The organism is Legionella donaldsonii (assembly GCF_900452385.1).
Taxonomy (GTDB): Bacteria; Pseudomonadota; Gammaproteobacteria; order Legionellales; family Legionellaceae; genus Tatlockia; species Tatlockia donaldsonii.
Window position 1 is genome coordinate 2,810,001 of the sequence record NZ_UGOA01000001.1, and the last position, 461,373, is coordinate 3,271,373.

Consider the following 461,373-nt stretch of genomic DNA (forward strand, 5'->3'; position numbering starts at 1 on the left):
CAAAATCAACAATTACAATTTTTGATCAAAAGACACACCTTGCAAAAAATGATAATTCCTTTTAGCGAAACCCAGTATTTAGTTGTTTCCAAAGAAGGGCAGCGTTATAAAAGCAAAGTGAATTCGCGCAAGATGAATAGCTACAATCATTACGTCACTGCCACTGTGCGCGGTTCTTTGTATAGTACCGCCAAGCGAAATAACATTCCTTATAAACTCATTCAGCAAATGACTGAAATTTTTACCTGGGATATTAATTTTGCCAAAGAAGTGCGAGCGGGGGATCAATTCACTATCATCTACGAAGCTTTTTATATTGAAAATAAAGTAGTTGGCACGGGTAATATTATTGCAGTGAGTTACAAAAACCGCGGCAAAACTTATCAGGCTATTCGCCACACTGATAAATCAGGGAACACGGAGTATTATTCCCCACAAGGGACCGGTTTAAAAAAGGCGTTCAATCGCTACCCGCTTCGCTTTAGCCATATCAGCTCAACTTTTAGCCTATCAAGGACACATCCCATTTTACATTACAGGCGTCCTCATAAAGGGGTGGATTTGGCAGCGCCAATCGGTACTCCGATCACCGCAACAGGTAATGGGCGTATTGAAATTATTGGCCGTCAGAGTGGTTATGGCAACATGATAAAGATAAGCCATAATAAACTTTATAGTACTATTTATGGACATATGTTGAGATTTCAAAAGGGCTTATCCAGAGGCTCCTATGTCAAACGCGGTCAAGTTATTGGCTATGTCGGACAAACAGGTTTGGCAACAGGTCCGCATTGCCATTATGAATTTCATATCAACAGGCAACCCAAGAATCCTACCACCGTTGATTTACCACGCGGATTACCCGTTCCCGCCAGAGAAATGGCTACTTTTAAAACCAAGAGCAACCTATTATTAGCTCAATTAAAACAGTATGAGAGAGCTGCTCTTGCCAGTAAAGGTCCTAATAAACCCCACAAAATAGCATAACCTGACCTGCACCCCATCTGTTCATTTTTTATACTAATAGACTATACTTCTAAGGTTTGATGCATTAAAGCAAGCATAAACCCTGTGGAGAAAGAAATGAGCAGAAAAGAGAAAACCCCTAAGGCTGAAAAAGTAACTACTACCAAGAAAAAAAAGCTTGGCTCTGAGAATTTAAAAGAGGTTAGTGGCGGTAGATTGAGTCCAACGCGTATCCCTTGGCTGCCTAGAGGAAGATAGCGCAACAATAGACAACCTAGGTAAAAAGCTGGCGTTTAGCCATCGATTGGAATAAACCATCCTGCTGCATTAATTCGTAGTAGGTGCCTGATTGGATAACTTCCCCCTGATTCATTACCAGGATTAAATCGGCTTTCTCGATGGTCGTTAAACGATGGGCAATTACTAAGCGAGTCGCTTTTAATCGTTCTAAACTTTCAATAACAACAGACTGGGTAAGATTATCCAGGGAACTGGTTGCTTCATCGAAGAATAGAATTCTTGGCTTTCTAGCCATTGCTCTTGCAATCAGTACACGCTGGCGTTGGCCTCCCGATAAGGTTCCTCCACGCTCAGAGACAATAGTATGCATCCCCATTGGCATTTTACGGATATCATCGGCCAAACCAGCCATTTCCGCAGCATGCCAGGCATCCTCCTGAGTTAAAGGTGCAGAGCCGACGATATTGTCAAACAAGGTGCCTGAAATTAATATACTATTTTGTAATACTACTCCGCATTGCTCGCGAACACGCTGTATATTTAACTGTTTAATATCGTGGTCATCAAAGAAAATATTGCCTTGCACGGGCTTTTCAAAACCAAGTAAAAGGCGCAAAAGTGTTGATTTCCCTGAACCGGAAGGCCCAGTAATAGCAATATATTGCCCAGGCTCAATTATAAAAGAAACGTCTTTAACAACTGTCTGCTCTTTAGAGGAATAAGAAAATCGTAAATGGTCTACCTCAAGCTTACCCTGTAACATCCCGGGATCAAGCTTCCCAGCGTAGATTTCAGGAATGTTTTCAATAATAGGCTTAATGCGTTTCATAATGGGGATACTGTTGATAACCGTACTGATTGCATCGGTCATTGCGAGCATACTCGCGGTAAACTGCCCTAAAGCCGCGTTAAACGCCAAAAATACTCCCAAACTGGGTGGATGTTCACGGCTAACAAATTGGGCAAAAATGATGACATACAATATAGTCAGGCATAAAGCATTCAAACTGGATAACAACGCGTTATACCAATTGGACTTATAGGTCTCCTTTTTTATCTGACTGTTTTTTATAGCCCACAATGAGAAAGCTGTTTTTTCGCGACCACTAGTCTGGATTTTACCAATACCCCCTAATAGTTGTACCACTATACCAGAGAGCTCCCCGCCAAGAGATGCTATCGCTTTATAATGAAAAAGTTGCTTTATGCTAATAAACAGTGTGTAAGCACAAACGAACAATATGATGCAAATAGCTGTTAAGGCCAATCTGACATCGTAATAAAATAATAGCGCAATACTAAAGAATGAAAAAATACCACTTAAAAGCGAGCTAATAACGACGCCAGCCATAATTTGCCGAACACTACTGGTTGCCATGGCCCTTTGGGCTAAATCACCGGTAGTAAATTGCTGAAAAAAAGTAACAGGAAGGCGAATAAGTCTATCCCAAATAGCGATTTCAAGATTAAGATTTAACTTAGAGCCGACCCGAAGCACGGTAATGGCTCGAACAAGCTCAAATAAACCAGCAGCCAAAGCTGCGACAACCAAAGCCCATACGATCTGATGCAATTGAAATTTATCGCCGGCAGGCACTACTTGTTCAAATAGAATGCCAGTAAACCATGGGGTAACTAAACTGAGTATCGCAGCAAAAGAACCTACCACTACCAAGCGAATTAAATCCCGCTGGCAACCTTGGAATGCAAAAGAAAATAAATCTCTAATTTTTAGTTTTTCCTTAGGTAGCGAAGAATAAATTTGCCAGGCTTCCGTTGAAAATAACTCTGCGTCCTCGAGGGTTAATTTTTTCCTTAACCCTTTGAGGGGATCAATCAAAATGGAACCACGAGCCCCCTTAGGAAGTATCAGATAAAATCCTTCTTCATTTTCTTTTTTTAATAACAGGGGGTGTGTAACAGTCTGCCACCAGTTTTTACTCAGCCGGACTTGGCGCGTTTGCATGTCTGTTTTTGATGCTATTTCCGCTATTTTCGTAAAAGTAATATGTTCAGCCAAGGCGATTTGATAAAACTGAGCTGCATTTTGTATACAAAACGTCAGTGTATTGCTTCGTCCTATTTTACCAATAGAGCCATAGTGATGCAGAATTGAAAGCATTTGCATATGAGCACGTTTGAGTACATTATTTTCAATTTTTTTCCTTTCGCTGATACGTTGCGCTTCCTTGTAACGCGCCAACTTGATAGTAGCCATTAATTGCGGCTGAATATGATGGTAAAAACTTAAGAGCTCATCATGTAATTGGTCGGGCGACCCGGCAGCGATATCGGCAGTAGGCTCTTTGGCATAGTCACTTTTATATTGATGTAAATAAGTAATAAAGTGTTGCTTCCACTGTTGTAAAGACTCTAATCGTGATGACTTGGCAAGGGCATCCCCGCGTAAGCGCTTTAAGGTAGTATTAACAGAGCAAGAGGCTAATAATTGCAGGCTCCCTTGTTTATCCCCCCCCTTCAATCCAATGAGGACTTCACCGGTTTTCCAGTGTCCTAAAGGATAACGCTTACCACACTCTTTTCCGCGAGTAGGGATTAGAAACACATCAACGCTCCCGCTGATAATTTCATAATGGCAATCAGTCGCAAGTAAATCAAACTCGCGAGGAAAAGAATCTTGCTTATCTGAAGTACCAGTCATTATTAGGCCTCACTCGCTAATAAACGACAATAAGCCCCTTGAAGAGCCACCAACTCTTCATGTGTACCACGCTCAACGACGTTGCCTCCTTCCAGTAGAATGATTTCATCTGCGTCACGTATCGTACTTAAACGATGAGAAATGATTAGCAAGGTACAACCCAAACGTCGTAAATGCGTGTCAATAACTTGTTCCATTTGTGCATCAAGCGCAGAAGTTGCTTCATCCAGGATAAGGATACTCGGCTTTTGGAGCAACGCCCGGGCAATTTCCAAACGTTGGCGTTGCCCACCACTAAAGTTGGTGCCACCTTCGTTAATCATGCTTTCGTAACCATTTTCTCGTTCACCAGTAATCGCGTCATGCATTAAGACTGCTTTACAAGCATTAAGTATTTCCTCATCCGGAACCAGAGGATCCCATAGGGTTAAATTGTCCTTAAGCGTTGCATGAAATAAATTGATATCCTGGTCCACGCTGGCAATTGAATGTACCCTTACCTCGTTGGGGATTTGCTGCAATAGTTTTCCATCAATCCAGATTTTACCTGACCAAGGTTGATAATAGCTGAGTAAGAGTTTACCAATAGTTGATTTACCACTTCCTGAACTTCCTACCAAAGCAACTCGTTTACCTGGTTTAATTTCCAGGGAAAATTTGGTTAATAAGGGCTCTGCGAGAGGGCTATAGCCAAATGTAACGTCTTCAAAAACCACGTGTCCTATCAGCTTATCAATCCTGGCGGGGGTTTTGGTGGTCTCCTGATAACGCTCTGCCAATTTATGCGAGGTAATATCTTCTATCGTTAATAAATCGGCTGTAGTTTCCTGAATCTTTCCGGCCAGCATCACCAACATTTTGATTGGATAGATAAATCCCCTGTATAACAGTTGAAACCCGACCACTGCTCCAATAGTCATCTCCCCCTCGATTGTTAACCAGGCACCCAACCCCAGGATGAGTGTATTGGTTAATAATTCCAACACGATTGGAATTACCGAAATACAATCTCTCGTCCATCCCAACTGTTGCTCAGCTAATAAATAGTTAGCGTGCATACCGCTAAATTTACGGAAGAAATCACCCTCTGCACCAGATGCCTTATAAGTTTCCATCATTTGCAAACCACTAATCGCAGTACTCATTAGATTATTTAACGCTTTGGTCTGCCGTTTGCTTTCACTGGCTCGTCGTTGTGCAACAAGAATGAGAATTAACACGTTAATTAAAGTCGAGAATATGACTAACAACGTTAAAGGTACACTTAACAAGAACAAAATGGCCAGATAAATGAAAGCCAGTAATATATTAACCATATTCGTGCCAAATTGTTGCGAAACTAAATTGGCAACAGTATCGCTAGCCTGTAAACGATTAAGGATATCCCCCAGATAGCGCTGATTAAAAAAAGACATGGGTAAGCGAAGTAAATGCCAGAAAAAGAAAGAACCATTCATTAGAGCCATTTTAGTCTCTAACCGACTCAACATAATTCGTTGATACCAGGTTAATAACGCATTAAAACAAGCCGCAATTACTAAACTGATTAAAACAGGCCTTTGCCAATTCGTCATATCCTGAATGAGAACCTCATCAATAAAGATCTTATTCAGCCCTGCGATAGCAATCCCCGGGATTGCCAATGCTAATGTGGCAAGTATAATGAAAATGACAGCTGCTGTGGAGCTTCGAAGCCGGCTCAATAAACTGGGTAACGCTTTGGGTCTATGGCCAGATTTAACAAATTGGGGACTTGGTGTTAACTCAAGGATAATACCTGTAAAACCTTCGTCAAATTCACCCCATGTTAAAACCCGGGCTCCGTAGGCCGGATCATTAATATAGACATGATGTTTACTTGCGCCTTCCAGAACCACAAAATGGTTAAACTCCCAATGAATAATGGCTGGTAAATGAGATTGTACGATCTCTTCAGGTTCAATACTGTAAGCATTCACCTCCATCCCATGTTTTTCTGCTGCGCGAAAAATATTATCGGCTCTACTGCCATCACGAGAAACACCACAATCATTACGTAAGACATCAAGAGGAATCCATCGGCCGTAATAAGCCAGAATAATTGCCAAAGCGACTGCACCACATTCAACAGACTCCATCTGCAAAATATTGGGTGTCTTGTTTATACGATAAAACAATTTAGTCATTATCATAATTCATTAGTCTATCCCTAAAAATTGTTTAATCGCCGGTATAAGCAAACTAATAGGAGGCTGCTTTTTAGTAATAATATCTGCTGTACATAAAGTACCGTTAGTCACAATCATATTAGGCCCCTTCGAGGTAGTCCATTTGTAATGACTTGGTGTATCTGCTTTGGTTAAATTAATCCGCACATACAACTGAGGCCCATACTTTGTAAAATCTTCCACTAATTTTTCATTCGACAAAACAGCCATCATGCTACTCTGACTACTGGGGAAATTCGCTACATCCTCGACAACACCTACAATACTACCGTATTCCTGTTTCGTTACTGTACTAGGCACTACCTGGGCTGGCATTCCAGGCAGAATAACCTTACCCATCCCCGCAGGCACATAAATCACTGCATCTACCGTTTCAGCGTAGGGTTCAATGTCCATAATCTTGACCCCACTTTGTACAATTTCCCCTGGTTTGCCAATGATGTTAATGATCTCCCCATCGACAGGGCTTAGGATAATACTCCCTACTTTAAGCTTTTTCTGAATAAGGGCTAAGTCCAGTTGCACCTGTAAAATACGATTACTGATTTCCACTAATCGTTGTTGATTGGCTTCCGTACGGCGCTTAAATTCGATAATGTTCTCCAACATCTTTTTTCTAATTTCATCACGTTGTTGTAATTCCTTGAAATAATTACTTTTTAGTTCGGCTAACTCTTGGCGAGAAACCACTTTATCAACTAATTTCTCTTGCTCATCGAGTGATTTTTTCAAATATTGCACATGAAGATTGGCATTTTCCAAATCTTTAGCCCAATTTTGTTGGAGTACAGTATTATTCTGTTGTTCGAGTTTAAAATCTTTTTGGATAAACTGGTGTAAATTGCCGCGCTGTTTTTGCAGTGAGTCCAGCATCTGTTGTTTATGTTCCAGTTCTAAAGCAAGCAAGGGTAGTTTAATAGTGGCCAATTGCTGGCCTTTCTTGACCAGATCACCAATTTTCACATTAACAGTTAGCAAACGACCTGAATCTTCCGCTATAACATCATATATTTTTTGCCCGCCGCTAATCAGAATTCCGTTACCAGAAATCCGTGTATCAATAGTACCCCATAGAGACCAAGCCACAATCATTGTCAAAAGAAGAACCAGGGCTGTTAATATGAGCCAATTTAAAGGAGGAACAATACGAAAAAGATTATCTAATTTTTCCGGACTGTTTAATCGGTGCAGACTTTTTTCACGAAACAATTTTGCCATAAATCATGCCGATCGATTAGCCTATGTTTTCAGTATATAGCTGATATTGCAGGATTTCGAATTCAAGAAATAAAAGTAGCCGTTGCCGTTTCATCAATTTTTAGAACTAGGGGCAACGGCAGGATTTTGGTTGGCACCGGGCTTCACATTTATTCCAGGCTTGCTACCTCCAGAGATATTTTTTAAATCTTCGGAAGAAAGTTTTTTGTTTCTTAGCTTGGCCCCTTCTTTTTTCACTTTTTTAGACATCTGAATCACCATTTAATTAACCCTATTGGTTGATTATAGTTCATCGATAAAAAAAGATAGCCTTCCCGCTAATCAAGCAAAGAGATAACGACAAATAGCCACACTTGCAATAATACCTGCGAGATCAGCCAATAAACCGGCCGGAATTGCATGTCTTGTCCGTTTGATACCGATTGCACCAAAATAAACGGCAATGACATAAAAGGTTGTCTCCGTACTTCCCATCATTGTTGCTGCGGTCTTGCCAATCAGCGAATTCCCTCCATGTTCATGGATTAATTCAGCCATTATTCCCGTTGAAGCACTACCGGAAAAAGGCCTAATGAGGGCTAAAGGCAGTAACTCGGTTGGCATACCAATAGCAGACAGCGCTGGCGCAAGCAAACTGCCAAGTAGTTCAAAAAAACCTGAAGCACGCAACATGCCTATGGCAACTATCATCGCAACAAGGTAAGGAATAATGCTTACACTGGTATCAAAGCCCTGTTTAGCGCCCGTTACAAAAGCATCAAAAACATTAATTTTTTTCAGAGCCCCGTACAAAGGTATCCCTACAACAAAAGCAAGGAAGATCCAGTTAGAAAATTGATTGGCAAAGTTATTCATTGATGCTACTCATGTCTTTAATTCGGTAACCAGGTAATTTAGCGAGTTTTTTAACCGCGATAATAGCAACTAACGTTGAAATAGACGTTGCAACCAATGAGCTAAAAATAACACTACTGGGATGCGTACTACCATTTGCGGCAAGAAAAGCAATTGCAGTAGCCGGAATCAGTTGCACACTGGAGGTATTAATTGCCAGAAAAGTACACATAGCGTCACTCGCTTCTTGCGCTTGTTCATTCAAGCGCTGCAACTCTTTCATAGCCTGCAAACCAAAAGGTGTGGCAGCATTGGCAAGCCCTAACATATTAGCCGATATGTTGAGTACCATGGCTCCCATGGCAGGATGATCAACTGGGACATCAGGAAACAAACGACGCATCACCGGCCGCAGTAATCGAGCAAAATGATTAACCAAGCCAGATTCTGAAGCAATGGCCATAATACCCAGCCATAGCGCCATGATACCCGTTAACCCCAGGGCGATCTCAAAACCAAGCTTTGCAGAATCTGTCACTGCATGGACAACTTGTTCGATACGCCCCTGGATTACTCCGACAACAACGGAAAGCAGGATCATCCCCAACCATATTGCATTAAGCATTCTTGTACCTCAACAACGTCATAGGTTAAAATATATACTCCACACGAATGAGGAACGTTATGAATAGGTTTTACCAGTATCTAAAAATAACAAAACAGCTTGTTTGGATTGGTTGTCTGGGCCTTTTATCATTCAATACCAATGCTGCTATTCACCCCAAACAACAACAGGCTATTGAAACAATAAATGAACTATACCACAGCCTGAATCAGATGCAGAAATCGGATATGACACACAGGCTTGATACCATTAGCGCCCAATTTTTAGGCAAGCCTTACGTCCTTGGCGCTCTCGGTGAAGGAAGCCATGCCCGCTTTGATCAAGAGCCTCGTTATCGAACAGATGCCTTTGACTGTGAAACTTATGTAACGACAGTACTGGCCTTGGCACTGGCTAAAGATACTACAGGATTTAAGCAGTGCCTAAGCAAACTGCGTTACCACAATGGACAGGTTAGCTACGTCACCCGTAATCATTTTACCGAGCTGGATTGGAACCTAAACAATCAGCGTCAGGGTTTTGTCAAAGACATCACTGAATCCTTTCAAGATAAAAGCAAAGCGCCTGTTGCCAAAATAGCCACCGCTTTGATTGATAAACCGTCCTGGTACCAACATTTCACCCTGGCAACCATCCGCTTGCAATCACAGGATAAAGCAGAGCAGACAAAGCGCTTAGCCGAACTCAAAACCAGAGGAAGCAAATTGCCAAAAACTAACGCGCAACTGCCATACATACCCCTAACTAGCTTGTTTAACGCAAAAGGTGAGCCCAATCAATATCTGTTTGCTCAAATACCTGATGGAGCCATTGTTGAAATCGTAAGACCGAATTGGAATCTGCGCGAACAAATTGGCACCAATTTAAATGTCTCCCACTTAGGCTTTGTATTTTGGAAAAACGGTGTTGCTACCTTCCGACAAGCGTCTTCAATCTACAATAAGGTTGTCGATGTTCCCTTAATTGACTATCTCAAAGAAGCCTATGAGAACAGCCCGACAATCAAAGGTATCAATGTACAAATCGTTGTACCGAAAAGCCCTCTGACTGATAGCTGTGGTGTCTCCGCATAACAAAGACCGGTCTCAACCTTGCTGGTGAAAAACCAGCAAGGTTGTCAATTTAAATAATACAATAGCTGCCAATAGCAATAGTTCGGTTATAAGGTAACTTATAAAATTCGATATTCAGGTTTGCAGAATAGTTACGCATTAGAAAAGCAAACAACTTTTCCTGCCAAAAAAACATGAGTGTCTTTTTTTCCCGCGAAGCCACAACATTCGGCACCTCAACAAGGTAAGTGGCCGCATCAATATTCAGTTCAAATGGCAGTAAGCCCTTTTTCTCATTCGCTCTGGTCAACGCTTGCGGAACAGAAATATTGTCCATGAACCCATAATGCAAGGTCAACTGACAAATTTTCTCATCCAGTCGCGTTACTTCAAAGCGTTGGCTGTAATGCACATGCGGTTTATTTTCTACCGTGTAATTTACAATCAATATATTTTCCGGGACAGCAAGGCTTAATTTAAGGAAATGGAGAAAGCTACCCCCACTGCGATCATAGATATCGGTAATGAAGATCGCTGTCAATCCTGATAATTGCTTAAGGGATTTATAATGTAACTGTTTGACAATTTTGGAAATATCTTCTTTCTGCATATAAAAATTATGAATTAAAAATTGCAATCCCAAGTTCCAGGTATACATGATGAAAGCAACAACCAAGGCAAAACAGACTGGCACCCAACCCCCTGTTAAAAATTTATGAGCATTAGCACCCAAGAAAGTCAAATCAATAAACAGGAAGGGGGTAAACACGAGAATGATGCGAAGTAAAGACCAATGCCAGACATGGCTTGCTGCATAGGCTACCATGGTTGTCACCAACAACATATCCAGGTTAACGGCAATACCATAAGCATGGGTCATCCCGCTTGAATTTTTAAACGTAAAAATAAGCAATAACGTACCAACTAATAAGACAAAATTCATTTGTGGAATATAAATTTGTCCCATATGTTCTTTTGAGGTTTGCACAATCGGTAGACGTGGGTATAAACCTAATAAAACAGCCTGTTTGGTTAAGGAAAAGGTGGCTGAAATCACCGCCTGTGAAGCAATTACCGTAGCAATAGTCGCTATGAGGATGAGAGGAATGCTGAACCAATCAGGAGAGAGCATATAAAAGGGGTTTTCGATGGCTTCCGGATGTTCAAGTAAATGCGCGCCTTGGCCGAAGTAATTCAATAGAAGGCCGGGTAAAGCAATGCTGAACCAACTATAACGAATGGGATTTTTGCCAAAATGACCGATATCAGCATAGAGGGCTTCCCCGCCTGTCATTACCAGGAAAACGCCTCCAAGCAAGAAATACCCTCTGAAACCATTTGTATGTAAAAAATCATACGCATAATAAGGGTTGATAGCTTCCAACACGACAGGATTATCAGCAATATGTACCGCCCCCAAGATACCAATGGTAACAAACCAAATCAGGATCATGGGTCCAAAAGCAGCCCCAATTTTTCCAGTGCCTTTAGATTGCATAATAAAAAGCAAAATCAGGATGGTACAGGATAAGGGAATAATAAAGTCATCAAACTGAGGCGCGATGACTTTAAGACCTTCTATGGCGCTGGTCACTGAAATCGCCGGTGTTAACATCCCGTCGCCTAATAGAAGGCCGGCACCAAAGATAGCCAGAAGATAAAAAAGAGACTCATGAGTCGTCTTTTTTTGCTTAAGCAGTGCTAATAATGCCAGAACGCCGCCTTCCCCCTCATTATCTGCGCGAAAAACGATGACTAAATACTTGATGGAAATAACAAGAATCAATGACCAGAAAATTAACGATAGAACACCTAGCACCTCTACCAAATTGATTGGCAAACCACTTAAGGTTTCACGCATGGCATACAGAGGACTGGTACCAATATCCCCAAAAACAACCCCTAAAGCACCGAGGGCTAAAGGGAAAGAAACTTTTTTCTCAGATATCATAGTTAAGGGTATTGTGAATAGCGTTATCTAAACCACTATAACCAATCAGAATAGGATTGCGTAGTATTTATAAAACTATTTTTAACTTAACAACTTATTCCAGCAACTGTTGATTGCGAAATAGAGATGGATGCTTAATAATGGAAAAATTCTTCTATTAAAGGAGCGGGAATGTCACACAAGAGCTCTCTTGGGCGCTTGGCCTTTGTTAGTTTATTGACTTTTGCTTTGAGTGGCTGCTTCCGCCCACCCTATAACAATTTCAAACCCTATAATCGTACCTATATCCCGGCCAGCCAGGGTGCTTTGGCTGGAACCGTTGCTGTTGCCGCAGCAACCGGACCTGTAGGGGTAGGAACAGCAGCTGGAGCCGCGGTAGGTGCTCTCATAGGGCTTAATAAAGAGAGCCGACGAGCGGTCATTAATGAATTAAAAAAATTTGATATCCAATTTGTTGAATATGGCGACACACTCACACTCATAGTGCCTACCGATCGCTATTTTATTTTTAACAGTGCACGCTTCAATGAACTCTGTTATCCAGGCTTATACAGCATCATCAAGCTGATCAAAATGTATCCTCCACACTGCCCCGTTTATGTTGCAGGTTTTTCTGATAATGTGGGTTCGCGTGACTATAAAAGAAAAATGTCACAAGCTCGTGCTGAAACCATGTTGACCTTTTTATGGGCTAATGATATTCCTTCACAACGATTGATTGCAGAGGGTTATGGTGATAAAAACCCGGTTGCGGACAATCAGCTTGTTCATGGCAGTGCTCAAAATCGCCGCCTGGAAATACAGTGGTTTAACAATTGTTCGGTGGCGCAGGCTCAACCTGCTCCTTTTAGAGGCGTTTTCAAGTAGTTTTACTACCATACGCGCCCAGTAACTGGTAGGTGTATTGATGAAATCCAGATTTATTGGTGGGATCCTTCTTATTGTCGGCACGTCGATTGGTGGCGGGATGCTTGCCTTGCCTGTAGCGAATGCAGCAACCGGCTTTTGGCAATCCTCTCTTTTTTTATTGCTATGCTGGGCAATCATGACTCTCGGCGCGTTATTTATTCTGGAAGCCAACCTTTATTTACCGCCCGGTAAGCATATGGTTTCTATGGCTGCAGCAACACTTGGTGTGCCAGGTTTATTCCTGGCCTGGTTGAGTTATCTTTTTCTTCTCTACACCCTTTTGGCCGCTTACATTTCCGGGGGTGCCGACGTCTTTGGCAATTTATTTAGCAAAATCGGCATTCCTATTGGCGAATGGCAAGCCAGCCTTGTGTTTACTGTCCTTTTTGGTCTGGTGGTTTACGGTGGCATTCGCCGCGTGGATCTACTAAATCGCGGTTTAATGTTTGGTAAATTAGCAGTCTATCTTCTTCTCGTAGTATTGATCGCCCCCCATGTTAATTTTACCCACTTTCAGGGAGGACATTACCAATACATCACCGGCACAGTGATGATTTTGATCACCTCATTCGGCTTTGCAATCATTGTACCTAATTTGCGTGACTACTTTAATGACGATGTCAAGGCTCTCAAACAAGTCGTATTAATTGGCTCACTGATCCCTCTTTTATGCTATTTAGCCTGGGATGCCGTCATCATGGGTAGCCTCTCTTCCCATGGGGAACAGGGTTTAATCGCTTTGATGCATGATGCCCATACCACAAGCGCGCTGGCAGCGACCCTATCTAACACCGTGCAAAATAACGTGATTAGTTCTTTGTTTAATTTCTTTACTTCCATCTGTATGCTAACTGCTTTTCTTGGTGTTTCACTTTGTCTCATTAGTTTCCTGGCAGATGGCTTAAAGATGACACAGAAGGGTAGGCAGGGTTTTGGTTTGTTTCTGCTAACTTTCGTTCCACCCCTGCTCATTGTGATCTATTATCCTGGTGCCTATATCCACGCTCTAAGCTATGCTGGTATTTTTTGCGTGATCTTATTGCTTCTTCTGCCAGCATTGATGACGTTGTATGGTAGAAAAAAATTTTCAAGCCGCTATCAAGTTCCTGGCGGTAAAATAGCCCAATGGTTAGTTATCATTTCGTCGGTAGTATTACTTATTAATGCAATTTGGCAGTTAGTAGGTTAATCTAGTTAATTCATATCAGTAAACTAAAATACCATTGACTGCAGTAGGTATTTTAATTTATCATATTGTTTTAATTTTATACAAATGGATGTTACAGTGCCTGACTCGAAATTCATTGGTGGTATGTTGCTCATTGTTGGCACCTCCATTGGCGGAGGAATGCTCGCTCTCCCCGTATCAACGGCAGAGGTTGGCTTTACCAATTCAATTTTTTTCTTGATTATGTGCTGGCTGGTTATGACCGTAGGTGCCTTACTTATTCTAGAAGTGAACTTACGTTTACCGGCCGGTTCTAATATGGTATCGATGGCAAAGTTCACTCTTGGAAAACCGGGACAAATTATTGCCTGGATCACCTATCTTTTTCTTCTCTACACATTGCTAGCCGCCTATATTTCCGGCGGTAGTGACGTTTTTAATGGTTTACTGCAAAAAGCCCATATTCCTCTCCCTAGCTGGTTAACCTCACTCTTGTTTACTTTGCTATTTAGTTTCGTTGTGTATGCTGGTATTCGAGCCGTTGATTACGTTAATCGCGGCCTTATGTTCGGTAAACTTGGTGTTTATTTGCTGCTGGTTATTATTATCAGTCCGCATGTGGATCTGAGCAGCTTGCGTGGTGGCTCTATTAAAGCCATTACAGGTAGCCTGATGATTTTAATCACCTCGTTTGGCTTCGCTTCGATCGTACCGAGTTTGCGTGAATATTTTAATGACGATGTTCATGCGTTGCGTAAGGTTATTCTTCTTGGTTCCCTGGTTCCCTTGACTTGCTATATTCTTTGGGATGCAGTAATCATGGGTGTCGTAGAGCGAGAGGGCAGTGATGGTTTACTGGCCCTTATGACGAATGACCATGCTACTAGCGGCCTAACCAATGCATTGAGCAATGCCGTGCAAAGTGAATGGATTACTGGCTTTTTTGGCTTTTTTACTTCGATTTGTATGATAACCGCTTTCTTAGGGGTATCCATTGGCTTATTTGATTTTTTAGCCGATGGTCTGACACTGAAGAAAACCGGATTACAGGGTAAATGGACTTTAATACTAACCTTTCTCCCGCCGTTGGCAGTTGTATTAATTAATCCTGGCATTTACCTGCATGCCCTAAGCTATGCAGGAATTTGCTGTGTCATTCTCTTATTGCTTTTACCTGCGTTGATGACTTGGCGCGCCAGAGCAGTTGATCCTCGCGGAGGGATTCAACTCGTTCCTGGTGGTAATTTAAGTTTAGGGTTAGTTACTTTAATAGCCGTGTTTCTGCTTACTCTCGCAATTTAGTTTAGTCGCGGGCAATCTGCCCGACAAATTGCAATTCTACTAAAGCGCCTACTTATTTCATCCAAACTACAAATCTCAGACATTAGAAAAGGTGATGTCTGGGTTCTGTTCTTGAAGGCGCTCGGCCATTTCCTTGGCCAGCTCATGATTGAACAATTCCTCAAACGCGAGGAAATCTAGCCAATAGGTCTGTAATACCAATAAGCCCTTGTACCCCATCTCTAAATTGTTTGCTAATAATCGTTCAGCCACTTGTACAAATTGATGATCATAATGTTGGGTAATTGGTTTTATAGGTACTGACAAATTAGCTAACATTTTCTCAAACGCTTTATTAAAATAGTGAGTAACTAACTTAGGTACCGGCAAATTGCCATCAAAAATACGATGATCAGCACTGATAGATACTGGAAGAATATCCTGTGGTTCAAACTCTTGAGTCTCTTTATTCCATACAGGCTTACGTTCGACTTCTAACAGGGTAATTTTCATCGCTTCGGATGAGCGCAAAGGTGATTTAGTTCGGGCATAACCGCAAAAACCGATATTACTTAAAGAGACAACGGAGTTTCCAGGCATGGGATAGGCGTAAAAATCATTTGCAAATTCATATAATCCTTTATTAACAATAGCCTTTAGATGAGGATATTCTTGCTCAAGCTGTTCCCGCCTCTTATAACAGTAAACCATCACTCTGACAATATTCCTTACTCTAACCGCTAACTCTTGTACAGTTGTTTGGTGGCAGTTCTCAAAAACAATAGTCCCAATGTGATCGCCGCATTCCGGTAATTTAACAATTAAACCAACATAGGCTTCCTTACTCTGATACATTTTCTGATGGCTTAGAAAAGAGCGGAAAGAATCATGCTCACTTATCCCCATGCTTATAGCGTGCATCATAAGCGTAGTGATGGTTTCTGGGGGAAATTTTTTATTAAAAAAATCAATGCAACTTACATTGAGATTAAATTCACCTACCATAGTCGGATCACTGGGATTATCCCATTGAGTCATGAATACTTTGCGAATAGGCGTCATTTCAATTTCATGGTTGAGTTCAGCATACCGCTGGATACGTGGGAAGAGCTCATGCGCAACTTTCATGAAAAAGTACCAATTTTCACTTGGCTCAAGCCCTATTTTCTTTATCTGCTCAGTATGTTTCCTATCCAGCTCTTGCAGAAATTCAATTGCACCATCAACACCCTGTAATGCTACTACTGAAGCCACATATTTATATTGTAAAAAAATATTGCTCAGTAACTGGTTTTCCAGATATTCAAGCTTACTGCGCATAAGATCGTGCTCAGGTAGCCCAATATCACGATATAAATCGGCCTCACATACATGTCGATGTTCATCATCAATAATCGTTGTAAATACTTTTTCAGCAATTCCCTGTCGCTGCAGGCTCTTGAAAATTTCTTCAATCCACCCTTCTCCAATTAAATTTAATAAAACTACCGCAATCTTGGGACAATCTTCGTTACGAATAAAATTACATAGATGTTCAATATTTTCGTTGTATGCAGGGGGTAAAGCATGTGGTGCGCACAATAAATAAACAATTTTGGTAAATACCATGCCATGGAAAATTTCATCCAGCAATTGAATTCTCATACGCTTTTGATCTGCGGGAGAGGACATCTTGGATTCAAATTTTAATGGCACCTGGATTGCTAAAACTTCCAATTGAGCCAATAAAGAGAACGTATAGATATAAAACAATTTATCATGCTTTAACTCGAAAGGAAGACCATCCTTAAATAACTCGTCCATCCGGTTTTTAATCAATTCCTTTTCTTCGCTGGAAATACGGTTCCAACCCTCTAAAATCCATTGTTCAGAGCCCCAGGAAGGTCTCAATAGTTCGCTAAGTTCGTTCACGTATCATCCAGCATCTAAATCGTAGTGCCTGAATCATACCCACAGCAAGCAGACAGCGTCAACCATCACTCTCGCTGCCGGTGAACTGGCAATTACACAATTATTATAAAATTGACGCGACAGGATCTGGTTATTTATGCGATATTAAGTAATACTTCGCTGTAATAAATCAGTACTCTTCCTATGATTAAAATCAAACCTTTCCTGAAATGGGCTGGCAGCAAATTTCGCTGTATTGAAACTATTTTAAACTCTTTACCTGCCGCGGAACGCCTCATCGAACCATTTACTGGCTCCGGCGCAATTTTTGTTAACTCCCACTACAAAAATTATCTTTTAGCAGAAGAAAATCCAGATTTAATTGCCTTGTTTACCTGCTTGCAAAAGGAAGGCGACGTATTTATTGATTATTGTGCCCGTTTTTTTGTATGTGAAAATAATTGCGCATCTAAATACTATCAATTACGTGAGGAATTTAATCAAAGTACTGATGCACGATTGAGGGCGGCTTTATTTCTCTATTTGAACCGTCATGGCTACAACGGCCTATGTCGTTATAACCGTAGGGGCTTATATAATGTTCCTTTTGGTCGCTACAGTAAACCTTATTTTCCGCGCTTGGAAATGATGCACTTCCAGCAAAAAAGTCATTCAGCACAATTCGTTCAAGGTGATTTTCGTCAAACCTTTGCTCAAGCGCGAGCAGGTGACCTGATTTATTGTGATCCACCTTATGTACCTCTTTCAGCGAGCGCCAATTTTGCTTCTTATACGAATAAAAAATTTAATGAAGCGGATCAAATTGACTTGGCCCAGCTTGCTATGGAAAGCGCCACCCGGGGTATCACTGTCGTTATTTCCAATCACGACACACCGTTTACCCGCCATCATTATCGTAACAGTCAAATGATATCCTTCCCTGTCAAGCGCTTTATCAGCTGCCAGGGTAACAAGCGTCATGCTGCTCAGGAACTTGTAGCCGTATTTAGTCAACAATAAATTATTTATACCAATCTGAGTTAGCTTTCAGGCGAAGTCTTGTTGACTACAGCAAGTCCTTGATAAGGACTTGCCAGAGCCTAGTGAACAGTAGAACGAACATCTTTCATAAAGAAAGCAAGAATAGTCACAAGCAGAAGGGAAAGAGGTAAGATTGATAAGGCAAGCTGATAATCCAAAACAGTATAAATGTGTTCCCCATTTACAATCCGACTATCACCAAAAGTATCAAGCAATTTACCAACTAAGGGCTGAAATACTACTCCACCCAGAGTAACAATCATGTTAACAGCGGCAAAGACCGTGCCTGATAACTTAGCACCACTATTTTCTTTTCCCATGATAAAAACAATAATTTCAGTCGCGCTGAATACCCCATATAAAAATAACAAAATATTTAACCAGGTATAGGATAAGCCAGGGTAATAAAGCACAAAACTAATACAAACCAGGGCCATTATTGCACCAACGACCAAGGGCAATACTCGGCGACCAGTTCTGTCGGAGAAATAGCCAGCGAGAGGAGCCCCTACTGCCCAACCAAGAAACATGGCAGAAATAGTTCTTGCAGCCTCAATTTTAGTCAAATGATGTGCTTGCTCCAGATAAGTTTTTCCCCATAACTCACCGAATACTGATAAAGAAGTATAAAGACAAGCACCGACGAACCCAATTAACCACACCTGTGGGGAAGATAAGACATGCCATACATTTCCAAAAAATTCTGGCCATGCATAGCGATGGGTGGTATGCCCTTCGGGACCGTCTCGTACAACAAAAAAGATAATGACAGTAAGCACAGCACCAATAGTGACCATAAGGGATAGGACATGATACCATCCCAGCGCCAAAGCCATATCAGTAATTTTCATTTCGCCATATACCAAGCCCAACATACCTAATGTAGTAATTAAGCCGGCAACCAATGAAAAATAACGACGCGGCAACCAGTGCATTGCAAGCGATAAAACGCCCACAAAAGCAAAGGAAGACCCGAAGCCCACTAAGAAACGCCCGCTTCCTGCGATGAGCATTGATGAGGTATCTGTAAACATCCACGACCCAAGTGCACAACAGAGACAGGCAAAAGTTAATAATCGTCGTGGACCAAAACGATCCATCAACATTCCCACCGGCAATTGCATAGGGGAATAGGCAAAATAATAAAATGCTGATAATTGCCCGAATGTGGTTGCGGAGATGTGTCCAAAAGCAGCACTTAGCTCACTTTGCAAGGCTCCGGGTATGATTCGTAAAACGAATTCATAGCAGTAGAAAAAAGCCCCTACTGCACAGATTAAACTACCAAGCAGGGCTTGGTGTCGAGTGATAGGTTTAGTTATCTGCATTAGCATAAGTTTCCTTCAAAAAGAAGGTTAAAATGGCAGCAATGATTATGCCGATTGGAATAATTGATAAAGCAAATTGATAATCATCTGCTGTATACAACTGTTGTAATTTATCCACAGACACTTCTTGCAAAGGCAGACTGGTCATGTGAGTAGATAAACTGAAATCCAGTAAACGCCCGACTAAAGGTTGCAAAAACATCGCCCCCAACATCACAATCATATTAGTCATGGCCATTGCTGTCCCGGCCGCCTCATTAGGACTTAACTCTCGTCCTACGGCAAAAACAATACACTGTGCGCTATACAACAGGCCAAGAAGAAACATTAAAGCGCCAATATGTGATTCTGTCAGGCCTGGCATATACAGAACTATCATCATCACAATGCCTGCACCTGCCGCACCAAATAACATAGGTGGTTTACGACGCTTTAATTTATCCGATAAATAGCCCATTAAAGGTGCACCGATCGTAAATCCTAAAAATAATAGTGAGTTGGCAAAATCTGCTCCTGCTTGCGACAAACCATGTGCATGCTTCAAGTAAGGAATTCCCCACAACTCAGCAAAAACCGTTGTTGGCAAATACACTAAACAGCCGAACATACCGTTAATCCATATTTGTCTATTTTTAGCAATAATTCCTAAATCGATCATGCTCTTTTTAAAATTCTCTACTGTACCGCTGCGCCGTTGATGGCTTTTCTTATCTCGGATACCAAACCATAAAATAATGGCTAAACCAATACCAAAATAAGCGGTTAAATTGACTGTCTCACGCCAACCTATGTTGATGACCAGAGTACCCAGCAAATTATCACCGATCATTGCACCGATCGTACCCAGGGCTGCAGCCAAACCTGAAACCATTGCCAGCTTATTTTCAGGCAACCATATTGTGGCAAGTTTTAATACACCAACAAAAGCGAAGGCAGAACCAAAGCCGACCAGAAAACGTCCAGTAGCCGCTATCCAGAATACAGTCGTCCCTGCAAAGATAAATGTTCCTACAACACAGATAAGGCAAGCGATGGTTATCAAAAGCCTCGGGCCATAACGATCCAGGAGCACACCGACCGGTATCTGTAAAGGAACATAAGCATAGTAATAGAATGCCGAGAGCAAACCAAAACCGGTAGCAGACAGATTAAAGTGTTCACGTAGGGCAGGCTCCATGACACTGGGAGAAATTCGCAAAAAGTATTCATAACTGTAATAAACGGCGCCAAGACCGCAAATTAACCAGGCAGCCAACAAATATTTTTTATCATTCTTCATTCGGAAAAAGACTCCTTCATTAATTGGTTAGGCATGAGGCCTCAGTAAATTAATACTTTTCAGCAAGATCAACCCGGCTGACACCACTTGCTATAGCAGCCTTTGCCACAGCAAACGCAACTCGCTCCTTCAGGCGGGGATCAATGGGTTTTGGGATGATGTAATGCGGGCCAAAATCCCAATTGACTACACCGGGATAATTGTCTTTAACAACTTGGGGAACAGGCTCTTGCGCCAATTGGCGAATCGCTTCAACCGCAGCAATTTGCATTGATTGATTGATACAGGTCGCACGAACATCTAAAGCACCGCGGAAGATGTACGGAAAGCAAAGTACATTATTAACCTGGTTAGGGAAATCGCTTCTGCCAGTTGCAATAATTAAATCATCACGAACCTGATGGGCAATTTCCGGTCTAATTTCTGGATCTGGATTGGACAATGCAAAAATGACGGGTTTAGGTGCCATCAATTGCAGAAGCTCTGCACTCAGTAAATCAGGCTTCGCTACACCTATAAATACATCGGCATCAACCAAAGCATCAGCCAGTGTACGCCGTGAGGTAGTCCGGGCAAAAGCAAACTTATAAGGGTTTAAGTCTTCTCGCCCTGTATGGATGACACCTTTCGTATCTAAAAGCAGCATTTTTTCTTTATCAGCCCCTAGAGCAACGAGTAAACGCATAGACGCTAAACCAGCAGCACCAGCTCCGATACACACAATATTCGCTTCAGAAAGCTTCTTTCCCTGTAAATCCAAGGCATTCAGCAAACCAGCCGCAACGACAATTGCGGTCCCATGCTGATCATCATGAAAGACAGGAATATCCAATTGTTCTATCAACGCTTGTTCGATTTCAAAACATTCAGGCGCTTTAATATCTTCCAGGTTAATACCACCAAACGTTGGGGAAATACGTTTTGCAGTAGCAATAAAAGCTTGAGGGTTTTCTGCGGCGACTTCGATATCAAAAACATCGATATCTGCGAAACGTTTAAATAAAACCGCCTTCCCTTCCATGACTGGCTTAGCGGCTAATGGACCAACATCACCTAACCCAAGTACTGCCGTTCCATTGGTCATCACGGCCACTAAATTCCCTTTGGTTGTATAACGATAGGCGTCTTCAGGGTTCTCTGCAATAGCGAGTACTGGTTTGGCTACACCTGGCGTATAGGCAAGCGACAAATCATCTTGTGAATTCGTTGGCTTGGTCACATGCACACCCAGTTTTCCCGGAGTGGGGAATTCATGGTAGTGCAGAGCACGCTGCTTCAATACATCTTTATCCAAAGTACGTCCCCTCTATTTCAAACAACCCGGCGAAAAATCATATAGAAAAATGCTAGGGATGAATAGTCATTTTGAAAAAAAAAGGCGCAATTTCATTGCGCCCAAATACTTTTTTAACTCTGCAACAACGATTACGCGCTTTTCTTTTTCTGATAACGATCGCGGAATTTCTGTACACGACCGCCAGTATCAACTAATTTTTGCTTTCCAGTATAGAATGGATGGCATTGGGCGCAAACCTCGATAGTCAGATCATGACCCAAGGTTGAACCTGTTTCAAAGGTGTGGCCACAACTGCAGGTCACATTAATCGTTTTATAATCAGGATGAATTGAGGCTTTCATAATACCACTCTCTTTGTTTAAACGAGTATCGCCACCTGAACCGTTGCCAAGCACCATACTCTCAATAAATGACGCGCAACATTACCAGAAATACTATTATAGATCAATTTTTTCCCGCTGGTAAAAGACGTCCTTCTTCAAAAAAAGTTACTTTGCCTGTTTTAATATCATGCAAGCCGGCAACAATCCCTACCTCGCCCTTGGCTAATAAGTCTTTAATAATAGGGCTTTGTTCTTGAATTTGTTTGACTACCTGCAACGCATTGTTTTTAGCAATGGCATCGACTAATTCAGCTTTATCACAATCCTGAGTACCCAGTTGTTTTTCTGTAGGGGCTACTACTGGTTTTATCTTGGCCAGAACATGGTCCAAATGCCCCAAATTAACATCATGGCAAGCACCCGCTACAGCCCCACAGGAAGTATGCCCAAGAACGACAATCAAACGTGAGCCAACAACCTTGGTAGCATATTCCATACTACCCAAAATATCTTTATTCAAAACATTGCCTGCTACGCGTAAAGTAAATAAATCAGCCAGTCCTTGATCAAAAAATAATTCCGGAACACTCCGTGAATCCATACAATTCAGCACCACAGCCCAAGGAAATTGGCCATAAGAAGCCTGCTTTGCCTGGGCAAGATAATTACGTTGACGCATATTGTTAGTCAGGAAGCGTTGATTACCTTCTTTCAAACGCAGCAAAGCCTCCTTGGGAGACATCGCTTGCTGTGTAGTAGCCGATGTTACTTTTTTTTGCATCATCAACACTTCTTCAGCAGATTTAGCTGCCCACACCCCGGTGCTCAATAGAAAAATTGCACTAGCCAGAAGCCCTGTCCTAATAGTCATTGTCACGTCCTTATTCGAATTATGGTTATCAACAGTACAAACGATAACTAGTTTACAATGAAACTGGCATTAAATACGATCATTAATCTCAACCCAAACTGGCGCATGATCAGAAGGCCGCTCTGCTTTACGAGGCTCTTTATCAATGCCTGCTTGTATACAAAGGGCCTTTAGTGTTTCACTCAGCAGGATATGATCAATACGTAATCCCCGATTGCGCCTAAAAGCAGCAGCGCGATAATCCCACCAACTAAAGGCTCGCTCTTCCTGCGGAAAATGACGGAAACTGTCCGTTAAGCCTAAACTTAATAAAGCAGTAAACGCTTCTCGTTCCAGAGGACTGACCAATACCTGCCCCACCCATTCTAATGGATCGTGCACATCCTCATCCTCAGGGGCAATATTAAAATCACCAACAACAGCAAGCTTTGGATAAAGTAGCATTTGTTCCTTAATAAATGCCGTCACTTTTTCCAACCAGTCAAGCTTATAACGATATTTCTCTGAAGTTAACTCGGATCCATTCGGTACATAAAGATTGATAAGGCGAAGTTCCCCTATCGTCGCTGCTAAAATTCGGCGTTGGGGATCAATTAAATTTGGAATATCGGTCATCACATCGTTAAGGGGATAGCGGCTGATAATCGCAACACCGTTATAGGTTTTTTGACCCGCATAAACAACCTCATAACCGCACTCAGTAAACGCTTCTTTGGGGAAGCTTTCATCAACCAATTTAATTTCCTGCAAAGCCAAGATATCGATCGCTGATGACGCAAGCCAGGTTAAAACCTGATCTAATCGAATTTTCAGCGAATTGACATTCCAACTGGCAAGCTTAAGCACACCAATCCCCCTTATATTCGATAATCAGGGGAGCATGATCAGACCAACGTACGTCACGAGCAACACTGACCTTAGTGACACTATCCATTAAACCAGGCGTAATCACTTGATAATCAATCCGCCACCCGATGTTTTTATCCCAGGCACCGCGACTGCGGTAGGACCACCATGTATATTGTTCTTCTTCTTGATTTAATACTCGAAAAGCATCTACAAATCCTAAAGCCCCAAAAAGATTATCCATCCACGCACGTTCTTCAGGCAGAAAACCAGAATTTTTTTGGTTACCGCGCCAGTTTTTTAAATCAATTTTTTTATGGGCGATATTGTAATCACCACACAAAATCAGTTCACGCCCTTCATTTTTCAGGACCTTCAGATGATTGGCAAACCGCTCTAAAAAATCATATTTCACGGCTTGTCGGCCTTCTCCACTCGTTCCTGACGGTAGATAAAGGGAAATCACACTTAAACGCGGGTAATCAAATTGAATATAACGGCCTTCGGTATCACAATAATCAAAACCCAAACCCTTTATTACTTTTAAAGGTTTATGACGAGCATAGATTGCCACGCCGCTATAACCTTTTTTGTGGGCATCATAATACTCACAAAAATAATCACGTGGGTAATAAAGTTCTTCTGGCAACAACTGTGATATTTGGGCTTTTGTTTCCTGAAGGCAAACAAAATCAGCATCCTGGGTAGCTAGCCAGTCATAAAATCCATTCCGAGCTGCTGCTCGAATACCATTGGCATTAAAGCTGATTATTTTCACGTGTTAATCACCGATTAAATTAGTGACCTTACTTAGGTCTTGGTCGAATTACCCGTTTGCTGCCTTCTTTTTTAGGCTCATCGCAATCTCTCCTAAACGCTTACCCAACTGTTTTGCCAGTATAATTTCATCCTGGCTCAATGAAGTGACATTGGCCAGGCCTGAAACATGGGTAACCCCATAAGGAGTCCCACCCGTTTGTGTACTACTTAGAGTCGGTTCAGTATAAGGTAAACCTAGCAGTAACATACCGTGATGGAATAACGGTAACATCATACTGGTTAGGGTGGTTTCCTGTCCACCATGCATCGAGGTTGAGGAAGAGAAGACACAAGCTGGCTTACCCACTAAATCACCGGTGAGCCACACAGGCGTCGTGCTATCTAAAAAATATTTCAGGGGAGCCGCCATATTACCAAACCGAGTCGGACTTCCTAGAGCCAGTCCTTGGCAATGACGCAAATCATCCAGGGTTGCATAAGGTGCTCCAGTATCCGGCACAGACTTATCCACTGCCTCGCAAGTAGCCGAGACAGGCGGTACTGTTCTTAATCTGGCTTCTATTCCAGTAACGCTTTCCACACCTCGAGCAAGGTATTGGGCGAGTTGAGCTGTCGCACCAGTGCGAGAATAATAAAGCACCAGAATATAAGGTTTAATCATTTAGCAGCTCCAAAATTTTCTCCGGTGGACGAGCAATCAGCATCTGCGAACCCAAAATAACGATAGGTCTTTGCAAAAGTTGCGGGTGGTCAATAATCGCCTGAATGATGGTTTCTTCATCAGCGTCTGCCAAACGTTGCTCCTTATATACGGCTTCATTACTACGTACTATAGCTGCCAATCCTAATTTGGCAGCAAAGCGCCGTACGAGCTCAGAAGACAACGATTGGTGCATATAATCAACAATTTTAAGGGGGACTGCAGCTTCTTGAAGCAGTTGCAAACAAGCACGCGATTTCGAGCAACGTGGATTATGGTAGATCGTATACATGCCTCAATCCTCAATAAAAAGACTGAGTATAACAAAGATCATTTTGTCGTACATGAAGTGAATTAAAGTGATTTAATAGAAATCATGGTGAATATACATGAATCTTAATGTATAATGACTACCCCCTTTTGAAATCATGTGAGACTGGTATGTCACAGCCTTTGATCAATATTTCCCGTCAACAGGCGCTTTATTTTGCCAGTTTCCTGGTTCTTTACCAATTTCTGGTCTACATAGCTAACGATATGATTATGCCTGGCATGATTCAGGTTACTGCCTCCTTCCATGCTCCGGAATCCGCTATAGCTACCTCATTAACGGTCTATGTACTGGGCGGTGCGAGTCTGCAATTGTTTTTAGGACCGGTTTCAGACCGTTTTGGCCGCAGACCTGTCATGCTGACTGGTGCATTCATTTTCCTTCTCTTTACTCTGCTGATTGCCTGCTCCAATTCGATGGAACAATTTTTACTCGCGCGCTACTTTCAAGGCATGGGCTTATGCTTTATTGCAGTGATTGGCTATGCCACTTTACAAGAAATCTTTGCTGAAATGGATGCTATTCGTTTAATTGCCGTCCTTGCCAATGTGGCTTGTCTCGCACCCTTGCTTGGGCCTTTGGCCGGAGCCAGCTTTATCCTGTATTTTCACTGGCGTGGTATTTTTGTCCTGATTGGCGTATTGGCACTACTTGCTCTTTGGGGAATATGGCGCTTTATGCCTGAACCTGTAGGCGCGATTAAAAACGATGGTGAAAGAATAAAACCTGCCGCTTTAACACTGCGAGGCGTTGCGACCAATTATCTGCGGTTATTGCGTAATCCATCTTTTATGCTTGGTGCAATAGCCAGTGGCTTATTGGCAATACCTTGCATAGCCTGGATTGCCCTCTCGCCAATTATTCTGGTGACTGACGCCCAATTAACAGTGGTCGAATATGCTCTCTGGCAATTACCCGTTTTCGCAGCAGAGATTCTAGGTAGTTGGTATCTGCGTAAATTAACGCACCGATGTTCAATTAAACAAATTATTCTCTTAGGTTCAACGATAGCCATTTGCGGTCTTTTGGCGGCATGTTTGCTTCCCTTTACGAGTAATGGCAGTTTCTTATATTTCATGCCTGGACTTCTTATCTACTCTTTTGGCCAGGGTGTAACTACCGCCCCCCTAATCAGGCGTACTCTTTTTGCAACACCTATCAGTAAAGGCACGGCTTATGCTTTGATAAGTATGGTAAGTATGTGTGCTCAAGCGCTAGGAGTTGAAGTAGCTAATCAGTTCTATGCGACACACAACAATAGCTACTTCGGTCTCTATTGTGCGATAGTGGGTGTACTTTACCTGATTACTTTATTGGGTGTATTTAGCTTCACTCGACAACAAGATAATGAAGCGGGATTAGCAACAACATAACAACACATTGATACTGTATCCTGTAAAAATGATACGCATTATACGAGATAACGTTTGTTGAGCGATCTAACATAGAACTCACGTAAATTAGCAATAACTAGGTTGCCCATGGATTGGAAAGAAAGAATAGCCAATAAATTTTATGAAGCGGAACGTTTTATTCGTTTTGTGGCTCATCATTTTATTGATGATGATTGCACTTACCGTGCTTCAGCACTCGCTTTTGCCAGCCTGCTCGCTGTTGTTCCACTTATGTCTGTTGGCTTGGCTATCCTTTCTTCCTTTCCAGTTTTTCAAGGGCTTGCACAACCGACACAAGACTTTATTTTTGACAATTTTGTCCCCACTACCGGAAAGGTAGTACAAAATTATTTACAGCAATTCGCAACCCAGGTGTCTAAATTGTCAGTCTGGGGGGTCGTGTTTCTCTTTGTTACAGCTATCCTGGTTATGGTGACCATTGAAGGGACTATGAATAAAATTTGGCGGGTATCCACACCAAGAAAAGGAGTAGCAGCCTTTCTCCTTTATTGGGCTATTTTATCCTTAGCACCACTCTTGCTGGGTTTAAGTTTGGTCATCAGCTCGTATGTCATTTCGATTCCACTCCTTAAAGATCATCATGCCCCTTTAATTTTGTTAAATGCAATTCCCTTTGTTATATCGCTGACTGGTTTTACCTTTTTATATGTCATCGTGCCTAATTGCACTGTTAAATTTCGTGATGGCCTCTGGGGAGGCGTTGTAGCAGCCTTATTATTTGAGTCGGCCAAACAAGGTTTTGCTTACTATCTGACGCGCTACAACACTTATCAATTACTCTACGGGGCATTTGCCACAGTACCTATCTTTTTTATCTGGGTTTACTGGGTCTGGATTATTACCCTTTTAGGTGCCGAAATCAGTTATGCTCTCGCAGTACATCACCAACGACGCACGGGAAAAGCAATCGACGGGTTTTCACATGCACTGCTCTGGCTTCATCAACTTTGGCATGCTCAAAGAAAAGGCAAAAGTCTACCTTTGGACTCACTGGTCAATGCCAGTACTCATCCTTTTGCAATTGATGTTGATGACATGGTAAAGCTTCTGACCGGTTTGGAATTGATTCATACGACAGCCGAAGGCTCTTTTATGCTAAGTCGCGATCTCAGTCAGCTGAGTTTATACAGCCTGAGCCAGTTACTTCCCTATCGCCTGCCTACACCAACAGAGGTGGAACATATTAAATCGGTGCACACGAATCATTGGCGAGCCATTTTTAAAAAAAATGACGAGGAACTGCAGAAGTGCCTCGCCATGGATTTAAATCAACTTTTTAGTCAAAGTTGTGCAACTTAGCCTTTGTTAAGAGTCAGCCTTCTCTTCTGTAGCCCGGTTTAATACTTCGTGAGCAACAACAAGGGCTTGAGAAAACTCTGCAAAAACATTTTCTGTACCGACTAAGTTGATAATGCCCGCTTTTTGCAACTTGGATTTTACCCGCGTATTTGCGCCAGTCAACATGACTCGAACCTGGCGCTTATGGAAATTAACAATAACCTCTTCCAAAGTCTGTAAACCGGTAATATCAATAAAAGGAACCCAACGTAATCTAATAATTAATAGGCGCGGCTCGGTATGAGTACTAATGAGTGCCCGTTCAAAACTCTCTGCTGCCCCAAAGAAGAAAGGTCCTTCCACAGCATAGACTAGAAGGCCAGCAGGCAGAATATGGATACCATTAGTAGCGAACTCTTTTTGTAATTCCTGGTCGCTAACTTGCTGCACTTCAACACTGGCAGCCATACGTCGCAGAAAGTGGAACGTGGCTAAAATAACACCGATATTGACTGCAACCACCAAATCAACAAAAACAGTGACTCCAAAAGTCACTAATAGGATAAGCACATCCGCTCTTGGCGCTCGTTTAAGCATTTTGAAAAAATGAGGTGCCTCACTCATATTCCATGCCACAACAAATAAGATAGCTGCAAGTGCTGCCAAGGGAACATTTACTGCCAATGGTGCAAGAAACAGAATAATCAATATCAAGGTAACGACGTGCACTATACCAGCAAGAGGGCTATTCCCCCCATTACGAATGTTGGTTGCCGTACGCGCAATCGCACCGGTTGCAGCAAAACCACCAAACAAAGGAGCAGCGATGTTAGCAACCCCCTGGCCTATTAACTCTTGGTTAGAGTTATGCCGAGTACCGGCCATACCATCAGCAACCACAGCAGAAAGTAGCGATTCGATAGCACCAAGCATGGCAATAGTGAAAGCCGGACCAAGCAACTCAATGAGACGATTAACCGTCACTGTCGGCCAATGCAAGGCAGGTAAACCTTGAGGGATCCCACCAAATGTACTTCCTATGGTAGCTACCCCCTTAAAATGAAAATAGGATTGCAAACCTGTTGCAACCAGCAAAGCGACCAAAGGTCCAGGGACTCGTTTCAGACCCGGTAATTTGTATGAAAAACGTACCAGTAGTAAAGACAGTATTGCCAAGGCCGTAGTAGTTGGTTGCCATTGTGGGAATACTTGCAGCAAGTGCCACAGCTTCTCATGAAAATGAGCGCCTGACACAGCTGGCAGACCAAAAAAATCCTTCCACTGGCCGACCCAAATGATAACCGCAATCCCTGCTGTAAAGCCAACAATGACTGGATCAGGGATAAATTTTATTACTGTACCAAGACGTGCCATGCCCAGAAAGAGCAATATAAAGCCTGCCATTAGCGTCGCAATTTGCAACCCATCAATACCATACCGAGCAGTAATACTGGAAAGAATAACAATAAAGGCACCTGTTGGCCCGGCGATCTGTAAGCGACTGCCACCAAATGCGGAAACCAGAAGTCCAGCGACAATTGCTGTATAAATACCCTGTTCCGGTTTAGTGCCAGAAGCAATCGCAAAAGCCATTGCCAATGGTAAGGCCACAACACCGACAATAACGCCTGAAACAATATTGGGTAGCCAGTTTTGTCGACGCAACAACCCAGCTCGGTAAGCTTCTAATAAAGCAATCATGGGCACTCAACCTGTGATTTGAAAAATCGCCATTATAGTTCTTTTATGGTTTATTTTGCGACAAATTTCTCACAATTAAGCGTATTTTGATACATTCGATTTCGTTCCAAAATTGCTGTGAGAACCGCACGAAGAGAAACGGGGCGCAGAACCGCTATGGATATACCGATACATGAGGTCAGAGCATCGTATCGACGAAGCCCTGCGAGGCAATAGAGGTCGGAGCACTTGGCATGCGAACTCAAGAAACTCTCGATAGACTGGGGCCACAGGTAAGAGGATGAGTGGATGGCTAGAGAAAAACGGATAGTCTCAGAGAGACTCTCTAAATCTAAAGGCCTCATTTTCTTTGGCATTAGCTATGAGGTAAATCGGAAGGCGCGGAAGTATCGCTCAGTGTAGCAATCATTCGCCTAATACCCAGTTCACCCGTTATTTTTCGACTTACAATTAAATTAATATTCACTAATTGAACTGCCTTGCCTTTATCGCTTTGATAGAGAACTTTTAAGGGTAACGCGATTTTCCATTGATTGCCTTTAGCCTCAAGCAATTGAGCACTTCTGGCAATCTCACTGCTCATAGTTATCTGAAGTGTTTTAATGGCTTCAATATTACCTGATTTATACATTGCAGTCTGAAACTCAACCCACCCTTTTTTGGTGAAACAGGCTTGTAATCGCTGTAATTGGGTATCAATGAGTTCCGAATTAAAATTAAACGATTGCATTGCGGCATATTCTGCCCATCTTAAAACAAGTGCTTGATCAATGGGGGTAGTTCCAGCAGGTGTTTTATAATCACAATTAATAACCTGGCTTTGTGCCGCAATGGCGGATTGAAGGGTTGGAGGATTTTGCAGCACTAGCTGGGGTAATTGCTGTGGAATAGAGGCTTGTGCTTGCTGGATTGGATTATTTGCTTGTATATTTTGCATCGCCTCTGTTGCTTGGTTAACCCTGGCCGCACTTATGCCTGCATTGGGTGAAGCAGCTTGTATAGTTGGGTGTACAGAGGGTCCACTCGCTGTAACGATCCTTGGCCTAAAATCATTCGCGGTAATTTTCCAACCTATTGTCACATGCAGTTGCGTTACTTTATTTTTATTGTTTGCATCAGTAAGGTTTAAAGGAAGGGTGATTTTCCACTGATCGTTATCAGTAACACTAAGGCGCGCCGCCTCATACATTGGGCTATTCATTGCCGTTTTTTGTGTACTATTTGCTGGAATGCTATCTGATTTCTGTGCAGCCGTTCTAACTTCCCCATTTTCTGCATACCACGAGTGGAATTGTTGAACCGGTGTATCTAAAAATTTATATTTAAAATCAAACGACTGGATCAAAGCCTGATTTAATCCAAATAAAATAAAGTTTTGATGCATTTGGGTGATTTCAGCAAGTGTTTTATAACCAAAATTGCTATTAGGCTCTTCTTGACCTTGAGCAATTGGCATTCGCTGTATTGCTTGGATTCTTTGTGGCAATGGATAGGGTGGCAGTTGAGCGATATGTTCTAGCTGTCTTGGCTGGGCAGTGTTCGTTGGAGCCCTTAGTCCAATACGCTGGGGGAATAAGGACATAAAAAAAGAAGCCATATTTTTTTGTACGGCATTCAAAGTCTCTGCTTTTTTCTTAGCAACGATTTGGTACATACCTCCCACAGCCTTATCCACCGACGTTGATTTTAGAGAGATCGGTGCAAACCGTGGTGTGGCAATCATCTGCATGATTCCGAGATTACCGTTTATTTTTCGACCTACCGTTAAATAAATATTAAGGAAATGAGTCACTCTTTCCCCATCACTTTGATAAACCACCTTTAGAGGTACATTCATTTTCCATAAGTAATCTTTGAATTCGATGAGTTGTGTCTGACCATCTATCTGGCTACTCACGGCCAGGTTTTGCGTTTTAATGACATCCACATTGCCAGAGCTCTGCAATGCGCTCTTAAATTTAACCCAACCACTTTCTGTATAACAAGCTTGTAATTTTTCCAGTTGGGTATCGACAGATGCAAAATTAAAATCAAAGGATTGCCTAACAGCTTGCTGAGCCCAATTGATGACAAACTCTAAAGAAATACTTGAAATTTCAACAGGGATTTTATAATCACAATTAATCGTATCTGCTTGCTGTTGTTCAGGGAATAAGGGTTGCGTATTTTGCTCTTCTTGCGGTTGCGGCAAAGCAAAAGAATGGGCTTCTTGTACTGCACCATTGTCTTGTTTTGGTGGCGTCAATCCTGACTGCACGGATTGTTTTATGACAGAACCCCTACCTATCAATATTGCTGTAGAAGGATCCGGATATTGTATAGCCTGCGCTTCAATACAGATTAAGTTAACGAGTGCACCATAAAGAATATTTTTTTTCATGGAACAATTTTATTAATAAGTATCTGACCATTCTGTGATAATCACAGGTTTTCGTCTATAGACTTAAAACCATAACCAATGGCCCAGCGAAAGATTTAAAAAATAATTATTTAAATTCAAATAGTTATGATTAATTATTTTTTTACTGTACTACCCGATAAATGTCATCAATTTTGACATTCTGAATAGTCTAAATTCTTATTAGAAATAAAATTTACTTTTATTGAACCGATGGGGAAAAAATCGGAAATCCATTGAACTTCTTTCGAAACTGGCTGCCATAAGAGAAGTGCCAGGAGAAACGGCGCCCAGAACCGCAATGTACACGTTAGTACATGAAGATCCGGACACCGTATTGACGAAGCCATGCACCGGGGCAATAGCGTTTCAACCCTCCGCACAATCTGTGTCACAGAGAGTAACTGCGGCTTATAAAATATAGCGAGCCAAATCCTCATCAGCCACCAATTTGCCTAAATGTTTCTCCACATAGGCAGCATCAACATGTACAGATTCACCCGCTTTATCCGTTGCTTCAAAAGACACCACTTCCAACAAACGCTCCATGACGGTATACAATCGACGAGCACCAATGTTTTCGGTGCGTTCATTGACTCGCCAGGCTACCTCCGCAATACGGCGTATACCGGTTTCATCAAAGCTTAATTGCAACCCTTCAGTCGCCATGAGTGCAGCGTATTGCTCAGTCAATGAGGCGCTAGGCTCAGTCAGAATACGAACAAAATCATCTACACTTAATGCAGCTAATTCTACTCGAATAGGTAAGCGTCCCTGTAATTCAGCAATTAAATCAGAAGGTTTCGCCACATGAAAAGCGCCTGAGGCAATAAATAAAATATGATCTGACTTTACCATACCGTATTTAGTGGATACTGTGCAGCCCTCTACCAACGGTAATAAATCACGCTGCACACCCTCACGCGACACATCACCACCGCCCTGCTCGGCTCGTTTAGCAACTTTATCCAATTCATCAATAAAGACAATGCCATGCTGCTCAACATTTTCAATAGCACGCGTTTTAATATCTTCTTCATTGATTAATTTCGCCGCTTCTTCTTCACGCAATATCTTCATTGCTTTAGCAATTGTTAATTTACGTGTTTTTGTGCGGCCTGTGCCAACCTGCTGAAACATAGCCTGTAACTGGCTGGTCATTTCTTCCATACCAGGTGGTGCCATGATTTCTACGCCAACAGGTGTTGCTGATAACTCGATTTCAATTTCATTGTCATCAAGTGCTCCTTCACGCAATTGCTTACGGAAAACCTGGCGAGTTGATGATTCATTTTCACTGGTGATTACGGCTCCCCTGGCGGGTGGCAATAAAGCATTCAAGATCCGTTCTTCCGCAGCATCCTCAGCGAGATTCTCAACTTTCTTCATGGCTGATTCGCGTTCTTGTTTGATAGCAATATCCGTCAAATCACGAAGGATAGAATCGACATCTCGTCCGACATAACCAACTTCAGTAAATTTAGTCGCCTCTACTTTAATGAAAGGCGCCTGGGCTAATTTCGCCAGGCGTCTGGCAATTTCTGTTTTACCAACACCTGTTGGCCCAATCATCAAAATATTCTTGGGCATTATTTCGTTACGTAATACAGGATCTTTGATTTGCATACGTCGCCAACGGTTACGTAGAGCAATCGCTACAGCGCGTTTTGCTTCATCCTGACCAATAATGTGCTTGTCTAATTCTTGCACTATCTCACGGGGAGTCATTATCATTGTATTATTCACTAGTCACTATCCAATTCTTCAATGGTTAAATTGTGGTTGGTGTAGATACATATATCACCAGCAATCGATAAACTTTTCCGGACAATATCAGCCGCAGACAATTTAGTATTTTCCAACAGTGCCCGAGCTGCCGCCTGGGCAAATGGGCCCCCAGAACCAATAGCAATCAATCCTTCCTCTGGCTCAATGACATCACCATTTCCAGTAATAATTAAAGAGGCTTTACTGTCTGCTACTGCTAACAATGCCTCCAAACGACGTAAGATTTTGTCTGTTCGCCAATCTTTGGCAAGCTCAACAGCAGCACGCACTAAGTGTCCTTGATGCATCTCCAATTTGCGCTCGAAACGCTCAAAAAGGGTGAACGCGTCAGCAGTCCCGCCAGCAAAACCGGCAATTACTTTATCTTTATAAAGTCGTCTGACTTTGCGGGCATTGCCTTTCATTACGGTGTTCCCCATAGTGACTTGGCCATCACCCCCGATAACCACTTTACTGCCCCGCCTGACAGACAGGACGGTTGTACCACGATATTGTTCCAAGATACATCCTCATTACAGGTCGAAAAACCTAAAATGGGGATGCAAAAAAAAAAATCAATAGAGGGTTTGAATTATTTTTCGCTTTCTTGGGGCATAACAGATGAAAATGCTTCGCTGGCCGGGCAACATTTCCTGCAAAGACCTTTTAATTCAATAGCATCATGGCCTAAATGGAAATGGTTCTCCGCTGATAATTTTTGTACCAGGGCACGTAGCGTTTTATCGTACACCTCATGTACCTGATGGCAATCATTACACACCATTAATACCTCAGTAGCTCGCTGCTTTTCAGGCGCATGACACAGGGTATACGATTGGATAGATTCAATTTTATGTACTACACCTGATTCAACAAAATAATCAAGTACACGATACACTGCGGGAGGCTTGGAGCTTTGCTTGCTTTGCAATAACTTATCGAGAATTTCGTAGGCTTTTAATGGCTTTTCTGCACCCCATAAAAGAAACAAAACACTCTTACGTAAAGAAGTGAACTTCAATTCAATCGCTGAACAATAATCTAGAAAGGGGGCTGGATAACTCATGTTCTTTAGCTTCTTTAGCCCCTCAATTATAAAGTTAACTCACTATTCTAGGCCGTTCATAAAAGATACGCCATGCATTAAGGGCTCAATTTGCAAATATTCCGCGATGCTTTGGCCAATATCCGCAAAACTATCCCGACGTCCGATAAAACAACTACCTAATTTTGGGCCAAAAGCCAACACTGGGATATGTTCTCTTGTATGATCAGAGCCCGGAAATGTAGGATCACAACCATGGTCGGCAGCTATTACAACCATATCATCAGGTTCTAACTGTTCTATCAGCGCTGGTAAACGCTGATCAAATTGTTCCAGGGCATGAGCATACCCACTCACATCACGTCGATGACCATAAGAAGAGTCAAAATCAACAAAATTGGTAAAGATCAAACTACCCGCTGGCGCTGTTTTCATTGCCGCTAAAGTAGCATCAAATAAGGCTTGGTTACCATCCGCTTTAATTGTCTGCGTCAACCCCTGATGAGCAAAGATATCGGCAATTTTACCAATAGCAATGACTTCTCGCCCTGCCTTTTTTAATGCATCTAAAAGAGTCGGCGCAGGCGGCAAAGTTGCATAATCACGGCGATTACCAGTACGGGAAAACCCACCCGGTCTACCAACAAAAGGTCTGGCAATAACCCGTCCTATCTGATAATCATCGACTAGTTTACGCGCAATTTCACATACTTCATACAAACGCGCCAAACCAAAACTTTCTTCATGGGCCGCAATTTGAAACACACTATCAGCCGACGTGTAAACGATTGGTTTACCTGTCTTAATATGCTCCTCACCCAACTCATCAATAATTGTCGTGCCCGAAGCATGTTTCTGCCCCAATACACCAGGTAACCCTGCTTTTTTTATCAATTCATTAATTAGTTTCTGCGGAAAACAAGGCTGCTCTGCGGGAAAATAGCCCCACTCAAAGGTCACTGGCACACCAGCCAACTCCCAATGGCCACTTGGTGTGTCCTTGCCCAAGCTTTGCTCCACAGCATAGCCGTAATATCCCTTTGGAGTAGCAAGCGTTGATAAGTCGAGTAAAGGAAGACCTGAACTGGCTACAGTTGCATGATACAAACCCAGGCTTGCTAAATTAGGGAGATGTAATGCCCCCTGGCGAAGCCCGTCTTTATTAGCAAGTCCTTCACTACAAGTCTGATAAATGTGAGCAAAGGTATTGGCTCCCTCATCCCCATAACGGTGAGCATCAAGACTCGCGCCAATCCCCAAGGAATCCATTAATAAAATACAAACACGCCCCAGCATCCTTATACCTCTTTTTGTCGACAGTGGGTTTCTTTTAAACCAAATAAGACAAGCAGAGCCAGAATTAAGCCTAGCGGTAAAATCATTGCAGCATATTGGTAATCACCCAGTGAATACACAGGAACACCATCCAGCATTTTCATCTCGCCATGATGCATCAATAAAATACTAAATAAATTCTGATAAATGATATAACCGCCTTGAGTCAATATAGAAACCACACTGACTGCCGTGGCAGTTATTAATGGAGAACTGCTTTCAGCAACCAGCGCATAACTTATTACCTGAGCAGCAGTAAAAAAGCCTAAGAGAAAAAATAACACTTTCATGACAGGCAAAGAAACAGGCACAAACAATACGACAACCATGGTTACCAACGAGGCCCATACGCCAACCTTCATTGGTAATACACGTAAACCGAGTTTATCTGAACACCAGCCAATCAATGGCCCACCAACAATTGCCCCAAGAAATAACATGGAATTAACCACGGCCGCATCTTCTTTGGTGACACCCATTCTCTGGACCAGGTAGAGTGAACCCATCATAGCACCAAACACAGCAATGGCCATGTTCATAAGGCTAGTATAGAGCGCGGCCCTTAAAGTTTGTGGATTAAGATAAGCTTTTTTAGCCGTAACAAGCAAACTGATTTTTTGCCCCACTTTGTGGCTTAGATCCTGTGCTTTATCAATAATTGCAAACGACATGAAAACTAACATAGCCGTACCAAGCCAACCTACTTGTACCAAAGCATCCCGCCAACCAATTTGGGCAACTAATTTGGTTAAGGGATACTGCGCCAACATACCACCAGTCATTGCCATGGTGACAATTACACCAGCAACCATTGCCATACGTTGGGGTGGAAACCAGCGGGAAGCCAAGCGAACTGGCCCAAGAAAACAAAATGCGCTGCCAATACCAGTAACAAAACGACAAAACAACGCCAAATAAAAGGAGTGTGCATGAGCAAGGATGAAGGTGCTTAACACACAAAGCAGCATTGCTACCAGAATAGTTTTTTTAGTTGAAAATCGATCAAGGACAATACCAGCTACAAACAGAAAGAGAACGTTTGAAAGATAATATATGCTTGATAAATAAGCCATTTTATCGGCTTGCACATGAAAATCGTACATAATATTATCAGCAATAGATGCAAACATATTGCCTTGAATAAATTCGTAAAAGAAAAACAGTGATGCACTAAAACAAACTAACCATGGTAAGAAAGTTGATGCCAATCTATCACTTCCTTTGAATTCTTCCACCATCTGCATAAAAACTCCTCAATCCAAACGTTTGCAGTAAGTCTCACGAGTCATCAAAACCGCTAGTAAAGCTGCTACAGCGGTTAGAGGGAATATCCACATCGCATATTGAAAGTCAGCTACTGTATATTGTTGTGCTGAAGCAATAGCATGGTGTTGTATTAATACACCAAATATTACTTGCCCCACACCGCCTCCGCCCATGATAAGAACTGAAGCGATACCAGTTGCCGTACCTGTATTTTTGGTTGAATTACTTTCAGCAATTAGGGGATAACTAATCACTTGAGTGCTTGTGAATAAACCCAACATGAAAAACAGGATGCTTAATTGGAACTGCGATAAAGCAAGATCCATAAATAAAGGAAGTACAGCTAATAAGGTTGCTGTAGCACCCATGATCATTAAGGGTTTGCGGCGTCCCTGGCTATCCGAAAGCCAGCCCACCAAGGGGCATCCAAGAATACTCCCCATAAAGATGAGGCTAACAACATTCGAAGCAGCCATTTCAGATAAATGGTGCACCACTTGCAAATAGCTAGCTCCCCACAAAGCGCAAAGAACCATAATGGGTAAATTCAAAAAAGAGGTATAAAAACCAGCAAGCCAGTTTTGGCGATTAGCCAGCGCCTGCAGAAAGCCAGGAAGAATCGCTGCTTGCCCGGAAGTAGGACGCCTTGAGACGATATAAGGCTTATCTTCAACTATTTTATAAATCCACAGCAATAAAAACACGCCTACTGCACCATCAATCAACAAAGAATTTCTCCAGCCATAGTACTCATTAAGATGAGCAAAAGGAGTATGTGCCATCATCCCGCCCAAAAAGGCCATTGTTACTAAGGAACCGATAACCAAGGCTTGACGGCGAGGAGGAAACCAATTCGAGACTAATACCACACAGGATAAAAAACAGAATGCATTTCCAATCCCTGATAGGAAATGAAAAAAACAAGCTAAAGCGAAGGAGTGCGTCAGTGCAAATCCCAACGTACCAATCACACAAATGCACATAGCACTAAGAATGACCTGGCGGGTAGAAAAACGATCCAGAATGATGCCTGCGGGTAACAGAAATAAAATATCTGCCCACAAATAAGTACTCGACATCCAGCTAAGTTGAGCAGCATTTAAGTGAAAATCATCGCGTAAGGGTTGGTTAATTACATCAAAGATATTAAGTTGAAAAAATTCGTAAAAGAAAAATAATCCTGCTGACAGGCAGACCATCCAAGCCATTAAGTCACCACGAGGCAAAACTACGCCCGAATCCACTGCGACTGAATCAGACAAGATCACTCCTTAGCAAGGGTTGCAAAATTTGCGGCGAATTGTATCAAAAATCACATTGGATTGGTATCTTTATTGAACAATTTTTTCTTGCCAGGCAATACACCGACTTCCCCAGTTTTAAAATGTCGCCGGCAAGTAGAAACATACAGTCCATCTCCACCAATAACTACCTGCTCCCCCTCTGAAATCACTTCACCTGCTTCACTAAGACGCAAATTCATGATCGCTTTGCGACCGCAATGACAAATTGTTTTAAGCTCGATTAATTCATCTGCCCAGGCAAGTAAATACTGGCTACCCTCAAATAGCTCCCCTCTGAAATCAGTACGTAAACCATAGGCTAGAACTGGAATTTGTAATTGATCAGTAATTTCTGTTAGCTGACTAACCTGCTTACGCGTTAGAAATTGGGCTTCATCAATTAGTACACAAGCATAGTGTTGCCCTTGTTGCAGGCGAGAACTGACTTGTTCATACAAATCATCTTCATTGTAAAAAATTAAGGCTTGTTCTGCTAAACCAATCCGGGAATGAATAATGCCTTGCTGGTATCGAGTATCAATAGCCGGTGTATAGAGCAAAGTTTGCATGCCACGCTCACGGTAATTATGGCTGGATTGCAGTAAAACCGTGCTTTTACCTGCATTCATAGCCGCAAAATAGAAATAAAGCTTTGCCATAAAAACGCTAACCTGATTAAAAGATCCGGTACTCTACTATGGATTAGCTAAAGAAAATAGAATCAGGACTTACGAAAAACGTCGAGGCCGAGGCAAAATTTGATTTTAAGAGGGAATTTAGCCTAAAAAATGACCGAATCGAAATCAAATTTTAACGAAAAGATCGGCGTTTGCGTAAAATCAGGACTTACGAAACACGTCGAGGCCGAGGCAAAATTTGATTTTAATGAGGGAGTTTAGCCTAACTAAATGACCGAATTGAAATCAAATTTTAACGAAGAGATCGACGTTTTTCGTAAGTCCTTTGCAAATTAGATCGACTGCGCCTATATTAGCAGCGACTCATGCTCATGCTCATGCTAAGGATAATTCTATGATTCCAGTACAAGGATATGCTGCCCCAAAGGCAAAAGCACCTCTTGCTCCTTACTCTTTTAAACGCAGAGATGTAGGTGAGCATGATGTTTTGATCGATATTCGTTATTGTGGTATTTGTCATTCTGATATTCACCAGGCACGCGATGAATGGGGTGGAGCCCTTTTCCCTATGGTACCTGGCCATGAGATTGTTGGTGTAGTCAGTAAAATTGGCGGTAAAGTAAAAAAATTTAAAGAGGGAGACCATGTTGGAGTTGGCTGTTTTGTAGACTCCTGCCGGCGTTGTGAAAGCTGCCATGAAGGGTTAGAACAATATTGTTATGAAGGGATGACAACCACCTATAATGGTATGGAACGCAGTGGTAAACAACTCACGCAAGGCGGGTATTCAACCAAGATTGTGGTGAACGAAAATTATGTCCTTCATATTCCCGACAATTTGCCTCTCGATGCAACAGCACCTCTTTTGTGCGCCGGGATTACTGTCTACTCGCCATTAAAACATTGGGAAGCCGGCCCAGGAAAGAAAGTTGCTATTGTTGGTTTGGGTGGTTTAGGGCATATGGGCGTCAAGCTGGCCCATGCATTAGGCGCAGAGGTCACTGTGCTCAGTCATTCATCTGCCAAAGAAGCTGACAGCAAGCACTTAGGTGCCGATCATTTTTATGCAACCTCCACCGCGTCGACTTTCGTCAAATTAAGCGCCAGTTTTGATCTTATTATATGTACTGTTTCGACAGGCATTGATTGGAATCAATATTTAAGATTACTGAAACGGGAAGGAACCATGGTCGTCTTGGGAGTTCCTGAAAAAAATGTTCCGGTTGGTGCATTTTCGCTGGTTAGCGGGCGTCGCAGTCTTGCTGGTTCATTGATTGGCGGGATTAAAGAAACCCAGGAAATGCTTGATTTCTGTGGTAAGCATAACATCACCTCCGAGATTGAGTTAATTCCGATTCAACAAGTCAATGAAGCCTATGAACGTGTTTTAAAAAGCGATGTCCGCTATCGTTTTGTCATTGACATAGCCTCGTTGAAATAAATAGTGGGCCCGACTTACCGGGCTCATCAAAAACGAAAACTGCCCCTCGGTTTAAGTGGACTTCACCAGTCAATATGCCTATAATTTAGTCAATCATTGGCTGTTGTAGCGCTGTAAATTGTGAGAATTTTATTTATTAACTTATCTGACCCTGGAACATTAGGGAAAAAATCGGGTGAAGCTTTAGAAAAAAAACATAAACCGTCTTTCTTTGCGAAAGATAAAAGGAGTAAAGTAACCGTATTAAACCTGATGACTTGCGCGTTGCAATTTGCCGACTCAGGAACGATCACTTTAGATCAGCAGACCTCAAAAATCCTTCAGGAATGGTTAAGCAAGAGAAAAAAGAACTATAAAATTATTATTGCCGCGCACGGTAAAGTCGATGATACCGATTACTGTTACGCCGAATCAGATCCTGAAGAGCTTTTCAAAACCCATAAATTACTCAATTATGCTCAGCTCGCTACATTCGTAAAAAGTCTCCTTGACATGAAAGGTCAAAAAATGCCTTTCAATATGACTTTGAGTATTTGTTATAGTGCCCGCAGTCAAGAGCATGGGAAAGACCATATTCGCCAACTTGCAGAAATTGATATACGAACCAGTTTTGCAGCAAAATTTTATGCTCTCCTGGTTACTGAGTGTAACCTGCGTCTAAAAGCAGTTACGGGTTCCGTCGAATTTGATGAGGTAACCGGCTCTTTACTCGTCGAAAGTGAAGAAGCCATCCAGGTAATGGAGCGTTATGATAGTTGCCTTAGAGAACTTAAACGTTTTGAACAAAAAACAGTCCAACCGCTGATGACAGCGTTTATCGATACCAATGGCTATGACGCCTGGGAAATTTATTTGCGCGATGCTGATTATAAAAAGCAGGACACCCCTCTAGATAAGGTCTGGACGCTATTTATTGCTATACAGGACCAATATGAAGAATTGCGCAAGGTAAAAACTCAATTAAGTCAAAAACATTATGGGCAAATCGTGTTTCATTATGATACACAAAAGGATACCGTAACTATTTCGTTAAAGCACAAAGAAAAACAAACCACCCTTAAAGTAATAAAACGGGATGATTTTGTTGCTTATTATAGCCCTGCTGACCACCAAGAGTTGCTGCGCGGCAAAAAACCATCGCCTGCGAAAGCTATTTCAGACGAAAGGGACTCAGGCAACGCAATGCACCCAAACCATAAGGTATAACAGGACTACTTTTGACAATGATTGACTAATTGCTTACTTTTAAAGACTACCCTCCGAAATTGCAAAAGGATTTGGACCGTGAGACTCGTAAGTTCGGTAAAAATACCCGCCTTTTTAGCAGGCTTCGTTTTTTCTTTTGCAAGCCTGAGTTTCCCTCTGATCGCGGCAGCCACTTCTTTTGATGCTAAAAAACCGATCTTACAAGTCCGGGATAAACCCTTTCAATTGGATAATCAGGGAAAAGCAGTCAAAGCTTTTGAAGTAGTATTGATTCAACCCGATGGGACAGAAAGCAAAGAAGGCTATACCGGTGTTAAAGGAGAATGGTTTGATGTCATTGTGGAAAATAAATCCGCAGAGCCGATTACCTTGCATTGGCATGGCTTGATTGTACCCAATGATCAGGATGGCGTTCCGGGAGTCACCCAAACGTTAATACAGCCAGGCGAAAACCGGCCTTATAAGTACAAGCTCGTGCAATCGGGCACCTACTGGATGCATTCCCATGAAGGCTTCCAAGAGCAACAGCAATTGTCAGCACCCTTTGTCATTTATGAATCGGAGCAGCAAAAAAATAGCGAACAGGATGTGGTTATGTTTATGAAAGATTTTACTTATCAAGACCCACAAGCCCTATTCAACAAACTACGTAAGGCTAAAATGCCCGCTATGCAAATGGATAACATGCAAAATAGGCCTGGTATGCAAACGATGAAAGGAAGCGCTGATTATAATGATGTCAATTACGATGCGTACATCACCAATAAAAAAACCTTGGCCAAACCAACTATTCGTTATGTCACGCCTGGTCAAGTTAGATTACGCATTATCAATGCAGCCGCTGCCACCAATTTTGTTGTTGATTTAGGAAAATTGCAGGGGTCTTTGGTCGCTGTTGATGGCGCCAAAATTAAACCGGTTCAAGGTTCTAAATTTCCAATTGGTATTGCGAACCGCCTTGATGTCATTGTGAATATCCCCCACAATGGCGGGGCTTTCCCTATTTTAGGTCAAGCAGAAGGAACCAATAAACAAACAGGCTTAATACTCGCCACCCAAGGTGCGGAAATTCCCAAACTAAGTCCGACTGCCAGTCAAACTATCGGACGAATTCCTTATTATGAGTTAGAACAATCACTCAAAGCAGTTGACCCACTGCCCAAGAAAACAGTCGATATCAGTTTAAATTACAACTTACAGGGAACAATGAACGGTTATCGCTGGATGTTAAATGATGAAAGCTGGCCTAAAATTAATCCGAAAGTCATTAAAAAAGGACAACGTGTGGAGTTGGTATTTACCAATAAAACCGCCATGTCTCACCCTATGCATTTCCACGGCCACGTCTTTCAAGTGACAGAAATTAATGGGAAACCCCTCAAAGATGGCGCCCGACGAGATACTGTCCTGGTTCAGCCATTTACTACCATCAAGGTTCAATTTGATGCTGATAATCCCGGCATCTGGATGAATCATTGCCATAATCTTTATCACATGGCAGGAGGAATGATGACCACGATCGAGTTTGCTGGTTATCCCAAACCTGCTTTTTATTTATCTACTATTGGCAAAACTCAATAATGGACAGGGTAACGAGTAGTTTTTGGCTCAAATAAGAGTTGGCTTGGTGCCCTTATTTAGTTTATTCCTGCCAAACCTATTTAATCTGGCCAGTACCAACCAGGAGCATCTAAACGATCTTGGCCTTGCAGCTCCGTTTTACCAAGCTGTTTTTCAAGTTTGATCACGTTGCATCCCGGTTGCTCTTGCAAGAGGTTGATCAAACGCTCGGCATGAGAAACCACCCAGATCTGAGTATTTTCTGATGCACGCAAAATGAGCCTTGCCAAAGCAGGTAATAAATCCGGATGCAGGCTGGTTTCTGGTTCGTTAAGAATCATTAGTGAAGGTGGACGAGGGGTTAATAGTGCCGCTAACAGTAATACATAACGTAAAGTACCATCCGAAAATTCAGCGCAGGATAGTGGTCTTAACAAACCATGCTGGGAAATGGCTAACGATAGATACCCTTCCCCATGCTGAATAATGGTCAACTTTGCCCCAGGAAACGCATCGCTAAAGGCTTCATCCAAAGCATGACTGTCACCTATTTCTCGTATGGTCTGTAATGCAGCCGCAACATCATGACCATCATGATGAAGCACCGGGGTACGCGTGCCTAATTGCGCCCTGCGGGCAGCCGCATCACGATCGGTACGAAAATGATCATAAAATCTCCAGTTACAAATAAACTCCCGCATACGGATTATTTCCGGTGTATGCTCTAATGAGCCAATTTGGTTAAAGAGACTTTCAAAAATATTCAAATGTTGCGAAACAACGTCAAAATGTCGTCCGGAACGGACTTTGACGAGAGGTCCCCGCCTGTCAACCAAAAGACTGGCTGGTCGGTAATAAGGCCCAGCCCATATACACTCTCTCTTTATTTCTGGATCTAACGAGAACGCCGATGACGAAGGGGCTGGTAAGCCAAGAGAAATAGCATAGCCAAATTCATCAGTAGCAAACCCCATACGCATACGCTTTCTTTCTTTACGAACCTGGCCTTCAACGGCTACCTCTCCTTTTAACATCGCCTTTGAAATAGTTTCAGGACCAGCCCAAAATGTGGAAGATAAGCCTCCCTCTTGGGCTAAAGCCTGCACTACGCCACCCTGTGCTGTTTCTGCTAATAACCGCAGTGCGCGGTAAATATTTGATTTGCCGCTGCCATTTGGACCGGTAATAAGATTAAGCGAACCTAAAGGAATAGCTAAATTTAAAACAGAACGGTAGTTATTTATGGCAAGGGTGAAAATCATCAGGATTGGCTAACGCGATCAATTTTTTGCATTGTACAATGTCAACCAGATTGGGCAAACTAGAAAATCGTTATAAACATGTCTTGGCGGCCGTTTTTGGAGAAACAGGAATGAAAGTAACTTTAATTGGTTTAGGGAAAATGGGCTCTGTGTTGGCACAAAGACTTTTAGATGCCAATTTTGAATTAACTGTTTTTAATCGCACCAGGGAGAAAATGCAACCACTCATCACGATGGGTGCCAAAGGAGCAAGCAGCCTGGAAGACGCTGTCACAGGCAAAGAACTTATCATTACTTCTCTTTTGGATGATAATGCCGTACTTCAAACGGTAGATGGCTTTATTCACTTCATGAAACCGGGAGCAATTCACCTCGGTACCTCAACGATTTTACCGGAAACCTCAAAACAATTAACTACGTTACATGATAAGCATGGACTTATTTATATTGCTGGCAATGTATTAGGAGTCCCCAAAGCTGCCGCAAGAGGGGAACTGACTACGATTGCGGCAGGGAGCGCCGAGGCAATCGAACAGTGTCGCCCCGTATTCAATGCCTATTCAACTAAAATTATCACTGCGGGCTCAATGCCTTATCAAGCGAATGTCATTAAAATATGTATGAATTACCTCCTTGTTTCAACAATTGAAACCATGGGGGAACTTTATACTTTTGCCGAAAAAAGCCAGGTCGATACAGGAATCCTGAATACTTTATTTCATAGTGTTTTTGCTCATCCAGCCTTTCAACTTTATGTGGATAAAATTAAAGAACGTAATTTTGATGACGTCAATTTTGATTTAAAGGGCGGCTTTAAAGACTTGAACTTATTCCAACAAGCCTTGACCAACGCCCAGGTTGTTCCCCATATTGCCAATATCATTAAAGATAAATTTATTATTGCCCTAGCCCACCACCTGGAAGAAAAAGACTGGAGTGCAGTCACTGAAATTACCCGCCTGCAAGCTAACATTCTTAACTAGGTCCGTTCATAATCGGGGGACTGTTTACCTTTCGCTAGCTCGAGTAGTATGACTTTATTTTGAGCAGCGAAGCACGCAGGAAATTAACGTTTTCCGGCCAAGCCAGTAAAAATATCAACAGCCCCTGGATTGCCGTGCAGAAAATCAAACATGAACTATACTTAGAAGTGCTATGCACTCTCGATTGAGTCTCCCGACTTTTTTGCCATTTATTACAACAATAAAGAGCAAACTATATTTAGAGATGAAGGATCATTATCATGTTAACGAATAATGAAGTTATTGCTCCCATCTTCAACATCAGCGCAGAAGATGAAGAAGATCTTTGGGGAGCCGATAAAACGATCTGGTTTAAAAAATTATCGACTAAAGAGCTACAAGAACTGGTTAATACAGACCAGTATCAATTAAAAGATATTGCTCAAGGCGGTATAGGGAATTGCTATTTTTTGGCTGCTCTGAGCGCCATTGTAGACAGGGATCCTGGTTTATTAAAAAATATGATAACCCTAGGCAGAGACAAAGAAGGCAATCTGCGCGTCAATGTGACGCTGTACGCGGAAGATGGTTCACCACGTATTTATTCTATGCCTCCCACAGTGACACGGGGTTATACTGTAGGCACGGTTAATTACCACAAAAAACCCTGGGTCGAGATCCTGGAGAAAGCCTACACGTTTCATCGCTTAACCCATTTAAAAAGCAAACCCTCTCAGGAGGAATTTGAACGCGCTCAACATTTATTAAAGCAAGATGAAAGTGATTGGAGCGAAGAAGATAGTAATCTGGTCAAACGTTACAGAGAAACTCGTGAATACCTGGCCTCCCTGTCGTCTGGCTCACCTGCTGAAGTATTCAAAACCTTGTTGGGAACATCGGCTACCCGGGAAAAATTAGGGCAACCTTTCCTTTTAACCGATGCTTTTTGCTTAATGAACGATGCCTATGATGTAGTAGCCGATGAGCGCCAATTGCGAAACTTAAAAACGTCTATTAGAGAATGTTTTCGCAACTCTTTCGGTGTTGAAGAACTTAATAATGACTGGCTAGAACAAAAGGCACAGCAGCTAGTCGCCCTTTTTAAAGAGAGAGAGCGTCTCAGTCCTAAAAGAAAAATTTATTGCCATGAGTTAGAACCCCTCATCGAATGGCTCGAGCTCTGTGTCAATGAACTGAAACAAATGACGACAGAATTACCGGAACAATACCTACAGGGTGAGCAGACGTTAAATTCGCTCAAGCTCTTTTTGCAACAGGACAATTTCCCCATTAGATCACCGCTCTCACTGAAAGAATTTCATCTTGTCTTTCTCATGAATAACCTTCTGGCCAATAATCAGTTCATCACCCTTTCAACGGGGCCTCGTAAAGATTATCAAAATCACCCACTATCCCGTGTTATTGCGATGTCGGAAGATTCTGGCCATAGCTATCAGTGCCTCGGTTTATGGTTAGAGGGGGATGAATTATTTCTCCATCTCCGTAATCCCTGGGGTAAAGGCCAAATCGACTACAGACGTGATCTGGACGGTGAACTATTGCGAAACGAAGACGGGGAATTAATGCCTTTCATTATCCCAGAGAAAAAGAAACACTCTTCTTTCATGAGTTTTTTTGAAGGCTTAGTAATCAGCGAAGTCGATGATATGGAAGAACCAGATCGCATTAATTTATTCGTCAATTTAAGTGATGAAAAAATGCAAGAGCAACAAGAATCTGGCGGGGTTTTCTACCTTAGTTTGCATGATGTTGCACGCTATTTTACTGATGTGGATTTCACCAATGAACCAGAGGGATTTCCGTATTCAGAAACAGCTCAACCCAAAATTGGCTTCCAGCAATAAATAAGAGGCCTCTATGCAACACATTGCTCCTTGTCTATGGTTTGATAATCAAGCTGAAGAGGCAGTCCATTTCTATACTTCAATTTTTAACAACTCAAAAATTTTGCGTCTCAGCTATTATGGGGATGCCGGTGCAGAAATATCCGGGAAACCCCAGGGCAGTCTAATGACTGTTACTTTTCAACTTGAAGGACAACAATTCATTGCCTTAAATGGGGGGCCTGACTTCAAGTTCTCGCCAGCTCTCTCTTTATTCGTCAGTTGTGAGAGCCAGGAAGAAATAGATGCTTTATGGAATAAGCTGTCTACGGATGGTGAAACAGTACAATGTGGATGGTTGCAAGATAAATACGGTATCTCATGGCAAATTGTTCCTGCTATTTTAGCTGATTTCTTAAATGATCCCGACACAGAAAAATCAGAACAGGTGATGAAAGCCATGCTGAAAATGAAGAAATTGGACATCCAGACATTGAGAAAAGCCTATAACGAGTAAGAATAAAAATAATACTATAATTTAACTAGAAGCCTTGTTAAGAAACACTTTCTTGTGCCGTAATGTGTTTCCAAAAAAAACACATTTTGATAAAAACTTAATAATGCCTTAATAAATTTCTGGTAAAACTATGTGGAAGATAAAGTATCAATTTGTTAATAAAATGTAGCGAGAGCATCATGCCGAGAACGAAAATTAGTCTTAAAAAACATGCGTTTTTTGACAAAACAGCGAATGACGTCAAAGTTTCTTTTAAAGACTATGAGTTTAATTTAAATCAGCTTAAGACAGAATTTTCATCTCTATTTCAACTCTTTGTTTCCAATAAAGAACGTTTGACAAACAAGAGTGAACTCGTTGCTTATCTCGCCGCCGTTTGTGATTTAATGATTGAATACCACAAGTTGGATTACGTGGGTGAGGATTTAAAAGATCTCTTAAAAAAGAAAGAACAACTTGATGACTTTATCGGAAATAATTTCACTAAAGCCGAGCAGGCCAGAATTGCCAAACTCTCCACGTTTGTCGTGTCTGGCGCAGTAAGCAGCCTTAAAGATTACGCGTCTGCCTTTGTTAGCTCCGCAAAATTACGCGAACATATTTCCACGCTAAACAGCAATCGAACTCATTGGAATTACAGTCGCGCTTTAGCCAGTTCTGCAATTCGCTATCTGCAAGGCATTGGTTTTCCTGAATTCATTAAAAGCTTGAATGCCAAGCTGGGGAATACTTATACCCCGGATGAGTTTGTCAGTTTATTAGATCAATCACGGGAAACATTGCGTGCATTGAGTGTGGGAATCTATGGGCTTCGCCTGACGATCAACTTTGTCACCATGACCAAGCACATTATAGAAGCTGGAATCAGTGAGGAGTTATCTGCACGGAAAGTGGCGGTTCAGGAAATAGAAAAACGCGGTTTCACTATGTTGAATGATGCGGTTTGGGGAACAGTCAATCTGCTGACCAATTATAATGACTATTTTCAAATTTCAACGGCCACAGCGTCACAGCTCACGGTTGCTTTCCTTGTATTTGACCTTGCCTTATTCGTAGCAAGGTGGTCTTATGAAGACTATCAATATCAGAATCGTATCCTGGAGTTAAATGAGCAAGCAAAAAACGCTGCTACACCACTTGAACGGGCAGTCATTCAGCGCCAAATTGATATATTAAATGATGAATGGGAAGTCCAATGTGCTTACTACCTGTTTAATATTACCGCAGCGACTATTCTGATTGTAGGTTTTACTGCCAGCCTCACCTTTACTGGCCCCGCTGCGATAGCAGGTCTGGCTCTATTCAGTATGCTAGGTAATGCCATGTATAACAGTGCTGATGACTATAAGAAATACCAACAAGCCAGTATTGCAGTACAACGTGAGCGTGCGAATGATGTTAGTGGTGATGAGCTTCAACACCACCAAAAATTGATCAAAGAACTCAGCGACGACGCCAGTCAAGCCTCTACCAATTTTTGGAAAACCCTGGCTTTCAATACGGGTGGAACTGCCTTCATCATTACAGCTGCTGTCATTTCCTGGCCTGTAGCCCTTGGCTTAACGCTCGGATACGGCGCTTATCGCTTGAATAATAATTATCAAAGCCAATTAGGTGGCAACGATAAAAAACAAGAAGAACCACGCGATATATATCGCCTGTTTACTACGAAGGGAAGTCAAGAGGCTGTTCCTCCGACCAAGGAGAATCCCCCAGTTATCGTATCAGTAGTTGATAAGCCCATCTAGACAACCAGTTCAAGACTTAATAGGGTTAGGCGACAACCTAACCCTACTGATTCGAGCCATGTCAGTAAACCAATGCACTCGCCACCATCCACCGTAACATCGTAGAAGCACCGTTTTTTATCAATGGGGTTCGTCCCTAAAGCCAAACATTGCGGGCCTAACGCTTCATCCCATGCGCGGGGGATAACAATCACCGCTGTATTGCCATTAAAAGGATTACCAGGAATCAAAGGCAGCTCTTCCTCGCCGAATGCTTAAGAGATAGAATAAAGAGTTTTCTTGCGGCCAGCTGGGAATTAGGATTACCCTCCCCTCTATCAACGCTTACTCTGTACTAAGTTGCAACTGAAAACCTTAATGATTTCAGGAACTCATCACAGACACTCATCAAACGGGAAACAGAGTACAGCTGGCATTGACTGCTAATCTATTTTCGGAAATTTAATAATGAAGTGAGTATACTTCCCAAGCTCTCCCTGACAGTCAATAGAACCACCCGCTGCCTCTACCAGCTGCTTGCTACAAGCTAATCCTATTCCAGTCCCACCTTTTCTTTCAGAGTAAAACGGTTTAAAAATGATTTTTGTTTTTTCGGGAGAAATTCCTTTGGCAGTATCCCTAACGTGCAAATAATTAAAATCATCATCCTTACTTCCTTCTGCGACCCAAATCGATATTTCTCCTTTACCGACCTCTTCAATTAGCTCAAAGCCATTCTTTAATAGATTCCAGAGCAGATTTCTGAAAACCACGTCAGCAACCCACACGGGGTAATCGCAGGCCAAATCTAGCTGAATAAGCTCCTGTTGACCTTCTTTAAATGGATACTCTTCCAAAGCCTGTTTAAGTAATTCCTTAATGGGATAAATAACAAATTTACGCGTATCAAACCTGCCACACTGAATGTTATTTAATTGAATATTAATAAGCTGATTAATACTCTCAATACCACGCCCAATGATCTGCCCCCCCTCACTTAAACGTTTTTTCACGTCGGGGTTTTTAATTTTTTCAATTTCCACTTCTTGCAGTTGGGCCTGTAAATAGATGCTTGTTAACGGTGTTCGCAAATCATGAGCCAAACTTCCTGCTAACAGACGAATTCCAGAAATTCTGGCATGAATTAATTCCCGCTCTCTGGCAAACAAGGTACCGATCACAATCGCCGTAGCAAAAGTCATAGCCAACTCAAAAAAAGAAGGATTATTCGGAACATGATGGATTGAACTGTCAGAGCCGCATAAATAACAAAAAAACGCTAACCCGCCACCAAGCATTAACAGAACCAATGAATCCAATGCAGTTGCGACAAGAAAAAGAAAGAATGTGGCCGAGATACAATTCATTAGCCAGAATGTTGCACCATGGTTAAGTAAGGTCAAATAGATAAAAAAGAAGGGCAGACAAAAAACCAGGGTCAAATACCAGACAATAGGGAGAAATTTCTGGTATTGGATTAGCCAAAATTTATGTAATGAGAGGATTGTACAGAGACTTGTAGCGATTAATCTCAGTATAATTTCTTGAGTTGAAATAGGATTTTCCACATGCTCCAGCAACCCAAACAGTGGGAAGTTAATCATCATGACGAGACCAAACAAACTGATTTGATGGCTAGATTCAACTGCTTTTTCTTTAAAATAACTATATAAAGGATAGGCCATTTACACTCCTCAAAAGCTGATAGTTACTTGATCGAATTGGTTTCTATTAATCAGAAGTAAATGGCAACATCGCTCCTGATTATCAAAAACCCGGCAAATTGGTTACCAGGCTTTCTCATTACCCAAGAAAATAGTACTTAATTTGAACAAAAAAGACTAGGGGGACAAATTCCCCTAGATATGTTCAAAAATAGATCATTTTGATATAATGAGGCTAGCTCATCGTTGGTATACCGTTATTTTATGAAAACTGAAGAATCACTTCTCTTAAACCACTTAGAACCTTTATTTGACTTAGCCTCTGTCAATGTTTATTCAAAAGACATCAAAGGTTGTTTCATGAGTAGCAATCAAACCATGCTAGAGGTTAATAATATACCCTCTGAGCAGGATATCCTTGGTGCAACCGATTATGATCTCGCCTGGAAAAACCAGGCGCCTGCTCTCATAAAAAATGATCAGGAAGTCATACAAACTAATAAGGCAAAAACCTATATTGAACCCGTTTGGTTAAATGGCAAAGAATTACATTGTTATATCAGCCACAAAAGACCTTTACGCACCTCATTAGGGAAAGTGATAGGTGTTTTCGGCCTTTCTTTTTTACTGGACGATGAAAACACCTTAATAAATACCGTGAATGAGATCACTGCCCTAAGCAATTCTAACCTTTCCAAGCAAATACAAGACCTGGGAGAACAACCCTTTCTTAGAGCACGCCATTTGACCAAACGCCAAATGGATTGTCTTTATTATTTGGTTAAAGGGATGACAATCAAGCAAATTGCCAATACGCTCAATTTATCGCCCAAAACCGTTGAGCATTATCTTGATGCCGTGAAAGTAAAGCTAAAATGCCGCAATCGTACCGAATTGATTACAACAGCCTTGCAAATGCCAGCTATCAGAGAGCAATTATAGGACCAGGTCTACTGTTTACGCCCATAAGGTCTGGTCATCAACTCAAGCAGATGGCCATCAGGATCTTCAAAATAAACACCCTTTCCCCCATCACGATGATTAATTTTACCCCCTTGTGTTTGACCAGGATCGGCCCAATAAGTAAGCCCGCGTTGACGAAGCCTGCTAAAGATTTCATCGAACTCGGATTCTGTCACTAAAAAAGCATAATGCTGGGATGTAATGTCATTATCAGTCTCATAAAAATCGAGGCTAACTGCATTACTCATTTCAACTACCAGGAAGGGACCGTAAGTACTGGCCTCCGCTAATCCAAGAATCTCAGTGAAGAATTGAGCCGATTTTTTTTGATTGCGCGACCATACAATCGTATGATTGAGTTGTACCGCCATAGGTGTCTCCATTAAGCGCCTCAAAGAACGAAGCAGCAAAATCTTTATCAACTAACAGGTTTTCTATCGCCTTTAGCAACAGGCGCTTTTAGAATATAGCTCAAAATTTAACTGTTCTAATTCACTCTACGATTTCTCCTGCTCCATCTCTTTGGGCAAAAAGAGAGTGAACAGGGAGGCAAGGGATAAAAACCATGACAAAAATGCATGAAAATGAGGTAAGTATAGACGCGACCCTTGTTCATACCCTACTCAAAGCGCAATGCCCTCAATGGGCTAATTTGTCTCTACAGGCTATTTTATCAAGCGGTACAGACAATGCCCTATTTCGTTTAGGCACTGATTATGTTGTTCGGCTTCCTCGCATCGATTGGGCCACTAAAAGTATCCATAAAGAATATGAATGGGTTCCAAGACTTGCACAACATCTGCATCTCCCTGTTTCGGTGCCTTTGTTTAAAGGCCATCCTTATCAATCCTATCCCTGGCCTTGGCTCGTCACCCAATGGAATGAAGGCCATAATCCCCCCTTTGAAAGAAAAGACGAATACGAATTATTGGCTAAAGAGTTAGCTGCTTTTTTAAATGAACTCCACGAAATAAACCTGGCTAACGGCCCTCTTTCCAGACGCGGAGTATCTTTAAAAGAGCTGGATGAAGAAACAAAACAAGCAATAAGCGAATTAGAGGGGGAGATTAATACCCAAGCCGTCACTTCTTTATGGCATCAGCTATCCAATTCTCCCTCATGGCATAAAGCACCTGTGTGGATACATGGGGATTTTCTACCAGGCAATATTTTAGTACAAAACCATCGCCTAAGTGCGGTGATTGATTTTTCTGATGTGGGCATCGGTGACCCTGCCTGTGATTTGGTGATTGCCTGGAGCTTATTGAACTCCCATTCAAGAAACGTTTTTAGAACCCATTTAAAAAATATTGATGACAACACCTGGGAAAGAGGGCGAGGCTGGGCTCTATCAATCGCGCTCATCATGCTGCCCTATTATAAGAATTCCAACCCGGTTTTGGCCGCATTAGCAAGACGAATGATAGACAAGGTATTGGGAAATTAAATTAGGCTTCACTTTTTACAAATTACTATTTCATCTTGCTAAAAAGGGCAGTCTTGGGGGTCAGCCTTTTTACTGCGACAAAACCCTGGCGATTCAACATTCCATAAACCGGATTCGGGATTTTTTGTCAAGGCACTCTGCGAATACAGCGCCACATAATACGGCCTTTTAGGAGTATTTATTTTATACACACAAACTATTTTTCCATTAGGAACTTTCTGTGTGGTTGCCCAGGCAAAACTTAACTCACTATTGCTAATTGCATCAACAGGCTTGCCCGTTGCTGCGATTGAAACCATCCAGCGACTATTCAAATGACTCACCATTTGCCCGTTTTGGATTGAGGATGATAACTCGCTGGTTGGCGGACAATAGTTAACTCCTGACGGCAACTCTTCGGTTGAGGCATTAAATAGGCCACCTGAGTAAGACCAGCTTATTTCCTTATTGTTGTAGGAAGGGGTAGCAATAATGGTGTCATTTTCCTGCAAAAAGCCGAATACCTTGGTATTGGGTATGATAGTTATAACACCATCTTTGATAAGCAGCTCTTTAACGGGCTCCTTATCTTTTTCTTCCTCAGTCATGTTGGGATTAGACGTAATTAAATCAGTACAACCTATGGGAGTACCCCGACGTTCAATACACTGAGCAATGTATTTTTGATAACGTTGAATCGCTGCGAAGTTCATACGGATATAGGCACTAATGTACTTCGTATCGTTAGGGTATTTTTGCCTTGCTTCCTCAATGAGCAATTGTACGGACGGGTTGACCAGGGGCTCTGTTTGCCCATAACTGCTATTCGCCATCATGCTGATCATAAACAATGCAAAAAGGGCCGCCCTTATACTCTGTAACATTACCGACTCCAAAGACTTCGTATGCGCTGAATCATGAGCACTTTTCTTCTTAAGATCAACCTCTGAAAATGAGTTGAATTTATTACGATCAACAAGAATTTTACTGTACCAAAAATTATTTATTTTTAACAAAATCTTAAAAAAATAGTCAGGATTATTTAAAATACCGCTTTAAATGAATGGAGAAACTGACAATGCACTGCGGATTTGGAACTTTTTTTGAAAATAATTCTGATATTGAACACGCAAGAAATATTTTGGCTTCCATTGCCAGACTTGGACTGACAGTTCCTCAGCCCTCATCAATACGAGGCTCTTTGAAATATGATACGCCCGATAATCAGCTTTGCTACAATCAAGTTAATTTAACCGATGCCCGGCAGCTTGACGAAACCATTCAAAGTCTCGTTTATGATGAAAAAGAAGGTTTCTGGGCCATTGCCTGTGAACGCCATTTCGACGCAAAGAGATTAGCGGCTTACCAAGTATCAGACGCTTTAATAAATTCTGTGGTTTTTCTATTTTCGCGAGAAGGAAAAATCTACGGACCAGAAAGCCATAAAGACATAGCCGTCAATTACTGGCCTAATCTACGCCTCTGCGGGATACCAACCCAAGAGGAAACGGAGTCTTATTTCGGCGAAGTGAGAGTACCGGGAGAAACACATGCTGTTCCCTCCTCAGAAATAAGAGCAATCCTGGCCCCCCTTCATTTGGTGGATTGGGTAAAAGAATTTTTTCCGAAGAGCAGGGTTATTCCCGTGACCTTGCTGGAAAAAAAACTGACTGAAGACCCTCTTGAATTATTTGTAAAATGTAAATCGGTCAAAAACCAAACGGTGATAGGACCCAATTACACTCGAGCGCTTCACATTGCCTTAGCAGCCTTCCCCGACCTTAACCAGTTTGGCGTGCATTTAACTCGCTTACCTATGGTCTATCAACCTGATTTATCCCTCACACTAGAAAAGAATCATGAAATCTATAAGAAAAAGTGGGATACGGTTACTTTGCGGTTATCCAATGTACGTGCCGATCAACTCGAGGAACTGCAAGGAGTTGATGGGGTAATGACTGTAAAAGAAGCACGTGGTAAGGGTACTTATTTATGTTTTTGCCCTGCGCAGCAAAAAGAAGCGGTCGCTGCATGTTTGAGACGAGAACCTGTCTCGAACGACGATCAAGTTCGTCCCCATTAGACGTCATCCGATTGCTTTACAATATTGCAAATAAATTGACGTTATAGACACAATTGGTTACCTTTGTTTGGAATATCACTGTTTAAGGTCAAGCCCAGGGATGACCGAACAAAGGAGCACCCATGTTAATCAAGTTAATGCGTAACATCCGTCAACTTCAAACCAAAACTGATGAGGGGATCTTGGCTATCCTTAAACGATTAAGCGACGTTCAATTCCCTGAGACTCTTTTGATTACCTGTATAGACTCGCGTATTGGCTTAATCACCCAATCCCAACCCGGAGAATTATTGGTTCATCGCAATGCAGGAAATATTGTTCCCGCTTATCCTAATGAATCGAGCGAAGCCGCTACGATTGAATATGCAGTGAAAGTACTGAAAGTAAAAGACATCATCATTTGTGGCCACTCTGATTGCGGCGCGGTAAAAGGACTATTATCACCAACGATTAAAAGCAATTTACCCTCTGTCGCTTCCTGGGTTAGCCATTCCCATTCCGTATTAGAAGAGATTGGGGCAGAAACTAATAATGATGATTTTGCACTCAAAGTACAGATAGCCATTAGAAAGAATGTATTAGCGCAAATTGAACATTTAAAAACCTATCCTCATGTTGCTGAAAAGCTTGCCTCCAAGCAGCTAACGATTCATGGATGGGTGTATCACTTTGAAACAGGTGAAGTATCTATCTTTGAGCCCAAACAGAACGATTTTGTTAAGTTGGAAACTGCCCTTCAGTTTGCCATCGAAGAAAGAAGAAACCGAATTGTGAAAACAATTGCCATGAATTACCTGGCGCAATTTACCCACCCTCAAACTGCTGACGACTACCGTGCTTTAATGCACTTTTTTTCGCTGCTAGAAAAGGATTTAACTGCTATTTGGGGACGAATTAAAGGGCAAGTTTTACATAGTCTATGGACCGAATTAGGTGCTCTGTATGATGGTCCCCAGGATCCTGAATTTAGAACCATGGTGAAACTTGGCGTCCAGGTTAAATTGGATAATTTAACCGATTTTCAAAAGAACATTCAGGAATCAGCAGGTTATCATCAGTATTGTAGCCAATTAATTCGTCACACCTTGTTCGGAAGATCAGTGCCATTGCCCAAACTACCGATTGTCATTCCCCATAACGTATATAATCCTCCTACTATGTAAACATTTACACTTGGAGAAAGGGCTCCAGACTTTTGCCTGCAAAGCATCGGCTGGGTTGCGCCTGCTCTCCTGGAACAAATCAAGTCCTTTTCGGTTTCACTTTACCGGTTACGAATATGGTATAATTTTGGGCTGCCTATAGAAATTATTATGAACAATGAAGATAAAAACTCTTTTTTATAGTTTGCTCATTAGCTTCCACGCTATTGCTGCCCCTCGTTTCGTTCCTGCTGAACCATTGCCCGCCGGGCATTATGAGATTGATGGGCCAGCCCTTTGTGCAACCGCTAAAGAAACACTGGCTTATTTAAATAAAGGCAATCACTATGACCCTCAGGTCATCCATGAAGGCAAGGTTTTTAAACTGCCTCTTGCACGAGTCAAAGCGACCTTAACCTTTATTTGCCAACACCAAAATGAGCTGCAGGACCCTGCTTTTGTAAAAAAACACTTTGATTTTATTCGCTGGTATCCAGACAGCGAACAAGCCAAAACACTTAGAACCAAACCCCTTCTTGCTAATTTACCCAACGATAAAATTTTAATGACGAAGTATTACGTCCATCGTGCCAAAGTATCCAGCAAACCAAGCCCGGCTTATCCCTTTGCGCTCTATGCACTTCCAAAAGATGAAGAAGCGCTCACCCTCGAAGAAGCCAATACCAAACCGGAGCTTGTTCGTTTCCACTATGGCAAACAAGCTATCTTAAAGGGTGCTTTAGCCAATAAAAATGTTCCTGTTCTCGCTTATTTAAATCGAGATGATTTGGAAGCCGCTTTAATGCAAGGCACAGTCGTCGCTGATTTTGGCAACCATGGACAGATAAAAATCTTTAACGTTAATCGCAACAACAACATTCCCTACGATAAAGCCAAAAATCCCTATAAGCAGGAGCGCTATTGGTATTTTAAGCCAGTAAACGGGATCAAAGGGTATGGGAAAGATGCTGAGTATAAAATTACCGTCAATAGCCAGGTTACTTTTGCAGCCGATCTTGAGCAGCTTGGCCTGGGAAAACTGCTTATGGTGCAATATCCTGACCAGACCGGAAAAATAAGGACACGAGCAGGTATTCTTGCTGATACTGGTGGTGCATTCCAAAATAACCTCTATCAAGTCGATTTTTTAACAGGCAGTTATGCAGGAAAAGAGGCCTTCTATCAAGCAAACAGCCATTTACCCAATTATGTGACTGCTTACTTCATGGTGTTAAAAGCGTAATATGAAATTTTTTATACCCTTCTTATTTTTTATGAGTTCTCTGGTACATGCCTTTTCTTGCCATGATGCCCAGATTATTCATAAAGCGCCCATTCAATTTGATCAAGAGCGTATTGCCTTAACCCGGCAGTATCAGTTAACCCATTATGGAATTGACTCCAAATCAATTGAAATTGAACCTAAAATGATTGTATTGCATTGGACTTGCATCCCATCACTCAAAGCAACCTTACGTATATTTAATCCGCCTACTTTTCCCCAAAGCTCCCCCCGTATAAAAGAACTGCCTGGCAACTTAAATGTCTCCAGCCATTTTGTTGTTGATCGCGACGGTAGTATTTATCAGCTTATGCCTGACAATTGGATGGCGAGACATGTCATTGGCTTAAACCATTACGCGATTGGGATTGAAAATATTGGTGGAGTGGACAGTAAAGACGACTTAACCGATGCACAAGTGAGAGCAAATGCGTTTTTAGTTTGTTATTTAAAAAAGAAATACCCGGAAATAACCCATGTTATTGGCCATAATGAGTATTTAAATTTTAAAAATACACCGCTGTGGCTTGAGCGTGATCCCAATTACCAAACCGATAAAAACGATCCTGGGCCCGTGTTTGTCAGTGAAGTTATGCGCTTAGTCCACCAGGGATAGCTGCTCATTTTGTTTGGCTGACAACTGTTTGATAAGTCCCACGCGCTTGCCCATATCAGCCATTTCAGCCGCTGTTAAGAGCGCAGCGATATTCGCCCAGTTTTCTATCAACTTAGAGGGTGCAGCATGCGCAATATCACGAATAAAATATTCTTTATCGTCAGGATTTAAAACTGCAAACAGGGTTTTTAACATCCCGACAATTTCCTCGGCAGTCATGACCTGATAGACGGGATAATCGATCGATTCGAGCTCTTCTTTGCTGCACAGGCGAGCAAGCTCTGGCATTAACTGCGTTTCTTCCTTATGAAGATGCTCTAAATTTTCTGCAATCAATTTTCTGTAACTCAAAGAGAAATGGTATCCACTCTCAATTCGTTCTTTATCGGAATTGGCTCTCCTGATAGCCGCAAGTTTATTTTTAAGGGCATTAAAAATGGCTTCATGATGTTGATGATCAGCCTCTACTTCCTGAAAAACATAGCTATTATGTTTTTTAAATAACCCATGAATTTTTTCATCTTCATGTTTGGCATGAAAACCAAGCAAATTGACCAGGTTATTCAGATCGCTCGCAATGTCCTGCACCTGTTGCAGATCACGAAAATCAGTTTTGCCAATTTTATTATCCAGCTCATTCATCACCAGGGTGATATATTTATGCTCTCTATATAAACGTCTTTCTGGACCTTGATAGATCCCGTATTGATCTTGCATTCACAGTCCTCGTGGTTATACCAAGTCTTTAATTGCTGCGATTTTAACAGGTTTCAAAATGATAGCGTATTTTTATTGACCTGGTTTGCCCAATAACAAACCAGGAATAGCGATTAAATCCCCACTCTCATTTAATCCAATTAAGTCTGTTAACTAGCTAACCCAGGCTCAATTCTTTTTTACTGGGGATTCCGGTTTTGCGCCTTTGCTTATAGAATTTGGCAAAAACAAGGTCGCTTTTGTTGCTTCCTGACCGTTTAAATATCGTTTCCAGTCATGATTAATTTTTTCTAACTTTTCATTGAGAATTTTTTCTCTTACCGTAAATGACGAGTTAAAGAGTACATCTTTTGTCAATAAATTCAGTTCTACTATTTTTTGATTGAGTCGATTAATCTCTACCTGTTTTTCTTGCATTTTTGCTTCCAGTAACGAAACTCGATGATGAGCAATCCATGTTGCCCCAATGGATACTGCAAAAGCTAATAACAAGACTGAAATATCTAATCCAGTCATACTAGACATTCTGCTTCCTTTTCCATCTTTCCCTTTTGACATGATATTCTCCCAATAATCAGCCTAGTGTTTTACTCTCCTGCTTATGAATTTGATACCGGTGAAGAGGGCGTAGTTTCCTGTGGCGCAGGTGATATGGCAGTCTCAGGGAATAATAGAAACAACATTCCCACTATGACCAATACAATGATAATAATTGACAGTTTATTCATAGTAATCCCTTAGCTTTAAGAAGGATAACCTCCTGCCATCCCTTTCTTTCTTCTTAATTATAACCTAGTGTTGGGAATTGGTTGAAAATCAACCATAACTTATTTATTTTAATAGCCTTTATTTTTTCTTTACTTGATTAACTACAATGAGAGAAGGAAAACAACGTTAAAGGGAATTTATGACATCACTACAGCATTTTGTATGCGAACACCCTTACTTTAGTATGCTGGTATTTGTGGCGATTGGCTTTCTTTTGCGCGGAATTAGGCGACTCAATCCCAAGAGTGTGCGAATAGCAATCACTGAGCTGGAATTGGCTTTGGACGATGAAGACATGGAAAGAGCAAAACATGTCCTGCAACGATTAAAATCAGGCTTCGGTCTCTAAGCTTACGCGACTTGCGATACCTTGTAAAAAAGCAAACCCCACTCTGCTATACTCTAAGCAACCGATTAGTTTTGCGCCCTTGCTAGCTTCTTTTTGGGCTGAGAAACCATGGCAAATAGCAGAAGGACTCATCGTGAAAAACCATCGATTCCTACGCATCCTCTTAATAGTACTTCTTATTTTTCCTTCTCTTAATTATGCTGACGATAACGACGTAGCGGCATGGACACGACAGGTTCTTATTTCTACCCTGTCGATTGATTACACGGTAACCCCTGAAAATTTTGCTATTTTACAGGAAAATTATATGCCCACAGCCTGGGAAGCTTTGGAAGATTTTGTTGGTGATCAGGTTAATGTGATACGCGCCGAGAAGTTAACCCTGCATCCAGTTGCCTTAGGTCCAGCGACAGTCGTCAGATCAGGTTTCTCTTTTGGCATTCATTATTGGCGGGTTAATCAGTCCATCGCCATCCCAGAATTAAACATGACTATTGATTTTTCCGTGATCGTTATCAAGGCAAATAACCCGCCTTATTTAATCCAGAATATGACGATGAGCAAACATGATTCTTAACGAAGGATGGTGCGGAAGTGCAAGGAAGCAAGTTAAGTTCCCTGCACTATTCTCTTATGGAAGGCTTACTGAAAGAGAACTCCCTTCTTCATAAGCAGTGACCAGGATGTCACAGGGATTTTGAGGATTCACCCAGGCCCTTTTATCGATTTCGCCTTGCTCACTAAACTCAACACGCCACTTTCCATTTTCCTCATCAACGCTCTGCACGGTAAGGTATATGGTATTGGTATTGCCATAGGTTTGAGAGTAAATCTTCAAATCTGGGGCATAATATTGTGCCAAAGACTGCTTCACATGCTCTTTAAGAGTTTTCAGCTCAACTGCTGAAAGCTCTGAGACGTTAAAGTAAGGCTTAAATCCTACGCGTAATTCTATTTTCATAATTATCCTGTCTAAAGTTTTAACTCGGGCTCTGCACTCGTTATTTTAAAATAATGTTTTTCCAGTACATCAATTTCAAGAAAAATTTGTAATTGCAGCTTATTAAGCGATGCAGAAAAATGTTGCTTTAAGACAGCGATCAATTTCTCACCCACCTTTTGTAAGGTCTCCTCACTGCGACCAGCCAATATTGTCAAGTTAACAAGAATAAAGGCCTGTTGTGGTTGCCCATCAGCGATATAATAATCCTTGCATTCTACTGCCCTGCTCTTGCAATTGCCTAATTGCGCGGGCAGATCTTGCGATAAAACAGCATGGAGTAAAGGAAACACAGCAGTGATCTTATCTTTCTCGATGACATTGGCACTGTATTCTAAAAGCAATTGTGGCATACCATTCCCTCCTCTGTTTTATCGCGCTTTTATACCCGATTTCAGTTCTTTAGAACATAGTTTAGAACTGAGTTACTTTAATTTTTTTATCAGCCCAAAATAAATGTCTGGCAATAGGTGGAATTTTCAAAATTATCTGATAGAATCATCTCGTTTATTTCTATGCCTCACTGTGAATAACTTTTCTTCCCTCATTGCCCCTCTTCACTTGCTTAAAATCAATTTTATTATATCTTCCTGATTTTAAATGATTTTTTGTTTTTACTTACCATAAACCCATCCATTTTTATCCACAAATTCTGTGGATAATTCTGTGCATTAACTGCTTGAAACCCCTTGGTAGCCAAGCCAAAGATGATATACTCTTGCCATGTTTACGAAAATTGCAGCTTAGAATGCGTTCCTTATCGAATTTCATCTTCAGTATTCTATTGATTTTATTTGCCAGTTTTGTCCATGCTGAGAGCAACCTAAAAGAATTCGAGCAAAAATTAAGCGATTCCGTTATCACGACAAAAATTACTGCCAAATTTACTAAAAACCGTGATCTTAATCCTTTGAAAATCTACGTCTCAACGAAAGATGGTATTGTGACCTTACGTGGCCATGTAAAAAATAGACAAGCCTATGTAGATGCCCTTCGACTTGCCAAAGTAACCAAAGGGGTAAAGGCCGTTGAAACCGATGAATTGGTCATCAAGCAGGTAAACACTGCCTTAACCGATGCTTATATTACTGCCAAAGTCGAAGCGGCTATTTTACGAGCCAAGGTGTTTGACGATGAATCAATTCCGTTAGTCGGCATCAATGCAACCACAACAAATGGTACTGTCACCCTGTCTGGAAATCTCAAGCAAAAAAAATCCATTGTCGCGATAATAAAGCGGGTCAATGCCGTGCGAGGCGTCAAGAAAATCGTTTCTAACTTACAGGTAGTTAACAAGGAAGGTTAATGAAGGATTTCACTCGGTTTAAATTTTTCCTCTGGTATTTTGGCCATTTTCAAGTTCCTTTGATTGGCCATTTGAAACCCAAACTAATCGCTCTCGATGAGCAAAAAATTGTTGCTAAAATAGCTTTAAGAAGACGTAGTAAAAACCATCTTAACTCCATGTATTTCGGCGCCTTGGCAGTGGGCGCTGATCTTGCTGGCGGCTTACATAGTTTCTATCACGCAAAGCGAGCCAACTTGAAAGTATCCGTTGCGTTTAAATCGTTTCAGGCCCAATTTCTTCGCCGGCCTGAATCCGATGTTTATTTTGTCTGTGAAGAAGGCGATCGGGTCAAGGAGATGCTCTTGGAATCTAAAAAGTCCGGTGAGCGGGTAAACAAGCCAATCCAAATCAGGGCTTTTACTGATTATCTTAAAAACCCTGAAGAAGTCGCTACCTTTAGTCTAGAGTTATCAGTTAAGGTATTAAATTAGGGACTTTCTATTTCTACTCTCTTAGCGCTTAGGGTTGATTGTCTGCGCTTCGCTGCTCCCATACCAGGATGTATGCTCTGCTGCGATACCCAACAAGTCAATCCTAAGAACTCAAGCTAGCGACATGGAAACAGTCCCTAATAAAGCTGGAATAAACGGTCAATGAGTGCAAAAAATGAATTTTCGCCACTGGCAAATCGCTGTATTACTCCTCCTTCTTAGCACCTATAGTGTGTTATTTTATTTTGTTTTTACTTATCAATATAAACTCGATTTTTCATCGTTTTACTCCGCCTTTCAGCTTTTTGATGCCGGAGATAATCCCTATCAAAGTTTATATACGACTTATTTGCTTACCATAAAAAAGTTATCCGCTAATCTTAATCCACCAATTGTGCTCTGGGTACTCACTCCTTTATTACGCCTTAACTATGATCTGGCCTTGATTATCTGGTCAGGCCTTTCTTTACTGTTAGGATTAATCGGGGCTCATTTTAGTTTTAAGCTGGCCTTTCCTGCCGAATTCATTAAGAAGAATTGGCTGAGTTTATACCTCCTTTATTTATCCTTGTTCGCAACAGTCATGGATACTGCCATTGCCCAATTTGGTTCAATTTTATTTTTCTTTATCATGACCGGTTATTATTGTTACCTTAACAACAGAGAATATAGTGCCGGCCTACTTTGGGGCATCATCATCGCGATGAAATTCTTTCCGGCCTTACTTTTTTTCTTTGTGTTAAAACAAGGCCGCTACAAAGTCTTTATGGTCATGTTCGTTACCCTGCTGGTACTGTGCCTTATCCCATGGGTTGTTTTAGGGACAACTATCTACAAGCAATATTTTTCCATGATGACCCGGGTTCTTTGGTACGGTGATAGTTGGAATGCGTCTCTTTATGGTTTTCTGTTCCGTTTATTTATTGATGTGCACGATAAAACACAGAGTTTAATCGCCATTAAGACAGCCTATATTTTTCTATTTTTCAGCCTTCTCTTCTGGTACCTGAAAAAAAGTACCGGAAAATCGACAGCCCAGAATCACCAACCGTTCTGTTTGACCTTGGTCATGATGTTATTAATGAGTCCTTTCGGTTGGTTATATTATTTTCCCTTGTTAATTCTTCCTTTTGCCTGTCTCTGGATAACCGCCATTGATAAAAAAACAAATACGGCTCAATTACTATTCCTGTGGCTTATCAGTTTATTTCTGCTTAACTTCCCAATTGACTATGTTCGTACCACCGATATGCCTACCTTCCTAGGTAAACTTGGTTTTTATTCTTTTTATTTTTATGGTTTATTGCTGTTGGCTCATCTGTTGACACGACAACCAATCCTCCCTCCTGCCAATGATCTGAGCATAAACAAAGCGCCTGCCTACTTCACCCCATCACTATCTATTATTATTTCTTTCGGTCTTTTAATTCCCATTATTAGTTTTGTTATGCGCTTATTCTCTATTCCTGGCGTACCCCTCTTGCATTATTAGAGGAGAGGCGTTTTTATTATTTTGCCTAATTGACAAACCCATGCATGCCGTCTAACGTTAACAAAGAATGCTTAATCTCTATGCGACTGAATTTAGGCCATCATGATCAACTTAACCATTCACACACAACCTGATGATGAAACTTGTGGCCCCACCAGTCTACATGCTATTTATCGCTTTTATGGCATGGATATCAGTCTTGAACAGGTCATTAGTAAGGTAGAGCGTTCTCTTTCAGGGGGAACCCACGCCCCCATGTTAGGCAAACATGCCTTACAACATGGATTTCAGACAACGATTTACATTAACAATCTTAATGTGTTTGATCCAACCTGGTTCAGAGGTGACCAAGGGGAAGCCTGCCAAAAAATGCTGATGCTTAAGCTAAAAGCACAAATGAAACATAAAAGAGAGAAAGGATTCACTCAAGCAAGCCACGCTTTCCTGGAATACCTGGATCTAGGCGGTCAGGTGCGCTTTCGTACGCTGAGTGTGCAATTACTTAAAGAATATTTCTCTCAAGGTATCCCGATATTAACCGGGCTTAGTGCGACTTATTTATATCGTAGTGCACGTGAACGTTTCACTAAACAAGGAGAATCTATTTATGATGATATTCGAGGCACTCCCTGTGGCCATTTTGTTGTGCTCTGCGGTTATGACAATAAAAGGAGACTCATTGTTGTCGCTGACCCGCATCGCGAAAACCCGATTTCCCATGACAATTATTACAAAGTAAGCGGCCACCGCCTAATTAATGCCATCATGCTCGGCGTCCTAACCTATGATGCTGTGTTACTTATAATTCAACCCAAAGAGTCGTGAATGCAAACTATAATAGTAACGGATGACCCACCAAGCTGGGAATTTTTAAGCCCACTCGCCAATATTGTTAATGCTTTAGATTACTTGTCCAGTGAAAATTATCATCAAAGCAAGTCGATGCGGGTGATTAATCTTTGCCAATCCTATGGCCATCAGACCATTGGTTATTACGTCTCACTGCTGGCCCATGCCCGTGATCATAAAGCCATTCCCTCAGTCCATAATATCCAAGATGTACTCAACGTGAGTCTATCGATTCTTATTTCACAGGATATTGATGAGGAAATTCAACACAGTCTTCAGGACATTAAGGGGGATGAATTTATTCTAAGCCTCTATTTTGGCCAAAATATGGCTAAACGTCATGCGACCCTTGCTAAAAAATTGCATGGATTATTCCCCCTGCCAATGCTTCGCTTCATCCTGGAGAAAAAGAAACAGTGGCGGATTAAAAAACTGCTGCCCTTATCACTGAATGATGTTCCCGAGCATCATCTCGAATTCATGAAGCAAGCCGCTGAAAATTATTTATCGAAGAAACGCTTTCACCAATGGCGTAAAAAGCAACGTTTTCATGATTTGGCGATTCTGATTGACCCCTGTGAATTGAATGCGCCCTCTAACAAAAAAGCCTTGGATTTTTTTGTCAGTGCCGGTGAGGAGTTGGGATTAAACATCGACTTTATTGAAAAAAGTGACAACAAATCCATTGCTGAATATGACGCTCTGTTTATACGGGCAACCACTTCCGTTAACCATTACACCTACCGAATGGCAAGACGAGCTGCCCAGGAGAATCTGGTTGTGATTGATGATCCACAATCCATCGTCAAATGCAGCAATAAGGTTTATCTGGCTGAATTAATGCGTAGCCATCAAATATTGACGCCAGAAACTACTTTTATCAGTAAATACGATAAAAATCTTCCAGACATAGAGTTTCCTTGTATCTTAAAAAGGCCAGACAGTGCGTTTTCCCATGGTGTTCTTAAACTCGATGATGCGAAATCGTTACAGAAATCCCTGAATCAATTTTTCAAGATTTCTGATCTGGTTTTGATCCAACCTTTTATTCCAACGGAATATGATTGGCGTATTGGTATTTTAGATAACAAACCCATTTTTGCCTGTCGTTATTACATGGCTAAAAATCACTGGCAAATTTATAATTGGAATGCCTTGAGCGAGAAAAGAGAGGGGGCAACTGAAACCGTTCCTCTTAATGAAGTGCCTGAAGCCATTATTAAAACCGCGTTAAAAAGTACCCGTTTAATTGGTGATGGCTTATACGGTGTCGATATCAAAAGCCAGGGTGATAAGCACTATGTTATTGAAGTGAATGATAATCCCAATATTGACTGTGGCATAGAAGATAAAATTTTGGGTGATTCTTTATACGAACACATAATGGGTGTTTTTTTACAACGTATTCGCAGGAAACATGGTTATGTCTGATTATTCGCTTTCTTCTGTTTTAGGCATCGAAATTGAGTATATGCTGGTCGATCGCAACAGTTTGAATGTACAACCCAAAAGTGATGTGATCTTAAGTGCTCTGGCAGGGAAACAAGTCAACGAAACAGTACTTCCCAATGGGGATATTGCTGCCAGCAATGAATTAGTGATGCATGTACTGGAATTAAAAAATAATGGCCCAAAACCACCGCATGCCCCCTTAGTAGAGCAATTTCAGCACGCCATACAATCCTTACAGCCGTTATTAGACCAGCACAATTTACAATTAATGCCCTCTGGCGCCCATCCCTGGATGAATCCACTGACGGAAACAGAACGGTGGCCCCATGGTAATAATGCCATTTATCGCCAGTATGATTCTATTTTTAATTGTCAGGGGCATGGCTGGGCTAATCTACAAAGCATGCACGTCAATTTACCTTTTGCCAATGATAGTGAGTTTTGCCAATTACACAATACGATTCGTCTGCTACTGCCTTTGCTCCCCGCGCTCGCAGCCAGTACCCCTTTCCTTGATGGTAAAGCAACCGGATTAAAAAATTCACGCTTGTATTTTTATGGTAAAAACCAACAGCGGATCCCATCCATCAGCGGCGACATCATTCCCGAATTTATTCGTTCTGAGGAAGAGTACAGAGAAACAATTTTGGCACCCATGTATGACGATATCCGTCCCTATGATCCCGAAGGGATTTTGCAATATGAATGGCTAAACTCCAGAGCAGCGATTCCCAAGTTTGACTATAAAGCCATCGAAATTCGCATTCTTGACTCACAGGAATGCGTGCAGGCTGATATTGCTATTGCGCTGGCCATCCATGCTATTTTGAACTATTGGCAACAGAACTCTCCCTATTATTTAGACACACCTTGTGACTCTAAACGCTTAAAAACAGTCTATGAGCAGACCATCAAAGAGGGTTTATCGGTTACTGTTGATGATGCTGAATTATATAGACAATGGCAATTACCCCAAAAACGGACTCTCAGTTGTCGCGATATCTGGTCGCAACTTCTTGAACGAGTCAGCAGCGATTTGGATAACCCTTGTCAGCGTGCGCTCGAATATCTTTTAAGCCAAGGCAATTTAAGCGAGCGGCTTTTACGCGCCTGTGGAAATGACTACACCAAGCCAACACTGGCCAGGCTTTACCGCCAATTAACGCATTGCCTCTACACGAATCAAATGTTTAATCCATCATGAAACCCCTGGGTCTTGTAATAAGTTGCGAACATGCGGTTAATACGGTACCGGTTGCTTATCAAAAGCAGTTTGCCCCTTACCGCCACTTATTAGAATCCCATAGTGGTATCGATTTTGGTGCCTTGTTTGTAGCGCGTTATTTGCAACAGGTTTTTAATTGTGATTTTATTCAGGCGGAAGCAACCCGCTTGCTGATTGACTGTAACCGCAGTTTGACTCATCCCCGTTGTTTTTCTGAAATCACGATTAACTTGCCCCAGGCAGAAAAGCAGCAACTTATTCAGCAGTATTACTTGCCCTTTCGCCAGGCAGTAGTAACGAAAATAGAAGAACAAATTGCCCAAGACCGGCAAGTGATTCACTTATCCATTCATAGTTTTACACCAATCCTTAACGCGAAAGAGCGTAATGCAGACATTGGCTTTCTCTATGATCCAGGGCGTGCAAGCGAAAAAATGCTTGCCCGAGAATGGCAACAACAGTTTAAGAAGCACCATAGCCAACTGCGTACCCGGCTGAACTACCCTTATCTTGGCATCAGTGACGGTTTTACCAGCGCCCTACGCAAGCAATTTTTTGATCAAGATTATGCAGGTATCGAAGTTGAAACCAATCAAGCCTTGGTTCGGGATGAGAAAACCTTAATCAAGGTAGCAGACGCGCTGGCAACAACATTCCCTCGACTGGCGCATGGATAAAGCCCTGGGGCACGCGTAAAAAGAAAATGGAGCCTGATCGCTATTCAGGCTCTTTAATTCAGAGTGGTGTTTGGCAACGCAGTCCTTATTCCTCCCTGACTAGTCTATCATTACACGTACCATCCTCTCTCTTTGGTTCTATTGAAATGCCAATCCCCAATAAAAGAGAAATCGGGGGGTGGCAATCATTGGAACGAAAAGAGACCCTAAGCTATTAATTGATGACAATGTTGTTTTATAGATTGCCAGGTATTATCCCCGAGAATTTCTTCACTGATCTTGCTCATTGACAAAAAACAACTTGCAGGTGCCATAAGTTCCACTGTTTTAAACATCAATACACGCTCGTCAAAGTTCATAGCCGGCAAATGATTACTCAGCCATTTTCTACCTTCTTCAGGATCATGATAAACTTGAAATGCCATCATCATCCCACTTAATTCCGGGGCAGCAGCAATCTCCCATAAATTTTGCATAACATATTCTTCTTTATCTATATGGTAAAGATAATTGGCAATGAACCGATTAAGCGCGCGGTAAAACTCTAACCCTTGTTCCTGGCGTTTCGGGTAATGGTTTGTTAATAACTGAATATGAGCAAAATTTTCTTCCAGATTTAATAATTCTTTTTTTAATTCTTCATGTTCATTATCCAAAGTACGGGAAGCACTGGGCATTTTTCTGCGTAATAATGGATGGATAAAAATGTCTTCGTGATCAGCATGACTGCGTATACCTGTTAAAAAAACAGCAAGCTCTTCGGCAAGTGGCAATAGCTTTTCCGGCTCATTATAATTAATATCACCTGCATGCATTGCAAGATTGAACATTTGCTTCCGTTGACACTGATGTACATAGGTATAAAAATCAATTCTCATGGGTCTTCCTATCTTAAATTTAAATAATATCGACGTTCCTCTGGCGGAAACTTTTCAATTGCATACCTTAAAGTAGTGCGGGAAAAGCGGGCATGATGTAGCTCAAGAAATTGCTTTAACGCCAAAATATTTCGCTTACCAACTTCTCGTAACATCCAACCTGTTGCTTTGTGAATCAAGTCTTCCTGATCTAAAAGCAAAATTTCAGCAAGTTTAAGAGTATGATCAATTTCATTGTGACGGATGAACCACCAGGTTGAGATAATAGCAATGCGCCTATCCCATATGTTCTTAGAATGAACTAATGTGTAGAGTAATGTTTTTTCACGGTTTAAAAGATAAGGACCAACAACATAGGGAGCGACCCCATCTACCCCATCCCAATCACGAATAGTGTGTCGATGTTCAATGTAAAAATTAAAAAGATTTAGTTGCTCTTTTTCATCCGCCTTTTTGAACTTTAAGCATAGGATGATATACGCAATAGAGCGTTCATCATGGACATCAGAACTCATAAGTTCAAGAAGATTAGTTAATGAAAGAGTAATGAATTGCTTTGCTATCTGGCGCAGCAAAGCTGTCGAAACCCCCAAAAATATATCTTCTTGGGAATTTTTAAAAAATTTACGTATATTGAGCGCGCTCGATTTATTTTCGTGCTCGAGTAGCTGCTTTTTTAGAACAATTAATTCACACATTTTTTTTTATCTTCAAATGAATAAGCCTACATCGTATCAAAAAGAAAAATTAGTTATTGGAAAAACCCGACAATTGCCATGGAGCAGGTGTTTTTCTGTATAGGATTTGAAATCATTAATAATAGGAGACTGATCATAATAGTAAAGATTGAACGTCCTTGATTAAAAAATACCAATACGTCTTGAAAATGAGTTAATGCTGAAAATTTCTTTAGGGTTAACCCAATACGCTGTAAGTTGCGTTCTAAAAGTCCAGACAACTTAATTAAATCACTTATTTTGACGCTAGAACCTTGTTTCTATAACAATAGGCTCTAGCAGTCCTACCTGGAAGCGTCCAAGATTCCAAGTAGGATTCTTTGCAGAGGGCAGGGCACGGCTCTGTAGAGACTTCCACAAGCCTTGCGTGAAAAGTTTTTATTTACCTCTCTCAAATCGCAGACTTGAAAGAGTCCCCCCCGATAAAATTAACCACCTCGGCTGCCTCAAAGCGAGTAAATGGCTTGGAGATAAAACCACTTATATAAGCATCTTTCGCCTGCTCATAAAATTGCGCCTCGCTATGAATACTAAGGACAATAATAGGCGTATCTTTGTTGTGTGTGCTTTCGGTTTTAATTAATTTTGCAACCTCGAAACCATTCTCACCGGGGTATAGGCCTAGATCCATTAGAACTGCATCGTAGGGAACGGTATTGCATTTTTCGATCGCGCTGTCACCATCCGCGGCAATATCGACCACACAATCCAGATCTGTCAAATGTTGTTTAGCAACTACCTGAGCAGGCTGAGAATCCTCTACTACCAATATGCGATAGGGTTTATTCATCTTAATTTCCTAACTATATCCATGGCTAAAACATTTGATGGTCGCGCTCTTGCTGCTTAATTTTTAGCCTTCCATAGCGCACAGCTTTTGCTTAATTATAAGCCATACAGAGCTATTTATGCCACATCGCGGCGCATAAATTCAAAGTGTAGTCCAAATTTAAAAAAAATGTTTCAATTTTTTGCTCATAACCAGTTAGAGTGACCCAGAATAGTAAAGCGAACTATGGAGCAATAGACTCTCTAACTCATGTCAGTTATTGCCTGCTCCTAATAACAGGGGAAAAACCTTAGGATATTTCTGTCAAACGTGGTGAGCAATGCCTCATGCAGAGCTATTTTCGATTGCTATTATTGACTGGACCTAATGTACCAGATCCGGTACACACCCTTGCACCATTCTCAATTCTACAAGAGAATTCGGTTTGGGTTTGCGGGCTACCTCCACTCACTCCTTTTAACTCTTCCTGGGCAATTTTTTTGACTTTCTTGGCGGATACCTTTTTTGTGGGTTTCATTTGAATTCTCCAATCTGGCAATATTTTAATCATAGGTAAGGATTGAACCATTTACCAGCTTGGCTGGACGTATAAAAAATAACCTGTTGATCGCTCTAGAATAATTTTTACGCAGGCACTCACCATTCCCGTCTTAGTACTTTCAGCAGGATAAAGTTAATGTTACGCTCTAAAGCAACACACTAGACCCCGCTTATTTTTCAAGGACTGATTGATGGACTACCAATTAACCAATAAGACAGCGCTTGTGACCGGTTCAACGGCAGGCATTGGATTTGCCATTGCTCAATTACTGGTACAGGAAGGAGCAACCGTTGCGATTAATGGTCGAACGCAGCAAAGGGTAGATGAGGCTATTCAAAAAATAAAATTGGCCTGTCCCAAAGCCAAACTCATTGCCCTTCCCGCGGATTTAAGTCTAAAGCAGGATTTTGAAACCATTTTTCACCAATTACCAACCCTGGATATCCTGGTCAATAATTTTGGTATCTATGAGGCGAAACCATTTGGTGATATTTCTGATGAGGATTGGCAACGGTTCTTTGACGTAAATGTGATGAGTGGCGTACGTCTTAGCCGTCATTACCTCCCTGATATGTTTAAAAGAGACTGGGGAAGAATCATTTTTGTTTCCAGTGAATCAGGCTTACAAATTCCTGCCGAAATGATTCACTATGGCATGACAAAAACAGCCCAACTGTCTATCGCGCGTGGCCTGGCGGAAACAACAGTTGGCACCCATGTTACTGTTAATTCTGTATTACCCGGCCCGACAAGCAGTGAGGGGATCACGCAATTTGTGGCAAACATTGCAAAAGAAGAAAACAAAAAACCGGAGCAAATTGAAAAAGAAGTCTTTACTTCTTTACGGCCAACCTCGCTACTCAAGCGTTTCATTACCCCCGATGAAATCGCCGCGATGGTCGCATTTTTATGCAGCCCCCTATCTGCAGCGACTAATGGCGCTGCAATACGGGTTGATGGGGGTATTGTGCGGTCAATTGCCTGATTTTAAGCGGCATAGCCCTCTGTTCTTAGCTAGGTTCTCGGATTTCTTGGGTTTCTTGGAAGCCCATGAAATCTGGGATCCGAAAGGTCTTGGTCTTGTAAACTCTCTCCAGTACCGAGGTTGCCTGCACGACCTCCAGAAATATTCTTCAGATCCTCTTTTTTAACCGATTTTTTCGCTTTATTTTTTGAAGATTCTTTGGAAGACTGCTTCATGATTATGTCCTATAACAAAGAAAATATTCCCTAAGTATAGTTTAAGCAACAGCATACAACTGGAGTGCCCTCAAATACCGATTTAATTTCTTCATTATTAGCCTTGTAAAAAAAGCGCGTACCTATTCCCATAAGTAAAAAAACAAGATATAATGTTTAAAAATTAAACAATCTGGAGAATTAACATGCCGTCTACAACTAAACCCAACTATGTGGAAACCGATATTTTACCCGATGTTGATAATCCAGGATATGGCAGATTTCGTGAGCACGTTTTCTTTGGCGCTGCACGCACTCATTTGGGAATGTCAACTCCAAATCCAGATGCAGGTCTAACTCGTATCAGCCAAGGTTTGAATGATCCTGCCGTTCAACAACAAGTCACTAATAAACTAGAAATCGTAGCCCGAAATCAGGAAACTGCTGAGGCATTAGAAGATGTTCTTCCTCCAGAGCTTATCTCCGTGGTGAACAAGTTTTAATTTATCGTGGGGTAACGCGCAAGAAGTGCATCCACGCACCTATTGCGCGTTACCAGTCTTATTCCAAAACTGGTCAATGTCATTTTAATTGTCTGTTGGCATACCAGCCATATAATAAATAGCTGCTGCTATCGCTTCATCAGAGCAATTCTTATTCGATGCATCGGCTTCTTTACATAAGCCGCCATGAGGCATTAATCCTTTTCCAGTGCCTACTTTATAGAGTAAGTAATCGATCGCTGTTTTAAATCGGGTCGGGTTATTCTTCGACTCCATGATTGCCTTATTAAATCGGATAGCCCATGCCTGTTTATTGAAGGCAGCCGGAGCATGCATCCCCGGAGCAAAACGAGGATCATGACAAGTTTGGCATGTCATTTCATAAGTCTTTTTACCTAAATCACTGGCTATGAGGGTGCTACTAAATGCAATGAGGAGACTAAGTAATATTGTTTTCATTGGAAATCCCTGTATAAATTAATAACAATCCATAAATCCGGGTTACTTTTCAATTTTAACAATTAACGATTGAAAAATCTTATTGGATTTTAGAATACCTACACTATAATCAAATCAATATTAACCGGGATTACATAATAAGATAAAACCCGCTTATGAGTAACATCTCTACTAACCTTGACTCTTTGATTCATGACGCCACATTGTATCTCAATGAGACAAAGTCTATTCTCGGTAAACTTCCTCAAATAGCAACGGACGATGAGGATTCTTCGGATGGTGAAAAAATTCTTACCATTCAATTAATCCTGCAATACCGTTTAAGCGGTGAAGATGCCTTGAGCTTTTTGTTAAAAATAGATCAAAATTTGCTTTATTTACTCGGAATTCAGCCTCAGCATTCGGCTAAAATGAATATCGATCGCTTGGCTTATGCGGTAGGAAATGAAGATTTAAGACAACTCTTAACGATTTTAGGAACATTAGCGTCTTCCCTCTCCAAGATTATTGCTCGTTATAAAAGCAGCCATACCTCTTTTTCATTCAAAGACAAAAAGCCTCAAAAACAGCACATGATGACAAAGGCCTTGGCTCAACTCCTTGACAAACAAAAGCAATTCTTAGATGTCTTGCAGAAGCTGAATTTAGAAACAGAACACCTTTTAAAACTGCAAGCTTCAGGGCCTATTTTGGATCACATTGCCGCCCTAAGAGGACCCATTTCACAGTTTTCCAAAGACATCATTGATGGTCTTGAGCAGGCAAAACAGCTCTATCATCAAGTTAATAAAACCCCTTTGCTAGACTATCAACTTGATGCTTTACTAAAAAAAACTGAACAAGTGCTTCATTCAATGCCAAGTCCCTATAATCCCCATCCGCATTACCCCATCAAACAGTTTGATCATCCAATCACCTCTGAGCAACTTGAACAACGAGCTGCGGCAAAACGATTAAGGCCTTTCTTTGGGTAACGAATTAAAATGGATAGGATAGGATAGGATAGGTCAGGCCACCTTAATGATGACCTTCGTATTCTACTAAACTCTCATCTTGAGTATTATCTTGAAATTGAGAGGAATCCCATTTCCAGTTTCTAATTTCCGGTAAATCTTGTCCATGCTGTCTGATGTACTGTTGGTGCTCTAACAATTTTATTTTAGTATTCTCAACCAGTTTTTGTTCTTCGCTACCTGAATGGGGTAACTGGTTAAGCACTTCCAGAACCAGGTGGAAACGATCCAATTCATTTAATACCGTCATATCAAAAGGAGTAGTAATAGTCCCTTCCTCTCTATATCCTTTAACCTGTATATTTTTATGGCCGGATCGGTTACTGGTCAGACGATGGATGAGCCATGGGTAGCCATGATACGCAAAAATGATTGGTTTATCCTGAGAAAACAACCGATCAAACTCTTCGTCACTTAGGCCATGCGGGTGTTCATGGGCCGGTTGCAATTTCATTAAATCAACCACGTTAATCACGCGAATTTTTATATGAGGTAATTCAGCACGTAAAATAGAAACGGCAGCCAAGGTCTCAAGGGTAGGAACATCGCCTGCACAGGCCATGATGACATCAGGGGATGTCCCTTTATCATGACTTGCCCATTCCCAAATCCCTATTCCATTAGCGCAATGCTGTTTTGCTTCTTCTATTGAAAGCCACTGCGGCGCGGGGTGTTTTCCGGCAATAACCACATTGACAGAATGTTTACTCTCCAAACAGTGATGCATAACAGACAACAAGCAATTGGCATCGGGAGGGAGATAGGCACGTATTATTTCTGCTTTCTTGTTGACGATATGGTCGATAAACCCAGGATCTTGATGTGAAAACCCGTTGTGATCTTGTCGCCAAACATGGGAGGTGAGTAAGTAATTTAATGAAGCAATTTTTTTACGCCAGGGAATCGTTGATGTGACCTTTAGCCATTTGGCGTGTTGATTAAACATGGAACTAATAATATGAATAAATGCCTCATAACAATTAAAAAGGCCATGGCGCCCTGTCAATAAGTAACCTTCTAACCAGCCTTCACATTGATGCTCGCTCAATACTTCAAGCACCCTGCCTTGCGACGCTAAAAAGCTGTCAGTGGGGACAATCTGGGTATCCCATTGCCGATTCGTTGCCTCAAATACAGCTTCTAATCCATTGGATATGGTTTCATCCGGCCCAAATACACGAAAATTTTTTGTATTTAACTGGATTATATCTCTGATATAGGGTCCCAAAACATGGGTATCCCCTATCCCCTGCATACCGCGCCTGCACAACTGAACCGAGTAGTTCTCAATTGCAGGTAATTGGAGTGGCTGTAATAATAATCCGCCATTTGCATGAGGACTTGCACTCATCCGTTTTTCATTTTCGGGCGCCAGGGCACTTAACTCATTGAGTAGTCGACCCTGCTCATCAAACAGCGTCTCTGGTTGATAACTTCTAAGCCAATGCTCCAGGATGTTTAGATGTTCTATATTGCTTGAGCAATTAGCAACCGGTACTTGATGGGAACGGAATGTCCCCTCAATGGGTATACCATCAACCACCTTAGGGGCAGTCCAACCCTTAGGCGTTTTTAAAATAATCATGGGCCAGCGCAGGCGTTGGGTATTGTTGTTAGAGCGCGCATCGTGCTGCATACCCTTAATCTGCTCAATGACCGTTGCAAGGACGGTTGCCATCTTCTCATGCATCAGGAGAGGTTCATCGCCTTCGACCCAGTAAGGCTCCCACCCATAGCCGTAAAATAATTGCTCTAATTCCTCTTTCGTAATACGGGCTAAAATCGTTGGATTAGCTATTTTATAGCCGTTTAAATGAAGGATAGGCAACACAGCACCATCCGTTACCGGGCATAAAAATTTATTGGAATGCCACGCCGTGGCAAGTGGTCCGGTCTCTGCTTCCCCATCGCCAATCACACAAGCAGCAATTAAATTTGGGTTATCAAATACCGCACCAAAAGCATGGCTTAACGAGTATCCCAATTCGCCGCCTTCATGGATAGAACCAGGACATTCTGGCGATGCATGACTTGGAATCCCACCGGGAAAAGAAAACTGGGCGAACAATTGACGCAAACCGTTTTCGTCTTGAGTAATAGCCGGGTATATTTCGCTATAAGTTCCTTCAAGGTAAGCGTTGGCGACCACTGCAGGGCCACCATGCCCTGGACCAGAGATATAGATCATATTCAGATCATATTTCTTAATGACGTGGTTTAGATGGGCATAAATAAAGTTTTGTCCTGGCGTTGTTCCCCAATGCCCTAATAGCCTGGGCTTAATATCTGAGAAAGCCAAAGGACGTTTCAGCAGTGGATTGTCGCGTAAATAAATTTGCCCGACTGACAAGTAATTCGCTGCCCGCCAATAACCATCTATTTTATTCAGTATTTCTTGATTCATTGTTTCTTTTCGTTTTTAAAATAAGCCCATTGAATGAGCGGGTATAAAGCTAATAGGGTGTGAATTATATCGAAACACTCGATAAAAAGTCTTGAATCCTTAGCAAAGTTGAATCGATATTCTGATTTTAGTTATATTAACGCATAATAAGTCGAAAGGTTATTTAATTTATGAATACTGTAGAAGTAATGGCGCCCCCAACCATTGGTGTTTACCTGGGATCAAGTATGGGAAACAACCCCTCTTTTAAAAACGCCGTTATCTCTCTAGGCAAAGGAATTGCCGAATGTGGATATACCCTCGTATACGGCGGAGGAGGAACGGGTTTAATGGGACTTCTTGCTGAAACCGTTAAAACGTTTGGTGGAAGCGTGATTGGGATAACGACGGAGCACCTTGCCAAAATAGAACCACCCAGTGATTTTTTAGATGAATTACATATCGTGGGCTCCATGTATGAGCGAAAACGTTTAATCCATGAAAAATCAGCGCGTTTTATCGCAATGCCGGGAGGGATTGGGACATTCGATGAACTATTCGAAACCTGGTGCGCCATCAAAATAGGTGTCATTAAAAAGCCTCTTGGCTTGGTCAATATAGAAGGGTATTTTAACTCCATGATCCAGTTTGTAACGTCCTGTAGTACTGATTATAACTTTATCAATGGACAAGACATTAAAATTCCAACCATCTATGATGAGATTTCGGTCTGTATAGAACATTTAAAAGAAGGGCGACAAGGTAACTTGTTTGACGTTTCTACCGAGGTAAATTCCGATCATACCAATAACAGATATAACTATTCTGTTGAAACGTTTGAGATAAGTTAACTTTTTATCGCAGGCAAGTTGATTAAGGTCGCTATACCCTAAGTGCTTTAAACCTGCTTTTTTGCTAACTACCCTGAAAATTTGTAAGACATCTCTTACAAAATCTACTTACTATGTCTTAATGACGCACACGGAGAATTAAGCCATACTTATCTTATTGGGGAGTTGCAAATAGCAGGACAGGATGTCCTTAAAAAGGGAATCAACACAAGGATGTGTTGGCCACAGGAAGTGGAATTTGCAACTTACCAAATTAATCTATTTTTCTTCCAGCCACAGCTCCGCATTGATTATTCCAAACTACAACCGACAATAATTGCGCTCGTATATTTCTTAATTTTTGAAAAATGGATTGCCGATGCTGCGTGGCTTTTCTCGTATGGATACCTTTGGACGCTGCAATTTGCTTAAGCCCGCTCTATCTTTTCGGTAAGTTACTCTGGCCTTATAATTTAAAATGTCTACTCATTAAGGCCTCGAGGTCGTCTGTTGAAGTCGTTGATTTAGATTCTTTCACTTCACTATCTATTCCACTTGCGTTAATTTTTTTAATATCCTTCGCCATCTGAACATTGCTGGCAAGAAATCTGCAAACCTCTGAGGTTCCCCCCAAGCAACTTTCTTTGGGAAGTTTCAATATCGTGCTAAAAGAGCTTCCCAATCCAACCGATTTGAGCGTCTCTTTAACCCCGGGATAGGCGTCAATTGCGTCCTTCTCTGCCTGGGGCAAATTTTCATAATATTGTTTGAATTGAGAAAAAGCCTCTCCTCTGACAAGATCCTGTAATGAAATATCCATATCACTTAAATCTTCCAACTCTTGGTGGCTATATTTAGCTCGAACACTGTCTTCAAAATCGGCATCCAGGCATCGCATCCCGGATCGATTATAAAGACTCATCATCTGCTCCACTGTTTCATCACTGATCACGTCAAGATATTGCTCTCTATCCTTCGTGTAGTTTTTAAAAAAATCCGCGAGATAATCACTCATGCCCTTTAATTTTTTCATATCTCTTACTGAAAAATTTTCTTTGGCGTAGAAATTATTAAGCTCATTGCATTTTTTGGTATGATCTTCAAGTTCTTCAATGGTAAATGCCCATTTTTTTCCTTGGCTATCAGTGCTTACAAAAAGAGAGCTCGATGGTATCGTGTCTACGCCTGTACCATCTAACGTTCTGGGTTAGAGACGGTTATTCTTTTACCTTTGTACTTAATTTTTTGCATAGATGCACCATAAAAACGTATTTTACTTAATTATAGGTCTTGATGATTTCAAATCAACCACGATAATAGAAGAAAGCCCCCGCACATTGCGGTTTAATGGGTGCACTACAAAAACTCAAAAGGCTACAATTGCCCTCTATTAGGCTCCGAAACCCAAGGCTCCTGTACTGGGTGGGTGGGGATTTTGCTGTTGATAGAGGAGGAGACGGCTCGGTCGCCACATTCGAGTCGGTACCGTCGCCCGTCTGCGTTTGGAAACCTTAGGTCGAATAAAAAACTTCAAACTTGCAGAGCTTATGCAGCAAGTAGCCTGGGTGAAACGAAGTGAAACCCGGGTTACAGTCCTGCAGACCTTCACTCAGACTACATTGACTCGTTTGTTGTTTCGTCAGGAGAACCACGTTTTGTAAGATATTAGGCTGGCTCTTGCACGCTTCTAAAAGTGGCACAATCCCCCCTATTGAAGAGCCAACCCGCTTGCTTTTATTTGCATCGTAATTTATTTTGTACCTAGTAATAGGGCCCGTTTCATAAGATAAAAAAGCCCCCTTAAGGGATTAACCATGTCTATTTTTCGCCACTTTGGGCTCAATATTATAAACGCCTTCCATTCCTTTATTCTTGTTTTTCGCTTTCTGGGCCACTTACTTTATAGCCTTGCCCGCATCCTTTCGGGTAAGGTATCTGTCGGTTGGCCTAATACCATGGAGTTTATGTATTATGCAGGAGTGCGTCCTATCCCTTCATTAGTTCTTATTTGCTTAATAATAGGTATAACCGTTTCACAAGCCGTTTATTTTCTCTTACAACCCTTTAACATGCACCAAAGAATTTTACCTACTGTGCAAAATGTTTTAACGCATGAAATATTACCTATAGTGATTGGTTTTATTTTATGTATCCAAATGGCTTTGCATTTGATCAACACTCGTTTAGAAGAGAACCATAGAAATCCGGCGGATTTTATTCTTACTCATGTATGGCCAATTATTATCGGTATGAATATGACGTCATTAATCCTCTATATTTACCTTGTTTCATCCATTTTTCTCAGTTCTTATATTAGTTTTCATTTTTTATTTGGGTATACAAATAATGAATTTTTGATCCATATCCTAAATTCTACGACAACATTTGATCTGGTTTATTCATTCGGTAAAACATTAATTTTATGTATTATTGTTGGGTTTTCTGCCAGTTATTATTATTACGAAACAGCCGTTAAAAATATCCATTTGAGAAAAGCCATCTCTCGAATTCTAACACGTAGCTCATTCTGGTTAATCATAGCCAGCATGTACATCACCTACACCTTTCAAGGATAAGAATGCAACAAGACCGAGTCTACACATTAGTTGGTTTTTTGGGGGCTGGGGCCCTGTGTTTACTACTCTTAGGAAGTGTGTTTTTTTATACCGAGCATAAACGTGCTCAAGCCCAAACTTTTGTTATGTTTTTTAATGGATCTCTAAAAGGATTGGTAATTAATTCTCCGGTGACCTATCTAGGAGTGAAAATAGGTGAGGTTAACTTTATTGAACTTACTGAAGATAAAAAGAGAAATAAAGTCCGTATCCCAATTTATGTGCGATTTTTTGTTAACAGGAACTACAGTTTTAGCCAAGACCCAGTTCACCTACTGATTAATGATGGGTATGTAGCAAACATTGGCAAACCCAACTTGTTAACTGGTGTTGCTGAAATTGAATTAATTCCGTCAGATTCTTCCAGACAATTCAAACAAACCTATTACCAGGATTATCCTATTTTCCCGACTTATAATAAAGTTGAACCCTATACATCCATGGAAGAAGTGTTCGAGGCCGCTAAAAAGACGTTTGAAGATATTAGCGAATTAGTCCGCTCAAAAGAAATCAAAACCACCTTGGAATCCTTACAAAAAATGTCGGATAGCTTAGATATCTTAGTGTCTAGCCTAAATCAGAATGTCCCCGGTGTTGTGACCTCTTTGAATCAAAGTTTAAAACAAATTACTGCTGCAGCTTACTCCACTCAAAACCTAACTGATTACTTGTCCCGATATCCGGAATCTTTGCTCCGTGGTAAGCAATAAAATGAGGAGCTTATTTTCCCTATTCTGGTGCATCAGCAAAAAAAACTCTTTAAATAGAAGGCTCCATTGCTTTTGTGCTTTTATCCATTATCTATTTATGAATGACTATCGCGCATCCAATCTAAGTGATGATAACCGTAGAAAGATACCCTTAAAGAGCAACCTAATACTACTCACCACTCTAATCCTCTGCGGATGTGGTAAAAGTAAAGAATCACAGTTTTATATCCTAACCCCACTCCCCCCTCAAAAAAATCACCATTTCTATAATCAGGTACAGATAGGTATTGATAGCGTAACTATTCCTGATTACATAAAGAAAAAACAATTAATGATTAATCAATCTCCAAATCACTTAAATATTGAAGAATTCCATCAATGGGCCGGGTCTTTGGATAAAAATATAACCCTTGTCTTAACCACCAATCTTTCTACATTAATACCTGGAGCTATCGTTCAAAGCGCGCCATTGGATACTAAATTTCACCCCGATTATCATCTTCAAGTCGATATTTCACAATTTGAAATTGATATTCATGGCACAAGTATCTTAAGAGCTGAATACATTATTTATCGACAGGAAAAACTAATCCATAAAGGAAATGCTTACTATCGTATTAGAATTCCAGTCGTCACAACTGAAGCACTGGTAAAAAGTATGAATACCAATCTAACTAGTTTATCAATAAAAATAGCTCATTCTTTTATTAAAAATAATAAGTGACGCCCCTACAGTTTTTTTGATTCTAGTTAGCAAGTAGCCTGGGTGCATCGAAGCAAAATTGGGAGTATGGGCCTAGAGTAACTGCATTTCATAATGTACTGACGGAGCAAAAAGTGAGGGCTTGTATTTTGAATTAGTGTCAACTAGAAGCCAAAATTCAAGCCCTGCGTCCTATTTATGCTTGTTACTAACATTTATTACTACTTATTTTTCATAATCAAATGATAATCATAGAAAACCCGCTTTAATGTAGGGCGGCGTTTTTCACGTTTTAACGACTTTATCAAATGATTGGCCGCTAAAACTTCTCTTTTTTTAGCATCCAATTGATCCTGGAGTTGTTCTTGCCTCCGGAGGAAGATATGCTGCATTTCACCAATCTCCTCAACCAATCGGCTATTTTCATTCAACGTTTGGTGAAGGTCTTTTTCTAACTGTGTTTTATCATGAGTTAATTCATGGACATAGGAATCAGTAACAAACAATTTATTTTCAATTTCTTGCAGCGAATGAAGAATATAATTACCGAGTGGAATGGTTTGATTGGAGAGGTGATTCAGAGAATCACTGTATATTTCCAACTCTTTAGCTAAACATTGCAGGGATATAATGGCTTGTTGTAACTTATTGCCGTCTGGGCTTAGCTCCGTAAGAGAGGGTGAAAGAATATCTCTTCTTAATTCAGAGTCTTGCTGTTGCTCCCACCATTCATAGAGATGCTTTATGGCAGCATCACGGTTTATCTTGGCTTTTGAACAAATTTCTTTTACATCTGGAATATTTTTTTTGCCATTTTGCTTAAAAAGCTCATTGATTATTTCTAGAACATGAGCTGCTACTGATTTATCATTGTTTTTCATATCAAACTCCTCCTATTTAAAAAGCAGGCACTGCATTCAAACAACAATTCGTCCAGCGAGTCGGCATTTTACGAAGAACAACGCCTGATGCATCAAAACACCATCGACCTAAAGCGTCTATCCATGGCAGCACAGAGTGCAGTTTTTATTCACCCCCTCTAACTCGTTGCAACACTGTTTAAGGATTATGTTTGTTCAGGTTGACTCTTCGAGTCCCAAGTTTTTTTGCTCATGCTTTCCTGAACTGACGCTAAGCTATAACTGATATGATTTCTCTAGCCAAAAACATAGTTCCCCGAAGGAAATCAAAGCGTTAATAGCAATATTTTCTACTCATTTCCAAACTCCTTTTATACTGTCCAACCTATTTTCATCACATCGAGACAGTGTTGTCAATAAATTTGTGACACAATATATCCAAGGAAAATTTAGGCACAAATTATTTGACTTTTCTCAACCGATAAAAGAGAATGAATTTTCCAAGAGCAAAAAGGAGAAAATAATGAATAAAATTAAATTAGCACTTTTTGTATCAATATTAGTGACAGAAGTTGTCTCTGCCTCTTCATCTTGTGATAATTTTCAAATTAGATTGAAAAATAATCTCGCTGATGACTTGTGGGTAACATCCATTAACTTAAAAGGAGCAGAAATTCAGCCAGGCGCTTTTGAAAAATTAAAGCGTCAATCAGAACAAGTATTTACAATTAACCGTACTACTCAAAATTTACCAATGACAGGGGAGTTTACTCTTCATACCCTCTCCTTTCCCGCAAAAACCGTAAAGATTCAGTATACCTTGGAGGATAAGGTCGCTTTTTGCGAACATACCGACAACTCTCCGCGAGGTGATTACGCTGCAGAAAAAAGTCGTATATTGGGCGGAGTCCAGTATTCTATCAATAACCAATAGCCTTTATGAGGTCAAACCTGGCCATGCGTTTGACCTCTCTATCGATCCTTGAGCACTATTGACAAGAATAATAATCATCAAGGGATCTTTTCTTAACCAATGAATTACATCACTTATTGAAAAATAAGGATTACCAATTAGTAATTTGGCTAAAACACGAATGAGACATTGAATCTAACGTATTTGAGGAGGTTTTATGAAAGTAAAACAAGCCATTACTTATACCTTGGGGATAGTACTGACCCCCTTGTTTTATAGTGCGAATGCAGCACAATGTTCTTACGAGTTGCCTCCCAATGAACAGCTGACTCTTAACGGCAATGAAAACAGCACAAGAGAGTTAAGCTGCGAGGTAGAACATAGTGGGCAAGAAAGCGATTATTTGATAGATTTTGTCTCTGAAACAAATACAAGTTTCGTCAACAACTTAATGATGCCAGAGGGCACCATAATGAGTTTATCTTTTGCGTCGATGAATAACAATGAGTTAAGATTTGAGTTAAAACCAAAAGCCAGATTAGGCATTACCAATGACTCTGCCGATTTTATACGATTGAAATGCATCAATTCATAAAGCAGAGACGCATTAATTATTGAGTGTCGTTTTAACTATGCAGGCGGGCTTGACCCGCTTGCTCTATTTAAACTGTTTCCTATTTTACGGAGGAGCGCATTAAAATGCTGATTACCCAGGAAAAAGAAGATGACAAAATCCAGTTCCGCATTCGAATGCATGCTTCGGTATTAAAGGAAATTGAAGACTATTGCCAGTGGGCAGGCATTCAATATAAAGATTATTTTATCCAGCGTGCGTGTGAGTATATTTTTACTCATGACGAGGAATGGATTAATTATAAAAATAAAATCCAGTGAAATTGTCGGTTTAAACGTCGTTGAGCACGACAGGCTCTAAACGCCTGTAGCACTTATAGGGCCATAGAACGCTATGGGCAGTACCTGAATTTTGATTTTCTAATGATACTCATTCAACATTCACACCCTGCCCCATTGACTTAAAAAATTCAGCTAGAGGACAAGGCCCCCTTTTGGCGTCACCCTTGATGGGCGAGATCAAGCGAAACCAAGCGGACACGCTCAAGGATATTCTTTTACTTAAAATCAAATTTAGTATAATCTTCGAGCATCATGAATTCTTATGGATTTCCTTTATCATGCTTGATGCATTTCAGAAAAGTGAATTAGAAAAAATCAGACAAAATACTGGGTATCTTGCACAGCTTTCTGGGAATCTGATTGCTCATGAAGAGTTCATGCTTGAGGCGATAAAGATAAGTGCATTGGCAATGCACTATGCTGACCCTCAACTACAAGATAAGGAAGGCTTTGTTCTTGCGGCAATTGAAATTGATTGCGACGCTTATAGGTATATATCAGATAGATTAAAAGATAGCGAAAGAGTAACTTTTGCAGCGATAAGAAAAAAACCCAGCTTATATTTTTATTCTTCTGAACGATTACAGGCCGATGAGGACTATAAAAATAATACCTTGAAAATTAATAGTTGGTACCCATGGATAAAACTGCATAAAGTATTAAAGAATAATTTTTGGGAGGGGCTGCAAGACGCTTTCTCAATCATGTATGGGGATTATGGGATCCTGAAAAAAATAAATGGCAATGAACTGGATCCAAATCAATTGAAACATGGACTCGTGGATATCACCTTGATCCCTCAATTATCCAATGTCTTAATTAATTATGGTATGCCTGGGAAACCGCTTAGTACCAATCCTTTCAAATATGCCAGGGATGAAGAGCGATGGAATGACGCTGCCCTGCTTAGAAGCATATCCGCTTGCATCGGATTTGGTTTACAATTTTTAAGATTGGCAATGGCTGCAGCAGCAACGTTAATGGTTCTCCCTGTCGTTGCATTAGTCCATATACTAAAATATCCTCTTGCTTATTATTATCAACATCAATTACTTCAGCTTGAAGGGGTAATCTACAATGCGACTACACAGCAACCTATCTCTAATGGGCCCTCTACATTAGGAGAATTTGCTGCAATCACTGACTCCAGCTTAGGTGATTTATGCGGATACAAATCCTCGGATCTAACCTCTTATTCCTCTGGGAACTCGACGTTCTCTTATTATGGCGGATTACGTGGCACGCAGCCAAACCTCTTTTTTCGACCCTCAGCGAGCAATAACCCAGCTCAGATTAAAGCGCAACAACTTGTAACTGCACTGGAAATAAACGAAGAATATGACCCCAATGACTCAAGATCAGAAGCGATAGGGCGCTCTTTTTGGTAATCCTTCCGGATAGGCATCTATCGTAAGATGCCGTTACCTCCATTCTCATAGAGATTGGATCCCATCAAGTTTCTACACAATTAAGAAATTCAAACTTCAATGGCAAATTCGATCCATGGCGCAATCAATAGTTTGTGAATAGGTTTCTTGATAACAAAACCAACTGCCCAATATGTTGCTAGTAATTACAAATAAACATCATAATACTTGAAAATTAAACACATTTATTATTTAATAAGCGTCCCTGAAGTGATCCCCCAGGCATGAGATCCAAGTTACAGTAAGAGGTTACCCAATGATATATCGCTTTTTTTTAATCGCTCTTTATTGCTTTTGTGCAGTTAGCTTTGCTTCAAGTAACCCAATTCTACCCAATGATGCCGACAGCACATTAAGGACAATCTATAACAAATATAAAGCGGTTAAAAAGGGGCAGAATGCTTCCTATATTCCTGAACTGGCCAAAACAGACTCCCGATTATTTGCCATCTCAATTGCCACGGTGGACGGTCACGTCATTTCTATAGGGGATGATCGCATTCCATTCTCGCTGCAATCAATATCGAAGATTTTTGCTTATGCCCTTGCTATAGAGGACAATGACCCCCAAACTATTTTTAAAGAAATCGGATTGGATGCAACTGGTGAAAAATTTAATTCTATAGCAGCGGTTGAGAATAAAATAGGCCAGGCAAACCCCTACGTGAATGCGGGTGCCATACAAACAACGAGTTATATAAAGGGTCATAATTCTCATGAAAAATGGAATAGGATGTTGACTCTGTTTAGAGCCCTGAGTGATGGAAAACCATATCTAAGCGAGCCTATTTACCTATCTGAAACCCAAACAAACATGCGTAATCATGCAATCGCCCATCTTTTGAAGTCCCATAGCAAGCTTGTTGGTGAGCCGGAAGATGCCTTGGATCGCTATACGAAAGCTTGTTCAGTGATGGTCACAAGCAAGCAGCTGGCGCTCATGGGGGCTACCCTGGCAAATAATGGTGTTAATCCCATCACCAAACAAAAGGTTATTTCCCCTGCTGTCATTAAGAGTGTTTTAGCACAGATGGTGATTAATGGTCTTTATGAAAAAAGTGGAACCTGGTTTGTTAAGGCTGGAATTCCTACAAAAAGCGGTGTAAGTGGTGGCTTGCTGGCTATTATCCCTAATAAAATGGCAATTGCCGTCTATTCTCCCCCTCTTGATGGCAGTGGTAATAGCGTCAAGGGGCAAATGGTTTTGAGAGACCTCTCCGCACAATGGCAACTGCATTTACTGGAGAATAGAACGTCTCCGTTATAGCCTGGAAATGGATGGGGGCAGGGCTTGTCGACATCGTAGCGGCTTGGGAAAGCCCCCTAAAATTAGCAGCTTTTCCCAAAAAGAAGAGCAAGCATAGCGTAGCCTGGTTGCTTGCAACCAGGATTCAACCTAACTCCCTATACCTCATTCACCAAAATCACACGCCGAGAATTCTCTACCCACTTTTTTGGTAACGAACCTTCATTGACGTACCTATGGAAACTTGAGTAAGGCCAATCGATTACTTCTTTTACCAATCGATGTTTTACAGGGTTAATAAGTCCTGGTTGCAAGCAACCAGGCTACGCTAGCTAATTACCCAAGAACTAGCAGCTTTTCAGAAAAAAGAGAACCAGAAAGAGTTATCTTTTATTTTTGAAAGTACACCTGTCAGAATTTTCGATTTAAAATGAGTTTTGCTGCGAAGCTATTATTGATTTAATAGGAGATTTGATGGTCGGGACGGAAGGATTTGAACCTTCGACCACTAGCACCCCATGCTAGTACGCTACCAGGCTGCGCTACGCCCCGACTGGTAGCGAATAATAGCCTTTCTCCAGGGAAATGACAAGATTGTTTACTCAACTTTGGCTTGCCGCCTTGTTACTTTCCCTAAGGCGGTGAAAAAGAGGGTGTCGATTGCTCTTCATCTTCATCAGACTCACCGCCACTCGAACCAGACATCCCTCCCCCGAGTATATTGGATGAATCAACGTCTCCCAATACACTACCTACCGCTCCGCCTACTACGGGAATTTGATCAGCAATATTAGCAATATCACCCATAAACTGATCAACAGGGGACCCCACTGTATCCACAATTTCTTTTACCAGATTCATATCCTGTTGTATTTCGTCTTGTGACGAATCGTCTGTTTGTGAGGGCGAGGGCGATGATGATTGCGATGGCGGAGGCGATGCTGATTGTGTTGAATCGGATGAATCGGAGTCTATTAAATTACCAACAACGGGGATATCTTCAATAATAGCCGCCTGTGGCACAACAGATACTACAGTATCTACGATTTCTTTGACTAATTTAACCATCGCTGTCTCATAAATCGACAAATAACATACTTAAAGTATAGATGTTAATTCAAAGAGCGATCACGGGCATTTCTAAGATCGTTAAAGATTTGTAGAATGAATTGGTTAGGGCAAAAAATTGCAATAGCGGTGTCAATTACAGGAGGTTACAAATGCTGCGTAGCATTGTCGAGCACGTTCATCCATCGCTTATCTTTCTCAGTTGGGTTTGTATTTTTGCTGCGACAAGCAGCTTATTTTTTTATTTAAAAGCGCGATTTTACAAAGAGGAGGAAAATCAGGATATTGTCCGTCTCGTAGTCACTCTTATCACTAACTTCTATAGTATTTTTTTAGGGTTTATCGTTTTTATTTTGTGGACTGATTATACCAATGCCCGTGCAGTGGTAATCGATGAAACAACAAAACTCTATATCATCTGGAAAAGCAGTATGGACTTTCCACCGGCTACTACCCAGATAATCCAAAACAACTTGTCACACTATCTTTCCACCGTTATTAATCAGGAGTGGCCTGCCATGGCACAAGGTCATGACAGCCCGCAAGCGGAAAAAACAGTGAGCCAGCTCTATAGGAGTCTCCTGAACTATCGGCCACAAACAGCCATTTCGCAATCCTTTTATGACAAGACGGTCAGTGCCTTGAATGAAGCGATTGAATATCGCAATCATCGGCTCAGTATGCTCGATATTTCCATACCTACAGCCTGGTATGTCATGATCGTTATTGGCGCTTTCTTTATCATCATCATGTCTATCTTTTTATGCACAACCTGCAAAATACATTATTTCATGCACACCCTTCTCTGTCTCTTTTTAGGCTTCTATCTTACTGCAACCACTGTATTAAAGTACCCTTTTTCCGGTTTTCTTACGGTATCCAATCAACCCTTTGTTAAACTGCTTCACAGTATTCAAGGCTATTCAATTAAGACAGCTGCACTGGCTGTGAAACCCGGTTAGAACAACGTGAAGTGAGCACCGGGCTAAGCGTCTCACTTAGCCCGGCAATTCAATGAAATACCTTAACCAAAGGCATTAATCCCGGTAATGTGGCGCCCAAGCACGAGCGTGTGGACATTATCAGTCCCCTCATAAGTAAAGACTGACTCCAAATTCAGCATATGACGGATAACATGGTATTCGAGGCTGATGCCATTACCGCCTAAAAGATTACGGCATTTGCGAGCAATGTTTAACGCTTCACGGCATGCGTTTCCTTTCGCCAATGAAATCATGACTGGGGTCTCACGTTGCTGTTCTTTTAAACGTCCAATTTGCAAATTGAGGCATTGCGCTTTAATAATTTCACAGTACATATCAGCCAAATCTTTTTGAATTAACTGAAAAGAGGCCAGCGGCTTCTCAAATTGCTTACGCTCCAGCAAATAATCACGGGTAATATCAAAGCAGGCCATTGCCGCTCCCATGGCCCCCCAGGCAATACCATAGCGAGCCTGGCTTAGGCAACTGAGAGCCGCCCCCAAACCCTTGTCGCTTTTGGGCAGCAAATTAGCATCAGGAACAAAGACATCTTCAAACACTAACTCACCGGTTATTGACGCCCGCAAGGACATTTTCTGTTTAATTTCGGGACGAGAAAACCCTTTAAATTCTTTTTCGACGATAAACCCACGGATACCTTCATCCGTTTTGGCCCAGACAATAGCAATATCAGCGATAGGTGCATTGGTAATCCACATTTTTGCCCCATTTAAACGCCAGCCGCCTGCTACTTTTTGTGCCGATGTCCGCATGCTTCCCGGATCTGAACCTGAATCTGGCTCGGTTAGACCAAAGCAGCCAATAATTTCACCAGCGGCCATTGCTGGTAGAAAGCGCATTTTCTGCTCCTCATTCCCATAACGGAAAATAGGATACATGCATAAGGAACTTTGTACTGACACAAAACTTCGCAATCCACTATCGCCCCGCTCTAACTCCTGACAAACAAGGCCATAAGCCACATAAGACGCTTCGGCGCCTCCATATTGGGCAGGTAAGGTTAGTCCCAGTAATCCCAATTCGGCCGATTTCTTAATCAGTTGCTTGGGAAATTGGGCATGCTCAAATGATTCTGCCATGAGAGGGATTACATCATGATTAACAAAGCGGGCAACACTGTCGCGAATCATCCGTTCATCATCATGCAATTGTTCATCAAGAAATAACAAGTCGTCCACGTTCTTTCTCCCGTTTAACTGAGTTCAAGGCGATAACCGCTGCAACAATAGAGTCACGGCTAGGCAACAGATATTGCCAGGCTGTACCTAATGGAATGAAACAATCCTCGCCAGTAATTCGCTTAATTCTTATCCGGTTTGCCGCCTGCTCTACCAGCATCGTCATCAAACCTTCGCTGATAGAGGCACTTTGCCGTCCTTCATCGACAATCAACACACGTTTTGCTTTCGCTACCTCACGTAAGATCGCTTCAGTTGGCAAGGGGCTTAACCAGCGTAAATCCACTATTTTTACTTCAATACCATGTTGCTCCCGAAGGACTTTGGCGGCTTGTCGCGATAAATAATAACCATTGGCATAGGTCAAAATAACCGTCTCACCTTCACCATAAACACCCACCTCACCCGGTTCGATGGTTTGCTCTATCGAGGGATAATCAAATAACCAGCCATTATCACCCGTTTCATGCAAATCTTTCGTCATATACAACGCAATCGGTTCCAAAAAGACAACAACACGGCCGTCTTGATGGGCCAGTTTCATACAAGTACGCAGCATTTTGGCAGCATCCGGGCCATTAGACGGACAAGCCACTATGACACCAGGCAAGTCACGTAGAACGGCAATCGAATTATCATTATGAAAATGCCCGCCAAAACCCTTCTGATAAGCCAGAGAAGCAATGCGAATAACCATTGGATTCTGATATTGGCCATTTGAAAAGAACGATAAAGTAGAGGCTTCTCCGCGTAGCTGGTCTTCTGCATTGTGCAGATAAGCTAAAAACTGAATTTCTGGTACGGGCAAAAAACCATTATGAGCCAAGCCAATCGCGGTACCCAGGATCGTTGTTTCATCCAGCAACGAATCAAACACACGCCGCTGACCAAAACGCGCCTGCAGATCAGCAGTGACCCGGTAAACACCTCCTTTCTTGCCAACATCTTCACCAAAGATCACCATGTTAGGGTATTGCATCATGAGATCGGTTAAGGCGAAATTGATGTGTTGGCAAAGGTTACGCTTTATGGCTAATTGATTAAACGTGCTGCCATAAATTTGCGTTCTTCTTGCTTCATCAGGCAGTGGATAACCCTTCTTGTTCGTTTTTTTCGGGACGATAGAGGACATGACCTCTTGAGCACTATTCATCTTGGGCAAACGAATCGCTTCCATCGCTTTGGCTTCAATCAGCGAACGATTATCTTCATATAAATCAAGCATTGCCTGACAACTCATCCACCCTTCGCGATGAAGCAGGCCTGCGGTATGTAACAAGGGATCATCCGCTTCACGACGTTCGATCTCGCTTTGAGGCGTATATTGCGATTCAATATCAGAACCAGCATGTCCCAAGAGACGAACACATTTCATATGCAGAAAAACAGGTTGCCTTTTTACTCTTGCCAACCGCTCGGCTTCGCTCGCCTGATGATAAATATCGGCGATATTCAGACCGTCACAAGCCAGATAATGCCAACCCGGCCGCTGCCTGACTGAATCCTCTATCCAATTGGTCGGTGTGGGAACAGAAATACCAATGCCATTGTCTTCGCAGATAAAGACGAGTGGCAAAGGATAGTTCTGACTCGCTATCCAGGAGCAGGCATTGAGTGTTGTTTGCGCCGAAGCGTGGTTAGTTGAGGCATCACCAAAAGAACAGAGAATGACTGAATCGTCTGGTAGTTGACTCGCAATTTCCAACTCTTTTGCCCGTGTTATCGATAACGCACAACCTAGCGCTTTAGGTAGATGAGAGGCAATGGTAGACGTTTGCGGCGGAATATTAAGTGGCACACTGCCAAATACTTTGTGCCGCCCCCCGGCAATCGGATCAGCCGCGGCGGCCACCAGGGATAAGAGTATATCCTTCACCCCGTCACAGTTTTTTACTTGCTTGGCCCGTTGAAGATAAAACGCACCGCTACGATAGTGCAAAAAAGCCATGTCACTCGCGCGAAACACACGACCAAGAACGGCATTCCCTTCATGCCCGCTACTGCCAATCGTATAATAGGACAAGCCTTTTTCTTTCAACTGACGGGCTATCAAATCCAACAAACGTGATTTAATTTGAGAATCAAACAATTCAATCGCCGTTTTTTTATCCATTCCCACGTCTAAGGGGCGGGTAACCGTTTTACTCTGCGGAAAATCCGCCTGAGTCAGACGGTTAATAAATTGCGCATCGACCACACTTGCTCTGTCTAACATCGTCACACCCTGTCTTGTTAGAGCTTGTCTTCAATGACAAGTACTCACTCTCCCATATCCCTTTCTGTCAGCAGTCTGTCAAGAAATTGCGATAACTGCCGATAACAGTGGGCATCAGTATAGTGAAATGGCTTGATAAATGACAAGCAAATTAAATTAAAGGACTACCGACATGCCTGTGGATATAGGTTATACCCCGAGTATCCGGCTAAATCCTATTCAGGAATTAAAAATAACAAAACCCGATATAGAACTTTATGCTGGTCAAATTTTAAAAACCGTCGTGGTTAAAGAATTAAATGAGAATCAGGTGCTCATTAATATTAATGGCCAGAATATCAATGCCAACACGGCGCATCATTTTGATGCCGGCGAGTTACTGCAGGTGAAAGTCGTTCTTGCCAACGGTGAAACGATCTTGCAAGTATTGCATGAGGCCCCCCCTTTAACGCCTATACAAACGGCCTTGTTACAAGCCTTGCCTAAACAAGCGTCAGCGACCCATTTGCTTGCCTCGCTGACTGCGCTTGAAAATATGCCCAATCTTCCTGCAGCAGTACAACAGCAATTGCATCAATTAATTGACAGTATTACGCCACTTTCGCGCTTACCCCAGCAGTTTGCTCAGGCAATTCGGCAAAGCGGTCTTTTTTGGGAGGCTACGCTCTTGGCATCACAGCAGCAAAATGTTACCCAAAGTTTAATGAATGATTTTAAAGGACAGTGTTTGCGCCTACTCGCTGTCTTGCTGAATGAAGGGATTACACCTGCCAATCCTGCACCCGACTCAATGGTACAACAATACTCACAAGACGATGCCCTTCCCTTACCAGGCGCCATTCCACATCCTCCTCCACGATTGCCTCCCCCTAATTTTAATGATCATACAATCAACTCGATTCTGGGAGTCTTGCTTGAGCAAACCGAGCAAGTGCTGGCAAGAATCAAGACTAGCCAACTCACGCATTTGCTTCATTCCCCCGATCAACCTTATAGCTTGATGCTCGAACTCCCTCTACGTGTCGATGCTGATCTCGAACTCTTGTCACTCCTCATTAAAGAACATCGTCAATCGGCAACAACCGGGGAATCAAGCTGGTCGGTAACGTTTGCAATCACTCTTGCCAATCTGGGCTCTCTCCAGGCGCGATTAAGACTGCAGGACCGATTACTTGATATCCAAATCAATGCAGAAAAGCCCGACACCGTTGATTTGTTAGCGACACATCAACAAACCGTGGCTGAGTTACTTGCCGCCTTGGATCTGGATTTAGGGCTATGGTGCTTGCATTTGGGCCTGGAAAAAGATGATATTGATACAAGCAATTTGCGTTTGCTGGATTTACGCGTATGAAAAAAAACAAACAACAAGCCGTTGCCTTACATTATGATGGTAAATCAGCCCCCAAAGTAACCGCCAAAGGGGAGGGGTTACTTGCCGAGCAAATTGTTAAAATTGCACGAGAGCGTGGCATTCCCCTGCAGCAAGATGAGGAATTAACAACCCTGCTTGCTGAAGTACACTTAAATGAAGAAATACCCCCTAAACTTTATTTAGCAGTCGCTCAGTTGTTAACCTTTCTCTACTATGTGAATGGGAAAACACCGGCGGACTACCAATAACAAACTGGCAAACACTGTGCAAATAATCTACAATTCTTAATAGGTTAGCGGACTTGAGGTCAATCATGAAATGGATAGCACTAGCACCTGCCGTACTGTTACTAACAGCTTGTGGCTGTTGCACAAACTCCGTAGCATACCAGGAAGTCAATGTAGCCCCAGTTGTCGCTACACCCGTTTATTATCCAACACCTGCTTACTATTCAAGGCCGGTCTATTACGATTCTGCCGTTATTATCGATAACGAACCTGTCGACGTCACCACAACAACGATTGAATATTATTAATGAACGCCCGGGAATACTTCGCTCTTAAAGAGGTTTAATACGTAGCCTGGCTGCTTGCAGCCAGGATTTCCCTATCAGACAACGTGTCTGCCAATTGCCATTCCTCACAGGCAAGCGATTATTTTTCTTATAACTCTTCCTTCGTCCCTAACTGGCAAGTTATGATTAAAAAAACAGGTGAACATGGATCCCACCACAACATGCAACGTATTCTCTTCCTGATTTTGCTTTCTATTGTGGCTCATCTAGCCCATGCCTTACCGGCTGGTTTTGTCTATTTGCATGATGTCGCCCCCGATATTATTGAAGACTTGCGCTATGCAGGGTCTGATAATTTTGTTGGCCAACCTATCCCCGGTTATCAAACTGCCCGTTGTATCTTGACCCAGGCTGCTGCAGAGCAGCTGGCAAAGGCTGAGAAGGCAGCGGTTGCGAAAGGTTACCGTTTCAAAGTCTATGACTGTTATCGGCCGCAAACCGCCGTCAATGCGTTTTACAAATGGAGCCAAAATACACAGGATCTGCGAACAAAGATGGCGTTTTATCCGCGTGAGGAAAAGAAAACCTTGTTTGCTCGAGGTTACATTTCCTTGAAATCAGGCCATAGCCGTGGCAGCACTGTCGATCTGTCCTTGGTTAAAATTGGCGCTAAACAACCTCTGAAGCCTGCCAAACATTCTCGTTCTCGTTGTTACAGTCAAACAACAGCCCACATGGATGACGACTCGATTAATACTGGCACCCGCTTCGATTGCCTGGATGTCAGCGCCAACCTCTCCTATCAAAAATTAAGTAAGGAACAAAAAGCAAATCGGCGCTTACTGCAAGATTTAATGCTAAGCCATGGTTTTGTACCCTATGACAAAGAATGGTGGCATTTTACTCTGAAGAATGAACCCTACCCGCAAACTTATTTTGATTTTCCGGTACATTGATTCTGGCCACTTCAGAAGCCAATGTGTTCTTCTCCTTGATCCTCAAACTTGAATGCCCTATTTTTAACAAGGGGAGAGGAACATGAAAGAACCCATTTTATTGACGATTTACAAAAACGCTCTGTCGATTACCAGCTATGCCTTGCCACAGCTCGCTGGCACAATCTCGGCTAAACGTTTTATGACCCCAACAAGGCATAAAAGGCCTCACTGGGAAAAAAATATTATTAGCCATGGCAAAGAAAGGGTATTGGCCTGCGAGATAAAAGCATGGCACTGGGGTGAGGGACCTAAAATTTTATTAATGCATGGCTGGGACGGTAGAGGCAGCCAACTAGGCCACTTTGTTACCCCCCTGGTTAATGCCGGCTTTCAAGTCATTGCTATTGATGGGCCCGCACACGGTGACTCGCCCGGCCGACGCACTAATTTAGTTGATTTTGCCCATAAAATGCTGGCTAGTCAGAAGGAGTTAGGCAACTTTCATGCAGTCATTGCTCACTCCTTTGGGGGCGCAGCAACGCTATTAGCAACCAAGGAAGGTTTGCAGGCAGAAAAACTTGTTTTGATTGCATCACCCTATGATTTGCAAGCGATCTTTGATCGCTTTACCGCTTTTATGCGTCTTTCACCACGAGCAAAGCAACATTTTCAATCCTATATAGAAAGGGAAGCACAACTGACCGTAGAAGAAATACAGACGATTATTTCTCATATCAGTGTGCCTGTTCTGCTCATCCATGATAAAAAGGATCACGAAATACCTTATAGCGATGCGTTGAAATTGAAAGAAATTTTGCAAGAGGTTGATTTTCTAAGTACAGAAGGTTTGGGGCATCGATATATTTTAAAATCAGACCAAGTAATCAACAGGATCCTTGATTTTTTAATAACCACTCATTAAGTGGTCTGTTGGCGTTTCACTAGCTTGAGTCGAAAAGCGTGGATTTACGAGCATTGCAGCACCGTTTACAGGCGAGTAAATGAGCAGCGAAGGACAGGAACTTACGCTTTTCGGCCAGACAGTAGAAAATGCTCTGGTCATCAATAATTAAGCAGGAGTTTACTATGTGGGTTATCTACGCACTCTTTGCAGCCATTTTATGGGGTATCAATTATACCCTGGCTGAAAAGATACTTCGCAGCATTTCTACATTCACGTTATTGGCTCTGGAAATGTTATTAGGAGCAATCGTGTTTGCCGCCCTCTCTTATTCCACGTCAATGAAAAAAGACCTCTTGGTCTTACAAACCGAGCCCAAGGTGTTATGGTTAACATTAGCCGAAATTTCCGTTGTTCTCTTAGCCAGCTATTTTATTGCGACATCCATCCAGGTAAAAAATGCCACTGTCGCCGGAATTATTGAATTGATCTATCCCTTATTTACCATTCTGTTCACCTGGCTCTTTTTTGGTGAAAACCATGTCGATACCTCGGTTATTATTGGCGGTATTTTCATTTTCATAGGTGTACTAATGATTAGCATTCAATAAACTACATGCATTAGCTTTTAGGTGATGCTACCTTTAAAATCTGAAACGCAACCCTGTAAAAAATAACACCGTTGCATTATTTCAGAGAGACCATTACAAATCAAAACTTGATCATAAAGATCAATTATTATACAATACGATTTTTTTTAACTGGTTCTCCTATGAAGCGTAAAGTATCCTCTGCAATGGCTCCAGGTTCATCCTCTGAAAAAAGATTGAAGGTAGAAGAGAGTACCCTCTCCCCTTATTATATTTTTGGCCGTACAGATAAACGAGAACGTGTTACGCTGGAGGGTTTAGTTAATCGAGAGCGCTTTAAGGTACTCCCAGCTGAACACCTTAATATACCCACTAAACCGGGAAAAGAATTAGAACGCCTTTTTATAGACTCTGGCTATTTAAGTGCCTTTCCTATTAAAGAAAATGGTCATGTAATCGATACAATCCTGAGATATGTCGACTCAGGCAATGATTATCTTCATTTTATTTTTATCCCTAAACGCATCTGTGAAGAAATCAGGTTATCTGGAGGGACAGAAGAGCGTGGTGAAAACTGTCTATTTAAAAAAGAAGGAACTGTATGGCAGTTGCCTCATTACAATACTATCAATCCCCAAGTGTTTTATACCAGTGATCTTGTCATTGCATTAAGAGAAAAACAACGCACTGATGATGAAGTATTACTGGGAGGGAAAGGATTAATTTATGCGCGCTTTGTTTCTATACCGAAAAAAGAGTTCAATAAAGATGGGGATATGATTAGCGAACTCTCTGAGTTATTGGACAAAAGCAGCTATCATTATTATGCCCCCCAAACCCTTGATGCTGATTTAGCCGCAGCGACTCAGCAGCAAGAGGATTGGAAATGGTGGTCTAAATTAGATCTTGAAGATGAAGGACCGCAACAGTTATTAAAATTTGCTTTATCTGCCTTATCGGGTACGAATACCCCAATTAAAGCAGATAGTCCTTATTTGCGAGTCCTGCGCGAAATACATCAAAAGCTAGCCGACACGAATAAAAAGGGTGAACTTCTTGAGCAATATTTAGATATAACGCGAACAATCGATGAAACACTCATACGAGGAATAAAATACGGTTGTCCTCGCGAACAAGCCGACACACTCCGTAAACTTTTAAAGGAGGCTGTCCATCATGTATTAAATAATGAGGTATTGTTAACGGAGAGTCTTATAGCTGCACTAAGAGGCTATTCCACCTCGTTTTCTAGAGAGATGGGGCACTATCAGAAAGATAAAAGCACTGCGTTAATACTACTACAACATTTGGCTATTGATTTTAATAATCCTGATACTTTCCCCCAAGTTGCAGCAATACAACCTAACAGGAATACGTTTTTTCCTACTCCCTTAGCTACAAGGTCTACCGTGCCGGTGGTAAGTAATACAAGCCATTTTGTAGGTAAGTGTTGAGCAATGTTTGTTTAAACCGAATGATCCAAACATGCAGGACTTACCTATTTCTAGTGTTTGCTGCACCCACAATAGCTTAGAGCGCCACAGGGGACGTTTGTTAGACCAAACCAATAGGCGCCCCTAGCACGTTTTGATCGCTTTGACTTCCTGGGTAGACTCATTCTTAAAGGCTGGAAAAACACTAGTCATAACGCAAGCCCATACGCTCTAGCAGGCCAGCTAATGTGTCATTGTCGAAAAATTTAATTTGTAACCAGCCCCCTTGCCCATTTTCACTGACAATCTGGACAGGACTGCCAATTTGTTCTGCGAGGGTACTTTGCAGGCGCTCGATATCCCGATCTCGTTGAGGATCACGCGGGGGTAACTCTCCGGCTTTTAGCTCCCTTACTTTTTTTTCCAACTGCCGGACGGACCACCCTTTTTCTTCGATTTCAATGGCTAAATTCATTTGTTGTCTGGCTTGCAGGCCGACTAACATCCTTGCATGGCCAAGCGATAATTGCCCCGTTTTTATTTTCTCTTGTACCGGGTCACAAAGCGTCAACAGGCGCAGCAGATTAGCAATATGACTGCGCGATTTTCCGACAAGTACTGCAATTTCATCTTGCTGAAAGTGAAATTCCTGCTGTAACCGTTGATAGCCGCTAGCTTCTTCAATCAGATTTAAATCTTCGCGTTGAATGTTTTCTATTAGCGTGACGGCTGCCGCCTGTTGATCACTATAGTTACCGATTAAGCAAGGTAACTCGTTTACACCGACCAACATCGCTGCACGCCATCGTCGCTCACCGGCAATAATTTCGTATTGGTTGGCAGTGATTTCTCGAACCACTAAAGGTTCAATCAACCCTTGGGTAAGAATGGAGTCGGCCAGTTCTTGTAATGCCGCTTCCGAAAAATGCTTACGCGGCTGATAGCGCCCAGCCTGTAGTAAGTCGATAGGAATTGTTTTGAATACCCTTTTCATAGACAACTAACGAGAACCAGAGAGAAAGTCTATTGTTTCATAAGGGCTTGAAGAGATGCAATCTCTAACCGCCCATACAGACGAGTCAATCAATGACCAATTAGGGCTTTATACTGGTTTGAGACTGGGGTCGGCAATGAATCACTTCATCAGCATCCTTGGCAAAAAAGCTGACGGCTGTTCTACCCACATTCGTTTTACCCATTTGTCGATTCACTTCAGCTTTTAACAAGCGGTGAGAATCCATCAAAGCGGTTGCTTCATCTTTGATGTAACTATCCTCTGAGCGTAAAATCTGCACCAGGTATTTTGCTGCCTGCTGAATCGCAGAAACAGCCTTGGTTTCTAGCAATGCCGTACTCAAAGCTAACATGGCATTGGTAAACCCTTGGCAAGCTGCAGCCTGCATCCATTCAAAATAAGGGGCTGAGTGTTTAGGATACGCTTGTGCTAACCGATACTGCGCCATCGTATCACCACTAGTAGCCAGCGCTTTCATTTGCGCCATCAGACCTAAGGTCTCGGCCTTCTTATCGTAATTATCCGGTGTTTGAGCTACTGCTTTGGTCAGCTCTGCAAACTCACTGCTGAATTGCTTGAAACGGGACATTTAAACTATCGCTAATAAAGTTATCATTAGCTTAGAGATTAAGGCTATCAACTTAACTGAATATTAAGACGGGGTTTTTTTACACAATCTTTACGGTCTATCGTACAGATACCAGCCTAAATGGAAGATCATATGGGCAAAGACCGTGGCAATAAAGCCATATTGCCAAAAAAGCCAGCCAAAAAGGATTGCTTGCCAACCATGAAGCAACAGCATGGCATAAATGAAACGGCGACTTGCCTGACAACCAGCAGCAAGATAGGCAGGAATATGTCCTGCTGTTAGCAGCAGACCACTCAGGACAATTGTGCTCCACATGACAATAGGCGTTTTTTCTCCCGCAAAAAAGATGGCGAAAAAAGCGATGACATTCATTAATCCCCAACGACCAAGAATTTCCTCCACGACGCCGCCATATAAAATACAGCCATCCAGATGCAAGACTGCACGTATTCTTCTCATTATCTGTAGGCTCGCCTCATCCAAAATACTACCGACCACACCGTAGTAAAGGATAAAAAACACCACCAGGCCTCCAACAGTGTATAAAAAAACGGGGAAAATACCCGCGATATCACCCCTGATGCTTTTGCCTTGTAACAAGGAATCTAAAAGAGTGGCATTAAGGCCTGTACGTACCGACAAGACTGCGCCGGCAAAACACATTAGGAAAACCATTAACAAGGTCTGCGCAACAGCCAATTTACTGAGTCGTTTTTTTAATTGTTCGCTATTTTCTGGTAATAACAAATAAATCAAACGCGGCACAGCAATCACGACGCCGGGCAACGATAAACAAAATAATACAATGATTAACGGCCAATTAATTTGCATCATTTATCCCTTCCTAAGCACACTATAGAAAAACCCATCCCTATTGTTTTCCCCCGGGAAAATTTGCCACCCATAGCCTGTCACTCGACCCCAGCTTTTTTGTCCAGTCACTACCTGGCAGTCCGGGTGCTTCGCCACAAATTGGGCAATTTGCAGTTCATTTTCCTCTTTGAGTATTGAACAAGTGGCATAAACCAGCAAACCCTGTGGCGCAAGTAAAGGCCACAAGCTTTCTAACAGCGCACGCTGTAGGTGGGTAATTTCAGTCACCTCGGCCTCTGTTCGCAATAATTTAATATCCGAATGACGTCGGATAACGCCCGTTGCGGAACAAGGCGCATCAAGGAGAATCCGTTCAAAAAGCTGTCCATCCCACCACGACTCTGGTTTGAGTCCGTCACCCTGCAGTAGCGTTGCCTTCAGGTTTAAACGAGTCAGATTCTCTCTCACCCGTTGCAAACGCTTTTCCTCAATATCAAGGGCAATACAAGCTTTCAATGCCGGCTCGGTTTCAAGAATGTGGCAGGTTTTACCACCAGGGGCACAACAAGCATCCAGTAAGCGCAACTCAGGTTGCAAGGCTAGCAGTGAAACAGCGAATTGTGCTGCTTCATCCTGCACAGAAACATCACCACAACTAAAACCGGGTAAATCATCCACATTACACGCATTTTCCAGGGTAATGCCCTGGATTGCATCCATTGTCGGGGAGGCTTTCATGCCGTTTTGATGTAACCGCTCCAGGTAAGCTGCTCGGTCACCTCGTTGTTGATTCACCCGCAAACTCATTGGAGGATGAGCGTCATTGGCCTGAAGAATGTTTTGCCAATCGTCAGGCCAATCCTTTTTCAAACGCTGTACAAACCAGGCCGGATGCCCATAAAGAAAATCAGGGTTAGTTTGCAGACGAGCCACCAGGGCAGCTTGCTCACGGCAATAGGTTCTTAAAACCGCATTCACTAATCCCTTTGCCCAGGATTTTTTAAGTGGATCAAGCAAGGCAACGGTTTCTTTGACGACGGCATAATCAGGCTTTTGCATAAAATGGAGCTGATAAAGACCAATCAGCAAAACCAACCAAACATCGACTGCTTTGGGGTGTTTATCAACCAGGCAATCCGCTATCGCCTGCAGGCGAAAATAATGACGGCAAACACCAAAACAAATTTCTTTTGTTAATGGAGTCAACTCACTCTGTGCTTGAAACAGATGAGAAAGCGGCGTTCTCTCTTGGAGTAATTTCACTAAAATACGCAGCGCTTGTAAGCGCTCATTTTTTTTCATCGCAGGACCAAATGAATATAGTGTTGCGCTCGACCCGAATTCAACCAGGCAGAGACAGGCATTACCTTGGCGCCTGGAAATTGCAAATAATCAATCATGACCGCTTGATGACCTGCAGCAACTAAAATGCCTTTTTTATCGATAGACAGGATTGTGCCGGGTTCCGCTGAGCTTGTATTGGCGACGACATGAGCCTGATGGATCCGTAGGAGCTCTTCACCGGCTTGTGTATAAGCAATGGGCCAGGGATTAAATGCACGCACCTGATTAACGATCTCAGTTGCTGGGCGCTGCCAATTAATTGCGGCATCTTCTTTTTTTATTTTTCCCGCATAAGTAGCCTGGCTATTGTCCTGAGGAATTGGTTTTGCCTGCCCGCAGGCAAGGGCGTCAAGCGTGGATAACAAGGGCCTTACCGCCAATTGGGCGAGTCTGTCGTGCAAACTGCCTGCCGTATCTTCAGAAAAAATAGGACAGCTGATTTCGGCCAATTTAGCGCCGGTATCCATGCCAGCATCCATTTGCATGATGGTGACTCCAGACTCGTCATCACCATGTAACACAGCCTGCTGGATAGGCGATGCGCCACGCCAGCGGGGTAATAAAGACGCGTGAGAATTAATACAGCCCAAACGAGGTAAAGCCAACACAACTTTGGGCAAAATTAAACCATAAGCAATCACTACAAGAATATCTGGCTTTAATTGCGCCAGCTCCGTAATCGCTTGTTCACTTTTAAAATTAAGGGGTTGGTAAACGGGTATTTCATGAGACAACGCCCAACTTTTAACTGCTGATGGCTGTAATTTACGTCCACGTCCAGCAGGCCTGTCGGGCTGCGTGTAGACTGCCAACAAACGATGGGAAGACTCGGCAAGCGCATCAAGTGACGGGATTGCAAATTCAGGCGTACCCGCAAAAACGATATTTAAACTACTCATAACTTGCGTACATTCAACCGTTTAAATTTATCCAGCTTTCTTCTTGCCATCGCACGCTTAAGAGGGGAAAGCAGATCAACAAAAAGCTTGCCGTTTAAGTGATCAATTTCATGTTGAAAACATTCGCCCAAAAGCCCCTCAGCAGTCATTTCAAAGGGTTTGCCAAAACGATCTTGTGCCCGAATGGTCACTTTCTTGGCTCGGATCACCGTATCGTAAGCGCCGGGCACAGAAAGGCATCCTTCCTGATATTCAGCCTCGCCTTCTTTGGCAATAATTTCAGGATTAACCAATACCAATTGCTGTTTTTTATCACCAATGACATCCACCACTGATAAACGGAGGCTGATGCCTATCTGTGGTGCAGCCAGTCCAACCCCATTGGCGTGGTACATCGTGTCGAACATATCATCAATGAGCGTTTGTAAGTCATCATCAAATTGTTCAACAGGTTTTGCTTTGAGTCTTAACCGTTCGTCAGGTAAATAAATAATCTTGCGGATAGCCATAAAATATCTGTTTCCTACCTAATAATGCGTGCTATTATCCCCAATACCTCGTATGGCTGCAAGATGCATGCCCAGGCTCACGGACGATAACATCAGTGTGACACTACGCTTCGTTCCTGTGTCATCATCCTTTGGCAATGAACGCCTTTTTATTCGCTGTTTCGCTGCCACGGGAAATTTATCAGGATTCCTGACCGTAGAACAACCCGTTGCAGCCTGTTTGCTCATGCCTGCCATGACCTTTGAAAAGGACTGCACCATTCAGCCATGAATAATAAACCGTATCTTATCGCCTTAAATAAAATAGAGCAGATTGGTCCCCGTACCCTGGTAAAATTATTGCAGCGCTGGCCCGATCTGGAAGAAATGTTTCGCTTATCCGAGCGACAATTACAGCAAGCAGGCTTACCCGCTAAAATGGCTCAGGCAATCAGCAGCTTTCATTTTAAGGAACTGGAAGCCGATTTTCGCTGGCAAGAAAAGAGCAATCACCATTTGTTAACTTGGGAAGACAGCAATTACCCGACCTTATTGAAAGAAATTCATGACCCTCCGCTCATCTTGTATGCAATTGGCGAATTATCCTGCCTGCAACAACCAGCCATCGCCATCGTGGGTAGTCGAAAGCCCTCTATAACAGGTAGCGAACTTGCCCGACGCTTTGCCTATGAGCTGACAATGAATCATCTTACCGTCGTTAGTGGCCTGGCACAGGGTATTGATACCCAAGCCCATCGCGGCAGCCTGGATGCCCGGGGGAAAACAGTCGCAGTAATGGCTACCGGGATTGATCGTATTTATCCACGACAAAACGCTCAATTGGCTGCCGAAATAAGTCAAAATGGCCTGCTTATCAGTGAATTTTCGCTAAAAACTGCACCAACAGCTGGACATTTTCCACGCAGAAATCGTATAATAAGCGGTTTATCATTAGCCACATTGGTCGTTGAGGCAGCAATTCGGAGCGGTTCTTTGATCACAGCGCGTCTGGCGCTGGAGCAAAATCGTGATGTTCTTGCGGTGCCGGGATCGCTCCTCAATCCACAGGCCAGAGGTTGCCATCACCTGCTGCAGCAGGGAGCCAGATTGGTAACATCCAGTCAGGATGTATTAGATGAACTAGGCTTGGCTAATCCGCAAGCGAAACAAAATGACCTGAGGCAATCCCTTGCCACGGATAATGAAAACCTAGTAAAGTGCATTGGGTTTGAAGTAACTACTGTTGATCAGATGATGGCACGCAGTGGTTTAAATGTTGAAGAAGTAACCTGCAACCTGGTTACATTAGAATTACAGGGAATTGTCAAAGCCGTTCCCGGTGGTTACATGAGGTGTTAATTATGAAAGATAGCTTGTTTGAAATGTTAATGAATTTTTTTGAAAAAAGTTTATCCCAATTAAAGGAAAGCACCACCTCTGCTACACCTAATGAGAATGAACAAGAAGACGACAGTGACGTTTATGAAACGTCAAGCATTGAAAGCCGGACCGTGGTTATAAAGCCCGCGCAAGACACTGCGATGCGCGTTTTTACAGCCGATGAAAAGATGCGATTGACCAAAGCCAGCTACCAATTTATAACCCGCTTAATGTCCTGGGGAATCGTGGAATCAGAAACACTCGAAATAATTATCAATCAGCTGTTATTCTCCGAGTCCCGTTTTGTTACCCTGCAGGAAACAAAATGGACTATTCGAAACACACTGGCTGAAAATCTTGATGCAGCTCAATTAGCTTTTCTTGATCTTGTGCTATATCAAAAAGAAGACGAATTACCGTTACATTGATCGTTACCACAAGGAAAGGTTTATTTAGCTATGAGCAAACACTTGGTTATCGTGGAATCACCCGCGAAAGCTAAAACTATACAAAAATACTTAGGCAAAGATTATGATGTCTTGGCCTCCTATGGCCATGTGCGCGATTTACCGCCCCGCAAAGGGTCGGTCAATCCTGATAAAAAATTCGCAATGACCTATAACCCGATCGAAAAAAATGCACGACATATCGAATCGATTGCCAAAGCCTTAAAAAATTCTGACTCACTCTTACTTGCCACTGACCCGGATCGCGAAGGGGAAGCCATTTCCTGGCATGTTTATGAGTTAATGAAAGAACGTAATTTGCTCAAAAACAAAGAAGTTCACCGTATTTTTTTTAATGAAATCACTAAATCAGCCATTCAAGACGCGATAAATAATCCGCGCGAGATTTCAATGGATTTAGTGAATGCGCAACAGGCAAGACGCGCATTAGATTATCTGGTAGGTTTCAATCTGTCACCGCTGCTATGGAAAAAAATTCGTCGTGGCCTTTCTGCCGGCCGCGTGCAAAGCCCGGCGTTACGACTCATTGTAGAGCGCGAGGAAGAAATTGAGCGGTTTGTGGCGCAGGAATATTGGCGAATTATTGCCCAATGCCAGCATAGCAGCACCCCTTTTGAAGCAAGACTCACCCATTTTAACCGTGAAAAACTGCAACAATTCACGATTAATGGGGCAGACCAGGCACACAACATACAAAAAGCCTTGCTTCAACAGGCGCAGGGTAACCTGCTTGTTGAACAGGTTGAAAAGAAACAACGTAAACGCAATCCGGCAGCGCCTTTTATTACCTCCACACTCCAGCAGGAAGCTGCCCGCAAATTAGGGTTTACCGCGCGTAAAACCATGATGATTGCCCAGCAGCTCTATGAAGGGATCGATATTGGTTCCGGTACCGTGGGTTTGATTACCTACATGCGTACTGACTCCGTCAATTTGGCCAATGAAGCGATAGAGGAAATTAGAGCGTACATTTGCGAGCGTTATGGTGATGATAATTGCCCTAAAACTGCCCGCGTTTTTAAAACCAAGTCGAAAAATGCGCAAGAAGCCCATGAAGCAATTCGACCCACGTCGGTTAAACGCACGCCAGAAATGGTACAGCCCGCGCTGACTACTGAGCAATTCAAGCTTTATAGCCTTATTTGGAAACGGACCATTGCCTGTCAAATGGCCGAAGCCTTGGTCGATACAGTCGCTGTCGACTTAAGCTGTGGTGAAGGCAATCTATTTCGTGCCAATGGCTCAACCATCACCTTCCCTGGTTTTCTTACCGTCTATGAAGAGGGGCGGGATGATTCGCCGGATGATGAACAAAATGCAATGTTACTTCCTGCATTAAAGGTAGGTGAAAAAGTTAGCCTGAAAGATATTCTTGCCAACCAGCATTTTACCGAACCGCCGCCACGTTACTCAGAGGCGTCGCTTGTTAAAGCACTGGAAGAATATGATATAGGCCGACCATCAACCTACGCATCAATTATTCACACCTTGCAGCAACGTGAATATGTGGTGGTCGATAAGAAGCGTTTCTTCCCCACCGACGTTGGCAGGATAGTTAATCGCTTCCTGACAGGCCACTTTACGCGTTATGTCGACTACAAATTCACTGCGCAATTGGAAGATACTTTGGATGCTGTATCACGTGGTGAAAAAGAGTGGATTCCGGTGTTGGAAGAATTTTGGCAACCCTTTATTCAACAGATTCATGATACGGATGAGCAAGTCCAGCGCAAAGATGTGACGACAGAAATACTCGATGATAAATGTCCAAAATGTGATAAACCGCTGGCGATTCGCTTAGGAAAACGAGGCCGTTTCATCGGTTGTACCGGGTACCCTGATTGTGATTATACCCAGGATCTCAGTGCGAATGGCGAAGGCGAAAAATCAGAACCTGAAGTAGTCGAAGGGCGGAATTGCCCTGAATGTTCAGGGCCCCTGCATATTAAAACAGGTCGATACGGCCGTTTTATCGGTTGTGGCAATTATCCGCAATGTACCCATATAGAACCGTTGGAAAAACCGGCTGATACAGGGGTTGAATGTCCCAAATGCCATAGTGCCAAGATCCTCAAGCGTAAGTCGCGTAAAGGAAAAATATTTTTCTCTTGCGGCAGCTATCCTAAATGCGATTATGCGCTATGGAACGAGCCCATTGATAAGCCTTGCCCCAAATGCGCCTGGCCCTTGTTGACCGTGAAGGAAACGAAACGTTCTGGCCGGCAAATTATGTGTCCCAATGAAGGCTGCGGTTATTCCAGCAGTGATGAGGAATAGCATTTTCCCTGCCTTAAACCATACCTCTTTTATTTGCAGCAGGCTTTCTGTGCTCTAGCACGGGAGCCTGCTAAGTCGACGACTAATTTATTTGAAATACCTCTTTAAGATCTATACGCCATTACTATTTTTATATATCCTCTGTAAATTTTCGATAAGAACAAAGGAGATACGCTAACGGATATACCTTGGATTTGTATTTTATCAACTTATTGGGATTAACATTTTGATTTACAGGACGTACTCATGTTTAGCAAAAAACTACTATCGTTTACTCTCTTCAGTATTTTAATGGCCCCCTTCCAAACGGGGATAGCGGGTGAAATGGGCGCTAAGGAAGGACGATTTGATGTCTATATTCCTAATTTGCCTGCATCAAATGAGTTTTCTGCCGGTGCTATTTTCTTGCGTCCAGGCGGGAGCAATGATTACGCGGTATTAGTGGATCCGTTTAATTCAAACGTACCTACGCCTATTCTTTCACCAAGTTGGCAACCAGAAGGCATTGACCCCGATTTTAGTGCGGGTTTCTCACTTAATTTCCGCCACGTTTTTCCTGAGTCAGGCAATGATATCAATTTCTATTGGGCCCATTTGCGCACCACGGACAACGGAACTTTCCCAGTCAACAGAGCAGCACCCCCAGCACAGCAAATGGCGGGACCATTCTGGAACGTTGGCCCTGATGCCGGCACAACCAGCGCCGCAAATGGTCAATTACAATACCGCTATGATGTCTTTAATACGGATCTTGCGAAACATATCTATTTCGATCCCAATCTCAAAACCCGCATTTTTGCAGGGGTTAGCGGCCTCTGGCTAGAGCAAAAGATCATCGCCAATTTTTCTGGTATTGACCCCATATTAGGCCCTTACACCTTTGGCATAACGACCAAATCGAAATATAATGCGGCCGGTATTCGTTTAGGTATCGATGGAGAATACCAGGGATTTTATAATATCAATGCGGTAGGGTTATTAGCAGGAAATCTCTATATTGGCAGTCAGCAACCCTCTACCGGCGCAACAGGTACAGGAAGTGTATTGGCGGGCACAGGGATTCCTGTCAATCATCAATCGATATCGCATAAAAGCTTCGTGCAAGTTGTCCCTGCGCTGGATGCAAAATTAGGTCTTAAATATTCCCGGCAGTCAAACGATAAATTATTCAGCATAGAAGCTGGTTATATGGCGGCTATTTATGTGAATGCCATACAAAATTATGTCCCCTCTACCTATGTTCCGGGCTCGTTAGGAATCGTTTCAGGGGCTGTTTTCCTGCAAAGTCTATTAAAAACCACCGACAGCTTTTCCGTAGACGGACCCTATGTCACCGCTTCACTCAAAATGTAAATCAAGGTCGAAAAATACCCAAGGCCCTGACTTGTGAGGGCCTTGCTTAAATAGACTAATGACCTTCCACTGCAGCGTCGGCCTCCTGCCTCTGCCGTCTTCGTTTACTTTGCCGAAGGTAAAGGATTGTCATGCTGATCACAGAAACCCCCAAGACTAGGGCTGCAGGTATTAAACCGAAGGTATGAAGGAGTCGCAGAAAATGATCTCCCCCATAACTTTTATAGAGCAGCGTAATAATTGTCGTGGAAACAACAGAAATAAAGATAGGGCGGATTAACCGGGCGCCGTTCTTGATGGCAAAATACACGCCTATCCTGCCGCCTATTAATTGCCCCATGGCCATACACAGGGCAAGCGTATAATCAATGTTGTCGCCGAAAGCAAAACAGAGTGTCGCGATCAGGCTGCTTTTCAGATTAAAAACCTTGGTGTAGGCAGACGCCTTAACAAAGTTATAGCCAAGAAAAAAAGTCAGTGAAAACACCCAGAGTGAACCAGTCCCGGGCCCAAAAAAACCATCATAAAGTCCCAGGAAAAAACCAAAAAAGATATAAAACCAAAATTCATTTATTTTTGGCTCCCCATCCTCTGAGCCCAGTTTTGGTGAAAAGATGGTATAAATCAGGATGGCTAATAACAGGAGGGGGATGACTTTTCTTAAAATATCGCTATTCAGGACCTGACTCGCGACAGCGCCGAGTATGGTGCCCAAAATTCCCCACATTAATCCTTTATAGATTGTATTCAGTGAAAGCAGCCCTTGCCGATAATAGCCGCAAGACGCTACGAAAGTCCCTATCGCCCCCTGTAGCTTATTGGTTCCCAATGCAACCTGTGGCGGCACACCCACCCCTAGCAACATGGGCAGACTAATTAAACCGCCGCCTCCAGCAATCGCATCGACCGTGCCAGCGACGAGACCTGTTAAAAATAAAAGCGGTAAAAGAAAATGATAAGGTAAATCAAATAACATTTTATGTCTCTTCCCATAAGGAAACTGCGAAAAAATTAACTGCTCTCAGATACCGCGTTGCAATAAAAAGACTTGATTGCTTGCCCCACAAACGTCAAATCTTTTCTCGACACATCAAGATGAGTAACCAATCTTACCCTGCCCTGTTTATTAGGCTGTTTAGGGAGGATTATTCCCCTTCCCTGCAAATAGGCTTGCAATTCTTTATAATGGTGTTTGACCCTTATAAATATAATATTGGTTTGCAAGGCAGCCGTATCCACATCGATTTCCTCAAGCTCAGCCAACGTACTCGCCAAATACAAGGCGTTGTCATGATCGTCAGCCAAGCGGTTGATATGATGCGCTAACGCGTAAATCCCTGCCGCCGCTAAAATGCCAGCCTGGCGCATACCGCCGCCCAATACTTTACGCCAACGTCGTGCTTTTTTAATGAATTCGCTACTGCCTGCTAAAACGGAGCCCACGGGAGCACCCAGACTTTTGGAGAGGCAGATAGAAATCGAGTTAAAATGATGACTGATATCGTTAAGGGAGCACTGCAATTTCACTGCTGCGTTAAAAACCCGTGCCCCATCCAGGTGGCTTTGAAGACCCTGTTGCTGACAAAAAAGTTTCATTTGTTGCAAATAGGCCAGTGGTAAAACCCGCCCGTCAACCGTATTCTCAAGACAAAGTAATTTAGTACGTGCGTAATGGTGATCGATTGGTTTAATCGCTGACGCCACTTTTTCCAATGCCAAAGTACCATCCGGCTCAAAATCAAGCGGCTGCGGTTGCACACTCCCTAAAACCGCTGCCCCGCCCCCCTCTAATAAATAACAGTGGGCTGTTTGCCCAACAATGTATTCATCCCCTCGTTCACAATGCGCCATAATCGCGATCAAATTGGATTGTGTTCCAGAAGGTAAGAAGACAGCTGCTTCCATACCGGCTTTATCGCTAATCAATTCTTCCAGCATCCTGACCGTCGGATCTTCACCAAAGACATCGTCACCCACTTCAGCATTCATCATGGCAGCAAGCATTGCTTTACCTGGCCTGGTAACTGTATCACTGCGTAAATCAATTATTTTCATGGATGGCTCGCTTGTTAATGGAAAAGAGCGCGCTTGCACACAATTATTTTTTAAATTTCAGGTAAAGTCCGGCATAAAGCTGCTGCATGTTCTCCATGCTATCAGCAATGAATTCAATAACCTTTATGGTTTGCCAGGCCTCTTTTTCCCAGCCCCGCTCCAAACAATACGTCAACCAAAGCAACCAACTGTGCAAAGTCTGCTGCCATAAAATAGCATCCATCCCGGGCAAGTGACCAGCACATTCCGCATAACCCAGCAAAGTCGCTTGAAACTGCTCTGTTGCGAAGACGGAATTAGCCATGCCTGCACAGTTTACAGCAAGCCCTATCAACTCAACAAAGGGATGAATATAACCTGCGCTTTCCCAATCAATGACATGGGGTGTTTCACGATCGCGCCAAATAATATTATTAACGTGGATATCTCGATGGCTAACCACCCAGTTTTGCGAGTCATAATCACGATAGCGATTACAGTGATTAATGAGTTCTCCTAACCAAGGGAGATGAGCCCATCCTTCTGGCGGTACAATAGGAGGAAAACGTTCCGCACCGTCGCCAGGCAAAGGGAGTAAATGCAGCTGTGCCAGTCTATTGCCAAGGAGGTAAGCCTGTTTAGAATCGACTGCTTCCAGCACGCTCCCTTCACAGTAGGGAAGAATCAACGCAAAATGACCATCGACAGTCAGCAGGCAATCATTTGCCTCGGTGTGCCTGGCAGAAAAGGTCAAACCGAGTTGATTGGCTGCAATGGTTGCTATAGCCTGGGTGAATTCTAATCGTTGCCGGGTTATTGCACCAAGCCAGGTCGGCAAAGAAAATTTCTTAGCGATCCATTTGCTTCGATCCGCCAGTTCAATTAAATCAACTTGATGCTGCAACCCACCAGTTAATGGCGTGATTGATAAGATCGGCTGGGTAAAATAAAGACTGGACCAATGCTCGTTATCCATGCATCAATTGTTCGATGTAACGTCTGCAAGTTAAGGGTTTATGGAGATAGCTAATCATATGGCGTGTACCGCCAGTTCCCGTTATCACAAGACAACCATACCCGAAAATACTGCCTAAAACGGATTGGCGGATATCAATACTCTCTATTTTAGTTAAAGGAATATCAATCGTCTGCCTTACCAGCAGGCCTGTGCGCAGGATCACTTGCTTTTTCTTGATGGTCAGTGAAGAGAAATGGTAATTGACCCAGGTTATTCCTCCCCACGCCAGAGCAAAGACAAAAAGGAAAAGCGATAACTCTTTTAACGTGGGAAAGGTAAAACCAAAATAGATGGCTAAACAGGCGAGAACTGCCGGCCAGAAAAACAGAAGCCAATGAAGTCTTGCAAAATAAACCACATCGTTGTTGTCTGCCATCATTGGCCTGGTTAAATCAGTCACGTTATACTCGGTCCGTTCAACTATTATTTTCTATATCATATGGCAGATGCGACAAATTTGCTATGCTATCCCTTTGTTAATTCAGGTTTTGAACAATGCGCCCTATTAACCGCTGCCTAAATCCGCAGTTGCTTGAAATCTGCCAGCGCGCCATTCAGCTCGACGAACTAAATAGTAAACTCAGGCATTACTTAACTCCACCGCTATCCGAGCATTGCCAGGTAGGGAGTTTTAACAAAGGCTGCCTGCTGCTCACCGTTTCCAGTGCGGCCTGGGCAACGGAATTACGCTATAGCCTGCCCGTCTTGCGCGATAAACTGAGGAAAGAGGCCGGATTATATCAATTGACCTCGATCAAGATTCACATTGCTGAGTTCTGCCAGCAAACAAGTCCAGCTCCAAAAAATCAGAAAAAAACACTGTCGACCTCCGCTCGCCATTTCATTAAGGAAGCCGGAGAGCACTGCAATTATCCACCCTTACAAAATGCCCTTTACAAGCTAGCTGAAAGCAAGGAGTAATCCCGGTATATAAAGTGCAGCGGGTAACGAAGTACTTTTGTAGCCTGGGTGCAGGCGCAGCCGAAACCCGGGATCCCAAATAAACAGCGCAGCATACAAGCACAGTTTAAAATCCCCGGATTACAGCCTTCGGCTTTCATCCAGGCTACGATGCTAATCATGTTTCTATATTAGATTAGCTATTAGAAATTTTTTAAATCTGTTGTACATTCTAACAAACCACAACAATTCCAAACACAATCGAATAAAGGCTTAACTATTTCTATTATGTCAACATTATAAGATTCTATAATTCCACTAGTTAGTTGGAAAGAATCCCGGCCAAAACTATGCATGCCATTTTCCGCATGAAGCGAATAATTATTTAATTCCAGATAAGAAATGCTAAGAACAAAAGGAGCATCTTGCTTGAGATTATTATAAATTTGTAGAAACCGTCTAATATCATTAATTATCATGCGCTCGTAATTTTCTGAAGACAAACAGGATATACGTTGATCATTAACTGATAAGGGTGGAAATATACTTACTGCCTCAATGATACCTTCTCGCCATATTAAATCATATCTATTAAATATTCCGTTACTACGGCCTAAACCGAGAAGCCCTTCTAAAATAATTCTGGTTTCCCAATGCTCATATCTGAAATAAGACGGTTCGGGCTTCCATTGAGTTCTGATCTCGTTTAATTGAATCGCTGTATATTTTTCTTCATTCATAAAGGACGAAAGAGGAATTATATGAAGTACGACCGTTGCTCCATTAGAAAGCGGTATAGGCCATATTTTAGCTCGTATTATCTTTAACCGCTCTTGGATAAAATCTTTGATTTTTTCAGTAATGTGTGCGGAAGAAATAAAAGCATTTCTAATTTCATTTATATCCATGGGATATGAACCTGCAGAGTTCCTAGCATAAAATTTATAAGATTTATTGTCTCGATGAGGGCCTCTTAACCCTCTCTTCACACTAACAATCCCAATATGCTTATCAGACGCTGGTAAAGCGTGGAAAGCAATATCTAATCCAGAAAATCTTGGTTCAATGCAATCTCTAACTAAATTTTCTAATTGCAATTTGATTTGATCAACATCTTGAATCGATATTCCGCAAAGCTCTAATTTTTCTGGTGACTTTTCGTCGATTCCATAAATGATATAACCATTTGTGGTATTGGCTAAAGCACAAACAGGCTTTAATATTGTATTGGTAGGATCTTTTATATTCCATTCTCTTTTATATTCAATGTCTTTTCTTTCTCTAACATTATTTGCAACTAAAGAACTTATTTCGTGAAGAATCTCCGGATCATGAATAGAGCAATTAAACATTTCATTTCCCCATTAACAAAGAATGTTATCGTATCGTATCAATTATAAAAAACAGGTTTTTCCTTTTTAATTTAATATCCTATGAAGACTACGCTTGCTATAGGGTTGTCATTTTAATAGTTAGATGGGTAACGCATGAGACATGACTAACTTATATGTCTATAAGAATGAGCACCTTGCTTATGATGCTTCAACAAGACTATTAGCACTCTATATTCTATTTAATAATGTAATAATTTCCTCTGTGAAATTGATTGCGTCTGCCGCTTGGGATTTCTTATAAGAAACATTAAAATATAATCAGCCTCTACTCTTAAATCTTTAACTTGGCCTAACAGATATGCAATCCTCCAAATATCTCTATCGACTCTCGTGGGGGGGTTAGCATGATGACTATTAAAGACTCTTAGTAATTCATCATGACCAAAATTATCATTTTTGGGAGTTGTTCCTAATTTAGTTATGGCTGTTTCTGAACATTGATGAAATATACAGTAGTATGCTCGATTAGTAGAGGAGCGGTAATACTCTTCCTCATGAACTTTGCTGTTATAGAGATCCCGAGCAATGTCTAGTAACTTTATTGTCCTTAGAGGCATAATCTTCACCTGTTTCAAACCTAAATATGACATTACAATCTAATAAATTGTACAATTCATTATCTATACAAATATCGATAAATTTTTTATTAAGTAATAACGTCTCACTAGGTGTTATATCCACAGATAATACATAGCTATACCATCGGCTCTCATTATCGATTTTACCCCTTATTTTTCTATCGATAATACTCGAGGAGTCAACTAATAATCCAACTATTGAATCAATTTCTTTAATTATATTTTTTGTGGGTGCATCTAGTTGATCAAATAGATCAGCAGACCCTGCAATATCAAAATTTAGCCCGCATTCTTTAATACTCATAGCTTACTTACTAAGCACAATACCTGCTAAAATTATAGCATAGCCACCAGCTTAGATATTGTTTTGAAGAATAAGTAACCTTTTAATACTTTCCTTTAAAGGGAGTATCTAAGATGTTAATCTCTTTCTTCCAAAAGATGCTCCGCATCGATTATCCCGAAACGCAGGCCAACAATAATCGCGCTTGTTATATTTTTACACCCTAATTTTTGAAAGATGGATTGCCGACAGTAATTAATTCTTCGTATGGATACTTTCAAAACAGAGGCAATTTCTTTAAGGCTTTTGCCTTGCGCGGATAAATAAATACACTGCTTCTCCTGTTCACTTAAGCGAACATCGAAACAAATCGGTTGTCTTATCCAAGTACTGGAAAGTAACGCTTGAATTTCAGCAAGTTGCTTGGGAGTGGGATTACTATTGCCTAAATAGTTCAGATAGTTCTTAGCAAAGAGTTTAAAAAAGGGGCTATCGATTAAATCACTTTTTCTAGTAAAAGTTTCTCGGTTTATTTTCATTATTACTGTCCTTTATTTTTAAAGGTGAGCGATAGCACAGGAATTAATTGAAACATTAATCCCTGTGTCTCTAGCTGTTGAATTCATTAAGATTTTTTAGGAAAAACCCTACCTAAAGCACGTGAAATCCATGCTCTTAATGTTCAAACTGTAAAAATAATGGGACATTTTGGCGGCTTCTTACGGACAAGCCATTGAAAACTAAAACTGAAATAGACTAAGATGCTTTTAGCCATTTTTATCTCCTGATAGATAAACTTGGTTAGCTGGTAGCGGGGGATTGGCGTCCCTCCTATCAGCGCCTTTATTGCATTTAATACTTCAAACGCAGATTTATACTATTTTATTCTGTAGTGTCTTGCAAATGAAATTTTTAAGCCCTGGCAAACACTACAGAAAATTTTTCTAAAAACCGAAATTCACTTACTTTCAACCTCCTCTGTACTTCACAAAGTGATAATTTTTTAAGCGATCTCGTTCCTTTTTATGAACTTTTTTTTCAACTCTTCTTAAGAAATAATCACTCACCCAGTTAGTTATGAGAATCGAGAGATGGTTTACCAAGATAAGGGAATTGCCAAACCCCAGCTACTTATTATTGAAGATAATCCTGTCTGCCAACGAATTTATCTTGCAATACTTGGTCGCTATTACCAGATTGCATCAGCAGGAAATGCTGCAGAGGCTTTGCAATGCCTGTCAAAACAAGCTTACGACTGTATCATTTTGGACTTAGGTTTACCCGATAAACCCGGAATTGACGTACTATCCTTCATTCGTAATGACGAGCTAAATAAAGACACGCCTATCATCATTATTTCAGCCCACATGAGCGACGACATTCAACAAACTTGTTTACATTTGGGGGCGAATGCGATTTATACGAAACCAATTGGTTCTGGGTTGTTACGTAGTGTAATAGAAAATTTTTTAGGCTCTTAATCCCGGATTACAGCCTTCGGCTTTCATCCAGGCTACGGAATTGAAATAGGAGAGGTCACCAACACATTAATTAATTAACACAAAGTCATCAGCTATTTTTTGTGATTCAGTGCTGGAGATAGGCAGTGACGCTTAAGCTTCCGCAGGCAAAAAATCCCCTACGACTACTGGCTGGTAATTTTCCGCATCAAAATAGGTATATTCCCAGGCATCCTGGCGTACCATTAACTCGCGCAAGAGACGGTTATTCAAACCATGGCCAGACTTATAGCCTTCAAACGCGCCAATCAAACCACAACCGAGGAGATATAAATCACCAATGGCATCCAGCACTTTATGGGTTACAAATTCGCCAGAAAAACGCAAGCCGTCTTCATTCAATACGCGATAATCATCAACGACAATCGCATTATCCAAACTTCCTCCTTTGGCCAAATCAGATTCACGCAACTTCTCGTAATCGGACAGAAAACCAAAGGTTCTTGCCCGGCAAATCTCTCTGACGTAAGAAGTCCCTGACAGATCAAAGGTAACGGTTTGGGGTTTATCATTAAATACGGGGTGATCAAAATCGATTGTAAACGAAACCTTATACCCGTCATAAGGCAAAAACTGTACATACTTCCCGTGGTCCTCAATACGGATCGGTTTGAGGATGCGAATAAACCGCTTTGCAGCACTCTGCTCCCGTATCCCTGCCGATTGGATTAGGAATACAAAGGGCGCAGCACTGCCATCCATAATAGGAATTTCTGGTGCATTGACATCCACATAAGCATTGTCGATTCCCAGACCGGCAAACGCGGAAAGCAGGTGTTCTACCGTAGCAACCTTAACCCCCTGATGCTGCAAGGAGGTGCACAACATTGTATCGCCAACGTAATTATATAAAGCGGGGATTTCTACCACGGAGTCTAAATCAGTACGTCTGAAAACAATACCTGTATTAATGGGAGCCGGGCGCGCAGTCAGAAGAATTTTTTCTCCTGAATGCAAACCAACGCCCGTTGCTTGAATGACTTTCTTAATAGTTCTTTGTTGCATCATTCAGTGATCACCTTTTCGATATCCCATATTTTTCGCACAATAAATTGCCAAATCATAACAGCAATTAATTGATTAGTCTAATTTTTTATGTCGTTCATAAAAAACGGCCCTCAGGCCGTTTTTATATTACTCAACTTGCTCTTCTTGCCGACGCAAAAAGGCAGGAATATCCAGGTAATCAACATCGGGTACAGACGTTTCATTGACGGTAGGTTTCGGTGAAACGGCTGCTTGTTTACGTATAACGGCAGGCCTGTCAAACTGTTGATAATCCAGAGAGCCATCACTGCGGACTGATTCGGCAATGCGCGCTTTTACTGTTGTTTGTTGTTGCTGTGAATGGCGGGTTCGTGAATCGCCACCAAGGCCGGTAACAATAACAGTGACACGCATCTCATCCGTCATTTCAGGATCAATGACCGTACCCACCACAACCGTTGCATCATCAGAAATAAATTCTTTAACGACATCGCCGACTTCTTCAAATTCACCAATCGACATGTCCAAACCAGCAGTAATATTGACCAAAATACCACGGGCACCAGAAAAATTAACATCTTCCAGTAAAGGAGAGGCAATCGCTGCTTCAGCTGCCTGACGAGCTCGTTGCTCACCAGTAGCACTCCCTGTACCCATCATCGCCATACCCATTTCTGACATCACGGTGCGGACATCCGCGAAGTCAACGTTAATGAGGCCAGGACGTGTAATCAAATCAGAAATACCTTTTACAGCACCTAATAAGACATTATTTGCGGCTTTAAAGGCATTCAGCAAACTAATGTTTTTGCCTAAAACGCTAAGCAGCTTATTATTGGGAATCGTGATTAACGAATCGACATGCTCAGCCAGACGGCGAATTCCCTCTTCAGCAGCCAGGGCACGCTGTTTGCCTTCAAACGAAAAGGGTTTGGTCACTACAGCAACAGTGAGAATACCTAATTCTTTAGCCACTTCAGCAAAGACAGGTGCAGCTCCTGTACCAGTACCACCACCCATACCAGCAGTGATAAAAACCATATCAGCACCAGCCAGAACTTCTTTAATTCTTTCTCTGTCTTCCTCGGCTGCTTCACGACCGATTCTTGGATTCGCACCAGCGCCTAATCCTTTCGTTAACTCATCACCCAACTGGATATGGATTTTTGCATTTGAATTTTTGAGTGCTTGAGCGTCAGTGTTGGCACATATAAACTCAACACCATCGATGTTTTCGGTCACCATGTGCTCGACCGCGTTACCACCACCGCCGCCGACACCAACGACTTTAATTACGGCACTGTCTTGCTGACTTTCCGTTAATTCAAACATGTTAGACCTCTCCCCTCTAAATTCTGCCGATTAATTGAGGTTTTGCCCCTGATCCTTGCTCATGTAGCAGGACTAGAGGCAGAAACTACTTAAAAATTACCATGAAACCATGCCTTCATGCGTGCCCACATTCCTTTGTCATTATCACTTAAGACAGGTACATTATAACCACCTTCATATTGTTGTTGGAACCCATGTAACAATAAACCTACCCCCGTCGCCAGGGATGGGTTTGCTGTCGCCTCGACTAAACCTGAAACCTGATGTGCACAACCGTGGCGCACTGGCATTTCAAAGCACATCTCGGCCAATTCAATCGCTCCCTGTACACTAGAGCCTCCTCCAGTCATCACCATGCCTGCTGCAATGCGTTGCTCAAAACCGCTGCGCCGGAGCTCGTTACGGACCAGCGTAAATAATTCTTCATAACGTGCTGAAACCACATCGGCAAGGACCTTGGCAGAAATTTTGCGCCCAGGCCTTTCACTGACCCCTAATACTTCAATCATTTCATTGGCATTGGCCAACTCAGGCATTGCGCAAGCATGCTTTAACTTAATCGCTTCCGCACTCTTGGTCGGTGTACGTAAAGCCATTGCGATATCATTGGTGACTTGATCACCGGCAATAGGAATGACTGCTGTGAACTGAATAGCACCATCATAAAACACAGCAATATCGGTCGTGCCGCCGCCAATATCAATCAGACAAACCCCAAGCTCTTTTTCATCTTCAGTTAAAACGGCGTGACTGGCTGCCAGTTGCTCAAGAATAATATCACTTACTTCCAAACCACAGCGCCGCACACATTTGGCAATATTCTGGGCAGCACTGACAGCGCCAGTAACAATGTGGACACGCGCCTCTAAACGTACCCCGGCCATACCTACCGGCTCCCGGATACTACCTTGGTGATCGATAATAAATTCCTGGGGTAACACATGAAGAATTTTTTGATCGGCTGGAATCGCAACCGCCTTGGCAGCATCAATGACACCTGCCACATCAGCATGCGAAACTTCTTTATTGCGAATTGCAACAATACCGTGGGAATTCAAGCTCCGAATGTGGCTACCTGCAATACCCGCATAGGCCGTTCGCACCTCACACCCAGCCATTAACTCTGCTTCCTGGACTGCGCGCTGGATTGAATTCACCGTTGCTTCGATATCAACAACCACACCCCGTTTTAAGCCACGGGAAGGGTGGCGTCCTATACCAATGATTTCTATCGCCCCATCTGCTGTCACTTCGCCAATGAGTGCCACCACTTTAGAAGTCCCAATGTCCAAACCGGTGATGATATTTTTTTCTAATTTTTTAGCCATTATCTTCCCGTTTCTTTTTTCCATTGCACCGCCATACCTCGCGGATAACGTAAATCAACACTTGCTAATTGCCCTGATTTCTCTGCAAAAACTGCGGGATAGGCTTTACAGAATCGGATAATTCGCATTTCCAAATCCTGTTTTCCCAAACGCAACTGCACTCCATTGGCTAGAGTAAGTTCCCAAGCTTGATTATCACGCCATTCTAATGAAGCCGCATGCAAACCATAGATTGATAATATCTTACTCATTTTTTCGTAAACTTGTAAGACTTCCTTTTGTTGATTCGCTGGACCACTGAGATGCGGCAGCGAAGAATCAGTTAATGTGGCACCACCTTTGTTAAATAACTCACCATCTTCTGTGAGTAAGGCATTATTCCAGGTTGCTACGGGTATTTTTTCAACGAGCGTGATTTTGAGGGTATCAGGCCATAGCCTTTCTACTCGCACTTGATTTGCCCAATCCAGGGCAGCCAAGTCCGCATATAACCGTCTTACCGGTAAAGAAAAAAAACTGTTATTAAGGTAATTCGCCAAAACACCTTCAAGTTGCTTACGCGTAATGTGCTGATAACTTGCTACTATTTTGACTGTATTAATAGGAAATCGTTGTGCATCTGCTACAAATAAATAAAATAAGTGTGCAGCCAAAAAAATGGCGCACACAATCAGCATGGTTAAAAAACTCGCATAGCGTAATCGCCCTGTATTACCGCTCATCCACTTTAGTACCCTATTCTTATTACCCTATTATGGTTTTAAATTCCCTACGCTACCCTAATCCACCATCATTGATAGCTGGTCACTAACTGCTGGCGACAACGATGATGGGTCATTGCCAAATTCACCAATTCATCTAACAGCTGCGGATAAGCCAAACCACTGGCCTGCCATAATTTGGGATACATGCTAATGGAAGTAAATCCAGGTAATGTATTGATCTCATTAAAGAAAATATCCCCCGTTTGGTCGTTTACAAAAAAGTCGACACGGGCCATCCCTTTGCATTTAAGGCGAGTGAAAATTTCACAGGAAATCGTTTGTAAGCGCTTGAGTATTTTCGGATCCAGTTTAGCGGGGACATGTAATTCAGTCTGGTTAGACTCCAAATATTTTGCACTGTAAGAATAAAAGCCATCTGCGTGATGAACACGAATTTCACCCGCTATACTGACTCTTGGTACACCGGAAAGCGACGCATTTTCAAGAACAGACAATTCAATTTCACGCCCAGGCAGAAACTCTTCCACCAGAATAGTTTCATCATAACGTAAAGCATCTTCAATCGCAGCCGCTAATTCAGTGTGGGTTTTTACTTTATGAATTCCGACACTCGAACCTAACGAGCAGGGTTTAACGAACAAAGGCCAACTTAGTTCAGCCGCCGTTTGCTGGCAAAACTGCTGTCTCTCCAACGCGCTGCTGTGCCAGGATAAAACACGGTAACGGGCAGAACGAATCTCATCATTACAGGCAAGGCGTCTAGCCATATCTTTGTCCATGCCAATTGCGGAAGATAAAGCATCACAACCTACATAGGCAACACCGGCTAATTCCAGTAAACCCTGTAGACAGCCATCTTCATAAAGAGGTCCGTGAACAACAGGGAATACAACATCCGCATCAACGGCAAAACGGCCATCAATCAGTAAACTCGCCAAGGGACCTGAGCGTGAAGTAGTAACAGGTAAACTGTCTTTAAAGGCAAGTAGTTCCTGATAATCATTCTGATAACAACGCCCTTCTTTATCCATGCCTATAGGAATTATGTTGTATTTACTCGCATCCAATTGAGCTAGCACAGACGCTGCAGAAATTAAGGAAATTTCATGCTCACCGGATTTACCGCCATAGAGCAATACTAAATTGATAGGTTTGGACATTAAAAGTCTCCAATGATGTGCACTTCACGAATTAAGTCAATATCAGTTTGCTTATGCACCGTGTCATGTACTAATTCAATTAACGATTCGATATCCCGTGCCGAGGCACTGCCGTGCTGGTTAATAATAAAATTGGCATGTTTTAAAGAGACAACGGCACCACCTAATTGCCTCCCTTTAAGACCACAAGATTCGATAAGACGAGCAGCGAAATTACCTGGAGGGTTTCTAAACACGGAACCACAATTGTATTCGCTGGTCGGTTGAGTATCGGCGCGATGCGCTAATAACTCTTTAATAAGCTGTAAGGATTTTTCCTTCTCACCTGCAATGAGCCGGCAGGTAGCGGCAACAAACCATTCATTGTCCTGCAAACCGGAAACATGGCGATAAGCGATTTCAAATTCTTCTGGCTTTCGTACATGTATCTCACCATCGCGGGTCATGGTTTCAACTTCCACCACCAATTGCCAGGTTTCACCACCAAAACAACCGGCATTCATGCGCAAAGCACCGCCCATTGTCCCAGGAATACCCGCCCAGAACTCACCACCCGCAAGATTATTGCGCGCGCAAAATCTTGCCATACTTGCACAAGATACACCAGCCTCTACACGAACCAGATCTTCAGTGACTAAAGCCATTTCCTTCAAACAGCCTTGCGTTAAAATCACGGTACCCGCAAATCCCCCGTCCCGGATTAAAGAATTGGAGCCCAATCCTAACCAGAGCAATGGTTCATCCGGAGGCAATTGCTTCAAAAATATCGCCAAATCAGCAATGCTGCCAGGCTTATATAATTGACGGGCAATGCCGCCAACTCGCCAGGTTGTATAATCAGCCAGAAGCTCATTCGTTAATAATTGACCTTGATGAGCTGCTGCAGGATTTGTCATTGTTTCTGTTGAAATGTTCACACCGCCTCTCGCGCTGTTTGCGTTAGACTGATTGCCAGCTGACCAATACTACCGGCACCCTGCATCAAAATAACATCACCCTCAGTAATCACTTGGTTTAAGGCTTCTACCAGATTCTTATCATTAACAAGCCTTGCATTAGGATGCTTTTGCTGAATTTTGGCTAACAATGTTTCACTCGTTACACCAGGAATGACTGCTTCGCCGGCAGAATAAATATCCATTAACAATAATTCATCAGCCAGGCTTAGCGCCTCGACAAACTGGTCAAAAAGGGATTGTGTGCGGCTGTAACGATGTGGTTGGAAAACATGAATCAATCGTTTGTCAGGCCAAACACGACGAAAAGCATCAATCGTGGATTTGATTTCTTGTGGATGATGTCCGTAATCATCGACTACAAGGGCTGAGCCACGTTCAAAATGTCGCTCACCGAGCATTTGAAAGCGTCGGCCAACCCCTTGGAATTTAAGTAACCCATTGACAATGGATTCATCATCAACACCTAATTCAGTAGCAATCGCAATAGCGGCCAACGCATTCAATACGTTATGGCGTCCTGGTAATTGAAATTCTATATGCAAGGGTCGGTGGGGCGCAGGGCGCTCCACAGTAAACTCACTCAATAAGCCTTTTTGCGTCCAGTTAACTGCGCGGTAATGGGCGTCTTCACGAAAACCATAAGTTTTTATAGGCCGTTGGACAGAGGGCAAAATACGGCATACTTCGTCATCCTCAATGCAAAGCACTGCCAGGCCATAGAAAGGAAGATGGTGCAAAAACTCAATAAAGGTGCTACGCAATTTATCAAAATTGTCGTCATACGTGCCCATGTGATCCGCATCAATATTGGTGACCACAGACATCATCGGTTTTAGGAACAGAAATGACGCGTCACTTTCATCGGCTTCGGCCACAAAATAAGCTGATTTACCTAACTGAGCATTTGAACCACAGCTATTGAGTTTACCACCAATAACAAAACTGGGATCCAGGCCTCCCTCAGCCAGTAAGCTACTGACCAAACTGGTGGTCGTTGTTTTTCCATGGGTGCCTGCAATGGCAATGCCATAGCGAAAACGCATCAGCTCTGCAAGCATGGCAGCACGAGGAATAACCGGGATTGAGCGTGCTTGTGCCGCAAGGATTTCCGGATTTTCGGTCTCAACGGCTGTTGAACGCACAACCACGTCGGCGCCAACAATATTTTCAACGCGATGACCAATGTGTACATTGATTCCCAAGGATTGCAACCGCTGTACCGTACGGCTTTCACTCAGATCAGAACCGGTAATGCGGTAGCCCAGGTTATGCAAAACCTCTGCAATGCCACACATCCCCACACCACCAATACCAACGAAATGAATCTGCTCTACTCGTCCCATCCTTGGCGATAGAAAGTGTCCTATGTTATCCACAAAGTTCCCCTTTATTGTGAGGTTGGCGGCCTCAATCCCAATGACTGCCAACGATTTTCATGATCAATACGCAATAAAAGTGCGATGACCACACAATTAACTACCATACTGGCGCCACCATAACTTAACAGTGGTAACGTCAATCCTTTTGTAGGCAGCAACCCTGAATTAACGCCCATATTAATAGCGGCTTGCAATCCTAGCCAAAACGTTAAACCATAGGCTGTAAAAGCAGCAAACAAACGCTCTTGCGAATGAGCCGTAAAGCCAATCATTAACCCTCTGGTAACCAGTATACTATACAAAATTAATACTAAAAGAACGCCAAACACACCTAACTCTTCTGCAAGTACAGCAAATAGAAAATCAGTGTGCGCCTCAGGCAAATAGAATAATTTTTGAACGCTATCGCCAAGCCCTACTCCAAGCCACCCACCTCGGCCAAAAGCAATCAACGATTGCGTTAACTGGTAGCCACTATTAAATTGATCGGCCCAAGGATTGAGAAACGCGGTCAACCGCGCAACCCGGTAAGGAGAGGAAACTGCAAGCATGGCAAGGCAACAGAGAACTGCCAGTAATAAACCGACATAATAACGCAATTTGACGCCGGCTAAAAATAGCATCGCCATTACTGTGCCAGAAATAACCACGGTAGCACCAAAATCGGGCTCCATCAGCAACAGGACAGAAATTAGACCCAGAACAATCATTGGTTTAATAAAACCGAAAATATGTTGCTTCACACTGATTTGCTGGCGCACCAGATAACCGGCCAAATAAAAAATCATGGTCATTTTAGCCAGCTCGGAAACCTGTATGCCTATCGGGCCAAAAGCCAACCACCGTCTACTGCCATTCACTGAGCGGCCAATGCCGGGAACTAATACAACCAACAACATCAACAAGCAAATAAGCAGCAACGGCATACTCATTCTTTCCCAGACGCTGCTATCTATCCTCATCACGCCAATTGCCACTATAAATCCGGCGATAAGATAACAAGCTTGTCTAATCAAAAAATGGAACGGCTGGTGATAGTATTTTGTCGAGATCATCACGGAACTGGATGCAACCATCATCAAACCTATAATCACCAACCCAAGCACAGCGCCCATCAGCCATTTATCATAAAGCGCAATGGGCTTATGAGTGGGTTTTCCACGTTGAGTATAATGACGCGGTTGCATGGTACTCACAGCTTACTCACTAAATTTGCAAACACGTCGCCGCGATGATTAAAATCACGAAACATATCCAGGCTTGCACAGGCAGGCGATAACAGGACGACATCGCCAGATGTGGCCTGAGACCTTGCCCTGGTCACCGCCTCCTCCAGGGATGTCGCACGCAATACAGGGGTTATATCTGCTAAAGCATGCTCTATTTTATCCGCATCCTCACCAATTAAAACAACCGAACGGACATGTTCGGCAACAGAGGGGCGTAACTCATTAAAATCGGCACCTTTGCCTTGACCACCTGCGATTAATACAATTTTTCCTTGCATAGCTCCCCCTATCCCAGCAATAGCCGAGATAGTTGCTCCGATATTTGTCCCCTTTGAATCATTAATCCAATCAATTTCATCAAGCGTCCTTACCCACTGACAGCGATGCGGCAAGCCAGTAAAAGTCTTTAATACCTTAATCATGTATTCAGGTTTTATACCAGCAGCGGCCGCCAGGCCACAGGCAGCTAAAGCATTTTGCCAGTTATGTTTGCCCTTAATGCGTAATTCCTCTGTGGACAGCAAGCATTCATTGCCGTCACTCAGGTAATGAGTCCCATTCTTTTCAATGATGCCCCAATGCCCAGGCGCGGGTTTATCCAGACCAAAACTGGTCGCCATGGTTCTGTCAGCGGCGACTTGTGGTATTGTCTGCGCATCATCTCGATTCGATATAACGGTTTGTGCCTGATGATAAACTCGCTGTTTGGCAGTAATATACGCTTCGAGCGTATGATGCCTGTCAAGATGATCGGGAGAAACATTTAGAATAGTTGCTGCAATCGGACTCAATGAATAGGTGAGATCCAATTGGAAGCTGGATAACTCCAAAACCCATAAGTCGTAGTGTTGATCATTATCAAGCAAGTCAAGAACCGGCAAACCAATATTGCCGGCAACAGCGACTGAAAGACCAGCCGCCTTTGCCATTTCACCGACTAAGGTCGTAACGGTTGATTTGCCATTAGTCCCCGTTATCGCAATAACCGGCGCATCGATTTCACGGGCCAGGCATTCAATATCACCAAAAACAGGAATCTTGCGACGAAACGCTTCCTGCAAAAAAGGTTCATCCAGTGCAACACCCGGACTGGTAATAATTCCAGCCAATTGCTGATAAATGGTGCTTGGTAAATCACCTAAAAATACATCGACACCCGGAAATTCCGTATTGAAGGCCGCCAATCCCTCAACGGACTGCCTGGTATCAAAAACTACGAAGGGTTTGTTACGCCGGCTTAAATAACCAGCAATTGAATGCCCCGTTTTCCCCAATCCTGCGACAAGATAAAATGGCTGATTCATAATTATGCCTAACGTAATTTTAGCGTTGCCAAGCCACAGAGCACGAAGACCACTGTCATAATCCAAAAACGTACAATGACCTTAGGCTCAGACCATCCTTTCAGTTCAAAATGATGATGCAGCGGTGCCATACGAAACAAACGTTTTCCACCCGTATATTTAAAATACCCGACCTGCAAAATGACGGATACGGTTTCAATGACAAACAGACCACCCATAATCAACAGGACTAATTCTTGTCTGACGACAATTGCCACAATGCCTAAGGCAGCGCCTAAAGCCAGTGACCCGACATCGCCCATGAACACTTGGGCGGGATAACTGTTATACCAGAGAAACCCCAGACCTGCGCCGACTATAGATGAACAAAAAATAGTTAACTCACCGGTGTTTGGCACAAAAGGAATCGCCAGGTAATGAGCGTATAGAGCATTTGAGCTTGCATAGGCAAAAATACCCAAAGCACCAGCAACCATCACAATAGGCATAATAGCCAAACCATCCAAACCATCCGTCAGGTTAACTGCGTTGCTACTTCCTACGATTACAAAATAGGCAAGCACCGGAAATAAAGGACCGAGGGTAATAAACCAATTTTTGAAAAAGGGAACCGATAATTGGGTGCTTACCGGAATATCAGCACTGCAATAAAGATAGAAAACGGCAGCAAGGGCAATAACGGATTGCCAAAAATATTTCCAACGACCTGGTAACCCCTTACTGTTTTTACGGACTACCTTGCGATAATCGTCAACCCAACCAACAATGCCAAACCCCGTCGTTACTAACATAGCCAACCATAAGGCTGGTTGCCGCAAATCACCCCAGAATAAACAACTGACAAGAATGGCTAACAAAATGAGTACACCACCCATCGTAGGTGTTCCCGCTTTTGACAAATGCGTTTTAGGCCCGTCATCACGAACCATCTGGCCAATTTGTAAATTTCGTAACCAACGAATCATCAAGGGACCACAAAACAGCCCCACCAGCAAGGCCGTGAGTGCGGCTAAAATAGAACGGAATGTTAAATACTGAAACACTCTAAACGCATGATACTGTCCTTGTAATAGCTGCGTTAACCAGTAAAGCATATTATCTGTACCTCTCGTAAAGAAAAATTAAGCGCTATCAACTGGGAAAATAAAAAGTGGGGTTTCGAATAATTCCACCATTTCATTGCCCTGTGTATCAAGCAATATTGAGACCGCGCAAAAAGTTGCCAAGCATACCATAAACTAGCTGATTCAACCCACCAATTGGCGCACAATTTTTTCCATTGCTGAAGAGCGCGACCCTTTTACCAACACCGTTGTGTTCGCATCTAATTTAGTGAGCAAATCTTGCGCCAACTCTTCCTGATTTTTGTAATGCCTGGCTGTCGAACCAAACGCTTTAGCAGTATGTTCACTATGAACACCACAAGTCATCAGCAAATCGATCCCTTGACGCTGGGCAGCATGGCCAATCTCTTCATGATGTTTTTGAGTCCAGGCACCCAATTCCCCCATATCACCCAAAACGAGAATGCGGCGGCCTTGCCGTTTAGACAGCACATCAACAGCGGTCAATACCGAACGTAAATTGGCATTGTAGGTATCATCAATAACCAGAGAATCGTTCTTGCCGGATAAAAAAGTCATCCGTCCGGCAACGCCATTAAATTGACTTAAGCCTTGAACAATGTCCGTTAAAGAAATACCCGCAGCATAACAACAGGCAGCGGCAGCCAGGGCATTACGAACCGTATGTTCACCGGGGATTTTTACGGTAAGGGGTGCTTCTCCGCTGGGAAGGACCAAAGTAAAGCTTGCACAACCCTGTTGATTAAAAGAAAGATCCCGTGCATAAACATCAACTGGCTTCGTTAAAGAAAAGCGCAAAACGTTTTTATCTGTCAGCAGATCATCCCAAAAATGGGCATAGTCATCATCCGCATTGATAACAGCCGTGCCGTTAGCAGCAAGTCCTTGATAAATTTCCCCTTTAGTACGCGCAACCCCATCAATGGAACCAAAGCCCTCAATATGGGCCGGCGCAATGTTATTGATTAAAGCAACCTGCGGTTTGACCATCGCCACTGTATAGGCAATCTCGCCGGGATGATTTGCCCCAAGCTCAAACACTGCATAGCGATGCTCAGGTTTTAATTGCAGCAAGGTCAATGGCACCCCAATATGATTATTTAGATTACCGGGAGTAGCATGGGCAGGTTTCGGTAAAACAGAGGCAATCATCTCTTTTACTGTCGTTTTGCCATTACTACCTGTTAAAGCAATAATTGGACAGGTAATCGATTGACGATGATAACTGGCGATTCTCGCTAAAGCCTCTATGGTATCAGGCACTTCCAACTGTGGAACATTTATTTTCGGGTTAGCTTGATTACAAAGTACAGCCACTGCGCCTTTGGCAACAGCTTCTTCAATAAACTCGTGGCCATCAAAACGCTCTCCGCGCAAAGCAACGAATAAATTGCCTGGCTGTACCTGACGACTATCAATGCATAGGCCCGTAAGTGGAGTCTGTTCAGTAGAAGGATTGTTAAATAGTGCAGCAATAGTATTTAAGTTCATAGTATTTGTAGGTTGTTAAAAGCTTAGTTTACTGATTATTATTGCAGCCGGCCAGAGTGGATTTAGCTTCCGTGAAACATTCTGTAAAATCCAAATCAGGCTAGACGTAGAAATTATATCTCTTAATAGATGTATTGTCCTAAAACAAAGACGTTAATGAATGATTAGGGCAGTGAGTCCAATAATTTCTGTATGGTTTTTTCCTGTTCATCTGCCTCTGTCTTAATGAGGAGTACCTTTAGTCGCGAAGTGGTTCCACGCAAAATAACAATCTGTTTTTGCTGCAGCCGCAGCAATTTTGCCAAATACTGAATCAACATCTTGTTGGCCTTGCCATCTTGCGGGCTTGCTTGCAAACAAATTTGCAAGCCCCCTGCTGGATCCAGTTTTACGGCGTTTTGCCTGCTACCTGGTTTGACATTGAGTTGCAAGCTAAACTGTCCCGCCTCCCTTTTAAGCCAAGGCGGGTAATTCATAAGGTTCGTTGATATTTAACAAACTCTGATAGCGGGCAATACTAGCCTCCGTTAGAGGCTGTCGTTGCTCATCAAGCAAAAAGGTATCCAAACCGTCACTTAACTGTTTTGCTGTTTCCAGCATAATGGCAAAACGCTCAGCATCAATAGTAGGATTACCAGAAGATTGCATAAACAGACAAAGCCCTCGTACACTAAATGCACCAATATTCTGTAAATCAAAAACACCACTGGCAGTGGCAGCCGCCAAACTGCACAGTACAGGCCCTTGGCCATTGGAGTACTGATGACGATGAAATAGCTGTCCTTCGCCAAAACGCAATCCAGCAGCAAGAACTGTTTGCAATAATTCATAACCAGCTAATTGGCGATTTTCCTTTGCTAACAAAAACATCATTACTGATTTACCGACCTCATTGCTCGTTGCGGCTGGCTTTTCCTTATCCGTTTTCTCTGGATTGGCTGATGTTGTTTTGATAGCAATATCGTCAAGACCCTCATCCTCACTTTGCAAAGTACTAATCTTGCGTATCGCAATAATGTCGTCAAACGATTTATTTTCTGCTACTCCCAATGAAGGATTATAACTGACTGGGGATAAACTTTGGCGTCTTGCTTTCATCAACCGTCCAATAGCAATCACAACTCCAATGAGTAACAGTACATTAAGGATAAGACTCCAATTTGCCTGCATGTTTTACTCCTACTCTGTTAAAAGGCTCCTCTTTGTCGTTTAAGACGAAGATTCACTCATAGACAAGGCCTGCTCCACATCAACCGCAACTATACGTGAAACACCAGGTTCCCGCATAGTTACCCCAATCAAATGCTCTGCCAATTCCATCGTTACTTTATTGTGAGTAATAAAGAGGAATTGAACGAATTGTGACATTTCTTTTACTAAATCACAAAATCTACCGACATTTACATCGTCCAGCGGTGCATCTACCTCATCCAGCATACAAAAGGGTGAGGGATTCAAACGGAAAATAGCAAAAACCAACGCAACCGCCGTCATTGCCTTTTCCCCTCCAGACAATAAATGAATCGTACTATTACGTTTGCCAGGAGGTTGTGCCATTACTAAGATACCCGCTTCTAACAGATTATCACAAGTCAATTCCAACATGGCACGCCCACCGCCAAAAAGACGAGGAAAAAGTGCTTGAAAGGAGGTATTTACTTCATCAAAGGTTACTTGCAGCCGTTGTTGGGTTTCTTTATCCATTTTTTCAATAGCAGCATCAAGGGTTGCCAACGCTTCCATCAAATCCTGATATTGCCCATCCAAATGCTGTTTGCGTTGCAATTCACTATCATATTCTTCTATGGCAGCCAGATTAATTGCGCCTAACCGCTGGATTTTTTCAATAATATCCTGCAAAGCCTGCTCACGCGTTTGCTGAGTAACACCCTCTGGAATGGCTGCAAGCAATAATTCGACTTGGCCATCAAGCTCTGCTAACGCATCCATGATTCCACTGGCACGAACAGCCAAAGCCTGCTCTTGCATTTGCTCCTGTTGAATTTTTTCCTGAATTGTCTTGGACAGTTTTTCTTCACTTCGAACCAATGCTTCGCTGGCTTCCAGGTCTTGCGTCAGGCTACTCAAACTCTCACGCCGTGTACTTAACGCTACTTCCAGCTCCTCATGCTGTTTAATTTTCTCACTTAACGTCGTATTTAACGTGAGATCAGGGTTATCTAACTCAAGTAGCCGGTTGGCCAATAACTCCAATCGCTCATTCAAGATCTCTAAACGTGCTTCTTCGCGTTGGATATTCTCATTGAGTTGCTTAATTTTTAAAATTTCGCGTTCAGCCTGCAGCTGGCTAGCCTGTAACACTGAATTTCCCTCATCCACTGCTTGCTTGCTAGTTAACAGGGTAGATTCCCAGGTTGCCTTTTCGTTAGTTAACAACCCCTGTTGCTGCTCGTATTGTTGACTGGTTTCAATACTGGCCTGTAACAATTGCGCAGCACTGTCTTGTTGGCTGGCTAATTCTTCTAACTCCAAACCAAGCTCTTCACTCTCGGTTCTTAAAACATCCTTTCGTGTTTGGGCTTGTTCGAGAGCCCGCTCTTTATGACGGAGTTGTGCTTCACAATCTCTTAATGACTCACGGCTTAGCGATAGTGTTTGTCGGGTCGTCTCAAGCTGACATTCATTTTCTTTGATCTGCGCATGAACTTGATCGCGATTCGCTTTTAAGGTATCCAAATGAGTTTGCGCGGTTGAAAGCGCCTTGCTAATCACAGTCAACTTTTCCTGGCGCAGCAATAATCCTTCTTCGTCGACTGTAGAGTCAGCTACCTTAGCCCAGCCTTTACCCAACCAATAACCATCCAGAGTCACTATCGACTCATCGTCTTGCAGTGTTGGCAGACAGCTTAGTGCTTCTTCAAAGTCAGAGACGGTATAAATTTTATCGAGTTGATAAATCCAGTTAGGCTGTATACCTTGAATCTTATCGGATAAACGCGGGTGCGCACCCGCCTTTTCGCAGCGTTGCACCGGGGTAACAAATAACGAGGACGTCCCTTGTAAATGCTTCATTTCAGGCCACAACGGGTCGAGTGAATCAAGGACAATGGCTTGCAGTCCATCCCCTATAACCCATTCACAAATAGCTTGCCAATCCTTATCAACCACCATTGCTTCTGCAAGGCGAGGTTTTTTATCCCACTGTGCCGTTGTGGGATCGATGGCTTTATGTTCTCGTCTCAAAGCAGACTGTTGCGCTGCAAGCAAGGCTGCCTGTTGCGTATTTAACCGATGAACGTCATCCTGGGCCTGATGAAGTGCTTGTTCAATAGCCATTAATTGTTGACGCAACGTAGAATTGGCAGCAGTGACTTGTTGATGCTGCTTATCGTCTTGCTCCAGTTGGGCTTGCAACCTGGTTAAATCATCCTGTTGACTTTTTAATTCAGCAACAAAATCATCTGTGGCTAATAACAACTGTTCATCTTGAATCTTTTGTAACTGCAATAAAATCTGCTGTCGGCGCTGGTTAAGATGCTGCAGGCGAACCTCTTGTACTTGAATTTCGCCACGAACCTTGCTTAACGCCACCTGTACTTGTTGGGTTTCTGCAAGCCAATGCGTATATTGCTGTTGCTTGTCTTGAAAAGCCTGCTGTTGAACCGCTAATTCCATCCGCACGCTTTGCAACTTTTCTTGCAATTCTTGCAACGATTCTTCACAGGTACTTTGTATATGTCGATCTTGCTGTAACTGGCTGGTTGCCATTTGCCAATCAATCTGCAACTGTTGTTGATCGGCCTTTAAACGTTGTTTTTCGCGTTGCTGTTGTTGAATCGTTTCTTCCAGGCGGGCAATCTCTGTCGCTAATTGATAAAAATTCGTTTGCACCTGTTGAAAAGCGTCATTATCATCTTGCAGTTTTTCCCGCAGCACAACACTTTGTTTATAAGCTTCTGTGGCTTTGGCCTGATGCTGCTCATAATCGAGCGACAAGCGTTTTAATTCATTTTGCCTGGCTGTTTGCTCGGCGGTTAATGCCTGCCATTTCAAGGCAAGAATTTCCGATTTACACAGCCGCTCCTCTATCTTCAGCGCTTTATAACGTTCGGCGGCTTTTGCCTGGCGCTCAAGACGTTGTAATTGCTTGTCCAATTCGTCGCGAATATCAGCAACACGTGCCAAATTCTCTCGTGTATGGGTGATACGTAACACAGTTTCCCGACGCCGCTCTTTATACTTGGACACCCCAGCAGCTTCTTCCAGATAAGCACGCAACTCTTCCGGACGGGCTTCAACCAGCCGAGAAATAGTGCCTTGCCCAATAATTGAATAGCCACGAGCACCAGCGCCAGTACCGAGAAAAATATCGGTAATATCACGGCGACGACAACGACTGCCATTTAGGTAATAAAACGAGTCACCATCACGAGTAACCAAACGCTTAACGGCGATTTCCTGGTAAGCAGCATATTGACCGCCAAGCCGTCCCATGCTGTTGTCAAAAACCAGTTCGACAGAGGCTTGCCCTACGGCCTTACGCTGTGAAGATCCATTAAAAATGACATCCGTCATCGATTCACCGCGCAGATTTTTTGCTGAGCTTTCGCCCATCACCCAACGGACGGCATCGATGATATTAGATTTTCCACAGCCATTAGGCCCTACAACAGCAACTAATTGACTGGGAAAAGGCACAACGGTTGGTTCCACAAAGGACTTAAACCCTGCCAGCTTTAACTGTTTCAGATGCATTCAAAACAAAAAAAAAGAAAATTGCTGGAATTGTAACTCAGAAACAACAGAAAGGCGAAGTGTATACCCTCGAGGCATCTCACTCCTGCCATCACAGAAAAGCTGTCCATTTGTGGCGAAAATTTCCTAAAATTACAACGAAAAGCAATTCTTTTTCACGGAGAATCATCTATAGTTTATCTATAGATGCCCTACGTGCTAAATTAACTAAAACACGTGAAAATAGAAGCGCTTAGCCATTGCTATCAGGAGCTCGGATGACCCAGGACGCAGAACTTCATGACATTATGCAAACAATTGCTGCAAAAAGCCTGAATCTTTTGGAAGGCTTTAAAAAGCAACCTGAGCAAATGCCAGGCCTTATTAAGCAATTTATGGATTTAACCAGTGATTACCAGGCGCTGGTCATTACGTTGTTAAAAAATCCTGAGCAAGTATGGCAGATGCAAATTGCTTACTGGCAAGATGCTATAGGCTTGGCACAAGACCAATTCAATCATTGGCTGGAAGGTAAACCGATGCCAATTAATGATCGCCGCTTTAGTGGCGATGAATGGCTCAATAATCCTTTCTTCAATTTACTCAGCCAACACTATCTGTTGGCCAGTGAGCATATGAACTCGTTGCTTGAACATCTAAACTATGGTGATAAACAGCTCGCCAGAAGAGTTCAATTTTTTACCAGACAATACCTGGATGCTTTATCCCCGGCTAATTTCCTGCACACTAACCCGCAATTGATGGCAGAAACACTACAAAGTCACGGTAAAAATTTATTACGCGGCCTGCAAAACCTATTGACCGATATGGAAGCAGGTTCGTCGCGTTTATTGATTAAAATGACTGATACGGATGCGTTTAAAATAGGTGTTAATATTGCGACAACCCCTGGTAAAGTCGTTTATCGCAACGACATGATGGAGTTGATCCAGTACACGGCCCAAACCGACAAAGTCCAGGCTGTACCACTGCTTTTAGTCCCACCGTGGATTAATAAATATTATATTTTGGATCTAAGTAAGCATAATTCATTGATCGGTTGGCTAGTCGAGCAAGGAATTACTGTCTTTGTGATTTCCTGGGTTAATCCCGATGCGAGCTATGCTCAAAAAGGTATCTATGACTATCTCAAAGATGGGCCGATGACGGCTATTGAAATCATCCAGGAACAATTGCGGGTAAAGCAAGTGAACGTACTTGGCTTTTGCATTGGCGGAACCTTAATTGCCTGTATGTTAGCTTATCTTAAAGCGCATCGTGAAGACTCGGTCCGCAGCGCTACTTTCTTGGCATCAATGATTGATTTTAGTGATCCCGGTGATATCTCCGTTTTTATTGATGAACAACAAATTGTCCGTATTGAAGAAGAAATGCACTCCAAAGGTTTTCTCGACGGGCGCTTCATGGCCAGTACGTTTAATTCTCTACGTGCAAATGACCTTGTATGGTCGTTTTTTATAAAAAATTATCTCCAGGGTAAAAATCCTGTTCCCTTTGATATCTTATATTGGAATGCTGATGCGACTAATATGCCGGCCAAAATGCATTCACAATATTTACGCTGGATGTATCTCCATAATGATCTGGTAAAACCGGGAAAAATACATCTTAATCATACGCCATTAGATGTGACCAAAATTGATGTCCCCACTTTTTTCCTCTCTACACAAAAAGATCATATCGCCCCCTGGCAAACCACCTATAAAGGCTTTCAACTCATGCGTGGAAAAAAACGTTTCTTGCTGGGCGGCTCAGGCCACATAGCCGGTATAATTAATCCGCCAAGCAGTGAAAAATATGGTTTCTATCGCAATAACAGCACCACACAGACAGCGGAAGAATGGTTAGCCAATGCGACCCACAACCCGGGCTCCTGGTGGCCAGAGTGGCTAGAGTGGTTGAAAAAAGAGTCTGGCCCCCTGGTTTCCCCTCCAAAGTTTACCGACTTGCCCTTCAAAGGCCTGGTGGATGCACCGGGAACCTATGTTTTCAAAACTTATAAATTAGAACCAGCGAAAGAACAAAATTAAAGCTTATTGACCTAGACTTCTTTCGAACATCGATGAATAAAAAAAAGAGATTACTGCATGGAGTAATCTCTTTAAAAATTTGAAGCAATATAAAAAGGAATTTATTTCTTTTCGCCAGCTTTATTTTTTACTTCCTGAACCAGAGAGAGCATGGCCTTTTCAAAAATTTGAAATGATTTTTGCATGTAATCCAATGCTTTATGGCCATTTTCGACTGCCAAATTGATTTGCTTTTCCAATAACTCTTCGGGTTTCTTGAGGCTTGCCAGTTCCTCTGGTTTTAAATAAGTTAACCCTTGTAAGGTTTTAACATTAAGTTCAGCGATTGCTTGAAAAGGTTCTTGTGCCTTTTTAGCCATTTCACTCCATTTTTCAAAAGACGCCTGATTCATGATTTTCTCCATTATGTTGCACTGCACAATATTAGATTAGTACTTATATAACATGATTGTCAAGAGATTTTTCCATTTATTTTGCAGTGCAGCATAAACGCTTTCTATTGTTTGAAAAATCCTTGCCATTGTTTAAATAATTGCTGCATCTGCTGTGACACCGTATCGGTTGTTTGCTGATAATCTTTGAGGTAGGGATTCGTTTGCAGAGATTTTTCCAGACTGGAAAACATCTGTTCTAACATCCCCCTAAAAGCTTGATTCATTGGGTGGTGGGCTAACACAATCAGTTGCCGTAACATATCGACTGAAAGAAATTGACTGGAGCCACTTTCCATCTCCACAAAAATCTGTAGTAGAGTAATATTGGTTATATCTTTGCCATTCGTTGAGTCCTCGACTCGAAAGGGGATACCGTCCACCACATAACGTTGTAATTCTTCAACGGTAATATATTGGCTTTTCTCTGTATCATAAAGCCTGCGATTCTTATATTTTTTAATCAATCTCATTGCCATTTTACTCTCTTTACCCACTTCAAGCTTACAGAACAAGTCTGTAAGCTTAGGTTTTAATACATATGCAAGCCGCCATTAACACTTAAATTCGCACCAGTGATATAACGACTTTTATCGCTGATTAGAAACTCGACAACCCACGCAATTTCCTCAGGCTCGGCTAACCGTTTAGCAGGAATCAGGGCTATGATTGATTCCAAAATATCGGGTCTAATTCCTTTCATCAATCGCGTATTCACATACCCTGGTGATAAGCTATTAACCGTAATATTTTTTGCCATGAGCTCCTGCGCCAAGCTTTTGGTAAAGCCATAAACCCCGGCCTTGGATGCAGCATAATTCGCTTGCGAGAACTGTCCTTTTTGAGCGTTTACAGAGGAAACATTAACAATTCGTCCACTTTCCTGCTCACGCATATATTCCACCACAGGCCGAGTTACATTAAACATACCATCAAGGTTGACAGTCAGTACTTCATCCCATTGCTGTTTCGTCATTTTATTAAATACCGCGTCGCGTGTAATGCCAGCATTATTAATCAATACATCCACACGGCCAAATTCTTTGACAATGTCATCAACCACTACTTTACATTGATCAAAATCGGTGACATCCATATGTCTGTAGAACGCGTTTTGATAACCTTCCTCATGGAGCTCAGCCTCCCATAAAGAACCTTTATTCTCAGCAAGTACGTCTAAGGCAATTATTTTCCCATAGAGCGAGTTTAAGTGTTTGGCAATGGCAGTTCCAATATCACCTGTGCCGCCAGTAACTAATACAACTTTTTCTTTTTGCATAGGATTACCTTGGTTGACGAGCACGAGGCTACATGTATTGGCCACCATTAATGTCGAGATTTGCACCCGTAATAAACCCTGACTCGGGTGAAGCAAGGAATGCAACAGCATGGGCAACTTCTTGTGCCGTACCTAAACGCCCAACCGGAATGTTGGCAATAATAGCTTTCAATACCTCCTCTCTAACCCCAGCTAACATCGGTGTTTCAATGTAGCCAGGTGAAATGGTATTTGCGGTAATCCCTTTGGCAGCCACTTCTAACGCTAAACTCTTGGTAAACCCAAAAAGGGCTGCTTTACTGGCTGCATAATTGCATTGGCCGAACTGCCCTTTGCGGCCATTAATGGAAGAAATATTAATGATGCGGCCATAATTTTTTTCCAGCATAGAGGGTAAGACATTCCGTGTCACATTAAATACACTGGTCAAATTGGCATCAATGACTTGCTGCCATTGTTGGGGAGACATTTTTTTCAAGCTGGCATCGACTGTGATTCCAGCATTATTCACCAGAACATCAATCTGACCATAGCGCTCCAGAATTAAAGCAGCCAGTTTTTCACAATCATCAAACTTGGCAATATCTGCATAAAAAATATCAATATCATAGCCAGCCTCTTTCTGGACAGCTTGCCACTGTTTCGCTTCCTCATGTCGGCCATCTTTAAAATAGCAAGCGATTACTCGATAATCAGCAGCCAGGCGCTGGCAAATGGCTGAACCTATTCCACCAGTGCCTCCAGTAACTACGGCTGTCCTTCGTTCCATAAATAACTCCTTTCTATAATGTAACTGGTAAGTATTACTTCAAAGTAAAACGATAGCAATGTCAATGCCAACACAGCGGAAGTACTCTAATTTTTAGCATTCAATGGGTGGTTCAATGGAGTAAACAGGGAGTCGACTAAAAATAAATACGCTTTAGAATGAAGCGTTATTAGCGAGGAGGACAAGTTCGTCATCATCAATTTCACTCATTAACGATGACGAACCTGGCACAGAGATATGACTTAAACGATAAGCAATTGCCTAACCTTTTACTGGTTGTGGAACATAGCCTTTGAGTTGTTGAGCGAATTGACGCAACACCTCGAGACCCGACTCTTCAGCCTGCTTACACCAATTTTGTAAGGCTTCCACTAACTCTTTTTGCGAAGTGGCTGTCTTCAACCAGATATTTTGCAGTGATTGACGATAGCTATAAACCACCTGCAATTGTTCATGGCTGGCTAGCAAGGCTTGCAAACGTGATTTTGCCCGTGGTGATAACAAGCTGTCTTGCAATCGTAACAACCGACCGGCGCGCTGGAAAAGATGTTTCTCTCCCTTAGTCTCACTAATGCGCTTCTCATCTTTAAGAATAGGGCGCACAACACGCTTGTAATAATGAGACATAATCTGGAAACGATTACTCACTACCGCTTTAACTGTTTCAAGATCCACTTGTAATTTACCAGCATCCATCGCCAATTTTGGCGGCAATTTTTTGACTTTGGCCAAACCGAGGAAAGCTAAGCAGCGGATATATAACCAACCAATATCAAACTCCCACCATTTCACCGAAAATTTGGCTGAAGAAGCAAAGGTATGATGATTATTATGTAACTCTTCCCCACCGATCCAAAAACCCCAGGGAATCAGGTTCGTTGAGGTATCAGCACATTCAAAGTTTCTATAACCCCAGTGATGGCCTACCCCATTCACCACACCGGCAGCATGAAGTGGAATCCACATCATTTGGATTGCCCAAATAGTAATGCCGGGAAGACCAAACAGTACCAGGTCGGCAATAAACATTAATAGAATGCCTTTGGCAGAAAAACGCGAGTAAACATTGCGCTCTATCCAGTCATTCGGCGTACCATGCGAGTATTTGGCAACCATTTCTTTATCGTTGGCTGCTGTTTTGTACAACTCGGCACCCTGCCAGAATACCTTTTTCAGGCCCATAACCTTGGGACTATGCGGATCGCCTTCAACATCAGTAGTAGCATGATGTTTGCGATGGATGGCCACCCATTCTGCGGTCACCATACCGGTAGTTAACCATAACCAAAAGCGGAAAAAATGACTAATAATCGGATGTAACGTCAACGCGCGATGCGTTTGGTGACGATGCAAATAAATCGTAACGGCTGCGATTGTGATTTGAGTTAGCACAATGGTGGCTATTACATAACCCCAGAACGACAAATTTAAAACACCGTAAATCATCGGTTACTCTCCCCTGGTAAATAATTATGCATTGAGACAACAATTTTTCAATGCACTCTCTATATAATACCACAAATTGCACAATTCGCATTGCATCGTATCCACTTGTGGACGATAATTTTCACATAAGGGTATGAGATATGGCTCATTTCCTTCACAGTAGGACTATTTCAATGAATGAAAAATTACAGCGTCTTTTAGAAAACATCGTTCCCTTCCTCATGCTTGGGATAGCGATTGCATTAGTCATCGGTTTATTCATTATGTTTTCCTATGTCCTGATATGGGGCTTATTAATCGGTGGTATTCTTTGGGCAATATCGTTTGTGAAAAGCTATTTTTTCCCTAGTAATACACCTACAAAAACCGAAGGGCGCGTTATTGAACATAACGACAAAGACTAATGCCTGAATTACCGGAAATAGAAACGACCAGGCGTGGTCTAAGCCCGTTTTTACTGAATCAGACTATTATAGACATGACAATAAGACAGCCTCAACTGCGCTTGCCGGTCACCCCCGCATTAAATCAGCGCTGCACCGGCCAGGTAGTGAAGGCTATTTACCGACGTGCCAAATATTTGTTGTTAGAATTGTCTGAAGGTTATTTGCTTATTCATTTGGGAATGTCCGGCCATTTACGTGTGACGGATAAAACATCGGTTGCCAGTAAACATGATCACATCGATATGTTACTGCAGAATGGGTTAATCCTTCGTTACAATGATCCTCGCCGCTTTGGATTGTGGCTTTATTTAAAGGAAAATCCTTATCAGCACCGCCTCTTAGCTCATTTAGGCCCGGAACCACTGGAGGATTCGTTTACTGGCAGTTACCTAAGTCAGCGGGCCCGCCATAAAAAGCAAAGTATTAAATCCTTTATTATGAGTAATGACATTGTCGTTGGCGTAGGGAATATCTATGCCACTGAAAGCTTGTTTTTAGCGGGCATTCACCCGTTGACACCTGCAGGCTCGCTTAAGTTGGCTCAATACGACCGACTGGCCAGCCATATTAAGCAGGTCTTGGAACAAGCCATCAAGGCCGGGGGCACAACGCTGCGTGATTTTTATGCCATCGATGGAAAGCCTGGCTATTTTACCAATGATTTACAAGTTTATGGCCGCAAAAATCGCCCCTGTTTTCATTGTCAGACATTGATTGAAACCACCGTAATAGCCGGAAGAAATTCTGCTTTTTGTCCTCGCTGCCAACCCCCGGTTTCCCGCACTATGCAGAGTCAAAAAATGTTGCCTTGATATTAATATGATTTTAATGAGGGAGTTTAGCCCAAACTAAATGACCGAATTAAAGTTAAATTTTAACGAAGAGATCGGGGTTTTGCGTAAGTCCTGATTGTGCAGTATTCAGCACATGCAGTATTATCAACCCTCTCTAACGATAATGATTAACTATGAAGATTAGTAAATTACGCACCCAGTGGATAATGTTTCTTTCCATACTCAGTACAGGCGACGCCTGTTTGCGTTCCATTTTTAAACGCCTCTCTGGAAAGCAAACTCGCGCATGGTCCGATGCAGTGATTCACCGATGGGTAAACCGTCTGCTCAATTTAGTTGGTGTAACCTGTAAAGTGGTTAATCCTTATAAAGTCGAACCTCAGGCAGGGAAAGCAACTATCATTATGTGTAATCACAGCAGCCTTTATGATATTCCCATCAGTTTTCAAGCCTTTCCCAATCATTCAATCCGCATGTTAGCTAAAAAAGAACTATCAAAGATTCCTATTATGGGGAAAGGAATGACAGCAGCAGAATTTCCTTTTATTGATCGTAAAAATAGACATCAGGCGATAAAAGATTTAGCTCAAGTGCGTCAATTATTGGAAAGTGGAATTGTTATGTGGATAGCGCCGGAAGGGACTCGTTCAAAGGATGGTAAATTAGCGCCTTTTAAAAAAGGGGCCTTTATTACTGCTATTGAAACGAAGGCCACCATTATTCCGATTGGTATTCGTGGCGCTTATGATATTTTACCGGCACGCACGACTCAATTTAATCTCAATCAAATTGCTGAAATCCATGTTGGCAAACCAATTGATGCTTCGCAATATACCCCTAAAAATAAAGATGAACTGGTGCAAGAGGTCTATCAGTCTATTAAGGCGCTGGTAGGAGAAACAGCACCCGACTAATTTAGTGGGTAACACCATAACCATCCTGATTTACGCCAACGGTAGCTGATAACCCGATGTGCCTTGGATCTGAGGTTGCCGTGATGAAATTCTTTTCTTTATCCCAGGTGATTGCCTGCATATCACCATAATATTGATTCAAAGCCATTAATTTGTAACCCATCGCTTTTAATTCAGCCTGCAAGGCCGGAGAAAATGTTTCCGGTTCAAACTGCAGCCAATCGGGTAAATATTGGTGATGGAAACGCATCGCCGAAACCATGGAGATTGCTCCAGAGAAATCATAAAAACGCAGTGCAGCAAGAAATACCATTGTCGGAATGCGACTCCCTCCAGGTGTACCCACAATCGCGATACGGCCGGGCATTTCAAGAAAACTAGGCGTCATACTCGATAAAGGTCTCTTGCCAGGGGCAATACTATTTTTTTCGCTACCAACAATACCAAATACATTTCTCTCACCAGGTTTACTCGAGAAATCATCCATTTCATCATTTAGTAATACGCCTGTTCCTTCAGCAACAACACTGGAGCCAAAAATAAAATTCACTGTCATGGTTGCTGAGACTCGATTTCCCTCGTTATCGATGATAGAAACGTGTGTGGTATTCGCACTGCCATCCTTGCTGGCCTGGCCTTGTAAAACATCACTTGGTAAGGCTTTGTTTGGAGGAATTAAGGAGCGAAGCTGTTTTGCATTGTCGGCTGACAGTAATTTATCCAGCGGGATTTGTTCAAAATCCGGATCGGCCAAGAACATCGAACGTTGCCAAAAAGCGAGCCGCATCGCTTCAGTCAAATAATGAATCCATTGGCTTTTACTAAACGTTGATAAGGGATAAGCCGCCACTATATTTAACATGGTTAATAAAGTCACTCCACCTGCAGATGGAGGAGGTGCAGTAATAACTAGCATATTATGGTAAGCACCTTGTAAAGGTTCACGCACTTTAATTTGGTACGCAGCCAAATCTTTCAGCGACCAAATACCACCTGCTGCATTGACTCCTTTTACTAAGCGCTCAGCCACCTCACCACGATAAAATCCATCGTGTCCCTTCGCAGCAAGTAATCTTAGTGTTTTTGCCAGATCAGGTTGTTTAAGACGTTCTCCAATTTGATAAGGTTTTCCATCATGCAAAAAAACTGCTGCCGTAGCAGGAAAGCGCTGTAACATTTGTAGCCGGTCATCCATTATTGAAAAATAATTAAATTGATGATCAACAATAAACCCTTCTTCGGCAAAACGAATGGCCGGCGCTAATGATTTGGCCAAGGGCAAACGGCCATAATGCTCAGCAATATAAACCAATGCTGCTGGCTCACCAGGAATAGCAGCAGCCAAGCCCCCATTTAAAGATAATCCGGGAACGGGATTACCATCGGTTCCCAAAAACATCGTTTTTGAAGCGGCAAGAGGCGCTGTCTCGCGGCCGTCAATAAAAATATTTTTCTTTTCTTTCGCTTGATGCAGCAACCAAAACCCACCACCACCCAGACCTGAATGGTAGGGCTCAACCACTGCAAGTACAGCAGCAACAGCCACTGCTGCGTCGAAGGCATTACCACCCGCAGCAAGAATTTCTAAACCCGCATTCGTTGCGAGGGGGTGCGCGGAGGCCACTGCATAGCCGGAAGGCTTTTCCGCATACTCTTTTGCACCGACGGGATTAAGAATTAAAAATAGGATAACGGTCAATAAGAACTTTGTTCCTCTCATAGCCCTTGCTTCTTCCTTTCCTGTAAGGCGCTAACGACAGCCGCAGGCACAAATTGTGATACATCGCCGTCAAGTTGGGCAATTTCCCGCACCAAAGTTGATGAAATAAATAACAGATGTTCAGAAGGGGTTAAAAACAGCGTTTCAATTTCTTGACATAATTTACGATTCATACCTGCTAATTGAAACTCATATTCAAAATCGTTTACTGCACGCAAACCACGCAAAATAATGCCTGCTTTTTGTTCACGCGCAAAATCAATCAATAAGTTGTCAAAGCCCATAACCGAGACGCCCGGCAAATGCCCCACAGACGTTTTTATTAACTCAATACGAGTCTGTAAGGTTAGATAAGGACGTTTAGCTTGATTACTGGCTACAGCAACAACTATTTCAGGAAATAACCGGGATGCGCGAGCGATAATGTCAACATGACCATTCGTTATCGGATCAAACGTCCCAGGATAAATCGCTTTATTTTTCATAATGCCACATCACAATTGCAAGTTTAAGCAGTCTAGCGTATTGTGGATAGAAAAACTATTGGCAACCATCAAGGACTCGTTAATTCACCCGATAGCAACGCAGCGTTTCCCCGGTGTGAGTTAGCAACCTCTTTACAATATGGATTGGAGAAATGTAATGATTCCCAGTAAACATCTTTTTCTAACCGCTGTTGTTTTGTTGACTGCCTGTGCGCCCCACCCCACGATTGAAACCAATCCTAATGTTGGCTCTTCTGCGTCAACCTCCTCAACAACAAAAGGAGGGACTCCGTCGACAGCAGATGCTTCAACAGCGGCTGGCAAAACGACTGTTGCTGGCGCTAACACGACAACGACCGATAAAGCTAATCGTACGGCTGATACCGCATCACGAGTTGCCGGCGCGTCTCCCGCCGGCGTTTCTTCCTGGGAAATTTCCGGTGCAATGGCAGCACGAAATAAAAGTAAAGGCTGGAGTGCTTCTCTTAACTGGGTACAAAACGGTCCTGGCCAATACCAAATTCGCTTATCAGGACCTCTTGGCAGCGGCACCGTTCTTGTCAATAAAAAGGGGGGGGTAGTTACTTTGCGTGACGGCCCAAAAACAGCGTCCTCATCCAATGCTGATGAACTGCTAAGGCAACAAACCGGGGTTCGCCTACCCGTTAATAATCTCTATTACTGGGTAAGAGGTTTACCTGCACCGGGCGCTGTCCAATCAGCTAAAAAGGATCAAGCCAACCATTTAACCCTTCTGCGGCAATCTGGCTACACCATTGAATACACTCAATACACCACGGTTGGTAAATATGTACTACCAAGCCAGATAAGGTTACAAGGCAATGGGGTCTTTATTAAAGTGGTCATTAGACGTTGGCGGGTCTAGGAATAGTGGATCGGGGAACCATTTGCACGTTTAGCAAGTCGTTCCCTCTCCCTTGCGTAGTGAGCCCTATAGAATAATTTTTTCTTTTCAACGTTGACAAGCTTTTAAATTCTCTGCAAAATACGCAGCACATTGCAGCAATGCACACAATGATTATTCACGGATGAAATAATAGAATCTACAACTTATTGGGGTGTCGCCAAGCGGTAAGGCACAGGGTTTTGATCCCTGCATACCTAGGTTCGAATCCTAGCACCCCAGCCACAATCTTGTTGATTCAAGTAAACAGACGGCAGAAGATAACCGGGAAGGATGCGTTCACCGGATCGCTCAAATAATAACTATATCTTTCTGGCTGTCTTCTGCTATGTGTTTAAGTCACCTGATTAAAACTCGAATCTAAGGTTTTTTGCACATGTCGACAATGATGATCTTTACCGGCAATGCTAATCCAGAGCTGGCACTTAAAATAGCTTCCCACCTGCAAATTCCTATTGGTCAGGCGACCGTAGGTACTTTCAGCGATGGCGAGACTATGGTTGAAATACTCGAAAATGTACGTGGCAGGGACGTCTTTGTTGTCCAATCCACTTGTGCGCCAGCCAATGACAATTTAATGGAACTATTAAGTATGGCGGATGCCCTGCGGCGCTCATCAGCAGGACGAATTACCGCTGTCGTGCCTTATTTTGGTTACGCACGCCAAGACCGCCGTGTGCGTTCCGCAAGAGTACCGATTACTGCAAAAGTAGTTGCTGATATGATGGCTTCTGTAGGTATTTGTCGCGTTCTTACCGTCGATTTACACGCTGATCAGATTCAAGGTTTTTTCTACATGCCTGTAGATAATGTCTACTCCACTCCTGTTCTGCTGGAAGACATTAGAGAGAAAAATCTAACCGATCTCATGGTTGTTTCACCTGATGTAGGCGGAGTAGTTCGTGCCAGGGCAATGGCCAAACTTCTTAATGACACTGAATTGTCTATTATTGATAAACGCCGTAGTGGACCCAATAAGTCAGAAGTCATGCACATTATCGGCGAGCCCGCGGGAAGACACTGTCTCATTATTGATGACATTGTTGATACGGCAGGTACTTTATGTTCCGCAGCACATCAACTTAAGCAAAATGGTGCTATTAGCGTGCGGGCTTACGTTACTCATCCAGTGCTGTCTGGTCCTGCTGTCAATAATATAGTTAACTCCTCTTTAGATGAAATTGTTGTTACCGATACAATTCCCCTGTCAGAAGCAGCTAAGCAATGTAAAAAGATCCGGGTTGTCAGTTTGGCAGATATGTTAGCGCAAGCGATAAAGCGTGTTAATGTTGAGGAATCTGTAAGCTCAATGTTTGCCGAGTAACCTGACAAAAATTGCTGGACAGTTATACTTCTGTAGCCTTGGTGGAGTAGTTTTGCAACACCAGGGCTGTCTCATGAAATCCTTTCGTTGTTCTGTCAATTCTATTTCACGGCCACCTATGGCTTAAAACCTTTGTGACTAGACTCCCTGGGATCAAGAAGCATTGACGGATTTAGCGCCCAGAAATGAAAAAAGGGGAAATCATTTCCCCTTTTTTGATACTAATTATTAACGCAGAGAGCTAATCAGGCGTTTAATCTCGTGTCCCTACGTACTTGTCGTCAAAGTAACGACGTAGCTTAGTTCTTAATGTACCTCTACTAATTCCAAGCATAATGGCAGCACGTGATTGGTTATACTTGCAATGCTCCATTACAGCACGAAATAGCGGTGTCTCAATTTCCTCAAGAACAAACTGGTACAGATCAACAGGATCAGTTCCCTTCAGCTCGGTGAAATATTTCTGCACTGATTGAGTGACACTGGCAGCCAACGACGAAGTAGTAGTATCTCCGGCCTCATTACCGATTGTTGTCATTCTTATTAACTCCTCCTTTTAAAAGCAGCATCTTACCCAATTGAGCAATTCCTGACAAGTACAGACCTAGCAAATTTGACTTAAAAATCAGGAATTACTGAATGGGCTTAAAATATCTAAGCCCACTCAAACGGGTCAATTTTACCTATTAAAATTTCAACATAGCTGGATTGAAAGGTTTGCCATTAACTGCTAATTGACCTTGGTTAAGACTCACTTCAATCACGTAATCACTTCCTTGTACTGTCAGGACGCCATTCTGTACCAGGGTAGATAATTGCTTGGTAGCCAGTGTGGTAGCCTGCTCATTGACATCTGCAGAACTTGTAGCCGCTTGCGTAGTAGTATCAGTACTGGCTTGTGGCTGTACTTGATCAACAGGACCTTGCTGACTTGCACTAGGCTGTGGTGACATCATCTTTTGCTTAATTGATTCTGTCATTAGCTGTTGTACAACTGCAGCAGGGATCTTCAACTTACCGTTGCCTTGAATTTTTTGCATCAGTTCAAAGGGGTTAGCAAATTCACCTTTCGGCAGAGAAACCATTAAGTTACCCTCGAGTGTCCCCTGAGGCATCACAAAATTCATTTCTGAAATTTCAAACTCAGCCCCCTTGCTAAACAACCTGGGTAACTCAGGCAACATGGCGAATACGGCTTGTTGACGTTGAGCATCTGTACCTTGTTGCAGCTGATTTAATTGATCATTCAATTTAGCTAATACATCGGCATCAAGATTTCTAATCGCTACTTCTAAATTACCTGGACCATAAGTTTTGCCGTTAGCGACTATTTTTTCTAATGACGTTTTAAATTGCGAACTAAATAAGCCATCGTCAATATCGCTATTAGAACGCATGTCGAATTGGCCTAGCTCAAGCAGCTTGGCGTCCTTATTCATGACTACGAGCGAGGGGAAAGATAAACTGGCATCACCCAAGAACAAACCTGTTGGCGTCTTGTGTAAATTATATTCGCTGGTAATAGCCGACATCGTTGTATCGATTTGGTCTTTTGTAAAATGCAAACCATCTATGGTTATATTACCATCCACTTCACTCATGTTAGAGGAAACACTGGTTGATGTAGACATGCCCAACCAATTAAATTCCGCATTTCCTTCTTTAGCAAATAACTTGAAGGCCGGTAAAGAAGTATCAATACTCGTATTACCAAAATAATTTACGAAAAAGCTCATATTTAACTTTGGTTGAGTAGATTGGCTTGAGAATAAATTATTAAATTTATCAGTATATTGTGCTGGTAAAGTTAATAAAGTATGAGCGAAGCCTAGACCGAATTTGATACCGCGATCTGAGAATATGACAGGACCATGGTAAATAGTAATCGGCATTTGCATTTGATAATCTTCAGCAGGCACTGTCTGGGATTTACCATCTATTTGCACGACACGCTCAGGAACATGTAAACGCCAGTCCAATGAAGCCTCGGAAGTAAACCAACCACGCTTGTACTGCACAATTTCAGCAGCAACACCATTGGATTGATTGACTATATTAAGGCTTTCTCTCACCTTACGTTCAGTGAGATAACCCATACCATAATAAGAGCCGAGGACTAGAGCGGCTAAAAGAACCACTAATCCTGTGAATTTTTTCATTATTATCTCCGTGTTAGTGTTCGTCCTATGCAGATGAAGAAAGCACTTCCACCCCGCAGAGGGTTACCGCCCTAATTAAAACACGAGATTCACTAACTAGCAAAGAAATATGCGAATAAAAACAGGGTAAGTGCCCACAAATGGGCTTAAATAAAATAGAGTGTCTAGCAGGCATCCTTCAGGAGTAGAACTGGGGCACGTCATCCTAAGGGTCTGGCGTATATTCTGCGAAATCAAGATTGCACTTTGGAAAAAGTTCAGCCAATTGCCGTGTATCTGCACGGCAATTGGTTGTGGAGAGAAGTTAAGCGTTATTACATCTTACGAATGGGCTTGCAGTAAGTTTCTTTCACTGTAAATGCCAGGATCAAAGCGACAAGCGAACAGAGGGGTAATATTTTCAACCCGGCCTGAAAATCGGAAAGTAATAAAGACTCAACATTGTATGCTCGGGCACCTGCTACCAAATCAACCAAACGACCTACCAAAGGCTGCATTAGGGCACCAACAAAAATAGAAATCATATTGGTAAAGGCAATTGAGGTACCGACCACGTTGCTCTCATGAATCTCAGTCGATACCGCATAGGCAATAGCTACACCAGTATTAGTCAAACCAAACACAAAGAAAATAAGGTAAGCGGACGTTTTATCGAGGGAGGGGTAAAAGACAAACAATGAACTTAAAACGATACCGCACAGCGCAGAAAAAATCATTAATGGTTTGCGACGCCCCATTCTATCTGACAACCAACCTGATAGTGGACCGCTGATTCCCCAGCCAATAAAGATTAGGCCTGTTGCAAAAGCCGCAGTATGAGCAGTCAAACCGCGGCCATATTGTAAATAGGCCGGACCGATCGCTTCACCAATGACAGCAGTAGGTCCAAATAGAAAGCCCGCATAGAGTGCATTTAACCAAGTTTGGCGATGGGACAAAATAATACGCAAACTTTCTAAAATACTCAGTCTTGCTTCATACTTGATTTCACGTCGCTTCGTACCCGGTTTGTCCTGGACAAACTGATATAAAAGACCGGCTAGTGCAATAAATAAAAAGGCAATAATCAGCATACTATGCCGCCAACCAACATTGGCCACTAAAAAGGAAACGGGCGCTTCGCCAGCTGCTGCCCCTAACATACCAAGTGCCTGGGTTAAACCCGCCAATAAGCCCAGCATCGCTGGAGGAAACCAGGATGTGGCTAAACGTAAGGAGCTCACAAAGGCAAACGCGGCGCTAAAACCGATCAACATACGCCCTACTGAAGCCATCATCAAGCCATCTGCCAAGCCAAAAACACCACACCCCAGAGCGGTGATTAAAGACATGACCGTTAAAATCGCACGAATACTCAGGCGATCAACTGTAAGTCCAACTGGAATTTGCATCAAAATATAGGGAAAATAAAACGAAGCAGTCAGAATACCAAACCCAGCTTCATTGATTCCAAAATCGATTTGCAGGCTTCGGTGCATAACTCCGGGAGCTACACGCGCCAGATAGTCAGAGAAGTAAAATGCAGCAGCTAATCCCCAGACAATCCATGCAAAACCTAATTGATTTATACGACTTGCTTTATCACTTTCAGACATTACCATCATATTCATAATTCAGTACTCAGCTAGTATTTTCGTCCTGATTGAAATAAAAATCAATCGATTAGTTGTAGCGGAAAAACAGGATTTTGTTTAATAAAAACACAGACTTAACCCCGCATTATACTGTGACCGACAATTATTTCAACACAATGAGCATTCTAGAACTTAGCATTTTTCTAACAGACTGTATATATCACTAACGCTTTTTTAATTACAACTAAGCAGTAACTGGAGTAAAAATTAGATATAATTCCGCTTTTTAGCAGGTAGAAAGCGAATGAATGATCTTGAATTAGCAATCAAACAGGCATTGGATGCGGCCGGTAATTCCAAGGAAGCAAACAAAGCTTATTTGGAGTTCATCAAAGCGAATTTTATTATTCCAATTGATAAAAATTCAGCTGCTGATCAACCAGAGGTATTATATATAGAAAGCAACGGTGGATTTCTTCTACCTGTATTTACTAATATGGACTATTTTGCTCATTGGGCAGATGAGATTAGTGATGCTATTCAGCTTCTTAAATTGTCAGGTGTTGATCTACTCAAAGGAATTGGTGAGCAAGTCACCGTTTGTCTCAATATTGGCAGCCCAATTTATAAAGAATTCAATCCAGCAGAATTGGCTAGAATGCGCTCCATGGTTTTAAAGTTATTTAAATAACGTACCCAACGATCTGCAATCTTGAGCCGAAAAGCATTGATTTTCGGCCAAGATGGTAGACCTGTTCAACAGACCCTGATTCGACCTGAGAAAACGACTCATCCCCAGGTCGAATCGAATGTGCCTTGGTTTTATTGCTCTTAGGCAACCAGATCCAACACCTGGTAACCAACCACTGCCGTTGCAGCTATTGCACCGGTAATTTTGAGTACATTCGCGAAAAAATTGCTGCTTACCAGGCTATGTGGGCGCTGATAAGACTGATCATTCGCTGCGGCAGGCTCTTCACTGATCGGTGCATCTGCTGTGAGCTCAAATAATGGTTTCTCTCCATAAAATCCAGCCCACCAGCCTTCAAGCCATTGATAGTATTCCTGACTACCTTCACTGAAAGGATTTTCTTCTTCCTGAATATCAGCCAGGGCACACTCGTAACCATCCGCATAACACTCTTCAAAACTTGGATGTTCAATATTAAAACGTAATTTAATATGTGGTAACAGCTCTGTTGTGTCATTCATGTTGGTACCCTCTCTTAGTCCTTCAAAATAACTCGTAATTTTTAGCTTCCTGCTAAATTAAATGCATTCTTAATGCCATGATTTGTGTATCACTTAACATTCATTCTACGACTGGAGACTGACCTTGTGTTGGAGTATGCGCTTTTTTTACACTTTCTTGACAAAATAAAAACCATGTCAATAAATAAAAAAACACCTCATTGATTTTATTGAAGATTATGGGGCTAACCGGCAATGAATCCACTGTCCTTTGCTCTTGTAATAAAAAATCCGGTCATGTAAACGATTATCCCGTCCTTGCCAAAACTCAATTTCATCAGGAATTACGATATATCCTCCCCAATGCCTTGGTCGAACTATTGGTTCTTGGCCATGTTGCTCTATTAGCTCATTGAGAGATTGCTCCAGGCTTTTTCTATCGGAAATTTTCTGGCTCTGTGGCGAAGCAATTGCGCTTAATTGGCTTGTTACAGGTCTTGAGGCAAAATAAGTATCCGACTGCTTTTTAGTAGTTCGCTTTACTCGGCCACGAATTCGAACTTGCCGAGCCATTTGAGGCCAATAGAAATTAAGTGCTGCATAAGGAATACGGCCTAATTGCACCGACTTGCTACTTCCGTAGTTCGTATAAAAAATAAAGGTTCCTTCATCTAGCCCCTTAAGCAAGACCACTCTCGAATCCGGGTATCCTTTTTCATCTACCGTTGATAAAACCATTGCTGTTGGGTCACTTTTCTCAGACAACAACACGTCTTCAAACCAATGCTTAAACTGGGTAATAGGGCAATCTTCAATGTTCTCTTCATTAAGGTTCAAATCACCATATTCACGACGGATTTCCGCCAAGGTTCGCCAATGACTCATACTCTTCCCACAATTGGATACGTCATTAAATTATAAAACTAAATCCCAGAAGGTTATATAGCCATCAAATACTAAAGCTGGGGACTATTTAGATGTCCCTTTTTTCTGTAAATTAATCCTTTCATCATTAACCTGTTTCTTATGTATCAATTTTTTTTACTTCTGGCAGGAATTATCATGACTTCACCTAATGTCTATGCACTTGAAATTGTCACTGTCGAAGAAGTCGCCCATAATCAAGTGTTACGAAAGCCGGCAAAACCGGTTTCTTTTCCGCTAAGCGCTAGTGATTTACAGCTGATTGCTGCGATGAAAGGAAAATTATATGACCTGGGTGGCGTTGGCCTGGCGGCGCCCCAGGTAAATCGTGCTAAACAAATTATTGCCATCTATATTCCCGAAGAAGCCGCTTTATTAAGAAATAACGTCAGCCCTTATCCAATGCATATTATGATTAACCCAAGCTATCAGGGAATTGAGGAAAAAGGATTTATTCATGATTTTGAAGGCTGTTATTCCGTATCGAGTAAAGCCGGCAAGGTCCCACGCTACAGTCAAATAACCCTTTACTACCAGGATGAAAATGGGCAAGCTCATAGCAGTACTGAAAGTGGATTTTATGCCAGAGTTTTGCAACATGAGATAGACCATCTTAATGGCACATTGATTATTGATAGGTTAACACCAGATTGTGTGCAAGGTAGTGTACAAGAAATGATGGCTTTACGCCGTAAGGAATTATCTGATGAGCAAAAAGCAGCCTTTGATTTGGTCATTAGTAAAAAGTTTAAAAAATAACGGATTTGTGTAATCTTGGAAGCAGAACTCAACCCTGGGTTGTGATGGGTCAATGAGAGAAACAGGACGATTTTTAATCCTGTTTGCAAGATCGCAGGCTACATGACTGGTTATCAAAATGAACATCAAGAACATTATTTTTGACGTGGGCAATGTGATTGTCAGATGGTCACCCACTGAGATTGTTAGAAATACTTTTCCAAATTATGAACAGTATCAACAGCACTATTTAGTTGAAAAAATATTTAAAAGCCGTATTTGGATTAATTTAAATTTGGGCAAAATTTCTGAAGAGGAGGCAAAACTGGGCTATCTCTCAGAGCTGAAAGAGATTGATGTCCAACAGCTGACTGCTCTTTTCAATTATGTAAAGTCGACACAAGTCCTAATTCCAGGAACCACAGACCTCATCAAGTCATTACATAAGAATGGCTATCATTTGTTTGCGCTGACTGACAATATAAAGGAAATTATCATTTATTTAAAAAACAAGTATGATTTCTGGAATTATTTTACTCACGCGACTGTTTCTGCCGACATTGGTTTTATGAAGCCTGGTAAAGAAATTTTTAATTATGCGTTACAAAGAAATAATTTAATTGCCCGTGAGACAATATTTATTGACGATCACGAACCAAACACTCTAGCAGCGAGCTCGCTAGGCCTTCATACGATCTTATTTTCTGATTCAGTATCTTGTTTACAACGACTTAAAAATTTAGGTGTAGCTATTAATGACTAAATGAAAGTCTAATTAAATTGATTCTACATAGAGAGGGGAAATCAGACTCTTTTTTCTGAAAAAGAGCCTGATTTTTTTATTACCAGCCAGTCACTTCAGCGATAGCATCACCCAAATCAGCTGGCGAATGAACTGTTCTTACACCTGCAGCTTCCAATGCAGCAAATTTTTCCGCAGCAGTACCTTTACCACCCGAAATAATTGCCCCTGCATGCCCCATGCGCTTGCCTGCAGGCGCAGTGACACCAGCGATGTAGGAGACGACGGGCTTGCTAACATTTGATTTAATGTATTCCGCGGCTTCTTCTTCTGCTGAACCACCAATTTCACCGACCATAATGATCGCTTGTGTCTGGCTGTCCTTTTCAAAAAGAGCCAAGGCATCAATAAAAGTAGTTCCTGGAATAGGATCACCACCAATTCCTATGCAAGTACTTTGACCAAAACCTTTGTCGGTAGTTTGTTTTACCGCTTCATAAGTTAACGTACCAGAGCGAGAAACAATACCAACTTTACCAGGTAAATGAATGGAACCAGGCATGATACCAATTTTACATTCACCAGGAGTAATGATGCCTGGACAATTAGGACCAATAAGTCTCGCTTGTGTATTATTCTCTAAATACACTTTAACTTGCAGCATATCCAGTACTGGAACTCCTTCAGTAATACAAACAATTAGTTGGATACCAGCATCCGCTGCTTCCAGGATGGAATCTTTGCAGAATGGCGCAGGCACATAGATCACGCTGGCATCTGCACCGGTTTCCTCAACTGCTTCACGCACTGTGTTAAAGACAGGCAAGCCTAGATGAGTCTGGCCACCTTTACCTGGTGTTACTCCGCCAACCATGCGCGTACCATATTCAATCGCTTGCTCTGTATGCAAGGTCCCTTGTTTGCCAGTAAAACCTTGGCAAATCACTTTAGTTTGTTTATTGACTAATACACTCATTGCTTAACCTCAAATTTAGTTCCGGCTATTCCCATTGATTCACCTGGGTTGTAGCCAAGTGGATAATTAGGCGACAGCCGCCACGATCTTTTTCGCTGCATCAGTTAAGCTGTTTGCGGCGATTACATTTAAATCACTCTTGTTTAAAATCTCAGCACCCAATTTTGCGTTATTTCCTTCAAGACGGACAACGACAGGGACTTTTACGTCCACTTCTTTAACAGCCGCAATAATGCCTTCCGCAATTAAATCACAACGAACAATACCGCCGAAAATATTAACCAGGATACCTTTGACATTTTCGTCAGAAAGGATAATTTTGAACGCCTCACTGACGCGCTCTTTCGTGGCACCACCTCCCACGTCGAGGAAATTTGCCGGCTCACCGCCATGCAGCTTGATCACATCCATGGTAGCCATAGCCAAACCAGCGCCATTAACCATACAACCGATTGAACCATCCAAAGGAATGTAGTTCAATTCCCAATCAGTTGCACGATTTTCACGCTCATCTTCCTGAGTAGTATCGCGCATGCTTTTTAATTTGGGTTGTCGGTAGAGGGCATTTCCATCAATATTAATTTTGCCGTCCAAACAAAGAAGTTGGCCGGTTTTGGTAACCACGAGCGGGTTAATTTCCAACAAGCTAAGATCACACTCAACAAACATTTTGCCAAGGGCTAGCATTAAGTGAGTAAATTGCTTAATCTGCTCATCGTTCAAACCGAGCTTGAAACCCACCTCGCGGCATTGATAAGGCATTACTCCGACCAGGGGATCAACCACCACCTTGAAAATTTTCTCAGGTGTTTCATGGGCTACTTTTTCAATCTCCACACCACCCTCGGTGGATGCCATGATAACTACACGTCGCGTAGCCCTGTCAACAACGGCACCAAGATAGAGTTCGCGCGCAATATCGCACGTTTCTTCAACCAGAACAGCATTTACCGGCTGTCCTTTCGCATCGGTCTGATAAGTGACCAAACGTGTACCCAACAATGACTTGGCAACTGCAGCCAATTCTTCTTTAGTAGAAACGAGTTTAACACCGCCTGCTTTACCCCGGCCACCCGCATGCACCTGAGCTTTGACAACCCATCGTGGTGTTGATAATTGAGAAGCGACTTGCAAAGCATCTTCCACATTATAAGCTACCTGACCGCGGGGAGTTGGTAAGCCATAGCTGGCAAATAATTGCTTGGCCTGATATTCATGTAAATTCATCGTTAGCACCCTTAAAAAAGCAAAACCCGTCAACGCGGGTCTTGCGGTTAAATTTTATTATCAAACATTTAGTAATAAACGCGATGGATCTTCCAGCAGCTCTTTCACACTCACCAAAAACTGCACGGATTCTTTACCATCAATTAAACGGTGGTCATAGGAAAGTGCCACATACATCATCGGACGAATAACGATCTGGCCTTTTTCAACAACGGGTCTATCTTCGATTTTATGCATACCCAAAATACCGGTTTGAGGCGGATTAATGATAGGTGTTGCTAATAAAGAGCCGAATACTCCACCATTGGTAATGGTAAAAGTTCCGCCCTGCATTTCTTCCATGCTTAACTTACCTTGTCTGGCACGTGTTGCTGAATCATTAATCGCTTTTTCTATATCAGCCATACTCATTTGATCAGCATCTCTTACTACTGGAACAACCAAACCACGTTCAGTTGACACAGCAATACCAACATCATAATAGCCATGATAGACAATATCCTGTCCGTCAATAGAGGCATTTACTGCTGGGAAACGCTTTAAAGACTCAACAACAGCCTTGGTGAAGAAAGACATAAACCCGAGTTTTACACCATGCTTTTTCTCAAAGCCATCTTTATATTGAGCACGCAAATCCATGACTGCTTTCAAATTAACTTCGTTAAAAGTCGTCAGCATGGCGGCATTATGTTGGGCTTGTACCAAGCGTTCCGCAATTTTTGCCCTTAGTCTCGACATCGGTACGCGGCGCTCTTCACGTGCTCCCATTGGTAGTTGAACCGCTGGCTCGGCCTTTGCGGGAGCAGGTTTGGATGATTTTTCGCGACCTGATTCAATGAAGGCAATCACATCTTCCTTCGTAATTCGACCCTCTTTACCTGAACCGGAAATCTGGCCGGATTGCAAATCGTTCTCTGCCAGTAAGCGCCTTACAGCTGGACTTGCCGCTTTATCCTCACTAGCAAGATTAGCTTCTTTAACAGGTGGCTTTTCTTCTTTAGCGACAGGTTGCTCAGCAGCAGCACCTGCTTCTATGCGCGCTAACAGTTGGCCAGATTGAACGGTATCGCCCTCTTTAAAAAGGAGCTCTTTCAATATGCCGTCGGCAGGAGCTGGCACTTCAAGCACCACCTTATCTGTTTCCAAATCAATGATGTTCTCATCGCGGGTAACTCTGTCACCCACTTTCTTATGCAACGCAGCTATAGTGGCATCTGCTACCGATTCAGGTAAAGCAGGGACTTTAACTTCAATAGACATGGTTATACCTTCTTATATTATCTAGGGGCTACTGACAATTCGCTAGCTTGAACTCAAAAGTCTCCATTTCGAGCACCGTAGCAAAACATACCTGATAGTATGTGAGCAACGGGCCCAGGCAATCGAGACTTTTAGGCCAAGATAGTCGAATTATCAAAGGCCTAATCGATTAATCCAATAGCGCCTGTTCAACCAATGCTTGCTGCTGTTGCGCGTGCAGTATAGCACTACCCACTGCTGGAGCTGCGGCAAACTCTCTGCCAGCATAATGCAAGGATTGATCATCTCGCAAACAATCTATGATATTGTGTTGAGAAGAAAACCATACGCCTTGATTCTGTGGTTCTTCTTGGCACCAAACGATCTTTTTTGCTTGCGGAAATTTTTCCAATTCCTGAGTCAACATTTTTTTCGGGAACGGATAAAGTTGCTCCACACGCACGATGGCCACATGATTCAATTTATCATCGCGTCTTTTTTGCAACAGATCATAGTAAACTTTGCCACAACATAACACTACTTTTGTGACTTTGGCTGCATTTATGTCATCTATTTCTGGAATGACCGTATGAAACTTACCCTTCATCAAATCAGATAAGGGTGAAACAGCCAGTTTGTGGCGTAACAAACTCTTTGGTGTCATGACAATCAAAGGTTTGCGGAATTTACGCAACATTTGACGACGCAACATATGGAACATTTGAGCGGGTGTTGTTGGCGTACAGACCTGAATATTATGCTGCGCACAAAGCTGCATAAACCGCTCCAGGCGAGCCGAAGAATGCTCTGGTCCCTGCCCTTCGTAACCGTGTGGTAACAACATTACCAAACCGCACAACCGTCCCCATTTTTGTTCACCAGAACTAATGAATTGATCAATAACGACCTGAGCGCCATTCGCAAAATCACCAAACTGGGCTTCCCATAACACGAGAGACGTCGGCTCAGAAGAGGCATATCCGTATTCAAAAGCAAGTACTGCTTCCTCTGACAGGACAGAATCAATAACCGTGAAAAACTTGTGGGGATCAGTCACCGTTTTTTCCAGCGGTACGTAGGTTTCTCCGTTTACTACATCATGTAATACTGCATGGCGGTGAGCGAAGGTTCCACGACCACAATCCTGCCCTGATAAGCGCACACCGTAGCCTTCATGCAACAAACTTGCGTAAGCCATTGTTTCTGCATAGCCCCAATTCATTGGGATTTCTTCAGCAGTCATTTTTTCCCGGTCGGCAAGAAGACGCTTGACAACGGGATGCAATTCAAAGCCATCTGGTAACGTGTGTAGCTGTTTGGAGAGCAATTGCAACGTACTTTTGCTAATCGTGGTATCGGCTTTATCCGTCCATTTCGCATTAATATAGGGAGTCCAGTCAACAGAGACTCGCCCTTCATAATCACCACGGACCAGTTCAACAACTGCCTGTCCTTTATCGAGCCTCTCGCGATAATCCTCTACCAAATTATCAACTTCTTTGCTGCTAATCAGGTTCTGGGTTATCAATTCATCAGCGTAGATTTCCCGTAACGTAGGCATTGATTTGATCTTTTTATACATAGCCGGCTGGGTAACCGCAGGTTCATCGGCCTCATTATGGCCATGGCGACGATAGCAAACCAGATCAACTACCACGTCGCGTTTAAATTTCATTCTAAAATCAAAAGCAATTTGCGTCGCAAAAACAACAGCCTCCGGATCGTCACCATTGACGTGAATAACTGGTGCCTGCACCATTTTTGCCACATCAGTACAGTATAGCGTTGATCGCGCATCCAAAGGGTTTGAGGTGGTGAAGCCAATTTGGTTATTAATCACTATATGAATTGTTCCACCGGTTGAATAACCGCGGGCTTGAGAAAAATTAAATGTTTCCATGACTACGCCCTGGCCTGCAAACGCTGCATCACCATGAACAACAACAGGAACAACCTTATCTTTCTTATCCAAATCATGTTGACGTCGCAGACGGGAGCGGGCAGACCCTTCAACCACGGGACCAATAATTTCTAAATGAGAGGGGTTAAATGCCAAAGCCAGATGCACAATTTCCCCTGTTTCCGTACGTATGTCTGAAGAAAAGCCCATGTGGTACTTCACATCGCCAGTACGCTCGTATTTAACCTTTCCTTCAAATTCCTGGAACAGTTGATCAGGCTCTTTACCCAATACATTGACTAAAACGTTTAAACGACCACGATGCGCCATGCCAATAACGATTTCCTTAACGCCTTCACTACCCCCTCTGCGAATCAGCTCTTTCATCATAGGAATAAAAGCATCCCCGCCTTCAAGTGAGAATCGCTTTTGACCTACATAACGTGTTCCCAAATAGCGCTCCAGACCATCAGCCGCAATTAGTTCGTTAAGAATATTAAGTTTTTTCTGCTTGTCAAAATTGGGTCGACCGCGGGCGGATTCCATCTTTTGCTGCAGCCACTCTGTTTCTGCGTTATCAGAAATATGCATGTACTCAATGCCAATACTTCCGCAATAGGTATCACGTAATGCCTGGTATATCTCATGTAGCGGCATCTCAGAACCATTGAAATATTTACCGGCAAAAAAAGAGCGATTCATATCTGCTTCTGAGAGTTGGTGATAACTCAACTCAAGGCTTGGTACATTGACCCGTTCAGCCATTTCCAAAGGATCCAGCTTAGCCGCATGATGGCCATGGGAACGGTAAGCATTCATTAAATGAGCCACCTGGTACTGTTTACTATCCTCAGAAGTAACAACCTGTGTCCGTTTCTTATCGCTAGCTTGCAAAAAATAATCGCGGATATCGCGATGGGAAATTTCTTTTGGTGCGCCATTGACCTTTGGCAAGGCATCAAAAGCTGCCCGCCAGTCTGCAGGGACTGAATCCGGATCAGTCAGGTAGTCTTCATATAGACCATCGACATAAGCCATACTTCCACCTGACAAGTAGGAAGAAGCCCATTGAGTTTGCAGATCACTACTGCTCATAGTTGTTCTCTCCAAAGGGGTATGCCCCGAATTTTATCGGGGCAACAACAAAATCGTTATCAAGTTTCCTGAGTCAGCATTTGCTTGCGAATATTAGCAATTGCTTCCGTCGGATTGAGTCCCTTCGGACAGACATTCGCGCAATTCATGATCGAACGGCAGCGAAAAACACTGAAAGGATCTTGTAATTTATCCAAACGGTGTTGCTTGGCTGTATCGCGACTATCTGCCAAAAAACGTCGCGCCTGCAAAAGTCCGGCAGGACCGACAAATTTATCTGGATTCCACCAGAAAGATGGGCATGAACTTGTACAACATGCACATAAGATACATTCATATAAACCATCGAGCTGTGCCCGCTCTTCAGGCGACTGTAGCCGCTCACGAGCTGGAGCAACACTGTCATTTTGTAGATAAGGCTCAATACGCTCATATTGTTGATAAAATTGCGTCATATCAACAGCGAGATCGCGTATTACAGGAAATCCTGGTAAAGGCCGCAAAACAATTTTGTCCGTTTTCAACTGCGAAACTATCGTAATACATGCCAGGCCATTAGTACCATTGATATTCATCCCATCAGAACCACACACTCCTTCACGGCAGGAACGTCGATACGTAATGGTTGGATCCTGTTCTGCTTTTAACCGTTCAAGCAAAGTAAGCAGCATCGGATCGCTTTTAACTGGAACCTGTATCTCATAATCCTGCATATAAGGCTTGGTATCCTTCTCAGGATTGTAACGGTAAATTGACAGGGTTAAATTTCTAGTGTCAGCCACGGCATATCCTCTCTAGTAAACACGTTCTTTCGGCTCAAATGGCGCGATATATTTAGGCGATACATTCACTGGGCGAAAATTAATGGCATCACCCTCCGCAAAATATAACGTGTGTTTAATCCAATTTTTATCATCACGCTCAGGATAGTCTTCCCGGCTATGCGCACCACGGCTTTCCGTTCGTGTAAGCGCCGATTGAGCCGTTGCACAGGCTGTTGCCATTAGATTATCTAATTCTAGCGCTTCAATGCGTGCAGTATTGAATATTTTACTCTTGTCATCCAAATACGCGTTAGCCAAGCGCTGACGTAAAGCCTCCAATCGATGCAAGCCTGAAGTCATTACTTCACCTGTACGGAAAACACCGAAATCTTCTTGCATGACCCGTTGCATTTCATCACGAATCACAGCAACGCTATCCCCTTCTTTTGAGTTTTCCCAACGATAATAACGCTCTAAAGAAGCAGCAATATCGTCTTCAGAAATATAAGGCATTTCCGGCATTTGATTAGATTGCCACAACTCTTCTACGTGTAGGCCTGCAGCCCGACCAAAAACAACGAGATCCAGGAGAGAATTCCCACCCAAACGGTTAGCACCATGTACTGAAACGCAAGCACATTCACCGACAGCATAAAGTCCTTCAACAAGAGATTCCTTGCCATTTTTTCGGGTTAACACCTGACCATGCATATTGGTAGGGATTCCACCCATGCTGTAGTGGCAAGTAGGGACGACAGGGATTGGTTCAACGATAGGATCAACACCGGCGAACTTCATTGATAACTCGCGAATACCTGGTAGGCGTGACATAATCAAATCAGCACCCAGATGATCAAGTTTTAGTTTAACGTGATCAACCCCTTTAGGATCAAAACCTTTCCCCGCACGAATTTCCAAGGCCATTGAACGGGCAACCACATCGCGCGATGCCAAATCTTTTACTCGTGGCGCATAACGCTCCATAAAACGCTCGCCATCTTTATTGATGAGGTAACCACCCTCGCCACGACAGCCTTCAGTGACTAATACACCAGCTCCGGCAATCCCGGTAGGGTGGAATTGCCACATTTCCATATCCTGTAAAGGCAGGCCTGCGCGTAAAGCCATACCAAAACCGTCACCTGTATTAATCAGGGCGTTGGTAGTTGATTGATAAATACGGCCGGCACCACCTGTGGCGAGAATACATACGCGGGTTTGGTAAAAAACCACTTCACCGGTTTCGATACACATTGCTGTAACACCGGCGATACGACCCTGGGTATCTTTAACAAAATCAAGCGCATACCATTCACTGAACACATGGGTTTTAGCTTTTAAATTTTGCTGGTAAAGCGTATGCAATAACGCATGGCCAGTTCTATCAGCAGCCGCACAAGTACGGGCGGCCTGCTCACCACCAAAATTCTTGGATTGGCCACCAAATTGACGTTGATAAATTTTGCCATTGTCCATACGTGAAAAGGGTAAGCCCATATGTTCAAGCTCATAAACGGCTTCTGGTCCTGTTTTGCAAAGGTACTCTATGCAATCCTGATCACCGATATAGTCAGCGCCTTTCACCGTATCATACATATGCCAACGCCAGTCATCTTCATCAGCATTACCAAGCGCGGCAGTAATTCCTCCCTGTGCGGACACCGTATGTGACCGGGTAGGAAACACCTTGGATAACAAGGCAACTTTTAACCCTGAATTGGCCAATTGCAGAGCAGCGCGCATTCCAGCACCGCCCGCACCAATAATTACTGCATCAAATTTGTTACGTGCAAATGCCATGCTTATCGCCCCCACACAATCATTAAGCCCCAAATAAACTGACCTAGCAGCCACATGACAACCAGCATCTGAATTGTAAGCCTCAGAGCCGTACATTTCATATAATCAGTGGTTACAGTCCAGATGCCTATCCAGGCATGCAAACTCAGTGCAAACAAAGCAATGATGCTAGCCATCTGAAACCAGATACAATGAAACAGAGTAGCCCATTGGTCATAACTGAGCTGTGGATGCAAAAGCAAATAACCTAGTAAAAACAGAGAATAAGCAGCAAAATAAACTGCTGTTACCCGCTGAATTAACCAATCTTTTAAACCATTACCAGTTAAGCTTGTTACATTGGTTACCATATCCAGATTCCTAGAAAAATTGTCAGAATTACAGCCAAAACAATAACAAAGATAGCGCTGTGACGACCTGCACTAACATCCTCACCCCAGCCTAAATCCATAAGCAAATGACGGATACCTGCAAGCAAATGGTAAACTAATGCGGCACTAAAAGCCCATAATAGAAGCTTATTAAAAGGGCTGGCAAGCAGATTATGCAACTCGGAGAACGTTTCAGCACTGTTGAGCGACATGCTAAGAAAATAGAGCATGAATGGCAACAAGAGAAACAATACCAACCCGGATATACGATGTAAAATCGAGGCAATTGCCATTGCTGGAAATTTCATCGTCGCCAAATCAAGATTTACTGGTCTTTTTTGGTTCACTGTAAAAATCTTCCTTAAGAGAAAAACGTTTATAAATATAGCATAAATAAGCCCATAATCAGCCCCTGAGCAAAATCACGCAGCCCACTCAAAATTGAAAACGTGCGCAGTATACCACTCTGTTTTTTTAGCGCAAAGTTCAAGCTCACGAAGGTAAATTAAATGACTATTATAAGTATCAATAAGCTTATTTTTACACATATTGCTTGATAGTCAACAGTCAAAGAAGGGCAAGCGCTGCATAAAAAAAGACTCTGCCCCGGTACGCAGCATACCGTTGTTCTGCAACCTCTTTTTCGCTATCTCGCTATACTCATACTATGCTTTTATTACACGGCTTATAGGGATCATGGCCATGCTCATCAAGCGCCCCATTTATAATCAGCAATTAGAATGTGTGGCTGTGGATATTATCGCTAATCAGCAAGCAAAGGAACATGAACATTTATTGGAGCATTTTACAACCCTACTTGCAAATACAGAGAAAAATCTACTGGTGTTTATCCCCTATACGTTTAAATTCTTAATTGAGCAGGCAAAGCCTCCCTTTGCCAATCCCATTATTTTAAAACTCGCGGCTATCGATATTGATACCATTTGTCCGCGGGCAGAACTAGAAACATCAAAATCCACATTTGCCCTGGTGATTGATAAGCCTGAACAGCTGGCTTGGCTGAATTTTGCCGAATACATTGCCCTCAGTGAACATTTGATGCAAACAGCTAACCTGACTAAGGTAGTGAAATTCAGCCAAGATCGGCAACGTAAAGTGATTGCCTATGGACTTAGTGAATATATGAATTTTGAACACTGTAAGACCATGGCAATGGACTACTATTGCGGCAATTTTCTCTTCCAGGCCCAAAAAACGGAAAATACTGAAATTGCAGCGAATAAATTTAATCTCTTGGAGTTAATCAGTAAATTGCAGCAAGCAGAGACTGACATAGAAACGATCGTGGAGTTAATTCAAACCGATCCGGTGTTAAGCTATCAACTGTTAAAAGTAGTAAACTCCGCTGCCTTTTCTGGTTTCCAGGCTATTGAATCGATTGAACAAGCTGTTGTGCGGCTAGGCATTGCAAATTTAAAAAACTGGGTAATGGTGATATCAATGACCAATATCTCCCAAAAACCAATGGAGCTTGTTGAATCAGGGTTAATCCGGGCACACATGGCGCAAAAACTGGCTGAAACACAGGCTAACCTTTGCCCGCAAAGTGCCTATACTACTGGTTTACTTTCAGTATTAGATAGCTTAATGGATAGCCCTATGAGTAATCTTGTCGATAAAATTACCCTGACAGACGAAATCAAATTAGCCTTGACTGCCCATAAAGGCCCTTTGGGAGAGTTGCTTGCAACAGTCGTTGCTTATGAAGAGGGACATTGGGATACTCTTAAAAAAAACGCTTATTCAGGTCTTGATCTAAGTCAAATTTATATTGACTGCCTCGAGCAAGTAGCCCTCGGCAAAAAGGCCATGAGTGAACCACCTTAAAGGAAAAAGCATGTTGTTATTTAAATATTTAGCGGCCCAGCTTTATGATGGATTTATTCTACTCGCTTTGTTTTTTGCCTTTACCGCTGTTTGCCTTTGTGCCAACCATGGTGTAGCCATTCCTCCCGCCTCACGCTGGTATCAATTCAGTCTCCTGGCAATTTTTTTAATTTATTATTTACTGTCCATTTGTGGTGGGGGAAAAACGATTGGGATGCGTGCCTGGCGTTTAACGATTATCACCGAGCAAGGCAAGCCCGGCTTATTACAGGCCCTCATGCGCCTCATGCTATTAATCCCCGCAGTCCTAAGCGGCTTGATCATGCGGCAAAACCCAAAAACATTCGTTTTATGCTGGACAAAAACTGAATTAATTTCAGACGATCAATTTGGATGATACGAGTAAATCCCCAAAACGCCCTTCGCGTTTAACGAGGTTTCACTGATGCTGCGCCATGTGACTGACGGAAGCTATCGCGCGGTGCCTCTGTGGGATAACCATAGCCCTTATCAGCAAGTCGTTTTACTATTTGCAGATAACGCTCGCCCCAAAGTCCAGGATCAAAATTGGTGACCACAACATTAAAATTCAAATTAATTACCGACTCAAAGGCCTTACGCTGTGCAAGCTCGTGGCCAGCAAAAGCAACCTGCACCTCTGTTTCAGCATCAATACCGCCAGTCTTTAATCGCTCAACCAGCAAATAAATCATTTTTTCGATGGTGTAAAATAATTTACACATCGACATACCGGCAGAATACATCTCCTGCCCCTTGGAAGTAACCAGTTTAAAACCATGATCATGAATTGGATAGACAAATTCGAGTTCATTGGAATCAGGTAAAGGCTCGGGATTAAGGATGACAGGCGGAGATATCGGCTCAATCGTCGGCGTAATAACTGCTAATTCAAAATCAGCCCAATACCACCATAATTGGTAAACATCCTCCACACGCCCCAGTGGATTATCCTCATAATCACTTCTAACTCTACTTTGGACTTCCGCTCCAAGTTCTGAAAAATCAACTTCAGAATTTTGTTCATTATCAGACATTCTTAGTACCGGTTATCAATTTTTATAACTCTATCTTAGCCCAAAATGAGGGCTGGAGCACGGCCAAAACGCTTAAGAAAATGTAAAATAAGTGACAAAAAAGCGTTTATTCGAACTATTCAAGACATTGATAATAGGTCGGGGGTTGAATTTTGCATTTAAAACAACGGCTTTGGCAAGCTGATTTTTCCTGGCAGCAGGCAATAACGCCTTTTCGTAGCCAGAGCTCCAGCATGGGTTGCAATGCTTGAATATCAAGCCCAAACTCCCGCGCTATTTGTTGATTACTGGCAACGCGCATACGGCGTATATAGTCACGAATTTGAAGCAACATGCGCCTCTCCAGAAGCCGATTTTTTGTAAAATAAAAATCCCACAGCAAGTCCAACACAAACCAACATCAGTAAAATCCAGAGGATTGATTGCTGCGGGTGAACCGAAAACGTTGCTAACTGATAGAACGAAACCGCCATCGTATAAGCAATAACAAAAGACCAGATAATGGAGAACCACATCAATGAGCGACTGGCCTCCTGGCGAATCACTGCCATTGTTGAAACACAGGGAATATAAAGCAAAATAAACAGCAAATAAGCATAAGCACCCACTTGTCCATCAAAGCGTTGAGCCATCATTCCATAAACAGACTGCGACATTTCTCCATCTGGCGCACTGGCAACAATGGGATTTAGCAACGCATGTCCCAAATCCGCCAAATTCTGCGGAATCGACCAGACTGCCATTTGTAATGAAGCCCAAAAATCAAAATGAGCGACACTGGCCTGGCCAATATGCCCAAGTTGAGCATAAAGCGAATTCAAAGAACCAACAACGACTTCTTTCGCCAGCATACCAGTTAATAAACCCACCGTAGCAGGCCAATTATCTTGTTGCAGACCCATTGGCGCAAAAAAGGGGGTTAACCATTTGCCTAGCAAAGACAACACCGACTGGGCACTCGCTTCCCCTGTGCTAATACCACCATGTATAGTCAACGCATTCAAACCACCTAAAACCACACAGACAGGAACAATTAAGCGACCTGCGCGGATAACAAAGTACCGTAAGCGCAGAGAGGTTTCTCTCAACAGACGCTTTAACGCTGGTTTATGATAAGCAGGCAATTCCAGAATCAATGGAGATGCCTTGCCGCCCAAAGTGGTTTGACGCAATACAAAACCGGTGAGCACTGCCATTAAGATACCAATCAAATAGAGAGAAAACACCACATTTTGCCCCCCAGTGGGGAAAAAGGCTGCAACAAAAACGGCATAAATAGCCAGACGGGCACTACAGGACATGAAGGGGCTCATCAAAACGGTCAATAAGCGCTCCCTTTCTGAATCGAGTGTGCGTGCAGCCATGATGGCTGGAACATTACAGCCAAAGCCCACAATCATGGGCACAAACGATTTCCCAGGCAAACCCAAGGCTCGCATAGCCTTATCGACAACAAAAGCCGCTCGAGCCATATAGCCGGAGGCTTCTAACAGGGATAAAAAGAAAAACATTGCTGCAATAACCGGGATAAAGGTCAAGGTCGTATTAATACCCTTGCCAACTCCGTCGGCAATTAAAGCCGTAAGCCAATCTGGCGCATGCATTTGTGCTAACAGCCAGGCGCTCCCTTGAACAAAAATAGTATCCGTGGTGATATCAAAAAAATCCTGGAATGCGCCACCCACATTAATTGCAAAGAGAAACATGAGATACATCATCGCGAAAAATAGAGGCAAAGCAAAATAACGATGTAAAATAATGCGATCAAGCTTTGCTGTGAAATGCTCACTACTATCACTGCGCTTTTTCTGCACACAAGCAACTATCTGATGTATTTTTTGATAACGCGCATCAGCGAACACAATATCCAGCTCATCTTCTTTAGAGATCATCACCGTATTGACTAAGTCATCCGATAAAAGCGTATTATCACCTTCCAAGACCCTGTGGGCATAATAGCTGGCCAGGCGGGTATTAAAGCCCTGTGCTATTAATTTCTGTTCCAGAAGAGTTAATGACTCTTGCACTACAGGCGGTAAATTTAATGATAATTCCTGGCTATCAGGAGGAAGGTTATCAATGGCCTGATTCAACCCCTCAAGGCCTATTTTTTTATGGGCCTGAATAGGAATTACAGGACAGCCTAACTGCTGGGCTAATGCTTTTGTATCGATACTAATGCCTTGTTGCCTGGCAATATCCATCATATTAAGGACAACAATGACCGGTTTACCCAACTCAAGGATTTGACTGGTGAGATAGAGATGACGTTCTAAATGGCAAGCATCCACCACATTAATAATGAGATCCGTATCAAGATCAGCGATTGCTTTTGCTGCAATTTGTTCATCTTGACTAGAACCACTTGCTGAGGACGTTAACGAGTACACACCAGGCAAATCGGTAATTTCAATCGTTTGATTCGATAAAATATAAGAGCCTGTTTTTTTTTCAACCGTGACACCAGGCCAATTTCCTACCCGTTGATTAGCGCCAGTCAAGGCATTAAATAAAGTCGTTTTACCACAATTAGGGTTACCGGCTAACAAAATATGAGTCATAAACGCTCCCATATTAACTCGCCAGCCTCTTCCTTTCGCAGGGTTAACGAGGTACCACGTACTTCGACTTGAATTGGACAACCCAAAGGGGCTACTCTTATTACCGCCAGCTCTACACCGCGGGTAATGCCCAGAGATAACAATTTACGTCTATAAACGGCGTCGGTTTGGCCAAAATCAACCAAACGAACATGATCACCCTTTACCAATTCAGTAATTCGCATCATTCCAATTCAAAAACAGATAGAAGTAAAGTTTAACACAAATGATATCGAGAATCATTCTCATTTTAGAAAAAAAATAACCATTACGAGCGTCCATGATCGTCCCTTGTGCACGCTTGAGTCGAAAAACACGGAGTGATGAGCAGCGAAGCACAGGAAATCAATACTTTTCGGGCCTGGATAGTAGAAAAGTCAACAGCCCCTAAATTATTTAGTCGATTTTTTAGCTTTCTTACTTTGACCAGCAGTCTCCTTTTCCTGATTAAAAGGCGAACTAGTCAGCAAATTTTGCACCTCGCGCCGAGGATGGCGTCTGACATAATCGACTGACTGCATTTCCTGTAAACGGCTTAAAGTACGTTTAAACGAATCCTTCATTTCACCTTGCACATACAGTTGTGGTAACGGCACTGCTGCAGAAATCACTAGCCGAATACCGCGGTCATACATCACATCAACAAAATGAACCAGCAGAATTGCATACACGGTATCATTGATTGTTAAAACGGGAATATCGCTAACAAAAACCGTATCAAACCGATCAGCAATTTCCAGATAATCCAACTGACTGCGCGGCAAATTACAAATCACTTTAAAATCAAACCATATTGCCCGCTCACCACATTTAACAAAAGGAATATCCCGGGTTTGTACCGTCAGATTACCCTGCGATACGCTATTTTGCTCAATTGCGGTGAATTGCTCGTTTAAAATCTTATCGGTAGCGGCACCAAGTGGATAAAGATAGGCTTCCTGCAAAGGATCTCGCCCCAAGCGGTAATCCTTTTTCTCCCCCAGGCTAATGACCTCACAACGTGATTTAATTAAGGCAATTGCCGGTAAAAATCGTGCTCGCTGCACGCCATTTAAATATAAATCGTCGGGACAGGTATTTGAGGTTGCCACCAGGATTATACCCTGCGCAAAAAAAGCCTGGAGTAATTCAGCAAGAATCATGGCGTACGCCACATCATGGACTAGAAATTCATCAAAACACAATAACCGCGTTCTCTTGGCAAAATCAGCCGCTATACGACGTAAAGGATCTTTTTGTCCTTGCAAACGCCGTAATTGAGCATCAATTTGCTGCATAAAATGGTGAAAATGAAAGCGTGCTTTCTTACGCTCATCAATTTGTTGATAAAACAAATCCATTAAGTAACTCTTTCCCACACCGACAGGTCCGTGAATATATAATCCTTTAATCGCTTGTTTGTGTCGGCGGCGAAACCAGGTCCGCTTAGGAGGTTGTAGTTCCTCTGCAAGCCGTTGCATCGCCAGCAAAACTTTACGCTGCATCAAGTCATCCTGGATATCGCCACTGGCAATAGCCGCTTCATATTGGCTGATTACAGTCATAATTTCAGCCCTGCATGACTAATCCCTTTAATGAGCTGATCTTTAAGCTCCAATAATTTACCATGAAAGAAATGGCTTGTTTCTGCAAACCGGGTAACCGCTAGCGGGGGTGTTGATTGTGCCGCAAAATCAAGTACCACTGACAAGGGCACCACTTCATCCTCATCACCTTGCATAATTAACCAGGGCTCCGGTGAAGCTGTAAATTCACGGTAGTCGTAATGGTGCACAGGTGGCGCAACAGTAATCAGCAACTCATGTTCACTTTGTGCCGCCGCCCTATAGGCAACATAGGAGCCAAAAGAAAATCCAGCTAATAAAAAACGAGCCGTTGGGTTTTCCTGCTGCCAAAGACGCATCAATGCGAGCATATCGTGACTTTCACCAATACCAGCATCATAACGTCCTTCTGATTGACCTACGCCACGAAAATTAAAGCGAAGGCTGGGAATACCTATTTCCTTAAATGCACGTGCCATAGTTGTCACTACTTTATTATTCATGGTTCCGCCCTGCAAGGAGTGCGGGTGGCCCAACAACGCTACATAAGATTCGTGCCTATTAGGAGGTATGGTTAATACCGCCTCTAATTGGCCAGCCTGTCCGGAAAAAACAAAAGGATGCTCTCCAATCGTATTTAATTTGTTCACTAAAATCATAAAAAAACCCGAATCACTAAAAAGTAAATCATAGCGCATCTTGTAATTTCATGCGCGTTCTTTAAAATCAAGCTCCTGTAAGCATCGACTTAGTCATTTTGATAAGCGGTGACCCTTTTTACAGGACTGCCGACATTTTGCTAGCTTGAGTGCTTATACCCTGATTTTCAAGCATCGCAGCGGGACGAGGATAGAAAATCAAGGCATAAGTACCAAGATAGTAGACATGTTAACAGCCTTTAACATAATCAATGGAGGACTTGATCCATGCGACAGGTACCAGTGTTATCTCTAGTTTATTCTATTTTTTCTGCGCCTACCTTCAACCGAAGGAGTGCGGCATGAAAATTCAAGATTTCAAAGCAAAAAAGCAGCAAGGAAAAAAGATCAGTGTAATCACTTGTTATGATTATCCTTCGGCCTGTACCGTGAATGAATCCGATGTTGATTGTGTGTTGGTCGGTGATTCAGTCGCTATGGCTGTGCACGGCTACGAAACAACGATCATGGCAACGATAGAAATGATGGTCATGCATACACAAGCTGTTGCACGCGGCCTTAAGAGACAATTTTTAATTGCCGATATGCCCTTTTTAAGCCATCGTCTCTCCCGTGCCGAAACGATTAGCAATGTCAGGCAACTTATGCAGGCAGGTGCCCATGCCATCAAAATTGAAGGCGGCGATCAAGATACCTGTCAAACAATTGCTTATTTAGTTGATTCCGGCATTCCTGTTATAGGTCATATTGGCTTAACACCGCAATCCATACATCAACTTGGGGGCTATAAAGTACAAGGTAAAGAAACCAAGCAAGCAGCTGATTTACTACAACAGGCTGCCGAGCTAGAAAAAGCAGGTTGTTCTGCGCTTGTCATTGAATGCGTTCCCCAACAAGTAGCCCAAGCAATTACCCAATCCCTCACAATTCCTACAATCGGGATAGGCGCCGGCGTCCATACCGATGGCCAAGTCTTGGTTTGGCATGATTTGCTTGGCCTGCAAACGGAATTTAGACCTAAATTCTTAAAGCAGTATGCGCAAATTAAAACGATGATGTTGACTGCAATTAATGCCTACGTCCAGGAAGTTCAGCAGGCTCAATTTCCAGCCGTCGAACATGCTTTTTAACAAGAACGCTCTCACTACGTGGGAGCCCACTCAAGAATAAGCAAACAAATCGGATACCTCATTTGTTTTTAGGAGTATTTCATGCAGATTTTCAACCATCTTGACGAATGGCTAGCCATTCGTCGTTCCCTTCCGACGACTAATTCCATTGGCTTTGTTCCTACTATGGGAAATTTACACGCGGGCCATGCCTCTTTATTTGCCGCTAGTAAACAAGAAAATAATTACACCGTCGCCAGTTTGTTTGTTAATCCTACGCAATTTAATCGTCCCGATGATTTCATCCATTATCCCCGCACTCTGGAAGCCGATCTTGATTTATTAGCAGAGGCGGGGGTTAATTATTGTTTAATTCCTTCCGAACAAGAGATATATGCTGATAATTATCGCTATCAATTGCAGGAAACCACGCTTTGCCAATTGATGGAGGGAAAACATCGACCGGGACATTTCAATGGTGTATTGACTGTAGTAATGAAATTACTCAATCTGGTTAAACCCCAGCGTGCTTATTTTGGCGAGAAAGACTATCAGCAATACCTGTTAATCCGTGATATGGCGGAGGCTTTTTTTATGGATGTAGCGATCAAAGCCTGCCCTACTATTCGTGAAGCAAGTGGTTTAGCTTACAGTTCACGCAATAATCGTCTCAATCAAACCCAGCGTCAGGAAGCCGAAAAATTTGCGCGAATTTTTCATCAACAGAAATCTCGTGACGCTCTCTTGGCGGAATTGAGCAGCAACAACATTCTGGTTGAATACCTTGAGGAGTACCAAAATAGACGTTTTGCCGCTGTACTAATCGGGGATATCCGTTTAATCGATAATTATTCCCTTGAACGCGTTCAAGACTAGAAAAGCCATCCTGTGTAAAAAATACAAGCCTGCAGCGACAGATTATATCGCATTGGAGCCGGTCAACATCCTAATCCGGACTCCAATGACTTTCAAACCCTGCATTTTGTTGACCTGCTTTTTTCTATAAGGAGCCGCTAGTTTTGATTGTGAGTGGCAATGGCCGCTGCAATTACCGCTGCCTTGTGTTGCGGTAAGGATTTATTGGAATAACGTAACCACTCAGGATGCCTGTCAATGAGGGTTGTCGTCAGCAACCCCTGTTGAAAGGCTTCTGACTTAAGCATCTCCAAATAGTAGGGAATCGTGGTTTTCACACCAAATAAACGCATTTCCTCCAATGCTCTTGCTGCTCGACGCAAAACGGAAGGCCAATCAAGACTCCACACAGTGAGCTTCGCGCATAGAGAATCATAATCCGGCGGAATAGTATAGCCGGTATAAATAGCACTGTCGGTACGAACGCCTGGCCCACCGGGTGCGTAATAACGAGTAATTCGCCCAAAACTGGGTAGAAAATCATTTTGCGGATCTTCAGCATTGATGCGAAATTCAATCGCAAAACCGCGACGCGTAATTTGTTCCTGCGTCATCGGTAATTTTTCTCCGGCAGCAATCAGAATTTGCTGTTGTACCAAGTCAATACCGGTTATTTGTTCTGTTACGGGATGTTCCACTTGCAAGCGGGTGTTCATTTCTAAAAAATAGGGTTGATTGTCCTCACCCAGAATGAATTCTACTGTCCCTGCATTAGTATACCCTACCGCTGTCGCTGCCCTGACAGCATACCCGTAAAGAATTTCTCGCGTTTTATCATCCAATAAAGGAGAGGGAGCAACTTCAACCAATTTCTGATGGCGACGCTGGATAGAACAATCTCGTTCAAATAAATGCAGGACTTTGCCGTAGTTATCGGCAAGAATTTGTACCTCAATATGACGTGGATTAGAGATAAATTTTTCCATAAAAAGATGAGTATCACCAAACGCTTTTCCAGCCTCTGACTGTACTCTCGCGTACTGATTGCGAACTTGATTTGCATCGTGACATAAACGAATCCCACGACCGCCTCCGCCAAAAGTGGCTTTAAGCATAACTGGATACCCCAATTGTTCAGCACAGGCGATCGCTTCCTCAATTGACGCTAAATTATCCTCACTTCCCGGAATGACAGGAATATTCGCTTTGATCATAGCCTTCCTGGCCGCTACTTTTGAGCCCATCGTCGCAATAACAGCTGCGGAAGGTCCAATAAAGACAATCCCTGCCTGCTCACAGGCTGCAGCAAAGTCAGCATTTTCTGATAAAAAACCATAGCCCGGATGAATCGCATCACAGCCAGCCGCCTTGGCACATTCTATAATGCGATGACCATTCAAATACGCTTCTAAAGGGTTAGTACTTAAACAATGCGATTGGGAGGCGCGCTTGACATATAAGGCATACCGATCTGCCTCACTGTGAATGGTGACTGCTGAAATTTTCATTTCCTTGCAAGCCCGCACGATACGAAGGGCAATTTCGCCGCGATTACTTACAAGAATTTTTTTAAACATTTTCATTCCTTGAACAAACACGACCTGTTAACCCATCATAGCAAAGCTTGCCGAGGCGATACTATCTCGGAAGAAAAATAGACCGCTGTATTTTTTCCTTTATCTCATTTGGTTAATCCTGTACAAAAAATGCCATCACGCTCCCCAGGTCACGATTTGACTAACTTCTTTCCAATTCCCGTGAATTAAGGTAAGATAGAGTGGTAATTTTTATAACAAACTAACTCGGCCTTGTTCTGAATGATTCGCTTGGCTTGGAGGAGACCCTGCTGCTAACGACTTAAGTCGTTTTCTAAGTTAAGCAAATGTATACCTAACTGAAGGAATGAAATGGCTTCAAACTCACCCTTATCAGTATTTTTTAGTAGTGCTCTTCCGCAATCGATAAAGAATTATCTGGAACTAGCCAGGCATGAAGCATTGACTGCACATCCTGCCTCAGCGCCTCAACCATTAATTTGCCCGATCAGCCTGCAATTAATGACCGAGCCAGTGTATACCCCAACTGGCTATGTCTATGACAAAAAAAATATTTTAAAAGCATTGGCAACGAATCCAACCGATCCACAGAATCGAGCGCCCTTAAAGGCATCTAACTTAAAGCCGCTCCCTGGCTTGTTGGACGCTATAAAAATCTTTACTGAACGACAAACGAGTTATTTAGAAATTAAGAAACAATTGATCAGTCAGGCAAGTGATTTGGCTTATGCAAACCCGCCCAGTGCGAATCCAGCTCTCTTTTTATGTCCTATTAGTAAAAAGCTAATCAAAGAGCCGGTCCTTACTGCTGCAGGGAAAATTTATGACAAGCAAGCACTGAAACAGTATTTGCATGAAACGGGGAATCTCGATGAGACAGGATGCAGGCTGACTATGGCAGACGTCATTGATTTTCCGGAATTCCAAGAAAAAATGAAACGACATGCGTTTTATTTAACGCAAGCGTCAAAGACTGGCATAGATGTGGACGAGGTGAGCAGTGTTAGCAACACGAACTGCGTCTATGGATTTTTTAATGCTTTGATAAATAATATTTTTTCGAGTACAAAACAGGAAGATAATAGTAAAGGGTTAGTCTTCTAATTGCTTCTAAAGCATAAGATAACCTTAATCTAAATGATTTATACTCGCGTGATAAACTATTTCCATAAAGTGGCTGGATTAAAAATGCATCTAAAAACTGAAAACCAACCAACGGCTCAAAAAACTCCTGGAACATTGGAAACCTATCTTGGTTATGCCGGAACAACCTATGAGTGGACAGCGCGAAGAAAACACGAATGGTTAATTCTATGGCTCAGGGAAGATTTGCAAATCGCAGACACCTGCAAAATGGTGCGTACAAATATTGAGACGCTGATCAATAGTGAAGATTATTTTTCGCCAGAATTAAGAGCTTATTTTAGCAAAGATGAAAAAGGGGATTATAAGCTTTCTCCAACTGACCCCTCTCAAGTAGCTGTGCTGAAGAAATTAGTCAATGCCTTGGCACATGCTGAAGTTGGTTTACGCGCTATCGAGCAGATTGATCTTCATAAGGATCGCTACCAACTTGGTATTGATATCGAACTGGTTCGAGCAACCCGAAAAACGGTTAACGAAATCTACACTACGCTGCAATTAATCAATCATACTAGTCCTGATGTACAAAATATCGTCGGACCACAAATAAGCGCTTTACTACCACGAGTAGCCTTGGTCGCTGACAAATTACAAGAATTTACCGTTAAGAAAGTGGAAGAGTTTGTTCCTGAAAATGCAAGAAAAATGCTGTCGCCTTCAGCCAATTCGCAAACCAGGGGAGCCGTGTTAGCAACCGCTGTAGAAATGCTACCCTCCAATCCCCGCTCGGATAAAGAAAGTATAGAGAGCTTATCCAGCTTGATTTATGCCCTACCCAATTATTTTGAACGCTTACAAAGTAAACTACTCCCCGATACCCAGCTTAAAGCGGTTACTAGCACCGCGGCTTATCAAGCTATCATGATAGAGCGCGCTAATGCTGCAAAAAAAGATCTTGAAAATCTTGCTAATAACAGTGGTGTTCTCTCTTTACTCCCAAGCTATCTTTCTATAGGAAGGAAATTAATTGCTTACAGTTCCGATTTACTCAATACCGGAGCACCGCTCACAAAGACAGCCTATGAAGAAGCCGTAAAAAAATTGCATGAAATCAAGCATGAAATTTTCCCGGCATTAATCGCAGAATTAGAGCAAGTTGAAGAGAATTTGGGATTAAAAACGGGCGTATTAACTGAGCCAGCCATAAAACAAATGAATGAGTACTACACTCAACTGGCTACACAAGTTGAGAGTATTGCTGCTGCAGCAGGCATTATTGATACAACTGCCTCTCATTTAGACGCCTGGTATGGACGATTTGTGCGAACCGCAATTGGCGATACCAACACCTTGGCCGTCGGTCAAAAACTTGAACCAATCCTCCATCTAACGGTTATGATGGACGATACCTTTATTGCAGCGAGAAAAACCCACCAGCTCACCCGATTAAACCAAGCCAGTGTTGAGGAAGAATCCTCTAGAATGCAATTAGCTGCTGCACGTGCCTTTTTTGAGAAAATTGGAAGTTACTCAACTTGGCTTAACTCCGATTTGGGAAAAATTAGCCCTGTTGAGAAGAAAATACTAGCGGCGGAATACAAGAAATTTCAATCTCATTTCGCAGCCCATTACCCCGAGATGGATCAGCTAATCATCCAAGCACTTAATAACAGCTCGTCCCGAAGCATGCTCAGTAGTGCCTACCAGGGACTTTGGCCTTCCAGCAATCATTTTAGCAGTATTATGGCTTGCAAAGAGACTGTTTTAAATACTATTCAGCAGGCAATCGGACAAGCTGCGTTCAAAAAAACGTTCGTTGAAAAAACAATCAGTCACGCGGATACCACAACGTATACCGCTCAGACTAAACAAACTCTGTTAAATGTTGATATTGAGCCTTTTGAGGTAGCGGTAGTCCCTGTGACCGACCCCATTCCCACTGAAAGAGGAATGCGCCTGGAGGATGAAGCATTAGTCGCTTTCCAGAATGGTTCTCCTCATAAGCAAACTACGCACTTGGCTAATCAACTCAGTCAGCTTCAGGCAGCCCAAAAAGCATTAACTGATTTTTTCACATTGATTGAAACTCAAACAGAGCCAACGATTGCCTTTCACGAATTAGACGATACGCAAAAAGAAGCATTGTATAAAGCGTATAAACAAATCCAGCCCTACGTACTGGCTGCCGCTGCGCTTCATCCCGAGTATAACTTTGCTGAGTTGAATACTCGTTTAGTTACCAGTTTAACCAGTAGTCAAGTGCCAGAAAAGCCAATTAAAGCCAACGATGAAGTTTTTGCGCCTATGAAACGTGATACTGGCGCTACCTTGATACGGTTAGAAAATGAGGCCTTAGCAGCGTTCCCGCCAACCTACTATCGCGAACAAGCTATAGGCTTTGCGGATCAAACGAGTCAGCTTGAGATAGCACAAAAAGCGTTAAACGACTTCTTCGATGAAGTTGCTAATAAAATTGCACCAACCAGCAATTTTCACGAGTTAAGCGATACTCAAAAAGAAACATTGCGTAAAGCGTATAAACAAATCCAACCCCATGTGCTCGCAGCAGCGGCTAGTCATCCTGAGTATAACTTTGCGCAGTTAAATGCCCGCCTGGTCACGAGCTTAACCAGCCGTGAAGTGCCACAAATACCCCTTAAAGCCAATGATGAAAGTCTGGCTTTTATGAAACGCAACATTGGCACCACCTTGGCCGATTTAATTAAAAACTCACAACGAGATAAAAAATATTATTTAGACAAAGAGGCAGCTTATACCCAGGAACAACCACTTGTTGCCAGAGGTAAAGAAGCACAGAAAAACTCATTGTTTGGTCAATTGGCTGAATTAAAATTATCGAATGATATTGATGGATTTTTAAATAAAAAACTGGTGCCCTACTTAAAAGACAATCTTTCACCCGAAATTTGGCAGCAACTCTCTTTCGACGGGGAAACCATCGATAGCCGCCGACTGCCGTTCAAGGGCTTCCATCAGGATAGCCAGGAAGTAATCCTGTATAAAAAATTAATCAATGCTATTCACCATTTAAAAAGCAGCCTGGCAGGATTGGAAAATTTACAGGGCCAACCAAATTCTTTTCGGCAGAGAGCCTACTTTGTGTATAACGCTTTTAATGCGTTAGTCATGGATGTCGTTGGCCTTAAGAGCAATCTGTCGGCTGTAGCGGGTAATCCTCAATTGCACGCATTGGTTCAAGAAAATCTTGCGCTCTTACAACCACTCTATGCACTACCCATTGTTGGTGATAGTTTAAGAAGAATGACCGGTGAAGCAAGCCCAACTACTGAGCAAATCCCTGTGGATATTGTTGCCTTATGGGAAAATGAGCAAGATTTGGTTGCTGCTAATATCGATCCATTAAGCAGGGCAAAAACACCAGCCTACCTCAAACTTTTTGGTGCTGAAGAAAAATTATATTTGATTGACAATCTTTATGAAGCGCTGGAAGAAGCAATTAACGATCAGCCCTCTCTATTAGCCGTAAAAACGGATATAGAAGACATATATCAGGCCCTTTATCCTCACTTGGCAAGCACAAAGCTGGCTTCAGAATTTGCTATGGACTACATAAGCAAACTCACTACTGAGGAGACTTTAACTGCAGCCGTAGAAAGGTTGCGTGAGGTCCAGCAACTCGTCGACCATCATTATGTGTATGGCGATTTTGGTATGTTAAACAGAAATGAAGATGAGGACGTCGACTTTTTTAAACAGACCGATAATAGGGAGCAATTTGCTTTTTATTATAAACGAGTTCAGCCTTATCTGGCCAAAATTGATACCCGTTATACGCCATCCTTTATTGATGGTTTAAAAACTGCGAACGACTATGCCACTGCGTGCAAAGCCATTGTTGCTCTGCAAGACAAACTCGAAAGAATAGCTAATGCTGAACGTCAACCTGGGCCTCTAGCGAGAGAAAGCGAGTCGTCACGTGCAGCAGCTAAGGCGCAACAAAGGTTAATTGTAGCTACTCTCGCAGCGCAAGATGAGACTTATCAAGCACTTACGGGCCATGTCATACCCAATAAAGACTTTGAGCTTGCTTATAAACAATTTCAACAAGTCATTGCTGACGCTTATAAAGAGCGGAATATGAGGGTCAATACAATAGGCCCTCGTCCGCAAGATGCGTTAGTTGCTGCAAAATACGATTTGGAAGCCGCCTATAAAAAAATGCTCCCTTATCTGAAAGCAAGCAGCTTAGCCGAGCAATTCCCTGAAGATTTTAGCGAGCTAGATTCTGCGGAAGAGTTAAGTATGCTGGTAGCAAAGGTACATGCCGCTGCCAGTATTGTTAATTACCGCTCCTCATTAGTTTATGAAGCGCTTGGTGCAATGGCGGTAGAAATGCAAAAGTACCCTGATGAAGAGGATTATTTCATTCCTCTTGTCAATCGACCGCTTTTTACTAGCCAATATACAAAGATTCAACCTTTCCTGGCTCAAATCGATGAGAAGTATACTGTCAATTTTGCTGAGTCACTGGAATCACCAGAGGATTATGTCGCAGCTTTCCATGAAATTCTCGCATTGAAAGATCAAGTGGAATCGTTGATGCATGAAGAGGCGGAGCGCCTTCTCAATGAGAAAGTGGAGTCTTTACTGGCAGGACCAGCTATCCCTCCTGTTGCGCAAAAACCAGTTCAACAGCATTTTCATTTAGCGATCAACCCTGAGGATACAGCACTGCTCAGGAGTAAACTGGAAAAAATTTCTGAGATATTAAGTCAGAAAAAAGCACCTGAAACTGCACAGACTACAAAACAGTTAGAGGAACAAAGAAAAGCTAAAGAGCAAGAACTCGCTGCCGTACAAATAAAAATTAAGGCTTTTGTTGATACGCTTAATCAACCAAACGCGGCGAATGTTGATAACACTGTGCTTCAGGGATTGCTGGATACACGCAGACAACTAACCACAGAACTTGCAGCGATTGCAGAACGACAAAAAACAATACCTGGCAATTCAACAAAAGAAGTCGATACCAAAGCAAACGCGTTCATAGAAGCATTAAGCAGTCTGCCTCTTTCCCAGGATTCATTGCTTGTGCTGACAGCAACCATTGCTGCCATGGAAGCACAAATGGCAAGAGTTGGTGTAGATGACCGTGACCAAGTCATGGCTTCTCTGGAAAACGTCCGTAAAGCGTTTACTGCTGACTTAAAAACCGCTGTTGCCGAATTGGAAACAGCAAAAGGCTTAACAGCAGGTAGCCTGAGTGACTCCTTTACAGCAATAAACGTACAATTTAATGGGTATTATGATGCTGTAGTAACGAGCGTCTACCCGACGTCCTATTTGCAGTTAGTATCAGAACGGCTCTATGAAATTTCCGATGACTTGCAAAAATACAAAAATCCCGGCCATGTAGCCCAAACACCAGAAGAACGGCAGGCAAAAGCCAAAGCGTTCGCTGGACAGCTAGACGGTTTGGCCTACTATGACCCCCGCACCGCGAAAAAAGCGTTGCAAATTATTAATGAGTTGCAAGCCGACATAGCCGGGATCGGTAAAACCAGCCGTACAATAGTCATGGCCAAACTTAATCAAATTCGCTCTGAATTAGGCGCTGATTTGCTTGCTGCTGCTGATAATGCTGAATTCCGTTTGGGCCTAAAACCCAATACACTGGCTAAATCGATTAGCGATAGGTTCGAAGCATTTTACACAGGCTTTATTACCAGTTTCGCCGAGGTCAGTGATCAGGACGGCTTATCCTTATTAACTGATACCTCAGGAACAGCTAAACGCCTGGCCAGAGAAGAACAGCGGTTGAACGCCATAAAGGCCGATACTCAAGGTGCTGCTCAAGTTCAGGCAGCTATTTTTGGCATGCCCCATAGGGATGCTGACAGGATTAACTACCTTTTTGCAACACTTGCTAATGACGTCCTTGAGGCTCAAGCGACTGATTCGGAAACACCCTTGTTAGATATCAAGGCCAGATTACTGGAACATTACCAAAAACTGCGCCCCTATCTGCTTGAAAACAGTGAATTAGCTGGGGAATTTGGTGAGTCATACCTTTCTTCTCTAACGACTGAAGAAGAGTTAACTGAAGCCATTGAAAATTTACAAGGTATACAAGGTCTCGTTAACGCTCACCCAGGCACCTATGACAAGCTTGAACAAATGTCTTGGGATATCGATTGGGACGAGGACACCATTTTTGAAGATAATGAGGCAGGGAAGAAAAACCGTGAAAAATTCCTGCGTCTTTTCGCAGAATTACAGCCTTATCTTGTGCAAATTTCCGGTACCTATTGGCCCTCTTCGTTCGTAAGAGAGTTGCGCACAGGGAAAGATTTTCAGGCGGCGTTAGATGGGATTGTTGGTATGAAAGGCCAACTGGACGAGTTGGTGGAAGGTTTAAAAAATGCGCATGCCTTGAAACAGGGAATCGCCGAAGAGCGCGTCAAATATTTTACTGCCAAGTTAACTGGAGAGAAAAAAGCGGCTGCAGAGAAAGTTGAAAAATTCAAGAGCGATACGTTTGACAATTACCTCCATGCTGAAGTACTCAGTCAATTTGAAGAGTTAGGCCCTTATGCCAGGTTATTTTTAAAGCTCATGGAGCCTGACTTTGAGAAGGAAAAGGCCAAGCTTCTCGAAGACGTCACGATGGACCATGACATTCCGACAGTCATTGCTGAAAAGATTGAAGCCCTCGTACCCGAGATTGTACATCGGCATGCTGCGGGCAGAGAAGCCTATGCTGCTCTGAATAAATCCCTGCAGCAACTCAATGGCTTCATTGCTAAAGACAACAGTTATCCTAAGCCGCTCGTTAATCCCCTCCGAGCAGAAAAACTGGCTTGGATGGAAGCCTTTCAAGAAGAATTGATGAAAACAGAGCTATATGGAACTGTTGAAGCGGTAACTGGCATTCAAAATGATCTTCAAGACTTCCTGGATGAGTGCAATGATTATGATATAGCAATCAAAACTTATGAAACACTTATGCAGATGGACGCTTATATCATGCAGCAGGAAAGCGAAAGAACACCCGATGACCAAGCCAAAATGAGAGAAATTGGACGCATGCAACACATGCTTTACAGTGATAATATGGCGTTTATTACTCCAGCAAGGCGCTTGACAGAAGTGAAAGCCCATTTGAGGGATAGTGATTGTGAAACAGTGTTGAGCAACCATTCTGATGGTATCTTCATGCAACTCGTTAACGCGTTACGTGCCTTCTTGTTTGGCTGGAAAAGTCCCGAGCAAACCATGTTTGACTCCTTTAGAACGACACTGTCCAGCATGAAAGAAACGCATCCAAGGCCTGCTGTTTCCGTGGAAGCAGGTGTTCAAGGTAATGAGGAGCCTTCCTCTATACCAGTGGACAACTCGCCGCCAGTAGTCAGGCAGCCTGCAGATGACATCGAGAATCAGCATGAGAACCCCGTATCAGTGTTTTCGCTCTGATAACGCACCGTCTTTCTTGCTGTCCCCTTTGCAGGGAGCAGCAAGAAACCATTCTATGTGACGTGGTTAAAAACTCATTAATAGTCGATTTCCTGCCTTCATCCAACCCATACCCTTAACCGTTATCTCCTGCAAAATGCTTTATACCTTGCAAATCCCCCTCCTGAATCCCTAATTATCAATCGATTAATACTATAATTAGCTATATACCATTGGTATCAAGAAGCAGAAACATCGGTCAAACAGATAAAATTTGACGATTGGAGGCTGGTTGATTGATGGAACTAAAGGACTCAAAAAAACAGTATCCAAATGATCAGGAAAGGGATCAGCCGAAGCCATTAGCCCATCGCATTCATAGTGATCAGATCCGTCTTCTTTATGAGCAAAATCCATTTGGCATCGCAGCCCAAAGTTTTGCTGCCGTTTTTCTTACTATTGCGTTGTGGAAAGTAGTTCCCAGAGTCTCCTTGATTAGTTGGCTCTTTTACATGCTTTTGCTCTCAACGTTATGGCTTATTACCGCTGTTTATTATCACTTGAAAGAAAATCGATTATCGCAAGATACCTGGTTAATCCTTTTTGCTGTTTTTACCTTTCTCTCAGGTTGTGGCTGGGGAATTGCCGGCTCTTTATTAATGCCTGCTGAAAGCCTTGTCCATCAAACCTTTGTAGTGATCCTCATTTTTGGTATGACCGCCGGTTCAATTTCTTTTTTTTCCCCTGTTACGAGCATCTATAGCCTGTTTCTTTTGCCTACGTTCATCCCTTTTAACATTTGGCTGTTTCTCCAGGGGGGGATTTATATTATTTTAGGTTTCAGCGGCCTTATTTATATCCCTATTATTTTTGCCAGTTGTTATTACTCGAACAAATTTTTACTCACTTCGCTCTCCCTGGCCTACAAAAATGTAAACCTTGATTTACTTAATCAGTTATTAGAAAAAAGGGTAGCCCATCGCACAAGTGAACTGGAAAAAAACCTGGCACTGACACAATCAACGCTGGAAGCCACAGCAGAAGGCCTATTAGTGGTTGATCACCATGGGAATATTGAATATTACAATCAAAAATTTGTAGATATGTGGCAAATGCCCAGAAAATTCACTCAAGACCCTGATTGGCAACTTTTCATTAATGAGATCTTCAAAAAACTGAAGCATCCACAAATATTCTTGGCAAACATCGATGAATTACAGGCAAACCCAGAACAGGAGCGTTTTGACGAAATTGTATCTATTAACAATAACGTGTTTGAGTGGCATGCAAAACCACACAAGATGCATGATAAGATTGCAGGTCGCGTGTGGAGCTTCCGTGATATCACCCTGCGCAAACAAATGGAGCAACAACTTGCTTACCAGGCAAATCATGATTTGTTGACTGGCTTACCTAATCGCACCTTACTTTATGATCGCATCAATCAGGGAATTGCCCATGCGAAGCGCGATCAAACCAGACTCATCATCATGTTTCTGGACATTGATAACTTTAAGCTCATTAACGACAACCTTGGCCATAATGCCGGCGATATGCTACTCCAGGAAATTGCTCAACGCCTTCTTCTCTGTACTCGCGAAAGTGATACCGTTGCGCGTTTTGGGGGGGATGAGTTTGTGATCTTATTCGTAGCCAATACACATAAAGAGATACGCCTTGTATCACAGCGTATTCTCACCAGGGTGACACAATCTATTGAACTGGCAAGCCATGAGATAGTGGTGACTGCCAGTATTGGTATCAGCATTTATCCCCATGACGGAAATGATGCTGCGACACTCCTTAAGAATGCTGATATGGCAATGTATATGGCTAAAAATCAAGGCCGCAATACCTTTAAGCTTTACCACGAATCAATTAAACACCATAGCAAAAAGAGTTTGGAAATGCAGATTGAGTTGCGTAATGCCTTGCTACGTAATGAATTTTATTTGCTCTACCAACCAACGATTGATTTAAAAACCGGGCAGATTATTGGTGTTGAGGCACTGGTTCGATGGCGACATCCAAAGAGAGGGATCATCTTTCCTCAGCACTTTATACCAATTGCAGAAGAGTCACGAATCATTATCCCCTTGGGTGAATGGATCTTGCAGAATGCTTGCTTGCAAAATAAGGATTGGCAATCCCAAGGATTGAGGCCAGTGCGCATGGCAATCAATGTTTCTGGCGTTCAAATCATGCGCGAAAATTTTGCTGATAGTGTGGAACACGCATTAGCGAATGCCCAATTATCTCCACAGTATATAGAAATTGAACTCACTGAAAGTACCATCATGAATGACACCGTTCAAAATCTCTATACTTTAAAACGACTCAAGGAAATTGGTATCAACCTGACGATTGATGATTTCGGTACGGGCTATTCCAGTTTAAACTATCTAAAGCAATTCCCAGTGAACAAATTAAAAATTGATCAATCGTTTGTGAGCGATTGTATTAGCGAACAAAATGATGCATCCATCGTTGAAGCAATTATCGCTATGGGACATAGCCTAAAACTCAAAGTGCTTGCAGAAGGCATAGAAACCGAGGCTCAACTGCAGTTTTTACAGCAGTGCCAATGTGATGAGGGACAGGGATTTTTTTACGGCCAACCAATGAGTGCTGTAGCCTTCGCTAAACTGCTGAGTGAGGATTTGGATTACAGTAGCGAGTAGTCATAGGTTAGTTCACCTACAACAGGTTACCTCTTTTGCGGACTAGACTTCGCTTGGCAGCCTGTAATGCAGTCATGCTTCTATAGCAAACTCAATTTGTAGCACGCGCCAAGGTTTCTTTTGCAAGCGTTAAGCGTTTCTCTACCTCACCTAATTCTGCTTGCAAGTTTAATAAAGCTTGCGGATCAGTATGAGATTGCTGCATGAGTTGCTGAGATTTAACCATGGCCTGCTGTTGTGCTGATAGAAGCTCAATATCCCTTTGCAGAGATTGTAACCACTGCTGTCGTGTACTGATTAAATTGACTCCAAAACTCATGGTTGCCCTTGCTTTTGGCTTTTTATCCTGGAGATTGCATAAGGTTACCAAGACATTAATTTTTTGATTGATTCGTTGAGCAAGATAATACGCACAAGATTGGTTTTTCTGTGCCGCCAAATTTTGAATGTCGGCTTTAATTTCATTAATAAAAGCAGAGGCACTTGCATCCCCCTGTGAATGAAATAACCCCCTGGGTAACGACTTGGTGGAAAAATGTGCGTTCACCAATGAACTCACTTTCCATTCCAATTCGGGTAGTCGCGCTTCCAAAGCAAGCAAGAGTTGTTCAATAGTCATACCAGCCTAGCCTATTACAAGACTAAATCTGTTCCCAATTGTTGAACACGAATAGTACGTGACTGAAACCAGGAACTGACAAAAGGAGGCAAGCACATCAAACACAACCCTGTAACCAAGGTCAACTCATAACGGCTAACACCACCCACATTAATTCCTTCTGGCGGCATGAAGCTCACTACCAACGTTGTTAACCCCCCTACAATACCAATCCCGGCTACCAGGAGCATGCCCGCCATACCACCTGGAATGCGGAAGGCACGTGGGTGCTCCGGCGCACTTATACGCAATTTAATAGCAGCAGCAAACATTAACAAATACATCAACATATAAAGTTGCGCTGCCAACGCGGTTAATAACCAATAAGAACCATTGACACTTGGCATAAATAAGAACAATGCAGACAAAATAGTGACGATTACGGCTTGACTAATTAACATGACAATAGGCGCACCATGGGTATTTGTACGTCGAAACACCTCTGGCAAATTGCCATCTTCAGCAGCAACCAGCAAACCTTTAGTGGGTGCTATGATCCAGTTGCTCACACCACCAAGCCCTCCCATAACCAACATCAATGCAATGAAAGGCATAAACCAAATCAAATGATACTTAGCAAAAAAAGCATCAAAGGCCTGCATAATACCAGCAACCAGATTAATCTCTTGATGGGGTAAAACAACAGCAATCGCCAGTGAACCTAAAATCAACGTGCTCAAAATGATAAGTACTGAATAAGTTAATGCGCGTGGAAAAGCGCGTTGCGGATTATCGACATCATTAGCATGCACAGTAGCAATCTCAATACCGCAAAAAGACATCATAATTGCTGTTAGCGAAACCCACATGGATCTGTCCTGCCAGTGCGGGCTGATACTTGCCGAATCAAATTGCACTTGCAAAGGGTTACCTCCAACAATCCAGGCAGCGCCCAAGCCAATAATTAAAGCCATAGGCAACAGTAAACCGGAGAGCGCGCAAATATTGCTAAACAAGGCAGAGGAACGCATACCTCGCAGATTGACCAAAGTGGCACCCCAGAAAGCACTGACAATGACTATCCAGAGGAAATAAGGATTAGATGCCATAGAAGGGTTAATTAAATAACCAATTGTTCCAGCCACAAAAGATAAAATGGTCGGATACCAAATCACGTTTTCAATCCATTGCAACCAAATTGCTAAAAATCCTGTTTTTTTACCAAACGCTTCTTTTACCCAGATATAGATCCCGCCTTGTTTTGCCCATCCAGAGGCAAGCTCTGCGGATACCAGTGCCGTAGGAATTAAAAAAAACAATGCACCTAAAATAAAGAAGGAAATCAACTGACTACCAAAAAGGGCTGTAGCAGGTAAATTGCGAATACTGTCTACAGAACCCACCGTAATCATTGTGAGACTAAAAATGGACAACGTGTGTTTACTACTCATTGCATTCCTTTTCTATTGTTCCAACGCTTACAAAAAAATTATTGTACCGGGGCAAGCTTAAGATAACCTTAATAATCGTGTAAAAAATAAACAAAAATCGCATTCACTTTACGCGACTCTGACCGTTTTGTAAATTAGTGTACAAAAGGAATTTAACAATAATAATTTTATTGGGTCCTGTCAGGATATCTCAACAATTTTTTAACAAATAAAACTACATTTTATAGGGCCAAATCGAAGGGATAATTCAACTTTTTATCATTCAATTACTGTGGAAGCGTGAAAATCTTTGCCAGTTCTTAATAACTTACGCTAGGATTATGATATGCCTTACACTAGGATGTGAATGATGCAACATATGCGCAAAATCGTTGTCGCGGGGCTTGCCTGGTTAACCTATTCCTGTTTTGTATTCGCTGAGGTCGCCAATGATACTCTTTGTCAAAATGCAAGCACTCTCTTTATAAACGCCAATTTTATCACCTTAAATCCCAATCAACCGCACGCTACGGCTGTTGCAGTCACTAATCACCGTATCGTAGCCGTTGGAGAACAACAAACATTAGTGGCTAACTGCCGCGGTAAAAATACCCAACTGGTGGATTTGCAAGGTGCAGTCGTAACACCCGGCTTTATCGATACTCACTCACAATTCCTGCTCTATGGCTGGTTAACCGACCACGCTATTGATTTATCCACTACGAATGCCCTCGAGCAGCCTGATTGGCAACCAATCAAAACAACCTCCGCTTTTTTAGCCGCAATAAAAAATAAACTGAACACGAATGAGGAATGGCTCATTATTAATGGCTACGATCAAATGCGTATGCAAGGAGAACCTCTTGTCCAGGCGATGTTGGATAAAATTAGTACCACGAAACCCATCATAGTCTTCTTTTCTTCAGGCCACCAGGCATTGCTTAATCAGGCTGCGATAAAAAAAATACCCTCCCTGGCTGATAAAATTAATCAGGACGGCGTCATTCGCAATGCCCCATTGTACAATTTATTGGCAACTCTAATTAAAGAAGAGCAAGTAACAGCAGGGATTCAGACTGCAGCCAAGCGTTATTCACAACGAGGTTATACGACAGTCACTGAAGCACGGGCCCAGCCTGAGTGGCTCAGTAGTTATGAGCAATTAGCCAAACAGGATGATTTTCCGGTAGATATTATTGTTAATCCCGCGAGTGTTCCTGAAAAACAACGAATGGATCTGGTCTATCAGGACAAGCCGCGTCTGTATCCAGGGCCCGTCTCTATCCAGGTTGATGGTGCTGCAAATGAATACAGGGCCTTCCTCAACCACTCTTATTTAAACGTTAATTTGGAATGGAAGGGGCCTCTGAATTACTCGCCCAGAGAACTGGAAGCAATCCTGATGGCTGCAGGCCGTACAAAAACACCGGTGGCGCTGGAGTGCGATGGTGATGCAGCCATTGATTTGGCCTTAAATCTTACCGCGAAAGTACAACGTTTTTATCCTGAGACGCTGTTTCATCCAATCATTGTGAATGCCCAATTTGTACGCGAGGATCAATTAGAGCGTATGCGCCAGTTAGGAGTAACTGTCAATTGGTTTGTACCCCATTTGTATTATTGGGGTGAGGCTTTATGCCAAAGAATACCTAACCCCAACGGATTCTATAAAGATACGCCCTTAGCCAGCGCTAAAAGAACATTTGGTACAATCAGTGCTCATGCACACTCGCCAACCACAGCCCCCAACCCCTTACAAATGATTCAGTTCATGAACACCCGTGAAATACAAAACTGGGATTCCCCTCCGACAAAGGCGTGTATCGACCGATTTGCCGCTAATGAGCAGGTGGATCTCAATGATGCACTCAAGGCACTTACAATCGATGCAGCCTTACTCTATGGTTTAGAACAAGACAAAGGTAGTATCGAACCAGGCAAACTGGCTGACATGACTATCTTGAGCGCCGATCCTTTACAAAGTAAAAATCTACCCACTATCCAGATTTTAGGTACGATAGTACGAGGGATGATGCATTTACAATCCTCGACTCCCCCTGTGAAGGAGATTTCCAAAGCAACCTCGTCTTAATCAGCACGGATTGCAATCAGGCACTGGCATTATGGGAACCACTTCCATTTTAGATGGCTTGCGTGATTGCTTTCCTTAGAATCTAGCAAGCCCCTAATATTGTGTTAATAAACAGCTCAATAGTTAGCGAGCTAAATACCCTGCCAAACATCAGCTAATGTCCATGTTGTGCATCAAATAAAACAATCGATATAATGCGATATTTTCGGACTGTCTTAAGGATAACTTAATACTCGATCTGTATTATTAAGGTCCATTTTGCTGTAATGAGAAGAGAGATGCCTAGAGTTAAAGGGAAAGGCCCCATTTTAAAAGCTAATTTTGTTGGTAAAGGAAAATCCAAAAAGAATTTTTCTGATCTCAGCAGCACAACTAATTTGATGCTTCTTAGTATCGTAGGTAACGAATATTGCGCAGGGGAGTATCTGGAGGCAGCACTCAAGTATTCATTGCGACACCATCAAAACACCACGCTGCTCATTGCAGATGAGGTTTATTGGCATAATTTAAAACCGCAAAGTTCCGATGGAGCGCCACTTTCCCAAGAGAAAATCAATCAACTTAAACAGGATGCTCTTAAGTTAGGTGCTCAATATTTTGAAAGTAATTTACAACATTTCCTGGCCCCTCTTGGCATCTCAGTCAAAAAATTTAACGAGGCGCATGGTGATAAAAGCACTAAAGAAAAAATAACCCTTATCAACAGTCTTGCTCGCCACATGGGCCTGAATTTTCAAATAGTAGGATGGCAGGATTGGACTAACTCTCTACCTGCTTTCGAAAAAAATAAAGTTGCCATTATGGAACTCTATGAAACAACCGAACAATTAAAAAAGAGTATCGAACATACTGCTCACGAGTTTGCCAAGCGCCATGAACAAGAAGGCGGTTATGACCTTTGGTACCAGCGTTCTGTAGGTTATTTGACGGAAGAAAGCCCGACCGTAATGTGGCTAGGGGCAGCCCTGGGCTATAATTTTGTCACCTATCCAGGAGACATGATTGATACTTTTCAAGCGACAAAAGATTATTTTGTAGTTCCTTCCACTCTGCCTCCGCAAGAAAGCCCCTCTTTTGCCATTCGTTCAGAGCAGCCTAATTTACTTGTTAATTGGATGCAGACTTATTTTAAAAGAGAAAGCCCTAAACCAGAAACCACTGTGACAGCAAGTCATCCGCTTCACTTTTTTACCCCAAAGCCGGATCAATCCGTCAGTGCTGTTGTAGGAAGTGCAATCACTGAGGCGATGCTGGAAAGCATAACCTTAGCCTCAGAACCCCAAAAACAAAAATTTGACCAGGTGGTTCATGAATTCAGCAACCTGCTTTTTTCACTGCAAAATAAGGATAGAAAAAATCTGCTTGATTTAATGATGAGACTTTCCGTAGTAGCCGATATTATTCAAGATTACCAAGGGCAACAAGGAGCCTCACTAGCAGCGCACGAAGACCCTATAGTCGCTGAACAACCAATAGTTGCTTCGCGGGCTCCAGCACAACAGGGAGTCGCCTCGCAGTCAACTGCAGTGTTGCAGGAAGAAGTACTAGATTCTATGCCTCCTTTAGAAGAAGTCGTGTCAGAGGTTACTCTGAATAATCCCCCTCGACAAGATAAAGTGACGTTTTTCAGCCCTCTCATAGAACCGAAGACCAGCCCAAGTCACAGAGAAAATTTGGGAGTAACTCAACCTGATAGCAGCCTGGCACGCGCCTTTATTTAATCGCCCAGCGTAATTGCAAGGTAGAGAAAAACAAACCATTAGTTGTCTTGTCGAGTTCAGGTATACTCTAAGAGTTCCCCAACAAAAACAAGACACGAATGAATAATGATTTTCTTTTTAATGTTTTTACATTCCTTGCAGCAGCCTGTGTTATTGTGCCTATCGCCAGTCGTTTCAAATTAGGCTCTGTACTCGGTTATCTCATTGTTGGTGTCCTCATTGGCCCTTTTGGCTTCAAATTTATAGGTAATGCACAACAAATTATGCATTTTGCTGAATTTGGTGTGATCATGATGCTCTTCCTTATCGGTCTGGAATTGGAGCCAGAAACTTTATGGCGTTTAAGAAAAGCCATTGTCGGTCTAGGAGGGTTACAGGTTACGCTCACGACGATGGCGCTTACTATGAGCGGCATCCTTCTCGGTTTCGACTGGCATGTTTCCCTGGCAATTAGTATGGCGCTTGCCTTATCGTCCACCGCGCTAGTTTTGCAAATGTTGCAGGAAAGAAACCTGATGCGCACAGCAACAGGAGAAACCTGCTTTGCCGTATTATTGTTTCAGGATATCGCTGTAATCCCAATCCTTATTATTATACCCTTATTGGCCCCGTCAGCTCAGCCAAATACAGCCATCCATTCTACCAGCTTCCTTCACGCACTTTCAGGATGGACTCATGCCGGAGTAATTGCGGGTATTATCACAGCGATTATTGTCGCAGGGCATTATCTATCGCGTCATTTTTTCTTCATCATTGCCCAGACTAATTTACGGGAAGTATTCACCGCGACTTCATTAGCCCTGGTTGTGGGTATTACTCTATTAATGCAGGCTATTGGTGTTTCACCTGGCCTGGGTGCTTTTGTAGCAGGCGTCGTACTAGCCAACTCCGAATATAAACGTACTTTAGAAACCGATATTGAACCCTTCAAAGGCTTACTGCTTGGCTTATTTTTCATTTCAGTTGGTATGGGAATGAATTTTACCTTGCTATCAACTCAACCCCTGCAACTGTTGGGTACGGTAGTCAGTTTTATCGCTATCAAAGCCCTCATCCTTCTTATTCTCGGGCAAGGTTTTGGTTTAACCAAGCTACAAACTGTCGGCTTTGCTCTGGCGCTTTCTCAGGGAAGTGAGTTTGCGTTTGTATTATTCAAATTCGCCAACTCAGTCAATGTAATTTCATTAGCAGAAGCCAATTTCTATACACTTGCCGTTGCCCTTTCAATGGCAACAACCCCCTTTTTAATGCTCTTTTATCAACGTTTCATTGTCCCCTCCTTTATGAGTGCAATTCCTCAACGCCAATTTGATGCTATCGATAAGCAACAGCCCATTATTCTCGCTGGTTATGGTCGTTTCGGACAAATCATCGGCCGCTTTCTCACAGCCCAAGGCATCGAACTTACGGTATTAGAAAAAGATCCCGAACAAGTAGAATTACTGCGGAAGTTCGGTTTTAAGGGTTATTTTGGTGATGCGTCACGCCTTGATTTATTGAAAAATGCTGGTGCACAGCAAGCCAAACTGTTGATTGTAGCGGTGGATGATCCTGATACCAGCCTTGAAATCGTTAAATTATGCAAGGAAGAGTTCCCTCATCTGGCCATTTATTCTCGAGCCCGCAACCGCCGTCATGCTTATGAGTTGCATAAAGCCGGCGTCGATTATTTTAAACGCGAAATTTTTGATTCTTCATTAACGATGGCCCAGGAAATTATGAAATTTTTGGGCTACAGTGCTGACAGCATGCGCAGAAAAGCACATGCTTTCGCTCAGCACGATGAAAGCTCTCTCCGGAGATCGTTTGCTTTCTTTGAAAAAGAACACGAATTAATCAGTTTTTCTCGCCAAGCTTCCGGCGAATTGGAGCAGATATTACAAGAAGATAAGACAAGCAGTACAACTGAACATAACAATTAGCCAAACAAAGGCCCTTACAACCAGCAAGGCAGAAGAACCCTTCTGCCTTTACGAAAAACCTCTTTCACTGATCTTGTTCAAAACGAGCAACGCTTGAAATAATCTCATTACGAGCAGCGTCTGGTCCCTGCCAGCCGTCTACCTTGACCCATTTGCCTTCTTCCAAATCTTTATAATGCTGGAAAAAATGCTCTATCGATAGCAACAAGGGATGAGGTAAATCTTCATACGTTTTCACGTGATCATACATTTTACTCAATTTACTGGTAGGGACAGCCAATACTTTAGTATCTACGCCTGCTTCATCGGTCATTTTAAGCATACCAACCACACGGCAAGGAATCACGGCACCACTGATTAAGGGCACAGGGGTTACCACCAAGACATCAACCGGATCACCATCTTCGGACAACGTCTTTGGAACATAGCCATAATTGGTAGGATAAAACATCGCTGTTGTCATAAATCGATCGACAAACAAAGCGCCTGTTTCTTTATTAACCTCATATTTTACTGGTTCCCCATGCATAGGGATTTCGATAATTACATTAATTTCATTGGGTACGTCACGACCGCTTTTGATATCCATTAACCCCATTTTTTCACCCACTGAATAATTTAGACGCGCTATTATGCGCAAAATGACGCTAAAAGGCAAAACTGTCATACTTAAGGTCGATAATGAGAACAGGCTAATGAAGACTCGTTGACTTTTAAATGGAGAGCCAAGCCATGCACAATTTTGATACCTTGAAAAAAACCATCGACCAAGCAGAGCAAGCGGTTAAGATTGGAGGGCTTTATGCTCACTATCGTCAACCAGAGCGCTTGTATAAAGTATTGGCCATCGCCATTCATGAAAATACGGAAGAGCCTTGCGTCGTCTACCAGGCTCTCTATGGTGACAAACTCATATGGGTCAGAGCCCTTTCAGCCTGGCGTGAACAGGTTGAACATCAAGGAAAGACCATTTTAAGATTTATCCTAAAAGAATGACTATCACACAGAGAATAAATGGAAGAACTACATGCCACCACCACCCGGTGTTAGCAACGCTGTCCTGAAATCGTTATTCTGCTCCAAAGTGAGGAAAGCATCCCTGATTGCAGATACCCTGCACTGTCTTTCGGTTTGCATAAAAAAACCACTGCCAGTACTAAATAATTTACCCAACACAAAAGGAAAACCTATCCCTGTGGCCGCGATGGCAATATTGAGAATAATCGCGCCTACCAATTCGGAGCGTGTCCTCATCTCTTTATAGCCTTGACCAAGCTTCATGCAAAATTCCTTTTGCGTAGCCGCAATTGCGGGAACATCAAGCCCTTTCTTTGCTTTGATAAATTGATTCAGTGATAAAACCAAACTGTCTGCCAACTCAATCGTCTGTTTGCCAACACCCTTAGCATCGGATAGCTCCATACCACACTGTTTTAATTGTTTTATATGATCATAAAGGACTAACATTTGCTGCATCAGCCTTGCAGGATTATTCGCTGTATTAAATGGCGGTAACCAGCGTGTTTTACCACCTGCTTCCCCCATCCAGCCTGCCGCTTCAGGAAACGACTCCAAAATCGCTGCAAGGCTCAAAAAATTTGAGCTCATCTCCAGTCGTTCCAGAATATTGCTACCAGTTGGGCCTCGCTCCAACAGTAAGGGGAGTCGAGCCAGCTCAGGTAAATATCGGAGGATAACTCGCAGAGTATTGGGATTATCTTGCGCCCAATTCAACAGGTTGTGTCCTGCTAGTTTTCCTTGTACGGCCTGCACCCGCCCAGCTTCCGGTAATGCTTGTAAAAGCAATTCCAATGCGTCCGGATTTTTGACAGCGATGTGCCACATCGTGGGTTCCATTTCGCCAGGGGTTTCTCGCCCATTCTTGGGCTGTAAACTCCAAATAGCATGAGCATGGGAGTCCAACATGGTTTTTAAGGTCTTGGGATAAGACAGGATCAATTGCAAAACACTGAGACGATCTTTATTTGTCTGCTGCAGAGCCATTAACTGTTTCTCAGGGGGGTAAATGGCCAAAATCTTTTGGAAGGATTCAACATAGGGAACGGCTAGATGCAAAGTCGTGTCGTCCTGTGCTGTTTTTGCCTGGACAACCTCTAGTAATTCCTCCGGCGAATATAAGTCTAAAATGATTTGCAGGGACTCAGGATTTGCAACCGCTAAATGCAAGACGGTTTTCAGCTCCTGATCTTTTTCTTGCACTGCCTCTTTGCGCCCCTCCACAGAATAGGCTGCTAAAACCAATTTTAAGGAGGCCGGATATCGTGCAGCCGCATGTAAAAGCGTCTTTCCGTGATATTTTTCATTCAACAAGGCAAGGCGTTGGGATTCCTCAAGGGTTGCCATTTTTTCTAAATGAACTTTTAATATGTCGGGAGAAGAGGCTGAAGCGTGCAAAAGACTGGACGTGAATTTTTCAAGAGTGACGCCCGGATGCAGAAGAAACTTCCGATCTCTTTCCTGAATCATTGCAAACATAACCGCCCGATTCGTAGCCATTCAAGTTTCCTATCATCTTGTACTAAAAATAAATCTTTGTGCGCTTTAAATGATCACAAAATTCATTATTGTACATACAATAGTTATCCTTGGCCAACAAAATTCTTGCTCACAGGGAATACTGATATTTGACTGTGTAGGGGCGAGAGGCAACAAACCATCGCACCATTGCCAGAGGTCATGGAGTACCCAAAATAAATACGCGTAAAATTCCATTCTTTTATGCTGTCCACAATCCCTTTCTTTTATTCATTCGGGGGAGTAATGGATAATTCCTGGCTATTGGTAAGAGGGGGGGCTTGATAATTCACGCACTGCCTTAGCTCAATTACTCGTCCAGCATAGAGCGCACATTTTGTTGTGTAACCAGCATGATTATACAATATCAATTCTAAATCACCGGGAATATCGCCGGACAGATGGGCTTGAAAATAGATAAGGTTTGGATGTTGTCTTATCCGTTCATTCATACAGATAGCGACTTCAGACTCTGTTTTATGTTCTACCTCATAACATTGCCGTAAAGCCTGCATCGTGATTTCCAAAGCAGCCGAATTAGGTTCAGCCAGGGCAGCACCAGGAAAGAAGGGAAAAATACTCATACCAACCAAAATCGATTTACGTAAAAGCATAATCTTTTCACTAGTGGATTAGTTAAATTAATTATAGAACCTAATTATAAAAATAAATAATTGAGGATTAACCTAATCGTCCTGCTCTATGGCTATGTTCTTATATGGCCGTCACCCAAAATAACCCATTTATAGCTGGATAGTGCTTCTAATGCCATGGGCCCCCGAGCATGCAATTTTTGCGTGCTAATGCCAATTTCAGCCCCCATCCCAAATTGCCCGCCATCAGTAAACGCAGTAGAGGCATTTACATAGACAGCCGCCGCATCGACCTGATTTATAAAATAGTCAGCGGCTGATTTATCTTCTGTAATAATCGCTTCGCTATGACCCGAGGTATAGTCATGAATATGTTTAACAGCGTCTTCTTTTGAAGAAACTGTTTTTATCGACATCTTATAAGATAAATACTCATGGCCAAAATCATCAGGGCCGGCTTGATGAAGCAATGTTTTAGGGTAAGACTGTTCAAGCATTCTATAACTTAACTCATCGGCAAAGAGTTCAACATTCTTTTCAGCAAGCAATTCAACTAAATGGTATAAATCATCCAGGCGTTTTTCATGGATGATCAAGGTATCCAAGGCATTGCAAACGCTTACTCGCCTGGTTTTAGCATTGTTAATAATAAGACGACCTTTTTCCTTATCCCCACTAGCATCAAAATAGGTATGAACAATACCCGCACCCGTTTCTATCACAGGGATTTTGGCGTGCTCACGCACGTAATTAATTAACGCTTGCCCCCCTCTTGGAATACAAACATCGACCCACTCATTTGCGGTCAAAAGAACATTCATGGCCTCGCGTTCTGGCGGCAATAAATAGACCACATTAGGATTAATATTGTGGCGACTTAAGGTCTTATTGATAAGGGATACTAAACATTGATTACTATAGTAAGCTTCTTTACCGCCTTTAAGTACAGATGCATTGCCTGTTTTAAAACACAAAGAAAAAACATCAATGGTCACATTTGGTCTGGATTCATAAATCACAGCCACTACGCCCAGGGGAACGGAAATTTTTTGTATTCGCAAACCATTAGGCAACTGTTTTTCATCAAGTATGCGGGCTTGCGGGTGTTTCAAAGAAGCCACTAATGCAACATCAGAGGCGATCGCATGAACCCTCTCTTCCGACAAAAGAAGCCTATCGTATTTGGGATCAGCCTGATCCATCGCAGCCAAATCTTTCTTGTTTTCAGCAATAATTTGTTGCGTTTCTTCTCCTAAGGTCTTGGCAAGATCCAGGAGTACTTCGTTGCGCTTCGCTTCACTGAATGAAATTAAGCTCTGGCTGGCTTCTTTTACTGCTTTAAGTGCCGTCATTACTTTCTCTTTCACTTAAATCTCCTGGAAAATATGCAAATGATCATAATGAATAAAGATAGGCTTATCTTTTTGCCCTAAATAGTCAGCTAATTTATTAGCATCATATTTAGCCAAACCAATTCCAATTTTCTCCCCTTCGAGGGTCCGAATCTCTATAAGATCACCACGCTTGAAATCCCCGTCGTATTTCTCTATCCCTACTGGCAATATACTTAGAACACGTTTATTTTCTTTTAAAAGTTGATATAAGCGGGGATTAATCGAAATTGAACCTGCTCTTTTTTCACTGTTAAACGCAATCCATCTTTTTATATTTGATTTTCTCTTGGCAGGCAAAATAATAGTGCCAATTTGTTCTTCTGCAATAATGCGCATAATCACGGAAGGTTGATTGATGCTTGCTATATGGGTAGTAATGCCAAGAGCGGACATTTTGCGGGCGGTGCCAAGCTTGCTAATCATGCCGCCGCGTCCATGCGTACTTTTTACTGCAGATACTGCAGGCCAGCCTTTTTCAGGTCCGATAACAGGAATAAATTCCGAGTCAGCAAAATCCGGGTGGCCTGTATACACCCCTTCCACATTACTTAAGATAATTAATTTATCAGCATTCATTTGCGCTGCAATAAGACCTGCTAATTCGTCGTTATCGGTAAACATCAGTTCTTCAATAGAAACGCTGTCATTTTCATTAATGATAGGAATAATATTTTTTTGCTCTACTATTTCCCGCAGTAATCTGGCTATATTTAAATAGTGTTGCCGGGTTCGAAAATCCTGTTTGGTCAGTAAAATTTGCGCAGCGAGGATTTTATGCGCTCTAAACATCGCAGCATAAATATGAACGAGTTCAGGTTGCCCCAGAGATGCCAATACTTGCTTTTCGGCTATCGAACTTCCATATTGCCGTCCCAGCAGCTGTTGCGCTACCTTACGTCCTGAAGAAACTGCACCAGAACTAACCAGAACAATATGGTGCCCGGCTTTCTGTAAGGCTACGATTTGCTCAACCAAATGCTTCATGATGGGTTCAAATGGTGTTCCATCATGCGACAAGATGCTTTGTGTACCCACCTTAATAACAATTTTCATAATAGTAATTCACTTTAAACCTTTTTAAATGGGTCGGATTGATTTGGATTCAAACACCCAATAGCTAACCTATTTGAATCTAATTGACCTAACAAGGGTTTGGAGTATCAATAACTGCTGACAACCATTTGCACCTGAGCAACCCCAGCCATAAAGTGACTATCCATTGACTGGTTTTCATGTCCTAAAGGCCTCTTCCTTATCGACCTGGTGTGACCGCTTGGTTATGTCTGCAAAGACCTTACCATATCATGCCTTCTTTATTAATGCATGACTCGCCACTAAACCTTGTCAACTTTCTGCATAGGGACCATGAAGCCTCGTACTCCCACTTCTTCACATTACTTATTGATCACAATTTAATCATCAAGTATAATTTATAAACTTTTAACCTGGCATACGTTGTTAACGGCTTTTTGAATCCATGCATAGTTTTTGTTTCAGCAACAACTCATCACCTGTGTTTAAACAAAAGCTCTCTCCGTTACATCAAGAGTTAAGCCATTTGGAGATATGATGCGACCAATTTCCCAACAAGAATTCGAAAACCTGTTAGATGACCTGGCTCAAAAGAAAAAAGAACTTGGCAAAGGCAAACAATTGTCGCTGGCAGACTACTTACAGGCGCATGGTTTTTTGCCTGTTCTTGAGAATCTTAATTTTACGGTACCTCAGAAAGCGGTCTTTCAAATCCCAGGAAAAAATGCTGACGAAAGTATGGTTACGGCTACACAGGTATTACGTAGAACAGAACTATTCACTGAGTTGGATTTTTCTGGGCTTGGTACAATAAAAAATTGTAGCTTCGACTGTTGTGATCTCAGTGGCGCAAAGATTGAAAATCTCAACATAGAAAATTGCAGCTTTAATAACACCGTACTCAATAAGGCCTCAATAAAAAACACGCAAGGACAGTATTGCTCCTTTAATGGTACCAGCTTTGACCATAGCCAACTGCAACAGGTTGTGTTTAAGCAATGCCCTGTCTCCCACTGCTCTTTAAATAATTTACAAGTATTTGATTCGGTTATTTGGCAAAACTGTCCGATGGACTATGTTTCCATCGTTGGTGGAGCAACCGCTAGAGACGTTATTATCCGCGCTGATGATCGGCTTGGTGTAGCCGAGTTGGTAACCGATAAGACCATCTACTTTGATAAGATCCATGTTAAAAATAGCCAACCTGCCATCTTGGTTTCATGGAATAATAGTATGCCTGGTGTAGCCGGATCACTGACCGAAACAATGTTGGCGGCACGCAACCTTAATCCCGTCCGCATGGATTACTGCCCAACTGTCAACGAAGTCGAGTTGGATAAAGAAATTACTGAATTAAATCAATTGGCTTCTCGGAGGATAGACGCGTTAAAAGCGGACTTATTAACAAAAATTAATCAAAAAAATAACCACCTGTTGCCCCCGGAAATTTATCTGCTTTTTGTGGAACGCTGGAAAAATGAAAAAATCAGTTTCCCCATGGTCATGATCGAAATCATGCGGGAACTTCATGCCAATGACCCGACAAAATTTCCTCAAATGGCAGCACTTTATGCCTATGCGAAATCGATGTTTGACCGGGTTGATGGGGTATTAATCCCCGGCGGCCAGGATATTGACCCACGCTTTTATGGCCAACCATTGCATTTAAAAACCAAACTCCCTGCCTATTTAAACAGTGGACTCTCCGATGCAAGACGGGATGCATTGGAATTTAGCCTGGTCTATATCCAGCAGCGAGCCTCTAAACCCAAACCCTTATGTGGAATTTGCCGTGGCTCTCAGGTTATTGCAGCATCGTATGATGGAACCCTGTATCAAGATGTAGGCGATCCCAAAAGAGCAGCTTATCTGGTTGAACGCCTTATTCCGAAAGCCGCAATGACGGAGGAAACGGCACTCTTGTCTACCCAGAGTAGATTAATTGCGCGCAGTAATAGAGAAAACCTGGCAGTCATTTTTCTGCATCATCAAGGTTATAATCTGGATAGCGCACATGGATTGACAGCCACTGCGTCAACTCAAACCAGTAGTGGTTTTGACCTTGATACGGTGGCAGAAAATTTAGATCAAAACATTTGCATCACCCAATCACATCCAGAATTTACTTTTGATAACGGGAAGCCTGGAAATAATGGTCTTTCTTCCAAAGTAAGTGCCTTGGCTGCTGATGGTATTTTTGGGCAATTTGAAATGAGGGTACGCGCCTATACCCAAAGCCAGAGCAAATACCAGCAATTAAGTTACGACCTGTCAGTCACAGCAAGACAAAGTGGTTTTTTTAATCCAACAAGAGCCCAAAATCATCATGATTTGCCTGTCCCTTTTTTAACGTTAACAGGCAGATGACACCAGCACTTCGCCATCCGGGAGTTAACACTCCCGGGTTGCACCCAAACTAGGAAAAAAGCCTGCTCATCCAACCAAGTTTGCTATGTACATGCCTTGATTTTTTTTGTAAGGCTAAATCCAGGGCTTTTCTAACCTCCCCTTTATTTAAAAAGTCGACTAATTCTTTTTTATTTTTAGTGGCTGTTATTTTTCTCAATTTAGCCAATCTTGCTTCCACTGCCTTTACTGAAACATAACAGGCTCTTGCGATTTCCTTCGTACTTAACCCCTGAAGCAAATAATAGCCCGTATGGGCTAATGTGTAATTAAGATCAATACTTTCTCCTTCCACGTCGATCTGAATCGCCTTAATCTGGGTATTTTCTATAAAATAATCGATTTCACGATAAAATTCTTGTTGCACTAGGGCGCTTTTAATCAGTCCCAGTTCGTGCAAAGAAAGTGCATGCGTCAAAGCAGCATCAATAATTTTTTTCGCTTTATCACGAAAATAAAGAATAAAGCGTTCAAGAATTTCCTGATGCTGAAAATAGAAATTATTCATTTCATAATGGTCTCTGGTTGTCGCAAAATTGAAATGCTCTTCTTTGGCTACACTACTTTTGATAATAGTAACCCCATGAGCAATGTTGAAATTTTCTTTCGCATCGTTATAAACAACCATTACCGGATTATCTTTAGGAAGCGCATCCCAAATAATAATCTCATGCTCAGGTTGAAATGATGAGAGGTAAGTCGCATAGTCCTTATCAATACAATTCTTAAGCCAGGGATAGTTATTGGTTAGAAATATAAATTTATCCCCCTGTGATAATTTATAAGAAAAAAAAGTCAAATCAAATGACTCAAATAAAGGTTGCGCGATTTTATCAATGGAACGGCAGGCCATTTTAAGTGGTTTTTCACCTAATTTCAGGAACTTTCGATCTCTCAATTTAATCCTCCCTGAGATTGAGAAAGATAAAAAAACTTTAACGAGTCTCTTAATAGTTTGGAAGAAGACTCTAATTGATTGTTATCTAAAACAAGTTAACTCGACTCGCTCCCCCAATTGCAATTTGGCCACCGCTCCCAATAAGAGAGGGAAGTTTGTATAACCATGCCCAATTCCTTCTATTTGTGCAACGGGAATGGGGCTGTTTTGCGCAAATCGCTCCAATACCGGTTTAACCAGAGAAGAGCCATTTGGCTCATTGCCAGTAAGAAAATCACCAAATAAAATAGCTGCTGCCTCTTTAAAAACAGTTGCCTGGGATAAATGCTCCAGCATGCGATCAACACGATAGCCTCGCTCGCCTACTTCTTCTAAAAAAATAATTTTGTTTTGCCCATCAAGTTGCCATATTGTGCCAATACTTGTTTGTACCAGGGTTAAATTTCCTCCTGTTAACCTCGCCTCGATTACCTTATCGCTTGCAGCAAGTTCATTCAGCGGCAAACCCGATAAGCTAATTTGTTCCACGTCTCCAAATAAGATTGATTTTAATGAATGAATCGATTCAGGAGAAAATTTATCTCTTGCAAGCGCACCATGAATAGTTGGCCATTGCCACTGTTGCTCCAGAAACAAATGAATCGCAGTGATATCACTCATACCAACAAAGAGTTTGGGAGGATTTACCGGTGTTATTTGACTTAGTTGAGGCAGTAAGCGCATGCTGCCATAGCCGCCACGGGCACAAATAACCGCTTTGGTTGCTGGATTTAATAGAGCCTTTCTTAACAGATTGAAGCGTATTTCATCAGTATTAGCGCATAACAAGTCATTCCCAAAAATAGCTTGATCAATGATGCAATTTAATTGCCATGACTCCAGCAAATTGTTCAGATCACTTAATACCTCATCAGTACAACGGGAGGCAGGTGCAATTATTTCAACACTATCACCAGGCTTTAATATAGGTAATCGTTGCATAGTGATAGGTTCTGCCTCTCTTCAAATGTTTCAGTGCCTGGCGAATTTGTCATTCATCGAAGATGAATTAGCTAGAAATGACGAACATCGCAAGATCGATGATATCGGTCAAATTATAAGGAAGTACAACTTGCATTAAAAGGCACTCAGGCCCTCTTTGGCTTCAATTTAATTTTATCTTGAAATAAAATAATGCTTTTTGATCTTGTCTTCTACTCACCATTTTCTTACGATCCGCCCGGAACATCCAAGCGTATGCGTTTTATCAAGTCACTACAAATAAGTGCTGCCGTTAAATACGCCTATGAAACGCTCTAATTTCCAAATTCAAGCAACTGAGCATAAGAAAGTGGTCTTTTAATGAAGAAGAGATTCAACGATGCCTAAATTAAGTGATAGGAAAGCCAAAACCCTTAAGCTCATTGTTTTACGCTATTTGCAAGGGGCAAATTTGGACTTTACCAAAGAGAGTTTAGAAAAAGAATGTCTCGAGTTAAATTATCCTTGCCAGGATCTCTTTGAATTCATTGAGTTAAAAGATGAGAATGATCCGCTTCTTCTTGCTATCTTAGGCAGTCTTGGCGTTAAAAAAAATAGGCCTAACCGTGCTTCTAAAGCTGATTCTAAAACAGAGGGCGCCTATGAAAAACTCTTTGCGAACTCTAAAAATCTTTATGAGCTTTTGACCCATCTTTATCATGATGGCCATCATCATCTGGGTTACTTGTTAAAAGTAATTGATAAAACGAAGCCTTCTTATTGGTGGACTCTAATTGCCGGCGCCCTCTCCAGTATTGGTTTGGGCAGTTGGGCTTATAACAGTGGCGCAGGACATGCCATTCTTATCTGGATTGAGAGAATTGCCCCACCACTCATTCACTGGCTCTCTAAATCGGTCTCTATCTTGCGTAATATGCCACTGCTTGGCGTCATCTATAACAGTCTGACCCTTAGCTGGATTTGGCGCAGCACGTTGGCTTATGGTACGACAACCAACCCACGTAAAGTGTATTATTTATTCTTCGAAACGCTCGCAAAAACACTAACCATTATCGCCTATCTATTAGCTTTAATGGCTATAGGGCATATGACTATAATTCCTGCCTGCCTTTTTATTGCCAGTAGCTTTAGTGATGTCGTGAAAAGCGTCTGTTCATTGTTTATCAATTATCAACAAAAGAAAACCATTGATTTTGTTATCGATAAATCGGCTCCCTGGGAAAAACAAGCCCAGCAAAGAAGAAGTATTAATTTGATCGAACGCTCTTCAGAAACCGTATGGGTTAAATTATTAGCAGCCGGTTTTACAACCCTGACAGTAGCCTTCATGTGTCTAATTCCACCTAGCTTCTTTCTCAGTGTCAGTTGTTTAACTGTTATGGCATTGGTTTTTTTAGCGAAACACTCGCTTCTTGCAAGCGTTCACGAATTATTTGCTGTGAAATTGCAGGTGAGTATTAACGAGATTGGTCCTCCGGACGATCCTGACCTACGCCCGGTAATCGTCATAGAAGAAACAGGCCCTGCGTTTGAACAAGAACCAGACCTGGCCAAAATTGTATTGGGCCTTGTTGATACTGTAGTAAATGTTGTAACTGAGCATAGTCCTACTACAATAATAAAAAGACTCGGGGGTAGAGGAACGCCTGAGCCAACGTCGCCTATCGATCATCAACATTTCCCCCCTGTATTAGTAACACCTTCAGATAAAGGAAGTCAGGGTCAAATCACAGAGGAAAGGGAGAATAGCACCACGTTCAAGCTGGATGATTGAACGAAACGTTTAACACTATCGGGTATGACTGACTCTTATTCACGACCAATCTAGTTAGATGCAAACCAATGGTGAGTTTCCAATGTTCGAATCATCCTCAAACCTGATTTTTTCAACGGGCCTACAGGAGGTCCCTGTTCTGCCATTAAATAGGGTGTCTATATTCCCGTATTTGGAAATACAAAGTTCTTCCGGTATTCCCGCTGGTTTTTCTTTGGGTGCGTAGGCTCTTAGATTTAAGAGTTGCTCAGGAGTATACGTTAGTCTTGTCATCTTATTTCTCAAAATTATTTAAAGGGAACGGGATAATACAAGAATAAAACTAAAGAGCAAGCATCGTGAATAAAGAGGGATTATTAACGAATAATCCCTTTTTTAAAGCCAGTACTTTTATTTAAACGGCTGGTCGCTAAAAGCTAATCTTTTGCAAAAATCGCTAACGGATTTTGAGGTTGTAACGACGCCTCCATGAGGGACTTCATTACGGCCTCTCTCAATTTTGGCACTACAGGTGGCTTTTTTTCTGTTATGTTTGTCGTGTCTTCCTGTTTAGGAGAAACACCAACAACATTCGGTGCCAAATCCTTATAAGCAGTCTTGGGATGATAATGAGCACCAAAAAAGCCAGCTGCTAAACGAGGTGAAATTTTATTATTGCTCATGATATTCACTTTATAACTATCATTTGATTTCATCTTAGCAAAGCTAGCTTAAGTGATTATTAAGCCGATCATTAGGCAAGAAATTTATTTTTTTCCATCCCTGAATCCTCGTGTATGTCGTGTAAACCCTTTTGATTGAACAAAAAGACATCATATGTTTGATTTTTTGTCTATAGTTAGAACATAAGATAACCAAGGATGGATAATTATGTTTGATCTACTCCCGGTTGCTGGCGGTTTGCTCAGCCAAAAAAGAAAACAAATTAATGAACTCAATACCATTTTAAAAAAAATGAATCGTTGTGAAGTCTATAACCCTGAACGTCTGCAACATTACCTCGATAAATTGATTGCTTTTCATAAAAAAACCTTTGTAAAAAAAGAAGCCGAACAACCCATTCGAACCTGGTTTGCCGACCATCCGCTGTTTAGGACACAAAGGCAAGTTGAACAAATTATTAATAAGCACCGGTTACGATTGGAAGTAGTGAACCTTTTCCAGCAAATTAATCTGGTTTCACTTTACAGAGAGTATGAAGGCAAGGACAGTTTTAAAACCTTAATTAAAGCCCGTATTACCGCTATCAACCCGCATTATAAAGTAGCCTCTCTGGGTGGCGGCAATAACCCACTTGTTAGAATCTCCCTGGCAAAAGAACAGCATTGTGTTGTCCGCTTTTTAAGATTGAACAGCAGCGAGGATGCCGCAGGGATTTCACCCAGAATAGCGCGGGAACGTATCGCGGGCATGAAACAGATCCCTCAACCTTATTTTCTCAGTCAGCTCGAAGACGACCGTCACGAAGTAACTTATCTGGAATGTAGTGAGTATTATGAACACGGTAGCCTTGAAAGGCTTTTTGATGAATTACACCAACAAGGAAACGACGAAACAGCAATCGATTTGAACCCATTAATTCTTTTGTATGCACGCCAGTTCCTGGCGTTCTTTATAGAATTAAACCAACATGATGTTTGGTATACGGATCTGAAACCCAGCAATGTTCTATTGAATCAGGATGGCGACATTATTATTAGTGATGTCAAAGGTCTTGTCATCTCATCTACAAAAATGGTCCGCAGTTCCCAAACGAGCACGTCTGCCGCTTATTACCAATCCTCTGTTTATAAAGACAATGAAATGAATCTGGAGCGATTGCAACGGCAAACTCTGGCGAATACCTTGTATGAGCTAGCCTGTGATAAATTGCCAGTTCCCAAAATCACCCATCATCCTAACTGGAGAAACAAATATGATTTTGAGCAGGCTTGCTTTCAATCAGAGGAAGGCCAGTTCATTAAAACTATGATTCTTGAGCTCAACAAACGTCGTTCCAAGCCTTTAAGTTATTTCTTAAATAGCCTTGATACCTTTACCAAGGCCAAAGAACAACAATCTCAAGCGTTGCACGAAGAAGGGCATCCCCATGTAGGATTAGATGACTCCCGTTCTTCTTTTACATTCTGAGGCGAAGGTATCGTCCCATTTATTTGAATAATAAAAAGAGTGCCCGGCTGCTATTATTATGAAAATATCTAATCCAAACACGGTTTTAAATACTGAAGCCATCTTGGGCGAAAGCCCTCTATGGTCTGTAGAAGAAGGGGTTCTGTACTGGCTTGATTGCCTTCGACCAGCGATTTATCGTTTCAATCCACTGACGGGTGAGAATCGTGCCATTGTTTTAGACCAGATAGTCACCAGTGTTGCCTTGCATTCGCCTGACTACTTACTGGTTACTGTTGAACAGGGATATGCCTTCGTCAATTTAAAAACAGGGCAATTAGACCTTATTGCCGATCCTTATGCCAAAAAAGCGGTGATTTTTAACGATGGGAAATGTGATCGCAAAGGACGTTTTTGGTCGGGTACGGCAGCCAAAGATTGGCAGTCACCGATTGGTATTCTCTTTCAATTAACCGCGGACTTATCGTTTAAACCGATGGCCGAGGGGTTTATCTTATCGAATGGTATTGGCTTTAGTCCTGATAACAAACATTTGTATTTTGCCGATTCAATGGTTCACACGATTTATCGTTTTGACTTTGACTTGCAAAACGGAACAATCACTAACAAAGAACACTTTATCGCTATACCTGATAATGACGGGTTACCAGATGGTCTAACCGTTGATGCGGATGGATTTTTATGGGTTGCCATGTGGGATGGCAGTTGTATTAATCGTTACAGCCCACTGGGGGAAAAAGTCAGCTCCATCCCATTACCGATTCCACGGCCCACCAGTGTGGCCTTTGGTGATTACGATCTTTCCACTCTCTATGTTACCTCTGCTCGCATGGGTTTAAGTAATGAACAGTTACAACAAAATCCTGCATCAGGCAATTTATTTGCAATCAAAACACCTTATCGCGGTTTACCTGAGCCTTTTTTCAAAACAAATCCCTCAAGATAACACCCTGTAAGATGAGAAAATTTAATCTGGTTGGATTTCCCTGGCCTTCGCCTCTACCATCCTTTTGAGCCGCGATGCGTCTTGGGGTGCATTCGCTTTTTCATCATTATCAAAATAACAATAAACTGCTTTTCCATCGTTTTGCCAATGGATAATTTTCTCGGCACATTCAGCTAATTTGTAATCGTCATAGGCCCCTTTATATGCCTCTATCTCTGGACCATGCATGCGGATATAGATAAAGGAAGCCGTCACAATTTCCGGGGTTTGATAATTTTTATGATCATAGAAGCAAAGTGCCATTTGATGCGCATTAAGTAAGTCATACAGTTCTGGGCAAAACCAACTTTTATGGCGAAACTCAAAGGTGTAGAGGTATTTGAGAGGCAAGCTTTCTATAAACTCTTGTAGCCGAGGGATGTTTAAAGGCCAGTAAGGAGGAAATTGAAATAAAATTGGACCTAGTTTTTCTTCAAAATGGCTAAACGCGTTTAATAGTTTTTCAACAGTCTCATTCGTTTCTTGTAATCGTTTTATATGGGTAATATAGCGATTAGCCTTGCAGGAAAAAACAAAATTTTCAGGCGTTAATTCTAACCAGGTTTTTATATTTTTCTCTTTTGGTATTTGATAAAAGCTATTATTAAGCTCGACAGAATCAAAGGTCGTCGCATAATAAGGCAAGACCTCTTTAGGCTTGATCTTTTCTGGATAAAAGATACCAATCCAACCATCAAAACTCCAACCAGAGGTTCCTATATAGACATGGTTCTGCTGCACAAGACTTCCCTATCGCTATGGCTGTTATATTTACTATAGCCAAAGACCTCAAAGAGAGCACTCACAATGGTCATCCCTTTTTAAACTTGCACCCGGACTCCCTTTGCCTGTAATCCGGGTACACCGTGAGGTATTAGACTAAATTATTTGGCCACTCCCTCTATAAGCCGGATCCTCACCCTCCATACAAGCAGACACCCAGGTAGTCCCAAGGCGGGTAATGACTTCAATTCCCTGGACCAGGGCATTAATCGGCGTCATGATTGCCAGAGAAAGAGTTAAGGATAAATCGACACTCGTATCACGGAAACACTCCTGAGCATGGAGAGGCCTGGCTATAATCACATTGGCAATACAATTTAGGGCATTTTCTACTGCTCGCAAAGCGTGATGCAGTGAATGAAATCCCGTTTCAATTGGCATACCTGCTGTATAAAATACGCCCCCAAGAAAGTTGCCTACATCTTTATAGCTATTAAAGAATCGATTCATAAAATATTTTGACGACGGGAGAAGATGCTCCACTTCACCTGCGTCAGTAGCAAATTTTTTAAACCAATTCTTTTTGGATAAGTCGTCTGTGATTTCTTTTCCTGCAATCCAGCAAGACGCTATATTAAACATGAATTCCATTGCTGAGCAGAGCAGGTTAATAGGTGCCATTACTCCCATAAGAAGCCCTAATGAAACTTCTACGCTTAGATCCGACAAGGCATCACTGGCAGCCATCGGTTTGCAAATAACTAAATTGCCCACCGTACGCAGAACAGACCAGATGGCCCTTACTGCATAAAAACAGGCCGCCAAACCATTTGCGATGGGTAAATAAGCAGGTTTTGCTAAACCCAACCAAAATTCCCCAGGGTTTTTGTAAGAGGTAACCTTGGAATTCGGTAAAAGTCCCAGCTGTTCTAATGACGCCATCTCTCCACTGAAAGAAGTCATTTCTTCTCCTTGATCTGTTCTTTATTTAATTCGCGCCAAGCATACACCAGTGGGCAACTTGCAGGCAATTCGCTTATTTACTTTTCTTGTTATTTACAACCTATACCCATTAGGTGAGATTCTGGCGCATATTCCACTGAAGAGTGCAGCAGGGATTTTTCCTCTTTTTATTCAGAAAATATTTTACAAAACGTATTAATTAAGTACCATTATTGCCCCGCAAACTCTAGAGTAAATCCGACAATGGGTATTAGAAAAGTTCTTATTCTTGCTAACGGAACCGTTTCAGTAACCCAAAAGCAATCGGTTAGAGACGGATTTTTCGGCTTTTTTAATTTCCGCAACGCGGCTACCTGGTTAATGTTTGATCCAGGTAATTTTATTAACCAATTAGCTGAACAGTGCAAAGAGGAACATCGACTTGTTCTTGATGGCCCAGGTACCGATGTGACTAATGACAAGGGCTCGCTAATAAAATCGGTCAGTGCTTTAATCGACGGGCATATAGGTGATAGCGGCATTAATGCTAATTTTGAAAAAATTAAGCGCTTTTTAAAAAAACAGTCTGATGAAGCCGCTATGGCAGGCGATAGCTTGATCGTTTGCGGGGTAGGTTGGAGTCGTGGTGCATTCCTTCTGCTTCAAATGAAGGAATGGCTTGAAGGAAAAGCAGTAAAAAAAGACATCAACATCGAGGCAGTTTACCTCCATTATATTGACTCGGTAGCAGGGGGGCCTACCGACCGATTACGATACCTTAAAGTCCCATCCTATCGCCCCAAAGCACCGATGCATTTAGGGGTACACAGTTATTTATCAAACACGGGTAATCTTAACCTTTGGGCCTATATCCTGCGATATCTTCCTGAAGAATACCGGGTAAACACGCCTTTTTTTAGTGGCGTTCTCGACAAGACTGAAAATACAATCCATTCCGTCTCTGGAGTAGACTATAAGCATCATTCGGCAAGCTGGTTATTTCCTGCTTCTCATGAAGCACTGGTAGGGAAATCAAGCAATAAAATTGAGCGATGGGCTGGCGATCTTGTTTTGGCTAATATTGTGCGCCACTTGGTGGATCTTTCCTTTACCCTGGATGATCAATGGGCAAAGAAAATACTTAAGAGAGGGAAAACAGCGTTAGAGCAGTTACGTCAATGCAATCCTGCTCTTACAAGCTGCAGAAAATACCTGGATTTCGAACAGCCCGAAACAACTCTTTTGGGCAGAGAGCTGACCGAAAGAGACAACATTGACTCCTGTCTCAGCATGAGGGATTTTACTTTGTAAATAAGGTGTTGGGCACGATTTGCTCGATCCATCCACGGACATGGCTTATTCGTGGAAACCACGATTTGTCACCATAGGCAGCATTTCCACTACCATTTGAATTAATCCCTACAATGGCCCAACCATTTTCAGTTCTAATCCACGCAGGGCCACCACTATCTCCCGAACCAAGAATACCTGAAAGCGCAGAAACTGGTTTAGTAATACCCTCCTCCGTAAATGGATTAGACAGCGAACCATCTTCTTTAGGTAACCAAATCCCTATGTAATTGCCGGCATCCCCTTTTTTAGGTACCGGTTCAACAGCCTCCTCAACAGATTCAATTAATCCCTTAGCTGCGGCTGGACGATCACCGGTGTCAATTGAAGTATCCTGCCCCTTTTTACCAGCCCCACGCCAACCATAACCAATAAAGGTTAACATCTTTCCTTTTTCATGATTTCCCCCATACAGAACGGGCTGAGCCCCGCCATCTGTCACCTTCTCTTTCAAACGTACGATGGCAAAATCATAGCCAGTCCGAGTCGTAAGATTTCCATTCCATAAAGGATGAAAGAAAACCGCCTCACCCTGATATTCTGTTCCATCAATAGTCTGGTACGTGTAATAAGACGCCTTGATCCCATCTGTAAATAAATGACCTGCCGTTAAGACATACCCATGTCCCTTATAGTTACCAATCCACGATCCAGAACCCGAGCTTTCGTCACCCTCAAGGTAGATTAAGGACGCAAATTGCGGCTCTAAGGCCAGAGACTCCGCTTTCTTAAAACCCGATTTTTGATAGGTACTCTCCAGGATAATGACCGACCAGGCAGGTGTTGTTACCAGGATGGCGACGCTACTAACGAATGCCGCATAAAATCGCAAAAAGGATTTCATGATTATCTCCGTCTTGGTCTCAGCAATGGAATTGTCAGGGATTTTTTCTTTTCACGCATGAGGTATCGCTTCTCTTGATCAAGCACTCCATAGTTTTAATATAGAACACAAAGATTAACTATTAACTCAAAATTATTTGATATTATGCTAGATACTTAATAGAACGAGACTACTATGCCGGTAACACGCTATATTTTTATTCCAGAATTAACAACCTTTTATGATGACAGAGACTATCCTCAAAAAATTGCAACCGCTATAAAAAAGGCGATTACTCAGAAGTATTTTAAAGCCCACTCAACACGCCAGGAAGCCAGTGATCCTAAAGACTCCCTATTTAGAAGCCGCTTTCCAATGGGGGGTATTCTCGAACTGCAGGGAAATGATGAGAGTGAATTAAGCCCTGATTATATCTCCCGCCGCTGTACAGATATTTTGGCCTTATCATCCGACGAACAAAGAACGAAACAACTGTCGGCCTTTATAAAAAAAGTACATGTTAAAGGGTTCACCCTTCCGTTTGCTGAATTAGATCTAAAAGAACGCGAAGCGGCCCAACGCCAGTCCTTTGATTTTAATCCTATCGAGGATTCAGCATTACAACTCACACAACCGCCGTTACTGTATTTAAAAAAAATCCGACCGGAACTCCTTTTTTTGTTATTCACCGATCATCAATTTTTTCTCAACTTTGAAAACTGGCGTCACTATAATGCCAGAGAACCGAAAGGGAGAGGCTGTGTGTATGATTTATTTCATGCAACAACAACTCTCTGTGAGCGTTTAATGACACCGTCAAAAGCAACCCTCACTATGGAAGAAATACAAACATTGCATAAGCAATTAAGCGAGAGTGTTTTTGCTAACTCAAAAGAGGATAAACGCGGGATTTTCAGGGAAAGTTGTAATTCCTTTCCTCTGCACTATGATGCAGTAACCATTGCCGGTATTAAGGAGTTATTGCAGCGAATCAAATCCGATAAACAAGCGGAAGGATTTAGAATTGGCTACTTTAAGAAAAGCCTGATTGTGTCAAGCTTTTGTAACAACATGTCTATCCTTATCAGGCAAGAAGAACCCTGGAAAAAATTTCCCATAGACGAAGAGGATGTATTAACGTCGGAACGCTTAAAAGAATTAGAAGAATTCGAAAGATTGGAGTTAGAACGACTAGAAGCATTGGCAATTAACGAAACGGCTAAATCAAAAAACATTCCACTAGAGGATGTAAGAGCCATTATCAAGCCCTTCTTGCAAGATTTTACTCCCCACAAGCGAGTAGTAAAGTCCCATTACTGGCCTAACCTTAGTTATTATTATTCTGATTTATCAACTAATTATCGTCATTCCTCGCCCAAAGCAGAGTATCAGTATGATCTTGGTGTGGCCAGATCCCATGCACTGGCAAGCGCGGGAAATGTGACGCCCCCAGCGGTTAATATCCAAGACTTCACTGAACAGGAACTTGAGGATTTAGCGAAAAAAATTTATAAAGAGATTCAGGGTGGAGCAAACATCCACCTTTTTACTCCCGAACCCACTCTGGCGCTTAAATGGGCTCAAGAAGCATTACAGAAATATAATCGTACTATTCCACATACCCAAAACGCAGAGGAAGCGATACAAATCATTGATGATTTAGTGCATGAATTGGAGATCTTACATCTGTTCTATGATGTTAATTGCCGAACCAATTATTTATTGATGAATTTTTTATTTTTAAGACGGTCCATTAAATGGGCTACCGAGTTTAATCCCAATCGTCTGGATGCCCATAGCAGCAAAGAGCGTGTGCTACAGCATAAACAAGCTATTTTACGCACCGATTACCTCATCGCGAATCAAGAGCAACTAGCTCAATATAATGAGCGGCTTGACCTTATTTACTTCGCTAACCTCCGTCATTTGCAAACGGTGCAATATACCCCCACCGAGTTAAGTGCAATCCAAGTCGACGCGCAATATGCAGAGATCGCACAACCGCTCATCGATAAACTGGCCGAATTCGAGACGCTTTTTCAAGCAACCCTGAATACCCTACTAAAAAAATATGATTTACCCCAAACCGCTGTTACACCCCAATTTTTTCCGGTGCCGCCAGAATATATGCCGTTCGTCAAAGCATTAAAACAATTGCAATCAGACTATAACATCAACGATTTCTTTACACGTGTTGCCGATCTTGAATTGGTGGTAGAAATTCGTGAAGACCTAAAGAGACTGCAAACTCTGACAGGCTATAACGCACAGTCACTATTAGCCGAAATACCGACTGTAGAGTACAGCTAGAAACGAGTTAAAATTGCGCGGCAAACTGTCCTTGGCAACACCAGTTGGATAAAGTTATGATCTTCCATCGATCCTATACGGGCTAATTTCATTATGGCAACAGTGAAACCTATTAATCTAAAGCAATATCTAAAAAAAATACAGGTTGCTGCCCCTGAGTTCTCTGATGCGTTAATAGAAGACAGTATTAACTTTTTGCGCAAGATTTATTTTGCGCATGTGACCACGTTTCCCTATTCTAATTTTGAGCTGCGAAAAATCGCTCGCCAGCATCCCATTCAGCGCGATTCATTATCTTTTTTCAGCTATAAAGAGATGCTTTCCTCTCAACATGATGGCTACTGTTTTCAAACGGCCGCTTTACTATTTGATGCCCTGACTCAGTTGGGGTATAAAACAGAACTCTGTGCTGCACATGTCCTTCTGGGCGCGGCGATTAATGACTCAGAGGTATTAGCACGACCACCCACCCATCTTTTTCTAATCGTTACCATCAACCAGGTAAAATTTCTCCTTGACCCAGGCATGGGTTCTTCAGCCCCGCGCATGCCCATTATTATTACGGGAGAGGATGAACCCATTAATCAGGACAATGATGTATTCAAGTTTTATCGCGCTAGTGATTTATACATTCTTGAAAAAAAAACGAGTCAGGGCTGGCTCCGGTTAATGCAGACTGATTTATCGCCTATAAGTCTCCAAACCGCCAAAGTGAATTTGCTAAAACTTCAATGCCATCCATCAGCAATTCCCATCCGTGATGATAAAACGGTTATTGGAATCATTAGCGAGCAAGGACGTAAATCGTTAATTTGGGATTCTCAATCAAAGCTGTTGAAATTTTCTAAACAAGAAGGCAGCGGTTCAGTACAAAAAGTTCTGGCAAGTTTTGAAGAGGGTGTAAAACTACTGGCTGATGAATTCGATATTCATCATGTTTCTGCTGAGGATTTAAAACTGCATTGCACAGAAACTGTCTTGCCAAAACCTATCAGACCCTGGACTGTTAATTTCCCGTTGGATGCAGCTGAGTTAAAGACAATGGAAGACAATTTAACTTTTAAATTATAAGTTATTTTTTCCTTCCAATCGTTTGGCAAATCGAAGGCTGTCTTAAAAAGACAGCCCTTCTTGCCTGGCTAGGAGATTCTCCAGACAATATGGCCTGGAGAATTGGCCAGCGCGCTACCTGCGGTTTTCGTGTAGGAAAGACTCAGCGTACTAGAGTCATAAGGCATCCCCCCTATATCGCCTGCACCAGTCCAGAAGCTGCAGTAGTTTTGCCCTGAATAAAATTTGACAGTTTCATTGCCACAGGTATACGCGAGTGTAATACCTACACCAATACTATCCTGGCTTCCATAAAAAAAGCTTGTGGACGTTTTAGCGGGGATAGTAGTGGGAATTGAACCCTCTGAAAAAAGGCCATAGTGAATGATATAATTTTTTAATATACAGTTGTGGTTGGAATCATTCTGTATACTGATCCCCATTTCTGAACAATCTGCAAACAACCCCGTGGAGGCAAATAACAGGCTTGTCGCAACTAGTAATCGTTTCATCATCTTCCCTTAATTATAATTTTTATTAAAAATCGCCCTATCCTACACGAAGGGAGATAAATGCAGCAAGCTAGTTAATAATTATCCATCATCCTTGTAATCCTCTCCTAATCATTGCAGAATGAAAATTCTCGTTATCTTTTAAAAAGATATCACCAAATGACCTGGTGACACTCATGCTAGCGAAACGATCAAAAAGAAAGGAATTAATCGATCTTGGCCATGACTTTTACTCTCAAAAAGAGTATGAACAATGCTTAAAAATATTGTTTAGAATAAATAAATTACTCGGTTCGTTTAAACAGGTAGTCAAATTACTCAAGCGTTTTCCTAAAGAGTCTGTTTTAGTAGATGTTGGTTGTGGCGGCGGCCTGTTCTTGCTTCATCTCAATCACTATTATCCTGACATGCGTATGTTGGGTTTAGACACCTCGGCCGAAGCAATCAAATTAGCGCAAAACGAATTAAAACAATGGCAACAGAGAAAGCGTCACATTGGCAGTCATCTTGAATTTCAACTCCAGCACCAGGCCGAATTGACCTTAGAACAAGACAGTGTCGACATCATTTTATTAACCTTGGTTTGCCATCATTTGGATGATGAGGAACTCATTGAATTTCTCATCAAAGCAAGCAACGCTACACGTAAGGCAGTTATCATTAATGATCTTCATAGGCATTCCATCGCCTATTATTTTTATAAACTGCTCAGCCCTTTATTCGGTAATCGCTTGATTACTCTGGACGGACTCACCTCTATTCAGAAAGGGTTTACCCGCAAGGAATTGAAGCATTTATTGCAGCAGGCAAATCTTCATAATTATCAAATTAAATGGCATTTCCCTTTTAGGTGGAGCATTCTCATTTTGAAAAATAATGGATGAAATCGATGAAGTTAGATGCACTTATTATTGGAGGGGGCCCTGCCGGTGCAACAACCGCATTATTACTTGCTAAAGCAGGCTGGTCAGTAGGTCTAATAGAAAAAAAACGCTTCCCGCGCAGAAAAGTGTGTGGTGAATTTTTATCGGCGACGAATTTACCTCTTTTGCAGAAATTGGGAATGGCGGAATTTTACCTTTCCCACAGTGGCCCAGAAGTGAGGCGTGTTGGTTTATATACTGCGGATACTGTCGTAACTTCTGCCATGCCTCTTGTTGGCTCTTCAATTGCCAGAGGGGGCAGGGCTTTGGGGCGAGAACATTTGGACACCGCACTCCTTCATGAAGCCCAAGCCTATGGAGCACATATTTGGCAACCTGCAGAAGCAAAAACTCTGCAGCCTAAAGCGAATGAATTCACCTGTACTTTCAGAGACGGGAATGGAACCAAAGAACTCAGCGCGGCTGTTATTGTGATGGCGAATGGTTCCTGGGAAAAACAGGTTGGGCGACCGGATAGTAAAGACCATAAACCGTCCGACCTATTGGCATTCAAAGCCCACTTTTTAAATGCCAATTTACCTTCTGACTTAATGCCCTTACTGGCTTTTCCAGGTGGATACGGGGGCCTCGTTCACAGTGATCATCAACGAGTCACACTTTCGTGCTGTATTCGTCGTGATACCTTACATAATCTGAGATCAGACTATCCCGGTTTATCAGCGGGTGAAGCGGTCTTGCAATACCTCATGGCTCACTGCCGGGGTGTGCGAGAAACGCTTATTCAGGCAGAACGTCAAGGGAACTGGCTTGCTGCAGGCCCCATTCGCCCTGGCATTCGCCATTGTTATAAAGATCATCAATTTTTTGTGGGTAACCTGGCTGGTGAAGCACACCCGGTTGTTGCCGAAGGAATCAGTATGGCCATGCAATCTGCGTGGCTGCTTTCCCAAACCCTAATCGCCCACAAAAATGAGATTCTGACAGGCAAGGGGCTCAATAACGCTGGCGCCGACTATACCAAACAGTGGCGCAAACACTTTGTAAAACGTATCCATGCTGCTGCTGTGTTTGCCCGATTGGCAATGATGGCTCCCTGGGCTAATTCTCTCCTCTTACCTCTTGTCAAACAATTTCCAGGTATTCTAACGTTTGGTGCAAAATTAAGCGGTAAAATCCAGCAGGTTTTGCCAATTGAATAATGGAATAACATTGATCTGAAAGAGAGTAACCGTACTCCGATGAATTAAAATTAAAAGGCATGTCACACTTCGCTCTTTGGGTGTAGCTTGTGCTTTGATTGAATACCGGTCATCAAGGCGTTTGATAACCTTGAAGCTGCCTTTTTAACTTTTTACTAATCCTGCAACCTGCCTTTTCTGCATAACCGTATCTTGCGAAGAAATTATTTGTTTTTCAGGAAACCAAAAAGGCCATCCCGCAACGAATCAGAGCCTGATAGAAGAAAGACTGACGCGGTTAGAGCTATATTACAATAGATACCAGACCGAATAGAGATAGTATTTATACGATTTGCCAATAAATTATATAATTAATTAATAGGGAATAGCGCTATCTCCTGGTTTTTGACAATACCATGAGTTTGAGCGAAGGCAATAGCTAGGGATTCCAATGATTAATTATACAGGCACTTATACTGATCAATATCAATTAACGATGGCGCAGGTTTATTTTTTGAAGGGATATCAGGACCACAGCGCCATTTTTGATTATTTTTTTCGCGCACCGCCCTTTAAGGGCGGGTATGCTGTTTTTGCCGGCCTGGATGATCTGTTGGATATATTAACAACTCTTCGTTTTGATCAGGCAGATCTTGCTTTTTTGCAGCAGCAAAAAATGCACCCGGAATTCATTCATTATTTGGAAAGTTTCAAATTTAATGGCAGCGTTTATTCCTCTCAGGAAGGCGACATTATCTTTCCGACGCGGCCTGTTCTGACTATTGAAGCGCCCATCATTGAGGCGCAGCTTATTGAAACGCTTTTACTTAATATACTTAATTTTCAATCCCTGATAGCAACAAAAGCCAGTCGTATAAGGCAGGCAGCAGGAAAGCGGCAACTCATTGATTTTGGTTTGCGTAGAGCCCAAGGTCCTGGCGGCTATTATGCCAGTCGTGCCGCTATAATCGGTGGATTTGATGCTTCCAGTAATGTACGTGCCGGACGTGACTACCATCTTCCCGTTGCAGGGACAATGGCTCATTCCTTTATCCAAAGTTATGACAATGAATTATCAGCTTTCCGCGAATTTTCCGAGATTTGGCCGGATCATTGTCATTTACTCGTTGATACCTATAGTACGCTAATGAGTGGTGTACCTAACGCCATTACCCTGGCAAAAGAAATGGAAAAGCGCGGCTGCCGCTTGCAAGGAATTCGTCTAGATAGTGGTGATTTAGCCTGGCTGGCAAAAAAAGCGCGTCAAATGCTCGATGATGCCGGACTTGATTATGTTAAAATTACTGCCTCAAACCAACTGGATGAATTTATCGTCCAAAATTTACTGGATCAGGGCGCTCCTATTGATGCCTTTGGAGTCGGTACTAATCTGGCTATAGGCGCACCCGATGCCGCTTTGGATGGGGTTTACAAACTGGCGCTTGTTAACAATAAACCCTGCATCAAACTGTCTGACACCCTGGCAAAAATAACTATCCCTTATAAAAAGCAGGTATTTCGCGTATTGGAAACAGATAACACGTTCTGCGGGGATGTTATTGCGCTTGAAACAGAAAAAAAGCCGGCAATGATGTATCACCCTTTCGAACATTCAAAATCATTTTCAATTAAAGATTATAACCTGGAGCCTGTGCTGCAAAAGGTTATGGAAAAAGGTCAACGCTTATTGGCAGCCAAGCCGCTCAATGAGATAGCAAGGTACAGCCAACAACGTATCAATCAGTTGCCTCAGGAGTATAAACGATTCAGCAATCCCCATCTTTACAAAATTGGGCTTAGCGAACCATTGCATCAACTACGCAATCAATTAATTGCAGAACACAGAAGGTAGTTTTCAATGAAGACCCTGGTTATCGTGGACATGCAAAATGATTTTATCCCAGGAGGAGCAGTCGCTGTCCCGCATGGCGATTTGGTCATCCCCGTCATTAACCGGTTGTTAAACCACTTTGATCTGGTTGTCGCAACTCAGGACTGGCATCCCCCCAATCACAAGAGTTTTGCATCCAACCATCCTGGTAAAAAACCGTTTGAAAAAATCAAGTTAAATGGAATAGAGCAAATCCTTTGGCCAGATCATTGTGTCCAGGGAACCATCGGCGCTGCATTTCCGTCCCAGTTAAATACTAACCCAATTGAAGCCATTTTTCGCAAAGGCACCCATGCGGACATAGACAGTTATAGTGGATTTTATGACAGTCAACGCCAAAGAAGCTCTGGCTTGGCTGGCTATCTGCATGATAAGGGAGCTACAACACTTTATTTTTGTGGCTTATGCGCCGATGTCTGCGTCTATTTCTCCTTAAAAGATGCCCTTACAGAAGGCTTCACCTGTTATTTAATTGAAGATGCTACCCGTTCTTTTAATGAAGAGGACTTTAATAAAAATAAAAAAGAAGAGCTTTTCCATCTCGGTATCAAGATGGTAAAAAGTGATGAATTCCCACTCCAATAAACACTGATCGACAGCATTGTCATCCTACTCGACATGGAAAGATCTAAAGATAACCGACCGTAAAAGTTAAAACGCAGCTACCTGGCTGCAACTTAAAAATGAAGGCTATTGACGGATTATTCAAAAACATGACAGTATAAATTTCCAACCTCAACCTCGTTCAAGGAGTGAACATGCCATTTGCAGAAGGATCCAAAACAGCTTTTCTCGGAGACCTCAAAGCCAGGGGAATTGCCTATAAGGTAGAAACCTGGACCAACTACATGGAAAATGTTGTAAAACGTAAAGCGGTTGTTGTCCAAGTTGACAATGAAAAGCAAGTACAAGAGGTCATGCGGGCCGTTAAAAAGCAAAATGCCCAACATACTGACCATAAAATCAGTGTAAAAGGCACCGCAGGCTGGGCGGACAAAGAGCAAAGCTGGTGTTGTTTCCCTTGGGCAAAAGTACAAGAGCAACGCTACAATGAATCCTTTTCCTTCTCAGAAGGCTCCGTTGCTGATGTTATTATTCGCTTTAGTCCAAAATACCAGGGCGTAAAAAAACTGGGCGAAATGGAACATACTCCCTCTGTGGATTCAAAGAACCCGCTCGATCGTCTTCGAGTTTACGAAATTTTAGTCACCGCAGGTGTACAAATCGCTAAACTTGCGCAAAAACTTAGAGATTTTGGACTTTCTTTAAGAACAGTCAGCATGCTTTCCTGGGCGAGCGCCGTCGGTTTGGCAGGCACCGGCGGGCATGGAACTGGCCGCGATGAACCTGCTTTCAGTGGCCAGATTACTGGGTTACGAATCTGTGATCATGATGGAAATATCCGGGAAATAACGGTTGGCGATGAAGACTTTGCTATCTTGTCTGCAGCCCACTCAGGTGCATTAGGGATTGTTCTCAGCATGACGATGAAAGTCGTCGAAGCATTTAATCTGAAAGAGACCATTCAGAACTTCCCTGACGCAAAAGCAATGGGACCTCATCTAGGGAAACTCCTGGCAGAGAATCAATATTTTAGTTTAATTGGTGTTGGAGTCGGGAATCCCACCCCGCTTGATGAGTTATCTTCGCATGATAAATGGCAAATTCGTTTGTGGAATCACACCGACGAAGCGCCTACTCAACACTTAAATCCCCCTTATGCTGCTGATGCCCGTTCTTTGGCACAAGAATTAAGTGTAAGAGTCGGTGACTCTCTGCAAGAATTCCTCCTCGACTCTAAACTGATAAAACTCTTACCCTACTATTTATCGCTGGCTGCGACAACGATAACAGAAACGCGCGGAACGGATCCAATTGTTGATCATGAAAACAAAATTACCCATTATCAAACTGCTTTTCCCAAGAAAATGAGGGATACCAGTTATCTCTTACCAGTGAAAGATGAAGAAGCAGGTGACGTACTCGCTGCTGTTTTGCAAAAAATTGAAGATTTAGCAAAAGCAGCAATAGCACGCGGTGAATGCCCTGTTACTTACGCTGTTTATGCACGCTACATCAAGGGAAGCAATGGCGGATTGTCCACGACATCAACCAGCTCGGAGGATGAACATATCCTGGCAATTGATATAGTCACCCATCCCAATGCGCCGGGAATTGCCAATTTTGAGAAAGAATTGCTGGCCTATTTGTCCGAAATTGGCATTAAACCACGTTTCCACCTGGGTAAGAATTTTCCCTTCGGTATTCGAAGCTACACTGACTTTCTCAAACCTGAAGCCATTGCACAATATAAAGAAGCCCTGGTGAAATGGTATGGCAGCGAAGAAGCATTGGAAACCAGCCCTTTTATTACTCCTTACTTTGAACAAATGTTAAGCGAACAATCAGGTAAAGAGCTATTGTATTTGGCGCAGCCAGAACTGGAAGCGGCACCAGAGCATTCGCATGAAAAGTGCGCCTCCTTCCTGGAGAACTTGATTCCAGCAATAGAATTACTTCCCGTCCCTGGTAAAAACTCAAAACAACTAAAAGATGCTTTTTTAGGTCAATGCCGGGAATCTCTACGCGCATTAAAAGTAGAACAGGCAGAAGAGACCGAACAGCGGTTAGAGGACTCTCCGTCAACTGCATTGATTTAAACCATCTCGGGCCAGGGATCTGGCCCGCAATTCTTCGAGGACAAAGTGCATTAATACCCAATCTGCAATGTGATTTTTGGGCTGGCGAACAGCAGGGTCCTGAGATTGCATCCCGCAATTATGCTGCTCATTCGCACCAATCCTTTACATAAAGAAACACTATTGTTTGGCTTTGGGAGCGAATCATGTTGATGTGAAGCCGGTGTTACCTACGATGTTACGACGGATGGTGAAAAGTGTTTTGATTCATTCGTGTTGGGATATTTTTGAATTCCGGTTGCAGCCTCCGGCTTGCATTGGCTTCCACTTAGAATGCTGTACTCTTTATGCAAATGATAGAGCACCATTAGACCATAAAGGAATAATTATAAATAAAGTGTTTATATAATTGACAAATAGTAATATTAATTATAGGATCTGCCAAATTTATTTTTGGCACCATAATATGACTGTACGTGAATTAGAAATTGATTTTATCCCTAAATTAATCGACGCTCTTAGGAAAGATATTGCAACAGCTAAACATAGTGGGGAAGTTAATTTCCAGGTCTTGGACACCGCAATATCCCTGCTGGGCGATGTTGATAAATACACTAGCCTAAGTTTAGAGGGATTAATGGTAGGGATTATCAATTTTGCGGTTTGCTTGCAAACTGATAAATATGCAAATATTTATACTCCAAGCATTGGTGAAGCGGTATCTAACCAATATCGGAGTGAAATTGAAAGTTGGTTTAATATGTATCGGATGGCACGAAAAGTGGCAGGTTCCCCCTTGTCAGCGACAAAAGCGTTGGAAATCGCGATCCGTACTATTGAACAGGCCTCTAGAAGCCCTTTGTATCTCACCCCTTGTCTCCCTCACACCTTAAAGGTCTATTTTGACTATCTGCAACAACTGGATAGTACGTTTGTCCCCCCCGTAATTCCTACCGGCAGCACCTTTGCAAAATGGTCTAAGGAAGAGTTTATTAAGATGAAAGTCTACACCCCCTCTTCTTTATTGAATTTATCTTTATTTGCAGCTAAAAAAGCAGTTACAACGCATGCATTGCCTATAGATCACCTCCCTGCTGATTTACAGGAAAAATTAACGGCCTTGCCTGCTGATGCGGGTAATGAGGCTACAGACGACATTGATCCTTTTATCCCGCCGCCAGGATCTTACTGTGCGATTATTTAATTAATTCAAGTTGCAGCCCTGTCGTCGGGCCCTCTTAGCCCGACACTGCCTATACAATGCTCGACTAACCTGTTTTAAAAAACCTATTTTCTTTTTCTAAAATATTCTGCCATACCTTAGAAATAAGCAAGTAATCAATCATCGTTATGCTCACAATGCAATTAAGGTTTTATGAGGAATTAAATGATTTTCTACCCCTAAAGAAGCGTAAAATACGCTTTTCACATACTATTATTCAACCAAGCACGATTAAAGATGTCATTGAATCTCTTGGCGTTCCCCATACAGAAATCGAGTTGATTTTAGTCAATGGAAAATCGGTCGATTTTAATTACCTGGTTCACGAACACGATGATATTTCTGTTTATCCGGTTTTTGAGACCTTTGATGTCAGTGAACTTATACGGCTTCGCTCGAAACCGCTAAGAAACCCTCGGTTTATTTTGGATGTCCATCTTGGAAAACTGGCCAGGTATATGCGGTTACTTGGATTTGATGTGATTTATGAAACTGATTTATCGGATGAAATAATTGTGCAGCGTAGCAAGGAGGAGAAACGTATTGTCTTAACCCGCGATGTGGGTTTATTAAAGAATAAAGCGATTACTCATGGGCACTGGATGCATCATACGGATCCCAATGAGCAAGTAAAAGAAGTATTAAAACAATTTCATTTAACCAAGCAATGCCATCCCTTTACGCGTTGCCTGTGCTGTAATGGGCTATTAAAGAAAGTGAAGAAAAATCAAATTATTACTGATATCCCTCCCTTAACCCAAAACTATTATCAATCTTTCATGCAATGCCAGACTTGTAAAAAAATTTATTGGCAAGGCTCCCATTACCATCAATTAAAAATTTGGCTTGCTAAACAGGTATCATAACTCAATTTGCATGGACCCTATCCCAACAAGTTGCCAAAAACCTTATAAGGGACAATTAGGCTGCTGAGCCAACCAACTCTTCTTGTATTCATCGGCGTAACCATCCGCCAGACGGGTGGTTTCGGGCAGGCGATATTTGGGTGATAGCTTTAATATCCATTCCCGTGCAGTGGATAGCGAGATTTTATGGCCGCTAGAGACGTAAACTGGTTTGACTCCGTTACGCGTCCTTAAGACACAACCAATAATTGTTTTATGTTTATCGTAAAGATAAGAAAAACTCCCCCTTGATGGCCCGGGTTCCTCAGCGACTCCGCAAAGCCTGCTTTTGCCGCAGCCAATCGTTGGAATGTTATAAGCCAAGCCTAAATGACAGGCCAAGCCAAAGCCTCTTGGATGCGCGACGCCCTGACCATCGCAGACGATTAAATCTGGCAGTTGGTTTAACTTATCCAGTGCCTTGCTAATTGCTGGTACTTCGCGAAAGGATAAAAAACCTGAACAATAGGGAATAGTGATGGTAGACGTTGCTTCTTGCACCTCGCGAATTGCCAGAGAATCAGCATCGATAACGATAGCGACCGCAAACGCTTGATTCGTTGCTTTATCATAAGCGACATCAACACCAGCAACCGTTTCTATTGGTTTGTTTTGATCGTCCATACTGAGTAGGGCGGACCATTGGCGTTGATAAAGCATGGCTTGTTGGGTATTGAACTGACCTGCCAGAGTGATATCGACCGGATTAATAAAATTCATCATGTTATCAACATCAACTAGTCCGTTTTCCCCACCGCGTGTTTCATAAGCTCCGTGACCGTTTGCGGATTGGCCAAGGTAGATAAATCACCCAATTCAGCAAGTGTAGAGATTTTTTTATTAGCAATCTGGCGTAATATGCGACGCATAATTTTACCCGAGCGAGTTTTCGGTAAATCAATAACCCACTCAATAACATCGGGTTTGGCAATGGCGCCAATGGTCGTTTTGACGATGTTAAGCAGTTCCTCTTGTAGTTGGGGACTGGGCTTTTGCCCTTCTTTCAAGCTAACAAAAGCGTAAACGGCTTGCCCTTTAATCTCGTGCTCAATGCCTACCACTGCCGCTTCGGCTACCAATGGGTGGGCAACCAACGCACTTTCAATTTCAGCAGTACCGAGACGATGGCCAGCCACATTGAGGACATCATCAAGACGTCCGGTAATCCAGTAATCACCGTCACTATCTCGACGCGCACCATCACCGGTCAGGTAATAACCATCCCTTAAATAAGTCTGACAATAGCGTGCATGATCACCGGCGATGGTCCTCGCCATGGAAGGCCAGGGGTATTTGATGGCTAACAACCCTTCGCCAGCTCCTTTTATCTCCTTACCGTCTTCATCAAGTAATACGGGATAAATGCCTGGCATGGGGTGGCTAGCGGCTCCGGGTTTGGCTGCATGAAGATCGCCCTGCGGGCAAATCATGATCGCGCCGGTTTCCGTTTGCCACCAGGTATCAACGATGGGAGTATGATTTAAGCCAACAGTTTGTTGGTACCATTGCCAAACTTCAGGATTAATGGGTTCACCCACCGTACCTAATAGACGCAATGAGTTTCTACTTGTTGTCGTTAACCATTTATCACCTTCCCTTTTTAAAGCACGAATAGCAGTGGGAGCGGTATAAAAAACATTCACTCGATATTTGTCAATGATTTCCCAGCAACGGGCAGGTGACGGCCAGGTGGGGACACCAGCAAACATAAGCGTTGTAGTCCCATTGCATAAAGGGCCATAAACCACATAGCTATGCCCCGTTATCCAGCCAATGTCGGCAGTACACCAAAAAATGTCTTTATCCTTGCAGTTGAAAATATGCTGGTGACTATACGCGACTTGCACCAGATAGCCGCCAGTTGTGTGCACGACTCCTTTCGGTTTTCCCGTACTGCCCGAGGTATAAAGGATAAAGAGAGGATCTTCGGAATCCATTGATTCAGCAGGGCAAAAGTTACTAACCGTTTGCTTGAGTTCATTCCACCGGTGCTCCCGATTAGCATCAAAGGGAACAGTCGTTTCCTGATGGCTAATCAACAACATTTGCAAGGGAAGTCCTTTACTCGCTTCATCCGCTTGCTGTTTAAGGGCAAACTTTTTGCCGCCGCGCTGGTAACTATCTACCGTGATTAAGAGTTTGCAATTGGCAGCCTCTAAACGCTGTCTTAAGGCTGTTGCTGAAAAACCGGCAAATACGACTGTATGTACGGCCCCAATTCGGGCACAGGCAAGCATCGCAATTGCGGCCTCCGGGATCATGGGCAGATAAATACCAACGGTATCGCCTTTACCAACACCCAGTTTTTTAAGGACATTGGCCATCCGGGATACTTCTTGATGGAGCTCGGCAAAAGTCAGAATGCGACTTTCATTCGGGTTATCGCCTTCCCAGATAATCGCAGGATGGTTGGCTCTTGCAGGTAAATGTCGATCCAGGCAGTTGGCGCTGACATTCAGTTTGGCGCCTGTAAACCATTGCATGTCACCCTGCGTGAGGTTCCCTTTTAAAACGCTGTTCCATGGTTCCAGCCAATCAACATACTTCCGGGCTGTCTCAGCCCAAAATTGCTCTAAAGTGTCCTTTACTTCTTGCGTTGCATTTTCCATGAACTAATTAATCCTCGTCCTTATCCTGGGCAATAAGCTTGATAATGGCAGAGAAATCCATATGTCCCAGCCCTTTTTCATTCATTTTTTGATAAAGCGCCATGGCTTTAGCGCCCATAGGCGTTTCAACATTCACCATCGCGGCAGTACTTTGACTGAGCGTCAAATCTTTCAGCATCATCGCGGCAGTAAAACCGGGTTGATACGCATTATTCGCAGGAACATTGGGAAGGACATTGGGTACAGGTACATACTGACTCATTGCCCAGCATTGACCCGATGAACTATTAACAACCTCATATAATTTTTGGTGCGACAGGCCTAGATGTTCAGCTAACGTAAACGCTTCTGATATGCCAATCATTGAAATAGCCAGAACCATGTTGTTACAGATTTTGGCCGCTTGTCCGCTGCCGCCAGCACCAGTATGGATCAGTTTTTTGCCCATTGCGGATAAGATCGGTTTTGCTTTTTCAAAAGCCTGCTCTCTTCCACCGACCATAAAGGTCAAGGTTGCTGCAGAAGCGCCCGCTACACCGCCAGATACTGGGGCATCGATTACCTGAATGTGTCTTATGGTTGCGTGTTGATGGATTTCGCGACTTGTTTGTACATCAATAGAAGAGCAATCGATATACAATGCCTTAGGTGTTGTATGGGCAAAGAGCCCCTGTTCACCCAAGCAAACCTGCCGAACCTGTTTCCCGGTTTGTAGCATCGTAATAATGACGTCTTGATTTTGAGCCGCTAGTGCCAGAGAAGACGCTTTAGAGCCTCCTGCAGCGACCAAGGCATCGACTGCTTTTGCCTGCAAGTCAAAACCCGTGACGGAATGCCCCGCCTTCACTAAATTAATAGCCATAGGCAAACCCATGTGGCCTAAACCTACGAATCCAATGCGCGCCATTCTCATCTCCTAACAATTTCTTTTGTAGCCAACCTGGTTACTTTGGAAAGTTTGACTACCTCATTTCCAGCCATCTCTTAAAAGCGTATTTATCCATTTGTCGGCATCACAAAGCTGTTTTCACCAAGTTTCGTGGTAGGCCATTTACTGGTAATGGTTTTACGGCGAGTGTAAAAATTAACACTTTCTTCACCGTGCATGTTCGTATCACCAAAAGAAGAGCGTTTCCAGCCGCCAAAAGGATGGCTTGCGATTGGAACTGGAATAGGGACATTGATGCCCACCATACCAACCTGGACGCGTTGACTGTATTCGCGGGCACTAAAGCCATCACGGGTAAAAATGGCAGTGCCATTACCATATTGATGGCGGTTGACCAGCGATAAGGCTTGCTCAAAATCAGGGACTCGGGCGACTACCAGAACCGGACCAAAAATTTCATTTTGATAGATAGACATGGACTCATTAACCTGATCAAAAAGGGAGGGACCGACAAAATAACCTTCTGGATGTTCAGGGTGCTTAAAGGAGCGGCCGTCAATTAATAATTTTGCCCCTTCTTCAACACCTTTATCAATAGCAGCCAGCACACGCTGTCTATGGGCACTGCTGATCAAGGGCCCCATATCACTATTGGCTTCATCACCAGCATTAATCCGAATCGCACGAACAAGGGGTATTAACTTATCCAGAAGTTTATCAGCCGTTTGATCGCCTACGGTGACCACGACTGAAAGCGCCATACAACGCTCGCCGGCTGAACCAAAAGCAGCACCCACAATTGCATTGGCGGCCTGATCAAAATCAGCATCAGGCATCACCACACAATGGTTTTTTGCACCGCCAAACGTATGGGCCCGTTTACCATGTGCCGTGGCCGTTCGGTAAATCGCTTCGGCAACCGGGGTTGAGGCAACCGCAGTAAAGGCCGCAATATCAGGATGTGCCAATAGCTGTTCAACGGTATGTTTATCACCTTGTAAACAATTTGCCACACCGGCCGGTAAGCCTGCCTCAGTTAATAATTCAAACAAGCGAATGGTGGCCGAGGGGTCTTGTTCAGAGGGTTTTAAAATAAAGGTATTACCACAAGCAATAGCAGGGATAGTCATCCATACAGGCACCATAACGGGAAAATTAAAGGGTGAGACGCCAGCACAAACGCCTAAAGGCTGCCGTTGGGTATGGCAATCCATCTGAGTTGCCACGTCAGCGGAAAAGTCACCTTGCAATTGATTGACCAGTCCACAATTAAACTCAACCACTTCAATGGCGCGTAAAATAGAACCCTTGGCATCCTCTAAGGTTTTACCATGTTCGCGGGTCACCAGTTTAGCAATATCAGACAGATATTTTTCCAGCAGCTCTCTAAATTTAAATAAAATCCTTGCCCTTTTAACGGGAGCGGTCTCTGCCCAGGAAGGCCAGGCTTCTTTGGCAATGGCCACCGTTTTATCACAAAGCGCTTTGTCAGCAAAATAAACCTGGCCAATTGCTTCGCCATTAGCCGGATTATAAATAGTATGAGAATTTGTGGTGGTTTCGAGCAGGGATTTGCCACCGATATAATGAGGAACCGTATAAACCATTGCGAAACTCCTTCAGAATCAGGACTTACGAAAAACGCCGTTCTCTTCGTTAAAATTTGATTTTAATTCAGTCATTTAGTGAAGCTAAACTCCCTCACTAAAATCAAATTTTGCCTCGACCTCAACGCTTTTCGCAAGTCCTGCATATCACTTTAAATTAATCAGAAAAAAGACTGAGTGTCACTTGATAATGGCGCTTATCGTCACCCACATGTACGCCGCGCGTTTCTATTATTTCAAAGTAAGAATGCTGTTCCACAGCTTTTTGCAGGGCATTTTCAACTGCATCAGTGATACCTGAATCTGAATAGCCGGTGTAATCTCCTATTTTTGTCGACATCTGCATATCCCTTCAGATTGTTATGAATAGTCAGTTTAGCATGAACTGTAATGAATATCTTGTAAGAATCATTGATAAAAATTGTCTAGAGTATCGATTTATTTAATAATAAAAAACCGATGTGTACCAGGGATAGTAAGCATGGGGAAAAAAACGATCGTTCGAGTAGCTGAGCACGTCGAAATGAGTGAGCTGCTTTTAGAGCGCTTAAAAGCAATTTTGGGCGAGTTTGAATTAGAACGCTATACCGAATCGCCCAATTTATTACGAAGTTACCAACGCCGCATCGATAGTTTGGAAAAAGCATTCCTCTTTATTCTCCAGACCCAACCGCTCAAAATAGCCCCCCCTACATTAAAAACCTATCTCGATTGGTGTAAAAAACTATGCAAGCTGCCTCCTAATGGCTCCATTGAAGACTATCAGAACGTTCTTTCTCAATATACGGCGTTATTAACTGACGCTATCGTTGATTACTACGATTGGCCGCAAGAGGATGGTACGGAAATATCCATGTTTAGCGATCGGAAGGCTATCGCACAAAAAAAATTGGAGGAAATGAAGAAGATAGCCATAGAACAGCTTAACAAAGCCGAGCAATATGTCCTTATGCACGAAGGCCGCGCTGATTTAGCGACTTTAACGCCACTCAAGGTTAGTAGCCAGAATGAATTCGTCTTGCAATGGGATAGACAACTGCCCCCCTATTCAGAGGAGACGGTAAGCGAGTTGGCAACCATCAAAGCGCTTGGCTTAAAGTGGGCAAAAAAGAAGAAGACTCTCACCACACCAGACTGGTTTCGTCGTTTACCGCTTTATCAGCAAGCCTATTTTCATGGGAGTAACACCCAAGTCAATTCCATTGAAAATTTAGCGATTGATCTGAACAAATTACTCGTCATCTGGCTTAAGCTAAAAGCAACCGCTTCCCTACAGGAAGAACTTAGACGTATTGCTGCAGGGGAAACTAACCTGCCTGCCTGGTTTAGAGATTTGCCGGCTAATCAACAAAACCTGATCAGAAATTTGGTGTCCCCCACGGTTACAGTCAGTGAAGTGACTAACAATCTGCGGGCATTGGAAAGCCGGTTACAAAGAATGCATGCCAGCAATTCACCCGAGTTTAATGAGGAGTTGGCCGAATTAAAGACCGTACCCTATTGGTATTTAACGCTGGCCGATTACGAACAGCGTTTCCTTAATACGGTCCTGAATCAAGTTCAACGAGTGGAAGAGGCTATTTCTTTTTTACCCAGCCGTTTACGCACCTTACCCATCCTCGCTAATTTTGCTGAACACCAGTTATTACTCCTCAACCAGGACGGTAAGATTACGAAAGCATTTCCAGCCAAACTGCGCTCAAGCCATCTGGCATCCCGTGATGTCGCAGGCCAGCTCCATGAGGTCGGGGAGTTATACACACTGAGGAATCTGGCAAAAATTAGAAATATCGCCGCAAATAGAATGTTACTGCTGCAAACGTTAATCAGCCCAGTCAAATTGCTCAGTGGATTTATGCCTGATTACACCCTTGAGCAGCATCGCCAAAAAGCCGTGGCGGCCGCAAAAAAAGAAGGGGCGAAGTTACTTTTTTCTACCAATCATCCCTTCAACATGGCGCGGGTACTTTATCCTACGCCAGCCAACGATCCAGGATGCACGGCTTTGTTGCAGCAGGCCGAGGCTTATTCCGTTCTGGGTCAATTACCTGACTTGGAAGGGCATTGGAGTTATGAGCAAATTGAAGAGCTCGTGCGGGAAGCCTTTGCTTCGACCTATCTTGTTGAGAACAAGTTACAAGATGACTTGACCCCGAGTAGTTTCTATATCCTGGGCCCCAAATCAGTAAAAGACAATCTGGCCGAGTTATTCCGTACCCATTATCAGGCCTTACAGCAGTTACCCGATTGGCAAAAAGTCGTTAGCCAACATCTGTTTATCATGCATAACCACCTGGAGTCCGAACATCAAACCTTCGTGACTTATCAGCAAGGTCTCGATGATTTGACTGCCTTGGCTAAAGAATATCGAGCGGTATTAAACTCCCCTTTTGGATCAGGGACTATCCTTGATTATTCGGGCCGGGAACTCTTCTTAAGCTCTCTCGAAAATCTGTTAATCATGTACATGGATGGCGTGAGTTATGGATCCTGCGTGAGTGGTAAAGACAGGAAAGCAATCGAAATCATCCATACCGATGCCATGTTATTGTATCGGGAATTATACGGTCGTTGGCCTAGTTTTACCGATACAGGAGCACCACGCAAAAATTTTGTGAAACTGGTTGTTGAATTATATCTATCAAGACATGGGGCAGAACATGCCGGACAAAATGCGCCAGGGGCAGATAGTATTAAAACGCCGGCTAATTATTGGCCTGCTGATATTGCGGAAGCCATTTGTGACCGATTAGGAAAAAAAGCCCTAACCGTTGATGATATCATAGCGACTAATAATGAGGTCGGAAAAATTGGTGATGCCAAAACGCGAATCGCCCCTAATTTTGCTGCCTGTGTTGTCGCTGCACAAAAATTATCTAAACCAAATCAGAAAAAGCTCATTGAGCAGATAAAAATTATTGTGGAAGAAAAGGAACAGTGGGAAAAGAGAACTTATAGCTTTCCTTTTTATCCTGCGCCGCCAACCGGCGTTGATCAGATCAAACAGTTATTGAATGTTCCTGGCCAGTACTCCAGTGCGCACATGACCAAAACGCTTGCCGAGATATATGAGATTGTTCATCAGCGCCCAGAAACATCGTCAACCCGCGATAAGGTGACGCAAATGCTTTATGATAGTATTCTTGCTTTATTCAAGCATGCTGAACCTGAACAAATATGTGCGCAGCAAGTTGAACATCTGATTACCATTAAAAATGAATTTTTCAGAGAAAACCAACAACCAATCGCTGTGTACTAGTCGCATGATGACGATCATCAAGCGTCCAGGAGTTGTTCCAGGCCGTAATAAAGTGAATCCAATTGCTGGACTCGCTGGCAGGATAGAATAATACCAGGCATAAAAGAGGCTCTATCGATGCTGTCATGCGTGAGCGTCAGGGTTTCACCACGACTGCCAAAAATAACTTGCTGACGCGCAAGAACACCGGGTAACCGAAGTGAGTGAATAGGAACATTTTGGTGTAAACCACCACGGACTCCCAGGATCAGTTCGTGGGAAGGCAGCTCTTTTTTATCTTGACCTCTTGCCTTGGCGATCATTTCCGCAGTTTTCATTGCCGTCCCTGAGGGCGCATCAAATTTTTGTTGATGGTGAGCTTCAATAATCTCTACCTCAGGAAGAAAGCGGGCAGCCTGGGCAGCAAAACGCATCATTAAGACAGCCGCAATTGAAAAATTGGGTACAATAATACCGCCTAATTGTTGTTCAGCACACAGACTTTGCAAATGTTGGATTTGCTCCTCAACAAGGCCGCTAGTACCGATAACGGGATGAGCACCGCTTTCGATAATGGTTACGCTATTCTCATAGACAGAGTCAGCACGGGTAAGATCAACGACGATTGCGGCCTGTTTTTCTCTAATTGCCTGGCGCAGGTTATCCTGACGGCCCAACCCCGCTACTAATTCGAAATCAGGATGATTTTTAATGGTTTCACAGGCAAGTACTCCCATTTTTCCTTGGGCACCATTGACAATGACTCGAGCGGGCATGCTATCTCCGATTAAATAAGCGTAGAGAGGATCTTTTAGGATCTGGTTTCTTTTTGTTTCGATTTTTCTTGCGCATCACGAACGACTTTTTCCGCACGAGCGACCCGCTCAGCCATTGCTTTTTCATTGACTATGCGCAATGCCCACAGACTGGCAGGAAACCAGCCAATGATTGTCGCTTGCATAATCAAGGCTACCACACCGCCACCAGGATTATCATCCATGAACAGTACGAGCCAGGGAAAAAAAACAGCAAGAAATGTCATGAACATACGTTTTATCATGCTAATAACCTTCACATTGCACTAGCTAAAGTATACACCGAACCAGGAGTTCTAATACAACCCACCTTAAATTTTTATTGAGAAAGAAGCAAGCCCTGTTTCTTAGTTGCTATAAAGTCACTGCATGCCGATTTGCCTTGGCTTGGTCATCCAATAAAAGAAATTTCTCGTGCTGATTTGCTGGTAATGCAAAGCTTGCAAATGGGATCCAAACGCTGTACATTGTATGCGCATTTTACAGCGAATTTTTTTGTTTTTCCGATACAGCGAAACGATATTCCGCAACTTTTCCCAAGTATTTTCCAGCGGCATCGTCTTTTACTGTAGCCGTTAAGCGTTATCTAACAAGGGTAGTACAATGAGAAGGCAAGAACTTCATCCACGCACAGCAATACTGAATAAAACACAAAAAAATCAATCCAAAAAAGCGCGTAATGAAGCCTTACTGTGGCTTGCCGCTACCTTCCCTGAAGTATTTGACAACAGCCTGCACATTCGCCCCTTGAAAATTGGGATCATGAATGACGTTTTAGCCTATGCTGATAAGGCTGCCGAAGCAGGTATCTCAAAAAGTAAACTGCGTGAAGCCGTTGTTTTGTTTACTCGTCGTATTGATTATCTCACTTGCCTGAAAGCGCGTGAAATGCGGGTTGATTTAACGGGTGCGCCTACTGAAATGGTCACCGAAGAGGAAGCAGAAAAAGCAGCGACCAAAATTAAAAAACGTATTGAAAAAAGTGCACGAAACGCACGCAAAGCAGCGCCTGTTAAAACATCCAGCAGTTATAGCAAACCCTCCTCACACGGGATTAACCAAACACCAGACTTTATTCCCTATCCAGAACGTACACCCGCATTTAGTGCACAAAACGCCTTGGTGCAACCACAGCGTTCGGCAGCAGCCATAGTCGTCAAGCATAAAACGTCACGTCAGTTTGATCCCGATGCGGTAGCCCGCTTAAAAGAAAAATTGGGATTATCACGTAAGGTTGAAATGGAAGAAGAGACCGCTGAGTAGTTCGCTGGATTTCTGTTGATGGATCCAAGACATTGAAGTGATTTGAAGCTTTCGAATGCTGGGAAAGCTCCGGTTTTGCCACGGTCCTTTCTGGCAATATCACGTCGTTCAAGACAGCGAGAAGGAAACACCGAGTTCCTAATCAGTAGCGCGGATGATTTCCATACAATTGGTTCCACCCGCTTCGCCAATCAGACGCCCTCTTGTTAAAAGCACATACGCGTTATTTTCTAACAAACCCAGCTCTAAAAGATGTGCAATTATTTGCTCATTAATTGCCTCACTTGCCAGATGATGGTAATCAAGCAGGATAGGAAAAACATTATTGACCAAACTTAATTTACTCACTGTACGGGCATTCGCGGTTACTGCATAAATAGGAACATTGCTATGTTGCCGCGACATCCAGATAGCCGTGGCTCCCGATTCCGTGAGTGCAACGATTGCTTTAATAGGAAAGTGATTGGCCGCATGGATAGTCGCCATGGCAATCGCCTGATCAGCGCGATGATAATGACAGCTTTCATTATCCGCCTGATAGAAGAAAGCGGCATGTTTTTCTGCACTGCGACAAATTTTATCGACCATACTAATCACTTTCACGGGAAAATGACCGGCGGCAGTCTCGGCAGATAACATCACCGCATCTGTACCATCAAGGATCGCGTTGGCAACATCGGATACTTCTGCACGCGTGGGTTGCGGCTGATTAATCATGGATTCCATCATTTGAGTCGCGGTAATGACTACTTTATCCAGGCGACGACTTTGCTCGATAATACGCTTTTGGATGGCAGGGACTTCTGCCGCTCCAATTTCTACACCCAAATCACCCCGGGCAACAATAATGGCATCAGCCGCGTTAATGATCTCCGTTAAATGCTGCAAGGCTTCCGTTCGTTCTATTTTTGCAACAATCGGTATATCGATACCGCCAAATTGTTTCAATAAGGCATGCACATCATGAATATCTTTTGCATCTTTAACAAAAGAAAGGCAAAGGTAATCCGCATCAATCGCAATAGCTATTTCTAAATCTTTCTTGTCTTTTTCAGTCAAGGTTCTGGCTGCCAGGCCGCCCCCTTTGCGGTTTAAACCTTTGTTGCTATGCAATACCCCCCCTTCAATCACCTGGCAATGGATTAAAGGCGGTTTAATGTCCACCACTTCCAATTCGATTAAGCCATCGTCGAGCAACAGGCGATCAGCCAAGGCCAACTCATGACATAAGTTGCTATAAGCAACACTGACTTCCTGTTGGTCACCCGGTTCCTGACTGGCACAATGAAGGGTAAAAGCCTGGCCATCACGCAAATTAATTTTGCCTTTTTTGAAGACGCCGATCCTTAATTTCGGACCCTGAAGATCAGCCATAATGGCTAGCGGATGTTTTAATTCGGCAGCAATTGCCCGGGCTTGTTGGATAAGGGCAAGGACGGTGTCATTGGCATGAGAAAAGTTAATTCGTAAAACATCCACACCTGCAGTAAGCATCGCACGGAGCGTCTTTACATCACTGCAGGCAGGACCGAGAGTCGCAACGATTTTAGTTCGACGTGGTAACATTGGCGCGCTCTTCCAGAATGGCAACAGCGGGAAGTGTTTTACCCTCCAGAAACTCCAGAAATGCGCCGCCTCCTGTTGATATATAAGAAATTTGCTGGTTCAAATCATATTGATCCACCGCAGCCAAGGTATCACCACCGCCAGCAATTGAAAACGCGGAGCTATCCGCAATGGCAATGGCTAACGCCCTGGTTCCATAGGCAAACTGCGGGAATTCAAATACCCCTACAGGACCATTCCAAATCACCGTTTTTGCGGTGTCGATGATATCCACATAACGGCTTACTGTTTCAGGACCGATATCCATAATCATATCATCGCTGGCAACATTGCTTAGTGATTTATTGAAGGCCGGACAACTGTCTGAAAACGATTTACCCACCACAACATCGGAAGGCAAGGGAATTTGACAGCCTGTTTTAACCGCCAAATCTAAAATTTCACGGGCTTCCCCAAGCAAGTTTTCTTCGTAAAGTGACACCCCAATTTCGAATCCCTGGGCTTTCAAAAAAGTATTGGCAATACCGCCGCCGGGGATGAGGTAATCGACCATGCCAACCAATTGTTTTAGCAGACTCAATTTACTGGACACTTTGGCGCCGCCAACAATAGCAACGATAGGTTTTTCAGGATTCCTCAGGACATGCTGCAAGGCTTCCAGTTCCCGCACGAGCAAGGGACCCGCTGCCGCAACAGGCGCATATTTCGCAACACCATAGGTTGAGGCTTGTGCACGATGCGCCGTACCAAAAGCATCCATGACGAAAATATCACAGAGCTTGGCCAATTTTTTCGCTAAGGCATCATCATTGGCTTTCTCACCCACGTTGAAACGCACGTTTTCGCAAATCACCAATTCCCCATTATTGACTTGGATTCCATCCAAATAATCACTCTCAAAACGCACAGGGTAATCAAGGTGCTTGGCTAAATAATCAGCGACTGGCTGCAAAGAAAAACGCTTATCAAATTTACCTTCTTCCGGGCGGCCTAAATGGGACAACACCATCACGGCTGCTCCCTCATCGAGAGCAGCTTGTAAAGTAGGTAAAGCAGCTTGCAGACGCTGATCACTGGTAATGAGTCCGTCTTTGATCGGAACATTTAAATCTTCACGAATCAGTATTCGTTTACCACGAAGGCTGATTTCGCTCATTTTCATTAACTTCATTACACTTATCCTTAACGATTCATCATGTAGTTTGCTGTATCTAACATGCGGTTAGAGAAACCCCATTCATTGTCATACCAGGCAACTACCTTTACTAAATTTCCTAACACTTTGGTTTGAGTGGTATCAAAAACAGCAGAGGCTGGATAATGATTAAAATCGCAAGATACCAGCGGTTCTTCACAAATATGCAGAATTTCATTTTTTGCTTTACGCATGATGTCATTGACTTCTGCAACACTGGTTTCACGTTGCGCAGTAAAGGTTAAATCGACAACAGACACATTTAAAGTAGGAACACGCATGGCAAAACCATCCAATTTTCCTGCTAATTCTGGTAACACCAAACCCACAGCCACTGCTGCCCCTGTTTTGGTGGGAATAATCGATTGCGTTGCAGAACGGGCACGACGCAAATCACTATGGCTGCCGTCCAACAACATTTGATCCTTCGTGTAAGCATGAACGGTATTGACCAGGCCATGCTCGATACCCAACGCATCATTCAGAGGTTTAACGACGGGTGCCAGGCAATTGGTCGTACAGGACGCATTGGAAACAATGATATCGGTTGCCCGCAAACTTTGATGGTTTACGCCATAGACAATCGTGGCATCGGCATTTTTACCCGGTGCTGAAATTAAAACTTTTTTGGCACCCGCTGCAATATGCTTCATGGCTGCATCACGACTGGTGAAATGGCCTGTGCATTCAAAAACCACATCAACTTCCATCGCTTTCCAGGGCAGTGCAGTCGGATCACGCTCGGCAATCACCCGAATAGGATGGCCATCGATCACTAGATTATCGCCATCCACACGGACATCGTTGGCAAAACGACCATGCGTGGAGTCATAGCGAGTAAGATGAGCAGTGGTTTCTATCCCCGATAAATCATTAATCGCTACTACATTAAATTCATTTTGACGCCCATATTCATAAATGGCTCGCAAAATACAGCGGCCAATGCGGCCGTAACCATTTATAGCGACTCGTATCGTCATACTACTTCTCCGAATAACAGTGACTCGTAGCGAGTCAGTTTAAAATAGAGCTTTTAAAGCGGCTACTATCTTTTCAACAGTAAGGCCTAAATAGTTGTAAGCTTCCGCAGCGGGTGCAGAAACACCAAAACGATCAATACCAATGACCGCGCCGTCCAAACCTACAAAACGGTACCAATAACCACTCGCAGCCGCTTCAATGGCTATTCGCTTGCGGACCGCATTGGGTAAAACGTCTTCCTGATAGTTCTTATCCTGAGCAATAAAACGCTCGCAACAGGGCATGGAAACAACACGGATTTTTTTCCCTAATGCCGTCATTTGCGCTGCAGCAGCGAGAGCCAGTTGCACTTCGGAGCCGGTTGCTAACAGAATGGCATCAGGTAATCCCTGGCAATCACTCAGGATATAACCGCCTCGTTCAATTCGTTCAGCGGCCTTTGCATCATGGTTTAGAGCAGGCAAATTCTGTCTTGATAACAGTAGGCTGGATGGACCCGTATGATGTTCAAGCGCCTGTTGCCAGGCCACCGCAGTTTCCATCAGATCAGCGGGTCGCCATACCTGCATATTAGGGGTCATGCGCAACATCGCTGCGTGTTCTATGGGTTGATGAGTCGGGCCATCTTCACCCAGGCCGATTGAATCATGGGTAAACACATAAATAATACGTTGCTTCATTAAGGCACTTAAGCGCACTGCATTACGGGCATAATCGGCAAAGACTAAAAAAGTACCGCCATAAGGAATAAAGCCGCCATGTAAGGCCAAGCCATTCATAATCGCTGCCATGCCGAATTCACGTACACCATAATAGAGATAGTTACCGGAAAAATCCTCGGCACTAATCGCTTTAGTACCTGACCAATCCGTATTGTTGGAGCCGGTTAAATCAGCGGAACCACCCAGCATTTCCGGCAATATACGAGCAAATTGCTCAATGCATTGCTGGGAGCTTTTACGCGTTGCTAACGCTTTATCGCTAGTACGGCATTGTTCGATAAAAGCGGCACTCTGCGTTGGCCAGTTGTCGGGTAAGTCGCCATTAATACGACGTAAAAATTCCTGGTAATCTTGTGGATAATGTTGCTGATAAGTTTGACAGCTTTGAAGCCACTGGCTTTCGTCATGTTGTCCCTGTTCGACATGATTCCATGCCGCATAAAGCGCGTCAGGGATTACAAAGGGTGGATGAGGCCAATGAAAGTGTTCTCGCACCTTGGCGACACCGGCGGCTCCCAAGGGGGACCCATGTGATTTTTCGCTACCGGCAACCGGTGAACCATAACCGATCACGGTTTTACAAATAATTAAACTGGGCTTTTTCGTTTCCTGACGGGCTTGTTCGATGGCTTTTTCAATCGCACTGGGATCATGGCCATCGATAGGGCCAATCACCTGCCAATGATAAGCCTTAAAGCGGTTGGCGGTATCATCAGTGAACCAGGACTCGACCTTGCCATCAATGGAGATGCCATTGTCATCATAAAAAGCGATTAGTTTACCCAGTCCCAAAGTGCCAGCGAGCGAACAGACTTCATGGGAAATACCTTCCATCAGGCAGCCGTCACCGACAAAGGTATAGGTATAATGATTAACCAATTCCAGCTCGGAACGATTAAAATGGTTTGCCAATAATTTTTCTGCGATAGCCATACCAACAGCATTAGCAAGCCCTTGACCCAAAGGACCCGTTGTTGTTTCAACACCCGGGGTATCAGCATGTTCAGGATGGCCAGGGGTTTTGGAATGCAATTGGCGGAAATTTTTAAGCTCATCCAGGCTTAGGTTATAGCCTGTTAAATGTAATAGGGAATAGAGCAGCATGGAGCCATGGCCGTTTGATAAAACAAACCGATCCCGATCAAACCAATGAGGGTTTTTAGGATTGTGCTTAAGGAACTTCTTCCATAGTACCGTAGCAATATCTGCCATGCCCAAAGGCATGCCTGGATGACCGGATTGGGCTTGCTCAACAGCATCGATACTTAAAAAACGGATGGCATTGGCTAAATCATTAGAAAGACTCATGCGTTCTCTTATGTAATCATTAGGGGCACTATTGTCGCTCAGAAGCTTCTATTCAGCAAGTTAGCAGCGTGCTTGTTGTAATAATTATGCACAATAATGAGCTTTTGTGGAGCAAATAGTAGTTAAGTTCATTTAAATTTTACTTTTTGATTATTTTTTGAGATTATTTTTTGGTTTAACTCATTTTCGGGGTTGTATGACAGTAGCCGTGTTGCGACACATGGGTTCGTTAATTGGAATTGATCAACTACCTGTTACGAGTCCAGGGGATAACGAAATCATTAATTGGGAATTTGGTAAAGAGCTGGCCAAGCAGCCCGCCACGTTCTTTCATCCAATGATCTCAAAGCATCTTGAGCTGAACGTGACGTATAGCGTACTTTGCACAAGGCTTCTTCACGACTTCAGTCGTCCCGGTGTCAGTAAAGCTGAACTGGTTGAGCAATTGGTTGCTGCCCTGATGATGGCCGAATTATTAACCCCCCTTTATCGTGATTTTTTGGGTGAATGGCATGAAGTTGCGCGTCTGCAGGATGACAAAAAGGTCTTTCGGGACTTATTAGCGACACAAAATTATTCGTTTGGCGCGTCAGAGGACAAAGCCATTGCCTTGTCTGCCTGGTCTGGCCAGCGCGTGCGGGGCGCGACCCCCAATTGGAATTTTCCCCGTTTGATGTTTGGCCGCAGCAGGCGTTTGTTTACCACCTTGGTACCAATCATAAAGGATTTTGAATTCGTCCGTGATTATCTCATAGAGTCAAAGTTAGGCCGTAAAGTGGCAGCCGTTGATCCTTACCTGGGAGTAATTGTCAGCCACGCTTCCTGGCTGTTTTTTGCACCCAGATTAACGGTCAATTCCATCGTTTTGCTAAGTTTTATTGTTCCTAGCTGGTGGACCGCGGCGAAGGAAAAGAAAATGGGATTGTGGTTGGGGTTTCTGGGGCAATTGCAGCAGCGCTGGTTTGAATTAGGCAATGATTCCCTGTGGATGACATCAGGATTACTAAACTGCTTTGTACTGACTGGGCCTTTGGCGCCTCTCGGTATCTATGTCACGCTTAGCCTCTTTCTCTTCGACGTACTCTGGGCCCGTTTGCGAGCCCGCATTGAACACAACCGTTTAACCGGCCAGCAAAAGGTCTATGACGATATGGCCCTGGAAATCGGGGGTGAAGAGACTAAAGAATGGTTGGAGCTAAAAAGCTATCGTGAGCACTTTGCCCAGCGAGTGGAGTTTGAAGACAGACGATTGTTTGTCACCCTGGTTAACACCCAGACGCTGATGTTTGGGATGTGCTTCGCCTTCCCTGCCTTCGCAGCGAGCCCGCTTCTTCCCTTTCTCGGTGCGTTAATCGTATTAACAACTACATTCATGGTTAATCGACATCTCCAGGCACTGGGACAACTAAGGCCTGTTGATCGAGTCATCGCGTTGAATGATAAAAGTGGTAAATCAATCTATGAAACGGGGCTAACCTTGTTTCGTCCTAGCGAGCCTACAGAGCCACCCCATGATGACAGATTGCGGGAGGACGATAGCATACAGATGGGAAAGTCTGATCATAGAGGATTGCATCATTCGAAAAGCGCACCTGGCTTTCTAGAGACTAAGCCTCTTGCAAAAAGCGATCCGGTGATACTTCCTTTTACATCCAATACAGCCTTTGTCTAAAGGCATGGAGGTTCAATACGTTCGATGCTATCCTTAGGGCTTTGATAGCATTGAGGATCTTTATGTCAACCGCTAGTTTACCGCAATTTACTTCTCTCGATCCGGCGGGTTTTGTGAACCGCCTTGACACGCTTTTACAAGATAACCTTCAGCAGATAACTACCCTTTTGGCGCAAAAGAATGCCCACTATACCTGGGATAAGCTGATGCGTCCGCTGGAAGACATGGATGATGTGCTTGAGCGCTTTTGGTCGCCTTTATCCCATTTGCACGCTGTCGTTAATTCCAAAGCGCTGCGAGAGTGTTATCAAGCCTGTTTACCCAAGCTTTCCGCTTACGAAGCAGCAATTGGCCATAACCATGATTTATATGATGCGGTTAAGTCTTTAGCGCAAGACCAATTAGATCCTGTCCAACAAAAGATTGTTGAAGATACCCTCCGCGATTTTGAACTAGCTGGCGTTGCTTTATCGGCAGAAAAGAAACAACGTTTTGAAGCGATCCAAACACGCTTGTCTGAATTATCCAATCAATTTGAAAACAATGTCCTGGATGCGACCCAGGCGTTTAGCCTGCACATTAGCGATGAAAAACGGGTGGCCGGTTTGCCTGAACATGCCTTGCATACCGCCGCTGAATTAGCCGCCGAGAAAGGCTTGTCTGGCTGGATGTTCAACCTTGAGTTTCCCTGCTATATCGCCATTATTACTCATGCCGACGATCGCGCCCTTCGCGAAACCTTTTATGAGGCGTATGCCACCCGTGCCTCCGAACAAGGACCCCAGGCTGGAAAATTTGATAACAGTCACGTCATGAATGAGATTCTCGCTCTGCGCCATGAGAAAGCCCAGCTCTTAGGTTTTGCCAATTACGCTGAATTATCACTGGCGACCAAGATGGCTGAATCGCCAAAACAGGTCATTGATTTTTTGACGGACTTATCAATTCGCGCCCACCATCAGGCAGAAACCGAGTTCCAGGCGTTGCAGGCGTTTGCCGAAAAACACCATGGCTTAACCAAGCTTGAACCGTGGGATGTCACCTATATCTCCGAGAAGAAAAGACAGGCCCAGTATGCGATTTCACAGGAAGAGCTTCGCCCCTATTTTTCCCTTGCGAAAGTGATGGAAGGCTTATTCACCATCATCAACAAACTGTATGGGATGAAGCTGGAAGAAGTGAAAGGGGTGGATATCTGGCATCATGACGTCAAGTGCTATCGCGTGTCGGATGAGAAAGGACTGGTACGCGGCTATATTTATGTGGATTTGTTTGCCCGCCAACATAAGCGCGGCGGCGCGTGGATGGATTCCTGCCAAAGCCGACGTAAACTGCCTGACGACAGTATTCAACTCCCCGTTGCTACCCTGACCTGTAATTTTGCCAAGCCAGCCGGGAAAAAAATGGCGACCCTGTCTCACGATGAGGTCTTAACCTTATTCCATGAGTTTGGCCATTGCTTACACCATGTATTAACCAAAGTTAATTATCTCAGTGCGTCCGGTATTAACGGCGTGGAATGGGATGCGGTTGAACTGCCCAGCCAGTTTTTTGAAAACTGGTGTTGGGAACAAAAAGCCCTGCAATTATTAACGCAGCACGTCGATAGCGGCGAGCATTTGCCTGATGAGCTCTTTGAAAAATTATTGGCCGCTAAAAATTTCCAATCTGCCATGGCGATGATGCGCCAGTTAGAGTTTTCTTTGTTTGACTTTCGCATCCACCTGGAATTTACCCCGCTTACGCCAGACTTTATCAGTAAAACACTGGCTGAAGTACGCCGACAAACGACGGTTGTGCCGATTGCACCTTACAATCGCTTTCAACACAGTTTCTCCCATATCTTTGGAGGCGGTTATGCGGCCGGCTATTACAGTTATAAATGGGCAGAGGTCCTCTCCAGTGATGCCTTTGCGCGCTTTGAAGAAGAAGGCATCTTCAACACGCAGGCAGGACATGATTTCCTCCATTTTATCCTGGAAGCCGGGGGCTCGAAGAAAGCCGCCGATGCCTACCATGGGTTTAGAGGCCGTGCAGCAACGGTAGATGCCCTTCTGCGCCACAATGGTATTAATCCCTAATAAAAAGGCCTGGCTTGTGGAGCAACAAGCCAGGCCTTTTCCTGTGAAAATAATTGAGTCGAGTTGAACTTGTCCCTTGTGTTCTGTGTTATAATAAAAGTGTACAAAAAAAGGGGGCGACCTGGTTTCGACGTGGGTTGCGAAACCTGATGTGCATGCCGAGAATGAGAACTCTCGTAAATCAGACTCACTAAATATAAATGCAAATGATGAAAACTTTGCAGGTGAAGCTATCGCTGCGTAAGCTTTGATAGTGTAACCGCACCGTGCGCTGCCATAAAACCAGCGCCCCGTTGACCGAGCTTGCTTATCGGTATCGAATCAACGGTCATAGAAGATAAGCTCGCATCTTGGTCCGTCCCGCATCAAGGTGTTAAATCAAGGGAATCGCCGTGTACCATCCTGCCTGTCGGAGGGGCCACGGTTAACTTAATAGACAAGGCTACGCATGTAGAGCTGACGGCAGAGGATTTGCGGACGCGGGTTCGATTCCCGCCGCCTCCACCAATTAACCATCCAAGACACTCCAATAACATCCATAACCTATTGTAAACACTAGGCTTAACGCCTATCATACGTCCACTATTGTCCAATAAATACCCCCTACATCCAAACCATATTGGGGGTATTTGTTGGGGTATATCGAGAAGTCAAAAAGGAGATACCCCCAAAGTGGCTGAAAAGAAAGATATAGTATTTCGAAATGCTAAACCAGAAGCTAAAGCTCGTAAAATTGCAGATGAAAAAGGTTTATTTCTTTATGTAACACCAGAAGGTAGAAAATATTGGCGTTTTAAATACCGATTTGGTGGTAAAGAAAAATTATTGGCCTTGGGGGTATATGATGATGTTACCCTTGCCAAAGCCCGTGTTAAACGTGATGAGGCTAGAAAATTACTTGCCGATGGAATTGATCCAGGCGAACATAAAAAAGTCATGAAGCAAGTGGCAGATGAGCGCTCTGCTAATAGCTTTGAAGTAGTCGCTAGAGAGTGGTTTGTAAAATATTCATCAAATTGGGTTAAAAGTCATGCGGATAAAATCATACAGCGCTTTGTGCGTGATATTTTTCCTTGGATTGGCGACAAGCCTATCACAGAAGTTACACCTCCAGTTTTGTTGTCAGTCATCCGCCGTATTGAAGATCGTGGGGCATTAGAAACAGCCCACAGAGCATTAAGCAACTGTGGTCAAGTATTCCGTTATGCCATTGCTACAGGTCGAGCTGAAAGAGACTTTTCTCAAGACTTAAAGGGCGCACTACCTCCAGTTAAAACTAAACATTTTGCAGCACAAACTGACCCTAAGCGCTTTGGTCAATTATTAAGAGTGTTTGAAGATTACGAAGGATCATTGATTGTTCGCTGTGCTTTACGCTTAGCACCATTAGTTTTTGTGCGTCCGGGGGAGTTACGTCACGCCAAATGGGAGGACATCGATTTTGATACCGCGCAATGGAGCTATATCGTTACTAAAACAGATACTCCTCATATTGTACCTTTAGCCACTCAAGCTATAACCATATTAAAAGAGCTTCACCCCTTCACCTGTAATAGTGCTTTTGTATTCCCTTCTGCTAGAAGCAATGCCCGTCCCATGAGCGATAACGCAATTTTGGGAGCGCTACGCCGATTAGGAATTAGCAAAGAAGAAGCTTCCGGTCATGGTTTTAGGGCAACGGCGAGAACGTTACTCGATGAAGTTCTTGGAGTCCGTCCAGACATTATTGAACACCAACTTGCTCATGCTGTCCGCGATCCTAATGGGCGTGCTTATAACAGAACGGCACATTTACCAGAGCGTAGAAAGATGATGCAGGATTGGGCGGATTATTTGGATTGCTTATCTGAGTCTCATTAAAAGGATATTTATGTTTACTTCATTGAAAAAAATTAAAGAATTTGTGCATTATGCCCCCTGCCCCGTTCACGATGCTGTCTGTCTAATTTATGGGTTTGATCCAGGAATACTAGTTGTCAAAAATTCCAATAATTATAGAGAGGTGAGGTTTAGAGAAGATGTTATTGAATTTGAAGTGTTATTTAAAATACTGCGTGGCAATAGGCCATTTTGGGATGTAAGGGATAACATTTTCTACTTTGTAGATAAGGCATTACAAAATAACATTTCAGTTGATAAGAAATTACTGAAAGCTATTAGCACTTTTACCGGCAATTTAATTAATGAAGATGTAGGGCTTTTTAAAAGGCACTATCCATATCTAAGCAGAAAGACGATACCTGAAAAACAAAATCTAACTACTACGCCAAAAATAACGCCTGAGCAAAGGATTCAAAAATGGCGAGAAATAGCTTGTGAAAAATGGAAGCAAAATCCTAAAATTAAGAAGGAAGAAATGGCTAAAGTTATATACGAAGAGCTAGAACAGACCAAACCTGAGTTTCTAAAACAGGGAAATGGAGATTTTGTTGCTATTAGCACAATAATAAAAAATCTCAAGAAAAAATAAAAACCTCATTCATACCATAAAAAAGGCGAGCCGCCTTTTTATCTCTTTGATTTTTAATGAAAATTAAAATAAAAATACCATTAAAAATCTATTTCGCCTTTTTTTTGCCTCTGTTGAGATAGTTACTCCATTAGACAAATTAGGAATAACTATGCCAGTACGAGTAAATGAAAAGGAAACTTCTAATCAAAAGTTACCTTTAAAAATTTTAAGACGCAGAGCAGTGCAGGAAAGAACAGGGCTCGGCCGTTCGTCAATTTATTCAAAAATTTCCCAAGGAGAATTTCCAAAACCAATAGCATTAGGTGATCGCAGCGTCGGATGGATTGAAGAAGAAATAACATCCTGGATTGAGCAACGTATTCAATCTAGCCGTATGCATGGGGGTGGCAAATGAAGATAGAACGAAACCCTCAATTCGTTGGCGCGACGAGGGCTTACAAAACAAACCTAAGTAGTGATTTTAATTTAAAAGTGACTGAACGTAAATTCGATCGTTCATTACTCCCAACTCCTGCGGCTTATTACAGTAAACAATTTCAAAACTTAAAGATTAAATCTGAGTGGATCATGGTTAGATGCTGCTTTCATGATGATTCCACTCCAAGCCTAAGCATTAATATGGTTAGCGGACATTTCCGTTGCTTTGGGTGTGGTGCTAAAGGATTTGATGTACTCGCTTTTCATAGGCTACGTTACAAACTCAGCTTCAAAGATGCTGTTAATCAATTAGGAGCATGGAGCCATGGATAAAGGAACGTTAGAGGCAATAGCAAAAAAACTTGCTGGTCACCATGCCAAAAATGAGCTTAAGGCAGGCTATGTATTTCAAGCATTGCATGTATACGATGATGATAAAGGGAATGTGGTTTATATAAGAATTCGTTTAAAACATCCTGACGGCAAAAAATGGATTAGGCCTTTTCATCTGTGTTCAAAACGGAAAGCATGGGTTTTGGGTGAGCCTAAGTTCAATCAAAATAAACTTCTTTATCATCTAAATAACATTGTGAAAAATCCTCACAAAGATATATGGGTTGTAGAAGGTGAGCAAAAAGTAGATCGCTTAGAATGCCTTGGATACTTAGCGACAACATCAGGTAGCAGTTCAAGTGCTTCTACTGCCAATTGGGAAATTCTACGAGATAGAAATATAATTATTTGGAGGGATTATGATGCATCGGGTCTTTCTTATGCACGGGAAGTCTGTAGCCTCCTAAGACCATTGAATTGCCGCATTAAGTTTATCGATGTGGCTCAACTCCATCTTCCAGAAAAAGGAGACATTATTGATTGGCTTGAAATGAACCCTGGGGCAAATCAAGAGACCTTACATGGATTACCTTTTCTTGATGATCTGCCTGATGATGCAGCACAGCAATTTGAGTGGCTAGAGCCATTACCACTAACAACAGCAGTTTTACAAAATCCCTACCCTTTAGATGCATTGCCATCAATCATTCGCGATGCAGTTATCGAAGTTCAAAACTACACAAAGGCGCCAATTGCTTTGGTTGCTGCGTCAGCACTTAGCGCCATTTCACTGGCTTGCCAAACATATATTGATATTAAGCGTGATGAAAAACTATGTGGGCCAACAGGGTTATTTATGGTCACTATTGCTGATTCTGGTGAAAGAAAATCTACATGTGACAATTTTTTTACCAAATCTATTTACGAATACGAACAAAAACAAGCAGACGCAGCAAAGCCATTATTCAAAGACTACAACGCCAAAATGGCTGCTTGGCAAGCAAAAGGTGAGGGAATTAAAACCGAAATACGAAAACTGGCCGGCAAGGGAAAGGATACCAAACAACTTGAATCAAGTTTAATTGATCTTGAGCATGTAAAACCTGAGCCACCAAAGGTACCAAGGCTTATTTATTCTGATGTGACACCAGAAGCGTTGAAAAGCAATTTAGCTATGGTTTGGCCATCTGCTGGAATTATCTCTAGTGAAGGAGGCATTGTTTTTGGTGCCCATGGCATGAATAAAGATACGGCAATGCGTAATTTATCAACATATAACCAAGGATGGGATGGCAAAGGCGTTCCGACAGACAGGCGCACTTCTGAATCATTTAGGGCCCAAGAAGTTAGACTTACTATGGCAGTGCAAGTCCAAGAAGTTACCATTAAGGAGTTTACTTCACGATTAGGCTCTTTAGCCCGTGGAATTGGCTATTTTGCTCGGGTTCTATTTTCATGGCCTGAATCAACTCAAGGCCAGCGTTTTTTTACAGAAGCCCCAGAAAAATGGCCGCATTTGGCTATATTTAACCAGCGCATTACAGGAATCCTAAATAGTAAGCCACCTATAGAACAAGGTGTATTAACTCCTAATCTCATGTCATTAGCACCTTTAGCAAAATTAGCATGGATAAAGTTTCATGATGCGATCGAAGGTGAGTTATCTCAGGGAGGTGAGCTTTGTGATGTCAGGGATGTTGCATCAAAATTAGCTGATAATGCAGCCCGATTAGCGGCTTTATTCAATTTTTTTGAATTTGGTATTGACGAAGACGTTAGTGCTGAGTCGTTCGATGGTGCAAGTTTGATTGCCTTATGGCATTTAAATGAAGCTAGAAGATTTTTTGGGGAGCTTGCATTATCCCCAGTCCTTATTAATGCTGACCGGCTAGAAAGTTGGTTAATTGGTTATTGTAAAAAAAATAATTTACGCACCGTGCCAACTTCTATAGTGCTTCAAACTGGTCCGTCTTGCGTTAGAAAGGCTTCAGACATGAGATTAGCCTTACATGAATTGCAGGTTCTCAACAGAGTGCGCTTAAACATCGATACAACACCAAACTGCATTGAGTTAAATCCCGCTTTGTTTAAAGACGAGGGTTAAAAATGGCGATTGCACAGCTAATAAGTGAGATTAGCCAACGTAGGAGCTCTGCTAATATTGCTAATTCTGCTAATGTTATAACAAAGAATAAATCTGCATTATCAAAATTAGCATTATTAGCACCGGTTATTGATACTCAAACGCAATCTGGTGACATTTTTGATGCATTTTTTGAACAAGCAAACCAAGCGGGTTTAGAACTATTATATGATGATAAGCGATGGTTGAAATCTTTTGGCTATGTTCGTATTACTAAACCACTACTTGAGCGATATTTAAAATGTTGGCTTGATGCAATGAATGATGAACAGAAAGACTTCAAGAAACAAAATAAAGGTAGATTTGCAGCTAATACTTATATTCGCGAGGCAATGGAAAATGGCAATTAAATCAGATTCAGCAGACAGTGAACAAAAATTGAAACAGCAAAAAATTAATAGCTCTATTGCTCAAACAAATTGTTTAGCGAGTGCTGCCATGGCGATTGATCATTTGCATGGACGTGGTCGCTTGCTTGATGTTTCGACAGTGTTGGATCAACTAGAAGCTAGTGCTAATAAGGTAAGTGATGGTAATCTTAAAGAAGTAGAACAAATGCTAATGACTCATGCTAAAACACTAGATTATATTTTTTATGATGCATTGAAGCAGTTAGCTGACCTTAATATGATTAACCATATCGAAGTGTTTTCAAATATAGCTTTTCGAGCACAATCACAATGCAGAAAAACATTGGCCACTTTAGCAGAATTAAAGCATCCACGTCGTGTAACGTTTGTTAAGCAGCAGAACAATGCAATTAATCAACAGGTAAATAATGGAGTAGAATCTGAGTCTGGAAATTTTAAAAAAAATAAGAAATTTGCAAACGAACTGATATCCGAGGTGGCTCATGAGAAAGTGGACATTGGAGGAGCGATTAGCGCAAGCGCAATTGATTCGTCTTCAGAAGCCGTGGGAGTATTCAACAGGGCCAAAAACTCTGGAAGGGAAAGAAAAGAGCAGAAAAAATAGCTATAAACATGGCACAAGGTCTTTTGAAGTAAGAAGATTATCGAGCGAGATTACGGAGATGAAAAGGAAGTTAAGCCAAATTTTAAATTTAATTTGATTCAATTAAAAATTAAGCCATGCTTCGACTATCATGACCATTGCAAGTGTATCTAACTCACAGTATCTTAAAAGAGCATCTGTCAGGTATTGTCGTTCTACTGCTGACATTTCACTAAACTGCATATACATATACGCAATAGATGCGGCGCCACCCTCTTTTAATTCATCGCTATCAAACATCCATTCTATCTGGTCATCCGTCAACTCCATATTTTTAAACAATTTTGGCAGCAAAGAATAAGGGTCTAAAATTTGATTACCATCTTTGATAACCCATGCAATAGGATCATGAAAATTTAAGCTTTTAATCTCAGCAGTTGAACCATAAATTTTTTGACCATACTTTTTTTGTAAGAAAATTGAGCTATTTAAAATTGCAGGTAATACTTTTTTGATGGATGTCTTACCGTTGATTGCTGGTTCAAATGTGTAGGATTCAACTAGTTTACATAAATCAACCATAAGTCTATCGCCACTTTCCCAAATACTACTGCTGCTATTGGTTGGCTTGGCAATAGACTGTATAAACTCAACCAAAACATCTTTATCATCAATATCATCTGACTCCATTAATTCTTTAAGAATGTAATTCAAATAGGTGTTTTCGTGGTTGTGATACCTAAAAATGGTTCCATCGTCTTTACTGAGTGCGTGCTTTAATGCGCGTATAAAGCTCAAATTTGGATTCACACCTAATTCGGTATTAAGAAATTGATCTGCATGTTCCACAGCTCCATTTTTATACAACATATGATGAGAAAACTGAAAGGCAAATCCTTCATACGGATGAGCTCCTTTATCAAGAGGTATTGCAGGCGCTGCTGTTTCAAAATCGATGAAATGTAATGGATAGACCCATGTAGCGATCTCAGTTTTCAACCCATCTTTATCAAGATAAAGCGAAAAATCATTTTGTTTTGTTTTCTCAATTTGTAAAAGACGGCGTTGAGGCCCTGATAACCCTGGTGTCACCGCTGATGAGTTTTTTTTCGGTAAAATTTCATTCTCTTCAACTTGATTGAGTTTTTTTTCGGTAAAATTTCATTCTCTTCAACTTGATCTTGAAAATATACTCCATTTTTTATGAGCTCATCTCTTCTAGTGTAATTCCAAATATCTAAGACGCTTGGACGTTTAAAATCTCTCTCTTCAAAATGACAAGCTTCACGCCAACATTCCTCAAAACCACTTTTTTTACCGCTGACTAATTTTGTATGTAATACTCGAAATTCACAATTAGCACATATTTTTCCAATAGACGGATTTAATTTTTGACCATTCAAAGAACAGTTGGCTAGATATTCAATATAGCCCCCAAGTTTCAATTCATTTCTATATTTAACTTCCTCACTCACATATGTAATCTCATTATCCACATTGATTTCTATCAATAATTTATCGGAAAGGTCTGCAGCATTAAGTTTCTCTACGCCTGACACTTTCACTTGCCCATTTTTGGTTCTTGAAATTCTAATTTTTTGATTCAATCCACTTGCGGGGCAGGAAGCTGATTTATTTAATAGGCCTAAATAAGCTGAGATCCTAAGATTAGGGTATGCTTTTTTAAATACATATTTTTGAAATGCCACATCATAAATATAGCTCAACCAATCCTGGGAAATTCCTCCCTTTTTCATGAAAATAGAATCTTTTGTTGAATCCCATGTGGACGACTTAACCTCAATAAGACGAATATGATTATCATTCTTTACAAGAATATCAGCACGTAGAAGCAAATGATTATATGCAACCGCAGCTTCAAATATAATTACGTTGTCTTTTTTTAAAAGTTCTTTAGTTTTATAAAGTGCCTGCTCTGTATTGAGATTACTTAAATCTATTGAATCAGCACCTTGATAATAACACTTAGCTAATACTCCCACCTGAAACCCAGCTTTTGCCAAAGCCTCTAAAAAGGGATCCGAAGTTCTGTTATTTAAATAAATTTCGGGGTTCGCGTGATAATAAAGTTTAGTTGGGCATTCCATTGCAAGTAAAAACTTTGATTTAGTGAAGAATTCTGAAGGCATTGCATGTCCCCATTCCCCTGATCAAAAATTGTCTACAGTTAAAGTTTCTAGTTAATTTTGATCGGCATACATATTAATTAAACTTTTGAAATCTCTCGGGCGGTATCGTCCCCAATTATCTTCTTGAATATACATGGCACTATACTTAATTTTGCTTTTATCTTGTCGTGTAGCGTCTTGACACCACTGATCTAAACGCTCTTTTTTAATCATATCCTCTACACCTTCCCGACCTTTTAATTCTATAATCCAATACTCAGTTGGACTCTTTTTTACAATGAAATCTGGGTAATAGTTTGCTATACCTCCCTCTTGATTCCTGTAGTCGAGGAAAAAACCCATTGCATCATTAATTTTTTCAAACGCCATAATATCTTCGCAGCTGTCTAGGAATTTGGCGAAATTAAGTTCAAAATTATTATCGCAAGCCATTTTTGTAAATGATGATTTTTTGGGGACAATTACAAATTCATTGGTTGCAACCTGAAAAGGCCTAGTTTTGCTGACACAAATCGTATCTCTAATTTCTGAGGTTCCACTATCGCTAACAGTGAGCATATTAATTGCCTTTTTAAAATTCTCAATAATTAATTTACGGACACTGTTTTCAGAAAGATTGGTTATCACATTTAAATCATTAAGATCGACCCGAGCTTCAAACAAATTGTATTCAATAAAAATTTTCAATTTTTCAAATAAAATATCTGAACCACCAACCATACGTAAATCACTCATAATTGTGTGACTAAAAAAATGCAAAGCCCTATGGTAATCAGGAATAATAAGAGTTGGCATATTAGTAGTATGGCTAATCTCTTCCGTATTAATATCTCTGAAAATAATTTGACGCTGTTCATTCGCAGAGAATTTTTTAAGTTTAATTTTATTCGAGATAATGTTTTCTGGGTTTAATTCATTTAAATTTTTGAGGTTACGTTGCATCCGTCTGGTTAACTTGGGTAATACTATTTCGAGATCCCTATTCATTATTTTATTTTCGTCAACTGTAATGACAATAGGGGCTTTGGGGGGAGTATTTACACCCATAGGTTTGTAATCAAGCTCAACACCTTCAGATTTTATTTTTTTTACAAAGTCGATAAATTTTTCTGTGCCAATAACACTTAATTTAGGTTCTTCACCAATAGCTTTTTCCCGATACATTCTTCTAAGACCTCGACCAAGAGTCTGCTCAGGGAGTATCTTACTACTTGCGCTATACGAGCGAAGACCAACGATTGTGGTGACATTTTTAACATCCCAACCTTCTCTCAACATAAGAACTGATACAATAACTTTATAAGGGTTATCTAGCCTATCAATTTCTCGACTGGCTTTTCTAAGATCATCCAAATCGCTTTTTGAGCCTTCATTAATATCGCCGTTGCGTTTTGTATGAATGACAAGTACCGCTCTCCTAAATTCAGGGTAGGTGCTCTCAAGATATTCTTTAATTTGATCACAACTTTTTGTTTCATCGGTCATGATAAATAAAACAGCTTTTTTCCCCATTATTAATTGCTGGTCATATACTTTTTTCCATTCCACATAGCCAAGATTAATATGATCTTCATATCGTTCCACAAATTCATCGCTGGTTTTTTCTTGCAGTTTAGCCATGGAAGCATCATCGGGGATAACTGGATGTTTTACTACGCCTTGATAAATCGCTTCACATAAAGGATAGTCGCTGATTGTATTAGCAAATATTGCTCCATTTGCATGACGTGGTGTTGCTGTTACATCAAATTGCGCAGAGAGTTTATGTCCTCGCTCTACTAAACCAGAATGAATATCTTTGATTGTTGTGAACCAGGTTAATGATTCATCATGAATATGGTGTGCCTCGTCATTTAAAATAACCAAGTCAGGCACTTTGCGAATTAGCTCGCCTAAATCAATCGCTGATGTTGTTTTATTTGGTGGCTTTATTCCAAGAAAATAATCAGTAGCATCCATATCTTCTATACTTGGATCTGCTTGTTTAGGAAGAAACAGTCTGTGAACATTGGTAAGGTAAATGTTCCCATCTTCAGAGATGTTGCCAACTTCATCTTGGATGTGTACGACAGGGTTGAAATCATCTTGCCAGTTTTTACCTAGATATCCGTTATAGGGTAAAAGAGGATCTTGATAAAAAATTTGCAATCCATCGAAATCAACTTTAAGCCTATCTAAGACAATGATGTTAGGTGCCACAACTAAAAAATTCATAGATAAATCTGAGTTTGCTTCATATTTTTTATGAAAATAACACCAAGTGATCAGTAAGCTCAGTACTTTTGTCTTTCCGCTGCCTGTAGCAAGTTTCATTACATATCTTGGCCAGTCTTCTTTAAAATGCTCTTTTTGAAGTAAACCTGAACTATCAAAGGAAAGAAATTGACTAGGATCACGCGCTTTAATTATTTCATAAAGCCATATTGCCGATTCTACTGCTTCTCGTTGAGCGAAATACCACTTAAAGCTTGTCGGGTTATCTGAATTTTCATTGTAATGGTTTAAATCGAACCAGTAGGTCAGTAAAGCTCGTGTTACCCAGCTGGCGCCCTCATAATTATTATTTCGCCATTGATTTACACAAGTTCTAATTTTATGTACTAACGGAGGAATTAATTTATCATGACCGACATGATTAATATCCTGATCACCTGGAAACCATCGAATATTGGGATCTAGAATTGTATACGGATTAGTTGGGAAATCAGGATGTATTGCCATAATTATTTCCCTTCTGTATCAATATGTATATCAAATACTTTTGTTGTGTCATGACCAAAAATATCTATTATTTTTACAGCTACTTTGTAGTTACCTGGACCCGCATATTTAAATCTTTCGCTTTCGATAGTTATTTTACGATGACTTTTGGTTCTAAAATTTTGCCATTGGTTTTCAAAAATATTATTTCCTGAGAATTGATCTTGCAAGCTCTCATAATCAAAATCTACAGACCAGTAATCAATCCAGTCCGTCCAGTTTTTGGTTAATATCTCTTGTTCTGTACCTCCACCTCGAATCTTTGTTAATTTTATTACTTGGCCTTGATCAACAATGACTTTTGAGCTACCCGCTTTTAGAGTATGAGCAATAAAATCGATATCTTCTTGTCGATAAAATACACCGAAATCCATTAATTGAACGGAAACGGTATCCTCAATTTTATTTATTTTTGCCTCTACATATGAAACATCATAAAAAACAACTTGTCCTTTTTCTATGGCTCTTTTATCAAATACATCACGTGGGATATACCTTAGGACTAAATTAACATTTTTCTCTTTTGCTTTATCCTGCATATCTGGGGTTAATCCCATTTCAAATTCAAATCCCAAAACATCAACTTTGTTGAAGCCATATTTAGGAGCAGTGCTAATTATGTCTTCAATTTCACTCATGGTGACAGGTGAATCCAATGAACCAATATATACAGCATGATTGGTTTCAGATTTGAATCCGTGAAATGGTGCCATATTATGTAATTGTTCTGATTTATATGCTCTGTGAATCAAGTTAAAGTATTCACTTTCTTTTAGGCGCGCTTGGGAGTCTCTTTTCTCTTTGGGTAGGCTAGGATCTATTCCCATATAGTATTGGCGGTCGTAATGACCAAGATTTAATATTTCGAAGGCATTATATTTTTTCTTTTTTGAATCTAATTCAACTTGCAAATTTATTAATCGCTTGCGAGAGGTGTGAATAGCGAATCTTGATAAATCACATCCAATCCATGTTCTACTAAGTTTTTCAGCCACCGCTAGTGTTGTACCAGACCCACAAAAAAAATCAGCAACTAAGTCTCCTTGATTAGAAGAGGCAAGCATAATACGTTCTAATAAGCCTTCTGGTTTTTGTGTCGGGTATTCTTTTCTAAATGATCCGCTAATATCTGTCCAAATATCTTGGCATCTGACACCATCTTCATTGATGTATTTTTTTTTGGATGGAACTTTTCCTTTTTCAACGAGCAAAATACCTTCTTCAATCCACTTCCGAGCAGTTTCAATTGGCATTCTATAACCACCTTTAGGTTGCTTTTCACCAAAACCTAAGTCATAGGTATAACCGCCACCACCTGGGTTATCTATAGGTACATATCTATACCGACCCTGCTTGTCTTCGTATTTATAAAGTTTAATACTACTTTCACTGTAGTCTTGAAAAATATCATTCCAGATATACGAGTCTTTATTTTTCCGATAATAGAAAAGATCATCATGGGATTTTATAAATTTAAGATTTTTAGCTGAGGTATCACCAACAGCACTTTTCCATGTTATTTGATTAACAAAATTTCCTTCTCCAAAAATTTCGTCTAAAACTAATCTCATAACACCACTTAATCTATAGTCGCAGTGAACATATATACTTCCATCACTAGCCAACAGATTCTGAATAAGCGTTAATCGCTCATATATCATTGTAAGATAGCTATCTACACCTTTACCCCAAGTATCTCGATAAGCGATTTCTTCAATAATGCTTGGTTTTTTAATAAATGATTCTTGATCCCCGATTTCTATAGGCATTGAGAAATCGGCACCCACATCAAAAGGCGGATCAATGTATACTAGCTTTACTCCTCCAATAGCTTCAATTTCACGCCTTAGATAGCCAGATTGCAGAGAAGAGAGCACAAGTTTATTCTCACCCCATATAAGCTTATTAGCCCACATATTTCTTGAGCGAGAAGCAATATTTAATTGATTTAATTTAGGAGTGTCTATATGTTCAATTGCTTGAAATGGCAATTCTGCTTTGCAGATGTTGTTATTTTTACCTGGCCAAATTAATTCGGATTTATGGCAAGAATTGAATAAGCGAAATCGGTAATCCTCTGGAAGAGTTTCTCCCTTTTTGAGGAAATCAACAATATTCCTTAGTTCATCATCGGACAATGGATCTACAATTTTTGGCATTATTCAACAATCCATGTTCTATTATATTAAATGTGTCGGCCAAAAACTTAAAAACTGTAGAACAGCGAATTTTTTCTCCAGGATCCAATATGTAACCATTGATATTTGAAGACTATTAATGAATTGACTTTTAACATTCCTTATTCTAAATTCTAGAATTAAGAATGGATGTGGGATAAATGCTTAAACCTCAGGATATTGTAGTTTTAGTTAAACTATTGGCATATCATCCAGATAAAAATTGGTCACAACATAGTATCGCGCTTGAGTTATGTCTCAGTCCGTCTCAGATAAATAGTGCACTCAAACAATTAGTTACAGCAGGATTAATTACTCCTTATCAACCTCCTATTAAGCCACAGCCTATTATTCAAGCTTGTGAGGAGTTCTTTTTTCATGGCTTAAAATACGTTTTTCCCGCTAAATTAGGAGAGTTGGTTCGTGGTACTCCCACCAGCTATGCTGCACCAGTTTTAAAAGAGCACATTGTAATGGGTCATGATCCAATTCCTGTTTGGCCTTATGGCGAAGGGAAGGAGCGTGGTCTTGCACTGAAGCCTTTATATCACTCCGTTCCTGAAGCTATAGCTAAACACCCAGATCCATTGTTTTATGATTTGCTAGCATTAATTGATGCTATTCGTTCTGGTCGAGCAAGAGAAAGGCAAATTGCTGCACAGAAAATATCCATGCTACTGAGATCAAAAAACTGATCAGTGAGTTGTAAAAGCATAAGTTCCATTTTGGAACCTATGAATGATAGTTGATTTAGGCGGTAAAAGGCATATAAAAACAGTGTGGAAAAATTTTTGAAGACCATTTAGAGCAAGTCCTCGAAATGGTTGGAGTTATTACATATGATGTGTCCCAAATTGACGTAAAATTCATGTGTGCTATAATTTAAATAAGTCCTAAATCGGCGAATTATCATGACAGTAAAATATAAAGACAGCATAGAATACAAGGCTCTCCAGCGTATTAAGAAAATACGCAGTAATATTGTGCTGCGCCAAGATCTTATGGATCTCGGGTCCTATCGCCAGATTAGTCGTATTTTTAAAAAACTGATGGATGAGAATAAGCTGGTTAAAATTGGAGCTGGCGTTTATGCAAAAGCATATTTATCAGAAATGCTCAATGTACCTATTATTCAAGGTGGCTTTGATCAAGCTTGCAAAGAAGCCTTAACTAAAAAAGGTATAAAGTGGGAGCTTAGTACAGCAGCTAAAGAGTATAATGCAGGTCTCACCACTCAAGTTCCTGTTCGTACATCTGTCCGATTAAAAAGCCGCTATCGAGGAACGTTGTCTTTTGGCAAAAGAAAATTAATTATGGAGAAGCAAATTAATGCTCGATAGTTCTATGTTTCAATATATTGAAACCACTGCAAACACTTTAGATTTGCCCGAGTCTGTTATTGAAAAGGATTATTATGTTACTCAGGTAATTCAATCCCTTTCCACCGTAGAAAATGAATATTTCCGTTTGGTATTTTGCGGCGGTACTTGTTTGGCTAAAGCGCACAAGGTTGTTCAGCGTAAATCTACCACAGATGGTTTTAGCAAATCCTATTTGTTGAAAGAACTTAAGGCTTTTCGGCTTGAGCTTCAATCAAACTTTGCAATTCCTAATCTTACAGCAAGTGAGCCAGTGGTGCGTAATGAGGGAAAGTATTCACGGGTTGAATTTTTTTATCCTTCAGAGTTTACTCGTAATGCGACTTTAAGACCTCATATACTCTTTGAGTTCACATTATCAAATATTCGCTGTGATGTTGTGACACGCTCAGTAAAAACACTAATGGAAGACACCTTTCCCAGTTTAAGCTTATTTCCTCAAAGCCAAACCCATTGTGTTGCTGTACATGAAACAGCGATTGAAAAATGGGTGGGTTTAACTCGACGCATTATAGCTATTGAACGAGGGTATCACTTTGATGACCAATCATTGATTCGTCACGTTTATGATCTCAATGCTATTGAATCGGTCGAACCTATTCCTGATGATTTTTTAATGCTGGCTAAAGAGGTTGTCCTAACTGATGCACAGCAATTTAAAAATCAAAATCCTGAATATGCAGCCAACCCAGTAGATGAAATTAATCGTTCGCTTGATCTTCTGCGTACCAAACCTTTATGGCGAGAGAGGTATCAAGATTTTATTGAAAATATGGTGTTTAATCCTAGCTTAGCCACTGATTATGATAAAGCTATTAATGTGATTGCGGATCTTAGCAAAAAAGTCATTTCCTACTTACACTAAGAGTGAATGGGGGTACATTTGGGGGTATATTTTTATCATCTATAAAAATAACCTTTTAAATACAACAAATTAACCGTCAAATTAAATAGCCGCCGCCTCCACCATATTAACTTCCATAGACAAAAGTCTTTCCCAATTACGCTATTTGCTCCCTGAGCTTAGTAACAGGTCTTTGGGATCAGAGCTTGAATTTTGATCGTTGAATACAAAATTCAAGCCCTAACTCCGGACTCCCTTTTTTAAGAATAATTAATTCTTGTTAAAGCCTCAGCTTGATGATTTGTAAGATATTTCTCACATTATTTACCTAATTTGTCTTAATGACGAGCATCAGCAATTAAGTCATACTGGCATCATTGGAAGTTGCAAATATCTAGGACATGATGTCCGTGAAAAGGGAGCCAGCACAAGGATGTGCTGACACAGGAAGTGAAATTTGCAACTTACCAAACCAATTTAATCGTCCAGTACATCCCCCTTCTTAATCACCCCATAGCGAATACCTACAATAATCGCACTGGTTATATTTCTGCATCCTAATTTTTTAAAGATAGCTTGCCGATATTGAGTCACTCGTCGCATGGAGACCTTTAGAAACGCTGCAATTTCTTTCAGCCCTTTGCCTTGGGCGGATAAGTAAAGACATTGTTTTTCCTGCTCACTTAAACGCAGGTCGAAACAAATCGGTAGTCTTATCCAGGTATTGGAAAGCAAGGCCTGGATTTCGGCTAGCTGTTTGTGGGTAGGATTACTATTCCCTAAATAGTCCAGGTAATTTTTTGCAAAGACTTGAAAGAAGGGACTATTGATTAAATTCGTTTCCGTTAAGGTTTCTCGCTTTGTTTTCACCATTATTCTTTCCTTTATTTTTTAAAGGTGTGACTTAGCACAGGAATTATTGAAAAAATAATTCCTGTGTCTCTAGTCGCTGAAATAATTAAGATTTTTAGTTAATAGCAAATTAAAGCACGCTATAAACCATGCTCCTAATGTTCAACCGGTGTAAATAATGGGAAATTTTGGTGGCTTCTTACGGACATGCCATTGAAATACAAAACTGAAATAGACTAAGATTCGTTTAGCCATAATTTATCCTTGTCGATAGATTGTGGTTAGCTGGTAGTAGGGACGCCAATCCCTTCTATCAGCGCTTATTGCATTTAAACACGTCAAACGCAGATTTATACTATTTGATTCTTGAGTGTCTTGCAATTGAATTTTAATTGCAGGGCACTACAGAATTTTTACTTCCTGCTTCTACCTCTTTAGGTCTTTTCAAATAAACATTCTTTAGCCGCTTCTTACTTATAGACCTGATAAATACTGCATACATGACTTCCTTTTTAAGTAGCTTTTTTTCAATCCGTAAAAGAAATAACGTTTTGAAGCTCAAGCACTGACCCAGCATTCCTTTTACGGAAATAATTATTAGGGGCAGAAATGAGTTATGAAAATATTTGGGATGCGATTGCTGATACAGCTGGGGAATCAGCTAATATGCAAGCGAAAGCCGAATTGATGCGCCAAATTGTAGCGATTATTAAAAAAAATGGTTGGAAACAAGTTGAAGCAGCTCAAGATTGCGGAATTACCCAACCCCGCTTAAATGATATGTTACTAGGCCGCATTTCTCGATTTTCATTAGATGCCTTGGTAAATATTGCAGCGGCTATTGGGCAACGGGTGCATATTGAATTGGAGGAAACATAACCACCGGCACCAAAACAACCTTATGTGCAGACAATTAAAGATAAACACATTGCAACGTAGGTCGGGGCAGGGCTTGAATTTTGACGCCTTATTCCCTGTTCGTTTTGAACTGTTGCAACTTTTGCAACAGTCTCAATTTTGTTCAGTGGAGAAAGTAAAATATCGGATTAACGGTTGACCCGATTGATCCCGCTTTTTAGTTAAGGAATCACAATTTAAGTTTAAGCTTTTCCAGATCGTCTGCTACGCGCCGTGTTGCTTCCTGACCTTCGCGAATCGCTTCTTGCGCGCGATCGAATTCCATAAGACCGATATGGCTAAGCTTTGGTGTGATGAGCACGTCAGGCGGATCTTCTGCCATGCGCGAGTTGGTGATGCGCTCCTGCATAATGTTAATAGAGCCAGCGATCACATCGAAGAGACCGGGTTTCGAAATGTTCTTCTTACGCAGGGAGGAAATAAATGACGCTAGCCTGATATCGAAGTCAGCTTTCAGCTTGGCTCCCCAGGTAGCAATTGTTGGATTATTCGTTTCAGCATAGTCCAATTGCTTTTGGTTGTCTTGATTGTCAGCGGCTACATCGCTTTGATCGAGGGAAAAATGTCTGCCGACGAGATCACTATTGAGGTTCACGGCGATGATGGAATCAGCACCCATCGCACGTGCCAGCGAAATAGGAACCGGATTAACCAGGCCGCCATCCAGCATAAGATCCTGATGTAAGGCAACAGGGGCAAAAATTCCAGGTAAGGCGATGGAGGCTCGCACGGCATCGAGTAAGGAGCCCTCCCGTAACCAGTGCTCTTTTCCATTCAAGAGCGATGTGGCAACACAGGCAAAGGGAACGTTCAGATCCTCGATATTAAGGTTGCCCAACCGTTTTTCAATGGCCATCATCAGCGCTTTCCCTTGGATAAAACCGCCGCCCGTCATGTGGAAATCGAGCAATTTTAGAATGTCCACGCGCTTCAGTGTGAAAATCCATTCTTCAAACTCGTCGAGGTGACCTGAGGCATATGCGCCCCCGACCACAGCACCGATGGATGAACCTGCAACCAGATCTGGTTTAATGCCCATGGTTGCCAATTCACGGATGACGCCTATGTGTGCCCAGCCGCGTGCTGATCCGCTGCCAAAAACGAGTCCTATTTTGCGTCTTGCCATATGCCCCCCATGCTCTGGCATGCTTACTCCTGCCGCCAGGCGAATGGTAACTTTTTGATAGGATATCTATATCAACAAGTAGCACAGGGAATCAACTAGATAACGAATCAGTGGGGTCAGGGCTTGAATTTTGATCGTTAAATACAAAATTCAAACCTTGCCCGCTTAGTTCCTTTAGAAATCAATTAGATGCTTAATATTATGAACGCCGCCAATTTAAATTCATTACTATCTACTCCTGCAAGTTGGGTCGCGACCCAACCTACTTGATTATGCCGTTTCATAAGCAATCTATTGCTGATTAATGAAATTTTTGCTGATGATGCCTGCATTCGTTGTTCGCGATTCGCGAATAGCAAATAACAATGGAATGGAGGCTAAAGATAGGTCGGAGTCAGAGCTTGAATTTTGATCGTTGAATACAAAATTCAAACCTTGCCCGCCTAGCTCCTTTAGAAATCAATTAGATGCTTACTATTATGAACGCCGCCCATTTAAATTCATTACTATCTACTCATGCAAGTTGGGTCGCGACCCAACCTACTTGATTATGCCGTGCCAACCTATAGCAGCTTCGGGCTTACACTCAGTACGGTAGTCTCACGGAAATTAATTACTTGATAACCAACTTACAAAACAAATTAACAGCCTCCATCTGGCCAACACTATTTGCTATCGTATCAAGCAGCATCGGGCTATATGTCACAACCACCAGGCACTGTGCACGTGAAATTGCCACATTAATCCGATTCTTGTTAAACAAAAAATCAATACCCCGGGGTGATTCGTTCGCATTACTGGCGCACATACTTAAAAAGACAATCGTCGCTTCCTGCCCCTGAAATTTATCCACGCTGCCCACTTTGGCTTGTTTGCCTAACGCTTGCCGTAACTTATTCACCTGATGGTTATAGGGGGCTACAAACAGCATATCGTCCCAATCAATCAACTGCTCTGTACCATCTTTCGCAATAAATTGACGTCCAAGTAACTCGTTTGCCAGTTCTACTATACGTTCTACTTCTTCATCACTGGACTGCGTATTGCCTTCATGAATAACAGGAACAGGGATAATCCCAGTCTCCTGATTCAATATTCCTTGATAGCCTTCCGGCACCACTATACGCCGGCGATCATTATCAGGTTCTGATTCCAGTTTTCCTTCATAAATCGCCTCGCTGATAAACTGGTTTACTGCCGAATGCATGCGGTAGGTGGTTCCAAGAAAAACCCCCATGGTTTCAGGAATAGTCGGCGTGGAATGCAGTAAATAATCAAGAATGGACAATCCGCTTTCTTCTGGATGACTGCCTTGTGAGGGTTGTCCCAATTGCATTTGGTCGCCCATTAAAATAATGTTCCTGGTCGCCCGGCTCATCCCAATCAAATTGGCAACACTAACCTGGCCTGCCTCATCAATAAAAAGATAATCAAAGGCTTGCTCAAGCTCTGCTCTTGCAAATCCCCATGCCGTGGTACCAACCACATAGGCAGCCTGCAAACTGCCTGCAATCGCTTTGTTCTCGAATATAGTGATTCCGAGCTCAGATAACTCATTATCCGTATTTTTGGTACAGGCGAAACTGGCTTGAATGTTTTCATCTTTGCAATATTTAGCAGTACTTACCAATAAATGATTAATGGCCTTATGGCCGTTTGATGAAATACCGATGCGCTTGCCAAGCTTTAAAAGCTCGGCAATGACATGTTTTGCCGTGTATGTTTTACCAGAACCAGGAGGGCCTTGAATCGTAAGATAACTATTCTCCAAATTCTTGATGGCGGAAATAATTTGGTTCAGCCGCTCTTTGGGCTCATGGCTGGGTGCAATTAGCGCTCCATGCGTTAACCCTGTAATTCTGGGTGTCCTTCGCGTCAGAAAATCATAAATGGCCGTATTTTCTAATCGACCTTGCTCAAAGGCTTCAGCGACAGCTGCAATTGCCGTTGGGATGGGCTCTGGATTAATAGACTCATCTGGAATTAAGGTCACAACAGGTTCTAATATTGCGCCCGTTTTTAATACAATGAACCCCTCACCAAGATTCGATTCTTCTTTAATGAATTCAACGCTGATGGTTTTGCCATTAGCACGTTCTTGTCCCAAGACGTTATATTTCTCCGCAGCAGCTTTAAACTCCTGATTTGGATCAAAGGAGTATTCATAGCAAAGGTTTGTGTCTCCTGGTTTGAATTTATAGGCGGGCCTCTCTGTTCGTACACAGTGTGCCAGGCAATCGGTATCGTCAAATAACTCATCGTCACTCGCCCCTAACCGGTCAAACAAGCGCCAGTACATTGGCTTTTTTTCCCTGCGGTGGAATTCTAGAACCCAGGCAAAAAGGCTGGCAATTTTAGCTTCGTCTTCCAAGCCCTGTGCTTTCAATTCAATTGCTTTTTGAAACAATCTGTCGCGTAAGATCGTGCGTTCAGTAACCTTTTCATTTTCCGGTGCGGCAACGATTTCTGTTTTTCCGAGGTAGGTAATACCCTTTTCCAACTGACGTTCGCGTAACCACTCAACCAGCTCTTGAGTTGAATTGCAGTCATCAATGTTGTAATCGCGGATAGACTTTAATAGGTTTGAGGTTTCCCACGTATCGCCGTCTGGTGATTCACGCCAACGCTCATAGACGACAATAGAATCACCGCCAGAACCTATCTCCGTATCGCGCTTGCCACGATAAAGATGCTCAACGTTTTTGATAGAATAGCGCGGTTCACCTAACAATAAACTGCCTTTGACAATTTTGTACAGATCAACAAAGACTTCGTTTCTAAGCAAGGTATCCACCATGTCTTCGCAAATGCCGTATCGTCCCATCAGCTTACGACATGCGGCTATTTCATAATTGGCATAATGATAAATATGCATGTGCGGATCGCGTTGCCAACGCGCAAATGCCCATTCGATGAATGACCTAAATGCAGTCTTCTCCTGATCTTCATCGTGTGCCCAAAAATCCTTGTATTGGCGAATGCCTTTATCATCCAAATAAACAATACCCCATAAATATTCCAGCCCGCCTTCTTCGAGAGGGAATCCTTCGATATCAAAATAAATGTCTAATGGGGACGATGGCGGGAGTAAGGACAAACCCATTTTTTTATCGGACTCATGCGGCAGAAGTTGATAAAGTGGTGTGTCACAGCCTTTGCTGTTCTGTTGAATGGTGGCCTGAGCTTTGAGTCTGGCGAATACGTCCAGATTTATCCCTTTTACCCGTTCCAAAGATGTTACAACCATACTCTGCATGGTATCAATGCCAGCTTTATTCAATTTCTTAATTTGTTGCCTGGTTATCGTAGCGATTTCAGACAGGTGATCGGCTTCAACCAATAATGCTTGGGCATACTCAGACCAGCGTCCCCAACTACCGGAATCAGCAGGATTCGGGCGATGTTCTGGGGAAAAATTTTGATGGGTTTGCAAAAATCGCTGTTTCAAATTGAGGTAATAGAAAAAATAATCATTGGTCGAAAAGCGCATCGATTCACCAGTACCAATCACAACCACTACGTTATTTGGCCTTCGTCTCTGTACTATTTCCAGCATGTCAGCATAGCAACAAAGCTGTACCAAAAAATGAGGCTTGACTGTTTTTGAGAGCTTTGTATCCCAAATTTCATAATGAAAATCACCCAAGCCGCTTTCACCGTCTACTTTCACTAAAAAATCGGCATACCCTTTAAACGGCAAAGCTGAAAGAACTGCCTGATAGATTACATCTGCCCCTGATTTCATGGCGCTAATAGTGTCAGCAAAGGCATGCCCCGTCTTTTCAATTTGGGCAACGGTTAATTGGCGGTCAATAAAATGGTTTAAAATCTTTTGCTCAAGCGCCATCCCTTTCTGTTGCAAGACGGACAGCAATTCATCTGTTTCATCAGCAAGCGTAAGTGCCTTTGGTTCCTGCAGGGCGAAATGCTCCATCCAGGACGCAAATGGGCTTTCAAGAAATAGCGTTAAATCGGAGGGTGAATAGATGATTTGATCGGTTTCAATATACAAGCAGTTCTCCCACAGAACTAAAGCTAGTTAATAACTTCTCCACCTCTTTCCAAGGTAATCGACTGCCAGATTCTTTCATTCTCTGAAAAGCAACTCGTGCAACTTCAACGGTAATTTTTTTGTCCTCAAGCATCTGTTTAACAAGCCATATAGTGCCATGCACTTCAACATTCAGGTCTTTGGCTGCATCACGCAGGGCTTTATCACCTGTTAACAACTGGCTATCCTCGTGTTTAGCAAGTATTAGTGCAAGCATATCGTTAACACTTGGTCTCAAATATTTTTGGTGAAGACTATAAGCTTCTGCAACTAAATCACCACTCATTGTTTTGCATATTAATCCAAACTGCAATAAATGGGCATGTTGTTCCTCTAACTCTTCAGAAAATAAGGTGTCGGGTACTGCGAATTGGTATGACAAGCTAAACATCGCGCTCGTTAAATCGCCACACTCAATATCAATTAATACGCATGCATCACTGATGACAAGCAACATCCTGGCTCTTCCATAGCACGCAAAGACCTAAATGATTCAAGCGGCATATTCATTAGTTCAGCGGCTTTAGATTCACCAATATATTGTTCGGCAAGGGCATGAAAAATCATTTGCTCAAAAATGCGAGTTATTTCTTTGGGGTATTGTTCCCCCGGTTCTTTTTTTGACCATCCACGATCATTAAATTCCGCACGTATTTGACGATAAATATTATTAGAAATAATGCCAGTTTCTTCCGCTCGGTGCAGAATACTAGTCATGCTAATCCCAAATTCTTGCTTTAATAAACTCAGTTCACGTGGCTCAATTGAATTGCGGTGTATTCCTAAAACGTTTATAAGAGACTGTTTTGGCAATAAAAATGCACCTGCAAATCTATTGCAGCAACTCTCAATATCCAAACTATCCTCAAGACGGCTATCTAATAGAAGGTGACCCAGTTCATGCGCTAAAGTAAATCGTTGCCTGTCACCTGGGCTTTGGTTACTAACAACGAAAATAGGAATTTCATTGACCTTGACATAAAGCCCATCAATTTTTGGATACTGTTCATTGTCAATTTGAAATACTTTTATACCGTTCTCTTCAAATATATCAATTAAATCAGGAATAGGATCCGAGCCCAAATTCCATTGCTTGCGGATCTGATCGGCTAATTTTTCAACATCCTCAATCTGATTGACTATCTTAGGTAAGTTCTTAATGGAAAATGGTTGAACTGGTGGAGTTGGGAATAATCCTTCAAGTTCAACACGGCGTTCAATTTGATCTAATACTATTGCGCTGATCTCTTCAAGCTGGCGCGGGGGCATATCAGCGTGCTTCCGATATTGGATATTTTGCAAAGTAAAACGCTCAGGCCTAAAAAAGTACTCCACTTTGACGTGAAGAGCCTTTGCCAGCTTGATAAGAACGTCTGAGGAAGGAGTCACCTCATTATCTTCGTATTTTTTAATGGCAGCATGACTCAGCGCAATTTGCTCTCCCAAATCACGTAGAGACAAGCCAGATGCTTTTCGTGCCCGTTGAATTCTATTGCCTAACATTTCCCAATCCTCGAAGTTTACATTTATAATTATATACTATGTTTTTGTAAACTTTAAATTCCTTGAAAATAAATTGGATAAGCGTTCACTGTTCGCGAACAGCGAACAGTGCATTGGTGGAATTGGTTCAATTTCGAGAGTGATACTCAGCAAAGTGGGTCCTATTTGGGGGATTTTTCAAAAATAACATTCAAATAATTATTTATTATCAATAAATTATATAGCCCATGTTATGGATGCCATCTCCCATAAGCCGTCTTGCATTGACAAAAGTTGCCAAGATGCTAGTTTGGAAAAGCATTCGATATAAAAACGTGTATTCAACTACGGATAGTATTGAAAGGCGGTATAAACATCGTGTTGACAGGTCACGAGAGTAACTCGGCGGTCAATCGATTTAGCTCTAATTCGCAAAGGAGTGCTGAGGTCTATGCAACATAAAGAACATCATCGAATTGAACGAATTGGCTGGTTGCGCGCAGCGGTATTGGGTGCAAACGATGGTATTATTTCTACTGCGAGTTTGTTGATTGGTGTTGCTGCTGCCCACACGCCATACCATGGAATATTGGTAGCAGGGGGCGCAGGATTAATTGCGGGTGCCATGTCGATGGCTGCAGGGGAATATATATCGGTCAGTTCTCAAGCGGATACAGAAAAATCGGCTCTGCAACGTGAAAAGAAAGAACTGGAGACGAGTTTACCCAATGAAATTGAAGAGCTAACCACTGTATACATCAACCGCGGATTAGAACCTGACTTGGCAAATATCGTTGCAAGGCAATTGATGGCTCACGATGCATTAAGCACACACGCTCGCGACGAGCTTGGCATTACCGAAATAACAAGTGCACGCCCCCTTCAGGCAGCCCTGTTTTCCGCTGCCAGTTTTACTCTTGGTTCCTTATTACCGCTATTAACCCTTTTTTTTGCTCCCCAGCCTTATCTTATTTTAACCCTATCCGTGATGGCGGTTCTATTTCTGGCCTTACTGGGAGGCGTGGCTGCAAAGGTTGGCGGAGCCCGAATAATAGTAGGATGCTTACGGGTTGTGGTTTGGGGAAGTCTGGCAATGATTGTGAGTGCGGGTATTGGTTCCCTTCTGGGCATAGCGGTATAAAACCGCCTGATGATGGGGTCCATTAGACCTTAATCTAAACCAGTATTTAAAAGTTAAACGCCCTACTTAAGCGCATTTATTAATCTTCACCGAGTCACTTGGAAAGCCTATGGAAGAACCCCCAACCATAGGCTATACTTTTTTTTACTGTTATCAAAAGTGAGACACATATCATGGGACAAGGGACTCCAATGGAATTGGTAAAAATTAAAAAAATCGTTGCTGAGATTCAAGAATTTCCAACCAAGATTGATTCCGCAGAGCAGGCTAAAAATGCACGGCACTTGCTGCGAAAATACGCCTTATTATCCGAAAAGATCGAGAGAAATGTTTTAATTGGTGCTGCACATCAAAAGGATCTTGCTAAAATTCGTACCGACGAGTTCAAAACCATACGACGTACATTAAAAGAAAAAGCAAATTCAATCCTGCATGCACACGACAGCAAGAAGGCTCCAAGTGAAAAACCGGCGAAAAAAACCGCCGCAAAAACAGCAGCCCCTAAAAAAACCGCAAAAGCGGCTGACTCGTCAGTTGCAAAAGAAGCAAAAGCCACAAAGGCGTCTGCTTCAAAAGAGACAGGCGCAAAAAAGACCGTGAAAAAAGCATCACCTAAACCTAAAAAAGAAGCTGCCCCTAAAGAGAGCAAATAATGGGGTTCTCGCAAAAATGTTGATACGCCTCAATGCGTGCACCGATGAAACCGTGAGCGAGTCATGACACAACAGTCTTGACTCGCTCATGCAACTCCCTAACTGATTATTGAATCAATTAAAAACCACCGGGAAGGTTAATGCTTCCAGCTTTATCCGGTGTTGCAGGGGATGAATTAATAAAACAGCCCTTTGATTTGTCGTTGATGGTAGAGACGACTCCATCCTTGCCAATTGCCAAAGTACAAAGGTTGCTATTGCTGCCTGTGATAGTCATCACAGAAGGGCCTGCAACATTTTTCACCAGACAGGCTGGGTTCTTCGTGGCCGGATCAGGGCAGGTCATACTATTGTTGATCAGCACCGGTTTAAAAGGATAACCCACATAGACTACGTAGGAAAACCGGTCAGCCGGTGGCGGGGGCTCCTCTTTGCCGCAAAGACCACCCTTCATTTCTCCGGGTTGTATATTCTCCAGACGGCAAACAAAACCACCTTCCTGATAAAAATTCACGTTTCTTACTGACGTTCCATGATTGTATGCGACCACATAGGTATTATCCCCGGCACCAAAAACGGCATACGCTGGTGTATCTGCGCGATAAGAGGTATTTAACGACCCGAGCGCTTTTAAGTTTTGAATCCAGTAATAAATACTGGGTTTAGACTCACCAGGATCGGGGGTGTTCCCTTGCACATCGAAATACTGGGTGTAATATTGCGATGCCTTGGCAGGATCGCCTAAAGCCAGGTATTTCAACAAAGTACCGCAATAAGCAGAATTTGAAGCATCACCAGAACAGGGATTTTTAGCATCCTCCCTATAGACCTTGGTCACAAAATTGGGGTCATAACCAAGATAAAACGATCCGGCATTGATGGGTAATGTATTGGAAGCAAGATTTTGATAATAACAAGGTTGGCCCGCGCAGAAATAAGTTGAGCGATCCAGCTTCCCGCCCCAGACATTTCCGACCAACAAATAGTTTTGTCCGGTGCTGCTATTCGACCATCCTGTAGGGAAAACACCGGAACCAGGGTTTTGGTTAAAATGATAATGATTCAACCCTTGTTCTTCAGTAGTATAAAGATACAAGCCTGTTTCAAGTAACTCTTGAGGGGAAGTCGTATCGCCATCAAAACTAATCCCTTCGGTATTTAAGCCCCATAAAATAATGGCCTGGGCTAAATTCATAAACTCAGCACTGTCTTCTTCATTGACGTTATCAAAGCTATAAGGCATGCCTAATGCTGATGATAAACCTGCATAAGGATCAAAACTTCTAAAATGCGGAAACCTGGTTGCTTCGCCCTCGTCCCCATAGTTGTAATTGCAAATATCGCGAATAAGCAAATTAACCATGCCGCCATAGGCTTGTGCCCATGCTTTATCAAATTGCGCAATGGTCGCCGCACCATCAATTAAATAACCCCAGTGAAAAGAATGATCGGTTAAGGTAGTCGCGGTGAAGAAACCACTTGGAAACCCCATCATCGTATACCATTGGCTATTATAGGCATAAAACCAGGCACCCTCAGCACGCGGGCAATCCCCGGCACCACCGGGACAAGGATCGGTATAATTTAAGCCAGTGAGAAAACTGGTAACCTGCTTTTTTAGATCGGTTAGCAAGCTATCTCGAATTTTCTGATAGTTGGGATTAGTAGGGGATGTCCCCATTAACACATTGGCTATTTTTATCAGCTGAGCTTCCCTACCTAATAATTTTCCTGTGGCATAGGTATCTGTCCAGGGATTTTTAGAGTCCAGGTGAGGATCCGGAGGGAGTGTAAAGGAATAACTTGCGATTTTATCCAGCTCCGCCTGGCTTAACCGATTGGGTAGCACAGGCAAGACACCATGAAACCCTACTTCAGTAGAAAAAGAAGACTTATCTCTGATTCCTGAAGGCACCACATAAGCATGCATAGTCCCTTTTAATGTCTGAATCGTGCCTTTATCACTGGCACACTCATCCTGGAACAAGCATCCTGCTTTTTCGCTGTCACTCATGTTTTTAATCTGCCAGGGATAGAGAAAAACCAGTGGTTGTTTCTTTAGTGAGGCATTCGGATAGACCGTTTGTGAATCAAAATTAAAATGGGTAATCACTTTTGCATTATTTTTATCGTATTCGTAAGTGATCGAGGTACTTTTGATAAAGGTAGAAGCATAGGGCTTCAATTGATTTGCTATCTCAACCGCCGATGAATCCGAAGAGGCAGGGATAACAGCTATCGAAAAATAGCGATTAGCTTCTGCGGTCTGAATGGTAGTACTCGGAACAATATTGCCGCTTCCTCCCTGATTAACAGGGACAATCACAGACCCTGAAGTGGTTTTCCAGGGTACGACTGCTGTATCAGGATTTGAGAAATAAGCATAATACCGGTAGCCCGAATCAGAGGCATTCTTTGTTTTAAATACGCTAATCCCCTTGTCCTGACTTAATAATTTTGCATCTTGCGAATTAGTAAACTGGAGATAAGAGGTCGTTTGATTGTTTTTCTTCTCAACAAAAATGAACGGGGAGCCCTCTACCACATTGGCAACGAGAAGAGGTGTATTATTACGTGCCCAGCCTATAGAGACCATCCAATCAGAATAGTCAGCAACTAACGGTGCAGTCCCCATCAAATCGCCGGTAGTCACTGTTACATCGAGTGTATTGTCATAACCACGGTCAACATGCACATTGTCCACTTTGGCATTTTGCAAAGGAATCCCTAAAGAAACACCTCGTTCTGTCAAACGTACAGAAAGCGGATTGGGAATTAATAATAAGGGATTGAGATAATCACTATCCTGTATTTGTCCAGATGCCTTATCCACAGCTAACATAGGCGTCCACCAAAGCCCCGTTGTTGTGGGTTTATTACCCAAGCCAAACTGACTCCCCTGAAATACTGATTTTAAGGTTGAATAGTTGTTGATTAGGGGATAACCCGCATCCTTTGAGACACGCCCAGGATATTTTTGTGCGAGCTTTTGAATTTGTTGTTCGTCGTAATAAATCCCTTTACCAAGCTGTGTCGCACTATGAATTGCATGACTATGTGAAAGAATAATTGCGGTCGTTAAGAGGAAAATTTTTTTGGTTGTGTTCACCTTTGTATTCATCCCTGTCATCGATATCTTCTCCTGTTTTAAAAAATAAACTTCTGAATTCAATAGGTTGATCTTTCATGATAACTGCATTCTGCATGGAATGCACCCCAACGTCGTGGATAATAGCAGGCGTGTTTGGAAGATAGAGGGGAGGGCTATTCGATATTCTTGGGGAAACAGTTCCCAATCTGCGTCAATGGTTGCCAATCAAATTCGAATATTAATAAACTGCCAGGGATCACTGTGGTCAATATAGGTATTATTTGAATCGCCTCTGTCTCGCAGGGGAGTCCAATCGGTATAATAACCATCAACTTTACCAAGGTAAGGCAAGGCTAAACTCAATACATACTCATGGTCCATATCTTCAGGCTCTATAATTCCACGTTCCGGATTTTTAATCGCCCAAATCATACCGGCTAAAACGCCAGCGGCAACTTGTAAACTGGTCGCATTATTGTGGTTAACCAACTCTCTGGCTTCATGGATGGATAGATGAGAACCATACCAATAAGCTCCTTTTTTATTCCCCATGAGTAAAACGCCGAGTTCATCCGAGCCATCAACAATGTCGTTTAAAATAATTCGTTTTTCATTGTGAGGCAGGTATTGTCTTTGCACGAGCTCTTTTAAAGATAAAATAGCATCAGGGCAAAGATGATACGCATAATGGACTGTTGGCCTGTAATACACTTTATCCTCTTTGTTTAACGTTAAATACTCTGCAATCGATAAAGACTCTGCGTGCGTAATTAAAAACCCGTTAATCGGACCAGCGTTTGGGGTCCAGGTACGGACTTTCGTCTCTGCGCCGGGCTGACTAAGATATATTCCACACTTGGAACCAAAGTCGTGATGATTTGCATCGTGAGGCCAATGCCGCTCATGACTCCCCCAGCCCAATTCAGCAGGCCGCAGCGCTTCCAAAATTAACGCATCAACTGACCAGGTATTGATAAATTCATTCTCTTTTTTAACGCGAGAGGAAATCTGCGTATCACGTTCAGAAATATGGATGGTTTTTATATCAAGATCGTGGGCCAATTGCGCCCATTCCACCGCTTTTTTCGGCAGCTCCCTTTCCAGCCCATTATCTTTGGCCACATTCCATAAGGCTTGTTTAAGGAAGTGGGATACTAGCCCAGGATTGGCTCCATGTCTTACGACTGCGGTAGGCCCCTTCTTTCTAAGTTGCAGGGTCGCATCACGCAACGCATAATTAGAAAGGAGTTGGCTGTTATCGCTATACCTGTCTTCCCAACATTCAGCGGCAGCATCCAAATATAATATTCCATTTAAATGGCAATATTTTATTAAATCAATACTGGATACGCCTACCGATAAATTTAACAAAAAATCACCCGGCCTAAGAATAGAAGATAACAATTCCTGGTAGTTATTTTCGGTCACCGCAATTTCTTTGAAAGAGACGCTATAATTTTTTGCCACCTCTGCACCAAGATTATGCTTTGACAGAATGTGAATTTGGGAGGGATCTAATTTAAAATATTGGAATAAAAGAGGTAATATTGCTTGGCCAATACTGCCGAATCCAAGAATTAGAATCTTATTTTTATAGACTATTTGAGTCACAGATTTATCCATAAATTATCCTTCAAATAGACGATCTATTGATAATTATTTAAAGTATGGATTTAACAACACACTTCAGAATTTTTATCGGTTTAAATTTAACTTTCCTCACTTTGTCTTAAGTATAGTTCACAAAAATAATCTGTTTTAAATTTTTAAGTTAATAAAATCGTTAGTTGAAAATAATCCTCCTCCGCTGATGAAAAGCTAACCGCGTTTACTGGCTTGGATTTGATATCTATAATAGATTTGATGAAACTTTCTTTTTAAATTTATCCAGATTGACTTCGTTGGGAGATTGGAAACCAGTTTGCGACAAAACCAATTCGGCTGACAAAGGAACTGATTACAGGCAATAAAAAAGGACTTGGTCAATGAAAAGTTATCAAATGTATATTGATGGAAAATTTACATCAGCTCAAAGCGGGGCCACTCGCGATATGATTGATCCCGCTAATGGCGAACTGATTGCAAAAGTTCCAGAAAGTGCCAAGGAAGATGTGGTGATTGCGATCAAGGCTGCGCGAAGGGCTTTCGATGACGGTGTTTGGAGAAAAACATCGGCGCTTGATCGAAGTAAACTATTATTCAAAGTTGCTGATTTGATTCGTGCCAATGCAAAAATGTTAGCCGAGCTGGAAACGCGAAACTGTGGAAAGCCTTTGGCTGAAGCAGAATATGATGTGTCCGATGCAGCCAATTGTTTTGAATTTTACGCTGGGCTCGCTACTAAAATTCATGGCGAAACCATGTCGGTTCCAGCGAACTCGTTCAGTTATGTTGTCCGTGAGCCAATCGGTGTGTGCGGACAAATTATTCCCTGGAATTTCCCGCTGCTTATGGCCGCCTGGAAACTTGCCCCAGCACTTGCAGCAGGAAATACCGTCCTGTTAAAACCGTCAGAACTGACACCGCTCACAGCCCTCGAGTTATTTAAACTGATTGATCAATGTGGATTTCCAGCGGGTGTAGTGAATCTTATTACTGGTCCGGGTGCAGGCGTAGGCGAAGAATTAGCAACGAATTCGCTGGTAGATAAAGTTGCCTTTACTGGTGGGACAGTGACCGGAAAAAAAATAATGCAGGCCGCTACGGGAAATTTGAAACGAATCTCATTAGAGCTTGGCGGAAAAAACCCAAATATTGTATTTGCAGACTGTGATCTGGAGATGGCAATTGATGGTGCTCTTTTTGGCGCTTTTGCCAATCAAGGCGAAGTGTGTTCTGCTGGTTCCCGCTTGATCGTTGAGCGCGCTATCCACAAAAAAATAGTGGCCGGAATGTTGAAAAAAATTCCCAATATCAAGCTAGGCCATGGTTTGGACGATGGGGTAAAAATGGGTCCGCTGGTTTCACGTACTCATCGCGAAAAAGTAGAATATTACGTCAAGGTAGGGATTGATGAGGGTGCAAAACTGCTCTGCGGCGGAAACCGTCCTAAAGGGGAAGCGTTTGAAAAAGGATATTTCTTTGAGCCAACTATTTTTGATGAAGTTAAGCCCACCATGCGTATCGCTCGGGAAGAAATTTTTGGGCCGGTACTCGCAGTGATCCCTTTTGATACGGAAGAAGAAGCCATCCAAATTGCAAACGATACTGAGTATGGTTTAGCCGCTGCGGTGTGGACGAAGGACCTGACTCGTGCCCATCGCGTAACCTCACAAATCCGTGCCGGCATTCTTTGGGTAAACCACTACCATCCAACATATAATGAAATGCCCTGGGGTGGGTACAAACAAAGTGGATCAGGTCGCGAATTAGGTTTGTATGGAATTGAAAGCTATCTTGAAATCAAGCAAGTGAATATTAATCTGGATGATGCACCAATTGGATGGTACTAATGAATCGAATTCATATTAAAACACCAATACCAGGACCAAAATCAAAACGATTGATGGAACAGCGTTATAAACACGTTGCGCGAGGTCCGTTTCATACGACTCCTCTCTTTGTGGAGCGAGCAAAAGGTTCGTTTGTAGAGGATGTCGATGGAAACGTATTTTTGGATTTCTCATCGGGAATTGGTGTGGTGAATACAGGACACTGTCCTGATGCAGTAGTCGATGCAATCAAGACACAGGCTGAAAAATTCCTTCATACAAGTTTTAATATTCTTCCTTATGAAAGCTACATCAAGGTCTGTGAAAAATTAAATTATCACACGCCTGGACACTTTGAAAAAAAATCAATCCTGTTGAATTCAGGCGCTGAAGCGGTAGAAAACGCGATTAAAATTGCTCGTGCCTATACCGGAAAACAAGCAGTGATTTGTTTTGATCATGCTTACCATGGCCGCACTTATATGGCGATGACACTGACAGCAAAAAATAAACCCTACAAACATGGATTTGGTCCCTTCCCCTCAGAAATCCATCGTGCTCCCATTCCGTATGAGTATCGCTGGCAGGGAAAAAATTGTGTGGAAGAATGTTTCAATGATTTTTCGGAACTGGTTAATTATCGCGTGGGCGTTGAAAATACCGCGGCAGTGATTGTAGAACCCGTGTTAGGGGAAGGGGGCTTCATCCCATTTCCAGTCCCGTTTTTACAAAAACTCCGTGAGTTTTGTACAGCAAACAACATTGTTTTCATTGCCGATGAAATTCAATCAGGTTTTGGGCGTACGGGAAATCTGTTTGCCATGCAGACCATGGGAGTAGACCCTGATCTGACTACCACAGCAAAGGGGCTCGGTGGAGGAACCGTCATCGCTGCTGTAACAGGAAAAGCTGACATGATGGATGCTGCCATGGTGGGCGGGTTGGGCGGAACCTTTGGCGGCAATCCACTGAGTTGTGCCGCAGCGCTTGAAGTATTCAAACTCTTTGAAGAAGGTGCGCTTTTAAAAAATGTGGCTAATCTTTCAAAAGTACTTCACGCCAGGCTTTCCAGTTTTAAAGAAAACTATAACCTGGTAGGTGATTTTCGAGGTTTGGGTGTTATGCAGGCGATCGAGCTTGTGAAAGATAAAAGCACGAAGGCACCTAATAAAGAGGCGGTGGACAAATTAACAAGATTTTGTTTAGAACATGGACTGGTCATTCTTAGCTGCGGAGGATATGGAAATGTAATTCGTCTTCTCATGCCGCTTTCCACGGATATAAAAGATTTGGAGCTTGGACTTTCTATTATTGAGGACGGACTCAAGACCTTATAACGGTAGGTTGGGTCGCGCCCCACCTTCAAGTAAAAAACTACGCAACGGTGTTTAGAGGGAGATAGTTATGAAAAAAAATGAAGATAACAAAAATGAAGGGATTGGAATTGCGACCATTGTTTTTATTATTATTTTAGCTGTTATTGGGTTTTATCTTCTTTATTCTTATCACCGCCCGGCAGATAGCATCCCTTTGGAGTCACCCTCTCCAGTCTCTGAGAATACCAAGCAATGATATCCCGGAAGTAAATTTCAAAGGGTTATATGGGTTTATTCGCCGACCTTTTTAGGTTGGGTCGCGACCCAACCTACGGACTGGCGTGCAGAATGAACACACAAACTGAGTTTTCAAAAGAAGTGCTAAGGTTAATTAAAGCAATACCTCGCGGGAAGGTTGTAACCTACGGCGATATTGCCAGGCTGGCAGGGCGTCCACGAGGGGCACGTGGGGTCGGATGGCTTCTTCATTCCTGTACTCTAAGTCATCATCTTCCCTGGCAACGCGTGCTAAAATCCGGAGGAGTCCTTTCTTTCCCCACCGGAAGCCCCCACTTTTTACTGCAGAAAGAACTGTTAGAAAAAGAAGGTATTGCCGTTATCAATGGTTATGTTGATTTAAAAAAATATTCTTGGGACGGTGAACCTTGAAGTGGCTCACGCAACCAAGTTATATCAGTGTAGGTTGGGTCGTGACCCAACATTTGAATATTCCAACCTAACCAATTAATCGCAAATCATTGTAAATATCATAAAGTAGGGTTATAAGCCTTTTTATAAAGGAATAGACTAAAATCCAATCTCATGCACTATAGAAGAATAGCAATCCCAGGCGCTACCTATTTTTTTACCGTGAATTTATTAAATAGAAAAAGTGATTTATTAATTAAACAAATTAATAAGTTGAGAGATTCTTTTAAAAAGGTGTTAAATAGCTATCCGTTTGAAATAGATGGCGTAGTCATTCTCCCAGATCATTTTCACATCATGATGACATTGCCCGCTGAAGATAAAAATTATTCATTACGTATAAGGTTAATTAAGGGATATTTTTCTCAACAAATTGTTGCCAGGGAATTCATTAGTCCTGTACGAAAGAAGAAAAACGAAAGGGGAATTTGGCAGCGACGATTTTGGGAGCATTTAATCCGTGATGAAAAAGATTATGAGCATCATCTCAACTACATGCACTATAACCCGGTTAAGCATGGCTATGTAAAAAGGCCGTCCGACTGGCCCTATTCAAGCATTCATCGCGCAATCAGATTAGGAAATTTGCCTGAGAATTGGGCTTATACAGATGCTCGTAGTGAGGGATTATACGGGGAATGAATTTTTTGTTGGGTCGCGACCCAACCTACGACCACACTCAGAAATTTTTGTCAGAACCCAACCTACGACTAACCACACTCAGAAGTTTTTGTCAGAGCCCAACCTGCTGATTTGTTTATTATTTTTTACAAAAGGATAGAGCCTCGATTAAACCTGGACTGGCTCGCACAACCCAATGTAGGTTGGGTCGTGACCCAACCTGGGGATATCATTTGAGACGGATTGCTTACTTTTACTTGCGTTTTGGTAGTGCCACATATAACGAGCCGGAGTGATTTAGTGCATTAGCTTCCAGGCCAGCCTGATCCCCTTCGCCTTTATAGACGTCAACATGAGCGCCTACAATAGCCCCGCCTGCGTCTTGGGCTATACACCATGAAGTCGATTTTTTGCTGTTATAAATAAAATTCATTCCGATAGGGATTACCCGGTGATCGGTTGCGCAGGATACATGGGGCGTTAGAGTAATCTTTTCTGAACCGTAAGGCCCGCCATCTTCTTTAGCAAAAAATACATAGCTTTGATCGCGATTTCGCAAGTCGGCCGCTTTATGGCGGTTACGCGGGTCATCGAGATACTGACGAATCAACTGTTCTGATGCAGCGCTTCCTTTAATTTTTTTAGATACGTTACAACGTAACTTTTCTTCATCGTGGCATTTAGGATCTTTAGCACAACGTTCAATCGTATCAAGGTTGCCGCCGCAGGTTGGATCTTGTGCGCATTGGACGATGCGGCCCAGCATGGTGCGTGGTCTGCCGTTAGCAGCCTCGTAATTGATATGGAATAATTGGCCATCAATGCTTAATGAACCGGAGCCTTCAACCATTAAAAAAGCGGGATCATTGGGATCTTCAACATAAGCGATTATATAGTTTGGATTTAAAGCCCCCTCTTCAATTTCCTTGCGATCGGGGACTACCGAGTAGGTGCCATTAGGATTTTTCATACAAAATCCACGCTCTATTTTGGTAAGCGGGTCTACGCCACAAAGAGGGGCTTTCAAATTAAATTTTTTGCGTTCCAAAGGGGCGCTGACTACACCCGGGTTCCTATAGAGCGGGTATAAAAATGATCCACCGCGTTTGGCGCTGGCCTTCACAGCAGCGGGCGCGTAATAGGCAGTAAATTGAAACTCTCCCTTTTTAAATCCCGCATGATTTTCAGGCCAGCCATCGCTTTTATACCAATCAAATTCGGTTTTAATACGGGTTAAATAGTTTTTAAAATCACCATGAGCAGCTTTTGCAAGAGCAAGCATTTTTTTGTTGGTATTAAGACACCATTCCTGGCGTTTGAATTGACGGCCAGCAATCATTACTGTCTGAAATTCACCACGCTTTTTAGCACAGTTTTCAATCTGATTATTTAATGCCGTAATCACTTCATTCATATTGCCGACAGGGTTATTTAAGGGCAACTCAGAGGCTGAAATTTTGTGGAATTTAAAGCGCAATACACCGGGCTCCTTGGCGGCCATCTTCTGCTTTGTGGTAAAGTCTGCCAATCGTCTAACATCTAAACAACGCTGAATGGGATCAACAGGCAAGGCTGCCTGAGTGACCATGCTAAAAGTGATTAGTACAATTATTAAAGCTGATTGAAACATCGGTATCCTTTAGCCTAACAAGGTTGGACTCTCGTCTAACCATGGATTTGAATTGGTAATAAGAATAATTATATAGGCTATTGACCCGCTATCAAAAGCTGCAAAGTAAAAGATGTTTTCAGGGCGTTATTGAATAAAGGCTGGATAACAGCACTTGCCCCGAACTGGTTACTTAAAAATGAACGAAGCGACGCGTGCGGTAGGGATGCCATCGATGACTTCCTCCCGGATGAGCTCTTTCGCCTGAGCGTTATCAAAAACCTCCTTGAGATCCATAATTTTCCCAGCGGGAATATGTTCATGGTGCAGAAGTTCGAGAAGCTCATCGCTCTGTAATTTCGCTGTTTGTTCACTAATGAGTGAAGCCAGCTTTTGCCGGTTTTTTACTCTGTTTTGATTATTCCTGAACTCATTTTTTTCCGGCAGGTCTTTTAGGCCCAGGATAGTGCATAGTTTTGCAAAATGCTGATTAGAACCTATCGCAAAGACTATCTGAGCGCCATCAGCGGTACGGAACACTTCGCCATAGGGTGCGATATTGGGATGTATTGATCCGATACGTTGGGGTACCTGTCCAGTCATTAAGTAATTCGATGCCTGATTAACAAGGCTGCTAATGGCAGCATCGTAAAGGGAGACCGAGACCACCTTGCCTTCCCCGCTTTTTTCCCGGTTATAAAGCGCAAGAAGGATGGCTTCTTTCAGATGGTGGGCTGCGAGTACATCGATGAGCGCAACTGGCATTTTAACGGGACCACTCTCATGGGTGCCATTCATGGACATAAAACCGCTTTCACCTTGAAGCACCAAATCGTAAGCGACGCGGTCGTTTTCCTCGCCGTAACCGTTTATTTTTCCAATGATCAAACGGGGGTTGATACTGAGAAGAGACTCCTCCTGTAGTCGAAGCTTTACATCATCCCCCTTCTTAAAATTCATGATTAAAATATCAGCGTCTGAAATCAGGTTAAGAAAACGGCCGTGGTCTTCATCTTTCTTAAGATCTAAAAATTGGTATTCCTTCCTAAAATTAACACTTGCAAAATAGGCTGAAATCTCAGAGTCAGGGTCTTCCTCTGGAAGTTTCCACGTTCTGGTAACGTCCTTATGGAGAGGATGCTCAATTTTAATCACTGTGGCACCCAACTCAGCAAAAAAAGTAGCTACTGATGGACCTGCGAGGACGGAACTGAGGTCAATTACTTTTAAGCCCTTTAACATAGATTCCTTTTTCCAATTGTCAGTCAACAGGAGGGGATCTATCTTGAATAAAAGATATCTCCAGCTTTTCTTACTCTAATCATGGCCTTCCAAAAAATCCATCTTAATCCTAATTAATGCTTTATTTAAGCTAAATTTAGAGACATTTAAACAGGGATTAAAAGTGATATTAGCCTGGATAACAGAAATGGTTTTTAGCGTTGCTCAATTGACTGAACGCCTTCAGCCAGTCAAGGATAACTGGCCTGCCCCGTAATTCGCCAGGCAATTTACGGGGGATAGCTCCTCAGAAATTTTTAAAGCATTAAATACTCATTTGGCTGCCACGATCAGGGAGCAGATCTTTATGGCTATCCATAAATTGATGGATAGCATTATCAATGACCTGTTCCATATAGGGAATTACTCGCTCAGGTTTTGATATGGAGAGCAAGAAATCTTTTAATTCTTTATATTGATGATGAGGAGAGCGTTGCATGTGCGCCAGGAATTCGCGCTCAATTTTCTCTTTGGCAGGCTCCGGAAGATCGACTATATCCGCTAAATAATCTTGTATTTGTTGCTTCGCCATGAGGTGAAAATGCTTCTCTAATATCTCATCAGCCTTGCTGGCAAAAAAGGAATTTACCCGCTCTACCATAAAACCATCGAGATTTTGCGCTTCAAATTCTTCGGAGGTATAACACTGTTTTAAGTATTCCGTTAAAGGCCCTCTTAGAATGGAACCGAAATTGGAAAACTGCTTGGTGTAGTCGCTTTTCTCAATATAATCACTTATTTTGGGATAAACTTCTGTGGTAAATAAGCCATAATTTGTAGCAGAAGGACGATCAAAATAATTACCAATTTTTTTACCAATTTGTATGGCTATATCCACTTCGCTGAGGTTCAGCATGTATTTTGCCTGGTCAGCATTAAGTTTTTTGACAAATTTATTGATGACAAAATTGAAAATTGTTTTTTGCTCACTTGCCTCTAAAGAAGCAGCTTTAGGGTTTTTCTGCAGGTTCTGAATGACCAATAGACATAATTTATATTCGCTGGAGCCTTTATCGTAGCCCAGCTTATGCAATTCATTGACTAAATTATGGGTATTCTTATATAGAATATCCCTACTTCCTTCCATTCCAGCCATTAACTCCTTGATTAATTGATCATCTTCTTCGGAGGCATGCATTTCTTGAAGGGTTGATTTTGGTGCAGTAGATTCTGGTCCTACTCCCTCAAAGCGAACTACTTGAACCGACTTCAAATCTTTCTTGAGCTCATCCACTGATTTGTTGGTATTCGTCATTGCCTGAATCACAGCACTAACCGATTCTTGTGCGCCAAGCTCAAGTCGTTTAAATAGAAGGTTCAATTCTGTTTGCAGCGCGCCGATGTTAGTAAATCCCATTTGTTTGGCCAAAGCGTCTGCCGCCACGGCCAATTGTGATGTTTGCATCAGCGATACCATAGCCATCATTACAGCCAATTGTTGATTTTTAAATTGCGCTTCTCCCAGTAAGACTGAAAATTTTTCTTTAAACGCTTTTGGAAGGCTCGCATTTTGAAATAGAGAGAACGTTTTTTGAGTTGGACTGGTTTCTAAAAATGTTCTGGCAATTTCCACGTAATGATGCCATTTTCGAGGAATTGCTACCGGATCGTTAAAATAAATTCTTGAAAAGGCCTCTCTTTCCTTCTCGTTAAAGCTGTCATCAATGGAGGCCGTTACGAGTTTATTTCGAAAGCGTTGTACAAATGACGCATAACCCTGATTCGAGTGTTTGTATGTATCGATATCCCGCGATCTTGGGATTCCCAGTGAGCCTTTGTAGGCATAAACCTCGTCTCTATGTATTTTGCTTGTTGCTTCCCGATGTTTGTTGATAGCGGCTTCATGCTGTAAAAAATCATCCTGCTTAAGCAGGTTTACCAGGTCATCTCTTTGATAATGTTTATACATTAAGATATCTTCAAGATAAACGATAAATCCCTGCAGCCGTCCTTTAGCCGTATTATAAAAACGATCTGCTTTATAATGTTGCACATTTCCGTCTGGTGAACACTGCTCTAATAACTGTTCCAACAGCATTTGTGTATTAAATGCTGTCACTAAATCCTCCCCTTGCAGATTATCTGCCAAAAGAAGTTCATGCATGGTTGCCAATGCCAATTGCTCGGACGAAAGTTTGCCATATTTTTTAATGAGTGCGTCTTGATAGGTAAGAAACGTTTTAATATCACCACCACGAAGGCGTTCAATATATTGGTCTAATAGGCCCGGCATTGTTATCTCCTGCAAATCAATTAGTCACGCCACGCGCACTAAACATATTTAATATTCATACTGACTTATTATAGAACAGCGCTTATGGAGGGGGTATGGGTAAAATTACCCATTTTTGCTAATTGAAATCGAATGAATAAAATATAATCATATAGATAGACAAAACCACGAATCACTAATGAAGCGACCATTATTTCGGATAGTGGTCGATACGGTCTCTTGCTAATGACGAGGTGCTGTTGATTCTGCATTGATAATAACAATCACAAAGAGTAAATTCTCTCGCTAGGCCTCCTCTTTATTCCTATGAAACAAATAATAAAGCCCGGGCAAAACCAATAAGGTTAAAAAGGTAGAGGAAATAATGCCTCCAATAACCACCGTTGCTAAAGGCCTTTGTACTTCTGATCCTGTCCCCGTCGCGAGTGCCATAGGCACAAATCCTAATGAGGCCACTAATGCAGTCATTAATACCGGGCGCAATCGTGCAACCGATCCTTGAAATATAGCTTCGCGCAAAGGAAGGTGCTGCTCACGTAATTTATTGATAAAGCTGATCATGACTAAACCATTTAATACAGCAACCCCTGATAAGGCAATAAAACCAACGCCTGCAGAAATTGAGAGTGGGATACCTCGCATCCACAAGAAAAACACGCCACCCGTTAACGCCAGAGGAATACCACTAAAGACTAATAACGCATCTTTTGCACTGTGGAAACTCATGAACAATAATAAAAAAATAATGCTTAATCCTACGTTTCGCACCAAGATAAACGATTTTTATAATTATTCTGTTCAATAGCCAGGCAGGAGAAGCCTGTGCCACGCGCAGATTCTGCGGCAAGTCCATAGATTTCAAGAGCATACTGACCAAAATAAGAAATGATTTGTTGATGTACTGGTTTTAGATTAGTTACCACACGATGTTTTTGATCGTTTGTCAGGATGGTTACAACAGCTATCACGTTCATCAGCTCAGCAATCCATTTCATTGTGGGATTTTGTACTGGCTTACCCAGCTGATTGGGAAGTGCTTCATCATGCTCCTTTAAGCATTGCCTGATGTGAGCTTGAGCAAAATTGTACACCATGAGACAAAGCGTCATTACCATCATCAAGGCTGTAATTCGCTCAGGTGTTTTAAGGAAGAAAGAGTCCAGTTCGAAGGCATTGTTTTTCATGAATTTAAAGCTTGATTCGACACAGGATTGCTCTTTATATTGTTGAAGCATGGCATGATTATTCAATAGCGAGCTATCACATTGATTACTGGCCAAAATAAAGCGTCCCAGTGTTTCTTTTTTAGCACCCACCCTCTCCAGACAGGTAGAAAGACAGGCTTGTATTTGATATCCAATCACCATTTTTTGAGCTCCAGGTTTTGGGCGACCTTTCCCTGTATGGCGTTCAACAGGTAGAATCTCATAATGAATTTGGTGGTATTTGAGTGATTTGATGAGCGGTTTTAATGCCTGCTTTGCATCGTCAGGACATTGAAAGACCTGGTGACCAAGATGCCATAAGGATTTAATGAGCTCTTGAGATTTTTTATCCAAATGCCTCTGAAAAGTCTTTAGCTCTCGCAACCTCGCCTGTTGCGACTCAATCAAAACCCAGCGTTGTGGAATACCATAAAGAACCGTTTCATGAACACTTCCACGATAGTTTGCATCAAACGGCTCCCAGGTCAGAGCATCACAAGGCTTGTTCAACAATACTTTGGCTTCATTAAGCTGTGCAGGTACTCGGGTTATCCAAAACACGTTATTGAGGCTTGCCAACTGCTCTGGAACATAAAAGGCGGCATCAACCACAAAACAAAGGCCATCAGGCATCCCATGAATACTTTGTGTAAACGCTTGCACCCTCCTAACCGTCTCTTGGAAACTTGTTTTATCACTACTATTCCCATCTAAGGCCTCCATCCATAAGGGGATATTCGCAGCTCCTCCTTGTACTAGTGACAGCATCACTTGCTTTAGATCAGAGCGATTCGCTTTGGAATATCCGTAGTCTGGTTGCGCAATCCCGGGCGCGGCCTCTTCTGTGTCATAGCGGCCGTAAAGAACAAAGCTTGTACTGTCTAAATGCAGTCTCTGGCTTAGTAAATTTTTTTCTCGGGCAATCTCAAAAGCCAATTCCGAATAAAGCCTGGTCACACCGTATTCTGCGATTTTATCCAGGCAGCGACCAAGACTGTCATCATTCAGGTGTGCCGCGTCTAGTTCTGAACCAAGCAGTTGAGCCACAGGCTTATCTTGGAAAAAATGCGGCGTCATATACAACCGGCTATTCATAAAACCCAACCCATTGATAACCATCGCCGCTACTCGACGACCATAGCTTACCACGCCTCCTTTTTTTTCATTTAACTCAAGGCGTGCATCAATTCTCTCTATTATCCCTAATTCTCTAATCGTTGCTGCAACAAGTCCTAAATGCCCCAATTGCTCTGAACTTACTGTATCTCGATTCAGCATCCTTCTCTCCAATAGGTCTTTGGGAGACAAGGGTACCTGATTCTTCTCTTGTGGGCTGTGATCTTTTTCTTATATCGGCTTGATCTTTTTCTCAATTTAACTAATGCGATAATTCCTTGGGGATAATTCTAATTTTAGCTTTTTCATGCTGCGGAATGTCCGCTGACGTCAGGAGGAAAGGAAATACTCTGTCAATTTAGAGTTAGTATTATATTTTATTGACACAAGTGAATCAACCTCTTAAACTTCAACCTGACACTTATTCGTTTTTATGGTTAATATCATGTCAGGTAAGAGAATTGGTTACATTCGAGTCAGTAGCTTTGAGCAGAATCCAGAACGACAACTCGAAGGAATCACACTTAACAAAAAATTTATAGATAAAGCCTCCGGAAAAAATACTGCACGTCCACAACTTGAAGCCATGCTCGATTATGCGCGTGATGGCGATACCATCATTATACACAGCATGGATCGGTTGGCGCGCAATTTAGATGATCTACGTAAACTAGTAACACAATTGACTTCCCAACAAATTAGAGTTGAATTTGTGAAAGAAAATTTAACATTCACAGGCGAAGATTCGCCAATGTCAACGTTGTTGTTATCTGTCATGGGCGCATTCGCTGAGTTTGAACGCTCATTAATTAAAGAGCGTCAAATGGAAGGGATCGTTCTTGCTAAGAAGCGTGGCGCTTATAAAGGCCGGAAGGCTGCTTTATCTCAGGAACAAATTGACGAAATAAAAAAACGTGTGACTCAAGGAGATAAGAAAAGTCATATCGCACGTGATTTTAGTATTAGCCGCGAAACGTTATACCAATATTTAAGAAAATAAGGCTGATTTATTAATGAAACAACAGCCCAGACTTTCTGAAGATGAAATTATTCGCGATTGGTCTTTAAGCACTGACGATTCGATCTTCATTAAAAAATTTAGGAAACAATACCAATTATGGGGATTTCTGCAGGTTTGTGCCTTGAGATTATTTGGCCAGCTTCTGGATAATCCCAACACGCTTGATACTCGTATTATTGGACATGCTTGTAAATTATTGGGGTTAGACATTGTTGGTACCGTTAATTTGCCAATGCGTGATGCCACAAGAACTGACTACAAGAAATCAATTTTCTCGCATTTAAATTTCAGGCCATTCAATGATGCCAAAGCTATTTTTTATGATTGGCTGCAACAGAAAATGCAGACAGGAATGCTGATCCCAGAAAAACTAATTTCAGAAGCCGAAGTCTTTTTGATCGTCAACCAAGTTGCTTTGCCAACGCTGTATTATTTGAAGCGTGAAATCAATTCTTTTTGCTCAAAGCATCAAGAAAAAATATTTTCTGGAATTTATCAGCAGCTATCTGAAGCATTGATTGACATGATTGATGACATGCTTGAAATTATCCCTGACGAAGACATCACGTGGTTTCAAAAATTTAAGGAATATCCTGGTTCTAGTAGCATTTCGGTGTTGCAAGACTATTTCGAACGCTATCAAAAAGTTGAAAAAATAGACTTGTCGTTGGTCGATACCGGCACTGTAGATTCTGATCTTGCTAGATATTTTTATCAACTTGCCAAGCACTATGATGCTTATCAGATAAAACGCTTTAAACCATCAAAGCGTTACGCTTTAATGGTACTATTTTTGGCAGAATCAAAAAAAGTCCTTATGGATTACCTTATTCAATTACATGATCAATATATTTCCAATATATGCCGTGAATGCCGAAATGCACATCTGAAAACTTTGAAGCTTTATAAGAATAAAAATGAACGCGCTATTGATAAGATCGAGCGCTTTATCGACTTTATTTTGGCTCAAGAAGATGATCACAGTTTATCGGTTAGTGATCTTTATTCACATTCAACCGAAAAGTCTGATCTACAGCAGGCTAGAAATGATATGCACGAATACCAGGTGCTGAGCCGTTTTGGTTATGCCAAGCTAATTCAAAACCGTTATAGCAGCATGCGCCGCTATTTTGCTGATTTTATTCAATTGCCATTTCTGATTGAAAAAGGCGGTCAGTCATTAGAGCAATCAATTGAACTGGTACGCAAACTCGATAAACAAGAAATTGCTAAGATACCCAGTGATATGGACACTAAATTCATGGATGGGCAATTAACTATTGCCATGCGAGATAAGAATGGGGAAATTAAACGCAATCTTTGGGAAATGGGACTTGCCGTTGCGATTAAAGATGGTTTTCGATCTGGCGATTTATACGTTGAGCGCAGTAACAAATATGCCTCTTTTTGGAACTTGATATATCAAGATTGTGAGTGGCAGCGAGAAAAAGAAAATAGCTATCAAGCGCTAGAGATTATGCAAGATGCAGAGCATGCAGTAGGCAAAATTATTGCGAATTTCCATAGTTCAGCTGCGATTGCTGCCAATCGCTTTAAAAGCGATGATTTTGCTGACATTAAAAACGGCAAGCTATTGCTGAAAAGAAAAGACAAAATCGATATTCCCGATGATGCAGAACGCTTACAGGCACTGATAAATTCATATATGCCGAAAATAAAAATAGAGCAACTATTAATTGAAGTTGATCACATAACAGGATTTACCAAACACTTTACCCCGATTCATGGACAAAAGGGGAGACCACAAAATTTTTATAAAACCTTAATTGCCAGCATTTTGGCACAAGCAACTAATATTGGCCTTGTAACTATGGAGAATTGCACACCAGATATCACTGCAAAAATGATGCGTTATGTTACCGATACCTGCATTCGGGAAGAAACTATCAAATCTGCTAATGCAGAATTGGTGAATCAACATACGCAACTAGACTTAAGCCAAAACTATGGGGATGGAAAAATGTCATCTTCAGATGGGCAACGCTTTATTATTACTGCAAGCAGCCTGCTGTCGTCATACTACCCAAGATACGCGGGCTACTACGATAAAATGATTGGCGTATACACGCACACATCAAACCAACTATCAGTACTTAATACGCAAGCTATTTCATGCGCACCACGCGAATCGCTTTATGTCATTGATGGCTTGTTAGATAACAACACCATTCTCGCAATTAAAGAACACACCACGGATACAGAAGGCTTTACTGAGCACGTGTTTGCACTGTGCTATTTACTTGGTATTCGGTTTATGCCGAGAATTAAAGATCTAAAATCTCAGCAACTTTATCGCATTGATAAAGAAATTGCTTACGGTGAATTGGACTCTCTGCTAACTAAAACCGCATCTATTGAAGTGGTGATAGAACAGTTTGACCAAATGGTACGAGTGGCAGCCTCTTTGAAAAAGAAGCTCAGTCCTGCTCATGAAATTATTAGGCGGTTATCGAAAGGCTCTCCATCTGACAAGCTATCAAAAGCATTTACACAATTAGGCCGAATACTTAAAACAGAGTATATTTTACAATACATTACTGACAAGGACATTCGAGATAAAGTTCAACGCCAATTAAACAAAGGAGAACATCGCCATCAATTAGCGCGCTGTATTTTTTTTGCAAACCAAGGAAAATTTCAAGTTGGTGACTACGAAGAAATCATGAATAAAGCAAGCTGCTTAAGCCTAGTATCGAATGCTGTATTATATTGGAATACGATGAAAATGACAGAAATTATTACCCAACTTAAAAACAACGGCGAAGTTATAAGCGATAATACACTAACTCATATATCACTTTTACCACATAAGCATTTGATTACGATGGGTACTTATTTTACCGATGCAGCTATTGATCAATCGGAAATAGAGGATGTGGGAGAATTTACGGTTTTAGAGCAAATTTAGATGTCAAACCGTAAATTCTGACACGGATGGGGTCGCTACCCCATCCTATACCACCGCCAAGCTTTCAGAACGGGATGCAGCATTTCTGCATAAGGATTTGCTCACGCAAGCGATGAGTTTTGCACTTGGCAAAGTAGAAATTAAAGATATTGAACGAGCAATTGAAGAACATTCAGAGGCGGGTGCGCTTATTCATGCTAATACTTATTGGATTTCAAAAGAAGCTCTGGCACTTGAGAATCGCATTCTTGAAAATAATCGAAATGAACAAAATACCGTTGTACCTATTTCTGATAGTGAACGTCTTCTCTCATTACCTTCAACATTAACCCAGGGTCAGAAAGATGCAATTAGTCTTGCATTGACTTCCTCAGATCGCTTTGTTTCAGTACAAGGTCTCGCAGGGGTTGGAAAAACGACCATGATGCGTCAACTTCAAGAGTTTGCTAAAGAAAAAGATTATGCGGTCGTTGGACTGGCACCAATGCATACGTCAAAAGATGAAATGATTGCTAATGGCATAGAGGCAATGACTATTGCTAAGTTTCTGACAGAGAGCGCTCAATTTAGAGAAAATACCCTTTTTATTATCGATGAAGCATCAATGATTGGGAACAGGGATTATGCGGCCATCCAGGAAAAAATTATAAGCTTTAAGGCCAAAGCATTATTTGCAGGGGATATCACTCAGTTACAATCCCCAGCCAGCGGCATACCTCACGAGTTAACTATAAAAACAGGCTCTCAAAAAGTAGCAAAAATGACAGAAATTGTGCGTCAAAAAGACAGTCCAATCCTTAAAAAAGCTGTAATCCATGCATCAAATCGCGAAATAGAAGATTCTTTTTCAACATTATCTACTATGAATCCTGAACAATTTGTTAAAAGACAATCTGTCAGTGATCCTGCCATGAAAACTTCAGTGATTACTATTAATTGTATGGACAAAAAAATTAATAAAAATGATTACAATCGTATTTATCAGGCTGTTGCAACAGATTATTTAACCCGTATTCCTGAGCATCAAGAACAAACTTTAGTTATTGCTCACGCCCATGAAGACCGAAAACTTATAAATGAGTTAATTCGTAAGGGGCTGCAAGAACAGGGCAGGGTAGCCAAAGACGATACACAATGTAAAAGATTACCTGCAAAATCGATGACGAAAGCGGAACTGATGCACGCTAAAAACTATTCACGAGGCGATGTAGTCCGTTTTGATGCGAGTTATTCTGTAGCACGAAAAGGAGACTATTTTTCTGTAGAAGGAATAAGCCCGGATAGCAATCATTTACATTGCACCTCAGCCACTGGTGAGAAATACGTCATTAATCCTGCAGCACTTGCATTAAAAGCCCGTATGTCAGTGTACACCGTAGAAGAGGCAGCAATTGCGATAGGAGATAAAATTAGATTGCGTTTGACAGACAAAGCGCGAGGCCATATCGCTAATAAAGAATATACCATAGAACGAATTGAGGCAGGTCGGGCGCATTTGCAAAGTAGTGATAAAACCAATGAATTAGAGTTGCAATTGAATGATAAAAAAGATGCCCATTGGGATTATGCTTACAGCCGAACAGCCTTTGGTGCGCAATCAGCGACAGAAACCTTTGTAATCGCCTTGGAGCTTGCGAAACGTAAAATAGCCACCACTCATCGTTCGCATGAAATTGATATCACAAGACCACGCCAACAGGTGACTATATATACTGAAAATGCAACCCAGTTAGAAGAACGACTTGCAGAGCTGAAAGGGGATAAAGTATCAGCATATCAAATAAAAACAGGGGGAAATCCCTTTTATAATGTAACAGAATCAAATATAACTTCAGGCGAAAAAAAAGGTGATGCACCAGAAAAATACTCACCTGAACCCAGTAAAGTCAAAAGTAATTCAACATTAAGTAGTAAGGAAATTAATGTGCTATTGACCCAAAAGATAGAATCATTATGTGAGCATTTATTTGGAGAATCAAATCGAATGTCCACACCCAATAATTTACGGTATGGAGCCAAGGGAAGTTTAAGTATTAATACCAATAACGGGTTATGGAATAACTTTGAAACAGGGGAGAAAGGAAACGCGTTACAACTTATCTCCACACAAATGGGTCATACTGATTTCAAAGACACGATGGACTATGCAAGAGAATTTTTAAATCATCCTGATTCCTGGATAGTAGCTACCCGCGTAAATGATCTCAAAAAAACAGAGAGCGCTAATTTTAAAGATGCTCCAAATAAAAAGAAATATGCTGAAAAATTAGTAAATCAAAGTGTGGACATTAAAGGCACTCTTGCGGAACGTTATTTAAAAGAGTTCCGTAAATTAACTGATTTTCAAGACGCGGATTTACGTTTTCTACCAAAAATAAACACGTGGTACGGTGAAAGAAAGGCTGCTGTACCAGCTCTTTTGTGCATTGGGAAAAATTCGAAGGGTGAGATCAATCATGTCCAGGTAATAAGACTGGATCCTGTCACTGGGGATAAAGATCACGCATCAAATGTGGTAAAACAAATTTATGGTAGTGTGAACAGTTGTCCCATTGAATTAAATAAAAAATCTACTGGCTCCGTTACCTATTTAACCGAAGGGGCTGAAACAGGATTAAGTCTTTTACAAGCGGATCCACAGGCAAATGTAAAAGCATTGCTGAGTAAAAGTAACTTTTTAAATGTTGATCCTTCGAGACTGACTGACAAAATAGTTTTTTGTTTGGATAATGATGGCAAAGAAACATTTAAAGATCTGATTATAACAAAAGCGGTAATTCGTCTTAAAGAAATGGGAAAAGATGTAAGCATTATAATGCCTGCAAAAATGAATAATGATTTCGATGATATGCTACAAAAAGAAGGTGCATCTGCAGTAAAAAGTCATATGGAAAACCCGAACGATGCCTATACATTTCTTGATAAAGAAATTAAGAAGGCAAAGGAACTTATACCAGGAAACAATGAATATATAAAAAAATACAATGAAAATTATGCCTTAATTAAAAAAATTACATCTATTGAAAATGGTCAAATTGCAAGTTTAAAAATGATAGAAAATAATGAAAGAAATCATTTAAAAAATTTAGGAACACTTCATAAAGAATATAAATCAGTTCATAGTGAAACTATGAATGATCGGTTCATTGTTCCTAAAATTAAAGATCAAAAAATCATGGAAAGAGAGTTGTAACCAAACGAAAAATAAACCGTATTTCTTAAAATAATTCTTTTCCATGAAGAAAAGCATGTGCCATATTTTCAGAAACCTGAAACGCAGCGAGTGCATCATAAGCTTTAAATAGTGAACGCTCTTTATCAAAGACATGTCCCAGAATTTCTTTTTGCAGATAACTATTTTTAATGGCATGATTTAATAATTCGACTAACAAAGGATCTGAGTCTTTTTCTCCATTTTTTTCAAGACTGGCAAGATGCACCCTGATGCCTAAATCTAAAAGTTTTAGCGCGGCAATGTCAAATTCAACACCATCCTTTTGGGCAATTGTATTAATCTCACTTGCTGTATTTTTTCCAATGTCTAGGGTAATTTCCATAGTGTCTTATCCTTGTTAACAGGTAGTGTTTTCAGGCCAATATCATTCATCGAAAATCGAACTAAATCGTAATTTATATTTTGTAAATCACCACATGTTTTGTTGATGTAATCTAACGTTTGCGCACGGCTACGCGTTATTTTTTCTTCTGGAATACCATCACTTAATAAAACGGTTTGTAATCGAGTAAGATACATTAGATGAGGAATTGCCACATGGATCTGTTCTATCATTTTTTTTATATCATCGTTTACGGCATTGTGATTTGAATTAATGTCGATACGATTTAAATGACACCAACGAACCAATTCATTCAAAGCTTTTCCTAATGATAATTCATCAGATCCTCCTTTACGCATTTTGTTTTCAGAGGCAATACCTGTTAGATAATCCAATTCTTTAGGTGATAATCGGGTTGAAACTACTGTCATTATTTATCCTATATGATGTTTTAATTAACTACATGTATGTTTACTATTGTTTTCCGAGTATACCAATGTATACAATATGTTTTCTATTGTAAACAAATTTAATTTTTGTTTACACAAAACGTTATTAACCAATGATATCAAGGTGTTTTGCATTGAACATTGTTTACTATTGTAAACAAAAGGTATTCCCATAAAAAAAGATAAATTTAAAATTAGAAAAACAAAAACAGGGTTATTTGCAATAAATTCTATATATATCAATGAGTTATTGTTTTGTACTTAAGCAATTTATACTGCGTGGTGTGTGGGGCGAACTATTAATTTAGGATTACCGTTGGCTACTGCTCATATTTTTATTTTGTTTTTCTGTTGGCTGATTTATTTTATTAACGCGGTTAATTGCGTGTTTGTGATTCATTACTCTTTATTTATTAGTACTCGAATGACGATGTTTTTTTAAATGGGTAGCGGTATAATGGATAGGATGTATTACACAAGACTTAGAGTCACAGAACCACAAAACACTCTATATTATTTTGAGATAGATTAAAAGCTCTAAAGTAATCTGTCTGGGCGTGGACATAATTTTTCATGGGTGGCACCACTTATTTCATAGCAAATATGCCGGCATGTAGATAAGGTCGGATCATTGTTATAACTGTGTAAAACGAATGTGATATAAAAAATGATTACAAAGGAATAATTGAATTGACGAATGTATTCATGGATAAAACTCTTGAAAAAATATATCAGTCCATAGCGAATCATATTCACAAAGCTAGGGCAAACATTCTAAAATCTGTTAATCAAGAACAGGTGATTGCTTATTGGAATGTTGGTAAAAATATTGTCGAACAGGAGCAATTAGGCGAGAGTAGAGCTGGCTATGGGAAAGCACTACTAGAAAACTTGTCTCAGCGTCTTAACCAAGAGTTTGGAAAAGGATTTGGAGTAACAAATCTCAAATACATGCGTCAATTTTATTTAACATATCAGGATCGAATTCGTCACAAGCCTTGTGGCGAATCTACTGTACCTGAATTTAGCCCTAATCTCAGTTGGTCCCATTACCGTATCCTAATGCGTGAAACAAGGTTGGAGTCACGTAACTTTTATGAGGTTGAAGCAGCCAATAATTATTGGTCAGTACCACAACTTCAAAGACAAATGGACTCTTTTCTCTTTGATCGATTGTCGGCAAGTAAAGATGAGCAGTCAGTGCTGGCGTTAACTAACAAAGGGCATGTTATTGAAAAAGCTGAGGACTCATTAAAAGACCCTGTAATATTAGAGTTTCTCGGTTACAAAGAACATCATACCTATACAGAGACGGATCTTGAGTCAGCTATTATTAATCACTTGCAAGAATTCCTGCTTGAAATGGGGAAGGGTTTTGCTTTTATTGGAAGACAAAAGAGGATAACAATAGAAGGTGACCACTTTTATCCCGACTTAATTTTTTACCATGCTATTTTGAAAAGCTATGTAATAATAGATTTAAAAATCAATAAACTAACACATGGTGATGTTGGTCAAATGCAAATGTATGTGAATTATTATGATCGAGACATTAAACAAAATGATGATAATCCTACAATAGGCTTGCTTCTTTGCGCAGAAAAAAATGATGCTGTAGTGAAGTACACATTGCCCGAAAACAACAAACAAATATTTTCTCGAAAGTACCAACTTCATTTACCAACAATTGAACAATTAAAAGAGGAAGTCAAAAGGGAGTACCAAGAAGCTAAAATGTTACTTGAAAAAGAAAAGGAACCAAAAGACCCATAATGGTAATTTGCTCGATCAAACCCCAGTTAGTATTTTTTAGTATCTATGCGTGATTTTTCCGGACGGTGCTCCCAGCCCTGCTGGGGTTGCATGGGCAGATAATTGACGTCGATTTTATGACTATTGCGGAAAGTGTTTTTATTTATTTAGGTACTCCCTTTTTGCAGGTTTGCTAAGCCGCTTTTTCTTAATGAAATATAAAGGAAAAGTTTGGTATGAAAACATTTTTCTTCCAAAAATTGCCCCTATTACATTGATTGCACTTTTACTTAGGGGTTCTAGACGCAAACCCCAATAATGGTCTCTTAAAAAAACCGGTCCCAGATATCAAGAGTTCAGCTGGGAATAAACGGGTCTATTCATCCAGACCCTAAATGGACTTCATTCATTCCCGTATCTCCATCTCCTGCATCTACGATTTATTTTGCATTGTGATTGTCGGTTGCATGCTCATTGGACTTTGAAAATAACCTTGTTGCCAATACTTTATTCCATAATAAACAGTGCAAAGCGTGGAAGTCATGGAGAATAGGATAACAAGCAAACCAAGAATTGTTGCAAGACCTACTCCCTTTTGTTGCTTTGCCCAAACCCATAACGCAGTTCCCGCAGACAAAGCGATTAACCCCAGTGAAAATGCGGTGTGAAATTGAAACAAGATAACCTCCTTTGTTATACGATAGTTAAACAACTTTATGCGGATGTTACCTCCGCCTGTTGTTTAATTTAATCCCGAATATTATAGCCGCCATCCACATAGATGATTTGGCCAGTAATGTATTGGGCTTTATTGGATACAAGAAAAGCAGTTGCTTCACCAATCGCATCGATGGTCACCAACTGATGCAGTGGTGCTTCCTTGGCTGATTTTTCCATCAGCTGATCAAAATCAGCCAATCCCGATGCCGCACGTGTATGGATCGGCCCTGGGGAAATAGCGTTGACTCTAATCCTTTTACTGCCCAGTTCCATGGCGAGATAACGCACGGTTGTTTCTAATGCGGCCTTGACCGGGCCCATCAAGTTATAATTTTGTACCACTTTTTCTGCGCCATAATAACTCATGGTTATTAGACTTCCCCCGTCTTTCATTAAGGGTTCAGCAGCCTTTGCCAATCGAATGAACGAATGACAAGAAATATCCATAGCAATCCTAAAACCATCGCGCGAGCAATCCACCACACGACCTTGCAAATCAGCTTTGGGCGCAAAGGCAATGGCGTGAATGATAAAATCCAGTCGTCCCCAATGAATTTTGATGCGTTCAAACACGGCCTCCAATTGGGTATCATCGGTGACATCCAGCGGCATAAAGAGTGGACAAGCGATGCACTTAACCCATGGCTGCACATACTGCTTCGTTTTCTCATTTTGATAAGTGATGGCAAGCTCGCTACCAGCTTCATGCAACACTTTGGCACATCCCCAGGCAATGGAATGCTCATTAGCCACCCCGACAATCAGTCCTTTTAAATGAGTCATTTGTTGTTCTCCTTATTGCTTTCGAGAATAGACAACGTATGCATGGCCATTACTCGTTCCTCATTGGCTGGGATAACGCACGATTCAAATGGCTTTAAAAATGCAAGTTGGCCCAGAATCTTATCACGTATAAGACTTGAGTTTTCACCGATTCCGCCGGTAAACACCATTCCATCGACACCGCCTAATGCAACCGCCATCATGCCCATTAGTTGCGCTGTTTTCATACAAAAATAATCGAGTGCAAATCGTGCTTTGGGTTCATTACTGTCTTGCAAAAGACGAACATCATACGTCCAGTCAGATAATCCCTTAAGACCTGATTCATGATAAAGAATGGATTCGGCCGCCTCTGGAGATAGACCAAGCTCACGAATCATATAAATCACGGCACCTGGATCGAGATTCCCACAACGTGTACCCATCGGTAAGCCATCAAGAGCCGTCATGCCCATGGTTGTGTCAATGCTGATGCCGTTGTTCATGGCACATAAACTGGCACCATTGCCCAAGTGCGCTGCAATTATCCGTCCTTTTGCCAATGTTGGTTCATTCTGACGTAAAGCATGGGCTATCCATTCATAAGAAAGGCCATGAAAACCATAACGGCGAATACCTTGGTCGCGCATTGTTTGCGGTAAGGCATACTCTGTAAACAAAGGTTCATGATTGGCATGAAAGGCTGTATCAAAACAGGCTATCTGCATTAAATCTGGGTTGAGTGAGCTGATAATCTTAATTGCCGCAAGATTATGCGATTGATGCAAGGGTGCTAAAGGACATAACTTCCATAGCTGGGCCATCACTTCCGGATTTACTCGCACACTGGTTTTGAAATGCTCTCCTCCATGGACGATTCGATGAGCCACTGTACTAACCTGCCAGTTTTGGTTTTGAGTTTCAATCCAGCGCAGAATAAAATGCAAAGCATTTTCATGAGTAGAGTCAGCAGGAAGCTCTGTTTTATCAACGTGCTGACCTTGAGAAGCTCGCGTTTCATCTGTTGCTGTAAATAAAGGGGTACTGCCTAAATTATTGACTTTGCCTCGAGCCAGAAGTTTCAACATTGGCTCTATAGAGAAGACCTGAAACTTGACACTGGAAGAACCTGTGTTAATCACAAGAATGCCGCCCTTTGTCTCATGTATCATTTAATCTTCCCAGTCTTGCGTGCCGCTGCCATTTTGACTGCCAAGGCACAAGATAAGAGTCGGGTGCGCAACGAATCGGCCCGGCTAACCAGAATAATTGGCACGCGCGCGCCTAAAACAATCCCAGCAGCATCGGCATGTCCTAAAAAAGTCAGTTGCTTGGCTAGAATGTTGCCCGACTCAATTTCAGGGACGAGCAAAATATCAGCATCCCCCGCAACTGGTGATACAATACCCTTATCATCTGCCGCTTGCTTGCTGATGGCATTATCAAAGGCCAGAGGTCCATCAAGAATGCCATCGGTGATTTGGCCGCGATCGGCCATTTTACACAAGGTTGCTGCATCGACCGTCGCCTGCATTTTGGGATTAACCAACTCGATGGCCGCAAGAATGGCTACTTTTGGCTTTATATCCTCGCCGAACAAAATGCGCCAAAGATTGATCGCATTTTGACAGATATCCGCTTTCTCAGTGGTGCTCGGTGCAATATTGATCGCAGCATCTGTGATAATGAGTGGTTTGTGATAAGAGGGCACGTCCATAACATAGGCATGACTGATACGGTATTTGGTGCGTAAATTGGATGTGGCAGGTACAATTGCTGCTAGCAATTCATGGGTACTGAGGGAGCCTTTCATGATGGCATCGACTTTTTCTGTCGTCGCTAACTCAACGGCTTTGCTAGCTGCGGCGTCACTATGTTCCGTATCGATAATTTCCCATTGCGAAATATCAATGTCTGCTTCATGTACCGCCGCCTTAATCTTTGTCACCGGGCCAATTAAAATTGGAATAATGAGCTCAGCTTTCACAGAATCAGCTACGGCTTCCAGCACATTAGCCTTTACCGGATGAACAATAGCCGTGCGGATAGCGCCCATGCACTGGCAAGATTGAATGATGGCCTGAAAACGGTCATGGTTATGAATTTCAATGTGTGGCAAGTTAGCTCTTGGCACTCGTATTTTTTTAGTCGGTGCAAGAACCGTGGCTAATCCTTCAATGACGATTTCGCCACGCTGATTCACACCCTTGCAGTCAAAAGTTACGATGGGTTTATCAGGGCGTTTATCTTGCACGATGAGCGTGATGGTGATGTTGTCACCAATGCGTACTGGTTTCTTAAATTTAATATCCTGCTCGAGATAAATCGTCCCCGGTCCTGGCAAGATAGTCCCAAGCAGAGCGGAAATCAGCGAGCCCGACCACATGCCATGACCAACAATGCCATGAAAGATATCGCTTTTGGCGAACTCGGGATCCATGTGAGCTGGGTTCACATCACCGGACATGGCGGCAAAAAGCGCAATATCCTCTTTTGTCAGTGTCTTGTTGAGACTGGCCTGCCGACCGATGGTTAACTCATCAAAGGTGACATTCTCCAGGAATTCCTTCTTCATGGCTCTTCCTTTATTTCTGCATCACATAAACACCAGGTGCCGTAGGCAACGCTTTATCGATGCCAGGCGGTGAAACGCGTTTTTGGGTATCCTGTTGCGTTAGCCAATCGTGCCAAGCTTGCCACCAGGAGTTGTCTCGTTTTTCTGCTCTATCTAGCCAGCGAGATGGGGCAAGGTAAGCCTCATTTCTCTTGCGTTCATGGATATAATAATAGCGCCCTAGATGGCCTAGCTCACTGACAATGCCCGCATTATGGCCACCACTGGTCAAAACGAACGTGATATCGCCATTGGCCATTAGATGAATTTTATACACAGACTTCCAGGGCGCCACGTGGTCTTTTTCAGTCCCCACAGCAAAAACCGGCACCTGAATATTTTCGGAGGCTATTGGTTCTCCTTCAACTGCAAACCGCCCCTCGGCAAAATCATTGTTTAAAAACAGTTTTTCAAGGTATTCGCTATGCATTTTATAAGGCATGCGGGTGGCATCCGCATTCCATGCAGTCAAATCAATCATGCCACGACTCATGCCATGTAGATAGTCTTGAATCATTTTAGACCAGATTAGATCGTAGGTCCGCAGCATTTGAAAAGAACCGGCCATTTGCTTGGTATCGAGATACCCCTGGTCCCACATCATATTCTTAAGAAAAGAAACTTCGCCTTCCGAGGCGAATAGCATCAATTCCCCTGCCTCCCTGAAATCCCCTTGAGCGGCGAGTAACGTCAGGCTATTGAGGCGCTTATCCCCATCTCTTGCCATTGCAGCCGCGGTAATCATCGCCAGTGTACCGCCTAAACAGTAACCCATCAGATTAATTTTAGCCTGAGGCAAGCTAGTCGAAACTGCATCAATAGCTGCCATCGCACCTTGCCGATAATAATCATCCATCCCTAAATTGCGATCATCACCATCGGGATTGCGCCATGAAACAATAAACACGGTGTGCCCTTGTCCAACGAGCCATTTCACCAGGGAATTGTTAGGCGACAAATCAAGAATATAATATTTCATGATCCAGGCAGGTAATATTAGAACCGGCTCTTTAAAAACAGTCTTTGTTTGTGGCTCGTATTGAATGAGCTCTATCAGATGGTTACTAAACACCACTCGCCCTGGAGTAACCGCCACATTTTTGCCTGGTATGAAATGTTCAGCACCTGCAGGTGGGGTACCAGTTATTCTCTCGAACAGGTCTTCAATGGCAATTTCAGTACCGCGAATCAGGTTAAGTCCATTCGAGCGAATCGTTTCGTGGAATAGATCAGGATTGGTCAAGGCAAAATTAGAGGGTGACCACGCATCAAGAAATTGTCGAGCCCAGAAGGAAACGGTGCGTTCAACAGGTTTAGGTAACCCTGGAACCTGGGTTGTGGCTCGTCGCCACCAATCTTCAACCTGAAGAAAACCCTCAGCAAACAGCCGCCAGGGCATGGCTTGCCAGCTTTCCTTATGGAAACGAACATCTTTACCACCCGCCGCCTTGTCAACGCAAATCACATTGTTAATACAATCATGGGCATGTAGGATATGATAGAGTGCTAATTCCAATAGCAATCCAGGGGATTCAGCCAGCTGAGACAGCCATACAAAATAAGCATTTCTGACAGAAGCGGGGCTGATACCGGCCGTGCCTTTGGCAAGATTGGCCTGAAAGGATTTATCAATAAATCTAAAAAAATTATCCAGTTCATGCATGCCATCAGGCGCACAACAAGGTTCATCTCCTGGCTCCATTGAACACTTTATTGCCTCGTTGTCTGAGTGGCGTGCCTTATTCGATGCATTCATAACCCTATCCTTGGTGTTATTATACGAGATAACAGTGAACGACTCTTGACTAATCCTCTGCCATCTCAATTAATGTGAAAGAATCTCATATCCTAAAATCAATCATAACCGATTGAATATTAGCACAAGATTCAATCGGTTATGATTGCCATCCTATGGCAATACGCTCAAGTTCAAACTTTTAATGGCTGATGGTTTAGAGCTTTTTTCTTCATATCCCCCTGCCAGCGCCACATGACATAAAGTACTGGAATCACAATTAAGGTCAGTAATAACGCTGAAAAAACGCCACCTACCATGGGAGCAGCAAGTCGCTTCATCACATCCGCACCAATACCAGTTGCCCACATAACCGGTAATAAACCCAATATGTTGGCCAATCCTGCCATCGCCATAGGACGAATACGTGATACGGAACAAAGCTGTACCGTTTGAATTAAATCGGGTAATGTGTTTAGTAACCCTTTTGCTTTCTTTTCATTGTAATCTGAATCAAGATAAGCCAGCATGACTGCACTGGTTTCAGCTGCAACACCGGCTAAAGCAATCATCCCGACCCATACTGCGATACTCATGTTATATCCTAGTAGAAGAAGCAACAAAAATCCGCCAAATAGTGCAAAAGGAACACCGAGCATCACCATCAAGGTCTCCGCAACACTGCGGAAGGTAAAATAGAATAAAATGAAAATAATCGCTAAAGTGAGTGGTACAAAAATTTTTAACCGCTCATAAACTCGTTGCATAAATTCATATTGGCCTGACCAGGCAAGGGTATAACCCGGAGGCAATTTAATTTTTGTTTTCACTTGTTGTTTTAAGTCCTCAACATAACTGCCAATATCTCGGCCGCTGATGTCTATAAAGACATAACCCGCCAACATCCCATTCTCATCACGAACCATGGCAGGGCCTGAACGAAAAGTTAACGTGACTAATTGGGCAATCGGCACTTCTGCGCCACTGGGTGTTTTAACCAAAATGCGATTTAATTTATCGGGATCATCACGTAACTCTCGTAAATAACGCACATTGATGGGATAGCGCTCGCGACCTTCAATGGTGGTCGCAATATTCTCACCACCGACTGCCGATTCAATAATTCGATTGACATCCATGATGGTCAAACCATAACGAGCCAGTTGATCGCGATTGATTTCAAAATCAAGAAAATAACCACCCGCTACCCGTTCTGCATAAGTTGTTCGCGTTCCAGGTACTTCTTTAGCAAGCATTTCAATTTCTTTACCAATGGATTCAATTTTCTTTATGTCTGGTCCAAAAATTTTAATTCCTAAGGCGGTACGAATTCCTGTAGTGAGCATGTCATTGCGCGCTTTAATCGGCATGGTCCAGGCGTTGCTCACACCCGGAAATTGCAATGCTTTGTCCATTTCGGCGATCAAACTTTCATAAGTCACCCCTTTACGCCAAGATGCCTTAGGCTTTAACTCCACAATCACTTCCATCATATTAAACGGTGATGGATCGGTGGATGTTTCAGCTCGCCCCGTTTTTCCAAAAACATGGTCGACTTCGGGAAATGCCTTTAATTTTTTATCCATTTCTTGGAGCAAGGCTGAGGCTTGGGTCACAGAAATCCCGGGCAAGGTGACAGGCATGTATAAAATCGTACCTTCATAAAGAGGTGGCATGAATTCAGTACCAATCATTTTGTAAAGAGGGATAGTAGATAAAGCGAATAGAACCGCAACCGCCATGACAGAATTACGATGTTTTAAGGCTAATTTTAAAACGGGGGCATAAATTTTTTGCAAGAAACGAGTAATCGGATGCTTTTGTTCAGGGATAATTCGTCCGCGCACTAAAATAGGTAATAACATCGGGATTAAGGTAATGGCTAACAACGCACTCATGAAAATAGCTAAGTTTTTTGTATAAGCTAAAGGTGAAAATAACCTACCTTCTTGGGCTTCCAAGGTAAAAACAGGCATGAAAGATATCGCTATAACCAGCAACGAAGCAAAAATAGCTGGACCTACTTCTTTAGCAGAATCAATTAAAACACGGGTACGATCCCCTTGACTCCCTGATGCTTCCCAATCAGCTAATCGTTTATGGGCATTATCGACCATGATAATGGCTGCATCCACCATATCCCCAATGGCCACGATAATGCCGCCAATCGACATGATGTTAAGGCCAATATTGAAAAAATAAATGGGAATAAACGAGATTAAAATCGCAAGCGGCAAGGTAATAATCGGAATTAAAGCCGAGCGGAAATGCCCTAAAAACACAATAATTAATAAGCCAACCACAATAAGCTCTTCAATCAAATTCCAATTGGCTGTTGAGATTGCTTCACGAATGAGATTGCTGCGATCATAAACAGGGACTATCTTAATGCCTTCAGGAATTGCAGAGGCCAATTCGTTCAATTTGGTCTTTATCCGATGCAATACTTCCAACACATCTTCGCCAAAGCGCATAATGACAATGCCGCCGACCGTTTCCCCTTGGCCATTTAAATCAACTACCCCACGACGCATGTCCGAACCCAGCTGCACGGTCGCCACATCACGTAACAAAATGGGTGTTCCATTCGCATTGATTCCCACCGCAATTTTTTCGATATCATCCGTTGATTTAATGTAACCTCGTCCACGAATCATATATTCCGCTCCCGAGAACTCAATAACCCGTCCTCCAGTGTCATTATTACTCATGCGAATTTTTTCGATAATTTCTGGGATTGACAGGTTATAGGCGAGAACTTTAACTGGATCTAAATTGATTTGATATTGCTTGACAAAGCCACCCACACTGGCCACTTCAGATACCCCAGGAACGCTTCTTAACCAATAACGTAAATACCAATCTTGAAAAGTACGTAATTCAGCTAAATTATGTTTTCCTGATTCATCGACCAAGGCGTATTGATAAATCCAGCCTACCGGTGTCGCATCAGGTCCTAATTGCGGGGTTACTCCTTCAGGCAATTTTCCAGCCAGTTGACTCATGTATTCCAAGACGCGAGATCGTGCCCAATAAATATCTGTTCCGTCTTTAAAAATGATGTAAACATAAGAAAATCCAAAATCAGAAAAACCACGTACAGCAACCACATTGGGTGCGGATAAAAGAGCCGTTACAATGGGATAAGTCACTTGATCTTCCATAAGATCTGGTGAGCGGCCCATCCAGGTGGTATATACAATGACCTGTGTGTCCGAAATATCAGGCAAGGCATCCATGCGGGTATTTTTCAAGGCCAACCAGCCCATTAAGGAAAATCCAAGCACAAAGAGCAACACAATAAATCGATTGCATGCACAAAACTCAATGATTCGCTCAACCATAAAATCCCTTTTTATTAATGTTGCATACCACCCATTGCTGCTTTTAACTGACTTTCAGAATCAATCAGGAAATTTGCTGAAGTAATGACCTTCTCTCCTTCCTTGACTCCTTGCTTTATTTCAATCAAATCCCCTGCTCTCACGCCCAATGTTACGTCTCGCCACTCAATTTTGCCATTGCCATGATAGATAAAAACCACTGCTCGCTCACCAGTGAGTAACACTGCATTTTTATTCACAACAAGAAGCTTCCCTAAAGGGATTTTTAATGCCAAATTGACATACATACCAGGCTTTAATTGTTCGCCTTGGTTATCCACCTCAAATCGAACCTTAGCGGTACGTGTTTTCATATCCACCGTGGGATAAATAAAATCAAGCTTGGCCTTAAATAACTTATTTGGCAAATAGGCCAGTGTCACATCAGCCGTTTGTCCAACCTGAATATAAGACAATTCATATTCATAAATATCCCCTAAAATCCATAAGCGGGACAAATCAGCAATCGTGTACAGTTCATCCCCTGGTTCAATACGCATGCCTGCAAGCGCCATTTTCTTAATCACTGTCCCTTGAATTGGTGAATCAATGGTCATCGTTCTTGTCACTTTGCCTGTGCGTTTGAGTTGCTCAATTTCTTTTTCAGAAATTCCCCATAACAAAAGCCTTTGATAAGCCGCTTGAAAAGCACCTTGGGCACCTGTTGCAGCTTTTGACGTTGCATTTTTTCCTAAGATTTTTTGCGCATGAAGTGCGAGTAAGTATTCTTGTTGGGTTGAAACAAGATCAGGGCTATACACAGTAAAAAGCGCTTGCCCTTGCTTCACCTGTTCGCCAGTAAAATTGACGAATAATTGTTCTATCCAGCCGTCAAAGCGTACATGAACATGGGCCACAAGTCGCTCATCAGCTTCAATACGTCCTACAGTCCGAATCGTTTTATCGACCATTTGAGAAGAGGCGGACTCAAATGTTATGCCAATGGATTGCAAGCGCCCAGGATCGATAACAATCTCATTCTTCGATGTGGACTGTTTCATATCCATCGTGCCATGTTCATCGTTTGTTCCTTGGGCATGAGCTATTTGTAGAATAACCAACAAGCTAGGAATGAGAACGAACTGTTTAATCACCATAAAATTCATAAGAAAGTCCCTGTGGTTTCTTCTATCTGAGTAATTGCTTTTTCATGTTGAACAATTTCACTGTGTAATTCCAATTCATTCTCTTGCAGGGTTAATAAATTATTGAGTAGCGTTAAAAAGTCCACTTTGCCCACGCCATAGGTTGCTTGCGAAGAGGTAAACGTTAATGTGGCTTGAGGAATAATGGTGTATTGAATCAATTGAATTAATTGCGCTGAGCGTTGTGCCAAAAGAAAAGCATTTTTTACCTGAAATGAAAGCGTTTGGTAGGTAGTATGGAGGTCTTCTATCTCAGCATTGTAGCGAGCAAGTGATTCCCTAACTCCATTATTTTGCTTTTGCATAAAATAAAGGGGTACCGTTGCTTTCAGTAAGACTTGATAGCCTTTGGTGTGCATTGCCGTATCATGCAACCGTCCTCCTTCGATTTCAACATCAGGAAAATAATCCATTTTACTTAATTGAACACCTTGACGTCCCTTTTCTACATTTCTTTGTTGCATTTTTAACTGTGGCGAGCGGCGTTTAAGCAGTGCATCAAAGTGTTTTATATCATATCGCATGGATGTTACGGACAAAGATGAAGGGGTGTGAATCGCAATATCCAGGGAACGATTTAAAAGACGATTAATATCGGCCTCTAGTGAAGCTCGTTCTTGCCTTAATATCACCAAGCGCATGAGAAGGCGCGAAATTTCCGTTTGCGCTCGAAAAACATCTTGCTGCGGTGTCTTGCCAACGCTGTAATTGGTACGCGCACTTTGTTCCATATCTTCAAGAAGGAGTTGATTTTTTTGCAAAATATCAATCGATTTATTAACAAAATAAAGGTCATAATAAATTCGTTTTAGTTGTGCAATAACGGTTAAGCTGGTTGCTTGATACTCTGCCACAGCTCGTTTTGCCTCAAGCGTTGCTATCCGTCCTCGGACCACTAACTTCCCAGGAAATGGAATTTCTTGACTACCGCCTAGCATTTGCTCTTTTCTCGGATCTACATCTCCAGGAATATTGCCAGACATGTTAATATAACCTGCATTGATCATGGGATCAGGCAGTGCGCGCGCTTGGGGAATAGCATGATTTGCTGCCAACCAACGATCACGCGCAGCCTTAATTTGGGGATTACATCTCATGGCTTCCTGGATAAGCGCAGATAACATGGGTGAAGGCTTTGCATGGACTACTAATGAACCAATAGAAACATTGACTAATACAATAGCGATGCAACACCAAACGATTTTTTTAAAATTAAAACGCCTCATTGGACCTCTTCCTTAACAATTTTTGAGTTTCCAATACTAATAAAGGAATCATTCCTAAAGCCACCCAAAGTAAGCACTGTGTTAATGAGACAGCACTAATCCCAAAAATGGCTTGTAACATTGGAATATGATGAATCAATAACTGCAGTGAAAAACTGATACTTACGACAAAAAACAATCGTATATTTGAAAAAAACCCGAGTTGCCAAATTGTTTTTGTTCGGCTGCGTGCACCAAACGCACGTAACAGATTCGCAGTCACTAATACTGAAAAAGCGGCATCTCGCGCCTGTATCAAATCACCATTTACTAAGTACTCGTAGCCAAAAATACTAAGCACTACTAAAGAGGTTAGAAAACCAATAAAAGCCACGCGACGTAAGAAAAATGCATCCATAAATGGCTTTTTAGGATCTCTTGGAGGACGATTAAGAGTCCCAGGCTCTGTCATTTCAGTTGCCAGAGCAATTCCTGGTAACCCATCCGTGACTAAGTTAATCCATAATAATTGGACAGGTAATAGGGGTAAGGGCCATCCTATTAAAAGAGCCACAAATACTATCAGTAATTCGCTGGCATTCCCGGCTAATAAATAAGCGAGCGTTTTTGAGATATTGTCGTAAATTGTACGACCTTCCTCAATGCCCGCTACGATGGAAGTAAAACTATTATCCATAATAATAACATCTGCTGCTTCCTTGGTAACTGCGGTACCTGTTTTCCCCATCGCAATGCCAATCGATGCTTCTTTTAATGCTGGCGCGTCATTAACACCATCGCCAGTCATCGCAACGATCATTTGATTTTTTTTCCAGGCACGAACTATTTTTAATTTATGCTCTGCAGACACCCGAGCATAGACTGCAATTTCTTTGACACATTTCAGGAACTCATCGTCTGACATGTTATCAAGTTCGATTCCTGTTATTAATCGATCCCTTGCATTTAAAATACCAAGCTCTTCGGCAATCGCTTTTGCCGTATCCGGGTGATCACCTGTGATCATCACGGGTTTGATGCCGGCTAGTTTACATCGCCTAACAGAGTCTTTTACATCCGCATGGGGTGGGTCTTGTAGTCCGACAAGCCCTAAAAAAACCAGATTATTTTCGATGTCCTCGTCGGCTATTTTACTAGATGAGAACTCTAACTCTAATCGACGCTCGGCAAAAGCCAAAAGTCGTAGTGCTTCACTTGCCATTAATTGACAAGATTGTTGCATACGAGCCCGATCATCAGATGTAATTTCTTTTATTCCATGGCGGGTCAATAGATGGGTGCAGCGCTCCAAAATGATTTCCGGAGCCCCTTTTACAAAAACAGATAATTGATCACCCTCTCGACATAAAACTGTCATACGTTTACGTTCGGAATTAAAAGGCAATTCTCTGACACGAGGAAGAGTAGACATTAGTTCATCACGCCAAAGTCCAGCTTTAGCCGCTGCAACCAATAGCGCAATTTCAGTCGGGTCGCCCACAGCGGACAATTGATTATTTTTCAAGGTTAGTTCAGCGTTATTGCAAGCAACGGCTGCTCGTAAGGCAGTCTTTAATAGATTATCTTCCGAGATTTTGATTGGTTGACTTTGGCGAGTATAATGGCCTGTTAAGTTATAACCTTCACCAACAATATTATAAATACCCTCAGCGGTAATAAGCTTTCTCGCCGTCATTTCCCCAACTGTTAACGTCCCAGTTTTATCGGTACATATAATTTGTAGGCATCCCATTGTTTCCACAGCAGATATTCGTCTGACTAATACAGCGCGTCGTACCATACGTTGCACACTTAGCGCTAATGCAACAGTCACCACCGCAGTTAATCCTTCAGGAATGGCAGCAACTGCCAAGCTTATTGAACTCATGAATAATTTAAAAACTGGAATATTGCGAAATAACCCTAATACAAAAATTAAAATGACAATCGAAAAACAAATAGACAATAAATAAGAGCTAACTTGATTTAATCTCTTTTGTAAGGGCGTCTCATCGCGTGAAGCTTCGCCTAGCATCAAAGCAATATGTCCCATTTCAGTCTGCATTCCGGTGGCTACCACAATGGCGCGCCCCGTACCATTTGAGACCGAAGTCCCCATGAAAACCATGTTTTTTCGATCAGCTAACGGTGTTTCTGCAGCACAAGAATTGATATTTTTCGCAATAGGTAATGATTCCCCAGTCAGTGGTGCTTCGTTTATTTTTAATGATGACAAGTCGATAAGACGTGCATCTGCTGCAATTAAATCACCACTTTCAAAAAGGATAAGGTCTCCAGGTACAATATCAGGAGTAGGAACCATCTTCGCATGCCCATCACGTAATACAGTGGCTTTTGGGGCGGCCATTTGTTGTAATGCTAAAATAGCGCGATCTGCACGATATTCTAAAACAAAACCAATGACAGCATTTAGTGCAACAATAGCAAAAATAGCAATCGCATTTACCTTCTCACCGAGTAAAAATGAAATAACGGCTGAACCTAGAAGTACCCAAATAACTAAACTATTTAATTGTCGTATAAAAATTATTAAGGGAGACGTTTTTTTTTGTTTGACCAATAGATTGGGGCCTAATTCCTTTAATCGACGCTCCGCTTCAATTTGAGTTAATCCTTGGGACAAATCCATTTTGAAACCAGCAGCGATATCCTGGGATGTTCTCTCATGCCATATTTGTTTCATTGCATCTATCCTTTGCATTCAATTTATCCATTTTTAGCTAGCAGAACATCAAGAGGCATCGGCAACAAACAATTGCGCCTATTTCATTCTATGAAGGATAGACGACATTTACCGCATCATTATCTAAAAGGGTAGATAACTTCCTGTTCTAATTAATAATAAGCGATAACTTATTTCTCGTCTAATTAGAATAAAATAGAACTATTTGTAAACTAATATTTTATTAAATTAATGCACAAAATAATCATTATTTTCAGAAAAATACTTAAGCAGTTAATAGGGTAAATTCTTTTGTTTTATTTATAGATTAATTCTGGTGAACAAGAAAATGTATTTTGCATTCATTATGAGTCCATAGAGATTAACTTTTTAAATAAAAACATCCCTCTTATTTGTAAAAAACAAATACTCAAAAGTAAGCCCAGTCACACTAAAAAATTACCCTACTTACAGCGATAGGCCTTACCTACTAATCCATGTTGATTAACCAGGTGCGTTTTCGGATTACCCGAAAATGTTGACTGATGTTGGGTAATAATCAGGGTATTTGCTCCTAAAAGAGCCGCTTTATTTTTTAAAATATTGAGTTCATCTTGATACAAATGCTCATGGGATTGATACGATTGGGTAACCCCATTTACATCGTAAGCAGATATTTTGTCCAAATACTGACAACTTCGGCTGAGCTTACCTGCTTTGACTACTTTGATTTGAGCTCCTTCTGAAGTGAGCGCTACATTTTTACTACAACTTGAAAGCCCAACTAAGAGCGTAACTAATAGACAATAGCTCGTCTTTTTTCTCATTTAATGCTCCTTGTTATTCTTTATTCTCTTTTAATTTAAAATGAGTCAATGCCATTTAATAAATGAATCATACTCTAGGTGCACGCTCGCTAAAACCTCCTCAGCTAATCATAAATCATGAATGCATCTCATGCGTCATGGTTAAAGGAGGCATAGCAACTCCTTTATAATGAACCAGGGTCATCATCCCACCTTCTTGATGATACAGCATATGACAATGCATCATCCAATTACCCGGATTATCCGTATCAAATTGCACCTTCACCGTGGAATGAGGCAAAACCAGTACGGTATCTTGGATCGCGCCGTTTTTAATGGCTTTTCCATCAATTTCAGTCACTTCAAACACATGACCATGTAAATGCATGGGATGAGCCATAGTGGTCTGATTGTGAAACACCATCTCTACCCGTTTATTGGAAGTGACTTGCAAAGGTTTTATATGAGGCCAAGCCTGTTTATTAATGGACCAAGTATAACCCATCATATCACCCTCCAGACTGACAACCAGCGTGTGCCCAGGATTTTGTGGTTTTAAGGGATTTACTGCCTTGAGCTTGAGTTCCTGGTCGTAATTGAGTGCACCCGCTGTTGAATCCGCTTGCTCTTTAAGGACAGGAATAGTTGCTTTTGGTGTGGCAAGAATAAGGCCCGTTTGCATGGACGTGCCCTCACCTTGTGCAAGGATAGGATAAGCCTTTTCACCGACAGGAATTTTAACCAGTACATCCAGGCGTTGTCCTACTGGTAATTGAAACTGATTGGATTTCACAGGCTTAATCGGCTGACCATCAATGGCAATGGCCTCACCCTGTAACTGTCCCGTGTTGAGAAAAAAATTGGTCATCGCAGAGCCCGCTATAAAGCGCAAGCGTACGGTATCGCCAGGACGAACAGAGACGATTTCAGGATTTTTAAGGGTGCGGTAATTAGTAAGAAAGGCATCATAGGCCACATCATTTAAATCAAGCGTTGCCTGCTTGCCATCCACGGAAGCCATTCCACCGCCATGGTGCATGTGCGCCATTTCGCCGTGTTTTAATTCGGCAAAAATGAGTTCCGGTTTTTTATAACTAAAATCACCAATGAATAACGTGACGTCCTTAGTGCTTTGGACCTCATCAGGATCGGATATAATGAGTGGAGCCGACAAGAACTGTTGGACTTGCAAGTCATGATGCGAATGCATCCAATAAGTCCCAGATTGTTTTAACGGAAAATGATAATGGTATTCACCACCTGGCGGAATAGGAGCCTGAGTGATGTAAGGCACACCATCTTGATCATTAGGAACCATCAAACCATGCCAGTGTACTGCCGTAGGTTTATCCGTCTGGTTTTTTACAATAGCGTCAAACATCTGTCCCTTTATCCCATGAAAACCCCAAGTCCCATCGGGCTGTTCTATTTTAAACAGTTCACTTGCTTTACCATTGATGGTGGTCGTGTATTTTTTGATAAGGAGTACGGTGGGTTTCGCAGGTTGCGACACAGGCGCATTAGCGCCTGCAATTAGGTTATTTAAAGCTAAAACAGTGAACAATAAACTGCGAACAACTAACATCATAACAGCTTCCTGGATTAATTAGGGGCAACAGGAGTATACAGCGCACGTAACTGCACTAACACCTTTTGTAATTTTTGCCAATTGGTTTGTGTGCCTTCTTTATCCTTGTTATCGCCTGTTTTGTCAAGACGAGTGGCCAATTGGTCAACATAGCTTAAATTGTTTTGCAGTGTTTTTTTCTGCTCCTCCGATAAGTCCTTGCTTAATGCAGGTAACGCGTTGACTAAATCACGAATGGCAAACGCATGTTCGTGTATGGAGGTCAGCTGATTATCGGTTATCGCTTTCTCGATGGACGCAGCATGCTTATCTACAGCCTGCCAAATGGCTGGAATGGTTTTAGGAATGACTTCAGTTTGCTCTTCAGTCGGGTTAGCAAATACCTGGGAGTAGCCACAAACCATCAAAACACTGGCTATAAGCCCCAACCAAAAGTGTTTTTTTTGTTTCAAAGTACTATGCATCATGTTTTTTCTCCTTGAGTAGTTTCATTAAAAGCAGTACGTTTTTCTCGCCACACTTCGATGGCGTTATACACGGTAGGCACTACAAACATATTTAAGACCGTCGATGTAAATAATCCACCTAAAAGTACCTGAGCCAAAGGACGCTCCAATTCTTTACCTGCAGGTGAGCCCCATAATAGAGGAAATAACCCCAATGCGGCCGTTGCGGCAGTCATTAATACCGGCACCAAGCGATCCATAGTACCATCAAAAACCACTTGTTCTCGAGTTTTGCCCTGCAAGCGTAATTGATTGTAATGACTCACCAAAATGATTCCGTTTCTCGCAGCAATACCAAACAAAGTAATAAAGCCGATCATAGCCGCCACACTCATCTCACCGCTAACCACAAACAACGAAATGACCCCACCAATGAGTGCTAAAGGCAAATTAAACATCACCAATAGCGCTTCTCTAAAAGTGCCAAAGGCTTTATGCAGTAAAATCAGCATGATAAAAATCACCAATCCACCAAAGGCCAAAATAACTTTGGACGCTTGTTGCTGGCTTTCAAACTGGCCACCGTATTGAATAAAATAACCGGTGGGGAGTTTAATTTTTTGTTGTACTCGCTGTTGCACCTCAGTAATCACACTGCCTAAATCGCGGCCCTGCACATTAAAGCCAATGACTAACAAACGTTGCACCTTCTCACGATTAATGGCAAAAGGTTGCGGTTTCAATTCAATCTCAGCCACGGCGCGCAGGGGTATTTGCGCCGTGCTGTTTTCCCCCACCCCATGCGCATCAATGAGCATGTTTTGAATGGCTTTAACGCTATCACGTCCTGGTTTATCCATCCGCAGATATAAATCAAAGGTTCGTTGTCCTTCTAAAACACTGGATACACTGACGCCATTCAGCAACACCTGCACGTCTTCAGAAATCTGCCCAACATTGACTCCATAACGCGCTGCTTTTTCGCGATCAAGCTTTATCACCAGCTGCGACACTTTAATCTGCTGCTCCTTATTTACATCCACCACCCCGGGTACTGATTTTAAAAGGGCCTCCATCGACTGCCCTAACTCATTAAGTGTGGATAAATTATCCCCAAAAATTTTAACGGCCACTTGAGCTCGAACGCCGGAAAGTACCTCATCCATGCGATGGGCGATGAATTGGCCCACGTTAAATACCGTGCCTGGAATATTGGCCAAATCCGCACGGATACGACGCAGCAGTTCATCCGGTGGCATGGATTTGTCTTTAGCAAAATCAAGGCGCACATCAAACTCACTGACATTAGGTGGCAAGGCATCCTCATCCAATTCACTGCGTCCAGCACGCTGCGCAATGGAAATCACTTGCGGGTAGCGAAGTAAAACCTTTTGCACCTGTTGGCCTAAACGCATGGATTCATCCAGTGAGGTTCCAGGCAAGGTACTCATTGCGACAATAAAGTTGCCCTCATGAAACTCCGGTAAAAAAGAAGTACCGAAAAAAGGAAGTAACGCCAAAGCAAAAATAAACGCAGACAGGGCCAGGGCGAGCACTATTTTGCAGTGCGATACGGACCATTGGAGTGCTTTTAGAAAATGTTTTTTTAGCCACAAGACAAAACGAGTTTCGGATTCCCCTTCGTGATTTGCTTCGCGCTCAACCGTATAATGTCGCTCCTTTTGCGATAAGGCATGCAAACTGACTTCGGCATCGTGTTGTTTTTCCTGGCGATGTACCAGCAACAGGTAGCACAAAGCGGGTACCATGGTGATGGAGACCACCAGAGAACCTAATACGGAGGCAATGTAGGCAATGGCTAAAGGGCTAAAAATGCGCTCTGCAATACCTGACAAAAAGAAGATGGGTAAAAAGACGAGACTGATAATTATCGTTGCATAAACCACCGAACTGCGAATTTCAAGGACTGCATCAAAAACCACTTCAATGGTGGGTAAGGGATGAGCTTCCTGACGATTAATCCGTAAGCGATGCACGACGTTTTCAACCGTAATGATGCCGTCATCAACCACTTCGCCAATGGCAATCGCCATACCACCTAAGGTCATGGAATTAATGCCAATGCCAAAATAATGCAGGACTAAAATACCAACCACGAATGAAACCGGCATGGACAAAAAGGTAATAAAAGAAGCACGCCAATTCATCAAAAAGACAAAAAGAATCGCAATGACAATCACCGCACCTTCAAGCAGGGCTCGTGTTAAATTGTGAATAGCGGATTCAATAAAATTGGCCTGGCGAAATACATTGGTCATTAAGGTTACATCAGCAGGCAGTGCTCTTTTAATTTCTGCAAGTGCCCTTTCTACTTTAGCTGTGGTTGTGACCGTATCGGCCCCATAGGCTTTAGAGACGGTACCAATCACGGCATTTTGGGTATTATAGCTCCCATCACCGCGTTTAATCTCACCACCAAAAGCAACGTGCGCAATATTATTAATGGTAATAGGCACACCATTACGAACAACAATCAACGTTTTTTTAATGTCGGCTAAGGATTGAATACGCCCCATGGTACCCACCACCATTTCAGTTCCTGCCTGATGCAAAAAAGCACCAGGCACATTTTGATTGGCAGAAGTCAAGGCTTGGCGTACCTCTTCCACGGTGATTCGATACGCTAACATGCGCTCGGGAATAAGACGTACCTGGTATTGCTTGACCTCGCCACCAATGGATACCACAGAGGCCACGCCGCCTAGTGCCAGAATCCGTGGTCGAATAGTCCAGTCCGAAATAGTACGCAAGGTTTCAGGGCTTGCGGTATCACTGACCAAAGCGTATTTAACCAACCATCCCACGGCAGAGGTAACCGGTAACATCACCGGCGAACCAACCCCAGGTGGCAAGCGATTAGTCACTTGCTGAATGCGTTCATTCACCAATTGGCGATTACGGTAGATGTCGGTTTGGTCATCAAATACGACCGTGATAGTAGAAAGACCCACGGACGTTTTAGAACGCACGCTAACCACCCCAGGCGTGCCGTTAATTGCACTTTCCAAAGGATAGGTAATTAAGGTTTCCACATCCTGGGTTGCCATACCTGGGGCTTGAGTTTGCACCACCACTTGCGGTGGGGCAAACTCAGGAAATACATCCACAGGCATTTGTTTTAAGGTATAGCCACCTAACAAACACAAAACCAAGGTGAGTGCCAAAATTAAAAGACGATTATGCAAAGACCAGGCAATGAGGTGCGTAAACATTAATGGGGCTCCTCATGACCTAATCGGGATTTGCCACCGCTAGTTAAGGATAAGGTATACAGTTCCTGATTGCCTTGGATGACCACCTCATCACCGGGTACAAGTCCTTCTTTTATTTCCGTATAACTGTCGTCACTGGCACCAACACGCACATTCACCCGCTCATAGTTATTGCCTGTGCGTACAAAGACAAACGAGACATTATCCACCTCAAGAATCGCGTTGCTTGGTACAGTCAGTGCCGCATTGGCATAGCGTAAAACAAGATTAGCCCGCACAAACATACCTGGCTTTAATACGTTGTCTTGATTATCCAAGCGGATTTGGACATTAACGGTACGCGTTAAAGCATCCAAATTGGGCTCAATGAGTGTCACTTTGCCTGGAAAAATCTGCTTGGGATAACTTAATGCATGAACATTAACCTTCTGCCCTACTTTAACGCGGCTTAAGTCTTCTTCATATACTTGCGCTACAACAAGCAACTGGTTCCGATTACTGACATGAAACAAAACGGTATTAGGCTCCACTGCCTGTCCCAAATTAACATTACGTGCATCAATAACCCCATCAATCGGGGATTTCACCGCCACACTAGGCGGTGGATTGCCAATTAAACGCGATTGCACCGTAGCCAAAGCCTGGTCTTTGACTACTTTATCACCTAAATTGGCATTAATGGCCGTCACAGCCCCACTGATTCGTACACTGACATCGGCTTGAGCATCGGGCAACAACTGAATTTGGCCATTAAGAGTCAGCAATTCTGCCATAGGACGAGGGGTCGCATCAGCCACCTCAATACCCAACATTTGAGTTTGCTCCTTGGTCAATTGTACAGGTCCCGCTTTTCCCCCCTCATTGACCTCAATTTCATCCCCATGTGCACTTACTGAATGTGCATTTAAGAAGAGGCACAAAACAATCGCCGCACTCAGTCCTGTTTTAATCTTTTGTTGCCAAGTCATAACCATTGTCATTCCTCTGATAGGCTAAATACGAACACAGTCCCTTGGGTTTATCTGTACCCATTGCAGTACATAATGCAACATACACCTGAAAATATTTCTCTAACGTATTTAAATAAGCATTCTGTAAATCATTTTGTTGGCGCTGAATTTGCAATACATTTAACAGTGAAATTTGACCATTCTGATAGGCATCTTGTGCCAATTTTATATTCTCAATACTTAAACGAAGGGAGGTGTTTTTGGCCTGCACAAGACTGGCGTGCAAGGCGTTAAGCTGCGCGTAATTGCTGGCTACTTCCGTTTCAATAGCAAGATTTAAAGCGCGTAGCGCCATGAGGGCTTGGGTTCCTGTGGCGGCTGCCTCAAGGATACGCCCCTGATTAGCATTTAATAGAGGCAGGGGAATGGAAAGAGTGACCCCTAAAGTGCGATCAGCTGGCTGTGGCGGTCCATTTTCTACAACAATCTTATCTTGTTGAACGCCAAGACCCAAAGTCCAATCTGCAAAGCGTTGGGCTTTCGCAAGACGCCTGTCGGCATTGGCTCTACCCACCGCCAACCAAAGACTTTGTCGGTCAGGGCGATGCTGTAAAGCAAAGGACTGTAACGTTTGAAGTTTAAGGAGTTTGAGGTGGATTGGTGTCTCTAATTGGATCCTCAACGGTTGATTGGCTTTCCGACCGAGTAATTGATTCAAGGTAGCGTATTGACTGATGCGAAGGCTGTGCAAAAGATGCTTGTCTTGCTCAATGCGCTGGTATTCAATACGCGCCGAATTATCATCGAGCTTGGAAATTTCAGCAGCATGATAGCGATCATGAATCACGTTCACCAGCTCCCGATTAATACGCAGTAAATAATTGGCTTGTTGCAAGCGCTTCTCAGTAACCACAAGTGCATAAAAAGCAACAGCTACTTTAGCGCTTAACTGACGTTCCGCTTCTCGAATTTCAGCCCTGGCGCGTTCTACATCAATACGGGCTACTGTTTTTTGTTTGGCAATACGCCCAGAAATAGGAAACGCTTGGGTAAAGGCCGCACTTCGAGAATATTCGCCTTCATTATTAAACAGTCTGTCGTCGTTATTCGACACATTAAAATTGGGGTTTGACCAAAGCCCTGCTTGCACTAATCGACCCGCAGCAATAGCGACATTGAAACGTGCTGCCCTTAAATCTTTGTTATGGTCTATAGCTAGTTGGGTTAATTCCTTAAGGCTTACAGCAGGCTGAGCGCTCACAACAAAAGAGCAAAACACAAGTATTAAAGTGAGTAAACAACGCTCATTCACCCTGATTAAATGCTTCGCTTGCCCTAAAAAAATTCTTTTTAGGGGTAAGGAACAGGCTGGTATGAGTTGATAACCCCAAGAATCGTTCATACGTGTAACCACCGTAGGCGAAGCGCATTCCCAATGACGGATACCGAGCTCAATGACATGGCAGCAGCAGCAATAATTGGGCTTAAAAGCATCCCAGTCATAGGATACAAGACCCCTGCAGCAATGGGCACACCTAGTGCATTGTAAATAAATGCAAAAAACAGATTTTGGCGGATATTGCGCATCGTCGCCTGCGATAAACGCCTGGCCTTTAAAATGCCATTTAAATCACCACGCAATAAGGTAACCCCTGCACTTTCTATCGCCACATCCGTGCCCGTTCCCATGGCAATACCAATGTCGGCTTTGGCAAGTGCTGGCGCATCATTGACCCCGTCTCCTGCCATAACAACAATACGACCTTTAGCCTTCAATTCACCCACAATACGACTTTTATCTTCAGGCATGACTTCAGCCATCACGTGCTTTATGCCCAATTTAGCGGCAACTGCCTCACCGGTTTTTTTACTGTCCCCAGTCAGCATAAAAATTTCAATTCCATCCTCCTGAAGTTCGCGAATGGCATCGGGTGTTGTGGCTTTAATCGGGTCTTCGACAGCCAAAATCGCAGCCGCTTTACCGTCCACTGCCATGAACATCACAGTAGCCCCTTCGGCCCGTAGTTTATCGGCTTTTGCCACTAACAGATTACTGTGAACACCGAACTCTTGCATCAACTTGGCATTACCGATGCCAATGGAACGCCCCTCGATTATTCCAGTCACCCCTTTGCCCGTCGGCGCATTAAACTCTGAAACATGAGATAAAGTCAGCTTTTTCTCTTTTGCTGCAGCCACAATGGCATTGGCCAGCGGATGCTCACTGTTGTTTTCTAATGCCGCAGCCCAAGCCAACACTTCATCTTCTTCAAACTCATCGGCCGTAATAATTTGTGTCAGCTTTGGATGTCCTTCAGTTAATGTACCCGTTTTATCAACCACTAAAGCATTCACTTTCTCCATGTGCTCCAGCGCTTCTGCATTTTTTATTAAGACTCCATTTCGCGCACCAAGTCCAACTCCGACCATAATCGACATCGGTGTGGCAAGGCCCAAGGCACAAGGACAAGCAATAATGAGCACCGAAACTGCCGCAATGAGACCGTAGCTGAATGCTGGTTGCGGGCCATAGAGTACCCATATACTAAAGGACGCCACTGCAATCAAAATAACAATAGGCACAAACCAGGAAGACACGGTATCTGCCAAACGCTGGATTGGGGCACGACTTCGTTGTGCCTCACTCACCATCTGTACAATGCGCGCCAGCATCGTGTCACTTCCCACATGCAAGGCTTTCATGATAAAACTACCGGTCTGATTCATTGTCGCACCAATGACTTGGCTACCCACATCCTTAGCTACGGGCATAGGTTCACCAGTAACCATCGATTCATCTACATGACTATGACCTTCTTGTACTTCGCCATCAACAGGTATTTTCTCACCAGGTCGTACGCGCAGCAAATCACCTTTATGGACTGCATCAAGAGATAGCTCCTCTTCGGTGCCATCTTCTCTCAAACGATGTGCACTCTCAGGGGCTAGTGTCAGTAAGGCACGAATCGCACTACCCGTTTGTTCGCGCGCTTTGAGCTCCAACACTTGTCCTAACAAAACCAAAGTAGTAATCACTGCAGCTGCCTCAAAATAAACGGCTACCACACCTTCTTTACGAAAGACTGCTGGGAATAGTTGTGGGAATAAGGTGGCCACTAAGCTGTAAACCCAAGCTACACCGATACCCATGGCAATCAAGGTAAACATGTTCAGCCGCGTCTTTAGCGATTGAAATGCCCGCACAAAGAAAGGCCAACTTCCCCACAAAACAACAGGCGTTGCCAGGGCCATCTGCATCCACGTGGATTGACTTGAAGAGAGGTGAGATATTCTTCCATGTCCACTCATTTCAAGAATAAAAACAGGTAGAGTCAAAATGAGGGAGACCCAAAAACGGCGGCGCATATCCCGATATTCAGGACTAACTTCCTCAATTATCGTCGCAGTAACTGGCTCCAGGGTCATGCCACAAATCGGGCAGTTGCCTGGATGAGATTGACGAATTTCTGGGTGCATGGGGCAAGTGTAAATCACCTCGCCACCTTCGTTAGGAGAAGCGGCCTTTCCTTGATACATGTTTTGCTTGGAATGACAACACTTATGGTTCATTGCGCCTTCCGTGGATTTTCCATGATCATGATGATGTTCGTGTGACATAGTTCACCTATTCGTATTTTTTGAGTAGTTCCATAATCTCATGGATGCGTTCCACCCTGAGTGATTCATCCTGACAGCAAGAAGCATCGGCAATGCACCCAATGATATGGGTTTCAAGCACACTAAGCTCTATGGATTTTATGGCGTTGCGAACAGCACGCAACTGAGACAGAATATCAACACAATACTGTTCCTGTTCAATCATGCGCTTAATACCTTGAAGCTGGCCAACAGCACGATTGATGCGAGAAAGCTCTTTTGTATGTGAAGAATGGTCTGGCATATCCTAGAATCCTTTAATAATTCACATCTTAGCATGAGCATCCAATCATTAATCATATGAACAATGTAACGAATGGATGCAGAGGTAAAAACTCTATGTACCCCATTATGTATCGCTTCACCCAATCTCTGTCAAGCCATACCCCATAGGGTATAATGAATAACCCTTTGTTTCGATAATAGTTTATCCAGCATGCAATTGTAACTTGCACTATACTCAATAAAAAAAGGATAATCATGATGAAATTAACGTTCCTAGGCGCCACAGAAACCGTAACGGGCTCTAAGTACTTAGTTGAGGCAGACCATAATAAAATCTTAGTGGATTGTGGGTTATTTCAAGGGTATAAGGAGCTTCGCCTTCGCAATTGGGCACCACTACCCATTAACCCCGCATCCATTAATGCAGTACTTCTTACTCATGCACACATCGATCACACCGGTTATTTACCCTTATTAGTAAAAAATGGCTTCTCTGGTCCTATTTACTGCACACCCGGTACCAAAGATTTATGTGCCATCCTTTTGCCCGATAGTGGTCATTTGCAAGAAGAAGAGGCCAAAAATGCCAACAAGTATGGCTATTCCAAACATCATCCGGCCCTACCTCTTTATACAATCCAGGATGCAGAAACGGCGTTAAAACAATTCCGAACCAAACTCTACAATACCCTTTTTGATCCTTTTAAAGACATGGAGGTTCAATTCATCCGTGCAGGTCATATTATTGGCTCATCCTTTGTTCGCATGAAGAACCATAATAAGTCCCTTTTATTTACTGGCGACATGGGAAGGCCTCATGATTGTGTCATGCAAGCGCCAAGCCTCATTGAAGACATTGATTATCTGGTGATTGAATCAACCTATGGGAATCGCCTCCACGACAAGACTCCTCCTACAGAGCTTTTAAAAAACATCATTAATAAAACCGTGCGACGAGGGGGCTCCATCATTATTCCAGCCTTTGCCGTGGCGCGCGCCCAAAGCATACTCCATTACATCTCACTATTAAAACAAGAGCAATCCATCCCGGATATTCCTGTATATCTCGATAGCCCCATGGCCATCAATGCAACCCATATTCTGTGTCACCATCAAGAAGACCACCGTCTGTCAGAACAGGAGTGTAAAAACCTGTGTGACACGGCAACCTACATCAGGACCCCTGAGGAATCCAAACAACTCGATAGCAATCAATTTCCCAAAATCATCATTTCGGCCAGCGGCATGGCAACAGGAGGTCGTATTTTATTTCATTTAAAAGCCTATGCCCCTCACCATGAAAACACCATCCTTTTTGCCGGCTACCAAGCAGGTGGAACGCGTGGTGCCCGTATGATTCAAGGTGAGACGGAAATTAAAATACACGGGCAGATGGTTCCTGTTAAAGCACAGGTTGAATCCTTAAGTAACCTCTCGGCCCATGCAGATTATGAAGAGCTCCTGCACTGGTTAAGCCATTTTCGTAAACCGCCTAAAAAAATTTTTATTACCCATGGCGAACCCCAAGCGGCAACTTCATTAAAGGCGAAAATAGAACAGCAATTTGGCTGGACCTGTGTGGTTCCTCACTACCAACAAACCGAGACGCTCACGTGAACACCACTCATGCAGCATTAACACTCACCCATATAGGGATTAACTCGTCAAAAATGGCGATTATTTACATGCGCGAAGACTGTCACATCTGTCGCTCAGAAGGGTTTGTGGCCGAGGCCCGCGTAGAAGTCACACTCAATAACCAAACCATCATCGCCACCATCAATACCACTGAGGTGACATCAAATTTACTCAAACCCGGCGAGGCAAGCCTCTCGAGCTATGCTTGGGATTTGCTCTCAGCAAAGATAGGCGATAAAATTTCTATTGCCCACCCAAAGCCACTTGACTCATTAAGCTCTATTCGCTCCAAACTTTATGGGAATGAATTAAAAACAGAAGAAATTAACCACATTGTGGCTGATGTCGTGACAGGACAACTCTCCGATGTTCAGATTGCTATGTTTCTTGCAGGAAGTGCGGGAAGTCGATTGAACACCAATGAAATCCTTGAGTTAACGAACGCCATGGTGCAAACCGGAAAGAAATTGCACTGGCCCTTACCGTTTATTGTGGATAAGCACTGTGTTGGTGGCTTACCCGGCAATCGCACTACCTTAATTGTAGTTCCAATAGTTGCAGCCTTTGGACTCATGATGCCCAAAACCTCCTCCAGAGCCATAACCTCACCCGCAGGAACAGCCGACACCATGGAGGTTTTTGCGCCCGTTAATTTAGACATCAAAACCATGCAAAAAGTAGTGGAGCAAGAACATGGGTGCATTGCTTGGGGTGGTGCCGTTGCTTTAAGCCCTGCGGATGATTTACTCATTCGCATTGAACGTTCCATCGATTTAGACAGCGAAGGACAAATGGTGGCTTCCATTCTCTCTAAAAAAATTGCCGCAGGTTCGACCCACATTGTCATTGACATTCCCATTGGTCCTACGGCAAAAGTAAGGACGATGGAACAAGCAACTGCTTTAAAAAATACCTTAGAGCGTATTGCCAAAGAATTTTCCATCCAACTCAATTGTGTTTTTACGGATGGAGTTCAACCCGTTGGTCGGGGTATCGGACCTGCTCTTGAAGCACGGGATGTATTTTCCGTGCTTTCTTGTCATCCATCAGCACCTCAAGATTTACGGAACCGTGCCTTAACCCTGGCAGGACACCTACTCGAATTTTCTCCCAAAGTTACACCAGGCTCGGGTAAACAACTCGCAGAGTCTTTGTTGAATAGCGGAAAAGCATTAACAAAATTTGAGGCAATCTGCCAAGCACAAGGTGGATTTTTTGACATTCCTTCTGCACCGTACACCAAAACCATTGAATCTACGGGAGCAGGCAAGGTCACGAGTATCGATAATCGCTTGATAGCCCGCCTAGCAAAACTCGCAGGGGCACCCAAATCAAAAGTTGCGGGAGTTGAACTCTTAACGCCGTTAAATACTATGGTAGAAAAAGGTCAACCCTTACTGATTGTTCATGCAGAGACTCAAGGTGAGCTTGATTATGCCTTGATGTTTCATCGACAAGGGCATCCTGTTATCCATATTGAGGAATCCACATGAAGCCCAACCCGATACTCTTTTCTCTATTTGGCAGCGACCATTTTGCCAAGGGAATGCATCAACAGCTAGGTTATGAAATGAGCAATATCACTCTGCACCAATTTCCCGATGAAGAAACAGTGATTAACATCAAATCGTTAGTGAACGACAAAGACGTCATCATGATTGCTGATTTAACCCATCCCAATGGCAAAATACTGCCTCTTCTCTTTACTGCTGAAACGGCCAGAGAATTAGGAGCAAAAAAAATAGGTCTCATCGCACCCTATCTTGTTTATATGCGCCAGGATAAACGGTTTCAACCTGGAGACAGTATTACTTCTCACTATTTTGCCAAACTAATTTCAAACTATTTTGATGGGTTGATGACCATTGATCCACATCTTCATCGTTGGCATGATTTAAATGACATTTATTCCATTCCGGCAATTGCACTACATGCAACTAATCCCATTGCCGCCTGGATTAACGCTAATGTGCCTGATGCATTGCTTATTGGACCCGATGCAGAAAGCTCGCAATGGGTCTCAAGCATTGCTCAAAGGATTAATGCACCCTTTTTAATTCTGGAAAAACAAAGAAAAGGCGATAATCTCGTTGAAATAACCATTCCGCAAATTGGCTTATATCAAAACCATACACCCATCTTAGTCGATGATATTATTTCAACAGCAGCCACCATGATTAAAACAGTTACTCATTTAAAATCACTCCTGATGAAACCTCCTATTTGTATTGGAGTACATGCTCTCTTTGCAGGAAACGCCTATGAGGACTTACAAAAATCAGGAGTCAAGCAAATCATCACCTGCAATACCATTGCGCACGCCTCGAATGCAATTGATGTAACGAATTTGATGATTGAGGCAATGGATGATTTATTTAAGACTTAAGGAGATAAGATGGAGGACGCCATTGAATCCATAAAGCAGTATATGCGGGCAGCCAATTACCTCTCTGCCGCGCAAATTTATTTAATGAACAATCGCTTACTGGAACAACCACTAACCTTTGCTGACATCAAACCACGCTTATTGGGTCATTGGGGCACTTGTCCTGGTATAAATTTTATCTATGCACACCTCAACTACCTGATTAAAAAACAGCAATCACCCATGCTTTTTATACTGGGTCCGGGACATGGTTATGCCGCCTTGCAAGCCAACCTATTTATTGAGGGAACCTCAATAAATATTATCCTAAAGCGTCTCATACCGAACAAGGAATTAGCTATCTCATTAAAAACTTCAGCTGGCCGTATGGCGGCTTTCCAAGTCAGGAGTTATTTTAGAAGGTGGTGAATTAGGTTATTCTCTTTCTACGGCCTTCGGGGCGGCGCTGGATAATCCAGAACTGATTGTTGCTTGTGTTATTGGCGATGGGGAAGCTGAAACTGGACCAACAGCCACAGCCTGGCATCTGAATAAATTCATTGATCCTGCGACTAATGGTGCCGTTCTTCCTATTCTTCACCTAAATGGATACAAAATCTCTGGCCCAACTCTTTTTGGTCGAATGAGCAATAAAGAATTGAAATCTCTCTTTTATGGCTACGGCTATCAGCCATTTATTGTTGAAGGTCAAGCCATTCATCAAAAAATGATGGATGCGCTTGATCAGTGTTATCAAACCATTCGAGCCATCCAAGAATCAGCTCGCCAGAACAACACAAAAACACCACCACGATTTCCAATGATAATCTTAAAAACCTTAAAGGGCTGGACAGGAATTAAAACCCTCCATGGACAAAAGATTGAAGGCAATTGCCTTTCTCATCAGGTAGTCGTCACACAAGCCAAAACAGATCGCCTAGAGCTACGCCTTCTAGAGCAATGGCTTCGTTCTTATCATTTTGAAACCCTGTTTAATAAAGAAAATGGATTTAACGAACACATTCGCGCTCTCGTTCCTGATAGTAAGTTATGCATGGGTAATAGCAGACATGCCTTTGGAGGCAAAAGCGCTTAAGCTTCCTACCATCGAACACATCGCAGAAGACGCAACCATTCCAGGAACAATAGGTTCAAGCAGTATGCGATGTACGGGAATTTATTTAAATGAGCTGTGTCAGCTCAATTCAACCCTTCGTAATTTTCGTCTCTTCTCGCCCGATGAAACCTACTCTAATAAACTCGATAAAATTTTTGAAACAACCCAGCGCGCCAATGTACAATTGAAAAAAGCATGGGATAAAGATATAAGCTCAGATGGACGAGTCATTGAAATGTTAAGTGAGCATGCTCTTCAGGGACTCATGCAAGGATATGTGTTAACCGGTCGTCATGCGATTTTTGCCTCTTATGAAGCTTTTATTCAAATCGTCTCCAGCATGACAGATCAATACATGAAGTTTTTACAAATTGCCCGCAACATTCCCTGGCGAGGAGACATTCCCTCTTTGAATTATATTTTAACTTCATCCGGATGGCGACAAGAACATAACGGCTTTTCACATCAAAATCCTGGTTTTATATCAAATCTTCTACAAAAACACGGGTGTTTTACGCGTGCATTTTTTCCACCGGATGCCACTACTATGCTGGTGGTTTTGGAACGTTGCCTTACCTCCTGTAATGCAGTCAACGTGATTGTTGCAGGTAAAACCTTAGAACCCCGCTGGCTAACGCCAGAATTAGCAAAAAAAGAACTTGGGCAGGGGCTGATGATTTGGGATTTCGCAAGCGACCTTAACCCAGATATTGTCCTTGCAGCAGCGGGGGACTATTTAACCAAAGAAGCACTTGCAGCCATTACTCTGGTTAAGGAGGACATACCCTCCATTAAGATTCGTTTTGTAAATATTCTTGAGCTTTCCGCTTTGGGCTTTGGAAATTCTAATTGCTCTTTTTCGAAAGATAATTTTAATGACTATTTCACAGAAAATAAGCCCGTCATTTTTAATTTTCACGGTTACCCTTCTGTCCTGCAACAGTTATTATTTACGATGAGCGACACCAGTAGGTTTTACATTCACGGTTACGTTGAGAATGGCTCTACAACAACTCCTTTTGATATGCACATTAGAAATAGAACCAGTCGATGGCATCTTGCCAAAGAAGTGTTCACCCTTATGGCAGAACAAAAAGTTATTTCTCAACAGGATAGTGCAAGACTTAATAAGAAATATGATAATAAGCTCATAGAGCACCGTGTCTATATTAAAAAATATGGTGTTGATCCCGATGAAATCGAACAATGGCAGTGGAAATAGCAAAATAGATTATCATTCACAATTGACGCATTATGTGTTTATTATTAGATTAAAACCGTCGCCTCTTCCTAGTTCATAGCATTTTAAGGGGTTTGATTTTTATGCATAAACTGTTCATCCGCTGATTTTAATCGCATTACCTGACATAAGGTAAGACCATTCCAATCAGAAACATCAGTTTGTAAGTCTTTGACTTGAACTAAAGGGTCGCCTGCTAGAAATGGTCTTTGTTTATGCAACCATCTTCCGACATAACAGACAGTTGCCATAATCATATTTATGGTAGTCTCTTTATAAGTTTTATTTTGAGTTGAAACAATATTGCATAAAAACTTTTGAAATTATTTTGTGACTGTGTGTCCTATTATCAATAGGGTCATGCCCTACTTCCATTTAAAAAATAAAGGAATTTAGCAATGTATTTTGCTTGTATTGTTCTGTTTTTAAAGGATCGCCTTTGACGTGAACCTGATAATAAAATGAAAACTATGCCGAATGAGTATCAAAGTGAACAGCTAGCTAATAACCATATCCATAAAAGAATGAGTTTAATTCTTTATTGCTCATTCGGCCAAAAATAGTTGGGCCAGATATTTTGTATCCGTTTAGTTGAAAAATGGGTAGAACAGCGCCATTAGTCGCCGGATCAATGAATTTATTCAGATGCCAGGCTGTGACTGTCGGTCCTGTTTCAGCTTTGCCATCACCAATAACATAAGCAGCAAGGATTTAAAGTCTTATCTACCTCAAACAATACCACATCTCCAGAAGATGTAAAAAATTTAATTTACAGTTCATGACAATTTCTCTGGGAATACAATTTTACTAATCATATAATGCCGTATTAGTTAATAACCGCGGATTAAGTATAAATATAAATGAGTTTGTTGTTGAGGAAAAAATCATTGAGATTCGCAACAAGCATGTCATTATCGACAGTGATGTTGCTGAATTATATAATGTTGAAACCAAGCGAGTTAATGAAGCGGTAAAAAACAATCCTGATAAATTCCCCAATGACTACTTAATAGAGCTTAATAGCCAGGAAAAAAATGAACTGGTCGAAAATTTCGACCAGTTCACAAAATTAAAGCATTCCACAGCCAACCCTAAGGCCTTTACTGAAAAAGGCTTATATATGCTGGCCACCATATTAAAAAGCCAGAAAGCAACAGAAACGACTTTAGCCATCATAGATACTTTTACAAAAGTTAGAGAAATATCACGCAGGATTAAAGCGATACTACAAACCCCTCAAAATTCACCAAAATACCACGAGCTTATGCAAAAACAGGGGATTTAATTTCTGATTTTGGTTGTCCCAGAACACTTAGATACTTCTGAAACCGAGGCAAGTATTGAGGTCAATCTTGCCATCGTAAAATTCAAATACACCGTAAAAAAACAAATAATTTACTCTTGGAACAATTAGAACATAAAAAGACATTTGTGATTTTTCAAGAATTGAAAATGACTTAGAATTTCTTAATAAAGCGCATAAAAAACTCTTTATCCAAATATAAGACCGATCATTTACGCCAGATGTATTTAACGTTCCTGACTATATCCGCAATGAAGACATATATCATGGCGGAGTGGAAATTCAATATGATTTTCCTGGGGAAGGAAAACCTATTACTACAGGATGGATAGCACGAACATGAGATCCTGCTGTCAAAGCTCGGTTTCAATTATTAATACAAAAATTAGCTTCTCATTTTGATGAGAAAATTGACGGTATAAACCTACCAGAAACATCGGCTGATTTTGACCCTGACCATATGCCTAAAGACTTCACATCAGATAAATATTTTTATTTAGTAATTGATAATATTAGCTACCTAAAAAAAGCTTTTCAAAAAAGTAGTGTCATCCAGTATGTCAATTTTTTTCAGGAGAATGGAACAATGGAACAATGGAACAATGGAACAATGGAACAATGGAACAATGGAACAATGGAACAATGGAACAATGGAACAATGACCATCATTATATGAGTAGGCTATTTGCTTTCGCAATGAATCACCACATTGGCTTAGGTGGTCCAGATTTCGTGCCTTATAAAGATTCTCAAATGAGAAATAGCTATCCTTTTTTTCATAAATTTAAAGGTAGAATATTAACAACTATAGCTATCCAATAACCTGATTACCCTTATAAAAACCCAAATACCGGTGATCTCTACAATTTTTCTTATTTCTATTCTTTTTCGAAAGAATACTTAGGTGCTTCAATTCTATTTTGGAACGTAGAAGAACCATTTTTTTAAGATCAGCTTTTACCTAAATTAGGTACTAACTATTTTAAATGCGATGAACAAAATGCTTAGAGTGCCTTTTCGTTCCATTGCTTGTCACACCCCGTGCGACACGAAGTCGCCAACTAGAGCTGCGGTACTCTGATACCGCCATCCATGCTACTGGATGAACCTACGATCCTGAATAAAGAGCGGATCGGACAACGTAGCGAAGCACGTAGGTGCGGGATTTGAAACGCAAGTGAATAATCCTTCTGGAAGCCGTAATCCGGGGAAGCGCAAGGTAGTGAATATGCCGAAGATATCTGAACCCGTGCAGAAAGATCGACAGAGGCGAGACCATGGAAAGCGGCTGTTTCCATGATACAGAAGTTGGAGGGAGCTGGGGGTAAACTTCCTCGTAGCCAAATAACTTCTCGGTCTATAGCGGGCGGCTAAGTTCATACGCTTTAATGGCGGAACGTGGTAAACCTGTATGGCTCCCTGCGGGGAAGGTTCGTCGTAAGACGCACTATGGTCATGCAGGCAAAGGAGGTCTGAAAAAGCAAATGTTGGTTTGTAATGAGCCAGATAGTGTGTGATTACACGGCATGAAAATGCGCCCACTTCGGACTGGTCCAAACTGGTGAGATAATTTGAAGAATCAAAATAATGAAGAAACGCAAATGACAACATGCAACAATGTTGGTGCCTCTTCAACGAAGCCCCCATGCACTTGGCATTCAATTCCTTGGCTAAAGGCAAAGGCACACGTATTTCGACTCCAAACACGTATCGCTAAGGCAGAAAGAGAAGGACGTCGTGGTAAAGTTAAAGCTCTGCAACGACTTCTAACGACCTCATTTTATGGTAGATGCATTGCCATCAAACGAGTGACTAGCAGCACCGGTGGAAAAACACCTGGTGTCGACGGTGTGGTTCTGAGAACACATGGTCAAAAGATGAATGCGATATTCGAACTTAGAAATAGAGGGTACAAACCTTTACCACTAAGACGAATATATATCCCTAAAAAATCAGGAAAGCTGAGACCACTCTCAATTCCAACAATTAAGGACAGAGGGATGCAAGCCTTATGGCATGCTGCCCTTACCCCGATTGCTGAAGAAAGAGCTGATCCGAACGCCTACGGTTTTAGACCGAAGCGGTCGACACATGACGCCATAGAGCAATGTTTCAAAATGCTGGCAAAAAGAAATTCAGCAAGATGGATTTTTGAGGGAGACATCCGTGCCTGCTTTGATCAAATCAGTCATGAATTGTAGTAGCTCATGATAGCAACTCTTCTTCTATCCGTTGTTTCAGTTGATTAAATACCTCCTGAAATGCGGTATTAATTTCTATTTCAGAACCTTCTGCTTTAGCAGGATCAGGAATACTCCAATGGAGTTTCTTCGGGTGACCAGGGAAAGTGGGGCAACTTTCGCTAGCTGCTTGGTCACAGACAGTAATCACTAAATCAATAGACTCTGATTTAAATTCATTCCAGGATTTACTACGAGGTGCTTCTGGTTTTATACCTTGACGGATAAGTGTTTCAATTGCTTTGAGATGTACGTTTCCAGCAGGGAAACTACCTGCGCTAAAGGCTAGATAGCGGCCATTGGAGTAATGATTGGTTATAGCTTCGGCCATAATAGATCGACAAGAATTACCCGTACAGAGAAATAATAATCTAATTGGCTTAGTATTCATCAGCTACAGCATCCAGTTGTTTTTGACTTGGTATCACAGCAAGAAGCCGTTGTGTTTTTTTCTGGTATGCAACAAGAGCTTTCCGCTGCTTTTTCACCAGAAAAAAATTGTACATCCTGCATGGTATGATAAGCTTCCCATGCGATTCCATTTGGATCATTGACCCATGACTTCTCTGATTTGGCGTAACAACAGCTTGTTTCACCATCACTATGCGTAGAAATATTGGCTTCTGAAAATTGTTTTCTTAATTCCGCTAACTCAACAGCATTATCTACTTGAATACCCAAGTGCTCCATCCCATGCGTGCCAGAACGAGTTGAAATTGCAAAATTGATGCGAGGATCTTCCAACATCCATTTGGCATAATCCGATTTCACTTTGACAGGCTCAGCTCCAAACAAAGCATTATAGAAACGGACGCTGTCATCAAGGTTGCTAACACCAATATGAATATGAAAACGTTTCATGATCTACTCCTTAGTAGAAGGACAACAACTATTTAATTCAATAACGAGACAATTTTTGGTATCGGGTTGTTGAATTTTGACTTGTTGTTTGCTACAACAATCCTGAACAAGAAAGGCAATAAAATCCCGCATTAATTCAAAATTTGCTGAATAAAAAACATAACGCCCTTTTCGGCAGGAGGTTACAATTCCAGCATGAGACAAATGGCTTAGATGAAATGACAAGGTATTGTGTAAAATACCTAACTCATCACCAATTGCACTTGCTGATAACCCTTCCGGTCCCGCCTGAACAAGTAATCGAAACACTTGCAAACGAGTTTCTTGCGAAAGGGTATCAAATATTTTTATAGATTTTTTTATGTCCATAATTCTAGAATAGTCGAAATATTAAAATCAGTCAAATGTATTTGATGTGGTAACTCAGAAATGATCTACCTACGTTTCGCACCAAGATAAACGATTTTTATAATTATTCTGTTCAATAGCCAGGCAGGAGAAGCCTGTGCCACGCGCAGATTCTGCGGCAAGTCCATAGATTTCAAGAGCATACTGACCAAAATAAGAAATGATTTGTTGATGTACTGGTTTTAGATTAGTTACCACACGATGTTTTTGATCGTTTGTCAGGATGGTTACAACAGCTATCACGTTCATCAGCTCAGCAATCCATTTCATTGTGGGATTTTGTACTGGCTTACCCAGCTGATTGGGAAGTGCTTCATCATGCTCCTTTAAGCATTGCCTGATGTGAGCTTGAGCAAAATTGTACACCATGAGACAAAGCGTCATTACCATCATCAAGGCTGTAATTCGCTCAGGTGTTTTAAGGAAGAAAGAGTCCAGTTCGAAGGCATTGTTTTTCATGAATTTAAAGCTTGATTCGACACAGGATTGCTCTTTATATTGTTGAAGCATGGCATGATTATTCAATAGCGAGCTATCACATTGATTACTGGCCAAAATAAAGCGTCCCAGTGTTTCTTTTTTAGCACCCACCCTCTCCAGACAGGTAGAAAGACAGGCTTGTATTTGATATCCAATCACCATTTTTTGAGCTCCAGGTTTTGGGCGACCTTTCCCTGTATGGCGTTCAACAGGTAGAATCTCATAATGAATTTGGTGGTATTTGAGTGATTTGATGAGCGGTTTTAATGCCTGCTTTGCATCGTCAGGACATTGAAAGACCTGGTGACCAAGATGCCATAAGGATTTAATGAGCTCTTGAGATTTTTTATCCAAATGCCTCTGAAAAGTCTTTAGCTCTCGCAACCTCGCCTGTTGCGACTCAATCAAAACCCAGCGTTGTGGAATACCATAAAGAACCGTTTCATGAACACTTCCACGATAGTTTGCATCAAACGGCTCCCAGGTCAGAGCATCACAAGGCTTGTTCAACAATACTTTGGCTTCATTAAGCTGTGCAGGTACTCGGGTTATCCAAAACACGTTATTGAGGCTTGCCAACTGCTCTGGAACATAAAAGGCGGCATCAACCACAAAACAAAGGCCATCAGGCATCCCATGAATACTTTGTGTAAACGCTTGCACCCTCCTAACCGTCTCTTGGAAACTTGTTTTATCACTACTATTCCCATCTAAGGCCTCCATCCATAAGGGGATATTCGCAGCTCCTCCTTGTACTAGTGACAGCATCACTTGCTTTAGATCAGAGCGATTCGCTTTGGAATATCCGTAGTCTGGTTGCGCAATCCCGGGCGCGGCCTCTTCTGTGTCATAGCGGCCGTAAAGAACAAAGCTTGTACTGTCTAAATGCAGTCTCTGGCTTAGTAAATTTTTTTCTCGGGCAATCTCAAAAGCCAATTCCGAATAAAGCCTGGTCACACCGTATTCTGCGATTTTATCCAGGCAGCGACCAAGACTGTCATCATTCAGGTGTGCCGCGTCTAGTTCTGAACCAAGCAGTTGAGCCACAGGCTTATCTTGGAAAAAATGCGGCGTCATATACAACCGGCTATTCATAAAACCCAACCCATTGATAACCATCGCCGCTACTCGACGACCATAGCTTACCACGCCTCCTTTTTTTTCATTTAACTCAAGGCGTGCATCAATTCTCTCTATTATCCCTAATTCTCTAATCGTTGCTGCAACAAGTCCTAAATGCCCCAATTGCTCTGAACTTACTGTATCTCGATTCAGCATCCTTCTCTCCAATAGGTCTTTGGGAGACAAGGGTACCTGATTCTTCTCTTGTGGGCTGTGATCTTTTTCTTATATCGGCTTGATCTTTTTCTCAATTTAACTAATGCGATAATTCCTTGGGGATAATTCTAATTTTAGCTTTTTCATGCTGCGGAATGTCCGATAAATTATTGGCATTCATTAATTTTTCACTGGGGTTGGTTAAAGGAGTGACCAGTTGTATTAGCAGAATGAAAGTGATTATTAGGAAAGGATATTTTAACAAGGATGGCGCTTTTTTCTCTCCAACCAAACCAACTAGAAATAAACTAGAAACAATTAGCAGGATTGTTGGTGCTTGGAGAGTATTAAGCAACATACAAAGGTAGAATAAGGGGGCTATTCGAGCAAAACGTTTATAAAAATAAGTTCCTGCATTCTTGATATTACTAAAATCTGTTTTATGATAACTGTAAAACAAGGCAAAGCCGCTAATAGCGAAGAAGCCATCGACGCTTGCTATTCCTGCCGTCATAATGCCATGAAACTGTTTTAAATAATTGAGATCTAAAAACTGAATATAATGATAAATTGCAACCGATAGAGCTAACAAGCCCCGTGTAATATCAATCCCATCAATTCTTTTCATGCGTAAATAGATTTTAAAATAACCACTATACTTGAGATCCTTCGTTGATTAAATCTTTGAAAAATATTTTTCATTTGAAAGAAAAAATAAAAAACATATTGACTTTCTTTTTGACAATTTATTGTTGTTAATTATTTTGCCAGTCATTAGACGATATAAATTTACCTTTCTCACCCTTAATTTATCTCTAAATGAAGAACTCACTGGGGAACCTGCGAATAAATGCAGACGGCACAGTTTTTATTAAACCGCGCAAATGACTTTCCCCTTCCCCTCCAAATGTGTTTGTGGTAGAAAGTGCTTTTTGTTAGCAAAATATACACGGGGCATTACATGTCAATAAAGTCAGATCGCTGGATAGAGAAAATGGCATTGGAACATGGGATGATTTCACCTTATCAACGCGGACAGGTGCGTGAGACAGATAAAGGCCGAATCATTTCTTATGGGGTTTCCAGTTACGGTTATGATGTGCGTTGCGCGGATGAATTTAAAATATTCACCAATATTAATTCCGCTATTGTTGATCCAAAAGCGTTTGATGCGAATAGTTTTGTAGACGTAAAATCCGATGTTTGCATCATTCCTCCCAATTCTTTTGCCTTGGCTCGTACAGTAGAATACTTTCGTATCCCGCGTAATGTATTAACGATTTGTTTAGGTAAATCAACCTACGCACGTTGCGGTATCATTGTGAATGTCACACCGTTGGAACCTGAATGGGAAGGTCATGTGACCCTGGAGTTTTCCAATACCACGCCACTCCCCGCTAAAATCTATGCTCATGAGGGTGTGGCGCAGATGCTCTTTCTGGAATCCGATGAAGTTTGCGCGGTATCTTACCGCGACAGAGGTGGAAAATATCAAGGGCAGACTGGCGTTACGTTACCGCGCACCTGATTCCATACGGCGGTTAGTCGTCGGTGTCTTTGAGCGGGATATGGCCTCGTGATGCGTCAACCCGCTCTCTAAGCTCTTTTCCGGGCTTGAAATGAGGACTATATTTCGCCTCAGTAACTACCTTTTCGCCTGTTTTAGGATTATGGGCATTGCGTGGTGGACGATAATGTAGTGAGAAGCTGCCAAAGCCCCGGATTTCAATGCGTTTGCCATCAACAAGCGCTTCACTCATTAACTCAAGAATTCGGTTAATACCATCAGTAACCTGTTTTTCAGGAAGATGTGTCATTTTTGCAGCAAGGTTTGCAATGAGTTGCGATTTAATCATACCCACCTCGGTTAGCCGCGTTGTTAGGGTGTCAGTACCAAGACACAACAGGTGCCGACTTTCTTTATTCTATTTAAGTATAGACGCGAAAAGAAATTATTCAATGTTATCAACTAACTGTAATAATATTCTAAATAGTAACGCATTGTTATCCATCTTATTAAATAATTTACCTTTTGCAACTAGGGAAAACATTAGTTTACCTTGATTTTTGCCAGTCCTGCCCGGCTGACGCTTGATCTTGGCGTTGTTGGATATAGGCTTTAACAATGCCCCAGCTCATTTTTACCTGGGTTACTGTCTCTAAGGTAAACAAATCCGAACGGAGTGTTTTACTGGTAGTAATGACCAGGGCTCCTGGTTGAATTTGCTCAACAAGTTGACTAATGGCCAACCAGGTTTCGCCAAAAAAAGCGGTGGCATTAATAAAAATAAGATTGGCATCGGCAACACTGGTTTCTAGAAAGTTACCCTGTATGAATTTAATGCGGTTAGCCTTGGTTTCATAGTCTCGAATGCATGTTAGGCGTTGCTGTTGCTGTTGAGCACAGTGGTGTAACGATGAAAAAAGCTCAATGCCACAGCTTTTTTTTACGTCAAACACCATGATGCAAGCCAATACTGCCTTCCCTACACCACTGCCCAAATCATAGAAGACAGTGGATGGCCCTGGTTTGCCTAAGGATAGCAGTGCGATAAAGGATTCAAAGTCTATTTCTCCATAGACATATTCCGGTGCATCTTGCTTGGTCCTTTCTACTTTAGATAAGGCAAAACCATCGACATTTGCATACAATTGTCGATAAACCTTGTAGTGCTTATTAAGGCTCAAGCTTTTTCGCCAGCGTTGTAATTTAATTTGCCGTCGCCAGAGGGGCAAAAATAAAAAAAGAGAGCAAATCACAATAAGGGATGCAAGTAACATATTAAATTAGGTAGTCCCTGGCCTGTGAAGTATCGGTGTGTTTTGAGGCGTCATACCCTCTCCCATTCGTTCCCTTAATACAGTGTATAACTTTATTAGAGTGAAATGGTCTATTTTATGCTTTTTTCGCTTATCCGCCTGTATGTGCTTAAAACGGTTTTCCGATGCTTAAACACGTGATCATTACTATTCTCTTCGTTTTTCTTATTGCGCTGCTAATTATTTATTATTGGCAGAGGAATTTGATCTACTTTCCAGCAAGGGAACAGCCTGAGCGCCATGCCTACCAGGCAGATGATATGCAGCAAATCACGCTACATACAGTGGATGCATTAAGCTTAAACGCTTGGTACAAACCCGCCGCCTCAGGGCAACCTACCTTGCTATTTCTACATGGTAATGCAGGGCATATTGGCCACCGAATGCCTTTCGTGCGGCAATTTCTAGCGAGCGGTTTTGGTGTATTGTTACTGGAATATCGGGGCTATGGAGGTAATCATGGCCAACCCACAGAACAAGGGCTCTATCAGGATGGCCGTGCAGCCGTTCAATTTCTGCTAAATCAAGGAGTTAGAAACAGCCAATTGATATTCTATGGGGAATCATTGGGCACTGGCGTGGCAACTGAACTGGCTACGGAGTTCCCCATTTGCGCGCTGATTTTACAATCACCCTACACGTCAATGTCAGCAGTCGCACGATTTCACTACCCTTGGCTTTTGATATCACCGTGGGATAAATACGATTCTCTGGCGCGTATTCAAACTATCCACGCCCCTCTATTGATCCTGCATGGTAAGCAAGATCGCATTATTCCCTATGAGCAAGGATTGATCCTTTTCGAACAGGCAAATCAGCCCAAGCATTTAGTGAGCATTGCTGATAGAGGCCATAATGATTTATGGAGCCCCTATTTTACTCAGGAAATAAAGAACTTTATCAGCACTAATTGCCATTAATAAGATCTTAATGGGCATGATTCGTGCATTCTATTGTAAATTTAATGTTAATATTCCCTTAACCTTAATTGATTAGAATGGAATCATAACTCTAGCGTGGAGAACATTGTGCCTACTTTGTCTGTTACATCGACACCAGGCTTTTTTACGCGCCAACTTGGCAGTGTTGCAAAGCCCATTGTCAAAACCTCTTCAGAGCCAGCTTTTGTCAATGTGGGTGGAACTGGCGATTGTGGTTTTAGGTCGATTGCAGCTTGTCTAATTGATGATTATTTATTTAAGAGAAATGTTGATAATCAACAGATTCTTGAAAGACTGCTTGCGCGTTACTTCGAATATTTTCCTCATCCACAGCCTTTTGGCCGTACGGCAAGAGATCGCTTGGAAAGTATGACTAGAAGCCCTCTAGCGATAGCGGAATGTACTCGTCGATTGGCTTATGTTTTACGCCAGATCGCGGTTGATGAATTATGTGCACATCCAGAGAAATATCGCGGGGCCTTTGCTTCTTTCGAGGATAATGATCAGCATGCCAATGAAGATAAGGAAGCAACGCCAGAACGGATGCGCCAGGAAACAACCTGGATTGATGAGAGTGCTATTGCAGCATTGGCTAATGCTCTGAAATTGCCTATCGAAGTACATGTGGTGACAAAGAATAAAGAGTTGCCTATGCGCCTGCAATATAATGCTTCTTCTGATAACACAGCAGAGGTTGTAATGCAGTTACAGAATGGACATTATATACCCCGCGTAAGTCAGCCAGCTCGCTTTATGAATATTAGTGAGCAACAAAAGAATATGGGACCATTACAACCTGTCACTCAAACTGTTCAGGATCCTCCTTTGTCTGAAATTCTGGCTAAAATTGCAGCAGAAGATCAGCGTTTGCTGGAGGAATTTGAAAATACTGTCAATCAACTCACTGCAAGTGTAATTGCAGGTGAAGTGACCAAAGAAGAATTGCTTGAGATTTATGTTAAAGGCATGGCAAAGAGTGATTATTTGCAGGGCCGGGTAAAATATGTAGGTCTTGAACACGGGAATCAACGCTTTTTCGAAGCCTTGAGAGTGCGAAACCTGGAGCGAAAATCAAAGCAGTCAGGTTGGGTTCTGATAGCCATGATAAGCAAGTCGTTAAAGAGCTGGTACATGCCATTGCCCGGGCAATCAGTATTGGCCAGTTGGATCCAGGGGTGGTCTTTGCCAAGATTGAACACGATGACGATTTTAGAGTAGCTATGCCGGCACTTAAATAAAAGTGTATGAAATTGAAACGGCCACCTTGTGTGGCCGTTTTTTTAAATGGCCCTTAAAGGAAACCCTGTTCTTTCATCCACTCATCATTGGCATGTTTAGACATGTAATTGCGGATGGAGTCCGGCAAAATAACCAGACATTTTTGTCCTTCGCGAAGAGAACTTGCCGCTTGCAATGCACCCCACATGGCAGCGCCGGAAGAGCCGCCAACTAATAATCCCTCTTCACGAATCAATTCTCTTGCCACTCGAAACGAATCGGCATCATTTGTTTTAACGTAGGTATCAATTAAGCGGTTGTCTAGCACATCAGGAAAGAAATCATACCCTATTCCTTCCACGTGGTAAGGCTTAATTTCGTCACCACCACCCAGAATAGAGCCAACAGGATCGATACCCACAATTTTAATTGCAGGGTTATATTCTTTTAGTCTTCTGGCAATCCCTGTTATCGTTCCTCCGGTACCTACACCGGCGACTACCATATGCAAATCCTTACCAAAATCGTCAATGATTTCCTGAGCAGTACCCTGATAATGCGCATTGGGGTTATCTGGATTGGCATATTGATCAAGGATATGTGAATTAGGAATTTGACGTTGTAAGTCTTTGGCAAGTGAAATATGGCTATCGGGGTCATTCCATGCTGCTTCAGTACGAGTACGATAAATGGTGGCTCCCAGGCGCTCTAAAACAGATTGTTTCTCCTGACTCATTTTGTTGGGCATGGTAATAACCACGTTATAACCCATGACTGCACCTGCCAGAGCGATCCCAATACCTGTATTGCCTGAAGTGGGTTCAATTAACGTATCGCCTGGTTTGATTCGCCCTTCACGCTCTGCGTTCTTTACCATTTCATAACCGATACGGTCTTTAACGGAGCCGCCTGGATTAAGAAATTCACATTTAGCATAAAGTTCACAGGCAAGTTTGGCGCCCAGTCGATTAATTTTTACCACAGGCGTATGTCCTATCGTGGCGAGAATGTTTTGATAAATCATAGGTAGTCCTTGTAATGATTTATCATTCAGTATACGACAGAGCCTAAGGCTTGCCCACCTCTATGCCTACTATTTACATTGGACTTCATCGGGAACTCTGCCAGCGGGAGAATTGCTGTGTCCATGCGAATACTCGTGTGCTCCATGTTTGTTCTATTTTTACCTGCCGTTTTCTTGTTTGGTGGTAAATTGCAGGTTGATTTTACAAGTGGGCTTGCAGCAGCTAGAATGGCTAAACAGATGTTAAATCACTCAATTTCAAGGATGACAGCATGAAAAAAATTGTTTCTTTTGCGAATCTGACTGTCGCTGTATTATGTACAGCTCCCTTACTATTAACCGGATGCCAGGGTATCGAAGAACTTTTTAGCGATTCTTCCCAGCGCTCCTACGAGCCAGGCCATCATGCAGGGGCCGGTTATGGCAGGGCGAATAGATCACAATCGCAGTCGCAATCGACTCAATATACAACGTCTACTAGTGGTTCTACTTCAACAGGGAAAGCGTCTGTAACACCAGCTACTCAATCAACCACTACCAACGCCAGTGTTCCTATTGAACCACCTACTGTCCCTACTATCGCGCCGACCACAGCAACATCGACAACTACGCCAGCAGCAACAACCAGTACACCTCCCAGCGGTATGGCTCCACCGACTGTTAGTCAATAAAGACCAGGGCCTGTTGACATCTCTACTATCTTGGTCGAAAAGGGTTGATTTACGAGCATCGCAGCACAGTTTACATGAGAGTAAATGAGCAGCGAGGCGCAGGAAATCAACCCTTTTCGACTCAAGCTAGCGAAATGTCAGGTGGGGTACCAGGACTTTACTAACACAATTCAGTGGTCATTAAATTTTGTCAGGAATTGGAGCTTGAAGCGGAATAATTGATCGTCTTCACGGACCAGATATCCTCGTGTATGCTCGCAGCAAAAGACCAATACGATTTCCAATCAATTTTTGTTGAGTGTAATAAATGAATACATTGAAAGCACAAGCTGCAAAGGCTGCATTAGCTTATGTGGATGATAATATGATAATCGGAGTGGGTACCGGCTCAACAGTCAATTACTTCATTAATGAGCTGGCAACCATCAAACATCGAATCGACGCTTGTGTGGCTAGTTCAAAGGCAACCGAGAGTCGGTTACGTGCCGCTGGTATTCCCGTTATCGATTTAAATTCAGCAAGCGATTTACCCCTTTACGTCGATGGGGCTGATGAAGTGAACGAAAGGTACGAAATGATTAAGGGGGGAGGTGGCGCACTGACCGGCGAAAAAATTGTTGCTACGGTAGCGCGTCAATTCATTTGCATCGTTGATGAATCAAAACTGGTAAAGCATTTAGGTTCTTTTCCTCTGGCTGTCGAAGTGTTACCGATGGCACGCAGTTATGTTGCGCGTGAAATTGTTAAATTAGGGGGGGATCCGGAATATCGTGAAGGTTTCATTTCTGACCATGGCAACATTATTCTTGATGTTTATAACCTGGAAATTACTGATGCAAGGCGGTTAGAAGACACAATCAATTGTATTCCCGGTGTCGTGGAAAATGGTTTGTTTGCTAAACGACTGGCGGATAAGGTTTTGGTTGCCAGCGAAAATGGCGTCAAGATCATTGGATGAAACAGACTTGAACGATTTGAGTCAATCACAAGAAGTTATCAACTGTTAGGAAAGGAATAAAAGGGAATACAGGGTTATGAACTTTACCAAAATTTTATTGCAAACTATTGTTAGCAGGGCAGTTAGGTCAGTTTTCTCTATCTTTCTTTTGATAGCTGGATCACTATTATCCATGTCGTCGTTGGCAGGCGGCATGAATGAGGTTGCAATGTCTGGCAAGCGGGAACTAAGGCCTTGGTCAATAACAGGAAGTCTGGGGTAAACGGATTACCAAAATATGTACAAAGCCGATGGTCAAACGGGGATAGGCCGATTTGCTCTTGGCCGAGATTTGCTGATTTATAAGCAATGGATCGTGGGTTTGGAAATAGGCATACAAAATGGCAATGACATGCGCCTTGGTCTTTCCCAGGCTACGCTAAATGAACTTGGCGGTCTTCCGATTCAATCGACGGTTAAACCTGTCCTTGATTTACTCGCCACATTAGAAGCCCCCCTGTGGGATACAAGGGCGCTTTTTGGCCAACTCAAAGGAGGCGTTGCCTATCGTCGCTGGCAATTTAACAATCGCGACAGTATTAACGACAAGTCGCAATTGGCTGGGGAAGTCCAGGCGGGTTTGGCTTATTCAATCAGTGAGTGCACCAGTTTGAGTTTATTGTATCAGGGAATTTTTGGCAGTAACCCCCATTTTCGTGTTAATGCACTTCAGCAGACAGGTCAGGTCGCTAATATTCCGATACAACAGGGGGTATTGCTTGGTTGTTCAGTGAGAGTTTAATCCATACAAATCATAGGGATTGTGATGAATAAAAAACTAACAATGGTGGGTATTGGTATTGTTTCAGCGGTGAGTCTTACAACGGCAGTCTATGGAGCAAACCCTGCTTCAACACAGTACGTTGATCAAAAAATTCAGCAAGCTGTCAGTCAGCTTGAGTCGCAAATTGCCAGTATTTCCGGAACACCTGGCCCTCAAGGTCCGCAGGGTCCACAAGGTTCAAGTGGTGTGGGTATTCCTGCGGGAGGGACTACAGGACAGTTGCTGGCAAAAGTGACCAATCTTAATTACGATACGCAATGGATTGATGGCCCCGTTACTTATGCTGTAGGCCAGCAGACGATGGGGGGCGTCGTGTTCTGGGTCGATTCCTCCGGTCAGCATGGGTTAATTGCTGCCAGTGCGGATAATGAAGGAGGAGGAACGGTCACGTGGCGAAATAGTACTGATGTACTGACCAGGGCCATTAGTGACGGGATCTATGGTGGAAGGCCTAATACGGGGCAGATTATGGCTCTGCAGGTTCCGGATGGCAATAATATTTTCGCAGCCCGAGTGTGTTATAATTATGCCATTCAGGCCGATGGCACTAGCGCTTGCGCTGATCCGGGTGCTGCTGGCGCCACGTGTTATGCGGACTGGTATCTCCCTTCAAGATTTGAGCTTAATCAACTTTATTTACAAAGAGCTGCCGTTGGCGGCTTTACCACTAATAGTTATTGGAGTTCTACCGAGAGTTCGGCAAGCGACGCCTGGGCCCAGAGTTTTACGAATGGTAGCCAGAGTTTTCCTTTGAAGGATTCTCTGATGCAGGTACGTTGTATCCGGGCTTTTTAACCCGCTTATTCTTAATTTTTTCTTAAGTTATACTCGATATACTTCCTTTATCTGAAAAGGGAGTATGCGATGCGTGTATTAATTGTCGAGGATGGTGCTTTTAATGCGTTTTGCCTAACGCGTTTGCTTGAAAGTGTTTTTCAGCAAGCGCAAGTCACTGTAGTAGGAGATAGTCTTAGTGCCCTCAATGATCTTAGGCACAATACCCCTGCTTTGGTGATTGTGGATGGTCATTTAAGGGCTGGCGATGGGCTAAAATGTAATGGTCCTGCGCTGGTTGATGCGCTATGGCAAACCAATCCCCATCTTCCTGTGATAGCTTGGTCAGATTGTGAGACCATGCGACATGCTTTTGCTGAAATCTTCAAACAATATAACAAGCCTTTTAACGAGTATACTTATTGGCCTAAAGTGGTCAATTATGAGCGTATCCGCATGTCTTTGTCGTATTTATTGCGTGCTGCCTCGGATTCCTTTGAACCCCTGCAACACAGTGAAAGGGTAGAAATACTCCACGCTTAATTGCTGTTGCTTGGCCTGGCATAACCCAAAGAGATGAATTTTCACTTTGTGGTGCTTTTGTTTAGTGCGCTTCATCCCAATCATGGCCGACTCCAATCGAAACGATTAACGGTACCGATAGTTGCACGGTATGTTCCATCAACTCCCGAATGGTTTGCGTGGCATAATCAATAGCAGATTCGTGAATCTCGAAAACAAGTTCATCATGCACTTGCATCATCATTCTTACAGGTGGTTTTCCCGAGGAGTTTTGCCAATTAGCAATTGCAAGCATCGCTTTTTTTATGATATCTGCCGCTGTACCTTGCATAGGAGCATTGATTGCAGTGCGCTCGGCGGCTTTTTGCCGCATTAAGTTGCGTGCATTAATCTCCGGCAGATAGAGGCGGCGGCCAAACAGCGTTTCGACATAACCCTGTTGATGAGCTTGCTTGCGGGTGCGCTCCATGTAGGCAAGTACGCCGGGATAGCGGGTGAAATAAACATCAATGTAATATTGAGCGTCCTGGCGTTCAATCCCCAGTTGCTTAGCGAGGCCAAAAGCCGACATGCCGTAGATCAAGCCGAAATTGATCGCTTTGGCACGGCGACGTTGTTCGCTAGTGACCTCAGCCAAATCAACCTGAAAAATTTCACTGGCAGTAGCCGCATGAATGTCCCAACCACTGGCAAACGCTTTAAGCAGATTTTCATCTTGCGAGAGATGCGCCATGATGCGTAATTCAATTTGTGAATAATCCGCTGCCAATAAGACATGATTAGGTGGCGCGATAAACGCTTTGCGAATTAGGCGCCCTTCTTCGTTTCGTATAGGGATATTTTGTAAATTAGGTTCGCTGGAAGACAGACGTCCAGTTGCTGCCACTGCCTGATTATAACAGGTATGTACCCGCCCTGTTTTGGGATTAACACGTTTAGGCAAGGCATCAATGTAAGTAGATACCAGTTTGCTTAAGCTACGGTATTCAAGAATAACTGCTGGCAGGCGATAGTCAAAGGCGAGTTCTTGCAGGATTGCTTCTGCAGTGGATGGCTGTCCGGTGGGGGTTTTAGCCAGAGCCGGTAGCTTTAATTCATCAAAAAGAATTTCTTGCAATTGTTTGGGAGAATTTAGATTAAAAGGTCTACCCGCTAATTGTATGGCTTCTTGTTCCAGCAAAATGATGCGTTCTTTAAGGCGATGGCCATGTTTTGCCAAAGTCTCCAAATCGATAAGAACTCCACCGTATTCCATATTGGCAAGCACAGTAAGTAAAGGTATCTCAATGTCATGTAACACGGTTTTCAATCGTTCATCGAGCATGGGATAGAGTGTGTTATGCAATTTTAAAGTGACATCAGCATCTTCTGCAGCATAGGGGGCTGCTTTGCTAACAGGGATTTGATCAAAGCGTAGCTGCTTTGCACCTTTGCCTGCAATGTCCTCAAAACTGATGGTCTTATGTCCTAAATATTTTAACGCCAGGGAGTCCATATCGTGCCGCCCTGCGCTGCTGTTTAATACATAAGACTCCAGCATAGTGTCGAAAACAATACCTTGCAGGCTAATACCATGGTTTTTAAAGACGTTATAATCGTATTTTAAATTTTGACCAAGTTTACCTATAGCTGGATTTTCAAGAATTGGTTTTAAGCGGTTTAGTACCGAGTCACGAGATAACTGCTCACTACCATCGTTGTGTGTCAAAGGAATATAGACCGGGTTGTTTTCAGTAATGCTTATGGCTATACCGACAATTTCTGCATCCAGCGAGTCGAGACTCGTTGTTTCAGTATCAACACAAAACAGATCACAAGCCTCTAATTGACAAAGTAATTCATTAAATTGCATTTCAGTGGTGATGACACTAAAGGCAGCTTGTTGTCTTTGTATGGTGGGTGTCGTCGGACTGGATTGTTGTAAGCGCTCTTCCTGCTCCAAAAGTTCTTTTAACCAGGTTTTAAATTCCAACTCTTTGACAAGGGCAATTAATCGTTCTCTATCCGCTGTTTTAGGGCTGAGATCGGAGAGCGTTAATGGCAATTCCACATCTGTTTTAATAGTGACAAGTTTTTTAGATAGCGGTAAATAATGAAGACTTGAGCGTAAATACTCTCCAATTTTGCCGCTAATTTTATCTGCTGCATCAATTAGATTATCCAGTGTTTCGTATTCCTGTAACCATTTGGCTGCCGTTTTAGGACCACACTTCGTGACCCCTGGTACGTTATCTACACTGTCGCCAATTAAAGTTAGATAATCAATAATCTGCTGTGGACTGACACCAAATTTCTCTTTGACACCATCTATATTCAGCAGTTGATTGCTCATAGTGTTGATAAGAGTGACCCGCTCATTAACTAATTGAGCCATATCTTTATCACCAGTTGAAATCAAGACGTCGAGACTTTGTTCGACGGCTCGGTGAGCGAGAGTGCCAATCACATCATCTGCTTCAACGCCTTCGATAATCAATAAGGGTAAACCCATCGCTTGTAGCACATCAATCATGGGTTTAAATTGATCGTGTAACTCCTGGGGCATGGGGGGGCGGTGAGCTTTATAATCCGGGTACCATTCATCCCTGAAGGTTTTACCTTTAGCATCAAAGACAACCGCGATTTGCTGAGGCTGATAGTCTTTGATTAATCGTTTAACCATATTGGCAACACCATAGATGGCGCCAGTAGGTTGCCCTTTAGAATTGGTAAGTGGCGGTAATGCGTGAAAGGCGCGAAAGAAATAAGAAGAGCCATCTACCAAAATTAAGGGTGCAGTCATTATTCTTGAGCCTCGTACTGATCCAGACGTGCGTTCAATTCTGCAACTTTTTCACCCAATCCTTTCAAGTTTTTGCGCATTATAGGAATACGAGTGACAGAGAGCTCCTGTTCAATTGCTTTATCTTTAGGACGAGCTGGATTTCCTAAATAGATATTGCCTTGCTTTAAATGTTTTTTGGGAGGTACACCAGCGCGTGCACCTAGAATCACCCCATCATCAATCCGGACATGATCACTGACACCCACGTTAGCTGCAAAAATGACATGGCTACCACTGGTTGAACTTCCTGCTATACCAGTAAAGGCACAAAGAATATTATGTTGGCCTAGCTTCACTGAGTGTGCTATTTGTACCAGGTTGTCAATTTTCGTCCCTGCCCCAATAACCGTTGCGTCTAAGGTGGCTCGATCGATCACTGTATTTGCACCAATTTCAACATCGTCTTCAATAATTACCCGACCTATGTGAGGTACTTTCAAATGCTGACCGTCAGTAAAAGTATAACCAAATCCATCTGAACCAATCACTGTGGAGGCATGAATGGACACACGGGAGCCAATTTGACATTGGTGATAAATGGTTACATGCGGGTGTATGGTGGTATCGCTACCGATGATTACGTCGTAGCCAATATTGACATGCCCTTTAATAACCGTGTTATCCCCAATGACAGATCCTGCTTCGATGGTTACATAAGGACCGATAGAGACGTTTTTACCGAGGGCGACATCTTGCGCAATCACCGCTGTAGGATGTACACCAGGGGTTGCCTTTCTCGGAGGATGGAAATGATTTAATAATTGAATAAAGGCTTTAAAAGGATGCGATACGCGTATAAGAGCTTTGTTTTCACTATTATATTGGCTATTAACTAAAATGGCTGCTGCATCTGATTTTTCAGCGAGTTGGAAATTATCACCACTATCTGCAAAAACCAGCGAGCCAGCAGTAATATTATTGATCGGGGCGAGAGAGGTAATAATAATTTTTTCATCACCAACAACAACACCTTGAACTAAATTAGCTATCTCATACAACGAAGCATTCATTAATGGGCCTTATAATTACGCAAAATAGTTCGATTATACTCCGATGCGGCTTCAGTTGCGAATCATGTTTCAGAAGAATGTTGAGGAAACGAGTTCCTCAACGACAAGAAAGACCATTTTTTGCTCAAATTGGTTTGCTAATATCGACGCAATAACAAGGCTGCGTTCGCACCGCCAAAAGCAAAGTGATTGGACAGGGCAATATCAATGCGTTTCTTACGTGCATGGTTTGCCACATAATCCAAATCGCAAGCCGGATCAGGCTCGTGCAGGTTAATTGTTGGCAAGAGGGTATCGTGTTGTAAGCTTAAAACGGTAGCAATGATTTCCATTGCTCCCGCTGCCCCAATAGCATGGCCCGTCATAGCTTTTTGTGCTGTGACAGGGACTTCGTAGGCGCGATCGCCAAATACGGTTTTGATAGTTTCTGTTTCAGTAACATCATTGAGTTGGGTGCCGGTACCGTGAGCATTAATGTATTGCACATCGCCTGCAGCCAGTTTTGCATCATCCAGGGCTGTTTGAATAGCACGAACCTGTCCTTGCACAGTCGGTGCAGTGACATGATAGGCATCACAACTGGCGCCGAAGCCAATAATTTCCGCATAAATTTTAGCACCACGAGCTTTAGCGTGCTCCAATTCTTCGACAATTAAAATGCCTGCCCCATCAGCCATGACCATACCATCACGATTTTTATCAAAAGGACGACTAGCCAAAGCAGGGTTTTCATTTTGCGTTGACATGACGCGCAGTTTGCACCAGGCAGCCATAATGGTTTCCCACAGCAACGATTCGGTCCCGCCACAAAGGGCAAGGGTGAGACGGCCATTAGCGATTTGGTGATAGGCGTTGCCTATTGCTTCTGCAGAAGAGACACAAGCATTGGAGATCGTGGAATTAGGTCCGCCAAGACCAAAGGCGATAGCCACATGATTAGCTACGGAATTGGGCATGCCGCGAATGACACTTAAGGCAGGAATTTTCTTCCACCCTTCACTGTAGAAGGATTGATAAGCTGCCTCCAGTTCAGGTGTTCCTCCCAGGCTTGTACCGATATAAGTCGCTGCCTGTTGTAGCTCAGTTGCTGTTAAGCCAGAGCGTTCTATGGCATGGTGAGCACAATAGAGTGCATATTGAGCCACACGTGGATAGCGCTTGCTTTTATCAAATTCGGGCAAATGAGCCAGGGACAAATTGGTAATTTCACCACCAATTTGAGTGGGATAAGGGGTTGGATCGTAGCATTGGATACGCTTTATACCACATTGACTATTTGTTGCAGCTTCCCAGAAGGACTCCAGCCCGTTACCGATGGAAGAAATGATCTCCATCCCAGTGATGACAACCCGTTTTTTCATTCCATATCCTCTTAGCCCATATCCACTTGGCGTCGTCCTGCTGCAGTAAAACGCAATACTAAAGGGACGACAGAAAATCTGTCAAGGCGAATCCTCAGCTTTTTCGTGATCCCATGCTTTCTTTACAAATCAACGTATTATCCTGTTTAAGGATTTGTTGATAAAGCACTTCGACCAGCAAATGGGCGTGATCGTTTTCACCATTAGTAGCACTGTTAAATAAAGCGCTAATAATAACCTGATTGCAGGGTACATAGATATACAAGGCGCGATAACCTAAGGTTTGTCCCTCATAGCGCCAGTAATGACCTATTTTGCTATCGTAAATTTGTACAATACCTAAACCAAAACCCTGTGGGTTTTTGACATCTGTTTTAGCCAGTGGAGAACCGGTCGGAATAGCAATGAGAGTTTGCATTTTCTTTTTCTGGGCTGGGGTCAGCAATTTACCATCAATAAACAAATGCTCTATCCAATGAACGACATCCTCACTATTAGCCACCAGGGCTCCCGCAGCGCCAGCCCAACTTAGATTATTCTCGGTTACATCCTGCCCCAGTAATTCAGGATTCTCGTAAACATTATAGGAGTATCCTCTTACCAGGCGTTGCAAGACCTCGGCAGGATAATCAGGTAGAGGATAAAAAGTATTTTGTAATTTTAGAGGGGTGAGAATTTTATCGCTTAATAAATTTTGAAAAGGGGTGTTATAGACTTTACTAAGAATCATATCTATTAAAGCATAGCCGGTGTTACTGTAAAAATAGCCCGGTTTGAGGGGAGGGTTAAACCGGGTGGAGTAAACTAAATTAATCAGGTCTGACTGACTCCAATATCGCCGGAGATTTTTACTCGTTAAATAATTAAACCGAGGTGCGTCGGAATAATTGGGAATACCGGTGCTCATATTAAGTAAGGCGTCTAATCTTAATTGGCCCCAATGGGAATAAGCAGAAAGATAACTATTGAGCCGGTTCTCAAGTTTAAGTTTCCCCTCACTTTCAGCCATCACTGCAAGGGCAGCAGTAAATGATTTAGTAATACTGCCAATATTAAAAAGATCATCTGCGCTGATAGGTTGACTGTCTGTCTCAAGCGAGCGATTACCTGCTGTATAAGTACTGATTTTATCCTTCGTTCTAATAGAAACCTGGATAGCGGAAAACATTTCTTGTGGTCCGTATTGACGTAGATGCTCTTTGATAAGGGTGTCAGGAGTAATCGTTTCATTTGTTGCAGCGCGGCAACTGATTACAGCAAATTGAACAGAAAGAGCTAAAAATATAGTCAATAATTTTTTCATAAGGCCGTAGTCAGTAGAGGAAATTTATCCATGTTAAAAAACTTGTTTAAACTAGCATGTTTAGGAAAGCGTACGCAACTTATCAATGGAAATAGCCCAGTAATCATTCGCATCCTTGGTTTTAAAACCATGGCGCGTATAAAGATCAAGAGCACCCTGGTTCGAGGTTTCAACATCAAGTGCCAAATGGGTTTTTCCCTGAGACAGGGAATTATTAATACACCAGGCTAACAATTCACTACCCAGGCCTTGGCGTTGATAAGCAGGCAAGATTGCTATGTCAGACAAAATAGCATCATCGGATTGCCAACGGATGTGGGCTTTACCAACCGGTTTTTCCTGGAGTGAAGCGAGGAAGATGACGTAATTATTATCGTTGAGCAGGCTGTTAAAACGTGCAGCCATATCAGTTTCTTTGGCCGCTTCAAAACAGGCTTCATCAATCACCGATAAAATGGGAATATCCGCCGCGGTTGCTGGCCGCATCGTAAGCTCACGGCGGGAAATTAAAACAGGCTCATAACTGTGTCGTTGCATATGGTATTCACTACTTTGGTAATGAAAACCGAGCCTCGATAACCATTCATCATTGAGCTTTGCCGGTGTAGAAAAAATGACTGTATTGATTTGCTTTGTCAATAACAGGGGCATGATGCTTTGCAGCATTTGTGTAGCAATACCCTGTCGGCGATAAGTGGGGTCAACGATAATACTTATTTCACAAGCATCTTCATAGAAAAAATAAACACTCAAAAACCCTGCTAAATGATTATCCTGGTAATAGAAGACATTATTGTCTGTCGCTCTTTTTTCAATGAGCAAATGACGATAGAGTGGAGGCACTCCGCCGTCTGCTGCACGGCATAGGGCAGCCAGGTCATCAATAGCGCTTAGTTGGGTGTCACTTACATGATTATTACAGATCAGCATGGTTTTCTGGGTAATAAATAAGTTAACGCATATCTTGTCAGATTTTTTAAAATTGTCCTAGGGGCTGTTTACATTTCTACGGTCTTGGCACCTATGGCTTGATTTTCTGTGCCTCGTTATTCACCTACCCGCGTCGACGTTCCGTTGCGATGTTCGAATACCAAGCCATAGGTATTCAAGCTAGCGAAAAGTAACAGCCCCCTCATCAAAGAATTATTTTTTCTGGCTATAATTGCCTGGTACCCAACGAGGCTCTTAGCATAGAGGTTCCAGAGAAATAACAGGAGAAGCGCATGAAAACCAGAGGACGGTTATTAGCTGCCATCGCTGTTTTCTTCTGGGGAGCGGCTTATGTGTGGGGCAAGCTTGCTATGGATTGGTTATCCCCTTTTGCAGCATCAACGGCACGCTTTGGTTTTGCGGCATTCATTATGTTGATTATCACCGTATTCATTAACAAACCCAGCCGCTCTCTGTTCAAGGGCCACTGGCTGCATTACTTTTTACTGGGGTTTATTGGTATTACCTGTTTTCAGGGTTTTCTCTTTTTGGGCGTGTATTATTCGTCACCTGTCAGTGCCGCTGTTATCATGGCGCTGTCGCCTGCTTTGACGGCGATTCTAGAGGGTTTAATAACCAGGCAAATGCCTCCCGCAGCGACGATATTTGGGATAGTGATTTCAATAATTGGTGCGGTCATTGCTATTTTGGGCGCTAGTCCGCAAGGGTTAAGTCATTTTCATTTGAATGGCGGGGATCTTTTTGCTTTGATTGCTTCTCTCTGTTTTAGTTTCTATACCGTTGCTTCGCGTCGATGGTTAATCAAACAAGTTTCATTACTGGTTAACGTTACTCTTATCGTCACTATAGGAGCAATTTTTTTATTACCTCTGGGACTTAGTTTCTTGCCGGATAGTTTTCCGCCATCAATGACGCCTGTCTGGGCATTAGTAGGGCTAATCCTTGGTTCTACGGTTAGTGCTTATCTCTGTTGGACGCTGGCGATTGATCAACTTGGTGTATCGGAGCCTAATTTGATGTTTAATTTCATGCCAATTGTGACAATAGGTTTATATTCACTGCAGGGCAATCTACCCACGCTGTTGCAACTGGCGGGGGCTTTTTTAGTAGTTGCTGGTGTGAGTTGGGCGATGTTACCAAACCAAAAAAGCAGTTGACATGATTACAATCTTGGCACCTATGGCTTGATTTTCGCTGCTCAGCATACCAGTAGGATTGCTCCGCTGCCATGCTCGAAAATCAAGCCATAAAAAATAAAATGGGTTATCTAACTAATCATAAAAAAGATCACAAATACGACACTTAAAATAATTAATAAGTGATTCACCGCCTGGCGCGTCAGTAATTTAAGTAGGGTATAGAGAATGATCCCACCGCCTATACCATCAGCAATTGATGCTGTAAACGGTATCATCATGATGGTAATCATGCAGGGGGCTGTTTCACTAAAATCAGTGAGTTTCAATTCACCCAAATGTTTCATCATACAACAGGCTACATAAAGCAATGCAGGACCTACCGCATAAGTGGGGATCATTCTAGCCAATGGAAAAAAGAACAACATTAAAATGAACCCTGCGGCAATCACCAGCGCGGTTAATCCTGTGCGGCCGCCTGCTTCAATACCTGCTGCGGATTCAATAAAAGGAGACGTGCTGGCGGAGCCTAGCAATCCTGCTGCTATGGAGGCTGTTGCATCAGCGGTTAAACTTTTGCTGAGACGATGCTGATAATCTGGTTGATGTTTAAAAATAGATGGATTGAGCAAACCAATTAAAGTGCCCGTTGCATCGAATACAGCAATGAGAAAAAAGGTAAAAATTGCTTTAAGTGCAGTTACATTCGTTAATCCTGAAAAATCAAGTTTCAGGAAAGTCGGCGCTATGGAGGGAGGTAAGGCAACCAAACCTTGCCAGGTGGTCAAGCCCAGCAGCAAACTCAGAATACTGATACAAAGGATCCCAATAATGATTGCTGCCGGAATACGGTAATAATCCAATACCAGAATTAATAGAAAACCAGCAAAGAAAAGTCCACTTTGTGGGCGACTAATATCGCCGAGATGCATCAACGTATATTTGTTGCCAATAATAAGCTGGTTAGATTCCAGGGCAATTAAGGCAATCAACAAACTAATCCCAATTAAGATAGCAATTTGCAAATTATGGGGAATTGCTTCAATTAAGAGGCGCCGTAAGCGGGTCAGACTGATAAAAAGAAACATGACTCCCGAGATAAACACCATGGCTAAAGCGTGTTGCCAATCGACGCCTAGTCCTTGCACAACACTGTAAGAAAAATAAATATTAAGAGCCATCCCAGGTGCTACTCCTATGGGAGTATTAGCCAGGAGACCGGTCAGGCCACACGCGAAGGCGGTTACCAGACAGGTCGCAGTGAAAACAGCACCTTGGTCCATACCGGTATGTTGTAAGATGCTTGGGTTCACAAAGGCGATGTAAACCATCGTTAAAAAGGTAGTGGCTCCTGCTAAAAATTCTTTTTTCAGCGAGGTATTTTCCAGCAGACGGGATTTTAAGGTATTCATGGTGGCTTTGCTTGAGGCAAAAGGAGATCCTACAAAAGATAAGGGAGAGTTACTAGGGGGTGTTAGCATTTCGCTCGCATGAAGTGTCAACAACCCTACTGTTCTCAGTGTTTTACATGTAGTGATCAAACATGGATATTGAGAACAGCAAGAACAATTTCAATTGTAATTAAAATAATAATAATAATTTCTAACGTATGGGAATGACGTGTTTCCAGATAATCGTTAAACATATTGAAAATTTCATTCAAGGTATCTAAACGATGGTTAATTGCATTGACGCGGCGTTGAATATGTAAATAACGCTCCATCATGATGAAATATTCTTCGAGTGTCGGATGCTGCCAGAAATATTTGGGATGGTAGAAGAAGTTAGAAATTAAATTGGTTTCGCTTTTTGCCCCCAGAATTTCTCCGATAACCTGGATTATCTGACTGCGGCTTATTGGCATTTTTCCCTTATTAGAAAGGCTTTGAATCATTGGGTTGTATTTTTCAATCAGTGCTTCAATGATGGTTTCAAAATACTGCAATTTGGCTGATTGGGAAAATCCATAAGACAGGCTTAATTTTAGCTCATCACTATCAGTATCTATAGTTAAACAATCGACATCAAAAAAATCATGGGGTTCGATGGCGGTTTTATCGCCGATTTTATAGCTGAATTCATCTCGCACTAAAAATGGAACGGGTTTTTCACCAAACCTTTTAATGATATTAAGATAGGTGTCGATTTGATGGCGTTTGATTCCCCAGGAAACGACGGTGCCATTTTTAAAGACGAAGATTACATGATTATTATTTTTACTGTTATGGCCAAACTTTAAGATGTCGCGAGTTTTATTGGAATGATAATCAACCAGGGACGTTTTGATGTAATGATCTAAACGTGTTAAATCAATTGAGTTGGCAATGCAGTAAGTTAAGCATTCCATGATTATAAATAGCCTTTTGGAAGTAAATTATAGCTTGTGATATCAATAGGGAGTCTGATATCACAAGTCAGCGAACTAGTATGATTATAACTGAAGTACAAGGAGACTACACGCTTTCTGTTTCGCGACCAGTCTCTGTTTCGCGGCCACCTGTTTCTGTTTCGCGCCCAGGATAGGCTTTTTTTCTATCGGTTACGCCGCTGAGCCATTTTGGGCAAACCTCCAGCACTTCAGCAATTTTATCCAGTTGCTCTGCAGGCGGTAATAGATGACCAAAAATCATTGCATTGGCCAAATGGCGTGTGACGCCAAATACCTTCGCAACTGCTTTTGTTTTTTCCGCTAATTCCTCGGGAAAACCCAGCAATGATAGCTCACGGTTAAATCGTTGTGAAAACACTTTACTGTTCACTTTTCACTCCATGAAAAAAATTGTTTTATCAGCCTTCCAGGGCCTGTGGGCATTTCGCTCGCTGAGTCGAAATGCATTGATTTACGAGCATCGCAGCACCGTTTACAGGGTAGTAAATGAGCAGCAAAACGCAGGGGATCAATGCTTTTCGGCCACGATGATAGAAACGTCAACAGACCTTAGTTGATAAGCCGCGCCCTTTTTCATACCTGTCAGTCCCTGATACAGGTAAGTCTGTTATAACTTATTTTTTTTCTGACGCAAAGTATTTTCTATTTATTTTAAAAACAATTAGTTACCTTTAGCAGGCTTTGGTCATTTTTAATAATTAGTTGCCTTTTTTTTGTTCATTTGAAAGGGTTTGAAAGAGGCTTGAAAAGCCATTGCGATTATTTCTAACGTATAACGGCCATGACGGTATTCGCATAGTCAATTCCATTTAAATAGGCCTGGCTATAATCCTGTGCTGTAAAGGTAGTGTAATCAAGCAGATCAAAGCGGCCCTGTTCATAATGTTGAGTTAGCAAGAGCAATTGACCGAGAATGCCGCGTTTGTGGAGTAAGGCGTCATTGAGTTCTTCACTAAGGGGAATCTTACTGAGTAAAGAGGTCATGGGTTCATTTAAAATAGTGTCGAGTGCGGAAAACATCCCCACAGTATAGGCTTGCTGCGAATTCACCAAGCCTGAAGAGCGAGCCAATAGTTGGCACATTTTCGCCCGAATTAAAGTGCGCTCTAGTAAATCATAAGTAACCTCATCCAGACTTGATACCAAAATCAAACTGATCCAGTTGCGTATTTGGACAAGACCGAGCTGCTGAATGGCTTCTAACAACGAGTCGATTTTTTTTCCTATATACATTGCTGGTGAATTAGCAAGGCGCAGAATGCGGTAACTCAATTTGGGGATCTGCAGAATGATTTCTTCCACGCGTTCCAGTTTCACATCAGGGTGATGTAGTTCCGCTAATAATTTTAGTAAGTAAGCTTTGCTCTCTGATAATTCCTGGCCTTGAATGGGGCGTGGGAAATTGAGAAAGAAACCTTGGAAATAGTGAAAACCAAGCTTTTTACACAGTGACAGTTGTTTCTTATCTTCAATTTTTTCAGCTAATAATCGACCCTTAAAGTTTTTCAGTAAGGCCAACTGTTTTTTGATCTCGCTCTCATTTAAATTAAGGACATCGATTTTTATTATCTGGGCTAAGTGAATTAAAGGGATTAGGTCGTCCCGAAAAACGAAGTCATCAAGGGCAAACTTGAATCCCTCTTTAACCAGTAATTTAATGGTATCCAAGAGTAGTTCGTCAATAACTGTATATTCCAACAACTCAATAATGACTCTATTTTGTGGCAATAGCAGTGGAATTTTTTGTAAAAGATGGTTGCGTGTAAAATTGATATAGCACGGAAGGTTACCGACTACTGAATCCAAACCCAGGTTAGTAAAAAGATGGGACAGAACAAACGAGGTTGCTTTGTCTCCTGCCAGATTATCCAGCGGGTCAATATTAGACTGCAAATCATCGCCATTGCGATACAGGAGTTCGTAGGCGCAAACGGAACCTGCTGCATCATAGATTTCCTGGCGTGCAAACAATATTGGAGTCAGTTGTTGAGTCAAATTAATAACTTATTGCTAGGGTCGTATTTTAAGTATAATCAATTAAATAGCGCTTTAGGGTTTGTGATGAATATATTTTTTAAGTGCTTTGAATGGTGGAAAAATTCAAGGGCTGATTTTCTCAACAGAGGTTGTCCCTTGTTGAATCAGCCCTTATAAGGAATTGGATAAGCTTAATGTTTTCTATGATTCATGATGGCTGTAATAATTCAAATCCAATTCCCTCGCTGCCTTGACATCATCCAAACGTTTAACAGGCAGGCTATGAGGTGCATCTCTTAATAAGTCTGGATTTATTTGTGCTTCATGACGAATCGCTTGCATGGCGCTGATAAAACCATCCAATTCTTCTTTGCATTCGGTTTCCGTGGGTTCAATCAATAAACATTCCGGCACCAGTAAAGGGAAATAAGTTGTTGGCGCATGAAAGCCATAATCCAATAACCGTTTCGCCAAATCCATTGCAGTAACGCCAAACTCTTTTTTCTCCTGCCCCATAGTCAGAATAAACTCATGGGAAGCACGTCGGCCAGGATAAGCGGGTTTAAAACCGGCTTGCGTTAGTTGGGAAAGTAAGTAGTTGGCATTAAGAGTAGCAAATTCAGAGACACGCAATAAGCCTTCCTTACCAAGAACACGGGTATAAAAATAAGCCCGTAATAAAATAGCGGCATTACCCATAAAACAGGATAAGCGGCCAATACTTTGCGGGTAGTCTGTTCTCGTTGCCCAGCGGTAGGTTTCTTTTTCTTTTACTACAACAGGGAGCGGTAAGTAAGGAAGCAGGCGTTTTCCGACGGCTACAGGACCTGCCCCTGGCCCCCCGCCGCCATGGGGGGTGGCGAACGTTTTATGCAAGTTTAAATGCATGACATCAAAACCCATATCCCCAGGTCTTACTTTACCCAAAATAGCATTCAGATTGGCGCCGTCATAGTAAAGTAACCCGCCTGCCTGATGGACAATTTCAGCAATTTCTTTAATCTGGCGCATAAATAAACCAAGCGTGGAAGGATTGGTTAACATAATGCCCGCTGTTTTTGGACCTACTTTAGAGCGCAGCTGTTCGAGATCGATATCACCATCTTTTGCTGTAGGAATTTCAACCACTTTAAAACCACACATCACGGCCGAAGCGGGATTAGTGCCGTGTGCCGCATCAGGGATAAGGATCTCTTCACGGATCGTATCACCACGTGATTGATGATAGGCCTTAATCATTGCTACACCAGCAAACTCGCCCTGTGAGCCAGCCATTGGTGTTAAAGAGACACCAGCCATCCCGGTAATTTCGGTCAGATAATGTTGTAATTCATAAAGCGCTTGCAGAAAGCCCTGGCTGCTTTGTTCCAAGGCTAGAGGATGGCGATTACTGAAGCCGGGAATAGAAGCCGCTTTATGCACCCCGCGAGGGTTGTATTTCATCGTACAGGAACCCAGGGGGTAAAAATTAGTATCAATGGAAAAATTTTTCTGTGACAAACGGGTATAGTGGCGTACTACCTGTAATTCAGAGCAGGCTGGCAGACGCGGTGGTGTTTGGCGTAAAAAATGAGCTGGAATAGCAAATTGCTGTTCGGTGCCTTGGGGGGCCTGGGCAGTTGCCTGGCGGGTAGCTTTAGAGCGTTCAAAGATTAACATAATTTGCCTTCCGTTTCTTGAATGAGGTCTTTGAGTTCCTCACGATGTTTTACAGGAGTAAATTCAATAATCTGGTAGTCTGCAATTTCAGCAAGGTAATATGGGTCTTGCTGCAACATGGATTCCAAATGCGCTTTGTCCCTGGTTGTAGCAATAAGAATACTGCCTGTGCGCGGTTTCATTGGCCCAGAAGCCAGAAGTAAACCCTGCTTGTAATGGTAATCCAGAAATTCGCGATGTGCCTGCAAATACTTATCTACTTCACTTATCGCTGCTTTGTAGGTTAGCTGTACAATAAACATCAACTACCTCGCTTAGACATAATTTGTCTGAGTGAATTGGCATAATAAGCAATTTCCTCCTCTGTACGGAGCTCCGTCGCACAAACCAGTATGGTATTTTTTAATCCCGGATAATGAGATTCGACGGAATAACCACCAGCAATGCCTGCGTCATGTAACTGTTGGAGTACCCAAGCAGCGGGTTGATTAAAACGTAGAAGGGTTTCATGAAAACAAGGTGCTGAAAATACTTTGTCTACGCCCTCAATCTGGCTCAGTGCTGCGACCAGGGTTTGGGTGTTATGATGGCATTGGCGGGCAACCTGTTGCATGCCGTCAGCACCAAGAAGACTCATATGAATGGTTGCGGCAGTAACCAGCAAACCCTGATTGGTACAGATATTGGAAGTCGCTTTACCCCGTCTTATATGTTGTTCGCGGGCTTGTAAGGTAAGACTGAAGCCCGTTTTGCCATCTTTATCGAGGGTACGGCCTATTAGACGCCCTGGCATTTGACGAACATGCTCCATGCGGGTGCTAAAAAATCCAAAATAAGGGCCGCCTGAGGCAAGTGGAGAGCCAAAGGGCTGGCCTTCACCACAAACGATATCGACACCACGAGAACCCCATTGCCCAGGTGGTTTTAAGAGGGCAAGCGAAATTGGATTAACACAGGCAATGCTCACTGTGCGATTCGCATAGGCCCAATCACTCATTGCGTCGACTTGTTCCAGGCAGCCAAAAAAGTTGGGCTGGGCGATAATTAAGGCCGTAATATCCTCGCCTTGATACTTGTCCAGGGCAGATAAAGCCGTGATACCTTCTTTTTCATCAAAAGGCAGTGTGATGACTTCAATATGTTGCGTACGCACCACAGTTTCCAGCGTTTCACGATATAAGGGGTGAACCGTACCGGCGACCAGAACGCGATTGGTTTTACTGTGTTTATTCACACGCACTGCCATCAAAACCGCTTCAGCGAGCGCCGTGGCTCCATCGTACATCGATGCATTGGCTACATCCATGCCTGTTAATTCGGCCATCATCGTTTGGTATTCATAGAGTAACTGCAATGTTCCTTGACTGGCTTCTGCCTGGTAAGGCGTATAAGCAGTTAGAAATTCACCGCGTGATGCAATATCCCACACTGCAGCCGGGATATGATGCTCATAGCTGCCTGCACCAATAAAACAAATACCATTTTGGTTTTTATCCGCTAAACGTTGAGCTTCTTTTAGCATCGCCATTTCGCTGAGGCCGGCAGGTATATTTTTTAGTTCGCCATAGAGCAAAGACGAGGGAATTTCATCAAACAGGTCTTGTGTTTGTTTAGCTCCTATGCTCGCCAACATGGCTTGCGTATCTTCGTCCGTGTGTGGAATATAAGGCATTATTAGTGTTCCTCTGCTATCTCGTTTTGATATTGTTCGTCATTCAACAATTCATTTAACTCAGCTGGATTATGCGCTTTTAATTTGACTAGCCAACCAGCTCCATAAGGGTCGCTATTAACCAGTGCTGGATTAGCACTCACTTCCTGATTAACCGCTACAACGATACCGCTTATTGGTGCATAGAAATCGGAGGCCGCTTTGACAGATTCAACAACGCCCAATTCATCGCCGGCTTTAAATTCATCACCTGTTTCAGGTAGCTCTACAAAGACCATATCGCCTAGCAGTTGTTGAGCATGTTCAGTGATACCGATGGTATATTCATCCTCGCCGCTTTTTAGCCATTCATGGGTGCGGGTAAATTTTAAATCTGTCATTATCCTTTCCTCATTATTATTCTTAAATTATAAACGTTAGCGATGAAGTCAATCGCCCTACAATAGTTTTCCGCGCTTAACAAATCGCGGCTTACCCACTTTCGCGGGAATTAATTTACCGCGGATATCAACCATGACTTGTTCACCGGTATTTGCAGGTACACGCGCCAGGGCAATGGATTTTCCCAGGGTGGGCGAATAAGTACCGCTAGTAATAACACCGTCACTTTGTCCGTCGACCACAACACGTTGGCCGGTACGCATAATCCCTTTATCCTGCATAACCAAGCCGACCATTTTGCGTTTAACGCCATGCTGTTTTTGTGACAATAAAGCACCCATCCCGATAAAATCGCGATCTTCTGGCAGCCATTTTACAGTCCATTCCAAACCGGATTCCAAGGGGGTAGTTGATTCATCCATATCCTGGCCATATAGCAGCATGCCAGCTTCCAATCTTAAGGTATCGCGTGCAGCCAAACCGCAGGGTTTAACGCCAATTTGCAAGAGAGACTGCCAGAGATTAACTGCCGCATCGTGGGGCAGAATAATTTCAAAGCCGTCTTCACCGGTGTAGCCCGTGCGGGCAAAAAACCAGTTGTCGACATCAACACATTCGAAATTGGTTAGCGTAGATACACCGTCGCTTTGAGCAGGTGTCAGAATAGTCATTATTTTGGTTATAGCTTCCGGGCCTTGGACAGCTAGCATGGCGAGTTCGTTTCGTTCTTGCAGGCCTACTGAAAAGCCTTCGCTTTTGGCGCGGATCCAGGCCAGATCACGTAAACGGGTTGCTGAGTTTAAGACAATACGATAATTATCAGAGGCGCGTTGATAAACAATTAAATCATCAATGATTCCGCCATGTTCGTTACACATACAACTGTAAAGTGCACGTCCGGTATGCTCGAGTTGATCGACATCATTAGTCAACAACTTACGCAAAAATTGTCGTCCGCCCGCGCCCAGTACATCAACAACAGTCATATGAGAAACATCGAACATGCCGGCGTGTTGACGAACGTAATGGTGCTCCTCCAGTTGTGAGCCATAATGCAAGGGCATTTCCCAGCCATGAAAATCAACCATTTTAGCGCCAAGTGCCAAATGATTAGCATGCAATGGTGTTTTTGCAATCATATAATTCCCTCTTTTCTGCGCGTTGGTGCGAATGATTATACCGAGATGAGTTATAACGACAAGTGGATGATACACATCATTAATCTTATTGTTTAAGAGCGCCATCATTTTTCGCAGTTTGCAGATAGAAAATAATCGGATAATCCATTATTCTTCTTGCGCGCTTATCATTAGACAGGGGATTAAAGAATGTCATTCAAACAGTTAGGTTATGTCGCATTACTAGGTCTATCAGTGGTCAGTCAAGCTGGCTTCGCTGCAGATGCTATGGTTTTTAAAAATGAAAAGGGTTCTGTTTTAGAATTAACTGTTGCGAAAGAAGGTAATGTAACAGGCTATTTTACTACCGCTGTTGCTTCGAAAGAATGTCAGCAAGCAATTGGTCAAAAACGTCCTCTGGTTGGTTATCTGACCGGGAATGCTTTTACTATCAGCATTGATTACCCTGACTGTGGTTCAGCACTCAGTATTATTGGCAATATGGCTGAAAATAAGAAAGCACTCGACACAACCTGGGTTGTTGCCCACCAGGCACAAAACAATCAGCAGCCAAATCTGGGCGCACGTTTCATTGGTCATAATTCTTACACACGGGTCAACTGAGTTTGACATTCTCTAAGTAGCGCGGAGCCAGGTACAGGAAATGCTTGCTCCGTGGCTTCTCGGGCATATTTTTTGCGTGTGAAGAGCGGAGTGCTTATCACTCGGGCAGCGATGGAGTTGACTCAGGGAGGATTGAGATGACAGAAGAAATCAGTACGCGTTCATGGGGTAGCCGTATAAAAGACGCTTTTATAGGTATTTTTGCCGGTATTCTTTTAATTATCGGTTCTTTTGTCCTCACCTTCTGGAATGAAGGCCATGGCTTGCATAGGGCTCAATCGCTAGTAGAGGCTCAACGCGTATTAATTTCTGTTCCTAATGCCCCTATTGATAATAAAAATAATCTTCGGGTTGTCTATTTCAGTGGTTTGGCAACGACCAAAGATATTCTGACCGATTCTTTCCTTGGCATTAAAGAAAACGCCATTGGTCTCACGAGAACTGTAGAAATGTATCAATGGAAAGAATATACAGAAACCAAAACTGAATCGCAGATGGGCGGCTCAGAGAAAACAACAAAAACGTATAATTACAAAAAAATCTGGTCACAAAAACTGCTTGATAGTTCGTCGTTTAACGATCAGGCTGGGCATCAGAATCCTGCGGCAATGCCCGTTGAGTCACAACAGCAATATGCTCAGACAGTCACTGTGGGAGATTTCTTCCTTCCACAAAGCGTGATTAGTGAAATTAGTGAAACAAGTCCTGTTAACCTTTCCAAAGTGAATCTTTCCGCTATCCAGAAGCAAATCAATAAACCAGTCCATTATGTCAATAATCAACTCTATGGGGGACAGGATTACCAAAATCCGCAAATTGGCGATCTACGCATTAAAGCAACAGCGGTTTTACCGCAAACGGTCAGCATTATTGGCCAACAAACAGGAAATACCTTACAACCCTATATGGCTAAAGCTGGGCAAGAGGTGATACTTCTGACTTCCGGACAAGAATCACCGGACCAAATGATTCATGATGCGCTGGTTGAAAATCGAATTATCACCTGGATCCTGCGCCTGGTTTCCTTGCTCGCGATGGTTGCTGGATTTTCCCTGGTATTAAAGCCGCTGGTTGTCCTGGCAGATGTATTACCCCTATTAGGTTCTATTGTCGGATTTGGTACGGGCTTGATTGCTTTTGTTTGCGGTTTTATCCTTTGGTCAATCGCAACGGCAATAGCCTGGTTCGCTATCAGGCCGTTTTGGTCTCTGGGTATCATCATCGTTGCTGTAGTGGTCAGCTACCTCTTTATTATGCGTCGACGTCAAACGCAAGCATTAAATAAAACAACTCAGCCAGCAGAGGTGGCTATTAACGATGATCCCTCAAAATGACTTTTCATTGTGCGACATAAAAAGCACGAGGCTTTTTATGTCGTACTGATTAATTACTGCGTTTTTTGCAGTGTTGAGTTTGATGGGTTTTTTATAGTCGCCTTTGGCCTTTTAGGAACAATAGGTGCTTTCATGCCTGCTGGCGCTATACCTTGCAACAATATTTCATTGGTGCTTGGTCTGCCTACGCCATTAGCGTCTTTACAGCGTTGTGTGTGACATTTAATTTTGCAATTGCCGTCAACGCAGCCGTAGCAACCCCAATCAGGCCAGCAGCAAGCCCAATTACCTGTTTCTGAACCGGTCCAGTTACCGCCGGACAATTCGCAAACCCCTTTGAGATCTTCTCCACCGCCGCTACCACCTGATTGCTGCGCAAGCGCGTTGAAGGATAAGCTGCTGCTGATGAGTATGAAAATAGTAAATAGTCTATGCATGATTACTTCCTCCGCTGAAGTTGAACTGCCTAAGCGGTTAGATAGTCCATTACCACTCATATCAAGCATAGTCCTCCAGTTGTGTGTTGTAAATAAACAGAGTGGCTAAAAATAACAATGGAGTTCTTCGGAAACTCGCTAGCGAATCCTTTGCTTAACTTGGGTATTTGCTCTAGGATAAAGTATCATTGCTCATAGGAATATCCGTGACGAATTGGCTTGTGTCCTGGCATTGGCTGCTTGATCTTCTTTGGTTACTTTTTTTACTGGTTTTGTTGCGGCATTTCTGGCGGGATCGGCAATCGTTACAGCAAACCAAATTCTGGCTTATTACTAAAGGACGTATCACACGTTTTGTCTGGACTCGTGAAGGACACCAGTTGTGGCCGAAAATAGAATATACCTATCAGGTTTTTGATAGGGATTTTATTGGCGAATACCTCTTTTTGGACACGTCACACAATAATCCTAATAGTAAATATGCGCGTAAAGTGGCTTATCGTGCGGCGATCGCCTTCGAAAAAGACGAAGAAATTGACATTTTTTATAATCCCAATCATCCGGAGCAGGCCGCGCTTGATATTACCATGCCCCGCAAATTAAATTTGATTATTATCTTACTTTTTTTATTAATTATTGTGCACCTGGGGGTGATTGGGTACCACTTGTTGTAGCGGTGCTATCCACTTCTTGCTTACATTGGCAAGGCGGGGTTATTACCTGGGCCTGCAGACTACTGATAGCAAAACCTCGTACACCTTGACCAGATGGTGCCCGGTTAAAGTTAATGGTGACCCGTAAGTTTTGTTTTTGTTGGTATTGAGGGTTTCTATAAATAACGAGTAAGGGCATAACAGCTTGCCACTGCGCAGCATTTATTACCTTGATTTCAGGGGGTAATGTTGCTACTGCACTGACGAAATAAGAATTTTTTTGCACTGCATCAGGGAGTTTAGACGCATTGAGTGCTGCACTATAGGCCGTCCAGCCTGTCGCCGTAAAATATTTGGCGATTTCTCGTTGCCGATCGATAAAATTTTTATAATTAAATGTATAGGTAGCGACAATGGCTTCGTTGACCCATACCGCCATCTGGGTATCCTCCGACGCGGGTTCAGCCCATGTCAAAGAGCAGGAAAAAAGGGTGATTAATACGGCATAGAGCTTAATGTGTCGCACGGTATTCTCTCGTAAAGATTTTTAGTTAATTGTAGACGGGTTTAAAACACAAAAAAACCCCGGCTGAAAGCCGGGGAAAACGGGTGTCCGACATTCTCGTACGGACACTACTCTGCATAAAGAGGGGAACGCAGAGTAGAGCACTCGGGGGAATGCTCACTTATTAGACACATTTGTTTGAAAAAAGTTCATCTGAAATAAAATAAATTATTAATTTTAATGGGTTCACAAGGACAGACTATATACCGATAAGCCGGTATTTATGGTATTTTATGCGGTTTTGGGTTATTCAATAAGTGACTTAGGCCTTTTGCAAAATCCATTCTTTAATCGCCAATCAAAATTCAGGTATCTCTTTTGATTGGATAAGGTATAGTTCGGTTCAATGGCGTGAATATAATGAGGGGGGCATTGTGCGCAACAGTCGTTTTTACTTTGCCAACCGCGAAAATGTCAGTCGCTTTATTAACCGCTGGGATCTGCTGCTCCTGATTCTCATTTTCTCAGTATTATTTTTTCTTGGTTGGGCAGGCAAACAGATGGCAAGCCCCTATCAATTGGGGGATCCGCTACCCATTTCACTTGAGCCGTCAAAATTACCTTTTTATGCTTTGCGTACCGTGTTGCGGATGTTTATTGCCCTGGCCTTGTCGATTATTTTCACGTTTATCGTCGGTACCCTGGCAGCAAAAAACAGGCGTGCTGAGCAAGTGGTTATTCCGGCAATCGATGTTTTGCAATCCGTGCCAGTATTAAGTTTTCTATCCATTACGGTTACCGGTTTTATTCACCTCTTCCCCGGCAGTTTATTGGGGCCAGAATGTGCCTGTATTTTCGCTATTTTTACAGCGCAGGTATGGAATATTATTTTTGGATTTTACCAATCGTTAAAGACCTTGCCTCATGACTTGAAAGAGGCTTCGGCCATGTTCCAACTATCAGCCTGGCAGCGTTTTTGGAAGGTTGAAGTCCCTTTTTCCATGTCCAGTTTATTGTGGAATATGATGATGTCTATGTCCGCAAGCTGGTTTTTCGTTGTTTTATCAGAGGCAATTGCTGTCGCTCATCAGGATATCCGTTTACCTGGCGTGGGCTCTTATATTGCCCTGGCTATCGAACGGCGTGATTTGCATGCGGTAGGGTATGCTATTTTAACCATGGTTATTGTTATTTTTCTCTATGATCAGATTCTGTTTAGACCACTGATAGCCTGGTCTGAGAAATTTAAAATGGAACAGGCACCCGATGAAGAAGAATATCAATCCTGGCTCATTGATTTGCTGCGCGGCAGTCGATTAACCAAGCGCTTTGGTAAAGGGCTCAATATTGTCAAAGATAACTTTGTTAATGCCCGGTGTTTTCGCCGTAGAGGACCGAAGGTGGTGAAAGAAGTCGATTTTCACCGTCAAAAACACCTTGATTGGCTATGGTATGCAGTCGTTTGGTTGGTTATTATTGGGAGTGGCTGGTTATTGCTGGAATTCATTCTTGCCGAACTGAAGGTCAGCGAGATTGTTCACGTCTTTCTTCTTGGGGCCGCTACCGGTACCCGCGTCATTGTATTGATTATTATCAGTTCGTTCATTTGGATTCCCGTGGGGGTCTGGATAGGGTTGCGGCCGCGCCTGGCGCAAAAAATACAGCCGGTCATCCAGTTTGTTGCCGCATTTCCTGCTAATTTATTCTATCCTTTATTTGTAATTGCCATTGTACGGTTTAATTTAAGCGTGGAAATTTGGGTAACGCCACTGATGATTCTGGGTACGCAGTGGTATATTTTATTTAATGTGATTGCCGGGGCATCAACCATTCCGCGAGATCTTTATTTGGCAGCTGATAATTTTGGTGTGAAGGGATGGCAATGGTGGAAACGACTGGCGTTACCCGGTATTTTCCCCTTTTATATCACTGGCGCAATTACTGCTGCAGGCGGTGCCTGGAACGCCAGTATTGTGGCAGAATGGGTCAGCTGGGGGAGCACCACGTTAAAGGCAACCGGTTTGGGGGAATATATACAAGCCAGCACGATTGCCGGTGATTTTCCGAAAATTGCGTTAGGTACGGCAATGATGTGTTCCTATGTCTTGGCGTTTAATCACCTAATTTGGCGCCCGCTCTATCGTTTGGCGGAAGAGCGCTTTCATTTTAATTGAGGCATCGATGTCAGAAACCATTATTGCTCTTGAAAATTGTCGTAAATCCTTTAAAAAAGCATCTGAGCAAGATTTATTGGTGCTTGAGGATGTCAATTTTAAATTACAGGAAGGCGAAATTGTCGCCATGCTGGGTAAATCGGGCTCCGGAAAGTCAACCCTTTTGCGTATTATTGCGGGGTTGGTACCACCCTCAGCAGGAAAAGTAAGCTATCGCGGTAAAGCCGTCACAGGACCCGTACCGGGTATTGCGATGGTTTTTCAATCCTTCGCGCTGATGCCTTGGCTGACTGTATTGGAAAATGTGGAGCTCGGTTTGGAAGCTCAGGGGGTAGGTCGAGAGGAGCGTCGTCATCGCGCTATTGAAGCGATTGATACCATTGGGTTGGATGGTTTTGAGTCGGCTTTTCCCAAGGAGTTATCAGGCGGAATGCGGCAGCGGGTAGGTTTTGCACGTGCTCTGGTGACTAATCCCGATGTGTTATTGATGGATGAGCCTTTTTCTGCGCTGGATGTGTTGACAGCAGAAAACCTTAAATCGGATTTACTCGAATTATGGCAAGAGAAAAAGACCAACACGAATGGTATTTTGTTGGTCACGCACAATATTGAAGAAGCGGCAACACTGGCTGATCGCATTGTTATTTTTGGTTCCGATCCGGGTTACATTCGCGCTGAATTACAGGTTACATTGCCGCAACCGCGTGAGCCTGACACGCCGGAGTACCATGCGTTGGTTGATAAAATTTATACCTTGATGACCACTGGTCCCAAGGAAAAGGCAAGGCGTGCCCAACGCGAGCGGCAAATCGGCCTCGGCTACCGTTTGCCGGATGTAGAACCTTCAGAATTATCAGGTCTTATCGAAACGATGAAATCTTTTGAGGAGCGTATTGATTTACCAGAGCTTGCTGATGAGTTAATGATGAACATTGATGATTTGTTCCCTATCCTCGAAACACTGGAAATTTTGGGTTTTGCCAAAGTTTCCGATGGGGATATCCAATTGAGTGAACTGGGTAAACAATTTTCTGAAGCCGATTTGCAAGAGCGTAAGCAATTATTTGCCAGACGGTTATTGGAAAAAGTACCTCTGGCACGTTATATTCGCCGCGTCCTGGATGAAAAGATAGGCCATCGTGTTTCCGAGGAACGCTTCTTAAGCAAGTTGGAAGATTATTTGAGTGAAAAGGAATCAGAGCGGGTATTGCGTACCATGATTGACTGGGGACGCTATGCGGAGATTTTTGCTTACGATTTTACCAGCGGTATTTTAAGTTTGGAAAATCCGGGTATCTCAGGCTCTACTAAAATTAACTAAGGCGAGGTCGATATAAAAACAGAATTCTGTTTTTATATCGCTAGTGAAATAGCGTGTAGGAAGCCACCGGAAAATCCAGTGGCTGGTGGTACATCAAGCTGTTTTTTGATGGGCTTTCGCTAACAGAAAATCAAGAATTTTAAACAAACGTTCTTCACTTTTTGCCATTTGCAAATCAGTCTTGTATTGGTTATTGATAACCACAGCAGGTACGCCGTTAATACGGAAACGAGCCATAGAGGCTGTTCCTGCAGTCACTTTCATATCAATGGTGGTTGAGTTTTCAAAAGCACTTTTTGCAGTCGCATTTGCTACGCCTTGGGCTGTGAAAAAATCAATCATGGCTTGATTGGTATTCAGTGACTGCTTATTGTCCTGGATAGCCTTAAACAAAGCCGGGTTGAGTTTTGCTTCCAAGCCTAGAACATGAGCGGTGTAATAAGCCTTGGCGTAATAACTCCAATCTTTATGAAACACGACCGGTACGCGGGAGAATTGAATTTTATTTCCCTGCTTCTTTACCCAGCCCGCCAATGTAGGCTCGATACGATAGCACCAAGGGCAGCCATAACTAAAAAATTCTGTGACAGCGATTTTATTCTTGGGTTGTGTTGTTGTATTGCCGTTGACTAATTCATAGTCTTTTCCTGCTACAAAATCGTCAGCGAAAGCTAACGCTGGCAGTAATAAAGCAATTAATAAAAAACGTTTTAACATAGTTTCTCACTTCAAAAGGGTTGAGAACGTGCAGTTTACATCAAACACAGGTGTATTTGTATTTTTTCGAAATAATTAGAGAGCTATCCATTTCGCTGGATTGTGTTTATAGTCATGTAGGTCGGGCCCCTGGCCTGTAGCCTGGATGAAAGCCGAAGGCTGTAATCCGGGATTTTAAGCTATGAGCCCAAGATTAATGCAAACCCTGCATGTAATAGGCTACCGCAGCCATATCTTCTGGACTCATACGTGCACTTATATCACGCATAATGGAATTCAAATCATTTTTGCGCTTTTGATCTTTAAAGGCTTGAAGTTGCTGTATCGTATAAAGCGCATGTTGTCCTGATAACACAGGGAACCCCGCCTGCTCGTTACCTGTCCCTCTGGGGCCATGACAGGCGATACAGGCAGTAATATGTTTATCGAAATCACCACCGCGATACAATTGCTCACCCCGTTTTAAATATTTTTTGGGTACAGAACCTTCTGGCAAAGGGAGTTTGGCATAAAATTCAGCCAATGCTGCCATATCCTGTTCATTGAGGTTGGCAAGGATTGCAGTCATCGTTGGGGCATTACGAGTACTGCCTTTTTTGAAATCGATCATTTGTTTGAGCAGGTATTTTGCATGTTGCCCCGCAAGGCTTGGCCACTCAGGATTAGTGCTAATTCCTTTTGCACCATGACAGGCAACGCAGAGAGCCGCTTTTTCTTCAACCGAAGAAGCAACTTCAGCAGCCTGGATCGCGCATGTGCAGAATAGTACAACCGCAAACACGATTTTTTTCATTCTTTTTCCGAAGGTTTTATCTCATTTAATGGTACACTGCCTGAGCAAAAATCCCAAAATGAAATTGAAAAATAATGTTAAGAAATCCATACACTCAGGCCAGTTTTTTAAAAAGCGCAGCGCGTGTTGAGCATCTCCCTGCTGACGAGGGCTTTGAAGTCGCTTTTGCTGGACGCTCAAATGCCGGTAAATCCAGTGCCCTGAATTGCCTAACCGGCATCAAACAACTCGCCCGTACCTCGAAGACACCGGGGCGTACCCAATTAATCAATCTCTTTAGCCTGGATGACCAACGGCGCTTGGTCGATTTACCCGGTTACGGTTATGCCCAGGTTGCCCAGCAAGTGAAGCTGGATTGGCAGAAAAATTTAGCGCATTACCTTGAAGTGCGCCAATGCTTAAAGGGCTTGGTGTTGCTAATGGATTGCCGCCATCCGTTGAAAGAGTTGGATAAGATGATGGTTGACTGGTCTTTAAATCGCGAATTACCCGTCCATATCCTACTGACCAAGGCAGACAAATTAAGCCGTGGTGACGTTAAAAATGCGGTGATAAAAGTGCGTCGCCATTATCAATTGATGGAAGAGTTTGTCACGGTACAAGCCTTTTCTTCATTGAAGAAGGAAGGGGTTGATGAGTTGATTACGAAGTTAAATGAGTGGTTTGATTGGTAGGTCGGGTCATGACCCGACAATCTCTCATTAATGATAACGCGCTATTAGGTGATGTGCTCAACTTTGTAGAAAATTTTTGGTTATGGCAACAGCCTTATTAATTCAACTACAACATCGATGCCTCCGTCTGGCCTGGAGATAATTCTTATATTTTCAAAATTTTCCTTTTGAAAGTCGCCATTATATATACGCCTTTTTATACTATTGAGAATATTACGTGCAGGTGAGTTTGACAGGGTATAAATAGCAATCTTGCATATGCGCTCCAGTTAATCTAATGAGGCACAATCTATTCGCGCCCCTACATACATTTTATAGTCTCACATTGGAAAGATGGCCAGTAAATTTATGGGAAAATTATTATGGGCACGTAGGTATGGCCTCTGTCCCGGCATGATCTCTATGGCCAAGGCTCCTGTTGTTCGAAGCATCCAATCTTCACTGGCTATTGAGATTTAAGTAAACGCCTCTTATAATAAAAATATATCAGCTGCTGATACTTAAGGTGTTCATAAACATGGATGATGGCTTAGACTATTTACTCTCGCTAGATGGAACTGAATACACGGAAGAGAATGGGTATTGGTATAAATAAGATAGAAGTAACGCGGACAGATCCAACTCCTGGGCGGCCTCATGGAATTAGGTATAACTTAACCTTTCATGATAACCATAATCAGCGTATTTTGGGATTTGATAATGCACATGCAATCCGTATTCAAAAGAGAGGCCGGTATAGCGGACAAATATTTCAGTATGATCATGTACATAGAACAATAAGAGATACTGGAACACCCTACGAATTTGTAAATGCTTCACAATTGCTCGAGGATTTTTTTAAAGCAGTTAATTCAATTATGGAAGTTGAATTACGGAGGTAAATAGGAATGAAGGTAATCCAAGTTGGTGTTATGCCTAGAGAGAAATTTCAGCGTCGTGCATTAGAAATAGCTTCCGGCCGATATATACCTAAGCGAAATGAACCGAAGATTTGGTTTAGTTCTATCAAATCGCTGTGTGAAGTTTTAAGTGAAAATAATATGCGGTTGCTAAAAATAATCAATGAACAAAAACCTGAGTCGATTAAAGAGTTGGCCGAAATTGTTAATCGGGCACCCAGTAATCTAAGCCGTACTTTAAATACGATGGCGCGTTACGGCATTATCGAATTTAAAAAAAGCGGTAAGAATTCTAAGCCGATTGCGAAATCATTAAATTTTAATATTCAATACAGCGTTGCGGGTTGAGGTATTCAACTCATTAAAATTAGCTAAGATTACAACGGCAGATTTCCGTCATGCCTCGCCAGAAAATTCTCGAATTTTCAGTTGCAAGGCACTACAGAATAAAATAACATGAATGTGCTTTTAGTTGTTTTAAGGCAATAAGCGCTGATAGGAGGGATTGCAGTCCCCCGCTACCAGCTGACCACAATCTATCCAGGAGATAAATTATGGCTGACGTCATGTTATTTCATTTGTATTCCTTTTTTCAACGTTTCCTTATTAAGAAACGGCATAAAATCCCCCTTTTTTCGACGTGACCTTTAGGTTTTGTTAGCTATTTGCGCAAGTAAATTGCTAAACGAACACTAATGTTTCCAATACTCACTGCACGGGTAGGAACAGTCACGTCTCTTGCTCGTGTTCTTTTTAATGTAGGTCGGGTCTTGACCCGACGCGCTGTTGGGTAAGTTTCCCAACCTACGCTGGAGAACAACATGGACAGTAACAGAATGAATGAACACAATTTTATTCATTACCACACAGCCAAACAGAAGCAGTTTTTTAAAGCCTTTGCGCGAGACTACTTAACCTATTTAGGCAATCCCAATCCCAGCAACAAGCAGCTTGCTGAAGTGCAGACCCTGTTGTCACGGGCGTGGGTGCAGCGGCCGCTTTGTATCGATGGGCGTTTAACCCCGCGTGAGCAGCAGTGTTTGTATTTATCCTCGTTGGGGAAAAGTATTAAAGAAATTGCTACCTTTTTTGCTGTGTCGGAACGGCAGGTGGTCTGGCATCGCAATAACATTTTTCAAAAACTGGCGTGTAAAAATATTGCTGAGGCGATTGCCAAGGGTTTGCGTTATGGAGAAATCGCAGCGCCTGATTAAGGCCGGTGGAAAACCGACGGTTCCCCGCCTGCAGGGGGAACATTATGACAACACGATGTTGGGCAAAGGGTCCAATCGACAATAAAGGAATAAATCATGACACAACTCTTAATCGTTGAAGACAATGTTATCTGCCGCAAATGTATCTTTCGTTATTAAGTGATGAGTATCAATTGACTCTGGCAGAAACTGCACAACAAGCATTGGAAACACTGGCAACCCAATTCTTCGACTGCATCCTGCTTGATTTGGGTTTACCGGATAGGCCGGGGGAGGAAATTTTGCCGTTGATTCGGGCTAATCCTCTCTATGAAAGGACACCCATTATTGTGATTTCAGCGCATGTGGATGAGCCTTTGGGGAAACACTGTTTGGCGATGGGGGCGAATCATGTTTATGTGAAACCCTTGTTGCCGACCATGTTGCGGCGCATGGTGGAGAGTACGTTGATTTAAAGGACTATTGCGGATTGCTATCTGATGTAGGTTGGGTCGTGACCCAACTTACCTCTTACATACTCGGTTTTGTGTTTGTGTTTCAGGTTGGCCCGACATGCTCAGCCTGCATTTACTATTTATAAATTAAATACCTTGCTTTAGAGCATCATATTCCATTACCGTCTCAAGAACGCCCGCCATATAGCCTATTCTATTTGCTTCTATAGAATTAAATCTAGCAACTAATGTCTTATCCTTTGATATTTCTGTTGGTGATTTTTTTATCGTCTTGTAATCACTGTTGGATTTTATTTCCAGAATACAATTATCCGCTTCTCCAGTCATTTTTTGGGACACAATAAAATAGTCTGGATTTAAGTACTCCATTGTTGCAATGTGGGTTAGTGTACGAATAGTTTTCTTATCCAGATTCTCCAAAAACTCGTTTTCTATAACTATGTCTCTAATATTTTTCTCTATAATAGTGCCTCGTGGGGGTATTTTAATCGTTGCTTTTGTGAAACCAGTTTTTTTGCATTCATAAATATGGAGTATCTCATATCCAGCTTTAGGATCAGTTTCAGTCATAAAATCCTTAAACATAAGAGTCAGCCAATGATCCCAGCTTGTTTTTTGATTCATTATTTCCTTTCGCAATAAATAACCCATTTTATTTCTACATAGGTAATTCTATTAATTATTTATTCTTACAGTGGAATTAATTAAACTAATTTAATAAATGAAAGATTTCGCCATATATGATAATATATCCATTTGTGGCGAAAATTACTATATATGGCGAATTATGTCAATCGATTTTGTGCTAGCTGAACTTCTAGAAAAATTTAATCTAAATGTTTTAGAGTTAGAAAGGATGACGGGTGTGCCGTCAAGCACAATTTATAGGTTGTTAAAAAACAAAAATGGGAATCCCACAATTGAGGTCTTAAAGAAATTATCATCTTTTTTTCAAATTACCGTGAGCCAATTAATTGGTGAAGAACCTATTGATTGTAAACAAATACCGTTGATTCAACCTACAGAAATATGTTCATTTTTAAAATTATCCCAAGAGGGGAGAACTCAATTCAATACAATTCCTATTGAATTTCCAACAAATAACCGGTGTTTTGCAACGTTCTCTCAAGACAATATGATGGAACCATTTATACTTGTAAACTCCATAGTTATTATCGATCCCGAGCGAGATATAACCAACAAGGATTTTGTTCTACTCATTAAAAATGAAAATGACTCCCCTAAAATTAGACAAATAATTTCAGATGGTGAGGATTTTTATATAAAAATCCTCAACTCAAATTTTCCTATACAAATTAAGAGAATAAATTTAAATGCATACACTTTTAAAGGGGTGATCGTCCATTACCGAACAAATCTTTTTGATATGGGAAAGAATAATACTCAGCATATTTTATCTACTTCCATGAGGGTGAAGACTAATTAACAAGGATAGTCCTGTGAAACTACCCATATTAAAAAATGTAAGAAATTACTTCTATACCATTGATAAGGGCACGTATTTGGTTTTACTTGGTATGTTGTATGCGACGATATTCTTCTGCTCTTTTGTAATGGGCTATAAAACAGTAGAACTATATGGCCGAATTTTATGCTCCTCTGTCTTTGTTTTTCCATTTCTTTTCCCACTTAATGATTCAATAACAGAACTACTAGGAGCTAGAGTTTCTTATTTTATGATTTTGGCAATTATTATTTGTGAGTTCCTATTCAGTTTTGTTACATATGGCTTATCACTGTTGTCATCACCTTCTAATTGGCACAATCAGGAAATCTATTCTATTTTTACCACCGGCTTTGTGCATATAGCATTTGCAGATTCAATTTCTCTAGCAATTGGTTTTTTTGCTAATACCTACGTAATGGATAGATGGGGAATGAAATGGTTTGGAAAGGGTTTTTTTAGAAGAAGCCTAGGTGCAACTGCTATAGGGGAATTGCTTTTTACAATTTCCACTAATTTAATAACATTTCATGTTCTAAGTGACGCCAGCATTCGAGATACAACCAATATCATTGTTTCGGATTATATATTGAAGATGCTATATTCTTTCATAATTTGCATACCAAACGCTTATTTAGTAAGTAAATTTAAAAAAATAATGCCTAACAAGACTATTTCATATAACAGTGAAAAGGTTCTAAATTTCAATCCGTCAAGAGTAAAGTATCGAACTTAATAACATTCTCTTTCTTTGCCTCTTTTCGTATTCTAAATTCTTGTTCGGTTTCATGGCTGCCAACGATATTTCCTATGCAAGCGCTATCTTCGGAACTAAACATCCTAAGACTTTCTATATTAGAATATATTTCCTTTGCTGGTTTAATATAAATTTTATTGGTTGAATCATTATAAACGATCAATGGTTGTTCCAATTGCTCAGAAAATTGATGCTTTATCAAGTGAAATTTTTTCTTATATTTAAATTCAATCAATCTTTTCTGATTCTCAAGCAGAGCTGCAATTATTCGATCGTAATCATCTTCGGAAAAAAAATTTTTAGCTCGCGCTTCTCTTAGAAGTTCTATCGGATCTTTTTTTAGCAAAGGAGTGCATTTACCATGCAGTTGTATCCAGAAATAGATTAACCCTGTTTCTGGGTCTACATTTTCTGATTCTATTTTAAAGGACGGTATTCTTAGTTCCTTAAAATAAGAAGATATTTTGAGAAAGAGCATTCGTTTACTAATCCCTTGATAAGCAATTGCCCGCAACCAATGGGATATTAACATATTCCTTGCATTCTGTATCTGGATTGTTTATTGATAAATGTAAAATTTCTCTCTTGCCTTGAGTTGCTTAATTATGAATGACCACGCTTATAAAAATCCAATTAAATATAGTGAAAACAATGCGTTACAATATAATTTTGCTATGAGTGTTTTAAGTAAAATATTTTTTTCCTCTAACGCAAGGGTGCTGGATATAGGATGTGGGGATGGAATCATTACACGCGAGGTTGCTAAAATTGTTAGCACTGGCTGTATAATAGGCACGGACATATCAACTCAAATGATTGAATATGCTTCGGAGAAATATTCAGCTCAAGACAATATGCGCTTTATTCAAATGGATGCAAGTAAGAATATTTTCCGCGCACAATTTGATATTATAACTTCATTTAATTGTTTGCATTGGGTGAAAGATCAGATGGGAGCCCTCAAAGGAATTGCAGACTCTGCCGTTGAAGGTGCCCAAATTGCATTGCTTTTATCTCACAAAAAATCAATTTACCATTATGTTTTGGATGAAATTTGTGCGAGTGAGAATTGGAAACAATATTTCACAGATTTTATAAATCCACGATTCTTCTCTGAGCCGAATGCGTATGAGGAAATGCTAATAGAAGCTGGATTAAAACCTATAGAGATTACTGAAGAAAAAATGACTTATACTTTTCTATCAAAAGAAAAGCTCAAAGGTTTCTTTAATGCTGCTAGTGCTCAAATTAAACAGATTCCAGTAAGTAGAACAGAAGAATTTTTAAACGAGTTTATAACTGAATATTTAAAGCAAACACATTGCGATGACGAAATAATTCCCGTCGATTTCTGGTGCTTACAAGTGATAGCAACCAAGCCTAAATTGGTATCAACAAAAGCCTTTGAACTTGCGAACCACGTTTGATCCACCGGATGGTGGAGGTACACTTTTTAGTTCTGCTTATAATTAGCTCCGGATACCCTATCGGATGAAAATTCACGTCTTGTAGCGATGCATTATCAGATGTAATCCATGCTCTAATATCCAAAGTAGATTATCAATATGGGTAATACCCTAGCTCAAATCTTTTGGTTGGATTTAAATCCTTATAAATTTGAGCCATATAATTTTCTGCATTTATTCCAATCGATAATGCTGGGGCGCATGGTGGAGAGTACGTTGATTTAAAGGACTATTGCGGATTGCTATCTGATGTAGGTTGGGTCGTGACCCAACCTACACCGGTTCGGAGTTTGGAATTGGCTTCCGCAATCGCTGAGAATTCCCCGCAATGATAGTCCGGAAGTTTTTGTTGGGTCGTGACCCAACCTACATGGTTCGGAGTTTGGAATTAGCTTTCGCAATCGCTGAGAATTTCCCGCAATGATAGTCCAGAGGTTTTTGTTGGGTCGTGACCCAACCTACATGGTTCGGAGTTTGGAATTGGCTTCCGCAATCGCTGAGAATTCTTAGCAATGATAGTCCGGAAGTTTTTGTTGGGTCGTGACCCAACCTACATGGTTCGGAGTTTGGAATTGGCTTCCGCAATCGCTGAGAATTCTTAGCAATGATAGTCCGGAAGTTTTTGTTGGGTCGTGACCCAACCTACATCGGTTCGGAGTTTGGAATTGGCTTCCGTATCTCTGAGAATTCCCGAAATGATATTCCAGAAGTTTTGTTGGGTCGCGACCCAACCTACATCGGTTCGGAGTTTGGAATTAGCTTCCGCATCTCTGAGAATTCCCGAAATGATATTCCAGAAGTTTTGTTGGGTCGCGACCCAACCTACATCGGTTCGGAGTTTGGAATTAGCTTCCGCATCTCTGAGAATTCCCCGGAATGATAGTCCGGAAGTTTTTGTTGGGTCGCGACCCAACCTACCTCTTACATACTCGGTTTTTGTGTTTGTGTTTCAGTGGGATCGACTAATTTATTCATACCAGTCAGTGATTTCAGAAAATCCACGACTTTTGCAAGGATTCCTCGGGTATCAAATATTTTTGTTGTCGTATCGTCGTGGTGATTTAATACCAGGTCGACGCATTCTACCGCAGGTTCTTTAGCGGTTAGATCAATGGAATAAACGGCTGTCCCACTGAGCAAATGCTCCCCTTCTGCTGCCACTAATGGCTTTACACCGTACTTGGAATTTGAATTCAAAAGCATTTTATCCAAATGCATGTCTTCTTTAATAATCAGCTTATTGTCTACCACAGTAAAACTCATCGTGCCATTAACGCCACTTGCCCCTACCATATGCCCTCTGGCTGAAGCGACGTCCGTAAGCCGGCTACGTAATGCACAAGGCACACCACCCTGATGAAATACTTGTTCCATGAATGCAAGCATTTTATCTTGCTCAGCCTTTGGCAGCTCGGCAAGCAGTGTTTCTCGCCAAACTGTTCTTAACTGTTCGCCGGTCAGGGTTTCGGCTGACAGTCCACGCGATGCAAGCAGTTTGTCAAACCTGATTCCGTTGACGGTAATATTTTCTTCTTCCCCTCTGGTCCAGTCTTTTACACACTGTTCAATATCACTTTTCTTTATCTTATCGTGCTTAAATAAAGAGGCTTGGCGGTACTGCCAGAATGGCGTAATAGTAGGCATGGTGACCTCTATCAATTAATTGCTCTCATAGCTCTATTTTAGATCTTTTTCATTACATAAAGATTAACAGTTGATCATTTTTGACTCTTTTAGATGGCTAAAGGGTGGCTTGAGCGCACGTGGATCTATAGATATATTCGTAATAAACAAATCGAAAAATGACCTTGCGTCTGGGAGGGAAATTATTGTAATCTTTTCTACCCTTCGAAGTATTAAATGGATTTAATTTTGTTAAGGATTAACCCGGGTCCGTGGATCCTGTCTTTGCTGTTGACCTTGTTTAGTTGTTGCGCTATTAGTACCGCTTGGTCATCTCAGGTTATTTATGGAACACAAAATGCGATGCGTTTTGTGGGGAAACCCCATAAGAAAATTTATTTCTTGCAATTAGGCGCGTTTTCTAACAAAAGTAACGCTCAAACTATAGCCAGGAAAATTAAAAGCAAAACCCAATTTCCTGTCACCATTACCCCTGTATCGACTATGTTTGCTGTTCGTATAGGACCTCTCAATGCACAGGAACTTCATCAACTTGGGGCAACATTTTCAGGGAATTTAAAGCAATGTTGCGTGCGGAAACCGATTGTTCCCCATCAGCAAACTCATCCAGTTCAGGTTAATCCTCCACGATTAACGCCAGCCAAGACAGCAAAGAATGCTAAAGCCACAACCTGGTTCGCCTCTTCTCCGGAAGCAACGAATAGTTGGTATCTGACAGCAAAGATTGGCGCTCAAAGAACCCATGTCGATGATCAATTAACAGTAGATAACGGCAGTGGTTTTTCTAGCCCTAGTGATAAAGATAGCTATACGATGGACTCAGAATCCTCGGCGGTGCTAGGGGTTGGTGGCGGTTACCGCTTTACTCATTTCATGGTTCCGGCGGTCTCGGTTGGAATCAATTATTCTCATTTCTTTAACAGAACAATTAACGGGCAAATTAGGCAGTACAGCTTGCCCGAATTCACCAATTATAATTATCAATGGAAGCTGTCATCCGATTTAATTTTAGCGTCATCAAAAATTAATATACTGGAAATCCATCATGTCGCGCCATTTATCCAGGGTGGTATTGGCGTCAGTATTAATCATGCGAGCGACTACAGCGAAACTGTACTGCCTAATGTAACACCACGCGTGAGTCCCGGGTTTTCCAATCACAACCAAACGTCATTTGCTTACCAGTTAGGTGCTGGATTGGATTGGGCGGTCAAACCCCAATGGTTGGTTTCTTTAGGATACGAATACACGGATTTAGGTAAATTCCGTTCAGGACCAGGTCTTCAAGAATGGAGTAACGCAACCTTATCGTCTCGAAACTTGACTAGCAACGCTGCGGTATTCGGAATGACCTATCTGTTTCATGGCTAGAACCAATTCCTGTGCACAGGCGGGGATCCGCAAACAGGCCAGGGATGAGAACGAAATACCACTGATTTTCAATGAGTGTAATTTTTAAGCGAGATGGCGTTTAAACGCCATCAGAATAATGAGAAAGGACCATCATGAACCGCTCTGCCCGTATCATCACAAGTTTTTTTCTATTCCTGGTTGCTTTTTTTGCTTATGCAGGGAAAGATCCAATCGCCTGGCGGGTTTCAAATACCTTTCCTGCACAAACCGCAGTGGGCCAAACGTATACCATTGTCTATACATTCACTAACCAGCTACCTTTTTCTTTAGTCAGGCCATTAGTTATCGAGCATCTGACAAGTTCTTCGGTGGAATTTATTTTTAATGACCAATGCACAGGTCGTCTATTAGCTTCAGGCGCATCCTGTACAGTCACTATCGCATTAAACCCAATGGTGATTGGCCAAAAATCCTTGAAATTGACTATCGCAGGCTATAGCAGGGATAGAGTCCCTTTACCAGAAATAACGACCATCGCAACGGGCCAGTCATTAAGTGCGGTCACCGTGGTTGTGACTGACTCCTTGCCATTCCAGGTAACGAATGGTTCCTCTTCCAGCTATAAATTTACCTTCACCAACAACAGTGCAATCGATGCAACGAGCCTATCAGTGGATGTCACGCAAACACTAGGGATACCAAATCACACCTCCACTTGTATCGGTACGCTTCCGGCAAACGGGGGAACTTGCTATGTAGAAGGGACTTATACAGTGACCTCGACTACTCCTTCTATCCAACAAGTCACTGCAACACTTTCTTATAGTGGCCCGCCCGATAGCCCTGTTCAAGCCAGTACATTAACCCAGGTAGTGAATCCGGCAGCGCCCCTGGTCGGCACCGTCGTGACGGAGTTCGCTTTACCGCCGTTGATTGTGCAAAACAGTATCCATCAAGTTCAGTTTTTATTTACAGCAACCGGTTCTGTCGATATTCCCGGGGGGGCAACGATTAGTTGTGATCAGGGAGGAAATGATTGTTCAGCAACACTATCAGCAGTCGCTGGGAGTTGTCTGATCCCTCAAACCCTCACCAATGCTGCTTGTCTGTTAACCGTGACGTTCACAGCCCCTGCAGCCAATAACCCACCTGATACCTATGTGTTAACAGCGCAGGTTCCTTATTCTGTTGGTGGCGTACCTCAACCTGCTGCTACGGCGATTACTTCTGGCTCTGTCGTCGCGGCATTGCCAACAAGCAGAACCGTTACGCTGGTTAATGACTGTGATTTCGATGTGTGGTTTTCACTGAATGGCAGCAGCTTGACCAGTACACCGAATTGCCCAACTCAAGCTTGCCCTGCTGGTACCAGCTGTAATACCTCGACCCACAAATGCTATTGGAATAATCCCACGCCCAATATTGTTGTTGCTCCCCAGGCTTATTTATTAACTGCCAGTGGCGGCACCAATAATGTGACTATCGATGTGAATCCAGGGACCGATCCCAGTATTCAATGGAGCGGCAATATCTCTGCAAGTACGCTATGTAATGGAACATCATCCTGCCAACAAGCCTCTTGCGGTAATAATGGTGGCAGTACAGCCTGTGCACCGGGAGTAGGGTTCACCCAACCGGCAACCCAGGCTGAAATCACGATGAATCTTACCAGTGCAGATAGCTATGATGTGGAAGTGATCAATGGTTTCCACATCCCGATTTCGATGCAACCGGTTTATTATCAATCCGGGGCAACTTCAATTCCGGCCACTCCCAATAACTACAATTGTGGAACACCGGGTAATAACGTAGCAACTAATGGATTTGGTGCCTGCAATTGGAATAACGCGGTAGTACCGGTTATTAATCAAGTGCCGGGTAATGGATTTTATTGGGTTACGAACGGCGGAACATCTTGTTCTATTACTGCAGGCAATCAGGGTTGCCCAGCGAATACATTCTGCGGGCTCGATAGCAGTTTTAACCAGGTCTGTGGAAATTTCCTGGGATACTGGTCTGCTGATCAAGTCTGCGGCGCTAGTCCTCCTGCCGCAGTGCAAAGCTACTTTAAATGTAATCAGTCACTCCCCACGGCGACTACACCGTTTTATCCATCCGGAGCAGTTTTATCTAATTTGATGCTATGCGCTGTTCCTACCGGTTATACCGGTCCAAGATATAATACCTGTTATAATGCCTATCCAGGATACTCAGCGACCGACATAGCGCAATGTTGCGGCTGTGCTGACTGGTGGAACCCGGCACAAACAAATAATGTGGCTATTGCTGCCAATTCCAATACCCAAAGTTGTACGCAAGTGGGCGCTTCGCAACCACAAACCAATGCTCAGTGGAATTCCCTTGTTCAACCGATGATTCAATGGATGAAGCAGGCGTGCCCCTCAGCCTATGTTTATCCTTTTGATGACAAAACAAGTGGTTTTGGTTGTACCAATAACATCAATGTAGCCGGGGAACCTAATTCTACCAGTTATATCATCACCTTCTGTCCTGGTGGTATTACGGGGCTTCCCGCTGGAATTAATGAGGGACGGGGATAATCTTCCGGGTTAAAGCCTGCTGGCTTTAACCCGAATTGCTGAAGGTGTCTTATTTACTGTGTTCCTGACTCACTCATTACCCTGGTTAAAAAGTCCAGTGGTTCTGCAATAATTTTTTGCTTGTCACTGTGAGACAGCTTTTTAATGTAGCGCTCTATTCTCAATGCCTGAGCCTTGGAGCCATTAATTTTCCAGGACTGGGCGATACAAACCGGTTTAAAACTGCGTGTATATTTACATCGTCCCGTACCATTAACATGCGATTGATAGCGTTTATCCAGATCCGTGGTATAGCCGGTGTAATAGGTATTGTTGCTGCACAGTAAAATGTAAACCCAGTAACATTGATTCTCTGTTGCCATTGCCTCTTCACCTAAATCATTCCAGTGATTCATTATATTCTTTCCAACAGGCCCGGCCTAGTTAACCTGCCATAAAATAATAAGAAGACCTTGAGCGATTTCAATTTAATAACCAATTGAATTAATTTGATTTTTTATGAATAAGCCACTGACGGGCGATCGATGGACTATAATGGATAGTAAAGAAGCGTTTGCTAATATTTTACATTAAAAATGGTCAAAACATGACCACATAAATTGTATAATAGGTCTTACAGGCTGATTGATAGCGAGAAGAATGATGGCTGATCAAAAAGACAAAGAGTTGGAGAAAGAAAGAAGAGAGCTTGAAGGCGAACTGAATCACGAATTGGAGAAATCAAAAGACATCGATGAGAAGAAGCCTTTTGATTGGCTTCTGCATATGATGAAAAGTTTTTTGCTGACTTTTCAGTTAATGTTTTTCCCCCAAAGTGATAAGAAAGAAGAAGAGGATCAAAAGAAAAGCTTTGAAAAAGAAGATAGCACTGTAGAAGAAGATACTAATACAGAGCTTTCTGACTCCAAAATGCTGAAGGGGCTTGGCGCTCAACCCAAACCAAGTACTCCAAAACCGGTTCCCGTGATACCAATAAACCCATTGGATATGGATCCCGATGAGGAAGACAAAGATGAGGAGGAAGAGGACTTGGATCAAAATGATAAGTTTGCCACTCCGTTTGATATGAATCCTCTTTCAACCAAATTGCAGCGGAAAAAATAGCCGTTGAAGATCAGCCCTCACTTATTTTCAACCCCTACCGGATAGGGGTGTTTTTTATATACCGATAAATTTATTGATTTCAGGAACGATCATCTTGCGAAATTTACTGCCATTGAATAATCCATAATGGCCGACACCTTCCGCCAGATAATATTTTTTCATCTTGGCAGGAAGATTTTTGCATAAATCAATGACTGATTTCGTTTGCCCAAGTCCAGTAATGTCATCCCGCTCACCTTCAATGATTAACAGCGAAGTATTTCTTATATCGTGTAATCGAATGTCTTTTCCTTTTGATTTATAGCGTCCTTTTACCAGTAATTGCTCTTGAAAGACGGTATGAATCGTTTGCATATAAAATTCAGCGGTTAAATCCATTGTAGAAAAATATTCAAGGTAAAACTGGATAATTTTCAAAGCCTTATCGCGGTGGTTTACGGCATAGCTATTAATAGCATTTTTAAGTGACTCCATGTGCCGTGGTAAATTCATACTCATAAAACCGGACAACTGCATAAATCCCGGATAAACAAGCCTCATCGCACCAGGAAAACGACTTGGAACCATTGAAATCACATTCTGATGAAACCAATCATCATCCCTGGAAGCAACGAGTTCGTTAACTGCAGTGGGTGATTGAGACGTATCAATGGGCCCTCCTAACAAGATAGCCGAGCGCGGTAATTTGGGATCATTGTCGGTTGACATTAATGCGAGCGCTGCCAATACAGGAACTGTAGGTTGGCAAACAGCCAAAACATTCAGATCAGGCCCTAAGAGTTTGAAATAGGAAATGATATAAGCAATAAACTCATCTAAATCAAACCCCCCTTCTTTTAGCGGGACATCACGGGCATTTTTCCAATCGGTGATGTAAACATCATAGAAAGGTAATAGCCCTCTCACTGTATCTCTGAGCAAGGTTGCATAGTGGCCTGACATAGGTGCAACAACCAGCAATTTAGGGAAGGGTTTTTCCCGCAAGATCTCTCTTTTTTTAAAGCGAATTAAATTGCAAAAACTTTTTTGATCGATGGTTTCCTCATAAATATCACAATAATCATCCCCTAATTTAACTTCCTTGATATCAAATGCCGGTTTTTCATAAATATTAGTGATCATATGGTACACATACAGGTAGCCAGCAACCTCCCTGTAATTTTGTATTCCTGCTTGGGCGATATTTTTTAATAGTTCATTTTGTAATTCAGAAAGAAAGGGAATAGTCATTGGTAGGCTCAAGGTATCTGCCAGCCGTTGAAAGCGTTTTGATAGGGTGTGGCAATAATCCGAATAAGGCTGAATAGCCCTCATAGTAAAATCGTACCAATTATAAAGGGAGCGATTATCGAGCGGGTTCTGTAACATAGAAGTTCCTTGTCTATTTTGTCACGGTTTTACACCCCAATTACTCTGCTTAGTATAGGATCACTTCTGAAATAAGAGTAGACATGGAGAAGCCGGGGTCAAACGATTTAACCTGAGCAAGGGATGTCTCCCCTTTGTCAGTTTTTCCACAAGCGGCTTTTTAGTCTTAATACCTTTTCACTCTTAAAATAGAACAAAAAGAGTATAATTTACAGTTTCTTACTTCACCTCAATCGTTTCAATTAAAATCACCTTTAAAAACCGAGCTATTCTTAATGTGATAGGCTTTATCAATGAGCAATACCTTAACCAAGGTCAGTTAAAACGTGTAAAAACGATGATTGAAGAGGACAAAAGGGAATGGAGGGAAACTATGAAACTAAGCAAAATGGGTGCGCGTAACGAACCAAAAGATTTGCTCTATTTTCAAAACCTGGTACCTGGCACATCGGATTCACCCTTTATTGATCGGTATAAAAAAGAATGTTTGGACGATAATGATCCCGATAATGAACGAAGAAAATCGTTGTTAGACGAATTTCCACCCATCCTTTCCTTTTCTGCGCAGCAGAAGAAAAAGTTTTATGAAGATGAAGCCAGGATGTGTTCATTTTGCTGCGGCGGAGTGCTCACTAGCGATAATGGCCTCAAGAATATAGACAACTACATGTATTCAAATAATTCTGGCAAGCTCTATGAAGGCAGTGCGGCGAATATAAAAAGCCAGCTGCAAGAGGAGGCACGCCAGGAAAAATTTGGCAGTGCCGAGCAAAGTCAACGAATTACTGAGATAAGCCAGTTTAGTGCAGTCGTGGATCAACGAGAGAAAAACAGTGCTCCCGCAATGACCAACGCCGCAACACAAAAACAATCAAGCACCCTCAATCCTTTAAAAACGGATCTTAAACCACCTGAGGCTGATTAGGGTTATCCAATGAGGGCAACCTACCTGGCCAATCACACGGTTGTCCTCATTTCTCTGGCGGCCTCAATGGATTCTGGCGGTAAAATCTCCTCATTAACTCATAAACCTCAGGATAATACCGTTTAATAACCATCGGCCTCTCGAAAAAAATCTCGCTAAAAACAGCAAAAAACTCGGCCGGGGAGGTCAATGCATAGGGATTAATGGGAATCGTTTTGTGCTGTTCTAACTGGATTTCCAAGTCGGCATAGGCGCGATTGAAAACCGTTGCCCACTGTCGTACCGACATCCATCGATGGAGTGGTGGCAAACCATTGGCTTTTCCGTTGAGCATATCTAATTTATGTGCAAATTCATGAATCACTACATTAGAACCATCATTTTCACTGTGATTTAAGGTATCCCCCCAGGACAAAATGACCGGACCGTGTTGCCAGGATTCACCACTCAGATTCGCCACGCCCTGGTGGACTATGCCACATTCATCCACTTCAACATTCTCCCTGCGGTAAGCGCCAGGATAGATAATTACGGAAACCCATCCTTCATACCAGTCTAATCCAAGATTTAAGATTGGCAGACAAGCCTGCAGCGCGATGGCTATGCGTACAGCGGAGGTTATTTCAAAACCTCCCGCACCTTCCAGGGACTTATAGTGAAGAAATAAAATAGCTAATTTTTTTAACTTTATCTTCTCGTCCTCACTTAAACGATGGAGCAACGATAAATTTCTGAAAGCAGTTTGCCATTCCATATCGGTGATCGCTGAGTGCCTGATTAGATACCCATGCCACCAATTTTTTATCCATTGAAACATTCCTATTCCCTTATAACGTATTACTCTTTTCGAAACTCGTGCAGAACCTCAGTGTACACGTCAGTCCATGAAGATTCGAGCACCGTATCGACGAAGCAATTCAACGATTCGAACTCGAGATATATCTAATCACTAACCCCGTATCTTTTTCCCCTCTTTCAACCAGTAATTGATAAAAGGTTATTATGATTTCTGCTGCCGTCTTTTTATCTAAAGCGGAATCATCAGGATGTTGAAAAGTCATTTCTACCTTTTTCTCACCATACTTTGTTGATAGTGTTTCAATGATTTTGTTGAGTATCATTTGAGCCTTGATCCTATCTGCTTTAGGTAACGGAGGCTGAGGCGTTTCCAACGCACTTTTTATGATGTTCTGATTGGCTGCGGGTATAGGGTTTTCAGGACCTTCGGAGACTAATTCTATTTCTTTCTCACTCAATTTATCGGCAAAAATATTGGGGTATTCCAGGAATAAGACTAACACAGGATTAATTGCGTCAAGTTTATTGTAATAATCAATAGTGGCTTTCACCTGGTTATAAATGGCTTCATTAGTTGCCTGTGCACCATATTTTGTCATTTGCGAGCTAACCAATTCACTGGTGTAGGCAATAACATTTTGTGAATCATTATGAATGATGTCTTTTTTTGTTTTATCGATATACTCTTTAAACGCCTGCGGTGATTTTTGGGCAAGTAAATCGAAGAAAGTAGACTCTTTCCTTAAATCATTCTCAAAGCTCCAGGCCTGGTAGTAAGGTACGCCATGCCATTTCACTATCAACAGAACAACAACGACTGCAAAAGCAGTTGCCCCTAATATCGTTTGGGGTTTATTGCGGAAATAATATTGCAATCCACCGACGAGTAAAGCAGTTAGTGCACCAACAACCAGATATAGCCAAATCATAATAGATGGTCACCTTAATTGAATTGGTTTTGTCCATGCTCTTCTATTAGGATAGTTGTTATTTATAAAACTGGATCAGATGGCAGTAAAAAACTAACTCACAGAAACAACAGGATTGATGGTTTTATATTAGAAAAACAACAGTTATGATGTTTTATTGTCGCAGGACTTAAAAAGGAATTGGTATGACGCCGAAGATAAGGGACATTCTAATTAAAATTAGGGAGCAACGACCTTTCATACTCAATATGACGGACTATTTCCCGGTCGACCTGGTAGCGAATGGAGTGCGAAGTATCGGTGCATTACCTATTATGAATAATGCCAGGCAAGAAGTAGAGGAGTTACTGAACCTATCCAGGGCGGTTGTGATTAATCTGGGAAAACTGGACAATGATTTTATCAAACTGTGTAATCACATCTGTAAAACAGCCAATCAATTCAAAATCCCTATTATTTTAGATCCGGTAGGTGCGGGGGCCAGTCACTATAGAACGGATACCGCCATCGAAATTATCAATAATCACGCTATTTCCGTTATTCGCGCTTATCCCAGTGAAATTGACGGTTTATTGACTGGGCAAATCGGGCTGCAAAATCATAGTGCCACCAATCTCACGGTCATGACTGAAAAAGCTCAACGATTAGCAGGGAAATACAAGTTAACGGTTGTTGTCAGTGGAAAAAGACATATTGTGGCTGATAAGGATAAAGTGGACTCTTTTAATTTTGACTCCAATCTGCTGCAACGAGTAGCTGGTATAGGCAGTTTGCTTTCCGCCATTATTGGCGTTTTCCACTCAGTCGAGGAAGACCGGTACATCGCTGCTAGAAATGCAGTGGAGTTTTATGCCCATTGCGTTGGCCCCACTTCCTGCGATGCCCCTGGCCCAGCTTCTCTAATTACAAGGATTATTGACAAACTATATATCAATTCATCTGAAGCGTTAATTCAGTCATTGTAATTCAACCTCCTGGACTTCTTCCAGAATGCAGAAAATTGGCAGGGCTAGAGTGTGGTGAGCGTTTTAAAAGCCCAGTCCATGCGATCCTGAATTTATTTCATCATTTGAATGATTGGTAGTCCCTTTATCTTTAGGGGGCAGTGGTGGATTGTTTGAGAATAGCGGAAGCTTTGAGTTTAGATAAGTATACGCATAGGAACCCAGGGAGTAGGTTACATTGGTAACAGCTGCTGCAGCCAAAATAGTCCCAGTACCTTTGGCAGTCTGCCAAGCTGCATTTTGAAAAAAGCGTAACATAATTCTATCCCTAATAAATTTAGTTGGCTTAAAAATATCCATTATACAGCAAATGAGGCAGGAAAACCATTTTTATAAACAAAGATGGTTTTCCTGGCCCGGGCACACTAACTGGTTAGGGCCCTTTGGGAGTTTCTTGAGGTGGGACTTGAGTATTTCCTACAGAAGAGCCCTCTTCAGTAACAGGGGGTTTAGCAAAAAATCCCTGTGAATTATTTCCAGGCTGAAACCGCTCAGGAACAATCGCTTTCAATGGCTCAGTTCCCAATGTTTCACCGACCCCTGATACGATAGAATAAATCATTGCGGTGAGCCCCATTCGGATAGGCAGCTGTTTGGCAGCATTTCCAAAAAAGCTATACATGGCCTGCTTTGGATTACTTTTAACTGTGTTAATAATCTCTTGGGCGATACTCAGGGTACTTCTAGTGGATAAGCGACCCTCACTGTTAACAGTCGTTCGAACCACCGTATAATCGCAAGCGACAGCGAAAGGATAGGCGAAGAAAGCAGCCATTGACCCGCTTATAGCACCCGCAACAAAGTGCTGGGCCTTTTTATCCTGGATACGTAGATTTCTTGCAATGTAGGGTTCTATAACAAGAAGACTGGTGTAATTAGTCAATCCAGCCAGATATGCCGGTAGAAATCCCGCTTTCATGGCCTGCAAAATGTTAGCAGGCTTGGTAAATTTAAAGTTCTCAGGTAACAGTCCGGGTATTTTTCGCAACGTCGTGTATGTGCCGGGAACCTGGGTTACGAACATATCACCTAAAGTCGCGGATACAACAAATCCCATCTTTTGCTTCGAGAGTTGCTTGGCTCTCCCTTCTTGAATCAGTTCTTCTTCTCTAATTAGAGAGGCCGCTTCTTCACTTAAACCTTCAACAGGCTTGTTCCCTTTAACGCCAGTTACATAAGCCGTTCTTACTGCCGAACCTTTTAAAGACATCGTGGTTCCAGCATACAAAGTCCTCACAATGGATAAAAAACCAATGTTGGGGGTGGTGCCGGGAGGCATAAACGTCCCATTCATGCTCAGGTGCGCAAGCGCAGTTCTTGCCGGGCTCTGTACCAGTGCGATACTACCGCTGGTTATGGCAGCCACTGTAGTGAAATTTAAAGCATTCCAAGTCATTTGATGCCATTCTTGTCGCGTTAAACCGAACATCCCAGCCCATTTTGCGCGTAATGTATTTTGCGCCTGCATTGTAGGCGCTTCTCTTTTTTCTCTACCCATTTTTAACCTCTTTATGTCGAGCTTCTTCTATGTTTGCGCTAACTATAAAGAGCAATTATTAACAAAATATTAACAGATTAGATTTTATAAATTCACCATGAATAAAAAAATGGCACGAATTGTTTGGCGATAAGTCAATATGGTTGCAAGATAATCATTTAGTACAAATTATTAGTAATTTAGGTTCTTTTTTTGGAGTTCCCAAAAAAGAAAAATAACTGCTTTTCCACTCAATGATCGCTTAAATGCATAATTTCTTTTAAGTCTGTCTTCTCAGGAGTCAATCTTTAAAGAGATAAAGATATTCTCCATAACCGGCCTGTTCCATTTTCTCCTTCGGAATAAATTTCAGGGCGGCAGAGTTCATACAATAGCGTAACCCGGTTGGTTTGGGGCCATCTTGAAAGACATGGCCTAAGTGGGAGTTTGCGTATTTAGAACGAACTTCTGTTCGTACAATGAAGAAATAACGTCTATCAGCATGCAAAACCAGATAGGACGCATCGATTGGTTTTGTAAAACTGGGCCATCCTGTTCCTGAATCATACTTATCTTTGGAGCTAAACAAGGGCTCCCCCGAAATAATATCAACATAAATCCCTTCTGCTTTATTATCCCAATAAGGATTATCAAAGGCTTTTTCTGTTCCTTCATTTTGAGTCACGTCATACTGCAAGGGATTAAGCTTTTTAAGTTGTTCTGATTTATTAAATTGAGGCGTATAAGCCAGCCCATTAGTCCATAAATAAGAGTGTGCAAATCAGTCTTATCATGCCTCCACCTCCGCCCGCGTATCCACGTGATGTGGCAGGACAATTAAAGCCTGCTTAGGGGTTTTCCCTGGAAAGAGTTTTTTATTGTTTTAATGAGGCCATATCAATAACAAAACGATATTTCACATCACTCTTTAACATACGTTCATACGCTTCATTAATTTTTTGGATCGGGATCATTTCGATATCCGGTAATACCTTATGTTTAGCACAAAAATCCAGCATTTCCTGCGTCTCTTTAATTCCACCAATCAGTGATCCGGCAACACACTTGCGCCCGAAAACTAAAGGACGCGTATCTAATGGTGATTGAAGTATCTCCACTGCGCCAACAATAACCATCGTGCCATCGCGCTTTAATAAGTTCAGGTAAGGATTGAGATCATGAGTCCTGGGAATGGTATTGATCATAAAATCAAAATAGTTGGCAAATTGAGCCATCATTTCTGCATCAGTAGAAATTAAAACCTTGGATGCACCCAGGCGCCTGGCATCTTTTTCCTTATCTGGCGAGGTGGTTACCATAGTGACTTCCGCACCCAGTGCATGGGCAATTTTAATCGCCATGTGTCCCAAGCCACCTAAGCCAATCACACCTACTTTATCTCCCTTTTTAACGTTCCAGTGACGCATTGGTGAATACGTGGTAATCCCGGCACAAAGTAAGGGAGCAACGGCTTTAACATCCAGGGAGGCAGGTACTTTTAAAACAAAATCCTGATTGACGACAATGCTGTCGGAATAACCGCCATAGGTCATACCACCCGTTTCTTTCTCGGGGCTATTGTAAGTGAATACTTGCCCAGTCTCGCAATATTGCTCCAGTCCATCCTGACAGCTGGCGCATGTCTGACAGGAGCCGACAAGACATCCAACCGCAACGGTTTCACCTACGTTTCGCACCAAGATAAACGATTTTTATAATTATTCTGTTCAATAGCCAGGCAGGAGAAGCCTGTGCCACGCGCAGATTCTGCGGCAAGTCCATAGATTTCAAGAGCATACTGACCAAAATAAGAAATGATTTGTTGATGTACTGGTTTTAGATTAGTTACCACACGATGTTTTTGATCGTTTGTCAGGATGGTTACAACAGCTATCACGTTCATCAGCTCAGCAATCCATTTCATTGTGGGATTTTGTACTGGCTTACCCAGCTGATTGGGAAGTGCTTCATCATGCTCCTTTAAGCATTGCCTGATGTGAGCTTGAGCAAAATTGTACACCATGAGACAAAGCGTCATTACCATCATCAAGGCTGTAATTCGCTCAGGTGTTTTAAGGAAGAAAGAGTCCAGTTCGAAGGCATTGTTTTTCATGAATTTAAAGCTTGATTCGACACAGGATTGCTCTTTATATTGTTGAAGCATGGCATGATTATTCAATAGCGAGCTATCACATTGATTACTGGCCAAAATAAAGCGTCCCAGTGTTTCTTTTTTAGCACCCACCCTCTCCAGACAGGTAGAAAGACAGGCTTGTATTTGATATCCAATCACCATTTTTTGAGCTCCAGGTTTTGGGCGACCTTTCCCTGTATGGCGTTCAACAGGTAGAATCTCATAATGAATTTGGTGGTATTTGAGTGATTTGATGAGCGGTTTTAATGCCTGCTTTGCATCGTCAGGACATTGAAAGACCTGGTGACCAAGATGCCATAAGGATTTAATGAGCTCTTGAGATTTTTTATCCAAATGCCTCTGAAAAGTCTTTAGCTCTCGCAACCTCGCCTGTTGCGACTCAATCAAAACCCAGCGTTGTGGAATACCATAAAGAACCGTTTCATGAACACTTCCACGATAGTTTGCATCAAACGGCTCCCAGGTCAGAGCATCACAAGGCTTGTTCAACAATACTTTGGCTTCATTAAGCTGTGCAGGTACTCGGGTTATCCAAAACACGTTATTGAGGCTTGCCAACTGCTCTGGAACATAAAAGGCGGCATCAACCACAAAACAAAGGCCATCAGGCATCCCATGAATACTTTGTGTAAACGCTTGCACCCTCCTAACCGTCTCTTGGAAACTTGTTTTATCACTACTATTCCCATCTAAGGCCTCCATCCATAAGGGGATATTCGCAGCTCCTCCTTGTACTAGTGACAGCATCACTTGCTTTAGATCAGAGCGATTCGCTTTGGAATATCCGTAGTCTGGTTGCGCAATCCCGGGCGCGGCCTCTTCTGTGTCATAGCGGCCGTAAAGAACAAAGCTTGTACTGTCTAAATGCAGTCTCTGGCTTAGTAAATTTTTTTCTCGGGCAATCTCAAAAGCCAATTCCGAATAAAGCCTGGTCACACCGTATTCTGCGATTTTATCCAGGCAGCGACCAAGACTGTCATCATTCAGGTGTGCCGCGTCTAGTTCTGAACCAAGCAGTTGAGCCACAGGCTTATCTTGGAAAAAATGCGGCGTCATATACAACCGGCTATTCATAAAACCCAACCCATTGATAACCATCGCCGCTACTCGACGACCATAGCTTACCACGCCTCCTTTTTTTTCATTTAACTCAAGGCGTGCATCAATTCTCTCTATTATCCCTAATTCTCTAATCGTTGCTGCAACAAGTCCTAAATGCCCCAATTGCTCTGAACTTACTGTATCTCGATTCAGCATCCTTCTCTCCAATAGGTCTTTGGGAGACAAGGGTACCTGATTCTTCTCTTGTGGGCTGTGATCTTTTTCTTATATCGGCTTGATCTTTTTCTCAATTTAACTAATGCGATAATTCCTTGGGGATAATTCTAATTTTAGCTTTTTCATGCTGCGGAATGTCCGCTTTATGAAAGAATTGCTCGATTTTTTCAATAAGATCCGTTTGAGGATCATAAATAAAATTCCAAATATTTTTTAATAAATCACTATAAGGCATTTGTTGCTCCAATTAAAAATTTAAGCTTGATCATTGACCAGAGGCTCCAAACCGATTGATGTAGCCATACTCCCATAAATTGTACTCTCTGATAACTCTTAAATGAGGGCATCTCTTGTGCAGCGCGAGCCCGCCTGTTTGCAAAAAATGCGTATAACAAAAAATTCTCTCTTAAGTCGCACCCCTTACAATCGTTTTGAATACACAAAAAACAAATTGTATTAATTTGAATCCAAACTGGCTTTTTTGATTTCCAGGGCTGCAATAGGAGAATTAAATCATGATATCCACCACTGATATTCTTTTAAATCATCTTGCTTTAGAACTAGCAAGGCTGCGCGGCGTTTCGACTTCTCCAGAAACGTTTGGTGATGCCATAACGCTCATTAAACGTAATCCCCTGGAATTGCCTGCGGTGAAGCAACCACTCCATGCGAATAACGAAATACCAGGAAATGATATGGGATTCTTTATTCCCATTGAGCCTCCAGAAAATCAAGATGACTCACTATTCCTTATGGTACAAGCGCTCCTGTGGCTTGCTGCTAATAAAAATTCAAATGAAAAACATAAACTGGAACAACAGTTAGCCGAATTAATAAGAAACCACCCCAATCTATTGGACTCTTATAAAGGATATAGTTTAGTCACTTTAATTATCAGGTCTGGCAGCGAGACTGTAGCAAAAGCAGCCCAGGATTCTATATTTAAATTAGCTCACTACGCGATACTGGATCTGGTTGAGTTCCCTGCTCCGGATCAAGAAAATCTCTGCATTAGTGCTGTAAAAAGTGGATCGCCATTCATTATTAATTTAGTTCAATCAATGTGTCTCCAGGCTGATTTTGAGAGCATTTTGACCGTAGGCTTTTTATCAACAGTGGAGCACTTAATAGAGATAGAAAACGAGCCTAATGAGAAATTAGCCCTTCAACAAGGGCTCGCCCTATGCAATGGAATAATACGCATTAATAGTGAGAGACAACAACTTGAAAATGAACGGAAAGCTGATGAGTACGTTAAGTATGCTATTCGCAACGAAAAGTTATCCCCTCTGAGTGATTATATAAACTCTCCTGCTAATAGTAATAAAATCAAGCCATTATTACATTTTGCCATCGATGGAAATAACCATTCAGCGATTCTTCTTATCGCACAGCGCATGAAAGAATTAGGTATGATGAGTGAATATGACTTACTTAATTTATGTGCAGAACAGATTCCTCATTCTAAACTTTATGCATTAATCAAAACAAATCCGAACATTCTATTGCCCAATTTTTCCCTTGAAGCATTAACCAATAAAAGCCTTAAATTTATCATTAACTATTTTCCCAACGATTACAAAGCGCTTGTAAACACAGTAGCTGGACGTGATCTAAAGAGTTTACTGGAGCATGACTTGCTCTTGGATTTATTCCTCTGCTCCGATCAAGCAAGAAGCAATATAATGAAGTCTATGTCAGTGCTTAGGGGTAACGAAATAGCGTCCCTGGTTACCAACGATAATAGTGTCATATTTTTAAGTTGTGCACTGGCTTCTGGGGCCGATCCAGTTGTCCTTCAAGAAATAGCCACTAAAAATAACCATGACTGGCTAAGTATTCTGTTAATTGCGGCCTCTTACCCAGGCAGCCAATTCCGCGTAGAAACTATAAACTCTTTTTTAAGCGCTGCTGATCAACAATCTCTTATCGTTACCAATATACATATATCCTTGGCAAGGAAATTAAATAATCCTGCCTTGTATGAGAGTATTCAAGCACGTAAAGCGGATAAACCCGCCTACTCTGAGGTTGAAATTGAAGATATCACCCATCTTCAGGGTGCATTACGAATATTTAATAGAGCCAATAGCGTCTATTCAACCTTTTTTGCTAAACAAGAAACGTATGATTATTGGATGCATGCAAAACCCCAGGCACGCTATGACGAACTTCTTAAAAATCCTGGCCTGGCCTACTTGGCGCTCAAATACATGGATTCTCACCATGTCCCGGATTATCCCTATGGCGTTCCCCTTTTTCTACCTGTCCAGGGTACAAGTCAATATGTCAAAAAGCCGGAAAACTATCAGGGTATTATGGGCGCTGCGTATTTACTGTCAGAAACAGCGCGTTCCAATGTAGGAATGAACAATATGCCTACTAAGCTTGATAAGAGAGACAGGGCGATGCAAGATCAGGATTTGGTTTGCACGGCTCCCTTTAAAACAGCCTTTACGACCGAAAAGCATTATTGTCGTGTCAATTTTAATCTGGGAAAAATACCCCCATCCTATCTTCGCCACGTTGTTATTAAGTTAGGTGATTATGTAGCAAGACAACAAGTCCCTGTACACATTCAATTAACGCCGGAAATGACTATGGACAATGATTATCAAAACCATGGAATGTGTAACTACATTTTCACTTATAAAGAGGGAGGAGGCACTGTTCACTCCGTCACGGTTACCACCCCGGGAGCGAATGAAATCTATCATGGTATCAACGGGTTTAAAGAAAGTCTCTGCCATCTTTTCTATGTCATCAATTCGATACCTGCAACGCCCGAGGGAAACTTAATTAAATCAAAAATAGTGGAGCATTTCTCTCAATTGGATGCACAAGGATTGTTGAAGGGTGAGTTAGATTCTCTTTTTGTAACGCTTAATCAATATATGGAAATTGATTTTCCAAGCAGCTTACCCTTGTCGTTCAAATACATTGATTCAATCCACTTTATTGAGACTCAAACAACCTTTAACGTGGATGAATTATATGCCTTGATTGAAAAAGGGGATATCAGCGACTTTAAAGCGTTTTTTAGAAAATACCCACAATTCTCCGATATGCCTTTTATGATAAGAGAAATGGTGGCCTTAGCACCCCCTTATCGCCTTCATGAAGTCACCCAAATACTAGAGGCGATCTATCCAACGAGTTATTTATCCTTTACAGAAAATTTAATTGAACTGAATACCCTGAATTCGAGAGGTCTCAAACAGGTAGTAATGCAATCAAGTTTACGTGGAAATCATCGTACGCATTTTGATTTGGCAGAATTAATCTCGCATTTGAAAATAAGATTGTCAGGTAATGAATTTGCCGCAACGCGTAAACAACTGATGGCAACCTATGAGAAAGAAGTAATAGCACTGCGTGATCAGCTAAGGGAGCTATATGCCAATGTGCAATATACCGGTAATAACGCCAAAATGCAGGAAATACTGACCAATCCTGAGGTTATTGCTGCACTAACGGGGAAAAATAAGGCTTTGCTGGCTGCTATTTTGGCATTTGAAATTGAGGCAGAACAGAAATCCAGCGTTTGTGACGCCACGTTTATCCGCCATGCTAAAAGTCAGCAGTCTGGTGAAATCATCCATTACACCCTCGGCAGTATTTTATCCAGTGCCTTAGCGCTGCCACAATCCTTTATTGCATCATGTCCACTCAATACAAAATGCGATAAGCCTGATGAAGCGCTTGCCTTAAGATCCTACCTTAAACAAAAATGCTTTACAGAAAAACTGCTTCTGAAGATTGAGGCAACGCTAGTCGATTTATGTAACTCTTATGACTCGGATATTAATCTTGAGCACTTTGTAATGACTGATGAGGCTCATTATAAGCCCGAACAATGGCAGCAGGATGATTATCTGTCTCTATTGGAAACGCTCTATGAACCTGTTAGTGGGAATGATTTTTGTGCCAACCCTAATATTCCCTCTGAGATCAAGGAAGGTTTATTGCTCCTCATTCAGGCACTCTTTCCAAGTGTGACTGTTGGAGTAAATTTAAATACCAATACGTTGATAGTCGATGAAGTATCTTTTGATCATTTCATGAAAGATTTTCTTTCAACGACGCATGGTTTACATCCTAAAATTTCTCATTTCCTTTTCGATACACTCCATTTTGGTGTTGCCTTAACCCGAGGAGATGCAATAGCAAAAATTCAACTAAAAGATAAGACAATCTCTTTTAACGATTTAATTGAGCAGGCGATGAAAACAATCAATCAAACAGGTGTGGACAGGACTAACTCTCTCATGGCAGAGCAATTAGCACTGCGAACAAAAATGCTAGAATCATGGTGCATCACGCATAGCAAACTGGAAATGAATCAAACGCCCTATAAGTTACCTTAAAGCTTAGGTTGACCATTGGCACCCTGGCTAATGGTCATATACGCAGTACCTTTATGGATTACTCTTCGAATTACTGCTCTCTTTTTCGTATAAGCCATCTTTCGTAGAAAATTTATTACATCCTGCCCATAAAGCATTTAATATGGGTGTTAGCAGCTGCCCAGGGACTTTATTACAGGGATTTACATGGATAATCGGTGGACTATAAAAATCCAGAATTTTGTTTTCTTGTGGTTATTATTCCCTCTAACGCTCCATGCGTCTTTCATTGAATCGACCCTGGGCACAGCGGTTGTTAATGATGCGACGGCGGCTTATTACAATCCAGCCGCTTTAACACTTTTAAGCAAATTTCAATTGATAGCACTGGGGTCAGTTGCCTCTTTTCATACCCATTTTACTGGCCAATCAATACAATCAGCAACCGGGTTCACCCAGTTTGGTCATTCAGCTGCAAAAACGAATTATTATTTACCTTCTTTTTACGCAGGCTTGCCGACTAAGAATAAGGTGACATTTGGAGTGGCTGTTTTATCTAATTCTTTTAACAGGAATATTGAAGAACACTCCATTCTACGCTATGCCCAATCCGGTAATAGCATTCAGGATATCGATGTGGTTCCCGCATTAGGATTGAAGCTAAATGAATTTTTTTCAGTCGGTATAGGGGTATCTCTATCCCATGTAAATTTTATTTTAAAACCAATTTCTGGATTTCCCAGTTTAAACATCCCTGATGCGCAAAATCATAATGAAGCGAGCAGTTATGGTTTAGGAGGAGACATTGGTTTTTTACTAAAGCCAAACAAAGCAACTCTCATTGGATTTAATTACCGCAGTTCGGTTACCTATCGATTCAGCGGCAGAAGTGTCCTGGCAGGCAATCCTGACATTGTTTCTAATGATTATTCGTTTACTTTTTGGACTCCAGCACGAGGTGTGCTTTCTATCAATCACTTTGTAACACCTTCTCTAGGATTTATCGGGACTGTTCAACGTATTCAATGGAGTCTATTCAATGAGATAGATATTCATGGTATAGCGGCAAGACTAGGTTCTGAGCCAATAATTTTGAATGCTAAAGTGCCTTATCATTTTCGTGATACCTGGCTTTTTACGATTGGTAGCCACTATCGTATAACGCCCAAATGGGTCATCCGAGTTGCAGCGAATTACAATCAAACGCCTGGAAACAGTCATTATCAGATAACCACTGGCAATGGGATTATTGCAGGCGCATCAATGGGGTATGATCTCTCTAAAATGATTACCATTGATGGCAGTTTTGCTCATGCCTTTATTCAAAATCAAACGATCAATATTATCACTGGCAGGAATTTCATTCATGGTGAAAATAAAGCATCTCGCAATGCTTTTTCTCTAAAATTAACATTCAATCAATAAAAACGAGCCCGCAGGTCAAATGCCTTTAGTTCAATTTAACTGCGGAATCTGGCAAGTTGGATAGTCCAACCAATTTACGGACCTGACATAGGCCCAGGGGAGATATGATTTGTCATGATTGGATTTAGGAAATCTGCCAGTAATTTTATAATCAATGCAAGAACAAGGATACTGGAGCCAAAAACAGCAATGGAACGAGTCGATAGGGTTGGTTGCTGAGCATGCATATCACACAAGTTATCATAGATACTTGCCATGGTTGCATAAATACTTTGGCATTGAGCCAAAACCTCTACATACTCATCATCATTGATCTCAATCTTATCTACCTGTTCCATCATGTCCTGATAAAGTCCTAATGGGGTACGTTTTCCTGTCGATAAAAAGGGGTTCGAGGAGGAAAAATCATATTGTTTCGCCGGTATTTGATAAGCGGTTAAACGATTACTGGGCTTGATATATCTCAATTGAACAGTGGACCCGCCATGCATAAAACCGGCAACATGCACTAAAAAATGCGCGAGAAGGGTTTTGGGTGTTAATTTTTCTATGTCTCCAAGATATTTTTCAGTTGTTTCTGTTATCTCGTCCTTAGAAATTTCATCAGGATTGACCCCTAATTGGCGTAAATCCTCTTCCATGGCTGGAGTACGCCATAATTGCTCCAGATAAGATAGCGAAAAAAATGCGCTGATGACCGTTTTATCTGTTTCAGAACTCTGCAATTTCTTTTCTATGGCTTTGATAATCAAAAATTGCTGGATCAATCGTGAGGCATATAAATCCTTGGGTATCTTTTTATTTTTAAACAGATACTCCGATTTAAAACGGTGATGCTCGGCTCGTTCGTGTTCCGCAGTCAGTTGACCGAATTTGCCATTTTTGTAGGTTGCATTTAATAGCGCTTTGCTAAACATTGGGTGTACTTCCTCACTGGAAAATGGTTGCAGAGGTGAATGCTAACTCATTGTGAATTATATAATATTGTAATGTGGGTCTGTTATCCAATCCTTTTTAAAACAGCGATTAATTGCCACTATAAATTGATTTTAAATGTTTTTTGATAGTCTATCGCTTTGCCATCCAAAAGGCGTTCGATATGCGGGCGTATAATGTCTAATTCGGTTGATTTAAAGCGATTATCGGGAAAATAGACATGATTCATCGCCTGTTTCTTTAATATCGATTTATCTTGTTTGAGAGCCAACTTCACAAATGGCAGGAAAAATAGTTTCTTTATCCAGCCAGGGAGCCAGTTTTTTCGATAACTGATAAGGAAAAAAACCTGATGTTCATCTGTGGAAGTAGCAGGGCTTAAGAAAAAGGTAAAGGCAACCGTTAAATGCTGATGACTGTGGTATTCAAGCTCGGCAATTAAGGGCAAGTGGAAACGGCCGATAGAACATTTGCGATTTTTTTCAAAAAGGGAGCTTACCCACCCTGATTGTTTCGGTTCGTTGTCATAACGTATTACAGCACTCACTTGATTCACATTCAGTGTTGCTGTTACTGATTGTCTTTGATCATCATGCCGGAGTAACCCTGCATGGACAAAATGAGTATGAGTAGCATCCAACACATTTTCCAGAATGTTTAATACCTCTCCTTGTAATTTTAATTGGAGTAAATGCGAATGATATTGTCTTGTTTGCAGGGCAGGAATTTCGTACAGAGGTAAGGTATCCTCATTTTTTTCCAGGCAAACAAAAACCAAACCTAGATGCGTTTTTGTGGGGTAAGCAGGTACGCGTTTATTGGCACAGTTTATTTTAGCTAAACCCGGAACATCGATACACTCGCCAGAGGTATTAAAACGCCAACCGTGATAGGCACATTGCAGTACCTCGCCATTCAATTTGCCGGCGGATAAAGGCGCACCACGGTGCGGACAAAAATCCTGCAAGGCAACAATTTTTTCCTTCACACGAAAGATGACAAGAGGGATTCCGAATAAGAAAAAGCGCTGCGGGCGGGAAGCTATTTTTTTGACTGGGGCAATTGGCAGCCATTGGGTTTTTAATTGCGATAAATTCATAATTTGTACCTTTTCACAAGGGGGACAAAGAGCCCATTTAATAGCACTCTTATTGCTTTCCAGGTGAGACGTCTATAAAACGGTAAATGCTTGATATAGATCGCTGAATACTCTATGAAGGGTTGTCCGCCACGTAATAATTTAAACCCTGATGCGCCAGAGCTTAGGTTTAAACAGCATCCCTTTTTCTCACTATAATCGAGTATCAAATAGATCAAAATTCGGTATAGTGCATTTTGATTCGGTAGATGGGTGTTGTATCCAACCAAGGGCGCAGTAATGACCTTCTCACTTTCAAAAATCCCAATAATCCCTTGCAAAACACCCGCCTGGTCTCTCAAACCAAACATCGTTAGCAATTGATTTTTATGCCAATATTCGATTAGTTTCTCACTAAATTGAGGATTGTGCTGCGAATATTTCTCCAAATAGAGCTTATTATAAAGATTAACAATAACAGGATAATCATCGCGGTTAATTTGTTCATGGGTAACCAGCTTGTAGGTTCCCTTCATTAAAGCACGACGATCATTCTGGGTATTATTTCTTTGTTTAAAATTGCACAGTTGGGAGTCAAAAATATAGACTTGCCGCGATGCAACCAGCATGAAATCCAATTTGGCTAATTGTTGGATTAGCGCTTCATTGGTATGTTTATTCAATGAGCGATACATGATTGCATGTTGTGGGTATAAAGACTGAATTTTCTTTCTTGCTTCTTCAGCACCATCACCCTTCCAGTCAGGATAGGGATTTGTCGATAATAAAAAATTATTAATACAGAGATTCTTATTAATCTCCCCCAGCCGGAGCAACTTGCCCAGTGTTTTCATGAGGAGGCTTAAAAACAGGCGTAACGGGTAATTTTTAATTTTGAAAAGTTCATCCTGACCATAAGTCACAAGGGCGTTATAAGGAGAGCAAACGTAGGATGAACGATATTCTTTTTCATTAATGGTAACTGGAAATACAAAGCCCCCCATTTCTACTGTCATCATTTTGGTTTCAACATTTGAGATCCATTCGTTGCTGGCTGAAAGGACAAATGGGTCACTGTATTTTAGGCTTTTGTCATTAAAGTTCATGGCTGTTATTTTTCACCATTAAATTCAATGTCATCCGTGGATGCGCTGTGGAAATTTTTCTTCTCTTTAATCATCCGTAATAAAATATTGCTAAGGGTAATCATGCTTTTTAGGCCAAGCCAGGGATAAGCTTTATCTTTTAAGATATCATGTGCTTTTTGATAATCTGCGATAAACCGTTTTGGATCTTTCCGTAAATATTTTGAGCCATGCAGCTTCATCCCAAGTCCAAGCATAAAAGGTTGTACCGGTAACTGGTAGGGTTGTCGTTGTCCGTCCAAAAGGTCAGACCAGTTAATTTGTTTAGCAATAAGATGAAAGCCGCTCGTCGCTCTTGGATTACATTCTAAAACAAAGGCCTTGTTATCCTCTAAAATAAAATCAAAAGCAATTTGTCCGTTAAATTTATAATTCGCACAAAAGGTCTTAATAAACTGGGTAATGGACTCTATGTCAACCGGTTCAAAATAAATGCCCGCCGCAGGACCTGCGGTGTATTTAGGATGATAGCAAGACTGTATTAATACGTCTCCCTCATGAGCAATAGCATAAGCGCAATATTCTTTGCCGCTTAAAAAGCGTTGCGCAAGATAAGGCATCTTAAGCGGCAATTCATCAATTGTCTTTTGATTCGGCTTGATAATGACATGGGAACCAAAACGGGAAAAGACTGGTTTTAAAATGACCGCTTGATGCGGTGGAATTTTTTTCTTGTCTTCTTCAACTGTCAATAACCAGCTTTCTGGGGCAGCCAAACCATATTCATGGATCAGTTGATTAAACGCATATTTGTTATGTAGCTGATTTAGGCGCTCAAAAGGTTCGCATAATAATCTGGTGTACCTGGATAATTCCTCATGTCCCTGGCTAATAAAAAAAATTTCTTCACAGGTAGGAATAAGCAAGTCAATTTTATTATCAATAAGGATGGTTTTGAGGGCATTGAGAAAGTTGGCTGGATTGCGATTGGGTTTAGGCAGGGTGAAATGTTTTCTCATTCCTTTAACAAAGCGTCCAAGGGGAAAGTTCATGCTATCCGCGCTATACACTTCATGACCTTGACTAAGCAGGCTTCGCATAATATCCATGCTAGCAGGAGCACGACTGCCAGTTATAAGTACGTTCATTTATTTTTCCTCGTTAAATCGACGCCCTCAACAGTATCCGCTATGGCCTTAAACTTGGATTGGATCCGTCGCCGTTTGCTGCCTGGTGGGTGTTCTTCATAATCCTGCCATTGCCACGTTGGGATCAAACAGTTTTTCTGTTTGAATAACTGATTTAAATGATCGATTAATAATGCTTTATTTTCTGGCTCAGGAAATACCCGGATACTAAATTTATCCAGTGTCAATTGAACAATCTGATAATCCTCAAACCCCACCGGACTACTAGCCATTTGCTGACGCAAGGTATCTGCAAAAATGGGGATGATTTCAGTCCCTCTCTTACCATGCAGAACATCACCCAGACGACCTTCAATAGCAGTTAACTCGGTAAAGACAGAGTCTGTTTTTTTTGTCACAAGAACATCATCCAGACGATAACGAATCACGGGTTGTGTTGTTCTTAGTAAATCCGTCACAATAGGAACAAAACGAGTTTCATCGAGCCACTCTTTTTCAATAATCAAAAACTCTTCATTCATCACTAAGGCATTGGTTGTTTTGTCGCTAATAGCAAGAAATCCCTCTGTGCATTGATAAATTTGGGTAACTGGCTGATCAAACGCTTTGCTGATAAAGAGCTCATCGCTTTTTTCCAATACCTCAGCAACAGAAATTATTTTTTTCGGTGGTTGGATGGTAAGTCGATGCCTTTGTTTAGCGAGCATCACTAAGACACTGGCAGGTGCCGATAAAATAGTGGGCTGAATAACATTCAGCTTTTTGATATGTTGATTCAAATCCTCCTGTAAATCAAAAAAATAAAATTTGATTTTTTTGCTTTTACCAAGATTTGTATACAATTGATTATTTGCCCGCAAAAAGAAGGCTATTCGTTCTTCAGTCTTTAATCCATCAGGCAATGCTTTGGCAAGAATAGTTCCCACCCAGGCATCACGTTCTCTTGGGCTAGTCAAAAATAAACCTCTTGAGCCTGAGGTTCCTGAGGATAGGCCCACGGCGATATCATTCAAGAGTGGTGAAAAATCCCGCGTTGTTTCTGCTTTTAGAGCAATAGCGAATGCGTCATCTTTTTTAATTTGCCTTGTATTGATTTCATCAAAATGTTCCATCATGAGATGTTTATTAATAATTGGCCATTCCTGGAAAGGCTTATCCAGATAGTTGCGATAAAACGGAGAATTTTTTAATGTGCTTTTAGCGAGTTTATTAAATTGTTTTTTTTGATACTTAATTAATTTTTCACGCGAGTTTAAATAGGTTTTCAGAAAAATAGTTTTGTAATAGTAATAAAGGATGCGGATGATCATGATCGTTTTTCTCTAATCCGCTCACGCGTATGGAGGCAATGTGTAGGGATGATATCGAGGTCTGGATTTTGTTTATAAAGCAAATGAAGATTGGCTATGGTTTGGATGTATTGTTCCTTATTATCGTGAACCAAATAGGTCAGGTTACTGGGATAAATCAGTTCCTCGTAGGCTTCTTGATGCCAGCAACTGTCGGCGATTAAAAAAGTAGCTTTTTCAGCTTTAAAATACAGTCCAATTTGACCTTTGGCATGTCCTGGTAAGGGAATAGCGAAAACTTGCTTATCGCCAAATAAATCAAATCCGCTAGTAAAAGGAGAAAGTTCTTTTTCCAGGGTGACTTCCTCTTTGCCAAGCACAATCAGGCGTTCATAAAAATTCTTGGGCAACAAGCCGGGTAAAAAACCTTGTAACAAAGCTCTAAACCCTTTCTTGGATTTAACATCATGAATAGCATCCTGGTGGCAAATGAATTTCGCCTTGGGAAAATCCCGTAAGCCGCCAATATGATCAGCATGGAAATGTGAGATCACAATATAATTAATATCCGTTGGCTGAATGTTGATTGCAAGGAGTTGCTGTTTAAGTGATTGGTTCAAAGTAACGGGGGTTAAACGTCGGTACAAGGAATAGGGAAAATATTTGGTAAGATGAAAAAAGCGCGCACTATAGCCCGTATCAAATAAAATATAACCCTGCGTTTTGTGCTTTATTAACGCACAGGTCGAGGGGTATTCCCGTTGTTTAAACTGTCCTTTTGTCATGGTCATTCTTTCGCAATGACGACAGGAACCCACTTCAAATAAGTGATAGCTAATCATAAATCTTGATACCATTTAGCAAACCTCTCAATACCCTGTTCAATATTGAGGAGTGGTTTATAGTGCAAGTCCTGTTTCGCGGCATCCATGTTGAGGGTTTGCCCTAACGCTAATACACCGGCACTATAACAGGTAAGTGGCGGCTCTTGCTTTAAACGTAATAAGCGATAGAAATTTTCTAAACAATACGCGATTACCCTGGCCCGTTGGTAAGGAAGATATTTCACTTGCAGTGGTTTGTGGAGGGCTGTAAAAACCATTGATAAAATCGCTATTAGCGTTTTAGGTTCGTCATTCGTGATGTTGTATTTTTTGCCTTCCACGTTGTTACTGGCATTTGCTGCCAATACTAAACTTTCTACAACATTATCCACATAAGTAATATCGATGATGTTTTGACCATTGCCAATAACCGGTAGCACGCCCTTTCTTTCTGATTGTAAAATTCGCGGGACAATAGCGCGATCGTAAGGGCCAAAAATTGCACGGGGTCGAATGGTGATAACCCGTAAATTTTTCTTTTGGTAAGCCTCATCAATGAGTCGTTCAGCCAATAGCTTGGTCTGTATGTAGTGATTGGCTGGTTTTCGGGGTAACGGTGCATCCTCTTTAATACCGTGCTTTTCCGTAAAATCAAAGTAGATACTCGGCGATGAAACATGTATTAATCGAGCATGGCTGGGCGTTGCTTCAATAATATTTTGAGTACCAATGACATTGGCTTGATAAAACTCTCTGTAGGCGCCCCAAATACTTGAGCGAGCCGCACAATGAAAAATAAGATCAGCGTTGGCCGATATTTTTTTTAGTTTCTCTTTTTCTGCCAAATCCATAGGAATAAATTGGGCACCAAGTTGAGAAACAATTTTGCCAAGATGTTCATTGCGGCCCAAAGCAATCACATCGTGTCCTTCTTGTATTAAGCGCCTGGTTAAATTTAGCCCCAGGCAACCGGTTGCCCCAGTAACAATCGAAATCATGTTAATATTCCATAATCATGCCGCCGGAGGAAATCCCTGCACCAGTTCCCATAAAATAGATTAGATGGCCTCGTTGCAATTTTTTGCTTTCAATAAGGGAGTAAAGAACCGTAGGGATAGAGGCAGCCATTTGATTGCCATGCGTTGCATAGATATCAACAAATTTTTCACCAGGGATACGAAGATTTTTACGTACATGATGCATTGCGAGTTTGCTGGCCTGATGAGGGATAAACCAGTTAATCGCATCCATGGTTACCCCTGCTTTGTTAAATACGATTTCTTTCGTATGGGCAACTAACCGGCTTGCTAATTTAAATACTTTTTTACCATCCATATCAAATACTGCGTAGCGTTGATGATCAGGATGAGATGGAAGAATACGAGTACCTCCTGCTTCCAGGCGACAGTAGGTCGAACCGATACTATGAGTCTCCATGTGTGTACTAAGTATTCTGCTTGTACCCTCACTTTTTTCTATAATACAAGCAGCGGCACCATCGCCAAAAATGGTACAGGTTTCCATATCCTGCCAATTAAGGCCAAATGAAGGAATATCGCTTGATACAATAAGTGCCCGCTTGAAACGCCCCCCCTCAATTAAGTAACCGATCGTCTCCAAAGCGGTTAAAAAACTAAGACAAGTGCTGTTGATATCAAAACAGGCAATTCCTGAGGTCTCTAGCCCTAACTGCTTTTGAATTAAGGCCGAAGTAGATGGAATAGCCTGTTCACCCACACCGCAGGCACTAACAATCACATCAATATCCGTTAATTTGAGATGGGCATTTTTTACAGCCTCAAGAGCGGCTTGTGCACCCATATAAGAGGTTGTTTCGTGAGGTGAAGCAAAATGGCGGGATACAAGACCAGATTTTTTTTCTACACTACCAGGGGATAAGCCGAGTGTTACATCCAGTGCTGATGATAAAACCTTATTCTGAGGTAAATATTTCCCCATACCTATAATCCGAATACAAGGCATAGTTCGTCTTTTTGATCGAAAAGAATAAATTTTAACCAAAAAGAAGATTATATTCTACTCCTCTTCACATGACGTCAGGATATAGAACGCTATCTCTATGAATTTTAATAATTTCCTATTTTGGAAAAGCATGAATTTTAGGCAACCCCAGATGCTTGAAAAGAATGTAACCTCTTTGTGGTTAACAGCGCTCTCAAAACCAGCTATCAAAACTTTGTCCATCCTCCTGTTTGGGTTTGTCTTTTAGCTCGCTTGTCTTCATCGCTCTTTATAGAAGAACATGCCTGGCTATTGCCACTGGCGTCACTTGTACTTCCCTGTCTGGAATAAGATAAGTCGACACCTTGTCTCTTTAAATTCACCAAAAGATTGAAATTATACATTTTGCCTATTATTTGCCATATCGGGCGTGAATGACAAAAAATTACGCGATATTTAAATAAAGATAATGCTGGATTAATATTGAAAGATATTTAGTTAATTGCGATAACAAAGTAATATTATCTATGAGCCAAAATTTACTTCTAATCAGCAAGAATAACTAAATAATGAAAAAGGAATGAAACACTTTATGAAAGGAAAATTATTCTTGAAATATATCAATAGATTACTAAATTTATTCCTTTGTTTAGTACTTTCAATCAATTGTTTTGCTGCCAATAGTGAAGCACAACTTGTTAAAAAAATTTATGATATCGAGAAAAGATCGAACGCTGTAATCGGCATTACAGCCATTCATATCGAGAAAAATAAGGTCATTGGCCATAATGGGAACAAGCGTTTTTTTATGGCAAGTACCATCAAATTACCCATTGCCATCGCTTTTTTGCATCTTGTTGATCAAAAGAAGGATTCCTTGAATCGTGTTGTTAACTTAGGCTTGAACAATGTTGTCCCCGGTTCTGGAACGCTACATTATCTCTGTGAAAGAAAAAAAATCCGTATGTCACTCCAGCAAATACTCAAATATATGATGGCCAATAGTGATAACAGCGCAAGCGATACCCTGCTTCAAACCGTGAATGGACCCGCCTATGTCACCAAGCGTATGCATGCACTGGGGTTCAAGAATATTGTGATAAACCGTTCCATTATTGAAATGATGATGGATACTAACCATGTTCATCCTTCGTTGAAGCAACCCCGTAGTGTCTATTCCTGGAAAAAAATATTTAACAGGACCCCTCTTAAAGAAAAAATGTTGGCCTGGCAACGTTTTGAAAAGGATCCCCGGGATACAACAACACCTGCAGAAATGGCAAAATTGCTAGTCAAAATATATAAAAATGAAGCCCTTTCAGAATCCAGTACTAAGGTACTTATGGATATCATGGAGAAATGCAGAACAGGTAGAAGTCGAATAAGAGGCCTGTTACCTCCGTATGTAAAAGTAGCTCACAAAACCGGGACATGGGCAATCGATGAGCCGCAATATATCAGGTATCCTGGCTCCAACAAACTTTTCCGTTTTGTCAGTGACGTTGGAATTATTACTTTACCTAACAATAAAGGACATATCGCTATCGCCGTTTATGTTAAATCACGGGCAGTCAGTAATTACACCCGTAGTCGAGCCATAGCGCTGGCCAGTCGTGCTATATACGATCATTTTATGGCACAAAAATAAGGCTTGTTGACCAGCAACCTTACACATCATTGTGCAATCCCGGGATAGTTTCCCCCTTTTTCAGGTTAATCTATTTTTGTCAGTCACAGGTCTCTAAAAATTTAGTAAAAAGCCCCCAAAAACCCTAAAAATGGTCGCCATTAAATCTAAATGAGCTATTTTTTTGCAATTATTCGTGGTGTTTAACTTACTTAGGAGAAGAAAATGCCACGATTAGCCCAATTAACATTTCAGAGAATCTTAGGTGCGGGGAATTTTGGAGAAGTATCCCTGTATCTGAATGAACAAGATGGCCAACAATATGCGGTAAAAAAATTCATATCTCGCCGATACAGGGAAAATGAGTTTTACTCTACTGCCGAATCTGAAATGCGGAATTTCAATCATTTCATTCAAAAAATGGGTATTCCTGTCCATGATGCCTTTATTGATAATGACCAATTAATTCTTCCATTTTTTACCGGCAAAAAGCCAAACTGGGAACAAATACAAACTAGCTTAAAAGAAATGTATGCAAAAGGTTTTGTCATGGGCGATCCGAAACCAGATAATTTTATGCATACTCAATATGGTTTAATGCCGATTGATTTTGGCGGTGTTTTTGATATCGAGGACACGCAATTTCAGAATGATGCGCTGGCACGTAATTTCGTTGTGAATGCTTTATCCCGTTATGCAGAAGCCTTTACTGAAAACGACCTTTTCAATGCTTATTGTAGTCTGAGTTGTGCTATGGATTTTGACAGCGAAGAACAGGAAGAGGAAGAAGAGATCACTTTGGCCAATGAGTTTGATTTACCTGGGGAAATTAATATACGCCAGGAGACAACTCAGCCTCTGTTGAGTAATTTTGAAGTAGAAAAGGAGGTTATCCCACAAAAGTCTGCCTCGCCTAAATTGTCTGCAAACGTTCAGTCTTTTTGGCATCATGCTAAAGAGCAAGACAAACCAACTCAACAAGCCAAGAGTGCCTGTTGTACAATACTCTAAGAAGGCCTGCGGCATTCCGCATTACAGTGGGTAATGCGGAATTTTTTTTGAAGCCTGAGCCATTGTCAGAAAAGCAACACCACTGTTCCTCCTCTATGACTTAGCGGATGAGGAATCAAGTAGTAGTGAGTGCTGCCTGATATTCATCGACAGGTTCTGTATCTGCGCGATACCCTGTCCTGGTAAAAATAATGAGGTCAGTTGATTTCTCTAATGAGCGATCAATAAACGCATTGACAACCTTGTGCATATCCGTTTGTTCATCGATCTCCGCGCGCGTTAAACAGGTTAAAAGATAAGATATTTGTTCTTTTACTGATAAATTAGGAAGTTCATAATAACCTTTCGCCAGAGGCGATAACTGTAAACTAACTTTTTCTCCAGTGACTGTTACTGAGAAAAGAGGCTCAAAAGTCAGTAAAGCGCCGCCAACAGATTCCAACAATACATCAAGTTTATTCCCTTTAAATTGAATCATTCTTCTCATTGTATGACCTCCTCTCCTAATGAAACTGTCTGTTGTTTAATTTATCCGCTAACCGCATTCGCCTCGACTAATTAATCCAAACACTGCGTGTTAGCAAAACCCTCGGCTCCAGAGCGGGTTTTATTCATGCCGCTGCTTGAGTAAGCAAAGGTATAATTATCGATATAACATTGTAATGAATTTTTTGCGTAAAATTTTGAAGCTTCATAATCACTAAGCATCATGGCTGTTTTTTTTGCTTCAAATTTGGTTTTATTCATTCCGTTATAAGCATAGGCAAATTTATAGGCAAGCTTAAAGACTTTAAAGTAGGCTGCAGGACAGGTCTTACTTGTTATCAGGCTGGCAAATTTTTCTGCTTCCGAGGAGATGTCATTTAAGCCATCAGAACTATAAGACCATTTATAGGCCTCTTGAAATACCTCCGATTTAATACCACAGGTTGTGTCATTAGGTAGACTGATCACTGCCTCAATTTGATTGGCTAAGTCATCGGTCATTTTTCGTTGTTCAGGGCTTAATGAATATTCAATGTAGTACATTTTTTCAGCCAGCCTGTATAGTTTTTCATATAAACTGGTTGTTGATGCCATGCCTGTTACAGAGAGAGTACTTAACGCTATAAAGACTAATTTGTTTATCAATTTCATTGCTATCCTATGTTTTGCACTGAGTGGTCTAGACTTTAAATTAAATTGTAATGAGGGTCGTACTAGCGAATTAGATAATTGCACAAAACGCTATAATTTGAAATGAATTAAGTATTCGCTGAAATAGCGGTGTCCTGAATAAAGGGTATCGAACACGTATTGGTTACTATTTGAATTGCTTGTGTTGTGTTTTGTCTATACTTTAACTATTGCTTTGTAGAGGTGGAGTGCGATGGGCGGTCAGTTGCATTTAAATAATGGCCATCCCCAGAACAGGGAAAATACTTGTGTTTCAGGATACACAAAGGGGAATGAAAATTATGCCTTGAGTAATTTCGAGGATAATGATGGTAAGGGGTATGATTTTCATGATCCTGATATTGGGCCCGTCCATTTCCGCACCTCTGAACATTACCTGCATTTCCAAAAACTGACACCTGCCGCCAAGCAAGAGTACCGTCAAATCTGGGAGAATACTCAGAGCCCCGGTGATATTTTAGATTTGAATAAAAAGATTCCAGCTGAAAAATTGCGTTATCAATTTCCTGCCGGAAAGGCTTCCCCTGAATGGGATAGAGATAAAGTGGCTATCCAAATGCAAATCAATGCAACAAAATATGCACAATCTTCAACATTTAGGAATTCTATCCATAAAGCCATTGAGATAGGCAAGGGATTTAACGATGGACAAGGGGCTGCTGTTATTATTGAAGATACCAGTACTGCTAAACGAGTTGAAAAAAACTGGGGGACAGGTCCTGATGGGAGCGGGACAAATATTTTAGGAAATACACAGACCGCCTTTGCAAACATGGTTGCAAGTGGCCAGGTTAATGTTGCCGACCGGACACCTTCATTACAATCGATAAAAAGTAATCCTTCTGCAAAAACAAGTTATGACAATGCAGAACACCAATTCAAATCTGGTTTTCAAAAAACACTGATACAGACTCGCAAACAAGCAGCCGCCCAGCGTGGCCTAAGCCCAGACCATCTGACCGTTGACACATCGCAGTTGGGCGGCGGTTTGGTAGTTCCCGCGACAATAAACGGACAGGCTAGCCAAACCCCAACAAGCGATGATGCCCGATTTACACAACTAAATCGAAAAATGCATTCTGCTCATCCAACGATTAACCAGGGAGTTCCATCACATGCATCAGGCATGGCTTTTTCCCCAATTCCCGTTTCGATTGAGAATGCCGGCTGGAATGGACTGAAGGATGCCTTACATCAACAAAAAATTCCTATGGTATCAGATGGAAAAACAATTTTTGATCATTATCTTGCCTCTTCTACAAGTGATAAAACTAAAATTGAGGCCACCCATTTATTGACAAGCCATGCCATAAAAAGTGTCATGGGCGATTTAAATACACAAAGCCAAATGACCATCGTTGATAATATTGGCAAATCGACCCCCACCGTAAAACACGATCCTCAAGCCATTAAAATAAGATTCAATAGTACGGAAGAGGCGCAGGCGTTTGCAAAGAAATTATCAGAGCAAGGCATTCATAGTCACACCTTCCCTGGTCAAATGAAAACCCCTCAGGGTAAAGATAAAAATTGCATTTTTCTAACCCAACGTGATTTAGAAAAAATAACAGAAAACTCCAAACTCGCGTCTAAAGAATCAGTCGCGCATGGTTATCATGCGATTATAACCGATTACAAGCAAAAAGATTTAGAGGTTTCTCAAGACAAGCAGTTAGGAGGACATATACCCTAACGTCTAATCAGTGGCCCTGACGAAAAGTCTGCCGAGTTGGACTACCAATTATAACGAGTCCTGATGTAGGATACTCTTAACTCTATGGGGTTTCTTATAAAAAACGTCGACAATTCGGGCTGTTGCAAAGGGAGGTGCTCTTATGATCTGTTCGAATAAAACCTTGTTTCAGGTAGGAGTGCTTTGTGGCTTTCTTGATAAAGTCTATGAAGGGGATCACAGCCTCGCTCAAATCATGAAAAAAGGAACTATGGGCATAGGCACTTTTGACGATGTCCATGGAGAATTAATTGGATCGGACGGTGAATTTTATCGGATCATTGAAGATGGCATCGCTCGGCCTGTCGATCCACAGCAAAAATCCCCCTTTGCCTGGGTAGTGGACTTTGAAGAAACACATCAATTTTCCTTGGAAGATATTAAAAGTTTCGAACATTTTTCAGCTGAATTTGACAAACAAGCCCCCTCACTCAATTACATTTATGCTTATCGTTTTGAATGCTTGATGGATAAAATGGAGTGTCGGACAGAGTCTTGTCAACCAAAGCCTTTTAGGCCTCTTACAGAAACGATGCCGGGGGTGCAAGTCAATTTTTCTTATAAACAGGTAAAGGGGTTGATCTGCGGTTTTTTCTTTCCTTCCTACATGGCAGCAATAAATATTCCAGGACATCATATGCATTTTTTAGATCGAACTCATAGGACAGGGGGCCATGTTTTTGATTTTGCATTTAAGAAAGCAATGATTAGCGTTTGCTGTATTAAAAATTATGAAATTGCGTTAATTGAGTCAGAAGCATTTAAAAATTTTAATAGCCAGGCTCAAAATTTGGAACGGGCAACCCATTTGATTGAGAAGCAAAGAAAATAGTACCAGGCTGCGATAAATTATTAAGTTTGCTTAATGTTTTTACGTTTTATCAGTTAAAGTATTAAAAAATTATTTAAAGTCGCTTCTATGCCCAAGACAGAAAAAATAAAAAAAGAAATTCTTTCATCAAGTCGGCAAAAAGACAAAGGACGGGTCGCACGGAAGTGGGCTAATACGTTCTTTTTTAATAACGATGCCGCTACCGATGCAGCGCGCCTTTTAATGAGCTGTGTTGCCAAAGGTGAATTTCTGGTAAGAGATTTTTCCACCACGGTGTTACAGAGACCCCATACCTCTTTTTCTATTGCAGATTATCTTTCACATGGTAGTCGGATTGTCATTGATTACCATGAATTAAGTCCAGGGCAGCGCGATGAACTGTTACGCTTGATCCCCAATACCCTAAATCCCGATTGCGTTGCACGCTCTGCGACTCATGATGCATCAAGGAATGGCGATGGCTTGATCATGGAGGGTAAAGGATTCCTTCTCGGTATGAAAGGGCAACTTCCCTCCGTATTGAAAAGCTATTGTGATTTTGGAATCAATATCGCCATGGGAGGGAATGGCCAAACCAACGAAGTGGGCAAGACCATTAGGAGTAATGGTTACAGCGGCCATTTTTATATCCATCGAAATGACGCCCAACAGTTATTAATGCTGGGACTTGAACAAACAGCCCCTGTTGCGTCTCTTTGGGAGTTATTTCATAACAAAAAGCAGGACGCTGAACAGGAGCAATGGGGAACGGATCAGTATGGGCAGGGACATTCCCTAACCGGTGCCTCTGATACCTATACTGCGGCCGGTTCTTTGTATTTTAGTGATCCGGTTCTGCAAGTGAAGTGCCTGGTAGAAGACCACTGCTTCCCGCCGGACAAATATGGCGCCATGCAGGTGAAATTAACCAATGAGAATTGGTTAGAGATTAAAAAAATGTTGGAGGAAATGAACCAGGCCAATCAGGATCGTTTATTCCATATTTTGATAGGATCACCTGTTTCAGCAACGAAAACGCCCAGAAAATACACCAATTATCTTGCTGTTGATTTTCGCCGCTATTTCCAAACCTTTTCTGATGTTTTTCTGGATTCAGCGCAGAAAAATTTAGTAAAAGACCTGCAAAATACCTTGTTAAAATTAATCAGGGAATTTCAAGAAGGCATTGCCAATTATCAAGGATTAGAAAGCTGCATCCAAAAATTACTCGACCTTCCACTTCCTGCCCCCTACAAAAAGGCAATTTCAGATTTTAAGGAATTGTTAGCAACACAGCTTGAGGAAAATCAAGGCGTAGAGAAAAATTGCCAGCAATTTTTTCTGGACAAAGAATTTGAAGAATTACAGGAAGAACAACTCCGGACTTTGCAGAAATTGAGTCTGGTTGAAAATTTTTTTATTACTTATGCCGAGCTCTTCAAAAAAGAAAACGAACAGGATTTATCGGATTTTATCGAGAAACTGCAACATTGTGGGAATTCATTAAGATCAATGACCGAACCGTCGCCTGAGGATATGAGCAAAAGTTGGCATGTATTACCCGCCATTACGGCAGAGAGAATAGCGCAGTTTAGGTTGTGCCTGCTAGAGGCGACTAACTTGCTCGCCAACATTCCTCAACTTTACTTAAGAACTGAGTGGGAAGCTCTAAAAGCTTTAGTTTCAAAAGATAAGGCCGAAGATTTAAAACTCATAGAAGAGTTAAGAGACAAAAACAGAGACTTACAGTCCAAGTTAGATCGAGCCAATCAAGTAGAAGATAATTTATTACAGCGTGTCCAGCAAATTGCAACCGTCGTGCAACTATTTGGTCGAATAGAAGGCGAAGTAAACACTCTTAAGGGAGAGGCACGGCAAGAGGGTGACGATTTGGTCAAAACATTAAGGGGAACTATCAATAATTATTTAACCAATATGGACTATAAGCTTAATCGTTTTCAACAGGATTGCTCCGGAACGCTTGCAAAACCAAGAGAAAATCTTTATCAAAGAAGCAGTCTCCTACGTCTTCTTGTTCAGGAAGCGCTGACTGCAGTATGCCTGCTATTTGTTGGATATGCGGCGGGGGTAGTTCACAATTACACTCAATGTGGTCAACTTACCTTCTGGAATTATAATAGTCGTGTGGGAACATTGAAAAAAGAATTGGAAGCCTTAGTCCAGCCTCCAATAAGTTGCCCAGTATAAACTCAAACCGTAGCACAAACGGTTAACTATCGTCTGTGCGTAGTTAATTGGTTAGGTCCTATCCAGGCAATACCAGACCGATTGGTCGATCTATTGAGGACCAGGAGTAGAAGTATTCTCTTCATCTAGTTTTGGTGCCGCTGCCGCCTCTGCCAGACTAGCCTCCCTTGCCGCACTTCGTCTCGTTTGAGCAAGTCGGCCTCCCGATTTCCTATCCAAAAATGATCCTACATAGTCTGCCAGCTCAGGGGGTAACAGTTCCCCTTCATTACGACGGCTAAAGAAACCAACCGCGGCTCCTCGCGTATAAGCTTGAATCATGGGGTGTTGTATAAACTCACTTCGGAGTGCGTCACTCGATACAATGCGCATAAAATGGCGGGGTTGTAGTAAAAGCTCCCCAATCTCTTGTTGGTGCTCAGGAAAATCTGTTGTTAATCCCTGAAGAATAATAGAGTTATCTACCAGACGGGTAAAATTATCGGGACGGGTGATCCATTGATACATCGCTTCTTTATATTCGGGAAAATAGATAGTCAATGTTCTCAGATTAATATAGTGAGATATCAAGCGGGTAGAATGATGAGGATTAAAAACCAACTTAAAGAAATCTTCCTTATGCTCAGGGAAAATCTTAACAAACTCGACTACACTGTCGATATCCGTGGTTAAACGTGCAAAATGATTCGTTTGGACGACACGTTTATACAACGCTTCTTTATGCTCGGGAAACAGTGAAACCAAGCATTCTATCTCTTTATAATTACTCGCAAATCGAACAAAATTTTCATCGCTAATCATGACATCAACTATTTCTGAGCGTATAGCCTGGATTCTATTAAACGACTCCTTTATTTCCTTAATCTTCTCTTTCATCTCAATATCTCGTCTTTAGGTTCAAATTCATTTTTGATCGTGCAAGCAATCAAAAATGCGCATCAACAGAACAATATTTGAACATAATGTACTTAAAACGGAAAACGAAATATTTTCCAGCCAGAATCCTTTTTTGGAATAAGCGTGAAAAAAACATAATAAAACAGTCCGCTATGCCGTTAAAAAAGGTTGTTGAAACGGAACCGCTTTAGTCGCGCGAAAGGATGAGCAAGGTGATATCCAGGCCGAGGGGCAACGAGCTGGTCTGGTCAGGCAGGCTCGTTGCTTTTTTGTTTAGTGGCAAAAGGATTAATTAGGCCAGATTTCCAATCCATTTAAGACCGGCATAAGGACCTTGAAATGCCAAATTGGTTGCAGAAGCAGTCAGTTGAGGCAAATCAAAAACACTAAAATAATTAACCACCATGTAGCCTGCATCGGCAATCAGAGTACCTCGAGATAAATTGTGGGTATAGGTTAAACCTAACTTCGCTTCAAGTTCCGGTATCACTTCTAAAGTAGACGCATAGGAAACGGGTGGAACGCCGGATGTGTCATTGGTTTCACTGTCACCGATGATCAGCGCGCCAGCAAATTTTCCATACACTGCGAAAGCGTTTGTAAAATTATAGGTTAAATCCATACCTAAACGAGGACCAGCTCCACTGAATTTTTGATCAAACCGATTATACGTCGGTGTAGTTACCCCCGTATTAGGATTAAAAATTGATAACGGAGCAAAATTGCCACGTTTTAAATAGGCATACTGCACGCCCGCATGAAAGCGAATGTCTTTAAATAGACCAAAATTGGCATGTTGTCCAAATTCAGCATTGACAGAGTTCCAGTGAAGAGCGATTTTATCATAGGCAAAATTTAACGTATTGCCAGAAATCAAACTCACATAGCTAATACCTGGTGTTGTGAATTCATGATCAAAATGAACCCAATTAACATTGATATCGGCGCCAGTTCCAAAATGGTAGGACCCTTCTAATCTAAACGCCCAGTTCCAATCGTTGTTTCTTTTATTGAAATTAATAGTATCTCCAGAAGTAGAATACCCTAGAAAATTGTAATGATATTGATTTCCACTATAAGTGGGTTTGAGGTAAAGGGCCTGAACTCCCAAATCCCAAGCAGTGGATGGGCAAGGAACGGTTACATTATCCGGGTTACAAACAGGCCCCATCGTTCCCGCAAAATTCAGACTACTGCTGAACGCTAAAATGCACAAAGCAATTTTTTTCACTAGTTTCTCCCTAACTGACTCTACAGAATACTTTCTGACTATTGACCGTTACTGCGCGGGTAAATTTTAGATTATTGCCATTGATATAGATAGGGTCGCTCTAGAAAAATGCTATAAATTTGAGTGGGATATCTCACACGAAGGAATCGTCCCGCGCTTACGCGCTAGGCGTTTTTATGTCTAAGAAGCCTTCCGGCTTCTTCAGAGGAGAGTGGTTTGCTCATTAGAAAACCCTGAATGTCATGGCATTGCCTTTTCTTGAGAAACTGGACTTGGTTTTGTGTTTCTACACCTTCCGCAATGATATTAAAATTCATACTTTGAGCAATGGCTATAATGGCATCAATGATGGCTTCGTCTCCCGGGGATTTTGAAATATTCTGAATGAAAGACTGATCTATTTTTAGGCTATCAACAGCCACTTGTTTTAAGAGATTCAAACTGGAATTTCCTGTCCCAAAATCATCCAAGATAATGTGTACTCCCATCGATTTGAGTTTTTTAATGATTTTTTGTATTTCTCTATCAATAATAACGTTTTCAGTGATTTCTATTTCTAAATACTGAGGCTCTAGGGAGTATTCTTGTAAAATACGTTGTACGGTTGCGACGAAATTGGGTTGCCTTAGCTGTTTGCTTGCCACGTTACATGCAACGGGAATTTCGGGCAGCCCTTTTTTGCGCCACTCTCTGATTTGTCGGCAAGTTTCTCGCAATACCCACTCCCCAATCGGCACAATAAGCCCTGAACTCTCAGCAGTGGGGATAAAATCCAACGGTAAGATAATTCCCTTTTTAGGATGACTCCACCGAATTAATGCTTCCATAGAACGAATCTGCCGGGTATTGATCTCAAATTGAGGTTGGTAAAGAAGAAAAAACTCATGATTGATAATTGCTTTCTGCAAGTCCAACTCTTGTTGAAATTGCAGGCTCGTTTGTTTATTAAGCTTATCTGTATAAAATGAGAATTGGTTGCCGCCAAGGAATTTTGCATGGTACATCGCCATATCCGCATTACTTAATAAGGTGTTGACCGTTTTGCCATCCGTTGGATAGACACTGATACCGATACTGGCATAAACATTGATGTTTTTACCAGTGACATGGAAGGGCTTTAAAAAGGATTTAAGAATCTTTTGAGCCACAGTAACAATTTGCTCTTCAGAACCAAGGGATGGGAAAATCATTACAAACTCATCACCGCCTAATCTGGATAGCGTATCTTCTTTACGAGCCAAGGATCGTAATCGTTCAGCAACCGCACAAAGTAACTGATCACCGGCGTCATGACTTAAGCTGTCATTGATCATTTTAAACCGATCCAAATCAAAAAATAATACAGCGAATTTCTTTTTATAACGCGCATGACTACTTATGATATGTTCAATACGGTCAATTAGTAATAATCGATTGGGTAGTCTGGTTAATGCATCATGAGTCGCTTGATACTCCAGTTTTTCCTTTAATTTTGCTTGTTCAGTGATATCCCTAAAGCTCCATACCCGTCCTACTGTTTGAGAACCAAGGCGATGAGGTTTGGAACAGCACTCAACAACATTGCCGTTTTTAAAATAATAAGTCTGAATACTGGAATCATCGATATGGATAGAAAATTGTTTAACTTGAAGCGCGTGCTGATCTGAATTTAAAAGCTGTGTTGACATGTCTTTAATTAATTTAGACTCATTTGCCTTCTTCATGCTGGATTCAGGTATGTGCCATAATTTGACGAATTGCATGTTGTAATCAACGATTTTTCCCTGTAAATCGACAACCAAAATACCATCCGAAGAGGATTCAATGGTTGCTCGTAATAAGGAGAATGATTGTTGTAAAGACTCTGTTCGCTCATCCACTAATTGATTTAAAAACTCAGTGTGTTTTTGCGTTTCCTTCGCCAATACCCATTTTTGAGTTAAAGCACTGGCTAATTGTCTTACCGCAATCACATCAAATGGTTTTTTCAGTACCAATAAATTATCACTTAAGCCTAAGGCATTGACTGTTTCTTCCCAGGAGTAATCGGAGTAGGCGCTACAAATAACAATTTGCATTTGTGGATCAATAGCCCAAATACGTTTAATGGTTTCAATACCGTCGATGCCAGGAGGCATTCTTATATCAATAAAAGCAAGGGGATATGGCCTGCCCTCTTCGAGTGAACGCTTTACTTTCTCTATCCCTTCAATACCCTGACTTGCCACATCGATTTCAAACTCGGGTAAGGATAATCCCGGATGTTGGGTCTCATTATCAAATAATTCCTCATCAAATTTATTTAATAATGTGGAGCTTTTGCTAACATTTAATATTTTCATAAAATCACGATGAATTGCCGGATTGTCATCGATCACCAGAATGCGAAAGGAGGACGTATTCATAGTCGACCTCGCGCCACATTTTCCTCGTTAGCGGGCAGTTCCAGGATAAATTGTGCTCCTTTTCCGGCACCGTTACTTTCAGCATTGAGTGTCCCCCCCAGATCTCGCGCATAAATTGCAGAACAATGAAGCCCGAAACCGTGACCCGTTTTCTTGGTTGTAAATCCAAAAGAGAAAATTCTATCTAAATTGCTTTTATCAATGCCAATCCCATTATCTGATACTTTAATCTTAAGATGGTTATCATGGGTTCTGGTGACTGAGACAACAATTTCCCTGGCATCATTAACCTCCTGTAATAAAACAGAATCTTTTGCATTAGTCAGTAAATTAGTTAGGATTTGAAATAGCTTGGATTTATCGGTTACAAAATCACTAATTTCCGGGGCAATCTCAATTTGAACATCAATTTGGTGCTTTTCCAGTATGACTGATTTTACAGCGTTACGGATCAAATCCGGTATTGAAATTTTTTCTGTTAAATTGGATAGCCCACTGAGTGATTGCTGCATGGCGATAATTTCATTGATATGACTAATATTGTTTTCAAGGGTGTTGGCTTCTTTTATATTCTCTTCATAGTCTTCATATAGCGCTTTTGACAAGGCATCTAAATAAGGAATAATCAATTTGCCTTTAGGGTCATTCAATAAATAGTCACTTAAGCGACTAATATTCTCATCCAGCATCGTTTTGACAGCCGAGATTTTTTTGTAATAATCCTTGGCGACGTTTTTCTTTAGAATGACAGTAGACACATTGACGCTGTTTAATAGATTGCCCACATTATGAAGAATTGATGTGGCTACGTCGGACATTCCAGCAAGACGAGCAGTTGCTAACAGTTTATTATTAAGCTCATGAACTTGCTCTTCGATTATTTTTCTTTTGGTTATATCCATTAACACCCCGGATATTTCATTTTTTTCAGCAGTTGCTTTGCCTATGCTTCTGTACCATTTGTAGTGATTGTCTTTGCTTTTCACCCTCAACTCATAATCATAATCAACCTTTTGTGTCAGGGCCTTTTCGATCATATTTTTTAACCGCGCTTTGTCATTTGGATGCACCAGTTCTAAAAATTGAGTATAGCTAAGCGCTGTATTACTTGGAGGTATCTCCAGAATTTTAAAAAGTCCTTTCGACCAGGTGGTGATATCGGTATCCTTGTCATAATGCCAGTAACCCATTTTGGCGATGTCCTGGGCATATTCCAATTTGGCATTAATGTCCCGCATTTCTTTAGAAGAAATATCAATAGAACGTTCCAGTAAATATCGATCCTGGTCGTTTTCGAAGTAAGTCTTATTAATTTGTAAAATAAATTCCATCCATTTTTCCACGTCCTGTGGTAATTCATCAGGTTTAATATTGAATTTGTTCAGCTGACGCTGTAACAGCCGGTGTATTTCCATATTATTAGAAGGATCCCTTTTTTTTATGAGCTTTCAAGTAACGTTGTAATGGTCATGGTTTGGTTATGTAATTCACAGTTTCCCACTGTCAGTGGGGAAAGCTCGCCATAAGAATAAAAGCCAATTTGAATTGATCCATCGAGTATTGATTGGAAAGTGGTTTCTGTTTCTTCTTCTGCGCGCCCGCCTAAGAGCAACCGTCTACCTACACAACTAATATCAATTGCTAAAACAGGTTTTTGATTTAACCCATTATTTTTAAAAAGAATCTCATTTGCAGCTTCGCCGGCTTCGTTAGCACTTTCAATAAGCCTGTCAAAATTGGCACGCATCAGTTGGGCATAGTACCCCTGAGGCAAATCACCCGCAAAAGTTAGCGATTGCGATGTTTCGTCAATCCCCAAGATTGTGCGCACAATATGTTGGGAATCCGGAGCAGAAGGGTTACGGATAGCGAGTGGATAAAGCAAACCAGCAGCTGGTAATTCAGACGCTCTGTCACCAAGATAGGTTTTATAGAGTTTTAAAGCAGGCTGATTGTCCAGTTCATAGAGAATATTTCCTTTCGAGCGGGTAATCATTCTCTCTGGGCCAAAAATATCCCAGCCTCCTCGCGAGCCATGCCCTACATGAATTTGGTCGCCATACAACCCGACTGCTACGATGCAATGATCTATAATTTTTCCATCGTAAATAATCCAGGTATTTTTAAAGTCTGCGCCATCTCCTGCCAGGCCACCAGTAATAGTCACTTCCTTTGCAGAATTCTTATTTAATCCTTTGATTAATTCAGATCCGTTAACATTTAACCCATCCGATAAAACAAATATACCTTTAGGATTCTGATTTTGGTGTAGGGATTTAGCCAATTGGGCACCTGCCCCCAAAGATTCTTCAGCGTTTTTAACCTCTGCTTTTGCCAACTGAAGCGTTGTAGACTCAAATTGAGCGACAGCGACGGCAATACTATTATCAAAAATATCAGGTCCAAAAATTTCCCCTGCTGTTGAACAGCCAATGATTTTTGATTTTTTATAGGCTTGTGCCAGTTCCTGAATGGGTTTTGTGTTCGTTCTAAATGCTGGGCTGGCAAACACTAAAATCAGGGTATTTGTAGAATCCAGCTCAGGGAATTTCTCAATACTCCATCCTTGGTTTTGAATGTATTGAAATGATTGAATTTTCATTATGTTAATGTTTATACAATTAATTTATGATTAATTATAGTACATATTCACACGCTTATTGTTTGATAAAAAAGGAAAAAAAGCCTTCCGTTCTCATTTTTATCGCATAAAAACTCCCTTTGCTGTTTCATTCCATTATGCCTCGCAGCCATCTACTTTATTTCAAAATGTAGCATTATATAGTAAAATATTATATTATTGGTTTTTTGGAGAAAATATGGGCATAGTAAAAATTTCTGATGAGTTGCACGAAGCAACGAAAGTGATGGCAAGAGCAATGAGTCGTTCCATCAATTCTCAGGCTGAATACTGGATTAGGATAGGAAAAATGGCAGAAGAAAACCCATCAATTACTTATTCTGAAATTCTCAAAATTTTAATTAATCAAGCCTCATCTGGTGAAATACGCGATGTTAGTGAAGACTTCTGAAGAAATAGAAAAAATGCGAGTTGTCGGTAATTTGGCTGCCTCTGTACTTCAAATGATAGGACCTTATGTGACTGAAGGTACAAGCACCAATGAGCTGGAGCGAATTTGTCGCCAATATATTCTTGAGGATTTAAGAGCCACTCCTTCAACGCTAAACCATTATGGGTTTCCAGCATGCATTTGTACGTCCATAAATCATGTGGTCTGCCATGGTATACCTTCTGATAAAAAACTTAAAAATGGCGATATCATTAATATCGATGTGACTGTACAAAAAAACGGTTACATTGGGGATACAAGCAAAATGTTTCTTGTGGGCAATGTAAAGCCGTTTGCTAAAAAATTAGTAGAAGTTACCCAGGAATGCCTATACAAAGCGATTTCGATAGTCCGTCCTGGAACGTATCTTGGCGATATAGGCAGCATAATCCAAACCCATGCAGAACAGCAGGGCTATTCGGTAGTACGGGAGTTTGGAGGGCATGGAATTGGCCGATCAATGTGGGAAGACCCCCATGTGATGCATGTTGGCAAACCAAATACCGGATTACAATTACAGGCTGGCATGACTTTTACTATAGAACCCATGCTCAATTTGGGTCGTAAAGAAATCAAAACTTTAGGCGATGGTTGGACTGTTGTCACCAAAGATCACAAATTATCTGCACAGTGGGAACATACTATTCTGGTAACCGATCATGGACACGAGATACTTACCTTAAGACCCGATGAACAATTCTCTTATTAAGGTCATCATTCAAATGCGAGGTGGTTTTAGCGGCCGCTTCACACTCGCATGATGATAGTCTTGCAAGCACATAAACTATCACGATACACTTGGCGCGTGTCACTGCCATACCGCTTATGGCTTACATGGTTTTGATCGCAAAGGATGAATTGATGGTTAGGGAAAGAATGTCTCATTTTATTAAATTAAACCTATTCTTAGGCTGCTTTCTGGGGTTTTCCATCAGCTTTTCTGCCGCAATCCATGCCCAGGATAGCCAAGGTTTTTACCTGGGTATTTCGGCGATAAAAGACACCTCCAGTTATGACTTCAAGCGCGTTGAAACCAGCCCCGGATTATTGTTTATTGATCAAGATCGCTTCGATTGGAGTGGCTCAGGATTTGGTGGCGAACTCTATATAGGCTATGGAAGTAGTTTGGCCAGCCGCTTTTTTTTGGGAGGAGAAGGATTTTATAATGTTAGTTCCAATTCAGGGAATATCGCGTTTATTGATTCGAATACCCTTTATACACGCCAACTCCATGGAAAATTCCGCCAGCGTTGGCAGTATGGTTTTGCCGCTCGGCCAGGTATCTATCTCTATAAGCAGGCTCTTTTCTATGGTCGGATCGGCTGGATAGTCAGCAATATTCAACTGAGCGGTGGTATACAACAGACAGGTAATATGGGCGCTTTTGCAGGTAACTTTTCATCTGATAAAAATTGCCAGGGTCTGCAACTGGGGCTTGGAGTGGAAATACCTCTTATTAGCAGACTCATGGCCCGCCTTGAATGGGACTGGAATTCCCTACAGGATTTTTCGAACCAGTCCTTTGTAAGAGATACCAATCATAATCCCTATACCACCTTTCGTAACGCATTTAATCCAACCCTGGAACAGATTAAACTAGGGGTGCGATGGAGTTTTTCCTCTTAATTCTGCTGACGGCTGAGTCAAAAAAGGCGCCCCTTTAACGTTGATCAATAGAGCAACGCGGACTAAATAAGAAACGGCATGATCAGATCTATCAAGATTTGTTATAATTGATACCTGACGATGTAAAGAATTGCGAACGCTCATGTCACTTTTAAACTTCAACCCTCAGTTTTATATCAAAAATAAACACCTTCAAACGATAGTGAGCTCCCAAAAAAAACCGGTTATCGGATCGATGGTTCGGAATGAAATGGCTGTAACGCTAACCGTTAAAACGGATGAAACGGTCCATTTGACAGGGCTCTTTTCACCGCAGCCTAACCAGGCGGCAAAAGGCCTGATTATTCTCCTTCATGGCTGGCTCGGCTGTGCTCAATCCACGTATATGTTAGGCAGAGGCGAACAGCTCTATCAACAAGGCTATGAACTATTTCGTCTCAACCTGCGTGATCACGGCGCTACTCCTGCACTCAATAAAGGTCTATTTCATGGTGCTCGGCTAGAAGAGGTGTTTCAGGCAGTAAAACAAATTACAGCCAATTATTCGGGATTACCCACTACCTTAATTGGCTTTTCTATGGGTGGAAGTTTTGCTTTAAGGATTGGTTGGAGAGACAGTTTTGAATCAAAGAAAATAGCCAATTTAAAACGAATCATCGCTATTTGTCCCTCCGTTAATCCAGAACAAGTGACGAGAGCCATTGATAATTCCAACCTATATCGACGTTATTTTATTGCCCGATGGAAAAAAGCCTTGCTAGAAAAACAACGCTGCTTCCCCGAGCTATATGATTTTAGTAGCATTTTATTACAAAAAAAATCCTGGCAAATGACAGAAAAATTATTAGTAAACTATTCTGAATTTAAAGACATTGATGCTTACTTCGCTGAGTATTATTTTTCACCCGAAAAGCTTAAAGCGGTGACTGTTCCAATGACGATATTAACCGCAGAGGACGATCCAGTCATTCCAATTCGTGGTTTTAATGAACTTAACAATATCAATCCCCTCTTAAAACTCTATATCACTCGCCATGGCGGCCATGTCGGTTATATTAATAATTTTAGAGGCGACTCCTGGCTTGATACGATATTACCGGACTTAATTTGATAAGAAACGGATGAAGGCTCGAACTTGCATTTTGTATTCAACAATCAGGATTCCGGGCATAGCCATATTGACTTTTCTTGTTGCAAAATGAAACAAAATTGGTAAAAAAAAGAACTTCGGACTAAGCTTAAATAGGATGTAATGAAGTGAGGTTTGACTGATGAAAAAATTGCGCAAAAGCTCTAAAACCGCCCCTAAAGCTGACAAAAAGATCCTTAAAAAGGACCTTAACAAAGTTTCAGGCGGGTCTGGTGAATGGGATGACTGGAGAGAGGCTCAAAGAAGAATAGAAGAAAATAATTATAATAATACCGATTTTAAAGATTAACCTGGCTCGCACTATTCCTACTCCGACCGCCGGTGTAATTGTTGCCTATCATGCAACATCAGGGGCAGGTTTTCCATGGAAACCCTACCCCTGACATACCACCCAGCTTCTTCAATAAACTAACGGTAACCCCAGGTCAGTATTGGGCTGCTTCAAACATGGTTGCTTCGATGAGTTCCAATAGGCTGGGTAGAAATAACAGTGCTGAACCGATAAAAACTAATGAAATGGGTGTGCTAATGGGAATCCGCGTTGGATTATCTTTATGTTGTTTAAATTTCATAATCGCACAGACTGAAAAGGCCAATCCTGCAATGTAAGCTCCCGAGCCAATTACTCGTTCCAAGCCTTCAAAATTCTGCGTAAGACTCTCAGAGATCTCCCCGAGAGTGAATACTTGTCCGAATACCTTTGGCATACAAATCCACAAGCCAACTACTAGAATTGTACGTAATGGCTTTTTTAACGATATTTCAAACATTATTTTCTTTCCAGAATAAAATTCCAAGGTAAAATAATTTCTCGATTTTACCTAGTTCATTTCGAACAGAAATGGTGAGAAATCATTGCCCTTTGCAGGGCTACTATAATTTCGCAATAATTGTATACTATTTTATTGCAATTACCATTGATTAATCGTGGCAGAGTGAGTCTGTAGATTGACCAATGACGCCCTGCGCGGTGTGATCATAAGAAGTCATCCCGCTAGAAAGGAATCTCATAATGATAGTTGAAATGCACGTTGTTTTAGGAGGAGTTCTTCTTGGACTTGCTGCGGGAATGATGCTATTGATCCAAGGCAAAATTCTTGGTTGTAGCGGCATACTCTTTCGCTCCCTGGATTTTGCAACTTATCGCCCTAATATCGACAATAGCTTATTTATTCTGGGATTATTTTTAAGTGGCGTCCTCTTTAACTTTATTCAGGTTGTTCCCAACCCCACAACTATTTTTAAAACGACGCCCTGGATATTAATTCTTGGCGGTATATTGGTTGGCGGGGGTACTTATCTTGGCAATGGCTGTACAAGCGGACATGGGCTATGCGGCATATCACTCTTACGCAAACGCTCTATCGTTGCTGTAAGTATTTTCTTTCCTGTTGCAATCATCACGGCCTGGTTAACCCACTAAGGAGAGTAAACGATGAAATCCATTATTTCATTAGTCGCCGGCCTGATATTTGGTTTGGGTTTAATTTTAACCGGCATGTATAGTCCCGACGTTATTATTTCCGGCTTAAGAATTGGCGCTGAAACATTCAAAATCAATTTATATGTCACGTTTCTTACCGCTTTATTGGTTACCTTTCTTTTATTCCAGCTGCGTAAATGGCTAGCGAAGCCTTTGCTAAACAAGTGCTATGAATTGCCGACCAGAGAAAAAATTGACTGGCAACTGATTCTTGGTGCAGCAGCTTTTGGCGTAGGCTGGGGAATGACGGGAATTTGTCCTGGTCCTAACATGGTGGGGCTTGGAATTTTTTCATGGCCGTTTTACTGGATCAATTTTGCAGGCATTCTTATTGGTTTCTTCCTCACGCGACGCCTTGTTTTAAAACGAAAGTCACCTGATCAATAATGTTCCAAAAGCCAAGAAAAACTCTTTATCAAAACACCAGCATACTCCGTTTGCCTGCTCAAGGAACACGTCCTCTAGGCTATCTGTTGTTTACACGCTATGAGGTTGGGATAGCTCGTAATGACACCCGCCCAGACCACTTCAGGGACTTCAATGAGTTACACAACCAGGTTATGGCCTGCTAGTCTATACTTGTATTAGTCCAAATACAGATCACACAGAAATGAAAATAGACATCGAGGCGGTCAAGGCGCTTTGTGGTAATAGTAAGGAAGCCGTTATTTATGGCTTCAACTTTTACAATTACCAACAGCTTTATGAAGCAATCAATCGTGATGGAAGCATCAAAGCATACAACTCGGATGATTATGAAAGCAAAAATGATGTAATGGTTAACAGTGGCCATTCTTACAGCAATCTGTACAACCACTTTAAGTTCTTAATTAACGATTTATTACTGGAGAATTATAAGCGACAGCAAAAAGGGGAGCCTTTGGTTCCTTTAATATTCGTTGTTGGTTTGGATAATAACCGATACGATAAGTCCAGAATATTCGAGAGAGCCGATGATCCTTCTGACAAGGGAGTAACGCTTACTGAACTTCGACGATGCTATAAACTTGCTCATGAGTTCGGTGAAGAAATGACTAAAGTTGCTGGGCAAACATTTAAATTTGTTCGTCTGGTTAGCTCGGATAACGGTTATCAATTCGAAACAGTCGAACCATTCTGGAAAGATGAGCAATGGCAAAAAGGTTGGGAAGAGAGAAAAAAAACCACTGAAAAGGAAATGGGCTCCGAGAATCGAAATAATTTTTGGCGAAAAAAATTTCAAACGTTAATTGATGAAACGGACGAACAACACAAGAAAATCGATCCCTCGAATTCCTAATTTACATCCCCACTTAAAAAATGATCTTATATCGAGTTAGGTAACAGTGAGTTGCGCTTCATGATGCATCAGGCAGCCAATGTTTTTATTCTCTAAACCAAAACCGATAGGTCAAGAGCAAGGCTTGAATTTCGATCATGAGTACACATTGAAACCCAACCCGATTTTGTTTCATGGTTCAATGCGCTATATTTCCTGAATAACGTCTATTAAAGAGAATATTATGGTAGAGATCATTAATCTTAATAAAAAAAGGAAGGCTAAAATTCGTTTGGAAAAAGAAAAAAAAGCCTCTGAAAATCGCATTAAATTCGGAAGGACAAAAAAAGAAAAGCAGTTAGAGAAGCAAGAGAAAGAACGTAGTGAGCGATATCTGGATGGTCATAAGTTGGAAAAAAACGAGAAAGAATGAAGCAAGTCCTTTAGTAACAGAATTGTCTTTAAAGTCTCATTCCATCCTTCATTGATTCGAACGTTTAAAAGCTCCATCAGAACAAACTGATGGAGCTTTTTTTAGCGTTGCTACCAGCTTACTTGGCTGCAGCTTTCTTTTCCTTCTCTTTGGCAATCACTGCTTCAGCTACATTGTTTGGACAAGGAGCATAGTGAGAGAATTCCATTGAGAATTGGCCGCGACCAGAGGTAAGTGTGCGTAATGTACTGATGTAACCAAACATTTCTGAAAGGGGAACATCAGCCTTAACGCGTACGCCAGCTGCGCTGGGCTCTTGGCCAGAGATCATACCGCGACGACGGTTCAAATCACCAATCACGTTACCTACATCTTCTTCTGTACTGTAAACGTCCACTTTCATGATAGGTTCGAGCAATTGTGGACCGGCTTTTGGTATAGATTGACGAAAAGCGCCTTTGGCCGCAATTTCAAACGCAATTGCCGAGGAGTCAACAGCATGGAAACCACCATCAGTGAGGTTCACAACCACATCCAATACAGGGAACCCTGCTAATGTACCTGTGTTCATCATCGAGCGGAACCCTTTCTCAATTGCCGGGAAGAATTCCTTAGGAACGTTCCCACCCACAACGGATGTCATGAAAGTGAATCCAGAGTTTGGCTCACCTGGTTCAATCGTGTAGTCAATCTTACCGTATTGACCAGCACCACCAGATTGTTTCTTGTGGGTATAGCTGTCCTGAATCGACTTGGTTATGGTTTCACGGTAAGCAACCTGAGGCTGACCTACTATCAACTCAACATCGTACGTACGTTTCAGAATATCCACTTTAATATCAAGATGTAATTCACCCATACCACGAAGGATGGTTTCACCTGAATCCTCATCCGTTTCAACTCTAAACGTTGGATCTTCTGCAACCATTTTGCCAATCGCAATAGCCATTTTCTCGGTTGCACCTTTATCCTTTGGCGCAACAGCAATAGAGATAACTGGCTCAGGGAAAACCATGGCTTCAAGCGTACACTCATGGTTAGGATCACAAAGTGTATGGCCGGTGCGAACGTTTTTCATGCCTACGATAGCGATAATGTCGCCTGCTTCAGCACTTTGCAATTCATTACGCTCATTCGCCTGCATCTCAACCATACGGCCGACACGTTCTGTTTTACCGGTAAATGAGTTAAGGATGGTATCGCCCTTATTCAGTTTTCCTGAGTAGATACGTATGAACGTTAGAGCACCAAAACGGTCATCCATGATTTTAAAGGCCAATGCACGGAATGGCTCATCAGGAGAAACGATAGCGAATTGTCCGTTTGGCTCACCTTCAGCATTAGTCAAAGGTTGTGGATTTACTTCATGGGGAGCAGGCAAATAGTCAACCACCGCATCCAGTAATAACTGCATCCCTTTGTTTTTAAAGGCGGAACCGCAATAAGTTGGGAAGAAGGCTAATTCAAGGGTACCTTTACGGATACAACGCTTGATGTCTTCTATTGAAGGTTCTTCTCCTTCCAGATAAGCCATCAACAACTCATCATCCATTTCAAGTGCCGTCTCGATTAATTGCGCGCGATACGTTTCAACGTCGTCATGCATATCGGCTGGCACGTCAGTAACTTTGTAATTTTCTGGCTGGCCAGTTTCGTCCCAAACGTACGCTTTACGGGTTAATAAATCGACAACCCCTACGAAACTGTCTTCAAAGCCAATGGGCAACGTCATAATTAAAGGATGTGCACCCAATACTTTTTTGATTTGCTCAGTTACTTTCAAGAAGTTCGCGCCGATACGGTCAAGCTTGTTGACGAAAATCAAACGAGATACTTTTGAATTGTTCGCATAGCGCCAGTTGGTTTCTGACTGAGGCTCAACGCCGCCAGAACCACAGAATACGCCGATACCACCATCGAGTACCTTGAGGGAGCGATAGACTTCTACAGTGAAGTCGACGTGTCCTGGGGTGTCGATGATATTGAAACGATGGCCTTTCCAGAAGCAACTTACTGCTGCGGATTGGATGGTAATCCCGCGCTCCGCCTCCTGTGCCATGAAATCGGTAGTTGATTCACCTTCGTGAACTTCACCCATTTTGTGGATTCTACCGGTAAGCTTAAGAATACGTTCGGTAGTGGTAGTTTTTCCGGCATCTACGTGGGCGAAGATACCAATATTTCTGTAAAGGTCTAAATCGTTCATAGCGCTCTTATTAACTTGAAATTGATTAAAAATTGGTTGCGTATTATACATTATTCTATCGGGATTTGCAGCATCTCTCCGCATGGAAATACTAAAATTTAGAAAATAGGTGGGAAAAACAGGGGCAGGGCTTGTGCGGTGCGGGTTTCAGCAGGCGCTACGGTGCGAAATTGGGGTTGAATTTCGATCGTTGAATACAAAATTCCAACCCTGCACCCCGAAATTATACTCAGTTTTGCCTTGTTATTTTTGAAGTAGTTTTAGTAATTCTTGCGCCCCAGCAGTGGATGAGGCCGGATTTTGACCAGTGACAAGACCGCCATCTACGACCACAAAACTCTGCCAGTTTGCTGCTTTTTCAAAATGCCCGCCTAACCGTTTCAACTCCTCTTCGACAAGAAATGGCACTACTTTCGTAAGATGGACTGCCTCCTCTTCGCTGTTGGTAAAGCCTGTTACACGTTTGCCTTTTACCAGAGGAGTACCTTTGTAAGTGACATGTCGAAGCACACCGGGTGCATGGCATACCAGCGCAATTGGTTTTTCCGCATTATAGAAAGACTCCAGCAAGTGGATTGAATCTGCACTTTCAGCAAGGTCCCACAAGGGGCCATGACCACCAGGATAGAACACGGTGTCAAAATCCTCTGCCTTTATGTCTGCAAGCTTGACTGTTTGTGATAATGCTTTTTTCGCCAGCTCATCTTGCTTAAATCGCGTCATCGCAGAGGTCTGATTTTCAGGTAAATCACTCTTCGGATCGATTGGCGGTTGACCGCCTTTGGGAGATGCTAATGTTAATTGAGCGCCAGCATCCTTGAACACAAAATAGGGGGCTGCAAATTCTTCCAACCAGAAACCAGTTTCGCGGCCTGTATTTCCGAGCTGATTGTGTGACGTTAGCACCATTAATATATTCATTTATATTCCCTTTCCTTGTGAATACCCGATTAATTGCTAGATGAGAGGACTAGTATTTTTTCAAGTATAACATATCGATTGGCATTGATTATTTTGTCTGGTGCTATTCGCCGAGCTACATTCTTGCAAACAGTAAAGTGTAATGACTCTTAAAAAGCGGCAGGGGAATTACCTCCCTTGCCTGTGCATTTCATTTCGCGAATCAATCAGTAGAGACCATGACGTCGATCTTCTATCACCTTCTGTTTTATTTTTTTATGAGTCGTTTTAGATTTACTAGAATATTCTTCCCTTGCAGCTACATTCCTGGTTAAAGATTTTATGCTGCCTCTTTTGGATCCTGCGTGCTCTTTCGTTTCTAAAGGAGAAAAAAAGCTGAATAGATTATCACCAGAAGAAGTCTGCTCCGCACTTGCTGATGACACTGTGCCACTTAAGGGTAAACGCTCTTCTTCCTCCTCTTCACACAGGGGAATCTCGAACATAACACCGCCCCATCTTTCAGATACAGCGGTATCATGTCCTGAAGCCGGGAGTTCGATTTTAGCAGAGTCAACCATTGTATCTTTCGTCAGATCGAAATTAAATAGATCGTCTTCCTCGTCTTCGCCGATTGGAATCTCGAATAACAAATCGGCCCATTTATGTGCGGTGGCAGCCTGTTCCGACATTGGCGTTGCGGTAATAGTCCGTCCCACAACTGTGCCTATACTTGGTGCTGAATTAAATGCTTCCTCTTCGTTGAGAAACATTGTGACAGGTGGAGTCGACGTTGAGTCTGAGGACATGAGAGGTTCATCTTGCAAAAAATCAGCCAGGGGCACCCCCATCTTTGCAAGCGCCTTGATTCGCTTAAGTAAACAACTCAAATCACCAGGATGCGTTAGCGTTTCTTGCAAAATAGCTTCCCCGGCCACTGCCGTAGCAAGATGCCTTAGTATTCGCTTCCGATAAGGGATATCCAAATAAATGGGGGGAAATTTTGTTATATCAACAAATCCCCCAAATGAAGAAGACAGATAGACTCCGTCTTCAGGCGCTATTCCAGTAACCCCCTTATATTGCTCATCAGACTGTGTGAGTAAAGTAAATAAGTGCTTTCTAATGGGAGCAACTGTATGAGAAGTAATGACTTGACTCATATAAAGAGGAACATAGTGCCCCAAATTTTTTAACATGGTAATCAAATTAATTAGATTATTTTCAGCCACTTTCATTCGATGATCTAAACAAATGTCTATGAGTGTAATGAAGGCTTCTCCGACTGACGTGACTATTTTTATTGCACTGCCAAACTGATTAAAATCGCCGACATTAACTTCCGTATCACCTAAAACAACCTCGGGAGAATGCTCCCCTGCTGCATCACCTCGGAGGGGGAAATCATACCCGTTTTTTCATCGTATACCGAAAATCGGCAGTAGAGGCATGTTCTTTGGCGAAGTGATGAATAGTCGGTTGCCCGCCAATCGCTAATGGCGATTGAATATATAGCGCACAATTATGAACAGAATGATCTGACCAAAGAACAGGGACAGTAGCTAACAAGAGATGGATATCCGGCGGCAGTGTAGAAGTAACAGCGTATATTTTTTTAATAAACAATTTATATTCGCTCAAACTTAAAGGACTGTCTTTTGTGTAAAGGCTAAATTCATTCAGAATAAGGCGGGTTACCAAAACACTCTCCGGGTCACTGCCTCGTGTGGCATGCGCAATGCTAGCTTCATTGGCAAGGTTAGTGATATGAACAGCCATCCGCTCTACTCGATTTCCTTCCGTTTTACCCCTACTGACATGCCATGTTTGCCCTCTCCATTCCTTAACATGTGATTGCAAGACCTCACCAGATTTGCTGATTGCAATCAATTCTTGTATTTGAATACGCTTACCCATTTCAAAAAAGTCAAAAAAAACAAATAGTGGGCAATTATAGATCAATAAATTAGCAAAATATAGGCAGGGAGGTTAAAATTAGACCTTGATTTAACGAGCGCTGGGGTTAGTCTTAGATTTTGGTGGTAGAAGATATTTCACAGCATAATTAATGTGCCTCAAAGGCACATTATCATACTATCCACGTCATCTTCATTGGGCGCCTTTTCTGAGGGTGTTAGGGCTTCAGGTGGTTCAGCGATATTATTGTTTTTAACTAAAGTGGCTAAATCCGAATAGTTACGCACCAAATATCTAAATTCAGTGGGACTTAAGGAATTTTTATAATCGTCATGTTTCAACAAAATAGCCACCAAATCGCGCTGGCACTCAGCTAAACCAAGCATCCAGTGAGGCAATGTTTTTGGCCTTTTTTCCAAGAGCGTTTTCTTGCAAGTTTCATCTAATAAAATAGCCAGCCCATCTTCTGCATTATCCTGAATACAATTTAAAAATTGAATAAACTGATTCGTAGTAGGCTTGGCCAAGATAGTTGCCAAACGACTTTGCATACGCTGCTGATGCAGCTCTTTTGCTAATTTGGAAGTAAAAGAAAACTCATAATCGTCTTTAACGCCTAAACAAGTACATATTTTAACTATTAATTCCGTGGGTAAACTATCAAACATGGTAATAACCCCTTCTGTTTATTTAGTTAATAATTCCTTAATAAATACATAATTTTTCATTAATAAATTCGTAATATTTCATTAATTTTTAGCCCTTATAATATCACAAAAAATGATAAGAATATTAAATTTTTTTGCTTGTTCACTGACATTTTTTGAGTTATTAAAGAGGAAAAATTATGCCTAAAACAATTGGTACTTTATTTACCGAATCTCGCTTAATTGCAAAAACCATTAATCGTATTACGGTTGAATCAGATCGCGTAGAATTGAATGATTGGCGCAATGAAGCAAAATTACTAGCCAGTCCCGGGGGCTCTTGTTTGTCTTCAACGACCCTTCTGGTTAAAGGGAAGCATGTCCCTACCTATGGATTTGATGGCCGTTGCTATGGCTTCCTATTTAATGCCGAAGAGTGCAACATTTACGATGTGAGTTCTACCGATTCGAATTCAAATAGAATTTCAAAACTGGCTAAACGTACCGAACGGAAAGGTGTAGATATGCTGACATCAAATACCGTAGGAGCAAAAACACTGGATGAATTAGCCGTTGAAGTGAAGGGTGGGCGCGATGGCCAAATGAATGAAATCATGCTCGATGCCTGGAAAAAATCTTGTGTAGGTTTATTTGTTCGTAGAATCGATCTTGAAAAGGCAAGTCCAGAAGGTTTAAAGCATTACTATCAATCGCTATTGGAAATCACTCTAATCCAAAAGTACCTGGTTCAGGCTTTCGAGTATCCAGAAGATTTTAAAATTTGCCAGTACGAAGAACAAACTGGCAGGCTATTAACTACCCCGTCCCTGGAAGACATAAAAACGCAGGCAAGACTCTACGGAATAACGGATAGAACTCAGCCGGAATTGTTTAGACTACTCGATGATAGTCACCGTTTTTTACCTTTGCCGACGCCTGTTACAGTAGGGGCATACCTGGATGCTTATAGCGGTTTTGATATAAGCCTCCTGCGTGATGAAATTATAGCGACTCTTCTTAAAGGGTTTGAGCCCTTTGATGCCAGACCCGTTGATGAACACAGTATCCTTTTAGAACCTGTCGACAGCATTGTGGGTATTTCAGAATCCACGATCCTTGAAACGATCGAACACTGTGTTGAGGTGCAACGCTTGTCGACAAGTACCCAGGCACTCAGTTTAGGAGGCGGTATGTTCGCCGTTAATGCTGAAAGCGGCTCCACAAGCCTTGAGAGTGAGAAAGATGTCATTCTTACGCCTACGCATCGTGATTAAGAAATAAACTGCCGAAACTATGAGGGCAGAGCTCGATTTTGACAATAAAATGCAAACTCAAGCGCTGCCCTCAACTTTTCACTACCGCCAGTGACAAATCCCGTCAATGAATACGCCCCCATAATACCGCAATTAATTTAACTCCCTGTCAGCACAACATATTTCTTTATTATTTATATCTCGCTATCATGCGCCGCTTTTTACAGATAAATTTATAATGCCTCAAAAGAACAATAGCCCTACCCAAACACCAACCGGCTTTTACTGGAGTAAAGATAGTTATTTCTTGAAAGGAGCAGATTTAATCTTTAAAACAAGCGTAACAAGTCTTACGACGTCCCTTATAACAGCACCGATTACCTTGCTATTAAGTAATAAACAGTTAAGTACAACAATAAAACCAACCCCCTTGGCTTTCGCAAAATCCTCTTGGCAAATCTTTCAATCTCAAGCGATAGCTAATCAAAAACGTGGGGCTGTTAGTGTAACCAGCAAGCACATCAATAAGGAAACGGGTCCGGATGGCGTCACGACTGAACAGGCGGAGGAAGCAAAGGCCGAACAACGGGGGAAGGAGTCTTATTATTCCTTCCTCACTTCGTTGACGTTTTCCCAAGCCGATACAGCACTTGGCTCTGTTTTTAATAACCGCGCAAAAATCCTCAGTGGGGGTGTTGTCAAACCGGTCAAATTGACCGGCTATAATATTAGACAACTCTTTTTGATGGGATATCCGGTTAAGTCTCTCTCTAACTTTATGAGTTTTACTGCCTTGCTAACGCTTTCGGACTCAATAACCAATCAATTACCTATTGAAAATTCTGCTGTCGCCAATTTTGTCGGCGGGGGCTTGGCGGGAGCCGTTTCTTCCTTACTGACGCACCCTTTAAATGCCTCCTACGACAGGATTATACTGGGAACCAGAATGGATTCTGAGGCAAAATTAATCCGCGTCTCCAGTTTTTCCTTCTTTAAGGAAAAGATGAACTATGCGAAGACAATTGGTCTGGGCGACATAGCCCAAAATTTTTGGCTGATAACAAGAAATGAACTCCCGGTAAGAATGTTAAGCACCATAACAATCTTTTCAATTATTCAGGGTTTTAACTATCTCATGGGCGACAGGCCTGTTAGTCATTTTTTACCCGCCGATCCCAATAACGAGCCAGGTGGTTCCCAGCTGGTAAAATGATTGTGCAAAACCCATGCAGTCTTTAATTTAAGATGAGTTAGTAGCCTGGGTGGAACACAGCGCAATCAGGGATTCACCTGTCCCCTGATTGCATGGGTTAAAAATGGGTAATCGCAAAGGCGGTCATCGGCTCAACCTGCCCTGTAACCACCCCAACGGTGGTAAAATAGCGTCCATAAAAGCTCAAGGTTTTTTTTCTAGGGGTGGCTTGCATTGAATCGGGTAAATCCTCGACGATTTCCAGGGGTTTTTGCTCTGATTGACGCATCATGGCTTTGGTAAGCTGTATTGCCGCATAGTAGATACTTTCAAGAATGCTGAAAAATGCCACACCAAGGTTAAGCGATGTCAGTTCCTGCCAAAAATAAGTTGATGTGTGAATTTGCCTTTTATCATATCCAATTCCACACTGATCTAACGCATCTGGAACCCTTGTCGTTGGCTGTAACCCTTTTGCTTTTACCCGACGCAACTCATCAAGGGCAGCATGTTTATGTTGCTCGTCTTGAGAGTAGTGACTGTTTACAAAAACTTCATGACCTATTTCAAAATACCGCTCCTGGCAGACAGCATAACTTGCAGCATCGTCTGCCGCCTTTGTAAACACAGGTAAACCTGCAGTAAGCGCAAAATCCGAGCGTTTACATTTAACGGCACAAATAATATTTTGTGCCGGCACATTTTTCGCAAAGGCTTCGTGACCGCTTAAGACATAGCCTGCCATTGCAGGATTAACCGAGAAATCACTCATAATCTTTCCGAGTTGCTGAACCTGCAACGCTTCCATGTCAAAAACATCAATCGGTTGCGGGGTATTAAAATCCTGAGGTAATTCGGCATCCGGTAAGACCATGACATAAATATAAATTTCGGAGTCATAATCCACATGATATTGGTCACATACCGGAAAAAGAGGAGTTGACTCAAGTTTTTTGGCTAAACAAACCACATTATTCATGTCTGCGTCAGTGGCGGCTGTACTTGGCGAAGTTGAATACCGATCATTCGCACTCCGGACGCCGTGCTGCCACCAACTGTCTCCATAGAGATTTAAAAAATTGTTTTTTGATTGAAACCCGTCTTGAAAAATAGTTTTGGGGCTACGGGTATCTGCTCTATAGTACAAGCGCATGCTAAAGCTCCTCAATTTGAGCAAAATAATATCATGTTAAAAAAATAGTTGTCTATTAATCGGCACGTTAAAGTTACCAGGACGGATAAAGCAACCCTCATGGAGAGTTGGGATTCGTAGGAAATTATGCGATCCCCCATTGTTATATTCACTATAAGAGCTAAGATACGCAGCCGTTAAAGATCCTGATTATCACTATTCACTTAAGGTTTATAAATGTTAGTAAATTCCACACTCAAACTCGAAGTCGACAAGCAAACGGTTAATTACGTTTCTGCCTGGTCTGCTGGTCAACCGGCAAAATCAAGCGCTACCATTACGGTTGTACAACACGAAGGCATCATGTATTTAGTGACCAACGCGCATGCGGTAGCCAATTCAACTTATTTAAAAGTAAAATTTAATCAAGGATCTACCGAATTACCTGTAACGCCGGTGTGGGTTGACCCTATTATGGATGTCGCTATCGTTGAGACTACGTCGACTGAGGCTGAAGCCTTTTTGGGAACTAAAGTTAAACCATTAGAAATAAATACGGAATTTCAACCTTCTTCAACGGAAGTAAATGCCTATGGTTATCCCACAGGAGGAAAAAGTCTTTCCTTTACCAAAGGCCATATCTCAAGAACAGAAGTATCCACCATTGCCCATTCTCGCTTACCAGGGATTACAGTACAAACCAGTGCACCCATTAACCCGGGTAATAGTGGCGGGCCGATTACAATAGTGCGGGAAAAACAGGAAGAGTGTATCGGCATCGTCAGCCAGGGAGCCTCTTCACTCAGCAATGTGGGTTATTTTATTCCTGCCTGCACCATTGTACAAACGATAGAAAACTACAAACGCTTCGGTGCACTTAGGGCAAGGCAATTTATTGATTATGTGACCGTCCCTCAAGTCAGCTTTGAGTGGCAAACATTAAAGAATCCATCCCTAAGATCGGAATTAGAGATGCAAGATTCTCTTGAGAGTGAGCCATTGGGCATTCGTGTATCGCAAGTACCACCCAAGTCATGCGCTTATAATCACTTGCGAGAAGGGGATGTGATTCTTGAAATAGATGGCCATCCAATTCATGCTGATGGCAATGTTCAGGTTAAGGAGCTTGAGAATCCTATCTCTTATCTCTATCTTTTACAGCGCAAGAAATACCTCGATGAGATCGAGTTTGTGATTCAAAGAAAAAATGATGTAGGAGAATCTGAAACACTAAAAATTACGATTAGGTTAACGGAACAGTTAGGCCGCAGCATTGTCGGACCCAAGACCGATAAACCGCTCAAATACCACATTCAGCCCTCAGGAAAAAATGGCGGGTATGTTTTTGTTCGTTGCACCCAACCATTGATGGACACATTTACAACAACGTACTCCACCGGGCAAAAAGTCATTGTGGATAAATCCAATGTTCCATCTATGTTTAGTGAATTTTCCAGGCTTTCACCTAAAAGGGATGGTTACGAAATTGTTGTCCTACAAGATATTCTTGTGTCAGAAGACACGGACGGTTATGAAAATTTCGCACTTAACCGTGGGGGAATGTGTGAAAGCGATCGAGTGACTGAGGTCAATGGTGAACCAATAGCAAACTTATGGGACTTGGTAGTCGCATTAACAAAAGACCCAAAGAAACCGTCTTTAGTAAAATTTGCAAATGGCAAGGAATTAGTTATTGCACCTGAAGCCGCGCAAGTACGGGACGCATTAAAATCCAAGTACCAAATTGCATTTTTTACCAGTCCCAAAGTTGCCCCTATCCTTCAATTACCCTTTTTGGATGAGATTAATCGATTGCATGAGGGTGCCGGAAATTCTTCGGCGATGTCTCTCACCAGCTAAATGCCAGGCATGTAGGATCAGCCGTCGAATTGGCGGCTTTGCAGGTTTTGTAGCCTTGATAAAGCGTAGCGTAATCAAGGTTTATCTCTCTCCTGTATAGTAGTTATTTATTTAGATACGTAGAGGCTGATTAACTACAGTTAGTCTGAGCTCTCAACCATAGAGATTGGTGTCGGGCAATGAATACCTTGACCATGCTACTCGTCATCAAGGCTTGTATCTAGGCTTGAATTTTGATTGTTGAATACGATTAGCGCCCTAAAATTCGGTTGATGATCGCGGTAGCCTGATTATCACAAAAGATGGCATCGAGTTCAGGTAAAGTAACACAAGCGATATTGTGACAATATTCCTGGGAAGCTAACTCATCAAGGCATGTTTTTACATCGTTCTGGATCAATGAAATTGTCTGAGCCAATCTCTGGGCGTGATCATGGTTCGTCATTCCTTTATATTGAGCGACTAACTCCATTAATCCTTTCAATACTTGTTGGCGCGCAGCTTGATGTTGTGTGCGTAACTCACAGACTTCTTTCGCCAAATCATGCGTTTCATTATCGCTCGTCATCTCATTGGTATCTTCGATGCATTCAGCAAGGCTCAATCTGATTTTATCATTATCGGCAGGAATAACTGGATTATTGGGCCCCCTGTAAGGGCTATCGTCTGCAAAGGCTACAGTCGTCAGATTGAAACAAATAAATACGATTAATGCCAAGCGATTCATACTATTCCTTAGTGATGACCAGGTTAATTATTGCACTCCATAGAACAGTAGCATAGATACTTTTTTAAAAAAAACACCGGTATAACCGTTCTATAATTATGAAAGCCTAATAATTTTTTTGGAACGCAATGCACGACACTATTGTATCCACTTTGTTGAGTCCAATTACCCTTTTGTTTCTGGTTAATGCATTCTTTTTGATTTTCGTTACCTCGTTTCTTTGGACTATTTTTCTCAACATTCAATTCACGAATGTTCTATTCCATTCGGTTAAGGCAAAGGATAAAGCCCCTCTATTATTGAAGGCCGTGCTCTTTTTCCCTATTGTCCTTGTTGCGTTAATTGCAGAGTACCAGTGGTCTGTATTATCACAAGTCAATTTTTTCCCCCTGGCCAGTTCCTCCTTTGTTCGATTTAATGCGATAGGCCTTCTCGTTGCTGTAATTGCTTTGATTTTTATTAAACATTTGGATAAAAAAATGGAGGTTCCAACGGTTGGGGTTCCTCTTTTTATTATTAGTTATCTTATTGTTTTGTATCTATTTTATTTAATCATTCTTATGGCAACCGTCATTATGCGCTTAAATGCATTCCCTGATGGATTCCTTAGACATGATTCCTTTCCTACTGCACAAAAAATCAATGAATATGTTCTTTTGGGATTATTTTTAATTCATTGGCTTGTTGTGTTCTTCACAGTCTCTTGCAAAACCACGCAGCGCATTCTGGTTTTCTTAGCCTATACCCTTATTCTTGCTTTCGCTTATTCAATAGTTATCTAGCGAACCAAAGCAAACGAAAGGCGTCTTCTCATTTATTTAACAAAAGAACGATGAAAAGCAGGGTTTGCATGCATGGTTATACACGATTCAAGACCTGCCCATAGGTTGTAATTGCTTGATTAGAAAGGTTTTATAAGGGAAGTTGGGAAGGCGGGTTGAATTAATGGATGCATCTGAGCCCTTTCCCTCCAAGCCTCGTTTGCTGCATCGGTCAAAAACATAATTTCACCATCGATATTTTTTTCACCCTCAAAATACAATTTATCAAAAATAGGCTCTTTCAATGGAGTAAAACCCAATTTGAAATAAAATTCACCGGATTTATTTGTTGAATAAAGACTAACTCGCCCTTCGCAGTCAGTGCTTAAGCTGTATTCAAATACTGCTTGGACAAGGACAGTCCCCAGGGCATAAGCGCCCCGTTTTTTGGATTCGATAGCATCGATGGCAATAAAGGGCAAATTCACGTAAGCGGGCTCTAAATGGGGCGATTTTGTATGGTAAGCAAAGCGGGCGTAGGCTACATCCTGCCCATTTGGATCGATTAATACCAAATGAGCCGTCCCTTCTACATTATCTGAAAAGACATGATATAAATTCAACTCAAGAGGAGCAGCCTTTATACCACTTTTCGACTCCACTCTCATTTCACACAGTCTAATGAATTTAAATGAACCGATTGAATGAACAGGCTTTCCAGTTTTTTTTTCTAAGTACCCGGCTAAAATAGCGTGTAGGGTAGTCTCCAAGCTATTTGAACAAGTCGTAACAGTTATTACCTCTTTTTCAAACGTCTGGCAATAAGACAATACTTTTGGCAAATTCCTTATTTGTTGTGCGGAGTCAGACTCCGCATCGCTCCAGAATCCTTTGGAAATCTGGGTTACTTTATACATTGTTCATTCTCATTTTTTAATAAATACATTGTAACAAACGATATCGAGTAACGTCACCAAAAGTCAGCGTTACTCGAACAGTCAAACGACTTATTGGTTACAGTATCAAAGGTTTCGATATTGATTTTTTAAAAGTAACAATCAAATTTGAATCCTTTGTTTTTGTGGTCATAGAGTTCGGATCATACCCCTTTGGTAGTTGAAATACTTGACTGTAATTGCTCTGAGAGTAGCTCACACTCTTGCTATTGTTTTGTTCTTGCGTAATTTTTTGCGTGACCTTTGCGCTAACGATTAATTGACTCTCTTTCACAGAAACATTGACTTTGCTACCAGCCCCTTCGGGTAATTTAATTTTATAGGTAATGTCATTTTTGCCTTCTTTAATTTCAACAGTATTTGTACTGCCAGGCTGACTCATCAAGTGATGTTGCATCTGTGAAAATTGACTCTTCATAAATTGATCCATTGCCCTTTGCATTTGATCCATTTGCTGCCAAATAGCATGAGGGGATTGAAAGAAAGCATCATTATCAAAGGGATCCTGGCTTATTTGCGGATTACTCTTTTGCACAGGATTATTTTGCTTTGCATCAAGGGCCATGGCTCCTTCAGATACCATCATGATAAGAGGAACAGAAATTAAAATAGGAAGCAGTTTATTTTTCATATAAATCTCCTTTCTAAATGGAATATCAAACCTTCACGTCTTTGAATAGACCTCTATGCACAAATAGCCATAACGCTATTTTAAGTTCTCTTTCGCTTTGTTTGCCTTCAAAAGAGTATTTCCTATGTCGAGGCTAATTCGACAATTTCAAGTCATGCATCGCACACAGAACAAGGACGTTAAAATCCTTAGGAATAGCATCCACTGGGAATGAAATGAATTGGCTTCATGACCTGTTGATTGGCATCGATAACCCTTGATTACCCGACGCTACACGGCCTTTCCTGACGGGATGTAAAGTTCGACAGATAACCCTTTTGGCAGAATGTATCTTGTGCTTCTTTCAGGGGTGAAATGCGGGGTAGAAAGGTAGGGGTTCAGGGCTTGAGTTTTGGTTGTCGAATACATGATTCAAGCCCTGACCAACCCTTTTTAAGTAAAAAGGTATCCTTTAATTTGAGGCTGCTCCGATGCACTTTCAACCAGTGAGTCCTCTGCTTCTTTTATGCCGTCCAGCGATTTAAGGCTAAAGAAAGCATCCTGGTATCTTCCGCAGCTGATTTTTTTAATAGCCGTATTGGTGAGATCTTTCAGTAAATTCTGAAGATAAACCTTCCAGCCCAGCTCTTTACTCAATACGAGTTTTGCGCCTTCTATTGCCCCTTTGCAAGATGCTTTAAACCAGTCATCAGCGGCTACCTCTTCAATGCTATCGTCCAGAAGATACTCTTTGTACTTAGTTCGATAATTAACTAGCTCCATATATAACTCGCCAGCCTTCTCTTTAGCATCCTCATGTTGAAACTCAGTTGTCAGTATTTTTTGGGTCAACCCATTTAGCGCTGTTTCTATAGGCGCTAATTTAGCAGCAATATCTTTTTTCCGATTTTCCTGATTTAAATAGTGTTTTAGCCCTCCCAGGCTACATGCTTCAATTTGAGCAATCTTTTCTTCTTCGGTGAGCATGTAATCGCTGAGAAAGGTACTCGCATAGAAAAAATATTTTTCCAGTTTATGTTGAACATATTTACTTTTTTTAGTAATCCATTGCATATCAAAATAATCGGATACGTTCTTATTTTTCTTTATCGAAGCCAATGCACGATTATCAATATTGTCAGGTAGTTTCTCCTGTTGAGAGCTTCTCATTAGGGGTGCCGGAGTAACTTTTTTCCAGTTGTGCTTTGTTTCCCACCCCCCTACCTCGGGCTCGGCCTTGCGAAGGAAATCATGAAAATCAGTCCCTGGTTCTAAATCACGATAATAATAGTCTTCTATATGGGACAGCATAAAGGCATCCTCAATCGCAAAGACACCGCAACTATAACCATCTCTTTGGCGTTGGACAGGCATATAATAAATACTATTTTTAATGCCCTGGAAATTTAAGGCCTCTTCCAGGACAGATAACGCCTCTTCGTTGTGGCTATCAACAGATAGGGAGTCTGCACTGAAGATACTAACGCTGCCATTAGCTATTTTAATATCCAGGCAAAACCCATGCGACGTAGGATTTTGGCCATCCTCCTCACAAAAAACAACCCGAAATCGACAGGACATATTCGCTTTCGCGGCTTGAGTTACAATGCCCGCCAGCTCATGTCTATCACTCTCTGTATTACTGGCTGCAAAAATAGCAGGGGAAGAATTCCTTCGTGAATGATGTACCCTTCCTGCTATCGCTAATTTTGTACTGGAATAGCAAAGCATTCCAAGCTTCATTAAGTCGTTAAGACGCGCCCCATAATCTGCCATGTTCTTTACTGCCCTATGAATAGTTCAATTTATTTGTTCAATTATAAAGCAAATAAGTAAATTTTTGAATGGGTAAAATTACCCATATTGGTAATAAATGGGTCTTGCATGCCTAATATTGATGATTAGAACCCAAAATTTGTGAGCATTGAAAAAAACATTTGCATTTGACTCAAATTTCAGATTAATCTGAAAAGGACTCAATAAGGAAAGGAGCTCACCATGGGTAACAAGAAAGTAACCTCTCGTCCTGTTAATGGAATTACTCGACCTGAACAACCTTACACTAATCAGGGAGCACCGCTTTTTTTTAATCAAAGACCCACACCCCCAGCCTTGGAAGCTGGCCGCCACCAGGAAGCCCAGCAAATACAGGAAATACAACCAGCACAAGAAGAACAACAAGTAGAACCCGTTGAAGAACTCCGCTTAGAAACCACGACTGACATTTTATTATTTGCCATTTGGAAAGAATTAAAAACTCGCAATGTGATTGAATTTGCGAAGGTTCAGGCGGAGCAAGAAAAAGAACAAAAAAAATTGCAAGACGCTGAAGAAATGCAAGCGCTTGATGAGGCTCGGTTCGAAGAGATCCGATCATCCATGTATCTTTGATTTAACCGTCTCCCTAACCAATTAACAGGCCACTGTTAATTGGTTTTTTTCCCTATCGCGAGTAGCCTGATGTGGGAGCGAAAACAAGGTATTCCCTAAGAGCAGAAATCGGATTTTGATTGTAAGTACAAGTTTCAAGCCCTGATCCCATTGCATGACAGGGTTAGGGTAAAATATAGATTACTAGAGCAAATAGTCCTGCTACGGCAACCAGGGGATGAAGAGCGACTAGTACCTTGGGTGCATAGATCTTCTTTTCAGCAAGGATGACCAAGATTAAACCGCCTAATGCCCCAAGCGTTAACAGTACTAAACTGACAATGAGCAAGGGGGAAAAACTGGTCATCAAGGCAACGACGTCAATGTATACAAGGATCAACCCACATGCCGCCAAAAAACCGTGCCACGCCCGAACCGTTTTATTGGGGCTTCTGTCTTGTAATATCGGAGGTAAGATACCTAAACCTAAAGAGACAACAAAAACAAAGATAATAAGGGCTGATATTAACATAGGATCTCCTGAAATCTATGTTAACAGCATCTCACTATAACTCATCGAAGGGAAACCCTGGTAGTTGCTTTAATTCTCTTTGCGGCTGCGTTGCAACGCTCGTAAAGGTCTGGTCCTGCCCTTGAACGATCCCTTGACGCTTTCTTGATATTCCTACCATTTATCCCAATAATGAAACTATTATCTGGAATACAGGCCGCAAGCCTGAAGGAATACTAACTAATGGAACCAGTAAGCTTGCATTCCCTATTATTATATATACAACATGGCATTTCATTTTGTGGGGTGCTTGTTATTCTCATTGGTGTTTTAACCGCATTATTTCGCTATATTTCCCACCCATTTTATAACTCTGATACCACCAGCAAAATGGATATCAATCAAATTCGATTGCGATTAGGTCGAGTATTAACATTAGGTTTGGAGTTTATTGTCGCTGCCGACTTAATCGGAACAACGACTACCCCGGATTATTATTCGGTTGGTATCGTAGCCAGTATTGTTTTAATACGAACCTTATTAAGTTATACCTTAAACCGTGAAATAAATGACATTAGCCGTCAGGAAAATCAAAATAAAGCACTGGCGTGACGAAATTTATTGTCCTGAATTTAATTATTCGCAGGCCTTGATGCATCGCGTGCGGAATCAAGGGTTACTGATTTTCATCCAATATAGAAAAATTTAGGGAACTGTGATAGCGTTCGTATGCAACTATTTGTGTATTCTATTTTTTCATAGGGAGATGTGAAGTGAAATATGCGTTGAGTTCTGCACTGGTATTGAGTCTGGTAGCGAGTGGTGATGCGCTTGCTCTTTCCAAGGAACCCAGTTTGTGTGAAGGTTCATCCGCACTATGCGCCATGATAACTCCAGGCGGTTTATACGCCAATGTAACGGGTTATTATTTCCGTCCAAGTGAAACAGGTATTGGCATGGCTACCGACAGCTGGCAATATGGCTCCGCTGCCGGTGGTATTAGCGCCGTTAGCAAACCTGCAGATCCTGATGGAAAATGGTCCGCCAGTTTTCTGGTAGGGTATGACATTCCTGATTCAGCCAATAACATTGAACTTTCCTATTTATATTTAAATAATAGGAATCATGCTGTAAATACCAATGGCGATGGTCCGATAACCTTTGGTGCCATATTTTTTCCTGATGTAACCTTTCCCTTTGCTCCTGGGCAAAACTTTGTCAGTGACGCGCAACTACGTTACCGACTCGATCAGGTTGACCTGACAGTAGGCAGAACCTATATCGATTATCAAGGACAGTTTATGCTTCATCCCAAAGTCGGTGTGCGTTATGCAAAACTGGATCATGAGTTTACCTTTTTAGCTCCGGGAAATGTGATGAGCGAATTTAGAGGTGCAGGTCCTTTGCTGGGGATGGATGGTCGTTACTCCTTGTTTCAAAGCAATTTTGGCCTGGTGGGGAATTTTGAATATGCTCCCATTGTTGGAAACATCAACTCTCATTCCTTTTTAAATTTTCCCATCTACGTCACTTATTCTTCTCCGAAGCGTGATCGGATAGTGAATAGCTTCACAGCCAAATTGGGTATCGACTATAACTATACTTTTAGGAATAGTGGCTATGCCGCAGTTGAAGTAGGTTATCAGGTGAATCAATACAATAATGCCATGGACATGATCCGCGGTAATTATGCTGTTGCAGGCGCCCAAAAAGTTGCAGGCGTGGAAACCACCACTTTCAATTTCCATGGCCCTTACGTTAGCCTTAGCGTACATGCCTAATCTTTTAATGTGCGTCAGAAATCCCTGGCGCACCGTTTCCCCCTAATGTCGACAAGGTAAATTGTCAGTTTGGCTAACATGATTAACTGACTCTATTGGTACTTTTATAAGCAAGACGACGTAAGAAATTAAAAGTATAGGTCATCCCTGATCCCATTGATGCGCACAGATTGACCCTCAAGTGTTTGTTATGACCGATTTAAAAACAGGCTCAGTCTCAAAAAACCCGAACTTGGTATCTTGATAAAAACTCACTTCGCCTGTTGAAATATCATGATGGCCTCCAACAATTCCGCATTCGCCTGCGTCAATGAGCTCTTTTAAAATAGGGCTGGACTCCATAACTGCCTGTACGGTTCTATGGATATTAATTGCAGTAACCTTTTCCACAAACTGTTCGTTACTTGAATTTCGGTTTCCAACAGTCTCTTTTTCAGCGCTAACAGCGGGTTGTATTTTACTTAACAAGGCGGTCAAATTACCCATTTCTACATCATCACAGGCGCCTTTTATTGCACCACATTTTGAATGTCCTAAAACCACTATGATCTTTGCCCCTGCTACTTTGCAGGCAAATTCCATACTGCCTAAAATATCTTCATTGATAATATTTCCTGCTACCCGTACGCTAAATACATCGCCTAAACCCTGATCAAATATCAACTCGACCGAGGTACGGGAGTCAATGCAACTTAAGATAATTGCAAAGGGATGTTGTCCATCAGAGGTTTCATTAACCTGCTGCAAAAGGTTACGGTTAACTTTTAAGTTATTTACAAATCGTTTATTGCCTTCTTCCAATAAATGCAATGCAATTGCAGGTGTAATAGCCGCTTGCATTTCTTTGGTCAATGTTTTCATCTTTATGCTCCTACATCGGGTCTAAGTATTAGACGGGCTCAATAAAATCTATCGTTTCAACAGTAATGTTTTTCAGTTTTGCGTTTATCTTATAATCACGGAGATACTCAATAACATCGTAGGCAATAGACTTTGAGTTTGAGCAATCAATAATTACTTTTGAATAAGGCGGGATGGCATCGAGGGCTTGAATGATGCTGGCCTTATTAAAGAAAGAAACCTCTTCTGCCAATACGAGCTGATGAACCGCCTGTTCATTTTCCCTGGTGATCGTCTCTTTCATAGAATAGGCATTGTAATAGCTATGGCGTAAGGTATAAAAAATACCAAAAGCCAGGCCGATACAAATTCCTTTGAGCAAGTCAGTTGCCACAATACCCACAACCGTTGCAATAAACGGGACAAATTGCTCTGCGCCCAATCGATACAACTGTTTAAACAGTACAGGTTTAGCCAGCTTATAACCAATTAAAATTAATATAGCCGCCAGGCTTGCAAGGGGAATCAAATTTAGGAATTTAGCAATAGTGGCAGCGCTGATTAACAGGAAAAAACCATGAACTATTGTAGAAAGCTTGGTTTTTCCACCAAAAGTAATGTTTGCAGTGCTACGCACAATGACTTGGGTAATCGGTAATCCACCACACAGCCCAGACACTAGATTACCCAATCCCTGCGCTTTTAGCTCCCTGTTTGCTGGGGTCACTCTTTTTAAGGGATCTAACTTGTCAGTCGCTTCTACGCAAAGCAATGTTTCCAGGCTTGCAACAATGGCTAAAACAATAGCAGTTTTCCACACCTGGAGATGCGTTATTGCAGAAAAATCCGGTAAAGTAAATTGTTTGAAAAATTCCATTACATTATCCGCAACAGGGAGATTCACCAAATGGTCTGGGCCCAAACTAAAATTCAAGGTTTTTGATTGGAACAGCAGGTTCATCGCAATCCCCATTAAAACAACGACTATAGGTCCTTGTATTAATTCAAAAACCTTATGTTTTTTTGTTAAAACGGTTTCCCAAAGAATCAGCATTGCTAATGATAAGATTGAAATTAAAATTGCACCTGGTGTAAACGCATGGAATGCACTACTAATAGACGCAAAGGTGGTTTCCCCGTCCACTTGAAAGTCTGAAAGGTCGCCAACTGCCTCATTATCATAACCCAGGGCATAGGGAATTTGTTTTAAAATAATCAAAAGCCCTATACCCGTTAACATCCCCTTTATGACTGAAGAGGGGAAAAAATAAGCAATAAATCCGGCTTTTGCATAGCCCATGAGCATTTGGATAATACCGGCTAAAATAACGGCCAGTAAAAAGGCAGGCCAAGACCCTAAGGTATTGATGGCCGTAAGTACAATAACAGCCAACCCCGCAGCAGGTCCGCTAACGCCCAATTGGGAGCCACTGGCTATACCAACTACTATGCCGCCGACGATCCCGGCTATAATGCCTGAAAATAAAGGTGCACCGGATGCCAGGGCGATACCAAGGCATAATGGGAGGGCTACAAAAAAGACAATGATGCCTGCCATAAAGTCACTTTTGAATTCTTTGAACATATTAAATAACTCCATGGATGCGCCTATCGCCCCTGGTTATTGGAGGCTTCCGTGTTAAACGTCTAGAGCATAATGTCTTATGCATTTGAACCAGCGTCCTTAACGTCTGGCGCATGGCTCCATATCGTCTTTACTTCATTAACCGCTGAGCGGATAACTTCATCAGATTGCAATCCACCTTCAAGGTAAGCTAGTCCTTGAAGCAGCCAATCGGCTAATTCTGGTTGTGCCAATTGATAATAAACCTGGTTCCCTTCTTTACGTTGTTTGACTACCTTGTTCGCTCTTAAAATAGCCAGGTGTTGTGATACTACCGAATGACTCGTACCCAAAATCACTTGTAGACTGTTTACGTTTTGTTCGCCTGTATGCAATTCTTCAATGATTCGAATGCGGTGTTGGTGGGCTATCGCACCTATAAACTCTGCCATTTTCTCGGAAATTAATTTTCTAGCGGGCATGATGCATTCCAATATTAGAATATTTTAATATACTAATATTTTAATACATGCATTTTCCTTTGCAATTTAAATTAATCGCATCTTTCTTGGCGAGGTTGGGTAACTAGTTGATGTTCTTTGAGATACCCGTTATACGAGGCGGCGTTTATCAGCCAGAAAAGGATAATTTTTCTGTTAATTGGAAGATGGCCTTAGACTCGACCAGTTGCCAAAACACCTTTTAATAGACCAGGCTGATATTCGTTATCGATGCGTCATGACGTTAAAATTGGAGCCGTGCTTGCAGCGTTTTATTAGGCCTTTAATCATTGGTTTGAAAGTCTCTCGCTTTTTGGCTTTGGTAAGGGTTTTCAGGCTTATTAATTTTTTGTGCGCTTGACGGTAGGCCTTGCTCCCCATTACTTTTATAAATTTCCATCACATTCATTTCTATGCCTCGGCAAATATCTCCTAATGGCAAATGGCTAAGTCTTTCCGGGGAGAATGGATTTTGCAGCTCTATCCCAATTTGATCCAGGGAGAACAATGCATAAGCGACAAGTGCGGTCACTAATGGGTTTATAAAGATCGAATAATCAACAAGGGCGATCGGTAGAATTAACAAAAATAATAGAATAAAACGCCGTGATTTAATTGCCATGACAAAAGGCATTGGGGTTTTTAATATACGTTCACAGGCTCCTTGACAATCTATTAACGTTTCACGACATTCTTCGGCTTTAAGAAAAGAAAATTCATTCATTTTATTTTCTTTTAACAAGAGTGAAAGCAACCCTGCCACTTTGCTGGATATAAAATTGGGTTTATGAACGATTTTGGATAGCTCTGCCAAGGTTGTTGGACTGACTAAATGCTGCACTTCTTTAACCGACTCATCCATCCGCAAGTTGTTTTTCATTAAGTAAGGTATAGCGGCGATATATCCCATCAGTTGCTGGATAGAATGCTTTTCCGTTGATGACACATAATTATTAATTATTATGGCTAAATTTCGACTGTTATTAACGACAGTGCCCCACAGTTTCCTTGCCTCCCACCATCGATCATAACCGGCATTAATACGAAAAACTAAAATTAAACCCATCACAAGTCCTGCATACTCAAAGGGACTTATTGGAATAGCCAGCCACGGGATACATAAACTTAACAGGGATATGAAACAGGCGTAAAGAGTCACAACAAAGACTTGCTTTAGCACCTTAGGCGTCACTGAACCATGAATGGCGAGAGCCGAGGCAAGAAAATCAGGATACTCATACTTATTAACTATTTTTTTATTATCTTTCATCTTCGTGCACGATTAAATTTAGAAGCCAATCCGTTGAAACCTAAGCCTCAAGGCAACCATTAAGTTGATTAACAGGTTGATGAGCCCCCCAATGCAGGGGGCTTTTACCCTTATTCTTCCACCTTAATATCGATTTTTTTCTCAACCGATTGTTCTTTTTTAGGAATAGATATCTCAAGGACACCATGCTTATATTTGGCACTTATTTTGGCATCATCCGCAATTTTAGGTAAACTAAAACGACGATAAAACTGTCCTTGAACGCGTTCTTTTCGAGTATAGTCCTTATTTTGTTCCGTATTTTCAAAATACCGCTCACCTCGAAGAGTTAACACGTTGTTTTCGAGAGAGATGTTGATGTTCTCCTTGCTTACCCCTGGAATATCCGCGAGAACAAGAAATCGATCTTTTTCTTCTTTAATATCCACAGCGGGAGCCCAAGTGGATGTATCAACAAAAGAAGCATCCTCAAGTTGTCTACCCAACATGTTCTCGATAAGCGAACCGAGCTCCTTATAAACAGGAAAATAATCACGTTTAATAATATTCATAAAAATCCCCCATTTTATTTAGCGTAATCCTTAAATAAGGACTATGGAATAAATTTCAAGGGGGTAACTCCAGGATCTTCAACAAGCAGGCCGGCTATATGCTTTCTAATTTTTCCTTTATAACTTGGTAGAGGCAAAGAAACGAATTAAATCACGGGTCTGTTGTAAATTCACTTGTGAATTAATCAAATTGAGTTGAACCTGGGTTGAGGCTTGCTCCCGTTGATTCACTAAAAATAATGTACTGTCCCCTTCATAGAATTTTTCGGTTTCCCCGGCTTGGACCTGCTTCGCCAGTGCCAACTCCTCAGTAAGCAAATTCACTTGCTTTTGATACATTTTTTTAGAAATTAGCAGGTTGGTTAACTGATTTTTCAATTTGTCAAAGATGAATTTTTTCTCTGTCGCTATTTGTTGCAGTTCCGTGGTAGCAGTAATTAGCTTGCCTTTGGCTTCGCGTTGAAGCAGCGGAAATGTAAATCTTAAACCAACCATGGCTGCTTGTGGAATTAGTAAGGGATCACCGCCACTGCCATTTTGCTTGAAGGTATAAGCCGTGGCTTCCAAATTAGGCAATAAATCATTTTTTGCCAGATTCTGTTTTAGCTTAATTATTCGATAATACTTTTCGAGTTTACAAAGAATAGGGTGTTTGCGTATTTGGTCCTCAAGATTCGTATAGTCCTGGCGACTGCCCGCCCCAGAAGTTAGGTCAACTGGCAATTGTCGTTCCAGAGGATATTTAGGCTGATTATTTTCATCCCTGTAATAAATTGAAAGATTAACAGCTGCTTGCTCAAATATCATTTGCCCTTGATTAACAAGTTGTTGACGCTGAATGATAAACTGCCTGTTTTCGGCAATGGCTAACCTGGCCAGATCTCCCTCGCGTGCCTGTTTAATAATCGCTTTTTGTCGTTTTTGCGCCAGATTTAAAAGCTGTTTGAAAATGGTGAGTTGTTTACCCGCCTGGACCCACTGCCAATAAGCTCTAATGGCCTCTTGATAGATTTTAATTTTTGTTGCACCAACATCCTGATTGTTCATTTCAATTTTTTCTGCTTGCGTTAATAGTTTTGTACGCTCCTTGTCAATTAATCGATCCTTTAATAGGGGTAAGGTTAAACCTGCCCGATATTCTCCACCTGAATTGGTTAGATAGTTTTGGTAGTAAACCGGCCAATCACCTCTGCCGATACGATATCCGCCAAAGAATTTAAGGCCATTTGCAAGCGTGGGTATATTGATTTGATTGTCTGTATAATTGTTTATATAACCCCCAGCAGGCTGAGAGCGGGTTTTCATATTCAGGTTAGGATCAAATTTCCCCAAAGCACTTAAATAATCGCCTTGCGCTTTCGTGACTTCCAGGCGGGCAATAAGAATTTGTGGGTAACATTCATTCACTCGTTTTAAAACGGTAGAGAGTACCAGAGCATCCTTGCCTGTATGGGAAAAACAGGCAGGTGAAATTAAAACGAGAAACAAGTTTATAACGGGTATGCACACACGATATTTTTCAAGTCTAGACGTCGTCATGGTGTCGATTTCTCATCATCGCTTTCTGGCGGAAAACCATTATATTGACGCCATAGCTCATACCATAAAGGGACTTTACCTAACTGAACCCATCCGTGAACACGTACACCTTGCCTTAGATATCGGTTACTGGGCCAAGGCTCATCAGGAATAATGACGGCGCGAAATAATCCTTGTCCATTATCGGTAGGGTCAATAAATGAAACGATACCACCGAAGGTTCCTACTGCAATTTCAGGCCAGCCACGAAATTGTATGGCAGGCCAACCCTCAAACTGAAGGCGGGCTTTCTGTTTTAAGCGCACAAAGGGGATATCATTACCACTAATCCATAACTCAACGGCGCGGGATTTCGTGTCTGGAATAATTTGCGCCAACACATCGCCAGCATTGACGACTACACTTTCCTGGCCTGTCAAACGCTTGAAAATAATTCCGCTTGTATGGGCTTTGATAAGCTGGGTTTGCTGGCGAGCAATACGAACATCGATATTCACCTTGTCAATGTTAGCTTGCGCTAAATCATTCTGGTATTTGGCATATTCAATTTGAGCTAATTCGTATTGGCGTTTTGAGTTAATACCCGAATCATATAATTTCTTTTGTCTTTCTAAATTGGCTTTGCCTGCAAGAATAGCTTGCTCAGCTGCTTTGATACGTAAAAGGATTGCTTCTTTTTCCATGATCAGACGGGATAAAAGCTCCGGATCATTATCAGTGATATCGACAATAGGATCACCGGGTTTTACCACCATACCTTCGTCAACGTACCATTTTTTTATTCGGCCTGTAATGGGTGAATTGACTGTGTGAAGTCGTTCAGTTGGGGAAAAAGCAATGACTTTTCCACTCCCTAAAGCAAATTGCTGCCAAGGTGTCATCAGTAAAATGATTACGCAAATAATGAAAATACCTACTATTATCCTCAGTATTTTTTGTGGTTTTGGTAATTTAGCAATCATCGAATAGGCATACAATTTCATGATGGCAGCACCAGGTAATTCGATAGCTCATTGAAATGAGGTCGTTGGGTAGTAATCAGTAGAAGCGTTTCTTCCAGGGAGAGTATTAAGGACAATATACTATCCAGTTCATGTCCATTAAATGGATCCAGCACGCGATCAAGGACAATAAGCCGGGATTTGGTAATAATGGCCCGTATTATCATTAACTTGGTCAACTCTAATGGAGTAAAGACCGTTTGCCACTCATAGATTTTAGTCTGCAGTCCATCCGGCAACTCTGCTATTTTATCGATGAGATTAAACTGTTTTAGCTGCTCAAAAATAGCATGACTATCCACGTTCCGGTGATTGAGTACCAGATTGTCGTAAATACTCCCTGCAAACCACTGCGGCTCACCAATAAGGGAAGTATGCTCCCTGAGTGCGATCAGGTTTTTACGGTTGTATGGAATGTTATTAATAGTAATTAAAACATCGAGGGAATCGCTTAATCCCAGAAGTTCCTCAACCAATTTCTGAAGCTGTTCTGTTTTTTCTGAAAAAACCAGCAAGGGGTTACCATAGGATAAAGTGGCCTTCTCAACCGAAGGGATTTGGAACTCAATCAGCTGGAGCGGGGATAGCAATCGAGCATCAAATTCCGGGGCGGTATTTTCTAAAGGTAACGTCAAAACCTTTTCAAGTTTCTCTGCAGACGCCTTAAGATCGTAAAAATTTTCTAATAAAGCGCCAAATCGTTTAAATGCATAAAGCAAAGCACCCAAGACAATTTCTGACGCGACTAATTGACCGAGGCTCAGCTGATTGTTAATCACTAAGTAACCACCTAACCCAAGCAGCAGGCTGCCAGCTAGCGCAGATAGGCTATAGAACCCAACCTGATGTTTTACCAATTGTTTGAAATGATTATTTCTGGCCTTCAAAAAGCTGACGAGCTTTTTATCGACTTGCTTGACCACATAATTTTGATAGGAATTGAATTTAAATAAATATCGATTAATAAGAATTTCCTCTAACCATGCGCCAATCGCATGCTTTTCTGTACATTCGTCTTTGGCACTTTCTAAACCTTTTTTGTAGGGAATAAATATAATTAGCGAGACTCCCAGCAAGATAAAGCAATCAAAGGCAAGAAAGAGCGGGTGGTAAAAAAGAAGCAAGATTAACCCAAAGAACATTTGTAAACCGAGGTTAATCCCATATAACAATAAGCTTGCTAAAGACTTTTTGATGGTAACGATTTCAAAAAAACGATTTACTAATTCCGGTCCATGATGGGTTGAAAAAGTTTCAAGCGAAAGGTTAGTGAAGCGCTTGGCGAGATTCAGGCTAATTTTGACCATTAATTTTTGTTGAATGATTTCAATAATGACAATTTGCCACACGCTGAGTGCACCCACACCTATCATCAGAATAAGAACCGTCAAACTTAAGGTAATCACAGGCTGTAATAATTTGCCGAATGCAATTAAATTAACCAGGATTTGTGCTGCAACTGGAACCACCAAGGACAAAATACTAATCATGAAACTAATAATAATAATCGAAAGCATTGTCGAGCGGTCTAACACATCCATAATTGAAAATGCTGGATTTTTATTCATTTCAGGTTACTTCCTTGCATCGTTAAATCCACTTTATAGGAACTTATTGATTATAAATATTAATACTTCATTTTTTTTAATATAAAAAATTCCAGTGACTCCACTGCCTTGTTATTGTCCTTCTTTTTTAACAGGGAAATATGGATGTCGTCCAAGGCAGGTAAAAAATCATAGTCAAGCCGCTCGAGGTAAGGAGGAATCATTGTGCGTTGAATAGCAGTGATACCCAATCCAGCCCGTACAGCCGCCATCTTACTAGCATAACTTGGGCTGCTATATACCAGTTGCCAATTAAGATTGGCCTTGGCCAGCGCATTAATGACGTTACCCCGATAGACACAAGGCTTCGGTGATAATACGAGAGGTATCCCGTTACCTTTATCCAGGGAGGGGAGCAGTTCTTTCTTCCCAATCCACTCAACCGGTTCACTCCAGACATTGAGCCCATCATCAAAGATATCTTGTTGCGTCGTTTTTATCAGGATTAGATCAAATTTTCCCTGATTGAATTTCTCGATCAGATTAAGCGTCAGATCACATTCCACATTGAGGATAACTCTGGGGTGCAATCGTGCGAACTCAACGAGTACATCGGATAATATCATCGTGGCAAAATCTTCAGGTAACCCGAACCGGATTTCACCCTCCAGTTCCGGCTCTTTGAATCGATCAAGCAATTCACGGTGTAGTTCATAGATACGCTTTGCATAACCCAAAAAAACTTCTCCATCCGTGGTTAATGACAACTCTTTGCCCCTGTTAATCAGCGGTTTTTCTACAAGGGACTCCAATTTGGCAATTTGCTGGCTGATTGCAGATTGGGTGCGCCCAACTCGCTCGGCTGCTTTGGTAAAACTTCTTGTTTCCGCCACCGAGAGGAAGCACTGGAGTGTAATTGTATCAATGCTCATTAGAATTCCTAATAATAATCATAATTATTTTTAATTTAACTTATATCACTTTATCTAATATATTCCAATCGTATCAGAAACATTTCTAATGAGGAATACTGTGAACATTCAAATGACTTTCTTTGTTGCCCTTCTCGCCTTCCCCTTCTTCGCGCTGGTAGTAAACTGCCTTGCAGGAAGAAAGCAACCCATGGTCACGGCCCATATCGCCAGTTTATTGATTGGTATTGGCTTTTTAACAGGCTTGATACTGTTGATCAGCACTCCCTTATCAACAGCGCCTTCTGTTTATTGGT

At 42.0% G+C, this 461,373-nt stretch carries 415 protein-coding genes, 2 tRNA genes, 1 other RNA gene and 1 pseudogene (2 of these 419 running past the window's edge); 179 read left to right on the plus strand and 240 right to left on the minus strand.

The window, feature by feature from the left end:
- Both DYC89_RS12725 and DYC89_RS16540 read left to right on the plus strand, forming a co-directional pair.
- Nucleotides 1-987, plus strand: the 3' portion of a protein-coding gene (locus tag DYC89_RS12725; RefSeq protein WP_115222118.1) for a peptidoglycan DD-metalloendopeptidase family protein. Its footprint begins 489 nt before the window's first position; the window shows 987 of its 1,476 coding nt (coding positions 490-1,476); its start codon lies off the left edge, out of view; it ends in the stop codon at nt 985-987.
- 96 nt (nt 988-1,083) lie between these two features.
- A complete protein-coding gene (locus DYC89_RS16540; protein WP_181879400.1) occupies nt 1,084-1,224 on the plus strand; it encodes a hypothetical protein in 141 nt (46 codons plus the stop codon).
- Nucleotides 1,225-1,240: 16 nt separating this feature from the next.
- Here DYC89_RS16540 and DYC89_RS12730 read toward each other — a convergent pair whose 3' ends face one another.
- The 6 genes from DYC89_RS12730 to DYC89_RS12750 all read right to left on the minus strand — a co-directional run bounded on the left by DYC89_RS12730 (nt 1,241) and on the right by DYC89_RS12750 (nt 8,752).
- The gene (locus DYC89_RS12730) at nt 1,241-3,868 is read right to left on the minus strand and encodes an NHLP bacteriocin export ABC transporter permease/ATPase subunit (protein ID WP_115222119.1); all 2,628 of its coding nucleotides are present in this window, start codon (nt 3,866-3,868) and stop codon (nt 1,241-1,243) included.
- Nucleotides 3,869-3,870: 2 nt separating this feature from the next.
- Nucleotides 3,871-6,033, minus strand: coding sequence for an NHLP family bacteriocin export ABC transporter peptidase/permease/ATPase subunit (locus DYC89_RS12735; RefSeq protein WP_181879401.1), 2,163 nt, complete (start codon nt 6,031-6,033; stop codon nt 3,871-3,873).
- A gap of 12 nt (nt 6,034-6,045) precedes the next feature.
- The gene (locus DYC89_RS12740) at nt 6,046-7,293 is read right to left on the minus strand and encodes an NHLP bacteriocin system secretion protein (protein WP_115222121.1); all 1,248 of its coding nucleotides are present in this window, start codon (nt 7,291-7,293) and stop codon (nt 6,046-6,048) included.
- Nucleotides 7,294-7,386: 93 nt separating this feature from the next.
- Entirely contained in the window at nt 7,387-7,542 is a 156-nt protein-coding gene (locus tag DYC89_RS16545; protein WP_181879402.1) for a hypothetical protein, read from the minus strand.
- A gap of 72 nt (nt 7,543-7,614) precedes the next feature.
- A complete protein-coding gene (locus DYC89_RS12745) occupies nt 7,615-8,148 on the minus strand; it encodes a spore maturation protein (RefSeq protein ID WP_115222122.1) in 534 nt (177 codons plus the stop codon).
- The gene (locus tag DYC89_RS12750; RefSeq protein WP_115222123.1) at nt 8,141-8,752 is read right to left on the minus strand and encodes a nucleoside recognition domain-containing protein; all 612 of its coding nucleotides are present in this window, start codon (nt 8,750-8,752) and stop codon (nt 8,141-8,143) included. Before DYC89_RS12750 ends, DYC89_RS12745 begins: the two co-directional genes overlap by 8 nt.
- A 59-nt stretch (nt 8,753-8,811) precedes the next feature.
- On the opposite strand from DYC89_RS12750, the gene DYC89_RS12755 reads away from it, so the two are divergent.
- Nucleotides 8,812-9,825, plus strand: coding sequence for an N-acetylmuramoyl-L-alanine amidase-like domain-containing protein (locus DYC89_RS12755; protein ID WP_115222124.1), 1,014 nt, complete (start codon nt 8,812-8,814; stop codon nt 9,823-9,825).
- A gap of 49 nt (nt 9,826-9,874) precedes the next feature.
- On the opposite strand, the gene DYC89_RS12760 is transcribed toward DYC89_RS12755, so the two are convergent.
- Nucleotides 9,875-11,755, minus strand: coding sequence for a potassium transporter Kup (locus DYC89_RS12760; protein ID WP_115222125.1), 1,881 nt, complete (start codon nt 11,753-11,755; stop codon nt 9,875-9,877).
- Nucleotides 11,756-11,926: 171 nt separating this feature from the next.
- Between DYC89_RS12760 and cmpA the strand changes: the two genes are divergently transcribed.
- From cmpA to DYC89_RS12775, 3 genes are all read left to right on the plus strand, one after another.
- On the plus strand, nt 11,927-12,622 hold the full coding sequence (cmpA, locus tag DYC89_RS12765; RefSeq protein ID WP_115222126.1) for a C-OmpA-like family protein CmpA: 696 nt from the start codon (nt 11,927-11,929) through the stop codon (nt 12,620-12,622).
- Between the two features lie 40 nt (nt 12,623-12,662).
- Entirely contained in the window at nt 12,663-13,853 is a 1,191-nt protein-coding gene (locus tag DYC89_RS12770; RefSeq protein WP_115222127.1) for an amino acid permease, read from the plus strand.
- A gap of 96 nt (nt 13,854-13,949) precedes the next feature.
- Nucleotides 13,950-15,134, plus strand: coding sequence for an amino acid permease (locus DYC89_RS12775; protein WP_181879403.1), 1,185 nt, complete (start codon nt 13,950-13,952; stop codon nt 15,132-15,134).
- A 75-nt stretch (nt 15,135-15,209) separates the two neighbouring features.
- On the opposite strand, the gene DYC89_RS12780 is transcribed toward DYC89_RS12775, so the two are convergent.
- Nucleotides 15,210-17,024, minus strand: a complete 1,815-nt coding sequence (locus DYC89_RS12780) for a 2-oxo acid dehydrogenase subunit E2 (protein ID WP_115222129.1) — start codon at nt 17,022-17,024, stop codon at nt 15,210-15,212.
- A gap of 183 nt (nt 17,025-17,207) precedes the next feature.
- Between DYC89_RS12780 and DYC89_RS12785 the strand changes: the two genes are divergently transcribed.
- Nucleotides 17,208-18,023 carry a Dam family site-specific DNA-(adenine-N6)-methyltransferase gene (locus DYC89_RS12785; protein WP_115222130.1) on the plus strand — a complete coding sequence of 272 codons (816 nt, stop codon included), beginning with the start codon at nt 17,208-17,210 and terminating at the stop codon, nt 18,021-18,023.
- Between the two features lie 80 nt (nt 18,024-18,103).
- On the opposite strand, the gene DYC89_RS12790 is transcribed toward DYC89_RS12785, so the two are convergent.
- The 9 genes from DYC89_RS12790 to arsC form a co-directional block, all read right to left on the minus strand.
- Nucleotides 18,104-19,372, minus strand: coding sequence for an MFS transporter (locus tag DYC89_RS12790; RefSeq protein ID WP_115222761.1), 1,269 nt, complete (start codon nt 19,370-19,372; stop codon nt 18,104-18,106).
- Nucleotides 19,359-20,651 (minus strand): MFS transporter, encoded by a 1,293-nt coding sequence (locus tag DYC89_RS12795; RefSeq protein WP_115222131.1) that lies wholly within the window; start codon nt 20,649-20,651, stop codon nt 19,359-19,361. Before DYC89_RS12795 ends, DYC89_RS12790 begins: the two co-directional genes overlap by 14 nt.
- A gap of 49 nt (nt 20,652-20,700) precedes the next feature.
- Nucleotides 20,701-21,945, minus strand: a complete 1,245-nt coding sequence (locus DYC89_RS12800) for a malic enzyme-like NAD(P)-binding protein (protein ID WP_115222132.1) — start codon at nt 21,943-21,945, stop codon at nt 20,701-20,703.
- Nucleotides 21,946-22,076: 131 nt separating this feature from the next.
- Nucleotides 22,077-22,289, minus strand: coding sequence for a 50S ribosomal protein L31 (rpmE, locus tag DYC89_RS12805; protein ID WP_115222762.1), 213 nt, complete (start codon nt 22,287-22,289; stop codon nt 22,077-22,079).
- A gap of 103 nt (nt 22,290-22,392) precedes the next feature.
- A complete protein-coding gene (locus DYC89_RS12810; RefSeq protein ID WP_115222133.1) occupies nt 22,393-23,142 on the minus strand; it encodes a carbonic anhydrase in 750 nt (249 codons plus the stop codon).
- Between the two features lie 69 nt (nt 23,143-23,211).
- Entirely contained in the window at nt 23,212-23,988 is a 777-nt protein-coding gene (gene xth, locus DYC89_RS12815) for an exodeoxyribonuclease III (RefSeq protein ID WP_115222134.1), read from the minus strand.
- Nucleotides 23,981-24,766, minus strand: coding sequence for an exodeoxyribonuclease III (locus tag DYC89_RS12820; protein ID WP_115222135.1), 786 nt, complete (start codon nt 24,764-24,766; stop codon nt 23,981-23,983). Before DYC89_RS12820 ends, xth begins: the two co-directional genes overlap by 8 nt.
- Nucleotides 24,767-24,814: 48 nt before the next feature.
- Nucleotides 24,815-25,429: an NAD(P)H:quinone oxidoreductase gene (gene wrbA / locus DYC89_RS12825; protein ID WP_115222136.1), complete on the minus strand. Its 615-nt coding sequence runs from the start codon at nt 25,427-25,429 to the stop codon at nt 24,815-24,817.
- Nucleotides 25,422-25,760 (minus strand): arsenate reductase (glutaredoxin), encoded by a 339-nt coding sequence (arsC, locus tag DYC89_RS12830; protein WP_115222137.1) that lies wholly within the window; start codon nt 25,758-25,760, stop codon nt 25,422-25,424. The genes wrbA and arsC overlap by 8 nt, the downstream gene beginning before the upstream one ends.
- Before the next feature lie 149 nt (nt 25,761-25,909).
- Here arsC and DYC89_RS12835 point away from each other — a divergent pair, with 149 nt between their 5' ends.
- Together DYC89_RS12835 and DYC89_RS12840 are read left to right on the plus strand one after the other, a co-directional pair.
- Nucleotides 25,910-27,172, plus strand: coding sequence for an MFS transporter (locus DYC89_RS12835; protein ID WP_115222763.1), 1,263 nt, complete (start codon nt 25,910-25,912; stop codon nt 27,170-27,172).
- A gap of 108 nt (nt 27,173-27,280) precedes the next feature.
- Entirely contained in the window at nt 27,281-28,513 is a 1,233-nt protein-coding gene (locus DYC89_RS12840; RefSeq protein ID WP_115222138.1) for a YihY family inner membrane protein, read from the plus strand.
- A 6-nt stretch (nt 28,514-28,519) separates the two neighbouring features.
- Here DYC89_RS12840 and DYC89_RS12845 read toward each other — a convergent pair whose 3' ends face one another.
- The 9 genes from DYC89_RS12845 to DYC89_RS12885 all read right to left on the minus strand — a co-directional run bounded on the left by DYC89_RS12845 (nt 28,520) and on the right by DYC89_RS12885 (nt 39,946).
- Nucleotides 28,520-30,193 (minus strand): SulP family inorganic anion transporter, encoded by a 1,674-nt coding sequence (locus tag DYC89_RS12845; protein ID WP_115222139.1) that lies wholly within the window; start codon nt 30,191-30,193, stop codon nt 28,520-28,522.
- Nucleotides 30,194-30,548: 355 nt separating this feature from the next.
- Nucleotides 30,549-32,573, minus strand: a complete 2,025-nt coding sequence (locus DYC89_RS12850) for a DotI/IcmL family type IV secretion protein (protein WP_115222140.1) — start codon at nt 32,571-32,573, stop codon at nt 30,549-30,551.
- Between the two features lie 429 nt (nt 32,574-33,002).
- Nucleotides 33,003-34,325: an ATP-dependent protease ATPase subunit HslU gene (gene hslU / locus DYC89_RS12855; RefSeq protein ID WP_181879461.1), complete on the minus strand. Its 1,323-nt coding sequence runs from the start codon at nt 34,323-34,325 to the stop codon at nt 33,003-33,005.
- 11 nt (nt 34,326-34,336) lie between these two features.
- A complete protein-coding gene (hslV, locus tag DYC89_RS12860) occupies nt 34,337-34,879 on the minus strand; it encodes an ATP-dependent protease subunit HslV (RefSeq protein ID WP_115222141.1) in 543 nt (180 codons plus the stop codon).
- A gap of 71 nt (nt 34,880-34,950) precedes the next feature.
- Nucleotides 34,951-35,424 (minus strand): transcriptional repressor, encoded by a 474-nt coding sequence (locus tag DYC89_RS12865; protein WP_115222142.1) that lies wholly within the window; start codon nt 35,422-35,424, stop codon nt 34,951-34,953.
- Nucleotides 35,425-35,466: 42 nt separating this feature from the next.
- Nucleotides 35,467-36,699 (minus strand): phosphopentomutase, encoded by a 1,233-nt coding sequence (locus tag DYC89_RS12870; RefSeq protein ID WP_115222143.1) that lies wholly within the window; start codon nt 36,697-36,699, stop codon nt 35,467-35,469.
- Nucleotides 36,700-36,701: 2 nt separating this feature from the next.
- Nucleotides 36,702-37,982 carry an MFS transporter gene (locus tag DYC89_RS12875; RefSeq protein ID WP_115222144.1) on the minus strand — a complete coding sequence of 427 codons (1,281 nt, stop codon included), beginning with the start codon at nt 37,980-37,982 and terminating at the stop codon, nt 36,702-36,704.
- A 9-nt stretch (nt 37,983-37,991) separates the two neighbouring features.
- A complete protein-coding gene (locus DYC89_RS12880) occupies nt 37,992-39,266 on the minus strand; it encodes an MFS transporter (protein ID WP_115222145.1) in 1,275 nt (424 codons plus the stop codon).
- Between the two features lie 50 nt (nt 39,267-39,316).
- Nucleotides 39,317-39,946 (minus strand): thymidine kinase, encoded by a 630-nt coding sequence (locus DYC89_RS12885; protein ID WP_115222146.1) that lies wholly within the window; start codon nt 39,944-39,946, stop codon nt 39,317-39,319.
- 373 nt (nt 39,947-40,319) lie between these two features.
- Between DYC89_RS12885 and DYC89_RS12890 the strand changes: the two genes are divergently transcribed.
- The 3 genes from DYC89_RS12890 (at nt 40,320) to DYC89_RS12900 (ending at nt 44,153) form a co-directional block, all read left to right on the plus strand.
- Nucleotides 40,320-41,366, plus strand: coding sequence for an NAD(P)-dependent alcohol dehydrogenase (locus tag DYC89_RS12890; protein ID WP_115222147.1), 1,047 nt, complete (start codon nt 40,320-40,322; stop codon nt 41,364-41,366).
- 120 nt (nt 41,367-41,486) lie between these two features.
- Entirely contained in the window at nt 41,487-42,572 is a 1,086-nt protein-coding gene (locus tag DYC89_RS12895) for a hypothetical protein (RefSeq protein ID WP_147285510.1), read from the plus strand.
- Between the two features lie 78 nt (nt 42,573-42,650).
- Nucleotides 42,651-44,153: a multicopper oxidase family protein gene (locus DYC89_RS12900; RefSeq protein ID WP_181879404.1), complete on the plus strand. Its 1,503-nt coding sequence runs from the start codon at nt 42,651-42,653 to the stop codon at nt 44,151-44,153.
- A gap of 80 nt (nt 44,154-44,233) precedes the next feature.
- Here DYC89_RS12900 and DYC89_RS12905 read toward each other — a convergent pair whose 3' ends face one another.
- Nucleotides 44,234-45,394 (minus strand): AAA family ATPase, encoded by a 1,161-nt coding sequence (locus tag DYC89_RS12905; RefSeq protein ID WP_115222150.1) that lies wholly within the window; start codon nt 45,392-45,394, stop codon nt 44,234-44,236.
- Between the two features lie 38 nt (nt 45,395-45,432).
- On the opposite strand from DYC89_RS12905, the gene DYC89_RS12910 reads away from it, so the two are divergent.
- The 4 genes from DYC89_RS12910 to DYC89_RS12925 all read left to right on the plus strand — a co-directional run bounded on the left by DYC89_RS12910 (nt 45,433) and on the right by DYC89_RS12925 (nt 50,465).
- Nucleotides 45,433-46,377, plus strand: coding sequence for an NAD(P)-dependent oxidoreductase (locus DYC89_RS12910; protein WP_115222151.1), 945 nt, complete (start codon nt 45,433-45,435; stop codon nt 46,375-46,377).
- Nucleotides 46,378-46,637: 260 nt separating this feature from the next.
- Nucleotides 46,638-48,221: a C2 family cysteine protease gene (locus DYC89_RS12915; RefSeq protein WP_115222152.1), complete on the plus strand. Its 1,584-nt coding sequence runs from the start codon at nt 46,638-46,640 to the stop codon at nt 48,219-48,221.
- A 13-nt stretch (nt 48,222-48,234) separates the two neighbouring features.
- On the plus strand, nt 48,235-48,717 hold the full coding sequence (locus DYC89_RS12920; protein WP_115222153.1) for a VOC family protein: 483 nt from the start codon (nt 48,235-48,237) through the stop codon (nt 48,715-48,717).
- A gap of 179 nt (nt 48,718-48,896) precedes the next feature.
- Nucleotides 48,897-50,465, plus strand: coding sequence for a hypothetical protein (locus DYC89_RS12925; RefSeq protein WP_115222154.1), 1,569 nt, complete (start codon nt 48,897-48,899; stop codon nt 50,463-50,465).
- Here DYC89_RS12925 and DYC89_RS12930 read toward each other — a convergent pair.
- Both DYC89_RS12930 and DYC89_RS12935 read right to left on the minus strand, forming a co-directional pair.
- Nucleotides 50,462-50,695 carry a hypothetical protein gene (locus tag DYC89_RS12930; RefSeq protein WP_115222155.1) on the minus strand — a complete coding sequence of 78 codons (234 nt, stop codon included), beginning with the start codon at nt 50,693-50,695 and terminating at the stop codon, nt 50,462-50,464. The genes DYC89_RS12925 and DYC89_RS12930 overlap by 4 nt on opposite strands.
- Before the next feature lie 192 nt (nt 50,696-50,887).
- A complete protein-coding gene (locus DYC89_RS12935; RefSeq protein WP_115222156.1) occupies nt 50,888-52,129 on the minus strand; it encodes a sensor histidine kinase in 1,242 nt (413 codons plus the stop codon).
- Nucleotides 52,130-52,372: 243 nt separating this feature from the next.
- Here DYC89_RS12935 and DYC89_RS12940 point away from each other — a divergent pair, with 243 nt between their 5' ends.
- Entirely contained in the window at nt 52,373-53,050 is a 678-nt protein-coding gene (locus DYC89_RS12940; protein ID WP_115222157.1) for a LuxR C-terminal-related transcriptional regulator, read from the plus strand.
- An 8-nt stretch (nt 53,051-53,058) separates the two neighbouring features.
- Here DYC89_RS12940 and DYC89_RS12945 read toward each other — a convergent pair whose 3' ends face one another.
- Nucleotides 53,059-53,442, minus strand: coding sequence for a VOC family protein (locus DYC89_RS12945; protein WP_115222158.1), 384 nt, complete (start codon nt 53,440-53,442; stop codon nt 53,059-53,061).
- Nucleotides 53,443-53,636: 194 nt separating this feature from the next.
- Between DYC89_RS12945 and DYC89_RS12950 the strand changes: the two genes are divergently transcribed.
- Entirely contained in the window at nt 53,637-54,518 is an 882-nt protein-coding gene (locus DYC89_RS12950; RefSeq protein WP_115222159.1) for an aminoglycoside phosphotransferase family protein, read from the plus strand.
- A 38-nt stretch (nt 54,519-54,556) separates the two neighbouring features.
- Here the strand turns inward: DYC89_RS12950 and DYC89_RS12955 are convergent, their stop codons facing one another.
- Entirely contained in the window at nt 54,557-55,381 is an 825-nt protein-coding gene (locus tag DYC89_RS12955; protein ID WP_115222160.1) for a hypothetical protein, read from the minus strand.
- A gap of 194 nt (nt 55,382-55,575) precedes the next feature.
- Between DYC89_RS12955 and DYC89_RS12960 the strand changes: the two genes are divergently transcribed.
- The 4 genes from DYC89_RS12960 to DYC89_RS12975 all read left to right on the plus strand — a co-directional run bounded on the left by DYC89_RS12960 (nt 55,576) and on the right by DYC89_RS12975 (nt 59,620).
- Nucleotides 55,576-56,580 carry a hypothetical protein gene (locus tag DYC89_RS12960; protein ID WP_115222161.1) on the plus strand — a complete coding sequence of 335 codons (1,005 nt, stop codon included), beginning with the start codon at nt 55,576-55,578 and terminating at the stop codon, nt 56,578-56,580.
- A 122-nt stretch (nt 56,581-56,702) separates the two neighbouring features.
- Complete coding sequence (locus tag DYC89_RS12965) at nt 56,703-57,743, plus strand: carbonic anhydrase (RefSeq protein ID WP_115222162.1); 1,041 nt, start codon at nt 56,703-56,705, stop codon at nt 57,741-57,743.
- Nucleotides 57,744-57,900: 157 nt separating this feature from the next.
- Nucleotides 57,901-58,965: a hypothetical protein gene (locus DYC89_RS12970; RefSeq protein WP_115222163.1), complete on the plus strand. Its 1,065-nt coding sequence runs from the start codon at nt 57,901-57,903 to the stop codon at nt 58,963-58,965.
- A 1-nt stretch (nt 58,966) separates the two neighbouring features.
- The gene (locus DYC89_RS12975; RefSeq protein ID WP_115222164.1) at nt 58,967-59,620 is read left to right on the plus strand and encodes an N-acetylmuramoyl-L-alanine amidase; all 654 of its coding nucleotides are present in this window, start codon (nt 58,967-58,969) and stop codon (nt 59,618-59,620) included.
- Here the strand turns inward: DYC89_RS12975 and DYC89_RS12980 are convergent.
- The gene (locus DYC89_RS12980; RefSeq protein WP_115222165.1) at nt 59,603-60,337 is read right to left on the minus strand and encodes a hemerythrin domain-containing protein; all 735 of its coding nucleotides are present in this window, start codon (nt 60,335-60,337) and stop codon (nt 59,603-59,605) included. The genes DYC89_RS12975 and DYC89_RS12980 overlap by 18 nt on opposite strands.
- A 168-nt stretch (nt 60,338-60,505) precedes the next feature.
- Complete coding sequence (locus tag DYC89_RS12985; RefSeq protein WP_115222166.1) at nt 60,506-60,895, minus strand: hypothetical protein; 390 nt, start codon at nt 60,893-60,895, stop codon at nt 60,506-60,508.
- 349 nt (nt 60,896-61,244) lie between these two features.
- Between DYC89_RS12985 and DYC89_RS12990 the strand changes: the two genes are divergently transcribed.
- On the plus strand, nt 61,245-61,454 hold the full coding sequence (locus DYC89_RS12990) for a hypothetical protein (protein ID WP_115222167.1): 210 nt from the start codon (nt 61,245-61,247) through the stop codon (nt 61,452-61,454).
- Nucleotides 61,455-61,587: 133 nt separating this feature from the next.
- Nucleotides 61,588-62,031: a hypothetical protein gene (locus DYC89_RS12995; protein WP_228362870.1), complete on the plus strand. Its 444-nt coding sequence runs from the start codon at nt 61,588-61,590 to the stop codon at nt 62,029-62,031.
- A gap of 54 nt (nt 62,032-62,085) precedes the next feature.
- Here the strand turns inward: DYC89_RS12995 and DYC89_RS13000 are convergent, their stop codons facing one another.
- The gene (locus DYC89_RS13000; protein WP_115222169.1) at nt 62,086-62,415 is read right to left on the minus strand and encodes a hypothetical protein; all 330 of its coding nucleotides are present in this window, start codon (nt 62,413-62,415) and stop codon (nt 62,086-62,088) included.
- 11 nt (nt 62,416-62,426) lie between these two features.
- Nucleotides 62,427-62,807, minus strand: a complete 381-nt coding sequence (locus DYC89_RS13005) for a 5-carboxymethyl-2-hydroxymuconate Delta-isomerase (RefSeq protein ID WP_115222170.1) — start codon at nt 62,805-62,807, stop codon at nt 62,427-62,429.
- A 395-nt stretch (nt 62,808-63,202) separates the two neighbouring features.
- On the opposite strand from DYC89_RS13005, the gene DYC89_RS13010 reads away from it, so the two are divergent.
- From DYC89_RS13010 to DYC89_RS13040, 7 genes are all read left to right on the plus strand, one after another.
- Entirely contained in the window at nt 63,203-63,760 is a 558-nt protein-coding gene (locus DYC89_RS13010; RefSeq protein ID WP_115222765.1) for a BON domain-containing protein, read from the plus strand.
- Nucleotides 63,760-64,233: a PaaI family thioesterase gene (locus DYC89_RS13015; protein ID WP_115222171.1), complete on the plus strand. Its 474-nt coding sequence runs from the start codon at nt 63,760-63,762 to the stop codon at nt 64,231-64,233. The genes DYC89_RS13010 and DYC89_RS13015 overlap by 1 nt, the downstream gene beginning before the upstream one ends.
- 175 nt (nt 64,234-64,408) lie before the next feature.
- Nucleotides 64,409-65,725: a glycosyltransferase family 87 protein gene (locus DYC89_RS13020; protein ID WP_115222172.1), complete on the plus strand. Its 1,317-nt coding sequence runs from the start codon at nt 64,409-64,411 to the stop codon at nt 65,723-65,725.
- A gap of 102 nt (nt 65,726-65,827) precedes the next feature.
- Nucleotides 65,828-66,550 carry a C39 family peptidase gene (locus DYC89_RS13025; RefSeq protein ID WP_115222173.1) on the plus strand — a complete coding sequence of 241 codons (723 nt, stop codon included), beginning with the start codon at nt 65,828-65,830 and terminating at the stop codon, nt 66,548-66,550.
- A complete protein-coding gene (locus DYC89_RS13030) occupies nt 66,551-68,005 on the plus strand; it encodes a RimK family protein (RefSeq protein ID WP_115222174.1) in 1,455 nt (484 codons plus the stop codon).
- Nucleotides 67,998-69,230 carry a carboxylate-amine ligase gene (locus DYC89_RS13035; protein ID WP_181879405.1) on the plus strand — a complete coding sequence of 411 codons (1,233 nt, stop codon included), beginning with the start codon at nt 67,998-68,000 and terminating at the stop codon, nt 69,228-69,230. The genes DYC89_RS13030 and DYC89_RS13035 overlap by 8 nt, the downstream gene beginning before the upstream one ends.
- A complete protein-coding gene (locus tag DYC89_RS13040; RefSeq protein ID WP_115222176.1) occupies nt 69,227-69,928 on the plus strand; it encodes an N-formylglutamate amidohydrolase in 702 nt (233 codons plus the stop codon). The genes DYC89_RS13035 and DYC89_RS13040 overlap by 4 nt, the downstream gene beginning before the upstream one ends.
- 206 nt (nt 69,929-70,134) lie before the next feature.
- Here DYC89_RS13040 and DYC89_RS13050 read toward each other — a convergent pair whose 3' ends face one another.
- From DYC89_RS13050 to DYC89_RS13065, 4 genes are all read right to left on the minus strand, one after another.
- A complete protein-coding gene (locus DYC89_RS13050; RefSeq protein ID WP_115222178.1) occupies nt 70,135-70,806 on the minus strand; it encodes a hemerythrin domain-containing protein in 672 nt (223 codons plus the stop codon).
- An 8-nt stretch (nt 70,807-70,814) separates the two neighbouring features.
- Nucleotides 70,815-71,504, minus strand: a complete 690-nt coding sequence (locus DYC89_RS13055) for a DNA alkylation repair protein (RefSeq protein WP_115222179.1) — start codon at nt 71,502-71,504, stop codon at nt 70,815-70,817.
- A 430-nt stretch (nt 71,505-71,934) separates the two neighbouring features.
- A complete protein-coding gene (locus DYC89_RS13060; RefSeq protein WP_115222180.1) occupies nt 71,935-72,333 on the minus strand; it encodes a response regulator in 399 nt (132 codons plus the stop codon).
- Nucleotides 72,334-72,667: 334 nt separating this feature from the next.
- Complete coding sequence (locus DYC89_RS13065; protein ID WP_115222181.1) at nt 72,668-72,850, minus strand: hypothetical protein; 183 nt, start codon at nt 72,848-72,850, stop codon at nt 72,668-72,670.
- A 214-nt stretch (nt 72,851-73,064) separates the two neighbouring features.
- On the opposite strand from DYC89_RS13065, the gene DYC89_RS13070 reads away from it, so the two are divergent.
- The gene (locus tag DYC89_RS13070) at nt 73,065-73,859 is read left to right on the plus strand and encodes an SDR family NAD(P)-dependent oxidoreductase (protein WP_115222182.1); all 795 of its coding nucleotides are present in this window, start codon (nt 73,065-73,067) and stop codon (nt 73,857-73,859) included.
- 29 nt (nt 73,860-73,888) lie between these two features.
- Here the strand turns inward: DYC89_RS13070 and DYC89_RS13075 are convergent, their stop codons facing one another.
- Nucleotides 73,889-74,074: a hypothetical protein gene (locus tag DYC89_RS13075; RefSeq protein WP_115222183.1), complete on the minus strand. Its 186-nt coding sequence runs from the start codon at nt 74,072-74,074 to the stop codon at nt 73,889-73,891.
- 185 nt (nt 74,075-74,259) lie between these two features.
- On the opposite strand from DYC89_RS13075, the gene DYC89_RS13080 reads away from it, so the two are divergent.
- Nucleotides 74,260-74,556 (plus strand): hypothetical protein, encoded by a 297-nt coding sequence (locus DYC89_RS13080; protein ID WP_115222184.1) that lies wholly within the window; start codon nt 74,260-74,262, stop codon nt 74,554-74,556.
- A gap of 84 nt (nt 74,557-74,640) precedes the next feature.
- Here DYC89_RS13080 and DYC89_RS13085 read toward each other — a convergent pair whose 3' ends face one another.
- Complete coding sequence (locus DYC89_RS13085) at nt 74,641-75,015, minus strand: c-type cytochrome (protein ID WP_115222185.1); 375 nt, start codon at nt 75,013-75,015, stop codon at nt 74,641-74,643.
- A 155-nt stretch (nt 75,016-75,170) separates the two neighbouring features.
- Between DYC89_RS13085 and DYC89_RS13090 the strand changes: the two genes are divergently transcribed.
- On the plus strand, nt 75,171-75,989 hold the full coding sequence (locus tag DYC89_RS13090; protein WP_115222186.1) for a hypothetical protein: 819 nt from the start codon (nt 75,171-75,173) through the stop codon (nt 75,987-75,989).
- A 43-nt stretch (nt 75,990-76,032) separates the two neighbouring features.
- Here the strand turns inward: DYC89_RS13090 and DYC89_RS13095 are convergent, their stop codons facing one another.
- Entirely contained in the window at nt 76,033-78,432 is a 2,400-nt protein-coding gene (locus DYC89_RS13095; protein ID WP_115222187.1) for a phosphoketolase family protein, read from the minus strand.
- 170 nt (nt 78,433-78,602) lie between these two features.
- Between DYC89_RS13095 and DYC89_RS13100 the strand changes: the two genes are divergently transcribed.
- Nucleotides 78,603-79,262 (plus strand): TIGR00730 family Rossman fold protein, encoded by a 660-nt coding sequence (locus tag DYC89_RS13100; RefSeq protein WP_115222188.1) that lies wholly within the window; start codon nt 78,603-78,605, stop codon nt 79,260-79,262.
- A 445-nt stretch (nt 79,263-79,707) separates the two neighbouring features.
- Here DYC89_RS13100 and DYC89_RS13110 read toward each other — a convergent pair whose 3' ends face one another.
- A complete protein-coding gene (locus DYC89_RS13110) occupies nt 79,708-80,274 on the minus strand; it encodes a hypothetical protein (protein WP_115222190.1) in 567 nt (188 codons plus the stop codon).
- 781 nt (nt 80,275-81,055) lie between these two features.
- Here DYC89_RS13110 and DYC89_RS13115 point away from each other — a divergent pair.
- The 3 genes from DYC89_RS13115 (at nt 81,056) to DYC89_RS13125 (ending at nt 83,290) form a co-directional block, all read left to right on the plus strand.
- Complete coding sequence (locus tag DYC89_RS13115; protein ID WP_115222191.1) at nt 81,056-81,817, plus strand: ABC transporter permease; 762 nt, start codon at nt 81,056-81,058, stop codon at nt 81,815-81,817.
- 2 nt (nt 81,818-81,819) lie between these two features.
- The gene (locus tag DYC89_RS13120; RefSeq protein ID WP_115222192.1) at nt 81,820-82,566 is read left to right on the plus strand and encodes an MlaD family protein; all 747 of its coding nucleotides are present in this window, start codon (nt 81,820-81,822) and stop codon (nt 82,564-82,566) included.
- A 97-nt stretch (nt 82,567-82,663) separates the two neighbouring features.
- Nucleotides 82,664-83,290 (plus strand): PqiC family protein, encoded by a 627-nt coding sequence (locus tag DYC89_RS13125; RefSeq protein WP_115222193.1) that lies wholly within the window; start codon nt 82,664-82,666, stop codon nt 83,288-83,290.
- A 200-nt stretch (nt 83,291-83,490) separates the two neighbouring features.
- Here DYC89_RS13125 and DYC89_RS13130 read toward each other — a convergent pair whose 3' ends face one another.
- A complete protein-coding gene (locus tag DYC89_RS13130; protein ID WP_115222194.1) occupies nt 83,491-84,150 on the minus strand; it encodes a hypothetical protein in 660 nt (219 codons plus the stop codon).
- Nucleotides 84,151-84,652: 502 nt separating this feature from the next.
- On the opposite strand from DYC89_RS13130, the gene DYC89_RS13135 reads away from it, so the two are divergent.
- From DYC89_RS13135 to glsA, 5 genes are all read left to right on the plus strand, one after another.
- Nucleotides 84,653-85,063 carry a hypothetical protein gene (locus DYC89_RS13135; protein WP_115222195.1) on the plus strand — a complete coding sequence of 137 codons (411 nt, stop codon included), beginning with the start codon at nt 84,653-84,655 and terminating at the stop codon, nt 85,061-85,063.
- A 196-nt stretch (nt 85,064-85,259) separates the two neighbouring features.
- Nucleotides 85,260-85,637, plus strand: coding sequence for a hypothetical protein (locus tag DYC89_RS13140; protein WP_115222196.1), 378 nt, complete (start codon nt 85,260-85,262; stop codon nt 85,635-85,637).
- 104 nt (nt 85,638-85,741) lie between these two features.
- Nucleotides 85,742-85,936, plus strand: coding sequence for a hypothetical protein (locus DYC89_RS13145; protein WP_058447673.1), 195 nt, complete (start codon nt 85,742-85,744; stop codon nt 85,934-85,936).
- 299 nt (nt 85,937-86,235) lie between these two features.
- On the plus strand, nt 86,236-87,345 hold the full coding sequence (locus DYC89_RS13150; protein ID WP_115222766.1) for a DUF4116 domain-containing protein: 1,110 nt from the start codon (nt 86,236-86,238) through the stop codon (nt 87,343-87,345).
- 295 nt (nt 87,346-87,640) lie between these two features.
- Nucleotides 87,641-88,651, plus strand: a complete 1,011-nt coding sequence (gene glsA, locus DYC89_RS13155) for a glutaminase A (protein WP_115222197.1) — start codon at nt 87,641-87,643, stop codon at nt 88,649-88,651.
- Nucleotides 88,652-89,105: 454 nt separating this feature from the next.
- On the opposite strand, the gene DYC89_RS13160 is transcribed toward glsA, so the two are convergent.
- Both DYC89_RS13160 and DYC89_RS13165 read right to left on the minus strand, forming a co-directional pair.
- Nucleotides 89,106-89,182, minus strand: a tRNA-Pro gene (locus DYC89_RS13160).
- 81 nt (nt 89,183-89,263) lie between these two features.
- Nucleotides 89,264-89,698, minus strand: coding sequence for a hypothetical protein (locus tag DYC89_RS13165; RefSeq protein WP_115222198.1), 435 nt, complete (start codon nt 89,696-89,698; stop codon nt 89,264-89,266).
- A 152-nt stretch (nt 89,699-89,850) separates the two neighbouring features.
- Here DYC89_RS13165 and DYC89_RS13170 point away from each other — a divergent pair, with 152 nt between their 5' ends.
- Nucleotides 89,851-90,660, plus strand: coding sequence for a DUF4239 domain-containing protein (locus tag DYC89_RS13170; RefSeq protein WP_115222199.1), 810 nt, complete (start codon nt 89,851-89,853; stop codon nt 90,658-90,660).
- Between the two features lie 62 nt (nt 90,661-90,722).
- On the opposite strand, the gene DYC89_RS13175 is transcribed toward DYC89_RS13170, so the two are convergent.
- Nucleotides 90,723-91,880, minus strand: a complete 1,158-nt coding sequence (locus DYC89_RS13175; RefSeq protein ID WP_115222200.1) for an acyl-CoA dehydrogenase family protein — start codon at nt 91,878-91,880, stop codon at nt 90,723-90,725.
- On the minus strand, nt 91,858-94,095 hold the full coding sequence (locus tag DYC89_RS13180; RefSeq protein ID WP_115222201.1) for a thiamine pyrophosphate-dependent enzyme: 2,238 nt from the start codon (nt 94,093-94,095) through the stop codon (nt 91,858-91,860). The genes DYC89_RS13175 and DYC89_RS13180 overlap by 23 nt, the downstream gene beginning before the upstream one ends.
- A 172-nt stretch (nt 94,096-94,267) precedes the next feature.
- Between DYC89_RS13180 and DYC89_RS13185 the strand changes: the two genes are divergently transcribed.
- The 7 genes from DYC89_RS13185 (at nt 94,268) to DYC89_RS13215 (ending at nt 99,867) form a co-directional block, all read left to right on the plus strand.
- Complete coding sequence (locus DYC89_RS13185) at nt 94,268-95,449, plus strand: flagellar hook-length control protein FliK (RefSeq protein ID WP_115222202.1); 1,182 nt, start codon at nt 94,268-94,270, stop codon at nt 95,447-95,449.
- Entirely contained in the window at nt 95,446-95,718 is a 273-nt protein-coding gene (locus DYC89_RS13190) for an EscU/YscU/HrcU family type III secretion system export apparatus switch protein (RefSeq protein WP_115222203.1), read from the plus strand. The genes DYC89_RS13185 and DYC89_RS13190 overlap by 4 nt, the downstream gene beginning before the upstream one ends.
- A gap of 65 nt (nt 95,719-95,783) precedes the next feature.
- On the plus strand, nt 95,784-96,005 hold the full coding sequence (locus DYC89_RS13195) for a hypothetical protein (RefSeq protein WP_115222204.1): 222 nt from the start codon (nt 95,784-95,786) through the stop codon (nt 96,003-96,005).
- Nucleotides 96,006-96,166: 161 nt separating this feature from the next.
- Complete coding sequence (locus tag DYC89_RS13200; protein ID WP_245954001.1) at nt 96,167-96,940, plus strand: M15 family metallopeptidase; 774 nt, start codon at nt 96,167-96,169, stop codon at nt 96,938-96,940.
- 82 nt (nt 96,941-97,022) lie between these two features.
- Nucleotides 97,023-97,844: an alpha/beta hydrolase gene (locus DYC89_RS13205; protein WP_115222205.1), complete on the plus strand. Its 822-nt coding sequence runs from the start codon at nt 97,023-97,025 to the stop codon at nt 97,842-97,844.
- A gap of 164 nt (nt 97,845-98,008) precedes the next feature.
- Nucleotides 98,009-98,434, plus strand: coding sequence for a DMT family transporter (locus DYC89_RS13210; protein ID WP_115222206.1), 426 nt, complete (start codon nt 98,009-98,011; stop codon nt 98,432-98,434).
- A gap of 161 nt (nt 98,435-98,595) precedes the next feature.
- Entirely contained in the window at nt 98,596-99,867 is a 1,272-nt protein-coding gene (locus DYC89_RS13215; protein WP_115222207.1) for a hypothetical protein, read from the plus strand.
- A 184-nt stretch (nt 99,868-100,051) separates the two neighbouring features.
- Here the strand turns inward: DYC89_RS13215 and DYC89_RS13220 are convergent, their stop codons facing one another.
- From DYC89_RS13220 to DYC89_RS13250, 7 genes are all read right to left on the minus strand, one after another.
- On the minus strand, nt 100,052-100,840 hold the full coding sequence (locus DYC89_RS13220; RefSeq protein ID WP_115222208.1) for a ParB/RepB/Spo0J family partition protein: 789 nt from the start codon (nt 100,838-100,840) through the stop codon (nt 100,052-100,054).
- Nucleotides 100,841-100,940: 100 nt separating this feature from the next.
- Nucleotides 100,941-101,450 (minus strand): hypothetical protein, encoded by a 510-nt coding sequence (locus tag DYC89_RS13225; RefSeq protein ID WP_115222209.1) that lies wholly within the window; start codon nt 101,448-101,450, stop codon nt 100,941-100,943.
- A 90-nt stretch (nt 101,451-101,540) separates the two neighbouring features.
- Nucleotides 101,541-102,284: a CPBP family intramembrane metalloprotease gene (locus DYC89_RS13230; RefSeq protein WP_115222768.1), complete on the minus strand. Its 744-nt coding sequence runs from the start codon at nt 102,282-102,284 to the stop codon at nt 101,541-101,543.
- Between the two features lie 3 nt (nt 102,285-102,287).
- Nucleotides 102,288-103,568, minus strand: coding sequence for a 16S rRNA (cytosine(967)-C(5))-methyltransferase RsmB (gene rsmB / locus DYC89_RS13235; RefSeq protein ID WP_115222210.1), 1,281 nt, complete (start codon nt 103,566-103,568; stop codon nt 102,288-102,290).
- Nucleotides 103,565-104,509 (minus strand): methionyl-tRNA formyltransferase, encoded by a 945-nt coding sequence (gene fmt, locus DYC89_RS13240; RefSeq protein ID WP_115222211.1) that lies wholly within the window; start codon nt 104,507-104,509, stop codon nt 103,565-103,567. Before fmt ends, rsmB begins: the two co-directional genes overlap by 4 nt.
- A complete protein-coding gene (def, locus tag DYC89_RS13245; protein ID WP_115222212.1) occupies nt 104,506-105,018 on the minus strand; it encodes a peptide deformylase in 513 nt (170 codons plus the stop codon). Before def (DYC89_RS13245) ends, fmt begins: the two co-directional genes overlap by 4 nt.
- A gap of 18 nt (nt 105,019-105,036) precedes the next feature.
- Complete coding sequence (locus DYC89_RS13250; protein WP_147285511.1) at nt 105,037-105,246, minus strand: hypothetical protein; 210 nt, start codon at nt 105,244-105,246, stop codon at nt 105,037-105,039.
- Nucleotides 105,247-105,285: 39 nt separating this feature from the next.
- On the opposite strand from DYC89_RS13250, the gene dprA reads away from it, so the two are divergent.
- The 4 genes from dprA to DYC89_RS13270 all read left to right on the plus strand — a co-directional run bounded on the left by dprA (nt 105,286) and on the right by DYC89_RS13270 (nt 110,474).
- A complete protein-coding gene (dprA, locus tag DYC89_RS13255) occupies nt 105,286-106,356 on the plus strand; it encodes a DNA-processing protein DprA (protein WP_115222214.1) in 1,071 nt (356 codons plus the stop codon).
- Between the two features lie 2 nt (nt 106,357-106,358).
- Nucleotides 106,359-106,805 carry a DUF494 family protein gene (locus DYC89_RS13260; RefSeq protein WP_115222215.1) on the plus strand — a complete coding sequence of 149 codons (447 nt, stop codon included), beginning with the start codon at nt 106,359-106,361 and terminating at the stop codon, nt 106,803-106,805.
- A gap of 30 nt (nt 106,806-106,835) precedes the next feature.
- Nucleotides 106,836-109,121 (plus strand): type I DNA topoisomerase, encoded by a 2,286-nt coding sequence (gene topA / locus DYC89_RS13265; protein ID WP_115222216.1) that lies wholly within the window; start codon nt 106,836-106,838, stop codon nt 109,119-109,121.
- Between the two features lie 246 nt (nt 109,122-109,367).
- Nucleotides 109,368-110,474: an Lpg1974 family pore-forming outer membrane protein gene (locus DYC89_RS13270; RefSeq protein WP_115222217.1), complete on the plus strand. Its 1,107-nt coding sequence runs from the start codon at nt 109,368-109,370 to the stop codon at nt 110,472-110,474.
- Nucleotides 110,475-110,529: 55 nt separating this feature from the next.
- Here the strand turns inward: DYC89_RS13270 and DYC89_RS13275 are convergent, their stop codons facing one another.
- Genes DYC89_RS13275 through DYC89_RS13290 form a run of 4 tightly spaced genes read right to left on the minus strand, consistent with a single transcriptional unit; the run spans nt 110,530 to nt 113,902 of the window.
- On the minus strand, nt 110,530-111,450 hold the full coding sequence (locus DYC89_RS13275; protein WP_115222218.1) for a TSUP family transporter: 921 nt from the start codon (nt 111,448-111,450) through the stop codon (nt 110,530-110,532).
- Between the two features lie 35 nt (nt 111,451-111,485).
- A complete protein-coding gene (ltaE, locus tag DYC89_RS13280) occupies nt 111,486-112,529 on the minus strand; it encodes a low-specificity L-threonine aldolase (protein ID WP_115222219.1) in 1,044 nt (347 codons plus the stop codon).
- 43 nt (nt 112,530-112,572) lie between these two features.
- Nucleotides 112,573-113,484 (minus strand): phosphotransferase enzyme family protein, encoded by a 912-nt coding sequence (locus tag DYC89_RS13285; RefSeq protein ID WP_115222220.1) that lies wholly within the window; start codon nt 113,482-113,484, stop codon nt 112,573-112,575.
- Complete coding sequence (locus tag DYC89_RS13290; protein WP_115222221.1) at nt 113,477-113,902, minus strand: PH domain-containing protein; 426 nt, start codon at nt 113,900-113,902, stop codon at nt 113,477-113,479. The genes DYC89_RS13285 and DYC89_RS13290 overlap by 8 nt, the downstream gene beginning before the upstream one ends.
- Nucleotides 113,903-114,021: 119 nt before the next feature.
- Between DYC89_RS13290 and DYC89_RS13295 the strand changes: the two genes are divergently transcribed.
- Complete coding sequence (locus tag DYC89_RS13295) at nt 114,022-114,447, plus strand: DUF721 domain-containing protein (RefSeq protein ID WP_115222222.1); 426 nt, start codon at nt 114,022-114,024, stop codon at nt 114,445-114,447.
- 182 nt (nt 114,448-114,629) lie between these two features.
- Here DYC89_RS13295 and DYC89_RS13300 read toward each other — a convergent pair whose 3' ends face one another.
- The 3 genes from DYC89_RS13300 to DYC89_RS13310 form a co-directional block, all read right to left on the minus strand.
- On the minus strand, nt 114,630-115,778 hold the full coding sequence (locus tag DYC89_RS13300; RefSeq protein WP_115222223.1) for an AlbA family DNA-binding domain-containing protein: 1,149 nt from the start codon (nt 115,776-115,778) through the stop codon (nt 114,630-114,632).
- Between the two features lie 549 nt (nt 115,779-116,327).
- Nucleotides 116,328-116,702: a hypothetical protein gene (locus DYC89_RS13305; protein ID WP_115222224.1), complete on the minus strand. Its 375-nt coding sequence runs from the start codon at nt 116,700-116,702 to the stop codon at nt 116,328-116,330.
- 116 nt (nt 116,703-116,818) lie between these two features.
- Nucleotides 116,819-117,220, minus strand: a complete 402-nt coding sequence (locus tag DYC89_RS13310; RefSeq protein ID WP_115222225.1) for a helix-turn-helix transcriptional regulator — start codon at nt 117,218-117,220, stop codon at nt 116,819-116,821.
- A gap of 552 nt (nt 117,221-117,772) precedes the next feature.
- Here DYC89_RS13310 and DYC89_RS13315 point away from each other — a divergent pair.
- Nucleotides 117,773-118,162: a response regulator gene (locus DYC89_RS13315; RefSeq protein WP_115222226.1), complete on the plus strand. Its 390-nt coding sequence runs from the start codon at nt 117,773-117,775 to the stop codon at nt 118,160-118,162.
- A 132-nt stretch (nt 118,163-118,294) separates the two neighbouring features.
- Here DYC89_RS13315 and lpxC read toward each other — a convergent pair whose 3' ends face one another.
- The 14 genes from lpxC to smc form a co-directional block, all read right to left on the minus strand.
- Nucleotides 118,295-119,209, minus strand: coding sequence for a UDP-3-O-acyl-N-acetylglucosamine deacetylase (gene lpxC, locus DYC89_RS13320; RefSeq protein ID WP_115222227.1), 915 nt, complete (start codon nt 119,207-119,209; stop codon nt 118,295-118,297).
- A gap of 126 nt (nt 119,210-119,335) precedes the next feature.
- Complete coding sequence (gene ftsZ, locus DYC89_RS13325; protein WP_115222228.1) at nt 119,336-120,520, minus strand: cell division protein FtsZ; 1,185 nt, start codon at nt 120,518-120,520, stop codon at nt 119,336-119,338.
- Between the two features lie 89 nt (nt 120,521-120,609).
- Entirely contained in the window at nt 120,610-121,848 is a 1,239-nt protein-coding gene (gene ftsA, locus DYC89_RS13330) for a cell division protein FtsA (protein WP_181879406.1), read from the minus strand.
- Nucleotides 121,848-122,570, minus strand: a complete 723-nt coding sequence (locus DYC89_RS13335; RefSeq protein ID WP_115222230.1) for a cell division protein FtsQ/DivIB — start codon at nt 122,568-122,570, stop codon at nt 121,848-121,850. The genes ftsA and DYC89_RS13335 overlap by 1 nt, the downstream gene beginning before the upstream one ends.
- A 68-nt stretch (nt 122,571-122,638) precedes the next feature.
- On the minus strand, nt 122,639-123,733 hold the full coding sequence (locus DYC89_RS13340) for a D-alanine--D-alanine ligase family protein (protein ID WP_115222231.1): 1,095 nt from the start codon (nt 123,731-123,733) through the stop codon (nt 122,639-122,641).
- Nucleotides 123,733-124,629: a UDP-N-acetylmuramate dehydrogenase gene (gene murB / locus DYC89_RS13345; RefSeq protein ID WP_115222769.1), complete on the minus strand. Its 897-nt coding sequence runs from the start codon at nt 124,627-124,629 to the stop codon at nt 123,733-123,735. The genes DYC89_RS13340 and murB overlap by 1 nt, the downstream gene beginning before the upstream one ends.
- A 17-nt stretch (nt 124,630-124,646) precedes the next feature.
- Nucleotides 124,647-126,035, minus strand: a complete 1,389-nt coding sequence (gene murC, locus DYC89_RS13350; RefSeq protein WP_412754433.1) for a UDP-N-acetylmuramate--L-alanine ligase — start codon at nt 126,033-126,035, stop codon at nt 124,647-124,649.
- 44 nt (nt 126,036-126,079) lie between these two features.
- The gene (gene ftsW / locus DYC89_RS13355; RefSeq protein ID WP_181879462.1) at nt 126,080-127,258 is read right to left on the minus strand and encodes a putative lipid II flippase FtsW; all 1,179 of its coding nucleotides are present in this window, start codon (nt 127,256-127,258) and stop codon (nt 126,080-126,082) included.
- Nucleotides 127,259-127,263: 5 nt separating this feature from the next.
- Nucleotides 127,264-128,604, minus strand: coding sequence for a UDP-N-acetylmuramoyl-L-alanine--D-glutamate ligase (gene murD / locus DYC89_RS13360; protein WP_115222234.1), 1,341 nt, complete (start codon nt 128,602-128,604; stop codon nt 127,264-127,266).
- Nucleotides 128,605-128,612: 8 nt separating this feature from the next.
- Nucleotides 128,613-129,698 carry a phospho-N-acetylmuramoyl-pentapeptide-transferase gene (gene mraY / locus DYC89_RS13365; RefSeq protein WP_115222235.1) on the minus strand — a complete coding sequence of 362 codons (1,086 nt, stop codon included), beginning with the start codon at nt 129,696-129,698 and terminating at the stop codon, nt 128,613-128,615.
- Between the two features lie 153 nt (nt 129,699-129,851).
- Entirely contained in the window at nt 129,852-131,180 is a 1,329-nt protein-coding gene (locus DYC89_RS13370; protein ID WP_115222236.1) for a UDP-N-acetylmuramoyl-tripeptide--D-alanyl-D-alanine ligase, read from the minus strand.
- A 164-nt stretch (nt 131,181-131,344) separates the two neighbouring features.
- A complete protein-coding gene (locus DYC89_RS13375; RefSeq protein ID WP_115222237.1) occupies nt 131,345-131,656 on the minus strand; it encodes a DUF167 domain-containing protein in 312 nt (103 codons plus the stop codon).
- Nucleotides 131,634-132,350, minus strand: a complete 717-nt coding sequence (locus DYC89_RS13380; protein WP_115222238.1) for a cell division protein ZipA C-terminal FtsZ-binding domain-containing protein — start codon at nt 132,348-132,350, stop codon at nt 131,634-131,636. The genes DYC89_RS13375 and DYC89_RS13380 overlap by 23 nt, the downstream gene beginning before the upstream one ends.
- Nucleotides 132,351-132,389: 39 nt before the next feature.
- Nucleotides 132,390-135,896, minus strand: coding sequence for a chromosome segregation protein SMC (gene smc, locus DYC89_RS13385; RefSeq protein WP_115222239.1), 3,507 nt, complete (start codon nt 135,894-135,896; stop codon nt 132,390-132,392).
- Between the two features lie 257 nt (nt 135,897-136,153).
- Between smc and DYC89_RS13390 the strand changes: the two genes are divergently transcribed.
- Nucleotides 136,154-137,926, plus strand: coding sequence for a PHA/PHB synthase family protein (locus DYC89_RS13390; RefSeq protein ID WP_115222240.1), 1,773 nt, complete (start codon nt 136,154-136,156; stop codon nt 137,924-137,926).
- Nucleotides 137,927-138,027: 101 nt separating this feature from the next.
- Here the strand turns inward: DYC89_RS13390 and DYC89_RS13395 are convergent, their stop codons facing one another.
- The 5 genes from DYC89_RS13395 to DYC89_RS13415 form a co-directional block, all read right to left on the minus strand.
- A complete protein-coding gene (locus DYC89_RS13395) occupies nt 138,028-138,318 on the minus strand; it encodes a phasin family protein (RefSeq protein ID WP_115222241.1) in 291 nt (96 codons plus the stop codon).
- A 104-nt stretch (nt 138,319-138,422) separates the two neighbouring features.
- Nucleotides 138,423-138,836: a polyhydroxyalkanoate synthesis regulator DNA-binding domain-containing protein gene (locus tag DYC89_RS13400; protein WP_115222242.1), complete on the minus strand. Its 414-nt coding sequence runs from the start codon at nt 138,834-138,836 to the stop codon at nt 138,423-138,425.
- Nucleotides 138,837-138,889: 53 nt separating this feature from the next.
- The gene (gene phbB, locus DYC89_RS13405) at nt 138,890-139,636 is read right to left on the minus strand and encodes an acetoacetyl-CoA reductase (RefSeq protein ID WP_115222243.1); all 747 of its coding nucleotides are present in this window, start codon (nt 139,634-139,636) and stop codon (nt 138,890-138,892) included.
- A 28-nt stretch (nt 139,637-139,664) separates the two neighbouring features.
- Entirely contained in the window at nt 139,665-140,405 is a 741-nt protein-coding gene (phbB, locus tag DYC89_RS13410) for an acetoacetyl-CoA reductase (protein ID WP_115222244.1), read from the minus strand.
- 261 nt (nt 140,406-140,666) lie between these two features.
- Nucleotides 140,667-141,851, minus strand: a complete 1,185-nt coding sequence (locus DYC89_RS13415) for a DesA family fatty acid desaturase (protein WP_115222245.1) — start codon at nt 141,849-141,851, stop codon at nt 140,667-140,669.
- A 140-nt stretch (nt 141,852-141,991) separates the two neighbouring features.
- On the opposite strand from DYC89_RS13415, the gene DYC89_RS13420 reads away from it, so the two are divergent.
- The 3 genes from DYC89_RS13420 (at nt 141,992) to DYC89_RS13430 (ending at nt 144,005) form a co-directional block, all read left to right on the plus strand.
- Nucleotides 141,992-142,255: a hypothetical protein gene (locus DYC89_RS13420; RefSeq protein ID WP_342767875.1), complete on the plus strand. Its 264-nt coding sequence runs from the start codon at nt 141,992-141,994 to the stop codon at nt 142,253-142,255.
- Nucleotides 142,255-143,109 (plus strand): bifunctional DNA-formamidopyrimidine glycosylase/DNA-(apurinic or apyrimidinic site) lyase, encoded by an 855-nt coding sequence (gene mutM / locus DYC89_RS13425; protein WP_115222247.1) that lies wholly within the window; start codon nt 142,255-142,257, stop codon nt 143,107-143,109. The genes DYC89_RS13420 and mutM overlap by 1 nt, the downstream gene beginning before the upstream one ends.
- 155 nt (nt 143,110-143,264) lie before the next feature.
- A complete protein-coding gene (locus DYC89_RS13430) occupies nt 143,265-144,005 on the plus strand; it encodes a lysophospholipid acyltransferase family protein (protein WP_115222248.1) in 741 nt (246 codons plus the stop codon).
- Nucleotide 144,006: 1 nt separating this feature from the next.
- Here the strand turns inward: DYC89_RS13430 and ggt are convergent, their stop codons facing one another.
- Together ggt and coaD are read right to left on the minus strand one after the other, a co-directional pair.
- Entirely contained in the window at nt 144,007-145,725 is a 1,719-nt protein-coding gene (ggt, locus tag DYC89_RS13435) for a gamma-glutamyltransferase (protein WP_115222249.1), read from the minus strand.
- On the minus strand, nt 145,722-146,210 hold the full coding sequence (gene coaD, locus DYC89_RS13440; RefSeq protein WP_115222250.1) for a pantetheine-phosphate adenylyltransferase: 489 nt from the start codon (nt 146,208-146,210) through the stop codon (nt 145,722-145,724). Before coaD ends, ggt begins: the two co-directional genes overlap by 4 nt.
- 157 nt (nt 146,211-146,367) lie before the next feature.
- Here coaD and lolB point away from each other — a divergent pair, with 157 nt between their 5' ends.
- From lolB to DYC89_RS13460, 3 genes are all read left to right on the plus strand, one after another.
- On the plus strand, nt 146,368-147,096 hold the full coding sequence (gene lolB, locus DYC89_RS16735; protein ID WP_245954003.1) for a lipoprotein insertase outer membrane protein LolB: 729 nt from the start codon (nt 146,368-146,370) through the stop codon (nt 147,094-147,096).
- Between the two features lie 189 nt (nt 147,097-147,285).
- Nucleotides 147,286-147,360 (plus strand) — tRNA-Gln (locus DYC89_RS13450).
- Nucleotides 147,361-147,511: 151 nt separating this feature from the next.
- Complete coding sequence (locus tag DYC89_RS13460) at nt 147,512-148,459, plus strand: ribose-phosphate pyrophosphokinase (RefSeq protein WP_115222251.1); 948 nt, start codon at nt 147,512-147,514, stop codon at nt 148,457-148,459.
- 253 nt (nt 148,460-148,712) lie between these two features.
- On the opposite strand, the gene DYC89_RS13465 is transcribed toward DYC89_RS13460, so the two are convergent.
- From DYC89_RS13465 to DYC89_RS13475, 3 genes are all read right to left on the minus strand, one after another.
- Entirely contained in the window at nt 148,713-148,997 is a 285-nt protein-coding gene (locus DYC89_RS13465) for a helix-turn-helix domain-containing protein (protein WP_115222252.1), read from the minus strand.
- Nucleotides 148,998-149,145: 148 nt separating this feature from the next.
- Nucleotides 149,146-150,618, minus strand: a complete 1,473-nt coding sequence (locus DYC89_RS13470; protein WP_115222253.1) for a YdgA family protein — start codon at nt 150,616-150,618, stop codon at nt 149,146-149,148.
- Between the two features lie 314 nt (nt 150,619-150,932).
- A complete protein-coding gene (locus DYC89_RS13475) occupies nt 150,933-152,213 on the minus strand; it encodes an MFS transporter (RefSeq protein ID WP_181879407.1) in 1,281 nt (426 codons plus the stop codon).
- A gap of 283 nt (nt 152,214-152,496) precedes the next feature.
- Between DYC89_RS13475 and DYC89_RS13480 the strand changes: the two genes are divergently transcribed.
- On the plus strand, nt 152,497-152,883 hold the full coding sequence (locus DYC89_RS13480; RefSeq protein ID WP_115222254.1) for an SseB family protein: 387 nt from the start codon (nt 152,497-152,499) through the stop codon (nt 152,881-152,883).
- A 140-nt stretch (nt 152,884-153,023) separates the two neighbouring features.
- On the opposite strand, the gene DYC89_RS13485 is transcribed toward DYC89_RS13480, so the two are convergent.
- Together DYC89_RS13485 and pdxH are read right to left on the minus strand one after the other, a co-directional pair.
- Nucleotides 153,024-153,404 (minus strand): transmission trait enhancer LetE, encoded by a 381-nt coding sequence (locus DYC89_RS13485; RefSeq protein ID WP_115222255.1) that lies wholly within the window; start codon nt 153,402-153,404, stop codon nt 153,024-153,026.
- Nucleotides 153,405-153,620: 216 nt separating this feature from the next.
- Nucleotides 153,621-154,268: a pyridoxamine 5'-phosphate oxidase gene (gene pdxH, locus DYC89_RS13490; protein WP_115222256.1), complete on the minus strand. Its 648-nt coding sequence runs from the start codon at nt 154,266-154,268 to the stop codon at nt 153,621-153,623.
- A gap of 177 nt (nt 154,269-154,445) precedes the next feature.
- Between pdxH and def (DYC89_RS13495) the strand changes: the two genes are divergently transcribed.
- Both def (DYC89_RS13495) and DYC89_RS13500 read left to right on the plus strand, forming a co-directional pair.
- Nucleotides 154,446-155,066 carry a peptide deformylase gene (gene def, locus DYC89_RS13495; protein WP_342767876.1) on the plus strand — a complete coding sequence of 207 codons (621 nt, stop codon included), beginning with the start codon at nt 154,446-154,448 and terminating at the stop codon, nt 155,064-155,066.
- Nucleotides 155,067-155,184: 118 nt separating this feature from the next.
- On the plus strand, nt 155,185-155,808 hold the full coding sequence (locus DYC89_RS13500) for an HAD family hydrolase (RefSeq protein ID WP_115222258.1): 624 nt from the start codon (nt 155,185-155,187) through the stop codon (nt 155,806-155,808).
- Between the two features lie 79 nt (nt 155,809-155,887).
- On the opposite strand, the gene sucD is transcribed toward DYC89_RS13500, so the two are convergent.
- From sucD to sdhC, 8 genes are all read right to left on the minus strand, one after another.
- The gene (gene sucD, locus DYC89_RS13505) at nt 155,888-156,763 is read right to left on the minus strand and encodes a succinate--CoA ligase subunit alpha (RefSeq protein WP_115222259.1); all 876 of its coding nucleotides are present in this window, start codon (nt 156,761-156,763) and stop codon (nt 155,888-155,890) included.
- Nucleotides 156,764-156,829: 66 nt separating this feature from the next.
- Nucleotides 156,830-157,990 carry an ADP-forming succinate--CoA ligase subunit beta gene (gene sucC, locus DYC89_RS13510; RefSeq protein WP_115222260.1) on the minus strand — a complete coding sequence of 387 codons (1,161 nt, stop codon included), beginning with the start codon at nt 157,988-157,990 and terminating at the stop codon, nt 156,830-156,832.
- Between the two features lie 60 nt (nt 157,991-158,050).
- Nucleotides 158,051-159,250 (minus strand): 2-oxoglutarate dehydrogenase complex dihydrolipoyllysine-residue succinyltransferase, encoded by a 1,200-nt coding sequence (odhB, locus tag DYC89_RS13515; RefSeq protein WP_115222261.1) that lies wholly within the window; start codon nt 159,248-159,250, stop codon nt 158,051-158,053.
- 169 nt (nt 159,251-159,419) lie between these two features.
- Nucleotides 159,420-162,224, minus strand: a complete 2,805-nt coding sequence (locus DYC89_RS13520; protein WP_115222262.1) for a 2-oxoglutarate dehydrogenase E1 component — start codon at nt 162,222-162,224, stop codon at nt 159,420-159,422.
- Nucleotides 162,225-162,283: 59 nt separating this feature from the next.
- Nucleotides 162,284-163,006, minus strand: a complete 723-nt coding sequence (locus tag DYC89_RS13525) for a succinate dehydrogenase iron-sulfur subunit (RefSeq protein ID WP_115222263.1) — start codon at nt 163,004-163,006, stop codon at nt 162,284-162,286.
- Between the two features lie 12 nt (nt 163,007-163,018).
- Complete coding sequence (sdhA, locus tag DYC89_RS13530; protein WP_115222264.1) at nt 163,019-164,788, minus strand: succinate dehydrogenase flavoprotein subunit; 1,770 nt, start codon at nt 164,786-164,788, stop codon at nt 163,019-163,021.
- Between the two features lie 2 nt (nt 164,789-164,790).
- Nucleotides 164,791-165,138 carry a succinate dehydrogenase, hydrophobic membrane anchor protein gene (gene sdhD / locus DYC89_RS13535; protein ID WP_115222265.1) on the minus strand — a complete coding sequence of 116 codons (348 nt, stop codon included), beginning with the start codon at nt 165,136-165,138 and terminating at the stop codon, nt 164,791-164,793.
- Nucleotides 165,132-165,506, minus strand: coding sequence for a succinate dehydrogenase, cytochrome b556 subunit (gene sdhC / locus DYC89_RS13540; RefSeq protein WP_181879408.1), 375 nt, complete (start codon nt 165,504-165,506; stop codon nt 165,132-165,134). Before sdhC ends, sdhD begins: the two co-directional genes overlap by 7 nt.
- Nucleotides 165,507-165,861: 355 nt before the next feature.
- Here sdhC and DYC89_RS13545 point away from each other — a divergent pair, with 355 nt between their 5' ends.
- On the plus strand, nt 165,862-167,007 hold the full coding sequence (locus tag DYC89_RS13545; protein ID WP_115222266.1) for an EAL and HDOD domain-containing protein: 1,146 nt from the start codon (nt 165,862-165,864) through the stop codon (nt 167,005-167,007).
- Between the two features lie 10 nt (nt 167,008-167,017).
- Complete coding sequence (locus tag DYC89_RS13550; protein ID WP_115222267.1) at nt 167,018-167,404, plus strand: RDD family protein; 387 nt, start codon at nt 167,018-167,020, stop codon at nt 167,402-167,404.
- Nucleotides 167,405-167,435: 31 nt separating this feature from the next.
- Here DYC89_RS13550 and DYC89_RS13555 read toward each other — a convergent pair whose 3' ends face one another.
- The 6 genes from DYC89_RS13555 to DYC89_RS13580 form a co-directional block, all read right to left on the minus strand.
- Entirely contained in the window at nt 167,436-168,062 is a 627-nt protein-coding gene (locus DYC89_RS13555; RefSeq protein ID WP_115222268.1) for a virulence factor, read from the minus strand.
- A gap of 115 nt (nt 168,063-168,177) precedes the next feature.
- Nucleotides 168,178-168,396 (minus strand): FeoC-like transcriptional regulator, encoded by a 219-nt coding sequence (locus DYC89_RS13560; protein WP_115222269.1) that lies wholly within the window; start codon nt 168,394-168,396, stop codon nt 168,178-168,180.
- Nucleotides 168,377-170,623, minus strand: a complete 2,247-nt coding sequence (gene feoB, locus DYC89_RS13565; protein WP_115222270.1) for a Fe(2+) transporter permease subunit FeoB — start codon at nt 170,621-170,623, stop codon at nt 168,377-168,379. Before feoB ends, DYC89_RS13560 begins: the two co-directional genes overlap by 20 nt.
- Nucleotides 170,620-170,847, minus strand: coding sequence for a FeoA family protein (locus DYC89_RS13570; RefSeq protein ID WP_112854864.1), 228 nt, complete (start codon nt 170,845-170,847; stop codon nt 170,620-170,622). Before DYC89_RS13570 ends, feoB begins: the two co-directional genes overlap by 4 nt.
- A 207-nt stretch (nt 170,848-171,054) precedes the next feature.
- Nucleotides 171,055-172,206, minus strand: a complete 1,152-nt coding sequence (zapE, locus tag DYC89_RS13575; RefSeq protein ID WP_115222271.1) for a cell division protein ZapE — start codon at nt 172,204-172,206, stop codon at nt 171,055-171,057.
- Nucleotides 172,203-172,865: an alpha/beta hydrolase gene (locus tag DYC89_RS13580; RefSeq protein WP_115222773.1), complete on the minus strand. Its 663-nt coding sequence runs from the start codon at nt 172,863-172,865 to the stop codon at nt 172,203-172,205. The genes zapE and DYC89_RS13580 overlap by 4 nt, the downstream gene beginning before the upstream one ends.
- A gap of 341 nt (nt 172,866-173,206) precedes the next feature.
- Between DYC89_RS13580 and panB the strand changes: the two genes are divergently transcribed.
- Together panB and panC are read left to right on the plus strand one after the other, a co-directional pair.
- Entirely contained in the window at nt 173,207-173,995 is a 789-nt protein-coding gene (panB, locus tag DYC89_RS13585; protein WP_115222272.1) for a 3-methyl-2-oxobutanoate hydroxymethyltransferase, read from the plus strand.
- 81 nt (nt 173,996-174,076) lie between these two features.
- Nucleotides 174,077-174,850 (plus strand): pantoate--beta-alanine ligase, encoded by a 774-nt coding sequence (gene panC / locus DYC89_RS13590; RefSeq protein WP_115222273.1) that lies wholly within the window; start codon nt 174,077-174,079, stop codon nt 174,848-174,850.
- Between the two features lie 137 nt (nt 174,851-174,987).
- Here the strand turns inward: panC and DYC89_RS13595 are convergent, their stop codons facing one another.
- Nucleotides 174,988-176,406, minus strand: coding sequence for an acetyl-CoA carboxylase biotin carboxylase subunit (locus DYC89_RS13595; protein ID WP_115222274.1), 1,419 nt, complete (start codon nt 176,404-176,406; stop codon nt 174,988-174,990).
- A 330-nt stretch (nt 176,407-176,736) separates the two neighbouring features.
- Between DYC89_RS13595 and DYC89_RS13600 the strand changes: the two genes are divergently transcribed.
- The 3 genes from DYC89_RS13600 (at nt 176,737) to DYC89_RS13610 (ending at nt 187,583) form a co-directional block, all read left to right on the plus strand.
- Nucleotides 176,737-177,489: a U-box domain-containing protein gene (locus tag DYC89_RS13600; RefSeq protein ID WP_115222275.1), complete on the plus strand. Its 753-nt coding sequence runs from the start codon at nt 176,737-176,739 to the stop codon at nt 177,487-177,489.
- Between the two features lie 84 nt (nt 177,490-177,573).
- Nucleotides 177,574-184,923 carry a hypothetical protein gene (locus DYC89_RS13605; RefSeq protein WP_115222276.1) on the plus strand — a complete coding sequence of 2,450 codons (7,350 nt, stop codon included), beginning with the start codon at nt 177,574-177,576 and terminating at the stop codon, nt 184,921-184,923.
- Nucleotides 184,924-185,201: 278 nt separating this feature from the next.
- Entirely contained in the window at nt 185,202-187,583 is a 2,382-nt protein-coding gene (locus DYC89_RS13610; protein ID WP_245954004.1) for an EAL domain-containing protein, read from the plus strand.
- 91 nt (nt 187,584-187,674) lie between these two features.
- Here DYC89_RS13610 and DYC89_RS13615 read toward each other — a convergent pair whose 3' ends face one another.
- Both DYC89_RS13615 and DYC89_RS13620 read right to left on the minus strand, forming a co-directional pair.
- Nucleotides 187,675-188,202, minus strand: coding sequence for a hypothetical protein (locus tag DYC89_RS13615; protein WP_115222277.1), 528 nt, complete (start codon nt 188,200-188,202; stop codon nt 187,675-187,677).
- A gap of 14 nt (nt 188,203-188,216) precedes the next feature.
- Nucleotides 188,217-189,632 (minus strand): APC family permease, encoded by a 1,416-nt coding sequence (locus tag DYC89_RS13620; RefSeq protein ID WP_115222278.1) that lies wholly within the window; start codon nt 189,630-189,632, stop codon nt 188,217-188,219.
- A gap of 346 nt (nt 189,633-189,978) precedes the next feature.
- Between DYC89_RS13620 and DYC89_RS13625 the strand changes: the two genes are divergently transcribed.
- From DYC89_RS13625 to DYC89_RS13635, 3 genes are all read left to right on the plus strand, one after another.
- Nucleotides 189,979-191,703, plus strand: coding sequence for an amidohydrolase (locus DYC89_RS13625; RefSeq protein WP_115222279.1), 1,725 nt, complete (start codon nt 189,979-189,981; stop codon nt 191,701-191,703).
- Nucleotides 191,704-191,981: 278 nt separating this feature from the next.
- Nucleotides 191,982-193,424 (plus strand): hypothetical protein, encoded by a 1,443-nt coding sequence (locus DYC89_RS13630; RefSeq protein ID WP_115222280.1) that lies wholly within the window; start codon nt 191,982-191,984, stop codon nt 193,422-193,424.
- A 98-nt stretch (nt 193,425-193,522) separates the two neighbouring features.
- On the plus strand, nt 193,523-195,346 hold the full coding sequence (locus DYC89_RS13635; protein WP_115222281.1) for a monovalent cation:proton antiporter-2 (CPA2) family protein: 1,824 nt from the start codon (nt 193,523-193,525) through the stop codon (nt 195,344-195,346).
- 64 nt (nt 195,347-195,410) lie between these two features.
- Here the strand turns inward: DYC89_RS13635 and ppa are convergent, their stop codons facing one another.
- The gene (ppa, locus tag DYC89_RS13640; protein WP_115222775.1) at nt 195,411-195,944 is read right to left on the minus strand and encodes an inorganic diphosphatase; all 534 of its coding nucleotides are present in this window, start codon (nt 195,942-195,944) and stop codon (nt 195,411-195,413) included.
- A 134-nt stretch (nt 195,945-196,078) separates the two neighbouring features.
- Here ppa and DYC89_RS13645 point away from each other — a divergent pair, with 134 nt between their 5' ends.
- Nucleotides 196,079-196,342, plus strand: a complete 264-nt coding sequence (locus DYC89_RS13645; protein ID WP_115222776.1) for a DUF1653 domain-containing protein — start codon at nt 196,079-196,081, stop codon at nt 196,340-196,342.
- Between the two features lie 27 nt (nt 196,343-196,369).
- On the opposite strand, the gene DYC89_RS13650 is transcribed toward DYC89_RS13645, so the two are convergent.
- The 4 genes from DYC89_RS13650 to proB all read right to left on the minus strand — a co-directional run bounded on the left by DYC89_RS13650 (nt 196,370) and on the right by proB (nt 200,921).
- Entirely contained in the window at nt 196,370-197,863 is a 1,494-nt protein-coding gene (locus DYC89_RS13650; RefSeq protein WP_115222282.1) for a hypothetical protein, read from the minus strand.
- A 245-nt stretch (nt 197,864-198,108) separates the two neighbouring features.
- A complete protein-coding gene (locus DYC89_RS13655; RefSeq protein WP_115222283.1) occupies nt 198,109-198,495 on the minus strand; it encodes a hypothetical protein in 387 nt (128 codons plus the stop codon).
- 92 nt (nt 198,496-198,587) lie between these two features.
- Entirely contained in the window at nt 198,588-199,841 is a 1,254-nt protein-coding gene (locus tag DYC89_RS13660; protein WP_245954005.1) for a glutamate-5-semialdehyde dehydrogenase, read from the minus strand.
- Nucleotides 199,842-200,921, minus strand: a complete 1,080-nt coding sequence (proB, locus tag DYC89_RS13665) for a glutamate 5-kinase (RefSeq protein WP_115222284.1) — start codon at nt 200,919-200,921, stop codon at nt 199,842-199,844.
- A 513-nt stretch (nt 200,922-201,434) separates the two neighbouring features.
- Between proB and DYC89_RS13670 the strand changes: the two genes are divergently transcribed.
- The gene (locus tag DYC89_RS13670) at nt 201,435-203,267 is read left to right on the plus strand and encodes a gamma-glutamyl-gamma-aminobutyrate hydrolase family protein (RefSeq protein ID WP_115222285.1); all 1,833 of its coding nucleotides are present in this window, start codon (nt 201,435-201,437) and stop codon (nt 203,265-203,267) included.
- A gap of 49 nt (nt 203,268-203,316) precedes the next feature.
- Here the strand turns inward: DYC89_RS13670 and DYC89_RS13675 are convergent, their stop codons facing one another.
- Both DYC89_RS13675 and DYC89_RS13680 read right to left on the minus strand, forming a co-directional pair.
- Complete coding sequence (locus tag DYC89_RS13675) at nt 203,317-204,204, minus strand: helix-turn-helix transcriptional regulator (protein WP_115222286.1); 888 nt, start codon at nt 204,202-204,204, stop codon at nt 203,317-203,319.
- A gap of 81 nt (nt 204,205-204,285) precedes the next feature.
- Nucleotides 204,286-205,185 carry a S66 peptidase family protein gene (locus DYC89_RS13680; protein WP_115222287.1) on the minus strand — a complete coding sequence of 300 codons (900 nt, stop codon included), beginning with the start codon at nt 205,183-205,185 and terminating at the stop codon, nt 204,286-204,288.
- Nucleotides 205,186-205,564: 379 nt separating this feature from the next.
- Between DYC89_RS13680 and DYC89_RS13685 the strand changes: the two genes are divergently transcribed.
- Nucleotides 205,565-206,959 carry a hypothetical protein gene (locus tag DYC89_RS13685; RefSeq protein WP_115222288.1) on the plus strand — a complete coding sequence of 465 codons (1,395 nt, stop codon included), beginning with the start codon at nt 205,565-205,567 and terminating at the stop codon, nt 206,957-206,959.
- Between the two features lie 416 nt (nt 206,960-207,375).
- On the opposite strand, the gene DYC89_RS13690 is transcribed toward DYC89_RS13685, so the two are convergent.
- Nucleotides 207,376-207,621 carry a hypothetical protein gene (locus DYC89_RS13690; RefSeq protein ID WP_147285512.1) on the minus strand — a complete coding sequence of 82 codons (246 nt, stop codon included), beginning with the start codon at nt 207,619-207,621 and terminating at the stop codon, nt 207,376-207,378.
- 208 nt (nt 207,622-207,829) lie between these two features.
- Here DYC89_RS13690 and DYC89_RS13695 point away from each other — a divergent pair, with 208 nt between their 5' ends.
- Nucleotides 207,830-209,089, plus strand: a complete 1,260-nt coding sequence (locus DYC89_RS13695; protein ID WP_115222290.1) for a hypothetical protein — start codon at nt 207,830-207,832, stop codon at nt 209,087-209,089.
- A 58-nt stretch (nt 209,090-209,147) separates the two neighbouring features.
- On the plus strand, nt 209,148-210,035 hold the full coding sequence (locus DYC89_RS13700; RefSeq protein ID WP_115222291.1) for an SMP-30/gluconolactonase/LRE family protein: 888 nt from the start codon (nt 209,148-209,150) through the stop codon (nt 210,033-210,035).
- A gap of 21 nt (nt 210,036-210,056) precedes the next feature.
- On the opposite strand, the gene DYC89_RS13705 is transcribed toward DYC89_RS13700, so the two are convergent.
- Together DYC89_RS13705 and DYC89_RS13710 are read right to left on the minus strand one after the other, a co-directional pair.
- Complete coding sequence (locus DYC89_RS13705) at nt 210,057-210,815, minus strand: DUF72 domain-containing protein (RefSeq protein ID WP_115222292.1); 759 nt, start codon at nt 210,813-210,815, stop codon at nt 210,057-210,059.
- Between the two features lie 138 nt (nt 210,816-210,953).
- Nucleotides 210,954-211,760, minus strand: a complete 807-nt coding sequence (locus DYC89_RS13710; protein WP_115222293.1) for a type IV secretion protein Dot — start codon at nt 211,758-211,760, stop codon at nt 210,954-210,956.
- 243 nt (nt 211,761-212,003) lie between these two features.
- Between DYC89_RS13710 and DYC89_RS13715 the strand changes: the two genes are divergently transcribed.
- Entirely contained in the window at nt 212,004-213,050 is a 1,047-nt protein-coding gene (locus DYC89_RS13715) for a hypothetical protein (RefSeq protein WP_115222294.1), read from the plus strand.
- On the opposite strand, the gene DYC89_RS13720 is transcribed toward DYC89_RS13715, so the two are convergent.
- Nucleotides 213,040-213,933, minus strand: coding sequence for a trypsin-like serine protease (locus DYC89_RS13720; RefSeq protein ID WP_115222295.1), 894 nt, complete (start codon nt 213,931-213,933; stop codon nt 213,040-213,042). The genes DYC89_RS13715 and DYC89_RS13720 overlap by 11 nt on opposite strands.
- 174 nt (nt 213,934-214,107) lie before the next feature.
- Here DYC89_RS13720 and DYC89_RS13725 point away from each other — a divergent pair, with 174 nt between their 5' ends.
- Entirely contained in the window at nt 214,108-216,222 is a 2,115-nt protein-coding gene (locus DYC89_RS13725; protein ID WP_115222296.1) for a hypothetical protein, read from the plus strand.
- A gap of 93 nt (nt 216,223-216,315) precedes the next feature.
- On the plus strand, nt 216,316-217,293 hold the full coding sequence (locus tag DYC89_RS13730) for an arylamine N-acetyltransferase (protein WP_245954006.1): 978 nt from the start codon (nt 216,316-216,318) through the stop codon (nt 217,291-217,293).
- Between the two features lie 68 nt (nt 217,294-217,361).
- On the opposite strand, the gene DYC89_RS13735 is transcribed toward DYC89_RS13730, so the two are convergent.
- A complete protein-coding gene (locus DYC89_RS13735; RefSeq protein WP_115222297.1) occupies nt 217,362-217,784 on the minus strand; it encodes a hypothetical protein in 423 nt (140 codons plus the stop codon).
- 176 nt (nt 217,785-217,960) lie between these two features.
- On the opposite strand from DYC89_RS13735, the gene DYC89_RS13740 reads away from it, so the two are divergent.
- From DYC89_RS13740 to DYC89_RS13775, 7 genes are all read left to right on the plus strand, one after another.
- The gene (locus DYC89_RS13740; RefSeq protein WP_115222298.1) at nt 217,961-218,668 is read left to right on the plus strand and encodes a methyltransferase domain-containing protein; all 708 of its coding nucleotides are present in this window, start codon (nt 217,961-217,963) and stop codon (nt 218,666-218,668) included.
- Between the two features lie 5 nt (nt 218,669-218,673).
- Complete coding sequence (locus tag DYC89_RS13745; RefSeq protein WP_115222299.1) at nt 218,674-219,867, plus strand: NAD(P)/FAD-dependent oxidoreductase; 1,194 nt, start codon at nt 218,674-218,676, stop codon at nt 219,865-219,867.
- A 430-nt stretch (nt 219,868-220,297) separates the two neighbouring features.
- Nucleotides 220,298-221,698, plus strand: coding sequence for a nicotinate phosphoribosyltransferase (locus DYC89_RS13750; RefSeq protein WP_115222300.1), 1,401 nt, complete (start codon nt 220,298-220,300; stop codon nt 221,696-221,698).
- A 6-nt stretch (nt 221,699-221,704) separates the two neighbouring features.
- Nucleotides 221,705-222,322 carry a bifunctional nicotinamidase/pyrazinamidase gene (pncA, locus tag DYC89_RS13755; protein WP_115222301.1) on the plus strand — a complete coding sequence of 206 codons (618 nt, stop codon included), beginning with the start codon at nt 221,705-221,707 and terminating at the stop codon, nt 222,320-222,322.
- A 173-nt stretch (nt 222,323-222,495) separates the two neighbouring features.
- Nucleotides 222,496-224,397, plus strand: coding sequence for an FAD-binding protein (locus DYC89_RS13760; RefSeq protein WP_115222302.1), 1,902 nt, complete (start codon nt 222,496-222,498; stop codon nt 224,395-224,397).
- Nucleotides 224,398-224,842: 445 nt separating this feature from the next.
- On the plus strand, nt 224,843-225,580 hold the full coding sequence (locus DYC89_RS13770) for a hypothetical protein (protein ID WP_115222303.1): 738 nt from the start codon (nt 224,843-224,845) through the stop codon (nt 225,578-225,580).
- A gap of 155 nt (nt 225,581-225,735) precedes the next feature.
- On the plus strand, nt 225,736-226,464 hold the full coding sequence (locus tag DYC89_RS13775; RefSeq protein WP_245954007.1) for a Mut7-C RNAse domain-containing protein: 729 nt from the start codon (nt 225,736-225,738) through the stop codon (nt 226,462-226,464).
- Between the two features lie 42 nt (nt 226,465-226,506).
- Here DYC89_RS13775 and nfi read toward each other — a convergent pair whose 3' ends face one another.
- From nfi to DYC89_RS13800, 5 genes are all read right to left on the minus strand, one after another.
- On the minus strand, nt 226,507-227,226 hold the full coding sequence (gene nfi, locus DYC89_RS13780; protein WP_115222305.1) for a deoxyribonuclease V: 720 nt from the start codon (nt 227,224-227,226) through the stop codon (nt 226,507-226,509).
- Nucleotides 227,227-227,240: 14 nt separating this feature from the next.
- Entirely contained in the window at nt 227,241-229,112 is a 1,872-nt protein-coding gene (gene acs / locus DYC89_RS13785) for an acetate--CoA ligase (protein WP_115222306.1), read from the minus strand.
- Between the two features lie 7 nt (nt 229,113-229,119).
- Complete coding sequence (mmsB, locus tag DYC89_RS13790) at nt 229,120-230,019, minus strand: 3-hydroxyisobutyrate dehydrogenase (protein WP_115222307.1); 900 nt, start codon at nt 230,017-230,019, stop codon at nt 229,120-229,122.
- An 89-nt stretch (nt 230,020-230,108) separates the two neighbouring features.
- Nucleotides 230,109-231,608, minus strand: coding sequence for a CoA-acylating methylmalonate-semialdehyde dehydrogenase (locus DYC89_RS13795; protein ID WP_115222308.1), 1,500 nt, complete (start codon nt 231,606-231,608; stop codon nt 230,109-230,111).
- A 157-nt stretch (nt 231,609-231,765) separates the two neighbouring features.
- Entirely contained in the window at nt 231,766-231,948 is a 183-nt protein-coding gene (locus DYC89_RS13800) for a dodecin domain-containing protein (RefSeq protein ID WP_245954008.1), read from the minus strand.
- Nucleotides 231,949-232,089: 141 nt separating this feature from the next.
- On the opposite strand from DYC89_RS13800, the gene sidP reads away from it, so the two are divergent.
- On the plus strand, nt 232,090-234,867 hold the full coding sequence (sidP, locus tag DYC89_RS13805; RefSeq protein ID WP_115222310.1) for a Dot/Icm T4SS effector PI-3-phosphatase SidP: 2,778 nt from the start codon (nt 232,090-232,092) through the stop codon (nt 234,865-234,867).
- A 17-nt stretch (nt 234,868-234,884) separates the two neighbouring features.
- On the opposite strand, the gene dapB is transcribed toward sidP, so the two are convergent.
- Together dapB and DYC89_RS13815 are read right to left on the minus strand one after the other, a co-directional pair.
- The gene (dapB, locus tag DYC89_RS13810; protein WP_115222311.1) at nt 234,885-235,622 is read right to left on the minus strand and encodes a 4-hydroxy-tetrahydrodipicolinate reductase; all 738 of its coding nucleotides are present in this window, start codon (nt 235,620-235,622) and stop codon (nt 234,885-234,887) included.
- Between the two features lie 35 nt (nt 235,623-235,657).
- Nucleotides 235,658-235,906 (minus strand): YqaE/Pmp3 family membrane protein, encoded by a 249-nt coding sequence (locus DYC89_RS13815; RefSeq protein ID WP_115222312.1) that lies wholly within the window; start codon nt 235,904-235,906, stop codon nt 235,658-235,660.
- 358 nt (nt 235,907-236,264) lie between these two features.
- Between DYC89_RS13815 and DYC89_RS13820 the strand changes: the two genes are divergently transcribed.
- A complete protein-coding gene (locus DYC89_RS13820) occupies nt 236,265-236,924 on the plus strand; it encodes a ProQ/FinO family protein (protein WP_115222313.1) in 660 nt (219 codons plus the stop codon).
- A gap of 138 nt (nt 236,925-237,062) precedes the next feature.
- Here the strand turns inward: DYC89_RS13820 and pyk are convergent, their stop codons facing one another.
- The 4 genes from pyk to tkt are packed head-to-tail and all read right to left on the minus strand — an operon-like array spanning nt 237,063 to nt 242,696.
- Nucleotides 237,063-238,490 carry a pyruvate kinase gene (gene pyk / locus DYC89_RS13825; RefSeq protein ID WP_115222314.1) on the minus strand — a complete coding sequence of 476 codons (1,428 nt, stop codon included), beginning with the start codon at nt 238,488-238,490 and terminating at the stop codon, nt 237,063-237,065.
- Complete coding sequence (locus DYC89_RS13830; protein ID WP_115222315.1) at nt 238,471-239,661, minus strand: phosphoglycerate kinase; 1,191 nt, start codon at nt 239,659-239,661, stop codon at nt 238,471-238,473. The genes pyk and DYC89_RS13830 overlap by 20 nt, the downstream gene beginning before the upstream one ends.
- Nucleotides 239,662-239,672: 11 nt before the next feature.
- Nucleotides 239,673-240,665, minus strand: a complete 993-nt coding sequence (gene gap, locus DYC89_RS13835; RefSeq protein WP_115222316.1) for a type I glyceraldehyde-3-phosphate dehydrogenase — start codon at nt 240,663-240,665, stop codon at nt 239,673-239,675.
- A 39-nt stretch (nt 240,666-240,704) separates the two neighbouring features.
- Nucleotides 240,705-242,696, minus strand: a complete 1,992-nt coding sequence (gene tkt / locus DYC89_RS13840) for a transketolase (protein WP_115222317.1) — start codon at nt 242,694-242,696, stop codon at nt 240,705-240,707.
- 157 nt (nt 242,697-242,853) lie between these two features.
- Here tkt and DYC89_RS13845 point away from each other — a divergent pair, with 157 nt between their 5' ends.
- From DYC89_RS13845 to DYC89_RS13890, 10 genes are all read left to right on the plus strand, one after another.
- A complete protein-coding gene (locus DYC89_RS13845; RefSeq protein ID WP_181879409.1) occupies nt 242,854-244,368 on the plus strand; it encodes a hypothetical protein in 1,515 nt (504 codons plus the stop codon).
- A 62-nt stretch (nt 244,369-244,430) separates the two neighbouring features.
- On the plus strand, nt 244,431-246,449 hold the full coding sequence (locus tag DYC89_RS13850) for a M3 family metallopeptidase (RefSeq protein WP_115222319.1): 2,019 nt from the start codon (nt 244,431-244,433) through the stop codon (nt 246,447-246,449).
- 112 nt (nt 246,450-246,561) lie between these two features.
- Nucleotides 246,562-246,956: a transfer-messenger RNA gene (ssrA, locus tag DYC89_RS13855) on the plus strand.
- Between the two features lie 165 nt (nt 246,957-247,121).
- Complete coding sequence (locus DYC89_RS13860) at nt 247,122-248,309, plus strand: tyrosine-type recombinase/integrase (protein ID WP_115222320.1); 1,188 nt, start codon at nt 247,122-247,124, stop codon at nt 248,307-248,309.
- A gap of 10 nt (nt 248,310-248,319) precedes the next feature.
- Nucleotides 248,320-248,919 (plus strand): hypothetical protein, encoded by a 600-nt coding sequence (locus DYC89_RS13865; protein WP_115222321.1) that lies wholly within the window; start codon nt 248,320-248,322, stop codon nt 248,917-248,919.
- Nucleotides 248,920-249,070: 151 nt separating this feature from the next.
- Complete coding sequence (locus DYC89_RS13870; RefSeq protein ID WP_115222322.1) at nt 249,071-249,316, plus strand: helix-turn-helix transcriptional regulator; 246 nt, start codon at nt 249,071-249,073, stop codon at nt 249,314-249,316.
- Complete coding sequence (locus DYC89_RS13875) at nt 249,313-249,672, plus strand: CHC2 zinc finger domain-containing protein (RefSeq protein WP_115222323.1); 360 nt, start codon at nt 249,313-249,315, stop codon at nt 249,670-249,672. Before DYC89_RS13870 ends, DYC89_RS13875 begins: the two co-directional genes overlap by 4 nt.
- Complete coding sequence (locus tag DYC89_RS13880; RefSeq protein ID WP_115222324.1) at nt 249,665-251,776, plus strand: DUF3987 domain-containing protein; 2,112 nt, start codon at nt 249,665-249,667, stop codon at nt 251,774-251,776. The genes DYC89_RS13875 and DYC89_RS13880 overlap by 8 nt, the downstream gene beginning before the upstream one ends.
- 2 nt (nt 251,777-251,778) lie before the next feature.
- On the plus strand, nt 251,779-252,165 hold the full coding sequence (locus tag DYC89_RS13885) for a hypothetical protein (RefSeq protein ID WP_115222325.1): 387 nt from the start codon (nt 251,779-251,781) through the stop codon (nt 252,163-252,165).
- Entirely contained in the window at nt 252,155-252,790 is a 636-nt protein-coding gene (locus DYC89_RS13890; protein ID WP_115222326.1) for a hypothetical protein, read from the plus strand. Before DYC89_RS13885 ends, DYC89_RS13890 begins: the two co-directional genes overlap by 11 nt.
- Before the next feature lie 102 nt (nt 252,791-252,892).
- Here the strand turns inward: DYC89_RS13890 and DYC89_RS13895 are convergent, their stop codons facing one another.
- From DYC89_RS13895 to DYC89_RS13910, 4 genes are read right to left on the minus strand one after another with little or no spacing between them, the layout of a single operon-like run.
- Complete coding sequence (locus DYC89_RS13895) at nt 252,893-253,861, minus strand: DUF2779 domain-containing protein (protein ID WP_181879410.1); 969 nt, start codon at nt 253,859-253,861, stop codon at nt 252,893-252,895.
- The gene (locus tag DYC89_RS13900; protein WP_115222328.1) at nt 253,858-254,919 is read right to left on the minus strand and encodes a hypothetical protein; all 1,062 of its coding nucleotides are present in this window, start codon (nt 254,917-254,919) and stop codon (nt 253,858-253,860) included. Before DYC89_RS13900 ends, DYC89_RS13895 begins: the two co-directional genes overlap by 4 nt.
- Before the next feature lie 51 nt (nt 254,920-254,970).
- On the minus strand, nt 254,971-257,640 hold the full coding sequence (locus DYC89_RS13905; RefSeq protein WP_115222329.1) for a DEAD/DEAH box helicase: 2,670 nt from the start codon (nt 257,638-257,640) through the stop codon (nt 254,971-254,973).
- A 2-nt stretch (nt 257,641-257,642) separates the two neighbouring features.
- Entirely contained in the window at nt 257,643-259,838 is a 2,196-nt protein-coding gene (locus DYC89_RS13910) for a site-specific DNA-methyltransferase (protein ID WP_115222330.1), read from the minus strand.
- 179 nt (nt 259,839-260,017) lie between these two features.
- Here DYC89_RS13910 and DYC89_RS13915 point away from each other — a divergent pair, with 179 nt between their 5' ends.
- From DYC89_RS13915 to DYC89_RS13925, 3 genes are all read left to right on the plus strand, one after another.
- Nucleotides 260,018-260,551, plus strand: a complete 534-nt coding sequence (locus DYC89_RS13915; RefSeq protein ID WP_115222331.1) for a helix-turn-helix domain-containing protein — start codon at nt 260,018-260,020, stop codon at nt 260,549-260,551.
- Nucleotides 260,552-260,767: 216 nt separating this feature from the next.
- Nucleotides 260,768-261,196 carry a DUF6088 family protein gene (locus DYC89_RS13920; protein WP_115222332.1) on the plus strand — a complete coding sequence of 143 codons (429 nt, stop codon included), beginning with the start codon at nt 260,768-260,770 and terminating at the stop codon, nt 261,194-261,196.
- Between the two features lie 4 nt (nt 261,197-261,200).
- Entirely contained in the window at nt 261,201-262,100 is a 900-nt protein-coding gene (locus DYC89_RS13925; protein WP_245954010.1) for a nucleotidyl transferase AbiEii/AbiGii toxin family protein, read from the plus strand.
- Between the two features lie 456 nt (nt 262,101-262,556).
- On the opposite strand, the gene DYC89_RS13930 is transcribed toward DYC89_RS13925, so the two are convergent.
- A complete protein-coding gene (locus DYC89_RS13930) occupies nt 262,557-262,952 on the minus strand; it encodes a response regulator transcription factor (protein ID WP_115222334.1) in 396 nt (131 codons plus the stop codon).
- Between the two features lie 588 nt (nt 262,953-263,540).
- Here DYC89_RS13930 and DYC89_RS13935 point away from each other — a divergent pair.
- On the plus strand, nt 263,541-263,810 hold the full coding sequence (locus DYC89_RS13935; RefSeq protein ID WP_115222335.1) for a helix-turn-helix domain-containing protein: 270 nt from the start codon (nt 263,541-263,543) through the stop codon (nt 263,808-263,810).
- A gap of 208 nt (nt 263,811-264,018) precedes the next feature.
- On the opposite strand, the gene DYC89_RS13940 is transcribed toward DYC89_RS13935, so the two are convergent.
- From DYC89_RS13940 to DYC89_RS13955, 4 genes are all read right to left on the minus strand, one after another.
- Entirely contained in the window at nt 264,019-264,975 is a 957-nt protein-coding gene (locus DYC89_RS13940; RefSeq protein ID WP_115222779.1) for a patatin-like phospholipase family protein, read from the minus strand.
- Nucleotides 264,976-265,588: 613 nt separating this feature from the next.
- The gene (locus DYC89_RS13945) at nt 265,589-268,987 is read right to left on the minus strand and encodes a TM0106 family RecB-like putative nuclease (protein WP_115222336.1); all 3,399 of its coding nucleotides are present in this window, start codon (nt 268,985-268,987) and stop codon (nt 265,589-265,591) included.
- Nucleotides 268,977-269,483: a DUF3368 domain-containing protein gene (locus DYC89_RS13950; RefSeq protein ID WP_115222337.1), complete on the minus strand. Its 507-nt coding sequence runs from the start codon at nt 269,481-269,483 to the stop codon at nt 268,977-268,979. The genes DYC89_RS13945 and DYC89_RS13950 overlap by 11 nt, the downstream gene beginning before the upstream one ends.
- Complete coding sequence (locus tag DYC89_RS13955) at nt 269,450-270,529, minus strand: XRE family transcriptional regulator (protein ID WP_115222338.1); 1,080 nt, start codon at nt 270,527-270,529, stop codon at nt 269,450-269,452. The genes DYC89_RS13950 and DYC89_RS13955 overlap by 34 nt, the downstream gene beginning before the upstream one ends.
- Nucleotides 270,530-270,959: 430 nt before the next feature.
- On the opposite strand from DYC89_RS13955, the gene DYC89_RS13960 reads away from it, so the two are divergent.
- Both DYC89_RS13960 and DYC89_RS13965 read left to right on the plus strand, forming a co-directional pair.
- On the plus strand, nt 270,960-271,649 hold the full coding sequence (locus tag DYC89_RS13960; RefSeq protein WP_115222339.1) for a VIT1/CCC1 transporter family protein: 690 nt from the start codon (nt 270,960-270,962) through the stop codon (nt 271,647-271,649).
- A gap of 191 nt (nt 271,650-271,840) precedes the next feature.
- Nucleotides 271,841-272,302 carry a hypothetical protein gene (locus tag DYC89_RS13965; RefSeq protein ID WP_115222340.1) on the plus strand — a complete coding sequence of 154 codons (462 nt, stop codon included), beginning with the start codon at nt 271,841-271,843 and terminating at the stop codon, nt 272,300-272,302.
- Between the two features lie 118 nt (nt 272,303-272,420).
- Here the strand turns inward: DYC89_RS13965 and DYC89_RS13970 are convergent, their stop codons facing one another.
- Both DYC89_RS13970 and DYC89_RS13975 read right to left on the minus strand, forming a co-directional pair.
- Entirely contained in the window at nt 272,421-275,432 is a 3,012-nt protein-coding gene (locus DYC89_RS13970) for a glycosyl hydrolase (protein ID WP_115222341.1), read from the minus strand.
- Between the two features lie 186 nt (nt 275,433-275,618).
- On the minus strand, nt 275,619-277,016 hold the full coding sequence (locus tag DYC89_RS13975; protein WP_115222342.1) for a saccharopine dehydrogenase C-terminal domain-containing protein: 1,398 nt from the start codon (nt 277,014-277,016) through the stop codon (nt 275,619-275,621).
- 362 nt (nt 277,017-277,378) lie between these two features.
- On the opposite strand from DYC89_RS13975, the gene DYC89_RS13980 reads away from it, so the two are divergent.
- The 5 genes from DYC89_RS13980 (at nt 277,379) to DYC89_RS13995 (ending at nt 281,490) form a co-directional block, all read left to right on the plus strand.
- Nucleotides 277,379-278,845, plus strand: coding sequence for an aldehyde dehydrogenase family protein (locus DYC89_RS13980; RefSeq protein WP_115222343.1), 1,467 nt, complete (start codon nt 277,379-277,381; stop codon nt 278,843-278,845).
- Entirely contained in the window at nt 278,845-280,161 is a 1,317-nt protein-coding gene (gene gabT, locus DYC89_RS13985) for a 4-aminobutyrate--2-oxoglutarate transaminase (RefSeq protein ID WP_115222344.1), read from the plus strand. The genes DYC89_RS13980 and gabT overlap by 1 nt, the downstream gene beginning before the upstream one ends.
- 67 nt (nt 280,162-280,228) lie before the next feature.
- Nucleotides 280,229-280,396 carry a hypothetical protein gene (locus DYC89_RS16550; protein WP_181879411.1) on the plus strand — a complete coding sequence of 56 codons (168 nt, stop codon included), beginning with the start codon at nt 280,229-280,231 and terminating at the stop codon, nt 280,394-280,396.
- 92 nt (nt 280,397-280,488) lie between these two features.
- A complete protein-coding gene (locus tag DYC89_RS13990; protein WP_115222345.1) occupies nt 280,489-280,809 on the plus strand; it encodes an MGMT family protein in 321 nt (106 codons plus the stop codon).
- Between the two features lie 153 nt (nt 280,810-280,962).
- Nucleotides 280,963-281,490 (plus strand): REP-associated tyrosine transposase, encoded by a 528-nt coding sequence (locus DYC89_RS13995; protein ID WP_115222346.1) that lies wholly within the window; start codon nt 280,963-280,965, stop codon nt 281,488-281,490.
- Nucleotides 281,491-281,722: 232 nt separating this feature from the next.
- On the opposite strand, the gene DYC89_RS14000 is transcribed toward DYC89_RS13995, so the two are convergent.
- The 5 genes and pseudogenes from DYC89_RS14000 to DYC89_RS14020 all read right to left on the minus strand — a co-directional run bounded on the left by DYC89_RS14000 (nt 281,723) and on the right by DYC89_RS14020 (nt 289,075).
- Nucleotides 281,723-283,099: an MltA domain-containing protein gene (locus tag DYC89_RS14000; RefSeq protein WP_115222347.1), complete on the minus strand. Its 1,377-nt coding sequence runs from the start codon at nt 283,097-283,099 to the stop codon at nt 281,723-281,725.
- Between the two features lie 168 nt (nt 283,100-283,267).
- On the minus strand, nt 283,268-284,320 hold the full coding sequence (locus tag DYC89_RS14005; RefSeq protein WP_115222348.1) for a CaiB/BaiF CoA transferase family protein: 1,053 nt from the start codon (nt 284,318-284,320) through the stop codon (nt 283,268-283,270).
- A 304-nt stretch (nt 284,321-284,624) separates the two neighbouring features.
- Nucleotides 284,625-286,592: a hypothetical protein gene (locus DYC89_RS14010; RefSeq protein WP_115222349.1), complete on the minus strand. Its 1,968-nt coding sequence runs from the start codon at nt 286,590-286,592 to the stop codon at nt 284,625-284,627.
- 285 nt (nt 286,593-286,877) lie between these two features.
- Nucleotides 286,878-287,336, minus strand: a pseudogene (locus DYC89_RS14015) (efflux RND transporter permease subunit); the annotation flags it as partial.
- 11 nt (nt 287,337-287,347) lie between these two features.
- Nucleotides 287,348-289,075 carry an IS1634 family transposase gene (locus tag DYC89_RS14020; RefSeq protein ID WP_115220201.1) on the minus strand — a complete coding sequence of 576 codons (1,728 nt, stop codon included), beginning with the start codon at nt 289,073-289,075 and terminating at the stop codon, nt 287,348-287,350.
- A gap of 283 nt (nt 289,076-289,358) precedes the next feature.
- Here DYC89_RS14020 and DYC89_RS14025 point away from each other — a divergent pair, with 283 nt between their 5' ends.
- The 3 genes from DYC89_RS14025 (at nt 289,359) to DYC89_RS14035 (ending at nt 296,056) form a co-directional block, all read left to right on the plus strand.
- The gene (locus tag DYC89_RS14025; protein WP_115222350.1) at nt 289,359-289,913 is read left to right on the plus strand and encodes a recombinase family protein; all 555 of its coding nucleotides are present in this window, start codon (nt 289,359-289,361) and stop codon (nt 289,911-289,913) included.
- A 13-nt stretch (nt 289,914-289,926) separates the two neighbouring features.
- The gene (locus DYC89_RS14030) at nt 289,927-292,863 is read left to right on the plus strand and encodes a Tn3 family transposase (protein WP_115222351.1); all 2,937 of its coding nucleotides are present in this window, start codon (nt 289,927-289,929) and stop codon (nt 292,861-292,863) included.
- 112 nt (nt 292,864-292,975) lie between these two features.
- Nucleotides 292,976-296,056, plus strand: a complete 3,081-nt coding sequence (locus tag DYC89_RS14035; protein ID WP_115222352.1) for an AAA family ATPase — start codon at nt 292,976-292,978, stop codon at nt 296,054-296,056.
- A 25-nt stretch (nt 296,057-296,081) separates the two neighbouring features.
- Here the strand turns inward: DYC89_RS14035 and DYC89_RS14040 are convergent, their stop codons facing one another.
- Both DYC89_RS14040 and DYC89_RS14045 read right to left on the minus strand, forming a co-directional pair.
- Entirely contained in the window at nt 296,082-296,420 is a 339-nt protein-coding gene (locus DYC89_RS14040) for a hypothetical protein (protein WP_115222353.1), read from the minus strand.
- Nucleotides 296,405-296,851, minus strand: coding sequence for a hypothetical protein (locus DYC89_RS14045; RefSeq protein WP_058393315.1), 447 nt, complete (start codon nt 296,849-296,851; stop codon nt 296,405-296,407). The genes DYC89_RS14040 and DYC89_RS14045 overlap by 16 nt, the downstream gene beginning before the upstream one ends.
- Before the next feature lie 723 nt (nt 296,852-297,574).
- Here DYC89_RS14045 and DYC89_RS14050 point away from each other — a divergent pair.
- Nucleotides 297,575-298,642 (plus strand): PDDEXK nuclease domain-containing protein, encoded by a 1,068-nt coding sequence (locus tag DYC89_RS14050; protein WP_115222354.1) that lies wholly within the window; start codon nt 297,575-297,577, stop codon nt 298,640-298,642.
- 412 nt (nt 298,643-299,054) lie between these two features.
- Here DYC89_RS14050 and DYC89_RS14060 read toward each other — a convergent pair whose 3' ends face one another.
- From DYC89_RS14060 to DYC89_RS14140, 17 genes are all read right to left on the minus strand, one after another.
- Nucleotides 299,055-299,300, minus strand: a complete 246-nt coding sequence (locus DYC89_RS14060; protein ID WP_058479335.1) for a hypothetical protein — start codon at nt 299,298-299,300, stop codon at nt 299,055-299,057.
- Nucleotides 299,301-299,368: 68 nt separating this feature from the next.
- Nucleotides 299,369-300,124, minus strand: a complete 756-nt coding sequence (gene fabI, locus DYC89_RS14065) for an enoyl-ACP reductase FabI (protein ID WP_115222355.1) — start codon at nt 300,122-300,124, stop codon at nt 299,369-299,371.
- The gene (locus DYC89_RS14070; RefSeq protein ID WP_115222356.1) at nt 300,121-301,275 is read right to left on the minus strand and encodes an acetate/propionate family kinase; all 1,155 of its coding nucleotides are present in this window, start codon (nt 301,273-301,275) and stop codon (nt 300,121-300,123) included. Before DYC89_RS14070 ends, fabI begins: the two co-directional genes overlap by 4 nt.
- Nucleotides 301,272-302,678: a bifunctional enoyl-CoA hydratase/phosphate acetyltransferase gene (locus tag DYC89_RS14075; RefSeq protein WP_115222357.1), complete on the minus strand. Its 1,407-nt coding sequence runs from the start codon at nt 302,676-302,678 to the stop codon at nt 301,272-301,274. The genes DYC89_RS14070 and DYC89_RS14075 overlap by 4 nt, the downstream gene beginning before the upstream one ends.
- 10 nt (nt 302,679-302,688) lie before the next feature.
- Nucleotides 302,689-304,419 (minus strand): PHA/PHB synthase family protein, encoded by a 1,731-nt coding sequence (locus DYC89_RS14080; RefSeq protein WP_245954049.1) that lies wholly within the window; start codon nt 304,417-304,419, stop codon nt 302,689-302,691.
- Nucleotides 304,420-304,646: 227 nt separating this feature from the next.
- The gene (locus tag DYC89_RS14085; protein WP_115222359.1) at nt 304,647-307,796 is read right to left on the minus strand and encodes an efflux RND transporter permease subunit; all 3,150 of its coding nucleotides are present in this window, start codon (nt 307,794-307,796) and stop codon (nt 304,647-304,649) included.
- A gap of 14 nt (nt 307,797-307,810) precedes the next feature.
- Nucleotides 307,811-308,941, minus strand: a complete 1,131-nt coding sequence (locus tag DYC89_RS14090; protein WP_115222360.1) for an efflux RND transporter periplasmic adaptor subunit — start codon at nt 308,939-308,941, stop codon at nt 307,811-307,813.
- Nucleotides 308,938-310,206: a TolC family protein gene (locus DYC89_RS14095; RefSeq protein ID WP_115222361.1), complete on the minus strand. Its 1,269-nt coding sequence runs from the start codon at nt 310,204-310,206 to the stop codon at nt 308,938-308,940. Before DYC89_RS14095 ends, DYC89_RS14090 begins: the two co-directional genes overlap by 4 nt.
- On the minus strand, nt 310,193-312,889 hold the full coding sequence (locus DYC89_RS14100; protein WP_115222362.1) for a cation-translocating P-type ATPase: 2,697 nt from the start codon (nt 312,887-312,889) through the stop codon (nt 310,193-310,195). The genes DYC89_RS14095 and DYC89_RS14100 overlap by 14 nt, the downstream gene beginning before the upstream one ends.
- Nucleotides 312,890-313,332: 443 nt before the next feature.
- Nucleotides 313,333-313,695, minus strand: coding sequence for a DUF4156 domain-containing protein (locus tag DYC89_RS14105; RefSeq protein ID WP_115222363.1), 363 nt, complete (start codon nt 313,693-313,695; stop codon nt 313,333-313,335).
- Nucleotides 313,696-313,810: 115 nt separating this feature from the next.
- A complete protein-coding gene (locus tag DYC89_RS14110; protein WP_245954011.1) occupies nt 313,811-315,262 on the minus strand; it encodes a multicopper oxidase family protein in 1,452 nt (483 codons plus the stop codon).
- Nucleotides 315,263-315,276: 14 nt separating this feature from the next.
- Nucleotides 315,277-315,729: a transporter gene (locus DYC89_RS14115; protein ID WP_115222364.1), complete on the minus strand. Its 453-nt coding sequence runs from the start codon at nt 315,727-315,729 to the stop codon at nt 315,277-315,279.
- Nucleotides 315,726-318,941 carry an efflux RND transporter permease subunit gene (locus DYC89_RS14120; RefSeq protein ID WP_115222365.1) on the minus strand — a complete coding sequence of 1,072 codons (3,216 nt, stop codon included), beginning with the start codon at nt 318,939-318,941 and terminating at the stop codon, nt 315,726-315,728. Before DYC89_RS14120 ends, DYC89_RS14115 begins: the two co-directional genes overlap by 4 nt.
- The gene (locus DYC89_RS14125; protein WP_425451558.1) at nt 318,941-319,909 is read right to left on the minus strand and encodes an efflux RND transporter periplasmic adaptor subunit; all 969 of its coding nucleotides are present in this window, start codon (nt 319,907-319,909) and stop codon (nt 318,941-318,943) included. The genes DYC89_RS14120 and DYC89_RS14125 overlap by 1 nt, the downstream gene beginning before the upstream one ends.
- Nucleotides 319,887-321,293: a TolC family protein gene (locus tag DYC89_RS14130; protein ID WP_115222367.1), complete on the minus strand. Its 1,407-nt coding sequence runs from the start codon at nt 321,291-321,293 to the stop codon at nt 319,887-319,889. Before DYC89_RS14130 ends, DYC89_RS14125 begins: the two co-directional genes overlap by 23 nt.
- Nucleotides 321,290-323,509: a copper-transporting P-type ATPase gene (locus DYC89_RS14135; RefSeq protein WP_181879412.1), complete on the minus strand. Its 2,220-nt coding sequence runs from the start codon at nt 323,507-323,509 to the stop codon at nt 321,290-321,292. The genes DYC89_RS14130 and DYC89_RS14135 overlap by 4 nt, the downstream gene beginning before the upstream one ends.
- Before the next feature lie 7 nt (nt 323,510-323,516).
- Nucleotides 323,517-323,792: a metal-sensitive transcriptional regulator gene (locus DYC89_RS14140; protein ID WP_115222368.1), complete on the minus strand. Its 276-nt coding sequence runs from the start codon at nt 323,790-323,792 to the stop codon at nt 323,517-323,519.
- Between the two features lie 239 nt (nt 323,793-324,031).
- Between DYC89_RS14140 and DYC89_RS14145 the strand changes: the two genes are divergently transcribed.
- Genes DYC89_RS14145 through DYC89_RS14170 form a run of 6 tightly spaced genes read left to right on the plus strand, consistent with a single transcriptional unit; the run spans nt 324,032 to nt 330,115 of the window.
- Entirely contained in the window at nt 324,032-325,390 is a 1,359-nt protein-coding gene (locus tag DYC89_RS14145) for an MBL fold metallo-hydrolase RNA specificity domain-containing protein (RefSeq protein WP_115222369.1), read from the plus strand.
- On the plus strand, nt 325,387-326,904 hold the full coding sequence (locus DYC89_RS14150) for a thymidine phosphorylase family protein (RefSeq protein ID WP_115222370.1): 1,518 nt from the start codon (nt 325,387-325,389) through the stop codon (nt 326,902-326,904). Before DYC89_RS14145 ends, DYC89_RS14150 begins: the two co-directional genes overlap by 4 nt.
- The gene (locus DYC89_RS14155; protein WP_115222371.1) at nt 326,901-327,797 is read left to right on the plus strand and encodes a ribose-phosphate pyrophosphokinase; all 897 of its coding nucleotides are present in this window, start codon (nt 326,901-326,903) and stop codon (nt 327,795-327,797) included. Before DYC89_RS14150 ends, DYC89_RS14155 begins: the two co-directional genes overlap by 4 nt.
- Before the next feature lie 9 nt (nt 327,798-327,806).
- On the plus strand, nt 327,807-328,205 hold the full coding sequence (locus DYC89_RS16860) for a hypothetical protein (protein WP_115222372.1): 399 nt from the start codon (nt 327,807-327,809) through the stop codon (nt 328,203-328,205).
- Complete coding sequence (locus tag DYC89_RS14165; RefSeq protein WP_281271389.1) at nt 328,189-328,872, plus strand: hypothetical protein; 684 nt, start codon at nt 328,189-328,191, stop codon at nt 328,870-328,872. Before DYC89_RS16860 ends, DYC89_RS14165 begins: the two co-directional genes overlap by 17 nt.
- Nucleotides 328,847-330,115: a hypothetical protein gene (locus DYC89_RS14170; RefSeq protein ID WP_181879413.1), complete on the plus strand. Its 1,269-nt coding sequence runs from the start codon at nt 328,847-328,849 to the stop codon at nt 330,113-330,115. The genes DYC89_RS14165 and DYC89_RS14170 overlap by 26 nt, the downstream gene beginning before the upstream one ends.
- A gap of 83 nt (nt 330,116-330,198) precedes the next feature.
- Here the strand turns inward: DYC89_RS14170 and DYC89_RS14175 are convergent, their stop codons facing one another.
- Both DYC89_RS14175 and DYC89_RS16965 read right to left on the minus strand, forming a co-directional pair.
- The gene (locus tag DYC89_RS14175) at nt 330,199-330,390 is read right to left on the minus strand and encodes a hypothetical protein (protein ID WP_181879414.1); all 192 of its coding nucleotides are present in this window, start codon (nt 330,388-330,390) and stop codon (nt 330,199-330,201) included.
- 244 nt (nt 330,391-330,634) lie between these two features.
- Nucleotides 330,635-330,844: a hypothetical protein gene (locus DYC89_RS16965; RefSeq protein ID WP_115222782.1), complete on the minus strand. Its 210-nt coding sequence runs from the start codon at nt 330,842-330,844 to the stop codon at nt 330,635-330,637.
- A gap of 175 nt (nt 330,845-331,019) precedes the next feature.
- Here DYC89_RS16965 and DYC89_RS16865 point away from each other — a divergent pair, with 175 nt between their 5' ends.
- From DYC89_RS16865 to DYC89_RS14195, 3 genes are all read left to right on the plus strand, one after another.
- On the plus strand, nt 331,020-331,418 hold the full coding sequence (locus tag DYC89_RS16865) for an ORF6N domain-containing protein (RefSeq protein WP_342767885.1): 399 nt from the start codon (nt 331,020-331,022) through the stop codon (nt 331,416-331,418).
- 612 nt (nt 331,419-332,030) lie between these two features.
- Entirely contained in the window at nt 332,031-332,258 is a 228-nt protein-coding gene (locus DYC89_RS16635) for a hypothetical protein (RefSeq protein WP_220271778.1), read from the plus strand.
- 779 nt (nt 332,259-333,037) lie between these two features.
- Nucleotides 333,038-333,637, plus strand: coding sequence for a reverse transcriptase N-terminal domain-containing protein (locus DYC89_RS14195; RefSeq protein ID WP_115222375.1), 600 nt, complete (start codon nt 333,038-333,040; stop codon nt 333,635-333,637).
- 4 nt (nt 333,638-333,641) lie between these two features.
- Here DYC89_RS14195 and DYC89_RS14200 read toward each other — a convergent pair whose 3' ends face one another.
- From DYC89_RS14200 to DYC89_RS14220, 5 genes are all read right to left on the minus strand, one after another.
- The gene (locus DYC89_RS14200) at nt 333,642-334,067 is read right to left on the minus strand and encodes an arsenate reductase ArsC (RefSeq protein ID WP_115222376.1); all 426 of its coding nucleotides are present in this window, start codon (nt 334,065-334,067) and stop codon (nt 333,642-333,644) included.
- Nucleotides 334,067-334,537 (minus strand): ArsI/CadI family heavy metal resistance metalloenzyme, encoded by a 471-nt coding sequence (locus tag DYC89_RS14205; protein WP_115222377.1) that lies wholly within the window; start codon nt 334,535-334,537, stop codon nt 334,067-334,069. The genes DYC89_RS14200 and DYC89_RS14205 overlap by 1 nt, the downstream gene beginning before the upstream one ends.
- A gap of 3 nt (nt 334,538-334,540) precedes the next feature.
- The gene (locus tag DYC89_RS14210; RefSeq protein WP_115222378.1) at nt 334,541-334,906 is read right to left on the minus strand and encodes an ArsR/SmtB family transcription factor; all 366 of its coding nucleotides are present in this window, start codon (nt 334,904-334,906) and stop codon (nt 334,541-334,543) included.
- A gap of 69 nt (nt 334,907-334,975) precedes the next feature.
- Nucleotides 334,976-336,703, minus strand: a complete 1,728-nt coding sequence (locus DYC89_RS14215) for an IS1634 family transposase (protein WP_115220201.1) — start codon at nt 336,701-336,703, stop codon at nt 334,976-334,978.
- A gap of 100 nt (nt 336,704-336,803) precedes the next feature.
- Entirely contained in the window at nt 336,804-337,331 is a 528-nt protein-coding gene (locus tag DYC89_RS14220; protein WP_115222379.1) for an acyltransferase family protein, read from the minus strand.
- A 333-nt stretch (nt 337,332-337,664) separates the two neighbouring features.
- Here DYC89_RS14220 and dcd point away from each other — a divergent pair, with 333 nt between their 5' ends.
- Nucleotides 337,665-338,231: a dCTP deaminase gene (dcd, locus tag DYC89_RS14225; protein WP_058445856.1), complete on the plus strand. Its 567-nt coding sequence runs from the start codon at nt 337,665-337,667 to the stop codon at nt 338,229-338,231.
- Nucleotides 338,232-338,244: 13 nt separating this feature from the next.
- On the opposite strand, the gene DYC89_RS14230 is transcribed toward dcd, so the two are convergent.
- Together DYC89_RS14230 and DYC89_RS14235 are read right to left on the minus strand one after the other, a co-directional pair.
- A complete protein-coding gene (locus DYC89_RS14230; RefSeq protein WP_162262677.1) occupies nt 338,245-338,607 on the minus strand; it encodes an integration host factor subunit beta in 363 nt (120 codons plus the stop codon).
- A gap of 151 nt (nt 338,608-338,758) precedes the next feature.
- The gene (locus tag DYC89_RS14235) at nt 338,759-339,484 is read right to left on the minus strand and encodes a hypothetical protein (RefSeq protein ID WP_115222380.1); all 726 of its coding nucleotides are present in this window, start codon (nt 339,482-339,484) and stop codon (nt 338,759-338,761) included.
- A gap of 164 nt (nt 339,485-339,648) precedes the next feature.
- On the opposite strand from DYC89_RS14235, the gene DYC89_RS14240 reads away from it, so the two are divergent.
- On the plus strand, nt 339,649-340,443 hold the full coding sequence (locus DYC89_RS14240; protein ID WP_115222381.1) for an alpha/beta hydrolase: 795 nt from the start codon (nt 339,649-339,651) through the stop codon (nt 340,441-340,443).
- A gap of 108 nt (nt 340,444-340,551) precedes the next feature.
- The gene (locus tag DYC89_RS14245; RefSeq protein WP_115222382.1) at nt 340,552-341,682 is read left to right on the plus strand and encodes an OTU domain-containing protein; all 1,131 of its coding nucleotides are present in this window, start codon (nt 340,552-340,554) and stop codon (nt 341,680-341,682) included.
- Nucleotides 341,683-341,755: 73 nt separating this feature from the next.
- On the opposite strand, the gene DYC89_RS14250 is transcribed toward DYC89_RS14245, so the two are convergent.
- Nucleotides 341,756-342,706 carry a pyridoxal-phosphate dependent enzyme gene (locus tag DYC89_RS14250; protein ID WP_115222383.1) on the minus strand — a complete coding sequence of 317 codons (951 nt, stop codon included), beginning with the start codon at nt 342,704-342,706 and terminating at the stop codon, nt 341,756-341,758.
- 272 nt (nt 342,707-342,978) lie between these two features.
- On the opposite strand from DYC89_RS14250, the gene DYC89_RS14255 reads away from it, so the two are divergent.
- The 5 genes from DYC89_RS14255 (at nt 342,979) to DYC89_RS14275 (ending at nt 346,475) form a co-directional block, all read left to right on the plus strand.
- The gene (locus DYC89_RS14255; protein WP_115222384.1) at nt 342,979-343,377 is read left to right on the plus strand and encodes a hypothetical protein; all 399 of its coding nucleotides are present in this window, start codon (nt 342,979-342,981) and stop codon (nt 343,375-343,377) included.
- Between the two features lie 307 nt (nt 343,378-343,684).
- Nucleotides 343,685-344,335: a ribose-5-phosphate isomerase RpiA gene (gene rpiA, locus DYC89_RS14260; protein ID WP_115222385.1), complete on the plus strand. Its 651-nt coding sequence runs from the start codon at nt 343,685-343,687 to the stop codon at nt 344,333-344,335.
- A 277-nt stretch (nt 344,336-344,612) separates the two neighbouring features.
- Nucleotides 344,613-345,116: a hypothetical protein gene (locus DYC89_RS14265; protein WP_115222386.1), complete on the plus strand. Its 504-nt coding sequence runs from the start codon at nt 344,613-344,615 to the stop codon at nt 345,114-345,116.
- A 24-nt stretch (nt 345,117-345,140) separates the two neighbouring features.
- A complete protein-coding gene (locus tag DYC89_RS14270; RefSeq protein WP_115222387.1) occupies nt 345,141-345,953 on the plus strand; it encodes a DUF1566 domain-containing protein in 813 nt (270 codons plus the stop codon).
- Between the two features lie 69 nt (nt 345,954-346,022).
- The gene (locus DYC89_RS14275) at nt 346,023-346,475 is read left to right on the plus strand and encodes a response regulator (RefSeq protein ID WP_115222388.1); all 453 of its coding nucleotides are present in this window, start codon (nt 346,023-346,025) and stop codon (nt 346,473-346,475) included.
- A 61-nt stretch (nt 346,476-346,536) separates the two neighbouring features.
- Here DYC89_RS14275 and polA read toward each other — a convergent pair whose 3' ends face one another.
- The 5 genes from polA to DYC89_RS14300 all read right to left on the minus strand — a co-directional run bounded on the left by polA (nt 346,537) and on the right by DYC89_RS14300 (nt 353,882).
- Complete coding sequence (gene polA, locus DYC89_RS14280; RefSeq protein WP_115222389.1) at nt 346,537-349,236, minus strand: DNA polymerase I; 2,700 nt, start codon at nt 349,234-349,236, stop codon at nt 346,537-346,539.
- Complete coding sequence (lpxD, locus tag DYC89_RS14285) at nt 349,236-350,288, minus strand: UDP-3-O-(3-hydroxymyristoyl)glucosamine N-acyltransferase (protein WP_115222390.1); 1,053 nt, start codon at nt 350,286-350,288, stop codon at nt 349,236-349,238. Before lpxD ends, polA begins: the two co-directional genes overlap by 1 nt.
- A gap of 137 nt (nt 350,289-350,425) precedes the next feature.
- Nucleotides 350,426-351,649 (minus strand): beta-ketoacyl-[acyl-carrier-protein] synthase family protein, encoded by a 1,224-nt coding sequence (locus tag DYC89_RS14290; protein ID WP_115222391.1) that lies wholly within the window; start codon nt 351,647-351,649, stop codon nt 350,426-350,428.
- A 94-nt stretch (nt 351,650-351,743) separates the two neighbouring features.
- Nucleotides 351,744-352,952, minus strand: coding sequence for a serine hydrolase domain-containing protein (locus tag DYC89_RS14295; protein ID WP_115222392.1), 1,209 nt, complete (start codon nt 352,950-352,952; stop codon nt 351,744-351,746).
- 60 nt (nt 352,953-353,012) lie between these two features.
- Nucleotides 353,013-353,882: a GNAT family N-acetyltransferase gene (locus tag DYC89_RS14300; RefSeq protein WP_245954014.1), complete on the minus strand. Its 870-nt coding sequence runs from the start codon at nt 353,880-353,882 to the stop codon at nt 353,013-353,015.
- A gap of 293 nt (nt 353,883-354,175) precedes the next feature.
- Here DYC89_RS14300 and DYC89_RS14305 point away from each other — a divergent pair, with 293 nt between their 5' ends.
- Entirely contained in the window at nt 354,176-355,060 is an 885-nt protein-coding gene (locus tag DYC89_RS14305) for a DMT family transporter (RefSeq protein ID WP_115222393.1), read from the plus strand.
- Between the two features lie 110 nt (nt 355,061-355,170).
- Here DYC89_RS14305 and DYC89_RS14310 read toward each other — a convergent pair whose 3' ends face one another.
- The 9 genes from DYC89_RS14310 to gcvT all read right to left on the minus strand — a co-directional run bounded on the left by DYC89_RS14310 (nt 355,171) and on the right by gcvT (nt 364,256).
- Complete coding sequence (locus DYC89_RS14310) at nt 355,171-356,451, minus strand: NCS2 family permease (RefSeq protein WP_115222394.1); 1,281 nt, start codon at nt 356,449-356,451, stop codon at nt 355,171-355,173.
- A gap of 125 nt (nt 356,452-356,576) precedes the next feature.
- Complete coding sequence (locus DYC89_RS14315) at nt 356,577-357,386, minus strand: RMD1 family protein (RefSeq protein ID WP_115222395.1); 810 nt, start codon at nt 357,384-357,386, stop codon at nt 356,577-356,579.
- A 106-nt stretch (nt 357,387-357,492) separates the two neighbouring features.
- On the minus strand, nt 357,493-357,798 hold the full coding sequence (locus DYC89_RS14320; RefSeq protein ID WP_115222396.1) for a hypothetical protein: 306 nt from the start codon (nt 357,796-357,798) through the stop codon (nt 357,493-357,495).
- A 395-nt stretch (nt 357,799-358,193) separates the two neighbouring features.
- Nucleotides 358,194-359,423, minus strand: coding sequence for an EAL and HDOD domain-containing protein (locus tag DYC89_RS14325; RefSeq protein WP_115222397.1), 1,230 nt, complete (start codon nt 359,421-359,423; stop codon nt 358,194-358,196).
- 183 nt (nt 359,424-359,606) lie between these two features.
- Nucleotides 359,607-361,064, minus strand: a complete 1,458-nt coding sequence (gcvPB, locus tag DYC89_RS14330) for an aminomethyl-transferring glycine dehydrogenase subunit GcvPB (RefSeq protein ID WP_115222398.1) — start codon at nt 361,062-361,064, stop codon at nt 359,607-359,609.
- On the minus strand, nt 361,058-361,366 hold the full coding sequence (locus tag DYC89_RS14335; RefSeq protein WP_115222399.1) for a YciI family protein: 309 nt from the start codon (nt 361,364-361,366) through the stop codon (nt 361,058-361,060). Before DYC89_RS14335 ends, gcvPB begins: the two co-directional genes overlap by 7 nt.
- Nucleotides 361,366-362,736 carry an aminomethyl-transferring glycine dehydrogenase subunit GcvPA gene (gene gcvPA / locus DYC89_RS14340; protein ID WP_115222400.1) on the minus strand — a complete coding sequence of 457 codons (1,371 nt, stop codon included), beginning with the start codon at nt 362,734-362,736 and terminating at the stop codon, nt 361,366-361,368. The genes DYC89_RS14335 and gcvPA overlap by 1 nt, the downstream gene beginning before the upstream one ends.
- Before the next feature lie 2 nt (nt 362,737-362,738).
- Nucleotides 362,739-363,116 carry a glycine cleavage system protein GcvH gene (gene gcvH / locus DYC89_RS14345; RefSeq protein ID WP_115222401.1) on the minus strand — a complete coding sequence of 126 codons (378 nt, stop codon included), beginning with the start codon at nt 363,114-363,116 and terminating at the stop codon, nt 362,739-362,741.
- Nucleotides 363,117-363,173: 57 nt separating this feature from the next.
- Nucleotides 363,174-364,256, minus strand: a complete 1,083-nt coding sequence (gene gcvT, locus DYC89_RS14350; RefSeq protein WP_115222783.1) for a glycine cleavage system aminomethyltransferase GcvT — start codon at nt 364,254-364,256, stop codon at nt 363,174-363,176.
- Nucleotides 364,257-364,445: 189 nt separating this feature from the next.
- Between gcvT and DYC89_RS14355 the strand changes: the two genes are divergently transcribed.
- Together DYC89_RS14355 and DYC89_RS14360 are read left to right on the plus strand one after the other, a co-directional pair.
- The gene (locus tag DYC89_RS14355) at nt 364,446-364,859 is read left to right on the plus strand and encodes an avidin/streptavidin family protein (RefSeq protein ID WP_115222402.1); all 414 of its coding nucleotides are present in this window, start codon (nt 364,446-364,448) and stop codon (nt 364,857-364,859) included.
- Nucleotides 364,860-364,996: 137 nt separating this feature from the next.
- Nucleotides 364,997-366,193 carry a TMEM43 family protein gene (locus tag DYC89_RS14360; RefSeq protein WP_115222403.1) on the plus strand — a complete coding sequence of 399 codons (1,197 nt, stop codon included), beginning with the start codon at nt 364,997-364,999 and terminating at the stop codon, nt 366,191-366,193.
- A gap of 53 nt (nt 366,194-366,246) precedes the next feature.
- On the opposite strand, the gene DYC89_RS14365 is transcribed toward DYC89_RS14360, so the two are convergent.
- Complete coding sequence (locus DYC89_RS14365) at nt 366,247-366,630, minus strand: acetyltransferase (RefSeq protein WP_147285513.1); 384 nt, start codon at nt 366,628-366,630, stop codon at nt 366,247-366,249.
- 206 nt (nt 366,631-366,836) lie between these two features.
- On the opposite strand from DYC89_RS14365, the gene DYC89_RS14370 reads away from it, so the two are divergent.
- Complete coding sequence (locus DYC89_RS14370; protein WP_245954015.1) at nt 366,837-367,304, plus strand: DUF3592 domain-containing protein; 468 nt, start codon at nt 366,837-366,839, stop codon at nt 367,302-367,304.
- Here DYC89_RS14370 and DYC89_RS14375 read toward each other — a convergent pair.
- Nucleotides 367,264-367,809, minus strand: coding sequence for a DotI/IcmL family type IV secretion protein (locus DYC89_RS14375; RefSeq protein WP_281271385.1), 546 nt, complete (start codon nt 367,807-367,809; stop codon nt 367,264-367,266). The two genes, DYC89_RS14370 and DYC89_RS14375, sit on opposite strands and share 41 nt — an antisense overlap.
- 413 nt (nt 367,810-368,222) lie before the next feature.
- On the opposite strand from DYC89_RS14375, the gene DYC89_RS14380 reads away from it, so the two are divergent.
- Together DYC89_RS14380 and DYC89_RS14385 are read left to right on the plus strand one after the other, a co-directional pair.
- Nucleotides 368,223-369,962 carry an ABC transporter permease gene (locus DYC89_RS14380; RefSeq protein ID WP_115222406.1) on the plus strand — a complete coding sequence of 580 codons (1,740 nt, stop codon included), beginning with the start codon at nt 368,223-368,225 and terminating at the stop codon, nt 369,960-369,962.
- 7 nt (nt 369,963-369,969) lie between these two features.
- Nucleotides 369,970-371,283, plus strand: coding sequence for an AAA-associated domain-containing protein (locus tag DYC89_RS14385; RefSeq protein ID WP_115222407.1), 1,314 nt, complete (start codon nt 369,970-369,972; stop codon nt 371,281-371,283).
- A 93-nt stretch (nt 371,284-371,376) separates the two neighbouring features.
- Here DYC89_RS14385 and DYC89_RS14390 read toward each other — a convergent pair whose 3' ends face one another.
- Nucleotides 371,377-372,000: a thiol:disulfide interchange protein DsbA/DsbL gene (locus DYC89_RS14390; protein WP_115222408.1), complete on the minus strand. Its 624-nt coding sequence runs from the start codon at nt 371,998-372,000 to the stop codon at nt 371,377-371,379.
- A gap of 193 nt (nt 372,001-372,193) precedes the next feature.
- On the minus strand, nt 372,194-372,793 hold the full coding sequence (locus DYC89_RS14395; RefSeq protein ID WP_181879415.1) for a c-type cytochrome: 600 nt from the start codon (nt 372,791-372,793) through the stop codon (nt 372,194-372,196).
- Nucleotides 372,794-372,867: 74 nt separating this feature from the next.
- Here DYC89_RS14395 and yihA point away from each other — a divergent pair, with 74 nt between their 5' ends.
- The 5 genes from yihA (at nt 372,868) to DYC89_RS14420 (ending at nt 376,035) form a co-directional block, all read left to right on the plus strand.
- Nucleotides 372,868-373,467 (plus strand): ribosome biogenesis GTP-binding protein YihA/YsxC, encoded by a 600-nt coding sequence (yihA, locus tag DYC89_RS14400; RefSeq protein WP_115222409.1) that lies wholly within the window; start codon nt 372,868-372,870, stop codon nt 373,465-373,467.
- 575 nt (nt 373,468-374,042) lie between these two features.
- Nucleotides 374,043-374,348, plus strand: coding sequence for a toxin-antitoxin system TumE family protein (locus tag DYC89_RS16640; protein ID WP_245954016.1), 306 nt, complete (start codon nt 374,043-374,045; stop codon nt 374,346-374,348).
- Between the two features lie 6 nt (nt 374,349-374,354).
- A complete protein-coding gene (locus tag DYC89_RS14410; RefSeq protein WP_115222410.1) occupies nt 374,355-374,714 on the plus strand; it encodes a MarR family transcriptional regulator in 360 nt (119 codons plus the stop codon).
- 473 nt (nt 374,715-375,187) lie between these two features.
- Nucleotides 375,188-375,580 carry a helix-turn-helix domain-containing protein gene (locus DYC89_RS14415; protein ID WP_115222411.1) on the plus strand — a complete coding sequence of 131 codons (393 nt, stop codon included), beginning with the start codon at nt 375,188-375,190 and terminating at the stop codon, nt 375,578-375,580.
- Between the two features lie 140 nt (nt 375,581-375,720).
- A complete protein-coding gene (locus DYC89_RS14420; RefSeq protein WP_181879416.1) occupies nt 375,721-376,035 on the plus strand; it encodes a response regulator in 315 nt (104 codons plus the stop codon).
- A gap of 126 nt (nt 376,036-376,161) precedes the next feature.
- On the opposite strand, the gene DYC89_RS14425 is transcribed toward DYC89_RS14420, so the two are convergent.
- The gene (locus DYC89_RS14425; RefSeq protein WP_115222412.1) at nt 376,162-376,659 is read right to left on the minus strand and encodes a hypothetical protein; all 498 of its coding nucleotides are present in this window, start codon (nt 376,657-376,659) and stop codon (nt 376,162-376,164) included.
- 163 nt (nt 376,660-376,822) lie between these two features.
- On the opposite strand from DYC89_RS14425, the gene DYC89_RS14430 reads away from it, so the two are divergent.
- Both DYC89_RS14430 and DYC89_RS14435 read left to right on the plus strand, forming a co-directional pair.
- Nucleotides 376,823-377,482, plus strand: a complete 660-nt coding sequence (locus DYC89_RS14430; protein ID WP_181879417.1) for a helix-turn-helix domain-containing protein — start codon at nt 376,823-376,825, stop codon at nt 377,480-377,482.
- Between the two features lie 13 nt (nt 377,483-377,495).
- Nucleotides 377,496-378,236, plus strand: a complete 741-nt coding sequence (locus DYC89_RS14435; RefSeq protein ID WP_115222414.1) for a VUT family protein — start codon at nt 377,496-377,498, stop codon at nt 378,234-378,236.
- On the opposite strand, the gene DYC89_RS14440 is transcribed toward DYC89_RS14435, so the two are convergent.
- Nucleotides 378,205-378,789 (minus strand): hypothetical protein, encoded by a 585-nt coding sequence (locus DYC89_RS14440; protein WP_115222415.1) that lies wholly within the window; start codon nt 378,787-378,789, stop codon nt 378,205-378,207. The genes DYC89_RS14435 and DYC89_RS14440 overlap by 32 nt on opposite strands.
- A 73-nt stretch (nt 378,790-378,862) precedes the next feature.
- On the opposite strand from DYC89_RS14440, the gene DYC89_RS14445 reads away from it, so the two are divergent.
- Nucleotides 378,863-379,684: a class I SAM-dependent methyltransferase gene (locus DYC89_RS14445; RefSeq protein ID WP_115222416.1), complete on the plus strand. Its 822-nt coding sequence runs from the start codon at nt 378,863-378,865 to the stop codon at nt 379,682-379,684.
- 960 nt (nt 379,685-380,644) lie between these two features.
- Here the strand turns inward: DYC89_RS14445 and DYC89_RS14455 are convergent.
- Complete coding sequence (locus DYC89_RS14455; RefSeq protein WP_115222418.1) at nt 380,645-381,367, minus strand: hypothetical protein; 723 nt, start codon at nt 381,365-381,367, stop codon at nt 380,645-380,647.
- Nucleotides 381,368-381,595: 228 nt separating this feature from the next.
- Between DYC89_RS14455 and DYC89_RS14460 the strand changes: the two genes are divergently transcribed.
- Together DYC89_RS14460 and legT are read left to right on the plus strand one after the other, a co-directional pair.
- Nucleotides 381,596-382,738, plus strand: a complete 1,143-nt coding sequence (locus DYC89_RS14460) for an outer membrane beta-barrel protein (RefSeq protein WP_245954017.1) — start codon at nt 381,596-381,598, stop codon at nt 382,736-382,738.
- Between the two features lie 134 nt (nt 382,739-382,872).
- Nucleotides 382,873-385,281, plus strand: a complete 2,409-nt coding sequence (gene legT, locus DYC89_RS14465; RefSeq protein WP_115222420.1) for a Dot/Icm T4SS effector LegT — start codon at nt 382,873-382,875, stop codon at nt 385,279-385,281.
- 53 nt (nt 385,282-385,334) lie between these two features.
- Here legT and DYC89_RS14470 read toward each other — a convergent pair whose 3' ends face one another.
- Nucleotides 385,335-385,676, minus strand: coding sequence for a GIY-YIG nuclease family protein (locus tag DYC89_RS14470; RefSeq protein ID WP_245954018.1), 342 nt, complete (start codon nt 385,674-385,676; stop codon nt 385,335-385,337).
- A 244-nt stretch (nt 385,677-385,920) separates the two neighbouring features.
- Here DYC89_RS14470 and DYC89_RS14475 point away from each other — a divergent pair, with 244 nt between their 5' ends.
- Entirely contained in the window at nt 385,921-386,385 is a 465-nt protein-coding gene (locus tag DYC89_RS14475; RefSeq protein ID WP_115222421.1) for a hypothetical protein, read from the plus strand.
- A gap of 54 nt (nt 386,386-386,439) precedes the next feature.
- Here DYC89_RS14475 and phaZ read toward each other — a convergent pair whose 3' ends face one another.
- The gene (gene phaZ, locus DYC89_RS14480; RefSeq protein WP_115222422.1) at nt 386,440-387,753 is read right to left on the minus strand and encodes a polyhydroxyalkanoate depolymerase; all 1,314 of its coding nucleotides are present in this window, start codon (nt 387,751-387,753) and stop codon (nt 386,440-386,442) included.
- 373 nt (nt 387,754-388,126) lie between these two features.
- On the opposite strand from phaZ, the gene DYC89_RS14485 reads away from it, so the two are divergent.
- On the plus strand, nt 388,127-388,678 hold the full coding sequence (locus DYC89_RS14485; protein ID WP_115222423.1) for a hypothetical protein: 552 nt from the start codon (nt 388,127-388,129) through the stop codon (nt 388,676-388,678).
- Nucleotides 388,679-388,724: 46 nt separating this feature from the next.
- Here DYC89_RS14485 and DYC89_RS14490 read toward each other — a convergent pair whose 3' ends face one another.
- On the minus strand, nt 388,725-389,495 hold the full coding sequence (locus DYC89_RS14490) for a zinc-dependent peptidase (RefSeq protein ID WP_115222424.1): 771 nt from the start codon (nt 389,493-389,495) through the stop codon (nt 388,725-388,727).
- A gap of 100 nt (nt 389,496-389,595) precedes the next feature.
- Nucleotides 389,596-390,405, minus strand: coding sequence for a hypothetical protein (locus DYC89_RS14495; RefSeq protein ID WP_115222425.1), 810 nt, complete (start codon nt 390,403-390,405; stop codon nt 389,596-389,598).
- 185 nt (nt 390,406-390,590) lie between these two features.
- Here DYC89_RS14495 and DYC89_RS14500 point away from each other — a divergent pair, with 185 nt between their 5' ends.
- A complete protein-coding gene (locus tag DYC89_RS14500) occupies nt 390,591-391,370 on the plus strand; it encodes a hydroxyethylthiazole kinase (protein ID WP_115222426.1) in 780 nt (259 codons plus the stop codon).
- A gap of 63 nt (nt 391,371-391,433) precedes the next feature.
- Here the strand turns inward: DYC89_RS14500 and DYC89_RS14505 are convergent, their stop codons facing one another.
- The 6 genes from DYC89_RS14505 to DYC89_RS16555 form a co-directional block, all read right to left on the minus strand.
- Nucleotides 391,434-391,667 carry a hypothetical protein gene (locus DYC89_RS14505; protein WP_115222427.1) on the minus strand — a complete coding sequence of 78 codons (234 nt, stop codon included), beginning with the start codon at nt 391,665-391,667 and terminating at the stop codon, nt 391,434-391,436.
- Between the two features lie 115 nt (nt 391,668-391,782).
- On the minus strand, nt 391,783-392,907 hold the full coding sequence (locus DYC89_RS14510) for a hypothetical protein (RefSeq protein ID WP_115222428.1): 1,125 nt from the start codon (nt 392,905-392,907) through the stop codon (nt 391,783-391,785).
- Between the two features lie 280 nt (nt 392,908-393,187).
- Nucleotides 393,188-393,637: a peptide-methionine (R)-S-oxide reductase MsrB gene (gene msrB / locus DYC89_RS14515; protein ID WP_115222429.1), complete on the minus strand. Its 450-nt coding sequence runs from the start codon at nt 393,635-393,637 to the stop codon at nt 393,188-393,190.
- Between the two features lie 124 nt (nt 393,638-393,761).
- The gene (locus tag DYC89_RS14520; protein ID WP_245954020.1) at nt 393,762-394,583 is read right to left on the minus strand and encodes an NAD(P)-dependent alcohol dehydrogenase; all 822 of its coding nucleotides are present in this window, start codon (nt 394,581-394,583) and stop codon (nt 393,762-393,764) included.
- Nucleotides 394,571-396,298 (minus strand): IS1634 family transposase, encoded by a 1,728-nt coding sequence (locus DYC89_RS14525; protein ID WP_115220201.1) that lies wholly within the window; start codon nt 396,296-396,298, stop codon nt 394,571-394,573. Before DYC89_RS14525 ends, DYC89_RS14520 begins: the two co-directional genes overlap by 13 nt.
- Before the next feature lie 100 nt (nt 396,299-396,398).
- The gene (locus DYC89_RS16555) at nt 396,399-396,554 is read right to left on the minus strand and encodes a hypothetical protein (RefSeq protein ID WP_181879418.1); all 156 of its coding nucleotides are present in this window, start codon (nt 396,552-396,554) and stop codon (nt 396,399-396,401) included.
- A gap of 280 nt (nt 396,555-396,834) precedes the next feature.
- On the opposite strand from DYC89_RS16555, the gene DYC89_RS14530 reads away from it, so the two are divergent.
- Both DYC89_RS14530 and DYC89_RS14535 read left to right on the plus strand, forming a co-directional pair.
- The gene (locus DYC89_RS14530; protein WP_115222431.1) at nt 396,835-400,686 is read left to right on the plus strand and encodes a hypothetical protein; all 3,852 of its coding nucleotides are present in this window, start codon (nt 396,835-396,837) and stop codon (nt 400,684-400,686) included.
- Between the two features lie 186 nt (nt 400,687-400,872).
- Nucleotides 400,873-402,090, plus strand: a complete 1,218-nt coding sequence (locus DYC89_RS14535; protein WP_115222432.1) for an OmpP1/FadL family transporter — start codon at nt 400,873-400,875, stop codon at nt 402,088-402,090.
- Between the two features lie 74 nt (nt 402,091-402,164).
- Here the strand turns inward: DYC89_RS14535 and DYC89_RS14540 are convergent, their stop codons facing one another.
- The 8 genes from DYC89_RS14540 to DYC89_RS14575 all read right to left on the minus strand — a co-directional run bounded on the left by DYC89_RS14540 (nt 402,165) and on the right by DYC89_RS14575 (nt 410,433).
- Nucleotides 402,165-403,007 (minus strand): biliverdin-producing heme oxygenase, encoded by an 843-nt coding sequence (locus DYC89_RS14540; protein ID WP_115222433.1) that lies wholly within the window; start codon nt 403,005-403,007, stop codon nt 402,165-402,167.
- A 119-nt stretch (nt 403,008-403,126) separates the two neighbouring features.
- On the minus strand, nt 403,127-404,125 hold the full coding sequence (locus DYC89_RS14545; protein WP_115222434.1) for an aromatic ring-hydroxylating oxygenase subunit alpha: 999 nt from the start codon (nt 404,123-404,125) through the stop codon (nt 403,127-403,129).
- Entirely contained in the window at nt 404,122-405,123 is a 1,002-nt protein-coding gene (locus DYC89_RS14550; RefSeq protein WP_245954021.1) for a hypothetical protein, read from the minus strand. The genes DYC89_RS14545 and DYC89_RS14550 overlap by 4 nt, the downstream gene beginning before the upstream one ends.
- 92 nt (nt 405,124-405,215) lie before the next feature.
- Nucleotides 405,216-406,337: an ATP-grasp domain-containing protein gene (locus DYC89_RS14555; protein WP_115222436.1), complete on the minus strand. Its 1,122-nt coding sequence runs from the start codon at nt 406,335-406,337 to the stop codon at nt 405,216-405,218.
- Nucleotides 406,334-407,647: a F390 synthetase-related protein gene (locus tag DYC89_RS14560; RefSeq protein WP_115222437.1), complete on the minus strand. Its 1,314-nt coding sequence runs from the start codon at nt 407,645-407,647 to the stop codon at nt 406,334-406,336. Before DYC89_RS14560 ends, DYC89_RS14555 begins: the two co-directional genes overlap by 4 nt.
- The gene (locus DYC89_RS14565) at nt 407,644-408,483 is read right to left on the minus strand and encodes an MBL fold metallo-hydrolase (RefSeq protein ID WP_425451559.1); all 840 of its coding nucleotides are present in this window, start codon (nt 408,481-408,483) and stop codon (nt 407,644-407,646) included. Before DYC89_RS14565 ends, DYC89_RS14560 begins: the two co-directional genes overlap by 4 nt.
- On the minus strand, nt 408,465-409,448 hold the full coding sequence (locus tag DYC89_RS14570) for an NAD-dependent epimerase/dehydratase family protein (protein WP_115222439.1): 984 nt from the start codon (nt 409,446-409,448) through the stop codon (nt 408,465-408,467). The genes DYC89_RS14565 and DYC89_RS14570 overlap by 19 nt, the downstream gene beginning before the upstream one ends.
- A gap of 1 nt (nt 409,449) precedes the next feature.
- On the minus strand, nt 409,450-410,433 hold the full coding sequence (locus DYC89_RS14575; RefSeq protein ID WP_115222440.1) for a beta-ketoacyl-ACP synthase III: 984 nt from the start codon (nt 410,431-410,433) through the stop codon (nt 409,450-409,452).
- Between the two features lie 559 nt (nt 410,434-410,992).
- Between DYC89_RS14575 and bla the strand changes: the two genes are divergently transcribed.
- Both bla and DYC89_RS14585 read left to right on the plus strand, forming a co-directional pair.
- Nucleotides 410,993-412,060, plus strand: a complete 1,068-nt coding sequence (gene bla, locus DYC89_RS14580) for a class A beta-lactamase (protein WP_245954024.1) — start codon at nt 410,993-410,995, stop codon at nt 412,058-412,060.
- 204 nt (nt 412,061-412,264) lie between these two features.
- A complete protein-coding gene (locus DYC89_RS14585; RefSeq protein ID WP_115222442.1) occupies nt 412,265-413,050 on the plus strand; it encodes a protein kinase family protein in 786 nt (261 codons plus the stop codon).
- 115 nt (nt 413,051-413,165) lie between these two features.
- Here DYC89_RS14585 and DYC89_RS14590 read toward each other — a convergent pair whose 3' ends face one another.
- Both DYC89_RS14590 and DYC89_RS14595 read right to left on the minus strand, forming a co-directional pair.
- Nucleotides 413,166-413,537, minus strand: coding sequence for a hypothetical protein (locus tag DYC89_RS14590; RefSeq protein WP_147285514.1), 372 nt, complete (start codon nt 413,535-413,537; stop codon nt 413,166-413,168).
- Nucleotides 413,538-413,608: 71 nt separating this feature from the next.
- Nucleotides 413,609-414,187, minus strand: coding sequence for a hypothetical protein (locus DYC89_RS14595; RefSeq protein WP_115222444.1), 579 nt, complete (start codon nt 414,185-414,187; stop codon nt 413,609-413,611).
- A 232-nt stretch (nt 414,188-414,419) separates the two neighbouring features.
- On the opposite strand from DYC89_RS14595, the gene DYC89_RS14600 reads away from it, so the two are divergent.
- The 3 genes from DYC89_RS14600 (at nt 414,420) to DYC89_RS14610 (ending at nt 418,977) form a co-directional block, all read left to right on the plus strand.
- Nucleotides 414,420-415,919: a hypothetical protein gene (locus DYC89_RS14600; RefSeq protein ID WP_115222445.1), complete on the plus strand. Its 1,500-nt coding sequence runs from the start codon at nt 414,420-414,422 to the stop codon at nt 415,917-415,919.
- 142 nt (nt 415,920-416,061) lie between these two features.
- Nucleotides 416,062-416,790, plus strand: coding sequence for an acetolactate decarboxylase (locus tag DYC89_RS14605; RefSeq protein ID WP_115222446.1), 729 nt, complete (start codon nt 416,062-416,064; stop codon nt 416,788-416,790).
- An 87-nt stretch (nt 416,791-416,877) separates the two neighbouring features.
- A complete protein-coding gene (locus DYC89_RS14610; protein ID WP_115222447.1) occupies nt 416,878-418,977 on the plus strand; it encodes a hypothetical protein in 2,100 nt (699 codons plus the stop codon).
- 90 nt (nt 418,978-419,067) lie between these two features.
- Here the strand turns inward: DYC89_RS14610 and DYC89_RS14615 are convergent, their stop codons facing one another.
- From DYC89_RS14615 to DYC89_RS14635, 5 genes are all read right to left on the minus strand, one after another.
- Nucleotides 419,068-419,853, minus strand: a complete 786-nt coding sequence (locus tag DYC89_RS14615) for a hypothetical protein (RefSeq protein ID WP_115222448.1) — start codon at nt 419,851-419,853, stop codon at nt 419,068-419,070.
- 313 nt (nt 419,854-420,166) lie between these two features.
- Nucleotides 420,167-421,105 (minus strand): Lpg1974 family pore-forming outer membrane protein, encoded by a 939-nt coding sequence (locus tag DYC89_RS14620; protein WP_181879419.1) that lies wholly within the window; start codon nt 421,103-421,105, stop codon nt 420,167-420,169.
- Nucleotides 421,106-421,269: 164 nt separating this feature from the next.
- Entirely contained in the window at nt 421,270-423,489 is a 2,220-nt protein-coding gene (locus tag DYC89_RS14625; RefSeq protein ID WP_115222450.1) for a GGDEF/EAL domain-containing response regulator, read from the minus strand.
- Nucleotides 423,486-424,904 carry a sensor histidine kinase gene (locus tag DYC89_RS14630; protein WP_115222451.1) on the minus strand — a complete coding sequence of 473 codons (1,419 nt, stop codon included), beginning with the start codon at nt 424,902-424,904 and terminating at the stop codon, nt 423,486-423,488. Before DYC89_RS14630 ends, DYC89_RS14625 begins: the two co-directional genes overlap by 4 nt.
- 23 nt (nt 424,905-424,927) lie before the next feature.
- Complete coding sequence (locus DYC89_RS14635) at nt 424,928-426,091, minus strand: FIST signal transduction protein (protein ID WP_181879420.1); 1,164 nt, start codon at nt 426,089-426,091, stop codon at nt 424,928-424,930.
- Nucleotides 426,092-426,308: 217 nt separating this feature from the next.
- Here DYC89_RS14635 and DYC89_RS16895 point away from each other — a divergent pair, with 217 nt between their 5' ends.
- The 5 genes from DYC89_RS16895 (at nt 426,309) to DYC89_RS16560 (ending at nt 429,625) form a co-directional block, all read left to right on the plus strand.
- A complete protein-coding gene (locus DYC89_RS16895) occupies nt 426,309-426,521 on the plus strand; it encodes a ParD-like family protein (RefSeq protein WP_058446274.1) in 213 nt (70 codons plus the stop codon).
- On the plus strand, nt 426,502-427,269 hold the full coding sequence (map, locus tag DYC89_RS14645) for a type I methionyl aminopeptidase (protein WP_181879421.1): 768 nt from the start codon (nt 426,502-426,504) through the stop codon (nt 427,267-427,269). The genes DYC89_RS16895 and map overlap by 20 nt, the downstream gene beginning before the upstream one ends.
- 152 nt (nt 427,270-427,421) lie before the next feature.
- Nucleotides 427,422-428,186 carry an outer membrane protein gene (locus DYC89_RS14650; RefSeq protein WP_181879422.1) on the plus strand — a complete coding sequence of 255 codons (765 nt, stop codon included), beginning with the start codon at nt 427,422-427,424 and terminating at the stop codon, nt 428,184-428,186.
- Between the two features lie 250 nt (nt 428,187-428,436).
- A complete protein-coding gene (locus DYC89_RS14655; protein ID WP_181879423.1) occupies nt 428,437-429,297 on the plus strand; it encodes a YheT family hydrolase in 861 nt (286 codons plus the stop codon).
- Between the two features lie 160 nt (nt 429,298-429,457).
- Nucleotides 429,458-429,625 (plus strand): hypothetical protein, encoded by a 168-nt coding sequence (locus tag DYC89_RS16560; protein ID WP_181879424.1) that lies wholly within the window; start codon nt 429,458-429,460, stop codon nt 429,623-429,625.
- Nucleotides 429,626-429,761: 136 nt separating this feature from the next.
- On the opposite strand, the gene DYC89_RS14660 is transcribed toward DYC89_RS16560, so the two are convergent.
- On the minus strand, nt 429,762-430,043 hold the full coding sequence (locus tag DYC89_RS14660) for a hypothetical protein (protein ID WP_147285516.1): 282 nt from the start codon (nt 430,041-430,043) through the stop codon (nt 429,762-429,764).
- Between the two features lie 305 nt (nt 430,044-430,348).
- Between DYC89_RS14660 and DYC89_RS14665 the strand changes: the two genes are divergently transcribed.
- From DYC89_RS14665 to DYC89_RS14680, 4 genes are all read left to right on the plus strand, one after another.
- Nucleotides 430,349-430,759: a YeeE/YedE family protein gene (locus DYC89_RS14665; protein WP_115222457.1), complete on the plus strand. Its 411-nt coding sequence runs from the start codon at nt 430,349-430,351 to the stop codon at nt 430,757-430,759.
- A 12-nt stretch (nt 430,760-430,771) separates the two neighbouring features.
- Nucleotides 430,772-431,206, plus strand: a complete 435-nt coding sequence (locus DYC89_RS14670) for a DUF6691 family protein (protein ID WP_115222458.1) — start codon at nt 430,772-430,774, stop codon at nt 431,204-431,206.
- A 223-nt stretch (nt 431,207-431,429) separates the two neighbouring features.
- A complete protein-coding gene (locus tag DYC89_RS14675) occupies nt 431,430-432,098 on the plus strand; it encodes a hypothetical protein (RefSeq protein WP_115222459.1) in 669 nt (222 codons plus the stop codon).
- Nucleotides 432,099-432,321: 223 nt separating this feature from the next.
- The gene (locus tag DYC89_RS14680; protein WP_115222460.1) at nt 432,322-432,510 is read left to right on the plus strand and encodes a DUF4169 family protein; all 189 of its coding nucleotides are present in this window, start codon (nt 432,322-432,324) and stop codon (nt 432,508-432,510) included.
- A gap of 118 nt (nt 432,511-432,628) precedes the next feature.
- Here DYC89_RS14680 and fusA read toward each other — a convergent pair whose 3' ends face one another.
- The 5 genes from fusA to DYC89_RS14705 all read right to left on the minus strand — a co-directional run bounded on the left by fusA (nt 432,629) and on the right by DYC89_RS14705 (nt 438,201).
- Nucleotides 432,629-434,716, minus strand: a complete 2,088-nt coding sequence (gene fusA, locus DYC89_RS14685) for an elongation factor G (RefSeq protein WP_115222787.1) — start codon at nt 434,714-434,716, stop codon at nt 432,629-432,631.
- A gap of 243 nt (nt 434,717-434,959) precedes the next feature.
- Nucleotides 434,960-435,637, minus strand: coding sequence for a type 1 glutamine amidotransferase domain-containing protein (locus DYC89_RS14690; protein WP_115222461.1), 678 nt, complete (start codon nt 435,635-435,637; stop codon nt 434,960-434,962).
- A 206-nt stretch (nt 435,638-435,843) separates the two neighbouring features.
- Nucleotides 435,844-436,854: a hypothetical protein gene (locus DYC89_RS14695; RefSeq protein WP_115222462.1), complete on the minus strand. Its 1,011-nt coding sequence runs from the start codon at nt 436,852-436,854 to the stop codon at nt 435,844-435,846.
- 166 nt (nt 436,855-437,020) lie between these two features.
- A complete protein-coding gene (locus DYC89_RS14700) occupies nt 437,021-437,533 on the minus strand; it encodes a hypothetical protein (RefSeq protein WP_115222463.1) in 513 nt (170 codons plus the stop codon).
- Between the two features lie 158 nt (nt 437,534-437,691).
- Entirely contained in the window at nt 437,692-438,201 is a 510-nt protein-coding gene (locus DYC89_RS14705) for a hypothetical protein (RefSeq protein ID WP_115222464.1), read from the minus strand.
- Between the two features lie 179 nt (nt 438,202-438,380).
- Here DYC89_RS14705 and DYC89_RS14710 point away from each other — a divergent pair, with 179 nt between their 5' ends.
- Entirely contained in the window at nt 438,381-439,454 is a 1,074-nt protein-coding gene (locus tag DYC89_RS14710; protein ID WP_115222465.1) for a hypothetical protein, read from the plus strand.
- A 217-nt stretch (nt 439,455-439,671) separates the two neighbouring features.
- The gene (locus DYC89_RS14715) at nt 439,672-440,646 is read left to right on the plus strand and encodes a hypothetical protein (RefSeq protein ID WP_115222466.1); all 975 of its coding nucleotides are present in this window, start codon (nt 439,672-439,674) and stop codon (nt 440,644-440,646) included.
- A 97-nt stretch (nt 440,647-440,743) separates the two neighbouring features.
- Here the strand turns inward: DYC89_RS14715 and DYC89_RS14720 are convergent, their stop codons facing one another.
- Nucleotides 440,744-441,778, minus strand: coding sequence for a hypothetical protein (locus DYC89_RS14720; protein WP_115222467.1), 1,035 nt, complete (start codon nt 441,776-441,778; stop codon nt 440,744-440,746).
- A gap of 216 nt (nt 441,779-441,994) precedes the next feature.
- Between DYC89_RS14720 and DYC89_RS14725 the strand changes: the two genes are divergently transcribed.
- Nucleotides 441,995-443,617 (plus strand): S1C family serine protease, encoded by a 1,623-nt coding sequence (locus DYC89_RS14725; RefSeq protein ID WP_115222468.1) that lies wholly within the window; start codon nt 441,995-441,997, stop codon nt 443,615-443,617.
- 250 nt (nt 443,618-443,867) lie between these two features.
- On the opposite strand, the gene DYC89_RS14730 is transcribed toward DYC89_RS14725, so the two are convergent.
- Nucleotides 443,868-444,344 (minus strand): hypothetical protein, encoded by a 477-nt coding sequence (locus DYC89_RS14730; RefSeq protein WP_115222469.1) that lies wholly within the window; start codon nt 444,342-444,344, stop codon nt 443,868-443,870.
- A gap of 128 nt (nt 444,345-444,472) precedes the next feature.
- Here DYC89_RS14730 and DYC89_RS14735 point away from each other — a divergent pair, with 128 nt between their 5' ends.
- Nucleotides 444,473-445,126 (plus strand): hypothetical protein, encoded by a 654-nt coding sequence (locus DYC89_RS14735; RefSeq protein WP_115222470.1) that lies wholly within the window; start codon nt 444,473-444,475, stop codon nt 445,124-445,126.
- 119 nt (nt 445,127-445,245) lie between these two features.
- Here the strand turns inward: DYC89_RS14735 and DYC89_RS14740 are convergent, their stop codons facing one another.
- From DYC89_RS14740 to DYC89_RS14750, 3 genes are all read right to left on the minus strand, one after another.
- A complete protein-coding gene (locus tag DYC89_RS14740; protein ID WP_115222471.1) occupies nt 445,246-446,022 on the minus strand; it encodes a hypothetical protein in 777 nt (258 codons plus the stop codon).
- A gap of 97 nt (nt 446,023-446,119) precedes the next feature.
- A complete protein-coding gene (locus DYC89_RS14745) occupies nt 446,120-446,692 on the minus strand; it encodes an Hsp20/alpha crystallin family protein (protein WP_115222472.1) in 573 nt (190 codons plus the stop codon).
- Between the two features lie 432 nt (nt 446,693-447,124).
- Complete coding sequence (locus tag DYC89_RS14750; RefSeq protein ID WP_115222473.1) at nt 447,125-448,447, minus strand: hypothetical protein; 1,323 nt, start codon at nt 448,445-448,447, stop codon at nt 447,125-447,127.
- A 222-nt stretch (nt 448,448-448,669) separates the two neighbouring features.
- On the opposite strand from DYC89_RS14750, the gene DYC89_RS16565 reads away from it, so the two are divergent.
- A complete protein-coding gene (locus DYC89_RS16565) occupies nt 448,670-449,062 on the plus strand; it encodes a hypothetical protein (protein WP_181879425.1) in 393 nt (130 codons plus the stop codon).
- Nucleotides 449,063-449,225: 163 nt separating this feature from the next.
- Here the strand turns inward: DYC89_RS16565 and DYC89_RS14760 are convergent, their stop codons facing one another.
- Nucleotides 449,226-449,573 carry a hypothetical protein gene (locus tag DYC89_RS14760; RefSeq protein WP_115222474.1) on the minus strand — a complete coding sequence of 116 codons (348 nt, stop codon included), beginning with the start codon at nt 449,571-449,573 and terminating at the stop codon, nt 449,226-449,228.
- Between the two features lie 222 nt (nt 449,574-449,795).
- On the opposite strand from DYC89_RS14760, the gene DYC89_RS14765 reads away from it, so the two are divergent.
- Nucleotides 449,796-450,164: a DUF1622 domain-containing protein gene (locus DYC89_RS14765; RefSeq protein ID WP_115222475.1), complete on the plus strand. Its 369-nt coding sequence runs from the start codon at nt 449,796-449,798 to the stop codon at nt 450,162-450,164.
- A 161-nt stretch (nt 450,165-450,325) separates the two neighbouring features.
- Nucleotides 450,326-451,333: an Lpg1974 family pore-forming outer membrane protein gene (locus tag DYC89_RS14770; protein WP_115222476.1), complete on the plus strand. Its 1,008-nt coding sequence runs from the start codon at nt 450,326-450,328 to the stop codon at nt 451,331-451,333.
- 177 nt (nt 451,334-451,510) lie between these two features.
- Here DYC89_RS14770 and DYC89_RS14775 read toward each other — a convergent pair whose 3' ends face one another.
- The 9 genes from DYC89_RS14775 to DYC89_RS14815 all read right to left on the minus strand — a co-directional run bounded on the left by DYC89_RS14775 (nt 451,511) and on the right by DYC89_RS14815 (nt 461,077).
- Entirely contained in the window at nt 451,511-452,194 is a 684-nt protein-coding gene (locus tag DYC89_RS14775) for a carbonic anhydrase family protein (protein WP_115222477.1), read from the minus strand.
- Between the two features lie 28 nt (nt 452,195-452,222).
- Nucleotides 452,223-453,758, minus strand: a complete 1,536-nt coding sequence (locus tag DYC89_RS14780) for a SulP family inorganic anion transporter (RefSeq protein ID WP_220271779.1) — start codon at nt 453,756-453,758, stop codon at nt 452,223-452,225.
- A gap of 77 nt (nt 453,759-453,835) precedes the next feature.
- The gene (locus DYC89_RS14785) at nt 453,836-454,219 is read right to left on the minus strand and encodes an ArsR/SmtB family transcription factor (protein ID WP_115222479.1); all 384 of its coding nucleotides are present in this window, start codon (nt 454,217-454,219) and stop codon (nt 453,836-453,838) included.
- A 301-nt stretch (nt 454,220-454,520) separates the two neighbouring features.
- A complete protein-coding gene (locus DYC89_RS14790) occupies nt 454,521-455,507 on the minus strand; it encodes a bestrophin family protein (RefSeq protein ID WP_115222480.1) in 987 nt (328 codons plus the stop codon).
- A gap of 110 nt (nt 455,508-455,617) precedes the next feature.
- Complete coding sequence (locus DYC89_RS14795; protein ID WP_058445673.1) at nt 455,618-456,058, minus strand: Hsp20/alpha crystallin family protein; 441 nt, start codon at nt 456,056-456,058, stop codon at nt 455,618-455,620.
- A 117-nt stretch (nt 456,059-456,175) separates the two neighbouring features.
- Nucleotides 456,176-457,597: a TolC family protein gene (locus tag DYC89_RS14800; protein ID WP_115222481.1), complete on the minus strand. Its 1,422-nt coding sequence runs from the start codon at nt 457,595-457,597 to the stop codon at nt 456,176-456,178.
- Nucleotides 457,594-458,580: an HlyD family secretion protein gene (locus DYC89_RS14805; RefSeq protein WP_115222482.1), complete on the minus strand. Its 987-nt coding sequence runs from the start codon at nt 458,578-458,580 to the stop codon at nt 457,594-457,596. Before DYC89_RS14805 ends, DYC89_RS14800 begins: the two co-directional genes overlap by 4 nt.
- Nucleotides 458,577-460,166, minus strand: a complete 1,590-nt coding sequence (locus DYC89_RS14810) for an ABC transporter transmembrane domain-containing protein (RefSeq protein WP_115222483.1) — start codon at nt 460,164-460,166, stop codon at nt 458,577-458,579. Before DYC89_RS14810 ends, DYC89_RS14805 begins: the two co-directional genes overlap by 4 nt.
- Before the next feature lie 59 nt (nt 460,167-460,225).
- Nucleotides 460,226-461,077 (minus strand): LysR substrate-binding domain-containing protein, encoded by an 852-nt coding sequence (locus DYC89_RS14815; RefSeq protein ID WP_115222484.1) that lies wholly within the window; start codon nt 461,075-461,077, stop codon nt 460,226-460,228.
- A gap of 100 nt (nt 461,078-461,177) precedes the next feature.
- Here DYC89_RS14815 and DYC89_RS14820 point away from each other — a divergent pair, with 100 nt between their 5' ends.
- Nucleotides 461,178-461,373: the beginning of a proton-conducting transporter membrane subunit gene (locus DYC89_RS14820; RefSeq protein WP_245954027.1), read on the plus strand. It continues 1,322 nt past the right edge of the window; the window shows 196 of its 1,518 coding nt (coding positions 1-196); its start codon is at nt 461,178-461,180; the stop codon falls past the right edge of the window.

Excerpts from the sequence above, each read along its gene's own strand:
- DYC89_RS16540 (WP_181879400.1), top strand. The coding sequence starts at position 1,084 with ATGAGCAGAAAAGAGAAAACCCCTAAGGCTGAAAAAGTAACTACTACC.
- DYC89_RS12730 (WP_115222119.1), bottom strand. The coding sequence starts at position 3,868 with ATGACTGGTACTTCAGATAAGCAAGATTCTTTTCCTCGCGAGTTTGAT.
- DYC89_RS12735 (WP_181879401.1), bottom strand. The coding sequence starts at position 6,033 with ATGACTAAATTGTTTTATCGTATAAACAAGACACCCAATATTTTGCAG.
- DYC89_RS12740 (WP_115222121.1), bottom strand. The coding sequence starts at position 7,293 with ATGGCAAAATTGTTTCGTGAAAAAAGTCTGCACCGATTAAACAGTCCG.
- DYC89_RS16545 (WP_181879402.1), bottom strand. The coding sequence starts at position 7,542 with ATGTCTAAAAAAGTGAAAAAAGAAGGGGCCAAGCTAAGAAACAAAAAA.
- DYC89_RS12745 (WP_115222122.1), bottom strand. The coding sequence starts at position 8,148 with ATGAATAACTTTGCCAATCAATTTTCTAACTGGATCTTCCTTGCTTTT.
- DYC89_RS12750 (WP_115222123.1), bottom strand. The coding sequence starts at position 8,752 with ATGCTTAATGCAATATGGTTGGGGATGATCCTGCTTTCCGTTGTTGTC.
- DYC89_RS12755 (WP_115222124.1), top strand. The coding sequence starts at position 8,812 with ATGAATAGGTTTTACCAGTATCTAAAAATAACAAAACAGCTTGTTTGG.
- DYC89_RS12760 (WP_115222125.1), bottom strand. The coding sequence starts at position 11,755 with ATGATATCTGAGAAAAAAGTTTCTTTCCCTTTAGCCCTCGGTGCTTTA.
- cmpA (WP_115222126.1), top strand. The coding sequence starts at position 11,927 with ATGTCACACAAGAGCTCTCTTGGGCGCTTGGCCTTTGTTAGTTTATTG.
- DYC89_RS12770 (WP_115222127.1), top strand. The coding sequence starts at position 12,663 with ATGAAATCCAGATTTATTGGTGGGATCCTTCTTATTGTCGGCACGTCG.
- DYC89_RS12785 (WP_115222130.1), top strand. The coding sequence starts at position 17,208 with ATGATTAAAATCAAACCTTTCCTGAAATGGGCTGGCAGCAAATTTCGC.
- DYC89_RS12790 (WP_115222761.1), bottom strand. The coding sequence starts at position 19,372 with ATGCAGATAACTAAACCTATCACTCGACACCAAGCCCTGCTTGGTAGT.
- DYC89_RS12795 (WP_115222131.1), bottom strand. The coding sequence starts at position 20,651 with ATGAAGAATGATAAAAAATATTTGTTGGCTGCCTGGTTAATTTGCGGT.
- rpmE (WP_115222762.1), bottom strand. The coding sequence starts at position 22,289 with ATGAAAGCCTCAATTCATCCTGATTATAAAACGATTAATGTGACCTGC.
- DYC89_RS12810 (WP_115222133.1), bottom strand. The coding sequence starts at position 23,142 with ATGACTATTAGGACAGGGCTTCTGGCTAGTGCAATTTTTCTATTGAGC.
- wrbA (WP_115222136.1), bottom strand. The coding sequence starts at position 25,429 with ATGATTAAACCTTATATTCTGGTGCTTTATTATTCTCGCACTGGTGCG.
- arsC (WP_115222137.1), bottom strand. The coding sequence starts at position 25,760 with ATGTATACGATCTACCATAATCCACGTTGCTCGAAATCGCGTGCTTGT.
- DYC89_RS12835 (WP_115222763.1), top strand. The coding sequence starts at position 25,910 with ATGTCACAGCCTTTGATCAATATTTCCCGTCAACAGGCGCTTTATTTT.
- DYC89_RS12840 (WP_115222138.1), top strand. The coding sequence starts at position 27,281 with ATGGATTGGAAAGAAAGAATAGCCAATAAATTTTATGAAGCGGAACGT.
- DYC89_RS12845 (WP_115222139.1), bottom strand. The coding sequence starts at position 30,193 with ATGATTGCTTTATTAGAAGCTTACCGAGCTGGGTTGTTGCGTCGACAA.
- DYC89_RS12850 (WP_115222140.1), bottom strand. The coding sequence starts at position 32,573 with ATGAAAAAAAATATTCTTTATGGTGCACTCGTTAACTTAATCTGTATT.
- hslU (WP_181879461.1), bottom strand. The coding sequence starts at position 34,325 with ATGATAATGACTCCCCGTGAGATAGTGCAAGAATTAGACAAGCACATT.
- DYC89_RS12865 (WP_115222142.1), bottom strand. The coding sequence starts at position 35,424 with ATGAGTTATCCAGCCCCCTTTCTAGATTATTGTTCAGCGATTGAATTG.
- DYC89_RS12870 (WP_115222143.1), bottom strand. The coding sequence starts at position 36,699 with ATGCTGGGGCGTGTTTGTATTTTATTAATGGATTCCTTGGGGATTGGC.
- DYC89_RS12875 (WP_115222144.1), bottom strand. The coding sequence starts at position 37,982 with ATGCAGATGGTGGAAGAATTCAAAGGAAGTGATAGATTGGCATCAACT.
- DYC89_RS12885 (WP_115222146.1), bottom strand. The coding sequence starts at position 39,946 with ATGGCAAAGCTTTATTTCTATTTTGCGGCTATGAATGCAGGTAAAAGC.
- DYC89_RS12890 (WP_115222147.1), top strand. The coding sequence starts at position 40,320 with ATGATTCCAGTACAAGGATATGCTGCCCCAAAGGCAAAAGCACCTCTT.
- DYC89_RS12905 (WP_115222150.1), bottom strand. The coding sequence starts at position 45,394 with ATGATTTTCACCCTTGCCATAAATAACTACCGTTCTGTTTTAAATTTA.
- DYC89_RS12910 (WP_115222151.1), top strand. The coding sequence starts at position 45,433 with ATGTCAACCAGATTGGGCAAACTAGAAAATCGTTATAAACATGTCTTG.
- DYC89_RS12915 (WP_115222152.1), top strand. The coding sequence starts at position 46,638 with ATGTTAACGAATAATGAAGTTATTGCTCCCATCTTCAACATCAGCGCA.
- DYC89_RS12920 (WP_115222153.1), top strand. The coding sequence starts at position 48,235 with ATGCAACACATTGCTCCTTGTCTATGGTTTGATAATCAAGCTGAAGAG.
- DYC89_RS12925 (WP_115222154.1), top strand. The coding sequence starts at position 48,897 with ATGCCGAGAACGAAAATTAGTCTTAAAAAACATGCGTTTTTTGACAAA.
- DYC89_RS12935 (WP_115222156.1), bottom strand. The coding sequence starts at position 52,129 with ATGGCCTATCCTTTATATAGTTATTTTAAAGAAAAAGCAGTTGAATCT.
- DYC89_RS12940 (WP_115222157.1), top strand. The coding sequence starts at position 52,373 with ATGAAAACTGAAGAATCACTTCTCTTAAACCACTTAGAACCTTTATTT.
- DYC89_RS12945 (WP_115222158.1), bottom strand. The coding sequence starts at position 53,442 with ATGGCGGTACAACTCAATCATACGATTGTATGGTCGCGCAATCAAAAA.
- DYC89_RS12950 (WP_115222159.1), top strand. The coding sequence starts at position 53,637 with ATGACAAAAATGCATGAAAATGAGGTAAGTATAGACGCGACCCTTGTT.
- DYC89_RS12955 (WP_115222160.1), bottom strand. The coding sequence starts at position 55,381 with ATGTTACAGAGTATAAGGGCGGCCCTTTTTGCATTGTTTATGATCAGC.
- DYC89_RS12960 (WP_115222161.1), top strand. The coding sequence starts at position 55,576 with ATGCACTGCGGATTTGGAACTTTTTTTGAAAATAATTCTGATATTGAA.
- DYC89_RS12965 (WP_115222162.1), top strand. The coding sequence starts at position 56,703 with ATGTTAATCAAGTTAATGCGTAACATCCGTCAACTTCAAACCAAAACT.
- DYC89_RS12970 (WP_115222163.1), top strand. The coding sequence starts at position 57,901 with ATGAAGATAAAAACTCTTTTTTATAGTTTGCTCATTAGCTTCCACGCT.
- DYC89_RS12975 (WP_115222164.1), top strand. The coding sequence starts at position 58,967 with ATGAAATTTTTTATACCCTTCTTATTTTTTATGAGTTCTCTGGTACAT.
- DYC89_RS12980 (WP_115222165.1), bottom strand. The coding sequence starts at position 60,337 with ATGCAAGATCAATACGGGATCTATCAAGGTCCAGAAAGACGTTTATAT.
- DYC89_RS12985 (WP_115222166.1), bottom strand. The coding sequence starts at position 60,895 with ATGTCAAAAGGGAAAGATGGAAAAGGAAGCAGAATGTCTAGTATGACT.
- DYC89_RS12990 (WP_115222167.1), top strand. The coding sequence starts at position 61,245 with ATGACATCACTACAGCATTTTGTATGCGAACACCCTTACTTTAGTATG.
- DYC89_RS13000 (WP_115222169.1), bottom strand. The coding sequence starts at position 62,415 with ATGAAAATAGAATTACGCGTAGGATTTAAGCCTTACTTTAACGTCTCA.
- DYC89_RS13005 (WP_115222170.1), bottom strand. The coding sequence starts at position 62,807 with ATGCCACAATTGCTTTTAGAATACAGTGCCAATGTCATCGAGAAAGAT.
- DYC89_RS13010 (WP_115222765.1), top strand. The coding sequence starts at position 63,203 with ATGCGTTCCTTATCGAATTTCATCTTCAGTATTCTATTGATTTTATTT.
- DYC89_RS13015 (WP_115222171.1), top strand. The coding sequence starts at position 63,760 with ATGAAGGATTTCACTCGGTTTAAATTTTTCCTCTGGTATTTTGGCCAT.
- DYC89_RS13020 (WP_115222172.1), top strand. The coding sequence starts at position 64,409 with ATGAATTTTCGCCACTGGCAAATCGCTGTATTACTCCTCCTTCTTAGC.
- DYC89_RS13025 (WP_115222173.1), top strand. The coding sequence starts at position 65,828 with ATGATCAACTTAACCATTCACACACAACCTGATGATGAAACTTGTGGC.
- DYC89_RS13030 (WP_115222174.1), top strand. The coding sequence starts at position 66,551 with ATGCAAACTATAATAGTAACGGATGACCCACCAAGCTGGGAATTTTTA.
- DYC89_RS13035 (WP_181879405.1), top strand. The coding sequence starts at position 67,998 with ATGTCTGATTATTCGCTTTCTTCTGTTTTAGGCATCGAAATTGAGTAT.
- DYC89_RS13040 (WP_115222176.1), top strand. The coding sequence starts at position 69,227 with ATGAAACCCCTGGGTCTTGTAATAAGTTGCGAACATGCGGTTAATACG.
- DYC89_RS13050 (WP_115222178.1), bottom strand. The coding sequence starts at position 70,806 with ATGAGAATTGATTTTTATACCTATGTACATCAGTGTCAACGGAAGCAA.
- DYC89_RS13055 (WP_115222179.1), bottom strand. The coding sequence starts at position 71,504 with ATGTGTGAATTAATTGTTCTAAAAAAGCAGCTACTCGAGCACGAAAAT.
- DYC89_RS13060 (WP_115222180.1), bottom strand. The coding sequence starts at position 72,333 with ATGAATAAACCCTATCGCATATTGGTAGTAGAGGATTCTCAGCCTGCT.
- DYC89_RS13065 (WP_115222181.1), bottom strand. The coding sequence starts at position 72,850 with ATGAAACCCACAAAAAAGGTATCCGCCAAGAAAGTCAAAAAAATTGCC.
- DYC89_RS13070 (WP_115222182.1), top strand. The coding sequence starts at position 73,065 with ATGGACTACCAATTAACCAATAAGACAGCGCTTGTGACCGGTTCAACG.
- DYC89_RS13075 (WP_115222183.1), bottom strand. The coding sequence starts at position 74,074 with ATGAAGCAGTCTTCCAAAGAATCTTCAAAAAATAAAGCGAAAAAATCG.
- DYC89_RS13080 (WP_115222184.1), top strand. The coding sequence starts at position 74,260 with ATGCCGTCTACAACTAAACCCAACTATGTGGAAACCGATATTTTACCC.
- DYC89_RS13085 (WP_115222185.1), bottom strand. The coding sequence starts at position 75,015 with ATGAAAACAATATTACTTAGTCTCCTCATTGCATTTAGTAGCACCCTC.
- DYC89_RS13090 (WP_115222186.1), top strand. The coding sequence starts at position 75,171 with ATGAGTAACATCTCTACTAACCTTGACTCTTTGATTCATGACGCCACA.
- DYC89_RS13095 (WP_115222187.1), bottom strand. The coding sequence starts at position 78,432 with ATGAATCAAGAAATACTGAATAAAATAGATGGTTATTGGCGGGCAGCG.
- DYC89_RS13100 (WP_115222188.1), top strand. The coding sequence starts at position 78,603 with ATGAATACTGTAGAAGTAATGGCGCCCCCAACCATTGGTGTTTACCTG.
- DYC89_RS13110 (WP_115222190.1), bottom strand. The coding sequence starts at position 80,274 with ATGAAAAAATTAAAGGGCATGAGTGATTATCTCGCGGATTTTTTTAAA.
- DYC89_RS13115 (WP_115222191.1), top strand. The coding sequence starts at position 81,056 with ATGTCTATTTTTCGCCACTTTGGGCTCAATATTATAAACGCCTTCCAT.
- DYC89_RS13120 (WP_115222192.1), top strand. The coding sequence starts at position 81,820 with ATGCAACAAGACCGAGTCTACACATTAGTTGGTTTTTTGGGGGCTGGG.
- DYC89_RS13125 (WP_115222193.1), top strand. The coding sequence starts at position 82,664 with ATGAATGACTATCGCGCATCCAATCTAAGTGATGATAACCGTAGAAAG.
- DYC89_RS13130 (WP_115222194.1), bottom strand. The coding sequence starts at position 84,150 with ATGAAAAACAATGATAAATCAGTAGCAGCTCATGTTCTAGAAATAATC.
- DYC89_RS13135 (WP_115222195.1), top strand. The coding sequence starts at position 84,653 with ATGAATAAAATTAAATTAGCACTTTTTGTATCAATATTAGTGACAGAA.
- DYC89_RS13140 (WP_115222196.1), top strand. The coding sequence starts at position 85,260 with ATGAAAGTAAAACAAGCCATTACTTATACCTTGGGGATAGTACTGACC.
- DYC89_RS13145 (WP_058447673.1), top strand. The coding sequence starts at position 85,742 with ATGCTGATTACCCAGGAAAAAGAAGATGACAAAATCCAGTTCCGCATT.
- DYC89_RS13150 (WP_115222766.1), top strand. The coding sequence starts at position 86,236 with ATGCTTGATGCATTTCAGAAAAGTGAATTAGAAAAAATCAGACAAAAT.
- glsA (WP_115222197.1), top strand. The coding sequence starts at position 87,641 with ATGATATATCGCTTTTTTTTAATCGCTCTTTATTGCTTTTGTGCAGTT.
- DYC89_RS13165 (WP_115222198.1), bottom strand. The coding sequence starts at position 89,698 with ATGGTTAAATTAGTCAAAGAAATCGTAGATACTGTAGTATCTGTTGTG.
- DYC89_RS13170 (WP_115222199.1), top strand. The coding sequence starts at position 89,851 with ATGCTGCGTAGCATTGTCGAGCACGTTCATCCATCGCTTATCTTTCTC.
- DYC89_RS13180 (WP_115222201.1), bottom strand. The coding sequence starts at position 94,095 with ATGTTAGACAGAGCAAGTGTGGTCGATGCGCAATTTATTAACCGTCTG.
- DYC89_RS13185 (WP_115222202.1), top strand. The coding sequence starts at position 94,268 with ATGCCTGTGGATATAGGTTATACCCCGAGTATCCGGCTAAATCCTATT.
- DYC89_RS13190 (WP_115222203.1), top strand. The coding sequence starts at position 95,446 with ATGAAAAAAAACAAACAACAAGCCGTTGCCTTACATTATGATGGTAAA.
- DYC89_RS13195 (WP_115222204.1), top strand. The coding sequence starts at position 95,784 with ATGAAATGGATAGCACTAGCACCTGCCGTACTGTTACTAACAGCTTGT.
- DYC89_RS13200 (WP_245954001.1), top strand. The coding sequence starts at position 96,167 with ATGATTAAAAAAACAGGTGAACATGGATCCCACCACAACATGCAACGT.
- DYC89_RS13205 (WP_115222205.1), top strand. The coding sequence starts at position 97,023 with ATGAAAGAACCCATTTTATTGACGATTTACAAAAACGCTCTGTCGATT.
- DYC89_RS13210 (WP_115222206.1), top strand. The coding sequence starts at position 98,009 with ATGTGGGTTATCTACGCACTCTTTGCAGCCATTTTATGGGGTATCAAT.
- DYC89_RS13215 (WP_115222207.1), top strand. The coding sequence starts at position 98,596 with ATGAAGCGTAAAGTATCCTCTGCAATGGCTCCAGGTTCATCCTCTGAA.
- DYC89_RS13220 (WP_115222208.1), bottom strand. The coding sequence starts at position 100,840 with ATGAAAAGGGTATTCAAAACAATTCCTATCGACTTACTACAGGCTGGG.
- DYC89_RS13225 (WP_115222209.1), bottom strand. The coding sequence starts at position 101,450 with ATGTCCCGTTTCAAGCAATTCAGCAGTGAGTTTGCAGAGCTGACCAAA.
- DYC89_RS13230 (WP_115222768.1), bottom strand. The coding sequence starts at position 102,284 with ATGCAAATTAATTGGCCGTTAATCATTGTATTATTTTGTTTATCGTTG.
- rsmB (WP_115222210.1), bottom strand. The coding sequence starts at position 103,568 with ATGAAAAAAAATGAGCGCTTACAAGCGCTGCGTATTTTAGTGAAATTA.
- fmt (WP_115222211.1), bottom strand. The coding sequence starts at position 104,509 with ATGAGTAGTTTAAATATCGTTTTTGCGGGTACGCCTGAATTTGCAATC.
- def (WP_115222212.1), bottom strand. The coding sequence starts at position 105,018 with ATGGCTATCCGCAAGATTATTTATTTACCTGACGAACGGTTAAGACTC.
- DYC89_RS13250 (WP_147285511.1), bottom strand. The coding sequence starts at position 105,246 with ATGAGCAAACAGGCTGCAACGGGTTGTTCTACGGTCAGGAATCCTGAT.
- dprA (WP_115222214.1), top strand. The coding sequence starts at position 105,286 with ATGAATAATAAACCGTATCTTATCGCCTTAAATAAAATAGAGCAGATT.
- DYC89_RS13260 (WP_115222215.1), top strand. The coding sequence starts at position 106,359 with ATGAAAGATAGCTTGTTTGAAATGTTAATGAATTTTTTTGAAAAAAGT.
- topA (WP_115222216.1), top strand. The coding sequence starts at position 106,836 with ATGAGCAAACACTTGGTTATCGTGGAATCACCCGCGAAAGCTAAAACT.
- DYC89_RS13270 (WP_115222217.1), top strand. The coding sequence starts at position 109,368 with ATGTTTAGCAAAAAACTACTATCGTTTACTCTCTTCAGTATTTTAATG.
- DYC89_RS13275 (WP_115222218.1), bottom strand. The coding sequence starts at position 111,450 with ATGTTATTTGATTTACCTTATCATTTTCTTTTACCGCTTTTATTTTTA.
- ltaE (WP_115222219.1), bottom strand. The coding sequence starts at position 112,529 with ATGAAAATAATTGATTTACGCAGTGATACAGTTACCAGGCCAGGTAAA.
- DYC89_RS13285 (WP_115222220.1), bottom strand. The coding sequence starts at position 113,484 with ATGGATAACGAGCATTGGTCCAGTCTTTATTTTACCCAGCCGATCTTA.
- DYC89_RS13290 (WP_115222221.1), bottom strand. The coding sequence starts at position 113,902 with ATGGCAGACAACAACGATGTGGTTTATTTTGCAAGACTTCATTGGCTT.
- DYC89_RS13295 (WP_115222222.1), top strand. The coding sequence starts at position 114,022 with ATGCGCCCTATTAACCGCTGCCTAAATCCGCAGTTGCTTGAAATCTGC.
- DYC89_RS13300 (WP_115222223.1), bottom strand. The coding sequence starts at position 115,778 with ATGTTTAATTGCTCTATTCATGATCCGGAGATTCTTCACGAAATAAGT.
- DYC89_RS13305 (WP_115222224.1), bottom strand. The coding sequence starts at position 116,702 with ATGAGTATTAAAGAATGCGGGCTAAATTTTGATATTGCAGGGTCTGCT.
- DYC89_RS13310 (WP_115222225.1), bottom strand. The coding sequence starts at position 117,220 with ATGAAAATAAACCGAGAAACTTTTACTAGAAAAAGTGATTTAATCGAT.
- DYC89_RS13315 (WP_115222226.1), top strand. The coding sequence starts at position 117,773 with ATGGTTTACCAAGATAAGGGAATTGCCAAACCCCAGCTACTTATTATT.
- lpxC (WP_115222227.1), bottom strand. The coding sequence starts at position 119,209 with ATGATGCAACAAAGAACTATTAAGAAAGTCATTCAAGCAACGGGCGTT.
- ftsZ (WP_115222228.1), bottom strand. The coding sequence starts at position 120,520 with ATGTTTGAATTAACGGAAAGTCAGCAAGACAGTGCCGTAATTAAAGTC.
- ftsA (WP_181879406.1), bottom strand. The coding sequence starts at position 121,848 with ATGGCTAAAAAATTAGAAAAAAATATCATCACCGGTTTGGACATTGGG.
- DYC89_RS13335 (WP_115222230.1), bottom strand. The coding sequence starts at position 122,570 with ATGAGCGGTAATACAGGGCGATTACGCTATGCGAGTTTTTTAACCATG.
- DYC89_RS13340 (WP_115222231.1), bottom strand. The coding sequence starts at position 123,733 with ATGTCCAAACCTATCAATTTAGTATTGCTCTATGGCGGTAAATCCGGT.
- murB (WP_115222769.1), bottom strand. The coding sequence starts at position 124,629 with ATGACAAATCCTGCAGCAGCTCATCAAGGTCAATTATTAACGAATGAG.
- murC (WP_412754433.1), bottom strand. The coding sequence starts at position 126,035 with ATGGGACGAGTAGAGCAGATTCATTTCGTTGGTATTGGTGGTGTGGGG.
- ftsW (WP_181879462.1), bottom strand. The coding sequence starts at position 127,258 with ATGCAACCGCGTCATTATACTCAACGTGGAAAACCCACTCATAAGCCC.
- murD (WP_115222234.1), bottom strand. The coding sequence starts at position 128,604 with ATGAATCAGCCATTTTATCTTGTCGCAGGATTGGGGAAAACGGGGCAT.
- mraY (WP_115222235.1), bottom strand. The coding sequence starts at position 129,698 with ATGCTTTACTGGTTAACGCAGCTATTACAAGGACAGTATCATGCGTTT.
- DYC89_RS13370 (WP_115222236.1), bottom strand. The coding sequence starts at position 131,180 with ATGAACTTAAATACTATTGCTGCACTATTTAACAATCCTTCTACTGAA.
- DYC89_RS13375 (WP_115222237.1), bottom strand. The coding sequence starts at position 131,656 with ATGAATTACCCGCCTTGGCTTAAAAGGGAGGCGGGACAGTTTAGCTTG.
- DYC89_RS13380 (WP_115222238.1), bottom strand. The coding sequence starts at position 132,350 with ATGCAGGCAAATTGGAGTCTTATCCTTAATGTACTGTTACTCATTGGA.
- smc (WP_115222239.1), bottom strand. The coding sequence starts at position 135,896 with ATGCATCTGAAACAGTTAAAGCTGGCAGGGTTTAAGTCCTTTGTGGAA.
- DYC89_RS13390 (WP_115222240.1), top strand. The coding sequence starts at position 136,154 with ATGACCCAGGACGCAGAACTTCATGACATTATGCAAACAATTGCTGCA.
- DYC89_RS13395 (WP_115222241.1), bottom strand. The coding sequence starts at position 138,318 with ATGAATCAGGCGTCTTTTGAAAAATGGAGTGAAATGGCTAAAAAGGCA.
- DYC89_RS13400 (WP_115222242.1), bottom strand. The coding sequence starts at position 138,836 with ATGGCAATGAGATTGATTAAAAAATATAAGAATCGCAGGCTTTATGAT.
- phbB (WP_115222243.1), bottom strand. The coding sequence starts at position 139,636 with ATGCAAAAAGAAAAAGTTGTATTAGTTACTGGCGGCACAGGTGATATT.
- phbB (WP_115222244.1), bottom strand. The coding sequence starts at position 140,405 with ATGGAACGAAGGACAGCCGTAGTTACTGGAGGCACTGGTGGAATAGGT.
- DYC89_RS13415 (WP_115222245.1), bottom strand. The coding sequence starts at position 141,851 with ATGATTTACGGTGTTTTAAATTTGTCGTTCTGGGGTTATGTAATAGCC.
- DYC89_RS13420 (WP_342767875.1), top strand. The coding sequence starts at position 141,992 with ATGGCTCATTTCCTTCACAGTAGGACTATTTCAATGAATGAAAAATTA.
- mutM (WP_115222247.1), top strand. The coding sequence starts at position 142,255 with ATGCCTGAATTACCGGAAATAGAAACGACCAGGCGTGGTCTAAGCCCG.
- DYC89_RS13430 (WP_115222248.1), top strand. The coding sequence starts at position 143,265 with ATGAAGATTAGTAAATTACGCACCCAGTGGATAATGTTTCTTTCCATA.
- ggt (WP_115222249.1), bottom strand. The coding sequence starts at position 145,725 with ATGAGAGGAACAAAGTTCTTATTGACCGTTATCCTATTTTTAATTCTT.
- coaD (WP_115222250.1), bottom strand. The coding sequence starts at position 146,210 with ATGAAAAATAAAGCGATTTATCCTGGGACGTTTGATCCGATAACGAAT.
- lolB (WP_245954003.1), top strand. The coding sequence starts at position 146,368 with ATGATTCCCAGTAAACATCTTTTTCTAACCGCTGTTGTTTTGTTGACT.
- DYC89_RS13460 (WP_115222251.1), top strand. The coding sequence starts at position 147,512 with ATGTCGACAATGATGATCTTTACCGGCAATGCTAATCCAGAGCTGGCA.
- DYC89_RS13465 (WP_115222252.1), bottom strand. The coding sequence starts at position 148,997 with ATGACAACAATCGGTAATGAGGCCGGAGATACTACTACTTCGTCGTTG.
- DYC89_RS13470 (WP_115222253.1), bottom strand. The coding sequence starts at position 150,618 with ATGAAAAAATTCACAGGATTAGTGGTTCTTTTAGCCGCTCTAGTCCTC.
- DYC89_RS13475 (WP_181879407.1), bottom strand. The coding sequence starts at position 152,213 with ATGTCTGAAAGTGATAAAGCAAGTCGTATAAATCAATTAGGTTTTGCA.
- DYC89_RS13480 (WP_115222254.1), top strand. The coding sequence starts at position 152,497 with ATGAATGATCTTGAATTAGCAATCAAACAGGCATTGGATGCGGCCGGT.
- DYC89_RS13485 (WP_115222255.1), bottom strand. The coding sequence starts at position 153,404 with ATGAATGACACAACAGAGCTGTTACCACATATTAAATTACGTTTTAAT.
- pdxH (WP_115222256.1), bottom strand. The coding sequence starts at position 154,268 with ATGAGTCATTGGCGAACCTTGGCGGAAATCCGTCGTGAATATGGTGAT.
- def (WP_342767876.1), top strand. The coding sequence starts at position 154,446 with ATGACTTCACCTAATGTCTATGCACTTGAAATTGTCACTGTCGAAGAA.
- DYC89_RS13500 (WP_115222258.1), top strand. The coding sequence starts at position 155,185 with ATGAACATCAAGAACATTATTTTTGACGTGGGCAATGTGATTGTCAGA.
- sucD (WP_115222259.1), bottom strand. The coding sequence starts at position 156,763 with ATGAGTGTATTAGTCAATAAACAAACTAAAGTGATTTGCCAAGGTTTT.
- sucC (WP_115222260.1), bottom strand. The coding sequence starts at position 157,990 with ATGAATTTACATGAATATCAGGCCAAGCAATTATTTGCCAGCTATGGC.
- odhB (WP_115222261.1), bottom strand. The coding sequence starts at position 159,250 with ATGTCTATTGAAGTTAAAGTCCCTGCTTTACCTGAATCGGTAGCAGAT.
- DYC89_RS13520 (WP_115222262.1), bottom strand. The coding sequence starts at position 162,224 with ATGAGCAGTAGTGATCTGCAAACTCAATGGGCTTCTTCCTACTTGTCA.
- sdhA (WP_115222264.1), bottom strand. The coding sequence starts at position 164,788 with ATGGCATTTGCACGTAACAAATTTGATGCAGTAATTATTGGTGCGGGC.
- sdhD (WP_115222265.1), bottom strand. The coding sequence starts at position 165,138 with ATGGTAACCAATGTAACAAGCTTAACTGGTAATGGTTTAAAAGATTGG.
- DYC89_RS13545 (WP_115222266.1), top strand. The coding sequence starts at position 165,862 with ATGCTCATCAAGCGCCCCATTTATAATCAGCAATTAGAATGTGTGGCT.
- DYC89_RS13550 (WP_115222267.1), top strand. The coding sequence starts at position 167,018 with ATGTTGTTATTTAAATATTTAGCGGCCCAGCTTTATGATGGATTTATT.
- DYC89_RS13555 (WP_115222268.1), bottom strand. The coding sequence starts at position 168,062 with ATGTCTGATAATGAACAAAATTCTGAAGTTGATTTTTCAGAACTTGGA.
- DYC89_RS13560 (WP_115222269.1), bottom strand. The coding sequence starts at position 168,396 with ATGTTGCTTCAAATTCGTGACTATATACGCCGTATGCGCGTTGCCAGT.
- feoB (WP_115222270.1), bottom strand. The coding sequence starts at position 170,623 with ATGACTCATATTTTGTTAGCCGGTAACCCTAATTGTGGTAAAACGACT.
- DYC89_RS13570 (WP_112854864.1), bottom strand. The coding sequence starts at position 170,847 with ATGCGAATTACTGAATTGGTAAAGGGTGATCATGTTCGTTTGGTTGAT.
- zapE (WP_115222271.1), bottom strand. The coding sequence starts at position 172,206 with ATGACTGTAATCAGCCAATATGAAGCGGCTATTGCCAGTGGCGATATC.
- DYC89_RS13580 (WP_115222773.1), bottom strand. The coding sequence starts at position 172,865 with ATGATTTTAGTGAACAAATTAAATACGATTGGAGAGCATCCTTTTGTT.
- panB (WP_115222272.1), top strand. The coding sequence starts at position 173,207 with ATGAAAATTCAAGATTTCAAAGCAAAAAAGCAGCAAGGAAAAAAGATC.
- panC (WP_115222273.1), top strand. The coding sequence starts at position 174,077 with ATGCAGATTTTCAACCATCTTGACGAATGGCTAGCCATTCGTCGTTCC.
- DYC89_RS13595 (WP_115222274.1), bottom strand. The coding sequence starts at position 176,406 with ATGTTTAAAAAAATTCTTGTAAGTAATCGCGGCGAAATTGCCCTTCGT.
- DYC89_RS13600 (WP_115222275.1), top strand. The coding sequence starts at position 176,737 with ATGGCTTCAAACTCACCCTTATCAGTATTTTTTAGTAGTGCTCTTCCG.
- DYC89_RS13605 (WP_115222276.1), top strand. The coding sequence starts at position 177,574 with ATGCATCTAAAAACTGAAAACCAACCAACGGCTCAAAAAACTCCTGGA.
- DYC89_RS13610 (WP_245954004.1), top strand. The coding sequence starts at position 185,202 with ATGGAACTAAAGGACTCAAAAAAACAGTATCCAAATGATCAGGAAAGG.
- DYC89_RS13615 (WP_115222277.1), bottom strand. The coding sequence starts at position 188,202 with ATGACTATTGAACAACTCTTGCTTGCTTTGGAAGCGCGACTACCCGAA.
- DYC89_RS13620 (WP_115222278.1), bottom strand. The coding sequence starts at position 189,632 with ATGAGTAGTAAACACACGTTGTCCATTTTTAGTCTCACAATGATTACG.
- DYC89_RS13625 (WP_115222279.1), top strand. The coding sequence starts at position 189,979 with ATGATGCAACATATGCGCAAAATCGTTGTCGCGGGGCTTGCCTGGTTA.
- DYC89_RS13630 (WP_115222280.1), top strand. The coding sequence starts at position 191,982 with ATGCCTAGAGTTAAAGGGAAAGGCCCCATTTTAAAAGCTAATTTTGTT.
- DYC89_RS13635 (WP_115222281.1), top strand. The coding sequence starts at position 193,523 with ATGAATAATGATTTTCTTTTTAATGTTTTTACATTCCTTGCAGCAGCC.
- ppa (WP_115222775.1), bottom strand. The coding sequence starts at position 195,944 with ATGGGGTTAATGGATATCAAAAGCGGTCGTGACGTACCCAATGAAATT.
- DYC89_RS13645 (WP_115222776.1), top strand. The coding sequence starts at position 196,079 with ATGCACAATTTTGATACCTTGAAAAAAACCATCGACCAAGCAGAGCAA.
- DYC89_RS13650 (WP_115222282.1), bottom strand. The coding sequence starts at position 197,863 with ATGGCTACGAATCGGGCGGTTATGTTTGCAATGATTCAGGAAAGAGAT.
- DYC89_RS13655 (WP_115222283.1), bottom strand. The coding sequence starts at position 198,495 with ATGCTTTTACGTAAATCGATTTTGGTTGGTATGAGTATTTTTCCCTTC.
- proB (WP_115222284.1), bottom strand. The coding sequence starts at position 200,921 with ATGAAAATTGTTATTAAGGTGGGTACACAAAGCATCTTGTCGCATGAT.
- DYC89_RS13670 (WP_115222285.1), top strand. The coding sequence starts at position 201,435 with ATGATGCGACCAATTTCCCAACAAGAATTCGAAAACCTGTTAGATGAC.
- DYC89_RS13680 (WP_115222287.1), bottom strand. The coding sequence starts at position 205,185 with ATGCAACGATTACCTATATTAAAGCCTGGTGATAGTGTTGAAATAATT.
- DYC89_RS13685 (WP_115222288.1), top strand. The coding sequence starts at position 205,565 with ATGCCTAAATTAAGTGATAGGAAAGCCAAAACCCTTAAGCTCATTGTT.
- DYC89_RS13690 (WP_147285512.1), bottom strand. The coding sequence starts at position 207,621 with ATGAGCAATAATAAAATTTCACCTCGTTTAGCAGCTGGCTTTTTTGGT.
- DYC89_RS13695 (WP_115222290.1), top strand. The coding sequence starts at position 207,830 with ATGTTTGATCTACTCCCGGTTGCTGGCGGTTTGCTCAGCCAAAAAAGA.
- DYC89_RS13700 (WP_115222291.1), top strand. The coding sequence starts at position 209,148 with ATGAAAATATCTAATCCAAACACGGTTTTAAATACTGAAGCCATCTTG.
- DYC89_RS13710 (WP_115222293.1), bottom strand. The coding sequence starts at position 211,760 with ATGACTTCTTTCAGTGGAGAGATGGCGTCATTAGAACAGCTGGGACTT.
- DYC89_RS13715 (WP_115222294.1), top strand. The coding sequence starts at position 212,004 with ATGGGTATTAGAAAAGTTCTTATTCTTGCTAACGGAACCGTTTCAGTA.
- DYC89_RS13720 (WP_115222295.1), bottom strand. The coding sequence starts at position 213,933 with ATGAAATCCTTTTTGCGATTTTATGCGGCATTCGTTAGTAGCGTCGCC.
- DYC89_RS13725 (WP_115222296.1), top strand. The coding sequence starts at position 214,108 with ATGCCGGTAACACGCTATATTTTTATTCCAGAATTAACAACCTTTTAT.
- DYC89_RS13730 (WP_245954006.1), top strand. The coding sequence starts at position 216,316 with ATGGCAACAGTGAAACCTATTAATCTAAAGCAATATCTAAAAAAAATA.
- DYC89_RS13735 (WP_115222297.1), bottom strand. The coding sequence starts at position 217,784 with ATGAAACGATTACTAGTTGCGACAAGCCTGTTATTTGCCTCCACGGGG.
- DYC89_RS13740 (WP_115222298.1), top strand. The coding sequence starts at position 217,961 with ATGCTAGCGAAACGATCAAAAAGAAAGGAATTAATCGATCTTGGCCAT.
- DYC89_RS13745 (WP_115222299.1), top strand. The coding sequence starts at position 218,674 with ATGAAGTTAGATGCACTTATTATTGGAGGGGGCCCTGCCGGTGCAACA.
- DYC89_RS13750 (WP_115222300.1), top strand. The coding sequence starts at position 220,298 with ATGATTAATTATACAGGCACTTATACTGATCAATATCAATTAACGATG.
- pncA (WP_115222301.1), top strand. The coding sequence starts at position 221,705 with ATGAAGACCCTGGTTATCGTGGACATGCAAAATGATTTTATCCCAGGA.
- DYC89_RS13760 (WP_115222302.1), top strand. The coding sequence starts at position 222,496 with ATGCCATTTGCAGAAGGATCCAAAACAGCTTTTCTCGGAGACCTCAAA.
- DYC89_RS13770 (WP_115222303.1), top strand. The coding sequence starts at position 224,843 with ATGACTGTACGTGAATTAGAAATTGATTTTATCCCTAAATTAATCGAC.
- DYC89_RS13775 (WP_245954007.1), top strand. The coding sequence starts at position 225,736 with ATGCAATTAAGGTTTTATGAGGAATTAAATGATTTTCTACCCCTAAAG.
- nfi (WP_115222305.1), bottom strand. The coding sequence starts at position 227,226 with ATGATGAATTTTATTAATCCGGTCGATATCACTCTGGCAGGTCAGTTC.
- acs (WP_115222306.1), bottom strand. The coding sequence starts at position 229,112 with ATGGAAAATGCAACGCAAGAAGTAAAGGACACTTTAGAGCAATTTTGG.
- mmsB (WP_115222307.1), bottom strand. The coding sequence starts at position 230,019 with ATGGCGCGCATTGGATTCGTAGGTTTAGGCCACATGGGTTTGCCTATG.
- DYC89_RS13795 (WP_115222308.1), bottom strand. The coding sequence starts at position 231,608 with ATGGTTTATACGGTTCCTCATTATATCGGTGGCAAATCCCTGCTCGAA.
- DYC89_RS13800 (WP_245954008.1), bottom strand. The coding sequence starts at position 231,948 with ATGTCGACAAAAATAGGAGATTACACCGGCTATTCAGATTCAGGTATC.
- sidP (WP_115222310.1), top strand. The coding sequence starts at position 232,090 with ATGGGGAAAAAAACGATCGTTCGAGTAGCTGAGCACGTCGAAATGAGT.
- dapB (WP_115222311.1), bottom strand. The coding sequence starts at position 235,622 with ATGCCCGCTCGAGTCATTGTCAATGGTGCCCAAGGAAAAATGGGAGTA.
- DYC89_RS13815 (WP_115222312.1), bottom strand. The coding sequence starts at position 235,906 with ATGATAAAACGTATGTTCATGACATTTCTTGCTGTTTTTTTTCCCTGG.
- DYC89_RS13820 (WP_115222313.1), top strand. The coding sequence starts at position 236,265 with ATGAGAAGGCAAGAACTTCATCCACGCACAGCAATACTGAATAAAACA.
- pyk (WP_115222314.1), bottom strand. The coding sequence starts at position 238,490 with ATGTTACCACGTCGAACTAAAATCGTTGCGACTCTCGGTCCTGCCTGC.
- DYC89_RS13830 (WP_115222315.1), bottom strand. The coding sequence starts at position 239,661 with ATGAAGTTAATGAAAATGAGCGAAATCAGCCTTCGTGGTAAACGAATA.
- gap (WP_115222316.1), bottom strand. The coding sequence starts at position 240,665 with ATGACGATACGAGTCGCTATAAATGGTTACGGCCGCATTGGCCGCTGT.
- tkt (WP_115222317.1), bottom strand. The coding sequence starts at position 242,696 with ATGAGTCTTTCTAATGATTTAGCCAATGCCATCCGTTTTTTAAGTATC.
- DYC89_RS13850 (WP_115222319.1), top strand. The coding sequence starts at position 244,431 with ATGTCAACCGCTAGTTTACCGCAATTTACTTCTCTCGATCCGGCGGGT.
- DYC89_RS13865 (WP_115222321.1), top strand. The coding sequence starts at position 248,320 with ATGTTTACTTCATTGAAAAAAATTAAAGAATTTGTGCATTATGCCCCC.
- DYC89_RS13870 (WP_115222322.1), top strand. The coding sequence starts at position 249,071 with ATGCCAGTACGAGTAAATGAAAAGGAAACTTCTAATCAAAAGTTACCT.
- DYC89_RS13875 (WP_115222323.1), top strand. The coding sequence starts at position 249,313 with ATGAAGATAGAACGAAACCCTCAATTCGTTGGCGCGACGAGGGCTTAC.
- DYC89_RS13880 (WP_115222324.1), top strand. The coding sequence starts at position 249,665 with ATGGATAAAGGAACGTTAGAGGCAATAGCAAAAAAACTTGCTGGTCAC.
- DYC89_RS13885 (WP_115222325.1), top strand. The coding sequence starts at position 251,779 with ATGGCGATTGCACAGCTAATAAGTGAGATTAGCCAACGTAGGAGCTCT.
- DYC89_RS13890 (WP_115222326.1), top strand. The coding sequence starts at position 252,155 with ATGGCAATTAAATCAGATTCAGCAGACAGTGAACAAAAATTGAAACAG.
- DYC89_RS13900 (WP_115222328.1), bottom strand. The coding sequence starts at position 254,919 with ATGCCTTCAGAATTCTTCACTAAATCAAAGTTTTTACTTGCAATGGAA.
- DYC89_RS13905 (WP_115222329.1), bottom strand. The coding sequence starts at position 257,640 with ATGGCAATACATCCTGATTTCCCAACTAATCCGTATACAATTCTAGAT.
- DYC89_RS13910 (WP_115222330.1), bottom strand. The coding sequence starts at position 259,838 with ATGCCAAAAATTGTAGATCCATTGTCCGATGATGAACTAAGGAATATT.
- DYC89_RS13915 (WP_115222331.1), top strand. The coding sequence starts at position 260,018 with ATGCTTAAACCTCAGGATATTGTAGTTTTAGTTAAACTATTGGCATAT.
- DYC89_RS13920 (WP_115222332.1), top strand. The coding sequence starts at position 260,768 with ATGACAGTAAAATATAAAGACAGCATAGAATACAAGGCTCTCCAGCGT.
- DYC89_RS13925 (WP_245954010.1), top strand. The coding sequence starts at position 261,201 with ATGTTTCAATATATTGAAACCACTGCAAACACTTTAGATTTGCCCGAG.
- DYC89_RS13930 (WP_115222334.1), bottom strand. The coding sequence starts at position 262,952 with ATGGTGAAAACAAAGCGAGAAACCTTAACGGAAACGAATTTAATCAAT.
- DYC89_RS13935 (WP_115222335.1), top strand. The coding sequence starts at position 263,541 with ATGAGTTATGAAAATATTTGGGATGCGATTGCTGATACAGCTGGGGAA.
- DYC89_RS13940 (WP_115222779.1), bottom strand. The coding sequence starts at position 264,975 with ATGGCAAGACGCAAAATAGGACTCGTTTTTGGCAGCGGATCAGCACGC.
- DYC89_RS13950 (WP_115222337.1), bottom strand. The coding sequence starts at position 269,483 with ATGTTGCTTGTCATCAGTGATGCATGCGTATTAATTGATATTGAGTGT.
- DYC89_RS13955 (WP_115222338.1), bottom strand. The coding sequence starts at position 270,529 with ATGTTAGGCAATAGAATTCAACGGGCACGAAAAGCATCTGGCTTGTCT.
- DYC89_RS13960 (WP_115222339.1), top strand. The coding sequence starts at position 270,960 with ATGCAACATAAAGAACATCATCGAATTGAACGAATTGGCTGGTTGCGC.
- DYC89_RS13965 (WP_115222340.1), top strand. The coding sequence starts at position 271,841 with ATGGAATTGGTAAAAATTAAAAAAATCGTTGCTGAGATTCAAGAATTT.
- DYC89_RS13970 (WP_115222341.1), bottom strand. The coding sequence starts at position 275,432 with ATGACAGGGATGAATACAAAGGTGAACACAACCAAAAAAATTTTCCTC.
- DYC89_RS13975 (WP_115222342.1), bottom strand. The coding sequence starts at position 277,016 with ATGGATAAATCTGTGACTCAAATAGTCTATAAAAATAAGATTCTAATT.
- DYC89_RS13980 (WP_115222343.1), top strand. The coding sequence starts at position 277,379 with ATGAAAAGTTATCAAATGTATATTGATGGAAAATTTACATCAGCTCAA.
- gabT (WP_115222344.1), top strand. The coding sequence starts at position 278,845 with ATGAATCGAATTCATATTAAAACACCAATACCAGGACCAAAATCAAAA.
- DYC89_RS16550 (WP_181879411.1), top strand. The coding sequence starts at position 280,229 with ATGAAAAAAAATGAAGATAACAAAAATGAAGGGATTGGAATTGCGACC.
- DYC89_RS13990 (WP_115222345.1), top strand. The coding sequence starts at position 280,489 with ATGAACACACAAACTGAGTTTTCAAAAGAAGTGCTAAGGTTAATTAAA.
- DYC89_RS13995 (WP_115222346.1), top strand. The coding sequence starts at position 280,963 with ATGCACTATAGAAGAATAGCAATCCCAGGCGCTACCTATTTTTTTACC.
- DYC89_RS14000 (WP_115222347.1), bottom strand. The coding sequence starts at position 283,099 with ATGTTTCAATCAGCTTTAATAATTGTACTAATCACTTTTAGCATGGTC.
- DYC89_RS14005 (WP_115222348.1), bottom strand. The coding sequence starts at position 284,320 with ATGTTAAAGGGCTTAAAAGTAATTGACCTCAGTTCCGTCCTCGCAGGT.
- DYC89_RS14010 (WP_115222349.1), bottom strand. The coding sequence starts at position 286,592 with ATGCCGGGCCTATTAGACCAATATATTGAACGCCTTCGTGGTGGTGAT.
- DYC89_RS14020 (WP_115220201.1), bottom strand. The coding sequence starts at position 289,075 with ATGCTGAATCGAGATACAGTAAGTTCAGAGCAATTGGGGCATTTAGGA.
- DYC89_RS14025 (WP_115222350.1), top strand. The coding sequence starts at position 289,359 with ATGTCAGGTAAGAGAATTGGTTACATTCGAGTCAGTAGCTTTGAGCAG.
- DYC89_RS14030 (WP_115222351.1), top strand. The coding sequence starts at position 289,927 with ATGAAACAACAGCCCAGACTTTCTGAAGATGAAATTATTCGCGATTGG.
- DYC89_RS14035 (WP_115222352.1), top strand. The coding sequence starts at position 292,976 with ATGAGTTTTGCACTTGGCAAAGTAGAAATTAAAGATATTGAACGAGCA.
- DYC89_RS14040 (WP_115222353.1), bottom strand. The coding sequence starts at position 296,420 with ATGGAAATTACCCTAGACATTGGAAAAAATACAGCAAGTGAGATTAAT.
- DYC89_RS14045 (WP_058393315.1), bottom strand. The coding sequence starts at position 296,851 with ATGACAGTAGTTTCAACCCGATTATCACCTAAAGAATTGGATTATCTA.
- DYC89_RS14050 (WP_115222354.1), top strand. The coding sequence starts at position 297,575 with ATGGATAAAACTCTTGAAAAAATATATCAGTCCATAGCGAATCATATT.
- fabI (WP_115222355.1), bottom strand. The coding sequence starts at position 300,124 with ATGACTCATTTAAAAGGACTGATTGTCGGGGTGGCTAATGAGCATTCC.
- DYC89_RS14070 (WP_115222356.1), bottom strand. The coding sequence starts at position 301,275 with ATGATACATGAGACAAAGGGCGGCATTCTTGTGATTAACACAGGTTCT.
- DYC89_RS14075 (WP_115222357.1), bottom strand. The coding sequence starts at position 302,678 with ATGAAGAAGGAATTCCTGGAGAATGTCACCTTTGATGAGTTAACCATC.
- DYC89_RS14080 (WP_245954049.1), bottom strand. The coding sequence starts at position 304,419 with ATGGAGCCAGGAGATGAACCTTGTTGTGCGCCTGATGGCATGCATGAA.
- DYC89_RS14085 (WP_115222359.1), bottom strand. The coding sequence starts at position 307,796 with ATGGTTGAGCGAATCATTGAGTTTTGTGCATGCAATCGATTTATTGTG.
- DYC89_RS14090 (WP_115222360.1), bottom strand. The coding sequence starts at position 308,941 with ATGAATTTTATGGTGATTAAACAGTTCGTTCTCATTCCTAGCTTGTTG.
- DYC89_RS14095 (WP_115222361.1), bottom strand. The coding sequence starts at position 310,206 with ATGAGGCGTTTTAATTTTAAAAAAATCGTTTGGTGTTGCATCGCTATT.
- DYC89_RS14100 (WP_115222362.1), bottom strand. The coding sequence starts at position 312,889 with ATGAAACAAATATGGCATGAGAGAACATCCCAGGATATCGCTGCTGGT.
- DYC89_RS14105 (WP_115222363.1), bottom strand. The coding sequence starts at position 313,695 with ATGAGAAAAAAGACGAGCTATTGTCTATTAGTTACGCTCTTAGTTGGG.
- DYC89_RS14110 (WP_245954011.1), bottom strand. The coding sequence starts at position 315,262 with ATGATGTTAGTTGTTCGCAGTTTATTGTTCACTGTTTTAGCTTTAAAT.
- DYC89_RS14115 (WP_115222364.1), bottom strand. The coding sequence starts at position 315,729 with ATGATGCATAGTACTTTGAAACAAAAAAAACACTTTTGGTTGGGGCTT.
- DYC89_RS14120 (WP_115222365.1), bottom strand. The coding sequence starts at position 318,941 with ATGTTTACGCACCTCATTGCCTGGTCTTTGCATAATCGTCTTTTAATT.
- DYC89_RS14125 (WP_425451558.1), bottom strand. The coding sequence starts at position 319,909 with ATGACTTGGCAACAAAAGATTAAAACAGGACTGAGTGCGGCGATTGTT.
- DYC89_RS14130 (WP_115222367.1), bottom strand. The coding sequence starts at position 321,293 with ATGAACGATTCTTGGGGTTATCAACTCATACCAGCCTGTTCCTTACCC.
- DYC89_RS14135 (WP_181879412.1), bottom strand. The coding sequence starts at position 323,509 with ATGTCACACGAACATCATCATGATCATGGAAAATCCACGGAAGGCGCA.
- DYC89_RS14140 (WP_115222368.1), bottom strand. The coding sequence starts at position 323,792 with ATGCCAGACCATTCTTCACATACAAAAGAGCTTTCTCGCATCAATCGT.
- DYC89_RS14145 (WP_115222369.1), top strand. The coding sequence starts at position 324,032 with ATGAAATTAACGTTCCTAGGCGCCACAGAAACCGTAACGGGCTCTAAG.
- DYC89_RS14155 (WP_115222371.1), top strand. The coding sequence starts at position 326,901 with ATGAAGCCCAACCCGATACTCTTTTCTCTATTTGGCAGCGACCATTTT.
- DYC89_RS16860 (WP_115222372.1), top strand. The coding sequence starts at position 327,807 with ATGGAGGACGCCATTGAATCCATAAAGCAGTATATGCGGGCAGCCAAT.
- DYC89_RS14170 (WP_181879413.1), top strand. The coding sequence starts at position 328,847 with ATGCCTTTGGAGGCAAAAGCGCTTAAGCTTCCTACCATCGAACACATC.
- DYC89_RS14175 (WP_181879414.1), bottom strand. The coding sequence starts at position 330,390 with ATGATTATGGCAACTGTCTGTTATGTCGGAAGATGGTTGCATAAACAA.
- DYC89_RS16635 (WP_220271778.1), top strand. The coding sequence starts at position 332,031 with ATGGAACAATGGAACAATGGAACAATGGAACAATGGAACAATGGAACA.
- DYC89_RS14195 (WP_115222375.1), top strand. The coding sequence starts at position 333,038 with ATGACAACATGCAACAATGTTGGTGCCTCTTCAACGAAGCCCCCATGC.
- DYC89_RS14200 (WP_115222376.1), bottom strand. The coding sequence starts at position 334,067 with ATGAATACTAAGCCAATTAGATTATTATTTCTCTGTACGGGTAATTCT.
- DYC89_RS14205 (WP_115222377.1), bottom strand. The coding sequence starts at position 334,537 with ATGAAACGTTTTCATATTCATATTGGTGTTAGCAACCTTGATGACAGC.
- DYC89_RS14210 (WP_115222378.1), bottom strand. The coding sequence starts at position 334,906 with ATGGACATAAAAAAATCTATAAAAATATTTGATACCCTTTCGCAAGAA.
- DYC89_RS14215 (WP_115220201.1), bottom strand. The coding sequence starts at position 336,703 with ATGCTGAATCGAGATACAGTAAGTTCAGAGCAATTGGGGCATTTAGGA.
- DYC89_RS14220 (WP_115222379.1), bottom strand. The coding sequence starts at position 337,331 with ATGAAAAGAATTGATGGGATTGATATTACACGGGGCTTGTTAGCTCTA.
- dcd (WP_058445856.1), top strand. The coding sequence starts at position 337,665 with ATGTCAATAAAGTCAGATCGCTGGATAGAGAAAATGGCATTGGAACAT.
- DYC89_RS14235 (WP_115222380.1), bottom strand. The coding sequence starts at position 339,484 with ATGTTACTTGCATCCCTTATTGTGATTTGCTCTCTTTTTTTATTTTTG.
- DYC89_RS14240 (WP_115222381.1), top strand. The coding sequence starts at position 339,649 with ATGCTTAAACACGTGATCATTACTATTCTCTTCGTTTTTCTTATTGCG.
- DYC89_RS14250 (WP_115222383.1), bottom strand. The coding sequence starts at position 342,706 with ATGATTTATCAAAACATTCTCGCCACGATAGGACATACGCCTGTGGTA.
- DYC89_RS14255 (WP_115222384.1), top strand. The coding sequence starts at position 342,979 with ATGAAAAAAATTGTTTCTTTTGCGAATCTGACTGTCGCTGTATTATGT.
- rpiA (WP_115222385.1), top strand. The coding sequence starts at position 343,685 with ATGAATACATTGAAAGCACAAGCTGCAAAGGCTGCATTAGCTTATGTG.
- DYC89_RS14265 (WP_115222386.1), top strand. The coding sequence starts at position 344,613 with ATGTACAAAGCCGATGGTCAAACGGGGATAGGCCGATTTGCTCTTGGC.
- DYC89_RS14270 (WP_115222387.1), top strand. The coding sequence starts at position 345,141 with ATGAATAAAAAACTAACAATGGTGGGTATTGGTATTGTTTCAGCGGTG.
- DYC89_RS14275 (WP_115222388.1), top strand. The coding sequence starts at position 346,023 with ATGCGTGTATTAATTGTCGAGGATGGTGCTTTTAATGCGTTTTGCCTA.
- polA (WP_115222389.1), bottom strand. The coding sequence starts at position 349,236 with ATGACTGCACCCTTAATTTTGGTAGATGGCTCTTCTTATTTCTTTCGC.
- lpxD (WP_115222390.1), bottom strand. The coding sequence starts at position 350,288 with ATGAATGCTTCGTTGTATGAGATAGCTAATTTAGTTCAAGGTGTTGTT.
- DYC89_RS14290 (WP_115222391.1), bottom strand. The coding sequence starts at position 351,649 with ATGAAAAAACGGGTTGTCATCACTGGGATGGAGATCATTTCTTCCATC.
- DYC89_RS14295 (WP_115222392.1), bottom strand. The coding sequence starts at position 352,952 with ATGAAAAAATTATTGACTATATTTTTAGCTCTTTCTGTTCAATTTGCT.
- DYC89_RS14300 (WP_245954014.1), bottom strand. The coding sequence starts at position 353,882 with ATGCTGATCTGTAATAATCATGTAAGTGACACCCAACTAAGCGCTATT.
- DYC89_RS14305 (WP_115222393.1), top strand. The coding sequence starts at position 354,176 with ATGAAAACCAGAGGACGGTTATTAGCTGCCATCGCTGTTTTCTTCTGG.
- DYC89_RS14310 (WP_115222394.1), bottom strand. The coding sequence starts at position 356,451 with ATGAATACCTTAAAATCCCGTCTGCTGGAAAATACCTCGCTGAAAAAA.
- DYC89_RS14315 (WP_115222395.1), bottom strand. The coding sequence starts at position 357,386 with ATGGAATGCTTAACTTACTGCATTGCCAACTCAATTGATTTAACACGT.
- gcvPB (WP_115222398.1), bottom strand. The coding sequence starts at position 361,064 with ATGTTAATCTTTGAACGCTCTAAAGCTACCCGCCAGGCAACTGCCCAG.
- DYC89_RS14335 (WP_115222399.1), bottom strand. The coding sequence starts at position 361,366 with ATGTTTATTGTACAGCTAACCTACAAAGCAGCGATAAGTGAAGTAGAT.
- gcvPA (WP_115222400.1), bottom strand. The coding sequence starts at position 362,736 with ATGCCTTATATTCCACACACGGACGAAGATACGCAAGCCATGTTGGCG.
- gcvH (WP_115222401.1), bottom strand. The coding sequence starts at position 363,116 with ATGACAGATTTAAAATTTACCCGCACCCATGAATGGCTAAAAAGCGGC.
- gcvT (WP_115222783.1), bottom strand. The coding sequence starts at position 364,256 with ATGATTGCAAAAACACCATTGCATGCTAATCATTTGGCACTTGGCGCT.
- DYC89_RS14355 (WP_115222402.1), top strand. The coding sequence starts at position 364,446 with ATGTCATTCAAACAGTTAGGTTATGTCGCATTACTAGGTCTATCAGTG.
- DYC89_RS14360 (WP_115222403.1), top strand. The coding sequence starts at position 364,997 with ATGACAGAAGAAATCAGTACGCGTTCATGGGGTAGCCGTATAAAAGAC.
- DYC89_RS14365 (WP_147285513.1), bottom strand. The coding sequence starts at position 366,630 with ATGCATAGACTATTTACTATTTTCATACTCATCAGCAGCAGCTTATCC.
- DYC89_RS14385 (WP_115222407.1), top strand. The coding sequence starts at position 369,970 with ATGTCAGAAACCATTATTGCTCTTGAAAATTGTCGTAAATCCTTTAAA.
- DYC89_RS14390 (WP_115222408.1), bottom strand. The coding sequence starts at position 372,000 with ATGTTAAAACGTTTTTTATTAATTGCTTTATTACTGCCAGCGTTAGCT.
- DYC89_RS14395 (WP_181879415.1), bottom strand. The coding sequence starts at position 372,793 with ATGAAAAAAATCGTGTTTGCGGTTGTACTATTCTGCACATGCGCGATC.
- yihA (WP_115222409.1), top strand. The coding sequence starts at position 372,868 with ATGTTAAGAAATCCATACACTCAGGCCAGTTTTTTAAAAAGCGCAGCG.
- DYC89_RS16640 (WP_245954016.1), top strand. The coding sequence starts at position 374,043 with ATGGGTATTGGTATAAATAAGATAGAAGTAACGCGGACAGATCCAACT.
- DYC89_RS14410 (WP_115222410.1), top strand. The coding sequence starts at position 374,355 with ATGAAGGTAATCCAAGTTGGTGTTATGCCTAGAGAGAAATTTCAGCGT.
- DYC89_RS14415 (WP_115222411.1), top strand. The coding sequence starts at position 375,188 with ATGGACAGTAACAGAATGAATGAACACAATTTTATTCATTACCACACA.
- DYC89_RS14420 (WP_181879416.1), top strand. The coding sequence starts at position 375,721 with ATGTATCTTTCGTTATTAAGTGATGAGTATCAATTGACTCTGGCAGAA.
- DYC89_RS14425 (WP_115222412.1), bottom strand. The coding sequence starts at position 376,659 with ATGAATCAAAAAACAAGCTGGGATCATTGGCTGACTCTTATGTTTAAG.
- DYC89_RS14430 (WP_181879417.1), top strand. The coding sequence starts at position 376,823 with ATGTCAATCGATTTTGTGCTAGCTGAACTTCTAGAAAAATTTAATCTA.
- DYC89_RS14440 (WP_115222415.1), bottom strand. The coding sequence starts at position 378,789 with ATGTTAATATCCCATTGGTTGCGGGCAATTGCTTATCAAGGGATTAGT.
- DYC89_RS14445 (WP_115222416.1), top strand. The coding sequence starts at position 378,863 with ATGAATGACCACGCTTATAAAAATCCAATTAAATATAGTGAAAACAAT.
- DYC89_RS14455 (WP_115222418.1), bottom strand. The coding sequence starts at position 381,367 with ATGCCTACTATTACGCCATTCTGGCAGTACCGCCAAGCCTCTTTATTT.
- legT (WP_115222420.1), top strand. The coding sequence starts at position 382,873 with ATGAACCGCTCTGCCCGTATCATCACAAGTTTTTTTCTATTCCTGGTT.
- DYC89_RS14470 (WP_245954018.1), bottom strand. The coding sequence starts at position 385,676 with ATGAATCACTGGAATGATTTAGGTGAAGAGGCAATGGCAACAGAGAAT.
- DYC89_RS14475 (WP_115222421.1), top strand. The coding sequence starts at position 385,921 with ATGATGGCTGATCAAAAAGACAAAGAGTTGGAGAAAGAAAGAAGAGAG.
- phaZ (WP_115222422.1), bottom strand. The coding sequence starts at position 387,753 with ATGTTACAGAACCCGCTCGATAATCGCTCCCTTTATAATTGGTACGAT.
- DYC89_RS14485 (WP_115222423.1), top strand. The coding sequence starts at position 388,127 with ATGAAACTAAGCAAAATGGGTGCGCGTAACGAACCAAAAGATTTGCTC.
- DYC89_RS14490 (WP_115222424.1), bottom strand. The coding sequence starts at position 389,495 with ATGTTTCAATGGATAAAAAATTGGTGGCATGGGTATCTAATCAGGCAC.
- DYC89_RS14495 (WP_115222425.1), bottom strand. The coding sequence starts at position 390,405 with ATGATTTGGCTATATCTGGTTGTTGGTGCACTAACTGCTTTACTCGTC.
- DYC89_RS14500 (WP_115222426.1), top strand. The coding sequence starts at position 390,591 with ATGACGCCGAAGATAAGGGACATTCTAATTAAAATTAGGGAGCAACGA.
- DYC89_RS14505 (WP_115222427.1), bottom strand. The coding sequence starts at position 391,667 with ATGTTACGCTTTTTTCAAAATGCAGCTTGGCAGACTGCCAAAGGTACT.
- DYC89_RS14510 (WP_115222428.1), bottom strand. The coding sequence starts at position 392,907 with ATGGGTAGAGAAAAAAGAGAAGCGCCTACAATGCAGGCGCAAAATACA.
- DYC89_RS14525 (WP_115220201.1), bottom strand. The coding sequence starts at position 396,298 with ATGCTGAATCGAGATACAGTAAGTTCAGAGCAATTGGGGCATTTAGGA.
- DYC89_RS16555 (WP_181879418.1), bottom strand. The coding sequence starts at position 396,554 with ATGCCTTATAGTGATTTATTAAAAAATATTTGGAATTTTATTTATGAT.
- DYC89_RS14530 (WP_115222431.1), top strand. The coding sequence starts at position 396,835 with ATGATATCCACCACTGATATTCTTTTAAATCATCTTGCTTTAGAACTA.
- DYC89_RS14535 (WP_115222432.1), top strand. The coding sequence starts at position 400,873 with ATGGATAATCGGTGGACTATAAAAATCCAGAATTTTGTTTTCTTGTGG.
- DYC89_RS14540 (WP_115222433.1), bottom strand. The coding sequence starts at position 403,007 with ATGTTTAGCAAAGCGCTATTAAATGCAACCTACAAAAATGGCAAATTC.
- DYC89_RS14545 (WP_115222434.1), bottom strand. The coding sequence starts at position 404,125 with ATGAATTTATCGCAATTAAAAACCCAATGGCTGCCAATTGCCCCAGTC.
- DYC89_RS14550 (WP_245954021.1), bottom strand. The coding sequence starts at position 405,123 with ATGATGACAGTAGAAATGGGGGGCTTTGTATTTCCAGTTACCATTAAT.
- DYC89_RS14555 (WP_115222436.1), bottom strand. The coding sequence starts at position 406,337 with ATGAACGTACTTATAACTGGCAGTCGTGCTCCTGCTAGCATGGATATT.
- DYC89_RS14560 (WP_115222437.1), bottom strand. The coding sequence starts at position 407,647 with ATGATCATCCGCATCCTTTATTACTATTACAAAACTATTTTTCTGAAA.
- DYC89_RS14565 (WP_425451559.1), bottom strand. The coding sequence starts at position 408,483 with ATGGTATCAAGATTTATGATTAGCTATCACTTATTTGAAGTGGGTTCC.
- DYC89_RS14570 (WP_115222439.1), bottom strand. The coding sequence starts at position 409,448 with ATGATTTCGATTGTTACTGGGGCAACCGGTTGCCTGGGGCTAAATTTA.
- DYC89_RS14575 (WP_115222440.1), bottom strand. The coding sequence starts at position 410,433 with ATGCCTTGTATTCGGATTATAGGTATGGGGAAATATTTACCTCAGAAT.
- bla (WP_245954024.1), top strand. The coding sequence starts at position 410,993 with ATGAAACACTTTATGAAAGGAAAATTATTCTTGAAATATATCAATAGA.
- DYC89_RS14585 (WP_115222442.1), top strand. The coding sequence starts at position 412,265 with ATGCCACGATTAGCCCAATTAACATTTCAGAGAATCTTAGGTGCGGGG.
- DYC89_RS14590 (WP_147285514.1), bottom strand. The coding sequence starts at position 413,537 with ATGAGAAGAATGATTCAATTTAAAGGGAATAAACTTGATGTATTGTTG.
- DYC89_RS14595 (WP_115222444.1), bottom strand. The coding sequence starts at position 414,187 with ATGAAATTGATAAACAAATTAGTCTTTATAGCGTTAAGTACTCTCTCT.
- DYC89_RS14600 (WP_115222445.1), top strand. The coding sequence starts at position 414,420 with ATGGGCGGTCAGTTGCATTTAAATAATGGCCATCCCCAGAACAGGGAA.
- DYC89_RS14605 (WP_115222446.1), top strand. The coding sequence starts at position 416,062 with ATGATCTGTTCGAATAAAACCTTGTTTCAGGTAGGAGTGCTTTGTGGC.
- DYC89_RS14610 (WP_115222447.1), top strand. The coding sequence starts at position 416,878 with ATGCCCAAGACAGAAAAAATAAAAAAAGAAATTCTTTCATCAAGTCGG.
- DYC89_RS14615 (WP_115222448.1), bottom strand. The coding sequence starts at position 419,853 with ATGAAAGAGAAGATTAAGGAAATAAAGGAGTCGTTTAATAGAATCCAG.
- DYC89_RS14625 (WP_115222450.1), bottom strand. The coding sequence starts at position 423,489 with ATGAATACGTCCTCCTTTCGCATTCTGGTGATCGATGACAATCCGGCA.
- DYC89_RS14630 (WP_115222451.1), bottom strand. The coding sequence starts at position 424,904 with ATGGAAATACACCGGCTGTTACAGCGTCAGCTGAACAAATTCAATATT.
- DYC89_RS14635 (WP_181879420.1), bottom strand. The coding sequence starts at position 426,091 with ATGAAAATTCAATCATTTCAATACATTCAAAACCAAGGATGGAGTATT.
- DYC89_RS16895 (WP_058446274.1), top strand. The coding sequence starts at position 426,309 with ATGGGCATAGTAAAAATTTCTGATGAGTTGCACGAAGCAACGAAAGTG.
- map (WP_181879421.1), top strand. The coding sequence starts at position 426,502 with ATGTTAGTGAAGACTTCTGAAGAAATAGAAAAAATGCGAGTTGTCGGT.
- DYC89_RS14650 (WP_181879422.1), top strand. The coding sequence starts at position 427,422 with ATGGTTAGGGAAAGAATGTCTCATTTTATTAAATTAAACCTATTCTTA.
- DYC89_RS14655 (WP_181879423.1), top strand. The coding sequence starts at position 428,437 with ATGGCTGTAACGCTAACCGTTAAAACGGATGAAACGGTCCATTTGACA.
- DYC89_RS16560 (WP_181879424.1), top strand. The coding sequence starts at position 429,458 with ATGAAAAAATTGCGCAAAAGCTCTAAAACCGCCCCTAAAGCTGACAAA.
- DYC89_RS14660 (WP_147285516.1), bottom strand. The coding sequence starts at position 430,043 with ATGCCAAAGGTATTCGGACAAGTATTCACTCTCGGGGAGATCTCTGAG.
- DYC89_RS14665 (WP_115222457.1), top strand. The coding sequence starts at position 430,349 with ATGATAGTTGAAATGCACGTTGTTTTAGGAGGAGTTCTTCTTGGACTT.
- DYC89_RS14670 (WP_115222458.1), top strand. The coding sequence starts at position 430,772 with ATGAAATCCATTATTTCATTAGTCGCCGGCCTGATATTTGGTTTGGGT.
- DYC89_RS14675 (WP_115222459.1), top strand. The coding sequence starts at position 431,430 with ATGAAAATAGACATCGAGGCGGTCAAGGCGCTTTGTGGTAATAGTAAG.
- DYC89_RS14680 (WP_115222460.1), top strand. The coding sequence starts at position 432,322 with ATGGTAGAGATCATTAATCTTAATAAAAAAAGGAAGGCTAAAATTCGT.
- fusA (WP_115222787.1), bottom strand. The coding sequence starts at position 434,716 with ATGAACGATTTAGACCTTTACAGAAATATTGGTATCTTCGCCCACGTA.
- DYC89_RS14690 (WP_115222461.1), bottom strand. The coding sequence starts at position 435,637 with ATGAATATATTAATGGTGCTAACGTCACACAATCAGCTCGGAAATACA.
- DYC89_RS14695 (WP_115222462.1), bottom strand. The coding sequence starts at position 436,854 with ATGAAAGTGGCTGAAAATAATCTAATTAATTTGATTACCATGTTAAAA.
- DYC89_RS14700 (WP_115222463.1), bottom strand. The coding sequence starts at position 437,533 with ATGGGTAAGCGTATTCAAATACAAGAATTGATTGCAATCAGCAAATCT.
- DYC89_RS14705 (WP_115222464.1), bottom strand. The coding sequence starts at position 438,201 with ATGTTTGATAGTTTACCCACGGAATTAATAGTTAAAATATGTACTTGT.
- DYC89_RS14710 (WP_115222465.1), top strand. The coding sequence starts at position 438,381 with ATGCCTAAAACAATTGGTACTTTATTTACCGAATCTCGCTTAATTGCA.
- DYC89_RS14715 (WP_115222466.1), top strand. The coding sequence starts at position 439,672 with ATGCCTCAAAAGAACAATAGCCCTACCCAAACACCAACCGGCTTTTAC.
- DYC89_RS14720 (WP_115222467.1), bottom strand. The coding sequence starts at position 441,778 with ATGCGCTTGTACTATAGAGCAGATACCCGTAGCCCCAAAACTATTTTT.
- DYC89_RS14725 (WP_115222468.1), top strand. The coding sequence starts at position 441,995 with ATGTTAGTAAATTCCACACTCAAACTCGAAGTCGACAAGCAAACGGTT.
- DYC89_RS14730 (WP_115222469.1), bottom strand. The coding sequence starts at position 444,344 with ATGAATCGCTTGGCATTAATCGTATTTATTTGTTTCAATCTGACGACT.
- DYC89_RS14735 (WP_115222470.1), top strand. The coding sequence starts at position 444,473 with ATGCACGACACTATTGTATCCACTTTGTTGAGTCCAATTACCCTTTTG.
- DYC89_RS14740 (WP_115222471.1), bottom strand. The coding sequence starts at position 446,022 with ATGTATAAAGTAACCCAGATTTCCAAAGGATTCTGGAGCGATGCGGAG.
- DYC89_RS14745 (WP_115222472.1), bottom strand. The coding sequence starts at position 446,692 with ATGAAAAATAAACTGCTTCCTATTTTAATTTCTGTTCCTCTTATCATG.
- DYC89_RS14750 (WP_115222473.1), bottom strand. The coding sequence starts at position 448,447 with ATGGCAGATTATGGGGCGCGTCTTAACGACTTAATGAAGCTTGGAATG.
- DYC89_RS16565 (WP_181879425.1), top strand. The coding sequence starts at position 448,670 with ATGGGTAACAAGAAAGTAACCTCTCGTCCTGTTAATGGAATTACTCGA.
- DYC89_RS14760 (WP_115222474.1), bottom strand. The coding sequence starts at position 449,573 with ATGTTAATATCAGCCCTTATTATCTTTGTTTTTGTTGTCTCTTTAGGT.
- DYC89_RS14765 (WP_115222475.1), top strand. The coding sequence starts at position 449,796 with ATGGAACCAGTAAGCTTGCATTCCCTATTATTATATATACAACATGGC.
- DYC89_RS14775 (WP_115222477.1), bottom strand. The coding sequence starts at position 452,194 with ATGAAAACATTGACCAAAGAAATGCAAGCGGCTATTACACCTGCAATT.
- DYC89_RS14780 (WP_220271779.1), bottom strand. The coding sequence starts at position 453,758 with ATGTTCAAAGAATTCAAAAGTGACTTTATGGCAGGCATCATTGTCTTT.
- DYC89_RS14785 (WP_115222479.1), bottom strand. The coding sequence starts at position 454,219 with ATGCCCGCTAGAAAATTAATTTCCGAGAAAATGGCAGAGTTTATAGGT.
- DYC89_RS14790 (WP_115222480.1), bottom strand. The coding sequence starts at position 455,507 with ATGAAAGATAATAAAAAAATAGTTAATAAGTATGAGTATCCTGATTTT.
- DYC89_RS14795 (WP_058445673.1), bottom strand. The coding sequence starts at position 456,058 with ATGAATATTATTAAACGTGATTATTTTCCTGTTTATAAGGAGCTCGGT.
- DYC89_RS14800 (WP_115222481.1), bottom strand. The coding sequence starts at position 457,597 with ATGACGACGTCTAGACTTGAAAAATATCGTGTGTGCATACCCGTTATA.
- DYC89_RS14805 (WP_115222482.1), bottom strand. The coding sequence starts at position 458,580 with ATGAAATTGTATGCCTATTCGATGATTGCTAAATTACCAAAACCACAA.
- DYC89_RS14810 (WP_115222483.1), bottom strand. The coding sequence starts at position 460,166 with ATGAATAAAAATCCAGCATTTTCAATTATGGATGTGTTAGACCGCTCG.
- DYC89_RS14815 (WP_115222484.1), bottom strand. The coding sequence starts at position 461,077 with ATGAGCATTGATACAATTACACTCCAGTGCTTCCTCTCGGTGGCGGAA.